Source organism: Streptomyces sp. NPDC088553 (assembly GCF_044752965.1).
Classification (GTDB): domain Bacteria; phylum Actinomycetota; class Actinomycetes; order Streptomycetales; family Streptomycetaceae; genus Streptomyces.
The window spans coordinates 337351-692284 of record NZ_JBIVMG010000006.1; the positions used below are offsets into that span (position 1 = coordinate 337351).

Sequence of the window (354934 nt, forward strand, 5' to 3'; positions counted from 1 at the left end):
GGCCTCGGCGGCGGTCGGCATGAAGAAGGCGTTGTTCCGCATGAACCCGCCGAGCATGGCGGCCTCGTCCGAGCCGGTCAGCGCGGTCGCGAGACCCGGCGGGACCTTGCTGAGCAGGCTGCCGGGAGCCGCGCCCGCGAGCCGCATGTTGAACTGCTTGGACAGGAAGGTGCCGGGCGCGGTCGGATGGACGAACGGCGGCCGGATCGCCTTGGACAGCTTGTACGAGTACAGGCCGGCAGCGGTCAGGGCGCCCGCGAACGCGCCCGCCGTGACGGTGCCCTTGGTGAACCCCGCGACCAGGTCGGCCAGCTTCTCGTTGCCGGTGAGCTTGGCGATGCCGTCGCGCTGGAGCCGCTGGACGTAGTCGTCGAGCGTCTCGTCGTCCTTCATCTTCAGCCAGGCCAGGTTCATCCGGTCGTCCTTGGCCTTGTCGTCGGCCGCGGCGACCTTCCCGGCGTCACCGTTGAACCCGGTGCCGACGGTCGCGTCGTTCTTGTTGCCGTAGCCGTCCTTGACCACGGCCTCCAGGTCCTTCTTCAGGTCCTGGTCGGCGAGGTCGAAGGCCTTGACGCAGCTGTCGATGTGCTCGGTCCAGGCCGTTTCGGCCTCCCGCACGCTCTTGGCGCCGTCCGGGTCGTGGTGCAGGGCGCTGCGCTCGCTCGGCGAGAGCCGCTCGTAGTCGTACGCGACCCTGCCCTGCTCGGACACCTTCATCCCGGCCTTGACGGCGTCGGCGCGGGCGCTCTCCAGCTGCTTCTTCAGCTCGGTGAACTGCTCGTGGGCGTTGCGCAGCACCGTCGCGGTGGCCTTCGCCTGGGTCTGGGCCGCCTGGTACTCGTAGCGGGTGGCCGCGAAGTTGGTCTGCGCGGCGGTCGCGCTCTCGCCCAGCCAGGCCTGGGAGGTCGTCAGCGATTCGACGCTGTCGCGGTAGCGCTCCTCCACCTTGTGCAGGTCGCCCGCCATCTCGGTCCACTTGTCGGCGGTGGAGGCGAGCTTGCCCAGGTCGGTCGTCATGATCTCGGAGTACGTCAGCATGTACGTCCGCCCCCTCAGTACTGCTCGATGCGCGAGGTCGGCCTGACCCCGGCGATACGGGCCCGGGTGTCGAGCTCCTGCTGGCCGAACGTGACCGCGGTGCTGCGCAGGGCGGTCTTCTCGGAGGCGAGCCGGGCGAGGAGGTTCTTCACCTGGTTGTCCCAGGTGGTCTCGACCGTCTTCAGGCCGGCCGCGGTCGCCCAGCCCTCGAAGCCGCCGACGGCGGCGGTCGTGGCGGCGTCGGCCACCTTGGCGGCCTTCGCGGTGTCCGGTTCCAGCTCGTTCTCGATGGTGTTTGCCGCGGCCTTCTTCTTTGCTGGTGCGGTAGCGAGACTGGGCGGCCCACCGGACGTGCCTCCGCCACCGCCGCCGCCGTCGAGTTGGTTCAACCGCGTTCCGACGGGGGTTTGTTCGGTCACGCCGGACCGTATTCCGGCCCAGTCCTCGTCAAAACCCATGCCGCTGCGCCCCCATGAAAAAGAATGATCATCACTTTGCAGGTGCACCGTATGCTTCCGTGGCGAAGCCCGGGATGCAAGGCTGGATCGTTCCTGCCTGGTCAGAGCGTGATGCCCTGAAGGGACGCGCCCGGTTCGATGTCCGGTTTCGTGTCCCCCTGCCCGTCCGGCTCCCCGTCCGGCTTCCCGTCCGACTCCGTTCCCGACTTCCCGCCCGGCTTCGTTCTCGGGGCCGGCGCGTACTCCGCCCAGGCCGCCGCCAGTCTCCGTACCGCCTCCGAGAGCACGTCCGGCGGCAGCAGGAAATGCAGCCGCAGGTGCCGGACACTGCCGCCGAGCGCGTCGGTGGTCGCACCCGGCAGGACGGCCACCCCGTGCCGGAGGGCGACCTGGGCGAAGGAGACACCGTCGCCGTGCGGGAGCCGCACCCAGAGGGTCTGGCCGCCGGTCGCCGGGGCGCAGGACCAGGACGGCAGCAGCCGGGCGAGCTCGGCCCGCAGATGGGCGTGACCCGCGCGGAGGGTGTGCAGCCGGGCGGCCCGTACGGGCGCGAAGTCGGCGAGGAGACGCGCCGCGACCAGCTGGGACGGCACGTCGCAGCCCAGGTCGTGCAGGGCCTTCAGCCGGGCGAGCCGGGCGATCAGGGAGGCCGGGCCGCGCACCCAGCCGATCCGCAGCCCGCCCCACACGACCTTGCTGAGCGAACCGACGGCGATCACCTCGCCGTACGCGGACAGGGGTCGCGGTTCCCGCGCCGTGCCGAACGCCAGGTCGCCCAGCACCTCGTCGTCCACGAGCGGCACCCCCAGCGCGTTCGCCGCCTCCACGAGCCGGCGCCCGGCGAGCGGCGGGAGCACCGTGCCCGTGGGGTTCTGGAAGCGGGCCACCACGTAGGCCAGGGCAGGACGGTGGCGTTCCATCACCCGTACCGCCTCCGCCACGTCGAGCCCGTCCGGCCCGACCGCCACCGGCAGCGGTACGGCCGCGGCCTCCCGGAACAGGTCGAGCGCCCCCGGATACGTCGGGGCCTCCACCAGCACCCCGTCCCCCGGCGCCAGCAGCAGCCGGGCGAGCAGCGAAAGCCCCTGCTGCGCACCGGTGGTGACCAGGATCTGCCCGGGCCCGGTCGGCACGCCCCGCTCGGCGTACCGCGCGGCCACCGCCTCCCGCAGTACGCCGAGACCGGCCGGGTGGTAGCCGAGGTCCCCGCCCGGCAGGACGAGCGAGCGGTACGCCTCCGCCAGCTCGGGCGGCGGCTCCACGGGGGCGGCGCAGCTCAGCAGGAGGACGTCGTCGGGCGCCTCCAAAAGGTGCAGGAACAGCGGGTTGGACGTCTCCGTCAGGCGGGACGCCTCCCCCGCCCGGGGCGCCTCCGGAGCGAGCGCGGCCCGCGCGACCCGGGTCCCGCTGCCCTGCCGCCGTACGAGCCGCCCCTCCTGGCGCAGGGTGTCGTACGCCGCGACCACCGTCGTACGGCCCACGGCCAGGGCCTTCGCGAGCCGCCGGTCGGGCGGCAGCAGGGTGCCCGGGGGCAGCGCGCCCTCGTCGACGAGGCGGCGCAGCCGGGCCGCGAGCAGCAGGTAGAGGGGCCCGCGGCCGGCGGACCAGCGACCGAGCCGCGAGACGAGGTCGTCGGGATCAGGGGAGTGACCGATTGGCTTCATGGCCGAACCAATCTGCCGGGATTGGACCTGGGAAGGCAAACGCCGTGTCCACAGACTGAGTTCATGAGCACCGACTCCCCGTCCGCCGTGTCCGCCGCACCCGCCGTCTCCGCCCCTTCCCCCACGGCCTCGTCCACGACCTCGCCGTCCCCCCGCCCCGAGACCCTCGCCGTCCACCCGCCGCACGTGGAGATCACCGGCAGCCGGCCCCTCGGCGTCCCGCTCCACCAGGGCCATGTCTTCGCCTTCGACTCGGCCGACGCCCTCGCCACCGCCTTCACCTCCACGGAGGCCTTCCTCTACAGCCGCCACGGCAACCCCACCGTCCGCACCCTGGAGGACGCCGTCGCCCGCCTCGAAGGCGGCACCGCAGGCGTCTCCTTCGCCTCGGGCATGGGCGCGGTGAACGCCGTCCTGCTCGGCCTGCTCGGCAGCGGCGGCCACGTCATCGCCCAGACCTGCCTGTACGGCGGCACGTACGGGGTCCTCACCGACCTCGCCACCCGCTGGGGCGTCGACGTCACGTACGTCTCCGGCACCGACCCGGAGGAGGTCCGGGCGGCGCTGCGCCCCGAGACCCGGCTGCTCTACCTGGAGACCATCGCCAACCCGACCACCCGGGTCTCCGACGTGCCCGCGCTCGCCGCCGTCGCCGCCGGGGCCGGGGTCCCGGTCGCCGTCGACAACACCTTCGCCTCGCCGCTCCTCTTCCGGCCGCTCGACCACGGCGCCGACATCGTCATCCACTCCGCGACCAAGTACCTGTCCGGGCACGCCGACGTCCTCGGCGGAATGGCCGTCTTCAAGGACGCCGAACTGTACGGGCGGGTCCGCCGTTACGCGGTCGAGCAGGGCGCGTCCACCGACCCGTTCGCCGCCTGGCTCACGCTGCGCGGCATGCAGACCCTGTCCCTGCGCATGGAGCGCCAGTGCGCGAGCGCCGCCGACCTGGCGGCCCGGCTCGCCGCGCACCCGGCGGTGGCGGCCGTACGCCACCCCGCCCTCGCCGACCACCCGGACCGGGCGATCGCCGCGCGCCTGCTGCCCGACGGGGGAGGCGGCGTGATCTCGGTGGACCTGGCGGGCGGCCGGGAGGCGGGCCGCACCTTCGTCGAGGCGGTCCGGCTCGCCTCCCTCAGCGTCTCCCTCGGGGATGTGAAGACCCTGGTGATGCACCCGGCCTCCACCTCCCACCACCAGCTCGACGCGACGGCCCTGGAAGCGGCGGGGATCGGCCCCGGCACGGTCAGGATCTCGATCGGCATCGAGCACGTCGAGGACCTGTGGGCGGACCTGGAGCAGGCGCTGGAGCAGGCGCTGAGGACGGCCGGCTAGGCGGCCGCCGGGTCAGTCCTCCCGTTCCCGCTCGGCCATCCGGATCACGCACACCGCGACCGCGACGAGCAGCGCGGCGTCCGCGTCCTCGCGGACCACGTTCACCGCGTACGTCTCGCGGACGTGGAACCACTGCCGGGAGATGTGGGCCAGGAGTTCACCCTCGTACTCGACGGTGAACTCCCGGTCCAGGATCCGGCCGCTGACGTCGAGTTCCGTGCCCTCGACCAGCGTCACCCGGTAGTGGTTGCGCAGCAGCGAGAGCCGTTTGCGGCGGACGGTCGCGAGCGGCCGCTCGTCGCGCTCGATCGTCATGGCCTCCCGAAGGCTGAACATCTTCTGCCGCAGGGTGATCAGGACCTGCCCGCCGGGGTCCTTCAGCTCCAGGGTGTCGCGCAGGCGCAGGGCCTTGCCGTCGACGAGGAAGGCGTGGCGGCCCTGCTCGTCCTCGATCCAGTAGTCGTCGCCGATCGCGAAGATCTTGTCCCGTACGAGATATTTCACGCCGCCATGCCTGCCCGCGCGAGCGGTGTCTCTCACCCGGATCCCACCCGCACGAGCGGTGACTCTCGCCCGGATCCCACCCGCACGGCACCCCTGACGTACGGGCGTGATCCGGCATTCACACCCGGATGGCAAGCTTGAAGCATGAACGATGCCGCTTCGGCGCCCACTCCCGCGCCCGCGTCCCGCCGTGCCCGTGTCCGCGCCCCCGAGCTGATCGGCAAGGGTGGCTGGCTGAACACGGGTGGGGACGATCTGTCCCTCGCCGACCTGCGAGGAAAGATCGTTCTTCTCGACTTCTGGACGTTCTGCTGTGTGAACTGCCTGCATGTGCTCGACGAGCTGCGTGATCTGGAGGAGAAGCACCGCGACACGCTCGTGATCGTCGGTGTGCACTCGCCGAAGTTCGTGCACGAGGCCGAGCACCAGGCCGTCGTCGACGCCGTCGAGCGGTACGAGGTGCATCACCCCGTGCTCGACGACCCGGAGCTCGCGACCTGGAAGCAGTACGCCGTGCGCGCGTGGCCGACGCTCGTCGTGATCGACCCCGAGGGGTACGTCGTCGCCCAGCACGCCGGTGAGGGGCACGCCAACGCGATCCGGACGCTCGTCGAGGAGCTGGAGGCCGAGCACGAGGCCAAGGGGACGCTGCGGCGCGGCGACGGGCCGTACGTGGCGCCCGAGCCCGTCGCCACCGATCTGCGCTTCCCCGGCAAGGCGATCCTGCTGCCCTCCGGGAACTTCCTGGTCTCCGACACCACCCGGCACCAGCTCGTCGAGCTGGCCGCCGACGGCGAGACCGTCGTACGCCGGATCGGCGAGGGCGTCTTCCGGGAGCCGCAGGGCCTCGCGCAGCTGCCCGACGGCACCGTCGTCGTCGCGGACACCGTGAACCACGCCCTGCGCGTCCTCGACCCGGCGACCGGCGCGATCGAGCGGATCGCCGGCACCGGGAAGCAGTGGTGGCAGGGCTCCCCCACGTCCGGGCCCGCCCTGGACGTCGACCTGTCCTCGCCGTGGGACGTCGCCTGGTGGCAGGGCAAGGTGTGGATCGCCATGGCCGGCGTCCACCAGCTGTGGACGTACGACCCGGCCACGAAGACCGTCGAGGTCGCCGCCGGCACCACCAACGAGGGGCTCGTCGACGGGCCCGTCGCCGAGGCCTGGTTCGCACAGCCCTCCGGGCTCGCCGCCACCGAGGACCGGCTGTGGGTCGCCGACTCGGAGACCAGCGCCCTGCGCTGGGTCGACACGGAGGGCGTGGTCCACACCGCCGTCGGCACCGGCCTCTTCGACTTCGGCCACCGCGACGGCGCCGCCGGCCAGGCCCTGCTCCAGCACCCGCTGGGCGTGACCGCCCTGCCGGACGGCTCGGTCGCGGTCTCCGACACGTACAACCACGCCCTGCGCCGCTACGACCCGGCGTCCGGCGAGGTGACGACGCTCGCCACGGACCTGCGCGAGCCCAGCGACGCGGTCCTCGTCGACGGCGACATCGTGGTCGTCGAGTCCGCCCGGCACCGGCTGACCCGGCTGCGCCTCCCCGAGGAGGCCGTACAGGTCGAGGCCGTCGCCCACCGCACCCGGCGCGAGGCCACCGAGGTCGCCCCGGGCCGCCTCCGGCTCGACGTGGTCTTCCAGGCGCCCAACGGCCAGAAGCTGGACGAGCGGTACGGCCCCTCGACCCGCCTCCTGGTCTCCTCGACCCCGCCGGAACTGCTCCTCGCGGGCGAGGGCACGGGCACGGACCTCTTCCGCGAGCTCGACCTCAACCCCGAGCTCACCGAGGGCGTCCTGCACGTCTCGGCCATGGCCGCGTCCTGCGACGACGACCCGGCGAACGAGTACCCGGCCTGCCACGTCCACCAGCAGGACTGGGGCGTCCCGGTGAAGATCACGGAGGCGGGTGTGTCCCGGCTGCCGCTGATCCTCGCCGGCATGGACGCGTAGTCAGCGGACGAGACCCTGGTTCCTGGACTGCCGCCCCGCGGCGGCGTCCAGGCACCCCTCCACCCAGGCGGCCGGGTCGTGCACGGCCCGGTCGCCGCCCATGCCCTGCCGCTCCATGAGCGCACACTCCCCGGCGAGCAGCGCCTTCGTCCGCGAGCCGTCCACGTCGTACCCGCGGATCCGGGAACCCATGACGAAACCGCCCTCGTAGGCGATGTCCGTCCCCCACGGCGGCCGGTCGTTGTACGTGCCGATCAACGCCCCCGCCACCGCCGTGGCGACCACGACGGCCCCGCCGACACCCGCGAAGAACCTGCCCCGGGAAGGGCCCTCATGACGATGCATGAGGAGAGCCTGCCGAGAGGCCCCTTTCGCGAATGTTTCGCGACCGGGGCCGCCGGGCGTCAGCCCTCCAGGAAGGCGACCAGGGCGTTGGCCAGGAGGTAGGGGTCCTTGGCGCCGCAGAGTTCGCGGGCGCTGTGCATGGAGAGGATCGCCACGCCGATGTCGACCGTCTTGATGCCGTGGCGGGCGGCCGTGATCGGGCCGATCGTCGTGCCGCACGGCATGTCGTTGTTGGAGACGAACGACTGCCACGGCACGCCCGCCTTCTCGCAGGCGGCGGCGAAGACCGCGCGGCCGCTGCCGTCGGTGGCGTACCGCTGGTTGACGTTCACCTTCAGGATCGGGCCGCCGTTGACGCGCGGGTGGTGCGTCGGGTCGTGGCGCTCCGCGTAGTTCGGGTGGACGGCGTGGCCGGTGTCGGAGGAGAGGCAGACCGTGCCGGCGAAGGCCCGGGCGCGGTCCTCGTAGGAGCCGCCGCGCGCGTACACGGAGCGCTCCAGGACGTTTCCGAGGAGCGGGCCCTGGGCGCCGGTGTCGGCCTCGGAGCCGTTCTCCTCGTGGTCGAAGGCGGCGAGGACCGGGATGTACGGGAGGTCGTCGCGGCCCGCGAGGGAGGCGAGCGCGGCGACGGCGGCGTGCACGGACAGCAGGTTGTCCATGCGCGGCCCGGCGAGCAGCTCGCGGTCGCGGCCCAGGTAGGCGGGCGCGTCGACGGCGTGCACCATCAGGTCCCAGCCGCTCACGTCCTCGGCGTCGACGCCGGCCTCGGCGGCGACGAAGGAGATCAGGTCGCCCTCGTGGACCTCGCCGATGCCCCAGATCGGCTGCATGTGGCGCTGGCGCTCCAGCTTGAGGCCGTCGTTGGCGCCCCGGTCGAGGTGGATCGCGAGCTGCGGGACGCGCAGCAGCGGCCGGTCCACGTTGACCAGGTGGTGGCTGCCGTCGCGGAGGGTGAGCCGCCCGGCGAGGCCGAGGTCGCGGTCGAGCCAGGTGTTGAGGAGGGTGCCGCCGTAGATCTCGACCGCGACCTGCCGCCAGCCGTGCGCGCCCATGTCGGGCTGCGGCTTGACGCGCAGGTTGGGGGAGTCGGTGTGGGCGCCGACGATCCGGTACGGGGTGTGGGCGGAGGCGCCCTCCGGCACGAACCAGGCGATGATCGCGCCGCCGCGGATCACGTACTTCCCGCCGCTCGTCGCGTCCCAGGCCGCTGTTTCCTCGACCCGGCGGAACCCGGCCTTCTCCAGGCGCTCGGCGGCGCTCGCGACCGCGTGGTACGGCGAGGGCGAGGCCGTCAGGAAGGCCATGAGGTCGTCGGTGTGTCCGCGGTCGAAGGGGCCCGCGGCGGGACGGGAGGCTGCGCTGCTCATGGGTTCCACCTTACGCAGGGCCCGGTATACGAATACGGGGCCCCGCAAAACGCTCGCCCCGCGCCCCCGCGCGAGGAGATCCTTCGGTCATGGAATTCCTCTGCTACCACCGGGACCGGACCGGCTCCCTGCCGTTGCGCCTCGCGTTGAACGAGGCCCACCTGGCCTACATGGACCGGTACGCCAAGGAGATGATCGCCCGGGGGCCGACCTTCGGCGACGACGGCGAGACGCTGACCGGCAGCGTGCACATCCTCGACCTGCCCGACGCGGGCGCGGCCCGCGCGTTCGCCTTCGACGAGCCCAACCACCAGGCCGGCGCCTACCGGGACGTGATGCTGCGCCGCTGGCGCAACGTCCTCGGGCGCACCATGTGGGACTTCCCCGGCGGCCGGACCGGCGGTGACCGCTTCCTGGTGATCGGCCTCGGCGTGGCCACGGCGACGGCGGAGGCCGTCGACCTGGAGGCGCCGTCCGACTGGGAGGACCGGGAGGACCTGATCGCCTACGGGCCGCTGCTCTCCGACGACGGCGCCACCTGGCTGGGCACGGCGGCGCTGGTCAGGGCGCAGGACCCGGGGGCGGCCCGCGGCGTCCTGTCGACCCCGGACGCGTACGCCGCCGTCGAGGTGCACGACTGGCAGTTCGGCGGCCGCCCCTCGTAGGAGGCTCCCGCACGAAGAAGCCCGCCCCGTGCCGGCAGCCCGGCCGCGCGCAAGGGAACGGCCCGCCCCCCTCCCCGGGGACGGGCCGTGCCTGTGTGAACGGGGGCGCGTCCTAGAGCGCGGCCTCGTCCAGGTCCATCAGCGAGCCGTCGACGGCCTCGGCGAGGGCGCGCTCGGCGCTCACGCCCGGCAGGATGTTGGCGGCGAAGAACTTCGCGGCCGCGATCTTGCCCTGGTAGAACGCGACGTCCTTGCCGGTCGCGCCCGCGGCCAGCTTCTCGGCGGCGACGGCCGCACCGCGCAGCAGCAGGTAGCCGACGACGACGTCGCCGGAGGCCAGCAGCAGGCGGGTGGTGTTGAGGCCGACCTTGTAGATGTTCTTGACGTCCTCGCCGGTGGCGGTGAGGTCGGTGATCATCGTGCCGACGATGCTCTCCAGGTCGACGGCGGCCTTGGCCAGCGCGTCGCGGGCGCCGGCCAGGTCCTCGCCGCCGGTGCCGACCGCGAGGAACTTCTTGATCTCCTCGGACAGCGCGTTCAGGGAAGCGCCCTGGTCGCGGACGATCTTGCGGAAGAAGAAGTCCTGGCCCTGGATGGCCGTGGTGCCCTCGTAGAGGGTGTCGATCTTGGCGTCCCGGATGTACTGCTCGATCGGGTACTCCTGCAGGAAGCCGGAGCCGCCGAAGGTCTGGAGCGACTGCGCGAGCTGCTCGTAGCCCTTCTCGGAGCCGTAGCCCTTGACGATCGGGAGCAGCAGGTCGTTCAGGCCGTGCAGCGCCTTGGCGTCCTCGCCGGCCGCTTCCTTGATCGCGATCTCGTCCTGCACGGAGGCCGTGTAGAGGACGAGGGAGCGCATGCCCTCGGCGTACGCCTTCTGCGTCATGAGCGAGCGGCGGACGTCGGGGTGGTGCGTGATGGTGACCTTGGGCGCGGCCTTGTCCATGAAGTTCGCCAGGTCGGTGCCCTGGACGCGCTCCTTGGCGTACTCCAGGGCGTTGAGGTAGCCCGTGGAGAGGGTGGAGATCGCCTTCGTGCCGACCATCATGCGGGCGAACTCGATGATGAGGAACATCTGGCGGATGCCGTCGTGCTTGTCGCCGATCAGCCAGCCCTTGGCGGGGTGCTGGTCGCCGAAGGTCATCTCGCACGTGTTGGACGCCTTGAGGCCCATCTTGTGCTCGACGTTGGTGGCGTAGACGCCGTTGCGCTCGCCCAGCTCGCCGGTCTCCCAGTCGAACTCGAACTTCGGGACGAGGAAGAGGGAGAGGCCCTTGGTGCCGGGGCCGGCACCCTCGGGGCGGGCGAGGACGTAGTGGAGGATGTTCTCCTCCATGTCGTGCTCACCGGACGTGATGAAGCGCTTCACGCCCTCGATGTGCCAGGAGCCGTCCTCCTGCTGGGTGGCCTTGGTGCGGCCGGCGCCGACGTCCGAGCCCGCGTCGGGCTCGGTGAGCACCATGGTGGAGCCCCAGCGCTTCTCGACGGCGATCTGCGCGACCTTCTTCTGCGCCTCGTTGCCCTCGTTGTAGAGGATGCCGGCGAACGCCGGGCCGGAGGAGTACATCCAGATGGCCGGGTTCGAGCCGAGCAGCAGCTCCGCGTACGCCCAGATCAGGGAGCGCGGGGAGACGGTGCCGCCGATCTCCTCGGGGATGCCCAGACGCCAGTACTCGGACTCCATGAAGGCGTTGTACGACTTCTTGAAGGTGGCCGGCACGGGGGCGGTGTTGGTCTCCGGGTCGAAGACCGGCGGGTTGCGGTCGGCGTCGGCGAAGGACTCCGCGAGCTCGTTCTCGGCGAGGCGGCGGATCTCGTCGAGGATGCTCTTGGCGGTCTCGACGTCCATCTCCTCGAACGGCCCGGAGCCGTACACCTTGTCGCGGCCGAGGACCTCGAAGAGGTTGAACTCGATGTCGCGGAGATTCGACTTGTAGTGCCCCATGGCGACGGCTCCGTAAAGGCTCGGGGAGGCGGATGTCCTGGTACGCGGGCGTGGCCGTGCTCGTACTACCGGTGAGTAGCCCACGCTTCTCTACGATGATGCTACCCACCGGTAATAAGAGCAACCCCTATCCGGCCATCTGTGACACGAGCCGCAGAAAAAGGGCCCGGGGCATGTGCCCCGGGCCTCCCTCACGCCATGAGCGCCCTCAGTACAGACCCTTCAGGTCCGTCCCCTCGGGCGCGCGGAAGCAGCCCGAGACGACGGAGACGCCGATCAGGTTCTTCTTCTTCGGGTCCGTGCTGCCGACCCACAGTTCGGCGTTGACGGCGAAGTGCTCCTTCTCGGATTCCGCGACGAGCTCCAGGCTCTTGGCCTTGCTGTTGTTCGGGCCGTACGAGACGACCTTCCAGCCCCTGGCGGGGAGCGCCTGCCGGAGCCGCTCGAAGCCCTGCTTCAGCTCCTCCTCGGAGACGCCGTACACCGACCAGGGGTGACGGATCTTGAAGAGGTGCTCGCGGTCCTCCGGGCACGTGGAGGCGCCCGGGCCGACCGGCGTGGACGTGGCGCGGGGCAGGCCGATCATGTCGAAGATCTCGCTGGAGACCTCCTTCGTCCGCTTCCTGGCATCCGCGACATCGAGGGTCGTGGGGGTGTAGCCGAGGTCGTCGGCGCCGCCGGCGTCGTTCATGGAGCATCCCGTCGCGAGGGTGGTGAGGCAGAGGACGAGGGCGCCGAACGCCGCCCCGCGGACTCTGGTGGGGTGGTTGCGGATGGTCATCAGTCGTCCTCGTTCACCTTGTCGTACTCACCGACCACGACCTTCGCCTGGTTCGAGAGACTCTCCGAGTCCTTCTCCCAGTACGAGGTGTGACCGCTGGTGTCCACGTCCATCCGGTGCGCGCCGAACAGCTCGTCCGAGGGCACGGTCTGCACGTATCCCGCGTTGAACGGGACGCCGTTCCAGGTCTCGACGCCCCACGTGTAGCCGCCGAGCCCGGCGACCTTGCCGCCCGCCGGCACCACGTCGCTCGTCGCCGCCTCGGACCACACGTGGTCCGCGCCGACGTCGAGGTCCTCGGCCCTGCCGGTGAGCATGCCGGGGCTGCCGACCGCCACGATGTCGTCCGCGGCCAGATCGCCCTTGTTGGAGGCGTCGCCGACGACCGTCGAACCGTAGCTGTGTCCGATGATCGTCGTGTGGCTGTTGTCCGGGCCGCCCTGCGCGGTCTCCAGGCCGTCCATGAACCGGAGCAGCTTGGGCGAGCCGTCGTACGCGTAGTCCTTCTGCGTGGCGTCGGTGACGACGGACTGCGGAGCCTCGTAGCCGAACCAGGTGATGGTCGAGACGCTCTCGCCCGGCGCCCACTTCTGGGTCTCCCGCCACATGTCGGTCATCCGGCTGATGTCCTCGTCGAAGTCATTCAGGTTCGTCGTCGTGCCCGGTACGTAGACAGCGGTGTGGTCGGCGGTGTCGGGGTTGCCGTTGGCGATGATCGCCCGCCCGATGCCCTCCTTGTCGTAGCCGAGGAGGTACGCCTCCGGCAGGCCCCCCTCGCCGGTGGCGTCGAAGCGGGCCTGGATCGAGTCGCTGCCCTTGAGCTGCTCCTTCAGCCGCTCCTGCTCCTTCTGCCACTGCTTGTACTCGGGGCTGAGGACCGCGGCCGGGTAGCTGCCGTTCGGGTTCGGGACGTACTGGTTCGGCGCGGGCTTGTTCAGGTCCGTCTGGATCTGCGCCCGGTTCTCGGCGAAGACCATCCGGTTGGCGTCGTCGCGGACCGTGGACGGGAGGCCGTCGAGGGCGCCGACGGAGGCCGGATAGAGCGTGGCGTACTCGTCGCGCTGCTCCTGGCTGAGGCCGTTCCACCAGTCGGCGTTCTCCTTGGCGGACTTGCCGTGCGGGATCCTGTCGTCGTCGGCGTACTTCCCGGCGGCCTGCTGGAGGGCCTTGGTGTCGGCGGCTGCGTCGACGAGGTCCTCGGCGCTGACCTCCAGGCCGGGGTCGGCCTTGAGCCTGCGCAGGGCGGCGGCGTACCGGCCGTCGATCTCGTCGGCCTCGCGGACGGCGTCGCCGATGCGCTGGGCGATGTCCTCGGCCTTGCCCTTGTTGGCGTCGGCGCTGCCGACCCCCTCGCCCTCGCCGGGCGCGAGCGGGACGGGGGCGCCGTGCTCGGCGGTGTGGCTGCCGGGCGAGAGAACGAAGGAATCGGTCGGGTACTCGACCGAGCCGTCGGGCTTCACGGTGAACCTGAGGTTCTCCGCGTCCTCCAGGGCCTGCTTCAGCTTCCGCTGCGGGGCCGCCATTTCGGTGGCGAGGCCGTTGAGCGCCGTACGGATCAGTCCGCACTCGGTGTGCAGGTACTGGTAGTTGCGCGAGAGCTGCTGGACGTCGCCGCCCGCCCTCGTGGCGGCCTCGCCCTTCTGCGAGTGGTGGATCTTGGCGAACATGCCGTTGTCGACACGGTCCTTGTCCGAGTTGGCGCGGGAGCTGACCTTGCCCCAGCCGTCGGCGGCGTCCGTGTACTCGTCGAGCTTCACATCGCGCAGTTGCTGCCAGGTGGGCACGGGTCAGCCTTCCTTCCGCGCGGGAGCCGGCGCCTCGGCGGCGATCTTGCGCTGTGTCGCGGTCTCGCGCTCGCCGAAGTCCCGGCCGGCGCTCTTCAGCGCGCCTTCGAGGCGGCCGCACTCGTCGCGCACGGCGGTGAGGCGGGCCTTCCAGGTGCCGAGGATCTCGGTGAGGGCGCCCGAGGAGGCGAAGCCGGCGGTGCCGCCGCCGACGCCCTCGTTCGCGGTGTCGAGGTCGGTGAGCGAGGTGGTGGTGGAGGTGCGCAGCTCACCGGCGGTGTTCCCGGCCTCGTGCCACGGGCCCACGTCGGCCTTCAGGTTCGCGTTGCCGCCGCCACCGCCGGAGTCGGGGGCGGGCACGCCCGCGAGGGTCATCGTGGCGAGCTGTCCGGGCGGTGCGAGCGCTCCGGGAGGTGCGGCTCCGCCGGCTCCGCCGGTTTCGCCGAACAACTCTTCCCAAGTGGCGTTCAGCGCCATGTTCCACCCCCGTGGTGCCAGAAATTGCTTCCGCGAACCTAGCAAGAGGCGGCGTTGCGCACGAAAACGCGTACGAGTGGCGGGCGGGACGGGTGTGACCTGCGCACAGTGCTGCGACCGTCCCCGGGTCGATAGGCTGGCCCCATGTACGGCTACGAGCAGAATCCGGGTGCCCAGCAGCAGTACGCCCCGCCGCAGCAGGGCGGGATGCAGGCCGGTATGCAGGGTGGGATGCAGGGAGGCATGCAGGGCGGGTACGGGCAGCAGCCCCCGCTCTACCCGGAGCCCTCGCCGCCCTCCCTCGCCGACGCGGTCCGCGCCTTCACGACCGGCACGCTCGCGCCCGAGGACTTCCAGCAGATCTTCGCGACCTCCAAGGTCTACTGCCCGCGCGGCGACAACCCCGGGTTCCTGGCCCTGCACAACACCCAGCAGCCGGTCATCCCGATGTTCACCTCGCTCAAGGAGCTGCGGCGGTACGCGGGCAAGGAGTCGAAGTACTTCGTGATCACCGGCGCCGAGGTGATCGACCTGCTGCCGACCGGCTACGGCTTCGTCCTCGACATGGAGGGCGACCACCGGATGGTCTTCGACGCGAAGGCCGTGGAGCAGATGGTCGACTTCGCGATGCGCCGGATGTACGGCTGACGCAGGCTTGACCCAAGACGTGGGAGCGCCCGGGAGGAATTCCTCCCGGGCGCTCCGCGTTACGGGTGGCAAGAAGTTCACTGTTCAACTAAAGTGGACGTACAAGGTCGGAGAAGGCCGCTCTAGGAGGTCCGTCATGCCCGCAGTGACTGTCGAGAACCCGCTCACCCTGCCGCGCGTGGCCGCCCAGGCCGACGCCACTCCGCGCCCGGTACTCGCCGTGACCACGGCTCCCTCGGGCTTCGAGGGCGAGGGCTTCCCGGTCCGCCGCGCCTTCGCGGGGATCAACTACCAGTACCTCGACCCGTTCATCATGATGGACCAGATGGGCGAGGTGGAGTACGCGCCCGGAGAGCCCAAGGGCACGCCCTGGCACCCCCACCGGGGCTTCGAGACCGTCACCTACATCATCGACGGGACCTTCGACCACCAGGACTCCCAGGGCGGCGGCGGCACCATCACCAACGGCGACACCCAGTGGATGACGGCCGGCTCCGGCCTCCTCCACATCGAGGCGCCGCCGGAGTCCCTCGTCGTCAGCGGCGGCCTCTTCCACGGCCTCCAGCTGTGGGTGAACCTGCCCGCGAGCGACAAGATGATGGCCCCCCGCTACCAGGACATCCGCGGCGGCCAGGTCCAGCTGCTCACCTCCCCCGACGGCGGCGCGCTGCTCCGCGTCATCGCGGGCGAGCTCGACGGCCACGACGGGCCGGGCATCACCCACACCCCGATCACGATGATCCACGCGACCCTGCGACCGGGCGCCGAGATCACCCTGCCGTGGCGCGAGGACTTCAACGGCCTCGCGTACGTCATGGCGGGCCGCGGCAGCGTGGGCGCGGAGCGGCGCCCGGTCCACACGGGCCAGACCGCCGTCTTCGGTAAGGGCGGCTCGCTGACCGTCCGCGCCGACGAGAAGCAGGACGGGAACACCCCGGACCTGGAGGTCGTGCTCCTCGGCGGACAGCCGATCCGTGAGCCGATGGCCCACTACGGCCCGTTCGTCATGAACACCCAGGCCGAACTCCGCCAGGCCTTCGAGGACTTCCAGGCGGGCCGGCTCGGGACGATCCCGGCGGTGCACGGAATGGGCGAGTAGGCCCGGCGGGCCGAGCAACGGGGGGACCGGTACGGGGTCGGGCGGCGCGCCCGGCCCCGTACGCGCGCGTGGAGGTGTCCGTACGGGGCGGGGGCCGACCGTGTCCGTACACGCACGCGGGGACGCGCGGGGCGAACTTGCGCTCGTACGCGCGTGGGGGCGTCCGTACGGCGCGAGCTCGCATCCGTACGCGCGCGTACGGACACCCATGGCGCGGGCCGCCGCTGACGCTCCGTCACCCGTACGGTCGGTCCGCGCGCGACGACACGCCGGAGCGCGTGGTCCGGTGGTCGGGTGCAGACGTCGTCGCCGCTCCTTCCCGAACCCGTCCGCCGGGGCGCCGCCTGGTGCGTCGTCCTGCTCCTCGCCGCCGGGGTCGCCGGAGTCGGCATCTGGCTGTGCGTCGTCTTCGAGACGGTCGTCACCCCCGTCCTGCTCGCGATCCTCGGCACCGCGCTCCTCGGGCCGCTCTACCGGCGCCTGCTCCGGATGAAGGTCAGGAGGTCGTCCGCCGCCGCCCTCACCGTCGTCGCCGTCCTCGCCGTCGTCGGCGGAGCCACGTACATCGTCGTCGCCGCGCTCATCGAGACCGGCGACCAGATCATCGCCTCGCTCCGGCAGGCCGCCACCGACATCGCCGAGCACCTCGGCCCGGCCGGGACCTCCCTCGACGACCTCGCCGAGAACGCCGAGGGCCTCCTGAAGGAGTTCGGCGGCACGGCCGCGTCGGGCGTGGTCACCGGCCTCAGCGTGGTCGGCGGGATGCTCGCCACCGCCGCCCTCTCCCTGGTCCTGATCTTCTTCTTCCTGCGGGACTCGGACCGTGCCGTCGGCGCCCTGCGCGCCCTCGCCCCCCGCACCACCGGCGACCTCGTCGAGGCCATGGCGCGCCGCGCCTTCGAGGCCGTCGAGGGCTTCATGCGCGGAACGACCTTCGTCGCCCTCGTCGACGCGGTCCTCATCGGCCTCGGCCTCGTCGTCCTCGACGTACCCGGTGCGGTGGGGCTCGCCGCCCTCGTCTTCGTCACCGCCTACATCCCGTACCTCGGCGCCTTCCTCTCCGGCGCGATCGCCGTCCTCGTCGCGCTCGCGGACCGGGGCTTCGCCATCGCGCTGTGGGTGCTCGGCATCGTCCTGGCCGTCCAGATGATCGAGGGCTACCTGCTCCAGCCGATGGTGCAGAGCCGGACCGTGCGGATGCACCCGGCCGCGGTGATGCTGGCGATCACCGCCGGGGCGTCCGTCGCGGGCATCCTGGGCATGCTGCTCGCCGTACCGCTGACGGCCGCGGCGACGGGGATCCTCGGCGAGCTGCGGACGCGGTACGGGGCTCCCCGCGACACCCCCGACGACCCGCCGGGCACCACGGGCGGCACAGGCACCACGGGCGCCGCCTAGGCCGGCACCGGCCCGTCCGGCTGGAACGAGGCCAGGAGCTGTTCGAGGGCCGCCTGGTCGGGTCCCACGAACGGGTCGGAGTCCGGGACCATCGCGATCGTCTCGATCATCCGGTCCAGCATCCGCACGGCCGGCGGCAGATGCGTGCACAGCACGATCTCCGGGCCCATCTCCCGGAGCGGCTCGATCGTCGCCCGGTACTTCTCCGGGTCCACGAGGTGCGCCCAGGGGCTGTCGAGCGTCGCCCACATCAGCTGCGCCTGCCGCAGGTCCTCCGGCTTGAGGTCGCTCGCGTGCCCGCTCTCCGCGACCTCCGCGCTCGGCATGGGCCCGCCGAAGCAGTCGGAGCTGAAGCAGAACCGGGTGCGGTCGTCGTAGAAGCCGACGGTGGCGGGGTTGTCGAAGAGCGGCGGCCGGAAGGCGTGCAGGGCGCGGTCGCCGACGTCCAGGGACTGGCCGGGATTGAGGAAGTACACCCGGTCCATGGGCAGCGGGCGTTCGGTGGACATCTCGCCGGCCCCGAGGAACGTCGTGATCACCCGCGCGTCCGGGGCGGCGTCGAGGAGGTCGAAGATCCCGCCGGTGTGGTCCCGGTCGGGGTGGGTCAGCCAGATCCAGCGCACGTCGGCCGGATCGACGACCTCGCCGAGCGCCGCGACGAAGTCACGGTCGGGGAGGGAGACGCCGGTGTCGACGACGACGGGCTCGGTGGCGGTGACGACATAGGCGTTGATCGGCAGGTGCCCGATGCCCGGGACTTCGAGGCTGTCGGCCAGCACGGTGGTGTCGCTGCCGACCTTGTGGGTGTCCATGGCATGCTCCGTGGTCCCCCCGGTGAAGGTACCCCGGCCGCGCGGATCACCCGGACGGCCGTACGCCACCAGTCTGCGCCGCACACGACAGCCCCGCACACGGGGCCCGCGAGGCCGTCCCGCGGGCTACCCGCAGCAGCCCTGCCCCGCGTCCGGTTCGTTCAGCTCGAACCAGATCGCCTTGCCCTCGCCGCGCGGGTCGACGCCCCACGCGTCCGCGAGCATCTCCATCAGGACCAGGCCGCGCCCGCTCGACGCCATCTCGCCCGGGTGGCGCTTGTGCGGCAGTTCGTCGCTCCCGTCCGAGACCTCGACGCGCAGCCGCCGGGCCTTCTCCCCGCAGGCCACCTCGGCGACGAGGAGCGCGTCGCCGTCCGTGTGGACGAGGACGTTGGTGACCATCTCGGAGACCATGAGCACCGCCGAGTCGAGCTGGTCCTCGTCCCGCCAGTCGTGCAGCAGCTGCCGCACCTGCTCGCGCGCCGCGGCGATCCGTTCCGGCTCGGCCTGCGCGATCGTCATCAGGGTGCGGCGCGGCGCCTCCGGGATCGCGCCGGCGGGCCGGCGGGAGAGCAGCAGGACCGCGATGTCGTCCTCGCGGCGGTCGGCGAGCGGCCCGGTCGTGTAGTGGGAGCCGGGGCCGTGGACGGCCTCCACGAGGGTGTCGGCGAGCGCCTCCAGGTCCTCGCCGTCGTGGGACTCCAGGAGCGCGCGGACCCGCTCCCAGCCGGTGTCGAGGTCGTGCCCGCCGGTCTCCAGGAGGCCGTCGGTGCAGATCATCAGGGTCTCGCCCGGTTCCAGGGTGAGCCGGGTGGTGGGGTAGTCGGTGTCGGGGTCGATGCCGAGGGGCAGGCCGCCCGCGGTGGGCCTCAGGAGAACCGTTCCGTCGTTCATCCGTACCGCCGGGTCCGGATGCCCCGCGCGCGCGATGTCGACGGTCCCGCTCTCCAGGTCGACCTCCAGATAGAGGCAGGTGGCGAAGCGCGGACCGGCCTCGCCCTCCCCGTCGTCGCCGTCGGTGATCCCGTACAGGAAGCGTGAGGCGCGGGACAGCACGGCGTCCGGCCGGTGGCCCTCGGAGGCGTACGCGCGCAGGGCGATCCGCAGCTGCCCCATGAGGCCGGCCGCCCGCACGTCATGGCCCTGGACGTCGCCGATCACCAGGGCGATGCGCCCGGCACCGCGCCCGCCGGTGCGGGAGGTGCCGCCGGGCAGCCGGATCATGTCGTACCAGTCGCCGCCGACCTGGAGCCCGCCGCCGGTCGGCACGTACCGCGCGGCCACCTGGATGCCCGGGATGCCCGGCCCGAGGACCGGCATCATCGTCCGCTGCAGTCCGAGCGACAGCTCGCGCTCGGACTCGGCCACGCCCGCGCGTGCGAGGGCCTGCGCGAGCATCCGGGCGACCGTCGTCAGCACCGACCGCTCGTCGGGGGTGAAGGCCACCGGATGCTTGAAGGCCGCCATCCAGGCCCCCATCGTGCGGCCGGCGACGACCAGCGGCACGAAGGCCCAGGAACGCCGGCCGAAGCGCTGGGCGAGCGGCCAGGTCACGGGGAAGCGGCGCAGGTACTCGTCGGGGCTCGGCAGGTAGATCGCCCGGCCCGTCCGCGCGACCTCCGCCGCCGGGTAGTCCGTGTCGAGCGACATCGACGAGAACGGCCCCTCGTCGCCCTCACCGTGCCCGTGATGGCCGATGACCGTCAGCCGGTCGCCCGCCACCCCGAAGACCGCGAGCCCGTCCGGCGAGAACCCGGGCATCGAGAGGGAGGCGGCCACCCGCAGCACCTCGGCCGTCGACCGGGCCTCCGCGAGCGCCCGCCCGGCGTCGAGGAGGAACGCCTCGCGGGACCGGCGCCAGTCACCCGTGATCGGCGTGTGCGCGGCGGTCCCCGGCACCTGCTCGGCGACCTCCTGGAGGGTACCGACCAGCTGGTAGTCGTTCCCCTCGATGAGCGGCTTCGACCTGCTCCGTACGGTACGGAGCACCCGGCCGTGCTCGTCCATGATCCGCAGCCGTGCCTCGGCGAGCGTCCCCTCGGCGACGGCGAGGTTCACGACCCCGTCGATCTCGTTCCAGTCGACGGGATGAAAGCGCGAGCGGACGGCCGCCTCGGTGAGCCGAACGGGTTCGGCGGGCAGCCCGAGCAGCCGGGCGGCCTCGGCGTCGAGCGAGACGATCCCGGACGCGTTGTCCCAGCGCCACATGCCGGTCGCGATCGCGGCCAGGACGTCCTCGGTGCGCATTGCCCCACTTTATGAATATCGGACACCAGATCGCCACTGAGCGTATTCGAAAACCGATCTTGGCCCGGCCGGTACTCTGGGTGGGTCTGCCCGCGTGTCCTGTGACATCTGTGACATGGGCCACTGGGCGGCGCCCCACGACCACAGATCCCGAAGACTGGATGAACGACGATGCATCGGTACAGGTCCCACACCTGCGGCGAGCTCCGCGCCTCTGACGTCGGCACCGACGTCCGGCTGAGCGGCTGGCTGCACAATCGGCGCGACCTGGGCGGCATCCTCTTCATCGATCTGCGCGACCACTACGGCATCACGCAGCTCGTCGCCCGGCCCGGCACCGCCGCCGCCGAGGTCCTCGACAAGCTGACGAAGGAGACCGTCGTCCGCATCGACGGCAAGGTCGTCTCGCGTGGCGCGGACAACGTCAACCCGGAGCTCGCCACCGGCGAGATCGAGATCGAGGCCGCCACGGTCGAGGTCCTGGGTGCCGCGAAGCAGATCCCCTTCACCATCAACGCCGACGACGGCGTCAACGAGGAGCGGCGCCTGGAGTACCGCTTCCTCGACCTGCGCCGCGAGCGCATGCACCGCAACATCATGCTGCGCTCCGCCGTCATCGCCTCCATCCGCTCCAAGATGGTGGCCCTCGGCTTCAACGAGATGGCGACCCCGATCCTCGCCGCGACCTCCCCCGAGGGCGCCCGCGACTTCGTCGTCCCGTCCCGTCTGAACCCGGGCAAGTTCTACGCGCTGCCGCAGGCGCCGCAGCAGTTCAAGCAGCTGCTCATGATCTCCGGCTTCGACCGCTACTTCCAGATCGCGCCCTGCTTCCGCGACGAGGACGCCCGCGCGGACCGTTCGCCGGGCGAGTTCTACCAGCTCGACGTCGAGATGAGCTTCGTCGAGCAGGAGGACGTCTTCCAGCCGATCGAGAAGCTCATGACGGAGATCTTCGAGGAGTTCGGCGGCGGCCGCCACGTCACCTCCCCGTTCCCGCGGATCCCGTTCCGCGAGTCGATGCTGAAGTACGGCAACGACAAGCCCGACCTGCGCACCTCCCTCGAACTCGTCGACATCTCCGACGTCTTCGAGGCGTCGGAGTTCAAGGCCTTCGCCGGCAAGCACGTCCGCGCGCTCGCCGTCCCGAACACGGGCGACCAGCCGCGCAAGTTCTTCGACGCGCTGGGCGACTTCGCGGTCTCCCTCGGCGCGAAGGGCCTGGCCTGGGTCCGCGTCGGCGAGGGCAACGCCCTCACCGGCCCGATCGCCAAGTTCCTCACCGAGGAGAACGTCAAGGTCCTCACCGAGCGCCTCGGCCTGGAGCCCGGCCACGCGATCTTCTTCGGCGCGGGCGAGTTCGACGAGGTATCCAAGATCATGGGCCCGGTCCGGGTCGAGGCCGCCAAGCGCGCCGGCCAGTTCGAGGAGAACGTCTTCCGCTTCGCGTGGATCGTCGACTTCCCGATGTACGAGAAGGACGAGGAGACCGGCAAGATCGACTTCTCGCACAACCCCTTCTCGATGCCGCAGGGCGGCCTTGAGGCCCTGGAGACCCAGGACCCGCTGGACGTCCTCGGCTGGCAGTACGACATCGTCTGCAACGGCATCGAGCTCTCCTCGGGCGCGATCCGGAACCACGAGCCCGAGATCATGTTCAAGGCCTTCGAGATCGCGGGCTACTCGCGCGAGACGGTCGAGCACGAGTTCGCGGGCATGCTCCGCGCCTTCGAGTACGGCGCCCCGCCGCACGGCGGCATCGCCCCGGGCGTCGACCGCATCGTGATGCTCCTCGCGGACGAGCCCAACATCCGCGAGATCATCGCCTTCCCGCTCAACGGCAACGGCCAGGACCTCCTGATGGGCGCCCCGACGGAACTGGACGAGGCCCGCCTGCGCGAGCTGAACCTCCAGCTCCGCAAGCCGGTCGAGAAGAAGACGGTCGACGTCACGGACGCGGTCCACCCGGACGCGGCGCGGTAGGAGACAGCAGACTGGAAGGGCCCGGAATCCTCACGGATTCCGGGCCCTTCGGCTATGCCGCACCGATGCGGCGGAACTCATGGGTGGCGAGGGGGAACCGGGACGAGAGAAGGGCCGAGCGCAGCTCTCCGGCCAGAACCGACACGAGGAACTGCGTACAGGACACGGCGAAATGCTCCCACCGGCCGCCCCTGGCCTCGTTCACCATGACGGTCCACTCGTCCGCGTCGAAGCCGGGGCGGACGAGCCAGTAGAGGCACTCTCCGTTGTCCGTGGTCGCCCACGGGACGACCCGGGCCCCGCCGACCGCCAGTTCCGCCGGCTTCTTCTCGAACTCCCACAGGCCTTCCAGGTCTTCGGCCTGCTGCACCGCCCATGTGACGAGGTCATAGCTCTCGTTGGGGCAGCCGGGCTCCAGGACGTACAGGTATTCGTCCCAGTTGCCTCCCCCGTAGACGCGAATGAGCTCCTTGTAGTCGGCGGGAAGCCGGACCCCGAGCAGGTACTCCACCTCGTCCCAGTTCTTGCGCCGTGGCTCGCCCGGCGCCGGGGAGATCTCAAGTAGACGTGTGAGGGCATTGGCCATGGTCAGGATCCTGTCTCCGAGATCGTGGACGGACCTGGAGGGAGGGGCCCGGGAGCCTCGGACCCCAGGCCTCTCGGTCGAAGCGCCTAGTCCTCCCGAATGTCCCAAACTTAGTCGCCGAGTTCGCCGGAAAGCCCCTCGACATCAAGGACTCGCAGACCTGCGACCCACTCCGGTTCGGGGAGGGGCATCGGGTACCGGGCGGTTGTCAGCCCGCCCGGAACGGCGCCCACAGATCGAGGCTCCACACGTCGCCATTGCCGACGCGGTAGCCGCGCTCCTCGTCCTCCCCGTCCACGACGAGGACGGAGACATTCGACGACGCGGCCCGGTACTGGAGGATTCCGCCCTGATCGGTGATCTTCAGCTCCGGGACGCCGTGCGTACGGGAGAGTTCGTCGTGCAATTCCTTCCAGGAGGTGTACCGGGAGAACTCGACACCCGTGCTCCGTGCCCAGGTCTGAGCCAGCTCGTCGTCCGACGCGAGGCGGTGCAACTGGATCGAAGCGGTGGCCATGACCCACTCCGGCTCTGGATTGAAGGCGAACTCGACGAGCCCGTAGTCCCGCCGGAGCCATTCCCTCTCCTCGCCGACGACATCGACGAAGGGATGGTGGATGGTCCGGTCGACCTCTTCGAGTGTCGAGCCGATGCGGAGGCCATGCAGCTCTCCGGTAGTGAGGAAGGAGGCGAGGAATTCAACGCCGGTCACGGCCAGTTCTCCAGTTTGTCGATCAGTGCTTGCATCTCGGCGGAGCGGTTCTGCTTGTTGCCCCAGTTGTGGTCGTCCATTTCGGCCTTGGCAGCTTTGCTCTTCGCCAAGAGGTCGGCACGGAGAGCCGGGTCGTTGTTCACCGCGTCCAGAGCCGCCCGCACACTCTTCTCCGAGGCCAGGCCCGTACTCAGCCGAATGGGGTCGGCAGCCAGGTTGCCCTTGTCGTCCACGTAGATGCGCACCTCGTGCTCCGCACCCTTCTTCTGCGGAATGTGCACGTGGGCGCCCTTGGTCGCCCAGTCGGAGGCCATCGGGGAGACTCGTATCTTGCAGGCCTTGAGGCCGAGTGGGTCGGACGCTGTATGCGGGTTGTCCACGTACGCGACCGGGTTCGGCGCGGGGTCGAGCCCGAGAGGGTCGGTGCTCAGGTAGCGGGCCGTCTCGGGATCGTACTGGCGATGGAAGTTGTAATGCAGACCGCTCTCCGGGTCGTAGTACTGGCCCGGGAACCGAAGGGGGGTATAGGTCGTGCTCGCGGCAGCCCAGGCAGTCGCGCCCCACACGGTGGCACGGGTTCGCCAGGCCAGCTCTCCCGCTTCGTCGACGAGTTCGGTCGGGGCGCCGACGAGGTCGGTGACGATCGCGTAGAAGCGCTCGTCCACATCTTCGCGGGAAGCTTCGTCGGCGGCCAGCCGTCGCTCTGTCTGGGTGAGCGGACGCAGACCGTCGTAGTCCCAGGTGACGGCGACGGGACTAGGGAACGACTCCCCGCTGCTGGTCTGCTCGCACAGCGTTGTCCCGTCCCAGGTGAACGTGACCTCCTCCGCCACGGTGCGGCCGTCTTCGGCAAGGCGTTGCTTGGCGATGCGGCGGCCGAGCGGGTCGTACAGGTAGCGCCATACTGTGTCGTCCGGCGTGACGACCGAGGTGACCCGGTCTTCCGCGTCCCACGTGTAGCGCCAGGTGTCGGGCTTGCGTGACAGACGGGCCCTCTGCCGGAGTACGGTGCGGCCCTGCGCGTCGTGCTCGTACCGGACCTTCCCTGCCCGGTCGATGCGCGTGCCCGTGTAGGCCCGCGCTCCGGTGGCTTCCTGCCCGGGGTGAGCGGCCGGCCAGGAGGCGGTGGCCTGGTTCCCTGCCGCGTCGTAGGCGTACGTCTCGGACCAACCCACGGCGTGGACGGCGGTGATACGGCCCATCGCGTCGAGGTCGAAGCGGCGGCTGCCGGAGAGGCGGTCCTGGATTCCGACGACGTGGCCGTCCGCGCGGTAGGTGTAGGAGCGGCGCTGGATGTCGTTGCCACGACCCGTCACCCGCTGGTCGATGAGCTGGCCGACCGTGTCGAAGGTGTTGGCCAGGCTCACGTGATCCCCGATGTGACGCTCAAGCTCCCTGCCTTCCGCGTCGCGGTGGAAACCGATCGTACGGCCGGAGACGGTCAGCTCCAGGAGGCTGCCGGCCGCGTCGTACCCCCACGTGCTGACGGCCCCGGTCGGGGTGGTCCTGCCGGTGCGACGGCCGAGACGGTCGAGATCGAAGGACAGCTTCCGCCCGTTCACCGTCTCCGACCGCAGGCGCCCGTACCGGTCGCGGACGCGCACCAGCGTGGCATCGGGTCCGGTGGCCACCGCGAGCTCGTCGAAGACGTCGTAGTCATACGTGGTGACGCTGCCGTCGCTGTCCTTGTGGACCACGTGGCCCATGCTGTCCCGCTCGTACGTGATCACCTGCCCGAGAGCGTTGGTGCGGGCGGTCAGACGTCCGGCGGCGTCGAAGGCGTAGCGGAGAGTGCGTCCGTCGAAGTCGGTCTCCGACACCAGCCGACCCCCGGGGTCGTACTCGTAGTCCCAGGTCAGTCCCAGAGGGCTGACGACCCGTGTCAACCGGAGCTGGGAGTCGTGCTGGAACTCGTGCCGTTCGCCGTCAGGGCCGGTCCGCGCCGTCAGGAGGTCGAAGTCCGTGTACTCGAAGTGTGTGGTCCCGCCTATGGCATCGGTGTGCGAAAGCACGTTGCCCTCGCCGTCGTACGTCCATGTCTGGCGACTGCCGTCGGCCTCCACCATCAGGGCCGCCTGGCTTTCCACGGTCCACTCCACCCGGGTCACGGCTCCGAGTGAATCGGTGATCGCCACAGGACGGCCGAAGGCGTCCCGCTCGTATCGAGTGACGGCGCCGAGCGGATCGGTGATCGCCACCGGCAGTCCGGCCCGGTCACATTCCACGTGCACGGTGTTCCCGAGCGGATCGATCACCGAGGCGAGGTGTCCGGCCTCGTCATGGACGAAGCGAGTCGTCACGCCGGAGACGTCCGTGTGCGAGGTGCGGTTGCCATGCTCGTCGTAGGTCTGCCGCACGACGGTTCCGTCCGCGTACCGGATGCGAACGGGTAGTCCGAGCCTGTCGTGTTCGACGTGGACGCTGCGACCGTCCGGGCGGATCACCTCGGTCAGCCGGCCCGCCTCGTCGTAGACGGACCGGGCGGTGTGGCCGAGCGGGTCTGTTCGGGAGAGCAGGCGGTTGTGACGGTCGTACGCGAAGCGGGTGACTGCCCCCAGGGGATCGATCTCCGCGACGACCCTGGAGTGTTCATCGACGACGAACCTCTTCGTGTGTCCCCGGCCGTCGGTGATGGAGGTCGTCCTCAGGCCGGTCTCGAGATCCGTGTCGTCCCAGGCGAAACGCGCTTCGATGTGTCCGTTGGTTCCGGACTGGTAGGTGCAGCGGTCCCGGTCGTCGTAGACGTAGTCGAAGCGGCTTCCATTGGTGTCGGTCCACGAGGTGATGCGGCCGTGTTCGTCGCAGCCGAAGCGCGTCGGGCGCCCGGAAGAGTTGGTGACCTCGGTCAGATGCCCGTCGACGTAGCCGTAGCGAAGGATCTCCTGGTCGGACCCGTCCGCCGCCGCTCCTACGAGGTGGAGGGCGGTCATGCGGCCTTCGCTGGTGGTGAGCCTCAGGTGGTAGCCGCCGTGGTGGACGATCGCCGTCGGGGCGCCCGCCTCGTCGTGCTCGAAGGCGATCCAGCGGCGGTTGCGGTCGTCGATCTGGGCCAGGAGCGCGAGTTCGTCGGTGTGGTCGACGAAGTGCCGGACCGTTCCGGTGTCGGGGTCGGTGATCGTGTAGCCGTCCTCGACCCGGTCCAGCGGCCACTGCCTGCCGTGGGTCGGCATGACCGGGACACCGGGGGCCGGGTGCGGATAGGCGAGCAGGCTGCCTTCGTCACAGCTGAAGACCACGCCCTCCGAGTCGATCTCAAGGCGCTGGTCCACCGTCGATGACCACGTGGGGCCGAACCAACGTCCCGAGCGGCGCGAGGAGTCGAAGGTGCGCTGAAAGACGAGCGGAAGCGAGCCGGGGAGGGCGATGTCCAACTGCGGCAACAGAACACGGCCGGATGCCATGTCCACCGGGTCGCCGTCGCATACGTTCTTGCGGCACTGATTGCTGTTGTTGTCCGGGTTCTTCTCGTGGTCTCCGCGTCCGCCGGGCGGCTTCTTTCCGCCGGGCAGGTGCTTGGTGCCGTTCAGCCCGGCGCGCAGTCCGCTGCGGAGGGCTCCCGCGCCCTTCGTGCCCAGCAGTTCCGGCACCAGCCGCCCGAAGAACTCCGACGGGTCGCCCTTCGCCGCGTCCCAGGCGTTCTTCAGCGCCCGGTCCGGGTTCGCCGCCGTGGACACCAGGCCGGCGAGCGTCATGTTGACGCCCTTGTAGTACTCCGCCGGGTGGGTCAGGTTGTACGGGTCCACCGGGTTGACCGAGCGGACGAAGTTGAGCAGGCCTGCCGTGCCCTTGACGATGCCACCGCCGAAGTGGGCCAGTTCGATGCCCTGCCCCAGGCCGTAGTCCATCAGCTCCAGCTTGGCCCGCTCGCGGCCCGTCGGTTCCTTCGGCGCGTGCGCGAGGGCGGCGCCGACGGCAGCCTTCGCGGTGTCCCCGGCCTCGTCGCGGGCCTTCCGCGCGTCGCTCAGGATCTCCTTGGCCCGCTGCCGCTTGGCCTTGCCGGGGTCGGAGAAGGGCCCGGGGTCCGGCAGCGGACTGTCCCCGGTGCGCGCCGCGTTGTAGGCGTCGACCTTCTTGTTGTACGTGGCGACCGCCGCCTTGGAGTCCCCGTCGCCCTCCTTATACAGGGCGATCGCCTCGCGCGCTTTGCCCTGTGCGCTCACGACCGCCTTGGAGTACGTCTCCAGGGCCTTGGCCGCGTTCTCCATCGCGTCCGCCGCGTGCAGCCAGTCCGTCGGCAGCGTCGAGAACTTCTCCCGGAACGCGTCGGCCGCCTCGCCCTTCCAGTGACCCGAGTCCAGCTTCCGCATGCCGCTGCCGACCAGGTCGAATGCCTTCTGGAAGTCCCGGAGGTTCTTCACCGCCTCGGCGATCTTCTCCGGCTTCCCGTGGATCAGCTCGTTCGCTTCCTCGGTCTGCCCGAGCTGCTGCTCCCCGACCTGCGCGCCGAGCGAGGACGCGGTCTCGTCGCCCCAGTCCTCGACCGAGTCCGCGATATCGTGCGCACCGATCTTGTCCAGGCCCTGGCCGGCCTTGTCGGTCACATAGTCGACGCCCTCACCGACGAGCTCCTTGCCCTTGTCGATGCCGTCACCGATCTTGTCGATGCCCTTGTCGACCAGACCTCCCCAGTCCACCATCAGCGGTTCTCCCCCCAGCGCGGCTGTTCGGCCTGCTCGACGGTCGCCTGGTCGGGGTCGAGGTCCTCCTTGAGCCGCCCGTCCAGGCGGTCACGCACCGCGGGGTCGATCATTCCGCTGCGCTCCATCGAGTCCAGCTGTGCGTCCATGACGTCGTAACCGGTGTTCTTCCAGGTCTGCTTGACCTCGTCGTGAGCGTCGCTGAAGGACTCCCCGCTCCAGTCCGCGCCGTCCCACATGTGCTGGTCGCGGATGCTGTCCCAGCTCTTCTGCTTGACCTCGTCCTCGGACAGGTGCGGGTTCCCGTTGAGGGAGTTCACACCGATCTTGATCGAGTCCTTGATGTACTGCTCCTGCTCCGCGAACGAGCCGGCCGACAGGCCGACCGCCTGCGCGAAGCCGTTCCCCCGCAGGGTGAGCGCGCGTACGCCCCACTCCCACCGGCTGCAGAAGGTGTCGAACTCCGACGTCAGGCCGCCGTGCCCCAACTCCAGTCCGGACAGGGCCAGATCGGAGAAGCCGCGGCCCGTCGACGCCTCCCCGATCATGCCGAGCTCCTTCAGCTCGGCGTGCGCCAGGTCGATGCCCTTCGCTATCTCCGTCAGCGCCGCCGCCGGCGCCGCCAGGTCAGGCGTGTTCCCACTCATCGCGTCCCCGTTCCCCCGAGATCCACCGTGTCCTCCAGGTCCACCGCCGCCTCGTCCGGGACGATGCCCGCCACCGGCGGGAAGACCATTCCGTCTTCACTGCCCGCGTCCAGCGCGACCCCGCCGGGGCCGGGCAGCATCGGCACCATCACGTCGAGGAGCCGCGCGCCCAGGATCGTGCGGTACGTCCAATCCCGCCCGGCGTCTCCCCGGGCCGCCGCGAACCTGCCCAGCGCCTCCTCGTCCGAGAACGCGCAGATCCACCGCACCCCGTTGAAGTCCGCGGTCCACAGACTGTCCTGGTCGTCGAACGGCACCAGCACGGCCGTACGCCGGAATTCGCCGAGCAACCGCGCAAACCGGCGCCGTGCCTCGACGACCCCGTCGGCCGGCTCCGGATGCGGCACGGCCCGTGCGGCCCGGTCCTCCGAAGTCGTCTCCAGGTCCGGCCGCGCCACTTCGACGTGCGCTTCCGCCAACTCCGACAGTCTTGAAACCTGGTGGGACTTCGGTCCCCCGCCCCCGTTGTCATTCACCCACGCATGCTGCCATGCGCTCGTTCACATGAGCAACGAGCTTGCGTTCGATTCGGTCTCGTCCGAACCGGATGCGTAGTCGCCGGTCTACTCGTCCGCGAAGATCTCCTCGGCCGAGTCCGCCGTGACGGCGCGCATCAGCCAGGCGCGCAGCGTCTCGGGGTCGTAGCAGCCGGTGACGCGGTCGCGGACGCCGTCGGTCACGGCGATACCGCGCTGCTCCAGGACCAGCAGTATGGCGTCGGCACTGGCCTGGGCCCGTCCCTCGGCGCGGCCCTCGGCTCGGCCCTCGTCTCGGATCTCCTCCGAGAGGCACGACTTGTAGAAGGAGAGGTCCACAGCCACCAGCGTCCTCCAGAGGTCCTGGGCCGGGCGCTTGCTCAGCCCCTGTGCGGTGAATTCGATGATCGGGTCGGCGACGTTCTCGGGACGGAGTGGGGTCGGCGGTGGTCAGCTACGGCAGTCGCCGCATTTGCCCGGTTCGGGGGAGCGGTACGCGCGGTCGCAGGTGTCGCAGTTCTGGAGCGGGTGTCTCGCCGACGGTCTCTCCGCGCGGAACGGTGGCAGGGGCGGGAGTTGGGCCGCCAGGCGGTGGGCCAGCAGGGCCGCAGGCCGGTGCAGGGGCTCCGGTGGCAGGGCGGTGGTCAGCGCGCGGTGCACGTCCTCGGGGGTGAGGTCGCGTTCGAGCCAGGCGGCGAGGCCCGGGACGAGGTGCTCGGCGTCCGTCGCGGAGATCAGCAGCCGCGGATCGGTGCGGCGGAGACCGGAGAGGACGCCGATCGCCGTCCGGACGAGATCCGGCGTCGGGTACACGGGCTCCGGTACGGCCGGGAGGGCGGCCCGTCGGCGGGGTTCGCGCTGCTCGCGCCGTCGTGGCGGAGGTTCCGCCACGGGCCTCGGAGGGGGGCCGTCCCCCTTGGTGGGACGGGGCGACGGGGCGCTCGTGCGGCGGGGGCCGCCGCCCGTGCGGCCCGGCCGGTTGCAGGAGACCGTGCGGGTCACGACCCGCCCGGTCGCCGTGCGTTCCTTGGTGCGGCGCAGGTAGCCGTGGGCCTCCAGCTCGCGCAGGGCGGCGGCGATCCGTGTGGTGCCTTCCGGGAAGCGCCGGGCCAACGACCGGATGTCCACGGGCGATCCGGCCGGCAGCGACTGGATGTGCGTCGCCAGTCCGATCGCCGTCAGCGAGAGGTCCGCGTGCTGCGCGAGGTGGTTGCCGACGACCGTGAAGTGAGTGGAGTGATGGGTGTTCTCGTGCACCACTCCGCAGGAAGTACCCCGGGAAGGGTGGTTCTTCATGCCGCTGCGGGACGTGGCAAGGGCCTGCGCGCTAGGGTTTTCGTTAGCCATCGGGAAGCGATCTCTTCCTTGGTGGTCAGGCCCTCGCATTGGGATTGCCGTCCCGGCGAGGGCCGACGCATGTCTGCGTCCGGATCTGTTGGGCAGAGCGTAGATCAGGCAACCCACCCCAAAGCCAGCTGAGTTGGCATATTCACCCTCGCGAGTGAGACCGGTCCGAACGGGGAGGAGGGGTGGGGTTTGGTTCGGTTTCTTTCCCCCGGTGGTCGTTTCTTTGGGAGGCCGTCCACCCGACCGGCGACCGAGATCACGGGATCCGGTGGCCAGGCCCTTTGTGCAGGTCAGACACGGTCAAAGGCGTGGCAGGTCGAGTTCCGCCCAGACGGTCTTCCGGGGTACCGGACCGAGCTCGACGCCCCACCGGTCGGCCAGCGCCTCGACCAGGAGCAGTCCTCGTCCCGAGTCGCTCTCGGGGTGGTGAGGTCGGGCGCGTGGGAGATCCTCGCCCCGCGTGTCCGTCACCTCGATCCGTAGCGTGTCCGGTCGCGACAGCAGGGCCAGCCGGAAGCTCCGGCCGGCGACCCGTCCGTGCGTCGCGGCGTTCGCGGCGAGTTCGGCGACGACCTGGGTCGCCGACTCCGTCGGCCCGTACGGGACGTCGAGGTCCCGCATCCACGCGACGGCGAGCAGCCGGGCGAGCCGGGCCCCTCGGGGCGTGGGGGACAGGAGCACGCTGAAGTGGCGTGCGGGCGCGTGGACTTGCGTCACGTTCTGCTGATTCACGTCACCGAGCGTGGCTGCTCCTGACTACCGTGAACAGTGACGACGTCGATGCGTAGAGCCGTTGTCCGGAGCTTGTCCACTGCTGTCCGGGCTGTCCGGACCCTCTTCACGGGTAGGGGCGTCGCGCCACGAAGGGGCGAGGGAAGGGTGCGGTATGTCGGTGGATGGTGCGGCACAGCGGCTCAAGACCGAGGCGGACGAACCGGGGTGGGAGGTCGACCCGGACGACGACTGGGGCGTGGCCGTGGTCGCCACCGTGGGGCGGCAGTTGAGGCTCCGGAGGGAGGCGGTGGGGATGCGGGCCGCCGAGCTGGGGACGGCCACCGGCTACGGCGAGGACCTCATCTACAAGATCGAGAGCGGCAAGCGGATCCCGCGCCCCGAGTTCCTGGACAAGGCGGACGAGGTGCTGGGGGCGGGTGGTCTGCTCTCGGCCATGAAGGAGGACGTGGCGAAGGTCCGGTACCCGAAGAAGGTGCGGGCGTTGGCGAAGATGGAGGGCAAGGCGGTCGAGATTCAGCTCTATGACCCGCTCAACATCCACGGCCTCTTGCAGACGCCGGAGTACGCGCGTGGGCTGCTGATGATGAGGCGGCCGGCGTACACGCAGGACGAGGTCGAGCGGATGGCAGCCGGTCGGATGGCGCGGCAGAGCATCTTCCAGCGGGACCCGGCCCCGGAGATCAGCTTCGTTCTGGAGGAGTGGACGCTTCGCCGCCCGCTGGGCGGGCGGAGTCTGCGGCGTCCTCAACTGGAGCGCCTGCTGGAGGTGGGGCAGTTGCGGAACGTCGAGCTTCAGGTGATGCCGCTGGACCGCGAGGAGCACGCCGGACTCGCTGGTGGTATCGAGGTGTTGAAATTCGAGGACGGATCGGCTGTGGGACGCTCGGCAGCCGTGGCCAATGGGCGGCCCGTGACCGAGCCGAAACAGCTCCATATCCTGGAGTTGCGGTATGGCATCATCCGGGCTCAGGCCCTCACTCCACGTGAGTCGACCGCCTTCATTGAGCAACTGCTGGGAGAGACATGATCCGCAACACCTCTGCTGGGGACGCCTCCGAACTGGCTTGGTTCAAGAGCAGCTACAGCAGCAGCAGCGAGGGTGACTCCTGCATCGAGGTCGCCACCACCCCCGCCACCGTCCACGTCCGCGACTCCAAGTGCCACGACGGCCCGCAGCTCGCGTTCCTGCCCGGTGCCTGGGCGGGCTTCGTCTCGTACGCGACGGCCGGCTGATCCCGCCACGCCCGCTCCGTCACCCACCGGTGCGAAGAGTTCTTCGCGCGGGCCGTCACACTTCCCGGCCGGGCTCCGTCAGTGCTGTGTCCGGCTCGGTCGAGGCGGATACGGAGAGGCTGAAGGAGCCGTCGCGATGTTCACCGAGATGTCCACCACCGCTGTCGTCGTCACCGCCGTCGCCGCCTTCATGGCCGGGTTCTCCGGGGCCTCGATCTTCTTCCGGGCGAAGTTCGTCGTCGAGCCCCTCGCCCAGTACGGCGTTCCCCAGGCCTGGTGGAACTGGCTCGGCGCCGCCAAGGCCGCCGGGGCGGTGGGGCTGGTCGTGGGGTTCTTCGTGCCCGTCGTCGGGACCCTCGCCGCGATCGGGCTGGTCCTGTACTTCGCCGGGGCCGTGATCACCGTGCTCCGCGCCCGCTCCTACGGCCACGTGCCCTTCCCGCTGATCTACATGGCGCCCGCCGTCGCCGTCCTCGTGATCGTCTGAGCCACCCGCGACGACGAAGGCCGCCGCCCCCGGAGAGGGGGCGGCGGCCTTTCGCCGTACGACGTGCCGTGCGGACGTCAGTCCTTCTTCGGCTCCTCCAGGCGCGGGAACAGCACCGCGCCCTTCGTCACCGTCGCGCCCGCGGGGAGCTGGCCCCACGTGGCGGAGGACTGGACCGGCTGGGCGGCCAGGGCGCCCAGGGACGCCTCGGCGCCCAGGGACTCCCAGAGCGCCTGCGAGGTCTCCGGCATGATCGGGTTCAGCAGGACGGCGACGGCGCGGAGCGACTCGGCGGCCGTGTAGAGGATCGTCGCCAGGCGGGCCCGGCCCTCCTCCGACTCGTCCTTCGCGACCTTCCACGGCTCCTGCTCCGTGATGTAGCCGTTGACCTGCTTCACGAAGTCGAAGATCGCCAGGATGCCGGCCTGGAAGTCCAGCTCCTCGCCGATCTTCGCGTCGGCCGTCGCGACGGCCTTGGCCAGGCCCTCGTGGATCGCCTTCTCCGCGTCGCCGTCGGCGGTCGAGGCCGGCAGCGCGCCGTCGAAGTACTTGCCGACCATGGCCGCGACGCGGGACGCCAGGTTGCCGTAGTCGTTCGCCAGCTCGGACGTGTAGCGGGCGGAGAAGTCCTCCCACGAGAACGAGCCGTCCTGGCCGAACGCGATCGCCCGCAGGAAGTACCAGCGGTACGCGTCCACGCCGAAGTGCGAGGTCAGGTCCTGCGGCTTGATGCCGGTCAGGTTCGACTTCGACATCTTCTCGCCGCCGACCATCAGCCAGCCGTTGGCCGCGACCCGGCCCGGGACCGGCAGACCCTGCGCCATCAGCATCGCCGGCCAGATCACCGCGTGGAAGCGCAGGATGTCCTTGCCGATGAGGTGGACGTTCGCGGGGAAGGTCTCGTCGAACTTCGCCGGGTTCTCGTTGTAGCCGACGGCCGTCGCGTAGTTGAGCAGCGCGTCGATCCACACGTAGATGACGTGCTTCTCGTCCCACGGCACCGGGACGCCCCAGTCGAACGTCGAGCGCGAGATGGAGAGGTCCTCCAGGCCCTGCTTGACGAAGTTCACGACCTCGTTGCGGGCCGACTCCGGCTGGATGAAGCCCGGGTTCGCCTCGTAGAACTCCAGGAGCTTCGGGCCGTACTCGCTCAGCTTGAAGAAGTAGTTCTCCTCCTTGAGGATCTCCACCGGCTTCTTGTGGACGGCGCACAGCTTCGTGCCGTCCTCGGCCTCGATGAGGTCGCCGGGGAGCTTGTACTCCTCACAGCCCACGCAGTACGGGCCCTCGTAGCCGCCCTTGTAGATCTCGTCCTTGTCGTACAGGTCCTGCACGAACTCCTGGACGCGGTCCGTGTGACGCTTCTGCGTGGTGCGGATGAAGTCGTCGTTCGCGATGTTCAGGTGCTCCCAGAGGGGCTTCCAGGCCTCCTCGACGAGCTTGTCGCACCAGGCCTGGGGCGTGACGTTGTTCGCCTCGGCCGTGCGCATGATCTTCTGACCGTGCTCGTCCGTGCCGGTGAGGTACCACACCTTCTCGCCGCGCTGACGGTGCCAGCGCGTGAGCACGTCGCCTGCGACGGTCGTATAGGCGTGGCCCAGGTGAGGAGCGTCGTTGACGTAGTAAATGGGGGTCGTGACGTAGAACGCCTTCGCCCCCTGCTTCTCGGATCCAGTGGCCGCCATGGTCGAAATCCTAACGGTCGTACGAAGATCCACTCACATCGATAAACCCGGGGGCGGGCGACGGGCCGGGCACGAGGAGGATGGAGGTCATGCGTGTACTGGTAGCCGAGGACGAACGCCCCCTCGCCGAGCTCGTCGCCACCGGACTGCGGCGCGCCGGCTTCGCCGTCGACACCGTCCACAGCGGCGACGCCGCCCTCGACCACCTCGGGCTCCACCCGTACGACGTCCTCGTCCTCGACCGCGACCTGCCGCGCGTCCATGGCGACGACGTCGCCCGCCGCCTCGTCGCCGAGGGCTCCCCGACCCGCATCCTCATGCTGACCGCCGCGACCGCCACCGAGGACCGCGTCACCGGCCTCGACCTGGGCGCCGACGACTACCTCGGCAAGCCCTTCGAGTTCCCCGAGCTGGTCTCCCGGGTCCGCGCCCTGCGGCGCCGCTCCGCCCGCGCGCCCCTGCCTCCGCTCCTGGAGCGGTACGGGCTCCGCATGGACACCGTGCGGCGGACCGCCACCCGCGACGGGCGGGACCTTGACCTCTCCCCCAAGGAGTTCTCCGTCCTCCAGATCCTCCTGGAGGGCGACGGGGCCGCCGTCTCCGCCGAGGAGCTCCTCGACCGCGCCTGGGACGCCCACGCCGACCCCTTCACCGGTGCCGTACGCGTCTGCATGAGCAAGCTGCGCGCGAAGCTCGGCGAGCCGGCGCTGATCAGGACGGTGCAGGGCGTGGGGTACCAGCTGTGAGGCCGGGCGGCGACGCGGGCTACCTGGGGTCCGGCTCCACCATCCGGACGCGGATCGCGCTCGTGTACGGGGGTGTCTTCCTGGTCCTCGGCACGGTGCTGCTGCTCGTCGTGAACCTGCTCGTCCTCGCCGGGACGGACGACGAGACCGACGCGATCGTGGCACGCGCCAACGGGGCCGTGACCGGGACCGGGGCGGCGGCGAACGGGGTCGCCGTCGTCGAGGCGTACGAGCTGGGGGACGACATCAGCCGCGCCGCCGGCGAGCAGATGCTCATGTGGTCGAGCCTCGCCCTGCTCGTCATGGCCTGCTGCGCCGTCGTCGTGGGGTGGTGGATCGCCGGCCGCGTGCTCCGGCCCGTGCACGAGATGACCGCCCGCGCCGCCCGCCTCTCCGAACGCAACCTGCACGACCGGATCGCCGTCACCGGACCCGATGACGAGCTCAAGGAACTCGGCGACACCATCGACGCGCTGCTCGGCCGCCTGGAGACCGCCTTCGACAGCCAGCGCCGGTTCATCGCCAACGCCTCCCACGAGCTCCGCACCCCGCTCGCCACCCAGCGCGTCGCGATCCAGGTCGGTCTCGACGACGACTGCGACGTACGGCAGGTGCTCCTCGACGCCAACCGTCGCAGCGAACGCCTCATCGACGGTCTGCTGCTGCTCGCCCGCAGCGAGCGGGGGCTCGCCGAACGCGAGGACGTGCGGCTCGGGGAGCTCGCGGAGGAGGAGTGGGCGGACGCGTCCGTGGTGGCCGGCGGCGGTGTCGTACGGGGCAGCCGGGTGCTGCTCGGGCAGCTCGTACGGAATCTCGTCGCGAACGCGGTCGCCTACAACGTGCCGGACGGCACGGTCGACGTACGGGCCGAGGGAGGGGTGCTCACGGTGACCAACACGGGACCGGTCGTCCCGCCCGACGAGGTGGCCGGGCTCTTCGAACCCTTCCGGCGCGGCGAGGGGCGGGACCGGATGGGGCCGGGCGCGGGGCTCGGCCTGTCCATCGTGCGGTCGATCGCGGAGGCGCACGGAGGGCGGGTGCGGGCGGTGGCCCGGGGCGCGGGGGAGGGCGGCGGCCTGGTGGTGACGGTGACCCTGCCGGTCACCGCCACCTCCGCCGTTTCCCCCGCCGCGTCTCCCGCCGGCCCCTTCGCTCCCTGAGCCGCCCCTACCGCCGACGGGCGTGCAGCACGTGGGCCTCCAGCGGCAGCGGGCTGTGGCCGACGAGGGCGAGTCCGGCGTCGGCGAGCAGCCGGGCGTACGCGGCGGCCGTGCGCTCCCGCCCTCCCGTGTTGCACATCATGTGGAGGTCCCACGCCGTCGCCAGCGAAGGCGAGGGGTCCACGGGCAGGAGGCGCTCCACGATCAGGAGGTCGGCCTCCGGCGGCATCGCGGCCGCGCAGTGGCGCAGGATCGCCCGGCACCGCTCGTCGTCCCAGTCGTGCAGGACCCGGGAGAGCACGTACACGTCCCCGTCCGCCGGTACGTCCGCGAAGTCGCCGGTCAGGAAGGCGCACCGCTCCGCCACGGTGCCGAGCCGGGCGCGGGCCGCCTCGACCACGTGGGCGCGTTCGAGGAGGACCCCGCGCAGAGTGGGGTGCGCGGTGAGGAGACGCCCGAGGAGTTCTCCGGTGCCTCCGGCGATGTCCACGACGGTACGGCCGCCGGGGGCGGCGGCCGCCGCCGTGACGACAGGGTGCCGCGGCAGCGGGTCGAACATCGGGGCGCTCGCCGTCATGGACCGGTCGAACCGGGCGGCGAGCTCGGGGTCGTGGGCGAAGTGGTCGAAGTGGTTCTCGCCGTACCGGTCCTCGAACCCCGGCTCTCCCGTCCGCACGGTGTGCGTGAGCCGGGCGAAGGACTCGTAGAACGGCCCCCCGTACATCAGGGCCAGCGACCGCACCGACCCCTCCGCGTCCTCGCGCAGCAGCAGCCCCGCCTCCGTCAGCCGGAACGTGCCGCGCGCGCCGGGCTCCTCGGCCACGACACCCACCATGGCGAGGTACCGGAGCAGCGTCGCCAGGTTCTCCGGCCGGGCCCCCACCACCGGTGCCAGCTCCTCGGCCCCGCGCGCGGTGGACGGGCTCATCGCCTCCGGCAGCCGCAGCTCCGCGCACGCCGCAAGGGCCTGCGTCGTCCAGGCGCCGGTCAGCAGGCGAAGGAGCGTTTCCGCCGGATGCGCGGTTCGCCGCTCGTCGAGGTGCTCGGCCAGGACGTCCCGGTGGTCACCGCGCGCGTACAGCTCCACTCGCCGGTAGGGCGTCTTCGTCTCGTCGGGCGCGGCGAAGTAGAAGACGGTCCCGTCCTCGTGCGGGTTGTAACCGCCGCCGTCCGGCGCCGCGCCGTGCCGCAGGAAGCCGGCGCGCAGCCCGCGCAGCACCAGGGGGTCGGGCCGCTCGACGTCGAAGGCCAGATGCGCCTCCCGGTCCGCGGCCCGCTCCTCGGCGGCGATCGTCGCCGCCGATCCCGCCGATCCTGTCGGGGCCGTCAGCGCGAACACCTCCACCGCACGCCCCTCGCCGCCCGGCCCGTACACCGCCGGGCGGAGGATCCGGACGTCCAGCTCCCCCGCGTACCCCAGCCCGTGCCGTGCCGCCAGCCGCTCCCGCACCACCACGCTCGGCCGCGCCTCGCCGTCCGGGGACAGTCCGGCGGCGGCCAGCTCCGCCCGGAGGGCTCGTTCGCCGGGCGGGAAGACAAGCAGCGCGGCGTGCGCGAACCGGCAGCGTTCGGTCATCGCCCGCAGCTCGGGGCCGTCGAGTCCGGGCAGGACGCGCGCCAACAGGTCGGGCGTCTCCTGCTCCCGTACGAAATCGGCGGCGGCGCGCAGACGCTCGACGTCGGTGGAGGCCGGGGTGGTGGTGGTCGTCATCGCGGGGGTTCCTTCGGGGAGGGGAAGGGACGGCGGAATGCGGGCAGGGGAGGGCGGAGCCACGGCCCCTGGGGCGGGACCGGGCTCTCCACGGCCGTACGGAAGGAAGGAGGGAGGCAGGCAGGGAGAGAGGAGAGAGGGAGGGCGGACGGTCAGACGCCGACGTAGTTCTCGGCGAACCATTCCTGTTGGGTACGGGAGTTCCGCAGCGCGTCCATCCGGGCACGCCGCAGCCCCTCCTGGAAGGGGGAGGTGCCGCCGTCGGGGCCGGGCACGCGGTGGAGGAGCTGGATCATCCAGTGCGAGAACTCCTGGGCGCGCCAGATGTGGGCGAGGCACCGCGCCGAGTACGCGTCGAGTCCCCCGGAGTCCCCGTGCAGGAGGTCGTCGGCGAGGGCGCGGGCGAGGAGGTCGGCCTCAAGGACGGCGAGGTTGGCCCCCTTCGCGGCCGAGGGGCTGAGCAGGCTCGCGGCGTCACCGACGAGGAACAGCGGTCCGTGGCGCAGCGGTTCGAGGACGTCGGACTCGAAGTCGACCACCGTCCGCTGCAGGATGCTCCCCCGCCTCAGCGGCCCGAACTCGTCGGCCCGCATCCGCAGGCCGAGCTCGTCCCACACCCGCTCGTCGGGCCAGTCGTCCGGCACGGTGCCGCGCGGGCACTGGAGGTAGTACCGGGTGACCTCGGGGGAGCGCGCCATGTGGCCGGCGAATCCCCGGGCGTGCGTGGCGTATCCGACGGCGTCGAGGCTCGGGGGCGCCTCCGCGAGGAGTCCGAGCCAAGAGACCCCGTGGTCGCGGTGGTGGTGCCGTACCGCGCCGGGCGGCAGCGCGCGGCGCCCCGCTCCGTACCGTCCGTCGCAGGCGGCGACGTACCGCGCCCGCCAGTGCGCGGTACGGCCGTCCGGCTCCCGCACGGCCACCGAGGGGCGCGGCCCGTCGAGGCCGGTCACGTCGACGGCCTCGGTGTCGAAGCGGATCCGTCCGCCGGCCCCGAGGAAGAGCCGGACGAGATCGGTGACCAGGTCGTGCTGCGGATAGACGGTGTGCGGCTCGCCCTTGCCCAGCCGGCCGTAGTCGAGGCGGAACCGTCCGTCCTCGGTGCGGAACTCGCAGACGGCGTGCTCCTGCCCGCGCTTCCGCAGCCCCTCGTCGAGGCCGTGCCGGGCCAGGACCCGCGCGGTGTGCGGGGCGAGGAAACCGGCCCGCGCCCGCTGCTGCACGTGCTCGCGGCTCGCCCGCTCCAGGACGACGCAGTCGACGCCGTCGCGGAGGAGGAGGTTTCCGAGCACCAGCCCGGCGGGGCCCGCGCCGAGGATGACCACATCGGCGGAGCGGGTCATGTCCGGCGCGGATAAAGGACGTTGACTCTCTGTCACGAGAGTGGATCTTAGGGGTGGCGAAACTCAGCGGATGCTGAATATCACCCGAATGCCGCACGGGAAGAGAAAAAGGATTCTGCCGGGGGCTCACGCGCGCGGACTCACGCGCGCGGACTCACGCCCGCGGGCCGGGTCCGGGAAGATCCCGGACCCGGCCCGCGCCGTGGAACTCCTTCTCGGACCCTCAGAACTCCAGGCCCGCGAGCAGGCCGGCGTAGAAGGCCGCGTGCGCGGTCTCGGCCGGGGACGTGCCCGCGAAGTACGTGCCGGTACGGGGAGTGCCGTCGAGCTTGCGGACGAAGTCGAAGGCCTTGTTGTCCTCCTCGCCCCAGGCCACGAACCGCCAGTGCAGCGGACGCTCCGCCGCCTCGGCCAGGGCCGCGGTGGCGGCGGTCTTCGACTCGGGCGCGCCGTCCGTCTGGAAGACGACCAGGGCGGTACGGGTCGGGTCGGCCTTCTCGTGGTGGGCGAGGACCTCTTCCACGGCGCGGTGGTAGTTGGTCCGGCCCAGGCGGCCGAGGGTGGAGTTGACCTCGTCGATACGGGTCGGCGTGAGGCCGGCCGGGGTCAGCTCGACCGTCCCGTCGATGTCCGTCGAGAAGAACACGGTCGTGACGGTGGCGTCCTCGTCGAGGTGCGCCGCGAGCGCGGTCACCTGCTCGGCGAGCCGCTGCACGGACCCGTCCTTGAAGTACCCGCGCATCGAGCCGGAGCGGTCGACCACGAGGTACACGGCGGCCCGGGCCCCGGCGAGCCCCTGCGCCTCCAGCTGCGCGGCGGCGGCGGCGTGGGCGTCGGCCAGGTGCGCGGGAAGGCCGCCGCCGGAGGCCGGGACGGCGACGGTCGCGTCCGGCGCGGTGACGGTGGCTGCGGGCTCCACCTCGGCCGCGGCGGTGACGAACTCCGGCTCGGGCGCGAGCGCCTCGCCGGCCTGCGGCTCGGCGGCAACGGCCTCGGCCTCGTCGGCCTGCGGCTCGGTCGGCTCGGCCTGGGGCTCCTCGGCGGCTTCCGCGGCCGGGGTCGTGTCGTCGGCGACGACAGCGGCCTCCGGCTCCTCGGCGGCATCAGCGGTGGCATCAGCGGCGGCGGTCGCCTCGGGCTCGGCGGGCTCGTCCGCCTGCGGCTCGGCCGCAAGCGCCTCGGGCTCGGTGCCCTGCTTCTCCGGGGCGGGTTCGGCCTCCGCCGCGGGAACGTCGGTCGCCTCGGCGACGACGGGCTCGGCCTCGGGCTCGGCGGCGGTCCCGTCGGCCTGCGGCTTCGCCGTGACGGCCTCGGGCTCCGCCTGCGGCTCCCCGGCGGACTCTGCCGCCAGGGTCGTGTCGTCGGCGACGACGGCGGCCTCAGGCTCCTCGGCAAGGTCGGCGTCAGCGGCGTCGGTCGCCTGGGCCTCGGGCTCGGCGGCGGGCTCGGCGGCGGGCTCGTCGGCCTGCGGCCCGGCCGTGACGGCCTCGGGCTCCGCCTGCGGCTCCCCGGCGGACTCTGCCGCCGGGGTCGTGTCGTCGGCGACGACGCCGGTCGCCTCGGCGGCGAGGGCCGGCTCCGGCTCCTCCGCCGTGTCGGCGGCCGCGCTCGGCTCGGCCTCGGGCTCGGGCTCGGCCGTGTCGGCAGTCGCGTCGGGCTCGGCGGCGACGGTCGTGCTCGCCTCCGGCTCCACCCCGTCGGCCTCGGCCTGCGGCTCGGTCGGCTCCTCGGCCACCGGCGCCTCCACCGACTCCACGGCCTGGGGCTCGGCCGCCTCCGTGGACGCGGTCTCCGCCTCGGGCTCGGCGTCGGCCGCCGCCTCCGGCTCCGCCGGGGCTTCGGCATCCGTCGACTCGACGTCCGCCTCGACCGGCGCGGCGGCAGGCGCCTCAGCCTCGGCCGTCACCTCCACCTCGGCGGCAGGCGTCTCCGCAGCGGCGGGCGCCGCCGGCTTCTCCGGCGCGGGCGACGGCGTCTTCGCCCGGGCCCGCGGGATCTGCGGGTTGTCGAACGACGCCGCCACCAGGTCGTCCGCCGCCTGGCGGGCCACCGCCTCCGAGGTGTCCGACGACCCGGACCCGGACGACGCCGTCGACCTGGCCGGGACCGTCGCCGCGGCCGAAGTGGTGACCGTCGCCTCAGCCGTGACCGTCTCCGAGGGCGAAGCCGTCGCCGTCTCCGTCGACGTGGTCTCACGCGTCTGGGGCGGGACGACGGAGGTCGCCGGGGATTCCTCGCGGTCTCGGCCGAACACCTTGCGCAGCATGCTCCGAATACCCATGGGCGAACCCTTTCGCATGAGTGGGGTGCGTGTGAATGTCCGTACTGGGTGTTTCGGGACGTTCATCCCTGGCCAGGGCGGACACGTAAGGTTAGCGGCCACTCCTCCCCTCCTCGGCGACCCGGTCGCCCCCGGTTGCCGTGCATTCATTCGTCGTTCACCCCGTCGCCGTCCCTGTGCAGATGTGCGCACATAGCGTCGCCGCCGAAGGTTTACCCGACACCATGTCGGCGCAGCGTGCGCCGGAGGAGGACGAAGTGCGCAAACTGCTGCCGCTGCTGAGCACGAACCCCCACGGAGGCGGACGTTCCGCTCTCACCTGCCGTTACCGCTGTGGTGACGCCTGCTTCCACGAGGTTCCCAACACCAGCGACAACGAGTACGCCGGCGACGTCATAGCCGGTGTCCTCTCACGCCGTTCGGCCCTCCGTGCCGCCGCCGTCGTGACGGTCGCCTCCGCCGCCGGCGGCGCCATCGCGTTCGGCAACGCGCCCGAGGCCGTCGCCGGCCCGGAGACCTTCGGCCCCGGTCACGGTCACGGCCACGGCTCCGGCAAGGTCGACGGCGCCCGCGGTCTCCGCTTCACCCCCGTCGCGCCCAACACCGCCGACAAGGTGACCGTGCCGTCCGGCTACGCGCAGAACGTGGTCATCCGCTGGGGCGAGCCCATCCTCCGCGGCGCCCCGGCCTTCGACTCCGAGAAGCAGACGGCGAAGGCCCAGGCCGGCCAGTTCGGCTACAACAACGACTTCCTCTCCCTGCTGCCGCTGCGCGGGGAGCACGACCGCCAGGTCCTCGTCGCGAACCACGAGTACACCGACGAAGTCCTGATGTTCCGCAACTACGACGCCGCGAACCCGACCCGCGAGCAGGTCGAGATCGCCTGGGCCGCGCACGGCCTCTCGGTCGTCGTCGTCCAGGAGGAGCACCGCACGGGCAAGCTCACCCCGGTCTCCCGCCACCACCTCAACCGCCGCCTCCACACGACGAGCGAGTTCGAGGTCACCGGCCCCGCCGCCGGCAGCGCCCTGCTGAGGACCTCCGCCGACCCCGAGGGCCGTACCGTCCTCGGCACGCTCAACAACTGCGCCGGCGGCACCACCCCGTGGGGCACCACCCTCCACGGCGAGGAGAACTTCAACCAGTACTTCGCCAACGGCTCCAGCGCCACCGACAAGCGCTACGGCGTCGGCACCGGTGCCACCGAGCGCAAGTGGGAGCGGTTCGACAAGCGCTTCGACCTCAAGCAGGAGCCCAACGAGGTCCACCGCTTCGGCTGGGTCGTCGAGCTCGACCCGTACGACCCCGACTCCACCCCCCGCAAGCGCACCGCGCTCGGCCGCTTCAAGCACGAGGCCGCGCAGCCCCGCCTGACCGCCGACGGCCGTCCGGTCGTCTACATGGGCGACGACGAGCGGTTCGACTACTTCTACAAGTTCGTCTCCAGCAAGCGGATGAAGAAGGGGAACTCGCGGGCCGCCCGCGAGCACAACCTCACCCTGCTCGACGAGGGCACGCTGTACGTCGCCAAGCTGACCGGTGACTCCCCGGCCGCCGAGATCGACGGCACCGGCAAGCACCCCACCGACGGCGAGTTCGACGGCTCCGGCGTGTGGATCCCGCTCGCCACCGGTGACGTCTCGCACGTCCCCGGCATGACCGCCGAGGAGGTGTACGTCTTCACCCGTCTCGCCGGTGACAAGGTCGGGGCCACGAAGATGGACCGCCCCGAGGACGTCGAGCCGAGCCCCCGCACCGGTCGCGTCTACGTCGCGCTCACCAACAACACCGACCGCGGCAAGGCCGGCAAGGCCGGCGCCGACGAGGCCAACCCGCGCAACCTCAACAAGCACGGGCAGATCCTGGAGCTCGCCGAGAACTGGGACGACCCGTCCTCCGACGGTTTCGCCTGGCGTCTCTTCCTGGTCGCCGGTGACCCGAACGACCCGGCCACCTACTTCGCGGGCTACCCCAAGGAGAAGGTCTCCCAGATCTCCTGCCCGGACAACGTGGCCTTCGACCCGCACGGCAACCTGTGGATCTCCACGGACGGCGCCCAGCTCGGCTCGCACGACGGCCTGTTCGGCGTCGCGACGCAGGGCGAGCGCCGCGGTGAGCTCAAGCAGTTCCTGACCGTGCCCAAGGGCGCCGAGACCTGCGGCCCGATCATCCAGGACCGCCGTGTCCTGGTGGCCGTGCAGCACCCGGGCGAGATCGACGGCGCCTCCGTCGAGAACCCGAAGTCGGAGTGGCCCGACGGACCCGGCAAGATCGTCCGCCCGTCGGTCGTCGCCGTGTGGCGCACGGACGGCCGCGACATCGGCGTCTAGGGCCTGTCCGGCGGATCACGGCCGGGGGGTGGGGTGCTCGCTCACTCCACCCCCAGGCCCTCCCTGAACCGGACGAACTGCTCCTCGGGGTCCCCGGTGTACGCCCATGGCACCCACGCCGCCCGTGCGCCGAGCATCCCGAGGAGCTCCCGGGCGATCTCCACCTGACCCGCGTAACAGGCCGCGTGCACCAGGAAGTTGAGGTCACCCACCTCCTCCGGCGCCACCGGCGCCCCCGGATCGCGGCCGCCGATCCAGCGCGCGTGGGTGCGCCGCAGCTCCGTCACCGCGAGCTCGTGCTTCCAGTGCTGGTCGAAGCCGCGCACCGGGCCCCGGCCGAGCGCCCCGTCCGCGATGTACCGGTACTCCTCCACCCGTGCCACCTGCACGAGCACGGGCAGCGGGGAGCCGGGCGGTGCCACCCCCGCCGCGTCCCGCGCGAAGTCGTACATGCTGCCGTGCGTCCCGTGCCACCGCGCCGACCAGTAGCGCAGCACCTGGATGTGCCCCTCCGTGTTGTACGGGTCCCGGCGCCGCAACTCGTCGAACCAGTGCCGCAGTTCGCGGCGCGGCACCCCGCCCTCGTACAGCCTGGCCACCGACAGCAGCGACACCCACGGCATCGGGTCGGCGGGCGCCGCCTCTGCCGCGCCCCGGCAGGCGTCGACGGCGGCGTCGATCCGGCCCCGCTCGACGGCCGCGCCCCGGCCGGCCGCGATCGCCGCGTCGAAGACCCGCACCACCTCGGTCGCGGCCCGCAGCACGGCCGCGTCGGGGTTGCCCGGCTCGGCGGCCCGCCAGGTCTCCACGGTGGAGCTGCCCGCGGCCGCGTGCGAGAGGAGCCGCAGCCGGTGGGTGCGGCGCGCCCAGTGGTCACCGGTGGCGGCGAGCAGGTCCCGTACGCCCTGCCAGCGGCCGATGACGATGTCGTGGCGCGCCTCGGTCAGGGCGCGGTCCCCGAAGTCCGGGTCGAAGTCGGGCGCGAAGCGCTCCTGACGTGCCGAGCGCGCGGAGCGGCGGCGTACGGCCATCGGGGGCCTCCTTCGGGTTCGGCTGCCGTCAGAAGTGGTGACTCGCTTGTGTTCCCGTGCTCTCGGTTCTGTGCCCTTGGTGATGGCCGGGATCAGAAATCCGTTGCGTAGCTCTTGTCCCTGGTTCCGCTCCGCGCGCGCGTGGCCGGGCCCGAGCCCTCCGCGGCCGCCATCGCGCGGGCCGCGTCCAGACGGGCCGGGCGGTAGTAGTCGCTACCCTTGCGCCAGTACACGACCAGCGGGACGACGCCGAGGAGCAGGCCGCCGAGGCCGATCGTGAGGGCGGTGGTGGAGAGCTCGCCGAGCGATTCGACGAAGGTCCAGAGCATGAACGTGGAGCCGAGCAGCGGCCAGACGCCGCCGAGCAGCAGGTTCCGTACGGAGCGGAGGAGGACCGACTTGTAGGCGACGACGGCGGCGATGCCCGCGAGGCCGTAGTAGAACGCGATCTGGAGCCCGATCGCGGAGACCGCGTCGCGGAGGATCTGCTGCACCGAGCCGGCGGCCGCGGCGGCCGCGAACAGCAGCAGGGCGGCGCCGCCGACGGCGGCGATCGCGACCCACGGGGTGTTCCAGCGGCGGTGCACGGTGCCGAGCGCGGTCGGCAGGGTCCGGTCGCGACCCATCGCGAAGAGCGAGCGGGTGACCTGGAGAAGCGTGGTCTCCAGGGTGGCGACGGTCGACAGCAGGACGGCGACGACGAGGAGTTTGCCGCCGACCCCGGGCCACACCTCCTGGCCGACGACCGCGAGGACGTTGGGTCCCGCGGTGCGGATCTCCTCCGCGCTCAGCAGCACGTTGACGACGACGGTGACGGCGACGAAGAGGAGGAAGACGAAGCCGACGCCGACGAGCGCGGCGAGTCCCGCGGTACGGCGGCTGTTCCGGGTCTCCTCGCTGAGGTTGCTGGTGACGTCCCAGCCCCAGTAGTAGAACGCGGCGATCAGCGCGCCGGCAGCGAAGCCCTGCGTACCGTCGAACTGGCCGAGGCCGAACCAGGACCAGTCGAAGGCGGTGGCCCGCCCGCGGTGCGCCACGGCCGCCAGGATGAAGCCGACCAGGATCAGCATCTCGACCCCGGACATGATCAGTTGGGCGCGCACGGTCAGCCGGGCGCCGCCGAGGACCACGAGCAGCATCATCAGGAACCAGCCTGCGCCGACGGCAGCGGCGAGCGGGGTGCTGTCGGCGAGATCCTGGTCGATCAGGGCGAGCGTGAGGGAACCGGCGGGCAGCGAGCCGGCCACCATGAAAACGGTGGCGGCGAAGACGAGGGCCCAGCCGGACAGGAAGCCGAGGAAGGGGTGGAGGGTGCGGCCCACCCAGGAGTAGCCGGCACCGGCGTTGACGTCGATCCGCCCGAGGCGGGCGTACGCGAGGACGATGCCGAACATCGGTATCGCGCAGTACAGCAGGGCGGCGGGCCCCGCGTAGCCGACGGCTCCGAAGAGCACGGCGGTGGTCGCGGCCAGCGAGTAGGCGGGGGCGCTGCCGGCGACGGCCATCACGATCGTGTCGAAGGTACCGAGGACATTGGGCTGGAGCCCTCTGTTCGTGGTGGTGCGCATGGCGGTGTCCTCGGGGCGCGGGGGGTGAGGCAGGACGAAGTGGCCCGTCCGCCGCGCCGGTTGCCGACGGCGGCGGAGGCGGATCACGGTGAGATCGAGCGCATCGTAGTCGCCCGATCGGCTCCGGGTAACGGCGGTGGGGAGGGTTCCGTTCCGTGACCGCCGGTAAGTCCTCCCGTACGCCCCCGGGGGAAGGTTTACCGCAGGTCGGGACCGGCGATGGCGCGGGCCGCGCTGACCTCCTGGCGGAGCGGTGCGAGGACTCCGTTCTCGTCGCCGGGAAGCGCGCTGCGGACCTCGACCAGGGTGTCCGATTCCCGGATCCCCTGGGCGAGTTCCCGCAGCTCCCGCTCGACGGCGGCGACCTCGTCGGGGTCGGGGTCGGGGGCGCCGTGATCGACCCTGATCCGGGCGGCTGTCGTGGCGTCCACGATCCGCTCGACGGCCACGACGAGCGGCCACCAGGCGGCGGCGCGGGTCCCCGTCGGCGGCGGCTCGGTGAGGGCGCGCTGGAACTCGGAGCGGACGGTGGAGAGATCGCGGTAGAGCTTCCGCCGGGCCCGCAGCCGCCCGCCCTGGTCCTCCTCCCCACCGAACGCGCAGGTCACATAGGCGGCGGTGTCGCCGACGGCGTCCGCGAGCCGGTCGCCGATCCGGGAGTGCCAGGACTCGGGCCAGAGGAGATAGCCGGCGATCAGCGCGATGCCGCAGCCGATCAAGGAGTCGTACAGGCGGGGCATGACGAGGTCGAAGCCCTGCTGGTTGAGGGTGTCGGAGAGCAGCAGGATCACCGGGGTGATGGCCGCCGTCTGGAAGGCGTACCCCTTCGCGGAGAAGGCCGGGATGAGGGCGGCGAGCACGCACATCACGGGGACGTCCCACCAGCCGCGCGGCACCTCGGCGAGCACGAGGGCGGCGAGGAGGAGCCCGGCGGCGGTGCCGAAGGCGCGGAGCACGGCGCGGGAGAAGACCGAGCCGAAGTCGGGCTTCATGACGAAGGTGACGGTGAGCGCCACCCAGTACGAGCGGGGGACGGGGATCAGCGACACGAGGGCCTGTGCGAGCCCGATGCACAGGGCGAGCCGGAGCCCGTACCGCCAGGACGCCTCGGAGAACAGGACGGCGCGGGTGGTCCGGCGGACGCGGACGCGGAGCGCGGCGGGGCGGCCGAGGCGGTCGTCGACGTTGTAGGCGTCGGGCTCGGCCTTGTGGACGACGGTGGCGGCGTACCGCAGGGCGTGGTCGACGGCCTTCTCGGCGGGCCGCTCCGGGGTCGGCAGATCCAGTACGGGTGCCCCCGTGCGGCTCTCCTCGACGGCGTCGGCGAGTTCGCGCACGGCCGCCGGGATCGTGGCGGACAGCGGGCCGTGGAGCTGGGCGCGGAGATGGGCGGCGGGGGCGGCCTCGACGAGCGGGACGGCGACGTTCAGCTGCGCGAGCAGCCGGACGAGGGAGGGCGCGCGGCCGTGCTGGCGGGCGCGCCGGGCCAGCACGAGGTCGTAGGACTGGTTGAGGGAGGCGGTGACGGCCTGCCGCTTCTCGTCGTACGCGGGGGTGCCGGTGGCCTCGTACAGCGCGGCGACGGAACGGTAGGTCGCGGCGACGGCGGACCGCTCGGGCGCGGCGCGGCGGAAGGGCCAGCCGAGCAGGGTGAGGAGCAGCACGAACAGCCCGCCGAGGCCGAGCAGCAGGGGTGCCTTCCACCAGGGGTCGGGCATGGGGAGCCCGGCTCCGACGACGGCGTTGAGGAGCAGGAGCAGCCCGGAGACGGAGGCGACGGCGCCGATCGAGGAGATCATCCCGGAGACCAGCGCGACGAGCGTGAGCACGGCGACGGCGAGCCAGCCGTGCCCGAAGACGAGGGTCCCGAGGGTGACTCCGACGGCGCCGAAGAACTGCGGCACGGCGATGTTGAGGATCCGCATCCGATAGGCGTCGGCGGTGTCGCCGATGACCCCGGAGAGCGCGCCCATGGACACGAGCGCACCGTAGGCCGGCTGCCCGACGGCCAGCCCGACGGCGAGCGGCGCGGACAACGCGACGGCGGCGCGGGCGACGGCGGCCCAGGGGATGGGGGTGGGCGCGGGCTTGAACCCGGCGGTGAGCCAGGCGGGCGGGGTGAGGCGGGTCCCTACGGGTCGTGCCATGCGCCCAACGTACTGTCCGCGCCCCCCACACCCCGCGGCTGCGCCCGCTGTCCGCCGCGTGGGCTGCGCCCGCGACCCCCGCCCACCGCCGTGTGGGCAGTCGTCCCCCCAGACTCCGTCCGGGGGACCTCACGCCCCAGCGGAACAGTTGCCCACAACGCGGGGGTGTGCCCGCGGCGTGGGCGGCGGGGTGGCGGAGGGGGCCCGCAGGGTGGGGTCAGTTGCGGTAGGACTCGACCTCGGTGGCCGGGCGGAGGGTCGCCGTGTCCGGGTCCTCGCCGAATTCCGCCTTGGCCCTCCGCTGCCGCAGCAGGTCCCAGCACTGGTCCAGCCGCACCTCCAGTTCCGACAGCCGGGCCCGTTCCTCCGGAAGGAGGCCGCCCGTGCGCTGCCGTAGGGCGCGTTCCTCCTCGACGAGGGCGCCGATGTCGTCCAGGATCTCCTCGTTCTCCATGTCCTCAAGGGTGGACGATCAGCGCGGCCCGCGCAGGTCGAGATCCGCGAGGACCGCCCGGTGGTCGGAGCCCGGGATGTCCAGGAAGCGGACCTCGCGGACGCTGAAGTCCCTGACCAGGACGTGGTCGATCTGGACGAACGGCGGCAGCGGGCCCTCCGCCGGCCAGGTCGGCGCGCGGCTCCGGTCAGCCCGCCGCGCCGCGTCCTGGAGCCCGCCCGCCGCGAGGATCGCGCGGAACGCCGCGTGGTCCTGCGAGGCGTTGAAGTCGCCCGCGACCAGCATCGGCCCGGTGCGCTGCGTCGCGACGGCGTCCTTCACCCGGCCCAGTTCCCGCTTCCACAGGGACACCTGCCGCGGTACCGGCGGCAGCGGGTGCGCCAGCTGGAGCCGTACCGGCACGCCCGCGATGTCGGCCGTGGCACCGGGCATGCCCATGGCCGCCGGGATCATCCGCCAGTCGGTCAGCGGGTACGAGCTCAGCACGATCGAGCCGGTCGACCCCTCTCCCTCGACGGAGGCGTAGTGGGGGAGCGCGGCGGCGAAGGTCTTCGTGAGGGTGGACCGGCAGGCGCGGTCGCATTCCGACACGAACACGAGCTGGGGGCGTTCCCGCCGCACCAGCTCGACCAACGCCCCCGTCCCCTGCCCGAATTCGACGTTCGCCGCGATGACCTTCACCCGCGCCAGCGGCAGCCCGTACGAGATGACGGTCTGCGGCATGTACGGCACGGTGCTCCAGGCGGTCGCGCCCAGGACCAGGACCGTCACGAAGGTCAGCACGCGGCGCCGGGTCACGGCGGCGAGCAGGAGGGCGAGGGCGGCGGGGACCGTCAGCCAGGGGAGGAACGCGAGGAGTTGGGGGACCGGGGTCACCGCGTCCGTGTCCAGGGCGCGGCAGGCCGTGACCAGGGCCGGTACCACCATGAGCAGCCCCGCGGCCCAGGCCATGACACGGTGCCTGGGCCGCAGGGGCGGCGGCCCGGGGGTCACCCCGGAGGCCGAACCGGGTGTCGGCCCGGAAGGCGATTCGGGCGTCGGCTCGGGGCTCGGCTCCGGGGTCGCGTCGGCGGCGCTGCTGTTCACGGGTTCCGCCGTCTCCCCGTGCTCCGCGGTCTGGACTCGGTCCACCCCGTCAGTGTCGCAGGGCCTGCGCGATCTCCGCCTTCGGTTCGCCCGAGAGCGTCCGATTGCTGCGTGCCGTACCGGTCTTGGACTTCCCGGGTGCCACCGCGTCGATGTCCAGGACGACGGAGTCGAGGAAGTTCCCGTTCCCGTCCCGGAAGATGACCATGATCGTGTAGTCGGCGTTCGCGTCCTTCGGGTTGGTCGCCGTGATCTCGGCGACCGTCCGGTCCCCGTCGGTGCTCGTCGGCCCGGCCTTCACGTCGCCGGTGGCGTTCACCCCGTCCTTGACCTCGTTCATCTTCTCCTCGGCGGCCGAGGCGACGGCCGCCGTGGCGGAGGAGACGATGTCTCCCGCCGTGTCCTTGACGGTGTCGCACCCGGTGACCGTGAGGGCGAGCGCGGTGGTGGCGGCCAGGGAGAGGGCCGCTGCCGTGCGTCTCATCGTCCGCCCGCCCCTCAGGACTTCGTTTCCCGGCCGTACGCCTCGTCCGTCGCGAGCGCCCAGATCACGAAGACCGAGATGGCCATCGAGAACAGCGCCCACCCTGGCTGGTACGGCAGGAACAGGAACTGGAACAGGATGTTCAGGGACGCGAGCGCGATACCGGCGACCCGGCCCCACTCCGCTCCCTTCAGGATCCCGAAGCCGGCGATCGCGACCACGATGCCGAGGATCAGATGGATCCAGCCCCAGGTGGTGAGGTTGAACTTGAAGACGTAGTCGCCGACGCGGGTGTAGACGTCGTCCTCGGCGATGCCTGCGATGCCCTGGAGGACGTCCATGAAGCCGGTGACGAGCATGAGGACGCCCGCGAAGAGCGTGCCGCCGCTCGCCCAGGCGGCGGAGGAGGACGTGGGCCTGCGGGGTGGTGCCGTGTTCTGGCTCATGGACCCATCGTCGGAGCGTTCGTACCGTTCCGAATGTTCAGCTGGGCCGTACGAGTGAGCGGAGGTAGTCCTCCAGTACGGCGTTGAACGCGTCGGGGCGCTCCAGGTTCGGCAGGTGCGCGGCCTCCTCGATCACGGCGAGCGTGGAGTGGGGGAGGAGCGCGTGCATGTCCTCCGCGTCCGCGACCGGGGTGTACGAGTCGTCCCGGCCGACCACGACGAGCGCGGGGAACGGGACCGTCGTCAGCGTCTCCCGGTAGTCCGGGCGCTCGGCCCTGCCCCGCAGCGCGGCCGCCGCCCCGGCCGGGTCGGTCGCGCACATCATGCGGTGCACGTGCGGGGCGGCGTGGGTGTTGTAGGGGGCCACCATCCGGTCGAGGACCTCGTCGGCGTACCCGCGCATCGCCTCCGCGCCGCCCGCGGTCAGCCGGTCGGCCATGGCGTTCCTCGCGGCCTTGCCCTCGTCGGTCTCGGCGGCGGGGAAGGTGTCGGCGAGGACGAGGCCCCGGACGCGCTCCGGGTGGCGGCGGTAGAGCTCCATGGCGATCTGGCCGCCCATGGAGAGGCCGGCGAGGACGCAGTCGTGGATCCCCAGGTCGTCCAGGAGGTCGGTGAGGTCCTCGGCGAAGACACCGAGGTCGGTGGAGTCGGGGTGCGCGCCGAGCGGGGTGGCGCCGTAGCCGCGCAGGTCCGGGGCGATCACGCGGTGCGTCCGCGAGAAGTGGTCGAGCTGGGGCTGCCACATCGTGTGGTCGAAGGGGTGGCCGTGGACGAGGAGGAGGGCCGGGCCCTCGCCCTTGTCCGCGTAGTGGATCTCGGCGTTGACGGTACGGGTGACGTCCATGTCCGCAGGCTAGGCAGCCGCAACTGCTCGGTGCAATAAGATCTTTGCTCTCGGTGCAATCGTGTTCCTGGAGGGGGCGGGCGGCTGTGGAGGAGTACCGGAGGATCGCCGACCGGGTCGAGGCCGCCGTACGGGACGGGCGGCTGCGCCCCGGTGACCGGCTGCCGCCGCAGCGCGTCTTCGCCCGCCGGCACGCCATCGCGAACTCGACGGCCATCCGCGTGTACGGCGAGCTCGCCCGGCGCGGCCTCGTCGTCGGGGAGGTCGGGCGCGGCACCTTCGTCCGGGCCGCGCCCCCGCTCCCGGGGCCCGCGCTCGCCGAGGCGACCGGCGCCGCGCCCGTCGACCTCCAGCTCAACTACCCGGTCGCAGAGGGGCAGTCGGAGCTGATGGCCCGGGCCCTCGCGGCGCTCGCCCGGTCCGACGTGCTGGCCGAGGCCGTCTCCCGGCCGGCCGCCGCCACCGGCACCCCGGAGGCGCGTGACGCGGCGGCGGCCGTGCTCGCCCGGCCCGGCTGGGCGCCCGGCACCGAGAGCGTGCTCTTCGCCGGGAACGGCCGGCAGGCCATCGCCGCCGCCCTCTCCGCCCTCGTCCCGCCCGGCGGCCGGCTGGGCGTCGAGTCCCTCACGTATCCCCTGGTCAAAGCGGTGGCCGAGACCCTCGGCATCCGGCTCGTACCGCTCGCCCTCGACGAGGAGGGGGTACGGCCCGAGGCGCTCGCGGAGGCCCACCGGGCGGCGCCGCTGGCCGCCGTCTACCTCCAGCCCACCCTGCACAACCCGCTCTCCTCGACGGCGGGGGCGGGCCGCCGGGCCGAACTGGCCGAGCTGCTGCGGAATCTGGACCTGACGGCGGTCGAGGACACCACCTGGGCCTTCCTCGTGCCGGACGCCCCCGCGCCGCTCGCGGCGCACGCCCCCGAGCGGGTCCTCCTCGTCGACAGCCTCTCCAAGCGCCTCGCCCCCGGTCTGACCGTCGGATATCTCGTCGTCCCCGGACGGTTCCGGGCGGCGGTGGCGGAGGCCCTGCGCTCCGGCGCCTGGACGGCGGGCGGGCTGGCCCTCGCGGCCGCCACCCGGTGGACCGCGGACGGGACCGTCGCCGAGGTGGTCGCGGCCAAGCGGGCGGACGCGGAGGTCCGGCACGCCCTGGTCCGGCGACGGCTCGCCGGGCAGGTCGTCCGGACCTCCCCGTACGCGTACTACTGCTGGTGGGAGCTGCCCGCGCCCTGGCGGGCGGAGACCTTCACGGCGGCGGCGGCCGCACGCGCGGGCGTGGCGGTCACCCCGGGCGGGGCCTTCGCCGTGGGCGGCCGGGACGGTACGGGGACGGCGCCGGACGCGGTCCGGATCGGGCTCGCGTCCCCGCCGCGCGCGGTCCTCGACGAGGCGCTGGGGAGGCTGGCGGCGCTGGCGGCGGAGGTCTGAACAGGCGTCCGAGTACGCTCGCGGTCATCGCCGCCGCGCTCGGCACCGTCCTCCTCGCCGGCTTCCCGCTCGGCGACTCGGCGATCGCCGGCGCCGGGCTGCTGCCGCCGACCAGCGGGTCATCACCAACCCCGGCACCCTCCACGACCCGACCCCCTTCGGCTACAGCCACGCCGTCTCGGCGCCCGGCGAGCTCGTCTTCATCGGCGGCCAGTACGCCTCCGACGCGTCCGGCTCGCCCGTCCCCGGCGACTTCGCCGCCCAGGTCGAGCTGTCGCTCACCAACCTGCGGCTCGCCCTCGAAGGCGTCGGCCTCGGCCTCGGCCTGGAGCACGTCGTCCGCCTCGGCTCGTACATCGTCGACCACGACATGGCCAAGCGGGAGGCCCTCGGCAAGGGCCTGCACGCCCACTTCGGCGAGCGGCTGCCGGCCCAGACCCTGAGCGGCGTCGCGGCGCTCGCCCTGCCGGGCATGCTCTTCGAGATCGACGCGGTCGCCGTACGCCCGGCCGGCTGACCTCACCGTCCGACCCCACCGCCCGGCCCGCCGCCTGATCCACTTGCGGGGCGCCGGGCGCGGGTGTGCCCTTGAGGGTGCGGGAAGCAGCAGGGGGGCGAGAGACGAAGGAGCTCCTGCCATGGCCGCACACGCAGCGGTGCCCGTCGGGCGCCAGTTCAGCACCCACGGCTGGGGAGTGCCGGTCACCCTCGGTGTCCTGTACGGCCTCTGGGCGCCCACCATCGCGCGCGACGGCGGCCCCCTCACCTGGGGGCAGCTGTGGCTCGGCCTCATCTCGGCCATCGTCCTCGCCGCGGGGATCCACCTGCTCCGGCGCCACGGCCACGTCCTGCCCCGCGAGGTGCGGGCCGCCGCCTGGGGTGCCTTCTCCGGCATCGCCGTCGGCTTCCTCTTCAGCCTGTCCGATGCCAGCATCCTGTCGTCGAGCGGGCTCGGACTGGCCTTCGGCGCGGTCACCGCCACCGCCGCCTACTACCTCTTCTACACCCACGAGGACGCCGCCGGGCGGCCCGCGCCGTACTGACGACCCCCACCCCGTCGCTCCTCGCCGCGGCGGCGCCGGCGGTAGGCGACCGCCACGGCGGCGAGCAGCACCGGCCAGGCCAGGAGCGGCGCGTAGCAGACGACCAGCACGGCGTCCTGCGCCGGTGTGGAGGGGGTACCGGGCCCCAGGCCCGCGTACGCGGCGTACACGCCCCAGGCGGCGATCGCGCACAGCCCCGCCACCCCGGCCAGGGCCGCGCCGGTCGCGGCGGCCGGGTTCACCCGGCGCCCGCCGAGGAACGGCATCCAGCGAGGGAAGACCTCGCCCCAGGGACGGACGAGCCCCAGGGTGAGGAAGGCGAGCAGCTCGGACACGACGCTGAGGGAGACGACGTACAGGGACTCCCCCACGCCCATGGCGTTCCACCCGGCGTCCTCCATGACCGGAAGGCCGGCGACGAGCGCGAGCCGCCACAGACCCGACGGGAGGACGGCGAGCGGAACGGCGTGAGCGGCGAGGGCGGCCCAACGGGGCACGTCGGGAAGGGCTTTGATTCTCATCATGGGACCAGCGTCCCGCCGGCCCCCGCCCCCGGCCGTCGCCCCGGAGACCGTTCCGCCTCCACCGGGCGGGGGAGCCGGGGTCCTCCGGGAGACGGGGGGCGGACGGGAGGCGAGGACGCCGCCGCGCGGAAGACCCGCCTCCGCCGCTCTGGCGATCCGGCGGTGGTCGACGGAGACTGGGAGGAGCGCTCTCTTTCGCGCGCGTCTGCTCCGCGCCCTCTTCCCCCGGAGGATCCACGGCATGACCGACCTCGCCATCGAGACCGAGGGCCTGGTCAAGGTCTTCGGCAGCAACCGCGCCGTCGACGGCATCGACCTCCGCGTGCCCACCGGGACCGTGTACGGGGTCCTCGGGCCGAACGGCGCCGGCAAGACCACCGCCGTCAAGATGCTCGCCACCCTGCTCCGCCCCGACGCCGGCCGGGCCCGCGTCTTCGGCAAGGACGTCGTCAAGGACGCCGACACCGTGCGGGGCCGGGTGAGCCTCACCGGGCAGTACGCCTCCGTCGACGAGGACCTGACCGGCACCGAGAACCTCGTCCTGCTCGGCCGGCTGCTCGGCCACACCCGGCCCGCCGCCCGCGAGCGCTCCGCGCAGCTGCTCGCCGCGTTCGGGCTCGCGGAGGCCGCCGACAAGCAGGTCAAGAACTACTCGGGCGGCATGCGGCGCCGTATCGACATCGCCGCGTCCATCCTCAACACCCCCGACCTGCTGTTCCTCGACGAGCCGACCACCGGCCTCGACCCGCGCAGCCGCAACCAGGTCTGGGACATCGTCCGCGCGGTGGTCGCCCAGGGCACCACCGTCCTGCTGACCACCCAGTACCTGGACGAGGCCGACCAGCTGGCCTCCCGGATCGCCGTCATCGACCACGGCAAGGTGATCGCGGAGGGCACGAAGGGCGAGCTGAAGGCCTCCGTCGGCTCCGGTTCCGTGCACGTGCGCCTCCGGGACCCCGAGCAGCGGCCCGAGGCCCGGCAGGTCCTCGTGGACGCCCTGAACGCCACCGTCCAGCTGGACGCCGACCCGGTCGCGCTCACCGCCACCGTCAACGGCCACGGGACGGACCTCGGCGCCGCCGAGCAGGCGGCGCGCGCACTGGCGGAGCTGGCGCGGGCCGGGATCACCGTCGACAACTTCGCGCTGGGCCAGCCCAGCCTCGACGAGGTCTTCCTGGCACTGACGGACAGGAAAGGAACGACGGCATGACCGTCACCACCGGCAAGGACACCCCGACGACGGACACGCTCGACTTCGTCGCCCCGAAGGCGGACGAACTCGCGGCGCTGCTCGTGGGCCACACCCGTCCGCCGCGCCCCAGCGCGCTCTCCGCCTCGATGACCTTCGGCTGGCGGGCGATGCTGAAGATCAAGCACGTGCCGGAGCAGCTGTTCGACGTGACGGCGTTCCCGATCATGATGGTGCTGATGTACACGTACCTCTTCGGAGGGGCGCTGGCCGGCTCCGTCTCGTCGTACATCCAGTTCCTGCTGCCCGGCATCCTCGTGATGAGCGTCGTGATGATCACGATGTACACGGGGGTCTCGGTCAACACCGACATCGAGAAGGGCGTCTTCGACCGCTTCCGCACCCTGCCGATCTGGCGGCCCGCGCCGATGGTCGGCTATCTCCTCGGCGACGTCGTCCGCTATCTGATCGCCTCGGCCGTGATGCTGACCGTCGGCATGCTCATCGGCTACCGGCCGGACGGCGGGATCGTGGGCGTGCTGCTCGGGGTCGCGCTGCTGGTGGTCTTCTCGTTCGCGTTCTCGTGGATCTGGACCATGTTCGGTCTGCTGCTGCGCAGCGAGAAGTCCGTCATGGGCGTCTCGATGATGGTGATCTTCCCGCTGACGTTCCTGTCGAACGTCTTCGTCGACCCGAAGACGATGCCGGGCTGGCTCCAGGCCTTCGTCAACAACAGCCCGGTGACCCATCTGGCGACGGCGGTACGCGAACTGATGGCGGGCAACTGGCCGGCCGCGGACATCGCCTGGTCGCTCGGGTGGTCGGCGGCGCTCGTGCTCGTCTTCGGGGCGATCACCATGCGGCTCTACAACCGCAAGTAGTCACTGCCCTCGTGGGGTGGTCTGCTGGACGGCCCAGCGGTTGCCGTCGGGGTCGGCGAAGTAGACGAAGGAACCCCAGGGCTGGTCGTCGATCCCGCTGACCTCGACCCCGCGCGCGGTGAGTTCGCGGTGGGCCTCCTCGATGTCCGTGACGACGACCTGCATGTTGTCCAGGGAGCCCGGGGCCATCTCCGTGATGCCCTTGCCGAAGGCGATCGAGCAGGCCGAGCCGGGCGGCGTCATCTGGACGAAGCGGATGTCGTCGCTGACCGGGATGTCATGGTCGGCGTGGAAGCCCACGCGCTCGTAGAAGGCCTTGGCCCTGTCGATGTCGGTGACGGGCACGCCGATCAGTTCGAGTCTGATGTCCATGAGGGCATCATGCGCCGGGAGGCGGACCGACGCACGACGTGCGCCGCCTCGCGGTTGACCTTCCCCCGCGGGGAAGGCCCAGCATCGGACGTGCCGGGCGGAAGGCCCGGCACAGGGAGGAGAAGCGATCCGTGCGCGACGAAGAGCCCATGCCCGCACCCGTGTCCGGGCCGATGCTGACCATCGGGGACTTCGCCCGTGCCTCCCGGCTCTCCGCCAAGGCGCTGCGCCGCTACGACGAGCTCGGCCTGCTGCCGCCCGCCCGCGTCGACCCGTTCACCGGCTACCGCTACTACGCCGGGGAACAGCTCGAACGGGCCCGGCTCATCGCCTGGCTGCGGCGGATCGGCATGCCGCTCGCCGAGGTGGGACAGGTCTGCGCGCTGTACGGGGCGGACGCGGCGGGCGCGGCCCGCGCGATCCGCGGCTACTGGGCGCGGGTCGAGTCGGAGACCGCGGCACGGCGAGACCTGGCGACCTCCCTGGTGGACCGGCTGAAGGGACCCACCGAGATGACCGACGACATGACTGACGAGATGACCGACGAGAGGAGCGACGAGACGGTTGGCGGGGTGACCCACGGCGTGAGCACCGCGAGCGGCGGGGCGGTCACCGGCATGACCGGCCGGCCCGCCTTCGTCCTGCGGACCGCCGTACGGCTCGACCGCGGCCTCGTCCGCACCGCCCAGCAGGACGCGGCCCACGCGGGCCCGCACCTGCTGGCCGTCGCCGACGGGTACGGCCCCGAGGGCGGGCGGGCCGCGTCGGCCGCGGTCGGAGCGCTGGAGGCCGTACCGCCACCGGCCCCCTCGGCGCGCGCCGGGGACGTGCTCAACGCCCTGGAGGACGCGGTACGCGCGGCCGACGGGGCGGTCTCCGGCCTCGCCGAGTCGGGCACGACCCTGACCGCGGCCGTGTGGACGGGCGGCCGCCTGGCCCTCGCGCACGTGGGCGACTCGCGGGCGTACCTGCTGCGGGACGGCGCGCTCGTCCGCCTCACCCGCGACCACACCGTCGTCCAGGCCCTCGTCGACGCGGGCGAACTGGACCCGGCCGAGGCGGCGGACCGCCCCGACCGGGCGCTGCTCCTGAAGGCCCTGGACGGCGGGGACGTGCCGCCCGAGCCGGAGCTCGGAGTGCACGAGACGCGGCCCGGCGACCGCTATCTGCTGTGCACGGACGGGCTTTCGGCGGTCGCGCCGGCCGATGACATCCGCCGCGCGCTCGCCGCGGGCGTCGGTCCGGACGAGGCGGCAGGGGCCCTGGTCGCGCTGGTGCGGGGCCTGGGCGCCCCGGACAACGTGGCGTGCGTGGTGGCGGACGTGGTGCCCGCCTGAGGAGGGCGGGTCAGTCCCGCGTGCCCCGTACGACCACCACCGGGCACGGGGCGTGCTGGGTCACCCTGCTGGAGACGGAGCCAAGGACCGCTGCCTTGAAGCCGCTGTAGCCGCGGTCGCCGACGACCAGCAGGGACGCGCCCTCGGCCTGGTCGATCAGGGCCTGGGCCGGGTTGCCGCTGACGACGGTACGGGTCACGCCGGCGGCGACGGCCGGGTCGAGCGCCTTGGCCAGGGACTCGTCCAGGGACTGCTCGGCGAGCTCCTGTGGGTTGAAGTCCGGGGGTACCCCGGGCGCTGCCGCCCAGGACGCCGGGTACTCCCATCCGATGACCGCCTGGAGGGAGTCCCCGGTGAGGGCGGCCTGGGCGGCCGCCCACCGCAGCGCTTTCAGGGACGGTTCCGAGCCGTCCACGCCCACCACGATCCTGCCGGCCATCGCCGACCTCCGTTCGTTGTCGGGAACCCTCTCCCACAACGTAACAAAAGGATCAATCAAGGCGCAGATCGGCCAGTTGCTTCTCGAACGGGACGACCTCGTCGTCGTCGAGCCGTCGGGACGGCCGGGCCGCGACCGTGTCGGCGAACTCGTTCCCCGCCCGGGTGATCCGGGTGGGCAGCCCGTCCCCCCATCCCGTCGGGGAGGCCTCGTCGCCGCCCGTGCCCCAGTCCTCCGACGCCGCGTAGACGGCGGTCGGGACGACGAGGGCCCGCAGATAGGCGAAGAGCGGCCGCAGGGCGTGGTCCAGGACGAGCGAGTGCCGGGCGGTGCCGCCGGTCGCTCCGATGAGGACCGGGGTGCCGGTCAGCGCGGCCGGGTCGATCAGGTCGAAGAACGACTTGAACAGACCGCTGTACGAGGCGGTGAAGACCGGGGTCACCGCGATGACCCCGTCGGCGCCGGTCACCGCGTCGATCGCGTCCTGGAGCCGCCCGGAGGGGAAGCCGGTCACGAAGTTGTTCGCGATGTCCACGGCCAGGTCGCGCAGTTCGACGACCTGGACGTCGACGGCGTACTCCTGCTCGGCGAGCCGGTACCGCGCGGCCTGCAGGAGCCGGTCGGTGAGGAGCCGGGTGGAGGAGGGGGAGCTGAGGCCGGCGGAGACGGCGACCAGCTTCAGGGTCCGCATGGCTTACGACTCCTTCTCGGTACGGGTCTTGAGGACGGCGGGGTGGAGCGGCGCCGTGTCCGGGACGCCGGCCGGGCGCAGGTTGGCGAACTCCTTGCGGAGCACCGGCACGACCTCCTCGCCGAGGATGTCGAGCTGCTCCAGGACGGTCTTGAGCGGCAGGCCCGCGTGGTCGACGAGGAACAGCTGGCGCTGGTAGTCGCCCACGTAGTCGCGGAAGGACAGGGTGCGCTCGATGACCTCCTGCGGCGAGCCGACGGTCAGCGGGGTCTCCCGGGAGAACTCCTCCAGGGAGGGGCCGTGGCCGTAGACCGGCGCGTTGTCGAAGTACGGGCGGAACTCCCGTACCGCGTCCTGCGAGTTCTTGCGCATGAAGACCTGGCCGCCGAGGCCGACGATCGCCTGCTCGGGGGTGCCGTGGCCGTAGTGCGCGTACCGCTGGCGGTAGAGGCGGACCATCTTCTCGGTGTGCTGCTTGGGCCAGAAGATGTGGTTCGCGAAGAACCCGTCGCCGTAGTAGGCCGCCTGTTCGGCGATCTCGGGGGAGCGGATGGAGCCGTGCCAGACGAACGGCGGGACGTCGTCGAGCGGGCGCGGGGTGGAGGTGAAGCCCTGCAGGGCGCTGCGGAACTTGCCTTCCCAGTCGACCACGTCCTCCCTCCACAGCTTGTGGAGGAGCGCGTAGTGCTCGATGGCGAGCGGGATGCCCTGCCGGATGTCCTGGCCGAACCACGGGTAGACGGGGCCGGTGTTGCCGCGGCCCATCATCAGGTCCACGCGGCCGTCGGCGAGGTGCTGGAGGGTCGCGTAGTCCTCGGCGATCTTCACCGGGTCGTTGGTGGTGATCAGCGTGGTGGAGGTGGAGAGGATCAGGTTCTCCGTGCGGGCGGCTATGTGCCCGAGGAGGGTGGTGGGGGAGGACGGCACGAACGGCGGGTTGTGGTGCTCACCGGTGGCGAAGACGTCGAGCCCGACCTCCTCGGCCTTGAGCGCGATGGCGACGGTGTTCTTGATCCGCTCGTGCTCGGTGGGGGTGCGGCCGGTGGTGGGGTCGGTCGTCACGTCGCCGACGGTGAAGATCCCGAACTGCATCGTGCTCACCTCTCGCGTTCCTGGTGCCTCGCGGCTAGTGGTTGAAGCTTAAACTATCCGGCTCAACGGTGCCACCCCTCCGTCTATTCCGGCCCGTACCCTGGAGCGCATGACCGACCTGGAGCGCTGGAAAGAGCGCGGAGTGATGCTCCGTGTCTTCATCTACGTCTTCGCGACGCACGCGTTCGCCGGCTTCGTCTGGATCCTGTTCTACGTGGGGCAGAACGCCCAGAAGTAGGCGTCGCCCGAGGGGCCGGGCGGGTGACCGGGCGACGTCCCCGGCGAAGGCCCGAGTGAGCCCCGGGCGGGTCGGCGAGCGAGCCCCCGGCGGGTCCCCGAGTGGGGCCCGCCACGTACCGCCGGAAAGCGGCCCTCACGTAAAGTCGCGCAGGTGAACGGTGCGATAGCGGTCGTCGGAATCGGCGCGGACGGCTGGGACGGGCTCCCCGAGAGCTCCCGCCGTGTCCTGCGGACCGCCGAGGTCGTGATCGGCGCCCCCCGTCAGCTCGGCCTCCTCCCCGGCGGCGACTGCCCCGGCGAGCGCGTCACCTGGCCCTCCCCGCTCCGCCCCGCCGTCCCCGGACTGCTCGCCGCCCACGCGGGCCGCGCGATCGCCGTCCTCGCCAGCGGCGACCCCTCCTTCCACGGCATCGGCCGCACCCTCGCCGAGACCGTCGGCGCCGACCGCCTCCGGATCCACCCGCACCCGTCCTCCGTCTCGTACGCCGCCGCCCGCCTCGGCTGGCCGCTGGAGGCCGTCGAGACCGTCTCGCTCGTCGCCCGGCCCCTCGCCGCGCTGTCCGCCGCGCTCCACCCCGGGCGCCGGCTCCTCGTCCTCGGCGAGGGACCCGGGACCCCCGCCCTCGTCGCGGCCCTGCTCCGGGAGACCGGCTGGGGAGACACCCGGATCCGGGTCCTGGAGCAGCTCGGCGGGGACCGCGAGCGGGTCCTCGACGGGACCGCCGCCGACTGGCCGTACGAGCGGACCGACGCGCTCCACGTCCTCGCCCTCGACTGCGTACGGGACCCCGACACGCTCCGGCTCGGCGCGGTGCCGGGGCTGCCGGACGAGGCGTACGAACACGACGGCCAGCTCACCAAGCGATACGTGCGCGCCGCCACGCTCGCCGCCCTCGCGCCCGCGCCCGGCGAACTCCTCTGGGACATCGGCGGCGGCTCCGGCTCCATCGGCATCGAATGGATGCGGGCCCACCGCTCCTGCCGGGCGATCGCGGTCGAGAAGTCGGAGGAACGCGCGGCGCGGATCACGCGGAACGCCGACCGCCTCGGCGTGCCCGCCCTGCGGGTGGTGACCGCCGCGGCCCCGCGGGGTCTCGCGGACCTCCCGGCCCCCGACGCGATCTTCATCGGCGGCGGCCTCACCGCCCCCGGCCTCCTCGACGCCTGCTGGGACGCGCTGCCCGCCGGCGGCCGGCTCGTCGCGAACACCGTGACGCTGGAGTCCGAGGCGCTGCTCGCCGACCGCTACCGCCGCCACGGCGGCGAACTGGTCCGGCTCGCCGTGGCCGCCGCCGTCCCCGTCGGCGGCTTCACCGGCTGGCGCCAGGCGATGCCGGTCACGCAGTGGTCCGTAACGAAAGGTTCTGAAGAGCGATGACCGTCTACTTCATCGGCGCGGGTCCCGGCGCGGCCGACCTGATCACCGTGCGCGGCGCGCGGACGCTCGCGACGTGCGGGGTCTGCCTGTACGCGGGCTCCCTCGTCCCGACCGAACTGCTCGCCGAGTGCCCGCCGGACGCGCGGCTCGTCGACACGGCGCGGATGGACCTGGACCAGATCGTCGCGGAGATCGCCGCGGCCCACGACGCCGGCCAGGACGTGGCCCGGCTGCACTCGGGCGACCCGTCGGTGTTCAGCGCGATGGCCGAGCAGATGCGACGCCTGGACGCGGCGGGCATCCCGTACGAGGTCGTCCCCGGCGTCCCGGCCTTCGCCGCCGCCGCGGCCGCGCTGAAGCGGGAGCTCACGGTCCCGACGGTCGGCCAGACGGTCATCCTCACCCGTATCGCCCAGCAGGCCACGCCGATGCCCGAGGGCGAGGACCTGGCGACGCTGGGCCGCAGCGGCGCGCTGCTCGTCCTGCACCTGGCCGCGCGGTACGTGGACCGGGTCGTCGCCGAACTCGTCCCCCACTACGGGCTCGACTGCCCGGCGGCGGTCGTGGCGATGGCCAGCCGCCCCGACGAGATCGTGCTGCGGGGCACCCTTGAGGACATCGCGGCCCAGCTGAAGGAGGCCGGCATCACGAAGACGGCCGTCATCCTGGTCGGCCGCACGCTGGGCGCCTCGGAGTTCCGCGACAGCCACCTGTACGACCCGGCGCGGGACCGCCACACCTGCTGACGCGCGCCTGCTGACACCCGCCGACACGTGCTGACGCGCGCCTGCTGACACCCGCCGACGCGTGCTGACGCCGGCGGCGCACGGACGCGCCGGGGCCCCGGGGAGTCCGATCCCCGGGGCCCCGGCGCGTGGACGGCGTCAGGCGTTGGGCCGCTTGCCGTGGTTCGCGTTCTTCTTCTTGCGGGCGCGCCGCTTGTTGCCTCGCTTGGCCATGGGACTCCCTCTCGCTCGGGGGGTGTGCCCTCGCCAGCCTAGGTTCGGGACCCAGGGGCCGCATGTCGGCCCTCGGCGGCGGTGCGGTCTCATGGATGCGTGACTGTCTACGACGTGGCCCGGGCGCTGCCGGGCATCGAGGAACTGCGCGACCACAGCCGGGGGCTCGCGATGGTGGAGGCCGTGCTGAGCCCGGAGTGGGAGAGCCGGTACTACTCCTACGACGCGCACTGGTCGGAGACCGAGCAGCTGGCGTCGATGAAGGACGGCCAGGGCGGCGAGTACACGATCGTCCTGTCCGCGGCGGGGGCCTTCGCACGGGGCTTCGACCACGAGTCGCCGATGAGCCCGTTCGGGGCCGTGGCGGACGGGGAGACCTGGCCCGGGGTGCTCGACGGAGTCCCCGAGGTGTTCAGGGAGTACCTGACGGAGCCCGCGTTCACGGACGAGGACGGGGTCCACGTGACCACCGCCTGCCTGTGGCGCCAGACCGCCGACACGGCCTGGCACACGGGCCCGGTCGAGTTCACGGACCTGGACGACCACGAGGACCCGGACGGCTCCGGCGGCCTCTTCCACCACCTGACGGACCGCTCGGCGGAGGCGTACGCGGAGTGGGCCTCGGACTACTACGAGCGCCCGGTCGACCTCGACGCGGTCCGGCACGTCCTCGCCCTGCGCCCGCTGACGGCGGAGGTCGTCGCCGCCCTCAACCCCGAGGTGACGCTCGCGGACCTCGCCGAGGACGTACGGGAGATCGGCTACCCGACGGCCTGACGCCGCTCACCGGCCCGGCCCCGCCACCGACGGCCGGCTACGTGCCGCCCGGTCACGCCACCGTCGACGGCCGGCTAGGCGCCGCCCGGTCCCGCCGTCGACGACCGGCCCACCACCGTCCCCGCCCGGTCGATGCAGATCACGTCCACCGCCACCGGCGCGCCCCGCAGCACCGCCAGGGCCTCGTCGCGGGCCCGGGCGGCCACCAGGTCGCCCAGGGGGACGTGCGCGGCCTCGCAGAGGCGGAGGGCCGCAAGGCCCGTGTTCGCCCCGGCGATCTCCGCCGCGAGGGACTCCGACGCGCCGCCCGTGCGGGCCAGCTCCGCCAGGAAGCCCTTGTCGACCTGGGAGCGGGCCGAGTGGAGGTCCAGATGGCCGGCGGCCAGCTTGGAGAGCTTCGCGAAGCCGCCGCAGATCGTCAGGCGGTCGACGGGATGGCGGCGGATGTACTTGAGGACCGCGCCCGCGAAGTCGCCCATGTCGAGGAGCGCGATCTCCGGCAGGTCGTAGAGGGCCGCGACGGTCCGCTCCGACGTCGAGCCCGTGCAGCCCGCCACGTGCGTCAGACCGCCCGCGCGGGCCACGTCCACGCCCCGGCGGATCGAGTCGATCCACGCCGAGCACGAGTACGGGACCACGACCCCCGTCGTGCCGAGGATCGAGAGCCCGCCCAGGATGCCGATCCGGGGGTTCCAGGTGGAGCGGGCGATCTCGGCGCCGTCGTCGACGGAGACGGTGATCTCGACGTCGCCGCTCCCGCCGTGCCGGGCCGCGACCTCCGCCACGTGCGCCCGCATCAGCTTCCGGGGCACCGGGTTGATCGCCGGCTCGCCGACCTCCAGGGGCAGGCCGGGCAGGGTGACCGTGCCGACGCCCTCACCGGCCCGGAAGACGACGCCCGAGCCGGCCGGCAGGAGCCGTACCGTCGAGCGGATCACGGCGCCGTGCGTGACGTCCGGGTCGTCGCCCGCGTCCTTGGTCACGGCGGCCATGGCCGTACCGGCGCCGGCGTCGAGGGACTCCGCCGTGAGGGCGAAGGCCGGCGTCTGGCCCTTCGGCAGCGTGATGGTCACCGGATCCGGGAAATCGCCGGTCAGGAGCGCCGTGTACGCGGCCGTCGTCGCCGCCGTCGCGCAGGCACCCGTCGTCCACCCCGGGCGGAGACCCGTGTGCTTGAGTTGGGCCTCACGCCCGCCGCCTGAAGTCACGAAGAGGCTCCTGTGCACATACTCATTCTCGGGGGGACCACCGAGGCCCGCGCCCTCGCGGGACTGCTGCACGCCGGGGCCCGGGTCACCAGCTCCCTCGCGGGGCGGGTGGCGAGCCCCCGGCTGCCCGAGGGCGAGGTGCGGATCGGCGGGTTCGGCGGCGTCGACGGGCTCGTGGAGTGGATCGGCGGGCACGCCGTGGACGCGGTCATCGACGCCACGCATCCCTTCGCCGGGCGGATCAGCTTCAACGCGGCCCGGGCGGCCGCCACCGCCCATGTTCCCCTGCTCGCGCTGCGTCGCCCCGGCTGGGTCCCGGGGGAGGGCGACGACTGGCGCTCCGTGGCGTCCCTGGAGGCGGCGGCCGGGGCCCTCGACGGCCTCGGCGGCCGTGTCTTCCTGACGACCGGCCGGATGGGCCTCGCGGCCTTCGCGGACCGCCCGGAGTGGTTCCTGGTCCGCTCGGTGGACGCCCCGGAGGGCCCGATGCCGGACCGCACCGAGATCCTCCTCGACCGGGGGCCGTTCACCCTGGACGGCGAGCGGGAGATCCTCGCCCGCCACCGGATCGACGTTCTGGTGACGAAGGACAGCGGCGGCGCGGCGACCGCCCCGAAACTGACCGCGGCCCGCGAGGCGGGCGTCCCGGTCGTCGTGGTCCGCCGCCCCCCGGTCCCGGAGGGCGTACCGGTGGCGGCGACGCCCGAGGAGGCCGCCGCGTGGGTGCGGGGGCTCGCGTAGCGGGTCGTCGTCCCCTCCGCGCGACAGGTGAAGGGGGCAGGCGTTCAATGGAAGCGTGGTTACCGTCCGATGGCTGGTCACCGCGGGGATCGTGTCCGTTCTGGGCCTGGGTTCCCTCGCCGGGACCGGTCCCACCCCGACCCCCACCCCCAGCCCCGAGCCTCCTCCGGCCCAGCCGCCGCCCCTGCTCGACCGGGCGGACGTGGACCGGGCCGTCGACCGGCTGGACACGAGCGTCGCGGACCTGATGCGGAAGACCGGGGTCCCCGGGGTCTCCGTCGCCGTCGTCCACAAGGACGAGGTCGTCCACATCAAGGGGTACGGCGTGCGCGAGGTCGGCAGGGCCGGCGCGGTCGACGCCGACACCGTCTTCCAGCTGGCCTCCGTGTCGAAGCCGATCGCCTCCACCGTCGTCTCCGGGGCGGTCGGCGTGGACGGCTGGCAGAAGCCGGTCAACCCCGAACTCCCCGGGTTCCGGCTGAAGGACCCGTGGGTGACCGGCCATGTGACCGTCGCCGACCTGTTCTCGCACCGCAGCGGCCTCCCCGACCACGCGGGCGACCTGCTGGAGGACCTCGGCTACGACCAGGAGTACATCCTGTCCCACCTGCGGTACGAGCCCCTCGCGCCGTTCCGCGCGAGCTACGCGTACACCAACTTCGGCCTGACGGCGGCCGCCGAGTCCGTCGCCGCGCAGCAGGGCGTGCCCTGGGCGAAGCTCGCCGAGGACACCCTCTACAAGCCCGCCGGCATGAACGACACCAGCTCCAGCTTCCAGGACTTCGTCTCGAACCCCGACCGGGCCCACGGCCACGTCAAGCAGGCCGACGGGACCTGGAAGGCGCAGTTCGTCCGGGACCCGGACGCCCAGTCCCCCGCGGGCGGCGTCAGCTCCTCGGCCCGTGACATGGCGACCTGGCTGCGGCTCCAGCTCGCCAACGGCTCGCTCGACGGGAAGCGGATCGTCGCCGAGGACGCCCTCGACCTCACGCACCACCCCGAGTCCGTCGCCAACCCGGCGCACGCGCCCGCCGCGCGGACCGGCTTCTACGGCCTCGGCTGGAACGTGTCGTACGACGACGAGGGCCGGCTCCGTCTCTCCCACACCGGCGCGTTCGCGCTCGGCGCGCACACCAACGTCACGATGCTGCCGGGCGAGCAGCTCGGCATCGTCGTCCTCACCAACGGCGCGCCGGTCGGTGTCGCCGACGCCGTCGCCCTCGACTTCTTCGACACCGCCCAGGACGGGAAGCCGAGCCGGGACTGGCTGCCGATCGTCAACGCCCTGTACGAGCAGGAGGCGGACGCCGGCCGCTCGGCCACGGACTTCGCGAAGCCGCCGGCCGACGCGACGCCCGCGAAGGCGAACAGCGCCTACACCGGCACGTACCGCAGCGACTACTACGGCCGCCTGACGGTGGCCGAGGAGAACGGCGGTCTGGTCCTGCGACTGGGGCCGGAGCCCCAGTCGTACAAGCTCACGCACTACGACGGCGACACGTTCAGCTTCCCGACGCGCGGGGAGAACGCCGTCGGCCCCACCGGCGTCACGTTCTCCGCGGACGGGAAGACCGTGCGCGTCGAGTACCTGGACGAGACGGGTCTCGGCACCTTCGCCCGTCAGTAGGCCCGTCAGCCGTGGCGGCGCCGACCGTGGCGGTGCGTCACCCCTGGCGGTGCGTCACCCGTACCGGCGCGGTGTCCAGGTGATCGTCCGGCCGTCGGCCCGTTCGACCGCCCGCGTCTGCGAGGAGCCGATGAGGAGCAGGGTGCGCATGTCGACCTCGGAGGGCTCCAGGGTCTTCAGGGTCACCACCCGGACCGACTGCTCGGGGCCGCCGACGTCACGGGCGACGACCACCGGGGTCTCGGGCGCCCGGAGTTCGAGCAGGAGGTCGCGGGCGGCGGCCACCTGGTGCGTACGGGACCTCGACCCCGGGTTGTAGAGCGCGAGGACCAGATCGGCGGCCGCCGCGGCGCGCAGCCGGGCCTCGATGACGTCCCAGGGCTTGAGCCGGTCGGAGAGCGAGATCGTCGCGTAGTCGTGGCCGAGCGGGGCGCCCGCGGCGGCGGCGGCCGCGTTGGCGGCGGTCACCCCCGGCAGGACCCGTACGGGCACGTCCGCGTACTCCGCTTCGCAGGCGACCTCCAGGACGGCCGTGGCCATCGCGAAGACACCCGGGTCGCCGCCGGAGACGACCGCGACCTTGTGGCCGCGGCGGGCCAGGTCGAGGGCGAACTCGGCGCGCTCGGACTCCACCTTGTTGTCCGAGCCGTGCCGGATCTGCCCGGGGCGCAGCACCGGCACCCGGTCCAGGTAGGTGGTGTAGCCGACGAGGACGTCGGCGTTGACGAGCGCGCCGCGCGACTCGGGGGTGAGCCAGGGCGCGCCGGCCGGGCCGGTGCCGACGACGACGACCTCGCCCCGCTCGCGTACGGCGGGTTCGCGGTCGATGCGGGAGGGGAGCACGGCGACGGAGAAGTAGGGGACCGACTCGGGGTCGACGTCCACCAGGTCGCCGGTCCGCTCGCCCGCCATGAACGCCCGCTCCACGTACCGGGCGTCGTCGAGCCGGCCGGCCCGCTCCAGGGCCCGCTTCACGGTGGGGAAGGTGCGGCCGAGCTTCATCACGACCGCCGAGTCGGTGCCCGCGAGGCGGGCCGTCAGCTCGTCCTCCGGCAGGGTGCCGGGGATGATCGTGAGGACCTCCTCCGCCTCGCACAGCGGCTCGCCGAGCCGGGCGGCGGCGGCGGACACCGAGGTGACACCGGGGATGACGGTCGTGTCGTAGCGGCCCGCGAGCCGCTTGTGCATGTGCTGGTACGAGCCGTAGAACAGCGGGTCGCCCTCGGCGAGGACGGCGACGGTGCGGCCGGCGTCGAGGTGCGCGGCGAGGCGGGCCGCGGCCTCCTCGTAGAAGTCGTTCAGGGCGCCCCGGTAGCCGCCCGGGTGGTCCGTGGTCTCCACCGTGAGCGGGTACATCAGCCGCTCCTCGATGTGGTCCGCACGGAGGTGTTCGGCGGCGATCGAGCGCGCGATGGACCGGCCGTGGCGGGCCGAGTGGTACGCGATCACATCGGCGGCGGCGATGGCCTTCACGGCGGCCACCGTCATCAGGTTCGGGTCGCCGGGGCCGAGCCCGACGCCGTACAGCTTGCCGGTCACTTCTGAATCTCCGCTTCGTGGGCGATCGCGTTGATCGCGGCGGCCGTCATGGCGCTGCCGCCGCGCCGGCCCCGTACGACGAGGTAGTCGAGGCCCAGGTCCTGCGCCGCCAGGGCGTCCTTGGACTCGGCGGCGCCGATGAAGCCGACCGGTATGCCCAGGACGGCTGCGGGCCTTCCGGCCCCTTCCGCGACCATCTGCAGGAGGTGGAAGAGGGCGGTCGGCGCGTTGCCGATGGCGACGACGGAGCCTTCGAGGCGGTCCCGCCACAGTTCGAGGGCGGCGGCGGAGCGGGTGGTGCCGAGCTCGGCGGCGAGGGCCGGCACGGACGGGTCCGAGAGGGTGCAGATCACCTCGTTGTCGGCGGGCAGCCGGCGCCGGGTGACGCCGCTCGCGACCATCTGCGCGTCGCAGAGGATCGGCGCTCCGGCCCGGAGGGCGGCGCGGGCGTTCGTGACGACCCGCGGCGACCAGGCGATGTCGCGTACGAGGTCGGTCATGCCGCAGGCGTGGATCATCCGGACCGCCACCTGGGCGACATCGGCGGGCAGGCCCGCCAGATCCGCCTCGGCGCGGATCGTGGCAAAGGACCGGCGGTAGATCTCCGCCCCGTCCTTCTCGTAGTCGAACATCCTGTTGCTCTCGCTCATCTCGTCGTGCGGGCCGCGGTCACGGCTTCGGGCAGGGCGGTACGGGGGGTGGGGACGCCGTCCACCAGGTAGTCGCCGGCGGCGGTGGCGACGACGTCGGTCCAGGAGCCGTGCGGGTGTCCGCAGCGGCGCTCGCACCCGGAGAAGTGCACGGGGAGGACGGGGCGGACGGGGGCCTCGATGTGCCCGAGGCCTCCGGGGTGTCCGGGGACGGCGTCGGCGCGGACGTCGGCGAGGGACTTCGCGCAGCCGGGCCGCCCGGTGCAGGCGGTGACACCGGCCCAGGGGGAGCCGGGGCGGGTGATGAGGCCGGCCGCGTCGAGGGCGGGCAGCCGGTCGGCGCCGGCCCCGGCCACGACGACCCCGCGCCAGGGGGTCAGGCGGACCTCATCGGCGGGGAGCAGCGCCCGGAGCTGGGCGGCGGTGAGGCGGCCGAGCGGGGCGAGTACGGAGAGGGCGGCGGGCCCGAGGACGCCGGGGGAGGGCGGAGGGCCCTGGGGGAGTTCCGGCGCGGGTACGGGTCGCGCCGTCACCCCCGACTCCGCCGGGTCCACCGCGTACCCCTCCGGGAGTTCCCGGACCCGCCAGGCCCCGGTTCCGGCCTCCCGTGCCGCGGCCAGGAACCCGCCCGCCACCGCCAGGGCCGCGCCGGGCGCGTCGGAGCCAGCGAGCCGGACGGCTCGCCCGCCGACGTGCAGCTCCGCCTCTCCGCCCCGCACTGCGACCAAGGTCACATCCCCGCCGAGCCTGGCGACATCGCCGCGCCCGTCATCGAGGACGAAGAGGAAGCGGCCGGAAAGGGCCGCCGCCCAGGGCGCGGAGCGGAGGTGGGCGTCCAGCTCGCGGGCCCACAACTGCACGTCGGCGGCGCCGAGTCCGTCGAGGCCCGAGGCCGGGGAGGCGACGATGTTGCGGACGCGTTCGTGGGTGGGGGAGGGCAGCAGGCCCGCCTCGCCGAGGAGCGCCGCCAGCTCGGCCCCGCAGTCGTCGGCGAGGCCGCGCAGCTCGGCGTTGCCGCGCGAGGTGATGCTGAGCCGTCCGTCGCCCAGGGTCTCCGCCGCGTCCGCCAGAGTCTCGACCTGACGTGGCGTCAAGCGACCTCCGGGCAGACGGAGTCGGGCGAGGCGGCCGTCGTCGGCGGAGTGCAGGCGCAGCGCCCCGGGGCACGCGTCGCCACGGTCCCGTATGCGAGGTTCGCCCGGGTCGGGCGTCGGGGGCGGGGTGGGCGGCATGGCGGCGAGCATACCGACGGGCCCCCGGTCGGCCACCGGGCGCGATCCGGCCGCCAGTGCGGCCCGCCCTCCGACCGCGGCCCGCCCTCCGACCGCGGGCCGGCCTCCGACCGCGGGCCGGCCGACGCGGTGGCCGGCCGAGGCCGGAGGCCGGTCCGGCCGCGGTCGGGAACGGGGGTTCCGTCCGCCGGGCGATCCGCAGCGTGATCCCGCAGTGTGATCCGGCCGACTCCCTCACCCGACCCGGGCCGTCGACCGCACGATCTACTATGCAGACGGCATGGGGTCCCAGGACCCCGGGGAGGAAGCCCGGTGAGAATCCGGCGCGGTCCCGCCACTGTGAGCCGGCCCGGCTGCGCGTCCGCGCGATCCCGGGCCCGGTGAGTCAGGAACTCCCTTCCCCAAGCTCTCGGCTTCGCTCGAGCAAGGGGAGGCCCCAACCCATACGACCACCCGGGGCGCGGACAACCCCGAGGAAGGCCTGCGCTCGCCATGCTTCTGCTGCTGTCGCACTCCGACACCGACCTGCTCAGCGCCCGCGCGGCCGGCGGCCCGGTGGAGTACCGCTTCGCCAACCCCGCCCGTCTCCCCCTCGCCGACCTCACCGGCCTCCTGGCCGACGCCGAGCTCGTCGTCGTACGGCTCCTCGGCGGCCTCCGTTCCTGGGAGGAGGGCCTCGACGCGGTGCGCGCGGCCGGAAAGCCGATGGTCGTCCTCAGCGGCGAACAGGCCCCCGACGCGCAGCTGATGGAGGCGTCCACCGTCCCCGTCGGCGTCGCCACCGAGGCGCACGCCTACCTGGCGCACGGCGGCCCCGCGAACCTGGAGCAGCTGGCCCGCTTCCTCTCCGACACCGTCCTGCTCACCGGGCACGGCTTCGAGTCCCCGGCGGCCGCCCCCACCTGGGGCCCGCTGAAGCGCGCCGCACGCACGACGGCCGGCCCGACCGTCGCCGTGCTCTACTACCGCGCCCACCACATGAGCGGGAACACCGCCTTCGTCGACGCGCTCTGCGCCGCGATCGAGGACGCCGGCGCCCAGGCCCTCCCGCTGTACGTGGCCTCCCTGCGCGCCCCCGAGCCGGAGCTGCTCGACCGGCTCCGTACCGCCGACGCGATCGTCACCACCGTCCTCGCGGCGGGCGGCACCAAGCCCGCCGAGGCGCAGGCCGGCGGCGACGAGGAGGCCTGGGACGCGGGCGCGCTGGCCGCGCTTGACGTGCCGATCCTGCAGGCGCTGTGCCTGACCGGTTCGCGCGCCGCCTGGGAGGAGAACGACGAGGGTCTCTCCCCGCTGGACGCCGCGAGCCAGGTCGCCGTCCCCGAGTTCGACGGCCGGCTCATCACCGTGCCGTTCTCCTTCAAGGAGATCGACGAGGACGGGCTGCCCGCGTACGTCGCCGACGCCGAGCGCGCGGCCCGCGTCGCCGGGATCGCCGTCCGGCACGCCCGGCTCCGGCACATCCCGAACGCCGAGAAGAAGCTGGCGCTGGTCCTCTCCGCGTACCCGACGAAGCACTCCCGCATCGGCAACGCCGTCGGCCTCGACACCCCCGCCTCCGCCGTCTCGCTGCTGCGCCGCCTCCGCGCGGAGGGGTACGACTTCGGGCCCGTCGAGGACCTTCCCGGCCTGGTCTCCGGCGACGGCGACGAGCTGATCTACGCCCTCATCGAGGCCGGCGGCCACGACCAGGACTGGCTGACGGAGGAGCAGCTCGCCAAGAACCCGGTCCGCATCCCGGCCGCCGACTACAAGCGCTGGTACGCGACGCTCCCCGAGGAGCTGCGGACCCATGTCGAGGAGCACTGGGGCCCCGCGCCCGGCGAGATGTTCCTGGACCGTTCGCGCAACCCCGAGGGCGACATCGTCCTCGCGGCCCTCCGCCGCGGGAACCTGCTGATCCTCATTCAGCCTCCGCGCGGCTTCGGCGAGAACCCGATCGCGATCTACCACGACCCCGATCTCCCGCCGTCCCACCACTACCTGGCCGCCTACCGCTGGATCGCGGCCCGCGCCGAGGACGGCGGCTTCGGCGCCGACGCCATGGTGCACCTGGGCAAGCACGGCAACCTGGAGTGGCTGCCCGGCAAGAACGCCGGCCTGTCCGCCGCCTGCGGCCCCGACGCGGCCCTCGGCGACATCCCGCTGATCTACCCGTTCCTGGTCAACGACCCGGGCGAGGGCACCCAGGCCAAGCGCCGTGTGCACGCCACGCTCGTCGACCACCTGGTGCCGCCGATGGCCCGCGCCGACTCGTACGGCGACATCGCGCGCCTGGAGCAGCTGCTCGACGAGTACGCGCAGATCTCCTCCATGGACCCGGCGAAGCTGCCCGCGATCCGCGCCCAGATCTGGACGCTGATCCAGGCCGCCAAGCTCGACCACGACCTGGGGCTCGAACAGCGCCCCGAGGACGACGGCTTCGACGACTTCCTGCTGCACGTCGACGGCTGGCTGTGCGAGGTCAAGGACGCCCAGATCCGCGACGGTCTGCACGTCCTCGGCGGAGCCCCGGAGGGCGAGGCCCGGGTCAACCTGGTCCTCTCGATCCTGCGCGCCCGCCAGATCTGGGGCGGCACGCAGGCCCTGCCCGGTCTGCGCGAGGCCCTCGGTCTCGACGAGTCGGCCGCGACCCGCACCACCGCCGACGAGGCGGAGGCGAAGGCCCGCGAGCTCGTCGAGGCGATGGAGGCGGCGGACTGGTCCGTGGACGCGGTCCCCTCGGTCGCCGCCGCGTACGGCTCCGAGGTGCACGCCGTGCTCCGCTTCGCCTGCGAGCAGGTCGTGCCGCGGCTGGCCGCCACCACCGACGAGCTCAGCCACGCCGTGCACGCCCTGAACGGCGGCTTCGTCCCGGCCGGCCCCTCCGGTTCGCCGCTGCGCGGCCTGGTCAACGTCCTGCCGACCGGCCGGAACTTCTACTCGGTCGACCCGAAGGCCGTGCCGTCCCGGCTCGCCTGGGAGACCGGTCAGGCGCTCGCCGACTCGCTCCTGGAGCGCTACCGCACCGACAACGGCGAGTGGCCGACGTCCGTGGGCCTCTCCCTGTGGGGCACCAGCGCGATGCGCACCGCCGGCGACGACGTCGCCGAGGCGCTCGCCCTGCTGGGCGTCCGCCCGCTGTGGGACGAGGCCTCGCGCCGGGTGAACGGCCTGGAGCCGATCCCGCTCGCCGAGCTCGGCCGGCCGCGCGTCGATGTCACCCTGCGCATCTCGGGCTTCTTCCGTGACGCGTTCCCGCACGTCATCGGTCTCCTCGACGACGCCGTCCGCCTGGTCGCCGGTCTGGAGGGCGAGTCCGCGGAGGACAACTACGTCCGGGCGCACGCGCAGGCCGACCTCGCCGAGCACGGCGACGAGCGGCGCGCCACGACCCGGATCTTCGGCTCCCGGCCGGGCACCTACGGCGCGGGCATCCTCCAGCTGATCGACTCCCGCGACTGGCGCACCGACGCGGACCTCGCCGAGGTGTACACGGTGTGGGGCGGGTACGCGTACGGGCGCGGGCTCGAAGGCCGCCCGGCGCGCGCCGAGATGGAGACGGCGTACAAGCGGATCGCGGTGGCCGCGAAGAACACCGACACCCGCGAGCACGACATCGCCGACTCCGACGACTACTTCCAGTACCACGGCGGCATGGTGGCGACCGTCCGCGCGCTCAAGGGCACGGCCCCCGAGGCGTACATCGGCGACTCCACCCGCCCCGAGACCGTCCGCACCCGGACGCTCGTCGAGGAGACCTCCCGGGTCTTCCGCGCCCGTGTGGTCAACCCGCGCTGGATCGAGGCGATGCGCCGCCACGGCTACAAGGGCGCGTTCGAGCTGGCGGCGACCGTCGACTACCTCTTCGGGTACGACGCCACGACCGGCGTCGTCGCCGACTGGATGTACGACAAGCTCACCCAGGAGTACGTCCTCGACCCGGAGAACCAGGCCTTCCTGAAGGAGGCCAACCCGTGGGCCCTGCACGGCATCGCGGAGCGGCTCCTGGAGGCCGAGTCGCGCGGCATGTGGGAGAAGCCGGACCCGGAGACCCTGGCCGCGCTGCGCCAGGTGTTCCTGGAGACCGAGGGCGACCTCGAAGGCTCCGCCGACGAGGACTAGGTCCTCACGAGGACCAGGTCCTCATCAGGGCGGGGGCCGGTGCCAGTTCAAGGCGGCGGCCCCGGAAGCCCTCCCTGAGGCGCCGGTCGTGGGTGACCACGACCAGCGTGCCCGGGTAGTGCGCGAGCGCGGCCTCGATCTCCTCCACGAGCGCCGGGGCCAGATGGTTGGTCGGCTCGTCGAGGAGGAGCAGATCGGCCGGTTCGGTGACGAGACGCGCCAGTTCGAGTTTCCGGCGCTGTCCTGTCGACAGGTACCGGACCGGGGTCGTCAGGTCCCCGGCGGAGAAGAGACCGAGGGCGAGCAGTTCGTCCGTACGGTCCGCTCCGAAGGCCTCGCCCACCGTACGGGGGTCGGCGGGCGAGGCCGTCTCCTGACGGAGCACCCCCACCCGGGCCGGCACCTTCACCGTGCCCGTATCCGGGGCGAGTTCACCCGCGAGCACCTTCAGGAGGGTGCTCTTCCCGGCGCCGTTCGGCCCGGTGACCAGGAGTCGCCCGCCCGCGTCGAGGTGCAGGGCGTCGAGCCGGAGCCGGCCGTCCACGCGGACGTCGGCGAGGTCGACGGGGGCGCCTTCCCCGTCGAGCTCCGCGCGGAACCGCAGCGGTTCCGGGGGCGCCGGCACCGGGTCGGTGGTCAGCCGGGCGAGCCGCTCGCGGGCGGCCCGAATGCGGCTCATCGCCCCGTGCGCCCGTGACCGGGCCCGGAACGCACCCGCCCCGCTGAACGAGGCCGGTGCCTTGCGCGGGATGGCCGAGAAACGGTCGATGTTCGTGTCGGCGAGCGCTCTGTACCGGGCGAGCTCGGCCTTCCACTCCTCGTACTCCCGCTGTCTGCTGGCCCGTTCGGCGGCGCGTCCGGCGAGATAGCCGCTGTAGCCGTTGCCGTAGCGGCGGACGGTGTGGCGGTCCTCGTCGACCTCCAGGACGGCGGTGGTGACCCGGTCGAGGAAGACCCGGTCGTGGGAGACGGCGACGACCGTGCCCCGGTGGGCGCGCAGCCGCTCCTCCAGCCAGGCCACGGCCTGGTCGTCGAGGTCGTTGGTCGGCTCGTCGAGCAGCAGCAGTTCGGGTTCGGCGGCGAGGACGGCGGCGAGCGCGAGCCGCGACCGCTGTCCGCCCGAGAGGGTGCCCAGGAGGCGGGCCCGGTCGAGCGGGCCGGGTTCGCCGAGCCGCCGGAGCGTGGTCTCGACCCGCCGGTCGGCCCCGGCGCCGCCCCGCGCCTCGTAGGCGGCGAGCAGCTCCGCGTACCCGGCGAGGTCACCGGTCCCGGCGAGCTCCGCCTCGGCCGCCCGGATCGCCCGCTCCAGCTCCCGTACGTCCGCGAGCACGTGGTCGACGGCGTCACCGACGGTCGCGGTCGGGGGCAGGTCCAGGGTCTGGGCGAGGTGGCCGAGGCCGCCGGGGGACTCGACGGTCACCGTGCCGTCGTCGGCGGTCTCCAGACCGGCGAGGAGCCGGAGGAGGGTGGACTTCCCGGAGCCGTTGTCGCCGACGACGCCGAGGCGTTCACCGGGGCGGACGGTCAGGGAGACCCGGTCCAGCACGACCCGGTGCCGGCCGTGCCGGTCGTCGTAGCGCTTGCTGACGTCGGTGAGTTGGACACGGAACAAGGGCGATCTCCTGTACGTCGACGACGGATCGGAGCGAGATAGAGACGATACGTCTCGTCTCACCTCGTCGACGGTACGCCAGTCGCGACCCCTGCGCAAGACGTTCCGTCTCGTTGGGCTGGAGGTGTCGGGTCGGGAGCGCCGGGCGGGGTGCCGGGTAGGGGCGACAGGCGGGGAGTGCCGGAGGGGCGCCGGGTCGGGAGCGCCGGGCCGTGAGCGTCGGACCGTGAGCGTCGGACCGTGAGTCAGGCCGAGGCCGTGCGCAGCACCAGCGCGGCTATCGCGAGCAGGGTGATGACCACGACCGGCGCCACCTCGTAGTCCTTCGCCCGCAGGTGGGTGATCAAGGCGCCGATGAAGTAGAGCGCGACGCCGATCGCGGCCGCCCCGCCGAGCGCCGGCACCGCGAGCCCCGCGAGCAGGCCGAGCGCGCCCGCCGCCTTCAGGGTCGCGAGGCGGGGTAGCCAGGACTCCGGCACGTCGAGCTTGGTCATGCTGCCGACGATCTGCGGGTTGCGGGTGAAGGTCAGGAAGGCCGAGGCCGAGAGCGCGAGGGCGAGCAGCGCGGCGACGACGACATAACCGATGAACATGGACGTACTCCAATGATCCGAGTGCTGCAATCGTTGAACTCTATCAACGGTTTCCCTCGCTCCACAATAGGGCCGCTGCTACGGTGGACGACATGGCAGCTCTCCCGACCGACCGCCTCGGTTTCCTCCTCTCCTTCCGCGGGGAACTCACCGGCGCGCGCATCCGCGCCGCCCTGGGCGTCGCCGGACTGCACCCGAGGAACGCGATGACGCTGATGCGGCTCGCCCCCGGGTCCATGAGCCAGCGCGAGCTGGCCGCCGCCATGGAGGTCGACCCCAGCCAACTGGTCGCGATCCTCAATGAACTGGAGTCGGAGGGGCTCGCCGAGCGCCGCCGCGACCCGGCCGACCGGCGCCGCCACATCGTGGAGATCACCGAGGCGGGCGCGGCCGCCCTGGACCGGGTCGACGCGGCCGTGAGCGCGGCCGAGCGCGAGCTCTTCGGCGACCTCACCGAAGCCGAACAGGTCCTGCTGCGCGGCCTGTTGGACCGGGTCGTCGTGGACCCGGCCGATCACGACTGCGACGCCGGGTAAGGAATCCACTCGGGGTGCGCGCGACCGATGAGTTTCGGTGGGGTCGGGGGTCTACCCCCATGAACAGCCGCACGGCCCACCACCGAGGAGATGACCATGGTCGAGACCGACACCCGCGTCCTGGACACCGCCGGCGCGATCCTGCGCTATGACGTGCGCCCCGGCGCCGGGGCCGGCGAGCGCCCCCTGCTGATGATCGGCTCCCCGATGGACGCCACCGGCTTCACCACGCTCGCCTCCCATTTCGCCGACCGGACCGTCGTCACGTACGACCCCCGCGGGGTGTCCCGCAGCGAGCGCACCGACGGCGCGGCGGAGACGCTCCCCGAGGAGCACGCCGACGACCTGGCCCGGCTGATCGAGGCGCTCGGCGCCGGACCCGTGGACGTCTTCGCGAGCAGCGGCGGCGCGGTCAACGCCCTCGCGCTGGTCGCGCGGCGCGGCGACCTGGTGCACACCCTGGTCGCGCACGAGCCCCCGACCGCCCAGGTCGTCCCGGACCGCGAGGCGGCCCTGGAGGTCTGCGCGGACGTCCACGCCACCTATCTGCGGGACGGCTGGGGTCCCGCGATGGCCAAGTTCCTGGCGCTGACCGCCCGCGAGGGCGAGATCCCGGCGAACTGGGCCGAGGAGCCCGCCCCCTCCCCGGCCGCGTTCGGCCTGCCGACCGAGGACGACGGCTCGCGCGGCGACCCGCTGCTCGGCCAGAACATGCGCGGCTGCACCTCCTACGTCCCCGACTTCACCGCCCTGCGCGCCGCGCCGACCCGGATCGTCGTCGCGGCCGGCAAGGAGTCCGAAGGCACCTTGGCCGCCCGCGCGGCGGTCGCCGTCGCCGAGGGCGTCGGCACCCCGCTCGCCGTCTTCCCGAGCCACCACGGCGGCTTCCTGGGCGGTGAGTTCGGCCAGCAGGGCGCTCCGGCGGAGTTCGCGGAGGCCCTGCGCGCGGTCCTCGACGGGACCGGCGTCTGACCTTCCGCGTCAGCCCTTCGTCGCGGCGGCGGCCTTCACGGCCGCCGCCGCGTCGACGTTTCCGAGCCCCGGCCGCACGGCCCACTCGACGAGCCGTGGGCGGGGTCCGCGTCCGGCGAGCCGTGGGCGGAGTCCGCATCCGGAAGAAGAGACGAGTTGTTCTAGCGAAGTGCGAACAACTTGTTCTATCCTGATGCGAACAAAGGAGGGTTCCTCATGAACACACCGTCGACTCCGGTGGCACCACGCCGCCTTCGCGCGCTCGCCGCGTTCCCGTTCGTCCTCACCCTCGTCGGCTACCTCACGCTCCTCGCCGTCTGGGACGACCGGATCCCCGACACCCTCGCCACCCACTTCTCCGGGGGCGACGGCGGCCGGGCCGACGGCTTCACCGGCCGCACCGCGTTCGCCGTCATCAGCGTCGCCCTGCTCATCGGACTCGGCACCGGCTGGACGGCCCTCGTCCGCCGCACCGCGCTCTGGGGCGCGTGGGCGACGGCCGGTCTCGCCGGAACGCTGCTCGTCCTCCTCGTACGGGACAACCTGGACGCCGTCGACCCGGCCCGGGTCGACTCCCCGCTCACCAACCTGGCGCTCGGCGCGGCGGTCGCCGCCCTGTGCGCCTTCGCCGGCTGGGCGCTGACCCGCCTCGTACCGGCCGGGGACGGACCGGACACCCCCGAGGGCGAGCCCGACGCACCCCGGCTCACGCTCGGCGCGAACGAGGTCGCCGGCTGGACCCGCGCCACCGCCTCCCGGCCGCTGACCGTCCTCGCGGCGCTCACCCTCGTCGCCGTCCCGGTCGGCCTGGTCCTCGCGCCCTGGCCCGGCGCCCTGCTCGCGCTGCTCGGCCTGGTCGTCGGCGTGCCGGGGCTGGCCCTCGCCCGGGTCCGCGTCACCGTCGACCGGCGCGGCGTCACCGTCCGGCCCTCGCTCCTCCCCCGGCCACGCGTGCGCGTGCCGCTCGACGAGGTCGCGGGCGCGAGCGTCCGGGACCTCGACACCGCCGCCGTGCTCGCCGACTACGGCGGCTGGGGCTACCGGGTCCGCGCCGGCCGTACGGGCGTGGTGCTGCACTCCGGCGAGGCCCTCGTCGTACGGCGGGACAGCGGCCGCGAGTTCGCGGTCACCGTTCCCGACGCGCACACCGCCGCCGCCCTCCTCAACACGCTCGCCGAACGGCATGGGAAGGTCTGACCGTGCTCTTCCGTGTCGACCCGGCCTCCGCCGTGCCCCTCGGCGACCAGATCGCCGCCTGTGTCCGGGGCGCCCTCGCCGACGGCTCCGCCGCGCCCGGCGAGCGCCTCCCGGCCGCCCGGGAACTCGCCGACTCCCTCGGCGTCAACGTCCACACCGTCCTCCGCGGCTATCAGCGGCTCCGCGAGGAGGGCCTGATCGAGCTCCGCCGGGGCCGCGGCGCCCTCATCGTCCCCGGCGCCACCGCCCCGGACCGCGCCCGGCTGGTCTCCCGGCTCCGCGAGGCGGCGGCGGACGCCCGCGAACTGGGCCTGACGGACGAGGAGTTCGTGGAACTGGCACGGACGAGCCTGACCTAGGTCACCGGCACCTGCACGGACGAGCCGGGACCGGGCCCCAGCCGGGCCTCCAGCCGGGCGCTCAGCCGTGCCCCGGCCGGCCCCCAGCCGGGCCGACCCGCCGGTCGGCTCAGCCCAACTCCCGTACCGGCGCACCCGCCAGGAACGCCTCGATGTCCTCCACCGCCTGCCCGAAGTACCGGCCGTAGTTCCCCTCCGTCACATAGCCGAGGTGCGGCAGCGCGAGCACGTTCGGCAGGGACCGCAGCGGATCGTCCGCGGGCAGCGGCTCCGTCTCGAAGACATCGAGCCCGGCCCCCGCGATCCACCCCTCGCGCAGCGCCCGCAGCAGCGCACCGCCGTCGACGAGCCCCGCCCGGGAGGTGTTGACGAGGTACGCGTGCGGGCGCATCGCCCGTAGCTCGGGCTCCCCGACCAGGCCGCGGGTCCGGTCCGAGAGCACCATGTGGAGCGAGACGAAGTCGCTGTCCGCGAACAGCTCCCGCTTGTCCTTCGCGCGCCGTACGCCGTGCTCGGCGGCCCGCTCCTCCGTCAGGTTCGGACTCCACGCGCGCACGTCCATCCCGAAGGCGAGGCCGATCCGCGCCACCCGGGCGCCGATCTTGCCGAGACCGACGAGCCCGAGGGTCCGGCCCGCCAGGTCGGCGCCGACGGTGGACTGCCAGGGCCCGCCCTCGCGCAGCGCCCGCGCCTCGGCCGGCACGTGCCGGGCCAGGCCGAGGAGGAGCGCCCAGGTGAGTTCGGTGGGCGGCTCGGAACTGCTGTCCGTGCCGCAGACGGTGACCCCGCGCGCGCGTGCCGCGGCGACGTCGACGGAGGCGTTGCGCATCCCGGACGTGATGAGGAGCCGGAGCCGGGGGAGCCGGGCCAGGAGCTCGGCGTCGACGGGGGTCCGCTCCCGCATGACGACGAGGATCTCGCAGTCCTCGACGGCGGCGACGAGCGCGTCCCGGTCGGTGAGGTGCTCGCGCAGGACGCGTACCTCGACGCGGTCGGCGAGCGGGCTCCAGTCGGCGGAGGTCAGGGCGGCGCCCTGGTAGTCGTCGAGTACGGCGCAGCGCGGCTTCATGACGGCATGATCGCGCACGGCCGGTTCGGGCAGCCGGTGGGGGCTGCCCCCACCGGCTGCGGCCGTGGCGGCCCGGAGTCCGATCGGGCCGGGCCCCCGCGCCTCACCGACGGACGGTGTCGTCGGTCTTGAGGTCGTTCAGGGCGTCCTCGAAGTCGTCGACCTCGTCGGGGCAGTAGACCTGGAGGACGATCCGCTCGACCTCGACGGCCTTGGTGTCGGTGATGACGGGACGCATCCCGGGGCCGGTGGCGCCGTTCCCCTGCTGGATCTTCCACAACGCCGTCTTCAGGGCGTTGCCCGGATCGTCGCAGACCGGGCCGCCGTCGGTGCCCAGCACCTGTTCGACGGTGTCGGTGTCGGGGGACGGGTATCCCGCCCTCACCAGCTCCTCCTGGAGCCGGTTGGCCTTGGACGCGGACTCGTTGCTCGTCGCCACGGTCTCGTACCGGAGGAGGCCGGTGATGACGAGGCCGACGAGGATCACGATCGCGCCCCAGTAGATCCACTTGTGCTCGGAGGCGAACCGGGTGGGGCTCATGCCTGCTCTCCCTCGCTCGCGGCGGTGGCGCGGGCCGTCTTCCAGCTCGGCTTGCGGAACTTCAGGAAGGCCCATGGGATGAGCAGGCCCAGGATGACGAGGCCGCCGCCGACGATGGCGATGTACGACCAGACGCTGCCGCTGCCGAACTGCGAGCTAGGGATGAAGCCGATGCACAGGGCGGCGAGCGAGGCGAGCAGCCCGACGACGCACAGCACGCCGAGCGCGGGTGCGCGATAGCCGCGGGGGTGGTCGGGCTGGGTCTTCCGCAGCCGCATCGCCGCGGCGAACATCAGCAGGTAGACGATCAGGTACACCTGCGTGGTGATGACCGAGAAGATCCAGTAGACGCTGGAGACGTTCGGGATCAGCGCGTACCCGAGGGCGATGAGCGTGGTGACGACGCCCTGGGTGACCAGGATGTTCTGCTGGATGCCGTTCTTGTTCAGCTTCTGCAGGAACGGCGGCAGGTAGCCCTCCTGGCGGGAGATCTCCAGCAGGCCCTTGGAGGGGCCGGCGAGCCAGGTGAGCATGCCGGCGAGGGAGGCGGACACCAGGGCTACGGCTGCGATCGGGGTGAGCCAGCCGATGTGGAAGTACGCGAAGAAGGCGTCGAAGGCCTGCATCACGCCCGCCGTGAGGCTGAGCTGGTCGGCGGGGACGACCCAGCTGATGGCGAGCGCCGGCAGGATGAAGATCAGCAGCACCAGGCCCATCGCCAGGAACATCGACTTGGGGTACTCCCTCGGCGGGTCCTTGAGCGAGGAGACGTGCACGGCGTTCATCTCCATGCCGGAGTACGACAGGAAGTTGTTGACGATCAGGACGAGGCTGGCGAGGCCCGTCCACTGCGGGAAGATGTTCGCGGCGGTCATCGGGGCGGCCGAGGGGTTGCCCTGGCCGAGGAAGACCATGCCGAGGACCACCAGCAGGGTGCCGGGGATCAGGGTCCCGATGATCAGACCCCAGCTGGCGAGGCCGGCCAGTGCCTTCGTGCCGCGCGAGGAGATCCACACGCCCGTCCAGTAGAGGACCACGATGACGATCGCGGTGTACGGGCCGTTGGAGGCGAGCGCCGGGTCGATGATGAAGGCGATGGTGGACGCGACGAACCCGAGCAGGCTCGGGTAGTAGAAGATCGTCATCGCGAACTGGCACCACACGGCCAGGAATCCGAGCGGCTTCGACAGCCCCTCCGACACCCAGCGGTACACGCCGCCGTTCCAGCCGGAGGCGAGCTCCGCGGAGACCAGGGCGGTCGGCAACAGGAACACGATCGCCGGGACGAGGTAGAGGAACACACAGGCCAGGCCGTAGACGGCCATGGTGGGCGCGGCCCGCAGACTCGCCACCGACGCGGTGGTCATCAGGGCGAGCGTCACCCAGGTGAGGGTGGCGGGCGCCGGCCGCGTCGCCGCCCGCGGTTTCGGTACGTCGGCCGGCGTGTCGATGCTGCTCATGGGGCCCTCCCTCAGGTCGCGCGATGAGCCCAAGCTCGATCGTGCGGGGGCCTCCCACAAGCGGAGGGCGTCCGTACGGGGGACCCCCGGACGGCGGCCGGCCGGTGTGGTCTCAGGTGGTGGGCGTACGGGTGAAGGAGCGGCGGTACGACCGGGGCGGGACGCCGCGGCGGCGGACGAACTGGGCGCGGAGCACCGCCGCGCTCCCGAAGCCGACCGCGTGGGCGATCTCCTCGACCGGCAGGTCCGTGGTCTCCAGGAGCTCCTCGGCCCTGCTCAGCCGCAGCGAGAGCAGCCACGCGTGCGGGGTGGTGCCCGTGGAGGCGGCGAACCGGCGCGCGAAGGAGCGGCGGCTCATCAGCGCCCGGCGGGCCAGCTCCGCGACGGGAAGCGGCTCGTGGAGGTGCTCCCTGGCCCAGGCGAGGACGTCGGTGAGCCGGTCGTCCCGGCTGTCCTCGGGTACGGGCGTGGCGAGGTACTGGGCCTGGCCGCCGTCCCGGTGGGAGGGGAGCACCAGGTCCCGTGCGATGGCGTTGGCCGTGGTGGCCCCGTACTCCCGGCGCAGCAGGTGCAGGCAGAGGTCGAAGCCGGCGGCGGCGCCCGCGCCGGTGACGACGGTGCCCTGGTCGACGTAGAGGGCGTCGGGTTCGACGGTGACGTCCGGGTGGCGTTCGGCCAGGAGTCCGGCGAACCGCCAGTGCGTGGTGGCCCGCCGCCCGTCGAGCAGCCCGGCCGCGGCGAGCGCGAACGCGCCGACGCAGTGGGCCGCGACGAGCGCTCCGCGCGCGTGGGCGGCGGTCAGCGCGTCGAGCACGGCGGGCCCCGGGGGCGTACGGAAATCGGCCCAGGGCAGGGCGATCACCAGGTCGGCGGCGGCCAGCCGGTCCAGACCGTGCTCGACCACGAGGGGCAGGCCGACATCGGTGCGGACGTTTCCCGGCCGGTCGGTGCAGAGCGCGAAGTCGAAGAGCGGAAGACCTCCGCCGCGCGCGTCGAACACCTCCGAGACGATGCCCGCGCCGAGCATGCCGACCCCGTGCGGGGCGTAGGCGGCGACGGTGACGAAGGGCGGCATGGGGCCGAGTCTGGCACGGGGGCCGGGAGAGACACCGACGACGGTGGCGCCGATGAGCGGCACGGGACGTGGGCGCGGCCCCGGCGCGATGCCGAGCCCGGTGGCCGGAACGACGATGGCACGATTCCCGCGATCGGTGGCAGTACGGCCACTCGTGAAGATCCGCGCCGCGCAGAAGACTTGGGGACATGACGAACCACGACGCACCGAGCGCCCGCACCGCCACCTACACCATCCTGACCACCGGATACACGCTCTCCACGGGCCCCGGGGTCGCCGCCACCGTCTCGTACGTGCGGGACGGCGACCGGCACGTGATCGTCGACCCCGGCATGGTGGCGAGCCGCGACCGGATCCTCGGCCCGCTCGCCGAACTCGGCCTGGGACCGGACGACATCACCGACGTGGTGCTCAGCCACCACCACCCCGACAACACCATGAACGTCGGCCTCTTCGGCCGGGCCCGCGTCCACGACCACAAGGCGATCTACGAGAACGACCAGTGGACCGACCGCGACGCGGAGGGCCACGAGCTGGCCCCTGCGCTGCGGCTGATCCGTACCCCCGGCCACAGCCCCGAGGACATCACCCTGCTCGCCGGCACCGACGCCGGCGTCGTCGCCTTCGTGGGTGACCTGTGGTGGCGGCCGAACGGCCCGGTGGAGGACCCGGTGGCCCCCGACCACACGGTCCTCAAGGACTCCCGCCTGCGCGTCCTGGCCACGGCCGACGTGATCGTCCCGGGCCACGGCCCGGCGTTCCCGGCGGACGACACGGCGCCGCTGTAGCGGGCGGCTGGGCGGTGGTCCTCCCGGGGTACGGCCGGGGGGGTCGCGGGGCCGCCTAGAATGGACTTCCATGTCGAAGCCTGACGAGCTGCTCGTTGACATTGCCGCCACGGTGGAGTCCGGGCAGAGCAATCAGATGTCCATGACGGTGGTCGCGGGGGGCGTGGTCCTCACCGGTCGACTGGCCCCGGAAGCCCTGTGGCGACAGAGGGTGTCGGAGGTCCTGACGGACTCCGCCCGCCTGGGCGAGTTCTCCGGTGTGTTCAGCCCCTCCGAACGCGCCGACGGGCCACCCACCCACCTGCACTTCCACCTCGCCCGGATCCTCCAGGGCACGGTGGGCATCCCGGAGACCGGCGGCATGTACCGCGTCGCCCTGGAGGACGTCAGCGCCTGGACGGTGGGCGACTTCAGCTACTTCGATCACTGACCGACCTGAAGGACGCTGACCGACCAGAAGGCCACTGACCGATCAAGGCCGCCGACCGATCAAGGCCGCCGACCGATCAGAAGGTCGTCTCGGAGGGCGAAGCCTGCTCCTCGGCGGTGACCGTGAGGCAGGTGAAGCCGAGCTTCGTCATGGCCCGCACGACCTCGCCGACGCTGAAGTCGCGGCGGTCCTGGCGGGTGACGACCTCGCCGACCTGCTTCACGGGGTACTGGCGCCGCCCGATGACGACGACATCACCGATGGCCGGCTCGGGCTTGACGCCCTTCATGGCTTCGAGCACGCCGGCTTTGGTCAGCTCGAACGGGAAGCGGGCGATGACACAGCGCATGGTGACTCCTGCGGAGAAGTGGTCCAGTAGGGGGCCGGCCAGGAAATTCCCGCAGCCGATGAGGGGTACTGAAGAGTAAGGTTGCAAAGAGCTGAGGCCCGCACCCCAAAGGTGCGGGCCTCAGCTCGTCAGCTTGTGCTACGCGTCAGCGCCGGGTGTCAGGCGGGGACGATGTTCTCGGCGGTCGGGCCCTTCTGGCCCTGCGCGATGTCGAAGCTCACCTTCTGGCCTTCCTGCAGCTCACGGAAGCCAGAGGACGCGATGTTCGAGTAGTGGGCGAAGACGTCGGGGCCGCCACCGTCCTGCTCGATGAAGCCGAAGCCCTTTTCCGAGTTGAACCACTTCACGGTGCCAGTCGCCATACCAAATTCTCCTTCGGGGCAGTGCTCGGAGCGCACACTGTGTGTGCTCCGTGTCGCTGCGATGATCGCCCCGTCCGGAAAAAAGCCCGGAAATGAAAAAGGGTGCCCAGCGCCGGAAAGACCGGAAGGGCACTCGTACGTTCGGGACCCACAACTGCAACTGATATCGACAGTAGCACGACGGGGCGGAGCGTGCGGGGTGAAGATTTCGCCCTGTCGCATCCCGTGTGTTTACATGACAAATTTTCACCGCGCGTAGCTTCGAATTCTCACGGGGCGATCGCGGAAATTCTCCTGTGGGGAACCCCGAAACGGGCGGCCGGCGCGCTCGGCCCGAGCCGCGCGCCGGCCACGTACCGCCCGTGCGCGACGGTCAGCCGGCGGCCTGCGCGATGAGCGCGGCGATCCGGGTCTCGTCGGCCTCGGTGAGCTCGGTCAGGGCGTAGCTGGTCGCCCACATGGTGCCCTCGTCGAGCTGGGCGAGGTCGCTGAAGCCGAGCGTGGCGTAGCGGCTCTTGAACTTCTGCGCGCTCTGGAAGAAACAGACGACCTTGCCGTCCTTGGCGTACGCGGGCATCCCGTACCAGGTCTTCGGGGCCAGGCCCGGAGCGTGCTCCTTGACGATCGCGTGGATCCGCTCGGCGAGCACCCGGTCGGTGTCCGTCATCTCGGCGATCTTCGCCAGGGCATCGGCCTCCCCGTCGGCCTTGGCCGAGCGCGAGCCACGCCGAGTGGTGCTCTTGAGCTCCGTGGCGCGCTCCTTCATCGCGTCGCGCTCTTCCTCGGTGAAGCCGTCGTACTTCGCGCTGCTCTTGCCCTCGGCGGTGGTGCCGGTGCCGGTGCTGGTGCTCTTGGTGGACGACCGCGTGTTCGACATGACGGGGTTCCTCTCACAAGGCTGGCTGGGGATGGCTACTGCGTACGGGAAGGGGAGGGGAGGGGGGTGCGGTCTACTGATCCACCGGGGTACGGGTCAGGACGCGGCGGCCACGGAAGCGGGCTCCCACGTGAACCCGTCCGGGTCGGTGAAGGCGCCGGTGCCCTCGCCGCCGAGCGCGATCCGGTGGGATCCCTCGCCGTCGACCGGGACGCCGACGTCCTTCGCGAGGGCGCGGCGCCCGTACAGGGCGAGCTTGACCGGGCTGCCCTCGGCGGCGGCGAACTCCACGTACTTGCGGCCGAAGCTCTTCCCGACGGTCAGGCCGTGCTCGACGTAGAACGCCCTGCTGGCGGCGACGTCCGCTGCTCCGAGCAGGAGGACGAAGGACTCGACGCGGCCGGTGGCCGGGCCGGTGTCCTTCTTGTTCGAGGTCGCGACCTTCCAGATGGTCCCGTCCGGGGCCTGGAAGACGCCGCCGTAGCCCCAGAACGACTTCGAGGCGGGCTTGAGCGAGGTGGCGCCGGCGGCGAGGGCCGCGTCGACGAAGTGCCGGACGTCGGCCGGCCGGTCCACCGTGAGGGAGAACGAGAAGCCCCGGAAGCCGGTGCTCGGCGCGTCGGAGGCCCGCAGGCGCACATGGGCGCCGAGACCGGAGGCGGAGTAGAAGCGGTCGGCGGCCGGAAGGTCGGCCACCTCAAGGGTGAGGGAGGCGATGGCGTTCATGAGAATCACGCTAGTTGCGGGGCGGCCACCGGTGCTTCTCGATTCCTGACCGGTCGGGTGACCTGCTTCGCCACGCACGAGGGCAGCCCGGCCTCGCCGTCGGCGACCTGGCGTCGGTAGACGCTGGGCGAGACGCCGACGAGTTCGGTGAAGCGGGTGCTGAAGGTGCCGAGGGAGGAGCAGCCGACCGTGAAGCAGACGTCGGTGACGCTGAGGTCGCCGCGCTGGAGCAGCGCCATCGCGCGCTCGATGCGCCGCGTCATGAGGTACGAGTACGGGGCCTCGCCGTACGCCTGCTTGAACTGGCGGCTGAGGTGCCCGGCCGACATGTTCACCCCGCGGGCGAGCGCCTCGACGTCCAGCGGCTGGGCGTACTCCCGGTCGATCCGGTCGCGAACGCGGCGCAGCCGCGCCAGATCACTCAGGCGCTGCGCCTCGGTCAGTGCGCTCATCCACGCAGGATGACACATGAGGGGAATCCTTTCAGCGGAGTTGCTGGACGCGGACGAGGTTGCCCGCGGGATCGCGGAAGGCGCAGTCGCGCACGCCGTACGGCTGGTCGGTCGGCTCCTGGACGACCTCGACGTCCCCGGCCTGCACCTTCTCGAAGGTGGCGTCGAGGTCGGGGGTGGCGAGCAGGATCCAGCCGTAGGTGCCCTTGGCCATCATCTCGGCGATGGTGCGCCGCTCGGCCTCGGTGATTCCGGGGTCGGCGCCGGGCGGCGCGAGGAGGATCGACGTACCGGGCTGTCCGACGGGTCCGACGGTGATCCAGCGGGTCCTGCCCTGGCCGACGTCGCTGCGCACCTCGAAGCCGAGGGCGTCGCGGTAGAAGGCGAGGGAGGCGTCGGGATCCTCGTGCGGGAGGACGGTGGTGTGAATGGTGATGTCCATGCCCACAAGCTAGTTGGGCACGTACGCCCCCGCTTCTCGATTCCTGACGAATGTGGCGGTAAGCCCGTCGCGAGCCGGTGGGGGTGCGACCGCTTCGTCGTCTCCTTCGGCGCGGCGAAGCTCCGGGCGGTGGAGCGCGGCCCGCCCGCCGGCCCGTCCTTCCGCCCGCCCGGCCGCCCGGCCGCCCGTCCGTCCTTCCGGCCGCCCGTGGGGACGCTCAGTCGGCGTCCAGGACGGCGGCGGCCATCGTGGAGGCGGCCCTGGCTCGGCAAGAGACCCCCTAAACAGCGGCCTCCGCCGTCGGACGCGTCCGCTGGAGGACGACCCGCCCCAGATCGAGCAGGCTCAGGCCGAACATCAGGACCCCCAGAGGGAGATGGACGGCCATCACATGGTTGACGCCCATCACCACCTGCAGCGTCCCGAGGAGCAGGAAGCCGGTCGCGTAGAGGGCGGGCCGGCCCGGGCCGCCGCCCGGCCGCCACGCCAGGATCGCGGCGAGCAGGTACAGCATCGACATCGCGTACATGCCCTTGGACCCGAGGTCGTGCAGGGTCGATCCGACCTCCGAGGTCAGTGCCATTCCGGCGGTGACGGCCTGGAAGAAGATGCCCGCCGTCTGCAGGGCGATCGAGGCGCGCACGAACCCCGCGAACCGGCCGTCGCCCCGCCCCGCCACCACCGCTGCCGATGCCGCCGCCGTGTCCGCTGCCGTCATCGACGCCGTCGTCCCCGCTGTCGTCCGCGTGACCATGGTGATCCCGTCCTTCCGCTGCCGGTCGCTCTCTCGACAGTCCGACGACGCGGCCCCCGAGAATGTGAGGCGCGGTACCGGGGTTACGGAGTGATGCGCGTCTCACCGATCATGGCGAGCGCGGATCGAACGGAGGGGGACACCACCACCATGAGCGGCAGTCGTACGGAACCAGAACGCGGGCTCGCGCCCGCATCCGCCCACCCCGAGGGCGAATACCGGCAGTTGATCAATGTCGCCTACCGCCTGCTCGGCTCCCTCGCGGAGGCGGAGGACGCCGTTCAGGAGGCCTTCGCCCGCTGGTACGCGATGCCCGGCCCCCAGCAGCAGGCCATCGAGGCGCCCGGCGCCTGGCTGACGACGGTGGTCGGCCGCATCTGCCTGGACGTCCTCGGCTCGGCGCGGGCGCGGCGCGAGCGCTATGTGGGCGAATGGATCCCGGAGCCCCTGCCCGACACGACGGCGTGGCTGAACGGTCGGCCGGGCGACGGCGGGACCGACCCCGCCGACCGGATCGCCCTCGACGAGTCCGTCGACATGGCCTTCCTCGTCGTCCTCGAATCCATGACCCCGGCCGAGCGGGTCGCGTTCATCCTGCACGACGTCTTCCGGTACCCGTTCACCGAACTGGCCACGATCGTCGGCCGCACACCCGCGGCCTGCCGGCAGCTCGCCTCGTCGGCCCGCCGGCGCGTCCGGGCGGCCCGGGAACCGGAGCCGCCGACCGGAGTGCAGGCGCGTGTCATCAAGGACTTCAAGCAGGCGTGGGAGGCCCAGGACATCGCGGCCCTGGTCGGCCTGCTCAACCCCGACGCCACGGTGGTCGTCGACGGCGGCGGCCTGGTCGGCGCGGCACTCCGCCCGATCACCGGTGCCGGAGAGATCGCCCGCTACATCGTCGCGATCGGCGACATGGCACCCGGCATGACGCTCCAGGTCCGCTCGGTCAACGGCCGCCCCGGCCTGGTCGCCCGCCGCGGCGGCACGACCGTGACGGTGGCGGCGTTCGGCCTCGCGGACGACCGGATCACGCACATCTGGGCGGTCCGCAACCCCGAGAAGCTCCAGCCCTGGACGGAATGAGACCGCTGGGCGCGGCCCCGGATCCCGTCGAGGTCGTCACCGGCCCCGCCCGAACCCCGTCCCGGCGGACGAGCGAGCGGGCCGGGGGCTCGGGCGGAGGAGGCGGGGAGTCCGTACGGCCTCCTCACCGGGTGGCGAGGCGCGGCGCGGCCGGCTCGGTGGTCGCCGTGAGGCGGCGGCGCCGGCTCGGCAGCAGCATCGTCGGGTGGGAGACGCTCCAGGCCGCGCCCGTGCAGATGAGTTCCTTGATACGGGCGCCGGCCCAGCCCGTGATGACGGTGGACGTGACCTCGTCGTCGTGGGTCACCTTCTGGAAGATGGCGTCGCGGCGCCCCAGGCTGATGCACTGCGCGGCGTAGCCGATCGAGTTCTCGGGAACCTTGCGGCCGGTCAGGCGCGCGGCGAGGGAGTCGGCGGCCTGCCACGCCATCGGGCTCGCCGTGGCGCAGGACATCCGCAGCGGCTTGCCGCCCGGCCCTTCGGCGAGCGCGGCGTCGCCGACGGCGTACACGTCGGGGTGGGAGACCGAGCGCATGGTGGCGTCCACGACGATCCGTCCGGTGCCGGACACCTCCAGGGTCGTGGCGGCGGCGATCGGGTGCACGGCGAAGCCCGCGGTCCACACGGTCAGCCGGGCCGGGATCTCCCGGCCCTCACCGGTGACGACGCCGTCCGCTTCGACACGGACGATGTCGGCGCCCTCGTGGACCGTGATGCCGAGCCGGTCGAAGACGGTGCGCAGATGACGCCGGGCCTTGTCGCTGAGCCAGTCGCCGACACCGCCGCGGGCGGCGAGGGCGACCTTCAGGTCCGGGCGGGCCTCGGCGATCTCGGTGGCCGCCTCGATGCCGGTGAGGCCGCCGCCGACGATCAGCACGGTGCCGCCCGGCTCCAGCTCGCCGAGGCGCGCCCGCAGTCGCAGCGCGTCCTGCTTCCCGGCGACGCCGTGCGCGTGCTCGGCGACACCGGGGACGTCGAGGGCGCCGGCGGTGCTCCCCAGGGCGTACACGAGGGTGTCGTAGCCGAGGGTCTCGGCGCCCTGCTCACCGGTGAGTTCGACGGTCCTGCTGTCCACGTCGACGGCGGTGACCCACGCCGACCGGAGCTCCACACCGGTTCCCGCGTACACGTCGCGCAGCGGGCGGCTCGGCAGGTCCTGTCCGCCGGCGAGCTGGTGCAGACGGACCCGCTCCACGAACTCGGTCTCGCCGTTGACGAGGGTGATCTCGACGTCGTCGCGGTGCAGTCGCTTGGCGAGGCGGCCGGCGGCGGTCGCTCCGGCGTACCCGGCTCCGAGGACAACGATGCGGTGCTTCATGGCTGGCTCCCTATCCGGTTGGACTCACCTCCTGAACCGGACAGCCGCGCGATCCCTGACAGGAATCGCGTGTGACGTGGGTCACCACATGTCCCTGAGCGGGCGATGGGGACCGGCGGCCGCCCACTGGCGGGTGAGGCGCTCCAACTTGTCGGGATTGACCTGGAGGTGGACCGCGACGACACCGTCCGGCGTCGTGTCGAGGCAGATGACCCCGGCGATCCGCTCGCCGACCGAGACCAGCACGGCGGGACCGCCGTTGACGACGGCGACGTGGAGTTCGGGGTCGCCGCCGGCGATGGTCCGCTTGGCGGGGCTCGGCCGGAACAGCCCCCGCAGGTAGCGCGCGATGCCGAGCGCGCCGATGACCGGGGTCCTGCGGGCCGGAACCTTGGCGCCACCGTCGGCCACGCCGACCGCGTCGTCGGTGAGCAGCCGGATCAGCGGCTCGGTGTCGCCGCTGAGGGCCGCGGCGAGGAACTCCTCGACGACCTTCCGTGCGGCGACCGCGTCGATCTCGGTACGGGCCCGGCCGGTGGCGAGGTGCTGCTTCGCGCGCCGGTGGATCTGCTGGCAGTTCGCCTCGGTGAGGTCGAGGATCTCCGCGACCTCGCGGTGCGCGTACCCGAAGGCCTCGCGCAGCACGTACACCGCGCGCTCGTTGGGCGACAGCCGCTCCATGAGAGTGAGCATCGCGAGGGAGACCGACTCGCGCTGCTCGGCGGTGTCGGCCGGCCCCAGCATCGGGTCCCCGGCGAGCACCGGCTCCGGCAGCCACTGCCCGACATAGGTCTCCCGCCGGACCCGCGCGGAGGTGAGCTGGTTGAGGCAGAGGTTGGTGAGCACCTTGGTCAGCCACGCCTCGGGCGTCTCGATCCGTTCCCGGTCCGCCGCGTGCCAGCGCAGATACGTCTCCTGCACGACGTCCTCGGCATCACCGGCGGACCCGAGCATCCGGTAGGCGATGGCCTGCAGACGTCCCCTGGAACCCTCGAACAGATCGGCCTCGTACGTGCGGAGCGACATCCGCCCATGATCGGTCCCGCACACGGGCCGCGTCCACCCGTCGCGCGGGGCGCCGCGGCCGGCCGTACGCGGTGGAGACCGTACGCCGGGACCCGTGCCCTCTCGGCGTGCTCCCGGCCCGCCCCGGGCGGGCGCCACGACTCCCGCTTCGTACGCCGCGATCACCAGCTGGGCGCGCGCGGGCAGTCGACGCACCACCGTGTGATCCGGTGCACATCGGTGGGCCGATGACTCCGCTCCGTGCCATCGGTCATAGGGACGACATCATCGAAGCGAGGAAGGCCCGCCATGACCGACACCCTCACCCCGCCCCGCCACGTCCTCTCCGCCACGCCCGCGTCGCGATCGGCGGCCCGGTGGGCCGTCGCCGGTGGTGTGGTGGCGGGCCCGCTGTTCCTGGTGGCCGGTCTCGCCCAGGGCCTCGCCCGCGACGGCTTCGACTTCACCCGGAACGCGATCAGCCAGCTCGCCCTCGGCGAGTGGGGCTGGGTCCAGACGGTGAGCTTCCTGCTCACCGGCGCGCTGCTGACCGTCGGCGCGGCCGGACTGCGGCGGGCGCTGCGTGGTGGCCCCGGCGGGACGTGGGGGCCGGCCCTGGTCGGTGTCTTCGGCGTTTCCTTCTGGACCGCGGCGGCCTTCCCGGCCGATGCCGGTGCGGGCTTTCCCGTCGGGGCGCCCGAGGCGACCGTGATGAGCGGGCACGGCGCCGTCCACATGTTCGGCGGAACGATCGGCTATCTCGCCCTGTGTGCCGCGTTCGTCGTGCTGGCCCGTCCGCTCGCCGCCCGGGGCCCGCGAGGGTGGGCCGTCGCGTCCCGCGTCGTGCCCGTGGCCGTTCTCGCCGGTTTCCTGCTCTCGGCCGCCTCGGTCCTGGCGTTCACCGCCGGCGCCGGCCTCGGCCTGCTGTGGCTGAGCGTGGTCACGGCTCGGCTGATCGGCGCTCCGGCCGGCCGCTGACCGGCCCTCGTCCCGGCGGGCGTCGTCGCCGGGACGAGGGCCTGCCGCACGGCGTCCTCGGCGCCCGGGAGCCGTACCGGGGTCGGCTCTCCCCGGTACGGCTCCAGTTCCTGCACCCTCGCGACCCGGGGCTTCGTTGGCCGATATGAATCGTCCGCGTTCGTCACAGTGCCGTCGGCGATTCATCAGATGGTGCGTACTCGTGTTCATCGGACGCGTACGTCGGACGGGTGTGGCTACGGTCGTTCGCGTCGTCCCACGGGGGCGGCATCGGTCGAGTGCCGCACGCGCCAGGACCGTCCCGGCCTTCCGCGCCGGTGCGGAGCGAGCCCGAGCGGCTCCCAGGGAGTGGACATGGGTTCTGTCGGTCGTAGGACCGTCGCGGTGATGGCAGCCGCTCTGGCGTCGCTGGGGGCGGGAAGCGGTGTCGCCGCGACCGCCGCCCCCTCGTCGCCCGCGCCGTGCAGCGGCGCGGAATGCCCCAGCCTCAAGCCGGTCAGGCTCACGACCAGCCAGGCCACCTTGAACGTCACCCAGATGCAACTGGAGAACATCCACGCGATGGCCTCCGACGCCATCACCGGGGAGCCCATCCGGGGAGCGAAGATCGTGTTCGCCACCGTCGGCGGCCGGACGCTGGGGGCCGCCTTCACCGACTACGACGGGGTGGCCTCGATCACCGCCCCGGAGAACCTGGGGCCCGGAACCCTTCAGGAGCTGCTCGGCGGCTACGAGGCCGCGCTCGTCGGCGACGGCGTGCACGCTCCTGTCGGGGCCCACGGGGCGATCACCGTCGGTACCGACCAGGGGCCCGGGGTGCCGGGCGCTCCCTGCTCGCTCTGCAGCGACCGCGGGCTCAAGCAGGACGTGGTCCCGGTCGACTGGAGCCGGTGACGATGCGGATCCTCAGCAGGCGGGCCCGGGCGGCCGACGCCGCTGCTCCGGACCCTGCCGCGGCGGGTCCGCGGGACGGCACCGCCGTGGCTCCGGTCGGCGCGGTCAACGGCTTCGCCGTCCTGGACACCGTGGCCGCGCTGCCGGTCAGCACCTGGCGCTACCTCTGGGAGCCCGAGGACGTCCGTCATCTCGGGCCGATGGCCCAGGACTGGCACGCCGCGTTCGGCTTCAACCGGGACGACACCAGGATCCCCGTCGTCGACGGCCTCGGCGTGGCCCTGGTCTGCGTCCAGGCGCTCCAACGCCACGTGGAGGAGCTCAGGGCCGAAGTCACCAGGCTGCGCGAGGCCGTGGCCACGACTCCGTCCGAGGCGGGGCGATGACGGCGCACGGACTGTCGCCGGTGTCCACGGACGCGATCTGGCGGCTTCCGGTGACGGTCTGCCGCATCACCGGGTTCCTGGGCGAGCGGACAGCCGGCCTCCTCCTTGAGCGTGCCGTCGCCGCCACGGGCGACCGGCTCGGGCCCTCCCTGGTCCGGGACCGGGAGCTGGCCCCCGACCTGCGCAGGTCCCGGTCGTGCCCCGACTTCCGGGCGCCTGAGCTCCTGGCGGCCATCGACGACGTCCGGGAGGCGGTCGAGCACACGCTGGGGGTCGACTGCCGCTACACCGAGCCAAGTTACGGCCTCAACGTGCACAACGACGGGGACTTCTACGGGCCGCACCAGGACACCAGCGCCGCGTACGCCCCCCGCCGTCTGCTCACGTTCGTGTACTACCTGCACCGCACGCCCCGGCCGTTCGGCGGTGGCGAGCTGCGCGTCTTCGACGCCGCCCTGCCGCTGCACACCGAGACGACCGGGGAGTGGGAGGAACGGACCTGGCGGGACTGGCAGCCCGAGCACGACAGCATCGTGTTCTTCCTGCCCACCGCCTGGCACGAGGTGCGCCCCGTCGTGTGCCCCGGAGGTCGGCACGAGGACAGCCGTTTCGCCGTCAACGGCTGGCTGTGCGCACCCGACCCGGCGCACGACAGGCGCGACGAGTGCCGGTGAGCAGCGGTCGGCGCGCAGGGAAAGCACCTGTGTGACGGTTGCTCCGTACCGTGGGCGCCGTGACAGCAAGATCGACTTCCGCTGACCGGGCCGCGTCCGTGGCCTTGGCCGAGGCATCGATGCGTCAGGCCCGTAACTCCGCCGCCTTCCGGATCGCCACCGGGCGATCCCGGGGCCATGAGGTCGTCCGGCGCCGCGGATTCGTCGCCGTCGACGGCGACGAGCGTGCCGGCACGCGGGTCGTGATCCAGGAACCCGGCCTCGACCCGGGCGAACTGGCCGAGCTGAGCGAGCTGGTCCGCCGGGCCGTGGGCCCGGTGAACGCCCCGACGACGCAGCCCCAGGTCGATGACCTGGGGCTGCGTCGAAGAGCGGAGGACGGGGAACGAACCCGCGATTCAAGCTTGGACTCCGCCCGTGGCGGACGAGCAGCTTCTGAGAGGCGATGTGCGGCCGGTGAGGCCGGTGACAGCGCCCGGCCGATGCTCGCGGGTGGGATCGCGGGCGCCCGGAGTCGGGTGGGATCGCACGCACCCGGAGTACCGTGAGACCACGGCGGTTTCTCGTCCGCCATGAGGTGTCGGCCGCCCCGTCCCGCCGGTCACCCCGGCGGATGCGGCCCGCGCGGCGATGGCCCGTGCGGTCCACGCCGACGACATCACCCGAACCGCCGAGATCCCTCTCGACGCGCTTCCCGAACCAGTGACCGACCGCGAGGAGCCGACATGATCCAGATGGCGGACATCCGTGAGTGGCGCACCCACGACGTCGTGGACTCGCGCGGCCGCAGGATCGGAGAGCTGGAGGCGATCTACGTCGACACCAGCACCGACGAGCCGGCCATGGCCACGGTCCGTGTCGGCCTGCCCACACGACACCATCTGGTGTTCGTTCCCCTTGACGGTGCGACGGCGGGGCCGGGCTATGTGAGGGTCGCGTACGACAAGGCGCTGGTGAAGCAGGGCCCTTCGATCGGCACCGACGACGTACTTCCCGCCGAGGACGAGGAAGCGGTCTTCCGGCACTACGAACTTCCCTACGAGCCCGGGGCGAACGGTGAACGCCAGCTGGCCCGCCGCTGAGCCTCCGACCGACCGAGGGGACCAGTCCTCATGACGCTCTTCCTGGCCCTGATCATCATCGCGATCGTGCTGGGCATCATCGGTGCGGTCGCCGACGGGCTGCTCTTCCTGCTGATCATCGGCATCGTGCTGCTCGTGGCGGACCTCATCTACATCACCATGCGCATGCGCCGCGCCGCCCGCCGCCCGGTCCGATGACCCGCCCCACGGGCGAGCTGCGCTGGACGGTGAGAGCCCCGGGCGGCTGACCCGGGCGCCGTTCAAGGGCCGATGACGGGAACCCGTGGAGAAGCGGGGCCCGCCGATACCGACGGGCACACTCGACTCAGTCCGAGGCCGGCGGAGGGGATGACGACCCGGCAGCGCGGCGGTACTCGGCGTTGATGCGTTGGGCTTCTTCGAGCTGGTCTTCGAGGATGATGATGCGACAGGCGGCCTCGATGGGCGTGCCCTGGTCGACGAGTTCCCGGGCGCGTGCGGCGATGCGCAGCTGGTAGCGGGAGTACCGGCGGTGGCCGCCGCTGGAGCGGAGCGGGGTGATGAGGCGCGCCTCGCCGAGGGCGCGTAGGAATCCCTGGGTGGTGCCGATCATCTCGGCGGCCCGGCCCATCGTGTAGGCGGGGTAGTCGTCGTCGTCGAGACGGTCGAAGGAGTCGCCTGCTGTCACTTGCACCTCTCTGGTGAACGCGTTGAGGGGCCCTGGTGCCGTACGGCACCAGGGCCCCGAAGGAACTACTACACCATCCGCCGGTCCTGATACTGCACCGGCCTTCTGTTTCCGCCGACCCGACCGAGACGCTGTCGGGCACGCGGGGATCGCGGTTGCTTGACCGGAGACCACCTCACTATCGATGTCCTGCGGTACCCGGGCTCAAGAATTCCGCCCGGGCGATCCTGATGGCGCTGGCTCCTCCGTTCTTCCCTCGGCGATCAACTGCTTACCCAACGGGGGACTGCGTACTGCACTCGCGGGCACCTCGACTGCCATGACAGCGGTCCCGCTGATGGCGGCCCCTGACTACTGCGGGCCACCCGGTCCGGTCGCCAGTCCCGTCGCCGTCCTGCAACAACCCTGGCTTCGGAACTCCACCACCGCACCGTCCTGCCAACTGCACTTGTGGATACCGCGGCCCGGCAGTTCGTCTCTGCCAGGCTGTCTTGTCTCTCTGCGTTACGAGAGAAACCATAACCACGTCACTGCCCAATGTCTACTCTGGCCGCGATAGATTTTCGTGCTTCCTGGAGAGAGCTAGACCTTCGTGGTCGGTCCAGGATCTGCGGAGCACCTGCACTGCAGGTCAGGGGCTCGGGCCGGCCGCAGCAGAGCGCGTGTGAGTGCCCTCCCGATGGTCACCGACCACTCATACGGCGCCGCGTGGGACAACCTGTCGGTATGCGGGAGGGCCCCGGCACGCGGGAGGTCCCGACATGCGGAAGGGCCCGACCAGCACGGGTGCTGGTCGGGCCCTCTTCGCTGTTCCGGTGGCGGCTCGCGCCGGTCCCGTCGGTCAGACGGTCATCGGCGTGCCGAGCAGCGCGGATGCCTGCTGGACCGAGGTGATGGCGTGTGCCGGTGCGGCGTTCCGGGGAAGGTCGCGGCAGGTGAAGCCGAGCCGGGTCATGGCCCGCAGGACTTCGCCGGCGCTGAAGTCGCGGCGGTCCTGGCGGGTGATGACCTGGCCGACCTGCTTGACGGGGTAGGTGCGGCGGCCGATGATCACGGATTCGCCGATGATCTCCTCGGGCTTGATGCCCTTCATGGATTCCAGGACGCCGCTCTTGGTCAGATCGAACGGGAACCGGGCGATGACGCAGCGCATGATGCCTCACAGGGAGAAGGGGAGAAGGGTCCGGCCGCGGTAGGTGGTTCAGGCGGGGGCGAGGACGCCCGGAGCGCTGCCCTGTCCGGCCACGAGGGGCAGGGCGTCGGGCCGGCGGTGGCTCATCGGGGTGCGGGGTGCGGTGAACGGCCCGCGGTCGCCGGGGACGTCGCGCAGCCGGACGCGGTCCGTGTACGCGTCACTGTCACGGACGGCGGCGAGCTGGGCCCGGGTGATCAGCCGGGTGCACAGCCCGTCGTCGTCACAGATGAGCAGATGCCCCGCGCGGGCACTGATCATGACGGACAGGGCCACTTCGACGGTCATGTCGTCGCCGACCTGTGGTGCGGCCATGTCCATGGCGTCGGCCACCGTCCTGTGCGCGGGGGTGGCGTTCGCTGAGCGGGGCTGCGTCTGGACCAGCGTCAAAGGTGCCTCCTGCAGAGGTGGGTCGGTTTCCTGCTCACGCGGCGTTCAGGCCGCCGCGTCGACGGCGGGCTGCCGCGTGCTCACGCGGCGGGCCGCCGCGGCGGGACTGCGCCGACCGCGGGACACCGGTCCGCGCTTACGCTGCTCGGCCGCCGGCGCGGTGATGGTGACCGGGACGCCGGAAGGGGTCCGGGCGCCGGTGATCCGGTGGAGGGCTTCCTCGCCGGAGCGGACCTGGGTGATCTGGGGGACGATGCCGGCGTCGGCCATGAGGCGGGTCAGGCCGCGGCGCTGGTTGGAGGTGACCAGGGTGACGACGCTGCCGGACTCGCCCGCGCGGGCGGTGCGGCCGCCGCGGTGGAGGTAGTCCTTGTGGTCGGTCGGCGGGTCCACGTTGACGACGAGGTCGAGATTGTCGACGTGGATGCCACGGGCAGCGACGTTCGTGGCGACCAGGACGGTGACGTGTCCGGTCTTGAACCGGGCCAGGGTACGGGTGCGCTGCGGCTGGGACTTGCCGCCGTGGAGTGCCGCGGCGCGCACTCCGCTGTCGAGGAGGTCCTGGGTGAGCCGGTCCACGGCGTGCTTGGTGTCCAGGAACATGATCACCCGGCCCTCGCGCGCCGCGATCTCCGTCGTCACCCGGTGCTTGTCGGCGCCGTGCACGTGCAGGAGGTGGTGCTCCATCGTGGTGACCGCGCCCTGCGAGGGGTCGACGGAGTGGACGACGGGGTCGTTGAGGTAGCGGCGGACCAGGAGGTCGACGTTGCGGTCCAGGGTGGCGGAGAACAGCATCCGCTGGCCCTCGGGGCGCACCTGGTCCAGGAGGGCGGTGACCTGGGGCATGAATCCCATGTCGGCCATCTGGTCGGCCTCGTCCAGGACGGAGATCGCGACCTGGTTCAGCCCGCAGTCACCCCGGTCGATGAGGTCCTTGAGGCGGCCGGGCGTGGCGACGACGACTTCGGCGCCCCCGCGCAGGGCGCCGGCCTGGCGTCCGATGGGCATGCCGCCGACCACGGTCGCCAGGCGCAGCCTGACGGCGCGTGCGTAGGGCGTGAGGGCGTCGGTCACCTGCTGGGCCAGCTCGCGTGTCGGGACGAGGATGAGGGCGAGCGGCCGGCGGGGCTCGGCGCGTTGCCCGGCGGTGCGGGCCAGGAGGGCCAGGCCGAAGGCGAGGGTCTTGCCGGAGCCGGTGCGGCCGCGGCCCAGCACGTCACGACCCACGAGGGAGTTCGGCAGGGTCGCGCCCTGGATCGGGAACGGCACGGACACGCCCTGCGCGGTGAGCGCGGCCAGGAGCTCCCTGGGCATGTCGAGCTCGCCGAACGTCTCGACGGCGGGGAGCGAGGGGGTGATCGTCTTAGGGAGGGCGAACTCTCCCTGTACGGCGGCGGGCCGGCGGCTGTGGCCGCCCGAACGGCTCGGACCTCCCGTACGACTGGGGGCGGACGAACCGAAGCGACTGCCTCGGCCCGAACCGGCGGGGGAGCCGTACGCGTGGCTGCCGCCGTTGCGGCGGGCACGGGAGGAACGGCTGTTCGTGCGTGTGGGGTTCATGCAGAACCTTCCTTGATACGGCGCGTATCGAGGAATTCCGGGAGCGGATGAACAGCGCTGGGAATCACAGGCACGGGCCGAATGAAATGCGAAAGAGAGCAGATCTGCCTGCTCGGAAAGAGAAAGGCCGGCGCGCAACCGCGTGGAGAAAAGGGGTGGTGAGCGCGGGCCGGGTGCAGGCGGAAACCTGCGAAATGGATGCAGCTGGGGCCCGCACCCCGAGGGATGCGGGCCCCAGCTACAAGTCGTGCGTCAGCGTCAGGCGGTTACGATGTTCTCGGCCGTCGGGCCCTTCTGGCCCTGCGCGATGTCGAAGCTCACCTTCTGGCCTTCCTGCAGCTCGCGGAAGCCCTGGGCGGCGATGTTCGAGAAGTGGGCGAACACGTCGGCGCCGCCACCGTCCTGCTCGATGAAGCCGAAGCCCTTTTCCGCGTTGAACCACTTCACAGTGCCAGTAGCCATGTCATGTCTCCTTTGGGGCAGTACGCCGGCGTCCGTACCGTACGGATGCCGTGTCGCCGCGATGATGCCCTGCCCGGAAAATGACCGGAAATAAAGCGCTTCCGTGCGGCGTAGCCGACCGAAGGCGCTTGAAGATTTTCGGGTACCAAAACTGCAACTGACTTCGACAGTAGCACGCCGTCGCAGTATTTGTGCGGCGAGTATTTCCCCCTGCGTGGTGCCGACAAAAACCCTCCCTGCCGGGGCCGCTAAATTCTCCGGCCGCGGACACAGGTATTCATTCACGTCGGGTGCAGCGTCTCTCTCCGCCCGCCGGGAGCGGAGCGGGCCGGCGCGTGGGCATCCTCTCGAAGCACCTGGTCAGGGCTGCGCTCGTGCGGCTCAGTAGTCGGAGAAGTTCCAGAACGCGCCGACCTCGGTGTCAGGGACGACGATCAGGCCCCGGTCCTCCGAATAGACGCTGAGCGGGTTGTACCCCCCGTCGGGGGTCGTGAAGTCGAGCGTCCCGGACGCGGCGCGGCGTCGGTCCACGTGGGTGCGGAAGGTGGCCGCGTCTGGGCGGCGGCCGGCAGATGTACAGGACGCTGTCCTGGCCGGTCGTGTGATGGCCGCGGCGACCCGCTTCAGCCCCGTGGCCCAGCGCCCCCAGGACATGTGGCCGGGAGGCGCGGCGGCCCGCGTGCCCCACGGCCGAACAGCCGGAGGCGCCCTGTAACTGCCGGTACCGGACCATGAAGAAGGCCCAGGTCAGAGACCTGGGCCTTCTCTCAAGAGCGGATGACGGGAATCGAACCCGCGCTATAAGCTTGGGAATCACCCGGCACTTCCGAGGTAAAGGGCACCTGACCTGCAAAAACGTGCTGTCCGGCGATGGATGGGAGGGGCCCGGACCGCCCTTTCGTGACCGCTGTTTACCGTCCTGACTGGCACGTAGTGGCACGCCTTGTTCAGCGCGCTGTGCTCGGGAAGCGCTCACCTCACGATGAGACACCGCGGCGCTTCGTCGTCGACACCTTCAGTGCGACGGCGAAGAGGGCCGCCGCCACCAGCCATGCGCTCACGCTTCGGGCCGGGTAGAGGGCGAGAGCCCACCACGTGTGCGATGCGTGGCCACTGGCATCGTAGGCGCGGCCGAGCATGAGGTTGAGGATGAGGAACAGCAGTCCGGCTGCTGCTGCGGTCGCCTCGTTGGCGAGTCGCCACGTGATGAGGGCGATGGCGAGGAGGAGGGTGATGTTGCGGGCGACGTCCAGTCCCACCACCAGTCCTGCTCCGTGTGCGAGCACCGTGGTGAGGATCACGGCGCCCTGGTCGAACCGGTGGACGGGGACCACCGCCGTGCTCTCCGCTGAGGGGAGCCGCCGTTCCAGGGAGTACATGACCGCGATGACGATCACAACGGGAGTGAAGTAGGCGACGTGAGCGCTGGCCATGCCGCCGGTCAGACTCGGAACGGGAACCTCGCTGGTTCCCACTGTCCCGCTCACCAGAACGAGAAGGAAGATCGCCAAGGGCACGGTCCACCAGCGGCGCACGATGATCGCATAGCGGTTCATGAGATGCCCCTGGGGCAGTGCCCTCCGCTCACCGCAGTCTTGTCGAACCAGTCGAGCTGTTCCTTGGCAGGAAGACGGCGGACCTTCTGGAGTGCGGCCCAGTCGGTATCGAGCATCGCCTGGCGCATGGCCTGTTCGTCCACGCCGATCACCAGCGCGGCCCAGGCGGATGCGACGGCGCTGGGTCGGCGACAGTCGGACCCGCCTGCGAGCGCGGCTGTGCCGACTACTGCCGACTGGGCCAGACTCACCGCGTACTGGCCGGCGTCGGGCTGGGAGTGGACCGGTGGGATCGACCAGTACAGCGGCCAGATACCCGGCTTGAGCGGGACCGCATCGGAGGCGACGCGAAGTTCTAGGGGCGGGGTGACTCCTGCGGCCTTGAGCCGCGAAAGGGGGACCAGCGCATCCCGGCGCAGCTGCTCGGCGTACTGCTTGTATTCCGGCGGCACGCACACACTTGGGGCGGCTCCCACGCAGGTCATGGCGACGCTTCGGGGGCTCGTCGGGCGTTGGTAGCCCCAGTCGGCGACCAGGATGCGGCCGGTGACGAACGTGATCGCCAGCACGAAGACACAGGCGGCTGTGCCCCAGGCGCGCCGGCGCATATGGACGAAGAGCCAGAGGGCAAGGGCCACCCCGGCGACGACGGCCCACGGCACGGTGTACACGGCAGACGTGCGTACGTCTGTGACGCTCGACGTTCCGTCGATGAAGCCTCCGAGGTGGCGGACCCACGGGTTGGCCAAGGTGTGCGGTATCGAGAGCCAGGCCCAGCAGCCAAGCCCGGCAATGGGCGCCGCGATACTCCTGGGCAGCACCATTCCCAGGCACCAACCGATGATCAGCCAGCCGAGGGGAACCACGATCAGATGCGCTACGGCGAGCCACCCGGCATCACTCGGCCACACACCCACGGCCCTACGGGCCATCACGAGCGCCTCAACAATGAGGAGCAGGTGCAGGAGCAATGCGGGAGTGGCGGCCCGGAAAAGCTGTTGAGCAAGGGGTCGTGCGCTGACGGTTCGCACATCGCCCAGTAGACGGTGGCGGCCCGCTTCCCATGCGGCGGCCCCGGCCACTGCCGGGGCAATGATTGCCATGCCGTAGGCCGCGAGCTCTCCGGACTCCACCCCGTATTCCGACGGCGCGGTATAGGTGACGTCGTCGATGTACAAACCGGCGTAGAACATGGCAGGCAGAGCCAGCCACAGCGCGGCCGAGGAACGGAGGTTCGCCCAGGTGATCACTCGTTCGCCTCCAGCAGCGAGGCGTACGCGCTCTCCAGGCGCCGGCCCGGCGCGCAGTCGGGTTGGGCATGCGCGGCGAATTCCTCGACCGTTCCTCTGAACCTTGACCGGCCCGACTCCAGGACGACGACCTCGTCAAAGGCTTCGTCGAGGTCGCCGATGTCATGGGTGGAGACGATCACGTTGACGGTGCCGCGCAGTGAGATCAGCAGATCGAGGAACCGACGCCGCTGGTGAGGGTCAAGCCCGACAGTTGGTTCGTCGAGAAGCAGCAAATCAGCTTCATGGACAAGCGCTTGAGCAATGGCGATCCGCTGCTGCTGGCCACCGGACAGAGCCTTGACCTTGTTGTTCATCTTGTCTGTGAGGCCGACTCTCTCGATTGCCTCGGGCGCTGCGCGCCAGGCGGCACCCTCCCCCATGCCCTTGAGCCAGCCGACGTACGCCACATGCTCCCTGCACGTCAATCCCGGGAGGAATCCGGGGCGCTGCGGCAACCAGGACACCTTGCGTCGGTAATTCTGCACGTGCCGGCGGTTTGTCGGGTCGAGCCGCCCGTACCGGACAAGTCCCGACTGAGGTTGCAGGGCGCTGGCGCCGAGGGAAAGGAGGGTGCTCTTTCCTGCACCGTTGGGCCCGAGGAGAACGGTGTGTCCGGGGACGAACTCCAGGTCGAGCCGGTCTAGAACGGGGCGGGATGTGCGGGGATAGCGGAAGGTACAAGACTGGTACTGCAAGGGCATGGGTGGTACCTCGGCGCAGTGAGGAGGCACCTTCGGCCCCACGCGCGCAAGGCGTGGGGCCGAAGGAACAGGAATGTCAGTAGGTGACGGTAAGCGACTTAACCGTCAGCCAGAGGTTTACTCCCGCCTCGTTCACGGCGAAGTAGTAGTCCCCGGAGCCGTGATCTGACCAGTTGCCGGTAGAGGTGGAGGTGCTGCTGGCGAAGCACTGGGTGAACGACGCCGTCGCGTAGGCCGGGTCGGGCCCGAAGGTGTCCTTGCGGAGGCGGACGTCGGTGCCCGTGCCATTGCTGTCGCAGCCGGTGAACTTGATCGTGGTCGTGCCACCGGTGTCGTACCAACGGCGAGACTCGTAGCCGGGCAGAACCCCCGTCAGAGAGCTGGATCAGCTTGCCGCCTGGGCCGGCGGGGTGAGGATGCCAAGCACAGCGGCGACACCAAGACCAACGGTACCTCTTCGACGGCCGGACTTACGCAGGCCGGTGAGACGTGTAGATCTCACGGGTTTCCCCCCTGGGAAGTTGACAAAGGCGACCGTGATCGTAGGAAGGGCAGTGGCGGTTGATCGACGATCAGTGGGGTTTCGGTCGAGAGTTCGTCACATCAACATGCTGGGTGGCTGAGATTCCCCACAATCTCCCCTTGACGCGCGGTCATGGGGACACGGGCTCTGACGAAGTCGGTGCCGCCGTCACGATTCCCCAGGAATCGAAAGCGGCGTCACTGCGACGACTGGTCCGACAGCGCAGTCGCCAGATCCAGCGCGGTGGGGCGCTGACCCGGGCGCGCAGAGACGGCATCTCGGAGGATCGCGAGCAGGTCTGGCCACTGAGGAGCATCGGCGATGGGCAACTGCCGACGGGCGACGAGACGGCGGATTTCAGGCCCGGCTAGACGGCCGGGGGTGATGCCGGCCGCCGTGCAGTCGCGATGCCAAGGCCGGTGGCGGCATTCCAGACGGTGGCAGCGAGGGCGTAGACCTCGGTGGCGGGGGTGACCCTGACCGGGCGGTGGCCGGCTTCGATCTCGGCGGCCAGTTCGGGGGCCAAGATGTGGGGAAGACCGCCATGGAAGGTCCCTGAGGGGGTGAAGGTGGGGGAGACGTCCCAGGTGGACGGACCGTCGTGCCACGGGGTGATCAGCCAGGAGGTGGTCCTGGTGCTGCCGGAGGCGATGAGCTGGGCTGCGGCCTGGCATGTGTTCGGCGACCGGGGTCTCTCGGGGCGAGACGGTGCGCCACGTGCCCTCCGAACAGGGTCTTCGTTCGAGATGGGGCACACGGAGGGCACGGCAGGCCCTGATAGGTCTAGACAACGACGAAGCCCCAGGTCGCTGACCTGGGGCTTCGTTCAAGAGCGGATGACGGGAATCGAACCCGCGCTATAAGCTTGGGAAGCTCATGTTCTACCATTAAACTACATCCGCACAGCGGCCCGATGAACGGTGCCGCATCGTTGCACACTGTACCCCATGCGCCACTTGCGGCGAAGCTTGCGCCTTTTCGGGTGCGGAGTGCCGCCTGGAGGGTGTCCCGTTGATCCCCTAATGTGGCTTCCCGTCCACCACATGTGTAGGGGAAGGGACTTGATGGGTTCGATGGAGCGCACCGTCGTCCGTTGTGCCGAAGGGCATGTGTTCAGTACCGCTTCGTTCCCGCTGCAGCAGCTCGGGGCCGGGCGGATCGGGCCAGGGCGGCTCATCCGGTGTCCGCGCTGTGCGCGGCTGCGGCATGCGGTGCCGGTGGAGTCCGGACGGCGCTGACCAGCGCCCGGGGCGCGGATGCCTGCCGATTGGGGCAGGTCCGCGCCCTCTGCGTATCGTGGGGGCGTGCTTCTCTCAGACAAGGACATCCGGGCCGAGATCGATGCCGGACGGGTGCGCATCGACCCGTACGACGAATCCATGGTGCAGCCCTCGAGCATCGACGTGAGGCTTGACCGCTTCTTCCGGGTGTTCGAGAACCACCGCTACCCCCACATCGACCCCGCCGTCGAGCAGCTCGACCTGACCCGCGAGGTCGAGCCCGAGGGTGACGAGGCGTTCATCCTCCACCCCGGCGAGTTCGTGCTCGCCTCGACCTACGAGGTCATCACCCTCCCGGACGACATCGCGTCGCGCCTTGAGGGGAAGAGCTCCCTCGGGCGGCTCGGGCTCGTGACGCATTCGACCGCCGGGTTCATCGACCCCGGTTTCTCGGGGCACGTGACCCTGGAGCTGTCGAACCTCGCCACCCTGCCGATCAAGCTCTGGCCCGGCATGAAGATCGGGCAGCTGTGCATGTTCCGGCTGAGCTCGCCCGCCGAGTTCCCGTACGGGAGCGAGCGATACGGCTCCCGGTACCAGGGCCAGCGGGGGCCGACGGCCTCCCGCTCGTTCATGAACTTCCATCGGACCCAGGTGTGAGGCGGTCGCAGGCATGAGTGAAGTACGCGAGAACCTGACGTACGAGGGTTTCGGGCGCGCCGTCCGTGAGCTGGCGCAGACGATCGCCGACGACGGCTACGAGCCCGACATCGTGCTCTCGATCGCCCGCGGCGGCGTCTTCGTCGCCGGCGGTCTGGCCTACGCCCTGGACTGCAAGAACATCCACCTCGTGAACGTGGAGTTCTACACCGGTGTGGGCACCACCCTGGAGATGCCGGTCATGCTGGCGCCCGTGCCCGACGCGATCGACTTCAGCGACAAGAAGGTGCTCATCACCGACGACGTCGCCGACACCGGCAAGACCCTCAAGCTCGTCCACGACTTCTGCGTCGACCACGTCGCCGAGGTCCGCTCCGCCGTCATCTACGAGAAGTCCCACTCCCTCGTGAAGTGCGAGTACGTGTGGAAGAAGACCGACGAGTGGATCAACTTCCCCTGGTCGGTCGAGCCGCCCGTCGTCAAGCGCGAGGGTCAGGTGCTCGACGCCTGAGCCCGCGTGACGGAATGACGAGAGGCCCCCACCGCACCGGTGGGGGCCTCTTCGCGTGCGTTCCGTATCGTCAGAGCGTGCCGAGCTTGATCAGGCCCAGCAGTGCCACCAGCTGGATCGCCGACGCGCCCAGCGCCTTCGGCCACGGCAGGTCGTGCGAGCGGCTCACCATCATCGTGAAGAGCGCCCCGGCCGCCAGCCAGGTCAGCCAGCCGATCACCTGGACCAGGCCGTTCTCGCCGCCCAGGAAGAGCGCGAAGACGAGCCGCGGCGCGTCCGTGATCGACATGATCAGCATCGACAGGCCCACCGTCGGCTGCCACGCCCCGTCGCCGCCCAGCTGGCGCGCGAGCGTGTGCGTCACCGAGCCCAGGATCAGTCCGCCGACGACGAAGCCGAGGGCGGTCATCAGGACGTACGGGATCGCCGTCGAGAGGGTCGCGTTGATCGCCTCGTCGCGCGCCTTGTCGAAGCCGAAGATCGCGAGCAGCCCGTACAGGAAGGTGACGATCAGCGCCGGGCCCCACACCGCGTGGTCCCGCATCCGCAGGAAGGTGTCCGCCGGGCGCAGCACGATGCCGCTCAGGAGCGCCTTCCAGGGGAGCCGGGGGCCCGTCGGGACGGGCGCGGCGCCGGCGTGGTGGGTCGCGGCGTCGCCGTAGGGGTCGTCGACGCTGAACATCTGGGTGTGGCCCGGGTTGTTGGCCGTCGCCGCGTGCGGGTGCTGCGGCTGGCCGTACGGCTCGCCGAAGTACTCCGGCTCCCCGTAGGGCTGCCCCTGGTGCCCCTGCTGCCCGCGCTGGTGCCCTTGAGGCCCCTGGTGTCCCTGGTGCCCCTGCGGTGGCTGCTGTTGCCACTGCTGCTGCGGGTACGGCGGCGGGGCCGCGTTGTACCCGTACGGCGCCTGCTGCGGTTGATTGTGCGGGGGGCGGTTGTCCCGGCCGCGTCCGTTCCTGAATCCAGCCACGTCGTCGAACGTACCCGCTTCCGCTGTGCGGGCGCTCCCCGGACCTGTCCTTGCCACTGAGCTGTGACATCCCCTAGGGGGTTGAGCGGACCCGCTGTGGGCCGTGACACGGTCGGTGGGCAGGCTTGCGACCGTCGTTACAAATCCGACGTATCACCTCAATGTCGTACTCGTAGCTTCGGAGACGTCAGCGACCCGAGCAAGGAGTTCTTCCGATGCGTGTCACCCGTCGTTCCGCCCGTACCGCCGCCGTCGCCACCGGGGCCGTCGCCGCCCTCCTGCTGCCGGCCGCCGGAGCCTTCGCCGCCGACGGGCCGGACCGGGGCCCCGACCCGGCGCCGGCGCCGACGTCGAGCGACCAGTCGGTCCTCTGGCGGAACGTCGACCTCGCCGACGGTTCGCTCGCCAAGGTCTACCAGGACGGACCGGGCCGCTTCTCCGCCGAGATCTACGCCGGCGGGTCCCTGATCGACACCCTCACCAGCACCGACGGGCAGCCCGCGTACGGGCAGAACAACGGCCTCCACGTCGTCCTCCAGCCGGACGGCACCGTGCGCTCCTGGGTCGAGACCGCCCCCGAGCCGGACCCGACCCCCACCCCGAAGCCCAAGCCGACCCCCGAGCCCGCCCCGCAGCCGAAGAAGAACACCGCGCGGCACGCCGACGCCGAGGTCGCCCTCCCCGACGCCAAGGTCACCCTCCCCGACGGGAACGTCGCCCGGCTCTTCAAGAGCAAGAACCGGCCCCGTATCGAGCTCACCCAGAAGAACGGCCGCTCCCTCGGCTCCCTCGACATCAAGCACCCGACCGCCGCCCACCACGGCTGGACGTACAAGCTCGTCGACGCCGGCAAGCACCAGTACAAGCTCGCCGCCATCGACACCCCCCGGCAGGGCGCCGGCAGCTGGGTCTACGACTTCCAGGGCAGGCTCGTCGAGAAGTACGTCGCCCAGAAGGCCTGACGCGACCGATCCCCCGGCATGACGAAGAGGGCCGCCCCGCGATCTCGCGGGGCGGCCCTCTCTCACGTACCGGGTCCTACTTCGCCGGTTCCGGCTCCGGCTCCTCGGCCGGCTCCGGCTCCGGGTCCACCGGGGTCTTCACCGATTCGAGGAGCAGCTGGGCCACGTCCACGACCGTGACGGACTCCTTGGCCTTGCCCTCGTTCTTCTTGCCGTTGACCGAGTCGGTCAGCATGACGAGGCAGAACGGGCAGGCGGTGGAGACGATGTCCGGGTCGAGGGACAGGGCCTCCTCGACGCGCTCGTTGTTGATGCGCTTGCCGATCCGCTCCTCCATCCACATCCGGGCACCACCGGCGCCGCAGCAGAAGCCGCGCTCCTTGTGGCGGTGCATCTCCTGCTGGCGCAGGCCGGGGACGGCGGACATGATCTCGCGCGGCGGCGTGTACACCTTGTTGTGACGGCCCAGGTAGCACGGGTCGTGGTAGGTGATGAGGCCGTCGACCGGGGTCACCGGGACCAGCTTGCCCTCGTCGATGAGGTGCTGGAGCAGCTGGGTGTGGTGGATGACCTCGTACTCGCCGCCGAGCTGCGGGTACTCGTTGGCGATGGTGTTGAAGCAGTGCGGGCAGGTCGAGACGATCCGCTTCGCCGACTTCGGCTTCTTCGTCGACTCGTCCTCGTCGTCCTCGCCGAACGCCATGTTCAGCATGGCGACGTTCTCCTGGGCGAGCTGCTGGAACAGCGGCTCGTTGCCCAGGCGGCGGGGGGAGTCACCGGTGCACTTCTCGTCGCCGCCCATGATCGCGAACTTGACGCCCGCCATGTGCAGCAGCTCGGCGAAGGCCTTGGTGGTCTTCTTGGCCCGGTCCTCCAGGGCGCCGGCGCAGCCGACCCAGTAGAGGTAGTCGAACTCGGAGAGGTCCTCGACGTCCTTGCCCACGATCGGGACCTCGAAGTCGACCTCCTTGGTCCACTCGACGCGCTGCTTCTTCGCCAGGCCCCAGGGGTTGCCCTTCTTCTCCAGGTTCTTGAGCATCGTGCCGGCCTCCGAGGGGAAGGCGGACTCGATCATCACCTGGTAGCGGCGCATGTCGACGATGTGGTCGATGTGCTCGATGTCGACCGGGCACTGCTCGACGCAGGCGCCGCAGGTGGTGCAGGACCACAGGACGTCGGGGTCGATGACGCCGTTCTCCTCGGCGGTGCCGATGAGGGGGCGCTCGGCCTCGGCGATCGCGGCGGCGGGGACGTCCTTGAGCTGCTCCTCGGTGGCCTTCTCGTTGCCCTCCATGTCCTTGCCGCCGCCGGCGAGCAGGTACGGCGCCTTGGCGTGCGCGTGGTCGCGCAGCGACATGATGAGGAGCTTGGGGGAGAGGGGCTTGCCGGTGTTCCAGGCGGGGCACTGCGACTGGCAGCGGCCGCACTCGGTGCAGGTGGAGAAGTCGAGGATGCCCTTCCAGGAGAACTGCTCGACCTGGGAGACACCGAAGACGGCGTCCTCGGCCGGGTCCTCCCAGTCGATCTCCTTGCCGGCCGTGGTCATCGGCTGGAGGGCGCCCAGGGCGGTGGAGCCGTCGGCGTTCCGCTTGAACCAGATGTTCGGGAAGCCGAGGAAGCGGTGCCAGGCGACACCCATGTTCGTGTTGAGCGAGACCGTGATCATCCAGGTGAAGGACGTGACGATCTTGAGCGCCGCGACGAAGTAGGTGAGGTGCTGGATCGTGCTCAGGTCCAGGTTGTCGAGCAGCGCGATCAGCGGGTACGAGGCGAAGAAGCCCGGCTCCCAGCTGGTGACGTGGTGCTGGACGCCTTCGAGGGCCCGCAGCGTCATGATGCAGAGGCCGACGATCAGGATGACGGCCTCGACGAAGTACGCCTGGCCGGTCTTGGAGCCCGCGAAGCGGGACTTGCGGCCCGCCTTGGTGGGCTTGCTGAGCTGCCGGATCACGATGAGGGTCACGATGCCCAGGACCGTCATCAGGCCGAGGAACTCGGTGAAGATCTCGTACGGCAGCCAGTCGCCGATGATCGGGATCAGCCAGTCGGCCTGGAAGAGCTGGCCGAAGGCGTTGACGATCGTCAGGAGCAGCGAGAAGAAGCCCACCGCCACGAACCAGTGCGCGAAGCCGACGATGCCCCAGCGGTTCATCCGGGTGTGGCCGAGGAATTCCTTGACCAGGGTCACGGTGCGCTGGGTGGGGTCGCCGGTGCGGGTGCCGGCGGGCACGGGCTGCCCGAGGCGCACGAACCGGTAGATCTGCACGGTGGCACGACCGAACAGCGCGACGGCCACCACCGTGATGGCGATCGACACGATGATCGCGGCGAGTTGCATGAGGGGCTCCTCGGGCGGGCCTACTAAGCGGTAACTTATGGAGTCCGTGCTGAGATTACCCGTTCGGGGCCCCGTGCTGTAGCGGCGCTCGCGGTGATCTGTGTCGCTCAGGCAAACCTTGCCGCGCGACGTCTGCGGACTGCTGGAAGCGTACGCGCCAGGATCGTCAGATCCATCCCCAGCCAGTGGTGGTCCACATAGTGCAGGTCGAGCAGCTCGCGCTCCTCCCACGGCAGGTCCGAGCGCCCGCTGATCTGCCACGGGCCGGTCAGCCCCGGGCGTACGGAGAGCCGGCGGCGTCCCTCGCCCGCGCACTCGCGGTGGCCCGGGGTCAGGGGACACGGTCCGACCAGCGACATCCGGCCGCCGACGACGTGCACGAGGAGCGGCAGCGCGGCCAGCGGGCTCTTCGTGCGGAAGGTCAGCATCGTGAAGGGTTCTCCCCCCAGGCCCGCCACCGTGCGGCGGCGCAGTACCGCGCCGCTGCCGCCGAGGGCGATGGAGAGGGCGGTGCCCGCGATCAGGGGCGAGAGCGCGAGGAGCAGAAGGAGTCCGGCCGCCATGTCGACCGCGCGCTTCGCCGTCATGCGCTCACACCCTTCGGCGGGAATCCTGGGATATGTCCGGACCCTCTCATGCGAACCTGGTCAAACAGGGGAACGGCACGCGCTGTGAGTGCCGGGGGTAGTGAAGAGTTGAGCCACCTACGCTCAGGTCTGTTGACGCGGTCCGCGTCGTCATGCATCCTTGAGTCAGATCCACTCAAGTACGTCAGCTGGAGGAATCGAAATGGCACGTGCGGTCGGCATCGACCTGGGCACGACTAACTCCGTCGTCAGCGTTCTGGAAGGCGGCGAGCCCACCGTCATCACCAACGCCGAGGGCGCCAGGACCACGCCGTCCGTCGTCGCCTTCGCGAAGAACGGCGAGGTGCTCGTCGGCGAGGTGGCCAAGCGTCAGGCCGTCACCAACGTCGACAGGACCATCCGGTCGGTCAAGCGCCACATGGGCACCGACTGGAAGATCGAGATCGACGGCAAGAACTTCAACCCGCAGCAGATGAGCGCCTTCATCCTGCAGAAGCTGAAGCGCGACGCCGAGGCCTACCTGGGCGAGAAGGTCGTCGACGCGGTCATCACCGTTCCGGCGTACTTCAACGACTCCGAGCGCCAGGCCACCAAGGAGGCCGGTGAGATCGCGGGCCTCAACGTCCTGCGCATCGTCAACGAGCCGACCGCGGCCGCCCTCGCGTACGGCCTCGACAAGGACGACCAGACGATCCTCGTCTTCGACCTCGGTGGTGGCACCTTCGACGTGTCCCTCCTGGAGATCGGCGACGGCGTCGTCGAGGTGAAGGCCACCAACGGTGACAACCACCTCGGTGGTGACGACTGGGACCAGCGCGTCGTCGACTACCTGGTGACGCAGTTCCAGAACGGCCACGGTGTGGACCTGGCCAAGGACAAGATGGCTCTCCAGCGTCTCCGCGAGGCCGCGGAGAAGGCGAAGATCGAGCTCTCGTCCTCGACCGAGACCTCCATCAACCTGCCGTACATCACGGCCTCCGCCGAGGGCCCGCTGCACCTGGACGAGAAGCTCACCCGAGCCCAGTTCCAGCAGCTGACCTCGGACCTGCTCGACCGCTGCAAGGTGCCGTTCCACAACGTCATCAAGGACGCGGGCATCAACCTCTCCGAGATCGACCACGTCGTCCTCGTCGGTGGTTCGACCCGTATGCCGGCCGTCGCCGAGCTCGTCAAGGAGCTGACCGGCGGTCAGGACGCCAACAAGGGCGTCAACCCGGACGAGGTCGTCGCCATCGGCGCCGCGCTCCAGGCCGGTGTCCTCAAGGGTGAGGTCAAGGACGTCCTGCTCCTCGACGTGACCCCGCTGTCCCTCGGCATCGAGACCAAGGGCGGCATCATGACCAAGCTCATCGAGCGCAACACCACGATCCCGACCAAGCGGTCCGAGATCTTCACGACGGCCGAGGACAACCAGCCGTCCGTGCAGATCCAGGTCTACCAGGGCGAGCGCGAGATCGCGGCGTACAACAAGAAGCTCGGCATGTTCGAGCTGACCGGTCTGCCGCCGGCCCCGCGTGGTGTCCCGCAGATCGAGGTCGCCTTCGACATCGACGCCAACGGCATCATGCACGTGACCGCGAAGGACCTCGGCACGGGCAAGGAGCAGAAGATGACCGTCACCGGCGGCTCCTCGCTGCCGAAGGACGAGGTCGACCGGATGCGCCAGGAGGCCGAGCAGTACGCGGACGAGGACCACCGTCGCCGCGAGGCCGCCGAGTCCCGCAACCAGGGCGAGCAGCTCGTCTACCAGACGGAGAAGTTCCTCAAGGACAACGAGGACAAGGTCCCCGGTGACGTCAAGGCCGAGGTCGAGGCCGCGCTCGTCGAGCTGAAGGACAAGCTCAAGGGCGAGGACACCGCCGAGATCCGCACCGCCACCGAGAAGGTCGCGGCCGTCTCCCAGAAGCTCGGCCAGGCGCTCTACGCCGACGCCCAGGGCGCGCAGGCCGCGGGCGGCGACGCCGGCGCCGGCCAGCAGGCCCAGGCCGACGACGACGTCGTCGACGCCGAGATCGTGGACGAGGACAAGCCGAAGGGCGGCGCTGCCTGATGTCGGAGGAGACCCCGGGCTTCGAGGAGAAGCCCGAAGTCCCCGCCGACGGCACGCCCGAGGAGCCCGAGACCGCCGCTGCCGCCGCGTCCGCCGACAAGGCGGAGGGGGCGGCCCCGGCCGGGGACGCTACTGACGTAGCTCTGCTGGCGCAGCTGGACCAGGCCCGCAAGGCGCTCGAGGAGCGCACCGCGGACCTCCAGCGGCTCCAGGCCGAGTACCAGAACTACCGCCGCCGCGTGGAGCGGGACCGGGTCACGGTCAAGGAGATCGCCGTCGCGAGCCTCCTGAGCGACCTGCTCCCGGTGCTCGACGACGTCGGCCGGGCCCGGGACCACGGCGAGCTCGTGGGCGGGTTCAAGTCGGTGGCCGAATCGCTGGAGACCGTCGTCGCCAAGATGGGTCTGCAGCAGTTCGGCAAGGAGGGCGAGCCCTTCGACCCGACGATCCACGAGGCCCTGATGCACTCGTACGCGCCGGACGTCACCGAGACGACGTGCGTGGCGATCCTGCAGCCGGGGTACCGCATCGGCGAGCGGACCATCCGGCCCGCCCGCGTGGCCGTCGCCGAGCCCCAGCCGGGCGCGGCGCCGGCCAAGGACGACGCGAAGTCGTCCACGGACGAGGAGAGCGGTGCCCCCGAGGAGGGGTAGCGCGACCGGCCGCACAGCGGTGACACGACCCGGAGCAGTCCGGAAGGAGGGACGTCGATGAGCACGAAGGACTTCGTCGAGAAGGACTACTACAAGGTTCTCGGCGTCCCCAAGGACGCCACCGAGGCCGAGATCAAGAAGGCGTACCGGAAGCTCGCCCGCGAGAACCACCCGGACGCCAACAAGAACGACGCCAAGGCCGAGGAGCGCTTCAAGGAGATCTCCGAGGCGAACGACATCCTCGGCGACCCCAAGAAGCGCAAGGAGTACGACGAGGCCCGCGCCCTCTTCGGGAACGGCGGCTTCCGGTCACCCGGAGGCCCCGGCGGCGGCTCGTTCAACTTCGACCTGGGTGACCTCTTCGGAGGCACCCAGGGCGGCGGCGCGGGCGGCGGCTTCGGCGGCGGTGGCGGCATCGGGGACGTCTTCGGCGGTCTGTTCAACCGCGGCGCCGGTGCGGGCACCCGTACCCAGCCGCGGCGCGGTCAGGACATCGAGTCCGAGGTGACGCTCAGCTTCACCGAGGCCATCGAGGGCGCGACCGTACCGCTGCGGATGTCCAGCCAGCAGCCGTGCACGGCGTGTTCGGGCACCGGCGACAAGAACGGCACCCCCCGGGTGTGCCCGACCTGCGTCGGCACCGGACAGGTCTCGCGCGGCAGCGGCGGCGGCTTCTCGCTCACCGACCCCTGCGTGGACTGCAAGGGCCGCGGCCTCATCGCCGAGAACCCGTGCGAGGTCTGCAAGGGCAGCGGCCGGGCCAAGTCCTCCCGCACCATGCAGGTCCGCATCCCGGCGGGTGTCTCCGACAACCAGAAGATCCGGCTGCGCGGCAAGGGAGCGCCGGGGGAGCGCGGCGGGCAGAACGGCGATCTGTACGTCGTGGTGCACGTCGACGCCCACCCGGTCTTCGGCCGCAAGGACGACAACCTCACCGTCACCGTGCCGGTCTCCTTCACGGAGGCGGCGCTCGGCGGCGAGATCAAGGTGCCGACCCTCGGCGGCCCCGCGGTCACCCTCAAGCTGCCCGCGGGCACTCCGAACGGCCGGACCATGCGCGCCCGGGGCAAGGGCGCGGTCCGCAAGGACGGCACGCGCGGCGACCTGCTCGTGACGGTCGAGGTCGCGGTGCCGAAGGAGCTGGACGACAAGGCACGTGACGCCCTGGAGACCTATCGCGAGGCGACCGCCTCCGAGGACCCGCGGGCGGAGCTTTTCCAGGCCGCGAAGGGAGCGTGACCCGGTGGACGGGCGCCGACGCAATCCGTATGAACTGACCGACGAGTCGCCGGTGTACGTCATCTCGGTGGCGGCCCAGCTCTCCGGTCTGCACCCGCAGACACTCCGTCAGTACGACCGTCTCGGTCTGGTCTCCCCGGACCGTACGGCGGGCCGTGGCCGGCGCTACTCGGCCCGTGACATCGAGCTGCTCCGTCAGGTGCAGCAGCTGTCGCAGGACGAGGGCATCAACCTGGCCGGGATCAAGCGCATCATCGAGCTGGAGAACCAGGTCGCGGCGCTGCAGGGCCGGATCGCGGAGCTGTCGGCGGCCGTCGACGGCGCGGCGGCGGCGATGCGGCAGCGCGAGGCCCAGGTGCACGCCTCGTACCGGCGTGATCTGGTGCCGTACCAGGACGTGCAGCAGGCGAGCGCGCTGGTGGTCTGGCGCCCGAAGCGCACCGGAGAGTAGTTCCTGTACGGCGAGGCCCCCTCCACGACGTGTGGAGGGGGCCTCGCCGTACCCGGGTCACGGGATGAGCTCCGCCACGATGTCGCCGAGCGTCTCCCACCAGGGCGCGGCGCCCGTGCCGAACGCGGCGGCGAGGGCGGTGCCGACGGAGTGGTCGAGCGGGGTGAGGGCGGCCGCCGGGTCCCAGTCGGCGTCGACCCTGCCGTCCCCGGCGGACTCCAGGGTGCCGAGCGCCTTCCCGTTCCGGGTGAGCCGGCTGTCCCGGTGCGAGCAGGGGACGAGCCGGTAGCGGACGCCGTCGACGCGGACGTCCACCCGGTAGGAGCGGCGGAGCAGCCGGGCGCGGGCCGGCCTGATGACGGCGGGTTCCCCGCCCACCGTCAGCGCGAGCAGGGCGGCCTTGCGGGTGCCGATCGGCGTGTGGGTGTCGGGGCGGGTCCCGGGGGCCCGTACGAGCTCCGCGGTGGGCAGGTCGTGCCCGGAGACGCGGAGGGTCCCGGCGGGCCCGTCGAGGTCGATCTGTACGTACACGGTGGTGAGTTGTCCCGTTCGACGCTGGTCAGGTGTCCGGTGGTCAGTTGTCTCCCTCGAGGATGCCCGACTGCGCGATCAGGTAGCCGAGCTGGGCCCGGCTGCCGCTGCCGAGGGCGGCGGCGAGTTTGGCGATGTGGGCGCGGCAGGTGCGCACGTTCATGCCGAGGCGGCGGGCGATGGCCTCGTCGACGTGCCCCTCGACGAGGAGTTTGGCGATGGAGCGCTGGACACCGCCTATGCCGTCGACGGAGGGGCTGTACGGGATCTCGTCCTCCCACGGCACGCCGTGCAGCCAGAACTGGTCGAAGACGCCGACGAGGTACTGGACGAGGCCCTCGTGGCGGAGTTCGAGGGCGACCTGGCGGTCGCTGCGCGCGGGCACGAAGGCGACCTTGCGGTCGACGATGATCAGCCGGTCGACGATCTCCTCGAGGGTGCGCAGTTCGAGTCCGTACGGCGCGACGCGTTCGACGTAGGCCAGCGTGGCGGGATGGTGCCGGGCCGTGTGCTGGTAGAGCGTGCGCATCCGGACACCGCGGTCGAGCAGCGGTTCCATGCGGCGCAGGGCGGCTTCGAGGGTCTCGGGGCGGCGGCCGCTGCCGGGCTGGATGGTGAGGAGTTCCGCGGTGCACTCGTTGATGGCGCGGTCGAGGGCGGCGTTGATGACGCTGAGGCCTTCGAGGACCGTGATCGCCTGGGCGCCGGAGGGATCCTGGGTGTGGATCGCCATGAACGGCTCGAAAGCGTCCGCGAGGGCGATAGCGTGCTGCCGTCGGACCTGTATCTCCTGCTCGATGGGGTGCACGAGCTGGTTGAGGGCGATCGACGGCGGAACGGGACGCAGGCACTGGCTGTCGTCCGGGTCCGGGTGCAGGAGGGACAGTTCCCTCAGGCAGGGGGCGGCTTCGGCGTCCGCTCGGGCTATGCGGCCGGTGCGGAGCGCACTCGCATAGAGCTCCTTGCCCACGTCGCATAGTTCACCGTGACTGTGCTTATGACCGGACTCGTCGCATTCTCGCCTCATTTGCACCCCCCTCAGGGTCATGAATTACAGGAACATGATGCCCGGGTTGGCTGGTGGAAAGGGTCGGGAGTGAGCCATCGTCTTACTCGCGGGGGGGAGGTAGTGATCAAAAGAGGTGGAGATCGGCCATGACCAGGATGGTTCGTGCACTTAGCGCCATAGCCGTTGCGGCGGCTGCTCTCGGCGCACTCGCCGTCGGCGAGCCCTCGTGGGAGAGCACCCCGGCGCATTCCGTGGCAGGGCCGGACGAGCCCTCGTGGGAGAGCAACCCGGCACACGACGTGGTGGCGGGACCCGGCGAACCCTCGTGGGAGAGCTCTCCCCGGGACGTCGTACGGGCCGCTCCCTACGAGCCGTCCTGGGAGATCGCTTCCAGGGGCGCGGGGGCGTGACCGTGCCGCCGGACGACCCCAGGTTCCGCCGGGAGATGGCTTCGGCCTACCGGTCCGGGTGGCACTTCGTCGACCTCGCCACGGCAATCCCCCACCGTGGCGACGCGCTGAAGATCACCCTCTTCGGAGAGCCGATCGTGGTGGCACGGGAGCAGGACGAGGACGTCCGCGCCTACCGCTGCCTCCGCCGTCCCCGCGGCGCCCCACAGCCCATCCGCTGTGCCATCCGGTACGGCATGATCTTCGTCAATCTCGACCAGCGGGACCACCAGCTGATCGAGCCCGAGACCATCACCGCCACCCCCCGCAGTGCCTGAGCGATTCCCCCGTCGTTGTAGATCGCTCCGGCACTTCCCCCACACAGCGGCGCCATCGCGGACCTGAAACGCGATGGCGCCGCTGTGCTGCCCGGACGTTGTCGCACGGGTCCCGGGCATCGCCGTACGGGCCCGGGTCTCTCAGGCGCGTCCCATCGCCCGCGTCAGGGCGATCTCGATGACCACCCGGTCCGGGTTCTCCGCCGGCGTGCGCCCGTAGCGCTCCGCGTAGCGCCCCACCGCGTCCGCGACGACCTCCGCCTCCGTACGGATGTGCGCGACGCCCTCCAGGGTCGCCCAGCGGCCCTTGTCGACCTGACAGACCGCGACCCGCGCGCCGTCCGCCCCCGCCGCCAGGACGTTGGCGACCTTCCGGCTGTGCTTGTTGGTGATGACCCGGGCGTATCCGCCCTCGGGGTCGTAGGTGACGCCCACCGCCACGACGTGCGGGGTGCCGTCCGGGCGCGGGGTGGTCAGGGTGCACATGTGGTACTCGCGCCAGAAGCTGAGGTACGAGTCGGAGGGGTTCCTCGGGTCGGTCGCCATGCACGGAAACTACCCGGGGCGGAGCCCCCTTCGACACCTTGAGCGCAATCGACTCAACTTTGTGTACCCTGGATGAGTCATAAAGGGAGAGGACCCGAAACAACCCAGGAGGAGCACCGCACGTGGACGCCGAACTGACCAACCGGAGCCGGGACGCGATCAACGCGGCCAGCAGCCGCGCCGTGTCCGAGGGGCACGCCGACCTGACCCCCGCGCACCTTCTGCTCGCGCTGCTCACCGGTCAGGACAACGAGAACATCACCGACCTGCTCGCCGCCGTCGAAGCCGACCAGGCGGTCGTGCGCGCCGGCGCGGAGCGGCTGCTCGCCGCCCTGCCGAGCGTCACCGGGTCCACGGTCGCGCCCCCGCAGCCCAGCCGCGACTTCCTCGCGGTCATCGCCGACGCCGACCGGCAGGCCAAGGAGCTCGGCGACGACTACCTGTCCACCGAGCACCTCCTCATCGCGATCGCGGCCAAGGGCGGCCCGGCCGGTGAGATCCTCGACGCGCAGGGCGCGAGCGCTTCGAAGCTGCTCGACGCGTTCGAGAAGAGCAGGGGAGGACGCCGGGTGACCACACCCGACCCGGAGGGGCAGTACAAGGCGCTGGAGAAGTTCGGCACGGACTTCACCGCCGCCGCGCGCGAGGGCAAGCTGGACCCGGTCATCGGCCGCGACCACGAGATCCGACGCGTGGTGCAGGTGCTGTCCCGCCGCACCAAGAACAACCCGGTCCTCATCGGTGAGCCCGGCGTCGGCAAGACCGCCGTCGTCGAGGGCCTCGCCCAGCGGATCGTGAAGGGCGACGTACCCGAGTCGCTGAAGAACAAGCGGCTGGTCTCGCTCGACCTCGGCGCGATGGTCGCCGGCGCCAAGTACCGCGGCGAGTTCGAGGAGCGGCTGAAGACCGTGCTCTCCGAGATCAAGGCGAGCGACGGCCAGATCATCACCTTCATCGACGAGCTGCACACGGTCGTCGGCGCGGGCGCCGGCGGCGACTCCTCCATGGACGCGGGCAACATGCTCAAGCCCATGCTGGCCCGCGGCGAGCTCCGCATGGTCGGCGCGACCACCCTCGACGAGTACCGCGAGCGGATCGAGAAGGACCCCGCCCTGGAGCGCCGCTTCCAGCAGGTTCTGGTCGCCGAGCCGACGGTCGAGGACACCATCGCGATCCTCCGCGGACTCAAGGGCCGGTACGAGGCCCACCACAAGGTGCAGATCAACGACTCCGCGCTGGTGGCCGCCGCGACCCTCTCCGACCGGTACATCACCTCCCGGTTCCTCCCCGACAAGGCCATCGACCTCGTCGACGAGGCCGCCTCGCGGCTCCGGATGGAGATCGACTCCTCGCCCGTCGAGATCGACGAGCTGCAGCGCTCCGTGGACCGGCTCCGCATGGAGGAGCTGGCCCTCAAGAACGAGACGGACCCGGCGAGCAAGCAGCGCCTGGAGAAGCTGCGGCGCGACCTCGCCGACCGCGAGGAGGAGCTGCGTGGCCTGACCGCCCGCTGGGAGAAGGAGAAGCAGTCCCTCAATCGGGTCGGCGAGCTCAAGGAGCGCCTCGACGAGACCCGCGGCCGCGCCGAGCGCGCCCAGCGCGACGGCGACTTCGACACCGCCTCCAAGCTGCTCTACGGGGAGATCCCGGCCCTGGAGCGGGAGCTGGAGGAGGCGAGCGAGGCCGAGGCCCAGCAGGAGTCCTCCAAGGACACCATGGTCAAGGAGGAGGTCGGCCCCGACGACATCGCGGACGTCGTCGGCGCCTGGACCGGCATCCCCGCCGGCCGCCTCCTGGAGGGCGAGACGCAGAAGCTGCTGCGGATGGAGGACGAGCTCGGCAAGCGGCTGATCGGCCAGTCCGAGGCCGTCCGGGCCGTCTCCGACGCCGTGCGCCGCACCCGGGCGGGCATCGCCGACCCCGACCGCCCCACCGGTTCCTTCCTCTTCCTCGGCCCCACGGGTGTCGGCAAGACGGAGCTGGCGAAGGCGCTCGCGGACTTCCTCTTCGACGACGAGCGGGCCATGATCCGCATCGACATGTCGGAGTACGGCGAGAAGCACAGCGTCGCCCGGCTGGTCGGCGCGCCTCCCGGCTACGTCGGGTACGAGGAGGGCGGCCAGCTCACGGAGGCGGTCCGCCGCCGCCCGTACAGCGTGGTCCTGCTCGACGAGGTGGAGAAGGCGCACCCGGAGGTCTTCGACGTCCTGCTCCAGGTCCTGGACGACGGACGGCTGACCGACGGGCAGGGGCGGACGGTGGACTTCCGCAACACCATCCTGATCCTCACGTCGAACCTGGGCAGCCAGTACCTGGTCGACCCCCTGACCTCGGCGGACGTGAAGAAGCAGCAGGTCCTGGATGTCGTCAGGGCCAGTTTCAAGCCGGAGTTCCTCAACCGGCTCGACGACCTGGTGGTCTTCTCCGCCCTCGACCGGGCCGAGCTGGGCCGAATCGCGCGGCTGCAGATCGACCGGCTCGCCAAGCGGCTCGCCGAGCGCCGGCTCACCCTGGACGTCACCCCGGAGGCCCTGGAGTGGCTCGCCGAGGAGGGCAACGACCCGGCGTACGGCGCCCGGCCGCTGCGCCGCCTCATCCAGACGGCGATCGGCGACCGGCTCGCCAAGGAGATCCTCGCGGGCGAGGTCCAGGACGGCGACACGGTCCGCGTGGACCGCTTCGAGGACGGCCTGATCGTGGGGCCGGGAACCGGCAAGACCCTGTGACGCTCGACGCCGGGGAGCTGAGGGACCTCGACCGGGCCCGCATGATCAGGCTCGGCCTCATCCGACGGGCCCGGGGTTGCCACAACGGGCCCGGGATGGGGGAGGATGGCGACATCCGTACGAAGGGAAATACACGGTGAGCATCGACCCGTCCTCGATTCCGAATTTCGGGGGCCAGCCCCAGCCTCAGGCCGCAGGACCGGCGGGCCCCGTCGTCCCCGACCAGGACCTCGTCAAGCAGCTCCTCGAGCAGATGGAGCTGAAGTACGTCGTCGACGACGAGGGTGACCTCGCGGCGCCGTGGGAGGAATTCCGCACGTACTTCATGTTCCGCGGCGAGGACGAGCAGCAGGTCTTCTCGGTGCGGACGTTCTACGACCGCCCGCACTCGGCCGACGACCGCGCCAAGATCCTCGACGCGATCGACGACTGGAACCGCCGCACCCTGTGGCCGAAGGTCTACACGCACCTGCACGAGGAGGAGGACGGCTCCGCCACCCTCCGCCTCATCGGTGAGGCCCAGATGCTGATCGGCACCGGCGTCGCCCTGGAGCACTTCGTGTCCTCCACGGTCAGCTGGGTCCGCGCCTCCATCGAGTTCGACAAGTGGGTCGTCGAGCAGTTCGGCCTGGAGTCCCCCGAGGACAAGGCCGCGGGCGACGACGAGGCCTGAGCCTCCCCCGCTGCACGACGAGAGCCCGGCCCCTCGGAAGGGGCCGGGCTCTCGTCGCGCACGAGGGTTCAGGCGAGGCGCTTGAGCCGGGAGACGGCCTCCTCCAGGACCTCGGTCTTCTTGCAGAAGGCGAAGCGGACGAAGGGGGCGCCGGCCTCGCGGTGGTCGTAGAAGACGGCGTTCGGGATGGCGACGACCCCGGCGCGCTCGGGCAGCGAGCGGCAGAAGGCGAAGCCGTCCTCGGCGCCGTGGGGGCGGATGTCGGTGGTGACGAAGTAGGTGCCGGCCGGCTTGTAGACCGCGAAGCCCGCCTGTGCGAGGCCCTCGCTCAGCAGGTCCCGCTTGGCGGAGAGCTCCGCGCGGAGGGTGTCGAAGTACGAGGCCGGGAGGCGCAGGGCCTCGGCGATCGCGTACTGGAACGGCCCGGAGGACACGTAGGTGAGGAACTGCTTGGCCGAGCGGACCGCGGCGGTCAGCTCGGGGCTCGCGGTGACCCAGCCGACCTTCCACCCGGTGAACGAGAACGTCTTGCCGGCCGAGCCGATGGTCACCGTGCGCTCCCGCATCCCCGGCAGGCTCGCGATCGGCAGGTGCTCGGCGTCGTCGAAGACCAGGTGCTCGTACACCTCGTCGGTGACGACGAGCAGGTCCCGCTCGACGGCGAGCTCGGCGACGGCCGTCAGTTCGGCCCGGGTGAGCACGGTGCCCGTGGGGTTGTGCGGGGTGTTGAGGAGGATCAGCCGGGTCCGGTCGGTGACGGCGGCCCGCAGTTCGTCCAGGTCGAGGACGTAGGACCCGTCGTGGGGGCGGAGGGTGACGGGGACCCGGGTCCCGCCGGCCATCGCGACACAGGCGGCGTACGAGTCGTAGTACGGCTCCAGGGCGATGACCTCGTCGCCCGGCTCGACGAGGGCGAGCAGGGCCGCCGCGATCGCCTCGGTGGCGCCCGCGGTGACGAGCACCTCCGTGTCCGGGTCGAGGTCGATGCCGTACCGGTCCCGCTGGTGGTCGGCGATCGCCGACCGCAGCTCGGGGACGCCGGGGCCGGGCGGGTACTGGTTGCCGCGGCCGTCCCGCAGCGCGCGGACGGCCGCCTCCCGGATCTCCTCGGGGCCGTCGGCGTCGGGGAAGCCCTGACCGAGGTTGATCGCCCCGGTCCTGGCGGCGAGCGCGGACATCTCGGCGAAGATCGTCGTCCCGAACTCGGCGAGGCGGCGGTTGAGCGGCGGTCGTGTCATGACGGCCATCCTGCGGCGAAGCTCTGGAGTTCCTCAAGTGCGCTTTGACGGGGAGCGCCCGAGGGAATCTCCCTCGCACTAGAGAACGGGGGTAGTACTGATGGAAATCTTCTTCATCTTTCTGATCTTCGCGGGCATCGTGCTCGTCGTGGGGATCGTCGGCAAGTTCCGCGGCACCGGCCGCAGCACGCCGCGGCCGCGGCCGCGGCGGGGGTCGAGGTCGAGCGGCGGCAGCATCACCTGGGCGGACGGTGGCGGCGGGGGCGGCTGTGGGGGCGGCTCCAGCTCCTGCGGCGGGTCCTCCAGCTCCTGCGGCGGCGGGGGCGGCTGCGGCGGCGGAAGCTGACCGGGAGTCGGCTCCGCAGCCGTGTGGCACGTGACGTGGGCAAGCCGCGGGGACTTGTCGATCAATTCTGATTGAACAAGTGAACTGTGGGGTCCCCGAAGGGGTTGGAAAACACAGCAAGTTGGGTAAAAACGCTGCGAGTCGTCCGGCGTCCGTGGTTCTCTCGCTCCTGACAGAGACAGCCCTCGGACCGTGTGTGGACCCGAGCCGGCGATTCCCCACTCCCGTTGAACCCTTCTCCGGGGCGCCCCCGGCCCACCCGTCAAACCGTGTTTGCGGAGCCGACCCATGCTCACCAGCCTGAAAACCTCCTACACCGATACCCGCGCGGCCGATCTGGCCTGGGCCCTCGGGCGCGAGCCGCTGCCCGCCCTCGCCGTGCTCGATCTCGAACTCTCCGGCGCCAAGCTGCAGTTGAGACTGCTCGGCGCCTCGCACCAGGTGCTCCTGGACGAGGAGGGCCGCAGCTGTTCGGAGACCGTCGCCTGCATGCCGGGCAGCAGCACCCCGCTGCCGCTCGGCGTCTCCAAGCGTGTCGGCGAATGGGAATACGAATTCGCCGCCCGCGTCGAGACGCTCTCGCACGGCTCCTTCGCGGGCCGGGCGCAGGAGCTGCTGGCGCTCGTCGCCGACCACCCGAACGGACTCGCGGGGACCTTTCCCGGCTCCCCGCACGCCTTCACGGCGATGCTGGCGCAGCGCCACGAGGGCCAGGTGCGCTGGCGCACCTGGCACGCCTACCCGCAGGAAGGGCAGTTGGTGGTGACCAGGACACGTATCGGCGTACGTATGCCTGCAACGCTCTGATACGCCCTCCCGGCGCTCCAGATCCACTCGTGTGGGTGACAGGGGGCACCCTGGTCGTGACGTAGCGTTACGGGCATGATCGAGCCGACCGTGACCATGCCACCCAAGAGGGTGCGGCGGGCGCCCGTGCGGCGGCCCGAGCCGCCGCGCGAGACGGTGCGGTTCCCGGTCCTCGCGGTGGTCTTCGTCTGCGCCGCCTGCGGCCTGGTCTACGAACTCGAACTGGTCGCGCTCGCCTCCTACTTGATCGGCGACTCGGTCACCCAGGCCTCCGTCGTGCTCTCCGTCATGGTCTTCGCGATGGGGGTGGGCTCGCTCCTCGCCAAGGCGCTGCGCTGCCGTGCCGCCGTCGGCTTCGGCCTGGTCGAGGCGGGGCTCGCGCTCATCGGCGGCACCTCGGCGATGGTGCTGTACGCGGCCTTCGCCTGGTTCGGCGAGTCGCGGTACGTCCTCGTGGCGTTCTCGCTCTCCATCGGGGTGCTGATCGGCGCGGAGATCCCGCTCCTGATGTCGCTCATACAGCGGGGCGACCGGCCGGGCAGGTCCGGGCGGAAGGCCTCGCTCGGGAAGCAGGACGACGCCGCGGGGACGGTCGCCGACCTCTTCGCCGCCGACTACGTGGGCGCCCTGGTCGGCGGCCTCGCCTTCCCCTTCCTGCTGCTGCCCTGGCTCGGCCAGCTCACCGGAGCCCTGGTCACCGGCGCGGTCAACGCCGTGGCGGGCGGTGGCCTCGTCCTCTGGGTGTTCCGCCGCGACCTGACCGTCCGCTCCCGGTCCCTGCTCGTCGCGGTGAACGTGTCGGTCCTCGCCGTCCTCGCCACGGCGACCGTGCTCGTCGACGACTTCGAACAGGCCGCGCGCCGGGCGGTGTACGGGGAGCGGGTGCGGGTCGCCGTCCACACCGAGCTCCAGGAGATCGTCGTGACCGGGGGCCGCGAAGGCCCGCCCGACCTGTTCCTCGACGGCCGCCTCCGGGTCGCGGGCCAGGACGAGTACCGCTACCACGAGGCCCTCGTCCACCCCGCGATGAACGGCCCGCACACCCGGGTGCTGATCGTCGGCGGCGGGGACGGCATGGCCGCCCGCGAGGCCCTGCGCTACCCCGGGGTCCGCTCCGTCACCGTCGTCGAACTCGATCCGGGCGTCGTCCGCCTCGCCCGGACGGACCCGGCCCTCGCCACGCTCAACGGGCAGGCGTTCCGGGACCCGCGCGTCCGGGTGGTCCACGCGGACGCCTTCCACTGGCTGCGGGGCGCCACCGATCATCTGCAGGAACGGTACGACGTGGTGATCTCCGATCTGCCCGATCCCGGGATCACCCCCAGCGCCAAGCTGTACGCGCAGGAGTTCTACGGGCTCGTGGCCCGGGTCCTCACCCCCTCCGGACGGTTCGCCGTGCACGCCGGGTCCGTCACCGACCGGCCCCGCACCTACTGGACCGTGGACGCCACCCTGCGCGCGGCGGGCTTCGCGACCCGCCCCTACAGCGCGAGCGGCCGCACCCCCGGCTTCGCCGCAGGACCCGACCGCGCCGACCGCACCGACGGTACGGGGCGGGGGCCCGGCGACTGGGGCTTCCTCCTGGCCGTACAGGGCAGCCGCCCGCCCGCCCTCGGCCTCGCCCCCGACGCGCCCCGGCTGCGCTCGCTCGGCGAGGACACCCTGGAGGCCGCCGCGCGCCGCGCCGAGCGCGGCCGGGGCGCCGAACCGCCCCCGTCGACGCTGGTGCACCCGCGGTACGGAGGCTGAAGGACCCGGGTTCCGTGCCGAACGGGCGACGCCGCGCCCCCGTCTGAGTAGGCTCGGCTTCCATGGAGCATGAGGTGTTCGTCCCGGTCCCGGCCGAGGTTCTGCGTGCGACGCTCACGGACCCGGCCCGGGTGGTGCGCTGCGTCCCCGGTCTCCAGCGCGACGCCGACGCGGAGGCGGGCCCCCTGAGGGGCCGGCTCAAGGTGCGGGTCGGCGGCAACACCATCACCTACCGGGGCGCCCTGAAGGTCGTCGAGCGGGACGGTGCCATCACCTACGAGGGCCACGGGACCGAGGCCCGGGGCAAGGGCACGGCGGAGCTGTCGCTCACCGTCGTCCTCACTCCGGTGGCCGAGGGAACCAGCCTGAGCTTCACCGGCGGCCTGACGGCGGCCGGCCGGCTCGCCGAGGCGACGGACGAGGCCCGGTCCACGGCGGGCGCGCGGATGCTCGACAAGTTCGTGGAGGGGCTGGCGGCGCTGGCGGCGGAGCCGGACGTGGAGGCGGAGGCGGAGGCCGCTCCCGAAGAAGCGGCCGCCGCCGATGACCGCGTCGAGCCCGGTGTCGAGGAGCTCGTCGAGCCCGACTCCGACGACGACGGCGTCGACGACGGTGTCGAGGAGCCGCGCCGGAGTTCCGTCTTCGACGCGCCGGTGCCACCGCCCTCCCTCGACCCCCTCCTGGACGAGGACTTCGGCGACACCCCCATCGAGTTCCCCGCCCCGCAGCCCGCCGCCGAGGCCGCCCACGCCCGCCGGACCATGATCGGCCGGAGCGCCGAGGAGGTCGACCACGCGCCGCCGCGCGGCCGGTACGCCCCGGTGCCCGCGCCCGAGGCGTCGAGCGCCGGTGCCACGCTGCGCTGGATCGCCCCGGCAGCGGCCCTCGCGCTCGCCTCCGCCGTGGTCGTCGGCCGCGCGCTGCGCCGACGCCGCTGACACGATTAGGGTCGGGGCGTGAGCATGCAGACGCACCTGACGGCGGGCGACGCCGAGTTGACCATCAGCCCCGAGAACGGCTGCCGGATCGAGAGCCTGCGCATCGGCGGCACCGAGGTGCTGCGCCAGGGCGAGCGGTTCGGATCCTTCCCGATGGTGCCCTGGTGCGGACGGACCGAGAACGGCCGCTTCCGCAACGGGGCCATCAGCCACCAGCTGCCGGTCAACGCACCCCCGCACGCCATCCACGGCACCGTCCGCGACCTCGCCTGGAAGACCGCCAGGGTCTCCGCGACCGAGGCCGTGTTCACCTGCGAGCTCGGTGACCCGTGGCCGTACAGGGGCAGGGTCACCCAGGTCTTCGAGCTGGCCGAGGACGCCCTCACCCTCCGCTTCGGCGTCGAGACCTATGACGACTCCTTCCCGGCCCAGGCCGGCTGGCACCCCTGGTTCCTGCGGAACCTCGGCCGGGGCGGCCAGGACGTGCGGCTCGACTTCACCGCGGCCTGGCAGGAGGAGCGCGGGGACGACCACCTCCCGACCGGTCGCCGGATCGACCCCACCCCCGGCCCCTGGGACGACTGCTTCGGCATGCCCGGGGGCGTCGACGTCACCCTCACCTGGCCGGAGGAACTGGAGCTGAAGGTCACCAGCCGCGCCGAGTGGGTCGTGATCTACGACGAGCCCGAGGAGGCCGTCTGCGTCGAGCCGCAGTCCGGCCCGCCGAACGGCCTCAACACCCACCCCCGTCTGGTCACCCCGATCGACCCCCTGGAGGTCGAGAGCACCTGGCGCTGGCGCCTCCTCTGAGTCGTGGCGCCACGGTGCCCCTTAAGCTGCTGACCATGACTGACGTACGCGCTGAGCTGCTCCAGCAGATCAAGGACAAGGCCGTGGTGCACGGCAAGGTGACCCTCTCCTCGGGTCTGGAAGCCGACTACTACATCGACCTGCGCCGGATCACGCTGGACGGCGAGGCCGCGCCGCTGGTGGGTCAGGTCATGCTCGACCTGACGGCCGACCTGGACTTCGACTGCGTCGGCGGTCTGACCCTGGGCGCCGACCCGGTCGCGACCTCGATGCTGCACGCCTCCGCCGCGCGCGGGCAGCGCCTGGACGCCTTCGTCGTCCGGAAGGCGCAGAAGGCGCACGGCATGCAGCGCCGTATCGAGGGCACGGACGTCAAGGGCCGTCGCTGCCTCGTCGTCGAGGACACCTCGACCACCGGCGGCTCGCCGCTGACCGCCGTGGAGGCCGTCCGCGAGGCCGGCGGCGAGGTCGTCGCCGTGGCCACGATCGTCGACCGGGGCGCCGCCGAGGCCATCGCCGGGGCGGGTCTGGCGTACCTCACGGGCTACCAGCTGGCCGATCTCGACCTGGCGTAACCGCCGCGAAGTCGTGACTTAGGTCCCGGACATCGGTGATTGCTGTCCTGACCTGCGTTTTTGTCGAGGGGCGGGGTGTTTCACGTGAAACACCCCGCCCCTTGGCGTGCCGGGCCCGTGGGAGCCCGGAGAAGAGTCTGGAAGGATGGGCGTCGACGATGACGTCGCCCCCAGGTCAGGGACAGCAACGCACACACCCCGCACATCACAAGGAGCGGACGAATGCCCATCGCAACCCCCGAGGTCTACAACGAGATGCTCGACCGGGCGAAGGCAGGCAAGTTCGCCTACCCGGCCATCAACGTGACTTCGTCCCAGACCCTGCACGCCGCCCTGCGCGGTTTCGCGGAGGCCGAGAGCGACGGCATCATCCAGATCTCGACCGGCGGAGCCGAGTTCCTGGGCGGCCAGTACAACAAGGACATGGTCACGGGCGCCGTTGCCCTGGCCGAGTTCGCGCACATCGTCGCCGCGAAGTACGACATCACGGTCGCGCTGCACACCGACCACTGCCCGAAGGACAAGCTGGACGGCTACGTCCGTCCGCTGCTCGACGTCTCCGCCGAGCGCGTCGCCCGCGGCGAGAACCCGCTGTTCCAGTCGCACATGTGGGACGGCTCCGCCGAGACCCTCGCCGACAACCTGGCCATCGGCCAGGAGCTGCTCGCGAAGGCCGCCGCTGCCAAGATCATCCTTGAGGTCGAGATCACCCCGACCGGTGGCGAGGAGGACGGCGTCAGCCACGAGATCAACGACGAGCTGTACACCACCGTCGACGACGCGCTCCGCACCGCCGAGGCCCTCGGCCTGGGCGAGAAGGGCCGCTACCTGCTCGCCGCCTCCTTCGGCAACGTGCACGGCGTCTACAAGCCGGGCAACGTCGTCCTCCGCCCGGAGCTCCTCAAGGACCTCCAGGCCGGTGTCGCCGAGAAGTACGGCAAGGCCTCCCCGTTCGACTTCGTCTTCCACGGCGGCTCGGGCTCCACGGCCGAGGAGATCGCCACCGCCCTGGAGAACGGCGTCGTGAAGATGAACCTCGACACCGACACCCAGTACGCCTTCACGCGTCCGGTGGCGAACCACATGTTCAAGAACTACGACGGTGTCCTGAAGGTCGACGGCGAGGTCGGCATCAAGTCGACCTACGACCCGCGCACCTGGGGCAAGCTGGCCGAGGCCGGCATGGCCGTCCGGGTGACCGAGGCGTGCGCGGCCCTGCGCTCGACCGGCACCAAGCTGAAGTAAGCGCTGAAGCGAGCGTTGTACGAGCGGCCCGGTACCCCCGCCCTGGCGTGGGGGTGCCGGGCCCTCGGCATGTCGGGAGAAGAGCGATGTCCGGAGGAGAGACCGCGGTGACGACGACGTACGACTTCGACCGGGAGATCGACCGGCGCGGGACCTGGTCGGTCCAGTGGGACGGGATCGCGGACCGCTTCGGCGTCCCCGAACTGCTCCCCTTCACCATCTCCGACATGGACTTCGCCTCCCCGCCGGAGGTCCTCGCGGCCCTCCGCGACCGCGTCGACCACGGGGTCTTCGGGTACACCGACTGGCGGCTCGGCGAGTTCCGCGAGGCGATACGCCACTGGTACGCCACCCGGTACGACACCGAGATCGACCCGGACTCCCTGGTGTACGCGCCCTCCGTGCTCAACCAGCTCTCCCAGCTCCTGCGGATGTGGACCGAACCCGGGGACGGAGTCGTCGTCCACACCCCGACGTACGACGGCTTCCGCAAGGCCGTCACAGGGCTCGGGCGCGAGCTGCGCGGCGTCCCGGTCGGCGACACCGAGGCCCTCGAACGGGAGCTGGCCCGGCCGGACAGCAAGGTCCTGCTGCTCTGCTCCCCGCACAATCCGACCGGCCGGGTGTGGACGGAGGGCGAGCTCCGGGAGTTCGCCGCGCTCGCCGGGCGGCACGGCACGGCCGTCGTCAGCGACGAGATCCACGCCGACCTGACCACCGAGGGTCACCGCCACATCCCGTGGACCCGGATCGCCGAGCGGGGCCGGGGCCACCGCTGGGCGCTGATCACCTCGGCCACCAAGGCCTTCAATTTCCCCGCGCTCTCCGGCTCCTACGGGATCATCGGCGACCCCGACGAGCGGGCGGCCTTCGTCCGGCGCATGGAGACCGGCGAGGGGCTCGCCTCGCCCGCCGTGCTCTCGCTGACCGCCCACATCGCCGCGTACCGGCACGGCGCGGCCTGGCTGGACGAGCTGCGCGCCTATGTGGCGGACACGATGACCATGGTCCGTGAGGACCTCGCGCTCGGCCTTCCGGATCTCCGCTGGGCACCCCCGCAGGCGGGGTACCTCGCCTGGATCGACCTGCGGCCCCTCGGCATCGAGGAGACCCGGCTGCAGGAGGAGCTGATCACCGTCGAGAAGGTCGCGATCATGCCGGGCGGGGTGTACGGCACGCCCGGTTTCGTCCGGCTGAACGTGGGCTGCCGGCGGGAGAAGGCCCAGCAGGGGGTGGCCGCGCTGGTCCGGGCGGCCACGCGGCTGCGTACGGCCTGACCCGGGCGCCCTCGGGCGCCGGATGCCCGCACCGGGGTGCACGGGGCCGCCCCGGCGAGGACCATGGCTGGCATGGGCGAGCGCGACGTGCGGATGGCCTCCGGGGCCGGGCGATGGATCGTGTTCACGACCGTCCTCGGCTCCGGCATGGCGCTGCTCGACTCCACCGTCGTCAATGTGGCGCTGCCGCACATCGGCGAGGACCTGGGCGCCGACCTGGCCGTGCTCCAGTGGACGGTCAACGCCTACATGCTCACCCTGGCCGGGCTGATCCTGCTCGGCGGCTCGCTCGGCGACCGGTTCGGGCGGCGCCGGGTCTTCGTGATCGGCGTGGTGTGGTTCGCGCTCGCCTCGCTCCTGTGCGGTCTCGCCCCGAACGCCGGCGTGCTCATCGCCGCCCGCGCCCTCCAGGGCGTGGGCGGGGCGCTGCTCACCCCCGGGTCCCTGGCGCTGATCCAGGCGAGTTTCCACGAGGACGACCGGGCCAGGGCGGTCGGGCTGTGGTCCGGCTTCGGCGGGGTGGGGGCGGCGATGGGGCCGTTCGTGGGCGGCTGGCTGGTGGACGGGCCGGGCTGGCGGTGGGTGTTCCTGCTGAACGTGCCGCTCGCCGCCCTCTGCGTCCCCGTCGCGCTGAGACACGTCCCCGAGTCACGGGACGAGACCGCGCACGGCCGCTTCGACGTGCTCGGCGCGGTCCTGGGCGCGGCGGCGCTCGCGCTCGTGACGTACGCGCTGATCGGCGAGGCCTGGTGGGCCGGGGCGGCCGGGGTCGCCGTCGGTGCCTGGTTCGTGGTGGTGGAACGGCGGCGCGGCGAACGCGCGATGGTGCCGCCGTCGATCTTCGCGTCCCGGATGTTCACCGCGGTCAACCTGGTCACGCTGTGTGTGTACGCCGCGTTCGGCGGCTTCTTCTTCCTGGCCGCCCTCCAGCTCCAGGTGGTGGCCGGCTACTCGGCGCTCGGCGCCGGTACGGCCCTGCTGCCCACGACCGTCCTGATGCTGCTGTTCTCGGCGAAGTCCGGCGAGCTGGGGGAGCGGATCGGGCCCCGGATCCCGCTCACGGTGGGGCCGCTGCTGTGCGCCGGGGGCATGCTCCTGATGCTGCGGGTCGGTGAGGACGCCTCGTACGTACGGGACGTGCTGCCGGCCCTGCTGGTGCTCGGGCTCGGGATGACGGCCCTGGTCGCGCCGCTGACCGCGACCGTGCTCGCCTCGGTGGACGTGTCCCGGGCGGGCCTGGCCAGCGGCATCAACAACGCGGCGGCGCGGGCGGCGGGGCTGCTCGCGGTGGCGGCGCTGCCGATGCTCGCCGGCATGGGCCCGGAGGCGTACCTCTCGGCGGAGGAGTTCGGGTCGACGTTCCGGCGGGCGATGCCGATGTGCGCGGGGATCCTGGTGGTGGGCGCGGGCATCGCCTGGACGACGATGCGGACCCCGGTGCGGGCGGACTGCCACCCGGAGTGCAGGGTGCACTGCGGGGTGACGTCCCCGCCCCTCGACCCGGGACAGCGGGACGCCGCGGCCTGAGGGGCCCGGTGCCTGCCCGCCGCGGGGTCTCCGGCGGGTGGGACTGAGGCAGACTGGCCCCATGGCCATGCATGAGAACCTCCTGGGGGGACCGGCCCCCACCCATCTGCCCGACGACCCGGGTCCGCGCGAGCTGCTCGCGAACGGTACGGCGCCGGCGGAAGTCGCCGCGAAGTACCCGACCTCCTCGCTCGCCTGGGCCCAGCTCGCGGACGACGCGTACGAGCGCGGCTCGGTCGTCGAGTCGTACGCCTACGCCCGTACCGGCTACCACCGCGGCCTCGACGCGCTGCGCCGCAACGGCTGGAAGGGCTACGGCCCGGTGCCGTGGGAGCACGAGCCGAACCGCGGCTTCCTGCGCGCCCTGCACTCGCTCGCCCGCGCGGCCGGCGAGATCGGCGAGAAGGACGAGTTCGAGCGCTGCACGACCTTCCTGCGGGACTCCTCGGAGACCGCGGCGGAGACGCTCGGCTGACGTTCCCCGTACCTGCCGGACGCCCTTTCTCCCGTGTGGGGAAAGGGCGTTCGACATACCCGGGTACGATCCCGGGGACCGCAGGACCCGAGGGGGGAGTCTGTCGTGGGCAAGCGTGGTGCGACCGCAGGACGGCGGCGAACAGGCAGGAGGCGCAGGTCCGGGCGACGGCTCGTCCTGCCGACGCTGGCCCTGACGACGGTGGCGCTCGGCGCGGGCGTCGCCCTCGCCCACTTCGAGGGCCCGCCCGCCGAGGTCACGGCGGCCCCGGCCATCACCCCCGCGCCGACGGCGACCACCGGGAGCCCGGCCCCCAGGAAGACCCCTCCCGCTCCCCGGCCCACGACGGCGAAACCGAAACCGCCGCCGAAACCGAGGCCGACCCCGTCCCCGAAACCGAAGCCGACAGCGAAGCCGACGCCGAAACCGACGTCGGTCCCGGTGAAGCCGCCCACCGTGCCGAAGTCCGGCGCCGGGACCTTCACCATCGCGCAGGCCTCCGGCGCGCCGGTCGGCGACAGCGGGGAACTGCGCCGCTACCAGGTCCAGGTCGAGGAGGGCATCGCGCTGTCGGCGCGCGACACGGCCGCCGAGATCCAGCGGATCCTGGCGCATCCGCGCGGCTGGGCCGCGCACGGCCGGGGCCGCTTCCAGCTGGTCGCGGAGGGCGCCGACTTCGTCATCCGGATCGCCACCCCGGACACGGCCGACGCGCTCTGCCTGCAGCAGGGCCTGGACACCCGCGGCGAGCTGAACTGCGAGACCACCGACGGGGTCGTGGTGAACCTCAGGCGGTGGATGCTGGGCTCGCCGACCTTCGCGGGGGAGGCCGCCGAGTACCGACACCTGATCATCAACCACGAGGTCGGGCACGAGATCGGCATCCGGCAGCACATGGGCTGCCCGGGTCCGGGCAAGCCCGCGCCCGCGATGATGCAGCAGATCAAGGGCCTCGACGGATGTCGGTCGAACGCATTTCCGTATGACGAAGACGGGAGCTACATCACCGGGCCGATCGTGTCATGATGCGCTTGGGACGGCGCGCGACGAAGCCCGCCTCCCGAGGGGACCGGGGCTCCCGTGACGCACGGACGACCGTGCGCACGGTGGAGCAGACCGCTACCCGGTAGTTCGTATCGAGGAGACAGAAATGTCACTCTCCCCGGGTAATCCCGATTCCGGAGCCGGTTCGGTCACCAACGACCCGAACCTCGACTTCGCCGGCACGACGCCGTACGAGGACTACGTCCAGGCGGACGTCCTGACCCACCTCCAGCACCTCCGCTCGGACGACCCCGGCGAGATGGTCTTCCTGGTCACCACCCAGGTCATGGAGCTGTGGTTCACGGTGATCGTCCACGAGTGGGAGACCGCGAGCCGCGCCCTGCGCGAGGACCGCGTCCCCGTCGCGATGGACGCGCTCAAGCGCTCCGTGCGCGAGCTGGAGGCCCTCAACCACTCCTGGCGGCCGCTCGCCCAGCTCACCCCCGCCCAGTTCAACGCCTACCGCGCCGCGCTCGGCGAGGGCTCCGGCTTCCAGTCCGCGATGTACCGGCGGATGGAGTTCCTGCTCGGCGAGAAGTCCGCGTCCATGCTCGTCCCGCACCGGGGCGCGCCCCGCGTCCACGCCGAGCTGGAGAAGGCGCTCCACGAGCCGAGCCTGTACGACGAGGTCCTCGGGCTGCTCGCCCGCCGCGGCCTGCCCGTACCGGCCGCCGTCCTCGGCCGCGACCTCGCGCAGCGGTACGAGCCCTCCGCCGAGGTCGAGGCGGTCTGGGCCGGGATCTACGCGGACGCCGACCAGAACGGCGAGCTCGTGCGGCTCGGCGAGGCGCTCAGCGACGTCGCCGAACTGGTCTGGCGATGGCGCAACGACCACCTGGTGGCGACCCGCCGCGCGATGGGCTCGAAGACCGGCACCGGCGGATCGGCGGGCGTGGCCTGGCTGGAGAAGCGGGCGCAGAAGAACGTCTTCCCGGAGCTCTGGACGGCGCGCAGCCATGTCTGACACTGATGCCATGGCAGACCTCCAGAAGCAGGCCCACGCACTCGACGCCGCGGACGGACTCGGCAAGCACCGCGAGAGGTTCGCGCTCGACGAGGGGACCGTCTACCTCGACGGCAACTCACTCGGCGCGCTGCCCGCCCACGTCCCCGCCCGGATGGCGGACGTCATCACCCGCGAGTGGGGCGAGCTCCGCATCCGTTCCTGGGACGAGTCCGGCTGGTGGACCGCGCCCGAGCGGATCGGCGACCGGATCGCCCCGATCGTCGGCGCCGCCCCGGGACAGGTCGTGGTCGGCGACTCGACCAGCGTGAACGTCTTCAAGGCGGTCGTCGCGGCGGCCCGGCTCAGCGCCGACGACCGCGACGAGATCCTCGTCGACGCGACCACCTTTCCCACGGACGGGTACATCGCGGAGTCCGCGGCGCGGATGACGGGTCACCGGATCGTGCCCGTCGACCCGGCCGGCATGGCCGCGGCGGCCGGCCCGCGGACGGCCGCCGCGCTCGTCAACCACGTCGACTACCGCAGCGGCCGCCGCCACGACCTGCCCGGCATCACGGCCGCGCTGCACGCGGCGGGCGCGCTCGCCGTCTGGGACCTGTGCCACAGCGCGGGCGCCCTGCCGGTCGGCCTGGACGCGCACGGGGTCGACCTGGCCGTCGGCTGCACGTACAAGTACCTGAACGGCGGGCCCGGTTCACCGGCCTACCTGTACGTCGCCGAGCGCCACCAGGCCGCCTTCGACTCGCCGCTGCCCGGCTGGAACTCGCACAGCGACCCGTTCGCGATGACCCCCGGGTACGAGGCGGCCGCGGGCGCCGTACGGGGCCGGGTCGGGACGCCCGACATCCTCTCGATGCTGGCCCTCGAAGCGGCGCTGGACGTCTGGGACGGCGTCGCGATCGAGGACGTACGGGCCAAGTCCCTGGCGCTCACGGACTTCTTCCTGGAGTGCGTGCGCGCGTACGTGCCGGAGGGCCGCGTCACCTCCGTGACGCCGGAGGCGCACGACGAGCGCGGCAGCCAGACCGCGCTCGCCTGCGAGAACGCGCCCGCCGTCATGGCCGAGCTGATCAAGCGCGGTGTCGTCGGTGATCTGCGCCGCCCCGACATCCTGCGGTTCGGCTTCACCCCGCTGTACGTCGGCTTCGCGGACGCGGAGCGGGCGGCGCGGGTGCTCGCGGAGGTCCTGGCGGACCTGCCGGCCTGAGGTCTCGGCCGGGTTCCGCGCGGCCGCGCGCGGTCTCGAACGGTCCGATGATCGTCTGATCTGCGGGGGCTCCACGCCTGGTACCGTCCCCGCAGGTCAGGCCAATTCGGCCCCGTATCCGAGAGGTTGGAACAGCATGCCGGACCCCGCCGCGCGCGATGCCGCCGAAGAGGCGTCGGCCTTCTCGCACCCGGCCGTCCCCCCGGACGTCACCGCCGCGTACGGCGACCACCCGGACCAGGTGATCGACTTCTACGCCCCGCGCGACGGACGGACCCGGGCGCCGCTCGTCGTCGCCCTGCACGGCGGGGCGTGGCGGGCGCCGTACGACCGGCAGCACCTGACCCCGTTCGTGGACTTCCTGGCCCGGCGCGGCTTCGCCGTGGCGAACGTCGAGTACCGGCGCGGCAGCGACATCCCCCGGCAGGGTGGTGCCACCCCGGTCGCCGGGCGCTGGCCCGAGACCTTCGACGACGTGGCGGCCGCGCTCGACGCCCTGCCCGAACTCGCCGCCGTCCACCTGCCGCAGGCCGACACGGGCCGGATCGTGCTCACCGGCCACTCGGCGGGCGGTCAGCTCGCCCTCTGGGCCGCCGCCCGCCACGTCCTGCCCGTCGGCTCCCCGTGGCGGCTGCCCGCCCCGCCCGAGCTGCGCGGGGTCGTCGCCCTCGCTCCCATCGCCCACTTCGGGAGGTCGGTCGAACTGGGGGTGTGCGGGGGCGCGGTCACCGAACTGCTCGGCGGGCCCTCCTCGTACGAGGAGCGGGCGGCGCACACCGATCCCTCGGTGCTGCTGCCGACGGGGATCGCGACCACCGTCGTGCAGGGCCGCGAGGACTCCGACGTCCCGTACGCCGTGGCCGAGGCGTACGCGGAGGCGGCGGCGAAGGCCGGCGAGGAGATCGGCCTGACGCTCCTGCAGGGCATCGGCCACTTCCCGCCGATCGACCCGGCGGCGGACGCGTGCGCGGTGGTGGCGGAGGAGATCGCCCAGCTGGCCTGGTGAGCGCGGAATCCTGGAATTCGCGTGCCCCCGGGCCACCAGGTGAGCGCGGAATTCCGGAATCCGCGTACAACTATTCGACCGGGTCGCGGGTCTGATCATGCGCGGCACTCCCGTGTCCGAGTCTTCTTCGTGGGGGTTTCACCTTGCAGCTCCGCACCACCGGCACCCGTCTCGCCACGGCTGTCACCGTCGTCCTCGCCGTCACCGCGCTCGGCGCCGGCACGCTGGCCACCGCTCCCGGCGCCTTCGCGGCCACCCCGGCCGCCGTCGCGGCCCCGGCCGATCAGGCCGACACCGCCCTTCCGGTCTACCCGGAGGGCACCAGCTTCGGAGGCGTGGGCGCCTCCGGCTTCCTCACGTACTCCTTCGCGGAGGACAGCAGCCGGAAGCTGCTGTGGACGCCGTACGACGGCGGCGCCCGGACCTCGCTCGGCACGCCCAAGGGCTGGGCCACCGGAGCCGGTGACGTGGTCGTCCTCGGCGACGCCGGCTGGTCCGCCGACATGCGGGCGATCACCCTGCGGAACATGGCCACCCCCTCCGCCCCGGGCGTCGACATCGACCTCGGTGCGCTCCAGGGCAACTACGTTGCCGTGCTGAGCCCGACGAGCGTGCTCGCGCAGGTGACGAACGCGGTCGGCCAGGCGGAACTGCACGTCGTGACCAAGGACGGCGCCACGACGACCAGCCGCAAGATCTCGGGCCTGCCCGCGAACGCCACCGACTACTCCGGCTCGGAGGTCAGGGACGGCTCCGTGCTCGTCGCGTACGAGACGGGGCCGGCGGACGAGCGGACCGGCGGCCGGGCCCTGGTCGACGTGGCGGCCGGGACGGTGACCGCGACGTACGCCGCCCCCGAGTCCGGGTTCGGCTTCGGCGGCCTGAACGTCTCCGCCTCCCACGTGACCTGGTTCGGCTACGAGGCCGGAACCGGCGACTACATCACGTCCGTCGACCGCACGACGGGCACGGAGAAGAAGACCGTCCTCGGTCCCCACACCGCCGAGTGGTACCACACCCTCGTGGGCGACTGGCTGGTCTACGGCAACCCCACGACGCCCGTCCGGGCCGTCTCCCTGACCGACGGCGAGACCCTCCAGCTCCTGGACTCCGGCACCGGAGCGTCGGCCGCGGCCGACGGCACCGCGATCGTGCGGGGCGCGCGCGCCGCCGACGGCAAGGGCCTGTTCCGGATCGAGATCGCGGGGGACGGCACCCCGAAGGTCACCAAGGCGGCCGACGAGGCCCCGCTGGCCGACCTGAAGATCGAGCAGGTCCACGTCCCCGACCGGGTGAACCTCGACCTGACCGGCGGCCAGGTCACGCTGGGGTGGACCCTGTCGCAGCGCGACGCCTACATCGACGTCACGCTGACGCACATGGCCACGGAGCAGACGTACCGCACGCGGGTGTACGCCCCCGCCGAGGGCAACCGCTTCTCCTTCACCTGGGACGCCCTCATCGACGCGGCCGACGCGCCGAACGGCGCGTACGCCGTCGAGGCCGAGGCGAAGCTGCTCGACGGCACCGGCGACCCCGTCTACCAGGGCTGGCGGATGACCGTCGTCCGGGCGACCAACCCGCACGACTACACCGGCAACGGCTCCACCGACGTCCTCGCCCGGGACGCCGCCGGCGCGCTGTGGCGCGACGACCTGCGGGACCGGCCGGTGAACGGCACGGTCGTGACCGCCGGCCGCACCAAGATCGGCACGGGCTGGGGCGCGTACAAGCAGATCGAGGCCGTCGGCGACCTCGCGGGCACCGAGGTCGGCGACCTGGTCGCCCTCGACGGCGCCGGAGTGCTCTGGCACTACCTCGGCAAGTCCGACGGCACCTTCGAGACCCGCGTCAAGGTCGGCACCGGCTGGGGCGCCTACAACAAGCTGACCGGCGGCTCGGACCTCGACGGCGACGGCCGCTCCGACCTCCTCGCCACGGACACCACCGGCGTGCTCTGGTTCTACAAGGGCACGGGCGACGCCGCCAAGCCCTTCGCGACCCGTGCCCGCGTCGGCGGCGGCTGGGGCGCCTACAACCACCTCACCGCCGTCGGCAACATCGCCGGCACGGGCGCGGGCGACCTCGTCGCCCGCGACGCCTCCGGCGTCCTCTGGCTCTACCAGGGCAACGGCAGCGGCAACTTCGCCGCCCGTGTGCAGATCGGCGGCGGCTGGGGCTCCTTCAGCCAGCTCGTCGGCGCCGGCGACGTCGACAGCGACGGCCGCCCCGACCTGATCGCGTACGGGACGGGCGGCACGTACGTCTACCGCTCCACGGGCTCCGCCACCGCCCCCTTCAGCCGTACGACGACGAACCTGTACGCGGGCGAGGGCACCAAGTTCAACCACGTCGCGTGAGGAGCGGCCGGCTGGACCCGGCCCCCCTCCTCTGAGCCGGGGGACGGACGGGAACAGGGGCCCTAGTCCTCAAGGGGGACCCGGAAGGATCCGCATCGAGCGGGACGACCGGGTTCCCCGCCGCCCGTACCGTGGTGCGGGTGACCCAGACACAGACCCCCGAGACGAGCCGCGCCCCCGAGTTCCACCTGGTCCAGGTCGTCCTCGGCGGGCTGCGGCAGGACCTCTTCCACGACGCGGTGGCCTACCGGCCGCTCCAGCCGGTCGAGGTGAACCCCAAGGTGGCCCGCTTCCTGCCGAAGTGGATACGACCGCACCTCGGACTGTTCCCGCACACGGTCGTCGCGTTCCTCGCCCTGATCTCCTTCGCCCTGGGGTACGAGGAGTTCGACACCACCTTCGCCCCGCTGACGCTGATGGTCGTCTGCACCGCGCCCGCGATCGTGCTGCTCACCCTGGTGCGGCCGGTCCTCGCCTTCTGGGCCTCGCTCGCCTCCGCGCCCGTCATCGGCTACCTCACCGGCTACGATTCCGGCGGCTGGCCCTGGTCGCACATCGCCTTCTTCACCCACCTCGTGGTCCTCGGCGTGGTCGCCGCCCGCTCCCGGCCCCGCACCTCGGTGTGGATGTGGCTCGTGACGGCCGGGTTCTCCCTCTTCACGGAGATGTTCCTCGGGGTGGGGCGCAGCTCCGACACCGTCCCGCTGCTCTTCGTCGCCGCCCTGGTCCTGCTCGCCGTCACCGTCCTCCAGGTCCGCCGCCAGGCCGACCGCGAGGTCACCGCCCAGCAGACCGTCACCGCCCAGGAGCGCTCCAGGCGGACCCTCCTGGAGGAGCGCACCACCATCGCCCGTGAGCTCCACGACGTCGTCGCCCATCACATGTCGGTCGTCGCCATCCAGGCCGAGGCCGCCCCGTACCGGGTCGAGAACCCGCCGCCGGAGCTGGAGCAGGCCTTCCTCACCATCCGCGAGAACGCCGTCGCCGCGCTCACCGAACTGCGCCGCATCCTCGGCGTCGTCCGCGCCGAGGACTACGAGGCCCCCGACGCCCCGCAGCCGACCCTCGCCGACCTCGACGCGCTCGTCCGCAACGTCCAGGAGGCCGGCCTCGTCGTCGAGAAGACCGTGACCGGCGCCGTGCGCGAGCTGCCGCAGGGCGTGGAGCTCTCCGCGTACCGCATCGTCCAGGAGGCCCTGTCGAACGTGCTGCGGCACGCGCCGGGCGCCGCCGCGAAGGTCGAGGTCAGCTATGTGCTCGGCGGCCTGGGCCTGCGCATCGCCAACGGCCCGGCGCGCGGTCTCGTGAAGCCCTCCCCGGGCGCCGGCCACGGCATCACCGGCATGCGGGAGCGTGTGACGATGCTCGGCGGGGAGATGACGGCCGAGGCGACCGAGGACGGTGGCTACGAGGTGACGGCCTTCGTCCCCGTGAGCCGTGAGGAGAGTGACCAGTGATCCGCGTGCTGATCGTCGACGACCAGATGATGGTCCGCGAGGGCTTCTCGGTGCTGCTCGGCGCGATGCCGGACATCGAGGTCGTCGGCGAGGCCGTCAACGGCCGGGAGGCCGTCGACCAGGTCGCCGCCCTCCACCCCGACGTGGTCCTCATGGACATCCGGATGCCCGAGCTGAACGGCATCGACGCCACCCGGGAGATCGTCGCCGCCGACGCGGACGCGAAGGTGCTCGTCCTGACCACCTTCGACCTCGACGAGTACGTCTACCAGGCGCTGCGCGCCGGCGCCTCCGGCTTCCTGCTCAAGGACGCCTCCGCCCGGCAGCTCGCCGACGGGGTGCGGGTCGTCGCGGCCGGTGAGGCGCTGCTCGCGCCGACGGTCACCCGGCGGCTGATCACCGAGTTCGCGAAGGCGCCGGGGAGCTCTCCGCGCCCGCCGGCGATGGCGCAGGTCGGGGAGCTGACGGAGCGCGAGACGGAGGTCCTGGTGCTCATCGCGCAGGGCCTGTCGAACTCCGAGATCGCCGAGCACCTCGTCGTCGCCGAGTCGACGATCAAGACGCATGTGAGCCGCATCCTGGTGAAGCTGGGGCTGCGGGACCGCACGCAGGCGGCGGTGTTCGCGTACGAGGCGGGCCTGGTGCGCGTCGGCGGGTAGAGCGGGCTCCGGCGCGCGGGTAGCGTCCGGTCATGGACGCTGCCGAGGCTGTTTACGACCCCTTCTCCCCGGAGTTCGCCGCCGATCCGTACCCCGCCTACGCCGCACTGCGGGCGGCGGGCCGCGCCCACTGGCACGGCCCGACCCGCCAGTGGCTGATCCCGCACCACGAGGACGTGTCGGCGCTCCTCCGGGACCGGCGGCTCGGCCGGACGTACACCCACCGCTTCACCCACGAGGAGTTCGGACGGGAGGCTCCGCCGGCCGCGTACGAGCCCTTCCACACGCTCAACGACCACGGGCTGCTCGATCTGGAGGCGGCCGACCACGCCCGGATCCGGCGCCTGGTGTCGAAGGCGTTCACGCCGAGGACCGTCGAGAACCTGGCGCCGACGGTACGGCGGCTCGCCGCCGGCCTGGTGGGGGATCTGGTGGCGGCGGGCGGCGGCGACCTCCAGGCGGCGGTCGCGGAGCCGCTGCCCGTCGCGGTGATCGCCCAGATGCTGGGCGTTCCCGAGGACGACGAGGAGCGGGGGCGGCTGCGGCCCTGGTCGGCGGCGATCTGCGGGATGTTCGAGCTGAACCCGTCGGAGGAGACGGCCCGGCGGGCGGTCGAGGCCTCGGTCGAGTTCTCGGACTATCTGCGGGAGCTGATCGCGCGGCGGCGGAAGAGCCCGGGGGACGATCTGATCTCGGCGCTCATCGGTGTGGAGGAGCTGACCGAGCAGGAGATGATCTCGACCTGCGTCCTGCTCCTGAACGCGGGCCACGAGGCCACCGTGAACACGACGGTCAACGGCTGGTGGACCCTGCTGAAGCACGACGTTCGTCCGGATCCCGAAAAGTTGTCCACAGCTGTGGAAGAACTTCTCCGCTACGACACCCCGCTCCAGATGTTCGAGCGCTGGGTCCTCGACGACATCGAGATCGGCGGCCAGGTCATCCCGCGCGGCTCCGAGGTCGCGCTGCTCTTCGGCTCCGCCAACCGCGACCCCGCCCGCTTCGGCCCGACCGCCGACACCCTCGACCTCACCCGGGCCGACAACCCGCACATCACCTTCGGGGCGGGCATCCACTACTGCCTCGGCGCACCGCTCGCCCGCCTCGAACTGCAGTCGGTCTTCGGCGAGTTGCTCCGCCAGGCGCCGGACATGCGGCTCGTGGCGGAGCCCGTGTGGAAGCCGGGGTACGTGATCCGGGGCTTCGAGGAGCTGCTCGTGGAGGTGTGAGCACTGCACCTGGCGGTGAGCACTGCTCCGGCAAGCGGTGAGCGCTGCTCTGACGAAGCGGTGAGCACTGCTCTGACAAAGCAGCGGTGCTCGCTTCGCGCCTCAGCTGATGACGTCCCGCCGCCGCAACCCCGCCAGTCCCGCCGTCACCAGGGCCGCCGCCAGAGCCGTCAGGGCCAGGACCGGAGTCCAGTTCATCTCCGGGCCCGGGAGCTTCGGCAGGTGGCCGAAGGGGGAGAGGTTCAGCGCCGCCCGCGGCAGGTCGAGCGCCGGGCCGATCCAGCCGAGGGCCAGGCACAGGCCGGCCGCGCCCCACGCGGCGGTCGCGGCCTTCGGGGCCGCGCCCCAGAGGAGGACCGCGAGCCCGGCCAGCGTCCACACCGCCGGGAGTTGGGCGAGCGAGGCGCCCAGCACCGGGCCGGCGTCGTGGCCGTACGAGAGGGCGAGGCCGATGCCGCTGAGGGCCAGGATCAGGGCCGAGCCGCCGAAGGCGATCAGCAGGTGGCCGGCCGCCCAGCGGATCCGGCCGAGGGCGTTCGCGAGGAGCGGTTCGGCGCGGCCCGAGGTCTCCTCGCCGTGCGGCCGCAGCACCGAGCCGACCGCGAACAGGGCCGCGACCATCCCGAAGAGGGACACCATGGTGGCGAGGAAGGCGTCGGTGAGGGCGCTCTGGCCGCCCATCCGCTCGAAGATCCGCCGGGCCTGTTCGTTGTCGCCGACGATGTCGGCCGCGCCCTCGACCATCCCGCCGAAGACGAGACCGCCGAGCAGGAACCCCAGCGACCAGCCGAGGAGCGTGCCGCGCTGGAGCCGCCAGGCGAGCGCGCCCGCCGTCGCGAGCCCGCCCTCGGCGGGGCCCGGCCGGGTCGCGAGGAAGCTCGCGCCGACATCGCGACGGCCGGTCAGCGCGTACGCCGCCGCCGTCTGGACCAGCACCGCCGCGGCGATCAGGAGGAGCACCCACCAGCGTTCGCCGGCGAAGGCGCGGACGTTCTCCGCCCAGCCGATCGGCGACAGCCAGGTCAGGACGGACGAACCTCCCCCTGAGGCTCCGTCCTGGAAGGTGCCCCCGGCCGTGCCGGAGTCGCCGGCCGCCCGCAGGACGAACGCGAGGCCGACGGCGGCTCCCGTCAGGCCCTTGGCGAGCCGTGCGCTCTCCGTGAGCTGGGCGGCGAGCGCGGCCGTGGTCGCGAAGACCATGCCGGTGCCGCCGATCGCCAGGCCGAGGGCGAGCGCCCCGGCCGCGCCCTGCCCGGCGAGTCCCGCGGTGACGATGAGGGCGACGGCGGTGTTGACGACGAGCGCGGCGAGGAGGGCGGCGGTGAGCGGGGCCCGGCGGCCGACCGCGCCGGCGGAGAGCATCTCCTGACGGCCCGTCTCCTCCTCCTCGCGGGTGTGCCGGACGACCACGATCAGGCTCGCGACGGCGGCGAGGACGGCGGCGAAGGTGCCGAACCGCCAGGCGACGAGCCCGCCGAGGGAGTCGTCGAAGACCGGCCCGTAGAGCGCGCGCATCGAGCTGTTGGCGGTCATGGAGGCGGCGGCCTCGGCGCGTTCGGCGGCCGTGGCGTAGAGGCTTTCGAGCGAGCCGGCGCCGCTGGCGACCAGGCCGCCGGTGACGAGCGCCCAGAGCGGGATCGTCAGCCGGTCGCGGCGCAGGGCGAGCCGGGTGAGGGCGCCGGTGCCGGCGAGGGTGCCGGTTCCGGTGCGGGTGCGGGTGCCGGCGAGGGTGACCGTGCTCATGACGCCGTCACCCCGTTCGCGAGGTGCTCGTGCCCGTGCCCGTCCTCGTCCTCGTAGTGCCGGAGGAACAGCTCCTCCAGGGTGGGCGGGGTGCTGGTCAGGCTCCGTACGCCCGAGGCGGTCAGGGAGCGCAGGACGGCGTCGAGCTTGTCGGTGTCGACCTGGAGCCTCACCCGCAGGCCCTGGACGTCCAGGCCGTGGACGCCGGGGAGGTGGGCGAGGCCGTCGGGCGCGGCGGCGAGTTCGGCGGTGACGCTGGTACGGGTCAGGTGCCGCAGCTCGGTCAGTGAACCGGACTCCACGGTCCGGCCCTTGCGGACGATGCTGACCCGGTCGCAGAGGGTCTCGACCTCGCTGAGGATGTGACTGGAGAGGAGCACGGTCCGGCCGCGGTCGCGGGCCTCCCGGACGCAGCTCTGGAAGACCTCCTCCATCAGCGGGTCGAGGCCGCTGGTCGGCTCGTCGAGGACGTACAGGTCGACGTCGGAGGCGAAGGCCGCGACGAGGGCGACCTTCTGCCGGTTGCCCTTGGAGTAGGTGCGGCCCTTCTTGGTGGGGTCGAGCTCGAAGCGCTCGATCAGCTCGGCGCGCTTCGCCTTGTCCAGGCCGCCCCGGAGCCTCCCGTACAGGTCGATGACCTCTCCGCCGGAGAGGTTGCGCCAGAGGGTCACGTCGCCGGGGACGTACGCGATCCGGCGGTGCAGTGCGACGGCGTCCTGCCAGGGGTCCCTGCCGAGCAGCGCGACGCCGCCGGAGTCGGCGCGGAGGAGGCCGAGGAGGACCCGGATGGTGGTGGACTTGCCGGCGCCGTTGGGGCCGAGGAAGCCGTGGACCTCGCCGGTCTCGACGGCGAGGTCGAGGCCGTCGAGCGCGTGGGTCCGCCCGAAGGACTTGTGCAGTCCGGCGATGCTGATTGCCTTCGTCATGTTTCAGAACGTACGCTTATTTCACAAAGTTGTGAAGTTAAGGAAGCGTATAAAATCGGGGCGGCGGAGCGAGCGAGGGAGACGATGACCGGCATGACGACCACCGAGGTGAGCGGCGAGGGCAACGAGGAGGGCGTGTCCCGCTTCGTGGAGCGCTTCGCCGCCGAACTGACGGAAGCCGGCATGCAGCGCATGGCCGCCCGCGTCTTCGCGGCGCTCCTCGCCTCGGAGGGCGCCTCGATGACCTCGGCCGAGCTGGCCGAGCAGCTGCGGATCAGCCCGGCGGCGGTCTCCGGCGCGATCCGCTACCTCAGCCAGGTCGGCATGGTCAGCCGCGAGCGCGACCCCGGCACCCGGCGTGAGCGGTACGTCCTCCACAACGAGCTCTGGTACGAGACCTTCACCCGGCGCGACCAGATCCTCGTCCGCTGGGAGAAGATCCTCCGCGAGGGCTCCGAACTGCTCGGCCCGACGACGGCGGCGGGCGCGCGGACGGCCGAGACGGCCGAGTTCTTCGCGTTCCTCCAGCGGGAGATGCTGGGGATCATGGACCGCTGGGCGGCCTACAAGGAGGCTCGGGGAGCCGAGTCCCCCTCCTGACGGGCCGGAGCGTCCACGTCCGGAGCGTCCACGTCCGGAGTGTCCGCGGGCGGGGCATCCATGGGCGGGGCGTCCGCGGGCGGGGCGTCCGCGGGCGGGGCGTCCATGGGCGGGGCGAGCCGGGCGAGGAGCGCGGCGCCCTCCGCCCCGCCGGCCGGCTGGTACGGCCCCGCCGGCCACAGCGCGCGCCCCTCGAACCGCGGGACGACGAACGGCAGGCCACCGGCGGAGAAGTCGTGCCAGCCGCGCAGCTCGACGGTCCCGGTGGGCTCCGCCGGCAACCCGAGCCACGGGTGCTTGCCGGTGCCCGGCGCCAGCAGCGGGAGAAGGCCCTCGGGCAGGTCGTGCGGGCCGCCGTGGGAGGGGAAGACGACCAGGACGGGAACCCCGTCCTGCGGGTCGTGGAGCAGGACGTACCGCCGCGGGACCGGTACGGGGGAGTGCGCGGCCCTGGCCATCAGCCGGACCGCGGGAATCCCGGCGGTCAGCAGGCGGTGGCAGGAGTGGGCGAGTGCCGCGAGCCCCACGATCGCCACGAGGAACAGCTTCATCAGGCCGCTGCCCTCCGGCCGGACGACCGCGGCGACCGCCGCCGCCGCGCAGACGGCCAGCGACACCAGCACCCGGCTGAACCCGGCGGCCCGCCGCAGGCTCCGCACGCGCCACCACGCCACCTCGCGGACGTCCGCCTCCGGACGCCGGTTCCTCCGGATCCGGGGCGGGGTCTGGGTCCGCGCCACGGCCTGCCGCCCGGCGTGAGCCGCGAGCCGCGCGTACGTCGGGGCGCCGGACATGTCGGGCTCGGGCCGCTCGGGCAGGGGCACGCGAGGGGTCTGAACGGTGGTCGGGACCGGATCCGGGACCTTCGGCACCGTGGCCCGCACCTGCGGCTGGACCGGGGTCGCCCGCTTGAGGAGCCCCGTCCCCGCGGCCTGCTCCACGATCCGCCGTCGCGCCCGCCGGTGCTTCACCGGCCTGGTCCAGATCAGCGCTCCGCCGCCGGGCGGCGCGAGCACCCCGCCCCTGGACGGGTCCCCGCACCACCACATCACTCCGTCGGGGCCCGGCCGCAGCGGCTCGTACCGCTGCCGCATCGCGACCACCTCGAGCGGCCACAGCGCGTCCCCCGCCGGGGAGCGCAGCACGACGGCCTCGGTGCTCCGCATGCTCCGCACGGCCACCGCGGCATGCGCCGACCAGGGCCCGGAGCCGAGCACGCGCCTCATCCGACGGGCCAGGGCCCAGGACCCGGCACCGGCGCCGGCCACGAGGACGCCCAGGGCGACGAGCGCGCCGATCAGGTCGTCCGCCCAGGGCTCCCCGGGCGCCACGAGGGCGACCCCCGCGGCGGGGACGAACAGGACGCACCCGCCCGTCATCACCCCGCTCGCTCTTCGCCCGTACCGGTCCAGAGCCCTCGCCGTCTCCGGCAGTTCCAACGCCCGTGTCATTCCGCATCCCCCGTCGCGCGTGCCGTGCACCCCACGCGTGACGTTAGACGGCCGCCGCACCCCGGCACCAGTCCGTTCGGCACCGGCCCGGCTCCGCTAATCGATCAGCCGACGGGCAGGTCGGTCCGTGGGCGGAGGGAGCCGCGGGACAGGCGTCAGACCCTCGGCAGCGTCAGACCCCACGCGTCCCCCAGGACCGTCCACGTCCGGCGGCGGACCGGCCCCGAGACGCGGCCGTCCGCGCGGTACCGGAAGTCCGGGCCCGAGACGGTGAGGACGCGGGCGGTCGTGTGCCGGGGCGGGGCGGCCGAGGGATGGACGACCACCTCGGCCGTACCGCCGGCCGAGCGGACCGTGAGGCTCTCCAGCGGGGTGTCGACATCGTTGAGCAGCACCCCGTCCGCCTCCACCCGCAGCCGGTGGGCGCGGACCGCGAGGGCCGTAGGGGCCGGGCGGACCAGGGTGCGGACGAGGGAGCGGCAGGTGCCCCAGACGGTCGGGGACACCGCGGCGAGGGCGGGTGAGGCAGGGACCAGGAGGTCGCCGAGGACGACGCCGTCGCTGTCGTCGACCAGCAGGTCGAGGCGGCGTACGGCCCCGTCGAGGACGGCCCGGGCGGCCGCCGGGGTGGAGCGCGGCACGCCGAGGGTGTGGGCGAGTTCCAGGGCGTCGGGGGCGCCGATCGGGACGAGGGAGAGGGCGCCCGCGGCGAGCTCCCGCTCCCGGTGGAGGAGGGCCACCGTCCGCAGCAGCGCGCGGTCGTCGCCGAGCACCACGGGGCGGCGGGAGCCACGCCTGGCCAGGGCGCGGATGAATTCCTCCGGGCTGTCCGGCAGGCAGATCTTCGCCTCCGCGCCCGCGGACAGCACATCTTTCGCGATCCGTACGGACTCGCCGTCACTTCGGCGGGCGACCGGGTCGACGATGACCAGCAGCTGGTCGTGATCCGACACCTCGGTCCTTCCTCGGGTAGCATCTTTGTGCAAGAGCCCCTTGCGCTATTGCGCCAGGGGCTTCGTCTATTCCGGGGCACACCGGTGAGGCGGCCTCGGCCCCTGACCTTGGACATGCCCCACCCGGAAGGGGTGTACGCCTGTGCCCGCACTTGTGCTGCTCGGTGCTCAGTGGGGTGACGAGGGCAAGGGAAAGGCCACCGATCTCCTCGGTGGATCCGTTGACTATGTAGTGCGCTACCAGGGCGGCAACAACGCCGGCCACACGGTCGTCGTCGGCGACCAGAAGTACGCGCTGCATCTTCTCCCTTCCGGAATCCTCTCGCCGGGGTGTACCCCGGTGATCGGAAACGGTGTCGTCGTCGACCCGGCGGTCCTGCTCTCCGAGCTGAGTGGACTGAACGAGCGCGGCGTCGACACGTCGAAGCTCCTGATCAGCGGCAACGCCCACCTGATCACCCCGTACAACGTCACCCTCGACAAGGTGACGGAACGGTTCCTCGGCAAGCGCAAGATCGGCACCACGGGCCGTGGCATCGGTCCGACCTACGCCGACAAGATCAACCGCGTCGGCATCCGGGTCCAGGACCTGTACGACGAGTCGATCCTCACCCAGAAGGTCGAGGCGGCGCTGGAGGGCAAGAACCAGCTGCTCGCCAAGCTCTACAACCGTCGGGCCATCGACGCGGAGCAGATCGTCGAGGAGATGCTCCAGTACGCGGAGCAGATCAAGCCGTTCGTCGCGGACACCACGCTGATCCTGAACAACGCGCTCGACGAGGACAAGGTCGTCCTCTTCGAGGGCGGCCAGGGCACGCTGCTCGACGTCGACCACGGCACGTACCCCTTCGTCACCTCCTCGAACCCGACCGCGGGCGGCGCCTGCACCGGCGCCGGCGTGGGCCCGACGAAGATCAGCCGGGTCATCGGCATCCTCAAGGCGTACACGACCCGTGTCGGCGCCGGCCCGTTCCCGACGGAGCTCTTCGACGCGGACGGCGAGGCGCTGCGCCGCATCGGCGGCGAGCGCGGTGTCACCACCGGCCGTGACCGCCGCTGCGGCTGGTTCGACGCGGTCATCGCGCGCTACGCGACCCGGGTCAACGGCCTGACGGACTTCTTCCTCACCAAGCTCGACGTGCTGACGGGCTGGGAGCAGATCCCGGTCTGCGTCGCGTACGAGATCGACGGCAAGCGCGTCGAGGAGCTGCCGTACTCGCAGACCGACTTCCACCACGCGAAGCCGATCTACGAGATGCTGCCGGGCTGGTCCGAGGACATCACCAAGGCGAAGACCTTCGCGGACCTGCCGAAGAACGCGCAGGCGTACGTGAAGGCGCTGGAGGAGATGTCGGGCGCGCCGATCTCGGCGATCGGCGTGGGCCCCGGCCGCACGGAAACGATCGAGATCAACTCGTTCCTGTAGCGAGACGAGTGGTGCCCACCCGTCCCTCCCCCAAGGACTTCGTCCAGGGGGGACCCCAGGGCGGGACGGTGGGCACGACGGACGGCGCCCCCTGCCGGGCTCGGGCTTCCGAGCCCGGACCCGCAGGGGGCGCCGTCGTGGGCCGTGCCCACCCGTTCCGCCCCGCGGAACGCCTGCCACAACGCCCGTCAGCCGTCCAGCTTCGTGTCGCGGCCGACCTTCTCCCACGTCGTCACATCCGCCCGCACCTGGTCCAAGTGCCCCAGGATCGTGTCGATCGAGTCGTCCCCCAGGGCCAGCCGCAGCGGCGTCTCGTCCGCGTTCAGCGCGGCCAGCACCGCCGCCGCCGCCTTCGCCGGGTCGCCCTCCTGCAGGCCGCCGCCCGTCCGCACGAACGCGCGGGTCGCGCCCACCGTGTCCGTGTAGTCCGCGATGCCGTCGCCGCTCAGGCTGTGGTTGCCGAAGAGGCTCGTGCGGAAGGCGCCCGGTTCCACGATCAGGACGTCGATGCCCAGCGGCCGCACCTCCGCCGCGAGCGCCTCCGACATGCCCTCCAGGGCGAACTTCGTCGCGCTGTACGCGCCGAAGCCGGCCATCGACATCTGCCCGCCGACGCTGCTGAGCTGCACGATCGCGCCCGAGCGGCGGGCCCGCATGTGGGGCAGGACCGCGCGGGTCAGCGCCGCGGGGCCGAAGACGTGGACGTCGAACAGGGAGCGCAGCTCGGCGTCGGAGGTCTCCTCGACCGAACCGACGTGCGTGCGGCCCGCGTTGTTGACGAGGACGTCGATGCGGCCGTGGCGCTCGGCGACCTCCGCGACGACCGTGTCGACCGCCGCCGTGTCGGTGACGTCGAGCGCGACCGGGTCGACCTGGTCGGGGTGGGCCGCGACCAGATCGTCCAGGGTCTCGGTGCGGCGGGCCGCGGCGACCACGATGTCGCCGGCCGCGATCGCCGCCTCGGCGAAGGCGCGTCCGAAACCGCTGTTGGCGCCCGTGATCAGCCAGACCTTGCTCATGGGGATCTCTCTTCCGGTTCTCGTCCCTGCTTCTCTGACTCAACCAGCCTGTGTCACAAGGCCGTTGCCGGTCCAAGAGCTGTTGTGATAACCCATGGTTATGACCATGGATGTGCACGGACGTGACCTGAGGTACTTCGTCACCGTCGCCGAGGAGCTGCACTTCACCCGCGCCGCCGAGCGGCTGTACGTCTCCCAGCCCGCGCTCAGCAAGCAGATCAGGGCCCTGGAGCGGCAGCTCGGCGCGCCCCTCTTCGACCGCGACCGGCACGGCGTCCGCCTCACCCCCGTCGGAACGGCCCTGCTGCCGCACGCCCGTGCCGTGCTCGCCGCCTGGGCGGAGGCGGGCGGGGCCGTGCGGCGGGCCCGCGCCGCCGAGCGGTCCACGCTGGTCGTCGGCATGTCCACCAGCCCCGGGCGCGGCGGACTGCTGCCCGCGATCCGCTCCCGCTTCACCGAGGCCCATCCGGAGGCCGTGCTCAAGCTGCGCCAGGTGGGATGGGAGGACCCGACGGCCGGACTCGCCGACGGCGCCAGCGACGTGGCGTTCGTCTGGCTTCCGCTGCCCGCGGCGGAACGCTTCCGCTGGGTCGTCGTGGCCGCCGAGCCCCGGCTCGTCGCCCTCCCTGAGACCCATCCGCTGGCCGCCCGCGATCGCCTCGACTTCGCGGACCTCCTGGACGAACCGTTCCTCGCCCTGCCGGCCACCGGCCCCGAACTGCGCGACCACTGGCTGGCGCTGGACGCCCGGGGCGGCCGCCCGCCGGTCGTCGGCGCGGAGATCGCCAGCGCCGACGAGACGTACGAGGCCCTGGTCGGCGGCCTCGGCATCTGCCTGGTCGCGGCAGGCAACGCCCCGCTCCTCGCCCGCGACGGCGTCGTCACCCGCCCCGTCGACGGCGTCGGCCCCAGCCACTTCGTCCTCGCCCACCGCGCGGACGACACCCGCCCCCTGGTCCGGGCGTACGCCGAGGCGGCGGCGGGGCGGTCGGGCAGGCCGGGGCGGGCGAGCCGGACGGCGCCGTCGGACCAGGCAGGGCGGCCGGGCTCCTAGGAGCGGTAGTACTCGTTCGGTTCGCCGTCGAGCATCGGGTAGACGAGGAGCCGGTCCTTGCCGTTCAGCTTGTCGACGAGGAGGTAGCGGGAGAGGCCCTCCTGGCACTCGCGGTCCCAGGCGTTGGTGTCCCGGGTGGCGGGGCCGATGATCAGCAGGTTGCCGACGCCCGCGAGGACGGCCGTGGTGCCGCAGGACCAGTCCTCGTCCATGAGCACGCCGTCGACGGTGCGCGGATAGCCGTCGAGGACGCTGACCACGGGGGCGCCGACCGGGCCCTGGGTGATCGTCACCTGCGAGGTGTAGCGGTCGTCGTTCTCGCCGTAGATCTCCGGGGCGGGGATGCGCGTCCAGCGGCCGAGGAAGCGGGCGGGGACGACCTCGGTGCCGGTGGGGGCCTTGCGGAAGGTGGCCTTGGCCGTGCCCGAGGTCCACTCCAGGACGTCGGGGGAGCGCAGGGTGAGGGTCTGGTGCGCGGCGGGGACGCAGCGCTGGGCGGGCACGCTGGTCGTCACGTCGGACTCGCCGAAGACGACCTTGTCCTCGTCGGCGGAGACGAGCCGGGAGCGGCCCATGCACAGGCGGTTCTCGGCGACCTGGACGTAGACGGCGTTCTTGGAACCCGCCGCTCCCTGGCTGATCTCGAACCGGGCGGTCTCCCGCGGGTGGTCCTGGGAGCCCTGGACGACGCCCTCCCAGGCGCCGAGGAACGCGGCGGGGACGATGCCGGCGGGGCGGGCCGCGACGTTGCCCGTGGCGCTCGGGGCCCGGTTCTTCTGGTCGTCCATGCCGGTGTCCGGGTCGGGCCAGAAGGTGTACGTGAGGGTGGCCGCGGCCGTCACCGCGAGGGCCGCGAGCCCGGCGACCAGGCCCGTCCGGCGCGGGCGCCCGGCCTGCGGCTGGGGCGCCGTGGCGGCGGTGGACGGGAGGGGAGTGGGCGGGGTCGGGTCACCATCGGCACGGACGACGCCACGAGCGCCGGCGCCGGTACCGCCACCGTGACCGGCCGCCCCGCTCCCCGTTCCCGTCGCGCTCTCCGTCTCCGCCTCCAGGAGCCGCGCCGCGTGCCGGCCGAGCCGGGCCAGGACGTCCGCCGGCAGCCAGGGGTCGGGGATCGGCAGCGTCTCCGCGATCTCGGCGGCCGAGGGCCGCGCGGCCGGGTCCTTGGCGAGGCAGGCCCGGATCACCCCCGACAGCTCGGGCGCCAGATCCGTCAGGTCGGGCTCGTCGTGGGCGATCCGGAACATGGTCGCGTGCACGCCGCTGTCCGCCGTCCCGAAGGGGGAACGGCCGGTCGCCGCGTACGCCAGGACCGAGCCGAGGCAGAAGATGTCCGACGCGGGGGTGAGCCGGTCGCCCCGCACCTGCTCGGGCGACATGAAGCCGGGGGAGCCGACGACCGCGCCGGTGGTGGTCAGATCGCCGCCGTCGGCGACGGTGTCGACGGCCCGCGCGATGCCGAAGTCGATGATCCGCGGCCCGTCGACGGTCAGCAGGACGTTGGACGGCTTGAGGTCGCGGTGCACGAGCCCGGCCGCGTGGATGTGCACGAGGGCGCGGGCGAGGCCGGAGGCCAGCGCCTTCACCGTCGCGGGCGGCAGCGGGCCGAACTCGTCGCCGACCACGTTCCGCAGCGACGGCCCCGGTACGTAGCCGATCGCCACCCACGGCGCGTCGGCCGAGGTGTCCGAGCCGAGGACGGGCGCGGTGCCCGTGCCGCCGACCCGCTCCAGGGAGGCGACCTCGCGGGCGAACCGGCGCCGGAACTCCTCCTGGGCGGCCAGCTCCGCGTGCACGATCTTCACGGCGACCGTCCGCCCGCCGGCCGAACGCGCGAGGAACACCCGGCCCATGCCCCCGACCCCGAGGCGGCCGAGCAGACGGAACGGGCCGATGCTGACCGGGTCTTCCGCGTTCAATGGCTCCACGTCGTCAGAGCATGCCAGACCGGGGGTCGGCAGTCCCTACCGATCGCGTGCCGGACCAGGGGGCGTCCGCCCCCGTTCCCCGCCCGTCGGACCGCAGGGCGGCGGCGCCGGACGCGCGGTCAGTCCTCGCCACAGATCCTCAGTCCCTTCGGGGTCGAGCAGGGCAGGTGCCCGTGCGCGCGGATGATGTCCTGGCCGCTGCCCCAGCGCAGATAGGTGAGGAAACTGGCGGCCAGCGAGTCCGCCTCCGGCTCGCGCCAGGTGTAGGCGTACTCGATCTCCCGGTACGGGTAGCTCGACTCGCCCAGCTCGTCCAGGACCGGTCTGCGGCCGTCGACGGCCACCCGGTGCAGGCCCTTCAGGCCGGTGCCCCCACGCACCTCGGTGTAGCCGATCGCGCCGGGCAGCTTGGCCACCGTGGACAGGACCTGCTCCGTGGAGTCGAGTTCGCAGCGGATGACCTTCGACTCGGGGTCGTTGCTGGTCCGGCAGTCCAGGGAGGAGTTGGCGGGCTCGTTGCGCCCGAGGACCCGGCGCTGGAACACCTCCCTGGTACCGGAGTTGGCGTCCCGGCTGACCAGCAGGACCGGCAGGTCCATGCCGGGCACCAGCTCGCCCCAGTTCCTGATCTCGCCCCGGTAGATGCGGCGGATCTGGTCCAGGGTCAGGTCGTCCACGGGCACGTCGTCGTTGAGGACGAGGGTGTAGAGGGAGACGGCGACCATGCTCTCCCGCAGCTCGGGGAAGCCGCCCGGCTTGCGCCCGTCGGACAGGGCGACGACCGCGGGGGAGCCCTTGGCCGTCTTCGCGCCCTCGTCGGCCAGCCGCCGTATCCCGGACGTCGACCCGTGCGCCTCCACGCTCACGGTCGCGCCCTCGCAGTCCTTCTCGTACTTCTTCGCGAGGTCCCGTACGACGGGGGCGAAGGCCGTCGACCCGGTGACGGTGAGACTGCCCTTGGCGCAGCCGATCGGCGGCGGGGTCCGCTCCCGGACGATGATCACGGCGAGGGCGATCATGCAGAGCGTGAGGGTGATGGTGACGGTCCGCGCGACCCGGCTGAAGAGGGGCGCCTTGTCGTCGGGGGTCGTGCTGTGGTTGACGTGGACGACGCCGTCGTCGAGGGTGCCCTCGACGGCGACGGGGGCGCCCGTCGGCCCGCCGGTGAGCAGGACGAGCAGCTTGTAGTGGGCGCCCCGGTTGAGCGGCACCTTGGGCAGCCGGATGGAGCCGACCCCCATGGTCGGCTGCCAGGCGGAGTCGAAGTGGGTCAGCAGCCCGGGGTGGTCGGGGGCGGTCACGACGATCGCCTTCATCTGGCGGCCGGGGCCGGTGCCGTCCGGGCCGGCGAACCGCACGGTGAGCCCGGTGCTGCCCCCGTCGGTGTAGTCGTCGCTGCCGATGGCCAGGCCGCCGTCGTTCTCGATCCGGAGCAGGACGATGGTGGCGTCGGTCAGATCCTGGGTCGTGTCGAAGTACCCGCGCCGCACGGTCGCGCCGGGGCCGGTCACGGCGGTGCTGGCCGCGGCCCCGGCGCCGATGGACGTGTCGAGCTGGACGCGGTAGCCGATCCGGCGGCGGCGCGGAACCCACCACTGGACCCAGATGGCGGCGATCGAGACGAGGACACCGACCAGCGCGGTGACCACGGCGATGATGTTCTCAGCGGTAAGCCAGTCCACCCGCGCGACGGTACGGACGCCTGTGCGGTTACGGCGGGTACGTCGCTTCCCGCCGCCTGGAGTTCGTCCTTCCGTCAACCGGGCCATCAGAGGTTGCCCGAGGCTGTGGAGCGTGGGTGTAATGGCGACGAGGGGGCCTTCAGTCTGAGGAGTACCCCATGCGTGTCGTCGAAGTGACCGCCTACGGCGGACCCGAGGTCCTCAGAATGGCCCGCCGGCCCGAGCCGGTGGCCGGGGACGCACCCGGCAGGGTGCGCGTACGGCTCAAGGCCGCCGGTGTGAACCAGGCCGACGTGCGGATCCGGGCCGGTCTCTACGCCGACGCGGTCGGCGAGCTCAAGCCCCCCTTCGTCCTGGGAACGGACTTCGCGGGAAAGCTGCTCGATCCCGTGCCCGGGATGCCCGAGGGGACTCGTGTGGCCGGTTTCGTCAACTGGTACGAGCAGCTGACCGGCGAGGGCACGTACGCCGAGGTCATCTGGGTCGAGCCGGAGTGGCTGGCCGTGATCCCGGAGGACGTGACGTTCACCGTGGCCGCGTCCGTCCCGCTGGCCTCGGCCACGGCCCAGCAGGGCCTCGACCGGCTCGCGCTCCCGGCGGGTTCGACGCTGCTCGTGTCCGGTGCGAGTGCCGTGGTGGGCCGCTTCGCGGTCCAGTACGCCCACGCGGCCGGACTGCGGGTCGTGGCCATCGCCCACGAGGGCGACGAGAGCGAACTGAAGATCCTCGGCGCGGACGAGGCCGTCCCGCGCGGTACGCACGAGGAGGTGGCCGCCCGGGTGAGGGAGGTCGCCCCGGAGGGGGTGGACGGGATCTTCGACGGTGCGCTCTTCGGCGGGAACGTCCTCCCGCTCCTGAAGGACGGCGGTGCGTTCGCCGCGATCGCTCCCGACCGGGTACCGGTCGCCGAGCGGAACATCCGCGTCGAGGTCGTCCGGGCCCGCCCGGACGCCGCCCGGCTGACGGAGGCGCTGCAGAAGGTGGCGGACCGCGAGCTGATCACCCGGGTGGCCGACGTCATGCCCCTGGAGGAGGTCGCCGAGGCCCACCGCCGCGCGGAGGCGGGCCACCGGCCGGGCCGGATCGTGCTCATGATCTGAGGGGAGCGCCGACACGGAGGGAAGCCCCCGTCCGCTCGCCAACTCCCCCCACCCCGGTCATCGTTCGGGCGTTGTCAGCCCCCTGTGAGAGGCTTCTGGACTTCCGGCGGCGCACGACCATGCGCCGCCGTCGAGTCCGTTGACGAGCCGAGTGGATCCCAGGGGGGAACCTTCATGATCATCCGACGTCGGCGCGCACTGCGCGGCGCACTCGCCGCCACCGCCGCCACGATCGCCCTGACCGCCACCGCGGGCACCGCCTTCGCCTCCGGCGACCCGGCCGGCGCCGACCGGGCGCGCTCCGCGGCCGCGGCCGTGGCCGAGCGGCAGGCCGGGGACGCCCGGCGCGCCGGTGCGCTCGCCGTCGAGGCCGCCCCGGTGGAGACGCCCACCTTCTCGATGATGGGCGTCCACAAGGAGACGACCGAGGGGTACCTCTACTTCCCGAACGGGGAGGGCGGCTTCGACCCCCGCTACCACCTGGAGATCTCCTACGACTTCCTCGCCGACGTGATCCACGTCGACAACGACAAGGACGGGCGGGGGGACGGCACCTGGTTCCTCAACAAGGAGGGGGCCCTCGACTACCACTGGTTCACGGAGGATCACCAGCAGCGCTCCAAGCGGGTCGGCACGGGCTGGAACGCCTACCGCACGGTCCTCTCGCCCGGCAGCGTCGGCGGAGCCCCGGAGGCCGACCTCCTCGGCGTCGACAAGACCGGTGTCCTGTGGTCGTACCTCGCCTACCCGGACGGCTCGCTCGCCGCGCGCACCCGCGTGGGCGGCGGCTGGGAGCAGTACGACCAGGTCGAGGGCCAGGGCGATCTGAGCGGTGACGGCAAGCCCGACATCGTCGCCCGCGACAAGACCGGTGTCCTGTGGCTCTACAAGGGCACCGGCGACTACAAGGCCCCCTTCGAGGGCCGTACGAAGATCGGCGGCGGCTGGAACACCTACGACCGCCTGTTGTCGGTCGGCGATCTCGACGCCGACGGCCGGACGGACCTGATCGCGCGCAAGCCGAACGGTGACCTGCTCCGGTACTCGGGCTCGGGCAGCGTCCCGGCCGTGTTCCAGGCGCCGGTCAAGATCGGCTCCGGCTTCCAGATCTACAACCTGCTCTAGATTCAGGTGACTTGAGCGACAGGTGAATGGCCCCGACCCCCGCTTTCCCGGGGGCCGGGGCCCTTGTCACAACTTCTGGTCTAGACCTTGACAGGTCCAGACCAATCGCGCTTTTCTGTGGCTTCCCCACACCCGGCCCCACCCGGAAGGAAGTACGCATGCTGCGTAAGTTGGTCACCATGATGGCCGCGTTCTGTACGGCCGTCGGACTCGCCGTCCTCCTCGTTCCCGCCGCCTCCGCAGGAGCGGCCGCCGCCTGCGCGGCCGCGTGGAACTCCTCCAGCGTCTACACCGGCGGGATGACCGCCTCGCACAACGGCCACAACTGGCAGGCCAAGTGGTGGACCCAGAACGAGACCCCCGGCACGACCGGCGAGTGGGGCGTCTGGGCCGACCAGGGCACCTGCGGCGGCGGACCCACCACCCCGCCCACCACCCCGCCGCCGAGCGGCGGATTCGTGGTCTCCGAGGCCCAGTTCAACCAGATGTTCCCGAGCCGGAACCCCTTCTACACGTACGCGGGCCTCACCGCCGCCCTCAAGTCGTACCCCGGCTTCGCGAACACCGGCAGCGACACGGTGAAGAAGCAGGAGGCCGCGGCCTTCCTCGCGAACGTCTCCCACGAGACGGGTGGCCTCGTCCACATCGTCGAGCAGAACACGGCCAACTACCCGCACTACTGCGACGCGGGCCGGCCCTACGGCTGCCCCGCCGGCCAGGCCGCCTACTACGGCCGCGGGCCCATCCAGCTCTCCTGGAACTTCAACTACAAGGCCGCCGGTGACGCCCTCGGCATCGACCTGCTGAACAACCCGTGGCGCGTCGAGCAGGACCCGGCCGTCGCCATGATGACCGGCCTCTGGTACTGGAACACCCAGAACGGCCCGGGCACGATGACCGCCCACAACGCCATGGTCAACGGGGCCGGCTTCGGCCAGACCATCTGGGCGATCAACGGCAGCCTGGAGTGCAACGGCGGCAACCCGGCCCAGGTCCAGAGCCGGGTCACCAAGTACCAGCAGTTCACCCAGATCCTGGGCGTCCCCGCGGGGTCGAACCTGTCCTGCTAGTCGGCTACTGCCACGCGACGAACACGCTCCAGGCGACGGGCTCCACGGCGAACGTGGGCCCGTCGCTCTGCTTGGAGTCACGGAGGTGGACGGCGTGGGGGGCGGCGGCGACCTCGACGCACTCGCCGCCGCTGTCGCTGCTGTAGCTGGACTTGAACCAGTGCAGGCTCTCGCTCATGTTCCCTCTCCTGCCAACCGCTCGATGAGGCCCAGTGATTCGCGAGGGTCCAGGGCCTGTGCTCGGATCTTCGCATAACGCTGGGCGTATGTACTTACCTTCGCCGGGTCGCTGACCAGCACGCTTTCGTCTTGGATTTCGAGGTAGACGAGACGGTTGTGGTCGTCGGTCTCGATGAGGGACATGGGACCTCGGGCGCCTGCGTTCTCGCCCCTCAGGCCGACGTCCAGGGCGAGTACCTGGAGGGTGACGTTCTTGCGTCGCGCGCACTCTGCCAGGAGGCGGTACTGCTCACGCATGACCTCCGCGCTGCCGAACATCCGGGCCAGTGCGGACTCATCCAGGATCAGTTCGATCAAGCCCATGGGCTCCCTGTCGAAGATCGCCTTGCGGGCCATCCGTGCCATCACGAGTTCCTCGACGCGCTCCTCGGGGGGAGGGGGGTATCCGCCTGCGATCTGGGCCCGCGAGTACGCCTCCGTCTGGAACAGGCCGTGCACGTTGTGCATCGAGAACAAGCACAGGCTCAGGGCCGACTGCTCGATCGGCGCGTAGTTCCTGAACTGCGCCGGCAGTTTCTCCAGCCGTACCAGCTCCCGCATGCCCTCGAAGATCCCGGTCCCGTCGCCCAAGACCCGCTCCAACTGGACCAGCATGTCGTCGCTCACCGGTTGTGAGAGCGTCTCCATCGCGCTGATGGCCGCGCCGGTATATCCCATCTGCGCCCCCAGCTGCTCCTGGGTGAGCCCCTTTCGCAGCCTCATTTTCTTGGCCAGGGCCGCAACCACCTTCGCCGCCGGCCCCGCCGCTTCCTTGTTCTCCGCTCGCGCCATTCCCGCTCCCCATTCGGACTCAACCGATCTCAACCGGTCTCAACTGCTCCCCGCCGAATTCGACTGCCTGCAAGGTGCGTTGGTGCAGGTCAAGGGGTTACCGACGCGCCCGTCACAGTCGTGGAAAACGCTAGCGGCGGCACGGGAACATGTCTCCGTGAATGAAGAGAATCGGGAAGTAAACGTGGACTGGATTCCGGTTTCCGGATTCCAACTCCGTAAGGCCGGGGTGCAATTCGACGCCGTTCGGGTGGACGGTGACGAGGGGCGGCGGCTCGCCGACCGGATGGAGGTGCTCACCGGGGGCGACCCGGGGCCGGTCGTGATCGAGGCGAACGGGCGGCGCGGGGTCTACTTCCTGGTGCCGCCGGGGTCGACGGCGCGGAGACGGTGGCCGCGCGGGGTGACCCGGTTCAACGCAGGACCCGCCCATGTGAGTTACGTACCGGTGCCGGCGTTGACGGGCAGGACCTGGCCGCTGTCCTGGCGCTTCCCGCCGTCGACGCCGGACCGCTTCGTTCATCCGCTGCTGCTGAGGAGCACCGTGACCGAGCTGTTCAGCGGTGTGTCCTGACCGTCCGGTCCCGGCGGGCCGCCTAGGGGTGGCCGGCCTCGACGGCCTCAAGGGCCGCCGACAGTCGCTCCAGGACCCGTACCGTCTCGTCGAAGGCCTCCTGGCCGCCCAGTTCCCGGGCGAGCGCGGCCGCCAGTTCCGCGTGGCCCGGTTCGATGCGGGCGATGGCCGCCCGGCCCGCCTCGGTCGGGGTGAGGAGCTTGGCGCGGCGGTGGGCCGGGTTCGGCTCGTAGGCCGCGAGTCCCTCCCGTACGAGCAGGTCCGCGATCCGCTGGACGCTCTGCCGGGTGATGCCCATGACCCGGGCGATCCCGGCGACCGGGAGGGGTTCGGGGAGGACGGCTCCCAGGACCTGCCACCAGGCGGCGGTCAGGCCGGCCGGCTCGGCCAGCTTCTCCGAGACGGCGAGGAGCTGGCCGTTGAGGCGGAAGACGCCCAGGGCCGTACGGGAGAGGGCGTCCTGCTGCTCTCGGCTCATGAGTTCAGCTCGACGAACGCCGCCGGGTCCGAGTCGTGGAAGAGGCGGTACCAGGCGTCGCGCTTGCCCTCGTACGCGCCGAGCACCGCGAAGACCTCCCGGGCGAACGCGACCGGTTCCGTCGGGCCCGCCGTGATCAGGTCGCCGGTCCCGGCCTCGCCCTCGGAGGTCACCGCGTCCGTGTCGACGTAGTGCTCACCGCCCTTGTAGCCGGTGGCGGCCAGGTAGAAGGAGACCGCGCTGGTGTGCGGGCGGTCGTCGAGCAGGCCTTCCTTGGCGAGTCCCGCGGTGGCGCCGCAGATCGCGGCGACCGGCACCCCGGCGTCGAGGAACGCGCGGGCCGCGGCCGGGAAGGCGGCGAGCTCGTCGCCCTCGTCGTACTTCTCGGCGCCCGGAAGGATCAGCAGCTCGCTGTCCTCGGGCCGGAGGTCGGCGAGCGCGAGGTCGGGGACGATCCGCAGGCCGGCGAGGGTCGTGACGGGCTCCCCGGAGACCGGGCCGACGGTCCGGACCGTGTAGCCGGCGCGGGCCAGCCAGGCGGTGGCGTGGCCCGTCTCCCAGTCGGCGAGCGTGTCGTAGACGGCGAGGTGGACGGTTTTCGTTCCGGTGCTCGTTCCCATGGCTGACCCCTTGGTCGGTGTGGTCGATCCCTCGGTTCCGCTGATGACAACAGGCTGTCATGTCGACAGAATGCTGTCAATTGATGGGTGGGTATCCACGGGGATTCCGCGGGGATTCCACGGCACGGAACAAGGTGTCGCGTCCGCCCCGGTCTCGGTGGACAAGATGGCCATGGCTCGCCCTACCTGCGGTTCCTTACCCTCGACCCCATGACCCCTCATGTCATCGAACCCGATCCCCAGGCCGGGGCCGCCGTCAAGGCCGCCGACCGCGCGCACGTGTTCCACTCCTGGTCCGCCCAGGGCCTGATCGACCCGCTCGCCGTCGCCGGCGCCGAGGGTTCGTACTTCTGGGACTACGACGGAAACCGCTACCTGGACTTCACCAGCGGCCTCGTCTACACCAACATCGGCTACCAGCACCCCCGTGTGGTCGCCGCCATCCAGGAGCAGGCCGCGAAGCTCACCACCTTCGCGCCCGCCTTCGCCATCGACGTCCGCTCCGAGGCCGCACGCCTCATCGCCGAGCGCACCCCGGGCGACCTGGACAAGATCTTCTTCACCAACGGCGGCGCCGAGGCCGTCGAGAACGCCGTCCGCATGGCCCGGCTGCACACCGGCCGTACGAAGGTGCTCTCCGCCTACCGCTCGTACCACGGCGCCACCTCCACCGCGATCAACCTGACCGGTGACCCGCGCCGCTGGGCCTCCGACAACGGCTCCGCCGGCGTCGTGCGCTTCTGGGCGCCGTTCCTCTACCGCTCGCCCTTCTACGCCACCACCGAGGCGGAGGAGAGCGCGCGGGCCCTCCAGCACCTGGAGGACACGATCGCCTTCGAGGGGCCGGCGACGATCGCCGCGATCATCCTGGAGACCGTGCCCGGCACCGCCGGCATCATGACCCCGCCGCCCGGCTACCTCGCCGGCGTCCGCGAGATCTGCGACAAGTACGGCATCGTCTTCGTCCTCGACGAGGTCATGGCGGGCTTCGGCCGCACCGGCAAGTGGTTCGCCGCCGAGCACTTCGACGTCGTGCCCGACCTGATGACCTTCGCCAAGGGCGTGAACTCCGGTTACGTGCCGCTCGGCGGCGTCGCCATCAGCGAGAAGATCGCCGCCACCTTCGACAAGCGGCCCTACCCGGGCGGACTGACCTACTCCGGTCACCCGCTGGCCTGCGCCGCCGCGGTCGCCACCATCCAGGTGATGGAGGACGAGAAGGTCGTCGAGAACGCCGCCCACATCGGCGAGAACGTCCTCGGCCCCGGCCTGCGCGAGCTCGCCGAGCGCCACCCGTCCGTCGGCGAGGTCCGCGGCCTCGGCGTCTTCTGGGCGCTCGACCTGGTCAAGAACCGCGAGACGCGCGAGCCGCTCGTCCCGTACAACGCGGCAGGCGAGGCCAACGCGCCGATGGCCGCCTTCGGCGCCGCGGCGAAGAAGAACGGCCTGTGGCCCTTCGTCAACATGAACCGCACCCACGCCGTCCCCGCCTGCAACGTCACCGAGGCGGAGGTCAAGGAGGGCCTCGCGGCCCTGGACGCGGCCCTCACGGTCGCCGACGAGCACACCGCGTAACCGCGGAACGGGGCGGCCCCTTCCGTCTGGACTAGGGTGTCCGGAGCCGGACGGAGGGGGCCGACCCATGCCCGCGAGCGGAGGTGTCACCCGCAACACCTTGCGACAGCAGATCGCGGACGCGCTGCGTGACGAGGTGCTCGCGGGCCGTCTCCAACCCGGCGAGGAATTCACCGTCAAACAGATCGCCGACCAGTACGGCGTCTCCGCGACCCCGGTGCGCGAAGCCCTCGTCGACCTCTGCGCGCAGGGCCTCCTCGACTCCGACCAGCACCGCGGCTTCCGGGTCCACCAGTACTCGGTCGACGACTACCGGGGCATGGTCGAGGCCCGGATGCTCGTCGTCGACGGCATCTTCCGCCGCGACGCCGCCATGGTGCCGCCCCGCTCCGCGGTCACCGAACCCGACCTCGGGGTCGGCGTCGCCCTCGTCTCGATCCGGCGCAGGGGCGAGGCCGCGGCCCGCGCCGCCCGCGCCGGAGACCTCGACATCCTCATCGGGTACGACATCCGGTACTGGCGCGAACTCGCCCGGCTCGTCGCCGCCAACGACTACATCGCCGACTTCCTCCACCGGCTCCGCGTCCAGGCCTGGGTGTTCTCCGTCCCCTACCTGCGCTCCGAGCGGGACGTCCTCGGCTGGCTGTGGAGCGGGCACGTCGACCTGGTCGACGCGATCACCCGCGGCGACGCGGAATCGGCCGTCGCGGTCGTACGGGAGTACAACGCGCACTCGATGGAATGGGCGGGGTATCTGGAGGCTCGGGCCCGCTGAGGCCGGGGCCGGCCGGCGGGTACCAGTGGCGGGGCGCGCGGGGCCGGGGCCGGAGTTCGGGTTGAGGCCGGGCCTCCGGGGGCAGTTCCTCAGCGGGTGGACGGTGTCCGTGGGGCGCCGACTAACCTGGCCGTCCCTGCAAAAGCCTGGCGTACGCCCTGCGAGCGTCCCCCGCAACTGACGGAGAGCGAGCCTCCCTTGGCCTGTGACCTGTGGCTGGTCCCCCTCGTCGACGTGCTGTGCCACAGCCCCGACAACCCCTTCGCCGAAGAGATCGCCGCGTACGACGCCGTGCTCAGCGCGTCCGGTCTGCCGACCGTGCCCGTCTACGCGTACATGCCGGGGCTCTCCGGCGACGTCGCCCCGATCGCCGGCTTCGACTACGAGGCCCTGCACTTCCTGCGCCGCGCCTACCTCCTCCAGATGTGCGGACTGCCGGTCGAACCGGTCGGCGAGCTCGGCGGGGACTACGAACAGCTCCTGGAGATGTTCGAGGCGACCGCCCAGCAGTCGCACCTGGTCTGGCACTACGACCACGCGGGCGCGTACGTGCCGGTCGACTTCCCGGTCCCGCTCGCCAGCGACGAGCTCCTGGAGGGCGGCGGCCCGCTCGGCTCCTCGTACGGCCTGCTGCGCGAGCTGGAATTCGTCGCACCCTCGATCGGCATCGACCCGTCGAACCCGCCGGCGCCCCCCGTACCGCCGGAGCGGCCGACCACCCTGGAGGAACCGGCCGTACCGATCCAGCTGGACGGAGGCCCCTTCGCCCGGGAGCGTCATGTGTGGCTGGGGCTGCACGCGGCGGCGACCCGGAGCCTGGCCCAGGGATCGATGATCATTCTGAGTTGAGGTCCGTGCGCCCGGCCCGAGCGGGCCGGATCCGCGCCTCCGCGGCCCCGAGGGCCCCGGAGGCCTGCGTCAGCGGGCCTCCGGGGGCCGCTGACGCGGCATGTTCGGCCGGGTGCCCGGCGGCAGCGGGAAACGGCCCGAGGGGTGATGGCTCTCGGCCCGCGCGGGCATCACGCCCACCGACTGGAGCGCGAGCGGCGCCGGGCCCGAGCGGAACTCGACCATCCAGTCCGCGGTCTCCGCCCGTACGAGCTCGGTCACGTCCTCCGAGAAGCGGCGCAGCACGCCCAGACAGCGCTCGGCGGCCTCGCTGGCGGTGCCCTCCGTGGGGCCCAGGACCTCCCGGACGCTCTCCGAGGCCCAGTCGAACTGCAGGGCCTGCAGTCGCCGCTGCACGGCCTGGGCCGTCGCCACGTCCCTTATCCAGCCGGACGTCAGACCGAAGTACCGGTCGCAGGCCAGGCAGGCGGCGCCGAGCAGCAGCGAGAGATAGCCCCAGCCGGCGACGCCCTCCGCGACGCCCGTCAGGTCGAGCAGCGGGAGCGCGGCGCCCGCGATCACCCCGGCGGCCGTGCCGATCCGCAGGATCCGGGCGCTGCGGCGCTTCCAGACGCGGTCGGAGAGGTACCACTCGGCGGTCCGCAGGGCATTGGACTCCACCCAGCGGTACAGCTCGTCGAGCCGCTCGGCGGGCTCGCCCCAGTCGCCCAGGGGGAACGGCGTACCGGTCAGATCGCGGTGGACGTCTCCCCCGGGGGGCCCCGGTGGCTGCATCTCCGGCTGCTGGCTCACCGGGGGACTCCTCTGTTCAGCTCAGCGCTCGTGTCCTTCTGTGACGTGCGGTGCACGTGGTGCCTGCCCTTCCTACCGCCGAATGGTGGGCGGTGGGCCCGGAATCCCAGGATTTCCGCCCGCAAGGGGGTCTTGATCAGGTAGAGGAGCCCGCAGTTTCTCACCCGAAAGAGTGGTGGAGCAGGGGGGCCGGGGACCACGTAGGCTCGGCGTACCGACATACGGACGTACCGAACCTCAGGAGTGACCGTGATTCCCGGTGGTGGTCAGCCCAACATGCAGCAGCTTCTCCAGCAGGCCCAGAAGATGCAGCAGGACCTCGCCCGTGCCCAGCAGGAGCTGGCCGCGACCGAGGTCGACGGACAGGCGGGCGGCGGCCTGGTCAAGGCGACCGTGACCGGCTCCGGCGAGCTGCGCGGCCTGGTCATCGACCCCAAGGCGGTCGACCCGGAGGACACCGAGACGCTCGCCGACCTGATCGTGGCCGCCGTCCAGGCCGCCAACGACAACGCGCAGCAGCTCCAGCAGGCCAAGCTCGGCCCGCTGGCCCAGGGCATGGGCGGCGTGCCCGGCCTCGGCTTCTGAGCCGCACACCTTCTACGGCGCAGTTCCAGCCACTACCGTAAGAATCAAGCACCCCCTTGAAAGGGCGTTCCGTGTACGAAGGCGTGGTTCAGGACCTCATCGACGAACTGGGCAGGCTGCCCGGCGTCGGTCCCAAGAGCGCGCAGCGGATCGCCTTCCACATCCTCCAGGCCGAGCCGACCGACGTACGGCGTCTCGCGCACGCGCTCCTGGAGGTCAAGGAGAAGGTCAGGTTCTGCGCGGTCTGCGGCAACGTGGCACAGCAGGAGCAGTGCAACATCTGCCGGGACCCGCGCCGCGACCTGACCGTCATCTGTGTGGTCGAGGAGCCGAAGGACGTCGTCGCGATCGAGCGGACCCGCGAGTTCCGGGGGCGGTACCACGTCCTCGGCGGCGCGATCAGCCCGATCGAGGGCGTCGGCCCGGACGACCTCCGCATCCGCGAGCTGCTCGCGCGGCTCGCCGACGGCACCGTCACCGAGCTGATCCTCGCGACCGACCCGAACCTGGAGGGCGAGGCCACCGCGACGTACCTGGCGCGGATGATCAAGCCCATGGGACTCAAGGTGACCCGGCTCGCGAGCGGGCTCCCGGTCGGCGGCGACCTCGAATACGCCGACGAGGTGACCCTCGGCCGTGCCTTCGAGGGACGGAGGCTGCTAGATGTATGACGACCGGGCCGGCGCGCTCTCAGGGAGGCTCCTCGATGTCTGACCCCACGCTGCACGCGATCACGCAGAACCCCGACGACTTCGCGGTCCAGATCGCCGACTCCATCGAGAGCTTCATCGTCGCGACCACCGAGGTCGCCAAGGGCGACGAGCCGGACAGCGCGGTCCCCTTCCTGCTCCTGGAGATCTCGCAGCTCCTCCTCGCGGGCGGGCGGCTCGGCGCGCACGAGGACATCGTCCCGGACGAGCGGTACGAGACGGACACGGGCCCGGAGCCCGACATGGACGACCTGCGCGAGCGCTTCGCCGTGCTCCTCGAACCGGTCGACGTGTTCTCCGAGGTCTTCGACCCGTACGAGCCGCGCAAGGCCCCGGTCCCGGCCCGTATCTCCGACAACCTCGCCGACATCGTCGCCGACCTCCGCCACGGCCTGGCCCACTACCGCGCCGGGCGCACCAGCGAGGCCCTGTGGTGGTGGCAGTTCTCGTACTTCTCCAACTGGGGCCCCACCGCCTCGGCCACCCTCCGCGCCCTCCAGTCCCTCGTCGCCCACGTCCGCCTCGACCAGCCGCTCGCGGCCCTCGACGGCCTCGACACGGACGAGGACCTCACCGAGGACGACCTCGCCGAGGAGGCGGGCCGTGTGATGGCGGAGGAGATCGGCGGACCGCTGGGCATGCGCGAGCGTCTGTGAACCCCCGCGCGCACCTCGCTTGATCACTCTGTGAGCGCCCCGTCTCACCATTCGATATCACGCTGGCGTTTCCGGGTCCCTCGTTAGACTGAGCCGATCGCAGCGCCGGCTGCGGCACACACTGAGCGAGGAGCGCACGTGGGCCTTGTCGTGCAGAAGTACGGAGGCTCCTCCGTTGCCGATGCCGAAGGCATCAAGCGCGTCGCCAAGCGAATCGTGGACGCCAAGAAGAACGGCCACCAGGTGGTCGTCGTGGTTTCCGCGATGGGCGACACGACGGACGAGCTGATCGATCTCGCCGAGCAGGTATCCCCGATCCCTGCCGGGCGTGAGTTCGACATGCTGCTGACCGCCGGAGAGCGGATCTCCATGGCCCTGCTGGCCATGGCGATCAAAAACCTGGGCCACGAGGCCCAGTCGTTCACGGGCAGCCAGGCAGGTGTCATCACCGACTCCGTCCACAACAAAGCGCGCATCATCGATGTCACGCCGGGCCGTATCCGCACCGCCCTCGACGAGGGCAACATCGCCATCGTCGCCGGCTTCCAGGGCGTGTCCCAGGACAAGAAGGACATCACCACGCTCGGCCGTGGCGGTTCCGACACCACCGCCGTGGCGCTGGCCGCCGCGCTGGACGCCGAGGTCTGTGAGATCTACACCGACGTCGACGGCGTGTTCACGGCCGACCCGCGCGTGGTGAAGAAGGCGAAGAAGATCGACTGGATCTCCTTCGAGGACATGCTGGAGCTCGCCGCCTCCGGCTCCAAGGTGCTGCTGCACCGGTGCGTCGAGTACGCACGCCGATACAACATCCCGATCCACGTCCGCTCGTCCTTCTCGGGGCTGCAGGGCACCTGGGTCAGCAACGAACCGCAAGGGGATCAGAAGGTGGAGCAGGCCATCATCTCGGGTGTCGCCCACGACACCTCCGAGGCGAAGATCACCGTCGTCGGCGTGCCGGACAAGCCGGGCGAGGCCGCGGCCATCTTCCGGGCCGTCGCGGACGCCGAGATCAACATCGACATGATCGTGCAGAACGTGTCCGCCGCCTCCACCGGCCTCACGGACATCTCCTTCACCCTCCCCAAGGCCGAGGGCCGCAAGGCCATCGACGCCCTGGAGAAGGCGAAGACCGCGATCGGCTTCGACTCGCTGCGCTACGACGACCAGATCGGCAAGATCTCCCTGGTCGGCGCCGGGATGAAGACCAACCCGGGCGTCACCGCGGACTTCTTCCGCGCGCTCTCCGACGCGGGCGTGAACATCGAGCTCATCTCGACCTCCGAGATCCGCATCTCGGTCGTCACCCGCGCCGACGACGTCAACGAGGCCGTGCGCGCCGTCCACACGGCCTTCGGCCTGGACAGCGACTCGGACGAGGCCGTCGTCTACGGAGGCACCGGCCGATGACGCCGAAGCCGACGCTCGCGGTCGTCGGTGCGACCGGAGCCGTCGGCTCGGTGATGCTCCAGATGCTCACGCACCACGCGGACGTCTGGGGCGAGATACGCCTCCTCGCCTCCCCGCGCTCGGCCGGCCGGAAGGCCGCCGTGCGCGGGGAGGAGTGCGAGATCCTCGCGCTCGACGAGGAGGCCCTGGAAGGCGTCGACCTGGCGCTCTTCCTGGTGCCCGAGCCGGTGGCCGCCCGCTGGGCGCCCATCGCCGCCGCCAAGGGCACCGTCGTCGTGGACACCTCCGCCGCGTTCCGCGCGGACCCCGACGTCCCCCTCGTGGTCCCCGAGACCAATGCCCACGCGGCGCGCGTACGCCCCCGGGGCATCGTCGCGAGCCCCGGCTGCACCACCCTCGCGCTGGTCGTCGCCGTGGGCGCCCTGCACGCCGAGTTCGGACTCTCCGAACTGGTCGTCACCGCCCAGCAGGCCGCCAGCGGCGCCGGCGGCGGTCAGGCCGGTGTCGAGGCGCTCCGCGCCCAGCTCGGCCTGGTGGCCGGCCATGGCGACCTGGGCACCCATCCCGGAGACGTACGGCGGGCCGTCGGCGAGAACACCGGGCCCTTCCCCGGGCCCCTCGCGCTGAACGTCCTGCCCTGGTCGGGCACGGCGGGCGCCGACGGGGCCTCCTCGGAGGAGGAGCGCGTACGGGACGAGACCCGGCGGATCCTCGCGCTCCCCGCGCTGCGGGTCGCCGCCACCTGTGTGCGCGTGCCCGTCGTCACCGGACACTCCGTCTCCGTGCACGCCCGCTTCGAGCGCCCCGTGCCGCTCGACCGCGCGCACGAGATCCTCGCGACCACGCCCGGGGTCGTGCTGTACGACGACCCCGCCGCGGGTGACTTCCCCACCCCCGCCGACGTCGTCGGCACCGACCCCGCCTGGGTCGGACGGGTGCGGCGCTCCATGGACGACGAGCGGGCGCTCGACTTCTTCGTCTGCGCCGACAACCTCCGCAAGGGCGCCGCCCTCAACGCCCTCCAGATCGCGGAATCGGTTGTCACGTATTTGTAGGGTCTGTGAACGACCTGTGAGCAAATAGGCGTCAGATACCTCTTGAACTGCGGTGATGCCGTGGTCGACGATGCTCTTCCCCCTTACTGCAACCAGTAGTTGGGTGGGAGGCGTCTCTGCGTGCACTCACCAGTGTGGCGTGGAGCACGCTGTGAAGCGGGGCATCGGGGGAGAACGGTTACACATGAGGACAAACGACTCACCGTCGAAAAGGGTGGCGTACGCGTACAACCCTGCCGGGGGGAAGTGTGTCCAACATGCGTGGCAGACGTACTCGACATCGCGACCGTCGCTCCGCTGCGCGGCGCGGGCACCGCTGTGCTCCCCGCGCGGAGCGCCGCCGTCGTACCCGCACGCGGTACGGCGGTCGTACCCGCACGTGGTACGGCGGCCCTTCCCGTCCGCGGTCCCGCGGTCGTTCCCTACCGCCGGCCGCGCGCGCTCGGCGGCATGCCGGTGATCGCCCCCGTGCCCACAGGATCGCGAGCGAGCTCCGTCGACGGCATCCCGTCGCCCCGGACCAGTGCCGAGGGCGCCCCGGCGGCCGGAACGACCGTCGACCACCTGACCGAGACCTACCGGGCCCACTACCGGTCGCTCCTCGGCCTCGCCGCCCTGCTCCTCGACGACACCGCCTCCTGTGAGGACGTCGTCCAGGAGGCCTTCATCCGCGTCCACTCCGCCCGCAAGCGGGTGCGCGAGCCGGAGAAGACCCTCGCCTATCTGCGCCAGACCGTCGTGAACCTCTCCCGGTCCGCACTGCGCCGCCGCATCCTCGGACTCAAGCTGCTGTCCAAGCCGATGCCGGACATGGCCAGCGCGGAGGAGGGCGCGTACGACCAGCTGGAGCGCGAGGACCTGATCAAGGCGATGCGGGGACTCCAGCGGCGGCAGCGCGAGGTGCTGGCCCTGCGGTACTTCTCGGACATGACCGAGGTTCAGGTGGCCGAGGCGCTCGGGATATCCCTGGGCTCGGTGAAGGCGTACGGTTCGCGGGGCATCGCGTCGCTGCGCGTCGCGATGGGAGCGACGTCGTGAGCGAGGCACCCGGCAAGGACGTCGACAACGGCGACGACAGCGTCGAGAACGACGTCCCTGATGAACGTGACGACCTGAGTGGACAGCGCATGGTGAACATCGAGCCCGGCCCCGGCGAGGGCGACGGGGACGACGAACTCGCGCTGCGGCGGCTGTTCCAGAGCGCCGTGTCCGGCCTGGAACCCTCCCTCGGCTCGCTCGACCACCTGCGCCGTGCCGTACCCGCGCGCCGCGCCCGCAAGCGGCAGGCCGTCGTCGGCGCCGCCGCCGCCGCGGTCCTCATCGGCACCGCCGTACCCGCCTTCGTGCACGTCGCCTCCTCCGGCGGCGTCTCCGCCGCCGGCAACCCGGTGAACGCCGGCCACGGCGAGGAGGCCCAGGGCGGCACCGGCGCCGAGACCGGCGTCGAGGGCGGCCAGAGCGCCGCGCCCCCCGCGAGCACCGTGTCGCCCAGCCAGGGCGCCGGCGACGGCACCGCGGGCAAGCCCCAGCGGCCCGGCCCCGGCGTGTCCTCCACCAGCCGGCGGGAATCCGAGGCCCGCCCCGGAGCCTTTCCGGCGTGCACGGCCGGGCAGCTCGGCGTCAGCTCGGCGGGAGCCGGCGGACCCGACGGCGAGGGCAAGGTGCACGGCACCTTCCGCATCGCCAACATCTCCGACCGGGTGTGCACCGTGGAAGGCAGCGGAGTCGTCGGCTTCGAGGCCCGCGGCGCCGCCGACCCGGCGCGGATCTCGGTGATCCGGCACACCTCGGGAGACGGGGGCAGCGGACTGCCCGACCCCTCCCAGGAGTTCTCCGCGCTGGCCCTGAGGCCGAACGCCTCCTACGAGGTGAGGTTCGTCTGGGTGCCGAGCGAGACCTGCACGACCACACCCACCACCCCGACCCCGACGGTGCCGCCGCCGACCGAGCCGCCGACCACACCGCCGCCGACGGACACCCCGACCAACGGCACCGGCACCCCCGACCCCAGCGAGGGCACGGGCTCCGGCGGGAGCGGCACCGACCCGGGCACCGGCCCGGAAGCCGGCACCGCGCCCCAGCTGCTCCACGAGGACGGCGGCCCGGCGGACGGCAGCGTCCTGGTCAGCCACGTCGCCGAACCGGGCGGACCCTCGGCGTCGACGACCATCCCCAACGCCTGCGCGGGCACGATCTACCGGACCGGGGTCCTGGCCGGCTCCTGACCTACAGCCCCAGCGCCTCGTCGCGGGTCGCCTCCGCCTCGCGGCGGACCAGGCGGAACCACATGAAGAGGACGAAACCGGCGAAGACGAACCACTCCGCGGTGTAGCCCAGGTTCTGGAAGGCCTTCGCGTCCAGGCTCGTGCCCGCCGCGGCCGCCGCCGGGACCGGGGTGAGCCCGGCGGGGGAGTCGGCGAGCGTGATCCAGGCGTCGTACACGTCGTCCGTGACCACGTTCACCAGGGAAGCCGCGCTGATCATCCCCAGCTGGCCCTCGGGCAGCCCGCCGGCCTTGCCGACGCCCTTGGTGCCGCCGTTCTCCGAGGCCTGGAGCGCACCCACGACCGTGACCTCGCCGGACGGCGGGGCGGGGACCTTCGCGCCCGTGGGGAGCCAGCCGCGGACCACCGGGAGCGACCTGCCTCCGTCCGTCCGCAGCAGCGTCAGCACGTAGCTGCCGGTCCGGCCGTCCAGATCACGGTCCGGGACGAGGAACTGCTCCCCGAACCGGCCGCGCGCCTCGGCCGACCGGCCCGAGGTCTCCTTGTCCACCGGGAGCAGGGAGTCCAGCGGCTCCGCCTTCAGCGTGCTCGCCGCGGGGCGCTGCTCGGCCGCCTCGTGGGAGTCGACGCGATCCTCGAACTTGCCCAGCTGCCAGGTCCCCATGAACACACAGAACGGGATCGCCAGCAGGACGAAGACGTTGATCCCCCACCAGCGGGGCGTTCTCAGGAACCGGTACACGCCCCCCACGGTACGCAAGCCGCCTCGGCCCCCGTCGGCCGGGTCCCCGGCCGCCTCAGCCCTCCACCGGACCACCCCCCAGGTGCTTCGCGGCGAACGCCAGGTCCAGGCCGACCTGCTTGATCCGCTCCTCCACCACCAGCGAGCCGTGTCCCGCGTCGTAGCGGTACACCTCGTGGACCGCGCCCCGGGCCTCGAGCCGGTCGACGTAGTTGTCGATCTGGCGGATCGGGCAGCGCGGGTCGTTGACGCCGGCCGAGATGTGCACCGGGGCCTTCACCGCGTCCACGTACGTCAGCGGCGACGAGGCCGCGTACCGCTCGGGCACCTCCTCGGGGGAGCCGCCGAGCAGTGTCCGGTCCAGCGCCTTGAGGGCCTCCATCTCGTCCTCGTACGCCGCGACGTAGTCCGCGACGGGAACCGCGGCGAGCCCGACCGCCCAGGCCTCCGGCTGCGTGCCGAGGCCGAGGAGCGTCAGATAGCCGCCCCAGGAGCCGCCGGACAGCACGAGCCGGGACGGGTCGGCGAGGCCGCTCGCCACCGCCCAGGCACGGACCGCGTCGATGTCCTCCAGCTCGATCAGACCGACCCGGTGCTTGAGCGCGTCCGTCCACTCCCGCCCGTACCCCGTGGAGCCCCGGTAGTTGACCCGCACCACCGCGTACCCGTGGTCCACCCAGGCCGCCGGGCCCGACGCGAAGGCGTCGCTGTCGTGCCACGTGGGGCCGCCGTGCACCTCGAAGACCGTCGGGAACGGGCCCTCGCCCGCCGGGCGCTGCACGAGCGCGTGGACCCTGCCGCCCGGGCCCTCCACCCACACGTCCTCCACCGGCACCGACGGCGGGGCCTTCGGGCCGGGCGGGTCGAGGACGACACGGCCGTCCGTGGACCGCACCACCGGCGGCTCGGCGGCCGAGGACCACAGGTACTCGACGCTGCCGTCCGGTCGCGCGGTCGCGTCCGACACCGAACCGGCCGGGGTCTCCACCCGGACCAGCGCGCCGGTCGCGATCTCGTACCGCCACAGCTCGCTGCGGGCCTCGAAGCTGTGCACGATCAGCAGGCCCGAGCCGTCCGGATACCACTCGGCCGACACGTCGCCCGGCAGGTCGAGCCGGAGATCGGTCTCCGTGCCCGCCGCCACGTCCCAGATCATCGGCTCCCAGCGGCCCCGCCGCTGGTGCCCGACGAGCAGCCGGCTGTCACCGTCCACGGGCGCGAAGCCGAGGACCGAGAGCCCCAGCTCCTCCGTGCCGCCCTTGGTGTCGTCGAGCTCGGCGAGCACGCTCGCGTCCGAGGAGCGCAGCACCCGCAGCGCCGAGTGCATCGCGTCCCCGTGCTCGGTGTGCTCGACGGCGATCAGGGAGCCGTCGTACGACAGGTCGCCGACGCCGGCCGACTCCCGGTGCCGGTAGATCTCGACCGGGGCGCCGGCCCCGGGGCGGACGAGATGGACCGTCGAGCCGTCCTCGTCCGTGGAGCGGCCCACCAGGAGCGTGCCGTCCCGGCCGATGGCGAGCCCCGCGGGGTAGGAGGGGTCGAGGCCGGGCACGGCCGGCTCGTCCGCGCCGCCGGCGAACGGCTGGCGCATCCACACCCCGAACTCGTCCCCGTCGGTGTCCGCGAACCACCAGATCCAGGCGCCGTCCGGCGACAGGGTGCCGTCCGTCGTGCCGTTCGGCCGGTCCGTGACCTGGCGCTGCTCCCCTCTCGCCCGGTCCCAGGCGTACAGCTCGTACGTCCCCGTCGCGTTCGACACGAAGAGCGAGCGGTCCGGGGCCTCCTCCGCCCACTCGGGCAGGGAGACGCGCGGCGCGCGGAAGCGCCGCTGCCACGCGGGGGCCTGGTCGGTGAGCTCGCCGTCGGGCTCGGGGTTCTTGCTCTCAGTCATGGCACCCATGATGCTCCGCGCGGCGGACAATCGGGTCGCGTCACCCTCAACCTGTGGATAACCTCGCCGACATGTACTCGCCGACGCCCGAAGACTGGCACGAGGTCAACCGCGCACGCTGGGACGAGCGCGTCCCGATCCACGCCGCGAGCGACTTCTACGACCTCGACGCGTTCCGCGCGGGCAAGGACGCCCTGCGGGACTTCGAGCTCGCGGAGGTCGGCGACGTCACCGGACGTTCCCTGCTGCACCTGCAGTGCCACATCGGCCTCGACACCCTCTCCTGGTCCCGCCACGGCGCCTCGCACGTCGTCGGCCTGGACTTCTCCGAGCCGGCCGTCGAGACCGCCCGCTCGCTCGCCGCGGACCTGGGCCTCACGCAGGACCGGGCGGCCTTCGTCGCGGCCGATGTGTACGACGCCGCGGAGGCCGTCCCGGACAGCGCGTACGACATCGTCTACACGGGCTGCGGCGCGCTGAACTGGCTGCCCGACATCGAGCGCTGGGCGGAGACCGCCGCCTCGCTCGTCGCCCCCGGCGGCTTCCTGTACGTGGCCGAGTTCCATCCGCTCACCGACTCGCTCGACGACGAGACCGGCAGCCGGGTCGTGAACGACTACTTCGTCCGCGAACCCTGGGTGGACACCAGCCCGGGCACGTACGCCGAGCTCGACGCCGCCACCGTCCACAACCGCAGCGTGGAATGGGTGCACCCGGTCGGCGAGGTCGTCACCGCGCTCGCCAGGGCCGGCCTGCGGATCGAGTTCCTGCACGAGCACGACGCCTCGCTGTTCCCGCGCTACGGCGCGCTCCAGCGGCACGAGGACGGCTACTACCGCTTCCCGGCGGACCGGCCCCGCATCCCGATGATGTACTCGATCAAGGCGAGCCGCTGACGTACGCGGTCAAGGCGACCCGCTGACGTACGCGCTCACGGCGAGTCGCCCGGCCGCCTGAGCGGGTGGGCGACGGCTCACGGAAGCCGGATGACCGCGCGCCCGCCCGTGAGGTCCACCGTCGAGCGGTGCGGCGGGGCGCCGTCCTCCTCGTCGTCGCGCAGCACCAGGGCGCTCTGCCGCTCCTTGAGCTCGTTCTGCTTGCCCTGCGAGAAGGTGGCGTGGAGCTGCTCGAAGCCGGTCGACGAGATCTGCCCGCGGCGCTTCCCGCGGCCGGTCATGCGCAGGATCTGGTCGGCGAAGGCGATCGCGGTCAGCAGGATGACCAGACCGGGCAGCGTCACGAACACGGCGAACTCCATGCCGGCCATCAGACCACGCTCTGCCGGGCGTGTCAGGGGGTGTCGGGGCGGATGTGGTGCGTCCGCCGCCCGTCGGGGCCGAGGACCTGTGCCCCGATCTTGTGGGTGCGCAGCGCGAGCGCGGTGCCCGCGATCCGCAGCGCCGGGGCGGCCCGTACGAACGCGGACGTGACCTCGTGCAGTTCGTCGACGGTGCGGAGCCACATCGCGACGGCCAGGTTGTGCGGGCCGGTGACGGAGGTGACCAGCCGGGTCTGGGGCAGCCGGGCGAGCGCCGCCACCGTCGCCGGCACCTCCAGGGGCGGTACGTCGGTGGTGACCATCGCCCACATCGGACGCCCGGAGAACCTCGGGGCGGGCAGACAGTGGTGGTGGAGGGCGCCGCCCGCCGACAGGACGTCCAGCCTCCGCCGTACCGTCGACTCGCTCGTACCGCACTGCCGGGCCAGTTCGGCGGCGCTGCGGCGGGCGTCCCCCGCCAGTTCCGCGATCAGCCGGTGGTCGAGCTCCGTGAGGTTCGGCACGGGACGCGCGTGCGTGCGGTGCCGCCTGTCCCCGCCGGTGAGTTCCGTGAGGAGCTGGACCTGGCCGGGGGTGAGCTGCTCGATCCGGGACCGGTACGGGCGGTTGTGCATCCGGGTGACGACCTGGGTGCGGCACCGGAGCACCCCGGGCAGCCGTCGCACGCGTCCGGCGAGATAGCCGTCGAGGGCGTACAGGTCGGGGCTGATCACGAGCAGGACGAGGTCGGCGTCGCCGGTCACCTGGTGGACGCCGAGGGTGTGCCGGTCGCCCGCGACCTCGGTCGCGGTGGCCTCGGAGGTGCCCGCGGCGCACTCCAGCTCGACCCAGGCGTAGAGCATCTCGTCCGAGCCGTGGCGGGCGAGGAGCAGCGAACTCCAGGCGTACCCGCCGGCCGTGAGGTGCTCCCAGCGCCGGGCGAGGGTGTCAGGACTCGCCTCCAGCACGGCCGAGAGCTGGGTCCAGCTGGCGCGCGGGGCCATCTGCAGTGCGTGGATCAGCGAAAGATCCGCCTCTCCCAGGACGGATTCCCCGGTCGTCATTTCCCTCCCTGGTCGATCCCCGGCAAACCGAGGGTGTGGGTTCCGGGGCGCCCCAGGATGGTGAACCGAGGCATATGCATTCAAGCCGCAACGGCGGTCGTTCGCCATGGACTCAGGCACAAGTCACACACGGGGAGAGGACGGGGGCGATGCGCATGGGGATCGAGGATCCACCCGAGCCGGCGGAGCGGACGCTCTGGGGCGGTCCGGTGAGCGAGGAACACCCTTCGTGGGGCGGTCCGGTGAGCGAGGAACACCCTTCGTGGGGCGGTCCGGTGAGCGAGGAACGTCCCTCGTGGGGCGGGCCGGTGTCCGACGAGCGGCTGCTGTGGGGCGAGCCGGTGAGCGCCGACCAGCTCGCCGCCGCCGAGCGCGGATATGCCCGCTGCGGGCCCGCGGAACGGCTCCTGTGGGAGCGGCTGTCCGTCTTCGAGGGCACCTTCGGCCGGGACGCCGTCCACGAGGTGTGCGCCTCGTGGACGCTGCCCCCGCGGACGATCCTCGCCGTCCTCGACCGGCTCGTGCCGCTCGCCCTCCTGCCGGTCGACGACCTGTTCGCCGGTGAGGACGACGTCCCCCGCTACTGGATGCCGCACCCGATGCGGGCCGTGGGCGCCCGCCGGCTCACCGAACGCGGCGACCGTCCGGACCTCGTCCTGCGGCACCGGCGGTGGTGCGTGAAGCTCGCCCGGCGGGCCGCCGACTGGTGGCAGGGCGGCCGGCAGCTCGACGCCCGCGACCTCGCCCTGCGCGAACTCCCCGATCTGGCCGCCGCCATGGACCCGACGACCGCGCCACGCGCGCGCGAGGACGAGGCGGGCACCGCCGTCGAGATCGCCGTCTCCCTGTGGTTCCTGTGGGTGGTCTGCGGTCGGGTCGCCGAGGGCCGGACCCGGCTGCGGCACGCCCTCTCCCTGCTCGGCGGGGAGCCGTCGGCCCGCGCCCTGTGGCTCGCCGCGTTCCTGGAGCTGGAGTCGGGCCGTCCGGAGGAGGCCGATCCGCTTCTCGTCCGGGCCTGGGCGGCGGCCGTACGGGACGGGGACGACGGAGCCCTGGGGCTCCTCGCCCATCTGCGGGGCTCGACCGCGCTCTACCAGGGGCGCACGCGCGCGGCGGCGGACGAGTTCCGGGAGGCCCTCGCGCTGATGGGGGAGTACCCGGAGTTCGGCCCGACCCGGCACGCGTGCTGGGCGGGCATCGCGCTCGCCCTGTGCCGTACGGACCCGGAGGCCGCGCAGGAGGCCCTCGACCAGGCCGACCTGGACCGCGAGAGCCGGTGGTCGTGGGTGGGCCGTGACCTGTACGCCGAGGCCTGGTCGTACATCGCCCGTGCCGAGCTCGCGGCGTGGGACGGCGATCTGGAGCGGGCCGCCGAGCACGCCCGGTGGGCGCTCCGGGAGCATCTGCGCATGGGATCGGCGGCGGGCGCGGCCGGTGCGGCGGAACTCCTCGCCCAGATCCGGGTGTCGGCGGGCAGGCGGGACGCGGCGGCCCATCTGCTGGGCGCGGTGGACCTGTTACGGAGCTCCGTCTTCGACACCTCGTACCGGCCCGCGGAGTTCTGCGTGGTGACCCGGGACCGGAGCGAGCGGGCGCTCCGGTTGCTGCTCGGCGGCCGGGAACTCCGGTACGCCTACGAGGAGGGCGCGCGGCGCGGCCTGTTCACGCTGGCGGGGGAGGCCTGAGGTCTGCCTACGATGCCGTCATGTCGTACGCCTTCGCCGTCGCCGCGGTCTTCCTGCTGTTCTTCGCGCTCGGTGTACGACGGGACCGGCGCCGCTTCGGCAACGCCGTGCTCCTCGGCCTCGCCGTCACCTTCTTCGGGATCGGGCTGCTCGCCGGGATCGAGGACGCTCCGCCCGGCGTCGCCGAGACGGTGATGATCTGCGGGCTGCTGGTGCTAGGCCTCGGCCCGATCGTCCTCGCGGGGCTGCTCACCGCGAACGGCGTGAAGATGGTCCGCAAGGAGGGCAGGAGCCCGTCCAACCTGCTCTCGCTCCTCGCCGGCCTCGGCATGTTCGGCGTGATGGTCCTGGCCGTGACGGCCGCCGCCACCGACTCGTGGGCCCTGCGGACACTCGTCGTCACCCTTCTCCTCGTCCTCGGCTACGTCTCCTTCCTCTTCGTCTGCTTCGTCGGCTACGCGTTCCTGTACGGCCGGATGAGGATCCGCCGCGACGCCGACTACGTCGTCGTGCTCGGCTCCGGCCTGATCGGCGGCCGCCGGGTGCCGCCGCTCCTCGCGAGCCGCCTGGACCGGGGCCGCGAGGTGCACGAGAGGCTGTCCGCGTACGAGCGGCGCGCCGGCGACGCCCCCGTCCTCATCGCCTCGGGCGGCCAGGGCCCCGACGAGGAGGTGCCCGAGTCCCACGCGATGGCCGACTACCTCGTCGAGCGGGGCTTCCCGCCGGGCGCGCTGGTGCGCGAGGACCGCTCGCGGACCACCGAGGAGAACATGATCTTCAGCAGGGAGCTGATGGAGCGGGACCGGCCGGGCTCCTCGTGCGTGATCGTCACCAACAACTTCCACGCCTTCCGGGCCGCCATCCTGGCCCGCCGGGCGGGGGTGAACGGCCAGGTGGTGGGCTCGCCGACCGCCGCCTACTTCTGGCCGTCGGCGATCATGCGCGAGTTCGCCGCGGTCTTCCTCCAGTACAAGGTGGTCAACCTGGGGATCCTGGTGACCCTGATCCTGCTCGGTGCACTCGTCTGGGCGAGCCGCTGAGGCCGGCGCTCGGTCATCGGGGTGCTCCGTTCCGCGGGGGCGCTGATCGGCGTACCGGACCATCTGACCACCGGGCGGGTGGGCCCGCACTCCGGCGGTGATCCGTACCGGGCACCGCGGAGGCGGCGGGATCCGGGGTCCGTACCTACTCTGGAGGTACGGAGGTCACCCATGAGCCGACGGCACCACTTCCACATCGACCACCTCGGGCACTCGGTCTCCGCGACCGTCCAGACCGGGCACAGAGCCGTCGTCGAGGTCCTCGTCGACGGCAAGGAGACGGGCCATGCCACGCCCGACGACGACCGGTCGGTCACGGTCCCGGTCGAGCTGCCGACCGAACCGCCGACGACGGTGACCGTACGGGCCATCACGGGGCCGGGCGCACCGCGCTGCGTGCTGTACGCGACGGCGGACGGCGAGCCGCAGGCGATGGCGCCGAGGCCGTACTGAGAGGCCCCGGTGTCACCGGGGCCGTACGGGAGCGGCGGGTCAGGAGAGCCAGGCCATCCCGATGATCAGGAACACCACGAAGGCGATGGCGCCGGCGACGGCGGCCGTCTTGCGGGGACGGCGCCGGGAGAGCTCCGCGAGCGCGCCCGTGGTGCTGCTCCCGGGCCGCTCACGCCGCCGGGAGGCGGGCGCCCCGGCGGACGGGGGTCTGTGCGCCTGCGCGGGCGCGGGTCTGTGGGCCTGCCCGGGCATCGGCGCCGGTACGGGCATGGGCGCGGCGCCGGGCAGCGGGGAGGCCCCGGGCAGGGGCGCGGAGCGGGTGGCGGCGCCCGCCGGGAGGCCGGTGGTGTGGTGCGGGACGTGCCGTGCGGGCCGCGCCGGGGCGGGCGCGGCATAGGCGCGCCAGGCGCCGGAGGAGAACCAGTCCGCGATGGCCTGCGCCGGCGGCCGCTGCTCCGGCTGCTTGGCCAGCAGGCTCAGCAGATACGTCTCGAACTCGGGCGGCAGCGCCACCCCGAGCCGGCCGGGCGGCACCGGGGCGGTGTCGATGTGCTGGTACAGCAGGGCCGTGGCGGTGTCCGCGCGGAACGGCGGGCGGCCGGTCAGGAGTTGGTAGAGCACACAGCCGAGCGAGTACACGTCGGAGGCGGGCGAGGCAGGCTGCCCGAGGGCCCGCTCGGGGGCGAGGTAGAGCCCCGTGCCGACGATCTGGCCCGTCGTGGTGAGCGCCGCCGAGGGGTCGTCGACGAAGCGGGCGATGCCGAAGTCGGCGAGCTTCACCGTCCCGTCGGCGTCGACCAGGAGGTTCCCCGGCTTGATGTCCCGGTGGACGACACCCTGCCGGTGCGCGGCGGCGAGCCCGGCGGCGGCGTGCGCGGCGACCACGGCGACCCGCTCGGCGGGCAGCAGGAGCGGATCGGACGGACTGCCGGCGAGGCTGTCGCCCTCCACCAACTCCGTGACGAGGAACAGCTTTCCGTCCCAGGTGCCGAAGTCGAAGACGCCCACCACGTGAGGGTGGCTCAGCCGGGCGGCGGTCTGCGCCTCAAGACGGAACCGGTCGGCGGCGGAGGGGTCGGTCCCGTGCGCCAGCATCAGCTTCACGGCGACGTCCCGGCCGAGCACCTCGTCGGTGGCCTGCCACACCTCACCCATACCGCCCCGGCCGATACACACATGAAGCCGATATCGGTCCGCGACCAGCACCTGGAGACCACCCCTTCGACGATCGATCAACTTGACGGAAGGGAACCAGCGTAGAGCCGCCGGGAGAAGCCGTTCGCCGCGCGTCCCCCGGTGCGTCCCCCGGCCCCCGTGAAGAAGCCCACGTCCGGCACCCCCACTCCGGTGATACGGGCGGGGCGATGGACGACGACCGAGGCTCGGGTGAACGGAAGGTGGCGTCGGACGGTTAGCATCGCGGGCCGGAGTGAGTCCGGAAATGAGTGCCGGCGGACGTCGGTGATCGTGGAACGGAGAGAGTCGTGGCGCGACCTCGTGTGGGTGTGGCGGTACTGACGATGGGCACGCGCCCCGACGAGCTGCGGGCGCTGCTCGACGCCGTCGCGGCGCAGGACGAGGCCGCCACCCGGATCGTCGTCGTCGGCAACGGCACCGGGACCCTGCCGGAGCTTCCCGAGGGCGTGACCGGGGTCGAACTGCCCGAGAACCGGGGCGTGTCCGGGGGCCGGAACGTCGCGATCGAGACACTGCGCGCGTTCGGCGACGTCGACGTGCTGGTGGACCTCGACGACGACGGCCTGCTCGTCGACACGGACGTCTTCCGCCGCCTGGCCGACCTGTACGAGGGGGACGACGCCTTGGGCGTCGTGTCGTTCCGCATCGCCGACGAGACGGGCGAGACGCAGCGCCGCCACGTCCCGCGCCTCGGGGCGAAGGACCCGATGCGCGGCGGGGAGGTCACGACCTTCCTGGGCGGCGGCCACGGCCTGTCGATGGCGATGCTCGACGAGATCGGCGGCTGGCCCGAGGACTTCTTCTTCACCCACGAGGAGACCGACATGGCCTGGCGCGCCCTCGACGCGGGCTGGAAGGTCGTCTACGAGCCGAAACTCCTCCTCCAGCACCCGAGGACCAGCCCGGCCCGGCACGCCGTCTACTACCGGATGACGGCCCGCAACCGCGTCTGGCTCGCCAAGCGCAACCTGCCGGCCCTGCTCGTCCCTGTCTACCTGGGCGTCTGGACCCTCCTCACGCTGGCCCGCACCCGCTCCCTGCCGGGCCTCGCGTCCTGGTTCGCCGGCTTCGCGGAGGGCGTCCGTCACTCCTGCGGCCCCCGCCACCCCATGCGCTGGTCCACGGTCCGCCACATGACCCGCCTGGGCCGCCCGCCGGTCATCTGACGCCCAGGCCGAGCGCCTGGTCAGGTCCTCCCCGACGGCGGCGGTTTCCACGGCTAGCCTCCGCATCATGCTGCGTATCGTCGACACCCGCACCGGCCGGCTCGCGGAGATCCCCTCCGTACGCCGCCATCTGCTGAGCATCTGCGTCCACCTGTCGGCCGGCGACGCCGGAACCGGCCTGCCGGACCTGCGGTCGCTCCTGGTCGGTGACGTACTGGCGCGCACGGCGGAGCTGCACGGCCTGCAGTCCCGCACGTTCCTCACCGCGCCGGACCTGCGGGCTGAGCGGACCGAGGCGCTCGGCCGCGCCATGTCCGCCCTCGGCATCCACCCGCCCGCCACCGTCGGAGTCCACCAGCCGAACGGAGCGCTGTGCGCCGCCGCCGACGCGCACATCCACGCCACCGGGACCCCCGCCCAGGACGTGGCCGGCGGGGTCCTCGTCGGCGTGGGCCAGGTCGGCCCGGCGCCCGGGCAGAACGGCGTCCCGGACGATGTCCGCCTCCGGGCCCCGGGGCTGCCGGACGCCGTCGTCCCGGAGGGGACCGATCCGCTGGCCGTGAGGCTGCTGATGCTCGGCCACGCCTACCGCACACCGGTAACGGTCACCGACGCCACGCTCGACGAGGCCCGGTGGACCCTGGGGGACTGGCGGCGCCTGGTGGCCGACTGGGCGCGCGAACCGTCCAGGCCGGTTCCCGCCGACGTGCTGCGGCACGCCCACGCGGTGCTTGCCGACGACCTCGGCGTCCCCGCGGTCCTGGACATGCTGGCCGCCCTGGTGACCCGCCCCGACGTACCGGCCGGCGCCAAGTTCGAGACCTTCGCCTTGCTCGACCGCGTCCTCGGACTGGACCTCGCCCGCGAGGTGGGCCACCAGCACCGGCCGGCGCCATGACACGAGAACCTCATGCCCGCAGACAGAAACAGGTGAGGCACCTAGCGATGTCGCTAGGTGCCTCACCTGCTGATACGGCTGTCGGGGTGGCGGGATTTGAACCCACGACCTCTTCGTCCCGAACGAAGCGCGCTGCCAAGCTGCGCTACACCCCGATGTCGCTGCTCTGTTGTTCACGTCGCGGCGACATCGATTACTTTAGCCCACGCGCGCGCTGAGGCGAAATCCGGTTTTCGGGCGGTCGCGGCGCAGGTCGGATGCGGTCGAGGCCGACGATCGCGAGGCCCAGGGCGTAGAAGCCCGCGCCGAGCACGAGCGCGTTCGTGAGCACGCCCGCGTAGCCGTGGGCGGTGACGTCGAGGAACGGGTACGTGTAGCGGGTCGGCGTGTCGGCGGAGAGCAGCGCCCCGCGGACCAGCGCGAAGGCGAGGTACAGGCCCGGGACCGCCAGCCACTGGGCGGCGTGGCGCCACCGGAGGGCGCCCGGGGCGGTGAGGAGCAGGAAGTCCAGGACCGTGCCGATCGGGGTCACGGTGTGGAGGAGCTGGTTCGCGACGGCCTTCGCGCCGGTCAGCCGGGCGATCTCGGCGGCCTGGTTGAACTCGCTCGCCGGGTTGTCGAGGACCAGGTGGAAGACCAGGCCGACCACCGTGATGCAGAGCACCGCCCCGCCGGTCCACAGCGCGGGCAGCGGCGTACGGCCGGTCCAGGCGCGGACGGCGCCCCGGCCGAGGACGACGGCGACCAGGATGTTGGACCAGATGGTGAAGAAGCTCAGGACGACGAGGACGTTCCCGTAGAGGCACTCGATGAGCAGCCCCGTCACCGCGGCGAGCGCGATCAGGCCGCGGAGGACCGCGGCGTACGGCCTGCGGGTGGTGGGGAGCACGGCGGATGCCGGGACGGCGGGCGTGCGCTTCGGCGTGACCATGCCCCCCACCGTAGGGGTCAGGCGCGGGCCGTCAGCGTCAGGAGAGTGACCTCGGGCGGGCAGGCGAAACGGACCGGGGTGTAGCGGCTGGTGCCGCAGCCCGCCGAGACGTGGAGGTAGGACGTGCGGTCGCCGACCGTGTGGGTGGAGAGGCCCTTCACCCGGTCGGTGTCCAGGTCGCAGTTGGTGACGAGCGCCCCGTAGAAGGGGATGCACAGCTGTCCGCCGTGGGTGTGCCCGGCGAGGAGCAGCTCGTACCCGTCGCCCGTGAAGGCGTCGAGCGCGCGCAGGTACGGGGCGTGGACCACGCCCACCGAGAAGTCGGCCGACGCGTCGGGGCCGCCGGCCACCCGCTCGTACCGGTCGCGCTTGATGTGCGGGTCGTCGACGCCGGTGAACGCGAGGTCCGCCTGCGGGAGCTTGAGCCGGCCGCGGGTGTTGGTGAGGTCCACCCATCCGGCCGCGTCGAAGCCGTCCTTGATGTCCTCCCACGGGTTGTGGACGGCGCCGACGACCGGCTTGTTGCCGTTGAGGCCGTGCCGGCCCTGCGCCCTCTCCAGGAGGTAGCGGGCGGGGTTGCGGAGCCGGGGCCCGTAGTAGTCGTTGGAGCCGAAGACGTACACGCCCGGGAACTCCATCAGCGGGCCGAGCGCGTCGAGGACCTCCGGCACCGCCTCCGGGTCGGAGAGGTTGTCGCCGGTGTTGACGACGAAGTCCGGGCGGAGCCCGGCGAGGGACTGGAGCCAGGCGCGCTTCTTGCGCTGGCCGCTCACCATGTGGATGTCGGAGACCTGAAGGACCCGCAGATCGGCCATGCCGGGCGGGAGCACCGGGACCGTCACACGGCGGAGCCGGAACGAGCGGGCCTCGAAGCCCGCCGCGTAGACGATTCCCGCGGCCGCCGTCGCCGTCAGGCCTGCCGTGATCTTCAGGGGGATGCCGTACCGTGCGCGCATCCCCCCATCGTCGCAGACCCTCCAGGCGTAAATGCGCGGGCGGGTGGGGCGGCACACCTGCCACACTTGACCCCATGACCACGCTGAAGGCGAAGCTCCAGGCCGACCTCAACGCCGCGATCCGGGAGCGCGACGAACTGCGCTCCTCGACCCTGCGGCTGACCATCACCGCGATCACCAAGGAGGAGGTCGCGGGCAAGACCAAGCGCGAACTCTCCGACGACGAGGTGCAGAAGGTGATCGCCAAGGAGGCGAAGAAGCGCCGCGAGGCGGCGGAGGCCTTCGCCCAGGGCGGTCGCCTGGAGTCGGCCGAGCGGGAGAAGGCGGAGGGGATCCTCCTCGACGCGTACCTGCCGAAGCAGCTCAGCGACGAGGAGCTCGACGGGATCGTCGCCGCGGCCGTCGCGGAGGCGAAGGCGGCGGGCGCCGAGGGCCCGCGTGCCATGGGCGCCGTCATGAAGATCGTGAACCCGAAGGTGGCCGGCCAGGCCGACGGCGGCCGCGTCGCCGCCTCGGTGAAGAAGCTCCTCGCGGGCTGACCCCGGCAGCCGCGACAGGCGGTACGAGGAAGGGCGCCCCACCGAGGTGGGGCGCCCTTCCTGTTGCCCGGGTGACGTCAGGGGCGTCGCCCGCGGGACGTCAGCGGTTTCCGCGACCGCCGCCGCCGTGTCCGCCGCCCAGGAGGTCCGGCGGGATCGTGATCGGCGGGAACGGGTTGGTCGGGGGCTTGGTGTCGCCCGGCTTGCCGTTGCCGGGCTTGCCCGGCTTGTTCGGGCCCTCGTCGCCCTCCGGGTCCTTGGGCTTCTCGGCCCGCGGTACGGAGATGGGGGCGAACTTCGGCGTGTCGCCGGCGTCCAGGGCGCCCGTCATCGCGATCTTCCAGATGGGGCCGGGAAGGCAGCCACCGCAGACCTTCTCGTAGTACTCGCCACCGATGTTGAGGTCGAACATCTCGCGCCGCTCGCCGATGTCGTCGCCGACCCAGACGGCGGTGGAGAGGTTCGGGGTGTAGCCGACGAACCAGGCGTCCTTGCGGCCCTCGGTGGTACCCGTCTTGCCCGCGTTGTCACGGTCGCTGAGGCCGGCCTTCGTACCCGTACCGTCCTCGACGACGCCCTTCAGCATCTGGTTGATGGTGTCGGCGGTGCGCTCGCTCATGGCGCGGGTGCACTTGGTGTCCGGGACGTTGAGCTTGTCGCCGTTGGCGGCCTTGATGGACTCGATGACGATCGGGGTGCAGTGCATGCCGCGGTTGGCGAAGGTCGCGTAGACCGATGCCATGTCGAGCGGCGTGCTCTCCAGGCTGCCGAGGGTGGCGGACGGGCTCTGCCTGATGGGCTTGCCCAGCTCGCGCTCGTAGCCGACCTTCTTCGCCATCGTCAGCGTCTCGCAGAGTCCGGCCATCTGCTCCAGCTTGGCGAAGTAGGTGTTGATGGACTTGCCGAGGGCGCTCGTCATGTCGTACACCCCCTTCTCGGACTCGAGCTCGTTCTGGACGGACCAGTCGAGGTTGCCGGCCGGCCTGCCGTCGCAGCGCGTGAAGTCGCTCTCCGGAATGCTGATCTTCCACGGGGTGTCGAAGGTCTGCGCCGGGCTCAGTCCCTTCTCCAGGGCCGCAGCCGCCGTGATCGGCTTGAAGGTCGAGCCGACCGGGAAGCCGAACGTGGTGCCGCCCATCTTGCTGCCGACGGCGAGGTTCAGCGTCGTCTGGTGCTGCTTCTGGTCCAGGCCGTACGGACGGGACTGGCCCATCGAGAGGATCTTGCCGGTGCCGGGCTGCACCTGGACGACGGCGGTGGCGACCGGGTCGTCCTTGTTGACCTTGGCCACGGCGGCCTCGTTCGCGGCCGCCTGCGCCTTCGGGTCGAGCGTGGTCCTGACGGTGAGACCGCCCAGGTTCCACAGCTTCGTCCGCTCCTCGGCGGTCTTGCCGAAGACCGGGTCGCTGAGGATCGTCTTGCGGACGTAGTCGCAGAAGAAGCCGGCGCCGTCGACGGCGGTGATGCAGCCGTTCCTCGGGGTCTTGACCTTCAGCTTGAGCGGAGCGGCCTTCGCCTTGTCCGCCTCGGCCTGGCTGATGTCCTTCACGTCGGCCATCCGCTGGAGGACCACGTTGCGGCGCTTGGTGGCTTCCTGGATGTCGTTGATCGGGTCGTAGCGGCTGGGCGACTGGACGAGACCGGCCATCATCGCCGCCTCGCCGAGGCTCAGGTCGGCGGCGCGCTTGGAGAAGTACCGCTGGGAGGCGGCCTCGATGCCGTACGCCTGCTGCCCGAAGAACGTGATGTTGAGGTAGTTCTCCAGGATCTTCTTCTTGCCCAGCTCCTCCTCGACCTGGATCGCGAACTTCAGCTCGCGGACCTTGCGGCCGATGGTCTGCTGGGTGGCCTGCGCGACCTTCTCGGGGTCGTCACCGGCCTCCTCGACGAAGACGTTCTTCACGTACTGCTGGGTGAGCGTGGACGCGCCCTGAGCGACCCCGCCCGACTGCGCGTTGCGGTTGATCGCGCGCAGCACGCCCTTGAGGTCGATCGCCCCGTGCTCGTAGAAGCGGCCGTCCTCGATCGCGACGATCGCCTTCTGCATGTACGGGGAGATCTTGTCGATCGGGACGACCGTCCGGTCCCGCGAGTACACCGTGGCGATCAGACCGCCCTCGGAGTCGAGGATCCTGGTGCGCTGACTCAGCGGTGGGGTCTTCAGGTTGGAGGGGATCTCGTCGAACCCCTCGACCGTTCCCTTCGCGGCCAGGCCCAGTGCGCCGGCCGCGGGCAGGGCGATGCCCGCCAGCACGGCTCCCGCGAGCACACTGACACCGAGGAACTTGGCGGCCTGCTGGGTCCCGGTCAGACCACCGCCGGAGCGCTTCTTTGCCATGGGGGGCAGCCTAATCCGTAGTGCTGTGCGATCCGCAGGAGCGGGGCCTCTCGGAGCGTTCGAGTACCAGACCGTGACATCCGGCGGCGTGCGCCGTCGACGTTCGCATTCGCCGGACACACGTATATGCCTTGGCCTAAGCTGCTCCCAACTGTCACAGCAGTGTGGTCTGGCATCAAGACCCGGGTGTGACGTCGGCATGAATTCCCATGACCCCGAAACATGGGGACCTCGTGTCCGATTCTGGCTCATGCGTCACACGGTGTCCGAAGTGGCACCGTCGAAGACGGGCGTATCCAGGCGATATGTCCGCTATCACACGCATGTCCTTCGATCACTCCCCTGGGTGATCTGACGCGCACACATAGTCCGTTCGGGCCATCCAAGATTGGGCCCGAAGGGGGTGTTGCGCTGTGCCCACCTTCCGTAACGTCCCAACTGGCAGCGGTGAATATGCCGCTGCCGCCGTGGGGGAGCCTCGATTCGGGAGAGGACGGCGCCGGTATGGGCTGGGTAGCTGACTGGAGTGCGCAGGCGGCCTGCCGCACTACCGATCCGGATGAACTTTTCGTACAGGGAGCGGCACAGAACAGGGCAAAGGCGGTGTGCACCGGATGCCCGGTGCGGACCGAGTGCCTCGCCGACGCCCTCGACAACCGCGTGGAGTTCGGCGTGTGGGGCGGCATGACGGAGCGCGAGCGCCGCGCCCTGCTGCGCCGCAGGCCGACCGTCACCTCGTGGCGCAGGCTCCTGGAGACCGCGCGCACGGAGTACGAGCGGGGAGCGGGCCTGCTGCCCGTGGCGATCGAGGACGACGCGACGTACGAGGCGTACGCCGCGGTCGGCTAGGCCCCGGTGGGCCGGGCCTTGAGGGGCCGGGCCTCGGCAGGGGTCCGTGCGACGAGGGGTCGGCCTTCGGCAGGGGTCCGTGCGACGAGGGTCAACGACCGGCCGTGAGCCGGTCGCCGATGGCCCGCAGCCCGGCGAGGTCGTGCACATCGCCGGGCAGGGCCGCCACTTCGGTCACCGCCACCTCGGGGTGAAGCGCGGTGAAGCGGTCACGCGTGCGCTGCTCACGCGCGAGCACCCGCATGCGCTCGGCATGCAGGCGCAGAAGACCCGCGGTGAGATGGCGTACGTCGGTGTCGTCTCCGTGCTCTGTGTGCTCTGCGTCGTCTCCAGCTGATTCCTGTGCCGGGTCGGCTGTGGGGGCAGCCTGGGGTACGGGAGGTGCGGCGGTGGCGGCGGTGGCGAGGTCTGACGGCTCGGGCTCGGTGGCCGGGGAGCCACCTCGCTCAGTCTTCCCGGCCCCCTGATCCACAATGCGCCCCTCGTCAAGATTTTCCGCCGCGGCCCGTGCCCGCTCGGCCGAAAGCCGGGCGGCGGCGCTGCCGTGCACGCGGTTGAGGACGAGACCCGCCAGCGGCATCCCCTCGGCGGCCAGCCGCTCCACGAAGTACGCGGCCTCCCGCAGCGCGTCCCGCTCCGGCGTGGCCACCACGAGGAAGGCCGTGCCCGGGGCCTGCAGCAGCTTGTACGTGGCGTCGGCACGGGTCCGGAAGCCGCCGAACATCGTGTCCATCGCCGCGACGAACGTCTGCACGTCCTTGAGGAACTGACCCCCCAGCAGCTTGCCCAGGGTCCCCGTCATCATCGACATGCCGACGTTCAGGAACTTCATCCCGGCCCGGCCGCCCACCTTCGCCGGCGCCATGAGCAGCTTGATGAACTTCCCGTCGAGGAACGACCCGAGCCGCTTCGGCGCGTCCAGGAAGTCCAGCGCGGAGCGGGACGGCGGGGTGTCCACGACGATCAGGTCCCACTCGTCGCGCGCCCTGAGCTGGCCCAGCTTCTCCATCGCCATGTACTCCTGCGTACCGGCGAACCCGGCCGAAAGAGACTGGTAGAAGGGGTTCTCCAGGATCGCCCGCGCCCGGTCGGGCTCCGCGTGCGCCTCGACGATCTCGTCGAAGGTCCGCTTCATGTCCAGCATCATCGCGTGCAGTTCGCCGCCGTCGGAGCCCTTGATGCCGTCGACCTTGCGCGGGGTGTTGTCGAGGGAGTCGATGCCCATCGACTGGGCGAGCCGGCGGGCCGGGTCGATGGTGAGGACGACGACCCGGCGGCCGCGCTCCGCCGCCCGCACGCCGAGTGCCGCCGCCGTCGTCGTCTTGCCGACCCCGCCCGCGCCGCAGCAGACGATGATGCGGGTGCCGAGGTCGTCGATCAGCGGGTCCAGCTCCAGGACCGGAACGGCGTCGAGCCCAGGTGTCTCGGGGGACTTCTCCGTCACGCGCCCACCCCTTGCTTCCGCAGTTCCTTCGCCAGCCGGTAGAGCCCCGCGATGTCCGCCCCGTCCCCCAGGAACGGGAGCTCGTACGCGGGCACGCCGATGTCGTCCAGGACCGCGCGCTGCGCGCGCTCCAGCTCCACCCGCCGGGCGTGCTCGGAGGCCTGGTCGAGCAGCGGCTCCACGAGCGTCGTACCGCCCGCGACGCCCACGGAGGCCAGCGTCCTGGCGATCGCCTCCCGGTGGTCGCCGGAGGCGGCCCGTACCGCCGCCTCGTCGAGGACGTGCGGCCGGACCATGTTCACCACGACCCGGCCCACCGGCAGTTCGGCCGCGCGGAGCTCCGCGATGCCGTCCGCGGTCTCCTGGACCGGCATCTCCTCCAGGAGGGTCACCAGGTGCACGGCGGTCTCGGGGGACTTGAGGACCCGCATGACGGCCTGCGCCTGGTTGTGTATCGGGCCGATCCTCGCCAGGCCGGCCACCTCGTCGTTGACGTTGAGGAAGCGGGTGATGCGGCCGGTGGGCGGCGCGTCCATGACCACGTGGTCGTAGGTGTGGCCGCCGTGCTTCTCGCGCCGCCGGACCGCCTCGCACGCCTTGCCGGTCAGCAGGACGTCCCGTACGCCCGGCGCTATCGTCGTCGCGAAATCGATCGCGCCGAGCTTCTTCAGGGCCCGCCCCGCGGTGCCCAGTTTGTAGAACATCTGGAGGTAGTCGAGGAGCGCGCGCTCGGCGTCGATCGCCAGCGCGTACACCTCCCCGCCGCCCGGGGCGACGGCGATCTTGCGTTCCTCGTACGGGAGGGCCTCCGTCTCGAAGAGCTGTGCGATGCCCTGTCTGCCTTCGACCTCGACGAGAAGGGTGCGCTTGCCCTCCGTCGCGAGGGCGAGCGCGAGGGCGGCGGCGACCGTCGTCTTACCGGTACCGCCCTTGCCGCTGACGACCTGGAGCCTGCTCACGCTGTCGAGCCTAACCACTGGCGGCCGCGCCCAATCAGGAGGCCGCCCCGGAGAAGCCCCCTAGGGGCCGTGTCAGGGCGGCTTCAGGGCGGCCTCGGAGAGCCGCCCCGCGTCAGCGGATACAGTCGGGCCCATGACCAAGTGGGAGTACGTCACGGTGCCGCTTCTGGTGCACGCGACCAAGCAGATTCTGGACACCTGGGGCGAGGACGGCTGGGAGCTCGTCCAGGTCGTGCCCGGGCCGAACAACCCCGAGCAGCTCGTGGCCTACCTGAAGCGGGCCAAGTCGTGAGCGGGGCCGTCGAGGCGAAGCTCGCCGAACTCGGCCTGACCCTGCCGGCCGTGGTGCCGCCGCTGGCCGCCTACCAGCCGGCCGTGCAGTCGGGCGTGTACGTCTACACCTCGGGCCAGCTCCCGATGGTGGGCGGCGAACTCCAGCTGACCGGCAAGGTCGGCGCCGAGGTCACCGCCGAGGAGGCCAAGAAGCTCGCCGCCACGTGCGCGCTGAACGCCCTCGCGGCCGTGAAGTCGGTCGCCGGTGACCTCGACCGGATCAAGCGGGTCGTGAAGGTCGTCGGCTTCGTCGCCTCGGCCTCCGACTTCACCGGGCAGCCGGGCGTCATCAACGGCGCCAGCGAGCTGCTGGGCGCGGTCCTCGGCGACAAGGGCGTGCACGCGCGCAGCGCCGTCGGCGTGGCCGTGCTGCCGCTCGACGCCCCGGTCGAGGTCGAGGTCCAGGTCGAGCTGGTCGGGGCCTGACCGACGGCCACAGCCGACACAGAGCCGGTTCTCCCGCTGACGGGCCCGCGAGGGTCCACCCGGCGAGAACCGGCTCTCGTGCATTCAAGTACTTGCGCATAGCATCCGGCCATGTCGAATGGTCAGTGGTACCCGCCCGAGTGGCCCGACCGCATCCGCGCCCTCGCCGCCGGTGAGCTCACCCCGGTGACCCCGCGCCGCGCCGCCACCGTCCTGCTGCTGCGGGACGGCGCCGCCGGACCCGACGTCCACATGCTGCGCCGCCGCGCCTCGATGGCCTTCGCGGGCGGCGCGTACGCCTACCCCGGCGGTGGGGTCGACCCGCGCGACGAGCACCCGGTGCGCTGGGCGGGGCCCTCCCTGGAGACCTGGGCGGCCCGGCTCGGCCTCGACGACCCCGCGCAGGCCCAGGCCGTGGTCTGCGCCGCCGTACGCGAGACGTACGAGGAGGCGGGCGTCCTGCTCGCCGGGGAGACCGAGGACACCGTCGTCGGCGACACGACCGGCGCGGACTGGGAGCGGGACCGGGAGGCGCTCGTCGCCCGGGAGCTGTCCTTCGCCGACTTCCTGGACCGGCGCGGGCTCGTCGTCCGCTCCGACCTGCTCGGCGCCTGGGCCCGCTGGATCACGCCGGAGTTCGAGCAGCGCCGGTACGACACCTGGTTCTTCGTGGCCGCCCTGCCGGCCGGGCAGCGCACCCGGAACGCCTCCACGGAGGCCGACCGGACCGTCTGGATCCGGCCGGCGGAGGCCGCGGCCGGCTATGACCGGGGCGAGCTGACGATGATGCCGCCGACGATCTCGACCCTGCGCGCCCTGGAGCCGTACGGCACGGCCGCCGAGGCCCTCGCGGGGGCGCGGGAGCAGGACATGACCCCCGTGCTCGCGCAGGCGCGTCTGGACGGCGACGGGCTGGTCCTGAGCTGGCCGGGCCACGAGGAGTTCACCAAGATCATCCCGATGGAGGGTCCCCGATGAGCGACGCCGCCGCCCTGCCCGGCCAGCCGCGCGGACTCGTGGCCTCCGGTCCCGCGACCGACCGTGCCGTGAACGTCCTCGCGCCGAACCCGTCCGCGATGACCCTCGACGGCACCAACACCTGGCTGCTCTCCGAGCCCGGCTCCGACCTCGCCGTCGTCGTCGACCCGGGGCCGCTCGACGAGAGCCATCTGCGCCATGTGATCGACACCGCCGAGAAGCTGGGCAAGCGGGTCGCGCTCACGCTGCTGACCCACGGCCACCCGGACCACGCCGAGGGCGCCGGGCTCTTCGCCGAGCTGACCGGGACGGCCGTGCGGGCCCTCGACCCGGCGCTGCGGCTCGGTGACGAGGGGCTCGCCGCGGGGGACGTGGTGAGCGTCGGCGGCCTGGAGCTGCGGGTCGTCCCGACACCCGGCCACACCTCCGACTCGCTCTCCTTCCACCTGCCGGCCGACCGGGCCGTCCTGACGGGCGACACGATCCTGGGGCGCGGGACGACGATGGTGGCCCATCCGGACGGGCGCCTCGGCGACTACCTGGACTCGCTGCGGCGGCTGCGCTCGCTCACCGTGGACGACGGGGTGCACACGGTCCTGCCGGGGCACGGACCGGTCCTGGAGGACGCGCAGGGGGCCGTGGAGTTCTATCTGGCGCACCGGGCGAGCCGGCTGGCCCAGGTGGAGACGGCGGTCGAGAGCGGCCACCGGACGGCCCCGGAGGTCGTCGCCCATGTGTACGCGGACGTGGACCGCTCGCTGTGGCCGGCGGCCGAGCTGTCCGTACGGGCGCAGCTGGAGTACCTGAGGGAGCGCGGTCTGGTCTGAGGGGGCGCGGTCTGGTCTGAGCGGTGGGGCGGAGTTGGTCACGATCCGGAACCGAGCGGGCCCCCGGCGCGTCGGTCGTCTTGACCTGTGCTTTACGCTCCGCTTACTTCTGGTCGTAGCTTTCGGGGGGAACGCCCGTGTTCGTCATCGCCATCCTGCTGGTCATAGCCGCAGTGGTGCTCTTTTTCGTCGGTCGCGCCAACGACTCCAAGGGGCTGAAGTTCGGCGCCCTCGGTGCGGTCCTGGCCGGCGTGTTCTCGTTGATCGTGAGCATGACGTACGTGATCAGCGCGTACGAGGTCGGTGTGCCGGTCGCCTTCGGCAAGGTCGGCTCGCCCATGACCTCCGGCATGCACGTGAAGTCGCCCTTCACCGACGTCACGACCTTCTCGACCCGCCCGGTCGACCTCAACCTCTCCGACAAGGACGTGGTCGAGGTCCGCTCCTCGCAGGGCGGCGTCATGTACGTCGAGGTGACGGTGAAGTGGGCCGTCGTCCCGAGCAAGGCCGTGGAGCTCTACAAGCTCGCGGGCAGCGAGGACTCGATCCAGCAGCGCCTCGTCTACCCCGACAGCCGGGAGATCGTCCGTAACGTCTTCGCCCGCTACACCAGCGAGCAGGGCTACGCCTCCGACCGCGAGAAGATCAACGCCGAGATCGGCACCCTGATCAAGGAGCGCCTGGTCCCGCGCGGCATCGACGTGACCACGGTCAACCTGCGCAACGTGAAGCCCTCGGACGCCCTCCAGGGCCAGATCGACCGCAAGATCCAGCAGCAGCAGGCCACCGAGCGCGCCACCGAGGCCGCCCGCACGGCCAAGGCCGAGGCCGACCGGCGCCGGATCGAGGCGGAGGGCATCGCCCGCGCCAACAAGATCCTGAACGACTCGCTGACGGACCGGGTCCTGATGAACCAGTGCATCGACGCGTTCAAGGAGGCCGCGGCGAAGAATCCGATCTACACCGTGCCCTGCGCGAACGGCTCCTCGGCGCCGGTGATCGTGGACGGCTCGAAGCGCTGACGACGAGCCCTGAGGCGTACGTGAAGCCCTGAGGCGTACGAGAAAGGGCCGCCCCGGTCTGACGGCCGGGGCGGCCCTTTCTCGTACGAGGATGCCTACCGCTCGCGTACGAGCACGCCTACCGCGAGCGCTTCGCGAGGCGCTCCACGTCCAGCAGGATCACGGCGCGGGCCTCCAGACGCAGCCAGCCGCGCTGGGCGAAGTCGGCGAGCGCCTTGTTGACCGTCTCGCGGGAGGCGCCGACCAGCTGGGCCAGCTCCTCCTGGGTGAGGTCGTGGACGACGTGGATGCCCTCCTCCGACTGCACGCCGAAGCGGCGCGACAGGTCGAGGAGCGCGCGGGCCACACGGCCCGGGACGTCGGAGAAGACCAGGTCGGACATCTGGTCGTTGGTCTTGCGCAGTCGGCGGGCGACCGCGCGCAGCAGCGCGGTGGCCACCTCGGGGCGGGCGTTCAGCCAGGGCTGGAGGTCGCCGTGGCCCAGGCCGAGCAGCTTGACCTCGGTCAGCGCGGTGGCGGTGGCGGTGCGCGGGCCCGGGTCGAAGAGCGACAGCTCACCGATCAGCTCGCCGGGACCGAGGACGGCCAGCATGTTCTCCCGGCCGTCGGGGGAGGTGCGGTGCAGCTTCACCTTGCCCTCGGTGACCACGTACAGGCGGTCGCCGGGGTCGCCCTCGTGGAAGAGCGCGTCGCCACGGGCGAGCGTCGCCTCACTCATCGAGGCGCGCAGCTCGGCAGCCTGCTCGTCATCGAGCGCCGCGAAGAGCGGGGCGCGCCGCAGAACGTCGTCCACGAGTTCTCTCCATACTGTCGACCTGCTCAGGGACCTGCGTCCCATGATGCCGGACGTACAAAACCGTGCGATCAATCACAACAAGTTTGACGTACCGAGTCGCTCGTCCGTACGTCAGGGGCCCGATTGGGCGCTGATCGGCCACGCCCGGGGCGGATGTCGGTGGTGGCCCCTAGGCTGGTCGGGTGTCCAACTCGCCGGTGAGAGCGCAGGCCAAGGGGGCTGAAAGAGTGTCGGCCGAAGGTAATTCCGCTGTGGGCGAACACGGCGTGTCGAAACGGGCGAAAGCCGCAAATCGGAAGCCCGCGGAGTCCGCGAAGCCCGCGAAGGCGGCCGGGTCCGCGAAGCCGGCGAAGGCGGCCGGGTCCGCGCCCGCCAAGCCGGCGAGGCCCGCCAAGCCCGAGTCGCGGCTCGCGATGGTCCGCCGGGCCCGCAGGATCAACCGCGAGCTCGCCGAGGTCTTCCCGTACGCCCATCCGGAGCTCGACTTCCGCAACCCCTTCGAGCTGCTCGTCGCCACGGTCCTCTCGGCGCAGACCACCGACCTGCGGGTCAACCAGACCACCCCGGCCCTCTTCGCGAAGTACCCCACGCCCGAGGACCTCGCCGCCGCCGTGCCCGAGGAGGTCGAGGAGCTCATCCGCCCCACCGGCTTCTTCCGTGCCAAGACCAAGTCGATCATGGGTCTCGCCGCCGCCCTCCGGGACGACTTCGGCGGCGAGGTCCCCGGCCGCCTCGAAGACCTCGTCAAGCTCCCCGGCGTCGGCCGCAAGACCGCCTTCGTCGTCCTCGGCAACGCCTTCGGGGTCCCCGGCATCACCGTCGACACCCACTTCATGCGGCTCGTCCGGCGCTGGCGGTGGACCGAGTCCGACGACCCCGTGAAGATCGAGGCCGAGGTCGCCACGATCTTCCCGAAGAGCGAGTGGACGATGCTCTCGCACCGGGTGATCTTCCACGGCCGCCGCATCTGCCACGCCCGCAAGCCGGCCTGCGGCGCCTGCCCGATCACCCACCTCTGCCCGTCGTACGGGGAGGGCGAGACCGACCCGGAGAAGGCGAGGAAGCTGCTCAAGTACGAGATGGGCGGCTTCCCCGGCCAGCGGCTCGACCCGCCGCCCGGCTACCCGGGCCGCCCGGCGCCCCCGCTGGGCGCGAGCGACGGCTGAGTGCGTCCCGGCCCGTCCGGAAAGCTCACGAGGGAACGAACCCGTACATCGATCGCGTTGTGAAACTCGGGGGTGCCTATGACGCGCACTGACGAAGAGATCCACGGGCCCGGCACCGGCGGGCTGCTCAGCAAGGACGGGCTGCCCGACTGGCTCGAACCCGTCGACCGGGCCGCCCGCACGGTCGAGCCCGAGCAGCTGAGCCGCTTCCTGCCGCCCGCGAGCGGCGCCGGGCGGCAGTCCGCCGTCCTCGTCCTCTTCGGCGAGGGCGACCGCGGCCCCGAGCTGCTGCTCATGGAGCGGGCCGGCAGCCTCCGCTCGCACGCGGGACAGCCGTCCTTCCCCGGCGGCGCCCTCGACCCCGAGGACGGCGCCCCGGCGGACGGCGGGCTGCTGCGCGCCGCCCTGCGCGAGGCCCAGGAGGAGACCGGGCTCGACCCGGCGGGCGTCCAGCTCTTCGCCGTCCTTCCCCAGCTCTACATCCCGGTCAGCGGCTTCGTCGTCACCCCGGTCCTCGGCTGGTGGCGCGCCCCCAGCCCCGTCGGGGTCGTCGACCCCGGCGAGACCGCCCGGGTCTTCACCGTGCCCGTGGCCGATCTCACGGATCCCGCGAACCGCGCGACCGCGGTCCATCCGAGCGGCCACCAGGGCCCCGCGTTCCTGGTCGCATCCGCTCTGGTCTGGGGTTTTACGGCCGGCGTGATCGACAGACTGCTGCATTTCTCCGGCTGGGAGCGCCCCTGGGACCGGTCCAAGCAGGTCCCGCTCGACTGGCGCTCATGACAGGCTGAACCCCGGCGGAACGGCTGATCCCCGGCGACCGGAAACGAATCTGCGAGGCAATTGACGGTGAACGTGCTGGACATCTTGTTGCTGCTCGCCGCCGTCTGGTTCGCGATCATCGGTTACCGCCAGGGATTCGTGGTCGGCATCCTGTCGGTGATCGGCTTCCTCGGCGGCGGCCTCGTCGCCGTCCTGCTGCTGCCGGTTCTCTGGGACCAGCTCACCGACAACAGCGAGGTCTCGACCACGGCGACGGTCGTCTTCGTGATGGTGGTCATCGTCTGCGCCTCCGTCGGCCAGGCCTTCACCACCCACCTGGGCAACAAGCTGCGCCGCCACATCACCTGGTCGCCCGCCCGCGCCCTCGACGCCACCGGCGGCGCCCTGGTCAACGTCGTCGCGATGCTGCTCGTGGCCTGGCTGATCGGCTCGGGCCTCGCCCGCACCACCATGCCCACCCTGGGCAAGGAGGTGCGGAACTCCAAGGTCCTGCTCGGCGTCGAGCAGGTGATGCCCGATCAGGCCTCCCGCTGGTTCGACGACTTCAGCTCCACCCTGGCCCGCAGCGGCTTCCCGCCGGTCTTCAGCCCCTTCGCCAACGAGCCGATCACCCCGGTGATGCCTCCCGACCCGGCGCTCGCCCAGAGCCCGGTGGCCGCCCGCGCCCAGCGCTCCATCGTGAAGGTCGTCGGCACCGCGCAGAGTTGCGGCAAGGTCCTCGAAGGCACCGGATTCGTCTTCGCCGACCGCCGCATCATGACCAACGCCCACGTCGTCGGCGGCGTCGACGAGCCGACCGTCCAGATAGGCGGCGAGGGCAGGCTCTATGACGCCAAGGTCGTCCTCTACGACTGGCGGCGCGACATCGCCGTCCTGGACGTGCCGGACCTCAAGGCCACCCCGCTGGCCTTCACCGACGAGGACGCCCGCAGCGGCGACAGCGCGATCGTCGCCGGGTTCCCGGAGAACGGCTCGTACGACGTGCGCTCGGCGCGCGTGCGCGGCCGTATCAACGCGGACGGACCCGACATCTACCGCCGGGGCGAGGTGCGCAGGGACGTGTACTCGCTGTACACGACGGTCCGCCAGGGCAACTCCGGCGGCCCGCTCCTCACCGTCGACGGCGAGGTGTCCGGCGTGATCTTCGCCCGCTCCCTCGACGACGCGAACACCGGCTACGCCCTGACCGTCGACGAGATCCGCGAGGACATCGAACTCGGCAGGACCGCGAACCAGCAGGTCGACACCCAGGCCTGCGCGCTGTAGTCCCGCGACCTCCGCGACCGCGGGCGCCCGTCCGCTGTGGCGACGGGCGCCCGCGGCGCTGTCAGGGGTGCTGTCGGATGCTGTTACGGGGTGTCGCGGGGATGCCTGAGCCGGGCCGAGACCCAGCGGGCCCGGCGGCGGAGGATGCGTGAGATCCCCACCCCCTGCGCGGCGTGCGTACCGCCCGGGTCCGGCGGTCCGACCCCCTCGCGGGAGCCCTGCCCGGCGGCCGAGCGGCGGTTGCGTGCTGTCGTGTCACCGTAGTCGTGCGTCCAGCCCATACTTCGACGTCTGCCCGTGCCCCAAGGTCGGTAACCGCCCGGGGGCCCGCCAATTGGAGTATGCGCGAGGCACATGGCCGTTCGAAGGAAGTCTGTACGCCCCGGGGCGGCCAGAGGCACCGTCAGCGGCCGGCCGGGGTCCTTCCGGAGCCGGCCCGGGGGGCCGTCAGCGGTCGGGCTCGGGGTCCTTCAGCCAGTTGACGAGCTCCGTCGAGAAGGCCACCGGGTCCTCCTCATGAGGGAAGTGCCCGAGCCCGTCGAAGAGCCGCCAGCGGTACGGCGCCTCCACGTACTCGCCCGACCCCGCGGCGCTGCGGGTCCGCATCACCGGGTCCAGGGAGCCGTGCAGATGCAGGGTCGGCACCCGCACCGGCCGCTTCATGCGCCGGTTGAACTGGATGCCGTCCGGTCGGGCCAGGGACCGCACCATCCAGCGGTACGGCTCGATCGAGCAGTGCGCCGTCGACGGGACCAGCATCGCCCGCCGGTACACCTCGATCGCCTGCTCCTCGGAGGGACGGACCGGCTGCGGCCCCGACCAGTCCCGGATCAGCTCGCCCACCAGCGCCGCGTCGTCCGCGACGAGCTGACGCTCCGGCAGCCACGGCCGCTGGAAACCCCAGATGTGCGAACCGGCCCGCGACTGGGCGAAGTCGGAGAGCATCGCCGAACGCCAGCGGCGCGGGTGCGGCATCGAGGAGACCACGAGCCGGCGCACCAGCTTGGGCCGCATGACGGCCGCCGTCCAGGCGAGATAGCCGCCCAGGTCGTGCCCGACGAGCGCCGCGTCCGGCTCGCCCAGCGAGCGGATCACCCCGGTGACGTCGAGCGCCAGGTTGGCGGGGTCGTAACCCCGGGGGGTGCGGTCGCTGCCGCCGACCCCGCGCAGGTCCATCGCGACGGCCCGGAAGCCGGCCTCGGCGAGCAGGGGCAGCTGATGGCGCCAGGTCCACCAGAACTGCGGGAAGCCGTGCAGGAGCAGCACCAGCGGGCCGTCGCCCATCTCGGCGATGTGGAAGCGGGCACCGTTGGCGGCCACGTCGCGATGGGTCCACGGCCCGTCGAGCCGGACGGGCCCGCCGTTGCTGCTCTCGGGGAGGGTCATACGGACGAGCGTGCCACAGTGGGGGCCGAGTCCAGCGCCTTGTCCAGTGCCTTGGCGGGCTCGGGACGCGGGTGCGGCTTGACGGTGGAGATCACCGCGGCCGTCTTCTTGGCCGAGGCGATGGACTTCTCCGGCGGCTTGACCTTCTTGAACTTGGCGTACGCGATCACGCCGAGCAGCACCGCGAGCAGCACGTTCGCCGCGAAGGAGAGCAGGAAGCACCAGACGAGGTTCCAGCCCCCGTTCCCGTTGTGCCCGCCGGTCCAGGTGTTGATGGCGTACGCGAGCGCGAAGCTCAGCATCGGCAGGGAGAACAGCAGCACGACCGCGGCCGTGATCCCGGCCGCGCTCCCGATCACACCGCGCTTGACGTCCTGCCTGATCTCGGCCTTGGCCAGGGCGAGCTCGTCGTGCACCAGCGCGGACATCTCGGCGGTCGCCGAGGCGACCAGCTGGCCGAGGCTGCGCTCGGTGCCGTCGTACGGGTCGCTCATCGCTGCTCCCTCTTCTCTTCTGCGGTCCGAGTTCTCTTCTACGCGGTCCGACTCAGATCATGCCGGACGGTCGGCCTCGTCGCGCGGTGCCCCCGCCAGTTGGGCGCGCTGACGGTGTTCCGCGGCCTTCTTCTCGTAGATCTCGGCCATCCGCAGGTGGTACGCCGGGTCGTGCTCCTCGTAGATGTCGGGGATGCCGTCCTGGTCGTCGTCGCGCTCCTCGTCGGAGACCAGGGCCTGGTACCTGCGGACCCGCAGCTTCAGCAGGACGGCGGCGAGGACGGCCGCGATGAGCGACCCGATGAGGACCGCGGCCTTCACCTCGTCGGTGAGGGCCTCGTCCCCGGCGAAGGCGAGCTCGCCGATGAGCAGCGACACGGTGAAGCCGATGCCGGCGAGGGTGGCGACGGCGAAGACGTCCGGCCATCTCAGGTCGGGGTTGAGCTCCGCACGGGTGAAGCGGGCGGCCAGCCAGGTGCCGCCGAAGATGCCGACCGCCTTGCCGACGACGAGACCGAGGACGACGCCGAGGGTGACGGGCTGGGTGAACACGTCGTGGATCGCGCCGCCGGAGATGCTCACGCCGGCCGAGAAGAGCGCGAACAGCGGGACGGCGAGGCCGGCCGAGAGCGGTCGGACGAGGTGCTCGATGTGCTCGCCCGGGGAGCGCTTCTCGCCCTCCCGGGTGGTGCAGCGGAGCATCAGGCCCATGGCGACACCGGCGATGGTGGCGTGGACGCCGCTGTTGTACATCAGGCCCCAGATGACCAGGGCCAGCGGGACGTACACGTACCAGCCGCGGACCTCCTTGCGGAGCAGCAGCCAGAAGAGGAGCAGTCCGGCGAAGGCGCCGCCGAGCGCGGCGAAGTTCAGGTCGCTGGTGAAGAAGATCGCGATGATCAGGATCGCGAAGAGGTCGTCGACGACGGCGAGGGTGAGCAGGAAGGCGCGCAGCGCGGAGGGAAGCGAGGTGCCGATCACGGCGAGGACGGCGAGCGCGAAGGCGATGTCCGTGGCGGTGGGGACGGCCCAGCCGTCCATCGAGCCGTTGCCGAGGGTGTTGACCAGGGCGTAGACGAGGGCGGGCGCGGCCATGCCGCAGAGGGCGGCGATGACGGGGAGCGCGGCCGCCTTGGGGTCGCGCAGTTCGCCCGCGACGAGTTCGCGCTTGAGCTCGATGCCGGCGACGAAGAAGAAGATCGCGAGGAGGCCGTCGGCCGCCCAGTGCTGGATCGAGAGGTCGAGGCCGAGGGCGGCGGGGCCCATGTGGAAGTCGCTGACGGCCTCGTAGCTGCCGCTGAGGGCGTTGGCCCAGATGAGGGCGGCGACGGCGGCGACGAGGAGCAGGACACCACCGACGGTCTCGGTGCGCAGGGCGTCGGTGAGGTACTGACGCTCGGGCAGGGGGAGACGGCCGAGGAACTTGCGGTCGGTGGGTGCGGGCGCGGCCACGGGGGAGAACCTCCGGTCGGGTGGGCAGGACTGAGCACATGCCGACCAGACTTCCCGGCGCACCTAGGTTTCCTTGTCGCGTCGTTGACGCGATCCTTACTTTACCTAACGAGCGGGGGTTGGGTCCGGTGAGATTCACTTTAGGGATGTTTGCGGCTTTCGTCCCTTCGGGGAAGGGCAAGCGAAACGCCCGCCCCCACGGGATCGGGGCGGGCGTTCCGCTGCGTACGGGCGGGCGTCCCGTTCGTACGGGCGAGGTGCTCGCGTCGCGTACGGGCGAGGTGCTTCGCGTCGCGTACGGGCCGGGCTCAGTCCTCGCTGGAGGCGGACGGCAGCTGGGTCTGGATGAGCGACATGACCGAGGAGTCGGTCAGCGTCGTGACATCGCCCAGCTCGCGGTTCTCCGCCACGTCGCGCAGCAGACGGCGCATGATCTTGCCCGAGCGGGTCTTCGGCAGTTCCGCCACCGGCAGGACACGCTTCGGCTTGGCGATCGGACCGAGGGTCGCGCCGACGTGGTTGCGGAGCTCGGCGACCAGGTTGTCGTCCTGGCTGGCCGTACCGCGCAGGATGACGAAGGCGACGATCGCCTGACCGGTGGTCTCGTCGGCGGCGCCGACGACGGCCGCCTCGGCGACGGCCGGGTGCGAGACGAGGGCCGACTCGACCTCGGTGGTCGAGATGTTGTGACCGGAGACGAGCATGACGTCGTCGACCCGGCCGAGCAGCCAGATGTCGCCGTCCTCGTCCTTCTTGGCCCCGTCACCGGCGAAGTACTTGCCCTCGAAGCGGGACCAGTAGGTGTCGATGTAGCGCTGGTCGTCGCCCCAGATGGTGCGGAGCATCGACGGCCACGGCTCGGTGAGGACCAGGTAGCCACCGCCGCCGTTGGGCACCTCGTTGGCCTCGTCGTCGACGACGGTCGCGGCGATGCCCGGCAGCGGGCGCTGGGCGGAGCCCGGCTTGGTCTCGGTGACGCCCGGCAGCGGCGAGATCATCATCGCGCCGGTCTCGGTCTGCCACCAGGTGTCCACGATCGGGGTGCTGCCCGCGCCGATGTGCTCGCGGTACCAGACCCAGGCCTCGGGGTTGATCGGCTCGCCGACCGAACCGAGCACCCGCAGGCTCGACAGGTCGAACTTGGCGGGGATGTCGTCGCCCCACTTCATGAACGTGCGGATCGCGGTCGGCGCCGTGTAGAGGATGGTGACGCCGTACTTCTGCACGATCTCCCAGAACCGCCCCTGGTGCGGGGTGTCCGGGGTGCCCTCGTACATGACCTGCGTCGCCCCGTTGGCCAGCGGGCCGTAGACGATGTACGAGTGCCCGGTGACCCAGCCGATGTCGGCGGTGCACCAGTAGACGTCGCTCTCCGGCTTGAGGTCGAAGACGGCGTGGTGGGTGTACGCGGCCTGGGTGAGGTAGCCGCCGGAGGTGTGCAGGATGCCCTTCGGCTTCCCCGTGGTGCCCGAGGTGTAGAGGATGAAGAGCGGGTGCTCCGCCTCGAAGGCCTCGGGGGTGTGCTCGGCGGACTGGCGGGCGACGATGTCGTCCCACCACACGTCGCGGCCCTCGGTGAACGCGGTCTCCTGGCCCGTACGGCGGACCACGAGGACGTGCTCGACCTGCGGGCACTTGGCGACGGCCTCGTCGATGGCCGGCTTGAGGGCGCTCGGCTTGCCGCGGCGGTAGCCGCCGTCGGCGGTGACGACCAGCTTGGCGTCGGCGTCCTGGATGCGGGAGGCCACGGCGTCGGCCGAGAAGCCGCCGAAGACCACCGAGTGGGCGGCGCCGACGCGGGCGCAGGCCAGCATCGTGATGGCCGCCTCGGGGATCATCGGCAGGTAGACGGCGACGCGGTCGCCCTTGCGGACACCCAGCTCGGTCAGGGCGTTGGCCGCCTTGGAGACCTCGTCCTTGAGCTCGGCGTAGGTGATCGAGCGGCTGTCGCCCGGCTCTCCCTCGAAGTGGATGGCGACCCGGTCGCCGTGGCCGGCCTCGACGTGCCGGTCGACGCAGTTGTACGCCACGTTCAGCTCGCCGTCCGCGAACCACTTGGCGAACGGCGGGTTCGACCAGTCGAGGGTCTCGGTCGGCTCGGTGGCCCAGGTCAGGCGCTTGGCCTGCTCGGCCCAGAAGCCCAGCCTGTCCGCCTTGGCCTGCTCGTACGCCTCCGCCGTCACGTTGGCGTGCGCGGCCAGCTCGGCGGGCGGCGAAAATCGACGCTCTTCCCGAAGCAGATTGGCCAGGCTTTCGTTGCTCACGACATCTCCCTTTCCCAGGGCGTCCTCTGTGCGTATGTGTCCCGCGTCATAGCTCATCAGTCGGAGGCCCGGGTGACAAGAGCCTCCAGGCAATTGGTTTAGACCTGTGAGCCGTCTGGTGTGCGGGGGCCCCTTCTCCCGAGCGGTCGGAGAAGGGGCCACACAGTCTCACGGACCGGGGGAGCGGAAGGTTCAGGACGCGCTGCACGTCCTGATCAGGAGCTCTGCCCCGTCCTGACCGGGACGCGCTGCTCCGCCCCGATCGGGACGTGCTGCTCCGCCCGTGGTCAGGACGCTCTCGCCGCTTCCAGGGGCTCCGTCGGCATGACCTGGGTGAAGACGTCGTCGTACGAGTGCACCTCGTCCGTCCCGGAGAGGAGGTACGCCTGTGCCTCGCCCACATGGAAGTACACGCCGTGCAGCGAGAGCGTGCCCTCGGCGAGCCGCCGCGCCACCGACTCGTACGCCCGCAGGTGCTCCAACTGCTGGACCACATTGGTCAGACAGAGCTGCTCGACCGCGTCCGCCGGAAGCCGCCCGGAGATCCGGGCCCAGGCGTGTCTCCGGCTCGCCATCCGCTCCAGGCTGGGCCGGCCGTGACGCAGCCAGCGGCGGAGCGGGGTCGGCGGGTCGTCCGGGCCGGCGTTGAGCAGGGCCTGCATCGCGCCGCAGCCGGAATGGCCGCAGACGGTGATCGACTCGACCCGCAGCACCTCCACCGCGTACTCGATCGCCGCCGCCACCGAGTCGTCGCCGCTCTCCTCGCCGGGCAGGGGGACGAGGTTCCCGACGTTCCGCACGGTGAAGAGGTCGCCGGGGCCGCTCGACGTGATCATGCTGGTGACGAGGCGGGAGTCGGCGCAGGTCAGGAAGAGCTGCGAGGGGGTCTGGCCCTCCCGGGCGAGCCGTGCGAGCTCGTCCCGCACCAGCGGGGCCGTGTTCCGCTGGAACTTGCCGATGCCGCTGGCCAGCTTCAGACCCGTCGTACGAGGGGTCTCCACGTCCTCGTCGGGCCGCTCGTCCGGCTGCTCGCCGCACTGGTGGTTGTGCCACGGCGTCCAGGGCCGGCAGCAGGTGTGCGCGGCGGCGGCCGAGGGGGTGGGGTCGGCGATCCTCGTGCCGGACGGGCCGGTCGTCTCGACCGTCCCGCCGTGGGCGAGGTGCCCCGCGGTCCAGTCGCTGAGCGTCTCGTAGGCGGCGTGGTCCATGAAGGAGCCGTCGAGCTCGACCACCACGTCCGAACCGTGCGGCAGTTGGTGCAGGGCCCGGCTCAGCCGGGGCACGGCGAGGAAGGTCAGCTGGCCCCGGACGTGCAGCAGCTGGCGCCCGTCCCGCTCCTCACGGGTGATCCGGGTCCGGGCGAGCCGGTGCAGGGCGACCGCGATGGCCACGCCGATGCCGAGGGCGACCCCCTCCAGGATGCCGATGAGGACGACGCCGGACAGCGTCACCGCGTAGACGACGACCTCGCGGTGCCGGGTGACGGTACGGATGTGGGTGATGCTCACCATCTGGATGCCGACCACCATGACCAGGGCGGCGAGCGCGGGCAGCGGGATCAGGTCGAGCACGGGCACGAGCAGCAGGGCCGCGAGCACGATCCACAGACCGTGCAGCATCGTGGAGGCGCGGCTCACCGCGCCCGCCGAGACGTTGGCGACGCTGCGGACCGCGACGCCGGCGACCGGCAGGCCGCCGAGCGCCCCGGAGACCACGTTGGCGGCGCCCTGACCGGCGAGTTCGCGGTCGAGGGCGGAGCGCGGGATGCCCCGGCCGCCGTCCGGGCGGGCGGCGACCAGCTTGTCGACCGCGACGGCGGACAGCAGCGACTGCACGCTGGTGACCAGAGTGATCGTCAGCACCCCGGCCGCGATGCCGAGCACCGGGCCCTCGGGCAGCCCGGGCAGGGCGTGGCTGCTCCACGAGGGCAGGTCGACGCGAGGGACGGCGAGTCCGGCGAACGCCGCCACCGCCGTCGCCCCGATCACCGCGACGAGCGCGGCCGGGACCTTGCGTACGAGCTTCCCGGCCCGGCCGGGCAGCCGGGGCCAGCACAGCAGCACGGCCACGGTGAGGGCGCTGATGCCGAGCGCCGCCGGGTGGATGTGCGCCAACTGGGCGGGCAGGCCGAGGACGTTGTCGACGGCGGAGCTCTGTGGGGTGCTGCCGAGCACGATGTGGAGCTGGGCCAGGGCGATGGTGACGCCGATGCCGGCGAGCATGCCGTGCACGATCGCGGGTGAGACGGCGAGCGCCGAGCGGGCCACCCGGAGGGCGGAGAGCCCGAGTTGGACGAGCCCGGCGAGCACGGTGATGGCGCAGGTGGTGCGCCAGCCGTACAGCTGGATGAGCTCGGCGGTCACCACGGTGAGGCCGGCGGCGGGGCCGCTGACCTGGAGCGGGGAGCCGCCGAACCGGCCGGCGACCAGACCGCCGACGGCGGCGGCGACCAGGCCGGACTGGAGCGGGGCTCCGGTGGCGAGCGCGATGCCGAGCGAGAGCGGCAGCGCGATCAGGAAGACGGCGACGGACGCCGACAGATCGGCGCCGGCGATACGGAAGCGGCGCGGCGGCCCCGGCGGGCTGTGGGGCCGCTGGACGCGGGGTCGGTTGGTCGTGCGGGCAGGGGTGCAGAGGGTCATTCCCGTCTCCTCCGGGGCGGCGCGGTCGCGGTTCGTGCGGGACGAACGAGGGGGCTCGCGGCCGTGGGTCACGGCGTGCAGCGGCGGGATGCATTGCGGTGGCAAGGCGGGATCCGCGACAGGGCGAGGATCAACGCTCGGTAAATGGATCGTAATGCAGAGTAAAGACTGCGGCATTAATTTCGGGGCAAACAGGGCAATGATTCACCGGTTCCGGTGAAGGATGAACGGATTGCCGCTTGTCGTTTCATCTGTCCGGCTGTCGCGGTGCGACGTTGACGCCGCTCGTACGGAACCGAGGAGAGGTGCGCGGATGACAGCCGCCGGGAGAAGGACCACTGCCCAGAGGAAGGCGCTCGCCGCCGGTGCCCTCGCCATCGCCCTGATCGGTGGCCTCGCCGGCTGCTCGGGCTCCGACGGCACCGTCACGAAGAGCGCGCCGGGCGGTACGGGCGCCAGGAAGCCGGCCGCCGCCCCGCCGAACACCGTCCGCCTGATCGGCGACGGCTCCACCGCCTTCACCGGCGCCCAGCCCCACCAGCCCGTCTGGCAGCGCCTCAAGCCGGGCGAGACCCCGCCGCAGTTCGTCGTCTTCTCGTGGGACGGCGCCGGAGAGGACAGCCAGAAGCTCTTCTCCCACTTCCGTAAGGTCGGCAGGAAGTACGACGCCACCATGACGTACTTCCTCAGCGGCGTGTACCTGCTGCCCGAGGAGAAGCGGGAGCTCTACGACCCGCCGCAGCACAGCGCCGGGCGCTCCGACATCGGCTTCAACGACACCGAGGGCATCCGTGCCACCGTCCGCGAACTGCGCGGCGCGTGGCAGGAGGGCAACGAGATCGGCACCCACTTCAACGGCCACTTCTGCGGGGCCGAGGGCGGCGTCGGCACCTGGTCCGTCGAGGAGTGGAAGAGCGAGATCCGGCAGGCCAAGTCCTTCGTCAAGAACTGGAAGACCAACTCGGGGCTGCGCGCCGAGCAGCCCTTGCCCTTCGACTACGACAAGGAGCTCGTCGGCGCCCGCACCCCCTGCCTCGAAGGCCGGACGAACTTCGTCCAGGCGGCGGCGCAGCTGGGCTTCCGCTACGACACGAGCGGCGTCAACGACCACATCTGGCCCAAGAAGGACCTGGGCCTGTGGGACCTGTCGCTCCAGCTCGTGCCGGTCCCCGGCCGCGCCTTCCAGACGCTGTCCATGGACTACAACTTCATGGTCAACCAGTCCCCGGGCACGACCCAGGGCGCCCCGTCCCAGCGCGAGTACTGGGGCGACCAGATGCGGGACGGTCTGGTGCAGGCCTTCGAGCGCTCCTACCGGGGCAACCGCGCGCCGCTGATCATCGGCAATCACTTCGAGTCCTGGAACGGTGGCGTGTACATGCGAGCCATCGAGGAGACCATCGCCACGGTCTGCGTCCAGAAGGACGTGAAGTGCGTGTCCTTCCGGCAGCTCGCCGACTGGCTCGACGCCCAGGACCCCGACGTCATCGCCAAGATGCGCACCCTGAAGGTCGGCGAGGCCCCGGCGGCCGGCTGGAAGGCCTTCCTCGCCCCCCAGCCGGCGACGGCCCCGTCCGCCCCCGCGGCAGGCGCCCCGGCCCCGGCCGCCGGTCGCCCCGGCGACGGGCGTCGAGCAGGCTGAACGACGCCCAGGCCCTCGGCCGACGCGGTCAGCCGAGGGCCTGGGCGGTCATCGGCTCGCCGATCACCCGAGCCGAGCGGTCATCGGCTCGCCGAGTACGAAGTCGGGGTCGACCTGGGCAGCCAGGTCGGCCCCGGTTTTGGCGTTGCCCCAGCTCTCCGCGTTGCGCAGGTGGAAGTGGACCATCTGGCGCGTGTAGCGGTCCCAGTCGCGGTCGGCGTACGAGTCGTCCGCCGCGTCCTGGAGGGCCTGGAGCGACATGCGGTTCTCCGCCTCCAGGAGCTCGAAGCGGGGCGGGCGGCCCTTCTCCATCGCGCGGACCCAGTCCGAGTGGCCCACCGTCACGAGCAGGTCGTCGCCTACCTCCGCGCGCAGGAAGTCCAGGTCGTCCTGGCCCTGCACCTTGTTGCCGACGACCTTCAGCGCGACGCCGAAGTCCCGCGCGTACTCCTTGTACTGGCGGTAGACCGAGACGCCCTTGCGGGTCGGCTCGGCGACCAGGAACGTCATGTCGAAGCGGGTGAAGAGGCCGGAGGCGAAGGAGTCCGAGCCGGCGGTCATGTCGACCACCACGTACTCGTCGGCGCCGTCGACCAGGTGGTTCAGGCAGAGCTCCACCGCGCCGACCTTCGAGTGGTAGCAGGACACCCCGAGGTCCGACTCCGTGAAGGGGCCGGTCGCCATCAGGCGGATCTCGCCGTCGTCGAGCGGCACCGTCCGTGCGCAGGCCTCGTAGACCGGGTTCTCCTCGCGGACCCGCAGCAGCCGCGAACCCTCCCCGGGAGGCGTCGTCTTGATCATCGTGTCGGCGGAGACGATCCGCGGGTTGCTGCCCCGCAGGTACTCCTTGATCAGCGGCAGATGCGCGCCCATCGCGGGCAGCGCGGCGGCGTCCTCGTCGGGCAGGCCGAGCGCGGCGCCCAGGTGCTGGTTGATGTCGGCGTCCACGGCTACGACCGGGGCTTCGTTGGCGGCGAGGTGGCGGATGAAGAGCGAGGACAGCGTGGTCTTGCCGCTGCCGCCCTTCCCCACGAAAGCGATCTTCATGTTCACCTAGCGTAGTGGCATGAACGCGGCGCGTGGTCGGGATGCGTGAAGAAGACCACTCCATCGTGGGGCGGGCCGCCGGGGCGCGTAGCCTCCCTACTTATGAGTACGCACGCCTCTGACCCCTTGGCCGCCCTCGGCTCCCTGCCGGGCGTCGCCGACGCGGTGGACTCCGTACGCAAGGCCGTCGACCGGGTCTACGGCCACCGTGTGATGCGCCGCCGCAGCAACGAGATCTCCTCCGAGGCGGCCCTGCGCGGGGCGCGCGGCTCGGCCGCCCTGTCCGGCGCCGACTGGGCCCTGGAAGAGGTCCGCCGCCGCACCGACTTCAGCGCCGACGCCGAGGCCCGCACGGTCGGCGCCGCGCTGCGGCTCGGCGCCGAGGCCGGGCAGCTGCTCTCCATCTGGCGCCAGTCGCCGCTGCGGGTGCTCGCCCGGCTCCACCTGGTCGCCGCGGGCGACCCGGGCGCATCGGTGGGCCGGCCCCGGCTGGACGGCGAGACGGTCGACGAACCCCTGGTCACGGCCCCGCTGCCGACGCCCGCCGAGGTCGGCGGACGACTCGACGGCCTGGCGGAGCTGATCGTCGCGGGCGGCGAGGCCCCTGCGCTCGTGACGGCCGCCGTGGTCCATGGCGAACTGCTCGCGCTGCGCCCCTTCACCTCGTACAACGGTCTGGTCGCCCGGGCCGCCGAGCGGATCGCGCTGGTCGGCAGCGGCCTCGACCCCAAGGCGATCTGCCCGGCGGAGGTCGGGCACGCGGAGCAGGGACGGGCCGCGTACCTCGCCGCGTTCGAGGGATACCTGTCGGGGACCCCGGAGGGCGTGGGCGGCTGGATCGCGCACTGCGGGCGCTCGGTCGAGCTCGGTGTCCGCGAGTCGACGGCCGTGTGCGAGGCCCTCCAGCGCGGCGCGGCCTGAACCAGCGCGGCGCGGCCCTGGCGATGGCGCGGACGGTGGCGCGGGCCGATTCCCGGACCGGGCGGCGGCGCCCGTCCGAATCCCGGGCCTGGCAAACGAATCCGGGCCCCTCGCGGGGCCCGGAACGGGTTGCGGCGGCACCAGTTCTGGTACCGCCGCTGGCACGTCTACCCAGTTACCATGCGTCCTCGAATATGTGCCCATCAGGCCGGGAACTTTGCCCGTGGCCTGGTGCGGCTGGCCCGTAATCGACGGGTCGACGTCGCGTGGGTGCTCGGTTTCTGTGCTAGGTCCGTGGGGCCTTGATGCTCAACAGGTGATCCTCTCGGATGTCCTCGGTCTCGCGGGCCTGATTCCTTTCTACTCCTGTCGGGGTAGAAGCGAAAGTGCTGGCTCCACTTCTCTGCTCATTGCTCAAATTCGGGCAAAGTCATCCGCGAGCCGATGGGCGAGCGCGGCCTGCCGACGCCGGGCGGCGTACCAGACGAGTCCGGCCCCCACGGCCGCCGCACCCACCGCCGCCGCGGCGACGAGCGTGGGGCGGGGCGGCATGCGGAATTCGGGCAGCCGCTGCTTGAGCCGCACCGGCTTCTCGAAGGCGAGAACCGGCCATTCCCGCGCCACGGCCTCCCGGCGCAGCGCCCGGTCCGGATTGACCGCGTACGGGTGGCCGACGGCCTCCAGCATGGGGATGTCGGTCGCCGAGTCGCTGTACGCGTAACAGCGCGAGAGGTCGTAGCCCTCGGACTTCGCGAGCTCCCGGACGGCCTCGGCCTTCGTCGGCCCGTAGGCGTAGTACTCCACCTCACCGGTGAAGCAGCCGTCCTCGCCGACCACCATCCGGGTGGCGACGACCCGGTCGGCGCCGAGCATCTCGCCGATCGGCTCGACGACCTCGGCGCCGGAGGTCGAGACGATCACGACGTCGCGGCCGGCGGCGTGGTGCTCCTCGATGAGGGAGGCGGCCTCGTCGTAGATGATCGGGTCGATCAGGTCGTGAAGGGTCTCGGCGACGAGCTCCTTCACCTGGGCCACGTTCCAGCCTTTGCAGAGCGCGGAAAGATATTCACGCATCCGCTCCATCTGGTCGTGATCGGCCCCACCTGCCAGGAAGACGAACTGGATGTAGGCCGTCCGCAGGGCGGCGCGGCGGCTGATCAGTCCGCCCCGGTAGAAGGACTTGCTGAAGGTCAGCGTCGAGGACTTCGCAATGACCGTCTTGTCCAGGTCAAAGAAGGCGGCTGTGCGCGGCAAGGAGTGGTTTTCCACAAGCCTGAGCATAGGTGCCCGCCATTCGGCGTACGCTGGGGCGCGTGGGTTTGCCTGAGAAGGCTCTCGGGTACACCATGGAAGTCACGGATCGTTCGCGACCGTGCTAACCCGGTCCGGCTCCTCCCCCCCCGAGTCGGCCGGAGAGACGACCCCCGCTCTCCCCCCCGGCGGGGGTCGTCGCATGTCCGGAGCCGTTTTGGCGCCGTGGGACATCGTCCGCCTCCTTCCTTCCGGCCGTCGGCCGCGCATCGTCCGGCGCTCTGCCGGGCCCTCGATTCATCACTCACAGTAACCGGCAGGCTGCGTTCCGGACAGCCCCCGGAGGGGTGACGAAGATATTCACAGGGCTTCGGATATCCCCAGTTTTTCGGCAAGATCCCCAGGATTTTCGGTGGGGCCCCAGGGTGATTCCTGTCGCGAAGTTCGCGAACGGCAGGAATCACGAGAGGGGTGTGTGTCATGGAGGCATCCAGGACTTCCGGGGGCAGGGGTGCGAGGTGGGCCTCGGGGCCGAGTGGGGTGGATCGGGCCCCGGCACCGAGTGGTCCGGACGGGCCCGGCCTCCAAGAGCAGCGCCGTACGGGGCCGTTGATCGTCACCGAGGACCTCGGGCTGCTCGACGACCTCCTGCGGCTGTGCGCCGCGGCCGGGGTCGAACCCGAGGTGCACCACCGGGTGCCGGAGCGGCCGGCGAGCTGGACCGACCCACCGCTCGTCCTGGTCGGCGACGACGCCGCGGCGCGATGCCGGGGAGCGGCGCGCCGCCCGGGGACCGTCCTCGTCGGGCGCGACCGCGACGATTCGGGGGTGTGGCGGCTCGCCGTCGAGATCGGGGCCGAGTGCGTCCTGCGGCTTCCGGACGCCGAGGGCCTCCTCGTCGACCGCATCGCCGACGCGGCCGAGGGCGTGGGCCGGCAGGCGATGACCGTCGGGGTCGTCGGCGGCCGAGGCGGCGCCGGCGCCTCCACCCTGGCCTGTGGTCTCGCGCTGGCCGCCGCGCGAGCCGGACGGCGCACCCTGCTCGTCGACGGCGACCCCATGGGCGGGGGACTCGACGTGTTGCTCGGCGGCGAGCGCCAGGAGGGCAGACGATGGCCCGACTTCGCGGCCTCGAAGGGCCGGCTCGCCGGCGGCGCCCTGGAGGAGTCCCTGCCGTCCGTGCGGGGCGTCCGGGTGCTCAGCTGGGGCAGGGAACCCGCGACGTCGGTACCGGCCGAGGCCGTGCGGTCCGTGCTCGCGGCGGCCCGCCGCCGGGGCGGGGTCGTCGTGGTCGACCTGCCGCGCGCCGCGGACTCGGCGGCCGTCGAGGCCCTGGCCCAGCTCGACCTCGGACTGCTTGTCGTGCCGGGCGAGTTGAGGGCCGTCGCGGCCGCGCACCGGGTGGTGTCGAGCCTCTCCACGGGCGTGCGCGACCTGCGGGCGGTGGTCCGTGGGCCGTACGCGGCCGGGCTCGACGAGCGGTGGGTCGCCGACGCGCTGCGGCTGCCGCTCGCCGGTGAACTCCCCTACGACCCGGGGATCGTGACCGACCAGGACGCGGGCGTGCCGCCGGGCGCCGAGCCCCGCGGCCCCCTCGGCCGGTTCTGCGACGCCTTCTGGGGGCGCGCCCTCGCCCCTGGTGGTGCGGCGTGACCGGGGGCGCGGGCGGCGGCGCGGGGCTGCTCGACGCGGTGCGGCAGCGGCTCGCGGCAAGCGGGTCCGAGCCCACGCCGGCGCGGGTCGCGGCGGCGCTGAGGGCACAGGGGCGGCTGCTCGGCGACGCGGAAGTGCTGGGTGTAGCCGAGGAGTTGAGATGCGAGCTGATCGGCACCGGGCCGCTCGAACCGTTGCTCGCCGATCCGGCCGTCACCGACGTCCTGGTCTCGGCACCCGACCGGGTGTGGGTGGACCGGGGCGCCGGCCTGGAGCGGGCGCCGGTGTCCTTCACCGACGCCGCCGCTGTGCGCAGGCTCGCGCAACGGCTCGCGGCGGTGGCCGGACGCAGGCTCGACGACGCCAGGCCCTGGGTGGACGCGCGACTGCCCGACGGCACCCGGATGCACGCGGTGCTGCCACCGGTGGCGGTCGGCTCGACCTGTCTGTCGCTCCGGGTGGTCCGTCCGTGCGCCTTCACCCTGGAGGAGCTGGCGGCGGCGGGCACGGTGCCGCCGGGCGGCGCCCCCATCCTGCGCGCACTCATCGACGCCCGGGTGTCGTACCTGGTCAGCGGAGGCACGGGGACGGGGAAGACCACACTGCTCGCCTCCCTGCTCGGCCTGGTGGGGGAGCGGGAGCGGATCGTCCTCGCCGAGGACTCGGCGGAGCTGCGGCCCGACCATCCGCATGTGGTGCGTCTGGAGGCACGGCCCGCGAACCAGGAGGGTGCCGGCCTCGTGACCCTGCGGGACCTGGTCCGGCAGGCGCTGCGGATGCGGCCGGACCGGCTGGTGGTCGGCGAGGTCCGGGGCGGCGAGGCGGTCGATCTGCTCGCCGCTCTCAACACCGGCCATGAAGGCGGCTCGGGCACGGTCCACGCCAACACCGCGGCGGACGTGCCGGCGCGTCTCGAAGCCCTGGGGACGGCGGCCGGGCTCGACCGGGCCGCCCTGCACAGCCAGTTGGGGGCCGGTCTGTCGGTCGTGCTCCATCTGGCGCGGGACCGGGACGGGCGGCGCCGGATCGCCGAGGCGCACGTCCTGGAGCGGGACCGGGACGGCCTGGTGCGGACGGTTCCCGCGTTGCGGTGGGGCGAGGACGGATTCGTGCGGGAGCGGGGCTGGGAGCGGCTGAGGTCGCTGATCGGAGGGGGATCGTGAGCACGGCGGGGTTGTCCGTACGGGAAGTGGCCCAGGTGGCGGCGGTGGGCTGCGTGGTCGCGGCGTTGTGGGAGGTGGCCGAGCGGAGGCGCGTCACGGGCCGGGCGCGGATGGTGCTCGCCGGAGAGGCCGCCGGGTTTCCGGGGACTCTCGGTGGCCCTGCGGTGTGGTCGGCGGTGGCCGCGCGCTGGTGGGCCGTGCTGCGGGGGCGCCGGGCCTGGCTGTGTCTGCCGGTGGCGGGACTCGTCGCGGTGCTCGGTGAGTCGCCGCTGCCGCTGGTGGCGGGGGCGGTCGCGGTGCCGGTCGTCGGGCGGCGGCTGCGGGAGGCCGGGCGCCGGCGGGAACGCGAGGCGCGGGCCGAGCGCGTGGTGGCCCTGTGCGGGGCCGTCGTGGGGGAGTTGAGGGCCGGTTGGCAGCCCGCGCAGGCCCTGTCCTTCGCGGCCCGCGAGACGGGCGCGCTCGGCGACGAGGAGGCGGCGGTGCTCGCGGCGGCCCGGTTCGGCGGGGACGTGCCGGAGGCCCTGCGGAGAGCGGCCGGGCAGGACGGCGCCGACGGGCTCGCGGGCATGGCGGCGTGCTGGCAGGTGGCCGTGGACGGCGGCGCGGGCCTGGCCGCCGGTCTCGACCGGCTCGAAGCGGCCCTGCGGGACCACCGCGAGCAGCGTGAGCGGTTGCGGGCCGAACTCGCCGGGGCCTGGGCGACGGTGGCCGTCCTCGCGGTGCTGCCGCTCGCCGGTGTCGCGCTCGGCGCGGCTCTGGGCGCGGACCCGCTGCGGGTGCTGCTGCACACACCGGCGGGCCTGGGCTGCCTCGTCGTGGGCGGGGCTCTGGAAGCGGCCGGGCTGTGGTGGGCCGCGCGGATCGTCCGGGGAGGGGAGCGGGCGTGAGGGGGGCCGTGCAGGTGGCCGCGGTGGCGGCCGCGGCGATCGTCTGGTGCGAGCAGGGGGTGCGGGAGCTGGTGTGCGGGCGGAGGGCGCGCGGGACGCGGCGGAGGCTGCGAGACCTGCTGCCGACCCTGACCCCGACCCCGTCCCATGGCCGGACCTCGACCCATGGCCCGACCTGGACCTCGGGCCCGACTGCGGCCCCGCGGCCGCGGCGGGTTCGGGCCGGGCTGCCTCGGTGGGTGGGGCAGTGGGGGGCGCCTCTCGGGGCGGCCGGGCTCGGCTGGGTGCTGTTCGGGGTGTTCGGCGGTCTGGTGGCCGCCGTCCTGGTGGCCGCGGCCGTCCGGCGTGGAGCGGCGAGCAGGTCCGCCGCGCCGACGGACGCGGAGGACGAGGCGGTACGGCATCTCCCGCTGGCCGCGGATCTGTTGGCGGCCTGCGCATCGGCCGGAGCCGGGCCGGGGGAGGCGGCGGAGGCCGTCGGGCGGTCCCTCGGCGGCCCCCTGGGCGAGCGACTGACCCGTACGGCGGCCGAACTGCGGCTCGGGGGCGAACCGGCGGAGGTGTGGCGGAGGTTCGGCGCGATACCGGGTGCCTCGGGCCTCGCGCGCTGCATGGAACGGGCCGGCTCCTCGGGGGCGCCCGCGGCGGAGGCCGTCGCCCGGCACGCGGCCGCGCTGCGGTCGGCCCGCGCCCGGACGGCGGCGGCCGGGGCGCGCCGGGCGCAGGTGCTGATCAGCGGGCCCGTGGGGCTCTGCTTCCTGCCGGCCTTCTTGGCGGTGGGAGTGGCCCCGGTGGTGATCGGCCTGGCGACGGGACTTCTGGACGGATGAACGGCATGACACGACGAGAACGACGGACCGAGGAGGACGGCATGGGAGTCAAGGTGGCGTGGGGCGACTGGTGGCGGGCACGGCGGGAGGCGGCGCGCCGGGACGAGGGGATGACCACGTCCGAGTACGCGGTGGGGACGATCGCGGCGGCGGGGTTCGCCGCGGTCCTGTACAAGATCGTGACCAGTGAGACGGTCTCGGGAGCGTTGGAGTCGATGATCGGGAAGGCTCTCGATGCGCCGTTCTGACCGGGGTTTCGTGACTGTGGAGGCGGCGCTGGTGCTTCCTGTCCTCGCCCTCTTCACGGTCACCCTGCTCTGGGCGCTGGCGGCGGCCGCCGCTCAGATCCGCTGTGTGGACGCGGCGCGGGCCGGGGCACGGGTCGCGGCCCGCGCCGAGCCCGTGGCCTCCGCCGAGTCCGCCGCGCGGGCCGCCGCGCCCGAGGGCGCCCGGGTCGCGGTGACGCGGGCGGGGGAGCTGTGGCGGGTGACGGTGGAGGCAGCGGCTCCGGGCCCGCGGGGCATGGGGCTGACCCTGCGGGCGGAGGCCGCGGCGCTCGCGGAGGACCCGACGATCGGCGGCCCGGCACCGGGCGCCCCGGAGAGCGGAGGTCCGTCGTGACGGCCGGCGCGCCCGGCCGGGACCGGGGTGCGGCGACCGTGTGGGTGGCGTTCGCGGCCTGTGCGCTGTGCGTCGTGTTCGGGGCGGTGCTCGCGTTCGGGCAGGCGGTGGCGGCCAGGCACCGGGCCGGCGGGGCGGCCGACCTGGCGGCGCTCGCCGCCGCCGACCGGGCGCTGTGGGGCGAGGCCGAGGCCTGTGCCGCCGCCTCCCGGGTGGCCGCCGCGCAGGGCGCCGAGCTGGTGGGCTGCGCGGTGCGGGGCGAGCTCGCGGAGGTGACCGCCAGGGTCGTGCGCGGCCCCTACCGGCCGGAGATCAGGTCCCGGGCGGGACCTCCGGTGCCTCCATCGGCGGCGTCTGAGGTCCCTCGGACGGCTCAGGTGCCGCAGGCGTCTTCGGGGCTTCCGGGGGCTCCGGGGCCGCGCGGAGGATTTCCGTGAGGAGGCGGACCGCGCCGCGCTTGTGGAGGGGGTCGTTGCCGTTGCCGCACTTCGGGGACTGGATGCAGGACGGGCAGCCCGCCTCGCACTCGCAGGAGGCGATGGCCTCCCGGGTGGCCGTCAGCCAGGCACGGGCCGTGTGGAAGGCGCGCTCGGCGAAGCCCGCGCCGCCCGGGTGGCCGTCGTACACGAAGACGGTGGGCAGCAGGGTGTCCGGGTGGAGCGGCACGGAGACTCCGCCGATGTCCCAGCGGTCGCAGGTGGCGAAGAGCGGCAGCATGCCGATGGAGGCGTGCTCGGCGGCGTGCAGGGCGCCCCCGAGGATCTCCGGGGTGATCCGGGCGGCGTCGAGCTGGTCCTCGGTGACCGTCCACCACACGGCCCGGGTGCGCAGGGTGCGGGGCGGCAGGTCGAGCTTGGTCTCGCCGAGCACCTCGCCCGTGATCAGGCGGCGGCGCAGGAAGGAGACCACCTGGTTGGTGACCTCGACGGAGCCGTAGCAGAGGCGGCCGGCTCCCCAGGGGATCTCGGTCTCGGTGTCCAGGACGGCGATGGAGGTGGTGTCGCGGGCGGTGGTGGAGTACGGCGGGACGGCCTCCTCCACGAGCGCCACGGAGTCCTTCAGGTCGAGCTCCCGCACCAGGTAGGTGCGGCCCTGGTGGAGGTGGACGGCGCCCTCGTGGACGGCCGCGTGGGAGGCGGCCTCGTCGACGGTGCCGAGCAGCCTGCCGGTGCCGGCCTCCACGATCCGGACGGGGCTGCCGCCGCCGCCCCGGATGTCCGTGAGGTCGGCGGCCCGCTCGCGGCGGGTCCAGTACCAGCCGGTGGAGCGGCGGCGCAGCAGGCCGGCGCCCTCCAGCTGGGGCAGCAGACCGGGGGCGGCCGGGCCGAAGAGGGCCAGGTCCGCCTCGGTCAGCGGGAGCTCCGCGGCGGCGGCGCACAGATGGGGGGCGAGGACGTACGGGTTGTCCGGGTCGAGGACGGTCGACTCGACCGGCTGGTCGAAGATCGCCTCCGGGTGGTGGACCAGGAAGGTGTCCAGCGGGTCGTCGCGGGCGATCAGGATCGCCAGGGCGCCCTCGCCCGAACGGCCCGCGCGGCCCGCCTGCTGCCACAGGGAGGCCCGGGTGCCCGGGTAGCCGGCGATCAGGACCGCGTCCAGGCCCGAGACGTCCACGCCCAGCTCCAGGGCGGTCGTGGCGGCCAGGCCGAGGAGTTCGCCGGAGTGCAGGGCCCGCTCCAGGGCCCGGCGCTCCTCGGGGAGGTAGCCGCCGCGGTAGGCGGCGACGCGGCGGGCGAGGGCGCGGTCGGTCTCGGCGAGGCGTTCCTGGGCGATCACCGAGATCAGCTCGGCGCCGCGCCGGGAGCGTACGAAGGCGACCGAGCGGATGCCCTGGCGGGTCAGGTCGGTGAGCAGGTCCGCGGTCTCGGCGGTGGCGGTGCGGCGTACGGGCGCTCCGCGCTCGCCGTGCAGCTCGGTCAGCGGCGGCTCCCACAGGGCGAAGACCAGCTCGCCGCGCGGGGAGGCGTCGTCGGAGACCTCGGTGACCGGCAGGCCGGTGAGGCGGCCGGCGGCGAGCGCGGGTTCGGCGGAGGTGGCGGAGGCGAGGAGGAAGACCGGCTCGGAGCCGTACCGGGCGCAGATCCGGCGCAGTCGCCGCAGCACTTGGGCGACGTGGGAGCCGAAGACGCCCCGGTAGGTGTGGCACTCGTCGATCACGACGTAGCGCAGGGAGCGCAGGAAGGAGGCCCACCTGGGGTGGGAGGGGAGTATGCCCCGGTGCAGCATGTCGGGGTTGGTCAGGACGTGGTTCGCGTACTGGCGGACCCACTCGCGTTCCTCGACGGGCGTGTCGCCGTCGTAGACGGCGGGGCGGATCCGGTTGCCGAGCGGGGCGGCCAGTTCCCGGACGGCGCGCCTCTGGTCGGCGGCGAGGGCCTTGGTGGGCGAGAGGTACAGGGCGGTGGTCCCGCGACCGTTCGGGGCCTCCGAGCCGTCCAGGAGGGTGCTCAGGACCGGGGCGAGGTAGGCGAGCGACTTGCCCGAGGCGGTTCCGGTGGCGATCACCACGTTCTCGCCGTCCAGGGCGTGCTCGGCGGCCTCCGCCTGGTGTGCCCAGGGGTGCTCGATCCCGGCCGCCTCGATCGCCGCGATCACCTCCGGACGGATGCGGTGCGGCCAGACGGCATGACGACCCTCCCGGGCGGGCATGTGCTCCGTATGAGTGATGCGCGCGGCCCGGCTCTCGCCCGAGGAGAGCCGGTCGAGGACCATGCCGGGGGAGGGGCGGCTGCCCGTGTCTCCGGCCGGTCGTCGGGGGCGCTGATTCTTGGCCATCGGCACCGAGTGTGTCACTGCCATGACGGACAATGCTTCCAAGGCGTCGTGCATGGCTGCTGGTAAGTGATTGAATGCCATCGCGGCTGGCGATCAGTTCCCTGACTCCGCCCGGGAGACCCAGTGGGGACGATCGTTCGATAGCAAGGTGCTGGAGGATCCGTGGACCTGTCCCTGTCGACTCGCAATGTGTCCGGCGCTGGTGGTGACCGTACGGTCGTCGAGGTCGGTGGCGAGATTGATGTGTATACCGCGCCCAAGCTGCGCGAGCAGTTGGTCGAGTTGGTGAACGACGGCAGCTACCACCTGGTTGTCGACATGGAGGGCGTGGACTTCCTCGACTCCACCGGCCTCGGTGTGCTCGTCGGCGGCCTGAAGCGCGTTCGCGCCCATGAGGGCTCGCTGCGTCTGGTCTGCAACCAGGAGCGCATTCTGAAGATTTTCCGGATCACGGGTCTCACCAAGGTGTTCCCGATCCACACCTCGGTCGACGAGGCCGTCAACGCCGTCGACTGAGCCCAGGGGGTTCGTATGGCCACCGTTGAACTCCGCTTCAGCGCTCAGCCCGAGCACGTCCGTACGGCCCGCCTGGTGGCGGCTGCGGTGGCGCGCCGGGCAGGGGTGGACGAGGCGGTCCTCGACGAGGTGCGGCTCGCCGTCGGCGAGGCGTGTTCGCGTGCCGTCGGGCTGCACCGCAGCAACGACGTGACGACGCCCATCAGGGTCGTGCTGACCGAGGAGGAGAAGACGTTCTCCATCGAGGTCGGCGACGAGGTCCCGGGTGCGGGGGTCGCGGCGGCCGATGCCGCCGGTGTCCCCGGCGCGCGGGCCGCGGCCCCGGCCGAGGAATTCGACGACGCCGACGGTGAGGACGAGATGGGGCTCGCGGTGATCCGCGGGCTCGTCGACGATGTCGAGGTGAGCGCCGGCGAGGACGGCGGCACCATCCGGATGAGCTGGCCGGTGAACTCGGCGGACGTCCTGTCCTGACCCGTACGGAGCCCCCGTACGGAGCCACGAAGCGCAACGAGAAGAGGCCCTGCCCCGCAGGGCCTCTTCTCGTCGCGCCCAAACCGGCCCCCGGCCCAAGAACCGGCCCCCGCCCGAGCCGAACCCCCGAACCGGCCCACCGGCGGTCCAGGCCCGGCCCGGCCCGCCTCCCGGTTCGGACCCGCTGCTCCGGTCCGCCCCGAAAACCGCCCCCTGATTGGTGCATCCGCGCGGGGGGTTTCCGGCATCCCCGTACGTGTCGGTTTGTCTCCCTATGATCCGTCCCCATGTACCCCACATCTCTCGCCGCGGCGGTGCTCACGAGCGGGAACCGGACGATCGTGTTCGTCGTCGGCGCCGTCGCCCTCGCCGCGCTGGTGGTCGCGCGGCTCCTCGTCCGCCAGGTGCTCAGGGCCGGTGAGGGCACCGAGAGGATGAGGGAGATCGCCGCCGCCGTGCAGGAGGGGGCCAACGCCTACCTCGCGCGGCAGCTGCGTACCGTCGCCGTCTTCGCGGTCGTCGTGTTCGGCCTGCTGATGCTGCTGCCCGCGGACAACTGGTCGCAGCGCGCCGGACGGTCCCTGTTCTTCCTGGTCGGGGCGCTCTTCTCGGCGGCCACCGGATACATCGGCATGCGGCTCGCGGTACGGGCCAACGTGCGGGTCGCCGCGGCCGCCCGGGAGGCCACACCGGCCGAGGGCGAACCCGAGAAGAACCTGACGGAGGTGGCCCACCGGGCCACCCGGATCGCGTTCCGCACCGGCGGGGTCGTCGGCATGTGCACGGTGGGCCTCGGGCTGCTCGGCGCCGTGTGCGTCGTGCTCGTCTACGCCGCCGACGCGCCCAAGGTCCTGGAGGGATTCGGCCTCGGCGCCGCGCTCATCGCCATGTTCATGCGCGTGGGCGGCGGCATCTTCACCAAGGCCGCCGACGTCGGCGCCGACCTGGTCGGCAAGGTCGAGCAGGGCATCCCGGAGGACGACCCGCGCAACGCGGCCACCATCGCCGACAACGTGGGCGACAACGTCGGCGACTGCGCGGGCATGGCGGCCGACCTCTTCGAGTCGTACGCCGTCACCCTGGTCGCCGCGCTCATCCTCGGCATGGCGGCCTTCGGCGATCACGGCCTGGCGTTTCCGCTGATCGTGCCGGCGATCGGCGTGATCACCGCGGTGATCGGCATCTTCGCCGTCTCCCCGCGGCCCGCCGACCGCGGCGGGATGAGCGCGATCAACCGCGGATTCTTCGTCTCCGCCGTGATCTCGCTCGCCGGAGTCGCCGTCGCCGCCTTCCTGTACCTGCCCTCCTCCTACGCCGAGCTCAAGGGCGTCACCGAGCCGGGCATCCGCGAGCACGCCGGGGATCCCCGCGTGCTCGCCCTGGTCGCCGTCGCCCTCGGCATCGTCCTGGCCGCGCTCATCCAGCAGCTCACCGGCTACTTCACGGAGACGAGCCGCCGGCCGGTCAGGGACGTCGGCAAGTCCTCGCTCACCGGCCCCGCGACCGTCGTCCTCGCGGGCGTGGCCCTGGGCATGGAGTCCGCCGTCTACACGGCGCTCCTGATCGGCCTCACGGTGTACGGGGCGTTCCTGCTCGGCGGCTCCTCGATCATGCTCGCGCTGTTCGCGGTCGCCCTCGCGGGTACGGGCCTGCTGACCACCGTCGGCGTGATCGTCGCCATGGACACCTTCGGCCCGGTCGCCGACAACGCCCAGGGCATCGCGGAGATGTCCGGGGACGTGCGGGGGGCGGGGGCCCAGGTTCTCACCGAGCTGGACGCCGTCGGCAACACGACGAAGGCCATCACCAAGGGCATCGCCATCGCCACCGCCGTCCTCGCGGCCGCGGCGCTGTTCGGCTCGTACCGGGACGCCATCGCCACCTCGGTCGTCGAGGTCGGCGCGAGGGCGGCGAACGAGCTGACCCTCTCGATGGACATCTCCCAGCCCAACAACCTCTTCGGCCTGATCCTCGGCGCGGCGGTGGTGTTCCTCTTCTCGGGGCTCGCGATCAACGCCGTGTCGCGGTCGGCGGGATCGGTGGTCTACGAGGTGCGGCGGCAGTTCCGCGAGCACCCCGGGATCATGAACTTCACCGAGAAGCCCGAGTACGGACGGGTCGTCGACATCTGCACCAAGGACGCGCTGCGCGAACTCGCCACGCCCGGGCTGCTCGCGGTGATGGCCCCGATCGCGGTCGGTTTCGCGCTGGGCGTCGGCGCGCTCGGCGCGTACCTCGCCGGCGCGATCGGCACGGGCGCCCTGATGGCCGTCTTCCTCGCCAACTCGGGTGGCGCCTGGGACAACGCGAAGAAGCTGGTCGAGGACGGGAACCACGGCGGCAAGGGCAGCGAGGCGCATGAGGCGACCGTCATCGGGGACACGGTCGGCGACCCGTTCAAGGACACGGCGGGACCTGCGATCAACCCGCTCCTGAAGGTGATGAACCTGGTCGCGCTGCTCATCGCCCCGGCGGTCGTGCGGTTCAGCTACGGGGGCGACGCCAGCGCCGGGCTCCGGGCGGCCGTCGCGGGGGTCGCGCTGATCGTCGTCATCGCCGCCGTACGGGTCTCCAAGAAGCGTTCCGTGACGGTGTCCTGACGTGCCGTCCGTACGGGCCGCGCACCGGCTCCGTGCGTGGTGTCCGTCTCATTCTCGGGCACGTCGGGGTCGCGTGAGAGGTCTCTCCCTTGGGTCAAAAGACTGCAATACGGGCTGAATCGGTCGTACGAAAGGTGGAAGTAGCCCGTTCGGCGTGTATGTTCCGGGGCCGAGAGCCTTGGAAGGGACCGATCCGGTGAACAAGAAGCTTGCGGCCGCACTGTCCGGCGGCGCGGTACTCGTGCTCGCGCTGTCGGGTTGCAGCGACGACGAGGGCAACAAGGTGGACGACTGGGCGAAGACGTTCTGCGACCAGGCCAAGCCCCAGATCCAGAAGCGGGCCGACGCCCACCAGATCATCATTTCGACGGCCGCGGACAGCAAGCCAGCCGAGATCCAGGCCGCCGACTCGAAGGCGTTCCAGGACATCGCCGACGCCGACCGGGCGCTGGCCAAGGCCGTCGAGAGCGCCGGCGCCCCGCCCGTCGAGAACGGCGAGAAGGTCCAGCAGGACGCGATCAAGGAGCTCAACGCGACCGCGGTGGCCTACGAGGGCCTCAAGAAGCAGGTCGACGCGCTGGACCCGACGAACCAGCAGAAGTTCGCGGACGGCCTCCAGGGTGTCGCCGACGGTCTGACCAAGATCGAGAAGATGGACCAGAACGCCCTGTCCAAGCTGGAGGAGGGCGAGCTGGGCCAGGCGATGGCCAAGCAGCCCGGCTGCCAGAAGCCCACGGCCTCGACCCCGCCGAAGGCCTCCGGCTCGGCGTCCCCGCAGCCCGGCTCCACCGCCTCCGCCTCCGGCTCCTCCGACAAGGCCGCGACGAAGCCGGCCAGGCCGAGCGCGTCGGCGAAGGCCGAGGAGTAGTCCGGCCCGGGACCTCCTGCTCGGGACACCCCGCCCGGGCCTCCATCGCGGGATCTCCCGCCTGGGGCCTCCCGCCCGGGACTCCCCGCCAAGGGCACCTGCCCCGACCCGGTGGCAGCGGCGATCCGCCGCGTGCCGCCGGGTCGACGGCCGTCCCGGCCGGGTCCGTCGACGACCGCCGCCGGGTCGGCCGCCCGGTTGTCGGTGGCGGCGGTCACAATGGAGCGGTGAGTACGACCAGCCTGCCTCCCCGCCTCCCGGTGCCCGCGCACGCCGCCCGTCTGCGCGAGACGCTGCTCGCCGCCGACTTCACCGCCGACGGACTCCTCGACCTGCTCGGCGCCCCGGCCTACGCCGCGCTCGCGCGCAGCGAGACCGTGCCCGCGCTGCGCGCCACCCGCGGTGACTCCCCGCTGGAGACCCTCGTCCGGCTCTTCCTGCTCCAGCAGGGCGTCGGGCACGAGCGGGCCGCCGCCGCGCTCCCGCTCGACGAGGCCCTCGCCGACGGCTGGGTCGTCCGCGAGGACGACACCGTCTCCGCCACGGTCGACATCCGGCCGTACGGCGGGCCGGACGGCGAGGACTGGTTCATCGTCTCCGACCTGGGCTGCGCCGTCGGCGGAGCCGGCGGGATCGGAAAGAAGGACGAGGGGGTCGTCCTCGGCGTCGGCGGTGCCTCCACCACCCTCGCCGGGATCACGGTCCGTACGCCCGTCTCCTCCGCGCTCGACCTCGGCACCGGCTCCGGCATCCAGGCGCTGCACGCCGCCCAGCACGCCACCCTGGTCACGGCCACCGACCTCAACCCGCGCGCCCTGGACTTCACGCGGCTCACCCTCGCGCTCTCCGGGGCCCGGGAGGCCGAGCTGCTGACCGGCTCGCTCTTCGAGCCGGTCGACGGGGACACGTACGACCTGATCGTCTCCAACCCGCCGTTCGTGATCTCCCCCGGCGCCCGGCTCACCTACCGGGACGGCGGGATGGGCGGCGACGACCTGTGCCGCACGCTCGTGCAGCAGGCGGGCGACCGGCTCAACGACGGCGGGTACGCCCAGTTCCTCGCCAACTGGCAGCACGTCGAGGGCGAGGAGTGGCAGGACCGGCTGCGGTCCTGGGTGCCCGCGGGCTGCGACGCCTGGATCGTGCAGCGCGAGGTCCAGGACATCACCCAGTACGCCGAGCTGTGGCTGCGCGACAGCGGCGACCACCGCGGCGACCCGGACGCGTACGGCGAGGCGTACGGGCGCTGGCTCGACGAGTTCGAGGCCCGCAAGACGCGCGCGGTGGGCTTCGGCTGGATCACGATCCGGCGGAACGACGCCGTGGCGTCCGGCGCCGTCGAGCCGTCGATCGTCGTCGAGGAGTGGCCGCACCCCGTCGAGCAGCCCCTCGGCCCCACCGTCCTCGCCCACTTCGAGCGCCAGGACTACCTCCGCTCCCACGACGACGCGGCCCTCCTCGCCGACCGGTTCACGCTCGCCCCCGAGGTCGTGCAGGAGCAGGTCGGACTCCCCGGCGCCGAGGACCCGGAGCACGTCGTGCTCCGGCAGAACCGGGGCATGCGCCGCGCCACCCGGGTCGACCACGTCGGCGCCGGGTTCGCCGGGGTCTGCGACGGCACGCTCAGCGCGGGCCGCATCCTCGACGCGATCGGGCAGCTGATGGGCGAGGACCCGGTGATACTGCGGGACCGCACCCCGCAGGCGATCCGGCTGCTCGTGGAGGAGGGCTTCCTGCTGCCCGTCGGTGACGGGAACGGAGACGGCGCGCCGACCGGGGACGGGGACGGCGCTTGATACGGATCGAGCTGGACGAGGCCTCGCTCGGGGCGACCCGGATCGCGATCAGCCCGCTGCGGGACGCGTTCTGCGCGATGCACCTCGCGCTGCCGGGCCGCCACCCCTCCTGGCCGTACCAGGAGTGGGTCGGGCAGGCGCGCGAGGTGTGGCGCGAGGACGACCGGCTCCGGCCGTTGTGGGACCTGTTCGCCGACGGGCGGTACACGGTCTCCGACTTCCTGCTGCCCCGGCCGTTCGGCACGGTCCACGTCCACGAGGAGCTCGCCGCGCTGCGGTCCACCGACCCGGAGTTCGTCCGCGACCAGGTGGCCGTCTGCTACCCCGGCATGGCCGACGCACCCTTCGTACAGCCCTATCTGAAGGACCCGGAGGTCGCCTGCGCGGCGCTCGCCGACGCGTACGCGGCCTACTGGGAGGGCGCGATCGAGCCGTACTGGCCGACGATGCGTCGGCTGGTCGAGGACGAAGTGCTCGTCCGGGCCAGGACGTTCGCGACCGAGGGCGTCGACGCGCTGTTCGCCGGCCTGGAGACCCGGGGGCGGTGGCAGCCGCCCGTACTCGAACTGACCAAGCACATCGACGCGGAGTACGCGCCCGGCGAGCGGCGGCTCGTCCTCGTGCCGCTGGTCTTCGCCGAGGGCTGCCGGCTGTACTCGACGGACGACCCCGAGGTGTTCGCCCTCAGCTTCCAGGCCCGGGGCGCCGGCGCCCTGCGCGAGCCGCCCGAGCCCGTCGCCGAGGACCGGCTCGGGCTGATGCTCGGCCGCGGCCGGGCCGCGGTCCTGCGCGAGCTGGGCGGGCCGCTGACCACGGCGGGCCTCGCCGACCGCCTCGGCCTCGCGCCCAGCACGGTCTCCGAGCACCTGTCGGTGCTCGCGGAGGCGGGTGTCGTGACCCGTCACCGGGTCGGACGCTCGGTGTACTACCAGCTGACGGACACCGGCCGTTCCCTGCTCGCGCTGCTCACCGGGGAGGGCGTCCTCACGGCCGCGGCGTGACGCCAGGCCGGCCCGGTGGCAGGCCGGCCCGGTGCCAGGCCCGGCCCCACGCCGAGCCGCGGCCCCACGCCGAGCCGCGGCCTGACGATTCGGGGCCTTCCGAATCGATGGCCGGGTCCCTCACCGGGCTCCTACCGTCCGGCGCATGCTCGCAATCGAGGCGGACGCGCTGCGCCGCACCTTCACCGGCAGGACCGGGTGGCCGAAGGCCCGGCGGACCGAGACCGAGGCCGTCCGCGGCGTCACGTTCGACGTGGCGCCCGGGGAGTTGTTCGGGCTCCTCGGGCCCAACGGCGCCGGCAAGACCACCACCATCAAGATGCTCAACACCCTGCTCCTGCCGACCTCCGGCACGGCCCGGGTGTTCGGCCACGACGTCGCCCGCGACCCCGTCGCCGTACGCCGCAGGATCGGGTACGTCTTCGGCGGTGACCGTGGCCTGTACGACCGGCTCTCCGCGCTCGACAACCTCCGCTACTTCGCCGAGCTGTACGCCGTCCCCGCCCGCGAGCAGAAGCGCCGCATCACCGAACTCCTCGACCTGGTGGGCCTCCTGGGCCGGGAGAAGGAGCGCGTCGAGGGCTACTCGCGCGGCATGCGGCAGCGCCTCCACATCGCCCGCGGCCTGCTCCACCGCCCCGACGTCCTCTTCCTCGACGAGCCGTCCGTCGGCGTCGACCCCGTCGCCGCCCGCGACCTGCGCCGCACGGTCGCCGACCTGGCCGCCGCCGGGACGACCGTCCTCCTCACCACCCACTACATGGCCGAGGCGGACGAGCTCTGCGACCGGATCGCCGTCATCGCGGGCGGCCGGATCCGCGCCCTCGGCACCCCCGGCAGCCTCAAGTCCCTCGTACAGGACCGGGATGTGCTGGAGATCGAGGCGTACGGCGTCGACGACGAGCGGCTCGACCGGCTGCGGCGGGTGCCGGGCGTGCGGGGCGTGTCCGCGGAGGTCCGGGGCGCGCTGCAGACCGTGACCGTGCAGACCGGACGGGGGGCCGCCGACCTGCACGGACCGGTCCTCGCCGCGCTCGACGGCGTACGGATCGGCCGGTTCGCCAGCCGCGAACCGTCCCTGGAGGACGCCTACATCGCGATCGTGGAGGACACGGCGGGCGCCGCGCGGGAGGTGACGCCGGCATGAGCGGGCGTACCGTCGACCCGCGGCGCGTCCCGCGGCTGCTCCTCGTCGGAGTCCGTACGCACGTCTCGTACATGTCGCGCTCCCCGATCGAGATCACCTTCGCCGTCCTCGTCCCCCTCGTCTACGCGACGCTCGCCGTCTACCTGTTCCGCGCCGCGGGGGACCCCGACCGGCTGCTCACCGCCTCCGTCGGGGCCGGACTCATGGGCATCTGGGGCTCGGTGCTCTTCGGTTCGGGCGGCGCGGTGCAGAACCAGCGCTGGCTCGGCACCCTGGAGACCCTGGTCGTCGCGCCGACGCCGCTCGCGCTCGTCCTGCTCCCGATCACCCTCGCGACCGCCGTCATCGGCACGTACGCGATGGGCGCGACCGTCCTGTGGGGCGTCCTGCTCTTCGACGTGCCCCTGGACTTCGCGCACCCGCTGCTCTTCCTCGTCGCCGTCCCGGTGTGCGTCCTCGCGCTCGGCATGACCGGGCTGCTGCTCGCCGCCACGTTCGTCCTGCTGCGCAACGCCAACGCGCTCGCCAACCCGCTCGACACCCCCGTCTGGCTGCTCTCCGGGCTGCTCGTGCCCCTCACCGTGCTGCCCGCATGGACCCACCCGGTCTCCTGGTCCCTGCCCACGACCTGGGGCGCGCGGGCCGTGCACGCGGCGACCTCCGGCGGTGACGTGCTCGCCCCCATGCTGACCGCCGTCGCGCTCGGCGCCGGGTACGCCCTGGCCGCCGTCCTCGTCCTCGGGCGGGTGGAGCGCCGGGCGCGCGCCGCCGCGACCCTCGCCCTCACGTGAAAGGCCACCGTCGGATGCTCCGCTTCCGGTGCCGACTCCTCGGCTTCCGCTTCCTCGCCGCCGCGCGGCTCGTCGTCGTCGGCGGGGCGATCTCCTACCGGGCCCTGTTCAACTGGGCGACGCCGCCGATGTTCATCGGAACCCTGCTGGTCGGGCCGCTTCTCCAGGTCTTCTTCTTCGTCGCTCTGGGGCGTGAACTGGGGGTCGCCGACGACCGTTTCCACCTCGTGGGGAACGCCGTCCTCGCGGCTTCCGCCTCCTGCGTGTACGGCGGCACGATGGCCGTCGCCAACGAGCGCCGGTACGGCACGCTCGGCGCGGTCCTGCTCTCGCCCCGGCACCGGGTCCCGCTGTGGACCGGGCGCGCCCTGCCGTACGTGCTCAACGGGCTGTTCGTCAGCGCCTTCGTGCTCACCGCAGCCTCGCTCGTCCTCGGGCTGCCCGTGCCCGCCGGGGCGCTGCCCGGGCTCGGGCTCGTCCTGCTCGTCGCGGCCGGCGCCTGCTCGGCGTTCGGGCTCACGCTCGGCGCGCTCGGGCTCCGCTTCCGTGACGTGTTCCTGGTGTCGAACGTGGCCAGTTCCGTACTGCTCCTGCTGACCGGCGCGGCCGTGCCCCGGGAGACGCTGCCGGCGTGGATGCGGGGCGCCGGTGAGCTGCTGCCGCTCACACACGCGGCGGACGCGGCGCGCGGGCTGACCGTCGGCGGCGGTCTCGACGGCTCGCTGCTCGGGGCCGAGCTCGCCGTGGGCGCCGGCTGGGGGCTGCTCGCCGTCGTCCTGCTCGGCGTCTTCGAGCGGGGCAGCCGCCGCCGGGCCACCCTCGACACGATGTGACAGAAGAGATGGGCGAGAAGGCCGAGAAGCCCGAGAAGTGCGAGGAGTGACGAATGGGTCACTACCGGCCATCTTCGTGAAACCGTTCGGGCCGCTCCTCGTCGTTCACCCGGAATTCGCACCCATGACGCCGGGAGGTGTCAGCCTCGGCCGTGGGAGACCAACACCGCACGTGAACGGAACGGGGTACGGGCATGGAGAGCGGGCCGGCGATCTTCGCGGGGGCGGCGTTCACGCTGTTCGGAGGCGCGCTGCTGCTGTGGACCACCGTGCGGACACTGCACCGCGAGCCCGTCGCCCACGGGGTCGCCCCACGTGCCGCCGTCGCGCTGACGAGCCTCTTCGGCGCCGCCTCCCTGGCCCTCGGCATCTGGTGCTTCGGCCGCCTCTGACCCCCTCGCCCATCCTCTCCTGATCCTGTCGCGCCCCGCCCGACCGGGAGTCCGGGCGGCAGGAATGCCAGGACTCGGGTTACCGTTCGAGTGGCCGTTGCGGGCTTTCGCCGTTTGACACGGGGGCGGGTTGTACCGTCACACTCCGCAGCGACGGGAGCGTCACCGTCCGTGCCGCTGCCGTGCGTGCCAGCGCCGTACGTGCCAGAGAGTGTCGATCCGGAGAGAAGAGCGAAGTTGTCCCCGACCAGCGAAGCCGCACACGGCGGCCGCCGACTCGTCATCGTCGAGTCGCCTGCCAAGGCGAAGACGATCAAGGGCTACCTCGGCCCCGGCTACGTCGTCGAGGCGAGCGTCGGGCACATCCGAGACCTCCCCAGCGGCGCCGCCGAGGTGCCCGAGAAGTACACCGGCGAGGTGCGCCGCCTCGGCGTCGACGTCGAGCATGACTTCCAGCCCATCTATGTCGTCAACGCCGACAAGAAGGCGCAGGTCAGGAAGCTCAAGGAGCTCCTCGCCGAATCCGACGAGCTCTTCCTCGCCACCGATGAGGACCGCGAGGGCGAGGCCATCGCGTGGCACCTCCAGGAAGTCCTGAAGCCCAAGGTCCCGGTCCACCGGATGGTCTTCCACGAGATCACCAAGGACGCGATCCGCGAGGCCGTCGCCAACCCGCGCGAGCTGAACCAGCGCATGGTCGACGCCCAGGAGACCCGCCGTATCCTCGACCGCCTGTACGGCTACGAGGTCTCGCCGGTCCTGTGGAAGAAGGTCATGCCGAAGCTGTCGGCGGGCCGCGTGCAGTCGGTGGCCACCCGTCTCGTCGTCGAGCGGGAGCGCGAGCGCATCGCCTTCCGTTCCGCCGAGTACTGGGACCTCACCGGCACCTTCGCCACCGGCCGCACCGGTGACGCCTCCGACCCGTCGCAGCTGGTCGCGCGCCTCGCGGCGGTCGACGGCAAGCGGGTCGCGCAGGGCCGTGACTTCGGCGCCGACGGCCGGCTGAAGAGCGAGAGCGTCCTCCACCTGGACGAGGCGAACGCCCGCGCCCTGGCCGCCGCGCTCGCCGACACCGCGTTCGCGGTGCGCTCGGTCGAGTCGAAGCCGTACCGCCGCTCCCCGTACGCCCCCTTCCGCACCACCACCCTCCAGCAGGAGGCGAGCCGCAAGCTGGGCTTCGGTGCGAAGGCGACCATGCAGGTGGCGCAGAAGCTGTACGAGAACGGCTTCATCACCTACATGCGTACGGACTCCACGATCCTCTCCGACACCGCCGTCTCGGCGGCTCGGGCGCAGGTCACGCAGCTCTACGGCGCCGACTACCTGCCGGAGAAGCCGCGCGTCTACGCGGGCAAGGTCAAGAACGCGCAGGAGGCGCACGAGGCGATTCGCCCTTCGGGTGATCGTTTCCGCACCCCCGCGGAGACCGGTCTGACCGGCGACCAGTTCCGGCTGTACGAGCTCATCTGGAAGCGGACCGTCGCCTCGCAGATGAAGGACGCCACCGGAAACTCGGTCACCGTGAAGATCGGCGGCCGGGCCGCCGACGGCCGTGACGCCGAGTTCAGCGCCTCCGGCAAGACGATCACCTTCCACGGCTTCATGAAGGCGTACGTCGAAGGCGCCGACGACCCGAACGCGGAGCTCGACGACCGCGAGCGGCGCCTGCCGCAGGTCGCCGAGGGCGACGCGCTGACCGCCGACGAGATCACCGTGGACGGCCACGCGACCAAGCCTCCGGCCCGCTACACCGAGGCCTCGCTGGTCAAGGAGCTGGAAGAGCGCGAGATCGGCCGCCCGTCGACGTACGCGTCGATCATCGGCACGATCCTCGACCGCGGCTACGTGTTCAAGAAGGGCACGGCCCTCGTGCCGTCCTTCCTGAGCTTCGCCGTCGTCAACCTCCTGGAGAAGCACTTCGGGCGGCTCGTCGACTACGACTTCACCGCCCGGATGGAGGACGACCTCGACCGCATCGCCCGCGGTGAGGCCCAGTCCGTGCCGTGGCTGAAGCGTTTCTACTTCGGCGCCGAGGGCGGCTCGGCCGCCTCCGGCGGTGCCGCGGACGCCGGCAACGGCGACGGGGACCACCTCGGCGGCCTCAAGGAACTCGTCACCGACCTCGGTGCGATCGACGCCCGCGAGATCTCCTCGTTCCCCGTCGGCAACGACATCGTGCTCCGCGTCGGCCGCTACGGCCCCTACGTCGAGCGCGGCGAGAAGGAGGCCGAGGGCCACCAGCGCGCCGACGTCCCCGAGGAGCTCGCACCCGACGAGCTGACCGTCGAGCTCGCCGAGGAGCTGCTCGCCAAGCCGAGCGGCGACTTCGAGCTGGGCGCCGACCCGGTCAGCGGCAACCAGATCGTCGCGAAGGACGGCCGCTACGGCCCGTACGTCACGGAGATCCTGCCCGAGGGCACCCCGAAGACCGGCAAGAACGCGGTGAAGCCGCGCACGGCCTCCCTCTTCAAGTCGATGTCCCTCGACACCGTCACCCTGGAGGACGCGCTCCGGCTGATGTCCCTGCCCAGGGTCGTCGGCGCGGACGCCGAGGGCGTCGAGATCACCGCGCAGAACGGCCGTTACGGCCCGTACCTGAAGAAGGGCACGGACTCGCGGTCGCTCACCGAGGAGGAGCAGCTCTTCACGATCACCCTCGACGAGGCGCTCGCGATCTACGCGCAACCGAAGCAGCGGGGCCGGGCCGCGGCCAAGCCGCCGCTGAAGGAGCTGGGCACCGACCCGGTCAGCGAGAAGCCCGTGGTCGTCAAGGACGGCCGCTTCGGCCCGTACGTGACGGACGGCGAGACCAACGCCACCCTGCGGACCGGCGACAGCGTGGAGGAGATCACGCCGGAGCGCGGTTACGAGCTGCTCGCGGAGAAGCGGGCCAAGGGACCGGCGAAGAAGGCCGCCAAGAAGGCCCCGGCCAAGAAGGCGACCACCGCGAAGAAGACCGCCACGAAGACCGCGGCGAAGAAGACGACGACGGCCGCGAAGAAGACGGCCGCCAAGAAGACGACGACGGCCAAGAAGACGACCGCCGCGAAGAAGACGGCGGCCGCGAAGCCCGAGTAGCCGACCCTGGAACGAACGGTTCCGACGGGGGTGGGGGCAGCTGCCCCCACCCCCGTCCTCCGTTCCTGCCCCCGTCTTCTGTTCGTCCTGTCACAGGCTCGTCCGGATGTTCGGGCGGAGGCCACGGGGAGCAAGGCCGTCCGGATAGGGTGGACGGATGACGCGAGCAGAGCAGCCAGACCGCCTCGGCGATTCCGACGCCGCACTCGTCGCGGATTCCAGGGAGCGTGCCGTACGCGCCCTCTTGCGCCATCAGCCGCTGCGCAGGCTGTGGAGCGCCCAGGTGGTCGGCGGCACCGGCGACGCGCTCGCCCTGCTCGTGCTCGTCCTCCTCGGCCTCCAGGCCGCCGTCACCGAGGGCGCGCTCGGCGGGGGTGAACGGGGCGCCGCGTTCGCCGTGGCCGCCGTCGTCGGCGCCCGGCTGCTCGCCTCGGTCCTCTTCGGGGCCGTCCTCCTCGGCCCGCTGACCGCGCTCACCGGCCCCGGCGGCGCGCTCGACCGGCGCTGGACCATGATCGGCGCCGACGGCGTCCGGATCGCGCTGCTCGTCATCGCACCGCTGTGGATCGACTGGACCCCCGACAGCGCCCTCTGGTACCTGCTCGGCACCGTCTTCGTCACCGGCGCGGCCGAGCGGCTCTGGACGATCAGCCGCGAGGGCGCCGCTCCCGCGCTGCTGCCGGCCCCGCCGATCGAGGGAGCGGCCGTACGACCGCTGCCGGACCACCTCGGCGCGCTGCGCCGGCTCTCCCAGCGCACCGGCTTCCTCGCCGTCCCCGCCGCGGCCGCCGTCCTGCTCGTCGCCACCCTGATCGGCAACCTGCTCGGCGCCGGGATCGACTGGTTCTCGCTGCACCAGGCCGCCCTCGGCTCGTACGTCGCCGCCGGTCTGTTCGCCGCCTCCGTCACCGTCCTGTACGCCATGGCGCTGCCCGCCGGGGACACCCCCCGGCCCCGCTCGCCCTTGGAGGGGCTGCGCCGGCCGACCGGGAAGGGCGCCGACGGCAGCGTCGAGAAGGGCTGCACCGGAGCCCTCTCGCTGCTCGTCCTGACCTGCGCCACCGTCGCCGGGGCCATCGCCGCGGCCGCGTCCGTCGCCGTACTCCACGCCTACGACCTGGGCGGCGGGCCCGTCACGTACGCGCTGCTCGTCCTCGCGCTCAGCGGCGGCGCCGCCGTCGGCATCCGCACCGCCCGCTCGGTCCTTCCCGTCCTGTCCCGGCGCCGGCTGCTCGCGCTCGTGACCGCCGTCACCGGGGTCGCGCTGATCGCGGTGGGCCTGGTGCCGGACACGGCGACCGTGCTGCTCCTCTCCGTCCTCGCCGGATACGCCGCCGGAGTCGCCGCGAACACCGGGCACACCCTCGTCGACCAGGAGACCGAGGAGCCCCGCAGGGCCCGCACCACCGAGCACCTCCAGGCCACCGCCCGCGTCGGCATGGCCATCGGCGCGCTCGCCGCGCCGCTGCTCGCCGCCGCGATCGGACCGCACCGGCTCGCCTCCGACTCGGGGACCTTCCTCTTCGAGCACGGCGGTGCCGCCTTCACGCTCGCCCTGATCGGCGCCCTGCTGCTGCCGGTCGCCGCGCTCGTCCTCGCGAAGACCGACGACCGGGCGGGCGTCCCGCTCCGCCGCGACCTGCGCGACGCGCTGCGCGGCTCCGACCCGGTGCAGGCGCCCTCCCCGACCGGCTTCTTCATCGCCCTGGAGGGCGGCGACGGCGCCGGCAAGTCCACCCAGGTCCAGGCGCTCGCCGAGTGGATCAGGGCCAAGGGCCACGAGGTGGTCGTCACCCGTGAGCCCGGCGCCACCCCCATCGGCAAGCGCCTCCGCTCGATCCTCCTCGACGTGTCGTCGGCGGGGCTCTCGAACCGCGCCGAGGCCCTGCTGTACGCGGCCGACCGCGCCGAGCACGTCGACTCCCTGGTCCGGCCGGCCCTGGAGCGGGGCGCGATCGTCCTCTCCGACCGGTACATCGACTCGTCCGTCGCCTACCAGGGCGCGGGCCGCGACCTCTCCCCGACCGAGATCGCCCGCATCTCGCGCTGGGCGACCGACGGACTCGTCCCGCACCTGACCGTGGTCCTCGACGTCTCCCCGGAGACCGCGCGGGAACGGTTCACCGAGGCGCCCGACCGCCTGGAGTCCGAGCCGCCGGAGTTCCACGCGCGCGTACGGGCCGGATTCCTCGCCCTCGCGGCCGCCGACCCCAGCCGCTACCTCGTCGTCGACGCCGGGCAGGAGCCCGAGGCCGTCACCACCGTCGTACGCCACCGGCTCGACCGGATGCTGCCGCTCTCCGAGGCCGAGGTGAAGGCCGTCGAGGAGGCCCGCCGGAAGGCCGAGGAGGAGGCGCGCCGCCGCGCCGAGGAGGAAGCCGCCCGCAAGGCCGAGGAGGAGCGACTGGAGCGCGAGCGCCAGGAGCAGCTCGCCAGGCTCCGTGCCGAGGAGGAGGAGCGCAAGCGGCGCGAGGAGGAAGAGGCGCGCCGCCTGGAGGCCGAGCGTCAGGCGGAGGAGGCCCGGCGCAAGGCCGAGGAGGCCCGCGTCGCCGCCGAGGAGGAGCGCAGGCGCCTCGCGGCCGAGGAGAAGGCCCGCAAGGAGGAAGAGGAGCGGCTCCGCAAGGAGGCCGAGGAGGAGGCCCGGCTGCGGGCCGAGGCGGAGGAACGCCGCCTGGAGAAGCAGCGCAAGGCGGAGGAGGCCCTGCTCCGCGCCGAGGAGGCCCGCCGGATGGCTGAGGCCGCCGCTGCCGCGAAGGCGGCGGAGGAGGCCGCGGCGAAGGCGGCCGCCGAGAAGATCGCGGCCGAGGCGGCGGCGAAGGCCGCGGCGGAGCGTGCCGCGGCCGAGCGCGCCGAGGCGGAAGCCGCCGCCTCGCTCCGTGCCGAGGCGGCCAAGGCCGCCGCCGAACGGGCCGCCGCCGAGAAGAAGGCGGCGGCGGAGGCGAGGGCCGCCGCCGACGCGAAGGCCGCGCGGGAGAAGGCCGAGGCCGAGGCGGAGGCCGCCGCCGAGCGGGCCGCGCGCGCCGCCGAGGCCGCGGCCGTCGAGCTCTCGGCCAACGAGGTCACCCAGGCGACCCCGATCGTGAAGCCGGACCCGCGGACCGCGAAGCCGGGCACGACGCGGGCCGGGACGTCGGACGGGTCGCGGGCCGGGGCGTCGAAGCGGACCGGGGCGCGGGAAGCGACGCCGGCCGGCGAGCCGGACGCGCCGACCGTCTCGCCCGAAGAGGTCACCGTCGCCACGCCGATCGTGAGGATCGCGAAGCCGGAGGCGGAGACGAGCGTCCTGCCCCGGATCGGTGAGGAGCGCGCCGCCGACGAGACCGCCGTCCTGCCTTCCGTGCGGGACGCCGAGTCGACCGCCGTGCTTCCGTCCGTCCGGGACACCCCGGGGTCCGACCCGGTCGACCGGGTGCCGCAGGGCATCTTCCGGGACGCCGGGCCCGCCCGGCAGCAGCCGCAGGGGTCGGACGACCGGACCCGCGAGCTGCCCCAGCTCGACGAGAACGGCCGGCCCCGCCGCCGCTCCGACTGGGCTGAGGAGACCCCGCTCGACGATCTGCCGACGCTCGCGGACGAGCTGTTCGGCCCGCACGACGACGAGGACGAGGGCCCGCGGCGCCGCCGCTGACCCGCGCCCCCTCCGGCGGGGGTGGAGCTAGCTCCACCCGCGACCGGGAAGCCAGCCCCATACCGCTCTGACCTGCATTTTTCTAGCGTTGTCGGTATGACGACGACTGCAGTGACGGAGAGCGGTGCCGCCCGCGCCCTGGATGCCGCCCTCGCCCTCGACGGGGTGGGCCGAACGTACGGGCGCGGGGCTCCCGCGCTCGACGGGGTGAGCCTGACCGTGCCGCGCGGCCGGTTCGTGGCCGTGATGGGCCCCTCGGGTTCCGGCAAGTCCACCCTGCTGCGGTGCGCCGCGGGACTCGAACGGCCGACGACCGGAACGGTACGGATCGGGGGCACCGACCTCGCCACGCTGAAGGCGGCCGGACTCACCCGGCTCCGCCGCGACCGCATCGGCTTCGTCTTCCAGTCGCTGAACCTCGTCTCCGCCCTCGACGTGCGCGAGAACGTCACCCTGCCGCTGCTCCTCGCCGGCGCCCGGGAGGGCCGGGAGCTCGACGCCCGCGCCCTCGCGGGTCTCGCGGCCGTCGGCCTCGCGGACCGGGCCGGGGACAGGCCGGAGAACCTGTCCGGCGGCCAGCGCCAACGGGTCGCCATCGCCCGCGCCCTGGTCAACGAACCCGATGTCGTCTTCGCCGACGAGCCGACCGCCGCCCTCGACCCGGTCACGGCGGCCGGCGTCCTCGCCCTGCTGCGGCGCGCGGTCGACGAGCGGGGGACCACCGTCGTCCTCGTCACCCACGACCCGGTGGCGGCCGCCTGGACGGACGAGGCCGTGTTCCTCGACCGGGGCAGGCTCGCCGGCCGCCTCGACCGTCCGGACGAGTCGCGCGTACGGGAGATGCTGGGCGCACACCTCCCGGGCGCCGGCCACGCGTTCGGCCGGATGGCGGTGGCCGGGTGAAGCCGCTCGGGAACTCCGCGGTGCGGCTGCTCGCCGCCCGGTCCCTGCGGGCGCACCGGAAGGCATGGGCGGCCGTGTTCGCCGCCGTCGCCGTCACGACCGTGCTGCTCGGCACCCTGGCCCTCGCCGCCGGCTCGGCGGGCCTCGGCCACGCGCGCGTGGAGCGGTACGCCGCTGCGGCCGTCGTCGTCGCCGGCGACCAGGAGGTCCGCTGGACGACGAAGCCCTGGGGGAGCGAGACGCAGACAGAGTCGGCGGGACTGACCGAGCGGGTACGGATCCCGCGCGCGACCGTCGACGTGCTGCGAGCGGTCCCGGGCGTCCGGGCCGCGGTGCCGGACCACACCTTCGTCGTACGGGAGCCGGGCACGGGCGCTCAGACGGACCCGAAGGCCTACACCGGACGGTCCTGGGAGGCCGCTGGGCTGGCCCCGTACCGGCTGGTCGACGGGCGCGAGCCGGTCGGCGCCGGAGAGGCCGTCATGGGCTCCGGCGCCGGGACGCGGGTCGGCGACACCGTCGCCGGGCGGAAGGTCGTCGGCCTCGCAGACGGGCCCGCCGCCCTGTACGTCCCGGCGGCCGAGGCGCGGAAGCTCGCGGGTCACCCGGGCTCCGTCGACGCCGTCGGCGTGCTCGCCGAACCCGGCGTACCCGTGGACACCCTCCACGCGCGCGTGCGGGCGGCCCTGGACGAGGCCGGACTCAAGGACACCGCTTCGGGGCAGCCGCTCCGGGCGCTCACCGGCGACGGCCGGGGCGGTCCCGAGCACCTCGCCGCGGCGCCCGCGCGGGTCGAGCTCCTCCAGCTCCTCGCGGCGATCTCCGGGACCGTCGTGCTCGTCGCCGTGCTCGTGCTCGCCTCGCTCGTCGCGCAGGCGCTCCAGCAGCGCTCCGCCGAGCGGGAGTTGCTGCTGTCGGTCGGTGCGACGGCCCGTCAGGTCCGGGCGGCGGCCGGCCGGGAGGTGACCCGGGTGGCGGGGCTCGCGGCGCTGTGCGGCACGGTCGCGGCCGTACCCGTGTTCCTCGGGCTGTGGTCGGCGCTGCGGGCCCGTGCCGGAGTCGTTCCCGAGGGTCTTGAACTCCCCTCCCCGCCCTGGCTGTTCGCCGCCCCCCTCGTGGTCGCGGCCGTGGTCGTGGGGATCACCCGGCTCGTCGTCCTCTTTGCCGCCCGGCAGCCCCGGCGGCCGGGGAAGGGCGGCGCGCGGAAGGTCGTCGGGATCGTGCTCCTCCTGCTGGGCGTGGCGTCGGCCGTCACCGCCACGGCCCAGGGCGGCGAGGCCGCCGGCGCCGCCGCCGGGGCGGCCACGGTGACCCTGGTCGCCGGGTGCGCGGTGCTCGGCCCCTGGATCGCCGGGGTCGCGATGAAGGTCCTCGACCTGCCGTTCCGCCGGCTCGGCGGCGCGCCCGGACGGCTCACCGCCGCCGGTGCGAGCGCCCACTCGCGGCGCCTCGGGGCGGCGCTCGTACCGGTCGTCCTCGTCACCGCCTTCGCGCTCGTGCAGCTCTCGGCGGGCACGACGATGGGGCGGGCCGCCGACGAGCAGGCGCGGGCCGCGACGACCGCGGACCTCGCACTCACCGGCACGACGGCGGAGCGGGTACGACGGATGCCGGGGGTCGACGCGGCCACGGACGTCCTGCGTTCGACGGTCGTCCTGGCCCGTACGGAGGCCGGTGCGCCGCGCCTCGACCGGCTTCCGGTGCTCGGCGTGGACGCGGCGGGCCTGGCGGGCACGCTCGACCCCGGGGTCGTCGCGGGTGACCTGGTCGGACTCGCCCGGACGGGCACGGTCGCGGTCGGCGCGGACATGGCCGACTCGCTGGACGTACGGCCCGGTTCGACGGTGGACCTGCGGCTCGGGGACGGCACCCCGAAGCGGCTTCGGGTGGTGGCGGTCTACGAACGCTCGCTCGCACTCGGCGAGTTCCTGCTCCCGAAGGCCGAACTTGCCCCGCACATGAGCGATCCGTACCCCGCGCGCGTCCTGGCGTCCACGGCGAACGCGGCCGCGGGTTCCGCCGTGCCGCCCGAGCAGGTGAGTCCGCCGGGCGCCGCACTCCACGGCATCGTCTCGGCCGTGATCGTCTCCGCGATCGGCGGCCTCACCCTCCTCTCCGTCCTCAGCACCCTCACCCTCATCGGTGCGGGACGGCGCGGCGAACTCCACCTCCTCGGCCAGGTGGGCGCGTCGGCCGGCCAGCTGCGCCGGATGCTCGGCCTGGAGGCGGGGTTCCTGACCGCAGCGGGCCTGCTCGTCGGCGTCGTGGTGGCCGCGCTGCCGCTGACCGCCTTCGCGTGGGCGCTGACGGGCGGGCTGCCGTATCTGCCGCCGGAGCAGGCGGCGCTGATCGCCGGCACAGTGGTGGTCACGGTGGTGGCGGGCGTGTTCCTGCCCTCGCGGCGGCAGCGGGCCTGACCCGCGTGGCTCAGGCGTCCAGGTAGGCGAGGACGGCGAGGACCCGGCGGTGGCCGCCGCTGTCGCTCGGCGGCAGGCCGAGCTTCAGGAAGACATTGCCGATGTGCTTGTGCACGGCCCGCTCGGTGACCACCATCGAGCGGGCGATCGTGCTGTTGTCGTGGCCCTGCGCCATGAGTTCGAGGACCTCGCGCTCCCGGGGCGTGAGGGAGTCCAGCGGGTCGTCGCGGCGGCGGGAGAGCAGCTCCGTGACGACCTCCGGGTCCAGGGCCGTACCACCGGCGGCGACCCGCTCCAGGGCGTCGAGGAACTCGTCCACCCGGCCCACCCGGTCCTTCAGGAGGTAGCCGACGCCCCGCGCGCCGCCGCCCAGGAGTTCGGCGGCGTACGTCTCCTCCACGTACTGGGAGAGCACGAGCACCGGGAGGTCCGGCAGCTGCTCGCGGGCCGCGAGCGCCGCCCGCAGCCCCTCGTCGCGGAAGCCGGGCGGCATCCGTACGTCGAGGACGGCCACGTCCGGGCGGTGCTCCAGGAGCAGCGGCAGGACCTCGGGGCCGGTGGCCGCGACGCCGGCGACCTCATGTCCCGACGAGGTCAGCAGCAGCACGAGCCCCTCCCGCAGGAGGACGTTGTCCTCGGCGATCACCACACGCACGGAAGCTCCACTTCGATCACGGTCGGGCCCCCCACGGGGCTGGTCAGTCGTACGGTGCCGTCGAGCGCGGCGACCCGGCGGCGCATGCCGACGAGCCCGGAGCCGCCGCTCTCGCCGGCCTCCGCCCCACCCCGGCCCTCGTCCGCCACGCGCGCGCGAAGAGCGGTCGGTTCGCGGATGAGGGCGACGGAGGCGCGGGTTGCGCCGCTGTGCTTGGCGGCGTTGGTGAGGGCCTCGGCGACCACGAAGTAGGCGGCGGCCTCGACGGCGGCGGGGGCACGGGGGGCGCTCGCGCGGGCGGCGTCGCCGTGTTCCGGCCGGTCGGCGGGGGCACCGGCGGCGTCGAGCCGGCCCGGCCGGTCGGCGGGGGCACCGGCGGCGTCGAGCCGGCCCGGCCGGTCGGCGGGGGCGTGGTCGGCCAGGCCCGTCACGGACACCTCCACCTCCAGACCGCTGCTCGCGGCGAGTGCCCGTACCGCCCCGGTCAGGCCCCGGTCGGTGAGGATCGGCGGGTGGATGCCGCGCACCACGTGCCGCAGCTCGGCCAGCGCCTCCTCGGCCTGCGTCTGCGCGTCGTCGAGGAGCTTCCGCGCGGCCACGGGATCGGAGTCGTACACCCGCTTGGCCAGGCCGATCCGCATGGAGAGCGCCACGAGACGGGCCTGCGTGCCGTCGTGCAGATCGCGCTCGATCCGGCGCAGCTCGGCGCCGTGCGCGGCGATCGCGCCCGCCCGGGTGGCCGTGAGTTCCTCGACCCGGGCGGCGAGCACGGCGGCCCGCGCGGCCGCGGGGCTCGGCGTGAGCAGCGCGCGCGACCACTCGGCCCCCAGGTCGGCGAGCCGTCCGATCAGCGGCAGGACCACCGGCCGTCGCCCCGCGAGCCCGGTCACCACGCCGTCGACCAGCAGCGCGGGCGGCCACAACACCAGCGAGGCGCACCAGACCCCCATGCCGTACAGCAGCTGCGCGGCCGCCCAGATCAGATCCCGCCCCGTGCCCGGATCGGTGACGGCGGTCCGCACGCGCGCGGGGAGGGGCCCTTCGAGCGGCAGATACGCCTCCGGGACGGGCGTTCCGGTCCAGGCGGCGGTCCGGCGCCGCTCCCAGCTCGCCAGGCGGCGCAGCAGCAGCACGCTCTCGGGGAGGACGCCCGCGCCGATGACGGTGGCGGTGAGGAAGGCCGTGAAGAGGGCCAGGCCGACCATCAGGTAACAGAGGATCGCGATCGCGGCGCCGCTCAGGAGATGGAGGGACGCCCGGCCGGATTCCCTGATCGCGTCGCGCATACCCACCAGGTTATGCGGGCGGACCCGAGGGCTGCGGTGGAGCAGGCACCACCATCGGTCCGGGGGTGGGCACCGCTGTGCGGGAGCGCCGGGCGGGCCAAGATCGAACCATGCCTCGTCGGCCGGTCCGACGAGGACCGGACCACCCTCCCCGACTCCCCACCCACGGAGATCACCATGCGCTTCCTGCTCTGGCTGCTGCTCACCGCGAGCGTCCTCGGCAACGCCTACGTCAACACCTTCGCCGGCTGGACCGGAGCCACTCAGATCGCCGCCAGCGTGTGCACCGGCGTGGTACTCCTCGGTTCCGCCGCCGGTCTCTGGCTCACCCGCCCCCGCACCGAGGCCTGAACCGGGCCTACGGCTCCGTCCGCCCGACGGGGGTTGTCAGAGGACTGCCCCACAATGGAGGGCGTACCTGAGGAGGGGCAGACATGGCCGTATGGGACGACCTGGTCGGACAGGCGAAGGTCGAGGAGCAGCTCGCCGCGGCCGCGCGGGACGCCGACGCGCTCGTGACAGCCCATGCCGCCGGAGAGCCCGACCCCGAGGCCTCGCAGATGACCCACGCCTGGCTCTTCACCGGCCCGCCCGGGTCCGGGGTGGAGACCGCCGCGCGGGCGTTCGCCGCCGCGCTGCAGTGCGTGAGCCCCGACCGGGCGCTCGGCGGGGCGCCGGGCTGCGGGTTCTGCACCGGCTGCCACACGGCGCTGGTCGGCACCCACGCCGACATCACCACGGTCACCGCCGTCGGTGCCGTGGTCAGGGTCGAGGACATGCGTGACACCGTCCGCAAGTCGTACACCGCGCCCGCGAACGGCCGCTGGCAGGTCATCCTGGTCGCGGACGCCGAGCGGTTGAACGAGAAGTCGGCCAACGCGGTCCTGAAGGCCGTGGAGGAGCCCGCTCCCCGCACCGTCTGGCTCCTCTGCGCCCCCTCGATCGAGGACGTGCTGCCCACGATCCGTTCCCGGTGCCGCCACCTGAACCTGCGGACGCCCCCGGTGGACGCCGTCGCCGACGTGCTCGTACGGCGTGACGGCATCGATCCGGAGACGGCGCACGCCGCTGCCCGGGCCACCCAGGGGCACATCGACCGGGCCCGGCGACTCGCCACCGATGAGCGGGCCCGGGCGCGGAGGGCCGCCGTCCTCAAGGTGCCCCTGCGGGTCCACGACGTCGGTGGCTGCCTGAAGGCCGCGCAGGAGCTGATCGACACGGCGACGGAGGACGCGAACCAGGTGGCCGAGGAGGCCGACACCAGGGAGACGGAGGAGCTGAAGGCGGCTCTCGGTGTGGGCCCCGGCGGGCGGCTGCCGCGGGGCACGGCCGGCGTGATGAAGGACCTGGAGGCGGACCAGAAGCGGCGCAAGAAGCGGACGCAGATCGACAGCCTCGACCTGGCGCTCACCGACCTGACCGGCTTCTACCGCGATGTCCTGGCGCTCCAGCTGCGCTCGCGCAGCGCCCTCGCCAACACGGACGTGCGGGACGCGGTCGAGCGGATCGCCCACGACACCACGCCGGAGCGCACCCTCCGCCGTATCGAGGCGGTCCTGGCCTGCCGCGAGGCCCTCGACCGGCAGGTGGCCCCGCTGCTGGCGCTGGAGGCGATGACCTTGGCGCTGCGGGACTAGTGATGTCCGGGCGGCGCGGGACCGGACGACGTCGTCGGCAGGACGGGCTCCGGAGTCCGATTGGACACGGTGCGTACCGCTCCGGATACGCTCCGGGAATGGACTCCAGGCGCTTGCTCCGTACGTCCGCCACGGCCCTCGCGGCCGCCGGACTGATCCTCTCCGGCTGCTCGGGCGGAAGCGACGCGGCGGCGTCCCGCACCACGGCGGCCGCCCGGCAGGCCTCGCCCTCCTCCTCGCCCGAGGCGCTGAAGAAGTTCTACAAGCAGAAGCTGACGTGGCGCGACTGCGGTGTCACGGACTTCCAGTGCGCGACCCTGCGGGCCCCGCTGGACTACGCGAAGCCGGACGGGGAGCAGATCGACCTGGCGGTCTCCCGGGTCCGGGCGACCGGCCCCGGAAAGCGGCTCGGTTCGCTCCTGGTCAACCCGGGCGGCCCCGGTGGCTCCGCCGTCGGCTACCTCCAGGGGTACGCGGGCGTCGGCTACCCCGCACCTGTCCGCGCCCGCTACGACATGGTGGCCGTCGACCCGCGCGGCGTCGCGCGCAGCGAGCCGGTCGAGTGCCTGACGGGTCCCCAGATGGACACGTTCACACAGGTCGACCAGACCCCCGACGACACCGCGGAGGTCAACGCGCTGAGCGCCGCGTTCAAGGACTTCTCGGCGGGCTGCGCGAAGAAGTCGCGGGCGATCCTGCCGCATGTCTCCACGGTCGAGACGGCCCGTGACATGGACATCCTGCGGGCGGTGCTCGGTGACGAGAAGCTCAGCTATGTGGGGGCCTCGTACGGCACGTTCCTCGGTGCCACGTACGCCGAGCTGTTCCCGGACCGGGTCGGTCGCCTCGTCCTCGACGGGGCGATGGACCCGTCGCTGTCGGCGATCGACCTCAACCGCGACCAGACGGCCGGCTTCGAGACCTCGTTCCGGGCCTTCGCCGCGGACTGTGTGACCCAGCCGGACTGCCCGCTGGGTACGGTGTCGGTCGAGGCGGCCGGCGAGGCGCTGAAGAGGTTCTTCCGCGACGTGGACGCCGAGCCCGTGCCCACCGGCGAGAGCCGGGCGCTCGGCGAGTCCCTCGCCACCACCGGCGTGATCGCGGCGATGTACGACGAGGGCGCCTGGCCCCAGCTGCGGGAGGCCCTCACCCAGGCGATCGGCGGCGAGGGCTCGGGCCTCCTGGCGCTGGCCGACAGCTACTACGAGCGGGAGGCGGACGGCACGTACGCCAACCTGATGTTCGCCAACGCGGCCGTGAACTGCCTCGACCTGCCGGCCGCCTACGCGGGCCCCGCCGACGTCGCGAAGGCCGTCCCGTCCTTCGAGAAGGCCTCCCCGATCTTCGGCAGGGGCCTCGCCTGGGCGGCCCTCAACTGCACCTCCTGGCCGGCCTCGCCCACCGGCGGCCCCCACCGGATCACCGCCGCCGGCGCCGCCCCGATCCTGGTAGTCGGAACCACCCGCGACCCGGCCACCCCGTACAAGTGGGCCCAGTCCCTGGCCGGTCAGCTCTCCTCCGGCACCCTGCTCACCTACGAGGGCGACGGCCACACCGCGTACGGCCGGGGCAGCGACTGCGTCGACACGGCGATCAACACCTACCTCCTCGACGGCACCCCTCCCGCCGAAGGAAAGCGCTGCTCATAGGCCCTCTCCTGGGGTGGTCGGAGCACCCCGGGAAACTGTGTAGACTTGGCGTCGCTGCTGCACCCACCATGGGTTCGGACGGCGTGCCGCCTTAGCTCAGTTGGCCAGAGCAACGCACTCGTAATGCGTAGGTCTCGGGTTCGAATCCCGAAGGCGGCTCGGATCAGCCCCAGGACTCACTCGCCGTGACCTGGGGCTTTTTCATGCCCGGATGCGTGTGCGTGGTCGTGGAAACCCCACCCGCGTCGAGGACTTCCGTTCCGACAGGTGGGCGGGGGTGGCGGGGCGGGGGCCGGAGGTCGTACAACTCCGGGGGATCTTTTACGGCGGTCGAGGACCTGGGGGAAGCGTGAGCGGCGGTACGGACGCGGGCGGCGGGGACGAGGTGCTGGTCGTCACCGAGCGGACCCGGTTGCGGCGGTTGCGGGAGAAGGGCAGTCATCGGCGGGCCGATCTGGACGCCGTGCTCCGGGCCGGGTTCCTCTGTCATCTCGGCGTCCCCGTCGACGGCACGACGATGGTGGTGCCCACCGCGTACGGCGTCGAGGGCGACCAGCTGTACCTGCACGGGTCCGTCGCCAGCCGCAGCCTCGTCCAGGCGCCCGACACCACCGTCTGCGTCACCGTCACCCACGTCGACGGGCTGGTGCTGGCCCGTTCCGTCTTCGAGCACGGGGTGAACTACCGCTGCGCGATGATCTACGGCGTCCCGCGCCTCGTGACCGACCCGGACGAGAAGCTGCGCGGCCTGCGGGCGCTCACCGAGCAGAGCTCCCCCGGGCAGTGGGAGTACGCACGGCAGCCCAGCCGCAAGGAGCTGGCCGCGACCGCCGTGCTCGCGCTCGACCTGACGGAGGCCTCCGTGAAGACCCGCGGCGGGCCGCCGGACGACGGTGATTCCGAGGACGCGGCGCTCGGACTGTGGGCCGGGGTGCTGCCCGTGGTCACCACCTTCGGTGAGCCGGTCACCGATCCCGTGCTGCCCGCCGACGTCGTACCGCCCGCCCATGTGGCATCCCGTGCGGGGCGCGTCCTCGGGGAGTGAGCCGGGGGAGCGCGCGGAGAGGGCTCAGAGCTGGAGCCTCAGGCGGCCCAGGTGGTCCGCGTCCGACAAGGCGTCGATCGCCGTGATCCGGTCCTCGAGGACGGTGAAGGCGAACACGAGCCGCGGGTCGCCCTCCGCCGGCCAGGCCAGCCCCGCCGCCCCGTCCACCAGGGCCTTTCTCGCCGTGCTCAGCTGCGGGGCGATCGCCTCGGCGACCGGCCCGGGGCCGTGCACGTTCGCCGCCCCGGCCCGTTCGGCCGCGGCGTCCGCCCGCAGCACCACGGCGGGGTCGAGGAGCTCGCGCAGGGCGGCGGCGTCGCCGCTCCGCGAGGCCGTCAGGAAGGCCGCGACGACCTCCCGCTGACGCGGCAGGTCCGGCTCCGGCATCTCCTCGGCCTCCCGCAGCCGGTAGCGGGCCCGGCCGGCGAGCTGGCGGGTGGCGGCCGGGGTGCGTTCCACGATCGGGGCGATCCGCTCGTACGGGACGGAGAACTCGTCGTGCAGGACGAACGCGAGCCGTTCCGGTGGTGTCAGTCCGTCGAGGGCCGTCGGCGGGGGCGGTTCCCCGGGCTTGCTCCGGTGGTCCGGCACGCCCGAGGCCCACGGGTCCCACGGGTCCCAGGGGTGTTCGCGATGCGTCTCGCGGGACCGGAGCCGGTCCAGGCAGGCGCGGGCCACGGCCTCGGTGGGGTCGTACGGGGCCGGGACGGGGCCCGGCGCGATCGGCGGCCGGGCCGGCCAGGTCCTCCGTACGTCCTCGACCGCCTCGTCCGCCTCCTCGAAGGTGCCGAGGAGGCGGTGCGCGACGGCCCGCAGGTGCGGTCGGTGCTCCTCGAAGGGAGCTGCGGGGAGGGCTCCCGGGAGGGCTCCCGGGAGCGTTGCGGGGACAGCGTTCTCATCCACGGGGCGTGGCCTCCGTCGGGCGAGGAGGGCAGGAGGGGATCAGTCGCCGTGACCCGTGCCTCCGCTGCCGAAGCCTCCGCTGGAGATCCCGCCCCACTTCCGCTTCTCCTCGGTCGGCGGGTCGGGTGACGCCTCCGAGCCGTCCTTGAGCTGGTACGGCATGAGCCGGTGCTCGCCGTCCGTCTGCGGCATCTCGGTCGGCCTGCGGTACCCGGACGCCTCGCCCGGCAGGCTGCCGTCGTCCGGCCGGTGCGGCTGCTCCTCCGGCGTGGGCGGAGCGGATTCACGGTTGCGGACCCGGATGCCCAGCCAGAACGCCGCGATCAGTACGGCGACCAGGACGAGGCCGCCGATCACCTGTCCGAGGCCTGACTGCCAGACTCCCGCGGCCAGGGTCTGGGCTGCGCTGAGAGTGTTCATACTCCAGGATTACCCCTTTTCTGCCGTTTTGGACGCACCTGGCGAAGACGCCCGCGGATTCCTTCGAAGTCGCTGAAACATTTGCCCCTCCCCGTCGCGTCAATGAGGTGTACGGCGACCACACCACGTGACCGCGAGGGAAAGGAGGGGCATGAGACAGTCCCGCGCGGACGAGTTCCTGGAGTTCGCCGCCGCCCGCACGAGCCCGCTGTTCCGCTCGGCGTGCCTGCTGACCAGTGGGGACACCCACCTCGCCGAGGACCTCACGCAGGAGACCCTCGGCAGGATGTACGCCCTCTGGGGCCGCATGGCCCGGATCGGGAACCCCGCCGCGTACGCCCAGACCGTGCTCGTCCGCACGTTCCTCAGCCACCAGCGGCGCCGGTCGGCCACCGAACGCCCGCTCGGCGAGCTACCCGACCGCGCCCCCGACCACGGCGAGGACCCGGCCCTGCGGATCGCGCTGCTCGACGCGCTGGCCGGGCTCGCCCCCAAGGACCGGGCGGTCGTGGTGCTGCGGTACTGGGAGGACCGCAGCATCGAGGAGACGGCCGACGCCCTGCACGTCAGCTCCGCCGCGGTACGCACCCGCTCCGTACGCGCCCTCGCGAAGCTCCGCGAACGACTCGGCGGCAGCATCGCCGAGTTCGCCGCGCGCTGACCGCCGCCGGCCGCGCCCGCCCCCGCGGGACTTCCTCCTCCGCACTTCCTCCTCACCCCAGGCTTCCTCATCCACTGACCGGAGACGGTGAATTCGACATGCCTCAGAACGAAGGCCCCCAGCACGAAGGGTTCGAGGACGAGCTCGGCGCGATGCTGCGCCGCACCGGCGACGGCTTCGCCGCTGATGACCGGCGCGAGCTGGTCGAGGGCGGTCTGCGGCGCGGCAAGCGGCGTCTGGTCCGCCGTCGCCTCGCGATGACCGGCGGCGTCCTCGCGCTCGCCGCCATCGGCATCGGCGGTGCGTACGGCGGCTCGCTGCTGTCGCCCGCCGCGGGCCCGTCGCCCACCTCCGTGGCGGCGCCGCCGACGCCGCGCGCCACCACCGACCCCGTCCCCGGGAAGCAGCTGCCGGGTGAGGCGACGATCCCGGTCAAGGACATCGCCTCCGCCCTCAAGAACAACACCCCGGCGGGGACCTGGCAGTTCGACAACCTCGACGGCACGGGCCAGTCCGTCGCCGGCGTCTTCGACGACGGCAACGGCAAGGCCGCCGTCACCGTCGGCCTCTTCCGTACCGGCACCGGCGAGGCGGGCGAGGACCAGGTGGCCTGCCCGGACAAGGTCGCCGTCCCCTACGACGACTGCACCGAGGAGAGGCTGACGGGCGGCTCCCGGCTCATGATCCTCCAGGGGTACGAGTACCCCGACAAGCGCGAGGAGACCAAGGCCTGGCGTGCGGTCCTGCTCACCCGGGACGGCTTCCTGATCGACGTGAGCGAGTACAACGCCGCCGCCGAGAAGGGCGCTCCCGTCAGCCGTGAGAACCCGCCCTTCACACCCGCCCAGCTCAAGGCGCTCGTCACGGCCCCCGACTGGGGCCCGCTGGCCGCGCAGCTGCCCGAGCACCTGGACGCGGCCGGCGGCGAGGGCGGCCAGGGCAGCGGCGCCGGCCAGGGCGGCGGCGCGGACGAGCCCCCGCGGCACGTGGAGCCGGACGGCGCCGCCGTCCAGTCCACCTTGCGCTCCCTCCTGCCCAAGGGCCTGAAGGTCGCCGACAAGGGCGGCGAGGGCGAGTACGCCTACGTGGTCGTCGACGACGGCAAGGGCAAGAGCCTCGTCCAGATCAACGTCCAGCCGAACATGTCGAACGTGGCCGGCGACCTCTTCGGCAGCGGGGACGTCACCACGCTCCCCGACGGCCGCAGGGTCAAGCTCACCCAGGAGCCGGGTGAGAAGGGAGGCGAGGGCGTCGTCTGGTGGACCGTCGACACCATCACCCCGGAGGGCTTCCGGGTCGTCGTGTCCGCCTTCAACGCCGGCACCCAGCACGAGGCGGCCACCCGCGCCGAGCCCACGCTGACGATGGAGCAGCTGAAGTCGATCGCGCTGAGCCCGAAGTGGCAGAAGCTGCCCACGAAGTAGCGGTCGGACAGGAGGGCCCCGCACGCGTCCGCGTGCGGGGCCCTTCGGCCTTCCCCCGCGGCTACTTCGCGTCCGCGTACCGCTCCACCGTGGCCACCGTGAACGGGAACCGCACCGGCGTGTCCCCGAACGCGATCCGGCCCGCCTCGTCCCCCGCCGCCCGGATCGCCGCCGTGACCGCCTCGGCCTCCTCCGCGGGGCAGTGCACGATCACCTCGTCGTGCTGGAAGAACACCAGCTCCGCCCGCATCCCGGAGAGCGACCGCCGCAGTGCGGCCAGCATCAGCAGCGCCCAGTCGGCCGCGCTGCCCTGCACCACGAAGTTACGGGTGAACCGGCCCCGCGCCCGCGCGTTCCCGGAGGCGTAGCCGGGGGTGAACTCCGCCTCCTCCGCCGCCGGTTCGCCGCCCTCCTGCGGCAGGCCCGCCTCCTCGTCCTCGCCCGAGCCGACCGCCCGCGGGCTGGTCCGGCCCAGCCAGGTCCGTACGAGCCGGCCCTCCTCGCCCGCCTTCGCCGCGTCGTCGACATAGGCCACCGCGCGCGGGAAGCGGCGCCGCAGCGCCGCCAGGTTCTTCAGGCCGTCGCCACTGGTCTGCCCGTAGATCGCGCCCAGGAGCGCGATCTTGGCGTGGTCGCGGTCGCCGGAGAAGGCCCGGTCCGACAGCCGTGTGTAGAGGTCGTCGGGGTGCCCCGCGACCTCCATCAGGCCCGGGTCACGGGAGATCGCGGCCAGCACGCGCGGCTCCATCTGGTCCGCGTCGGCCACGACGAGGCGCCAGCCCTCGTCCGCGACCACCGCGCGCCGGATCACCTTCGGGATCTGCAGGGCCCCGCCGCCGTTGGTCGTCCAGCGCCCGCTGACCGTGCCCCCGGGCAGGTACTCCGGCCGGAAACGGCCGTCCCGCACCCAGTCCTGGAGCCACGACCAGCCGTGCGCCGTCCAGATCCGGTACAGCTTCTTGTACGCGATCAGCGGCTGCACCGCCGGGTGGTCGAGCTCCTCGAGCTCCCAGCGGCGGGTCGATCTCAGCCGCACCCCGGCCTGCGCGAAGGCCTTCACCACATCGGCGGGCAGATCGGGCCGGACCCGGCGACCGAAGGCCGCCGACACCTCGTCCGCGAGCTCCGCGAGCCGGCGCGGCTCGCCCCCGCCCGCGTACCGCTCGCCGAGCAGCTCGTGCAGCAGGTCCCGGTGCACGTCCGCCCGCCACGGCAGGCCCGCCCGGTGCATCTCGGCGGCCACCAGCATCCCCGCCGACTCGGCGGCCGTGAGCAGCCGCATCCTGCCCGGGTGCTCCGCCCGGTCGTGACGGCGCAGCTGCTCCGCGTAGACCGCGAGGAACCCGTCGAAGGGGACGGAGACGACGGGGCGCGGCTCGAAGAGCGAGTCCTGCGAACCGGGCTCGGCGCCGCGCTGCGGGGGGTCGGGGGGCACCGGGGCGTTCCGCAGGCGCGCCCAGGCCGCCGCCGCGGAACGGGGCTCGCCGAGCCGCCCCTCGTGGCCGAGGAGCAGCTGCTCGGCGTCCTCCACGTCGTAGCACCGCTCGACCCGTACGCCGCCGGCCAGCAGGCGGGGGTACACCTCGGCCGTCGACCGCCACACCCAGCGGGCGACCTCGGGTCTGGCCCGTACGGCCGCGACCAGGTCGGGCTCGCGCCGCACGTCTCCGGCGGGCAGGCCGTCGGGGCCGAGGGGGACGAGCAGCGCGCCGTCTCCCTCGGCTTCGGCTGCGAGGGCCCAGCGCTCGGTCATGGGTGCGAGTCTGACACCCGGCACTGACACCCCCCGGCCTCCGCCGCGCCGCGCTCCCCGCCCTTGCGGAACAGTTGCCCACAACCTGGGGAGGGGGAAGTCGCCCACGACCGGGGGAGTGGGAAGGGGGGAGGGGGCACGCGCCCGCGTGAAGGTGGCGGGTGGCCGGCGCGGCGCCCCACCGCTCGGACCCCGCGCGCCGCAGGCGTTACGCCGCCGCGTGGAAGAGGGCCGCTGCCTCGCCACGGGAGTCGACGCCCAGTTTGTTCAGGATGTTGGCGACGTGGAACTTCACCGTCGACTCGCTGATGTGCAGCGCCTCCGCGATCCTCCGGTTGCGGTGACCGAGGGCCAGGTGCCGCAGGACCTCGACCTCCCGCTCGCCGAGGCCGGTCAGCGGGTGCGCCGCCTCGACCGGCGCGGCCGGTGCCGCCAGCGGGATCACCGCCGTGATCGTCGTGCCCCAGCCCGGCACCGCGTCCATGTCGAGCCGCCCGCCGAGCACGTCGAGCCGGTCCTTGATCGTGCCCGCGCCCAGGTCGCAGGGGGCGAGCGCGCCCGCCCCGTCGTCGCGTACCGAGGCCCGCAGCTCGTGTTCGGTCAGCTGCCAGCCGACGTGGATCCGGTGCACCGAGTCCTGTTCGAGCACGATCAGGAGCAGGGACCGGACGATCGCCCGCGCGCTGTGCGCCACGTCCGCGGCGAGCGAGCGGTCCGAGTCGGGCGCGCCGAGATCGAGCCGGACCTGGCTGTGCCGGAGCATCGGCCGGAGTTCGGCGGCGAGCCGCTCGAAGGCGTCCTGGACCGGTTCCTCCGCGAGCGCCCGGTCGCGCCGCTGCGCCGCGCGCATCTCGATCAGCACCGACGCGGCCAGGTCGGTCGCGGTCGCCCGGGCGGTCGTGTCGTCCAGGGCCCGGCTGCGCAGCACCCCGAGGACCCCGGAGAGGGCCGCGGAGTGCGTGGCGGTCAGCTCCGCGATCACCCGCGCCCGGGTGTCGGCCGCCGCCCGCGACCGTGCAAGGGCCCCCGGCAGGGCCTCCGTCGCGAACCGGTCGAAGTGGCTTGCCACCAGGTCCCACAGGGCCTGCGCCACGGCGAGTTCGGCCTCGCCCGCCGGGACGGCGCCGTCCTCCCGTACGAGCACGAGGACCGCCCCGCGCGCGGTCGCGTCGCTGGTGACGGCGACGACCTCGCGCTCACGGCCACCGATCGTCGCCACGCCCTGCCAGGGCCTCCCGGGCACGCCGGCCGCGAGCAGCGGGGCCAGTTCGGAGGCGGTGAGCAGCTCCGTACCGCCGAGGGCCTTGAAGGGCGAGTGGGCGCAGTGGGTGGAGAGTTCGGCCGCGTCCACGTGCGGGACGAGCGGGGCGAGGGCGGCCGAGACCTTGGGGAGGATCTCCCCGAGGGGCTGCCGGATGATCTCGTACGCGGTGGTCAGCGTCTGCGCGTCCATGCGAGCGAGCGTACGCGGGGAGGGCTGGGGAGCGGCCGGTCTTTCGGCCAGGTGGGACTGGCCGTCGGGAGGGCGGGGAGGGGGTGGCCGTGGCCGCAGGCTGGGACCGTCGAAGTGAACGGGCGGCTGTGGAGGCTGAGATGGAAGCGATCGTGTACGTCGAGTTCGGTGGTTCCGAGGTGCTGCGGCACGCGACGGGTGTCGCCGTACCGGAGCCCGGTCCCGGCGAGGTGCGCGTCAGGGTGGCGGCCGTCGGGGTCAACCCGGTGGACTGGAAGCGCCGTTACGGCTGGGTCGAGGAGTTCTACCCGACGACCTTCCCCGCCGTCCCCGGCCTGGAGTTCGCGGGCACCGTCGACAAGCTCGGCGAGGGCGTCACCGGTCTGGCGGTCGGCGACGAGGTCCTCGGCTGGACGAAGACCGGCGCGTACGCCGAGTACGCGATCGCCGGCATCGTCGCGCCGAAGCCGGCCGGGCTGTCCTGGGAGGCCGCCGCGAGCCTCCCGGTGGCCGGCGAGACGGCGCAGCGGGTCCTCGACCTGCTCGGCGTACGGGCCGGCGAGACGCTGTTCCTGCACGGTGCGGCGGGGGTCGTCGGCTCGGTGGGCGTCCAGCTCGCCGTCGCCGCCGGGGTCACCGTGATCGGCAGCGCGTCCGAGTCCAACCACGCCTACCTGCGTGAACTCGGCGCGATCCCGGTGGCGTACGGCGAGGGCCTGGCCGACCGGGTGCGGGCCGCCGCCCCGGACGGCGTCGACGCGGTCTTCGACGCCGCCGGGCACGGGGTGCTGCCGGTCGCGATCGAGCTCATCGGCGGGGGCGAGCCCGGCGGGGAGGAGGCGGTGAAGGAGCGGATCGTGACGATCGCGGACGTGGACGCGGAGAAGCACGGGATCGTCTTCTCCGGGGTCATGGGCGACGCCGACGCCGTACGGGCCGGACTCACCGCCCAGGCGCGCGGGGCGGCGGCCGGGACCCTCGCGGTCCGGCTCGCGGACACGCTTCCCCTGAAGGAGGCGGCACGGGCCCAGGAGCTGAGCGAATCGGGGCACACGCGCGGCAAGTTGATCCTGACCCCCTGACCCCGTGACCCCGTGACCCCGTGACCCCGTGACCCCGTGACCCCGTGACCCCGTGACCCCCTGACCCCGTGGCTCCTCGTAACTCCCGTGACTTCGTGACCCCGTGGCTCCTCGTAACTCCCGTGACTCCGGGTGCGCGGTGGGGGAGGGTGGGGCGATCCCTCCGCCGTGAGCGGCGGTCACGACCTGGAAGGCGACGTCGATGTACGCGATACCCCTGGGAGACGACGGCGCGGAGCTGCGCCCGCTCGAACCGTGGCAGGCGGAGGAGTTCCTGGCGCACATGGACCGGGGACGCGAGTTCATCGGCGCGCGCAACGGGCTTCCCGACGTCGTCACCGACCTGGAGTCCAGCCGGGCGTTCCTCCGCCTCTACGCGGAGAAGGTGGCCGCCGACTCGGGCCGCATCCACGGCATCTGGTCCGACGGCACCCTCGTCGGCGCGGTGATCCTCCGGCAGCTGGACACGAAGAGCGGCAGGGCCGAGGCGGGCTGCTGGCTGGAGCCGGCGGGTGTCGGCAAGGGCCTGGTGACCCGGGCGGCCCGGACGCTCATCGACTGGGCGATCGAGGTACGCGGGATCCACCGGGTGGAGTGGGTGGTGTCCTCCGACAACGAGCCGAGCATCGCGGTGGCCCGCCGCCTCGGCATGAGCAGGGACGCCGTCCTGAGGGGCAGTTACCCGTACCGGGGACGACGCCACGACGAGGAGGTCTGGTCGGTCCTCGCGCCGGAGTGGAGGGCGGCGAAGTCCGCGTCCGCGGGGGCGGGGGAGAGCGGGGCCTGAGTCGGACGGCCGGGGCCGGGGCGGCACGGGGGTGCGTCCCGGTTCCCGTCCTGTTCAGGGCCCTTCCTCCTGATCCGGATCCTCCGGATCAGGGAGCGGCGCGCCAAGGGGCCCCTCCGGGGCCGGAGCCGGAGCAAGGGCCTGGGCCGGATGGGGGACGAAGACGCTCAGTCGGTACGTCGTCGGGTGATCCGAGCGTCCGCAGAGCATGTCCAGCCGGACCGCGTCCCAGTCGAGACCGGGCTCCTCGGCCCGTAGCCGCCGGAGCTCCGCCTGCCACTCCGACTCGTCCCTCGTCGAGTGGCGGAGCTCCCAGCGCCCGGCGTCCGGGCCGAAACGGTCCGCCTCGCGCGCGAAGTCCGCGAGCTCCCGCTGCCGCTGTCTCTTCCGCTTCCGCTGTCCCGGCACAGGGCCGATGATCGCCGTCCCCCGGAGCGCCCCGCAAGGCGTTTCGCACGGGCGGACGGGCACGGACGGGGACGGGCGGGCTGAACGGCTGGACGGGTCGGCTGGACGGGGCGGTGACCCGGCTCCGACCCCGGTCACCGCCCCGTCCGTTTCACCATCGCCGCTCAGCGCGTCAGGCGCCACGCGGGGAGGGCCGACGCGGCGATCGCGACCGCCGCGCACACGCCCGCCGCCGCGCCGACCGTGGCCCACGGGAGGGCCAGGGCCACCGGGGCCGAGAGGGCGGCGAGGCCCGCTCCCAGGGTGCCCAGGACCAGCGCGGTCACCGCGAGGCCGAGCAGGGTGCCGATCGCCACGGCGAGGGCCGCCTCGCCCGTCACCACGCGCAGGATCTGGGCCCGGGTGGCCCCGGCGAGCCGGAGGGAGGCCAGTTCTCCGCCGCGTACGGAGGTCGCCATGAGCAGGGTGTTGGCGAGGCCGATCACCGTGTACACGAGGGCGATGCCGAGGACCAGGACCATGCCGAGCCGGGCCTGCGGGCCGCCGTTCGACGGGCGCTCGGCGTCGGCCCACGCGTCGGCCGTCCTGACGGTGCCGCCGCTCGCCGCCAGGGCCCGCACCGTGGCCGTACCGCCGCCGCGTGCGTCGATCCGGTCGAGGGCGGAGCCGGGGGCGTTCGCCCGGGTGACGTACGGGCCGTTGTCGCCGGTCCCGAGGGCGAGGACGGCCGCGATCCGGAGTCGTACCGGACCGGTCCCGTCCGCCCGCCAGACCTCGACGGTCTCGCCGACCCGGCGCCGCTCGAACTCCTCGTTGACCACGATCGACCGGTCGTCGAGGTCCCGCGGATCGCCGGCGACCACGGGCAGCCGGGCGAGCTCGGCGAAGGCCGCCGGATCGGTGACCGCCCGCGCCCCGTACTTCACGACGGCCGCGTCCCCGTCCCGTACGAAGACCGAGGTCGGCCCCGTCGCGGAGACGACCGCCCCGGCGGGCGCCGCCACCGGCCTCAGGGCCGGGCCTGCCACGACGTACTCCGCGGCCGTCTGCTCGCGTCCTTCGGCGCCCTTCGCGCGCGTGACGCTCGTCGCCGAGCCGAAGAGCGTCCCGGCGAGCGCCACGGTCACGAGGACGGGGGCGGCGACGGCGGCCGTACGGCGGACCGAGGCGGCGCTGTTCTCCCGTACCAGCGTCCCCACGGCCCCCCGCAGCCTCAGCAGCCGGGCCACCGGCCGGACCAGGAGCGGGGAGAGCAGGGCGATGCCGGTGATCAGGAGCATCGGGAGGGTCGTGTACGTCTTCCGCTTGAGCAGCGCGGACGGGTCCGTCGCGCATGTCCAGGCGAGGAGCCCCAGGCCGGCCAGGAGCAGTGCCGTACCGAGCAGGGCCCGGCCGAGGGGCAGGGTGTCGGCGTCGACGTCCGCCTCGCGGAGCGCGGCCGTCGGGCCGATCTTCCCGGCCCGCCGGGACGCGGCGGCCGCCCCGGCCAGGGCGACCGTCACGCCCGTCCAGAACGCGGCGTGGAAGGGCCACACCGGGTCGTCGACCGTGAACCACGCGGGCGCGAGGCCGCCGTCGACGAGGGTCCGGGCGAGCAGCGGCGCCCCGGCCGCACCGAGCGCGCACCCGGCGGCGGAGGCGAGGACGCCGAGCGCCGCGGCCTCGGCGAGCAGGAGCCGGCGGATCTGTCCGGGGGTGGCTCCGGCGGTCCTGAGCAGCCCGAACTCGCGGCGGCGCAGGGCGACGGCGAAGGCGAAGGTGGAGGCGACGACGAAGACGGAGACGAAGGCGGTGACGCCGCCGGAGGTGCCGAGGAGGGCGTTGACGCCGACGAGGGCGTCGGCGTCCCGGTCGTGGCCGGGGTCGGCGCGCCGCCGTTCGTCGCCGGTGAGGACCTGGGCACGATCGCCGACGAGGGCGCGGACCTCGTCGGCGGGGGCGTCGACGCCGACGGCGTCGGGGCCGCCGGAACGGGTGACGGTCCAGCGGGCCCGCAGCTCACGGAGCAGTTTGTTGTCCACAGGCTGTGGACGGTCGAGCCGCCGCGCCACGGACACGGTTCCGGGTCCGCGCCGTACGTCCAGTGTCAGCCGGTCCTGACCCTGCACCACGACGGGCGAGGAGGCGAACCGCTGAGGAGAGCGCTCGGGCGCGTGAAAGGTCGCGGACAGCCCGAGGCCCATGGTGGCGAGCAGCCCCACGCCGAGCGCGAGGGCGACGAAGCCGCCGAGGAAGGAGGCCCAGCGGGCACGGAGGCCGGAGAGGACGACGGTCAGCACGTAGCGCTCCCGGGGCGGGTGGTGCTCCCGCTGGGGGAGGCGGTCCCGGGGCGGGTGGTGCTCCCGGTGGGGGAGGCGTTCCCGGGGTGGGTGGTGCTCCCGCTGGGGGAGGTGGTCCCGGGGTGGGTGGTGCTCCCGGTGGGGGAGGCGGTGGTGCGGGCCGGGCCCGGTTCCGCGACCGGCGTGACCGTCGGCGGTGACACCGACTCCGGGGCGGTCGTCCGCGGCGCCACGGTCTCCAGCGCGGTCATCCGCGCCGCGACCGCCTCCACCGTCGGGGCCGGAAGCTCACCCGCCACCCGCCCGTCGACCAGGAAGACCACCCGGTCCGCGCGGGCCGCCGCCACCGGGTCGTGGGTGACCATGACGATCGTCTGGCCCTCCCGGTCGACCAGCTCCCGCAGCATGTCGAGCACCTCGCGGCTCGTCGTCGAGTCGAGCGCGCCGGTCGGCTCGTCGCCGAAGAGAACGGCCGGACGTGTGATCAACGCCCGTGCGATCGCCACCCGTTGCTGCTGTCCGCCCGACAACTCGCCCGGCCTGTGCCGCTCCCGCCCCGCGAGCCCGACGCGGGCCAGCGCCTCCCGGACCTGGGTACGGGACGGGCGGCGGCCGGCGAGCCGGAGGGGCAGGGCGACGTTCTGCGCGGCCGTGAGGGCGGGCAGCAGGTTGAAGGACTGGAAGACGAAACCGATCCGGTCCCGCCGCAGCAGGGTCAGCCGCCGCTCGCTCAGCCCTTCGAGGGCGACCCCGCCGACCTCCACCTGCCCGGAGGTGGGCCGGTCGAGCCCGGCCGCGCACTGGAGCAGCGTGGACTTGCCGGAGCCCGACGGGCCCATGACGGCGGTGAAGGTCCCGGCGCGGAAGTCGAGGTCGACGCCGTCGAGGGCGCGGACGTCCCGGTGGTGCCGGGTGAGCCGGCGGAGCCGTACGGCGGCGGTGGAGGGCGGGGCGGAGGCCGGCGTGGAGGTGGCCGCGGGGGTGTTCGAGAGCGTCGGGGTCATGGCTCAAGCGAACCGTTCGCGCGGCCGTCGATCACGACCACTGGCGGGCGTCCAGGGGGTATGCCTGGCCCTACCTCGGAGCAGGGTCAGCCCTCCCGTACCGCCTTCACGAACACGTCGAGCGCGTCGAGCGGTTCGCGGCCGCCCAGCAGCGTGCGCAGGTCGCTCTTCACCCCCGTACCGTCCATGAAGCCGTGGGCGATCGCCGAGTACGTGCTCGCCAGCATCGGCACCTGGAACGGCACCGCCCCGGACGCGGCGATCGCGGCGCGGGCGTCGGCGAGCGTGCCGGGGGCGTACGTGGCGCCCAGGGCCTCCGCGAGGTCGGCGCCGCCGAGGGCGCGCTCGCCGACGAGCTCGTACACCCGGTTGCGGTGGGCGGCCGGGTCCGTCGCCACCGAGACGGCGATGTCGGCGAGGTCCGCGCGGGCGACGGTGGCGAGACGGCCCTCGCCCAGCGGGCCGGTGATCCGGTTGTCGGCGTCGGGCGCGGCGATCCAGGTCAGGAACTCGGCGTAGAGGCCGTTGCGGAGGATCGTCCAGTCGAGGGTGGCGGAGCTCCGCAGCCGCCGCTCGGTCCAGCGGTGGGCGAGCGCGTACGTGAGGTGGTCGCCGTCGCCGGAGAGGCTGGTGTAGACGACGTGGCGCACGCCCGCCGCCTCCGCGGCCGCTATCGCGGCCTCGTGACGGGCCACGACCGTGTCGTCCTCCCCGTAACCGGCGGAGACGAGCAGCAGCGTCTCCACCCCGGCGAAGGCCTCCGGCAGGGTCCCGGGCGCGTCGAAGTCGAGGCGACGGGTGCCGGGCAGCCCCGCGCGCGTGCCGAGGACGACGTCCTCGCGACCGGCGAGCCGTGCGGCGACGAGCGAGCCGAGAGCTCCCGAGACACCGGTGACGAGCAGCATGTTTTCCCCCTCGGGCCCTCGGGCCGTGGTGACGATGGGATGGCTGAGACCATCGTGGGGGGACGGAGAAGATCGCGGAAGGAGGCACATTCATGTCCGAGGGGCACACGGAGGTAACCACCGAACCCCTGGTGAGCTGCGCGGAGGACTGCGGGGTACGGGACGTCCAGGACCGGCTCGGCGACAAGTGGACCGTCCACGTGGTCGTCGAACTCGCGGCGGGACCGCGACGGTTCAGGGAACTCCAGCGGCTCGTCAACGGGATCTCGCAGCGCATGCTGACCCTGACGCTGCGCCGCCTCGAACGCGACGGACTCGTCTCGCGGACGGTGTATCCGACGACGCCGCCGCAGGTCGAGTACGCGCTGACGGAGACCGGGCACAGCATGACCCACCTGATCAAGCAGCTCATCGACTGGTCGCTGGACCACCGCTCGGTGATCGCCCGGTCGCGCGAGGCATGGGACACGAGGACGGCGTGAGCACGAGCAACACGGGCAACACCGGGAACACGGGCAGCACCGGCAACGGCGGCAGCACGAGCGGCACCGGCAGCACGAGCGGCACGGTCGACCGGGCCTTCGAGGCGCTGTACGCGAGGGACGACGGGTCCCTCGACACGGCGGCGTCGCTGCTGGCCGCCGACCGGGACGCCGACACGGAACTGAACCGGCGCGGCGAGGAGTTCGTGCGGACCCTGTGGGGGCGGGGCTGGCAGCCCGCGGACCTCGTACGCATCGCCCGCCGTGACCTCGCCGACGCGCACCTCCGGATCCTGACCGGCCTGATCCTGACCGAGACGGCCCGCTACGAGACGCTGCCGCACCGCTGGCGTGCCCAGCTCGACGAGCTGGACGCGTCGCCCGCCCGGCCGACGGACCGCTTCTCGTACGCGACCACGGTCCTGGAGCTGTACCGGCTCCTGGTGCGGCTGCCGAGGCTCGACGCGGTCGGGCCGGTGCCGGGGGAGGCGCTGCCGCCGGCGACGGCCGGGGAGCCGCGGATGCTGACCCGGATCCGGGCGCTGCTCGCGAAGGCGGAGGCGACGGGGTACCCGGAGGAGGCGGAGGCGCTCACGGCCAAGGCGCAGGAGCTGATGGCGCGGCACAGCCTGGACGAGGCGACGCTCGCGGCCGGGGCGCCGTCGCCGGAGACGCCGGGGGCGATCCGGATCGGGGTGGAGCCGCCGTACGAGCAGGCGAAGGCGATCCTGCTCGACGCGGTGGCGACGGCGAACCACTGCCGGGCGGTGTGGAACGAGACGTACGGCTTCTCGACGGTGGTCGGTTTCGAGGCGGACCTCGACCCGGTGGAGCTGCTCTACACGTCGCTGCTCGTGCAGGGGACGGCGGCGATGACGCGGGCGGAGGCGGAGCAGCGGGCGGGGGGCCGCAAGCGCACGAAGTCGTTCCGGCAGTCGTTCCTGCTGGCGTACGCGAACCGGCTCGGCGCGCGTCTCGCGGCGACCTCCCGCCGCGTGGCGTCCGAGGCCCCGACCCTCCTCCCGGCCCTCGCCTCCCGGGACCTGGCGGTCACCACCCGCACGGACGAACTCTTCCCGGAAACCCGGGCCACGCGGGTGCGTGCGGCCTGGGACGAGGAGGGCTGGACGCACGGCGCCTCGGCGGCGGACCGTGCCGGCCTCGGACCGGGGCGCCGGGGGGTCGAGGGCCGGGGCTGAGCGGGCGGGGCGCTGAGGCGGGAATGAGGGCGGTGCTGAGGCGGACGCCGGGGCGGGTGCAGAGGAAGGCGCTGAGGCGGGTGCCGACGCGGGCGATCGGAGGGGGCCTTCCCGGCAAAGGCCCGCCCCTCCGGTCGCCCGCGTCAGCGACCCCTCCCGACCTGCCTGACCTGCCCGCTCCTGCCCGTTGTGCGCCCGGTGCCAGGCGTGGGCGGTGGGGGAGTGGTCGAAGGACAGCCAGTGGTGGACCGAGGGGGACGAGGACCGCCCCGGAAGCCCCCGCTCAGCCCCACCGCCGCGCAGCCGTCCCGCAGGATGCGCTCGTTCACCGCGCGCCACCGCGGGCTGCCGGGCCGGTCGGCGAAGCCCGGATGGAGCACGCCCCTCCGCAGCTGCCGGCGCACCAACGACATCCCCGCCCGGCAGAACGGCAGGTGCTGGGGCGCCTCGCCGAACGGGCCTTGGTGGCACCGCTCCATCAGGGCCATCCGCCCGGCGGGGTCGTCCCGGACGGAGGCGGCCTGCCGCACGGCCCAGTCGGCGGCCGTGACATCGGACGTCACGCACACAGAATCCCACGCGCGGGATCCCGTGCGCAGGCGGAATGGGCCGTTATGTCCCGGTCCCGGATACGCTCGGGACATGAGCTGGCTCCGGGCGTTGAAGGAGACCGCCCGCTCCGGGCTCACCGTCGAGCGGCAGCGGCTCGCCCCCGTCGTCGCCGCCCGCGCCGCCTTCGGACTCGCCCTCGTCATCGGCTTCTCGCTCGCCGTCTTCGGCCCCGCCGTCGCCGCCTCCTCCGCCTTCGGCGCCTTCCAGGCGGCCATCGCGACCTTCCAGCGTTCGTGGCGCCCCCGCCCCACCCTCGCCCTCGCCTCCGGCGCCAGCCTCGCCGTGTCGACCTTCCTCGGCTATCTCGTCGGCTCCGAGGAGATCCTCTTCCTCGCCCTGCTGGTCCTCTGGACCTTCGTCTCGGGCCTCGCCTGGGCCGCGGGGCCCACCGCCGGCATGATCGCCTCCTCCAACGTGGCGATCATGCTGGTGACCGTCACCCTCCCCACCTCCGTCGCGACCGCCGCCGGCCACGCCGTCATGATCTTCGCGGGCGGTGTGGTCCAGGCCGCCCTGGTCGTCCTCCTCCCGGTCCGCCACTGGGGCGCCCAGCGCGACGCCCTCGCGGACGCGCTCGCCGCGGAGGCGGACTACGCCCGCCGACTGCGCCACGACCCGGTCGCTCCGTTCGACCCCGTGCCTCTCATGACCGCCCGCAGCGCGGCCGCCGTGACACCCGGCCAGGCCCGTCGCCGCCCGGCGGAGCTCCACGGAGCCCGCGGCCTCGCCGAGCGCATCCGCCCGGTCCTCGCCTCCCTCGCCGACCCGGCCGTCGGCGTCCCGGAGGAAGGCCCGGCACGCGCGCGCGTACAGGAGCTGCTCGGGGCGGCGGGCACCGTCCTGGACGCCGCCGCGCACGCGATCCGGCACGGCGAACCGGTCGCCCTCCCCGCATCCGCCGTCGCCACCCTCCACACCCCGGACACCCTCTCGATCCTGCACGGCCCGCCCCGCCGCGCCGCCATCCGCCTCACGGCGCTGCTCGGCGACGTCGTCGACACGGCCGATCCGAGGACGGAGACCTCGGGCCACGGCGCCACACCCCGGGAGCGCCCCACCCTCGTCCGGCTGACCCCGATCGTCGTGGCGAAGGCGCGCGCCGAGCTGCGCCGGGACTCGCCGATCCTGCGCCACGCGATCCGCGTCTCGGCGGTCACTGCCGCCGGCTACCTGCTGGGCACGGTGCTCCCCCTCGGGCACGGCTACTGGGCGCCGATGGCCTCGGTCATGGTCATGCGCCCGGACTTCTCGCAGACGTACGCGCGCTCGGTGGCGCGGTTCGGCGGCACCCTCGTCGGGGTGGCCCTGGCGACGGGGGTCGTGCAGTCGGCCCACCCGGGCGCGTACCTGTCGGCCGGGCTCGCGGTCGTGTGCGCCTTCGCGATGTACCTGTTCATCCGGACGGGGTATGCCGCCAGTCAGGTCTTCGTCGCCGCGTACGTCGTCTTCCTGCTCGGCATGGAGGGCGTCGGCGTGGGCCAGACCGTACGGGACCGGGTGACGCTGACCCTGCTCGGCGGGGTCCTCGCCATGCTGGCTTACGCCGTCTACCCGGCCTGGGAGACGCCCAGGCTGCGCGGCCGGCTCGCGGACTGGCTGGCGTCCGTCGGCCGGTACGCGGCGGTCGTCATCGCGCGGTACGCCGACCCGGTCGGTCCCGGCAGCCCCGATGTCCGCGAGGCGCTCCTGAACACCCGCGCGGCCCGCGTCGCCTGGCAGGAGGCCGTGGAGAGGGCGACGCACGAGCCCGTACGGCACCGGGGCCTCTCGCACGCCGCGACCGAACAGGCAGACCACGCGCTCGCCGAGTTCGGGCGGGTGGCGATGCTCATGGAGGCGCACCTTCCGGAGCCCGGCGCCCCGCCCGTACCGGCCGCCGCGACCCTCGCGGAGTCCCTGCGCCGGGCGACGGAGCGGGGCGCCAAGGACATACGGGAACGCAAGGAGCCCCGCTGGGACGAGCTGCGCGAGACGGTCGACGCCTGGTCCGACGACGCACCGGACCACTTCCTGCTGCACAAGGGCGCGGTGCTCCTCCTGGAGGCCCTGGACGAGGTCACGACGGCCCTGACGGACTCCACGCGGGCGCGTGCGCGGTAGCGCCGCCCCCTCCTGCGCGGCGGGGACGCCGGCCCGTACGAATTTCGCGGTCATGTCATCCGGCACGTGGGCGGGCGGAGTTGGTAGGGGGAGAGGGGCGCGGACGTACGCGGTCCTCCACCGACATCCGACCCCAGGAGCACCCGCATGAAGAAGTACTGGCTGGCGGCGGCCGGCGTCGTGGCCGCCGTGGCGATCGCGGCACCGTCGGCCGTCGGAGCGCCCACCGCGACCTCCACCACTTCCGCGACCTCCACCACCTCCTTCGCGAACGGGACCGCTGCCCCGACCGAGCCCGCCAAGGTCACCCCGGCCAAGGCCGCCGTGCCCGCCCCGAACCCGGTCCGCACCGTCCGCCCCGGCGAGCGCGTGGACGCCGGCGGGGGCTTCACCGTGTGGCTGACCCGCGACGGCAAGCACTGGACGGGCCCGGACGGTTACGAGAACTTCCGCAGCGTCGTCGACGGCAACATCGACCGCTCCGAGCCCGGCGTGAGCCACCAGAGCGAGGGCGACGCGACGGGCGTCTTCCACTCGGGCCTCTACTACGGGACCCGCAACGCGGGCCGCGTCGAACTGAGCGACACCGAGGGCCACAGGACCGTCGCCACCCTCATCGCCCTGCCCGGCCGCCCCGACTGGGGTGTCTGGTACGCCCACACGGCGCCGGCGGACGGGAACGGCGGCAGCAGCCTCGGCGTCACTCTCTACGACCGCGCGGGCAAGCTCCTGGCCGAGCTTCCGGGCTTCCACTTCCCGGCCGGCCTCGGCTGACCGTGGCGCACACGTGGCGGGGCCCGGCACGGGGCGGGCCCCGCCACCTCTCCACGGCTCTCTTGATCCACCGACCGATCGCGAGGTCCGACACCGTGCCGCACGAGTCCGTCACCGAGGTCACCGAAGTCGCCCGGGCCTCCGAGGTCGCCCAGGCCACCGCGGTCACCGAGGTCGCCCAGGCCACCGAGGCCAAGGCGGCCGCCGGGGCCGCTGGGACGAGCGAGGCCGCCAGGACCGCCGGGGCCGGCAGGACCGCCGGGGCCGCCAGGACGACCGCGACCTCCGAGGCCGACGACGGCTTCTCCGCGTTCGCCGTCGTCGCCTGGCCGCGGCTGGTGCGCACCGCCCAGCTCCTGACCGGGGACTTCCACGAGGCCGAGGACCTGGTGCAGACGACGCTCGCCAAGGTGTACGCGCGGTGGCGGCGGGTTCCGCGCGAGGAGATCGACCTCTACGTGCGCCGGGCGCTGATCAACAACAACCTCAGCCGGGTCCGCCGGAAGCGGGTCGTCCATCTCCTGACGCCGGTCCTGCCGGAGTCGCTGCGCCACACCTCCGCGAGCCACGCGGAGGCGGTCGAGCAACGCACCGCGCTCCTGGCCGCGTTAGCGGACCTGACCGCGCGTCAACGCGCGGTCATGGTGCTCCGCTACTGGGAGGATCTGACCGAGCTGGAGATCGCGAGCGTGCTCAACTGCTCGATCGGCACGGTCAAGACCCACGCCCGGCGCGGTCTGGCCGCGCTGCGCGCCCACCCGGGGCTCGTCACCGTCCCCGCCCCGCCTCTCCCCGCCCCCACCGGAGCCCGACGATGACCCCCGCACGGCCGACGACACCCCCCGACCCCCAGCCCGAATCCCACCTCCACGCGGTGTTCGCGCGGGCCGCATCCGACGTCACCCCGGGCCCGCTCCCGCTGGAGGCCGTCCGGCGAGCGGGCCGGGCGCGCCGCCGGCGCCGTACGACCGCGCTGTCGGCCCTCTCGGTGCTCGCGGTCGCGACGGCCGTGGTGGCGGTCGTCGTCGTCCTGACTCCGGTACGCCCGTCCCCGGTGGCCCGGGGGCCGGCCCCCGTCGCCGTCCCGCCGACGGTCGTCCCGACCTCGGCGGGGTCCGTCCGCACGAGCGACGAACCGCCGACGCCGGACCCGACCCCGATCAGGACCGTGGCCTCCGGCGAGCGGGTGGACGCGGGGAAGGGCTGGAAGGTCTGGCTGACCGCGGAGGGCAAGCACTGGGCCGGGCCGGACGGCATCGAGAACACCCGCAGCGTCACCGACGGCAACATCGACGTGGGTGAGCCGGGTGTGAGCCACCAGAGCGAGGGTGACCCGAAGGGGGCCTTCCACTCGGGGCTCTACTACGGGACCCGTGCGGCGGGCCGCGTCGAGCTGAAGAACGCCGAGGGCCGCAGGGCCGTCGCCACCCTGCTCGAACTGCCGGGCATGCCGGGCTGGGGGGTCTGGTACGTGCACACCGGGCCGGGGATGGGCGAGGTCGGCACGGCGCTGTACGACCGGGCCGGCACACTCCTCTCCGAGCTGCCGCTGATCCCCAGGAGCGACCCCTCCTGAGCCGGGAAGGTGTCCTCCTTGGCCGCCGATCGAAGATCGGGACCCGTAGGGTGAGGGGGTCGGCGGCGCCCCGTACTCGCTGGTAGCACGCTCTGTCGCGTAGCCGCTACGCCACCCCCCGTGCACGTGCATCTGCTCATGCATCGGCATATGAACACAGCTATGATCCGAGGAAGTTGACACCTGCACCAAGCAACTCGGGGAGCTACCAGTGCATCATGCGCATCGTGCGTACAACGGCATGGCGGCCACGGAGCTGCGAGGCGTCGTGTGGCAGAAGAGCAGGCACAGCAACTCCCAGGGGTCCTGCGTGGAGTTCGCCAAACTGCCGGGGGGAAACGTTGCCGTACGCAACTCGCGTCACCCCGAAGGCCCCGCCCTCGTCTACACGCCCGCGGAGATAGAGGCGCTTCTCCTCGGCGTCAAGGACGGCGAGTTCGACCACCTGGTGTGAGCGCGACGCGGGTGTGCGGACCATGGTCGACGCGCGCGCGTGGATCACGTACCCGCGACGGATATGTGGATCACGTACCCGCGACGGACATACGAGGGAAGGGCCCCGGCGGCATCCGCCGGGGCCCTTCCCTCGTCATCCGTACGTACGGCGTGCGGCGCGGCTACTCCGGACCGATCCGGAACAGCGCCCACACCACCTTCCCCCGCAGCGTGCCGGCGAGCGGATGCCACCCCCAGCCGTCGCTGAACGAGTCCACCAGGAACAGTCCGCGTCCCGACTCGGCGGCGAAGTCCTCCTCGCCGCCGCGCGCCTCCGGGCTCTCCCGGCTGGGGTCGCGCACAGCGCACACCAGGCGTGAGGACCAGCGCATCAAATGCAGGCGAACCGGTGGATTCTGGCCTTCTTCCTGGGGCGCGTCGGCGGGCAGCGCGTGGCGCAGCGCGTTGGTGACGAGCTCGGAGACGACCAGGGCCACGTCGTCGAAGCGCTCGGTCAGCTCCCAGCGGTCGAGCGTCGCGCTGGTGAACTTCCGGGCTCCGCGCACGGCTTCGTACCGCGCGGGCAGCGCGCACGAGGCGGAGGTGGAGACGGCGCCGGGATCGATCGGCGGAAGGCCCTGCCGTAACGGCTCGAGCACGGTCGATCCATTCGTCCCCATGCGAGGCACTCCCGGGAATCGCGACTGTGGTGCGACAACACGACAACACGAACGAGTACGCGGCTGCGCGGGGTCCATGCTTCCGAATGCGACCACTGGATGCAAGGGCAGATGCACGTGCACGCGCCGGACCTGTCCGTCCCCGTGCCTAATCTGTGCATAAGTCGTCCGCCGCTGGAGGCGAACTTTCCGCGACTGCCCGGAACTCGCCGTCTTTCCGTAATCGAATGTGTACGCGCTGAAGCGTTTGGTGGCAGAATCCGGGGCTCGACGGGGGCTCGACACCGTAAGGGGAGGCTGGGAGCCGTGACCGCAGGCGAATCGGGCGGAGCGAGCGGGAGTGTGGTGCGGCGCATCCTGCTGGGCTCCCAGCTGAGGCGGTTGCGCGAGTCGCGCGGGATCACCCGCGAGGCGGCCGGCTACTCGATCCGCGCGTCCGAATCCAAGATCAGCCGCATGGAGTTGGGACGGGTGAGCTTCAAGGCCAGGGACGTCGAGGATCTGCTCACGCTGTACGGGGTCGGGGACGAGGCCGAGCGCGGCTCGCTCCTCGGGCTCGCCCGTGAGGCCAACGTCGCGGGGTGGTGGCACAGCTTCGGCGACGTCCTGCCGGGCTGGTTCCAGACGTACATCGGCCTGGAGGGCGCCGCCTCCCTCATCCGCGTCTACGAAGTGCAGTTCGTCCACGGCCTGTTGCAGACCGAGGCGTACGCCCAGGCCGTCGTCACCCGGGGCATGCCCGGCGCCCCCGCCGCCGAGATCGACCGTCGCGTCGCACTCCGCCTCGAACGGCAGAAGGTCCTCGTCTCCGAGCGCGCCCCGCAGTTCCACGCCGTCCTCGACGAGGCCGCGCTGCGCCGCCCCTACGGTGACCGGTCCGTCATGCGGGGCCAGTTGAGGCATCTGATCGAGATCTCCGAACACCCGGGCGTGACGCTCCAGATCATGCCCTTCAGCTTCGGCGGGCACGCCGGCGAGAGCGGCGCCTTCACGATGCTGAGCTTCCCCGAGTCCGACCTCTCCGACATCGTCTATCTGGAGCAGCTCACCAGCGCCCTCTACCTCGACAAGCGCGAGGAGGTCGCCCAGTACCAGCGTGTGATGGAGCGACTGCAGAAGGAAGGACCGGATCCGGCCGAAAGCCGTGATCTTCTCCGGGGACTCCTCCAACTCACCTGACACATCAGTACGATGACGTGACATCAGTTTCGACGTCTCCGCGCTTCGGCGTTTCGACGTCACTTCTGTCATCCGTGCGGAAGTAGAGCGGGGAGAAGGGGTCTCGATCCATGTCGCACTTCACCGACCTGGCCCACCAGTACATCGACGGAGAGTGGAAGCCCGGCAGCGGCTCGTGGGACATCATCGACTTCAACCCGTACACGGGGGAGAAGCTGGCGTCGATCACGGTCGCCACCGCCGGTGAGGTCGACCGCGCGTACCGCGCCGCGGAGCGCGCCCAGGCCGAGTGGGCCGAGACCAACCCGTACACCCGCCGGCTCGTCTTCGAGCGCGCGCTGCGGATCGTCGAGGACCGCGAGGAGGAGATCGCCGAGACGATCGTCGCCGAGCTCGGCGGCACCCGTCTCAAGGCCGCCTTCGAGCTGCACCTCGCCAAGGAGTTCCTGCGCGAGGCGGTGCAGCTGGCGCTGCGCCCCGAGGGACGCATCCTGCCGTCCCCGGTCGACGGCAAGGAGAACCGCGTCTACCGCGTCCCGGTCGGCGTCGTCGGTGTCATCTCCCCCTTCAACTTCCCCTTCCTCCTGTCGATCAAGTCGGTCGCGCCCGCGCTGGCCCTCGGCAACGCCGTCGTCCTCAAGCCGCACCAGAACACCCCGATCTGCGGCGGCACCCTCGTCGCCAAGGTCCTGGAGGAGGCCGGTCTGCCGGCCGGTCTGCTGAACGTCGTCGTCACCGACATCGCCGAGATCGGCGACGCGCTCCTGACCCACCCCGTCCCGAAGGTCATCTCCTTCACCGGCTCCGACAAGGTCGGCCGCCACGTCGCCACGGTCTGCGCGCAGAACTTCAAGCACGCCGTCCTCGAACTCGGCGGCAACAGCGCCCTGATCGTCCTCGACGACGCGGACGTGGACTACGCGGTCGACGCGGCCGTCTTCAGTCGCTTCGTGCACCAGGGCCAGGTCTGCATGGCCGCCAACCGGATCCTGGTGGACCGGACGGTGGAGGAGGAGTTCACCGAGAAGTTCGTGGCGAAGGTGCGGACCCTGCGCGTCGGCGACCCCGCCGACCCCGCCACCCACATCGGTCCGCTGATCAACTCCCAGCAGGCGGAGGCCGTCTCCTCGCTCGTCGACCAGACGGTCGAGGCCGGCGCCACGGCGCTCCTGCACGGCACGGTCGACGGCAACCTCGTCTCCCCGTCCGTCCTCACCGGCTTCGCCCCGGACGCCCCGATCCTGGGCCAGGAGATCTTCGGCCCGGTCGCCCTGATCGTCCCGTTCGACGGCGAGGAGGAGGCCGTACGGATCGCCAACGACACCCCGTACGGGCTCAGCGGCGCCGTCCACACGGGGAACGTCGAGCGCGGTGTACGGGTCGCCAAGCGCATCCACACCGGCATGATCCACATCAACGACGGCACCGTGCACGACGAGCCGATCGTTCCCTTCGGCGGCGAGAAGCACTCGGGCGTCGGGCGGCTCAACGGCGAGGCGATGGTGGAGAGCTTCACCACCCAGAAGTGGATCTCGATCCAGCACGGCCGGAGCCGTTTCCCCTTCTGATCCCTCTTGGGGGACGTCGCTGCCTGAGGTTCCTGCGGAAGGTTCCTGCTTGCGGACACTCCCTGTCCGCAAGCCTCCGTAGCGTGGTCGGTGTCGAAGAGGTTCAGCTACGGAAGGCGGACATCATGGTGGCTCTGGTTCCCACGGAGGCCCACGGCGACGAGCGCGGCGCGCTCCTCAACTTCGTCGAGGCCCAGCGCGCCGCGATCCGCCGCTCGCTCCTCGGTCTCACCGAGGAGCAGGCGGCGAGTCGCCCCAGCGCGAGCGAGCTCAGCCTCTCCGGGCTGCTCAAGCACGTCGCCGAGGTCGAGCTGAACTGGCTCCGGCTGGCCCAGCAGCGGCCGAACGAGCGGCAGCGCAGCCAGGAGACCTGGGGCGAGGGCTTCCGGCTCGTGGACGGGGAGACGATCCCGGAGATCGTGGAGTTCTGGGCGGGCGTGGCGAAGGAGACCGAGGAGTACATCCGCTCGGTGCCGAGCCTGGACGACACCTTCCCGCTGCCCAAGGCGCCGTGGTTCCCCGAGGACGGGCGGGTCTCGGTCCGCTGGATGCTGCTCCACCTGGTGCAGGAGGCCGGCCGGCACGCCGGGCACGCGGACGTCATCCGCGAGTCCTTGGACGGCAAGGGCTCCTTCGAACTGATCGCGGCGGAGCAGGGGCGGTGACCCCGCGCGCGTACCCTGGTCAAAATTGACTAGGAGGTACGTGGGATGTCCGCGATCCGTCTTCTCGTCCTGGGCGCGGTGAAGCAGCACGGCCGCGCCCATGGCTACCAGGTCCGCAACGACCTGGAGTTCTGGGGCGCGCACGAGTGGTCCCACGCCAAGCCCGGCTCGATCTATCACGCGCTGAAGCAGATGGCGAAGCAGGGACTGCTGCACGCGCACGAGGTGGCGCCGAGCGCGGTGGGCGGGCCGCCGCGCGTCGAGTACGAGCTGACGGAGCGCGGGCTGGAGGAGTACTTCGCGCTGCTGCGCGAGGCGCTGACCACGTACGACCAGAAGATGGACGTCTTGTCGGCGGGCATCGGCTTCATCGTGGACCTGCCCCGGGGCGAGGCCGCGGAGCTGCTGCGGCAGCGGGTGCGGGCGCTCGACGAGTGGCGGAGCACGGTCACGGAGTACTACACGCCGGAGGGCGGCCCCGGTCAGCTCGGGCACATCGGCGAGATCATGCATCTGTGGGTCCACTCGGCGGACGCCGGCAAGGAGTGGACGCTCGGCCTGATCGAGCGGATCGAGGGTGGGGCGTATGTGTTCGCGGGCGAGGGTGAGCCTTTCGTGGGCGTGCTCGCGGAGGGCGAGGAGAACCCCTTCGCGACCTGACCGGGCGTGCGACTCGGGTGTGCGACCTGAACGAGCACGGCTCAGGAAACCAGCTAATCAAGTTTGACTAAGTCCTGGGCAGGGCATAGCTTGCTTCGTCGGTGGGCACTGGTCAAATTTGACTACGACGATTTCTGGAGGAATCGACATGGCAGCGACTGGGGACGCGATCCTCGTGGAGGGCGCACGCAAGCGGTACGGCGAGAAGGACGCCCTGGCCGGCCTCGACCTCACGGTCCGGCGCGGCACCGTCCACGGCCTGCTCGGGCCCAACGGCGCGGGCAAGACGACGACCGTACGGATCCTGGCCACCCTGCTCCGCCACGACGAGGGCCTGGTGCGGGTGGCGGGGCACGACGTACGGACCGAGGCCCGGGAGGTACGGCGGCGGATCGGGCTGCTCGGGCAGCACGCGGCCCTCGACGAGGAGCTGGGCGGCCGGCAGAACCTGGAGATGTTCGGCCGGCTCCACCACCTGGGCGCGCGGCGCGCGGGCACGCGGGCCGACGAGCTCCTGGAGCGCTTCGGCCTCACCGACACCGGCCGCAAGCCGGTCAAGCAGTTCAGCGGCGGCATGCGGCGGCGGCTCGACCTGGCGGCCTCGCTGATCACGGAGCCCGAGGTGCTCTTCCTGGACGAGCCGACGACGGGACTCGACCCACGCGGGCGCGGTGAGGTCTGGGAGTCGGTGCGCTCGCTCGTCGGCGGAGGCACCACGGTGCTGCTGACCACGCAGTACCTGGAGGAGGCCGACCAGCTCGCCGACCGGATCTCGGTCGTGGACCAGGGGCGGGTCGTGGCCGACGGCACGGCCGACGAGCTCAAGGCGCGGGTCGGCGTGGACCGCATCGACGTGGTCGTACGGGACGGGGCGCGGCTCGACGAGGCGGCCGGGCTGCTGCCCGTGCCGCGGGCCGAGGTGAGCGTGGACGCCGACCGGCGGCTGCTCAGCGTGCCGGTGGTGGACCGGATGGCCTCGCTCGCCGAGACCGTGCGGGTGCTGGCGGCGGCCGGGATCGAGGCGGAGGACATCGCCCTGCGGCGGCCGACGCTGGACGAGGTCTTCCTGCATCTGACGGGCGCGTCGGATGCGGCGGGTGCTTCGGATAAGGCGGGCGCTTCGGATGTGTCGGGCGGGCGTCAGGAGAGGGAGGTGGCGGCATGAGCGCCGCGTACGTGATGGGCGACTGCTGGACGATGACCCGCCGGGAGCTGGCGCACTGGGCGCGGCAGCCGGTGCAGGTCCTGGTCGGGCTCGTGTTCCCGGTGATGATGCTGCTGATGTTCGGCTATCTGGTCGGCGGCGGGCGGAGCGTCGACGGCGACTACGTCGACTTCCTGGTGCCCGGGATGCTCACGCTGACCATGGTGTTCGGGCTCGAAGGCACCATGACGGCGGTGACGCAGGACCTCAACAAGGGTGTGATCGACCGGTTCCGGGCGATGCCGATGGCCGACGGGGCGGTGCTCGTGGGGCGGGCGGCCGCCGACATGCTCCAGTCGACGGTGGGGCTGCTCGTGATGGTCGGCGTCGGGTACGCGATCGGCTGGCGGGCCGACGGTGGCCCGGGGAGCACCCTGGGGGCGCTGGGACTGCTGCTCCTGCTGCGGTTCGCGATGCTGTGGATCGGGATCTTCCTCGCGCTGGTCGCGGGGCGGCCCGAGCTGGTGCAGGCGGTGCAGATCCTGGTCTGGCCCATCGGCTTCCTCTCCAACGCCTTCGCCTCGCCGGACTCGATGCCGGGCTGGCTCGGCACGTTCGTGGAGTGGAACCCGATGTCGGCGACCGCGACGGCGGTCCGTGACCTCTTCGGCAATCCGGGCGGTGAGCCGGGGCACGTCTGGGCGGCGGTGGTGTGGCCGCTGGTGCTGCTCGCGGTCTTCTTCCCGCTGGCGGTACGGAAGTTCGGGCGGCTCGGGAAGTAGTGGGGAACCGGCTGCGTGGAAGTGGGAACCCGAGGGCGGTGAGCGGTGTATGGAAAGCAGCGGTTCACCGCGGACCGCCCGAGGGAGGACAGGGGGACGTGCGATGCGCAGGCCCGTGGGAGGAGTGGCCGGCGCCGTCGTGGCGCTGGTGCTGGTGGTGTTGAGCGGGTGTACGGGGCCGAAGTCGGCTCCGGAGGCAGGCGGTTCGGGGAGCCCGGGGGTGCCGGGGAGCTCGGGTGCTTCGGGAGGCGCGGGGGCCCCGGGGTCGGTCGGTGAGGGGCCGGTGGCCCGGCCGGATCCGGGGCTGTTCGGGGCGCCGCCCCGGATTCCGTCGGCGCCGGCGCTGCCCGGCTGGGCGCACAGTCTGGGCTTCGCGCGGGACGGCAGCGGGTTCGCGCTGCTCGCCTCGTGCGTGAGCGACCCGGCGGTCCCGGAGAACGGCTTCTGCAGGCAGCACGTGGCCGTGCTGGACGCCGGGGCGGAGGAATGGGTGCTGCGGCGGTCCCCGCTGCCCCGCGTGTCGGGGACGGACGGCATATCGGCGAACCTGGTGCCCCTCGGCCCCGGCCGGGCGCTCGTCGAGGAGGGCGGCGCCGAGCCGGGCGCGCGGACCTGGTTCACCGAGGACGGCGGGCGCGACTGGCGGGCGGGCGACCGGCGTACGGTCGGGACGACCCCGGAGATACCCGCGGGGGCGGTGCTCGGCACCGACTGCGCCGCGCCCTCCGCGGCCCTGCCGGACGACTGCGAGCGGCAGCGTCTCGTGGTGATCTCGCCGCGGGACGGGCGGCGTCGGGCGCTGGCCAGGGTGCCCCTCCTGGGGGCGCATCCCCGTCCCCAGGAGCAGCCGGAGCCCGACGGGTCCTGGTGGGTCTCGGGCACGGACCCGCTGTCGGGGCGGGCGGCGGTCGCCGTCTCCCGGGACGGGGGCCGTGGCTGGACGGTCAGCCGGCTGCCGAGCCCCGTCGCGAGCCCCGGGTGGCACACGACGGTGGCGGTGGGCAGGGACGCGGTGTACGCGGCGGAGATGGGGGAGTTGGTGGGCGGTGAGCCCGTCAAGAACCCGATGCGGGCGCTGCACCGTTCGGTGGACGGCGGGATGACTTGGCAGCGGATGTGGACGACGGGGCCGACGGAACAGCCCCGCACGCTCCTGGGGCTGCCGGTCCCGGGACCCGGCGGGCGGGTCGAGATCGGAGGGGAGCTGTCGGGGTACGGGAGCGTGGACGGCGGCCGTACCTTCACCCGGCTCGACGACGGCACGCACCACACCCGTCGCACCCCGCTCGGGCTGCTGCGCGAGGGGTCCCGCTGTCGGTACGCGCTGACCGCGGACGGGGTGCGTTGGTCGGAGTTCCAGCTGGCCTGCGAGGACCCCGCGGGCGGTTGAGGGCAGGAGTCAGTGGTGGAAGGAGGTCGCGCTGCTTCGATCGTCGGTGAACGGGTGCGGCTGGCGCCGGAGTTCGGGCAGGAGCCGGTTCAGGTCCTCGATGAAGAGCTCGGCCAGGTCGGCGGAGAAGCCGTTGCGGCAGACCACGCGCAGCACGGACAGGTCCTCGCGGTTGGCGGGGAAGGTGTAGGCGGGGACCAGCCAGCCCTGTTCGCGGAGGCGCCGGGAGACGTCGAAGACGTCGAAGGAGGTGACGTCGGGAGTGGTGGTGAAGGCGAAGACGGGCAGTTGGTTGCCGCGGGTGAGGAGCCGGAAGTCGCCCATGGCCTCGATCCGTTCGGCGAGGCCGCGGGCGATGTCGCGGGATGTCTGCTGCACCGCGCGGTAGCCCTCCCGGCCGAGCCTGAGGAAGGTGTAGTACTGCGCGACGACCTGGGCGCCCGGCCGGGAGAAGTTGAGGGCGAAGGTGGGCATGTCGCCGCCCAGGTAGTTGACGCGGAAGACGAGATCCTCGGGGAGTTCCTCGGGGGAGCGCCACAGGGCCCAGCCGACGCCCGGGTAGACCAGGCCGTACTTGTGACCGGAGGTGTTGATGGAGGAGACCCGGGGGAGCCGGAAGTCCCAGACCAGGTCCTCGTCGAGGAACGGGGCGATCATGGCGCCGGAGGCGCCGTCGACGTGGACGGGGATATCGAGACCGGTGCGCTCCTGGAGGGCGTCCAGGGCGGCGCAGATCTCGGCGACGGGCTCGTAGGAGCCGTCGAAGGTCGAGCCGAGGACGGCGACGACGCCGATGGTGTTCTCGTCGCAGAGCGCGGCGGCGGTCTCGGCGTCGAGGTGGAAGCGGTCGCCCTCCATGGGGACGAGGCGGGGTTCGACCTCCCAGAAGTTGCAGAACTTGTCCCAGCAGACCTGGACGTTGACGCCCATGACCAGGTTGGGGCGGGCGCTGCCCGGGTAGCGGTCGGCGTTCCGCTTCGCCCAGCGGCGCTTGAGGGCCATGCCGGCGAGCATGCAGGCCTCGCTGGAGCCGGTGGTGGAGCAGCCGACGGCGGTGGCCGGGTCCGGGGCGTGCCACAGGTCGGCGAGCATGGCGACGCAGCGGCGCTCCAGCTCGGCGGTGCGCGGGTACTCGTCCTTGTCGATCATGTTCTTGTCGCGGCACTCAGCCATCAGGACGCCCGCCTGGGGCTCCATCCAGGTGGTGACGAAGGTGGCGAGGTTGAGCCGGGAGTTGCCGTCGAGCATCAGCTCGTCGTGGACGAGCTGGTAGGCGCTCGACGGGGGCAGCGGGCCCTCGGGCAGCTGGTGTTGGGGTGGGGCCTCGGTCATACCGCCGACCGGGTTGGCCTCGCCGAAGAAGGGATTGAGGGCGAGCCGGCGTTCGGGCTGGGCGGGGGAGGTGGGGGAACCCTTGTGCAGCGCCATGGGGGACTCCTTCTGTCCGGTGGGAGGTTCTCTCCGAGGGGGAACCGGGTCAGTGCAGGGCGCGGCCCTGATGGTCGAGTTCGAGCTGGGGGCGGCCGGTGACGATCAGCCAGGCGGGGAGGGAGGCCAGGCAGAGCAGGGCGAACATCGCGGGCGAGGCGGCGAGGACGCCGCCGACGAAGAGGCTGATCCAGCCCTGCCGGGTGGTGGCGAGCAGGACGCCGAGGACGGCGGAGGAGACGGCGACCGCCGGGTGCACCTCGGGGACGAGGGCCTGGGCGAGCAGCCCGAAGGCGGCGCCGATGAAGACGGCGGGGAAGATCCGGCCGCCCCGGAAGCCGCAGGAGGCGGCGATGAGGAGGGCGAGGAGTTTGATCACGGCCATCCTGGCCAGCTCGCCGGAGGACCAGCTGCCGACCGAGGAGGTGAGCTCCTTGACCTGCTCCAGGCCCTTGAAGAGGGTCAGAGACCCGCCGATGGCGCCCAGGAGGCCGAGGACGAGTCCGCCGAGGGGCAGCATCAGCATGGGGTGCCGCAGGCGCCGGAAGGCGGCGTGGACGTAGGGGAAGAGATAGCACGCGGCGAGGCCGAAGGCGGCCGCGGCGGTGGCGATCACCAGGGCGGCGAGCAGGTCGCCCCAGCCGGGGTCGGTGAGGGGCGGGAGCCCCATGGCGAAGCTGGGTTCGGCGAGCAGCTGGGTGGTCATGGCGCCGGCGCCGGCGGCGACGAGCGGGGCGAAGAGCCGGTCCCAGAGCGAGCCGCGGCCCGGTACGCCGACGAGGGCCTCGGAGATGACGAGGGCGGCGGCCACCGGGGTGCCGAAGAGGGCGCCGATGGTGGCGGCCGAGGCCAGGGAGACCCAGAAGGCACCGGGGACGGTGGGGGCGGCCTTGCGGCCCAGCCAGTAGGCGAGGGCGATGTTGGACGCGATGATCGGGTTCTCGGGGCCGAGGCTGACCCCGCCGGCGAGCGCGAGCGTGCTCGCGAGCAGGAGGCCCGGGATGACCCCGGGGGCGAGCGGCGTGCCGCCGAGGCCCTCGGAGGCCGGGTCGGGCCCGGCGTGTCCGGGGAACTTCCAGATGACGAGGCCCACAGCGATGCCGGCCGCCGTGAGCATGCTGATGATCCAGAGGGAGGAGTAGTCGCCGATGCCGAGGGCGCCCGGCAGGTCGTGCCAGAGAACGTCCTCGAGTTCCTCCGAGAGGGCCTCGATCCCGAGGAACAGCAGGCTGGCCGCCACTCCGACCACGAGCGCGGGCAGCACTTGGGGGAGCAGGACCTGGACCGGGGTCGCGGTGCCGGCGGGGGGAGGAGGCGGAGCATGATCGGGGGCCACCGCCCCACCATAAGTGAGCAAATGCCGCACAACATCCCGAAATCCGGGTCGAACGGACTTGCACCTCACGTCGCGTCAGGCCCGAGGCTGACACGCGTACCGACAGAGAAGGGGGCGGACGGCCGATGGGCTACTCCGTAGGACAGGTATCCGGCCTCGCCGGGGTCACGGTGCGCACCCTGCACCACTACGACGCGATCGGGCTGCTCTCCCCGAGCGGCCGCAGCACGGCGGGACACCGCCGCTACGACGACGCGGACCTCGACCGGCTGCAGCAGATCATGTTCTACCGGGAGCTCGGCTTTCCCCTCGAAGAGGTCGCCGTCCTCCTCGACGACCCGCACGCCGACCCGCGGGAGCACCTGCGGCGGCAGCACGCGCTGCTGACCGAGCGGATCGGTGAGCTCCGGAGGATGGCGGCGGCCGTCGAGCACGCCATGGAGGCGAAGCGGATGGGCATCAATCTCACCCCCGAGGAGAAGTTCGAGGTCTTCGGGGACAAGGACCCCGAGCGGTACGCGGAGGAGACCGCGCGCCGCTGGGGCGGCACGTACTCGCACGACCTGGCCCAGGCACGGGCCGCCGCGTACACCAAGGAGGACTGGCAGCGGATGAAGGACGAGGTGGACGCCTGGGGCGCGGCCTACGCCGACCTCATGGAGCGGGGCCTGGCCCCCGGCTCCGAGGAGGCGATGGACCTCGCCGAGGCCCACCGCCGCCACATCACCACCTGGTTCTTCGAGTGCCACCCGAAGACCCACGAGGGGCTCGCGGGGATGTACCTCGCCGACGAGAACTTCCACGCCTTCTACGACGCGCTCCACGCCGGCCTGCCCGAGCACCTCCACGCCGCCGTCCGGGCGAACGCGCGACGCCTGGGCGCCTGACGCGGGAGCCGGCTCCGGGGGGGGGCATCGGGCCGGACCCCCGGGGCCGTCCGACGGCTTCGCCCGGGGGTCCGGCCCCACGGCGCCGCCGCAGGGTCAGGCGATCGGTGCGATCACCACCGCCGTGCCGTACGCGCACACCTCCGTGCCCACGTCCGCCGCGTCCGTCACGTCGAAGCGGAACATCAGCACCGCGTTGGCGCCGCGCGCCCGAGCCTGTTCCACCAGGCGTTCCATGGCCTGGTTCCGGGTCTGCACGAGGGTCTTCGTCAGCCCCTTCAGCTCCCCGCCGACCATCGACTTGAGGCCCGCGCCGATCTGGCTGCCCAGATGGCGGGAGCGGACGGTGAGCCCGAAGACCTCACCGATCACCTGCCGGACCTCGAAGCCCGGCACGTCGTTCGTCGTCACGACCAGTACGTCGGGGTGCGACCCCTGGCCGCCTCCGTACTCCTCGATGCCCATCGGCATACACCTCCTGGCCCACAGCCTCGGGGGAACGGGCCCTCTCCGCATCCTGTGGGCACAGGGTGGAACCGGTCGCGTCCGGTTCACGTTGATAGCTTGGGGCCAGCCGTCCCCCATGCCCCCACCGACCGCAGGAGCCCGGAACCCGTGAACACGCTTGCCCTCGGACCGAGCTGGTTGGACCCGGACTATCTGATCCAGACCTTTGGTCCGATCGGTGTCCTGGCCATTGTCTTCGCCGAGTCCGGCCTCCTCATCGGGTTCTTCCTGCCCGGCGACTCACTGCTCTTCACCACCGGCCTGCTGATCACGACCGGCAAGCTGGACATGCCGCTGTGGCTGATGTGCACGCTGATCGTGGCCGCGGCGGTCCTCGGCGACCAGGTCGGATACCTCTTCGGACGCAAGGTCGGCCCGTCGCTCTTCAAGCGCCCCGACTCGAAGCTCTTCAAGCAGGAGAACGTCGAGAAGGCGCACGAGTTCTTCGAGAAGCACGGCCCGAAGTCGCTGATCCTGGCCCGCTTCGTCCCCATCGTGCGGACGTTCACGCCGATCATCGCCGGCGTCAGCCGCATGAACTACCGCCTGTTCATCACGTACAACATCATCGGCGGTGTGCTCTGGGGCGCGGGCGTGACCCTGCTCGGCGCCTCCCTCGGCAAGGTCGAGTTCGTGCACCAGCACATCGAGATGATCCTCGTCGGGATCGTCCTGATCTCCGTCGTGCCGATCGTGATCGAGGTGCTGAGGTCCCGCTCCCAGTCGAAGAAGGCACAGGTCAGGGGCGGCGACCACGGCGATCACGACGCCCCGGGTGACCACGACGCCCCCGGCACCCCCAACCCGCCCCGCGGCCGGCACGCGAAGCGCTGACCACGGACCCGCTCGAAGCACCGGAAGGGCCCCGCACACCGTGCGGGGCCCTTCCCGTGTCCCGGCCGACGGCCCAGGCCTCGGCCGACGGCCCAGGCCTCGGCCGACGACCCGTGTCCCGGGCCCCGAAAGCCCCGGATGCCCCGCTAGAAGCCCCTGGTCCGCTTGGCCGCGCGGCGGGCCGCCGCGGCACCGGGGGCCTGCATGAAGAGGCGGGCCAGCTCGCCTCCCAGGTTCACCCCGATCGCGATCGCCAGGGCCAGGGCCGCCGCCTTCGCCAGCGAGGCGAAGCCCTGGTCCAGGTTGTTCTGGGCGATCGCCAGCACCCCGAAGTACGTCGCCGAACCGGGCAGGAGCGGGCCGATCGCCGCCGTCACGTATGGCAGCGACGACGTGTGCTCGTAGCGGGCGATCAGCTGGCCGAAGAGGCCCACCAGACCCGCCGCCACCGCCGTCGCCATGACCGCCGACCCCTCCGCCGTCACCGCTATCGAGGCGTAGATCACCCACGCCACCCCGCCGTTCAGCGTCGCGAAGAGCACGGTCGACCGCGACTGCTGCAACAGGATCGCGAAGGTCGCGCACAGCACCATCGACGCCAGGATCTGCGTCACCGGCCGTTCCACCGCCCGCAGCGCCCCCTCCGGGTTCAGCTGAGCGTCGAACTGCACGGCGATGTACAGCACCGACAGCACGCCCACCACGATCGCGACGAAGAAGTACGCGACCTCCAGGAGCCGGGCCGAGGCCGTGATGTAGAAGCCGGTCAGACCGTCCTGCACCGCCGCCACGAGCGCCCGCCCCGGGATCAGCGCGAACAGGCCACCGGTGATCACCGCCGACGGCCGCAGATCCGCGTGCAGCATCGTCAGGAGCACGCCCATCGCCGCCGGCGGCATCGCCGCCACCAGGAACTGGTAGAACTCCGGCATCCCGCGCCCGGCGAACAGCCACGCCAGCCGGTCGCCGAGCACCGCGCCGAGTGCCGCCACGAAGAACACCGTCGGACCGCCGCCCAGCAGCACCGAGGCCGCCCCGGCGAGCACACCCGCCGCCGCCGTCAGGACCCAGCCGGGATACGGGTGCCGGTTGCGCCGTATCTCCGCGAGCCGCCCGTACGCCTCCTCGGGCGTCACCTCGTGCGCCCGCGCGTTGATGTCCGCGAGCAGCGTGTACACCGCCGCGAGCCGGGTGTAGTCCGTGCCCCGTCGCCGTACCGTCCGGTTCGCCGTGATCGGATCGTCCACGAGCGACGGCTGGTACGTGACGGACAACAGGGTGAACGTCACCGTCGGCTCGACCCGGTCCAGACCGTACGAGCGGCAGATCGCGAACATCGCCGCCTCGACGTCCTCCGCGCCCTCCCCGCCCGCGAGCAGCAGCTCGCCGATACGCAGGGTCAGGTCGAGCACACGCGGCACCGAGGGGCCGCTCTCGTCCTCCTTGCGCGGCGCCTCGGGCACCGGCCGCTCACCCACCGGGAGCCGCAGCATGGTCCGCATCCGGTCCTGCCACGGCGCGTTCTGCGAGAGCCGCACCAGAGGCACCCCGTACGCGGGGGTGAAGGCCGGCGGCGAGTTCTTCGCCGAGTACGTGGCGGGCGGCGCGAACGCCGAACCCTCCGTCTCGGCCGGCGGCTCCGTCGTCAGCCCCGGGGGAAGGGCGAACTCGGAGGTCGGGTGCTCCTCCTCCGGCGGCGCGGGCTGCTCCACCCCGACCGGCGGCACGAAGGCGCTCCGCGCCTCGTCCGACAACGGCTTCCGATCCTCAGGAGAGACCTCAGGAAAGCCTCCCGGGAGGTCCTCGGGAGAGACCTCCCCGGAGACCTCGGGAGAGACCTCGGGAGAGACCTCCCCGGAGTCCTCGGCAGAGTCCTCGGGAGCCACCTCCGCAGAGACCTCCCCAGAGTCCTCAGCATCGTCCTTCGAGCCGCCCGGCTCCGCCACCACTCTGTCCGCCTCACTCCCCGGGAACCGTGGATTCCAGTATGAGCGTGCGATGGATGTGCGAAAGGCGGTGCACCCAACGGGTGCACCGCCTTCACACGCTCAGAACGGAACCGGCTCAGTGGCCGCCCTGCTCCTTGGCGCGCGCGTACGACTTCTCGATCTCTTCCTCGGCCTCGGCGCGACCGACCCAGTCGGCGCCCTCGACCGACTTGCCCGGCTCCAGGTCCTTGTAGACCTCGAAGAAGTGCTGGATCTCCAGGCGGTCGAACTCCGCCACGTGGTGGATGTCCCGCAGGTGCTCCATGCGCGGGTCCGTGGCCGGGACGCACAGCAGCTTGTCGTCGCCGCCCGCCTCGTCCGTCATGCGGAACATGCCGATCGCGCGGCACTTGATCAGGCAGCCCGGGAAGGTGGGCTCGTCGAGGATGACGAGCGCGTCCAGCGGGTCGCCGTCCTCACCGAGGGTGTTCTCGACGTAGCCGTAGTCGGTCGGGTACGCCGTCGACGTGAACAGACGACGGTCCAGACGGATGCGACCCGTCTCGTGGTCGACCTCGTACTTGTTACGCGATCCCTTGGGGATCTCGATGAGAACGTCGAACTCCACGGGTGGCTCCTCCTGAATCAACACAACTGAATGCTCGCGACGACGCGCGGTGATTAAGTGTCCCTCACGCACGTGTGTGATCGCGAAAGGGGCTGGTCAGCAATGCCCGAGCCGAGGATGTGGCAGCTCACGGCGGGCTCCGCCGCCCTCGGACTGGCCCTGGCCGCCGTAGCGGTGACCGCGGCCGGTCCGTGGGACTCGGGTCAGCGTACGGCGGAGCGGGCCCGCGCCGCCGCCCCGGCGGCGGGTGGCGCGCGTCACGCCCCGCCCCCCGCGCCCGCCCCGCCGAAGCGCCCCGCACCCGCCCCGAGCGCCCCCGGCGTCCTCACCGCCCTGCACGCCCCGGCCCCCGCCGCCCGCCCCGCGGACCTCGCCGCCCGCCTCGTACCGCTCCTCGCCGACCCCGGGCTCGGCCGGCTGCGCACGGCCTCCGTCGTCGACACCGCCACCGGCAAGCAGCTGTACGGCGAGGGCGCCGGCACCCCCATGACCCCCGCGTCCACCGTCAAGATCGCCACCACCGCGGCCGCGCTCTCCGCCCTCGGCCCCGACCACCGCATCGCCACGACCGTCACCGCCGCCCCCGACGGCCGCACCATCACCCTCACCGGCGGCGGCGACCCCACGCTCGACCCGGCCCGCCTCAAGGCCCTCGCCACCGACACCGCCCGCGCCCTCACCGCACGCGGCCACGCCTCCGTACGCCTCACCTACGACACGAACCTCTACCAGGGCCCCTCGACCCACCCCATCGGCCCCAACGAGAACCTCGCCCCCGTCGTCGCCCTCATGACTGACGAAGGACGCCTCGACGACAGCGGGAGCGGCCCCGCACCCCGCACCGGCGACCCCGCGGGCGACACCGCCACCGCCTTCGCCGGCCACCTCGCCGCAGCAGGCATCGAGATCACCGGCGACCCGGCCCCCGGCCGCACCCCGAAGGCCGCCCCCCTCGCCCGTACGTACTCCGCACCCCTCGCCGACCTCGTCGAACGCACCCTCACCCACAGCGACAACGACCTCGCCGAAGCCCTCGCCCGGCAGACCGCCCTCGCCCGCAAGAAGCCCGCGAGCTTCGACGGCGCCGCCAAGGCCGTCCGCGAGGAACTCGCCCGCCTCGGCCTCCCCGTCACCGGCGCCCGCTTCGCCGACGGCAGCGGACTCGACCGCCGCGACCGCGTCTCCGCCGCCCTCCTCACCGGACTCCTCACCCGGGCGGCCGACCCCGCCCGCCCCGCCCTGCGCCCCCTCCTCACCGGACTGCCCGTCGGCGGCTTCACCGGCACCCTCGCCGGCCGCTTCGACACCGCGCCCGCCACCGAGGGCGCCGGACTCGTCCGCGCCAAGACCGGCACCCTGACCGGCGTCAACACCCTCGCCGGAACCGTCGTCACCGCCGACGGGCGCCTCCTCGCCTTCGCGTTCCTCGCCGGCGGCACCCTCTCCCCGTACGAGGCACAGCCCGCCCTCGACCGCCTCTCCGCCGCCCTCGCCACACGGGGCTGACCACCACCCGCCCCGGCAAGGACACCGCCCCGACCCGCACGGAAGCCGTCCCGAACCCACCCCGAACAGCCTTCGAGACCGTACGGTTGACGCATGACGAGCATCGGTGGCGCAGGCACATCCGGGATGGTCGACTGGAACCTCGCGGTCGCGACCGCGACCCGCCTCGTGCGGCCCGGACCCGAAGTCAGCCGCGACGAGGCCCGCGAGGTCGTCGCCGAACTCCGCAAGCACGCCAAAGCCTCGGAGGAACACGTCCGGGCCTACACCCGGATGATCCCCGAGGGCATGGAGCTCCACGACACGCCCGTCCTCGTCGTCGACCGGGCCGGCTGGATCAAGGCCAACGTCGCCGGCTTCCGCGAACTCCTCACCCCGCTCCTCGGCAAGATGCAGGACCGCCGCTCCACCACCCCCGGCAACGCCGTCCTCGGCGCCGTCGGCGGCAAGGTCACCGGCGTCGAACTCGGCATGCTCCTGTCGTTCCTCGCCTCCCGCATCCTCGGCCAGTACGAGACCTTCGCCCCCGCCACCCGCGACCTCCCCGCCGGCGCCGACGGCGGCGGACGCCTCCTCCTCGTCGCGCCCAACATCGTCCACGTCGAACGCGAACTCGAAGTCTCCCCGCACGACTTCCGGCTCTGGGTCTGCCTCCACGAGGAGACCCACCGCACCCAGTTCACCGCCGTCCCCTGGCTCCGCGACCACCTCCAGGGCGAAATCCAGTCGTTCCTCGCCGCCACCGACGTCGACCCCGGCACCGTCGTCGAACGCCTCCGCGAAGCCGCCCAGACCCTCGCCGGCGGTCGCCCCGAAGGCGAGCAGGGCGAACCCGCCCCCTCCCTCGTCGAACTCGTCCAGACCCCCGAACAGCGCGAGATCCTCGGCCGCCTCACCGCCGTCATGTCCCTCCTCGAAGGCCACGCCGACTACGTCATGGACGGCGTCGGACCCCAGGTCGTGCCCTCCGTCGCGGAGATCCGCGAGAAGTTCCAGCAGCGCCGCGCCCGCGGCGCCTCCCGCCTCGACCTCGCCCTCCGCAAGCTCCTCGGCCTCGACGCCAAGCTCCGCCAGTACCGCGACGGCGAGCGCTTCGTCCGCGCCGTCGTCGACCAGGTCGGCATGGACGGCTTCAACCGCGTCTGGACCTCGCCCAACACACTCCCCACCAAGGCCGAGATCGCCGCCCCCACCGACTGGATCGCGAGGGTGCACCGTAAGGCAGACTCGTGAGACAGGTGCGGCACACGGCACAGGAACACGTCGGAACGACCCACCAATCACCCATCCGAGGGACCCTGGGCATGGGGTGAGGCGTGCAATGCTCGGGTAACGGCCGGGTTTCTGTCACCATCGACGCACTCTGAGTGACCGAACCCCCCTTTCCGACCGTTAAGACTCCGACCGAGGCACCCCACCCCATTCACGAAGGGCACCGGACATGGGTCCCCATCCTGCGGTCGCGGCGATACGCCTGGCGGTCCGCCGCGTACTCCACGACGTCCTCACCGAGCACCAGACCGACCCCGCCCCCGCGCGCGACGCACACACCCCCCTCGTGCTCGTCGCCTGCTCCGGAGGCGCCGACTCCATGGCGCTCGCCTCCGCCCTCGCCTTCGAGGCCCGCAAGCTTCCCGTACGCGCCGGCGGCATCACCGTCGACCACGGACTCCAGGACGGCTCCGACACCCGCGCGGGCGAGGTCGTCGGACGCATGACCGCCCTCGGCCTCACCCCCTCCGAGGCCGTCACCGTCACCGTCGGCCGCGAAGGAGGCCCCGAGGCCGCCGCACGCGACGCGCGGTACGCGGCCCTCGACGCCGCCGCCGAACGCCACGGAGCCACCGCGATCCTCCTCGGCCACACCCGCGACGACCAAGCGGAAACCGTCCTGCTCGGACTCGCCCGCGGCTCCGGCATCCGCTCGCTCTCCGGCATGGCCGCGATCTCCGGCGCCTCCGGCCGCTACCGGCGCCCCTTCCTCCAGCTCGACCGCCAGACCGTCCGCAAGGCCTGCGTCGCACAGGAACTCGCCGTCTGGGACGACCCCCACAACAGCGACCCCGCCTACACCCGCTCCAGGCTCCGCCACGAAGGCCTCCCCGCCCTCGAGAAAGCCCTCGGCAAGGGCGTCGTCGAAGCCCTCGCCCGAACGGCCCAGCTCTCCCGCGACGACGCCGACGCCCTCGACACCTGGGCCGCCGACGCCGAGACCCGCGTACGCGACGAGGCGGGCGCCCTGGAGTGCGCCAAGCTCCACGGCCTGCCCCCCGCCGTACGCCGCCGCGTCCTGCGCCGCGCCGTCATCGCCGAGGGCGCACCCGCCGGCTCCCTCTTCGCCCGCCACATCGAAGAAGTCGACCGGCTCATCACCGGCTGGCGCGGCCAAGGGGCCATCAACCTGCCCGGCCGCGTCGAAGCCCGCCGCCAGGGTGGCAGACTGGTCATCCGGCAAGGCTGACGCACGCTGCAACGAAAGTGACCCGGGTGAACGAGAAGGACATGGGCACCGACCTCCAGTCGGTGCTCATCACCAAGGAAGAGATCGACGCCAAGCTGGCAGAGCTGGCCGCGAAGATCGACGCGGAATACGCGGGCAAGGACCTGCTCATCGTCGGCGTCCTCAAGGGCGCCGTGATGGTGATGGCGGATCTGGCTCGCGCCCTTTCCACCCCCGTCACCATGGACTGGATGGCCGTCTCCTCCTACGGCGCCGGCACCCAGTCCTCGGGCGTCGTCAGAATCCTCAAGGACCTCGACACCGACATCAAGGGCAAGCACGTCCTGATCGTCGAGGACATCATCGACTCCGGCCTGACCCTGTCCTGGCTGCTGTCGAACCTCGGCTCGCGCGAGCCCGCCTCCCTCGAGGTCTGCACGCTGCTGCGCAAGCCCGAGGCCGCCAAGGTCGCGATCGACGTCAAGTGGATCGGATTCGACATCCCCAACGAGTTCGTCGTGGGCTACGGCCTCGACTACGCCGAGAAGTACCGGAACCTTCCGTTCGTCGGCACGCTCGCCCCACACGTCTACGGCGGCTGAACACCAGCGCCGTACGGGGAACCCGCACCGCCTTCCCCCCGTTGAACCACGGGAAGGCGGTCGCGGGCGACGATGCTGAGGTACCGTCCGAAGAACAGCTTTTTCACACAGCAGCTCTCACAGCAGCATTTTCCTACGGGCAGGAGGGACGGGGCGTTCTCGCTCCGTATGGATGGACGTGAAGCGATACTTCCGTGGGCCGGTCATGTGGATCGTGCTGGCCGTCCTCGCCGTGGTCGTGCTGATGCAGGTCGTCGGCTCGTCCGAGGGCTACAAGACGGTGGACACCGGCAAGGTCGTCCAGGCGATCGACAAGAACCAGGTCAAGCAGGCAAAGGTCACCACCGGTGACGAGCAGATCATCAAGATCGAACTCGTCGACGGTCAGAAGATCGACAACAGCAGCAAGGTCCAGGCCAGCTACATCGGCTCCCAGGGCGTCGACGTCGCCGACAAGCTGCAGGAGAAGTTCGAGGCCGGGCAGATCGAGAAGGGCTACACCGTCTCCCCGACGAAGCAGTCGCCCTTCGTCTCGATCCTGCTCTCCCTCCTCCCCTTCGTCCTCATCGTGGTCGTCTTCCTCTTCCTGATGAACCAGATGCAGGGCGGCGGCTCCCGCGTCATGCAGTTCGGCAAGTCCAAGGCCAAGCTCATCACCAAGGACACGCCGAAGACCACCTTCGCCGACGTCGCGGGCTCGGACGAGGCCGTCGAGGAACTCCACGAGATCAAGGAGTTCCTCCAGGAGCCGGCCAAGTTCCAGGCCGTCGGCGCCAAGATCCCCAAGGGCGTCCTGCTCTACGGCCCCCCCGGAACCGGCAAGACGCTCCTCGCGCGCGCCGTCGCCGGCGAGGCCGGGGTCCCGTTCTACTCGATCTCCGGCTCCGACTTCGTCGAGATGTTCGTCGGCGTCGGCGCCTCCCGGGTCCGCGACCTCTTCGAGCAGGCCAAGGCCAACGCACCCGCCATCGTCTTCGTCGACGAGATCGACGCCGTCGGACGCCACCGCGGCGCCGGCCTCGGCGGCGGCCACGACGAGCGCGAGCAGACCCTCAACCAGCTGCTCGTCGAGATGGACGGCTTCGACGTGAAGGGCGGCGTCATCCTGATCGCCGCCACCAACCGGCCCGACATCCTCGACCCCGCCCTCCTGCGCCCCGGACGCTTCGACCGGCAGATCGCCGTCGACCGCCCGGACATGCAGGGCCGCCTGGAGATCCTCAAGGTCCACCAGAAGGGCAAGCCGGTCGCACCGGACGTCGACCTCAGCGCCGTCGCCCGACGCACCCCCGGCTTCACCGGCGCGGACCTCTCCAACGTCCTCAACGAGGCGGCGCTCCTCACCGCCCGCAGCGACCAGAAGCTGATCGACAACGCGGCACTGGACGAGGCGATCGACCGAGTGGTCGCGGGCCCGCAGAAGCGGACCCGGATCATGTCGGACAAGGAGAAGAAGATCACCGCGTACCACGAGGGCGGCCACGCCCTCGTCGCGGCGGCCTCGCCGAACTCCGACCCCGTCCACAAGATCACCATCCTGTCCCGCGGCCGCGCCCTGGGCTACACGATGGTCCTGCCGGACGAGGACAAGTACTCGACCACCCGCAACGAGATGCTCGACCAGCTGGCGTACATGCTGGGCGGCCGTGCGGCGGAGGAACTGGTCTTCCACGACCCGACCACCGGCGCCGCCAACGACATCGAGAAGGCCACGGCAACGGCCCGCGCGATGGTCACCCAGTACGGCATGACCGAGCGTCTCGGCGCGATCAAGTTCGGTGGCGACAACACCGAGCCCTTCCTCGGCCGTGAGATGGCGCACCAGCGCGACTACTCGGAAGAGGTCGCGGCGCTGGTCGACGAAGAGGTCAAGAAGCTCATCGAGACCGCTCACAACGAGGCCTGGGAGATCCTCGTCGAGAACCGCGACGTCCTCGACAACCTGGTCCTCGCCCTCCTGGAGAAGGAGACGTTGGGCAAGGAGGAGATCGCCGAGATCTTCACCCCCATCGTCAAGCGCCCGGCCCGCCCGGCCTGGACCGGCTCCTCCCGCCGTACCCCGTCCACGCGTCCGCCGGTGCTCTCCCCCAAGGAGCTCGCCCTGACGAACAGCGCGAACGGTTCGGCGACCCCCGCGGTCGACACCACGAAGGGCATCGAGATCGCCCCGGTGGACACCCCGGAGGACTGACCGTCCCGCACCCCGGAATGGCTGCCGCGCCCCCACAGGTTTTAGCCTGTGGGGGCGCGGCATTTCGCGCACATCAGTCAGACGGAACGAGGCACAGAGATGACCGACCCGGTGACGCTGGACGGCGAGGGCACGATCGGCGATTTCGACGAGAAGCGCGCCGAGGCGGCCGTACGCGAGCTCCTCATCGCGGTCGGCGAGGACCCGGACCGCGAGGGCCTGCGGGAGACGCCGGCGCGGGTGGCGCGGGCGTACAAGGAGATCTTCGCGGGTCTGTGGCAGACGCCCGAGGAGGTCCTGACGACCACGTTCGACCTCGGCCACGACGAGATGGTGCTGGTCAAGGATATTGAGGTGTACTCGACATGTGAGCACCACCTCGTACCGTTCCGCGGGGTGGCGCACGTCGGGTACATCCCGTCGACGACGGGGAAGATAACGGGCCTGTCGAAGCTGGCCCGGCTCGTCGACGTCTACGCCCGCCGCCCCCAGGTGCAGGAACGGCTCACCACGCAGGTGGCGGACTCGCTGATGGACATCCTGGAGCCTCGCGGCGTCATCGTGGTCTTCGAATGCGAGCACATGTGCATGTCGATGCGCGGCATCCGCAAGCCGGGCGCCAAGACGATCACCTCGGCCGTGCGCGGCCAGCTGCGTGATCCCGCGACCCGCGCCGAGGCGATGAGCCTCATCATGGCGCGCTGAGGCGCCACGACGGGCGGGTGCATCAGACCCGGGCCTTGCCCGGGCCCTCGTCGTCGTCTTCCGGGAGTCTGCAGACGCGCTCCAGGAAGAGGGCGGCCGCGATGACGGCGATGCCCGCCGCCACCGCGAAGGCCGCGTAGAGGGCCTGGTCGCGGCGGGCCGGGACGTCGAGGGAGCCGAGGAGGAAGACGCCCGTGCCGCCGTACATGCCGGCGACGAGGGCGGCCACCAGGGCGCTCGCCTGGCCGAAGACCACCGCGCGGGCCGCCATCAGGGGTTCGACGCCCTTGGCGCCGGGGCGGCGTTCGCGCTGGGCTTTGAGGCGGGCGCGGAGGGAGAGGGCGGTCGCGGTGAGGACGGCCGCGATCACGGCGAGGACGATGGGCGCGGCGATCGGCACGCTGGGCAGGGTGCCGACCGCGTCCCAGAGCCGCGCGGCGCCCCAGGAGAGGATGCCGGCCGCGAGGAACAGTCCGGCGAGCACCTTCAGCCGCAGTTGTTTCACCGGGTGTCCTTCTCCTGGTCGTCGGTCGTGGTCCGTTGTGGGGTCTGCCACGAAGCGTAACGACTACTCGGGCAGACGGAGTTCCAGGTCGGCGCGGCGGGCGATGCCGTCGTCGCCGAGGCCGGAGAGGAGGCCGGCGACGGTGCCGTGGCCGGGGAGCTGGGCCTCGGGGTCCACGTCGTGCCAGGGGGCGAGGACGAAGGCGCGCTGGTGGGCGCGGGGGTGCGGGAGGGTGAGGACGGGGTCGTCGGAGATCACGTCCGCGTAGGCGACGATGTCGACGTCGATGGTGCGGGCCCCCCAGCGTTCCTCGCGGACGCGGTGGAAGGCCTCCTCGACGGCGTGGGCCCGCTCCAGGAGGGAGGAGGGGGGCAGTGTCGTCTTCACCAGTGCGACGGCGTTGAAGTACGAGGGCTGGCTCTCGGGGTCGACGCCCCAGGGCTCCGTCTCGTACACGGGGGAGACGGCCTTGACCCGGAGGCCGGGGGTGTCGGCGAGGGCGTCGACGGCCCCCTGGAGGGTCTCCAGGCGGTTGCCGAGGTTCGCGCCGAGGGCTACGACGGCCCAGCGGGGGTTGGACAGCGTCGTGTCGGCGGCGTCGACGGTGGCGACGACGGAGGCCGGTACGGGCTGGACGGTGGGGTCGCTGTGGGTCGGCTTCATCGTCGGCTCCGGGTGATCGTGATGGTCACGTCGTCGAACGGCACGGTGATGGGCGCGTCCGGTTTGTGGACGACGACCTCCACCTCTTGTACCCCGGTGTGGCTGAGGCATTGCTGGGCGATGCGCTCGGCGAGTGTTTCGATGAGGTCGACGGGCTCGCCCTGGACGACGTCGACGACCTCTTCGGCGACGATCCCGTAGTGCACGGTCTTCGCCAGGTCGTCGTCGGCGGCCGCCGGGCGGGTGTCCAGGCCGAGGACCAGGTCCACGATGAAGGTCTGGCCCTCCTCGCGCTCCTTGGGGAAGACGCCGTGGTGGCCCCGGGCCTTGAGGCCGCGCAGCGCGACACGATCCACGCGAATCACTCCTGCTGTCGTAGTTCGGTGGCCACGCAGCCGGGTGCGGACGGCCGGGTGTCCAGCATCGAATCTACCTGCGGGGACCGACAGAGCTTGCCTGTGGGGGCCGTGGGCGGGTCCGGGAGGCGGGTGGCGGCGTGGTCACGGGGTGTCGCCGCCGGGCTCCTCGTCCGCTGTTTCCTCGGTGTCCGTGAGGACCGGGGAGGCGTGGTGGGACCAGACGCGCCAGCCGTCGGGTGTGTGGCGGAACACATTGGTGGCGACGACGAGCTGTCCGACGAGGGGGCCCAGTTCGGCGCCGTCCTCGGCGGGGCCGCCGCTGAGGATGTTCTCGGTGCAGGTGACGACGGCGGTGTGGCCGGCGAGGGAGATCTTGAGGTCGGTGAGGAAGAACTGGATGTACTCGGTGTTCGCCATGATCAGCGCGTACGAGCGGAGCACCTCGCCGCGGCCGGTGAGGACGGGCCAGCCGGGGTGGACGCAGGTGATGGGGGTGGCTCCGTCGTCGAGCCAGAGGGCTGAGACGCCTTCGAAGTCGCCGGTCTCCATCGCCTCGTAGAAGGCGGTGTTGGCGGCTTCGACGGCCGCCTCGTCGGCGCTGCGGCTCACGCGGCTCCCTCGACGGCGCGGGCGACCCGTACGGCGTCGGCGGTGGCCCGGACCTCGTGGACGCGGACGGCCCACGCGCCCGCGTGGGCGGCGAGGGCGGAGACGGCTGCGGTGGCGGCGTCGCGTTCGCGCGCGGGCGGCGGTGCGGCGCCTTCGCGGGTGAGGACGTGGCCGAGGAAGCGTTTGCGGGAGGCGGCGACGAGGAGGGGGCGGCCGAGGGCGCGGAGTTCGGGGAGGTGGGCGACGAGGGCGAGGTCGTGGGGGGCGAGCTTGGCGAAGCCGAGGCCCGGGTCGACGACGATGCGTTCGGGGTCGATGCCGCCGTCGATGACGGCCTCCAGGCGGGTGCGGAGTTCGCCGACGACCTCGGTGACGACGTCGTCGTAGACGGCGAGGCTGTTCATGTCCTGGCTGAATCCGCGCCAGTGCATGACGACGAAGGGGACCTCGGCGGCGGCGACGGCGGGGACCATCTCGGGGTCGGCGAGGCCGCCGCTGACGTCGTTGACGAGGAGGGCGCCGGCTTCGACGGCGCGGGCGGCGACGCGGGCGCGCATGGTGTCGACGGAGACGGTGACGCCTTCGGCGGCGAGGCCGCGGACGACGGGGACGACGCGGCGGAGTTCTTCCTCCTCGTCGACGCGGCTCGCGCCGGGCCGGGTGGACTCGCCGCCGACGTCGACGAGGTCGGCGCCTTCGGCGACGAGGTCGAGGCCGTGTTTGACGGCGGCCGTGGTGTCGAACCAGCGGCCGCCGTCGGAGAAGGAGTCGGGGGTCACGTTGACCACGCCCATGACCGCGCAGCGGTCCCACTCCGGCAGGCCCCGGGCCGTACCCCGGTCGATCGTCGTCCTCATGTGTCCAGCGTAGGGCCCAGGGGCGGGATCAGGCCGCTCGGACCTCGCGCTCGGAGGGGGCGGGGACGATGTGGGCGCAGGGGCGTGGGGCCGGGGTGGGGCGCCTGCGGGTGAAGGGGCGGGGCAGGGCGAGGTTCACGAAGCCTTCGGCCTGCATGGCGGCGAAGCCGATGCGGGGGAGGTCGCGGCTCTTGCGGTAGACGACGAAGCGGGGTTCCCAGCGGGGCCGGAACTTGGCGTTGAACTTGTACAGCGATTCGATCTGGAACCAGCGGGAGAGGAAGACGAGGAGTCCGCGCCAGACGCGCAGGACGGGTCCGGCGCCGATCTTCTCGCCGCGGGCGAGGGCCGAGCGGAACATGGCGAAGTTGAGGGACACGCGCGCGATGCCGAGGCCGGGGGAGGCCTGGAGGGCGGCGACGATGAGGAGCTCGTTCATGCCGGGGTCGGCGGAGCGGTCGCGGCGCATGAGTTCGAGGGACATGCCGTCCGGGCCCCAGGGGACGAAGTGGATGATCGCCTTGAGGTCGCCGTAGGGGGAGTCGGGGGTGTCGCCGCCGTCGGTCTTGTGGGCGGTCGCTATCACGGCGTCGCCGTCGCCGGGGGCGCCGATGCGGCCGAGGGCCATGGAGAAGCCGCGTTCGGTGTCGGTGCCGCGCCAGTCGGCGGCGGCGCGGCGGACCTGTTCGAGTTCGGCGTCGTCGAGGTCACGGACGCGGCGGACCCGGGTGGTGTAGCCGTTGCGTTCGATGCGCTTGACCATTTGGCGGACGTTGCGCATGGCTCGTCCGGAGAGGGAGAAATCCGCGACGTCGACGACCGCCTCGTCGCCGAGTTCGAGGGCGTCGAGGCCGGTCTCGCGGGTCCATACCTGGCCGCCGGTCTCGGAGCAGCCCATGACGGCGGGGGTCCAGGAGTGGGCCTTGGCCTCGTCCATGAAGCGTTCGATGGCGCCGGGCCAGGCTTCGACGTCGCCGATGGGGTCGCCGCTGGCGAGCATGACGCCGGAGACGACGCGGTAGCAGACGGCGGCTTTTCCGCTGGGGGAGAAGACGACGCCCTTGTCGCGGCGGAGGGCGAAGTGGCCGAGGGAGTCGCGGCCGCCGTGCTGGTCGAGGAGGGCGCGGAGCTTGTCCTCGTCGTCGTCGGTGAGGCGGGCGGCGGGGTGCTCGGGGCGGAAGGCGAGGTAGATGGTGGTGAGGGCGGTGAGCATGCCGAGGGCGCCGAGGGAGTAGCCGACGGTCCAGTCGACGCCGTTGCTGTAGCCGACGGGACCTTCGATGCCGAAGAGTCCGTACAGGACGTGTTCGAGGCGGTCGGTGAGGCTGGGGCTGCCGATGACGCGGCGCGGGTGGGCGCTGACGATGACGAGGCCGAGGGCGATGGATCCGGCGCCCATGACGACGAAGTTGGCGAGTGCGCGCCAGCGGCTGCGCGGGTCGGGCAGGGCGGCGAACTCGCCGCGGTGGCGCAGGAGGAGGGCGAGGAGTACGAGGGAGAGGAGGGCGCCGAGGACGGAGTGGCGCCAGACGAACTGGGCGGCGGCGCCGAGGGGGAGCAGGACGACGGCGGCGCGCCAGGCGCGGCGTTTGTGCCGCTTGAGGCCGTGGGCGAGGAGCAGGAGGAGGACGCCGGCGCTGAGGGAGAGGGCGGCGGAGAGGGGGCCGAGGGTGCCGGGGAGGACTTCGGCCACGGCGTGCATCCGGCTGGCGCGGAAGCGGGGGAAGACGCCGGCGGCGATGTCGATGAGGCCGATCAGGGTGCAGGCGGTGCCGACGAGCGCGGGGACCTTCTCGGGGCGGGGGCCGCGGAGAATCCGGCGTACTCGAACCGGAACCAATCCTGATTTGTCCCCATCTACTGTGACAGACATGGCTTCCCGTGCTTCCCGTGGTCCTGCGAAGGGTCCTTGACTCCGGTCGGGCCCTGCGGCGCGTTCGGCGGGCCGTACCGGTTGGTGCGCCTTCTAGGACGGAGCCGTGCGGAATCGGGTTCATCGGTGCACAGGAAATTCTCAGAAAGAAGGCTCGGTCGTCCCATGGGTCTCACCAGCAACAAAGTCCTCGTGGTGGCGATCGTTCTTGCCGTGGCGCTGTTCGCCGTCACGGTCTGGCTCTGGCCGCGGCTCGCGCGGCGCGGCTGGCGGGCGGTGGTGGGGCGGATCGGGCTGTTGCTGGTGACGCAGCTGGCGCTGTTCGCCGCGGTGGGCCTGGCGGCGAATCGTTCATTCCTCTTCTACGGGTCGTGGGCCGACCTGTTCGGGCAGGAGCAGGACATGGGTGTGGTCGTCGACCACGCGGCCGGTTCGAAGGACCTCAGGGTGGTGGGGACGCAGGCGCTCGACGTGCCGGGCGGCGGCCGTCCGGCGACCGCCGGCCAGATACAGAAGGTCGTCGTGGCGGGGGAGCGGTCCGGGATCGTCTCGCCGGCCTACGTGTACCTGCCGCCGGAGTACTTCCAGGCGAGGTACGCGAAGCGCACCTTCCCGGCCTCGGTGGTGCTGACGGGGTATCCGGGTACGGCGGAGAACCTGATCAAAGGGCTGAGGTATCCGAAGACGGCCTACCAGCAGGCGAAGGAGGGCCGGATGCAGCCGATGATCCTGGTGATGCTCCGCCCGACGGTGGCGCCGCCGCGGGACACCGAGTGCGTGGACGTGCCGGGCGGCCCGCAGACGGAGACCTTCTTCGCGGAGGACGTGCCGAAGGCGGTCTCGGAGGCGTACCGGGTGGGCACGAAGCCCCGCAACTGGGGCTTCATGGGGAACTCCACCGGCGGGTACTGCGCGCTGAAGATCGCCCTGCACCACCCCGACCGGTTCGCCGCCGGGGCGGGATTCTCCGCGTACTACCGGGCGGCGGAGGACGTGACGACCGGTGACCTCTTCCACGGGGACGACGGGCTGCGCAAGCGGGGCGACCTGCTGTGGAGCCTGGACCACCGGCCGCAGGGCCACTCGTCGTTCCTGGTGACGACGTCGAAGCAGGGCGAGGGCAACCGGCGGGGCACGCTCGACTTCATCAAGAAGGTGAAGAGCCCGGCGAAGGTCTCGTCGATCACGCTGGAGAGCGGGGGCCACAACTTCAACACGTGGAACCGCGAGATCCCGCCGGGTCTGGTCTGGATGAGCGGCAAGCTCAGCGCGACCTGAGCCCCGCTCAGGAAGCCGGGGACGGGGCCGCGGCCGATGCCCGGCGCAGGGCGCGGTGGACGCCCTCCGGGGTGAGGACGCCGAGCGGCCGGCCGTCGTCGCCGGTGACCGTGAGCCGGCCCGTGTCGTGCTGGAGGAGCACGGCGAGGGCGTCCTTGAGCGAGGTCCCGAGCGGGACGGGGTCGGGGGCGCCGTCCCGGCCCCCGGGCGTGTGCGTCGCCGCGGGACCTCCCGCCGGTACGGGTTCGAGGTCGGCCTCCGTGACGGGCGTGACCGCGAGCCGCTTCAGGCCGCGGTCGCTGCCGACGAAGTCCGCGACGTACGGGGTGGCGGGGGCGCCGAGGACGGTCGCGGGCGCGTCGAACTGCTCGATGCGGCCCTGTCCGTAGACCGCCATGCGGTCGCCCATGCGGACGGCCTCCTCGATGTCGTGGGTGACGAGGAGGACGGTCTTGCGGACGGTGGCCTGCAGGGCGAGGAACTCGTTCTGCAGGCGCTCGCGGACCACCGGGTCGACGGCGCCGAACGGCTCGTCCATGAGGAGGACCGGCGGGTCCGCGGCGAGGGCGCGGGCCACGCCGACGCGCTGGCGCTGACCGCCGGAGAGCTGCGCGGGGTAGCGGGAGCCGTAGACGGCCGGGTCGAGGCCGACGAGGTCGAGGAGTTCGGCGGCACGCGCGCGTGCCGCCGCCTTCTTCCAGCCGAGCAGGGCGGGGACGGTCGCGGTGTTGTCGAGGACCGTGCGGTGGGGGAAGAGCCCGACCTGCTGGATGACGTAGCCGATCTTGCGGCGCAGCGCGACGGGGTCGACGCCGGCGATGTCCTCGCCGTCGACGAGGACGCGGCCGGAGGTCGGCTCGACGAGCCGGTTCACCATCATCATCGTGGTCGTCTTGCCGCAGCCGGACGGCCCGACCAGGGTGACGAGTTCGCCCTCCGCCACCTCGAACGAGAGGTCGTCGACGGCGGTGGTGCCGTCCGGGTACCGCTTGGTCACGTGCTCGAACCGGATCATGGTTCCCCATTCTGGCCCCTGGATGCCGGGGGTGTGTGAAGGGCGTGTTGCCGCATTGTGGCGGGTCTCGGGGATTGTCGGTGGCGGGGGTTAGGGTCGTCAGACATGCGTTCGGAAGATCGACGACCCGGGGGGAGGGACGGATGAGCGCGCCGAACTGTCTGGTCACGAACGACTGGATCTGCGGTGAGTATCTGCGCACCCGCTCCCAGGAGTTGACCGACGCCACGCTCCAGCATGTGGGAATCACGGTCGTGTCCGTGCTGATCGCGCTCGCCGTCGCGGTGCCGCTCGCGCTGCTCGTCCGGGCCAGGCCCCGCTTCGCCGGCCCCGTCCTCGGACTGACCACCCTGCTCTACACGGTGCCGTCGCTCGCCATGTTCTCCCTGCTGCTGCCCCTGTTCGGGCTCTCGTCGGCGCTCGTGGTCACCGGCCTCGTGCTGTACGCGCTGACGATCCTCGTGCGGAACACGCTGGCGGGACTCGCTGCCGTGCCCGCCGAGACCCGGGAGGCCGCCCGGGGCATGGGCTACGGCTCGCTGCGCCTCCTGTGGCAGGTCGAACTGCCGCTGGCGCTCCCGGTGCTGATGGCGGGGATACGGATGGCGACGGTCTCCACGATCGCGCTGACGACGGTCGGTTCGGTCGTCGGCCGCGGCGGCCTCGGCAATCTCATCGAGGACGCGCTGCCCACCTTCTTCAAGGCGCAGATGCTCGCCGCCTCGGTGCTGTGCGTGCTGCTCGCCGTCGCAGCCGACCTGTTGCTCCTGGGACTCCAGCGGCTGCTCACGCCGTGGACCCGGATACGGACCGCGCCGGGAGGTGGGTGAGATGGGCGTAGTGACGGATGCCTGGGGCTGGCTCACCACCGGCGCGCACTGGACGGGCGAGGAGGGCATCGGACAGCGGCTCGCCGAGCACGTGTACGTGAGCGGGGCGGCGCTGCTGATCGCCGCGGCGCTCGCGCTGCCGCTGGGCCTCTGGCTCGGCCACCTCGGCAAGGGCGGGGCACTCGCGGTGAACGTGTCGAACGTGGGGCGGGCGATCCCCGTCTTCGCGGTCCTCGCCCTGTTCATGGTGTCCCCCCTGCGGAACGCCGGATATGTGCCGACCGTCGTGGCCCTCGTGCTGTTCGCGATACCCCCGCTCCTCACCAACGCGTACGTGGGAGTGCGGGAGGTGGACCCGGCCGCGGTACGGGCCGCGCGGGGCATGGGGATGACCGGCGGGCAGCTGTTCCGGCAGGTCGAACTGCCGCTGGCCCGGCCGGTGGTGATGACCGGGGTGCGCTCGGCGGCGGTGCAGGTGGTGGCCACGGCGACCGTCGCGGCCATGGTCGGCCAGGGCGGCCTGGGCCGGATCATCACGGCCGGCTTCGCCACCTACGACACGGCGCAGGTCGTCGCGGGCGCGGTCCTCGTGGCCCTGCTCGCCCTCCTGGTGGAGGGCGTCCTGGTGGGCGCGGACCGGCTGCTCTTTCCACGCTTCGAGCAACGGCTCGATCAAAGATTCGATCAACTGAGCAAACGCTGACTGGGGATGGGTGATCTCGTGAACAGGGTCTCGCGTATCGCGGGCGCGGTGCTGGGTACGGCGGCGCTGGCCGTCGCGCTGGCCGCGTGCGGCGGTGACAGCCTGGAGGAGGGCAAGAGGAAGGGCTCGGGAAGCTCCGGGGGCGCCGGGAACTCCGGCGGCGCGGAGAAGGGCTCGCTGGTCGTCGGCGCGGCGGCCTTCACCGAGGCCAAGGTGCTCGCCGAGCTGTACGCCCAGGCGCTGCGGGACGCCGGATACTCCGTATCCATCACCACCGTGAAGAATCGCGAGCTGTACGAGCCCTCGCTGGAGAAGGGCGAGATCGACGTCGTCCCCGAATACGCGGCGACCATCGCGGAATTCCTCAACGCGAAGGTGAACGGGCCGAAGGCGCCCGAGGACAAGCCGGTCGCCTCCGGTGACGCGACGGCCACGGTCGAGGCGCTGCGGAAGCTCGCCGAACCGCGCGGCCTGAAGGTGCTCGCGGTCGGTGAGGCGGTCGATCAGAACGCGTTCGCGGTGACGAAGGAATTCGCCGAGAAGAACAAGCTGAAGACGCTTTCCGATCTCGGCGGTTCGAAGCTGAAGGTGAAGATCGCCGCCGGTGACGAATGCGCGGTGCGGCCGTTCTGCGCGCCCGGCCTGAAGAAGACGTACGGGATCGACGTGACGGGGATCGACCCCAAGGGCGTCGGCACCCCGCAGGCCAAGCAGGCGGTGAAGGACGGGGTGGACCAGCTGGTCCTGACGACCACCACGGACGCCACCGTCGACAGTTACGGTCTGGTCTTCCTGGAGGACGACAAGAAGCTGCAGAACGCCGACAACGTGCTGCCCGTGGTGAACGCCAAGGACGCCGGTTCCCCCGAGATAGCCGCCGCCCTGGACAAGATCACCAAGGTGCTGACCACAGCGGATCTCGCCGAACTCAACCGCAAGGTCGACGCCGAGCGGGCGAAGCCGGAGGACGTCGCCAAGGAGTATCTGCAGACGAAGGGGCTGCTCAACAAGTAGGCGTCGGGTGAGGGGCGTCGGCCCGAAACGGAACCGGAACGGTGGATATCCACTTCTGGTGACGAGAAGTGGCCAAGAGATTGCCGGGCCGACACCCCACACGGCGCCTACGCACGGTAAATTTCAGGCCATGCCACGTGGACGCCACCGCCATTCCCCGCCTCTGCACAAGCTGCTGCCGCCCTCCGCGGTCGCCGGCGCCGCGGTCGTGTGTGCCGCGGCCGCCTGGCTGCCCGGTGACCTGATCGTCGTACGGCTGCTCGCGGCCGCCGCGGCCGCCGCCGCCGTCACCGGCGCCGTCCTCATGCGCAGCTGGGACCGGAGCGCCGGACTGCGGGTCGCCGAGCTCGACCGCGCCCGCACCGCCGACCAGTGGAAGGCCGAGGAGCGGGTCGCCGAGCTGGAGTCCGACCTCGAAGAGGCCCGCGCGCTCCGCTCCCGGCTCGACGCGAAGCTCCGCGCCAAGCGGGTGGAGCTGGCCGGGCTCCGCGGCGAGCACGCCGATCTGCTCCGCCGGTACGCCACGGCCGAGACCGAGCGGGCCAGCGCGCTGGAAGGCGCCCGTGTCCTGGCCCTGGAGTCGGCGGCCGGTGCGGCCTCAGGCACGGCCGGCGACGTCAAGGCGCTGCCCGCCGGGGGCTCCACGCCCACGCCCGAGGCCTACCGTCGCGCCGCCCAGGCGCTGCGCGACCTCCCGCGCAACGCGGCGGCCCAGCAGGCCCGCCGCACCACTGAGGCCGCCCGCGCGCGCGACCTCGCCGAGCGGGCCCGTGAGACGGAGGAGCCGCAGGGGAAGCACGCGGCGGCCGCCGGCACCGAGCACAGCCGGTCGGCCGCCTCCGCCCTCGCGCTGCCGCCCGCGCCCGCGAGGGTCCCGGCGGTGCCGACGGCGTCCGCGATCGTCCCCTACGCGGCCCGCCGGCCCGTCCCGCGGCCCGAGGGCGGCTTCGACTTCTTCGGGACGCAGAAGGCGGCGGCCGCGATCGAGGCGGTGCAGCACACGGACCTCGCCGACGTCGTGGGCGAGGAGGTCCTCGAAGAGGCCCTGGCGACGCAGGCGGCGCTCGGCGTCCCGCTCCTCACCCCGATCAGCCCCACGGGGACGCCGGGGAACCCGCTGGCGCCGGCGCAGCCGAAGGCGCCGGTGCAGGCGGTGGGCCAGGTCATCGACCTGACGGCGCACGACGAGACCGAGCAGCTCGATGTGGCCGAACTGCGCGGAGCGGTGAACTCGTGACGTACCGCCTCACCGACTTCCCGGCCGGTGAGGCCGCCGGGCACCGCGACGAACTGCTCGCCCTGAGCGCCCAGGCCTTCTGCGGCGCCCCCTGGCACGAGCCGCCGCTCGGCGCCGTGCGCACCGTGGACCGGCTGCTCGACTCGGCCGCGCGGAGGGACGACTTCACCGCGGTGGTCGCGCGCGACGCCGACGGCGCCCTGCTCGGCTTCGCGGCGGGCTGGACCGACACCGTCCTGACCGGCGGGGAACCCGCCTTCGAACTCGCCGAACTCGTCGTCGCCCCCGGCAATCAGGGACGCGGCATCGGCCGCGGCCTCCACGACGCCCTGCTCACGGCCGGGGTGCCCGGGCCCGCCCTCCTCATGACCCTCGACGTACCGGAACTGACGGATCGGTACGCACGCTGGGGCTGGACGGTGGTCGACCGGCGCCGCCCCGGCAAGGAGGAGCGGGACTACGTCGTGATGCGCCGGGAGCACTGACCCCGGCAGGGGTACGGCCAGGTTCCCGCTACTTGTCGATGTCGCCGACGACGAAGAACAGCGAGCCCAGGATCGCCACCATGTCCGCGACCAGCGTCCCCGGCAGCAGCTCCACCAGCGCCTGGATGTTGTTGAACGACGCCGAGCGCAGCTTCAGCCGGTACGGGGTCTTCTCGCCCTTGGACACCAGGTAGTAGCCGTTCACACCGAGCGGATTCTCGGTCCACGCGTACGTGTGGCCCTCCGGCGCCTTGAGCACCTTCGGCAGCCGCTGGTTGATCGGCCCCGGCGGCAGCTCCGCCATCCGGTCCAGGCACGCGTCCGCGAGGTCCAGGGAGTTGTGCGTCTGCTCCAGCAGGCACTCGAACCGGGCCAGGCAGTCGCCCTCCTCGCGCACCGCGACCCGCAGGGTGTCCTGGAGCTCCCCGTAGGCGAGGTACGGCTCGTCGCGGCGCAGGTCGAAGTCGACGCCCGAGGCGCGGGCGATGGGCCCCGACACCCCGTACGCGTGGACCGCCGCGGGGGACAGCACGCCGACGCCCCGCGTACGGCCCCGGAAGATCTCGTTGCCGAGGACGAGCCGGTCGTACACGTCCATCCGCGAGCGGACGTCCGCGACGGCCTGGCGGGCGCGGCCCAGCCAGCCGGCGGGCAGGTCCTCCTTGAGGCCCCCGACCCGGTTGAACATGTAGTGCATCCGGCCGCCGGAGACCTCCTCCATCACGGCCTGGAGCTCCTCCCGCTCCCGGAAGGCGTGGAAGACGGGGGTGATACCGCCCAGTTCGAGCGGGTACGAGCCGAGGAACATCAAATGGTTGAGGACCCGGTTCAGCTCGGCGAGGAGCGTACGGGTCCACACCGCGCGCTCCGGGACCTCCATGCCCAGCATCCGCTCGACGGCCATGACCACGCCGAGCTCGTTCGAGAAGGCGGAGAGCCAGTCGTGACGGTTGGCCAGCATGATGATCTGCCGGTAGTCCCGCGCCTCGAAGAGCTTCTCGGCGCCGCGGTGCATATAGCCGATCACCGGCTCGGCCTCCCGCACGACCTCGCCGTCGAGCACGAGCCGGAGCCGGAGCACGCCGTGGGTCGAGGGATGCTGCGGCCCGATGTTCAGCACCATGTCGGTGCTCTCCGCCGCGCCGCCGATGCCGACCGTCGTCTCCGTCATGCGGTCAGTATCCCCCCTGCCCCGGGGGCGTCGTAGCCCCGCCCGGGACCCGGCGGGTGAGCCAGAGGAAGTCGCCGAGACCACCGCGCGCGGTGAGCTCGGCGGCCTCCCCGGCGGAGGAGAGGGCACGGACGTACGCGACGGGATCGGTCGAGGCGAGCGAGAGCGGCGGCCGCCCGCCGGACACCCCGAGCCGTCCCAGTGCCTCCCGCTGCGTGACCAGCTCGACCGCACGCGGCCCGTCCTCGGCACCCCCACCGTCGCCGCCGATGCCACCGCCATCGCCCATGGCGCCGCCGACCGCCGCCGCGCACGCGTCCAGCGCCACATGCGCCGTCAGGTCGCAGCTGCCGTCCGGGACCGGCGGGACCTCGCGGCCCGCCCGGAAGCCGGTCAGCGAGCCGAAGGGCGGCCGGGCGCCCCGTACGTGCGCGTAGTCCACGGCCACCGCGCGGCCCGCCGCCAGCGAGGCCACCGCCGACGCCCAGGCCTCGTCGCGCGGCCGGCCGATCTCGGCCCGCGCGCCCGGCTCCCGCAGCGGCCACCAGCGGGCCAGCCACTCCGCGTCCGCGCCGGAGACGGGACCGCCGAGCCGTTCCGTGCCGTCCGGGCTGACCTCCACGTACCGCGCCGTGCCCTCCGCGTCCGCCTCGGCGACGTCCACCGGCACGTTGTCGAGCCACTCGTTCGCGAAGACCAGCCCCCGCACGCCCCGGGGCAGCCGGTCGGTCCACTCGATCCGGGGATCGAGCCCGGCGGGCGGGTCCGCGCGCTCGACGGCGTACGCCCGGACCGTCAGGCCGCCGCTCGCGGAGCCGTCGCCGCCACCGATCGCGGCGAGTACACCCGTGAGCAGTTCCCCCCGCCCCGCGCCCACGTCGACGAGGTCGACCTCGGACGTTCCCAGCTCCTCCGCGACCTCGGCGAGCAGCCGGGCCACCGCCGCCGCGAAGAGCGGGGAGGCGTGCACCGAGGTGCGGAAGTGTCCCGCCGGCCCCTCGGGTCGCAGATAGAAGCCCCCGGGGCCGTACAGCGCCCGTTCCGTGGCCCGCCGCCACCCCTGCCACTGACACGTCTCATCCGTCACGCGCCCCAGTCTCCACCTCGGGGAGTACGGGGCCCGCGCCAAGGATCGACCCCACGGTTGATCCCTGCACCTATCTCCCTTCCCTACTCTGGGTGACGTGCAGCGCCTTTACGACTTCATCCGCAGACACCCGACGGGCGTCGACACCTTCTGGGCGGTCGTCCTCCTGGGGTTCTCCATGCTGTGGGTGGTGTCGGCCGGCACCGGCACGGTGGAGGGCCACCCCGTCGGGTACGCCCTCGTCGCGGTGCTCTTCTCCCTGGTCGTGGCCCTGAGGCGCCGCGCCCCGGAGAGGATGCTGCTCCTCGCGGTCGGCCTCGGGCTGGCACAGCTCGCCTTCGGCCTGACGCCGTTCATGGCCGACTTCGCCATGCTCGTGATCATCTACACCGTCGCCGCGCACGACGGACCCCGCTGGGCCTCCCGGCTCGCGCTGGCCGGCGGACTCTCCGCCGCGACGCTCTCGCAGCTGAGATGGCCGACGGACGGCCCGCAGTCGGGCGCGGCCCACGTCTTCTTCACGATCATCATGACCGTGCCGTTCGCACTCGCCTGGGTCCTCGGCGACTCGCTCCGCACCCGCCGCGCCTACTTCGCGCAGCTGGAGGAGCGGGCCTCCCGCCTGGAGCAGGAGCGCGAGGCCCAGGCCAAGGTCGCGGTCGCCGCCGAGCGGGCCCGGATCGCCCGCGAGCTGCACGACGTCGTCGCGCACAACGTGTCGGTGATGGTGGTGCAGGCCGACGGCGCCGCGTACGTCATGGACTCCTCCCCGGAGACCGCCAAGCAGGCCCTGGACACCATCTCCACCACCGGCCGGCAGGCGCTCGCCGAGATGCGCAGACTGCTCGGCATCCTGCGGACCGGTGAGCACCAGGAGGCCGGGGAGTACGTGCCGCAGCCCGATGTGAAGCAGATCGAGGACCTGGTCGAGCAGGTGCGGGGGGCCGGTCTGACCGTGGACTTCGCGATCGAGGGGAGCCCTCGCCCGCTGCCCAGCGGCGTCGAACTCACCGCGTACCGGATCGTGCAGGAGGCCCTCACCAACTCGCGCAAGCACGGCGGTCCTGACGTCGGGGCCAGCGTCCGGCTGGTGTACTTCGACGACGGCCTCGGACTGCTCGTCGAGGACGACGGCCGGGGAGCGCCGCAGGAGATGTACGAGGACGGGGGTGCCGACGGCCGGGGCCACGGTCTGATCGGCATGCGGGAGCGGGTCGGCATGGTCGGCGGCACGCTGGACGCGGGCCCGCGCCCCGGTGGAGGCTTCCGGATCAGCGCCCTGCTCCCCCTCAAGCCCGCTCACTGACGACCCCGAAGGAATCTGATGTCCATCCGCGTGATGCTTGTCGACGACCAGGTGCTGCTGCGCACCGGTTTCCGCATGGTCCTGGCCGCCCAGCCGGACATGGAGGTCGTGGCGGAGGCGGGCGACGGGGTCGAGGCGCTGGAGGTGCTGCGTGCGACGGCGGTCGACGTCGTGCTGATGGACGTGCGCATGCCCAAGCTCGACGGGGTGGAGACGACCCGGCGGATCTGTTCCGAGCCGGACGCGCCGAAGGTGCTGATCCTGACCACGTTCGACCTCGACGAGTACGCGTTCTCGGGGCTGAAGGCGGGGGCGAGCGGTTTCATGCTGAAGGACGTGCCGCCGGCGGAGCTGCTCGGCGCGATCCGCTCGGTGCACAGCGGTGACGCGGTGGTGGCGCCCTCGACGACCCGGCGGCTCCTCGACCGCTTCTCGCCCATGCTGCCGTCGTCGGGCAAGGACCCGGAGCACAAGGAGCTGGGGCGGCTCACGGACCGGGAGCGCGAGGTGATGATGCTGGTGGCGCAGGGCCTGTCGAACGGCGAGATCGCGGCCCGGCTCGTCCTCTCCGAGGCGACGGTGAAGACCCATGTGGGCCGCATCCTGACCAAGCTGGGCCTGCGCGACCGGGTCCAGGTCGTCGTCCTCGCGTACGAGACGGGCCTGGTCCGGGCGGGCGGCGGCGCGGCGGGCTGAGCGCGGAGGCCTCAAGGGGAAGGGCGTGTCGATGCTGCTGTGGATCAACGGTCCCTTCGGCGGGGGCAAGACGCAGACCGCGTACGAGCTCCGGCGCCGGCTGCCGGGCAGTGTGGTGTGCGACCCGGAGCACATCGGCTTCGGTCTGCACCGGACGCTGCCGCCCGCGCTCCGAGGCGACTTCCAGGACCTGAGGGCCTGGCGGCAGGGTGTGCACGAGGTGCTCGACCTGGCGCTGCGGGAGTACGGGCAGGGGCCCGTGATCGTGCCGATGACCCTCACCGACCCGGCGTACTTCGCCGAGATCGTCGGCCGGCTGCGCGCGGACCACGGTGCGGGCCGGGTCTGCCACGTCGCGCTGCTCGCCGAGCGGGAGACGGTCCTGGGGCGGCTGGTGGAGCGGGGCCTCGGACGGGGACTGAAGCGGGAGAGCTTCGCCGTGGCCAAGCTGGACGAGTGCCTGGAGCGCCTGGCGGCGCCGGAGTTCGCCCACCACCTCCGTACGGACCGACTGACGGTCCCGGAGGTGGCCGACCGGGTCGCGGAGCTGGCCGGACTGCGGCCGGAGCCGAACACGGACGGGCCGTTGCGGCACCGGCTGCGGCGGATCCGGGTGGGCCTCTCCCACCTCCGCTTCGACTGAGGCCCGGCAGAGCCGCTGAGGCCCGAGCCGGTCCCTAGCGGAGCACGCTCTCCAGGAAGTCGCTGCCGAGGCGGGCGACGACGGGGAAGTCGAGCTGGTGCAGCACGTACCGGCCGCGGCGCTGCGTGGTGAGCAGGCCCGCCTTCTTCAGGACGGAGAGGTGACGGGAGACCTCGGGCGCGGTGATGCCGTACGCGTCGGCCAGCTCGCTGGTGGAGTACGAGCCGCGCGCGAGGTTGCGGCACAGCCGCATCCGCATCGGGTGGGCGATGGCCTCCAGGCGCAGTTTGACCGTCTCGACGGGCTCGGCGCCGCCGACGTCACGGGTGGCGGCCGGGTACTGGATCACCGGCTGCCAGCCGGGGGCGCTCGTGGCGAAGAGGTGCGGCCAGCCGAACGCCGTCGGCACCAGCGTCACGGCGGAGCCCTGCGCCTCCGTCCGCCCGTGCACCAGCTTGTCGACGACGATCCGGGTGCCGTGCGGCCCGTCCTCCAGGGCGAGCGCGGGCGAGGCGGCCGTCAGGGCCTCGGCCAGGCCCTTGCGGCGCAGCAGCTCGGTCTTGTGGCGGGCGTCGGCGGCGAGCTGGACGCGGACGCGGCGCCAGGTGTCGGCGAAGAACGCGTCGTCGCAGTCCTCCAGGAGCCGGCGGATCCACGCGCGCGTGGCGGCCGGATCGGCCAGCATCCGCTCCACGAACGCCGCCTGGCGCGGCCCGCGCGCGGAGGCCAGGTCGAGGGCGCGGCGGCGGGACTGCTCGTCGACCAGCGGGGACGGGATGCCCTCGGAGTAGCGGCTGCTGCAGGAGATCTCCAGGGCCGCGCCGACGTACTTCTCGTCGTCCAGGCGGTCGAGGTCGTCCAGCTCCTCGGCGAGGGTCTCGCGCGGCCGCGCGGGCAGCAGGAAATCGGAGCGGGTGGAGCGCCACATGAAGTCGGCCTCGTGCAGCCGGTCCGCGAGCTCGGGCTTCAGGGCGGCGGAGGTGGCGGTCGTCCAGGCGTGCAGCCGGGCGTGATGGGCGGGCTCGGCGAGGGCGTGCAGGGCGTTGCCGAGCTCCGCCAGCGGCGAGGGGCAGAAGGCGATCCGCTCGTGCGGCAGTCCGGTGATGTCGATGGTCACGCTCACCTCCCTATGGTGCGGGGTCGGGCGGCGGCGCTGTCGCGTCGTTTGACGAGGGCCGTCAATCGACGCCCCGGGCGGCTCCGGGCGCCGTTTGACGACCCTCGTCAAACGGCGGGCCGAGGTCCGGGGACGCGGCGCACGGTGAAAACATGAACGCGCTGCATCAGTACCTCTTCGACACGTACCGCGCCGCCCAGCTCGGTGAGCCGATGCCGCCGGCGCCCGGCACCCACGACGTCGCCGTCCTGCGGTCGGTCCGCGACCGGCGCCGCTTCGAGCGGGTCCTCGCGGGCCGCCCGGCGCGGGGCGGTCTGTGGGCCGCCCTGCACCGCCGGCTGCGCCCCCACGCCTTCTGACCGCCGGGGGCGCACGCGAGCGGGCGCGCTACCCCAGCCGCGACAGGAACTCCCGTACCGCCGCCTTCACGTCCTCCGCCGTCCACTCCAGGCCCGGTCCCGCCACCGTCAGTTCCGTCACGGCGACCCCGGGCGGGCCGCCCGCGCCCGGGGCGAACCAGCGGCGGAAGAGGAGCGTGCCGGTGGCCTCGGTCTGCGCGAGGGACGCCGCCGTCAGCTGCTCGGCGTCGTACGGCAGCCAGACCTGGAACTGGTGGGTGTGCGGGGTCTCGGGGTGGATCCGGAACCACCCGGTGCCCGCCTCCGTGAGCGCCTCCCGGACCGCGTCGGCCACCACGCGCGCGTGGGCCACGTACGAGGGCAGCCGGGGCAGCTCCTCGTCCAGGCCCCGGAGCGCGGAGAGGGCCGCCGGGTACTGCTGGAAGACCTGGCCCCCGTACCGGTGCCGCCACACCCTCGCCTCGGCCATGACGTCCTCGGGTCCGGCGAGCACGGCCCCGGAATGCCCGCCGAGCGACTTGTAGAACGAGAGGTAGACGCTGTCGGCGAGCCCCGCGATCTCCGCGAGCGTTCGGCCGAAATGCGTCGGGCACTCCCAGAGCCGCGCCCCGTCGAAATGGACCACGGCGTCGCGCTCGCGGGCCGCCTCCACGACCGCGGTGAGCTCCTCCCAGGACGGCAGCACGAAGCCGGCGTCCCGCAGGGGCAGCTCCAGCATCAGCGTGCCGAACGGCTCCGGATGGTCCCGTACCTCCTCGGCCGTCGGCAGTCGGGGCGCGTCGGTCGGGTGGACCGTACGGAGCCCGGAGACGGCCCCGAACGCGCCGCTCTCGTGGACCTCGGGGTGGGCGAGCGGGTGGAGGGCGACGACGGGGCTGCCGGTCCGCCCGGCCCAGCAGCGCAGGGCCACCTGCTGCGCCATCGTGCCGGTGGGGAAGAAGACGGCGGCGGGGAGGCCGAGCTCCTCGGCGACGCGCCGTTCCAGCTCCTCGACGAGCCCGTCCCCGTAGATGTCGAGCGGGCCCTCGCCGTGGCCGGAGGACTCGGTCCAGTCGGCGAGTTCACGCAGCCGCGCGCCCACCGTGCCGTCCACCTGGGTGCGCCACAGCGTGCGGTCGGCGCCGCCCCAGACCTTCGCCCGGTAGAGCCGGGCCGCTTCCTCGTCCACGGGGTCCACAGGATTCATGCACCGATCATCACACCACCGCCCACACCCTGTGGACAGCCACGGAGCACCGCGAAACGCTGGCGTAGCATGACCAGAAATCGTCCGGTACCCGCCGAGGACTGGAACGGAAGGCCGTCCCCACCGTGAACGCATCAGCAGCGCCAGAGCCCCGAGCCGAGGACCGACCCGCCCGGCTCGCCGTCGGAGTCGTCGGCGCCGGCCGCGTGGGCCCCGCCCTCGCCGCCGCCCTCCGGCTCGCCGGACACCGCCCCGTCGCCGTCTCGGCGGTCTCCGACGCCTCCCGGCGCCGCGCCGCGGAGTTCCTGCCCGACGTCCCCGTCGTGGAACCCGCGCGCGTCCTCGCCCTCGCCGACCTGGTCCTGCTGACCGTGCCGGACGACGCGCTGCCCGGTCTGGTCGAGGGCCTCGCCGACACCGGAGCCGTACGGCCGGGACAGCTCATCGTGCACACCTCCGGGCGGTACGGGGCCCGGGTCCTGGACCCCGTCCGGCGCGCGGGCGCCCTGCCGCTCGCCCTGCACCCCGCGATGACCTTCACCGGAACCCCCGTCGACGTCCAGCGCCTGGCCGGCTGCTCCTTCGGGGTCACCGCGCCGGAGGAGCTGCGGCTGGCGGCCGAGGCCCTGGTGATCGAGATGGGCGGCGAGCCCGAGTGGATCGCCGAGGACGCCCGCCCGCTCTACCACGCGGCCCTGGCGCTCGGCGCGAACCACCTGGTCACCCTGGTGGCCCAGTCGATGGAGCTGCTGCACAAGGCCGGGGTCGCCGCCCCGGACCGGATGCTGGGCCCGCTCCTCGGCGCCGCCCTGGACAACGCGCTGCGGTCCGGAGACGCGGCCCTCACCGGCCCCGTCGCGCGCGGTGACGCCGGCACGGTCGCCGCCCACGTCGCCGAGCTGCGGAAGCACGCGCCCGGCACGGTCGCCGGGTACCTGGCGATGGCCCGCACGACCGCCGACCGCGCGCTCGCGCACGGCCTGCTCAAGCCCGAGCTGGCCGAGGACCTGCTGGGCGTGCTCGCCGACCCCTCGGCGGGCGCGGCCGGCACCACCGGACCCGCCGGAGCGGCCGACGGGCCGCAAGGAGACGACCGATGAGCCTGTTCGCCCGAGACCGCGCCGCGAGCGGCCGGCCCGTCCGCCACCAGCCGGCCGAACTCCTGCGCACGGTCGAGGACCTCCACGACGCCGCGGCGCGCTTCGGGCTCCCCGGTGGGAACGCCGTGGTCATGACCATGGGCGCCCTCCACGAAGGCCACGCCTCCCTGGTCAGGGCCGCGCGCGAGCGCGTCGGCGACAAGGGCTTCGTCGTCGTCACCGTCTTCGTCAACCCGCTCCAGTTCGGCGCCGGCGAGGACCTCGACCGCTACCCCCGCACCCTCGAAGCCGACCTGGAGGTGGCCTTCGACGCGGGCGCGAGCGCCGTCTTCGCGCCCTCCGTCGACGAGGTCTACCCGGGCGGAGAGCCCCAGGTCCGGATCACCGCGGGCCCCATGGGCGGGCTCCTCGAAGGCGCCTCCCGGCCCGGCCACTTCGACGGGATGCTGACCGTCGTCGCCAAGCTGCTCCACCTCACCGCCCCCGACCTGGCCTTCTTCGGCCAGAAGGACGCCCAGCAGCTGGCCCTGATCCGCCGGATGGTCCGCGATCTGAACGTGCCGGTCGAGATCGTCGGCGTGCCGACGGTCCGCGAGACGGACGGCCTCGCCCTCTCCAGCCGCAACCGCTACCTGTCGGCCGACGAGCGCCGTACGGCCCTCGCGCTGTCCGGCGCGCTGTTCGCCGCCCGTGACCGGCTCGCCGCCCAGGAGGCGCTGCGCGCGCGTGCCGCGGCCCTGCCCGGCACCCAGGACCGCGCCGACGCCCTCTCCCGGCTCGGCGAGGCACGGGCCGCCGCCGACGCCCACGCGGTCGCGCAGGCCGCCGAGGGCTGCGGCGCCGAGGCCGTACGGGCCGCGGCCCGTACGGTGCTCGACGACGCGTCGAGGGCCGAGCCGCCGCTGGTCCTCGACTACCTGGCCCTCGTCGACCCGGCCGACTTCACCGAGGTCGCCGACGACCACGACGGGGAGGCGATCCTCGCCGTCGCCGCGCGGGTGGGCGCCACGCGGCTGATCGACAACATCCCCCTCCTCCTCGGAGCCACCATGCCCACCACGTTCGGAGCCCCCCAGTGACCGGAATACGGCTGCACGCCCCCGCGCCCGGCTGGGCCATCGACGCCGACGTCGTCGTGGTCGGCTCCGGCGTCGCCGGCCTCACCGCCGCCCTGCGCTGCACCGCCGCCGGGCTCCGTGCGGTCGTCGTCACCAAGGCCCGGCTCGACGACGGCTCCACGCGCTGGGCCCAGGGCGGCATCGCCGCCGCCCTCGGCGAGGGCGACACCCCCGAGCAGCACCTCGCCGACACCCTGGTCGCCGGCGCCGGGCTCTGCGACGAGCGGGCCGTCCACGTCCTCGTCACCGAGGGCCCCGACGCCGTCCGCCGGCTGATCGCGACCGGCGCCGACTTCGACAAGACCGCCGACGGCGAGATCGCGCTGACCCGGGAGGGCGGCCACCACCGCCGCCGCATCGCGCACGCGGGCGGGGACGCGACCGGCGCCGAGATCTCCCGCGCGCTGGTCGAGGCGATACGGGACCGGGGCGTGCGCACCATCGAGCACGCCCTCGTCCTGGACCTCCTCACCGACGCCGAGGGCCGCACGGCGGGCGTGACCCTGCACGTGATGGGCGAGGGCCAGCACGACGGCGTCGGCGCCGTCCACGCGCCCGCGGTGGTCCTCGCGACCGGCGGCATGGGCCAGGTCTTCTCCGCCACCACCAACCCGGCGGTCTCCACCGGCGACGGCGTGGCGCTCGCGCTGCGCGCCGGGGCCGAGGTCTCCGACCTGGAGTTCGTCCAGTTCCACCCCACGGTGCTCTTCCTCGGCGCCGGCTCCGAGGGCCAGCAGCCGCTGGTCTCCGAGGCGGTACGGGGCGAGGGCGCCCACCTGGTCGACGCCGACGGGGTCCGCTTCATGACCGGGCAGCACGAGCTGGCCGAGCTGGCGCCCCGCGACATCGTCGCCAAGGCGATCACACGCCGCATGCAGGAGCACGGCACCGAGAACATGTACCTCGACGCCCGCCACTTCGGCGCCGAGATGTGGGAGGAGCGCTTCCCCACGATCCTCGCGGCCTGCCGTTCGCACGGCATCGACCCCGTCACCGAGCCCATCCCGGTCGCTCCGGCCGCCCACTACGCCTCCGGCGGCGTCCGCACCGACCTGCGGGGCCGGACGACCGTCCCGGGCCTGTACGCGTGCGGTGAGGTGGCCTGTACGGGCGTCCACGGCGCCAACCGGCTCGCCTCGAACTCGCTCCTGGAGGGCCTGGTCTTCGCCGAGCGGATCGCCGACGACGTCATCGCCGCCGCCCCGCGCGTGCCGGGCGCCCCGGTGCCGCACGCGACCCCGGTGACCCTGCCGCTGCCCGTGGCCGGCGCCCGGACCCGTATCCAGCGGATCATGACGGCCGGCGCCGGCGTGCTGCGCTCCGAGGCCAGCCTGCGGGAGGCCGCCGAGGCGCTCGACGCGCTGCACAGCGACGCCCTCGCGGGCGGCACCGACGACACCAAGGCGGGCGAGCCGGGCGTGGACTCCTGGGAGACCACCAACCTGCTGTGCGTCTCCCGGGTCCTGGTCGCCGCCGCCCGCCGCCGCGAGGAGACCCGTGGCTGCCACTGGCGCGAGGACCACCCGGACCGCGACGACACGGACTGGCGCCGGCACCTCGTCGTACGCCTCACCCCGGAGCGGACCCTGGACGTCCGGACGACCGGCACGCATGACTTTCCCCCCACCTCCGAAGCCCCAAGGGAGCCGTAAGTGACCACGCCCGAGGAAGCCCGTCCGAAGCCCGTGGACGTCCCTCTCATCCAGATCAACTCGGTCTCCTCCGACGAGGAGGCCGGTGGCTGCGGCGACGGCTGTGGCTGCGGCGGCGGCGAGGAGTTCGAGTGCGGGCTCGACCCCGCGCTCGCCGAGCTCCTCGCGGACGCCGGCCTCGACCCCGTCCAGGTCGAGGACATCGCCCACCTCGCGATCGCCGAGGACCTCGACGGCGGCGTCGACGTGACGACCGTGGCGACGGTCCCCGAGGACGCCGTCGCCACCGCCGACTTCACCGCCCGCGAGGCCGGTGTCGTGGCCGGTCTGCGCGTGGCCGAGGCCGTGCTGTCGATCGTCTGCGACGACGAGTTCGAGGTCGAGCGGCACGTCGAGGACGGCGAGCGCGTCGAGGCCGGGCAGGTGCTGCTCAGCGTCACCGCCCGCACCCGCGACCTGCTCACCGGCGAGCGCAGCGCGCTCAACATCCTGTGCCGCCTCTCCGGCATCGCCACCGCCACGCGCGCGTGGGCGGACGTCCTGGAGGGCACGAAGGCCAAGGTCCGCGACACCCGCAAGACGACGCCGGGGCTGCGCGCCCTGGAGAAGTACGCGGTCCGCTGCGGCGGCGGCGTCAACCACCGCATGTCGCTCTCCGACGCGGCCCTGGTGAAGGACAACCACGTGGTGGCGGCCGGCGGCGTGGCCGAGGCGTTCAAGGCCGTGCGCGAGCTGTTCCCCGAGCTGCCCATCGAGGTCGAGGTCGACACGATGCACCAGGTCCGCGAGGTCCTGGACGCGGGCGCCGACCTGATCCTGCTCGACAACTTCACCCCGGCGGAGACCGAGGAGGCCGTCGCCCTCGTGGCGGGCCGGGCCGTCCTGGAGTCCTCGGGCCGGCTGACCCTGGAGAACGCTGCCGCGTACGCCGCGACCGGCGTGGACTACCTGGCGGTCGGCGGCCTCACCCACTCCTCACCGATCCTCGACATCGGCCTCGACCTGCGCGAGGTGCGGGCCTGATGCTGCTCACCATCGACGTCGGCAACACGCACACGGTCCTCGGTCTCTTCGACGGTGACGAGATCGTCGAGCACTGGCGGATCTCCACCGATCCGAGCCGCACCGCCGACGAGATGGCGGTCCTGCTCCAGGGCCTCATGGGCATGCACCCGCTGCTCGGCGTCGAGCTGAGCGACGGCATCGAGGGGATCGCCATCTGCGCGACGGTCCCCTCGGTGCTGCACGAGCTGCGTGAGGTCACGCGGCGGTACTACGGGGACGTTCCGGCCGTCCTGGTGGAGCCCGGCGTCAAGACGGGCGTCCCGGTCCTCACGGACAACCCCAAGGAGGTCGGCGCGGACCGCGTGATCAACGCGGTCGCCGCCGTCGAGCTCTACGGCGGCCCCGCGATCGTCGTCGACTTCGGTACCGCGACGACGTACGACGCGATCACCGCGCGCGGGGAGTACGCGGGCGGGGCGATCGCGCCGGGCATCGAGATCTCGGTCGAGGCGCTCGGGGTCAAGGGGGCCATGCTCCGCAAGATCGAGCTGGCCCGGCCGCGCAGCGTCATCGGCAAGAACACGGTCGAGGCGATGCAGTCCGGCATCGTCTACGGCTACGCGGGCCAGGTCGACGGCGTCGTCGCCCGCATGAAGCGGGAGCTGGTCGGCCCGGGCGGCGACCCGTCGGACGTGACGGTGATCGCGACCGGCGGCCTGGCGCCGATGGTCCTCGCCGACTCCAAGGAGATCGACGAGCACGAGCCCTGGCTGACGCTGATCGGCCTGCGGCTGGTGTACGAGCGGAACGTCTCCCGCATGTGAGCGCGGGGGGCGCCCCCACCCGGCCTCCGGCCCCGGCCCGGCTCCTGGCCTCCGCCCCCGGCCCGGCTCCTGGCCTCCGGCCCCGGCCCGGCTCCTGGCCTCCGGCCCCGGCCCGGCTCCTGGCCTCCGGCCCCGGCCCGGCTCCGGGCCTCGCCGGCCCCCGGCCCGGCTCCCGGCCTCGTCCGACCTGCCCCGCGCCCCGGCCGTAGCCCTGGGCCTCGCGCGCCGAGCCCCGGCCGTGCCTGGCCCCGCCAGTCTCGGTCTCGGCTCCCGTACCACGGCCTCCGGGCCTCGCCGGCCCCCGGCCCGGCTCCCGGCCTCGTCCGACCTGCCCCGCGCCCCGGCCGTAGCCCGGGGCCTCGCGCGCCGAGCCCCGGCCCCGCCGGCCCCGCCGGCCTCGGTCTCCGGCCCGCAGGCCCCCGCACCCCGGCCGCCCTCGGTCCCGCACCCCGGCCTCCCCGCTCCGGTTCCGGCCTCCCGGCCCCCCGGCCTCCCCGCTCCGGTCCCGCGCCCCGGCCGTGCCTGAGGACCCGCGCCCCCTCCCGGCCGGGACCCGCGCCGCGGCCGTCATCGGCGCGCCGGAATGATCGCTAAGAGAAAATTGTCCGATTAGCGCGTATCGTCGGCCCATGCCCACGCCATACGGATCCCGCGGCGGCATGGCGTTCAGCGCGGACGAGCTGCGTGTGCTCCGCCGTGCCCTCGCCGTCGCCCTCCACCCCGCCCCCCTCCAGGACGAGGACGTCCAGGACGCACTGCTCCTGGCCGAATCCGTGGACGAGGCCGTGCGCGAGGCCGGCCGACTGCGCGCCTTCCTCCTCGACGACCTGGCCCGCTACCGCGAGGCACTGCCCGGGTCGCTCAGCGGCTATCTGGAGCTCCTCCAGGACGCCCTCGCCGCCGGGTACGACCCCGCGGCCGACGACCTCGCCGCTCTGCGCGCGCTGCGCCGCAACCCCTCGGTCGGCGCGCTGCTCGCCCGCTGCCAGATCCTCGCCGAGCGCTCGGTACGCGCGCGCCTGGCCCGGGTCTCCCAGGCCACCGCCACCCCCGTGGCCGCCACCTCGGCCCCCCGGGCCCGGCTGCTCGCCCTCCCCGGCGGGCGTGCGGCGGCCGACGAGCCCAAGCCGACGCCGCCGGCCCCGGCCGAGCGTCCGGTGCCCAAGCCGTCCGAGGTCTTCCCGCCACGCCGGAGGCCCGTACCCCCGCCCCCGCCGGAGGAGCGGGTCGCCGGATAGCTAGTCTGGTCGCCATGGACTACGTATCCGCGCTCGTGCCCCCTGTCGTGATGGCCGTGTTCTTCTTCGGCATCGTCGCCATCATCATCAAGAGCCAGGGCGGCCCGAACAAGGCCAAGGAGGACGCGATCGTGGACGCCGCGATCGCCCGCGCCGAGGCCGTGCGCCAGCCCTCGGACAACGGCGCCAGGGACTGAGGTCCGACACGGACCACGGTCCACGGACCACTGCGGTACCCGGGACGTACGACCCTTCGAGGTCGTGCGTCCTTTTTGTTGTGTTTCCTTCCGCCAATGACTGGTTATTGACTCTTTGCGCACTAAAGTGACGTTGTGCCCCGTCCTTTGGGAGAACTCGAAGACGCCGTCATGACGCGCGTCTGGCAATGGAACCGTCCGGTGACCGTCCGGGAAGTTCTCGAGGACCTTCAGCAGGAACGGTCCATCGCCTACACCACCGTCATGACCGTCATGGACAATCTCCATCAGAAGGGCTGGGTCCGCAGAGAAGTCGAAGGCCGTGCCTATCGATATACGGCGGTCTCCACCCGTGCCGCATACGCGGCCGCGCTGATGAACGAGGGCTGGGCCCAGAGCGACAACCCGGCCGCCGCGCTCGTCGCCTTCTTCGGGATGATGTCGCAGGACCAGCGCGAGGCCCTGAACGACGCCATCCGTATCGTCCAGCGCGACAACCCGCTTCCCGCCCCTGCCTCCGCCCCCGCCGCGCCCGAGGAGAGAACCGAGGGAGCAGGGGGAACAGAAGGAGCCGGGGGAACCGAAGGAGTCGGGGGAACCGAAGGAGTCGGGGGAACCGAAGGAACCGGGGCCCAGGAGCGATAACCGCGCCCCGGGGGCGATAGCGTCCCCTTCATGTCGCCGTCCGCTTCCCCGGCCGCCTCCGCGGCCTCCGCCAAAGCCGTCACCGTACGCAGGGCACGTACCGGAGATGTCGCCGCGGTCCGCCGTCTCGTCGATCCCTTCGTCCAGCGCGGGATCCTGCTCGACAAGGCGACCGTCACCCTTTACGAGTCCATCCAGGAGTTCTGGGTGGCGGAACGCGACGAGGACGCCACCGTCGTCGGCTGCGGTGCTCTCCACGTGATGTGGGAAGACCTCGCGGAAGTCCGTACTCTCGCCGTCGATCCCGACTTCAAGGGCGCCGGCGTAGGACATCAGGTGCTGGACAAGTTGTTGCACACGGCCCGATGGCTCGGGGTGCGGCGGGTATTCTGCCTGACCTTCGAAGTCGACTTCTTCGCGAAGCACGGCTTCGTCGAGATCGGCGAGACACCGGTCGACGGAGATGTCTACAGCGAGCTCCTCCGTTCCTATGACGAGGGAGTCGCCGAGTTCCTCGGTCTCGAACGAGTGAAGCCGAACACCTTGGGCAACAGCCGGATGCTTCTGCACCTGTGACACGGAACGCCCGCGGAACCCCGTGGAACGCCGGACGGAACCCCACGGGGAAGCCCGGCGGAACCCCGGCGGAACCCTATGTCCGAATCGCGCACGTTTCCCGCGTTGCCGGGGTTCTGAACCTCTGCCAGGGGTTTGTGTTTTTCCGGGAAAAGCGGTTTCCTTTCCGCGTACTGCATTTTCGATGAAAGGAAATCCGGTGGCACAGAAGGTTCAGGTCCTTCTTGTCGACGACCTCGACGGCGTCGAGGCGGACGAGACCGTGACGTTCGCGCTGGACGGCAAGACCTACGAGATCGACCTCACCACCGCCAACGCGGAAAAGCTCCGCGGCCTGCTCGAGCCGTACACCACGAGTGGCCGTCGTACCGGTGGCCGCACCACCGGTGGACGCGGCAAGGGCCGCGCCGTGGCGACGGGCAGCCAGGACACCGCGAAGATCCGCGCGTGGGCCAAGGAGAACGGCATGAACGTGAACGACCGCGGTCGCGTTCCCGCCGACATCAAGGCTGCCTACGAGGACGCGAACCGCTGAGGCGACAGCTGCTGAGCCACCGGCCCCCGGGCCCGGGCACTCAGCAGCCGCACCCGGTGGCACTCCGCGGCGGCGGCGGCCACGAGACGCACCAGGCACGGGGCGGACCCCTCGCCCCACGGCGCGGACCGCAGCGCCGGCAGCGAGGACTCGACCTCGCGGCCCGGTGCCGGGGCCCGCAGCCACACGGCGGCGCCCGGCGCGCCGGATCCGCCCCGCCCCGGGGGAAGGGGCGCGGTCATCCGGCCGTCGGTGCCCAGCGCGGCGAGATCCAGCGAGATCCCGCCCCACTCCAGCCAGTCGAGCAGTCCCGGCAGCTCCTCCGCGCTCCCGGCGGCCACGAGCAGTCGCATCCGGCGCCCCAGCAGGGCCACCGGACCCGTCGCCGGACCCATCCTGCGCAGTACACCGCGGCCGGCCGTCGCGGGCAGCTCCAGGACGTCGAAGCGCACTCCCGTGACCAGCTGCACCGGCGGGCCGGCCACCGTCGCCCAGCCGAGCTCGTGCTCGTACCACCGTGCGAGACCGCCGTCGATCGGCGTACGGGGAAGCGGGACGGTGAAGGGCATGCCCGGGGAACTCCCGGAGGGGCACGTTGGTTACGCCCGAGAGGGCGCGACGGACGCCCGGCTCCCCGTTCCCGGTGACGCACGGTCCCCCTCCGGACGCGCAAGGTGTCCGGGATGGGGCGTACGAGTGCATTCGGCAGCGCAAGGGTGTTCGCTGGTAGCGGAGGGAACCGGGGTGCGCCGCATGGAGTGTCCGTCCTTACGGGTAAGACATTCCTAGTGGAGAGGGGCGACTCGCGGGCTTCGGCGTCTCACGTTCGCCATCGGCGTACTGATGGCACGGGTAACTACTTGGCCTGCGGGAACATCGTCTCGCACCATCGGGTTGGAGCATTTGTCGGCTGTTCGGCAGCAGGTCTCCCCGCGGAAGAGGGGGTGATCCGGACGGATGTCGGCAGTTGGAATGAGCGGTCCCCGCTTGCGGGACTAAGCTGCGGAAGGACAGGGAGGGGATCGACCCCTAACTGACTGACCGCTCTGAGGAGCGATTAACGATGTTCGAGAGGTTCACCGACCGCGCGCGGCGGGTTGTCGTCCTGGCTCAGGAAGAAGCCCGGATGCTCAACCACAACTACATCGGCACCGAGCACATCCTTCTGGGCCTTATCCACGAGGGTGAGGGTGTCGCCGCTAAGGCCCTGGAGAGCCTCGGGATTTCGCTCGAGGCGGTCCGCCAGCAGGTGGAGGAGATCATCGGGCAGGGGCAGCAGGCCCCGTCCGGGCACATCCCCTTCACCCCTCGCGCCAAGAAGGTCCTGGAGCTCTCGCTCCGTGAGGCCCTCCAGCTCGGCCACAACTACATCGGCACCGAGCACATCCTGCTCGGCCTGATCCGCGAGGGCGAGGGCGTCGCCGCCCAGGTCCTCGTGAAGCTGGGCGCCGACCTCAACCGGGTGCGGCAGCAGGTCATCCAGCTGCTCTCCGGCTACCAGGGCAAGGAAGCCGCCACGGCCGGCGGTCCTGCCGAGGGCACCCCCTCGACGTCCCTGGTCCTCGACCAGTTCGGGCGCAACCTCACCCAGGCGGCCCGCGAATCCAAGCTCGACCCGGTCATCGGGCGCGAGAAGGAGATCGAGCGGGTCATGCAGGTGCTGTCCCGCCGTACCAAGAACAACCCGGTCCTCATCGGCGAGCCCGGCGTCGGCAAGACCGCCGTCGTCGAGGGCCTGGCGCAGGCCATCGTCAAGGGCGAGGTGCCCGAGACCCTCAAGGACAAGCACCTCTACACCCTCGACCTCGGCGCGCTGGTCGCCGGCTCCCGCTACCGCGGTGACTTCGAGGAGCGCCTGAAGAAGGTCCTCAAGGAGATCCGCACCCGCGGCGACATCATCCTGTTCATCGACGAGCTCCACACCCTCGTGGGTGCGGGTGCCGCCGAGGGCGCGATCGACGCCGCCAGCATCCTCAAGCCGATGCTGGCCCGCGGTGAGCTCCAGACCATCGGTGCGACCACGCTGGACGAGTACCGGAAGTACCTGGAGAAGGACGCGGCCCTCGAGCGCCGCTTCCAGCCCATCCAGGTCGCCGAGCCGTCGCTGCCGCACACCATCGAGATCCTCAAGGGTCTGCGCGACCGGTACGAGGCCCACCACCGGGTCTCCATCACCGACGAGGCCCTCGTCCAGGCCGCGACCCTGGCCGACCGGTACATCTCGGACCGCTTCCTCCCGGACAAGGCGATCGACCTGATCGACGAGGCCGGCTCCCGGATGCGCATCCGCCGGATGACCGCGCCGCCGGACCTCCGCGAGTTCGACGAGAAGATCGCCGGCGTCCGCCGCGACAAGGAGTCCGCGATCGACTCGCAGGACTTCGAGAAGGCCGCCTCGCTCCGTGACAAGGAGAAGCAGCTCCTCGCCGCGAAGGCCAAGCGCGAGAAGGAGTGGAAGGCCGGCGACATGGACGTCGTGGCCGAGGTCGACGGCGATCTGATCGCCGAGGTCCTCGCGACCGCCACGGGCATCCCGGTCTTCAAGCTGACCGAGGAGGAGTCCAGCCGCCTGCTCCGCATGGAGGACGAGCTCCACAAGCGCGTCATCGGGCAGAAGGACGCCGTCATCGGCCTCTCGCGGGCCATCCGCCGTACGCGTGCCGGTCTGAAGGACCCGAAGCGCCCCGGTGGCTCGTTCATCTTCGCCGGTCCGTCCGGTGTCGGTAAGACCGAGCTTTCGAAGGCGCTCGCCGAATTCCTCTTCGGCGACGAGGACGCGATGATCTCCCTCGACATGTCGGAGTTCAGCGAGAAGCACACGGTTTCCCGTCTCTTCGGTTCGCCGCCCGGATACGTCGGCTACGAAGAGGGCGGCCAGCTCACCGAGAAGGTGCGCCGCAAGCCGTTCTCCGTCGTCCTCTTCGACGAGGTCGAGAAGGCCCACCCCGATATCTTCAATTCCCTTCTCCAGATCCTGGAGGACGGTCGCCTGACCGACTCCCAGGGCCGGGTCGTGGACTTCAAGAACACGGTCATCATCATGACCACCAACCTCGGGACCAGGGACATCTCGAAGGGCTTCAACCTGGGCTTCGCCGCCCAGGGCGACACGAAGTCCAACTACGAGCGGATGAAGGCCAAGGTCAGCGACGAGCTGAAGCAGCACTTCCGCCCGGAGTTCCTCAACCGTGTGGACGACATCATCGTCTTCCCGCAGCTGACGCAGGAGGACATCCTCCAGATCGTCGACCTGATGATCGGCCGCGTCGACGAGCGCCTCAAGGACCGGGACATGGGCATCGAGCTCTCCCAGTCCGCGAAGGAGCTGCTCGCCAAGAAGGGCTACGACCCCGTGATGGGCGCCCGGCCGCTGCGCCGGACGATCCAGCGCGAGATCGAGGACTCGCTCTCGGAGAAGATCCTCTTCGGCGAGCTGCGCCCCGGTCACATCGTGGTCGTGGACACGGAGGGCGAGGGCGACGAGCGCACCTTCACCTTCCGCGGCGAGGAGAAGACGGCTCTGCCGGACGCCCCGCCGATCGAGGCGACGGGCGGCACGGGCCCGAACCTGTCCAAGGACGCGTAAGGCTCAGCGCCTGAGCACAAGGGGCGGCCCCGGAACCAGATGGTTCCGGGGCCGCCCCTTTCGTCTGCGGGTCAGGTGCGGATCCTGACGGCGGGGGCGAGGTGCTCGGCGCCGGTGATCCGGGAGCCGGGGCCATGACCCCATCGAGCTGAGGCAGGGACGCCAGCGGCGGGCGGGGCGGCGCTCGCCGTGCCGGGTGAGGGCACGGAGGGGGAGGACGAAGGGGATGCGGTGCTGGAGGCACGCCACGTCGTCGGCGTTGCCGCCCCCGGCGGGGGCGTCCCCGCGTGCGGCGGAGACGGCGAGCCACTGGACGAGGGTGGTCTTGCCGGAGCCGGCCGCGCCGCGCAGGAGCACCTTGTCGTGCCGGGCGAGGATCTGGTCCGCCCGACCGCCGGGGAGGTCGCCCCGGTCGAGGGCGACGAAGGTGTCGGCGTACGCGGCGGGGTCCACGTCGTCGTGGAGAGGGTCTCGCCGGCTCCCGGTGGCTGTTTCCAGCATCGCCACCGCGGCCGAGGCGTTCGCCTCGCCCGTCGCCTCCAGCGACAGGTACGCCACGTCCAGCGGCCACTTCTCCGGTGCGTCCCGCAGGTCCACCCCGTAAATCGTGAGGCGGCCGTGCTTCTTCGCCAGGTGGGCCAGGTAGCGCCGCTCGAACTCCGCGTCCCGGCCGTCCGCCCGGGGCACCCGGCGGATCACCTCGTCCAGCTTCGCGATGAGCTCGCTCTGCCCGCGGGTCTGTTCCACCAGGCTGCGGGCCACGATCGTGGAGCGCTGGGTGAAGAAGTCGAGGATGTGGAGGCAGGCCCACTCCGTCATCGACTCCAGGGAGCGGACCGAGTCCGTCGACAGGCCGTCCGGGGCCGGGGCCGCCGCGCGCAGGTGGCGGGCGAGGGCGGTGTGGCCGAGGCGAACGGCCTGGACGTCGTCCATGTCGGGGTCGCCGAGGGCGAGGAGGGTGGTGGCGAGGGTGTCGGTGACCGCCTCGGCCTCGTCGGCGGGGAAGGGCCGCTCGCCGGCCCCGTCCACGGACCGGCCCACCAGCGGTCCCGCCAGCTTTCGGACGTCCTTCTCCGTCAGCGTGCGCTTCTCGCCGCGGGAGGAGACGAGGGAGGAGAGCCGGACCTTCTCCGACCGACCGGTGAGGCCTGCCCCTGGACCGTCGCTGACCAGCAGTTTTCTCAGGATCGGGCCGATCGCGGCCGAGGCGGGGCGCGTGCCGATGAGTGGGGGTTCCATGTGTGTCCCCCCGTGTGTCCCCGAAGCGGTCGGCGTAGTGCGGGACGGTCTTCCGGAAGGCTCGGTCGCGTGACCCAGGTCCCATTGGCGGCCGGTGGCTGGTGACAAGGCGCACAGGGGTTTTGAGGGGTACTAACCGGAATAGTGGCGACCTTTGGTGCCGATTCGGGACGTTCAGGACTGAACCGCCGGGACTTTGGTCCCCGAGGGTCCCGAACCGGACGCCAGAAGGCGTTTTGCACGGTTCCGACCTCCACGACATGCGGATAAACCGGTTCTCTTGTGTCGGTATGTCCGATTTCGAAGGTGGCTCCGAGGGTCGTCAAGAGTGGAACTTCCCCGGAGATCGCTACGACCCGATGTCGTAGATGGGGTGTTTTGGGATGTCTGGGGGTCCGGGTTACCAAGGATGAGCAAGCCCGACGCAGAGCACCGTTCGCGTCGGGTCCCGTACTTCCCGGAGGTTTCCCCCGTATGTCGAAGCGCATGAACCCCGCCGCCCGTGTCACCGTCGTCGCTCTTGCCGCCGCCGGCCTGGGAGCGACGATGGTGACCGGAGCTGGGTCCGCCTTCGCCGCCGAGGGCAAGGCCGTCACCGCCCCGGTCGCGGTCACCGCGGCCGCCGCCGTCGCCGCTCAGGCCGACGCCCAGGCGCACGTCGCCGCCCAGGTGAAGGCCGCCGCCGCGAAGGCCACGGCCGTCAAGCAGGCCGCCGCGGTGAAGAAGGCCGTCACCGTGAAGCCGGTCGCCGCCAAGAAGGCCGCGTCCTGGGTCAAGCCGGTCACCGCGTACACGCTGTCCGCCAGCTACAACCAGGGCGGCGCCATGTGGGCCCACAAGCACTCCGGCCAGGACTTCGCCGTTCCGGTCGGCACCCCGGTCAAGGCCGCGGGCTCCGGCACCGTCGTGAAGGCCGGCCCGAACGGCGGTGGCGACGGCCCCGCGTACGGCAACGCGATCGTCGTCAAGCACGCCAACGGCACGTACTCGCAGTACGCCCACCTGTCGAAGATCAAGGTGCACATCGGCCAGAAGGTCCTCGTCGGTCAGCAGATCGCCCTCTCGGGCAACACCGGCAACTCTTCCGGCCCCCACCTGCACTTCGAGATCCGTACGACCCCGAACTACGGCTCCGCCGTGAACCCGGCCGCCTTCCTGCGGTCCCACGGCGTCTCCATCTGAGCCGTACGAACAGACCTCATGAGGCCCGGTGGGCCTGATTGAGCAGATCGAGGGCGACCTCGAGGGTGGCCCTGTGCTTCTCCTCGGGGTCGCCCTCGAGGTTCTGCATGAAGAACGTGCCCGCGTGCAGCGTGAAGATCGCGCTGACGCAGCGCACCTGGTCCACCATCGCGAAGTCCGGCTCCTGGATCAGCCCGGTCAGCGCGAGCATCCGCTCCTTGAAGGTGAGGCCGACGCTCAGCTCGCGGACCGTCGCCTGGTTCTCCTGCATGAAGCGGAAGAGCGGGGCCGCCGCGCGCAGGGCCACCTGGTAGCGGCGCAGCACCTCCTGCCGGGTCTCCAGGGTCCGGGGCTGCTCCTGGGCCCAGGCGATCAGGTCGTCCATGGGCCGGGTCAGGTCCTCGAAGATCCCGACGAGGATGTCTTCCTTGGTCTTGAAGTGGTAGTAGAGCGCCGCTTTCGTGACGTCGAGGCGTTCCGCGATCTCGCGCAGGGAGGTCTTCTCGTAGCCCTGCTCGGCGAAGAGATCGAGGGCCACGTCCTGGATGCGCTGGCGAGTGTTGCCTCGGGCCATGACTGCCCTCCACTTTCCAAAGAACTTACTTGACGACCGGCAAGTTACGGGTCTACCGTCCCCAGTGTAGTAACTAGCCGGGCGGCAAGTAAGGGATGAGGATGACGACGCAAGCCACAGCGACACCGGCACAGGGGGAGACGGAACCGCAGCCGCGCAGCGTCCGCGTCGTCCTGCTCGCCCTGATGATCGCGATGCTCCTCGCGATGCTGGACAACATGATCATCGGCACCGCGATGCCGACCATCGTCGGCGAGCTCGGCGGCCTGGAGCACCTCTCCTGGGTCGTCACCGCCTACACCCTGGCCACCGCCGCCTCGACCCCCCTGTGGGGCAAGGTCGGCGACATGTTCGGCCGCAAGGGCGTCTTCCTCACCTCGATCGTGATCTTCCTGATCGGTTCGGCGCTCAGCGGCATGGCCCAGGACATGGGCCAGCTCATCGGCTTCCGTACGATCCAGGGCCTCGGCGCCGGCGGCCTGATGGTCGGCGTGATGGCGATCATCGGCGACCTCATCCCGCCCCGCGAGCGCGGCAAGTACCAGGGCATGATGGCCGGCGTGATGGCCCTCGCCATGATCGGCGGACCGCTGGTCGGCGGCACCATCACCGACCACTGGGGCTGGCGCTGGTCCTTCTACATCAACCTGCCGCTCGGCGCCGTCGCCCTCGCCATGGTCACCACCGTCCTGCACCTGCCGAAGAAGAAGCGCGCCTCGGGCACCCGGATCGACTTCCTCGGCGCCGCGCTGCTGACCGTCGGCATCACCGCGATCGTCCTCGTCACCACCTGGGGCGGTACGGAGTACGCCTGGGGCTCGGCCACCATCGTCGGCCTCGCGGTCGGCGGAGCGCTCTCGCTCGCGGCCTTCCTCTGGGTGGAGACCCGCGCGAGCGACCCGATCATGCCGCTGCACATCTTCCGCAGCCGCAACTTCACGCTGATGTCCCTGATCGGCTTCATCACCGGCTTCGTGATGTTCGGCGCGGTCCTCTACCTGCCGATCTTCCAGCAGTCCGTCCAGGGCGCGTCGGCGACCAACTCCGGCCTGCTGCTCCTGCCGATGCTGCTGTCGATGATGGTCATCTCGCTGGTCGTCGGCCGCGTCACCACCAGCACCGGCAAGTACAAGATCTTCCCGATCGTGGGCGGCGCGCTCATGACCGTCGGTCTCTTCCTGCTCTCCACGATGGACACCGACACCTCGCGGCTGATCTCCGGCGTCTACATGGCGGTCCTCGGCGCCGGCATGGGCTTCCTGATGCAGATCACCATGCTGGTCGCCCAGAACAGCGTCGAGATGAAGGACATGGGCGTCGCCTCGTCGTCCACCACCCTCTTCCGGACGCTCGGCTCCTCCTTCGGTGTCGCGATCATGGGCGCGCTCTTCACGAGCCGCGTCCAGGACGAGATGGCGGCGCGCGGCGGATCCGGCCTCACCGAGCGGACGGCCCAGCTGGACGCGGCCAGCCTGGCCAAGCTGCCGGCGGCGCTCCGCGAGGCCTACCAGCACGCGGTCTCGACGGGCACGCACGGCGCCTTCCTGGTCGCCGCAGCGGTCTCCGTCCTCGGCCTGGCCCTGGCCTTCTTCGTCAAGGAGGTGGCGCTCCGCGGCGCCGGTCCGGCGACGGCCCCGGAGGCGGCCGAGGGCGACGGCGAGGTGAAGGTCGCCGAGACGGTCTGATCACCTCCTGAGAGGTGCGTGCGTACGGTGGTGGGGCCGGTCCTGTGTCAGGGCCGGCCCCACCGCCGTATCCCCACGGCCGTAGCGGTCGCGTGCTCAGTCCGCCGGCCGCAGGATCGGGAAGCTGCCCGTGTTCGTCGGCGCGTGGTCCGGGAGCCACAGCACCGCGATCGCCCCGCCCACCCCGTTCGGCGCCGCCTCGGAGGCCACGTTCCGGAAGGTCAGCCGGGCGCCCAGGACCCGCGCCTGGCCGGACGCGATCGTCAGGCCCAGGCCGTGGCCCTGGCCCGCGCGGTCGCTCGTCCCCGTACGGAACCGGCTCGGGCCCTCCTTGAGCAGCGCCTCGGGGAAACCGGGACCGTGGTCGCGGACCCGCACGACGCGGCCCTCGACGGTGACCTCCACCGGCGGCTTGCCGTGCTTGGCGGCGTTCGCGAGGAGGTTGCCGAGGACGCGCTCCAGGCGCCGCGGGTCGGTGTTCACCCAGGAGTCGTGGACGACCCGGACGACCACCTCGGGATCGAGCGCCCGCACCCGCCGCTCCACGAACTCCCCGAGCGCGATCTCCTGGAGCTCCGCCCGCTCCGACGCGCTGTCGAGCCGGGCCACCTCCAGCACGTCCTCGACCAGCGTCCGCATCGCCTGCGCCCGGTCCCGTACGAGCTCCGTCGGACGCCCCGGCGGCAGCAGCTCGGCCGCCGTGAGGAGTCCGGTCACCGGGGTGCGCAGCTCGTGCGCGATGTCCGCGGTGACCCGCCGCTCGGCCTCGATCCGCTCGTTGAGGGCGTCGGTGAGGGCGTCGACCGCCCACGCCAGGTCGTCGGTCTCGTCCCGTACGACCCCGCCGACGGCCTCCCTGACCCGGACGTCCGTGTTCCCCTGGGCGACCCGGCCGGCCGCGACGGCGGCCTTCCGCAGCCGCCGCGAGAGCTGGCCGCCGATGAGCACGCCGAGGGCGCAGCCGCCGAAGACCACCGAGACCGAGCCGATGACGAGGGCACGGTCCAGATCGTTCATGATCGTCGCGCTGCGGTCGGCGAAGGGGATGTGCAGCGAGAGCACGTCGCCGTTGGCGAGCGGCACCGCCGCCCACACGTCGGGCGGCCCGCCGTGCCGGTGCTCCTGCACGTACGTACCGCGCCGCTTGTCCCGCATCAGCTGGTCGAGCTGCCCGGGCAGCGACGGATCGTTGATCTTGGTGCCGAAGCGCGGCTCCTTCGGCTTCGACGTCTCGTACAGCCGCTGTGCGAAGAGCAGTCGCTCCATCTGCACCTCGCGCGCGTTGTCGAGCATCGAGATCCGGGCGGCGTTGTGCACGACCACGCTCAGGGTGACCGCGATCAGCGCGCCGACCGCCGCGATGGCCACGGCGATCTTCCAGCGGACGCCGGTACGGAGGGGGAACGGCTTCACCGGTACGTGCCCGTCTCGGGGGGTGTCGTGTGGATCATGCCGCCCTAGCTCTTGAGCTTGTATCCGAAGCCGCGGACCGTCTCGATCCGGTCCTGGCCGATCTTGGCGCGCAGCCGCTGGACGTGGACGTCCACGACCCGGGTGTCGCCGCCCCAGCCGTAGTCCCAGACCCGCTCGAGGAGCTTGTCCCGGGACAGCACGGTGCCCGGCGCCGAGGAGAACTCCAGGAGCAGCCGCATCTCGGTCGGCGTCAGCGCGACCGGGGTCCCGCCCTTGCGGACCTCCATGCCGTCGGTGTCGACCTCCAGATCGCCGAAGGCGAGGAGCCCGCCGCCGTCCGGCCCCTCCTCCCCGCGCTCACCGGCGCCGGGACCGCCCGCGTGCCCGAAGCGGCGGAGGACGGCGCGGATCCGGGCCATGAGCACGGAGCCGTCGAAGGGCTTGGTGACGTAGTCGTCGGCCCCGGCCTCCAGACCGAGGACGACGTCGATCGAGTCGGCGCGCGCCGACAGCATGATCACCGGCACCGTCGACTCGTCGCGGATCCGGCGGCAGAGGCTGACCCCGTCCATGCCGGGCAGCATCACGTCGAGCAGGGCGATGTCCGGCCGCTGCGCCCGGAAGGCGTCCAGGCCGGAGAGTCCGTCGGGCATGGCCGTGACCCGGAAGCCGTCCCGTTCGAGGGCGAGCTGGGTGGCCTCACGGATGACATCGTCGTCCTCGACGAACAGGACATGGGTCTCGGCCATCGTGCGTGTCCTTCTGATCTCTCTGTGCGGGTGGGGGGTGTACGGCTCAGCCGGTGGCGGGCGAGCTCGGCGCGGGCTCGACGACCTCGCCGTCGCCGACGGCCCGGCTGTAGTCGTTGTGCACCCAGTCGTGCTGGGTGAACCTGTTCCCCGACCAGCGGTACGTGATCACGTCCTCGCCCGAGGGGTACGCGACCGGGTCGCCCTTCGCGTACACCTGCTTGGTGACGACGAGCTCGCCCCGGTCGATCGTGGCGTAGACGGCGGCGTCCTCCGCCATGAACACGTTCTCGTACTTGTCGCTCTGCCTCCGGTAGACGTACGTGCCGATGCCGACGGCATCACCGCAGGTCATCACGTTGACGACGACGTCGGGCGCGGGCGCGTTCGTGAGGTTCCCGTACGAGGCGTCCACCGGGTACGCGTCCGCGACACAGGGCTTCAGATCGGTCTTGAACCGTTCCTCGATCTTCGGGTCGGACTTCAGCAGCTCGATCGGATCCACCCGCTCGGCGGACCGGAGGTCGCCGTCGGCCGAGGGCGAGGGGGTGGGCGCCGCCGCGGCCACGTCCCGGGTGGCGGCCGCGCCCTCGTCCCGGGAGCCGGTGCCGCCGGTGGAGCAGGCGGCCATGGACAGCCCGACGGCGACGAGCCCGGCCGTCGCCGTGATGCTCGCCGCCTTGGCGGTACGGCGCCGGCGGCGCCGCCCGGTTCCGTACCGGTCGTCGCCGCCGGGGCCGCCACCGCTGTCGATGCCGCGTTCGCCGTCGTGTCTTCTGCCGTCGGCTTCGCCGTCTAGGCCGCGCACCGCTCCCGCCCCCGTTCGTCGCCTCGTACGGTCGTCCGCTCTCCGGTCCGCCCCAGGGCGCGGGCGTCGAGATCACGGCTCTCCAGCTCCTGGCGGAGCCGGGCGAGCGCCCGGTGGAGCGTCGACTTCACCGTACCGGTCGACATGCCGAGCGCCGCCGCCGTCTCCTCGGTGCTCATCTGTTCCCAGTGGCGCAGGACGACGACGCTGCGCTGCTTCGGCGCGAGGACCTTCAGGATGTCCATGAGGAGGGCCCGGTCGGCGTGCTGCTCGGTCGGGTCGTCGACGCAGGCGTCGGGCAGCTGCTCGGTGGGCACCTCTTCGAGCTTGCGGGAGCGCCACCACTCGGTCCGGGTGTTGATCATGACCCGGCGGAGGTAGGCGTCGGCCAGGGACTTGTCGGCGATGCCGTCCCAGCGGCCGTACGTACGGGCGAGGGCCGTCTGCAGGAGGTCCTGGGCGTCGACGGGGTCGGCCACGAGACGACGTGCACTGCGCAGCAGCGCGTCCTGCCGCGTGCGTACGTACTCCTCGAAATCGAGCACCTCGCCATGCCTCATCCGAACCGCCTCCGAACCCCGTGACCTGCTTCGTTCCTCGTGTCGTCGATGACGCTACGGAGCGGTTGTCACGGGGCTGTGCGGGGCAGCCGTCGGTGGACGCACGGCTACCCATCGGTTGTGTAACAGCGGGATGAGGGGCGGATGGCGCCCTGTTCAGGCCACGGGCAGCCGGTAGTACCCGTCGTCCAGCGGTTCGACCAGGCCGTCGGCGACCAGGCCGTCCAGCGCCCTGGCCCGCTGCACCGGCTCGTCCCAGACCGTGTCCAGGACCGCCTGCGCCACCGGTTCGGTCGACTCCCGCAGCACCGCCAGGAGCCGGCCCCGCACCTGCCGGTCGGTCCCGGCGTACGTCTGGCCGCGCCGCGGCGGGCCGTCGTGCGCGGGCTTCCCCGAGAGCCGCCAGGCGCACTGGCCGGAGATCGGGCAGCGCCCGCAGTCCTCGTTCTTCGCCGTGCAGACGAGCGCGCCCAGTTCCATGGAGGCGGCGGCCCAGCGGGAGGCCGTCGCCTCGTCCGCCGGCAGCAGCGCGCGGGCGAGCCGGCGCTCCGCGGCCGTCGTCGCGTTCGGCGGGTACTGGACACCCGTCGCCGCCCGCGCGAAGACCCGGCGCACATTGGTGTCCAGGACGGCGTGCCGCTGCCCGAACGCGAAGGAGGCCACCGCGGCCGCCGTGTACTCGCCGATGCCGGGCAGCGCGAGCAGCTGCCCGTGATCGCTCGGTACGTCGCCGCCGTGCCGTTCCTTTATGGCCACGGCCGCCGCGTGCAGCCGCAGGGCTCGTCGCGGGTAACCGAGCCGGCCCCAGGCGCGGACGGCCTCACCAGGGGCGTCGGCGGCCAGATCGGCCGGGCGCGGCCAGCGCGCGAGCCACTGCTCGTACACCGGGAGCACCCGGACGACGGGCGTCTGCTGGAGCATGAACTCGCTGACCATGACACCCCAGGCCCCGGCCTCGGGGTGGCGCCAGGGCAGGTCGCGGGCGTGCTGGTCGAACCAGGCGAGGACGGGCCCGTGCAGCTCGGCGGGGGGCGTGGGGAGGGCGGGGGCCTCGAAGGCCGCGGAGGCCGCGGAGGCCGCGAGGGCCTCGGCGTCGTCCGAGGGCCCGGCGGCTTCGGCGGCGGCGGGGGCGGCAGGCGTGAGGGGAGCGTCGATGGAAGTCATGGCACCTCCGATCCTGGCACGTCCCCGACGCGATCAGTACGCGCCGTGGCGGGCGCGCGGGGGGTCCTCGGCGCGCGCGGGGGCGTGAGCCCGGGGCCCGCGCCCCGCGCACCACACCACGGCCGAGCTCCGGCTCGACCGGGCCGTCTCCACCAGAGCGCCCACCGGCCGGACCGCCGCCCGCATGACGACGAGGGCGACCAGACCGCCGACGAGCAGACCGACGGTCACGTCGTGTGGGTAGTGCACGCCGACGAAGACCCGGGAGAACGCCATGAGCAGCGCCATCGGCACGGTCAGCCAGACGATCCCGCGCCAGGAGAGGGCGAGCGCGATCGCGGCCGCGCCGGCGATGGCCGAGTGGTTGCTCGGGAAGGACCAGTCGCCGTACGGCGGGCAGGTGATGAGCGCGTCGGGCGCCCCGACGACGGCACGGCACGGACGGTCCTCGTCGACCAGCGACTTCAGCGACTCGCTCACCACGTACCCGAAGGCCGTGGCGAGCGGGGCGAGCAGCGCGAGCGCCATCGCCCGGCTCGAACCTTCGCGGGAGCGCCACCAGCCGGCCAGGAACAGCGCGCCGAACAACAGCAGTCCGGCCTCGGTCCAGACCTCGGCGAGCCACTGGAACCAGTGGGGGGTCGCGTGGGCGAAGTCGGCGACATCGAGATAGAGCCGGTCGGAGAGGTCGAGGAGGGTGTTCATGGTGAAAGACGCTAACCGGAATCCGGAGTCCGCCGCCCCGGGCCAACGGCCAGAACGACCCCCGACGGAAGTGGGGGTGCTCGCGATTCGCTCCGGTTCCCGCCGGTTTCGGGAGGGGCACGCGAGCTCCTGAGCACCGTTCCGGGGAAAAGTTCCCGGAACCGACGGATGTGATCATCGGCAAAACTTGATGTCTCGGGCGGCGGGTGGGGCGGGAGTTGGCCCGGATCTCTCGTAAGGTTCGGGTCGTGGGATCTTTGCGCAATCCGGTCGGGCCGCTTCCCTCCACCATCTACTGGCGACGGAGGGCGGTGGCGGCGTGCCTGGTGGCGCTTCTCGCGCTCCTCGCCGTCTGGGCCGTCACCTCCGGCGACGGGGGTGGGAAGAAGACGAACGACGGGGCCAACGGCGCCTCTCCCACCCCTCCCTCCATCACTCCGGGCCCCTCGGGCACCGGCGATGCGATCAGCCAACAGCCGGGCGGACGTGACGAGTCGGGCGACTCCGGCGGCAACGGCGACACCACCGGCGGCGCCGGCGGCCCGGGCGGCTCCGGTACGGATCCGGGATCGGGCGCCGACGCCGGTACGGACGCGGGTACGGCCGCCGGCGCCGACGGCGGCAAGAACGGCGACACCGACGGCGCGGGCGGCGACGGAGGCGCGGGCACCGGTGCGGGACAGCAGGTCCCGGCCGACTCCCCGTTGCCGAACTGCCCTGCCGGAGCACTACAGTTGACGCTCCGCAGCGCCAAGGTCAGCTACGAGGCGGGGGAGAAGCCCCGCTTCCACCTCGTCGCCAAGAACACCTCGAAGGTCGCCTGCAAGGCCGACTTCGGGCCCCGCGCCGCGGTTCTGACGATCAGTGACAAGCAGGACGACGAGGTCTGGTCCTCCGCCGACTGCCCGCGCCCCGGGAACCCGGTCCTGCTGCGCGTCCCCGCGGGCGCCACCGTCACCCACACCGTGGAGTGGGACCGCGGGCGCAGCGCCCCGCGGTGCGCCACCGCCCCGGCGGGCCAGGCGGCCCCCGGCACCTACCTCGTGGAGGCGACGATGTCGGGCGCGAAGGTGCTCCCGGCCTCGTTCACGCTGGCCAAGGACTGATCGGCCAAGGACTGATCGGCCAAGGACTGATCGGCCAAGGACCGATCGGCCGGGGGAGGGGCCTTGAGACCTTGAGCGGCACGTCCTAGACGTACCGCTCCAGGATCGAGGACTCCGCCAGCCGGGACAGGCCCTCGCGCACGCTGCGGGCGCGGGCCTCGCCGACGCCGTCCACGGTCTGGAGGTCGTCCACACTGGCCGCGAGCAGCTTCTGCAGCCCGCCGAAGTGCTCCACGAGCCGCTCGATGATCGCGCCCGGCAGCCGCGGCACCTTGGCGAGGAGCCGATAGCCGCGCGGCGAGACGGCCGAGTCGAGGGTCTCGGGCGAGCCGCTGTAGCCCAGCGCCCGCGCCACGACCGGCAGTTCGAGCAGCTCGGTGTGGGTCAGCGCGTCCAGCTCGGTGAGCGCCTCCGCGACCGTCCGCGAGCGCTTGGCCGTCGGCTCCGGCACGTAGTCCCGGATGACCAGCTCGCGCTCCGGCTCCACGCCCGCGATCAACTCGTCCAGCTGGAGAGAGAGGAGCCGCCCGTCCGTGCCGAGCTCGACCACGTACTCGGCGATCTCGGTGGCGATCCGGCGGACCATCTCCAGCCGCTGCGCGACGGCGGTGACGTCCCGGACCGTGACCAGGTCCTCGATCTCCAGCGCGGAGAGCGTGCCGGCCACCTCGTCGAGCCGGAGCTTGTACCGCTCCAGGGTCGCGAGCGCCTGGTTGGCGCGGGACAGGATCGCGGCCGACTCCTCCAGGACCCGGCGCTCACCGTCCACGTACAGCGCGATCAGCCGCATCGACTGGGAGACGGAGACGACCGGGAAGTTGCACTGCTTGGAGACCCGGTCCGCCGTGCGGTGCCGGGTGCCGGTCTCCTCGGTGGGGATGGAGGCGTCCGGCACCAGCTGCACGCCCGCGCGGTGGATCTTGGTGATGTCCTTGTCGAGGACGAGCGCGCCGTCGAGCTTGCACAGCTCCCGCAGGCGCGTGGCGGCGAACTCGACGTCCAGCACGAAACCGCCGGTGCACATCGAGTCGACCGTCTTGTCGAGGCCGAGCACGATGAGACCGCCCGTGTTGCCGCGGAGGATCCGCTCCAGGCCGTCACGCAGCGCGGTGCCCGGCGCGACGGCGCTCAGGGCGGCGCGCATCAGCGCTTCGTTGCCGGAGCCCGCGCCGGACTTTCCAGGAGCTGCTGCCCCGTCCTTGGCTGCCACTGCTCTCCTCCGGCTCGTACGGATGGGCGAGACCAGGGCAAAGTCTAGCGACACCACCCCGCCGCCCTCCGCCCCCGACCGATCACGGTGGTCCGAAAGGGGTCCCCGCCCCGACACGGACCTAACCCTCCGCGTCTTTGCGAAGCGTACGGAGCGAACCGTCGGCACGGGGTGAACATTCGGCGTCGACCGCTCCGGTTCCCCCCGGCCGGGGCCTCCGAGGGGGCGGCGAGCGGCCTTCCCTCCGGCGCGGGGCCTCCGACGAGGCGGCGAGCCGCCCGTACGGACCGCCGCCGCGTCTCCTACTTCTCCGCGCCCTCCGGCGCCTTCGCGCGTCGGCTGCGCGGCAGCACCCGCAGCGCGTCGCCCATGTCGGCGACCTCCGTCACCTTCATGCCGGCCGGCACCTTGCCCGGGTCCGAGGGGACCAGCGCGTGCGTGAAGCCCAGCCGGTGCGCCTCGGCGAGCCGGCGCTGGACGCCGGTCACCCGCCGGACCTCGCCGGCGAGGCCGACCTCGCCGATCGCCACCAGGTTCTTCGGCAGCGGGGTGTCGCTGGCCGCGGAGGCGAGCGCGAGGGCGATCGCCAGGTCGGCGGCGGGCTCCGTGAGCTTCACGCCGCCCACGGTCGCGCTGTAGATGTCCCGCTTGCCCAGCGCGCTGATCCGGCCGCGCTGCTCCAGGACCGCCAGCATCATCGAGACCCGGGAGGTCTCCAGACCGGAGACGGTCCGGCGCGGGGACGGGATCTGGCTGTCCACGGTCAGCGACTGGACCTCGGCGACGAGCGGGCGGCGGCCCTCCAGGGTGACCGTCAGGCAGGTGCCCGGCACGGCCACGTCACGCCGGGTCAGGAAGAGCCCGGAGGGGTCGGCCAGACCCGTGATGCCCTCGTCGTGGAGTTCGAAGCAGCCGACCTCGTCGGTCGCCCCGTACCGGTTCTTCACGCCCCGGACCAGCCGCAGGCGCGCGTGCCGGTCGCCCTCGAAGCTCAGCACGACGTCGACCAGGTGCTCCAGGAGCCGGGGACCGGCGATCGCCCCGTCCTTGGTGACATGGCCGACGAGCAGCGTGGACATGCCGCGCTCCTTGGAGGCCCGGATGAGCGCGCCGGCGACCTCGCGGACCTGGGCCATGCCGCCGGGCGCGCCGTCGATCTCGGGGGAGGCGACGGTCTGCACCGAGTCCATGATCAGCAGCGAGGGCTTCACGGCGTCGAGGTGCCCGAGGACGGCCGACAGGTCGGTCTCGGCGGCCAGGTACAGATGGTCGCTGAGGGCGTTGATCCGGTCGGCGCGCAGCCGGACCTGGCTCGCGGACTCCTCGCCGGTGACGTAGAGCGTGCGGTGCTCGTCGCTGGCCGCCTTGGCCGCCACGTCGAGCAGGAGCGTGGACTTGCCGACGCCCGGTTCGCCCGCGAGCAGCACGACGGCGCCGGGCACCAGACCCCCGCCGAGGACCCGGTCCAGCTCGTCGACGCCGGTCGAGCGGGCGGTCGCCTGCCGGCCGTCGATCTGCCCGATGGGAAGCGCGGCGGTGGAGACCCGGCCGGCCGCGGTCGTCCGGACGGCGGGCGCGCCGTACTCCTCGACCGTCCCCCAGGCCTGGCACTCGGGGCAGCGGCCGAGCCACTTGGCCGTCTGCCAGCCGCACTCGGTGCAGCGGTAGGAGGGCCGTTCCTTGGTCGATTTCGTACGGGCAGCCATGTCGCCACCGTAGCGGCCCCCACCGACAGCGGACGCCGAGTCTCCACAGGCCCCCGGAATATTGGATTCCTGTCCTCTTTCGAGCGATACCTTCACCCGTAAGAATGAGAAGAACGCGACCGGTACGAAAAGCGCCCCCTGCGCTGCCTACGGTCGACCGGTGACGAGCAGCAGGCTGGATTCCCCCGCACGCACCACCGGCGCACACCGGGCGCACCGAACCACGGACCAGGGACCGCGCACGCTCGGCCGGAGGCCCCCCGCCCGCTACGAGGCCGCCCTCGACGGTCTCTTCACGTACTGCCTCTCCGTGCTCTGCGACCACGACACGGCCACCGCCGTCCTCGGCGACGTCCTCGCCGTCGCCGAGCGCCACCACGGCCGCTGCCCCTCGGACGAGGACGGCCGTACGGCCTGGCTGTACGCCCTCGCCCGCTGGGCGTGTCTGCGCAGCCTCGGCGAGCAGCGCCGCCGACGCCAGGGCGCCCACACGGGACGCCCCGCCGTCACCGCCCCCGAGCCGCCCCGGGTCCCCGAGGAGACCGCCGAGCGGCGCCGCGCCGAACTCGCCCGGCTCGCCTGGCCCGAGGCCGCCGGCACCACACCCGAGCAGCGCGAGGCCCTGGAGCTGGCCGTACGGCACGGGCTCAGCCACCGTCAGGTCGCCGCCGTGCTCTCCCTCGACCCGCCGGCCGCCCGTGAGCTCCTCGCCACCGCCGGCTGCGAGGTCGAGCGCACCCGCGCCGCCCTCGCCGTCGTCGAGACCGGCAGCTGCCCCACCGTGGCCCGGCTCACCGGCGACCACCAGGTGCTGCTCTCGGCCGCCCTGCGCGCGGAACTCGTGCGGCACGTCGACGACTGCCCCCGCTGCCGCAAAGCCGCCGAGCGCGTGGGCGCCGCCGGGCCCTGGCCCGGCGCCGGATCGCTGCCGCAGGCCCGGCTGCCGCTCGTCGAGGCGCCCCGGGCCGCCGCGTACATGGCGATGCTGCACGTCCCCCGCGCGCGTGCCGGCGCCCCGCGCTTCTCGCCGACCGGCTTCCCCATGGACCCGAAGGACCATGTGGCCCGCCGCGACCGGCTGCGGGCCCGCGCGGTGACCACCACCGTCGTCGCGGCCGTGGTCGCCGCGCCCGTCCTCGCCCTGTGGACCTCCTACCGGGGCGCCCCGGTCGCCGACACGAGCGCGCGCGACGGATCCCGGATCAGCGCCCGCGAGGCGGACGAGCCGGACGGCCCCGACGGACGCCCGTACGACCACTACGAGAACGCGGGCAACGCCCGCACCACCCCCGAGCCCCGCTTCACCCGGGGCAGCCGCGCCCCCGACGTCTCCGTCGAGGTCCTCAGCCCCGGGGGCCCCACCGGCCCCGCGGGTCCCGGCGCCCCGGGGGAGCCCGGCGCCGGCTGGATCACGGTCTCCGCGCGCGGCCACGGCGATCTGACGCTGCTCACGCTCACCGCCTCCGGCGGGTCCCCCGTCGACTGGTCGCTGTGGACGGACGCGCCCTGGCTGTACGTGAGCCGGGCCTCCGGCACCCTCCGCCCGGGCGAGACGCTCACCGTCACCGTCCGCGTCGACCACGGCCGTGAGCCGCGGGGCGCCTGGAGCGCCCGGATCGGGGTGAACCCCTCCGGTGCGGTGGTCAGGATCGACGGACGCGGACAGACCCCGCCGCCGCCGGTGGTCGTCGACCCGGTGACGCCCCCGCCGACGACGACCGAGCCCACCACGCCGCCGACGAGCCCGCCCACGACGGAGCCGACCACGCCGCCGCCGACGACGGAGGAACCGCCGCCGACGACGGAGCCGACCGACCCGCCGACGAGCCCGCCGACCACGGAGCCGACCACGCCGCCGCCGACGACGGAGGAACCGCCGCCGACGACGACGGACCCGGGCCCGACGGAACCGACCACCCAGCCCCCGACGACGGAGGAACCCCCGCCGTCGTCCTGAACGCCGGTCCGGCGCCTGCGCTTCGGGTCGGCCGGGTGCGGCGTCCGCGTCAGCGCTTCGGGTCGGCCGGCGCCTGGGCGGGCGCTTCGGCCGGCCCGGTCCGGCGCCTGTGCTCTAGTGCTTCGGGTCGGCCGGGTGCGGCGCCACCAGCGGCAGCTGCGAGGAGAGCCGCGCCTCGCACAGCCCGACCAGGACCTCGTACGCCTCCGCGCCCATCATCTCGGTGAGCTCGGGCCGGTACGTGACGTAGACCGGCTCCCCGGCGCCGTGCGCCGACGTCGCCGACGTGCACCACCAGTGCAGGTCGTGACCGCCCGGACCCCAGCCCCGCCGGTCGTACTCACCGATCGACACCTGGAGGACCTTCGTGTCGTCGGGCCGCTCGATCCAGTCGTACGTGCGCCGCACCGGCAGCTGCCAGCAGACGTCCGGCTTGGTCTCCAGCGGCTCCTTGCCCTCCTTCAGGGCCAGGATGTGCAGCGAGCACCCCGCCCCGCCCGCGAACCCCGGACGGTTCTGGAAGATGCAGGAGCCCTCCCAGCGGCGGGTCTGCCGGTCGCCGTCCTCGTCGACCTGGGTCCAGCCCGAGTCCGTACCGACGTCGTGGAACTGCCACAGCTCCGGCGTGAGGCGTGCCACGTGCGTCGCGACCCGCTTCTCGTCGTCCTCGTCGGAGAAGTGCGCGCCCAGCGTGCAGCAGCCGTCGTCGGCCCGGCCCGTCTGGATCCCCTGGCAGCCGCTGCCGAAGACGCACGACCAGCGCGAGGTCAGCCAGGTCAGATCGCAGCGGAAGATCTGCTCCTCGTCGGCCGGGTCGGGAAACTCGACCCACGCGCGCGCGAAGTCCAGGCCCTTCTCGTCCGGCTCCACGCTCTTCCCCCGCTTCTTGGCGCTCTTGACCGCACTGTCTTTGCCCGGTTTCGCCTTTTTCGTCTTTGGCACAGGACCAAGCGTATGCGGGTCGGCGCAGTAGCGTTCCGCCCATGAGACTCGGAGTCCTCGACGTCGGTTCGAACACAGTGCACTTCCTGGTGGTGGACGCCCACCCCGGCGCCCGGCCGCTGCCCGCCCATTCGCACAAGGCGGAGCTCCGGCTCGCCGAACTTCTCGACGAACGGGGCGCGATCGCGCCCTTCGGCGTCGAGAGGCTCATCGCGACCGTCCGGGACGCGCTGCTCGCCGCCGAGGACAAGGGCTGCGAGGAGGTGCTCCCGTTCGCGACCTCCGCGATCCGCGAGGCGACCAACGCGGACGCCGTCCTCGCGCGCGTGAAGGACGAGACGGGCGTCGACCTCCAGGTCCTCACCGGCGAGGAGGAGGCCCGGCTCACCTTCCTCGCGGCCCGCCGCTGGTTCGGCTGGTCCGCGGGCAAGCTCCTCCTCCTCGACATCGGGGGCGGCTCCCTCGAAGTCGCGTACGGCATCGACGAGGACCCCGACACGGCGGTCTCCCTGCCGCTCGGCGCGGGCCGGCTGACCGCCGGCTGGCTGCCGGGCGACCCGGCCGACTCCGCCGACGTGAAGGCGCTCCGCCGCCATGTGCGCGCGCAGATCGCCCGTACGGTCGGCGAGTTCAGCCGGGCCGGCCGGCCTGACCACGTCGTGGCCACCTCCAAGACCTTCAAGCAGCTGGCGAGGATCGCCGGCGCCCCCGGCTCGGGGGAGGGCCTCCACGTCCAGCGGATCCTGACCCGCGCGTCTCTGGAGGAGTGGGTTCCGCGCCTCGCCGGCATGACCGTCACCGAGCGCGCCGCGCTGCCGGGCGTCTCGGAGGGCCGCGCCGGACAGCTCCTCGCGGGCGCGATGGTGGCGGAGGGCGCGATGGACCTCCTCGGCGTGGAGGAGCTGGAGATCTGTCCCTGGGCCCTGCGCGAGGGCGTCATCCTGCGCCGCCTGGACCACCTGCCGGAGGCGTAGGACGATCGGCGAGGCCCGGCCGGGCGTGACCGGAACCACCCCCCGGCCCCCCGACGGGCCCCGTACCCTGTCTCCGTGGCAGAACCAGTGGTGCGCATCCCGGATGCGAAGGTCGCCCTGTCGACGGCCTCGGTCTATCCGGAGTCGACGGCGACGGCCTTCGAGATCGCCGCGCGCCTCGGCTACGACGGTGTCGAGGTCATGGTGTGGACCGATCCGGTCAGCCAGGACGTCGAGGCACTGCGCCGGCTCTCCGACTACCACCAGGTCCCGATCCTGGCCGTGCACGCCCCCTGCCTCCTCATCACCCAGCGCGTCTGGTCCACCGACCCGTGGGTCAAGCTCCAGCGCGCCCAGGCCGCGGCCGAGCGCCTCGGCGCGTCGACGGTCGTCGTGCACCCGCCGTTCCGCTGGCAGCGCCAGTACGCCAAGGACTTCGTCACCGGCATCTGGCGGATGGCCGACGAGACCGATGTGCGGTTCGCCGTCGAGAACATGTACCCGTGGCGGTACAAGGACCGCGAGATGCTCGCGTACGCCCCCGAGTGGGACGTCACCAAGGACGACTACCGGCACTTCACGGTCGACCTCTCGCACACCGCGACCGCCCGCACCGACGCCCTCTCGATGATCGACCGCATGGGCGACCGGCTCGGCCACGTCCACCTCGCCGACGGCAAGGGCTCCGCCAAGGACGAGCACCTGGTCCCGGGGCGCGGCACACAGCCCTGCGCCGAGCTCCTGGAGCGCCTCGCCCGCACCGGCTTCGACGGCCATGTCGTCATCGAGGTCAACACCCGCCGCGCGATGTCAGCCGCCGAACGCGAGGCCGACCTCGCCGAGGCCCTGGCCTTCACCCGGCTGCACCTCGCCTCCGCGGCCACCCGCCCGTCCCGGGTGCCGCGCCCGTGACCGAACCAGCCCCCCGCAGGCGCGGCCGCCCGTCCCGTACCGAGGAGGAGAGCGGACCGGGCGCGCGGGAGCGGATCCTGGAGGCGGCCCGCGCCCAGTTCGCGGAGCGCGGCTACGACAAGACCTCGGTACGCGGCATCGCCAAGGCGGCCGGCGTCGACGCGGCCCTCGTCCACCACTACTTCGGTACGAAGGACGAGGTCTTCGCGGCGGCGATCGAGGTCTCCTTCGAACCCGCGGCGGTCGTCCCGGCGATCGTCGGCGGCCCGCGCGAGGCCATCGGGGAGCGGCTCGCCCGGTTCTTCATCGGTGTCTGGGAGAACCCGGTCAGCCGCGCCCCGCTCCTCGCGATCGTCCGCTCCGCGCTCACCCACGAGGCGGCGGCCAAGGTGCTCAGGGCCTTCGTGCTGCGCCGGCTCCTGGAGCGGATCGCGGACGAGCTCGACGTACCGGACCCCAAGTTCCGTGCGGAGCTGGCCGCCTCCCACATGATCGGGATCGCGATCCTGCGGTACGTGATCCGGGTCGAGCCGATGGCCTCGGTGGACCCGGAGGAGATCGTGGCCATGGTGGCCCCGACCCTCCAGCGCTACCTGACCGAGGCCTGAGCCCCACCGGGCGGCCGCTGACCGAAAGCTGAACAGCCTGTCCGCCATGCGGACGCGCTGTCCAGATCTTGGTCCGTCGGCGTACGCTCGAAAGCAAGCACCCCCATCACGAGGAGCGAGCGACGATGCCCGAGCTGAGGTCCCGCACAGTCACCCACGGCCGCAACATGGCGGGCGCACGCGCCCTTATGCGCGCCTCCGGTGTACCCGGCGCGGACATCGGCCGGAAGCCGATCATCGCGGTCGCCAACTCCTTCACGGAGTTCGTCCCGGGTCACACCCATCTGCAGCCCGTCGGCCGGATCGTCTCCGAGGCCATCACGGCCGCCGGCGCCATCCCGCGCGAGTTCAACACGATCGCCGTCGACGACGGCATCGCCATGGGCCACGGCGGCATGCTCTACTCGCTGCCCTCCCGCGACCTGATCGCGGACAGCGTGGAGTACATGGTCGAGGCGCACTGCGCCGACGCCCTGATCTGCATCTCCAACTGCGACAAGATCACCCCCGGCATGCTGATGGCCGCCCTGCGCCTCAACATCCCGACGGTCTTCGTCTCCGGCGGCCCGATGGAGTCCGGCCGGGCGACCCTCGTCGACGGCACGGTCCGCACGCTCGACCTGGTCGACGCGATCTCCGACGCGGTGAACCCGAAGATCTCGGACGAGGACATCGCCCGCATCGAGGAGAACGCCTGCCCGACCTGCGGCTCCTGTTCCGGCATGTTCACCGCCAACTCGATGAACTGCCTGACCGAGGCCATCGGCCTCTCCCTCCCGGGCAACGGCTCGCTGCTCGCCACCCACACCGGCCGCAAGGCGCTGTACGAGAACGCCGCCCGCACGGTCGTCGAGATCACCCGGCGCTACTACGACGAGGACGACGCCTCCGTCCTGCCGCGCTCGATCGCGACCCGCGCGGCCTTCGAGAACGCCATGGCCCTCGACATCGCCATGGGCGGCTCGACCAACACGATCCTGCACCTGCTCGCCGCCGCCCAGGAGGCCGAGCTCGACTACGGCCTGCCGGACATGGACGAGGTCTCGCGCCGGGTGCCCTGCCTGGCCAAGGTCGCCCCGAACGTCGCCAAGGACCGCACGTACTACATGGAGGACGTGCACCGGGCGGGCGGCATCCCGGCCATCCTCGGCGAGCTCTACCGCGCCGGCCTCCTCAACGAGGACGTCCACTCCGTCCACTCCCGCTCCATCAAGGAGTGGCTGGACGCCTGGGACGTGCGCGGCGGCTCCCCGACCGACGAGTCCGTCGAGATGTGGCACGCGGCCCCCGGCTGCGTCCGCTCGGCGACCGCCTTCTCGCAGTCCGAGCGCTGGGAGGCGCTCGACGTGGACGCGGCCGGCGGCTGCATCCGCGACGCGGCCCACGCGTACTCCAAGGACGGCGGCCTCGCCGTCCTGCACGGCAACCTCGCCGCCGACGGCTGCGTCGTGAAGACGGCCGGCGTCGACGAGTCGATCTGGACCTTCGAGGGCCCGGCCGTGGTCTGCGAGTCGCAGGACGAGGCCGTCGAGAAGATCCTCAACAAGCAGGTCACGGACGGCGACGTGGTCGTCATCCGCTACGAGGGCCCGCGCGGCGGCCCCGGCATGCAGGAGATGCTCTACCCGACCTCCTTCCTCAAGGGCCGGGGCCTGGGCAAGACCTGCGCGCTGGTCACCGACGGACGCTTCTCGGGCGGCACGTCCGGCCTGTCCATCGGCCACGCGTCGCCGGAGGCGGCCTCGGGCGGCACCATCGCCCTCGTCGAGGACGGCGACCGGATCCGTATCGACATCCCGAACCGCTCCATCGAGCTCCTCGTCGACGAGGCCACCCTGGCCGCCCGCCGTGAGGCGCTGAACGGCGTGTACGAGCCGAAGAACCGGCAGCGCAAGGTGTCGGCGGCCCTGCGCGCGTACGCGGCGATGGCGACGAGCGCCGACAAGGGCGCGGTCAGGGACGTGTCGAAGCTGGGCTGAGCCCGGCGCGGCAGGACCTGGGACGGCGGGGAGCGGGCGGAGACGCCCGCTCCCCGCCGTCCCTTTCCTCAGCCGCGGTTCACCAGGAGGCGGGGTCGCGCGCGTCCACCGCGAACACCGATCCGTCCGGGGCCGTGCCGAACACCCGGTCACCGGCGACCACGGGCGCCGGCACCAGGGGCGCGTACTCGAGCCGGCCGTTGAGCAGCCGCGGCCGGGTCTGGCCGATCAGCGCCCCGCGTACGGTGTCGACGGCGAGCAGCCGCCCGTCCTGGACGGAGAAGTAGAGCCGGTCCCCGGGACCCAGGACCGGCGTGGACACGTTCCCCGCGCCCGTCTCCAGCTCCCACAGCACCCGTCCCTTGGGCGCCGCCGTGTCGAAGGCGGTCAGGTGCCCGTCGGCTTCGAGGATGTGGACGACCGCGCCGCGCACGGCGACGCCCCGGACGTCGAGCCGGTGGGGCAGGGCCAGCTCGCGCACGGAGCCGCTGCCGGGGTCGAGCACGATCAGCCGCTCGATCAGCGAGGCCTGGTAGCGGGCGCCGAGGAGCAGCGCGCCGTCGCCGGTGCGGCCCAGCGGGTCGAGGTCGCCCCGCATGTTCCGCTGCCAGACCTGCTCGCCGGTCGTGGGGTGGATCTCGGCCACGCGCGTGTGCGACCCGTCGGCCGAGGTCTCGGAGACGGTGAGGAGACCGGACGGGGCGTCGTACGGTCCCGGGTGCGGGGCCTCGAAGCCGGCCAGGCCGTGCCGCCAGCGTTCCTTCCCGTCGCGGCTGCCGACGGCCCGTACCCCGCCTCGCCCGTCGGTCAGGACGACGACGGGGCCGGCCGGCACGTACAGCTCGGGGGGCGTCGCGGATCCGGCGGTCCAGCCGGGGGCGCCGTCGGAGGCCGTGTGGGCCCGCAGCGGGTCCGCCGGGGCGGCCGCGCCGACCAGGTCGTCCGCGAGGAGGAAGGGCGCGACCGGGGACTCCGCCTCGACGGGCCCGGTGCGCGACCAGACGACCTTCCCCGTGACGGGGTCGAGCCGGGCGAGGCCGACACCGCGGGCCGCGCAGTACAGCGCGCCGCCGCCGTGGACGCACGCGGGCGCGGCGGTGGGGCCGTGCATCTGGAGGGTGGTGTGCCAGCCGGTGAAGGCGGTGGCCACCTCGTCGGGACGGGCGGGCGGCTCGGATCCGCGGTCGGCCGCGGGACTCATGGCCGCGTACAGACCGACCCCGGTGAGCGCGAGCGCGGCGGCGACGGCGAGCGTGAGGCGCGGCCTGAGGCGCACCCGGCCCAGGCGCGGTCCGCGGCGGGGCGGGGCCGGCGCGGTGGCCCGTACGGGGGTGTCCGCGTCCCACGACGGCGCGGGGCCCGGCTCGCCGTGATCACGCTCCTCGCCGTGCGGCAGCGCGGGTCGGCGCCGCTGCGCCGGTATGAAGGCCTCCGCCGCGTACGAGGGAGGCAGCAGCGCCGACATGATCTGGGCCGGAGTCGGGCGCTCGGCGGGCTCCTTGGCGAGGCAGCGCGCGACGAGCGGCGCCAACTCCGCCGGCACACCCGTCAGATCGGGCTCGTCGTGGACGACCTGGTACGCCACGATGTACGGGCTGTCGGAGTCGAACGGGCCGTGCCCGGTGGCCGCGTGGACCAGGACCGAGCCGAGCGCGAAGACGTCCGCGGCGGGCCCGACCTCGCGCGGCCGCTGGAACTGCTCGGGCGCCATGAACGGCGGCGAGCCGATGAGCTTGCCCGTCTCGGTGTGCAGATCGCTGTCGACGGGCCGCGAGATGCCGAAGTCGATGACCTTGGGGCCGGTGTCGGTGAGCAGGACGTTGCTCGGCTTGAGGTCGCGGTGGACGACACCGGCGCGATGGATGTCGCGCAGGGCCTCGGCGAGCCCGGCGGTGAGCCGGCGCAGTTCGGCCGGGGCCAGCGGGCCGTTCCGCTTCACCTGGTCGGCGAGGGTGGGCCCGGGGACGTAGAGGGTGGCCATCCAGGGGCGTACGGCATCGGGGTCGGCGTCGACGACCGGCGCGGTGAAGGCCCCGCTGACCCGGCGTGCGGCCGCGACCTCCTGGCGGAAACGCGCCCTGAACTCGGGGTCCTCCGCATACCGTGCGTGCACGACCTTGACCGCGAGCCGCAGCCCGGAGGCGGAGGCCGCGAGATGCACGACGCCCATGCCGCCGGCGCCCAGACATGCCTGGAGGCGGTAGTCGCCCGCGTACTCGGGCTGCTCCGCATTCCGGTCGGCACCGGTATTGCGCAACGGCGGCATCGCCCACCCCCGTGTGATTACCCGTCACTCGCGTCCACCCGCGCGAACCCGACGGAGCCTAGTCCATGGCCCCCACGAAGTCGGTGGGGCTTGCTAGCCTGCGCGTCGCGGAGAGTGAAACTCGGCGGAGCGCTTTTGCGCCAAGGGGGAGGACACCATGAGCACGGACGAGAACAAGACGACGATGGCGACCACGGCGACCCGCTACACGGTCGCGCCCGGCTACCGGGTCAATGTGCGCTCGGGCCCGAGCACCCAGTACCCGATCGTCCGGGCGCTGCCGCTCGGCACCACGGTGGCGATCTCCTGCCAGAAGTACGGCGAGTGGATCAACGGCCCGTACGGCACCACGAAGATCTGGGACAACATCGCGCCCGGCGAGTACATCTCCGACGCGTACGTCCACACGGGCAGCGACGGCTTCGTCGCACCGCGCTGCGCCTGAGCCCTCCTCCGTCGCGCCGGGGATAATCGACCTCGTGAGCGACGACGAGCAGACCCCCAGCACCACCGGCGGCGGCCCGGCCGGCGACCCGACCGGCGGGACTCCTGCCGGGCCGCAGCCCGAAGAGATCCGTTTCTTCGGCACGACCTGGGTCGACCACAGCGGCGCCTACACGCTGCGCCGCGTCGGCCTGGCCGCCGGCTCGCTGGCCGCCGCCGTCGCGGCCTGCTTCGTGCTGCGCTTCGCGTACCAGGGCCTGGAGATCGCGGACGTCGGTGGCATCGTCAACATGCTGGTCGTCATCATGTTCGCGGTCTGCAGCGCCATCGCCTTCCGCAAGACCTGGGAGGGCTTCGGCCGCCGGCCCACCGACCCGGCCCGCGAGGAGTCCCTGCGCAGCCTGAAAGCGATCGGCTTCATCGGCTCGCTCCTCGCCTACTGCGCCCGCTGCTTCGTCGAGGCCCCGGGCGAGAAGCTCCGCCGCGCCGAGTACGACACGGCCCGCGCCCAGTACGAGAAGCGCCGCGGCACCCGTACGGGCAACCCGGCCGCCCGCAAGAAGCCCAAGCGCAGGTAGCCCGAGCACAAGCTGCGCGAGCGCAAGCTCCCGAGAGCCGGCGGCCGGTCGGCGACAGCCCCCGCGAGATCCCTTCTCGCGGGGGCTTCGTCGTTCCCTCCCGTGCCCCCTCACGACCGAACGCCGGAGCCGCCGGGTGCTTGACGGCCGATACCGCCGGGAGCACTATTCATCACATGATGAATTACCCGGCGGGTGAGGCCGCCACCCAGGCCACAGCCAGGTCCGACACCGACGGCACCACGCCCGGCTCACCCCCGGCCCAGCCGGCCGACGCCCCCGCCGCAGCGATCGCCGCACACGGACTCACCACCGTCCGAGGCGACCGCACCGTCCTGCGCGGCCTCGACTTCACCGTCCACGCCGGCCGCATCACCGGCCTCCTCGGCCCCTCGGGCTGCGGAAAGACCACCCTGATGCGCGCGATCGTCGGCACCCAGGCCAAGGTCGACGGCACCCTCCAGGTCCTCGGCCGCCCCGCCGGCGACCCCACCCTCCGCTCCCGCATCGGCTACGTCACCCAGGCCCCCTCCGTCTACGACGACCTCACCGTCCGCCAGAACCTCGACTACTTCGCCGCCGTCCTGTTCCCCGGCCGCGGCCACCGCCAGGAACGCCGCGCCACCGTCGACCGGGCCATCGACGACGTCGACCTCGCCTCGCACGCCGACTCCCTCGCCGGCCGCCTCTCCGGAGGCCAGCGCAGCCGCGTCTCCCTCGCCGTCGCCCTCCTCGGCACCCCGGAACTCCTGGTCCTCGACGAACCCACCGTCGGCCTCGACCCCGTCCTCCGCCGCGACCTCTGGAACCTCTTCCACCAGATCGCCACCGACCGCGGCACGACCCTCCTCGTCTCCTCCCACGTGATGGACGAGGCCGAACGCTGCCACCGCCTCCTCCTCATGCGCGAGGGCGAGATCCTCGCCGACGACACCCCCGAGGCCCTCCGCCGCCGCAACGACACCGCCACCGTCGAAGAGGCCTTCCTCCGCCTCGTCGACGCCGCCGCCGCCCGAGCCACCCACGAGGAGCCCCGGCCATGAGCCCCGCCCGCACCCTCGCCACCGCCGCCCGCGTCCTGCGTCAGCTGCGCCACGACCCGCGCTCGATCGCCCTGATGCTCCTCGTGCCCTGCGTGATGCTCTTCCTGCTGCGGTTCGTCTTCGACGGAAGCCCGGGCACCTTCGACACCATCGGCGCCTCACTGCTCGGCATCTTCCCGCTCATCACGATGTTCCTGGTGACCTCCATCGCGACCCTCCGCGAACGCACCTCCGGCACCCTCGAACGCCTCCTCGCCATGCCCCTCGGCAAGGCCGACCTCATCGCCGGCTACGCCCTCGCCTTCGGACTCCTCGCCGTCGTCCAGTCCGCCCTCGCCACCGGGCTCGCCGTCCGGTTCCTCGGCCTCGACGTCATCGGCTCCCCCTGGCTCCTCCTCCTGGTCGCCCTCCTCGACGCCCTCCTCGGCACCGCCCTCGGCCTCTTCGTCTCCGCCTTCGCCGCCTCCGAGTTCCAGGCCGTCCAGTTCATGCCGGCCGTGATCTTCCCCCAGCTGCTCCTCTGCGGACTCTTCACCCCACGCGACCGCATGGCCCCCGTCCTCGAAGCGATCTCCGACGTCCTGCCCATGTCGTACGCCGTCGACGGCATGAACCAGGTCCTCCGACACCCCGACGTCACCGGCGACTTCGTCCGCGACGCCCTCGTCGTCGCGGGCTGCGCCCTCCTCGTCCTCGGCCTCGGCGCGGCCACCCTCCGCCGCCACACCGCGTGACCGCCCCTCGGACACCCGCACACCACCCGGCCCGCCGGTGCGAGGATGACGACACGTACCCCCCTCCGGCGAGGTGAACAGAGCCATGACCCAGACCGTCGCAGTCCTCGGCACAGGCAAGATCGGTGAAGCGCTCCTCAGCGGCATGATCCGCGCCGGCTGGCGCCCCGCGAACCTCCTGGTCACCGCCCGCCGCTCCGAGCGCGCCGAGGAGCTCCACGCCCGCTACGGCGTCGAGACCGTCACCAACGCCGAGGCCGCCAAGCGCGCCGACACCCTCATCCTGGCCGTCAAGCCCCAGGACATGGGCCGGCTCCTCGACGAGCTCGCCCCCCACGTCGCCGCCGACCGCCTGATCATCAGCGCCGCCGCCGGCATCCCCACCTCCTTCATCGAGGACCGCCTCACCACCGGCACCCCCGTCGTCCGCGTCATGCCCAACACCCCCGTCCTGGTCGACGAAGGCATGTCCGTCATCTCGGCCGGCAGCCACGCCACCCCCGCGCACCTCGCCCACACCGAGGAGATCTTCGGCGGCGTCGGCAAGACCCTCCGCGTCCCCGAGTCCCAGCAGGACGCCGCCACCGCCCTCTCCGGCTCCGGCCCGGCGTACTTCTACTTCCTCGTCGAGGCCATGACCGACGCCGGGATCCTCCTCGGCCTGCCCCGCGCCCAGGCCCACGACCTGATCGTCCAGGCCGCCATCGGCGCCGCCGTGATGCTCCGCGACAGCGGCGAACACCCGGTCAAGCTCCGCGAGGCCGTCACCTCCCCGGCCGGCACCACCATCAGCGCCATCCGGGAGCTGGAGAACCACGGCGTCCGCGCCGCCCTCATCGCCGCCCTCGAAGCCGCCCGCGACCGCAGCCGCGAACTCGCCTCCGGCAACAGCTGACCCCCGAGGTCACCGGACCCCGACGGACGCCCCCTTCACGACCTCCTCCGTCGTCACGACCTTCGCGAACCGTCCCCCGTGCAGGGACACGGCCGTCGCCTGTGACAGCTCGTCCGCGCTCCGCGACCAGCCGAACGGCCCCTCCAGATCGAACGTGTGCATCGCGTCCAGCGGGAACACCACCTCGTACCCGAGGTTCCCGCCCATCCGCGCCGTGGTCTCGTTGCACATGTTCGTCTGGATCCCGACGATCACGATCTGCACCACGTCCAGCCCGGTCAGCCACCCGTCCAGCGACGGCTGCCCGTAGAAGGCGGAGTTCACGGTCTTCGTCACCAGCACCTCAGGACCACCGCCCTTGCCGCGCCGCTCCTCGACGAAGTCCTTGAAGTCGTTCCCCTCGTACCCCACCCGCAGCGGCGAACGCGACCCCTCCACCGAGTCGTGCCGCACGAACGCGACCGGCCGTCCCGTCTCCTGCCACACATCGATCAGAGCCGCGATGTTCCCCTCCGCGGCCGGATTGTTCCGCTTCCCCCAGAACTCCTCCTCGAAGCCCTTCTGCACGTCGATGACTACCAGCGCTGCGTTCTCGGCGATCTCCATGCCCACGATCCTGCCGCCTACCGATCCCTTCTCCCAGAGGGGTGAATGACAGCGATCGATGGTTTACTGCCATCCATGCCGCCCGTGTCGCAGACCCCCACGCCACGCCCCCAGCGCATCGCCCTCCTCGCCTTCCCGGGCATCCGCGCCTTCGACGTCTCCGTCATCACCGAGGTCTGGGGCAGCGACCGCACCCTCCGCGGCGTCCCGCCCTTCGAACTCCGCAGGGCGGCCACCGACCCGGAGACCCCCCTCCCCCTGCGCGGCGGCCTCTCGCTCACCCCCGATCGCCCGCTCAGCTGGCTCGACGACCTCACCCCCACCGACCTGGTCCTCGTCCCCGGCATCGAGGACCCCGACGCAGACGTCCCGACCCCGGTCCTCGACGCCCTCCGCCGCGCCCACACCGCGGGCACCCCGGTCGCCTCGCTCTGCGCCGGCGCGTTCGTCCTCGCCCGCGCCGGACTCCTCGACGGCCGCCGCGCCGTCACCCACTGGCACCTCGCCGCGACGCTCGCCGACCGCCACCCCGCGATCCAGGTCGAACCCGACGCCCTCTTCGTCGAGGACTCCGGCGTCTGGACCTCCGCCGGCACCGCCGCCGGAATCGACCTCTGCCTCCACCTCGTCCGCACCGCCCACGGAGCCGAAGCCGCCGCCGCCATCGCCCGCGCGATGGTCACCGCCCCCTTCCGCACCGGCACCCAGGCCCAGTTCATCGAGCACCCCACCCCCCGCGCCGACCGCGACGCCGACGCCCTGGCCGACATCCGCGCCCACGCCCTCGCCCACCTCGACGAGCCCCACACCGTCGCGACCCTGGCCGCCCGCGCCGGCATGTCGCCCCGCTCCTTCGCCCGCCACTTCCAGGCCACCACCGGAACCACCCCCCTGCACTGGCTCATCACCCAGCGCGTCGCCGCCGCCCAGAAACTCCTCGAACTCACCGACCACCCCCTCCCCGAGGTGGCCCGCCGCGCGGGCTTCGGCAGCGAGGTCACGATGCGCCAGCACTTCGCCTCGCACCTCGCCACCAGCCCACGCGACTACCGCAACGCGTTCCGTCACCCCGCGGGCAACAGCCCGATCGCCCGATAGGCCCGGTCCACCAACGGCCGCGCCGTCTCCCGGGCCCGCTGGGCCCCGTCCCGTAGCACCTGATCCACATGGCCGGGGTCCGCCGCGAGCTCGGCATGCCGCTCCCGCAGGGGCCTCAGCAGCTCGACGACCGCGTCCGCCGTGTCCTTCTTCAACGATCCGTACGTTTCATATGCACCGGCCAGCGCCTCGGGGTTCCCACCCGTCGCGGCGGCCAGCAGATCGAGGAGATTCGCGACGCCCGGCCTGCCCTCCCGGTCGTACTCCACATCCCGCCCGCTGTCGGTCACGGCCCGCATGATCTTCCGCCGCACGGTCTCCGCGTCGTCGAGCAGATAGACGATCCCGGCCCCGTTCGCGTGCGACTTCCCCATCTTCGACGTGGGGTCCTGAAGGTCCATGACCCGCGCCGCCACCTCGGGCCTCGTCGCCCGAGGCACCGTGAACGTGTGCCCGTACCGCTGGTTGAACCGCACCGCCAGATCCCGCGTGAGCTCCACATGCTGCGTCTGGTCCTCACCCACCGGCACCTCGTCGGTCCCATAGGCCAGGATGTCCGCCGCCATCAGCACCGGATACGTCAGCAGAGACAGCCGCACGCTCTGGCCCGCGGCCCGCGCCTGGACGCTCTTCTCCTTGTACTGGATCATCCGCCGCAGCTCGCCGTCGGTGGCGGTGCACTCGAGCAGGTACGACAGCCGCGCGTGCTCGTCCACATGACTCTGTACGAACAAGGTGCACCGCTTCGGATCGAGCCCCGCCGCCAGCAACAGCGTGGCCGCCTGCCGACTGAGCCGCCGCACCCGCGCCGGATCGTGCTCCACGGTCAGCGCGTGCAGATCGACGACGCTGAACAGCGCCTCCGCCCGGTGCTGGTCGACCTCGGCCCACCGCCGTACGGCCCCGAGGTAGTTGCCCAGCGTCAGATGCCCGGTCGGCTTGACCCCGCTGAAGATCCTCGTCATCGCGTTCGTTCTCCCTCTTCTCCTGAGCGCCGACCCGGCGGCCGGCTCCCGGAGGGGGATACACGAACGGCCGCCGAGTCGGCGGCCGCTTGCTGCATGCGCGAGTGGTGGGCCGCCGTCAGGCGGCCCACCACTGGGTGGTGTGCGCACGCGTAGTCATACGCCGAGAGTACGCCCAAGGACCGGGGTTGACACGGGATTGACGGATCCGTAAGGTTCTCCGAGTTGTCCGACGTGAGCACCGACCCCGGTCGGCCCCGGACAGCCATCCCGCAAGATCCACAGAAGCTGATGGTGCTTTGCCGCGCCGTTCTGCTTTCCGTGCGTTTTTGCGAAATGAGGAATCCGCGTTCGAAAGCTGAGCGCAGCCGCCCGATTAGCGTCGGAGGCAGGGAATCCGCTAAAGTCTCACTCGTCGGAACGGCCCAACAGCCGGAAAGACAAACCCCGCTGACTGGGAATCAGACGCCGAAAGGATCTGATAGAGTCGGAAACGCAAGACCGAAGAGAAGCCCGGAGGAAAGCCCGAGAGGGTGAGTACAAAGGAAGCGTCCGTTCCTTGAGAACTCAACAGCGTGCCAAAAATCAACGCCAGATTAGTTG

General features: G+C 72.4%; 332 protein-coding genes, 3 tRNA genes, 4 pseudogenes and 1 riboswitch (1 of these 340 cut by a window edge). Of the genes and pseudogenes, 189 read left to right on the forward strand and 150 right to left on the reverse strand.

Annotation, left to right across the window (positions count from 1 at the left end; genetic code table 11):
- The 3 genes from ACIP8Z_RS22145 to ACIP8Z_RS22155 all read right to left on the reverse strand — a co-directional run.
- A protein-coding gene (locus ACIP8Z_RS22145) for a hypothetical protein (protein ID WP_402085863.1) crosses the window boundary here: on the reverse strand, nt 1-1038 show its 5' portion. It extends 420 nt beyond the left edge of the window; the window shows 1038 of its 1458 coding nt (coding positions 1-1038); its start codon is at nt 1036-1038; its stop codon lies beyond the left edge, outside the window.
- 14 nt (nt 1039-1052) lie between these two features.
- Nucleotides 1053-1457, reverse strand: a complete 405-nt coding sequence (locus ACIP8Z_RS22150) for a hypothetical protein (RefSeq protein WP_402085864.1) — start codon at nt 1455-1457, stop codon at nt 1053-1055.
- A 140-nt stretch (nt 1458-1597) separates the two neighbouring features.
- Nucleotides 1598-3160 carry a PLP-dependent aminotransferase family protein gene (locus ACIP8Z_RS22155; RefSeq protein ID WP_402085867.1) on the reverse strand — a complete coding sequence of 521 codons (1563 nt, stop codon included), beginning with the start codon at nt 3158-3160 and terminating at the stop codon, nt 1598-1600.
- A gap of 63 nt (nt 3161-3223) precedes the next feature.
- On the opposite strand from ACIP8Z_RS22155, the gene ACIP8Z_RS22160 reads away from it, so the two are divergent.
- Nucleotides 3224-4495, forward strand: a complete 1272-nt coding sequence (locus ACIP8Z_RS22160) for a trans-sulfuration enzyme family protein (RefSeq protein ID WP_402085869.1) — start codon at nt 3224-3226, stop codon at nt 4493-4495.
- A 12-nt stretch (nt 4496-4507) separates the two neighbouring features.
- Here the strand turns inward: ACIP8Z_RS22160 and ACIP8Z_RS22165 are convergent, their stop codons facing one another.
- Nucleotides 4508-4999, reverse strand: a complete 492-nt coding sequence (locus ACIP8Z_RS22165) for an LURP-one-related/scramblase family protein (RefSeq protein WP_402085870.1) — start codon at nt 4997-4999, stop codon at nt 4508-4510.
- A 144-nt stretch (nt 5000-5143) separates the two neighbouring features.
- Between ACIP8Z_RS22165 and ACIP8Z_RS22170 the strand changes: the two genes are divergently transcribed.
- Nucleotides 5144-6949 carry an NHL domain-containing thioredoxin family protein gene (locus ACIP8Z_RS22170; protein ID WP_402085873.1) on the forward strand — a complete coding sequence of 602 codons (1806 nt, stop codon included), beginning with the start codon at nt 5144-5146 and terminating at the stop codon, nt 6947-6949.
- Here the strand turns inward: ACIP8Z_RS22170 and ACIP8Z_RS22175 are convergent, their stop codons facing one another.
- Both ACIP8Z_RS22175 and ACIP8Z_RS22180 read right to left on the reverse strand, forming a co-directional pair.
- Nucleotides 6950-7294: a hypothetical protein gene (locus tag ACIP8Z_RS22175; protein WP_402085875.1), complete on the reverse strand. Its 345-nt coding sequence runs from the start codon at nt 7292-7294 to the stop codon at nt 6950-6952.
- A 59-nt stretch (nt 7295-7353) separates the two neighbouring features.
- Nucleotides 7354-8661 (reverse strand): M18 family aminopeptidase, encoded by a 1308-nt coding sequence (locus tag ACIP8Z_RS22180; protein WP_402085877.1) that lies wholly within the window; start codon nt 8659-8661, stop codon nt 7354-7356.
- 89 nt (nt 8662-8750) lie between these two features.
- Here ACIP8Z_RS22180 and ACIP8Z_RS22185 point away from each other — a divergent pair, with 89 nt between their 5' ends.
- On the forward strand, nt 8751-9326 hold the full coding sequence (locus tag ACIP8Z_RS22185; RefSeq protein ID WP_402085880.1) for a YciI family protein: 576 nt from the start codon (nt 8751-8753) through the stop codon (nt 9324-9326).
- A gap of 112 nt (nt 9327-9438) precedes the next feature.
- Here ACIP8Z_RS22185 and ACIP8Z_RS22190 read toward each other — a convergent pair whose 3' ends face one another.
- The 4 genes from ACIP8Z_RS22190 to ACIP8Z_RS22205 form a co-directional block, all read right to left on the reverse strand.
- A complete protein-coding gene (locus ACIP8Z_RS22190; protein ID WP_402085882.1) occupies nt 9439-11268 on the reverse strand; it encodes an acyl-CoA dehydrogenase in 1830 nt (609 codons plus the stop codon).
- A gap of 208 nt (nt 11269-11476) precedes the next feature.
- The gene (locus ACIP8Z_RS22195) at nt 11477-12049 is read right to left on the reverse strand and encodes a hypothetical protein (RefSeq protein ID WP_402085885.1); all 573 of its coding nucleotides are present in this window, start codon (nt 12047-12049) and stop codon (nt 11477-11479) included.
- Nucleotides 12049-13833 (reverse strand): alpha/beta hydrolase, encoded by a 1785-nt coding sequence (locus tag ACIP8Z_RS22200; RefSeq protein WP_402085887.1) that lies wholly within the window; start codon nt 13831-13833, stop codon nt 12049-12051. Before ACIP8Z_RS22200 ends, ACIP8Z_RS22195 begins: the two co-directional genes overlap by 1 nt.
- 3 nt (nt 13834-13836) lie before the next feature.
- Nucleotides 13837-14310, reverse strand: coding sequence for a hypothetical protein (locus tag ACIP8Z_RS22205; protein WP_402085889.1), 474 nt, complete (start codon nt 14308-14310; stop codon nt 13837-13839).
- A 144-nt stretch (nt 14311-14454) separates the two neighbouring features.
- On the opposite strand from ACIP8Z_RS22205, the gene ACIP8Z_RS22210 reads away from it, so the two are divergent.
- From ACIP8Z_RS22210 to ACIP8Z_RS22220, 3 genes are all read left to right on the forward strand, one after another.
- Nucleotides 14455-14958: an SseB family protein gene (locus ACIP8Z_RS22210; protein ID WP_030321391.1), complete on the forward strand. Its 504-nt coding sequence runs from the start codon at nt 14455-14457 to the stop codon at nt 14956-14958.
- 136 nt (nt 14959-15094) lie between these two features.
- Complete coding sequence (locus tag ACIP8Z_RS22215) at nt 15095-16057, forward strand: pirin family protein (RefSeq protein WP_209495693.1); 963 nt, start codon at nt 15095-15097, stop codon at nt 16055-16057.
- Nucleotides 16058-16351: 294 nt separating this feature from the next.
- Nucleotides 16352-17455, forward strand: coding sequence for an AI-2E family transporter (locus ACIP8Z_RS22220; protein WP_402085891.1), 1104 nt, complete (start codon nt 16352-16354; stop codon nt 17453-17455).
- Here ACIP8Z_RS22220 and ACIP8Z_RS22225 read toward each other — a convergent pair.
- On the reverse strand, nt 17452-18267 hold the full coding sequence (locus ACIP8Z_RS22225) for an MBL fold metallo-hydrolase (protein WP_402085893.1): 816 nt from the start codon (nt 18265-18267) through the stop codon (nt 17452-17454). The two genes, ACIP8Z_RS22220 and ACIP8Z_RS22225, sit on opposite strands and share 4 nt — an antisense overlap.
- A gap of 126 nt (nt 18268-18393) precedes the next feature.
- Nucleotides 18394-20514 carry a SpoIIE family protein phosphatase gene (locus ACIP8Z_RS22230; protein WP_402085895.1) on the reverse strand — a complete coding sequence of 707 codons (2121 nt, stop codon included), beginning with the start codon at nt 20512-20514 and terminating at the stop codon, nt 18394-18396.
- A 171-nt stretch (nt 20515-20685) separates the two neighbouring features.
- On the opposite strand from ACIP8Z_RS22230, the gene aspS reads away from it, so the two are divergent.
- On the forward strand, nt 20686-22494 hold the full coding sequence (aspS, locus tag ACIP8Z_RS22235) for an aspartate--tRNA ligase (RefSeq protein WP_402085898.1): 1809 nt from the start codon (nt 20686-20688) through the stop codon (nt 22492-22494).
- A gap of 52 nt (nt 22495-22546) precedes the next feature.
- Here the strand turns inward: aspS and ACIP8Z_RS22240 are convergent, their stop codons facing one another.
- The 8 genes and pseudogenes from ACIP8Z_RS22240 to ACIP8Z_RS22275 all read right to left on the reverse strand — a co-directional run bounded on the left by ACIP8Z_RS22240 (nt 22547) and on the right by ACIP8Z_RS22275 (nt 31691).
- Entirely contained in the window at nt 22547-23080 is a 534-nt protein-coding gene (locus tag ACIP8Z_RS22240; protein WP_402085901.1) for an SMI1/KNR4 family protein, read from the reverse strand.
- A 208-nt stretch (nt 23081-23288) separates the two neighbouring features.
- Nucleotides 23289-23792, reverse strand: a complete 504-nt coding sequence (locus tag ACIP8Z_RS22245) for a hypothetical protein (RefSeq protein WP_402085904.1) — start codon at nt 23790-23792, stop codon at nt 23289-23291.
- Nucleotides 23789-28429, reverse strand: a complete 4641-nt coding sequence (locus tag ACIP8Z_RS22250) for a putative T7SS-secreted protein (protein ID WP_402085906.1) — start codon at nt 28427-28429, stop codon at nt 23789-23791. The genes ACIP8Z_RS22245 and ACIP8Z_RS22250 overlap by 4 nt, the downstream gene beginning before the upstream one ends.
- Nucleotides 28429-29076, reverse strand: coding sequence for a hypothetical protein (locus ACIP8Z_RS22255; protein WP_402085909.1), 648 nt, complete (start codon nt 29074-29076; stop codon nt 28429-28431). The genes ACIP8Z_RS22250 and ACIP8Z_RS22255 overlap by 1 nt, the downstream gene beginning before the upstream one ends.
- Nucleotides 29073-29612 carry an SseB family protein gene (locus ACIP8Z_RS22260; protein ID WP_402085912.1) on the reverse strand — a complete coding sequence of 180 codons (540 nt, stop codon included), beginning with the start codon at nt 29610-29612 and terminating at the stop codon, nt 29073-29075. Before ACIP8Z_RS22260 ends, ACIP8Z_RS22255 begins: the two co-directional genes overlap by 4 nt.
- Before the next feature lie 87 nt (nt 29613-29699).
- Nucleotides 29700-30041, reverse strand: a pseudogene (locus tag ACIP8Z_RS22265) (hypothetical protein); the annotation flags it as partial.
- Between the two features lie 21 nt (nt 30042-30062).
- Nucleotides 30063-30959, reverse strand: a complete 897-nt coding sequence (locus ACIP8Z_RS22270; protein WP_402085914.1) for a helix-turn-helix domain-containing protein — start codon at nt 30957-30959, stop codon at nt 30063-30065.
- Nucleotides 30960-31259: 300 nt separating this feature from the next.
- Complete coding sequence (locus tag ACIP8Z_RS22275) at nt 31260-31691, reverse strand: ATP-binding protein (protein ID WP_402085917.1); 432 nt, start codon at nt 31689-31691, stop codon at nt 31260-31262.
- Between the two features lie 154 nt (nt 31692-31845).
- Between ACIP8Z_RS22275 and ACIP8Z_RS22280 the strand changes: the two genes are divergently transcribed.
- The 3 genes from ACIP8Z_RS22280 to ACIP8Z_RS22290 all read left to right on the forward strand — a co-directional run bounded on the left by ACIP8Z_RS22280 (nt 31846) and on the right by ACIP8Z_RS22290 (nt 33414).
- Nucleotides 31846-32721, forward strand: a complete 876-nt coding sequence (locus tag ACIP8Z_RS22280; protein WP_402085920.1) for a helix-turn-helix domain-containing protein — start codon at nt 31846-31848, stop codon at nt 32719-32721.
- Nucleotides 32718-32927: a DUF397 domain-containing protein gene (locus ACIP8Z_RS22285; protein ID WP_402085922.1), complete on the forward strand. Its 210-nt coding sequence runs from the start codon at nt 32718-32720 to the stop codon at nt 32925-32927. Before ACIP8Z_RS22280 ends, ACIP8Z_RS22285 begins: the two co-directional genes overlap by 4 nt.
- A gap of 136 nt (nt 32928-33063) precedes the next feature.
- Nucleotides 33064-33414, forward strand: coding sequence for a DoxX family protein (locus ACIP8Z_RS22290; protein WP_402085925.1), 351 nt, complete (start codon nt 33064-33066; stop codon nt 33412-33414).
- 77 nt (nt 33415-33491) lie between these two features.
- Here ACIP8Z_RS22290 and metG read toward each other — a convergent pair whose 3' ends face one another.
- Nucleotides 33492-35099: a methionine--tRNA ligase gene (metG, locus tag ACIP8Z_RS22295; RefSeq protein WP_402085927.1), complete on the reverse strand. Its 1608-nt coding sequence runs from the start codon at nt 35097-35099 to the stop codon at nt 33492-33494.
- 89 nt (nt 35100-35188) lie between these two features.
- On the opposite strand from metG, the gene ACIP8Z_RS22300 reads away from it, so the two are divergent.
- Nucleotides 35189-35845, forward strand: coding sequence for a response regulator transcription factor (locus ACIP8Z_RS22300; RefSeq protein WP_319315609.1), 657 nt, complete (start codon nt 35189-35191; stop codon nt 35843-35845).
- Nucleotides 35842-37005 (forward strand): sensor histidine kinase, encoded by a 1164-nt coding sequence (locus ACIP8Z_RS22305; protein ID WP_402085930.1) that lies wholly within the window; start codon nt 35842-35844, stop codon nt 37003-37005. Before ACIP8Z_RS22300 ends, ACIP8Z_RS22305 begins: the two co-directional genes overlap by 4 nt.
- A gap of 7 nt (nt 37006-37012) precedes the next feature.
- Here ACIP8Z_RS22305 and ACIP8Z_RS22310 read toward each other — a convergent pair whose 3' ends face one another.
- The 3 genes from ACIP8Z_RS22310 to ACIP8Z_RS22320 all read right to left on the reverse strand — a co-directional run bounded on the left by ACIP8Z_RS22310 (nt 37013) and on the right by ACIP8Z_RS22320 (nt 42337).
- A complete protein-coding gene (locus ACIP8Z_RS22310) occupies nt 37013-38716 on the reverse strand; it encodes a methyltransferase (RefSeq protein WP_402085931.1) in 1704 nt (567 codons plus the stop codon).
- 152 nt (nt 38717-38868) lie between these two features.
- Nucleotides 38869-40056 (reverse strand): 4-hydroxybenzoate 3-monooxygenase, encoded by a 1188-nt coding sequence (locus tag ACIP8Z_RS22315; RefSeq protein ID WP_402085934.1) that lies wholly within the window; start codon nt 40054-40056, stop codon nt 38869-38871.
- A gap of 223 nt (nt 40057-40279) precedes the next feature.
- Nucleotides 40280-42337, reverse strand: a complete 2058-nt coding sequence (locus ACIP8Z_RS22320; protein WP_402085936.1) for a VWA domain-containing protein — start codon at nt 42335-42337, stop codon at nt 40280-40282.
- 257 nt (nt 42338-42594) lie between these two features.
- On the opposite strand from ACIP8Z_RS22320, the gene ACIP8Z_RS22325 reads away from it, so the two are divergent.
- Nucleotides 42595-44667, forward strand: a complete 2073-nt coding sequence (locus ACIP8Z_RS22325; RefSeq protein ID WP_402086526.1) for a PhoX family protein — start codon at nt 42595-42597, stop codon at nt 44665-44667.
- Nucleotides 44668-44708: 41 nt separating this feature from the next.
- Here the strand turns inward: ACIP8Z_RS22325 and ACIP8Z_RS22330 are convergent, their stop codons facing one another.
- The 8 genes from ACIP8Z_RS22330 to ACIP8Z_RS22365 form a co-directional block, all read right to left on the reverse strand.
- Nucleotides 44709-45698, reverse strand: a complete 990-nt coding sequence (locus tag ACIP8Z_RS22330) for a hypothetical protein (RefSeq protein ID WP_030323755.1) — start codon at nt 45696-45698, stop codon at nt 44709-44711.
- A gap of 92 nt (nt 45699-45790) precedes the next feature.
- Complete coding sequence (locus ACIP8Z_RS22335; RefSeq protein ID WP_402085938.1) at nt 45791-47266, reverse strand: APC family permease; 1476 nt, start codon at nt 47264-47266, stop codon at nt 45791-45793.
- A gap of 197 nt (nt 47267-47463) precedes the next feature.
- Complete coding sequence (locus tag ACIP8Z_RS22340) at nt 47464-49413, reverse strand: FUSC family protein (RefSeq protein ID WP_402085940.1); 1950 nt, start codon at nt 49411-49413, stop codon at nt 47464-47466.
- A 217-nt stretch (nt 49414-49630) separates the two neighbouring features.
- Nucleotides 49631-49867, reverse strand: a complete 237-nt coding sequence (locus tag ACIP8Z_RS22345; RefSeq protein ID WP_319315630.1) for a DUF2630 family protein — start codon at nt 49865-49867, stop codon at nt 49631-49633.
- 18 nt (nt 49868-49885) lie between these two features.
- Nucleotides 49886-50998 (reverse strand): endonuclease/exonuclease/phosphatase family protein, encoded by a 1113-nt coding sequence (locus ACIP8Z_RS22350; protein ID WP_402085943.1) that lies wholly within the window; start codon nt 50996-50998, stop codon nt 49886-49888.
- A 4-nt stretch (nt 50999-51002) separates the two neighbouring features.
- Nucleotides 51003-51437: a hypothetical protein gene (locus ACIP8Z_RS22355; protein ID WP_402085946.1), complete on the reverse strand. Its 435-nt coding sequence runs from the start codon at nt 51435-51437 to the stop codon at nt 51003-51005.
- 14 nt (nt 51438-51451) lie between these two features.
- Nucleotides 51452-51883 (reverse strand): hypothetical protein, encoded by a 432-nt coding sequence (locus ACIP8Z_RS22360; RefSeq protein ID WP_402085947.1) that lies wholly within the window; start codon nt 51881-51883, stop codon nt 51452-51454.
- A 37-nt stretch (nt 51884-51920) separates the two neighbouring features.
- Nucleotides 51921-52727 (reverse strand): alpha/beta fold hydrolase, encoded by an 807-nt coding sequence (locus ACIP8Z_RS22365; RefSeq protein WP_402085949.1) that lies wholly within the window; start codon nt 52725-52727, stop codon nt 51921-51923.
- 86 nt (nt 52728-52813) lie between these two features.
- On the opposite strand from ACIP8Z_RS22365, the gene ACIP8Z_RS22370 reads away from it, so the two are divergent.
- From ACIP8Z_RS22370 to ACIP8Z_RS22380, 3 genes are all read left to right on the forward strand, one after another.
- Nucleotides 52814-54154, forward strand: coding sequence for a PLP-dependent aminotransferase family protein (locus tag ACIP8Z_RS22370; RefSeq protein ID WP_402085952.1), 1341 nt, complete (start codon nt 52814-52816; stop codon nt 54152-54154).
- A gap of 121 nt (nt 54155-54275) precedes the next feature.
- The gene (locus ACIP8Z_RS22375) at nt 54276-54671 is read left to right on the forward strand and encodes a RidA family protein (protein WP_402086528.1); all 396 of its coding nucleotides are present in this window, start codon (nt 54276-54278) and stop codon (nt 54669-54671) included.
- A 121-nt stretch (nt 54672-54792) separates the two neighbouring features.
- On the forward strand, nt 54793-55197 hold the full coding sequence (locus tag ACIP8Z_RS22380) for a hypothetical protein (RefSeq protein WP_402085955.1): 405 nt from the start codon (nt 54793-54795) through the stop codon (nt 55195-55197).
- On the opposite strand, the gene ACIP8Z_RS22385 is transcribed toward ACIP8Z_RS22380, so the two are convergent.
- Nucleotides 55155-55721 carry a hypothetical protein gene (locus ACIP8Z_RS22385; RefSeq protein ID WP_402085958.1) on the reverse strand — a complete coding sequence of 189 codons (567 nt, stop codon included), beginning with the start codon at nt 55719-55721 and terminating at the stop codon, nt 55155-55157. The genes ACIP8Z_RS22380 and ACIP8Z_RS22385 overlap by 43 nt on opposite strands.
- Nucleotides 55722-55962: 241 nt before the next feature.
- On the opposite strand from ACIP8Z_RS22385, the gene ACIP8Z_RS22390 reads away from it, so the two are divergent.
- Both ACIP8Z_RS22390 and ACIP8Z_RS22395 read left to right on the forward strand, forming a co-directional pair.
- Entirely contained in the window at nt 55963-56931 is a 969-nt protein-coding gene (locus ACIP8Z_RS22390; RefSeq protein ID WP_402085960.1) for an ATP-binding cassette domain-containing protein, read from the forward strand.
- Nucleotides 56928-57791 (forward strand): ABC transporter permease, encoded by an 864-nt coding sequence (locus tag ACIP8Z_RS22395; RefSeq protein WP_402085962.1) that lies wholly within the window; start codon nt 56928-56930, stop codon nt 57789-57791. The genes ACIP8Z_RS22390 and ACIP8Z_RS22395 overlap by 4 nt, the downstream gene beginning before the upstream one ends.
- On the opposite strand, the gene ACIP8Z_RS22400 is transcribed toward ACIP8Z_RS22395, so the two are convergent.
- Entirely contained in the window at nt 57792-58163 is a 372-nt protein-coding gene (locus ACIP8Z_RS22400) for a VOC family protein (protein ID WP_319315663.1), read from the reverse strand.
- 173 nt (nt 58164-58336) lie between these two features.
- On the opposite strand from ACIP8Z_RS22400, the gene ACIP8Z_RS22405 reads away from it, so the two are divergent.
- Nucleotides 58337-59500 carry a MerR family transcriptional regulator gene (locus ACIP8Z_RS22405; RefSeq protein WP_402086531.1) on the forward strand — a complete coding sequence of 388 codons (1164 nt, stop codon included), beginning with the start codon at nt 58337-58339 and terminating at the stop codon, nt 59498-59500.
- Between the two features lie 10 nt (nt 59501-59510).
- On the opposite strand, the gene ACIP8Z_RS22410 is transcribed toward ACIP8Z_RS22405, so the two are convergent.
- The 3 genes from ACIP8Z_RS22410 to ACIP8Z_RS22420 are packed head-to-tail and all read right to left on the reverse strand — an operon-like array spanning nt 59511 to nt 61722.
- On the reverse strand, nt 59511-59939 hold the full coding sequence (locus ACIP8Z_RS22410; RefSeq protein ID WP_402085965.1) for a universal stress protein: 429 nt from the start codon (nt 59937-59939) through the stop codon (nt 59511-59513).
- 52 nt (nt 59940-59991) lie between these two features.
- A complete protein-coding gene (locus ACIP8Z_RS22415; protein WP_402085967.1) occupies nt 59992-60630 on the reverse strand; it encodes an FMN reductase in 639 nt (212 codons plus the stop codon).
- 3 nt (nt 60631-60633) lie between these two features.
- On the reverse strand, nt 60634-61722 hold the full coding sequence (locus ACIP8Z_RS22420; protein WP_402086533.1) for an LLM class flavin-dependent oxidoreductase: 1089 nt from the start codon (nt 61720-61722) through the stop codon (nt 60634-60636).
- Between the two features lie 109 nt (nt 61723-61831).
- Here ACIP8Z_RS22420 and ACIP8Z_RS22425 point away from each other — a divergent pair, with 109 nt between their 5' ends.
- From ACIP8Z_RS22425 to cobM, 3 genes are all read left to right on the forward strand, one after another.
- The gene (locus tag ACIP8Z_RS22425) at nt 61832-61960 is read left to right on the forward strand and encodes a DUF6126 family protein (RefSeq protein ID WP_318208139.1); all 129 of its coding nucleotides are present in this window, start codon (nt 61832-61834) and stop codon (nt 61958-61960) included.
- 153 nt (nt 61961-62113) lie between these two features.
- A complete protein-coding gene (gene cbiE / locus ACIP8Z_RS22430) occupies nt 62114-63340 on the forward strand; it encodes a precorrin-6y C5,15-methyltransferase (decarboxylating) subunit CbiE (protein ID WP_402085970.1) in 1227 nt (408 codons plus the stop codon).
- Nucleotides 63337-64086, forward strand: coding sequence for a precorrin-4 C(11)-methyltransferase (gene cobM, locus ACIP8Z_RS22435; protein WP_402085973.1), 750 nt, complete (start codon nt 63337-63339; stop codon nt 64084-64086). Before cbiE ends, cobM begins: the two co-directional genes overlap by 4 nt.
- Nucleotides 64087-64224: 138 nt before the next feature.
- On the opposite strand, the gene ACIP8Z_RS22440 is transcribed toward cobM, so the two are convergent.
- A complete protein-coding gene (locus ACIP8Z_RS22440; protein ID WP_015034725.1) occupies nt 64225-64299 on the reverse strand; it encodes a 50S ribosomal protein bL37 in 75 nt (24 codons plus the stop codon).
- A gap of 99 nt (nt 64300-64398) precedes the next feature.
- Here ACIP8Z_RS22440 and ACIP8Z_RS22445 point away from each other — a divergent pair, with 99 nt between their 5' ends.
- Nucleotides 64399-65076: a hypothetical protein gene (locus ACIP8Z_RS22445; RefSeq protein ID WP_402085976.1), complete on the forward strand. Its 678-nt coding sequence runs from the start codon at nt 64399-64401 to the stop codon at nt 65074-65076.
- A 74-nt stretch (nt 65077-65150) separates the two neighbouring features.
- On the opposite strand, the gene ACIP8Z_RS22450 is transcribed toward ACIP8Z_RS22445, so the two are convergent.
- On the reverse strand, nt 65151-66284 hold the full coding sequence (locus ACIP8Z_RS22450) for a cobalt-precorrin-5B (C(1))-methyltransferase (RefSeq protein WP_402085978.1): 1134 nt from the start codon (nt 66282-66284) through the stop codon (nt 65151-65153).
- Nucleotides 66285-66296: 12 nt separating this feature from the next.
- Between ACIP8Z_RS22450 and ACIP8Z_RS22455 the strand changes: the two genes are divergently transcribed.
- Nucleotides 66297-67025 (forward strand): cobalt-precorrin-6A reductase, encoded by a 729-nt coding sequence (locus tag ACIP8Z_RS22455; protein WP_402085981.1) that lies wholly within the window; start codon nt 66297-66299, stop codon nt 67023-67025.
- Nucleotides 67026-67080: 55 nt separating this feature from the next.
- The gene (locus tag ACIP8Z_RS22460) at nt 67081-68652 is read left to right on the forward strand and encodes a serine hydrolase (protein WP_402085983.1); all 1572 of its coding nucleotides are present in this window, start codon (nt 67081-67083) and stop codon (nt 68650-68652) included.
- A 54-nt stretch (nt 68653-68706) separates the two neighbouring features.
- On the opposite strand, the gene cobJ is transcribed toward ACIP8Z_RS22460, so the two are convergent.
- From cobJ to ACIP8Z_RS22475, 3 genes are read right to left on the reverse strand one after another with little or no spacing between them, the layout of a single operon-like run.
- Nucleotides 68707-70140 carry a precorrin-3B C(17)-methyltransferase gene (gene cobJ, locus ACIP8Z_RS22465; protein ID WP_402086536.1) on the reverse strand — a complete coding sequence of 478 codons (1434 nt, stop codon included), beginning with the start codon at nt 70138-70140 and terminating at the stop codon, nt 68707-68709.
- 47 nt (nt 70141-70187) lie between these two features.
- The gene (locus ACIP8Z_RS22470) at nt 70188-70823 is read right to left on the reverse strand and encodes a precorrin-8X methylmutase (protein WP_402086539.1); all 636 of its coding nucleotides are present in this window, start codon (nt 70821-70823) and stop codon (nt 70188-70190) included.
- Nucleotides 70824-70837: 14 nt separating this feature from the next.
- Complete coding sequence (locus ACIP8Z_RS22475) at nt 70838-72085, reverse strand: cobalamin biosynthesis protein CobG (RefSeq protein ID WP_402085986.1); 1248 nt, start codon at nt 72083-72085, stop codon at nt 70838-70840.
- A 253-nt stretch (nt 72086-72338) separates the two neighbouring features.
- Nucleotides 72339-72487, forward strand: a riboswitch (cobalamin riboswitch).
- A gap of 78 nt (nt 72488-72565) precedes the next feature.
- On the opposite strand from ACIP8Z_RS22475, the gene cobN reads away from it, so the two are divergent.
- The gene (gene cobN / locus ACIP8Z_RS22480; protein ID WP_402085988.1) at nt 72566-76177 is read left to right on the forward strand and encodes a cobaltochelatase subunit CobN; all 3612 of its coding nucleotides are present in this window, start codon (nt 72566-72568) and stop codon (nt 76175-76177) included.
- A gap of 4 nt (nt 76178-76181) precedes the next feature.
- Here cobN and abc-f read toward each other — a convergent pair whose 3' ends face one another.
- Nucleotides 76182-77789, reverse strand: coding sequence for a ribosomal protection-like ABC-F family protein (gene abc-f / locus ACIP8Z_RS22485; RefSeq protein ID WP_402085990.1), 1608 nt, complete (start codon nt 77787-77789; stop codon nt 76182-76184).
- Nucleotides 77790-78034: 245 nt separating this feature from the next.
- Nucleotides 78035-78382 (reverse strand): DoxX family protein, encoded by a 348-nt coding sequence (locus tag ACIP8Z_RS22490; RefSeq protein WP_402085993.1) that lies wholly within the window; start codon nt 78380-78382, stop codon nt 78035-78037.
- 92 nt (nt 78383-78474) lie between these two features.
- On the opposite strand from ACIP8Z_RS22490, the gene ACIP8Z_RS22495 reads away from it, so the two are divergent.
- The 4 genes from ACIP8Z_RS22495 (at nt 78475) to ACIP8Z_RS22510 (ending at nt 81446) form a co-directional block, all read left to right on the forward strand.
- Entirely contained in the window at nt 78475-78918 is a 444-nt protein-coding gene (locus tag ACIP8Z_RS22495; protein ID WP_402085994.1) for a MarR family winged helix-turn-helix transcriptional regulator, read from the forward strand.
- Nucleotides 78919-79008: 90 nt separating this feature from the next.
- Entirely contained in the window at nt 79009-79890 is an 882-nt protein-coding gene (locus ACIP8Z_RS22500; protein ID WP_402085997.1) for an alpha/beta fold hydrolase, read from the forward strand.
- 216 nt (nt 79891-80106) lie between these two features.
- Nucleotides 80107-81087, forward strand: a complete 981-nt coding sequence (locus tag ACIP8Z_RS22505; protein ID WP_402086000.1) for a hypothetical protein — start codon at nt 80107-80109, stop codon at nt 81085-81087.
- A 2-nt stretch (nt 81088-81089) separates the two neighbouring features.
- On the forward strand, nt 81090-81446 hold the full coding sequence (locus ACIP8Z_RS22510; protein ID WP_402086002.1) for a GntR family transcriptional regulator: 357 nt from the start codon (nt 81090-81092) through the stop codon (nt 81444-81446).
- Between the two features lie 109 nt (nt 81447-81555).
- On the opposite strand, the gene ACIP8Z_RS22515 is transcribed toward ACIP8Z_RS22510, so the two are convergent.
- From ACIP8Z_RS22515 to ACIP8Z_RS22530, 4 genes are all read right to left on the reverse strand, one after another.
- Entirely contained in the window at nt 81556-82515 is a 960-nt protein-coding gene (locus ACIP8Z_RS22515; protein WP_402086003.1) for a D-2-hydroxyacid dehydrogenase family protein, read from the reverse strand.
- 103 nt (nt 82516-82618) lie between these two features.
- On the reverse strand, nt 82619-83056 hold the full coding sequence (locus ACIP8Z_RS22520) for a hypothetical protein (protein ID WP_319315720.1): 438 nt from the start codon (nt 83054-83056) through the stop codon (nt 82619-82621).
- Entirely contained in the window at nt 83053-84516 is a 1464-nt protein-coding gene (locus ACIP8Z_RS22525; RefSeq protein WP_402086006.1) for an APC family permease, read from the reverse strand. Before ACIP8Z_RS22525 ends, ACIP8Z_RS22520 begins: the two co-directional genes overlap by 4 nt.
- 112 nt (nt 84517-84628) lie before the next feature.
- The gene (locus ACIP8Z_RS22530) at nt 84629-85591 is read right to left on the reverse strand and encodes a GlxA family transcriptional regulator (protein WP_402086009.1); all 963 of its coding nucleotides are present in this window, start codon (nt 85589-85591) and stop codon (nt 84629-84631) included.
- A gap of 188 nt (nt 85592-85779) precedes the next feature.
- Here ACIP8Z_RS22530 and ACIP8Z_RS22535 point away from each other — a divergent pair, with 188 nt between their 5' ends.
- Together ACIP8Z_RS22535 and ACIP8Z_RS22540 are read left to right on the forward strand one after the other, a co-directional pair.
- Nucleotides 85780-86379 carry an MBL fold metallo-hydrolase gene (locus tag ACIP8Z_RS22535; protein ID WP_402086011.1) on the forward strand — a complete coding sequence of 200 codons (600 nt, stop codon included), beginning with the start codon at nt 85780-85782 and terminating at the stop codon, nt 86377-86379.
- Nucleotides 86380-86449: 70 nt separating this feature from the next.
- The gene (locus ACIP8Z_RS22540; protein WP_073908329.1) at nt 86450-86809 is read left to right on the forward strand and encodes a hypothetical protein; all 360 of its coding nucleotides are present in this window, start codon (nt 86450-86452) and stop codon (nt 86807-86809) included.
- A gap of 76 nt (nt 86810-86885) precedes the next feature.
- Here the strand turns inward: ACIP8Z_RS22540 and ACIP8Z_RS22545 are convergent, their stop codons facing one another.
- The 7 genes from ACIP8Z_RS22545 to ACIP8Z_RS22575 all read right to left on the reverse strand — a co-directional run bounded on the left by ACIP8Z_RS22545 (nt 86886) and on the right by ACIP8Z_RS22575 (nt 90771).
- Nucleotides 86886-87158 (reverse strand): SCO5918 family protein, encoded by a 273-nt coding sequence (locus tag ACIP8Z_RS22545; protein WP_402086014.1) that lies wholly within the window; start codon nt 87156-87158, stop codon nt 86886-86888.
- Between the two features lie 158 nt (nt 87159-87316).
- On the reverse strand, nt 87317-87520 hold the full coding sequence (locus ACIP8Z_RS22550; RefSeq protein ID WP_055598357.1) for a cold-shock protein: 204 nt from the start codon (nt 87518-87520) through the stop codon (nt 87317-87319).
- A gap of 373 nt (nt 87521-87893) precedes the next feature.
- Nucleotides 87894-88397 (reverse strand): iron chaperone, encoded by a 504-nt coding sequence (locus tag ACIP8Z_RS22555; protein WP_402086017.1) that lies wholly within the window; start codon nt 88395-88397, stop codon nt 87894-87896.
- A 96-nt stretch (nt 88398-88493) separates the two neighbouring features.
- The gene (locus tag ACIP8Z_RS22560) at nt 88494-89123 is read right to left on the reverse strand and encodes a glyoxalase (protein WP_402086020.1); all 630 of its coding nucleotides are present in this window, start codon (nt 89121-89123) and stop codon (nt 88494-88496) included.
- A 5-nt stretch (nt 89124-89128) separates the two neighbouring features.
- The gene (locus tag ACIP8Z_RS22565; protein WP_402086022.1) at nt 89129-89575 is read right to left on the reverse strand and encodes a helix-turn-helix transcriptional regulator; all 447 of its coding nucleotides are present in this window, start codon (nt 89573-89575) and stop codon (nt 89129-89131) included.
- A 31-nt stretch (nt 89576-89606) separates the two neighbouring features.
- Nucleotides 89607-90017, reverse strand: coding sequence for a VOC family protein (locus ACIP8Z_RS22570; protein ID WP_209495636.1), 411 nt, complete (start codon nt 90015-90017; stop codon nt 89607-89609).
- Between the two features lie 280 nt (nt 90018-90297).
- Entirely contained in the window at nt 90298-90771 is a 474-nt protein-coding gene (locus ACIP8Z_RS22575; RefSeq protein ID WP_402086025.1) for a hypothetical protein, read from the reverse strand.
- Between the two features lie 150 nt (nt 90772-90921).
- Here ACIP8Z_RS22575 and sigJ point away from each other — a divergent pair, with 150 nt between their 5' ends.
- On the forward strand, nt 90922-91854 hold the full coding sequence (sigJ, locus tag ACIP8Z_RS22580; protein ID WP_402086027.1) for an RNA polymerase sigma factor SigJ: 933 nt from the start codon (nt 90922-90924) through the stop codon (nt 91852-91854).
- A gap of 124 nt (nt 91855-91978) precedes the next feature.
- On the opposite strand, the gene ACIP8Z_RS22585 is transcribed toward sigJ, so the two are convergent.
- Both ACIP8Z_RS22585 and ACIP8Z_RS22590 read right to left on the reverse strand, forming a co-directional pair.
- Nucleotides 91979-93172 carry an NAD(P)/FAD-dependent oxidoreductase gene (locus ACIP8Z_RS22585; protein ID WP_402086030.1) on the reverse strand — a complete coding sequence of 398 codons (1194 nt, stop codon included), beginning with the start codon at nt 93170-93172 and terminating at the stop codon, nt 91979-91981.
- 81 nt (nt 93173-93253) lie between these two features.
- Nucleotides 93254-94198: an RNA polymerase sigma-70 factor gene (locus tag ACIP8Z_RS22590; protein WP_402086032.1), complete on the reverse strand. Its 945-nt coding sequence runs from the start codon at nt 94196-94198 to the stop codon at nt 93254-93256.
- Between the two features lie 288 nt (nt 94199-94486).
- On the opposite strand from ACIP8Z_RS22590, the gene ACIP8Z_RS22595 reads away from it, so the two are divergent.
- The 6 genes from ACIP8Z_RS22595 (at nt 94487) to ACIP8Z_RS22620 (ending at nt 98389) form a co-directional block, all read left to right on the forward strand.
- Nucleotides 94487-95155 carry a DUF998 domain-containing protein gene (locus ACIP8Z_RS22595; RefSeq protein WP_402086035.1) on the forward strand — a complete coding sequence of 223 codons (669 nt, stop codon included), beginning with the start codon at nt 94487-94489 and terminating at the stop codon, nt 95153-95155.
- Between the two features lie 387 nt (nt 95156-95542).
- Complete coding sequence (locus ACIP8Z_RS22600; RefSeq protein ID WP_229918424.1) at nt 95543-96049, forward strand: hypothetical protein; 507 nt, start codon at nt 95543-95545, stop codon at nt 96047-96049.
- Nucleotides 96050-96051: 2 nt separating this feature from the next.
- Nucleotides 96052-96435 (forward strand): tail fiber domain-containing protein, encoded by a 384-nt coding sequence (locus ACIP8Z_RS22605; RefSeq protein ID WP_402086541.1) that lies wholly within the window; start codon nt 96052-96054, stop codon nt 96433-96435.
- Nucleotides 96432-97109, forward strand: coding sequence for a 2OG-Fe(II) oxygenase (locus ACIP8Z_RS22610; RefSeq protein ID WP_402086038.1), 678 nt, complete (start codon nt 96432-96434; stop codon nt 97107-97109). Before ACIP8Z_RS22605 ends, ACIP8Z_RS22610 begins: the two co-directional genes overlap by 4 nt.
- Nucleotides 97110-97834: 725 nt before the next feature.
- Entirely contained in the window at nt 97835-98191 is a 357-nt protein-coding gene (locus ACIP8Z_RS22615) for a PRC-barrel domain-containing protein (protein ID WP_402086040.1), read from the forward strand.
- Between the two features lie 30 nt (nt 98192-98221).
- A complete protein-coding gene (locus tag ACIP8Z_RS22620) occupies nt 98222-98389 on the forward strand; it encodes a hypothetical protein (RefSeq protein ID WP_402086042.1) in 168 nt (55 codons plus the stop codon).
- Between the two features lie 127 nt (nt 98390-98516).
- On the opposite strand, the gene ACIP8Z_RS22625 is transcribed toward ACIP8Z_RS22620, so the two are convergent.
- The 10 genes from ACIP8Z_RS22625 to ACIP8Z_RS22670 all read right to left on the reverse strand — a co-directional run bounded on the left by ACIP8Z_RS22625 (nt 98517) and on the right by ACIP8Z_RS22670 (nt 107436).
- On the reverse strand, nt 98517-98858 hold the full coding sequence (locus tag ACIP8Z_RS22625) for a MerR family transcriptional regulator (protein WP_402086044.1): 342 nt from the start codon (nt 98856-98858) through the stop codon (nt 98517-98519).
- Nucleotides 98859-99699: 841 nt separating this feature from the next.
- Nucleotides 99700-100011: an SCO5918 family protein gene (locus ACIP8Z_RS22630; protein WP_402086047.1), complete on the reverse strand. Its 312-nt coding sequence runs from the start codon at nt 100009-100011 to the stop codon at nt 99700-99702.
- 48 nt (nt 100012-100059) lie between these two features.
- Nucleotides 100060-100440, reverse strand: a complete 381-nt coding sequence (locus ACIP8Z_RS22635; protein ID WP_402086049.1) for a hypothetical protein — start codon at nt 100438-100440, stop codon at nt 100060-100062.
- A gap of 45 nt (nt 100441-100485) precedes the next feature.
- Nucleotides 100486-102000, reverse strand: coding sequence for a DEAD/DEAH box helicase (locus ACIP8Z_RS22640; protein WP_402086052.1), 1515 nt, complete (start codon nt 101998-102000; stop codon nt 100486-100488).
- A 258-nt stretch (nt 102001-102258) separates the two neighbouring features.
- Nucleotides 102259-102462, reverse strand: coding sequence for a cold-shock protein (locus tag ACIP8Z_RS22645; RefSeq protein WP_030036716.1), 204 nt, complete (start codon nt 102460-102462; stop codon nt 102259-102261).
- 381 nt (nt 102463-102843) lie between these two features.
- Entirely contained in the window at nt 102844-102993 is a 150-nt protein-coding gene (locus ACIP8Z_RS22650) for a hypothetical protein (protein WP_402086054.1), read from the reverse strand.
- Between the two features lie 446 nt (nt 102994-103439).
- Nucleotides 103440-104018: a hypothetical protein gene (locus tag ACIP8Z_RS22655; RefSeq protein WP_402086056.1), complete on the reverse strand. Its 579-nt coding sequence runs from the start codon at nt 104016-104018 to the stop codon at nt 103440-103442.
- The gene (locus ACIP8Z_RS22660; protein WP_402086058.1) at nt 104015-105268 is read right to left on the reverse strand and encodes a hypothetical protein; all 1254 of its coding nucleotides are present in this window, start codon (nt 105266-105268) and stop codon (nt 104015-104017) included. Before ACIP8Z_RS22660 ends, ACIP8Z_RS22655 begins: the two co-directional genes overlap by 4 nt.
- Nucleotides 105265-106011: an ABC transporter ATP-binding protein gene (locus ACIP8Z_RS22665; RefSeq protein WP_402086060.1), complete on the reverse strand. Its 747-nt coding sequence runs from the start codon at nt 106009-106011 to the stop codon at nt 105265-105267. Before ACIP8Z_RS22665 ends, ACIP8Z_RS22660 begins: the two co-directional genes overlap by 4 nt.
- 1354 nt (nt 106012-107365) lie before the next feature.
- Nucleotides 107366-107436: transfer RNA gene (locus ACIP8Z_RS22670), tRNA-Gly, on the reverse strand.
- A gap of 402 nt (nt 107437-107838) precedes the next feature.
- Between ACIP8Z_RS22670 and dcd the strand changes: the two genes are divergently transcribed.
- Nucleotides 107839-108414 carry a dCTP deaminase gene (gene dcd / locus ACIP8Z_RS22675; protein ID WP_017240230.1) on the forward strand — a complete coding sequence of 192 codons (576 nt, stop codon included), beginning with the start codon at nt 107839-107841 and terminating at the stop codon, nt 108412-108414.
- Nucleotides 108415-108427: 13 nt separating this feature from the next.
- The gene (locus ACIP8Z_RS22680) at nt 108428-108925 is read left to right on the forward strand and encodes a phosphoribosyltransferase (protein WP_030323619.1); all 498 of its coding nucleotides are present in this window, start codon (nt 108428-108430) and stop codon (nt 108923-108925) included.
- Nucleotides 108926-108995: 70 nt separating this feature from the next.
- Here ACIP8Z_RS22680 and ACIP8Z_RS22685 read toward each other — a convergent pair whose 3' ends face one another.
- Nucleotides 108996-109892, reverse strand: a complete 897-nt coding sequence (locus ACIP8Z_RS22685) for a Yip1 family protein (protein ID WP_402086062.1) — start codon at nt 109890-109892, stop codon at nt 108996-108998.
- A 215-nt stretch (nt 109893-110107) separates the two neighbouring features.
- Between ACIP8Z_RS22685 and ACIP8Z_RS22690 the strand changes: the two genes are divergently transcribed.
- Nucleotides 110108-110854: a hypothetical protein gene (locus ACIP8Z_RS22690; protein WP_402086065.1), complete on the forward strand. Its 747-nt coding sequence runs from the start codon at nt 110108-110110 to the stop codon at nt 110852-110854.
- 76 nt (nt 110855-110930) lie between these two features.
- Here the strand turns inward: ACIP8Z_RS22690 and ACIP8Z_RS22695 are convergent, their stop codons facing one another.
- A complete protein-coding gene (locus tag ACIP8Z_RS22695; protein WP_402086068.1) occupies nt 110931-113192 on the reverse strand; it encodes a (Fe-S)-binding protein in 2262 nt (753 codons plus the stop codon).
- A 107-nt stretch (nt 113193-113299) separates the two neighbouring features.
- Nucleotides 113300-113779 (reverse strand): sugar transferase, encoded by a 480-nt coding sequence (locus ACIP8Z_RS22700; protein ID WP_402086070.1) that lies wholly within the window; start codon nt 113777-113779, stop codon nt 113300-113302.
- Nucleotides 113780-113981: 202 nt separating this feature from the next.
- Between ACIP8Z_RS22700 and dnaK the strand changes: the two genes are divergently transcribed.
- From dnaK to ACIP8Z_RS22720, 4 genes are read left to right on the forward strand one after another with little or no spacing between them, the layout of a single operon-like run.
- On the forward strand, nt 113982-115829 hold the full coding sequence (gene dnaK, locus ACIP8Z_RS22705; RefSeq protein ID WP_055602963.1) for a molecular chaperone DnaK: 1848 nt from the start codon (nt 113982-113984) through the stop codon (nt 115827-115829).
- Nucleotides 115829-116482, forward strand: a complete 654-nt coding sequence (gene grpE / locus ACIP8Z_RS22710) for a nucleotide exchange factor GrpE (protein ID WP_389032680.1) — start codon at nt 115829-115831, stop codon at nt 116480-116482. The genes dnaK and grpE overlap by 1 nt, the downstream gene beginning before the upstream one ends.
- A 57-nt stretch (nt 116483-116539) precedes the next feature.
- Nucleotides 116540-117721 carry a molecular chaperone DnaJ gene (gene dnaJ, locus ACIP8Z_RS22715; protein WP_402086073.1) on the forward strand — a complete coding sequence of 394 codons (1182 nt, stop codon included), beginning with the start codon at nt 116540-116542 and terminating at the stop codon, nt 117719-117721.
- Nucleotides 117722-117725: 4 nt separating this feature from the next.
- Nucleotides 117726-118172: a heat shock protein transcriptional repressor HspR gene (locus ACIP8Z_RS22720; RefSeq protein ID WP_055602966.1), complete on the forward strand. Its 447-nt coding sequence runs from the start codon at nt 117726-117728 to the stop codon at nt 118170-118172.
- A 57-nt stretch (nt 118173-118229) separates the two neighbouring features.
- Here the strand turns inward: ACIP8Z_RS22720 and ACIP8Z_RS22725 are convergent, their stop codons facing one another.
- Together ACIP8Z_RS22725 and ACIP8Z_RS22730 are read right to left on the reverse strand one after the other, a co-directional pair.
- Nucleotides 118230-118703, reverse strand: coding sequence for a hypothetical protein (locus ACIP8Z_RS22725; RefSeq protein ID WP_402086076.1), 474 nt, complete (start codon nt 118701-118703; stop codon nt 118230-118232).
- Nucleotides 118704-118746: 43 nt separating this feature from the next.
- Nucleotides 118747-119751, reverse strand: coding sequence for a helix-turn-helix transcriptional regulator (locus ACIP8Z_RS22730; RefSeq protein WP_402086078.1), 1005 nt, complete (start codon nt 119749-119751; stop codon nt 118747-118749).
- A 367-nt stretch (nt 119752-120118) separates the two neighbouring features.
- Here ACIP8Z_RS22730 and ACIP8Z_RS22735 point away from each other — a divergent pair, with 367 nt between their 5' ends.
- Nucleotides 120119-120439 (forward strand): hypothetical protein, encoded by a 321-nt coding sequence (locus ACIP8Z_RS22735; protein WP_030323603.1) that lies wholly within the window; start codon nt 120119-120121, stop codon nt 120437-120439.
- A 141-nt stretch (nt 120440-120580) separates the two neighbouring features.
- Here ACIP8Z_RS22735 and ACIP8Z_RS22740 read toward each other — a convergent pair whose 3' ends face one another.
- Nucleotides 120581-120985, reverse strand: a complete 405-nt coding sequence (locus tag ACIP8Z_RS22740; RefSeq protein ID WP_030323601.1) for a pyridoxamine 5'-phosphate oxidase family protein — start codon at nt 120983-120985, stop codon at nt 120581-120583.
- A gap of 122 nt (nt 120986-121107) precedes the next feature.
- Here ACIP8Z_RS22740 and clpB point away from each other — a divergent pair, with 122 nt between their 5' ends.
- Together clpB and ACIP8Z_RS22750 are read left to right on the forward strand one after the other, a co-directional pair.
- Nucleotides 121108-123711, forward strand: coding sequence for an ATP-dependent chaperone ClpB (gene clpB / locus ACIP8Z_RS22745; RefSeq protein WP_402086081.1), 2604 nt, complete (start codon nt 121108-121110; stop codon nt 123709-123711).
- A 136-nt stretch (nt 123712-123847) separates the two neighbouring features.
- Complete coding sequence (locus ACIP8Z_RS22750; protein WP_389032659.1) at nt 123848-124384, forward strand: YbjN domain-containing protein; 537 nt, start codon at nt 123848-123850, stop codon at nt 124382-124384.
- 68 nt (nt 124385-124452) lie between these two features.
- On the opposite strand, the gene ACIP8Z_RS22755 is transcribed toward ACIP8Z_RS22750, so the two are convergent.
- Nucleotides 124453-125622: a pyridoxal phosphate-dependent aminotransferase gene (locus tag ACIP8Z_RS22755; protein WP_402086084.1), complete on the reverse strand. Its 1170-nt coding sequence runs from the start codon at nt 125620-125622 to the stop codon at nt 124453-124455.
- Nucleotides 125623-125722: 100 nt separating this feature from the next.
- Between ACIP8Z_RS22755 and ACIP8Z_RS22760 the strand changes: the two genes are divergently transcribed.
- The 18 genes from ACIP8Z_RS22760 to ACIP8Z_RS22845 all read left to right on the forward strand — a co-directional run bounded on the left by ACIP8Z_RS22760 (nt 125723) and on the right by ACIP8Z_RS22845 (nt 145300).
- Complete coding sequence (locus tag ACIP8Z_RS22760; protein ID WP_402086086.1) at nt 125723-125968, forward strand: hypothetical protein; 246 nt, start codon at nt 125723-125725, stop codon at nt 125966-125968.
- A gap of 288 nt (nt 125969-126256) precedes the next feature.
- Complete coding sequence (locus ACIP8Z_RS22765) at nt 126257-126775, forward strand: DUF2617 family protein (RefSeq protein WP_319315856.1); 519 nt, start codon at nt 126257-126259, stop codon at nt 126773-126775.
- A gap of 75 nt (nt 126776-126850) precedes the next feature.
- Complete coding sequence (locus ACIP8Z_RS22770) at nt 126851-128524, forward strand: polyamine aminopropyltransferase (protein ID WP_402086089.1); 1674 nt, start codon at nt 126851-126853, stop codon at nt 128522-128524.
- A 62-nt stretch (nt 128525-128586) separates the two neighbouring features.
- A complete protein-coding gene (locus tag ACIP8Z_RS22775; RefSeq protein WP_402086091.1) occupies nt 128587-129462 on the forward strand; it encodes an SRPBCC family protein in 876 nt (291 codons plus the stop codon).
- Nucleotides 129463-129486: 24 nt separating this feature from the next.
- Nucleotides 129487-130272, forward strand: coding sequence for an aldose 1-epimerase (locus ACIP8Z_RS22780; RefSeq protein WP_402086544.1), 786 nt, complete (start codon nt 129487-129489; stop codon nt 130270-130272).
- A 35-nt stretch (nt 130273-130307) separates the two neighbouring features.
- Nucleotides 130308-130847 carry an orotate phosphoribosyltransferase gene (gene pyrE, locus ACIP8Z_RS22785; protein ID WP_073908223.1) on the forward strand — a complete coding sequence of 180 codons (540 nt, stop codon included), beginning with the start codon at nt 130308-130310 and terminating at the stop codon, nt 130845-130847.
- Nucleotides 130848-131069: 222 nt separating this feature from the next.
- The gene (fbaA, locus tag ACIP8Z_RS22790) at nt 131070-132092 is read left to right on the forward strand and encodes a class II fructose-bisphosphate aldolase (protein WP_187621791.1); all 1023 of its coding nucleotides are present in this window, start codon (nt 131070-131072) and stop codon (nt 132090-132092) included.
- A gap of 107 nt (nt 132093-132199) precedes the next feature.
- A complete protein-coding gene (locus tag ACIP8Z_RS22795) occupies nt 132200-133369 on the forward strand; it encodes a MalY/PatB family protein (RefSeq protein WP_402086546.1) in 1170 nt (389 codons plus the stop codon).
- A gap of 72 nt (nt 133370-133441) precedes the next feature.
- Nucleotides 133442-134896 (forward strand): MFS transporter, encoded by a 1455-nt coding sequence (locus ACIP8Z_RS22800; protein ID WP_402086094.1) that lies wholly within the window; start codon nt 133442-133444, stop codon nt 134894-134896.
- 61 nt (nt 134897-134957) lie between these two features.
- The gene (locus ACIP8Z_RS22805; RefSeq protein WP_402086096.1) at nt 134958-135371 is read left to right on the forward strand and encodes a DUF3151 domain-containing protein; all 414 of its coding nucleotides are present in this window, start codon (nt 134958-134960) and stop codon (nt 135369-135371) included.
- 105 nt (nt 135372-135476) lie between these two features.
- The gene (locus tag ACIP8Z_RS22810; protein ID WP_402086099.1) at nt 135477-136397 is read left to right on the forward strand and encodes a DUF3152 domain-containing protein; all 921 of its coding nucleotides are present in this window, start codon (nt 135477-135479) and stop codon (nt 136395-136397) included.
- 124 nt (nt 136398-136521) lie between these two features.
- Nucleotides 136522-137379: a tryptophan 2,3-dioxygenase gene (locus ACIP8Z_RS22815; protein WP_402086102.1), complete on the forward strand. Its 858-nt coding sequence runs from the start codon at nt 136522-136524 to the stop codon at nt 137377-137379.
- A 10-nt stretch (nt 137380-137389) separates the two neighbouring features.
- Complete coding sequence (kynU, locus tag ACIP8Z_RS22820) at nt 137390-138589, forward strand: kynureninase (RefSeq protein WP_402086105.1); 1200 nt, start codon at nt 137390-137392, stop codon at nt 138587-138589.
- Nucleotides 138590-138725: 136 nt separating this feature from the next.
- Nucleotides 138726-139595, forward strand: a complete 870-nt coding sequence (locus ACIP8Z_RS22825) for an alpha/beta hydrolase (RefSeq protein WP_402086108.1) — start codon at nt 138726-138728, stop codon at nt 139593-139595.
- A gap of 143 nt (nt 139596-139738) precedes the next feature.
- Nucleotides 139739-141955 (forward strand): FG-GAP repeat domain-containing protein, encoded by a 2217-nt coding sequence (locus tag ACIP8Z_RS22830; protein WP_402086110.1) that lies wholly within the window; start codon nt 139739-139741, stop codon nt 141953-141955.
- Between the two features lie 131 nt (nt 141956-142086).
- Nucleotides 142087-143412 carry a sensor histidine kinase gene (locus tag ACIP8Z_RS22835; protein WP_402086112.1) on the forward strand — a complete coding sequence of 442 codons (1326 nt, stop codon included), beginning with the start codon at nt 142087-142089 and terminating at the stop codon, nt 143410-143412.
- Nucleotides 143409-144071: a response regulator gene (locus tag ACIP8Z_RS22840; RefSeq protein ID WP_402086114.1), complete on the forward strand. Its 663-nt coding sequence runs from the start codon at nt 143409-143411 to the stop codon at nt 144069-144071. The genes ACIP8Z_RS22835 and ACIP8Z_RS22840 overlap by 4 nt, the downstream gene beginning before the upstream one ends.
- A 32-nt stretch (nt 144072-144103) precedes the next feature.
- The gene (locus ACIP8Z_RS22845; RefSeq protein ID WP_402086117.1) at nt 144104-145300 is read left to right on the forward strand and encodes a cytochrome P450; all 1197 of its coding nucleotides are present in this window, start codon (nt 144104-144106) and stop codon (nt 145298-145300) included.
- Nucleotides 145301-145402: 102 nt separating this feature from the next.
- On the opposite strand, the gene ACIP8Z_RS22850 is transcribed toward ACIP8Z_RS22845, so the two are convergent.
- Together ACIP8Z_RS22850 and ACIP8Z_RS22855 are read right to left on the reverse strand one after the other, a co-directional pair.
- Nucleotides 145403-147043 (reverse strand): ABC transporter permease, encoded by a 1641-nt coding sequence (locus ACIP8Z_RS22850; protein ID WP_402086119.1) that lies wholly within the window; start codon nt 147041-147043, stop codon nt 145403-145405.
- Nucleotides 147040-147969, reverse strand: coding sequence for an ATP-binding cassette domain-containing protein (locus ACIP8Z_RS22855; RefSeq protein WP_402086121.1), 930 nt, complete (start codon nt 147967-147969; stop codon nt 147040-147042). Before ACIP8Z_RS22855 ends, ACIP8Z_RS22850 begins: the two co-directional genes overlap by 4 nt.
- Nucleotides 147970-148053: 84 nt before the next feature.
- Between ACIP8Z_RS22855 and ACIP8Z_RS22860 the strand changes: the two genes are divergently transcribed.
- Nucleotides 148054-148569, forward strand: coding sequence for a GbsR/MarR family transcriptional regulator (locus tag ACIP8Z_RS22860; protein ID WP_402086123.1), 516 nt, complete (start codon nt 148054-148056; stop codon nt 148567-148569).
- Here the strand turns inward: ACIP8Z_RS22860 and ACIP8Z_RS22865 are convergent.
- Both ACIP8Z_RS22865 and ACIP8Z_RS22870 read right to left on the reverse strand, forming a co-directional pair.
- A complete protein-coding gene (locus ACIP8Z_RS22865; protein WP_402086126.1) occupies nt 148533-150020 on the reverse strand; it encodes a hypothetical protein in 1488 nt (495 codons plus the stop codon). The genes ACIP8Z_RS22860 and ACIP8Z_RS22865 overlap by 37 nt on opposite strands.
- Before the next feature lie 155 nt (nt 150021-150175).
- Nucleotides 150176-150973, reverse strand: a complete 798-nt coding sequence (locus ACIP8Z_RS22870) for a diacylglycerol kinase (RefSeq protein WP_402086129.1) — start codon at nt 150971-150973, stop codon at nt 150176-150178.
- A 142-nt stretch (nt 150974-151115) separates the two neighbouring features.
- Here ACIP8Z_RS22870 and ACIP8Z_RS22875 point away from each other — a divergent pair, with 142 nt between their 5' ends.
- The gene (locus ACIP8Z_RS22875) at nt 151116-152399 is read left to right on the forward strand and encodes an adenylosuccinate synthase (RefSeq protein ID WP_055600217.1); all 1284 of its coding nucleotides are present in this window, start codon (nt 151116-151118) and stop codon (nt 152397-152399) included.
- Nucleotides 152400-152587: 188 nt separating this feature from the next.
- Here the strand turns inward: ACIP8Z_RS22875 and ACIP8Z_RS22880 are convergent, their stop codons facing one another.
- Nucleotides 152588-153418 carry an oxidoreductase gene (locus tag ACIP8Z_RS22880; protein ID WP_402086132.1) on the reverse strand — a complete coding sequence of 277 codons (831 nt, stop codon included), beginning with the start codon at nt 153416-153418 and terminating at the stop codon, nt 152588-152590.
- A 100-nt stretch (nt 153419-153518) separates the two neighbouring features.
- Between ACIP8Z_RS22880 and ACIP8Z_RS22885 the strand changes: the two genes are divergently transcribed.
- On the forward strand, nt 153519-154472 hold the full coding sequence (locus ACIP8Z_RS22885; protein ID WP_402086135.1) for a LysR family transcriptional regulator: 954 nt from the start codon (nt 153519-153521) through the stop codon (nt 154470-154472).
- Here the strand turns inward: ACIP8Z_RS22885 and ACIP8Z_RS22890 are convergent.
- Nucleotides 154469-156400: a serine/threonine-protein kinase gene (locus ACIP8Z_RS22890; protein WP_402086137.1), complete on the reverse strand. Its 1932-nt coding sequence runs from the start codon at nt 156398-156400 to the stop codon at nt 154469-154471. The two genes, ACIP8Z_RS22885 and ACIP8Z_RS22890, sit on opposite strands and share 4 nt — an antisense overlap.
- 119 nt (nt 156401-156519) lie before the next feature.
- Nucleotides 156520-158082 carry a substrate-binding domain-containing protein gene (locus tag ACIP8Z_RS22895; protein WP_402086140.1) on the reverse strand — a complete coding sequence of 521 codons (1563 nt, stop codon included), beginning with the start codon at nt 158080-158082 and terminating at the stop codon, nt 156520-156522.
- Nucleotides 158083-158240: 158 nt separating this feature from the next.
- Between ACIP8Z_RS22895 and ACIP8Z_RS22900 the strand changes: the two genes are divergently transcribed.
- The 3 genes from ACIP8Z_RS22900 (at nt 158241) to ACIP8Z_RS22910 (ending at nt 161377) form a co-directional block, all read left to right on the forward strand.
- A complete protein-coding gene (locus ACIP8Z_RS22900) occupies nt 158241-159182 on the forward strand; it encodes an NADP-dependent oxidoreductase (protein WP_402086142.1) in 942 nt (313 codons plus the stop codon).
- A gap of 174 nt (nt 159183-159356) precedes the next feature.
- Complete coding sequence (locus ACIP8Z_RS22905; protein WP_402086145.1) at nt 159357-160307, forward strand: FG-GAP repeat domain-containing protein; 951 nt, start codon at nt 159357-159359, stop codon at nt 160305-160307.
- 158 nt (nt 160308-160465) lie between these two features.
- Nucleotides 160466-161377, forward strand: coding sequence for a glycoside hydrolase family 19 protein (locus ACIP8Z_RS22910; protein ID WP_402086148.1), 912 nt, complete (start codon nt 160466-160468; stop codon nt 161375-161377).
- Between the two features lie 4 nt (nt 161378-161381).
- On the opposite strand, the gene ACIP8Z_RS22915 is transcribed toward ACIP8Z_RS22910, so the two are convergent.
- Together ACIP8Z_RS22915 and ACIP8Z_RS22920 are read right to left on the reverse strand one after the other, a co-directional pair.
- Nucleotides 161382-161555, reverse strand: a complete 174-nt coding sequence (locus ACIP8Z_RS22915; protein ID WP_402086151.1) for a DUF397 domain-containing protein — start codon at nt 161553-161555, stop codon at nt 161382-161384.
- Nucleotides 161552-162388, reverse strand: coding sequence for a helix-turn-helix transcriptional regulator (locus ACIP8Z_RS22920; protein ID WP_402086154.1), 837 nt, complete (start codon nt 162386-162388; stop codon nt 161552-161554). The genes ACIP8Z_RS22915 and ACIP8Z_RS22920 overlap by 4 nt, the downstream gene beginning before the upstream one ends.
- A gap of 157 nt (nt 162389-162545) precedes the next feature.
- On the opposite strand from ACIP8Z_RS22920, the gene ACIP8Z_RS22925 reads away from it, so the two are divergent.
- On the forward strand, nt 162546-162962 hold the full coding sequence (locus tag ACIP8Z_RS22925) for a hypothetical protein (RefSeq protein WP_402086157.1): 417 nt from the start codon (nt 162546-162548) through the stop codon (nt 162960-162962).
- Nucleotides 162963-162984: 22 nt separating this feature from the next.
- Here ACIP8Z_RS22925 and ACIP8Z_RS22930 read toward each other — a convergent pair whose 3' ends face one another.
- A complete protein-coding gene (locus ACIP8Z_RS22930; RefSeq protein ID WP_402086160.1) occupies nt 162985-163440 on the reverse strand; it encodes a MarR family winged helix-turn-helix transcriptional regulator in 456 nt (151 codons plus the stop codon).
- Nucleotides 163437-164060, reverse strand: a complete 624-nt coding sequence (locus tag ACIP8Z_RS22935; RefSeq protein WP_402086163.1) for a DJ-1/PfpI family protein — start codon at nt 164058-164060, stop codon at nt 163437-163439. Before ACIP8Z_RS22935 ends, ACIP8Z_RS22930 begins: the two co-directional genes overlap by 4 nt.
- A 210-nt stretch (nt 164061-164270) precedes the next feature.
- Here ACIP8Z_RS22935 and ACIP8Z_RS22940 point away from each other — a divergent pair, with 210 nt between their 5' ends.
- From ACIP8Z_RS22940 to ACIP8Z_RS22950, 3 genes are all read left to right on the forward strand, one after another.
- The gene (locus tag ACIP8Z_RS22940) at nt 164271-165635 is read left to right on the forward strand and encodes an aspartate aminotransferase family protein (RefSeq protein WP_402086165.1); all 1365 of its coding nucleotides are present in this window, start codon (nt 164271-164273) and stop codon (nt 165633-165635) included.
- Nucleotides 165636-165702: 67 nt separating this feature from the next.
- Nucleotides 165703-166410, forward strand: a complete 708-nt coding sequence (locus ACIP8Z_RS22945; protein WP_402086168.1) for a GntR family transcriptional regulator — start codon at nt 165703-165705, stop codon at nt 166408-166410.
- A 198-nt stretch (nt 166411-166608) separates the two neighbouring features.
- On the forward strand, nt 166609-167259 hold the full coding sequence (locus ACIP8Z_RS22950; protein ID WP_328943924.1) for a hypothetical protein: 651 nt from the start codon (nt 166609-166611) through the stop codon (nt 167257-167259).
- A 69-nt stretch (nt 167260-167328) separates the two neighbouring features.
- Here the strand turns inward: ACIP8Z_RS22950 and ACIP8Z_RS22955 are convergent, their stop codons facing one another.
- Nucleotides 167329-168033 carry an SLATT domain-containing protein gene (locus ACIP8Z_RS22955; protein WP_383859771.1) on the reverse strand — a complete coding sequence of 235 codons (705 nt, stop codon included), beginning with the start codon at nt 168031-168033 and terminating at the stop codon, nt 167329-167331.
- Between the two features lie 267 nt (nt 168034-168300).
- Here ACIP8Z_RS22955 and ACIP8Z_RS22960 point away from each other — a divergent pair, with 267 nt between their 5' ends.
- The 7 genes from ACIP8Z_RS22960 to ACIP8Z_RS22990 all read left to right on the forward strand — a co-directional run bounded on the left by ACIP8Z_RS22960 (nt 168301) and on the right by ACIP8Z_RS22990 (nt 174692).
- Entirely contained in the window at nt 168301-168636 is a 336-nt protein-coding gene (locus ACIP8Z_RS22960) for a YbaB/EbfC family nucleoid-associated protein (protein ID WP_402086549.1), read from the forward strand.
- Between the two features lie 71 nt (nt 168637-168707).
- Nucleotides 168708-169307 carry a recombination mediator RecR gene (recR, locus tag ACIP8Z_RS22965; RefSeq protein WP_041662562.1) on the forward strand — a complete coding sequence of 200 codons (600 nt, stop codon included), beginning with the start codon at nt 168708-168710 and terminating at the stop codon, nt 169305-169307.
- A gap of 35 nt (nt 169308-169342) precedes the next feature.
- Entirely contained in the window at nt 169343-170002 is a 660-nt protein-coding gene (locus tag ACIP8Z_RS22970) for a DUF5063 domain-containing protein (RefSeq protein ID WP_402086171.1), read from the forward strand.
- Between the two features lie 138 nt (nt 170003-170140).
- Nucleotides 170141-171412: an aspartate kinase gene (locus ACIP8Z_RS22975; RefSeq protein WP_319315954.1), complete on the forward strand. Its 1272-nt coding sequence runs from the start codon at nt 170141-170143 to the stop codon at nt 171410-171412.
- Nucleotides 171409-172467 (forward strand): aspartate-semialdehyde dehydrogenase, encoded by a 1059-nt coding sequence (locus ACIP8Z_RS22980; protein WP_402086173.1) that lies wholly within the window; start codon nt 171409-171411, stop codon nt 172465-172467. Before ACIP8Z_RS22975 ends, ACIP8Z_RS22980 begins: the two co-directional genes overlap by 4 nt.
- Before the next feature lie 261 nt (nt 172468-172728).
- Nucleotides 172729-173505: a SigE family RNA polymerase sigma factor gene (locus ACIP8Z_RS22985; protein ID WP_402086176.1), complete on the forward strand. Its 777-nt coding sequence runs from the start codon at nt 172729-172731 to the stop codon at nt 173503-173505.
- Nucleotides 173502-174692 carry a hypothetical protein gene (locus ACIP8Z_RS22990; protein WP_402086179.1) on the forward strand — a complete coding sequence of 397 codons (1191 nt, stop codon included), beginning with the start codon at nt 173502-173504 and terminating at the stop codon, nt 174690-174692. Before ACIP8Z_RS22985 ends, ACIP8Z_RS22990 begins: the two co-directional genes overlap by 4 nt.
- Nucleotide 174693: 1 nt before the next feature.
- On the opposite strand, the gene ACIP8Z_RS22995 is transcribed toward ACIP8Z_RS22990, so the two are convergent.
- Nucleotides 174694-175434 carry an SURF1 family protein gene (locus tag ACIP8Z_RS22995; RefSeq protein WP_402086181.1) on the reverse strand — a complete coding sequence of 247 codons (741 nt, stop codon included), beginning with the start codon at nt 175432-175434 and terminating at the stop codon, nt 174694-174696.
- Nucleotides 175435-175489: 55 nt separating this feature from the next.
- Nucleotides 175490-177334: a prolyl oligopeptidase family serine peptidase gene (locus tag ACIP8Z_RS23000; protein WP_402086184.1), complete on the reverse strand. Its 1845-nt coding sequence runs from the start codon at nt 177332-177334 to the stop codon at nt 175490-175492.
- A gap of 62 nt (nt 177335-177396) precedes the next feature.
- Between ACIP8Z_RS23000 and ACIP8Z_RS23005 the strand changes: the two genes are divergently transcribed.
- Entirely contained in the window at nt 177397-178221 is an 825-nt protein-coding gene (locus ACIP8Z_RS23005; RefSeq protein ID WP_402086551.1) for a class I SAM-dependent methyltransferase, read from the forward strand.
- Nucleotides 178222-178298: 77 nt separating this feature from the next.
- Here ACIP8Z_RS23005 and ACIP8Z_RS23010 read toward each other — a convergent pair whose 3' ends face one another.
- A complete protein-coding gene (locus ACIP8Z_RS23010) occupies nt 178299-178583 on the reverse strand; it encodes a DUF6191 domain-containing protein (protein WP_402086186.1) in 285 nt (94 codons plus the stop codon).
- A 32-nt stretch (nt 178584-178615) separates the two neighbouring features.
- Nucleotides 178616-179647, reverse strand: coding sequence for an Lrp/AsnC family transcriptional regulator (locus tag ACIP8Z_RS23015; RefSeq protein WP_402086189.1), 1032 nt, complete (start codon nt 179645-179647; stop codon nt 178616-178618).
- 275 nt (nt 179648-179922) lie between these two features.
- Here ACIP8Z_RS23015 and ACIP8Z_RS23020 point away from each other — a divergent pair, with 275 nt between their 5' ends.
- The 3 genes from ACIP8Z_RS23020 to ACIP8Z_RS23030 all read left to right on the forward strand — a co-directional run bounded on the left by ACIP8Z_RS23020 (nt 179923) and on the right by ACIP8Z_RS23030 (nt 182825).
- Nucleotides 179923-181332 carry a tetratricopeptide repeat protein gene (locus tag ACIP8Z_RS23020; protein WP_402086192.1) on the forward strand — a complete coding sequence of 470 codons (1410 nt, stop codon included), beginning with the start codon at nt 179923-179925 and terminating at the stop codon, nt 181330-181332.
- A gap of 20 nt (nt 181333-181352) precedes the next feature.
- Nucleotides 181353-182372: a YdcF family protein gene (locus ACIP8Z_RS23025; protein WP_402086194.1), complete on the forward strand. Its 1020-nt coding sequence runs from the start codon at nt 181353-181355 to the stop codon at nt 182370-182372.
- Nucleotides 182373-182543: 171 nt separating this feature from the next.
- The gene (locus ACIP8Z_RS23030; protein WP_402086197.1) at nt 182544-182825 is read left to right on the forward strand and encodes a hypothetical protein; all 282 of its coding nucleotides are present in this window, start codon (nt 182544-182546) and stop codon (nt 182823-182825) included.
- Nucleotides 182826-182864: 39 nt separating this feature from the next.
- Here the strand turns inward: ACIP8Z_RS23030 and ACIP8Z_RS23035 are convergent, their stop codons facing one another.
- Nucleotides 182865-183980: a serine/threonine-protein kinase gene (locus ACIP8Z_RS23035; RefSeq protein ID WP_402086200.1), complete on the reverse strand. Its 1116-nt coding sequence runs from the start codon at nt 183978-183980 to the stop codon at nt 182865-182867.
- A gap of 329 nt (nt 183981-184309) precedes the next feature.
- Between ACIP8Z_RS23035 and ACIP8Z_RS23040 the strand changes: the two genes are divergently transcribed.
- Nucleotides 184310-185188, forward strand: a complete 879-nt coding sequence (locus tag ACIP8Z_RS23040) for a glycosyltransferase family 2 protein (protein WP_402086202.1) — start codon at nt 184310-184312, stop codon at nt 185186-185188.
- Between the two features lie 67 nt (nt 185189-185255).
- Entirely contained in the window at nt 185256-186086 is an 831-nt protein-coding gene (locus ACIP8Z_RS23045) for a hypothetical protein (protein ID WP_402086205.1), read from the forward strand.
- A gap of 81 nt (nt 186087-186167) precedes the next feature.
- Here ACIP8Z_RS23045 and ACIP8Z_RS23050 read toward each other — a convergent pair.
- The 3 genes from ACIP8Z_RS23050 to ACIP8Z_RS23060 form a co-directional block, all read right to left on the reverse strand.
- Nucleotides 186168-186241, reverse strand: a tRNA-Pro gene (locus ACIP8Z_RS23050).
- Nucleotides 186242-186279: 38 nt separating this feature from the next.
- On the reverse strand, nt 186280-187017 hold the full coding sequence (locus tag ACIP8Z_RS23055; protein ID WP_402086207.1) for a Pr6Pr family membrane protein: 738 nt from the start codon (nt 187015-187017) through the stop codon (nt 186280-186282).
- A 17-nt stretch (nt 187018-187034) separates the two neighbouring features.
- Nucleotides 187035-187973 (reverse strand): metallophosphoesterase, encoded by a 939-nt coding sequence (locus ACIP8Z_RS23060; protein ID WP_319316004.1) that lies wholly within the window; start codon nt 187971-187973, stop codon nt 187035-187037.
- Between the two features lie 74 nt (nt 187974-188047).
- On the opposite strand from ACIP8Z_RS23060, the gene ACIP8Z_RS23065 reads away from it, so the two are divergent.
- The gene (locus tag ACIP8Z_RS23065; RefSeq protein WP_402086210.1) at nt 188048-188512 is read left to right on the forward strand and encodes a GatB/YqeY domain-containing protein; all 465 of its coding nucleotides are present in this window, start codon (nt 188048-188050) and stop codon (nt 188510-188512) included.
- 100 nt (nt 188513-188612) lie between these two features.
- Here ACIP8Z_RS23065 and ACIP8Z_RS23070 read toward each other — a convergent pair whose 3' ends face one another.
- On the reverse strand, nt 188613-190850 hold the full coding sequence (locus ACIP8Z_RS23070; RefSeq protein ID WP_402086212.1) for a transglycosylase domain-containing protein: 2238 nt from the start codon (nt 190848-190850) through the stop codon (nt 188613-188615).
- Nucleotides 190851-191354: 504 nt separating this feature from the next.
- Between ACIP8Z_RS23070 and ACIP8Z_RS23075 the strand changes: the two genes are divergently transcribed.
- The gene (locus ACIP8Z_RS23075) at nt 191355-191699 is read left to right on the forward strand and encodes a WhiB family transcriptional regulator (RefSeq protein WP_015034550.1); all 345 of its coding nucleotides are present in this window, start codon (nt 191355-191357) and stop codon (nt 191697-191699) included.
- A 91-nt stretch (nt 191700-191790) separates the two neighbouring features.
- Here the strand turns inward: ACIP8Z_RS23075 and ACIP8Z_RS23080 are convergent, their stop codons facing one another.
- The gene (locus tag ACIP8Z_RS23080; RefSeq protein WP_402086214.1) at nt 191791-193143 is read right to left on the reverse strand and encodes an ArsA family ATPase; all 1353 of its coding nucleotides are present in this window, start codon (nt 193141-193143) and stop codon (nt 191791-191793) included.
- Nucleotides 193140-194102, reverse strand: a complete 963-nt coding sequence (locus ACIP8Z_RS23085) for an ArsA-related P-loop ATPase (RefSeq protein ID WP_319316024.1) — start codon at nt 194100-194102, stop codon at nt 193140-193142. Before ACIP8Z_RS23085 ends, ACIP8Z_RS23080 begins: the two co-directional genes overlap by 4 nt.
- Nucleotides 194103-194235: 133 nt before the next feature.
- Here ACIP8Z_RS23085 and ACIP8Z_RS23090 point away from each other — a divergent pair, with 133 nt between their 5' ends.
- The 5 genes from ACIP8Z_RS23090 to ACIP8Z_RS23110 all read left to right on the forward strand — a co-directional run bounded on the left by ACIP8Z_RS23090 (nt 194236) and on the right by ACIP8Z_RS23110 (nt 197688).
- Entirely contained in the window at nt 194236-194394 is a 159-nt protein-coding gene (locus ACIP8Z_RS23090) for a DUF4177 domain-containing protein (RefSeq protein ID WP_015034547.1), read from the forward strand.
- Nucleotides 194391-194861: a RidA family protein gene (locus ACIP8Z_RS23095; protein WP_319316032.1), complete on the forward strand. Its 471-nt coding sequence runs from the start codon at nt 194391-194393 to the stop codon at nt 194859-194861. Before ACIP8Z_RS23090 ends, ACIP8Z_RS23095 begins: the two co-directional genes overlap by 4 nt.
- 111 nt (nt 194862-194972) lie before the next feature.
- Nucleotides 194973-195839: an NUDIX hydrolase gene (locus ACIP8Z_RS23100; RefSeq protein WP_402086216.1), complete on the forward strand. Its 867-nt coding sequence runs from the start codon at nt 194973-194975 to the stop codon at nt 195837-195839.
- A complete protein-coding gene (locus ACIP8Z_RS23105) occupies nt 195836-196666 on the forward strand; it encodes an MBL fold metallo-hydrolase (protein WP_402086218.1) in 831 nt (276 codons plus the stop codon). Before ACIP8Z_RS23100 ends, ACIP8Z_RS23105 begins: the two co-directional genes overlap by 4 nt.
- 137 nt (nt 196667-196803) lie before the next feature.
- Entirely contained in the window at nt 196804-197688 is an 885-nt protein-coding gene (locus ACIP8Z_RS23110; protein ID WP_319316042.1) for a prohibitin family protein, read from the forward strand.
- 118 nt (nt 197689-197806) lie between these two features.
- On the opposite strand, the gene ACIP8Z_RS23115 is transcribed toward ACIP8Z_RS23110, so the two are convergent.
- Nucleotides 197807-198481 (reverse strand): Crp/Fnr family transcriptional regulator, encoded by a 675-nt coding sequence (locus ACIP8Z_RS23115; protein WP_015034542.1) that lies wholly within the window; start codon nt 198479-198481, stop codon nt 197807-197809.
- Between the two features lie 254 nt (nt 198482-198735).
- On the opposite strand from ACIP8Z_RS23115, the gene nth reads away from it, so the two are divergent.
- The 3 genes from nth to ACIP8Z_RS23130 all read left to right on the forward strand — a co-directional run bounded on the left by nth (nt 198736) and on the right by ACIP8Z_RS23130 (nt 201699).
- Nucleotides 198736-199650, forward strand: coding sequence for an endonuclease III (gene nth / locus ACIP8Z_RS23120; RefSeq protein WP_402086220.1), 915 nt, complete (start codon nt 198736-198738; stop codon nt 199648-199650).
- Nucleotides 199651-199728: 78 nt separating this feature from the next.
- Nucleotides 199729-200433 carry an NUDIX hydrolase gene (locus ACIP8Z_RS23125; protein ID WP_402086222.1) on the forward strand — a complete coding sequence of 235 codons (705 nt, stop codon included), beginning with the start codon at nt 199729-199731 and terminating at the stop codon, nt 200431-200433.
- A gap of 66 nt (nt 200434-200499) precedes the next feature.
- Nucleotides 200500-201699 carry a MarP family serine protease gene (locus tag ACIP8Z_RS23130; protein WP_402086224.1) on the forward strand — a complete coding sequence of 400 codons (1200 nt, stop codon included), beginning with the start codon at nt 200500-200502 and terminating at the stop codon, nt 201697-201699.
- An 83-nt stretch (nt 201700-201782) separates the two neighbouring features.
- Here the strand turns inward: ACIP8Z_RS23130 and ACIP8Z_RS23135 are convergent, their stop codons facing one another.
- The 6 genes from ACIP8Z_RS23135 to ACIP8Z_RS23160 form a co-directional block, all read right to left on the reverse strand.
- A complete protein-coding gene (locus tag ACIP8Z_RS23135; RefSeq protein WP_319316060.1) occupies nt 201783-201980 on the reverse strand; it encodes a hypothetical protein in 198 nt (65 codons plus the stop codon).
- Nucleotides 201981-202146: 166 nt separating this feature from the next.
- A complete protein-coding gene (locus ACIP8Z_RS23140) occupies nt 202147-203085 on the reverse strand; it encodes an alpha/beta fold hydrolase (protein WP_402086227.1) in 939 nt (312 codons plus the stop codon).
- A complete protein-coding gene (locus tag ACIP8Z_RS23145; protein ID WP_402086230.1) occupies nt 203082-203579 on the reverse strand; it encodes a phage holin family protein in 498 nt (165 codons plus the stop codon). The genes ACIP8Z_RS23140 and ACIP8Z_RS23145 overlap by 4 nt, the downstream gene beginning before the upstream one ends.
- 57 nt (nt 203580-203636) lie before the next feature.
- A complete protein-coding gene (nhaA, locus tag ACIP8Z_RS23150; RefSeq protein ID WP_402086233.1) occupies nt 203637-205031 on the reverse strand; it encodes a Na+/H+ antiporter NhaA in 1395 nt (464 codons plus the stop codon).
- Between the two features lie 308 nt (nt 205032-205339).
- Nucleotides 205340-207295 (reverse strand): acetate--CoA ligase, encoded by a 1956-nt coding sequence (acs, locus tag ACIP8Z_RS23155; protein ID WP_402086236.1) that lies wholly within the window; start codon nt 207293-207295, stop codon nt 205340-205342.
- Nucleotides 207296-207582: 287 nt separating this feature from the next.
- Nucleotides 207583-209937 (reverse strand): SulP family inorganic anion transporter, encoded by a 2355-nt coding sequence (locus ACIP8Z_RS23160; RefSeq protein WP_402086238.1) that lies wholly within the window; start codon nt 209935-209937, stop codon nt 207583-207585.
- Between the two features lie 313 nt (nt 209938-210250).
- Between ACIP8Z_RS23160 and ACIP8Z_RS23165 the strand changes: the two genes are divergently transcribed.
- On the forward strand, nt 210251-211579 hold the full coding sequence (locus tag ACIP8Z_RS23165; protein ID WP_402086240.1) for a hypothetical protein: 1329 nt from the start codon (nt 210251-210253) through the stop codon (nt 211577-211579).
- A 63-nt stretch (nt 211580-211642) separates the two neighbouring features.
- Here the strand turns inward: ACIP8Z_RS23165 and ACIP8Z_RS23170 are convergent, their stop codons facing one another.
- On the reverse strand, nt 211643-212626 hold the full coding sequence (locus tag ACIP8Z_RS23170) for an ATP-binding protein (RefSeq protein WP_402086243.1): 984 nt from the start codon (nt 212624-212626) through the stop codon (nt 211643-211645).
- A gap of 102 nt (nt 212627-212728) precedes the next feature.
- On the opposite strand from ACIP8Z_RS23170, the gene ACIP8Z_RS23175 reads away from it, so the two are divergent.
- The gene (locus tag ACIP8Z_RS23175; RefSeq protein ID WP_319316078.1) at nt 212729-213547 is read left to right on the forward strand and encodes an oxidoreductase; all 819 of its coding nucleotides are present in this window, start codon (nt 212729-212731) and stop codon (nt 213545-213547) included.
- Between the two features lie 414 nt (nt 213548-213961).
- On the opposite strand, the gene ACIP8Z_RS23180 is transcribed toward ACIP8Z_RS23175, so the two are convergent.
- Nucleotides 213962-214828 (reverse strand): HAD family phosphatase, encoded by an 867-nt coding sequence (locus ACIP8Z_RS23180; RefSeq protein ID WP_187621734.1) that lies wholly within the window; start codon nt 214826-214828, stop codon nt 213962-213964.
- A gap of 450 nt (nt 214829-215278) precedes the next feature.
- Here ACIP8Z_RS23180 and ssd point away from each other — a divergent pair, with 450 nt between their 5' ends.
- The 7 genes and pseudogenes from ssd to ACIP8Z_RS23215 all read left to right on the forward strand — a co-directional run.
- On the forward strand, nt 215279-216451 hold the full coding sequence (ssd, locus tag ACIP8Z_RS23185) for a septum site-determining protein Ssd (RefSeq protein ID WP_402086247.1): 1173 nt from the start codon (nt 215279-215281) through the stop codon (nt 216449-216451).
- Entirely contained in the window at nt 216448-217614 is a 1167-nt protein-coding gene (locus ACIP8Z_RS23190) for a TadA family conjugal transfer-associated ATPase (RefSeq protein WP_402086250.1), read from the forward strand. Before ssd ends, ACIP8Z_RS23190 begins: the two co-directional genes overlap by 4 nt.
- Nucleotides 217611-218501: a type II secretion system F family protein gene (locus ACIP8Z_RS23195; RefSeq protein ID WP_402086252.1), complete on the forward strand. Its 891-nt coding sequence runs from the start codon at nt 217611-217613 to the stop codon at nt 218499-218501. Before ACIP8Z_RS23190 ends, ACIP8Z_RS23195 begins: the two co-directional genes overlap by 4 nt.
- Nucleotides 218498-219331, forward strand: a complete 834-nt coding sequence (locus tag ACIP8Z_RS23200) for a type II secretion system F family protein (RefSeq protein ID WP_402086254.1) — start codon at nt 218498-218500, stop codon at nt 219329-219331. The genes ACIP8Z_RS23195 and ACIP8Z_RS23200 overlap by 4 nt, the downstream gene beginning before the upstream one ends.
- A gap of 5 nt (nt 219332-219336) precedes the next feature.
- The gene (locus tag ACIP8Z_RS23205) at nt 219337-219579 is read left to right on the forward strand and encodes a DUF4244 domain-containing protein (protein ID WP_402086256.1); all 243 of its coding nucleotides are present in this window, start codon (nt 219337-219339) and stop codon (nt 219577-219579) included.
- A gap of 10 nt (nt 219580-219589) precedes the next feature.
- Nucleotides 219590-219952 carry a TadE family type IV pilus minor pilin gene (locus tag ACIP8Z_RS23210; RefSeq protein ID WP_402086259.1) on the forward strand — a complete coding sequence of 121 codons (363 nt, stop codon included), beginning with the start codon at nt 219590-219592 and terminating at the stop codon, nt 219950-219952.
- Nucleotides 219953-220026: 74 nt separating this feature from the next.
- Nucleotides 220027-220224 (forward strand): annotated as a pseudogene (locus ACIP8Z_RS23215) (Rv3654c family TadE-like protein); the annotation flags it as partial.
- A 40-nt stretch (nt 220225-220264) separates the two neighbouring features.
- Here ACIP8Z_RS23215 and ACIP8Z_RS23220 read toward each other — a convergent pair.
- Nucleotides 220265-222808, reverse strand: coding sequence for a DEAD/DEAH box helicase (locus tag ACIP8Z_RS23220; protein ID WP_402086262.1), 2544 nt, complete (start codon nt 222806-222808; stop codon nt 220265-220267).
- 81 nt (nt 222809-222889) lie between these two features.
- On the opposite strand from ACIP8Z_RS23220, the gene ACIP8Z_RS23225 reads away from it, so the two are divergent.
- The 14 genes from ACIP8Z_RS23225 (at nt 222890) to ACIP8Z_RS23290 (ending at nt 243171) form a co-directional block, all read left to right on the forward strand.
- Nucleotides 222890-223243 (forward strand): STAS domain-containing protein, encoded by a 354-nt coding sequence (locus ACIP8Z_RS23225; RefSeq protein WP_015034520.1) that lies wholly within the window; start codon nt 222890-222892, stop codon nt 223241-223243.
- Between the two features lie 15 nt (nt 223244-223258).
- Nucleotides 223259-223717, forward strand: coding sequence for an ATP-binding protein (locus tag ACIP8Z_RS23230; protein WP_383859530.1), 459 nt, complete (start codon nt 223259-223261; stop codon nt 223715-223717).
- 287 nt (nt 223718-224004) lie between these two features.
- Nucleotides 224005-226317, forward strand: coding sequence for a sodium-translocating pyrophosphatase (locus tag ACIP8Z_RS23235; protein WP_402086265.1), 2313 nt, complete (start codon nt 224005-224007; stop codon nt 226315-226317).
- A 196-nt stretch (nt 226318-226513) separates the two neighbouring features.
- The gene (locus ACIP8Z_RS23240) at nt 226514-227185 is read left to right on the forward strand and encodes a small secreted protein (protein ID WP_402086268.1); all 672 of its coding nucleotides are present in this window, start codon (nt 226514-226516) and stop codon (nt 227183-227185) included.
- A 227-nt stretch (nt 227186-227412) separates the two neighbouring features.
- Nucleotides 227413-228981, forward strand: a complete 1569-nt coding sequence (locus ACIP8Z_RS23245; RefSeq protein ID WP_402086270.1) for a methyltransferase — start codon at nt 227413-227415, stop codon at nt 228979-228981.
- Nucleotides 228978-229982, forward strand: coding sequence for an ArsR/SmtB family transcription factor (locus ACIP8Z_RS23250; RefSeq protein ID WP_402086272.1), 1005 nt, complete (start codon nt 228978-228980; stop codon nt 229980-229982). Before ACIP8Z_RS23245 ends, ACIP8Z_RS23250 begins: the two co-directional genes overlap by 4 nt.
- 145 nt (nt 229983-230127) lie before the next feature.
- Nucleotides 230128-231129 carry an ATP-binding cassette domain-containing protein gene (locus ACIP8Z_RS23255; RefSeq protein WP_402086274.1) on the forward strand — a complete coding sequence of 334 codons (1002 nt, stop codon included), beginning with the start codon at nt 230128-230130 and terminating at the stop codon, nt 231127-231129.
- Complete coding sequence (locus ACIP8Z_RS23260; RefSeq protein WP_402086277.1) at nt 231126-231920, forward strand: ABC transporter permease; 795 nt, start codon at nt 231126-231128, stop codon at nt 231918-231920. Before ACIP8Z_RS23255 ends, ACIP8Z_RS23260 begins: the two co-directional genes overlap by 4 nt.
- 14 nt (nt 231921-231934) lie before the next feature.
- A complete protein-coding gene (locus ACIP8Z_RS23265) occupies nt 231935-232753 on the forward strand; it encodes an ABC transporter permease (protein WP_402086280.1) in 819 nt (272 codons plus the stop codon).
- A 194-nt stretch (nt 232754-232947) separates the two neighbouring features.
- Nucleotides 232948-233145 carry a hypothetical protein gene (locus ACIP8Z_RS23270; protein ID WP_402086283.1) on the forward strand — a complete coding sequence of 66 codons (198 nt, stop codon included), beginning with the start codon at nt 232948-232950 and terminating at the stop codon, nt 233143-233145.
- Between the two features lie 237 nt (nt 233146-233382).
- Nucleotides 233383-236223 (forward strand): type I DNA topoisomerase, encoded by a 2841-nt coding sequence (gene topA, locus ACIP8Z_RS23275; RefSeq protein ID WP_402086285.1) that lies wholly within the window; start codon nt 233383-233385, stop codon nt 236221-236223.
- A gap of 157 nt (nt 236224-236380) precedes the next feature.
- Nucleotides 236381-239851 (forward strand): dTMP kinase, encoded by a 3471-nt coding sequence (tmk, locus tag ACIP8Z_RS23280; protein WP_402086288.1) that lies wholly within the window; start codon nt 236381-236383, stop codon nt 239849-239851.
- A 96-nt stretch (nt 239852-239947) separates the two neighbouring features.
- A complete protein-coding gene (locus tag ACIP8Z_RS23285; RefSeq protein ID WP_402086290.1) occupies nt 239948-240754 on the forward strand; it encodes an ABC transporter ATP-binding protein in 807 nt (268 codons plus the stop codon).
- Nucleotides 240751-243171, forward strand: a complete 2421-nt coding sequence (locus ACIP8Z_RS23290) for an FtsX-like permease family protein (RefSeq protein ID WP_402086293.1) — start codon at nt 240751-240753, stop codon at nt 243169-243171. The genes ACIP8Z_RS23285 and ACIP8Z_RS23290 overlap by 4 nt, the downstream gene beginning before the upstream one ends.
- A gap of 10 nt (nt 243172-243181) precedes the next feature.
- Here ACIP8Z_RS23290 and ACIP8Z_RS23295 read toward each other — a convergent pair whose 3' ends face one another.
- Nucleotides 243182-243826, reverse strand: a complete 645-nt coding sequence (locus tag ACIP8Z_RS23295; protein ID WP_319316141.1) for a response regulator transcription factor — start codon at nt 243824-243826, stop codon at nt 243182-243184.
- Nucleotides 243814-245112 carry a sensor histidine kinase gene (locus ACIP8Z_RS23300; RefSeq protein WP_402086295.1) on the reverse strand — a complete coding sequence of 433 codons (1299 nt, stop codon included), beginning with the start codon at nt 245110-245112 and terminating at the stop codon, nt 243814-243816. The genes ACIP8Z_RS23295 and ACIP8Z_RS23300 overlap by 13 nt, the downstream gene beginning before the upstream one ends.
- Nucleotides 245113-245124: 12 nt before the next feature.
- Between ACIP8Z_RS23300 and ACIP8Z_RS23305 the strand changes: the two genes are divergently transcribed.
- From ACIP8Z_RS23305 to ACIP8Z_RS23325, 5 genes are all read left to right on the forward strand, one after another.
- Nucleotides 245125-245463, forward strand: coding sequence for a hypothetical protein (locus ACIP8Z_RS23305; RefSeq protein WP_402086298.1), 339 nt, complete (start codon nt 245125-245127; stop codon nt 245461-245463).
- Between the two features lie 83 nt (nt 245464-245546).
- A complete protein-coding gene (locus tag ACIP8Z_RS23310) occupies nt 245547-246749 on the forward strand; it encodes a DNA polymerase III subunit delta' (protein ID WP_319316149.1) in 1203 nt (400 codons plus the stop codon).
- A gap of 98 nt (nt 246750-246847) precedes the next feature.
- Entirely contained in the window at nt 246848-248398 is a 1551-nt protein-coding gene (locus ACIP8Z_RS23315) for an alpha/beta hydrolase (protein WP_402086301.1), read from the forward strand.
- Between the two features lie 85 nt (nt 248399-248483).
- Nucleotides 248484-248557: transfer RNA gene (locus ACIP8Z_RS23320), tRNA-Thr, on the forward strand.
- A 190-nt stretch (nt 248558-248747) separates the two neighbouring features.
- Nucleotides 248748-249443 carry a pyridoxamine 5'-phosphate oxidase family protein gene (locus ACIP8Z_RS23325; protein ID WP_402086303.1) on the forward strand — a complete coding sequence of 232 codons (696 nt, stop codon included), beginning with the start codon at nt 248748-248750 and terminating at the stop codon, nt 249441-249443.
- Nucleotides 249444-249467: 24 nt separating this feature from the next.
- On the opposite strand, the gene ACIP8Z_RS23330 is transcribed toward ACIP8Z_RS23325, so the two are convergent.
- Together ACIP8Z_RS23330 and ACIP8Z_RS23335 are read right to left on the reverse strand one after the other, a co-directional pair.
- Nucleotides 249468-250346, reverse strand: a complete 879-nt coding sequence (locus ACIP8Z_RS23330; protein ID WP_402086306.1) for an RNA polymerase subunit sigma-70 — start codon at nt 250344-250346, stop codon at nt 249468-249470.
- Between the two features lie 39 nt (nt 250347-250385).
- On the reverse strand, nt 250386-250766 hold the full coding sequence (locus tag ACIP8Z_RS23335) for a DUF6479 family protein (RefSeq protein WP_319316161.1): 381 nt from the start codon (nt 250764-250766) through the stop codon (nt 250386-250388).
- Between the two features lie 151 nt (nt 250767-250917).
- Between ACIP8Z_RS23335 and ACIP8Z_RS23340 the strand changes: the two genes are divergently transcribed.
- Nucleotides 250918-251427 (forward strand): SigE family RNA polymerase sigma factor, encoded by a 510-nt coding sequence (locus ACIP8Z_RS23340; RefSeq protein WP_402086309.1) that lies wholly within the window; start codon nt 250918-250920, stop codon nt 251425-251427.
- A 98-nt stretch (nt 251428-251525) separates the two neighbouring features.
- Nucleotides 251526-252851: a hypothetical protein gene (locus ACIP8Z_RS23345; RefSeq protein WP_402086311.1), complete on the forward strand. Its 1326-nt coding sequence runs from the start codon at nt 251526-251528 to the stop codon at nt 252849-252851.
- 61 nt (nt 252852-252912) lie between these two features.
- Here ACIP8Z_RS23345 and ACIP8Z_RS23350 read toward each other — a convergent pair whose 3' ends face one another.
- Together ACIP8Z_RS23350 and ACIP8Z_RS23355 are read right to left on the reverse strand one after the other, a co-directional pair.
- Nucleotides 252913-254604: a bifunctional 3'-5' exonuclease/DNA polymerase gene (locus ACIP8Z_RS23350; protein WP_402086313.1), complete on the reverse strand. Its 1692-nt coding sequence runs from the start codon at nt 254602-254604 to the stop codon at nt 252913-252915.
- A 208-nt stretch (nt 254605-254812) separates the two neighbouring features.
- Nucleotides 254813-256057 carry a LuxR C-terminal-related transcriptional regulator gene (locus ACIP8Z_RS23355; RefSeq protein WP_402086316.1) on the reverse strand — a complete coding sequence of 415 codons (1245 nt, stop codon included), beginning with the start codon at nt 256055-256057 and terminating at the stop codon, nt 254813-254815.
- Between the two features lie 140 nt (nt 256058-256197).
- Here ACIP8Z_RS23355 and ACIP8Z_RS23360 point away from each other — a divergent pair, with 140 nt between their 5' ends.
- Nucleotides 256198-257139 (forward strand): NADP-dependent oxidoreductase, encoded by a 942-nt coding sequence (locus tag ACIP8Z_RS23360; protein WP_402086319.1) that lies wholly within the window; start codon nt 256198-256200, stop codon nt 257137-257139.
- 202 nt (nt 257140-257341) lie between these two features.
- Nucleotides 257342-257926, forward strand: a complete 585-nt coding sequence (locus ACIP8Z_RS23365; RefSeq protein ID WP_402086322.1) for a GNAT family N-acetyltransferase — start codon at nt 257342-257344, stop codon at nt 257924-257926.
- Nucleotides 257927-257980: 54 nt separating this feature from the next.
- Here ACIP8Z_RS23365 and ACIP8Z_RS23370 read toward each other — a convergent pair whose 3' ends face one another.
- The 4 genes and pseudogenes from ACIP8Z_RS23370 to ACIP8Z_RS23385 all read right to left on the reverse strand — a co-directional run bounded on the left by ACIP8Z_RS23370 (nt 257981) and on the right by ACIP8Z_RS23385 (nt 262522).
- Entirely contained in the window at nt 257981-258334 is a 354-nt protein-coding gene (locus ACIP8Z_RS23370) for a hypothetical protein (protein WP_402086324.1), read from the reverse strand.
- Between the two features lie 164 nt (nt 258335-258498).
- Nucleotides 258499-260613, reverse strand: coding sequence for an FtsX-like permease family protein (locus ACIP8Z_RS23375; RefSeq protein WP_402086326.1), 2115 nt, complete (start codon nt 260611-260613; stop codon nt 258499-258501).
- 230 nt (nt 260614-260843) lie between these two features.
- A pseudogene (locus ACIP8Z_RS23380) lies at nt 260844-261617 on the reverse strand (ABC transporter ATP-binding protein); the annotation flags it as partial.
- Between the two features lie 86 nt (nt 261618-261703).
- Nucleotides 261704-262522 (reverse strand): NAD(P)H-binding protein, encoded by an 819-nt coding sequence (locus ACIP8Z_RS23385; protein WP_402086329.1) that lies wholly within the window; start codon nt 262520-262522, stop codon nt 261704-261706.
- Between the two features lie 92 nt (nt 262523-262614).
- On the opposite strand from ACIP8Z_RS23385, the gene ACIP8Z_RS23390 reads away from it, so the two are divergent.
- The 7 genes from ACIP8Z_RS23390 (at nt 262615) to ACIP8Z_RS23420 (ending at nt 269719) form a co-directional block, all read left to right on the forward strand.
- Nucleotides 262615-263004, forward strand: coding sequence for a winged helix-turn-helix transcriptional regulator (locus ACIP8Z_RS23390; RefSeq protein WP_402086332.1), 390 nt, complete (start codon nt 262615-262617; stop codon nt 263002-263004).
- A gap of 107 nt (nt 263005-263111) precedes the next feature.
- Nucleotides 263112-264203, forward strand: a complete 1092-nt coding sequence (locus ACIP8Z_RS23395; RefSeq protein WP_402086554.1) for a DUF2786 domain-containing protein — start codon at nt 263112-263114, stop codon at nt 264201-264203.
- A gap of 642 nt (nt 264204-264845) precedes the next feature.
- Nucleotides 264846-266915, forward strand: a complete 2070-nt coding sequence (locus ACIP8Z_RS23400) for an FUSC family protein (protein ID WP_402086335.1) — start codon at nt 264846-264848, stop codon at nt 266913-266915.
- Between the two features lie 147 nt (nt 266916-267062).
- Nucleotides 267063-267689 carry a hypothetical protein gene (locus ACIP8Z_RS23405; protein WP_402086337.1) on the forward strand — a complete coding sequence of 209 codons (627 nt, stop codon included), beginning with the start codon at nt 267063-267065 and terminating at the stop codon, nt 267687-267689.
- A gap of 335 nt (nt 267690-268024) precedes the next feature.
- Nucleotides 268025-268507, forward strand: a complete 483-nt coding sequence (locus tag ACIP8Z_RS23410) for a SigE family RNA polymerase sigma factor (protein ID WP_402086557.1) — start codon at nt 268025-268027, stop codon at nt 268505-268507.
- Nucleotides 268504-269265 carry a hypothetical protein gene (locus ACIP8Z_RS23415; RefSeq protein WP_402086340.1) on the forward strand — a complete coding sequence of 254 codons (762 nt, stop codon included), beginning with the start codon at nt 268504-268506 and terminating at the stop codon, nt 269263-269265. Before ACIP8Z_RS23410 ends, ACIP8Z_RS23415 begins: the two co-directional genes overlap by 4 nt.
- 241 nt (nt 269266-269506) lie before the next feature.
- A complete protein-coding gene (locus tag ACIP8Z_RS23420) occupies nt 269507-269719 on the forward strand; it encodes a DUF397 domain-containing protein (RefSeq protein WP_173861569.1) in 213 nt (70 codons plus the stop codon).
- Between the two features lie 163 nt (nt 269720-269882).
- Here ACIP8Z_RS23420 and ACIP8Z_RS23425 read toward each other — a convergent pair whose 3' ends face one another.
- On the reverse strand, nt 269883-270380 hold the full coding sequence (locus ACIP8Z_RS23425; protein ID WP_402086343.1) for an ATP-binding protein: 498 nt from the start codon (nt 270378-270380) through the stop codon (nt 269883-269885).
- 306 nt (nt 270381-270686) lie between these two features.
- Here ACIP8Z_RS23425 and ACIP8Z_RS23430 point away from each other — a divergent pair, with 306 nt between their 5' ends.
- The 7 genes from ACIP8Z_RS23430 to ACIP8Z_RS23460 all read left to right on the forward strand — a co-directional run bounded on the left by ACIP8Z_RS23430 (nt 270687) and on the right by ACIP8Z_RS23460 (nt 277768).
- Nucleotides 270687-271559 carry a helix-turn-helix transcriptional regulator gene (locus ACIP8Z_RS23430; protein WP_187621695.1) on the forward strand — a complete coding sequence of 291 codons (873 nt, stop codon included), beginning with the start codon at nt 270687-270689 and terminating at the stop codon, nt 271557-271559.
- Between the two features lie 110 nt (nt 271560-271669).
- Complete coding sequence (locus tag ACIP8Z_RS23435; RefSeq protein WP_402086346.1) at nt 271670-273127, forward strand: aldehyde dehydrogenase family protein; 1458 nt, start codon at nt 271670-271672, stop codon at nt 273125-273127.
- A gap of 125 nt (nt 273128-273252) precedes the next feature.
- Nucleotides 273253-273792 (forward strand): DinB family protein, encoded by a 540-nt coding sequence (locus ACIP8Z_RS23440; RefSeq protein ID WP_402086348.1) that lies wholly within the window; start codon nt 273253-273255, stop codon nt 273790-273792.
- A gap of 45 nt (nt 273793-273837) precedes the next feature.
- On the forward strand, nt 273838-274452 hold the full coding sequence (locus ACIP8Z_RS23445) for a PadR family transcriptional regulator (RefSeq protein ID WP_402086350.1): 615 nt from the start codon (nt 273838-273840) through the stop codon (nt 274450-274452).
- Between the two features lie 148 nt (nt 274453-274600).
- Complete coding sequence (locus ACIP8Z_RS23450) at nt 274601-275617, forward strand: ATP-binding cassette domain-containing protein (protein WP_402086353.1); 1017 nt, start codon at nt 274601-274603, stop codon at nt 275615-275617.
- Complete coding sequence (locus ACIP8Z_RS23455; protein WP_402086355.1) at nt 275614-276378, forward strand: ABC transporter permease; 765 nt, start codon at nt 275614-275616, stop codon at nt 276376-276378. Before ACIP8Z_RS23450 ends, ACIP8Z_RS23455 begins: the two co-directional genes overlap by 4 nt.
- 283 nt (nt 276379-276661) lie before the next feature.
- The gene (locus tag ACIP8Z_RS23460) at nt 276662-277768 is read left to right on the forward strand and encodes a WD40/YVTN/BNR-like repeat-containing protein (protein ID WP_402086358.1); all 1107 of its coding nucleotides are present in this window, start codon (nt 276662-276664) and stop codon (nt 277766-277768) included.
- Between the two features lie 9 nt (nt 277769-277777).
- Here ACIP8Z_RS23460 and ACIP8Z_RS23465 read toward each other — a convergent pair whose 3' ends face one another.
- Together ACIP8Z_RS23465 and ACIP8Z_RS23470 are read right to left on the reverse strand one after the other, a co-directional pair.
- On the reverse strand, nt 277778-279196 hold the full coding sequence (locus ACIP8Z_RS23465; RefSeq protein ID WP_402086360.1) for a glutamate decarboxylase: 1419 nt from the start codon (nt 279194-279196) through the stop codon (nt 277778-277780).
- A gap of 49 nt (nt 279197-279245) precedes the next feature.
- Nucleotides 279246-280532 (reverse strand): ion channel protein, encoded by a 1287-nt coding sequence (locus ACIP8Z_RS23470; RefSeq protein WP_402086361.1) that lies wholly within the window; start codon nt 280530-280532, stop codon nt 279246-279248.
- 125 nt (nt 280533-280657) lie between these two features.
- Between ACIP8Z_RS23470 and ACIP8Z_RS23475 the strand changes: the two genes are divergently transcribed.
- Nucleotides 280658-281419: a MerR family transcriptional regulator gene (locus tag ACIP8Z_RS23475; protein ID WP_402086363.1), complete on the forward strand. Its 762-nt coding sequence runs from the start codon at nt 280658-280660 to the stop codon at nt 281417-281419.
- Between the two features lie 96 nt (nt 281420-281515).
- On the opposite strand, the gene ACIP8Z_RS23480 is transcribed toward ACIP8Z_RS23475, so the two are convergent.
- Nucleotides 281516-281884, reverse strand: a complete 369-nt coding sequence (locus ACIP8Z_RS23480) for a YbjQ family protein (RefSeq protein WP_319316234.1) — start codon at nt 281882-281884, stop codon at nt 281516-281518.
- Between the two features lie 150 nt (nt 281885-282034).
- Here ACIP8Z_RS23480 and ACIP8Z_RS23485 point away from each other — a divergent pair, with 150 nt between their 5' ends.
- The gene (locus ACIP8Z_RS23485; protein WP_402086365.1) at nt 282035-282760 is read left to right on the forward strand and encodes a DedA family protein; all 726 of its coding nucleotides are present in this window, start codon (nt 282035-282037) and stop codon (nt 282758-282760) included.
- A gap of 146 nt (nt 282761-282906) precedes the next feature.
- On the opposite strand, the gene ACIP8Z_RS23490 is transcribed toward ACIP8Z_RS23485, so the two are convergent.
- Nucleotides 282907-284514 (reverse strand): threonine/serine exporter ThrE family protein, encoded by a 1608-nt coding sequence (locus ACIP8Z_RS23490; RefSeq protein WP_402086367.1) that lies wholly within the window; start codon nt 284512-284514, stop codon nt 282907-282909.
- Nucleotides 284515-284824: 310 nt separating this feature from the next.
- Nucleotides 284825-285316, reverse strand: coding sequence for an inorganic diphosphatase (locus ACIP8Z_RS23495; RefSeq protein ID WP_024758444.1), 492 nt, complete (start codon nt 285314-285316; stop codon nt 284825-284827).
- A gap of 102 nt (nt 285317-285418) precedes the next feature.
- On the opposite strand from ACIP8Z_RS23495, the gene dacB reads away from it, so the two are divergent.
- From dacB to folE, 6 genes are all read left to right on the forward strand, one after another.
- Nucleotides 285419-286822 carry a D-alanyl-D-alanine carboxypeptidase/D-alanyl-D-alanine-endopeptidase gene (gene dacB / locus ACIP8Z_RS23500; RefSeq protein ID WP_402086369.1) on the forward strand — a complete coding sequence of 468 codons (1404 nt, stop codon included), beginning with the start codon at nt 285419-285421 and terminating at the stop codon, nt 286820-286822.
- A gap of 93 nt (nt 286823-286915) precedes the next feature.
- The gene (locus ACIP8Z_RS23505; RefSeq protein ID WP_402086372.1) at nt 286916-288055 is read left to right on the forward strand and encodes a zinc-dependent metalloprotease; all 1140 of its coding nucleotides are present in this window, start codon (nt 286916-286918) and stop codon (nt 288053-288055) included.
- Nucleotides 288056-288263: 208 nt separating this feature from the next.
- A complete protein-coding gene (gene tilS / locus ACIP8Z_RS23510) occupies nt 288264-289283 on the forward strand; it encodes a tRNA lysidine(34) synthetase TilS (protein ID WP_319316253.1) in 1020 nt (339 codons plus the stop codon).
- 41 nt (nt 289284-289324) lie between these two features.
- Nucleotides 289325-289864 carry a hypoxanthine phosphoribosyltransferase gene (gene hpt, locus ACIP8Z_RS23515; protein WP_030219931.1) on the forward strand — a complete coding sequence of 180 codons (540 nt, stop codon included), beginning with the start codon at nt 289325-289327 and terminating at the stop codon, nt 289862-289864.
- 172 nt (nt 289865-290036) lie between these two features.
- Entirely contained in the window at nt 290037-292055 is a 2019-nt protein-coding gene (gene ftsH / locus ACIP8Z_RS23520; RefSeq protein WP_402086375.1) for an ATP-dependent zinc metalloprotease FtsH, read from the forward strand.
- A 99-nt stretch (nt 292056-292154) separates the two neighbouring features.
- Nucleotides 292155-292760 carry a GTP cyclohydrolase I FolE gene (gene folE, locus ACIP8Z_RS23525; RefSeq protein WP_402086378.1) on the forward strand — a complete coding sequence of 202 codons (606 nt, stop codon included), beginning with the start codon at nt 292155-292157 and terminating at the stop codon, nt 292758-292760.
- A gap of 22 nt (nt 292761-292782) precedes the next feature.
- On the opposite strand, the gene ACIP8Z_RS23530 is transcribed toward folE, so the two are convergent.
- From ACIP8Z_RS23530 to ACIP8Z_RS23555, 6 genes are all read right to left on the reverse strand, one after another.
- On the reverse strand, nt 292783-293265 hold the full coding sequence (locus ACIP8Z_RS23530) for a DUF3180 domain-containing protein (RefSeq protein WP_402086381.1): 483 nt from the start codon (nt 293263-293265) through the stop codon (nt 292783-292785).
- 63 nt (nt 293266-293328) lie between these two features.
- Entirely contained in the window at nt 293329-293928 is a 600-nt protein-coding gene (folK, locus tag ACIP8Z_RS23535; RefSeq protein ID WP_402086384.1) for a 2-amino-4-hydroxy-6-hydroxymethyldihydropteridine diphosphokinase, read from the reverse strand.
- Nucleotides 293925-294284: a dihydroneopterin aldolase gene (gene folB / locus ACIP8Z_RS23540; RefSeq protein WP_073907907.1), complete on the reverse strand. Its 360-nt coding sequence runs from the start codon at nt 294282-294284 to the stop codon at nt 293925-293927. Before folB ends, folK begins: the two co-directional genes overlap by 4 nt.
- A gap of 144 nt (nt 294285-294428) precedes the next feature.
- Nucleotides 294429-294896, reverse strand: coding sequence for a nuclear transport factor 2 family protein (locus ACIP8Z_RS23545; RefSeq protein WP_402086387.1), 468 nt, complete (start codon nt 294894-294896; stop codon nt 294429-294431).
- Nucleotides 294893-295753, reverse strand: a complete 861-nt coding sequence (folP, locus tag ACIP8Z_RS23550; protein ID WP_402086390.1) for a dihydropteroate synthase — start codon at nt 295751-295753, stop codon at nt 294893-294895. Before folP ends, ACIP8Z_RS23545 begins: the two co-directional genes overlap by 4 nt.
- Before the next feature lie 28 nt (nt 295754-295781).
- A complete protein-coding gene (locus ACIP8Z_RS23555; protein ID WP_402086393.1) occupies nt 295782-297626 on the reverse strand; it encodes a phosphatidylglycerol lysyltransferase domain-containing protein in 1845 nt (614 codons plus the stop codon).
- Between the two features lie 165 nt (nt 297627-297791).
- Here ACIP8Z_RS23555 and ACIP8Z_RS23560 point away from each other — a divergent pair, with 165 nt between their 5' ends.
- Entirely contained in the window at nt 297792-298904 is a 1113-nt protein-coding gene (locus ACIP8Z_RS23560) for an alpha/beta hydrolase (RefSeq protein ID WP_402086396.1), read from the forward strand.
- Nucleotides 298905-298911: 7 nt separating this feature from the next.
- On the opposite strand, the gene ACIP8Z_RS23565 is transcribed toward ACIP8Z_RS23560, so the two are convergent.
- On the reverse strand, nt 298912-299919 hold the full coding sequence (locus ACIP8Z_RS23565) for an ABC transporter ATP-binding protein (protein WP_402086398.1): 1008 nt from the start codon (nt 299917-299919) through the stop codon (nt 298912-298914).
- A 143-nt stretch (nt 299920-300062) separates the two neighbouring features.
- Between ACIP8Z_RS23565 and ACIP8Z_RS23570 the strand changes: the two genes are divergently transcribed.
- The 5 genes from ACIP8Z_RS23570 to ACIP8Z_RS23590 all read left to right on the forward strand — a co-directional run bounded on the left by ACIP8Z_RS23570 (nt 300063) and on the right by ACIP8Z_RS23590 (nt 304188).
- Nucleotides 300063-300749: an ABC transporter permease gene (locus tag ACIP8Z_RS23570; protein WP_073907889.1), complete on the forward strand. Its 687-nt coding sequence runs from the start codon at nt 300063-300065 to the stop codon at nt 300747-300749.
- Nucleotide 300750: 1 nt separating this feature from the next.
- Nucleotides 300751-301452, forward strand: coding sequence for an ABC transporter permease (locus ACIP8Z_RS23575; RefSeq protein WP_402086401.1), 702 nt, complete (start codon nt 300751-300753; stop codon nt 301450-301452).
- A gap of 6 nt (nt 301453-301458) precedes the next feature.
- Entirely contained in the window at nt 301459-302466 is a 1008-nt protein-coding gene (locus ACIP8Z_RS23580; protein ID WP_402086404.1) for an ABC transporter substrate-binding protein, read from the forward strand.
- A 130-nt stretch (nt 302467-302596) separates the two neighbouring features.
- Complete coding sequence (locus tag ACIP8Z_RS23585; RefSeq protein WP_402086406.1) at nt 302597-303703, forward strand: hypothetical protein; 1107 nt, start codon at nt 302597-302599, stop codon at nt 303701-303703.
- The gene (locus ACIP8Z_RS23590; protein WP_402086408.1) at nt 303700-304188 is read left to right on the forward strand and encodes a GNAT family N-acetyltransferase; all 489 of its coding nucleotides are present in this window, start codon (nt 303700-303702) and stop codon (nt 304186-304188) included. The genes ACIP8Z_RS23585 and ACIP8Z_RS23590 overlap by 4 nt, the downstream gene beginning before the upstream one ends.
- A gap of 28 nt (nt 304189-304216) precedes the next feature.
- Here ACIP8Z_RS23590 and ACIP8Z_RS23595 read toward each other — a convergent pair whose 3' ends face one another.
- Both ACIP8Z_RS23595 and ACIP8Z_RS23600 read right to left on the reverse strand, forming a co-directional pair.
- Nucleotides 304217-305359 carry an NADH-quinone oxidoreductase subunit D gene (locus ACIP8Z_RS23595; protein ID WP_030324169.1) on the reverse strand — a complete coding sequence of 381 codons (1143 nt, stop codon included), beginning with the start codon at nt 305357-305359 and terminating at the stop codon, nt 304217-304219.
- A gap of 4 nt (nt 305360-305363) precedes the next feature.
- Nucleotides 305364-306446: an SAM-dependent methyltransferase gene (locus ACIP8Z_RS23600; protein ID WP_402086412.1), complete on the reverse strand. Its 1083-nt coding sequence runs from the start codon at nt 306444-306446 to the stop codon at nt 305364-305366.
- A gap of 97 nt (nt 306447-306543) precedes the next feature.
- On the opposite strand from ACIP8Z_RS23600, the gene ACIP8Z_RS23605 reads away from it, so the two are divergent.
- From ACIP8Z_RS23605 to ACIP8Z_RS23615, 3 genes are read left to right on the forward strand one after another with little or no spacing between them, the layout of a single operon-like run.
- Nucleotides 306544-307752, forward strand: a complete 1209-nt coding sequence (locus ACIP8Z_RS23605; protein ID WP_402086415.1) for a sensor histidine kinase — start codon at nt 306544-306546, stop codon at nt 307750-307752.
- Nucleotides 307753-307770: 18 nt separating this feature from the next.
- Nucleotides 307771-308448: a response regulator gene (locus ACIP8Z_RS23610; protein ID WP_402086417.1), complete on the forward strand. Its 678-nt coding sequence runs from the start codon at nt 307771-307773 to the stop codon at nt 308446-308448.
- Between the two features lie 31 nt (nt 308449-308479).
- On the forward strand, nt 308480-309091 hold the full coding sequence (locus ACIP8Z_RS23615; RefSeq protein ID WP_402086560.1) for an AAA family ATPase: 612 nt from the start codon (nt 308480-308482) through the stop codon (nt 309089-309091).
- A 34-nt stretch (nt 309092-309125) separates the two neighbouring features.
- Here ACIP8Z_RS23615 and ACIP8Z_RS23620 read toward each other — a convergent pair whose 3' ends face one another.
- Nucleotides 309126-310214 carry a DUF5937 family protein gene (locus tag ACIP8Z_RS23620; protein WP_402086419.1) on the reverse strand — a complete coding sequence of 363 codons (1089 nt, stop codon included), beginning with the start codon at nt 310212-310214 and terminating at the stop codon, nt 309126-309128.
- Nucleotides 310215-310360: 146 nt separating this feature from the next.
- Between ACIP8Z_RS23620 and ACIP8Z_RS23625 the strand changes: the two genes are divergently transcribed.
- Entirely contained in the window at nt 310361-310567 is a 207-nt protein-coding gene (locus ACIP8Z_RS23625) for a hypothetical protein (RefSeq protein WP_402086422.1), read from the forward strand.
- A 28-nt stretch (nt 310568-310595) separates the two neighbouring features.
- Here ACIP8Z_RS23625 and ACIP8Z_RS23630 read toward each other — a convergent pair whose 3' ends face one another.
- A complete protein-coding gene (locus ACIP8Z_RS23630) occupies nt 310596-311753 on the reverse strand; it encodes a threonine aldolase family protein (protein ID WP_402086424.1) in 1158 nt (385 codons plus the stop codon).
- 125 nt (nt 311754-311878) lie between these two features.
- Between ACIP8Z_RS23630 and ACIP8Z_RS23635 the strand changes: the two genes are divergently transcribed.
- The 10 genes from ACIP8Z_RS23635 to ACIP8Z_RS23680 all read left to right on the forward strand — a co-directional run bounded on the left by ACIP8Z_RS23635 (nt 311879) and on the right by ACIP8Z_RS23680 (nt 320643).
- Nucleotides 311879-312853: a Rossmann-like and DUF2520 domain-containing protein gene (locus ACIP8Z_RS23635; protein ID WP_402086427.1), complete on the forward strand. Its 975-nt coding sequence runs from the start codon at nt 311879-311881 to the stop codon at nt 312851-312853.
- On the forward strand, nt 312850-313932 hold the full coding sequence (gene panC, locus ACIP8Z_RS23640; protein WP_402086429.1) for a pantoate--beta-alanine ligase: 1083 nt from the start codon (nt 312850-312852) through the stop codon (nt 313930-313932). Before ACIP8Z_RS23635 ends, panC begins: the two co-directional genes overlap by 4 nt.
- Entirely contained in the window at nt 313929-315623 is a 1695-nt protein-coding gene (locus tag ACIP8Z_RS23645) for an L-aspartate oxidase (protein WP_402086432.1), read from the forward strand. Before panC ends, ACIP8Z_RS23645 begins: the two co-directional genes overlap by 4 nt.
- Nucleotides 315624-316646: a carboxylating nicotinate-nucleotide diphosphorylase gene (gene nadC, locus ACIP8Z_RS23650; RefSeq protein WP_383859318.1), complete on the forward strand. Its 1023-nt coding sequence runs from the start codon at nt 315624-315626 to the stop codon at nt 316644-316646.
- The gene (locus ACIP8Z_RS23655; protein ID WP_187621655.1) at nt 316646-317452 is read left to right on the forward strand and encodes a type III pantothenate kinase; all 807 of its coding nucleotides are present in this window, start codon (nt 316646-316648) and stop codon (nt 317450-317452) included. Before nadC ends, ACIP8Z_RS23655 begins: the two co-directional genes overlap by 1 nt.
- Before the next feature lie 659 nt (nt 317453-318111).
- Nucleotides 318112-318690 carry a hypothetical protein gene (locus ACIP8Z_RS23660; protein ID WP_402086563.1) on the forward strand — a complete coding sequence of 193 codons (579 nt, stop codon included), beginning with the start codon at nt 318112-318114 and terminating at the stop codon, nt 318688-318690.
- 14 nt (nt 318691-318704) lie between these two features.
- The gene (locus tag ACIP8Z_RS23665; protein WP_402086434.1) at nt 318705-318887 is read left to right on the forward strand and encodes a hypothetical protein; all 183 of its coding nucleotides are present in this window, start codon (nt 318705-318707) and stop codon (nt 318885-318887) included.
- A gap of 135 nt (nt 318888-319022) precedes the next feature.
- Complete coding sequence (locus tag ACIP8Z_RS23670) at nt 319023-319532, forward strand: BlaI/MecI/CopY family transcriptional regulator (RefSeq protein ID WP_402086437.1); 510 nt, start codon at nt 319023-319025, stop codon at nt 319530-319532.
- A 30-nt stretch (nt 319533-319562) separates the two neighbouring features.
- A complete protein-coding gene (locus tag ACIP8Z_RS23675; RefSeq protein ID WP_355962746.1) occupies nt 319563-320108 on the forward strand; it encodes an amino-acid N-acetyltransferase in 546 nt (181 codons plus the stop codon).
- A gap of 199 nt (nt 320109-320307) precedes the next feature.
- Nucleotides 320308-320643: an Lsr2 family protein gene (locus ACIP8Z_RS23680; RefSeq protein ID WP_030324199.1), complete on the forward strand. Its 336-nt coding sequence runs from the start codon at nt 320308-320310 to the stop codon at nt 320641-320643.
- Here the strand turns inward: ACIP8Z_RS23680 and ACIP8Z_RS23685 are convergent.
- On the reverse strand, nt 320622-321212 hold the full coding sequence (locus ACIP8Z_RS23685; RefSeq protein ID WP_319316344.1) for an SCO3374 family protein: 591 nt from the start codon (nt 321210-321212) through the stop codon (nt 320622-320624). The two genes, ACIP8Z_RS23680 and ACIP8Z_RS23685, sit on opposite strands and share 22 nt — an antisense overlap.
- A 494-nt stretch (nt 321213-321706) precedes the next feature.
- Here ACIP8Z_RS23685 and ACIP8Z_RS23690 point away from each other — a divergent pair, with 494 nt between their 5' ends.
- The gene (locus ACIP8Z_RS23690) at nt 321707-324229 is read left to right on the forward strand and encodes an ATP-dependent Clp protease ATP-binding subunit (RefSeq protein WP_030324202.1); all 2523 of its coding nucleotides are present in this window, start codon (nt 321707-321709) and stop codon (nt 324227-324229) included.
- Between the two features lie 183 nt (nt 324230-324412).
- Here the strand turns inward: ACIP8Z_RS23690 and ACIP8Z_RS23695 are convergent.
- Nucleotides 324413-325468 (reverse strand): annotated as a pseudogene (locus ACIP8Z_RS23695) (NACHT domain-containing protein); the annotation flags it as partial.
- Between the two features lie 474 nt (nt 325469-325942).
- Between ACIP8Z_RS23695 and ACIP8Z_RS23700 the strand changes: the two are divergent.
- Nucleotides 325943-326650 carry a M23 family metallopeptidase gene (locus tag ACIP8Z_RS23700; protein ID WP_319316351.1) on the forward strand — a complete coding sequence of 236 codons (708 nt, stop codon included), beginning with the start codon at nt 325943-325945 and terminating at the stop codon, nt 326648-326650.
- Nucleotides 326651-326666: 16 nt separating this feature from the next.
- Here the strand turns inward: ACIP8Z_RS23700 and ACIP8Z_RS23705 are convergent, their stop codons facing one another.
- Nucleotides 326667-327224, reverse strand: coding sequence for a TetR/AcrR family transcriptional regulator (locus ACIP8Z_RS23705; protein ID WP_383593077.1), 558 nt, complete (start codon nt 327222-327224; stop codon nt 326667-326669).
- Nucleotides 327225-327325: 101 nt separating this feature from the next.
- On the opposite strand from ACIP8Z_RS23705, the gene ACIP8Z_RS23710 reads away from it, so the two are divergent.
- Nucleotides 327326-328909 (forward strand): MDR family MFS transporter, encoded by a 1584-nt coding sequence (locus ACIP8Z_RS23710; protein WP_402086440.1) that lies wholly within the window; start codon nt 327326-327328, stop codon nt 328907-328909.
- 96 nt (nt 328910-329005) lie between these two features.
- Here the strand turns inward: ACIP8Z_RS23710 and cseC are convergent, their stop codons facing one another.
- The 6 genes from cseC to ACIP8Z_RS23740 all read right to left on the reverse strand — a co-directional run bounded on the left by cseC (nt 329006) and on the right by ACIP8Z_RS23740 (nt 334308).
- Nucleotides 329006-330478 carry a two-component system sensor histidine kinase CseC gene (gene cseC, locus ACIP8Z_RS23715; protein WP_402086566.1) on the reverse strand — a complete coding sequence of 491 codons (1473 nt, stop codon included), beginning with the start codon at nt 330476-330478 and terminating at the stop codon, nt 329006-329008.
- On the reverse strand, nt 330367-331071 hold the full coding sequence (cseB, locus tag ACIP8Z_RS23720; protein ID WP_055599253.1) for a two-component system response regulator CseB: 705 nt from the start codon (nt 331069-331071) through the stop codon (nt 330367-330369). The genes cseC and cseB overlap by 112 nt, the downstream gene beginning before the upstream one ends.
- Nucleotides 331072-331117: 46 nt before the next feature.
- Nucleotides 331118-331879 (reverse strand): hypothetical protein, encoded by a 762-nt coding sequence (locus tag ACIP8Z_RS23725; protein ID WP_402086443.1) that lies wholly within the window; start codon nt 331877-331879, stop codon nt 331118-331120.
- Nucleotides 331867-332439 carry a SigE family RNA polymerase sigma factor gene (locus tag ACIP8Z_RS23730; RefSeq protein WP_055599255.1) on the reverse strand — a complete coding sequence of 191 codons (573 nt, stop codon included), beginning with the start codon at nt 332437-332439 and terminating at the stop codon, nt 331867-331869. The genes ACIP8Z_RS23725 and ACIP8Z_RS23730 overlap by 13 nt, the downstream gene beginning before the upstream one ends.
- A 156-nt stretch (nt 332440-332595) precedes the next feature.
- The gene (locus ACIP8Z_RS23735; RefSeq protein WP_402086446.1) at nt 332596-333603 is read right to left on the reverse strand and encodes an A/G-specific adenine glycosylase; all 1008 of its coding nucleotides are present in this window, start codon (nt 333601-333603) and stop codon (nt 332596-332598) included.
- Between the two features lie 33 nt (nt 333604-333636).
- Nucleotides 333637-334308, reverse strand: a complete 672-nt coding sequence (locus tag ACIP8Z_RS23740) for a phosphatase PAP2 family protein (protein WP_402086448.1) — start codon at nt 334306-334308, stop codon at nt 333637-333639.
- Nucleotides 334309-334556: 248 nt separating this feature from the next.
- Here ACIP8Z_RS23740 and ACIP8Z_RS23745 point away from each other — a divergent pair, with 248 nt between their 5' ends.
- The gene (locus tag ACIP8Z_RS23745) at nt 334557-335414 is read left to right on the forward strand and encodes a hypothetical protein (RefSeq protein ID WP_402086451.1); all 858 of its coding nucleotides are present in this window, start codon (nt 334557-334559) and stop codon (nt 335412-335414) included.
- A gap of 85 nt (nt 335415-335499) precedes the next feature.
- Here the strand turns inward: ACIP8Z_RS23745 and disA are convergent, their stop codons facing one another.
- Nucleotides 335500-336624: a DNA integrity scanning diadenylate cyclase DisA gene (gene disA / locus ACIP8Z_RS23750; RefSeq protein ID WP_030324225.1), complete on the reverse strand. Its 1125-nt coding sequence runs from the start codon at nt 336622-336624 to the stop codon at nt 335500-335502.
- A 302-nt stretch (nt 336625-336926) separates the two neighbouring features.
- Nucleotides 336927-338330 (reverse strand): DNA repair protein RadA, encoded by a 1404-nt coding sequence (radA, locus tag ACIP8Z_RS23755; protein ID WP_319316381.1) that lies wholly within the window; start codon nt 338328-338330, stop codon nt 336927-336929.
- Between the two features lie 160 nt (nt 338331-338490).
- Between radA and ACIP8Z_RS23760 the strand changes: the two genes are divergently transcribed.
- Nucleotides 338491-340287 (forward strand): hypothetical protein, encoded by a 1797-nt coding sequence (locus ACIP8Z_RS23760; protein ID WP_402086454.1) that lies wholly within the window; start codon nt 338491-338493, stop codon nt 340285-340287.
- A 114-nt stretch (nt 340288-340401) separates the two neighbouring features.
- Here ACIP8Z_RS23760 and ACIP8Z_RS23765 read toward each other — a convergent pair whose 3' ends face one another.
- Complete coding sequence (locus ACIP8Z_RS23765) at nt 340402-341229, reverse strand: hypothetical protein (RefSeq protein WP_402086457.1); 828 nt, start codon at nt 341227-341229, stop codon at nt 340402-340404.
- 41 nt (nt 341230-341270) lie between these two features.
- On the opposite strand from ACIP8Z_RS23765, the gene ACIP8Z_RS23770 reads away from it, so the two are divergent.
- From ACIP8Z_RS23770 to ilvD, 4 genes are all read left to right on the forward strand, one after another.
- Complete coding sequence (locus ACIP8Z_RS23770) at nt 341271-342203, forward strand: Ppx/GppA family phosphatase (protein ID WP_402086460.1); 933 nt, start codon at nt 341271-341273, stop codon at nt 342201-342203.
- A gap of 75 nt (nt 342204-342278) precedes the next feature.
- Nucleotides 342279-343115 (forward strand): sugar phosphate isomerase/epimerase, encoded by an 837-nt coding sequence (locus ACIP8Z_RS23775; RefSeq protein ID WP_266966736.1) that lies wholly within the window; start codon nt 342279-342281, stop codon nt 343113-343115.
- Nucleotides 343112-343723 carry a TetR family transcriptional regulator gene (locus tag ACIP8Z_RS23780; RefSeq protein WP_402086463.1) on the forward strand — a complete coding sequence of 204 codons (612 nt, stop codon included), beginning with the start codon at nt 343112-343114 and terminating at the stop codon, nt 343721-343723. The genes ACIP8Z_RS23775 and ACIP8Z_RS23780 overlap by 4 nt, the downstream gene beginning before the upstream one ends.
- 125 nt (nt 343724-343848) lie before the next feature.
- Complete coding sequence (gene ilvD, locus ACIP8Z_RS23785) at nt 343849-345702, forward strand: dihydroxy-acid dehydratase (protein ID WP_402086466.1); 1854 nt, start codon at nt 343849-343851, stop codon at nt 345700-345702.
- A gap of 79 nt (nt 345703-345781) precedes the next feature.
- Here ilvD and ACIP8Z_RS23790 read toward each other — a convergent pair whose 3' ends face one another.
- Nucleotides 345782-347968: a PQQ-binding-like beta-propeller repeat protein gene (locus ACIP8Z_RS23790; protein ID WP_402086467.1), complete on the reverse strand. Its 2187-nt coding sequence runs from the start codon at nt 347966-347968 to the stop codon at nt 345782-345784.
- 157 nt (nt 347969-348125) lie between these two features.
- Between ACIP8Z_RS23790 and ACIP8Z_RS23795 the strand changes: the two genes are divergently transcribed.
- The 5 genes from ACIP8Z_RS23795 to proC all read left to right on the forward strand — a co-directional run bounded on the left by ACIP8Z_RS23795 (nt 348126) and on the right by proC (nt 351662).
- Nucleotides 348126-348413, forward strand: a complete 288-nt coding sequence (locus tag ACIP8Z_RS23795; RefSeq protein WP_402086470.1) for an SH3 domain-containing protein — start codon at nt 348126-348128, stop codon at nt 348411-348413.
- A 34-nt stretch (nt 348414-348447) separates the two neighbouring features.
- Nucleotides 348448-348990, forward strand: coding sequence for a hypothetical protein (locus ACIP8Z_RS23800; RefSeq protein ID WP_402086473.1), 543 nt, complete (start codon nt 348448-348450; stop codon nt 348988-348990).
- Between the two features lie 176 nt (nt 348991-349166).
- Complete coding sequence (locus ACIP8Z_RS23805) at nt 349167-350033, forward strand: ABC transporter ATP-binding protein (RefSeq protein WP_402086476.1); 867 nt, start codon at nt 349167-349169, stop codon at nt 350031-350033.
- Nucleotides 350030-350767, forward strand: a complete 738-nt coding sequence (locus ACIP8Z_RS23810) for an ABC transporter permease (RefSeq protein WP_402086479.1) — start codon at nt 350030-350032, stop codon at nt 350765-350767. Before ACIP8Z_RS23805 ends, ACIP8Z_RS23810 begins: the two co-directional genes overlap by 4 nt.
- Before the next feature lie 85 nt (nt 350768-350852).
- The gene (proC, locus tag ACIP8Z_RS23815) at nt 350853-351662 is read left to right on the forward strand and encodes a pyrroline-5-carboxylate reductase (RefSeq protein ID WP_187621621.1); all 810 of its coding nucleotides are present in this window, start codon (nt 350853-350855) and stop codon (nt 351660-351662) included.
- Between the two features lie 9 nt (nt 351663-351671).
- Here the strand turns inward: proC and ACIP8Z_RS23820 are convergent, their stop codons facing one another.
- A complete protein-coding gene (locus ACIP8Z_RS23820) occupies nt 351672-352268 on the reverse strand; it encodes a cysteine hydrolase family protein (RefSeq protein WP_402086481.1) in 597 nt (198 codons plus the stop codon).
- A gap of 75 nt (nt 352269-352343) precedes the next feature.
- Here ACIP8Z_RS23820 and ACIP8Z_RS23825 point away from each other — a divergent pair, with 75 nt between their 5' ends.
- On the forward strand, nt 352344-353366 hold the full coding sequence (locus ACIP8Z_RS23825) for a GlxA family transcriptional regulator (RefSeq protein ID WP_402086483.1): 1023 nt from the start codon (nt 352344-352346) through the stop codon (nt 353364-353366).
- Here the strand turns inward: ACIP8Z_RS23825 and trpS are convergent.
- Entirely contained in the window at nt 353333-354331 is a 999-nt protein-coding gene (gene trpS, locus ACIP8Z_RS23830; RefSeq protein WP_402086486.1) for a tryptophan--tRNA ligase, read from the reverse strand. The two genes, ACIP8Z_RS23825 and trpS, sit on opposite strands and share 34 nt — an antisense overlap.
- 400 nt (nt 354332-354731) lie before the next feature.
- On the reverse strand, nt 354732-354934 hold a 203-nt coding region (locus tag ACIP8Z_RS23835; RefSeq protein ID WP_402086489.1), incomplete at its 5' end, for a hypothetical protein.

Coding starts and splice junctions, on each gene's coding strand:
- ACIP8Z_RS22155 (WP_402085867.1), bottom strand. CDS start 3,160: ATGAAGCCAATCGGTCACTCCCCTGATCCCGACGACCTCGTCTCGCGG.
- ACIP8Z_RS22160 (WP_402085869.1), top strand. CDS start 3,224: ATGAGCACCGACTCCCCGTCCGCCGTGTCCGCCGCACCCGCCGTCTCC.
- ACIP8Z_RS22170 (WP_402085873.1), top strand. CDS start 5,144: ATGAACGATGCCGCTTCGGCGCCCACTCCCGCGCCCGCGTCCCGCCGT.
- ACIP8Z_RS22175 (WP_402085875.1), bottom strand. CDS start 7,294: ATGCATCGTCATGAGGGCCCTTCCCGGGGCAGGTTCTTCGCGGGTGTC.
- ACIP8Z_RS22180 (WP_402085877.1), bottom strand. CDS start 8,661: ATGAGCAGCGCAGCCTCCCGTCCCGCCGCGGGCCCCTTCGACCGCGGA.
- ACIP8Z_RS22185 (WP_402085880.1), top strand. CDS start 8,751: ATGGAATTCCTCTGCTACCACCGGGACCGGACCGGCTCCCTGCCGTTG.
- ACIP8Z_RS22190 (WP_402085882.1), bottom strand. CDS start 11,268: ATGGGGCACTACAAGTCGAATCTCCGCGACATCGAGTTCAACCTCTTC.
- ACIP8Z_RS22195 (WP_402085885.1), bottom strand. CDS start 12,049: ATGACCATCCGCAACCACCCCACCAGAGTCCGCGGGGCGGCGTTCGGC.
- ACIP8Z_RS22205 (WP_402085889.1), bottom strand. CDS start 14,310: ATGGCGCTGAACGCCACTTGGGAAGAGTTGTTCGGCGAAACCGGCGGA.
- ACIP8Z_RS22210 (WP_030321391.1), top strand. CDS start 14,455: ATGTACGGCTACGAGCAGAATCCGGGTGCCCAGCAGCAGTACGCCCCG.
- ACIP8Z_RS22215 (WP_209495693.1), top strand. CDS start 15,095: ATGCCCGCAGTGACTGTCGAGAACCCGCTCACCCTGCCGCGCGTGGCC.
- ACIP8Z_RS22225 (WP_402085893.1), bottom strand. CDS start 18,267: ATGGACACCCACAAGGTCGGCAGCGACACCACCGTGCTGGCCGACAGC.
- ACIP8Z_RS22230 (WP_402085895.1), bottom strand. CDS start 20,514: ATGCGCACCGAGGACGTCCTGGCCGCGATCGCGACCGGCATGTGGCGC.
- aspS (WP_402085898.1), top strand. CDS start 20,686: ATGCATCGGTACAGGTCCCACACCTGCGGCGAGCTCCGCGCCTCTGAC.
- ACIP8Z_RS22240 (WP_402085901.1), bottom strand. CDS start 23,080: ATGGCCAATGCCCTCACACGTCTACTTGAGATCTCCCCGGCGCCGGGC.
- ACIP8Z_RS22250 (WP_402085906.1), bottom strand. CDS start 28,429: ATGGTGGACTGGGGAGGTCTGGTCGACAAGGGCATCGACAAGATCGGT.
- ACIP8Z_RS22255 (WP_402085909.1), bottom strand. CDS start 29,076: ATGAGTGGGAACACGCCTGACCTGGCGGCGCCGGCGGCGGCGCTGACG.
- ACIP8Z_RS22270 (WP_402085914.1), bottom strand. CDS start 30,959: ATGGCTAACGAAAACCCTAGCGCGCAGGCCCTTGCCACGTCCCGCAGC.
- ACIP8Z_RS22280 (WP_402085920.1), top strand. CDS start 31,846: ATGTCGGTGGATGGTGCGGCACAGCGGCTCAAGACCGAGGCGGACGAA.
- ACIP8Z_RS22285 (WP_402085922.1), top strand. CDS start 32,718: ATGATCCGCAACACCTCTGCTGGGGACGCCTCCGAACTGGCTTGGTTC.
- ACIP8Z_RS22290 (WP_402085925.1), top strand. CDS start 33,064: ATGTTCACCGAGATGTCCACCACCGCTGTCGTCGTCACCGCCGTCGCC.
- metG (WP_402085927.1), bottom strand. CDS start 35,099: ATGGCGGCCACTGGATCCGAGAAGCAGGGGGCGAAGGCGTTCTACGTC.
- ACIP8Z_RS22300 (WP_319315609.1), top strand. CDS start 35,189: ATGCGTGTACTGGTAGCCGAGGACGAACGCCCCCTCGCCGAGCTCGTC.
- ACIP8Z_RS22310 (WP_402085931.1), bottom strand. CDS start 38,716: ATGACGACCACCACCACCCCGGCCTCCACCGACGTCGAGCGTCTGCGC.
- ACIP8Z_RS22315 (WP_402085934.1), bottom strand. CDS start 40,056: ATGACCCGCTCCGCCGATGTGGTCATCCTCGGCGCGGGCCCCGCCGGG.
- ACIP8Z_RS22320 (WP_402085936.1), bottom strand. CDS start 42,337: ATGGGTATTCGGAGCATGCTGCGCAAGGTGTTCGGCCGAGACCGCGAG.
- ACIP8Z_RS22330 (WP_030323755.1), bottom strand. CDS start 45,698: ATGGCCGTACGCCGCCGCTCCGCGCGCTCGGCACGTCAGGAGCGCTTC.
- ACIP8Z_RS22335 (WP_402085938.1), bottom strand. CDS start 47,266: ATGCGCACCACCACGAACAGAGGGCTCCAGCCCAATGTCCTCGGTACC.
- ACIP8Z_RS22340 (WP_402085940.1), bottom strand. CDS start 49,413: ATGGCACGACCCGTAGGGACCCGCCTCACCCCGCCCGCCTGGCTCACC.
- ACIP8Z_RS22345 (WP_319315630.1), bottom strand. CDS start 49,867: ATGGAGAACGAGGAGATCCTGGACGACATCGGCGCCCTCGTCGAGGAG.
- ACIP8Z_RS22355 (WP_402085946.1), bottom strand. CDS start 51,437: ATGAGACGCACGGCAGCGGCCCTCTCCCTGGCCGCCACCACCGCGCTC.
- ACIP8Z_RS22360 (WP_402085947.1), bottom strand. CDS start 51,883: ATGAGCCAGAACACGGCACCACCCCGCAGGCCCACGTCCTCCTCCGCC.
- ACIP8Z_RS22365 (WP_402085949.1), bottom strand. CDS start 52,727: ATGGACGTCACCCGTACCGTCAACGCCGAGATCCACTACGCGGACAAG.
- ACIP8Z_RS22380 (WP_402085955.1), top strand. CDS start 54,793: ATGGCCGCACACGCAGCGGTGCCCGTCGGGCGCCAGTTCAGCACCCAC.
- ACIP8Z_RS22385 (WP_402085958.1), bottom strand. CDS start 55,721: ATGATGAGAATCAAAGCCCTTCCCGACGTGCCCCGTTGGGCCGCCCTC.
- ACIP8Z_RS22390 (WP_402085960.1), top strand. CDS start 55,963: ATGACCGACCTCGCCATCGAGACCGAGGGCCTGGTCAAGGTCTTCGGC.
- ACIP8Z_RS22395 (WP_402085962.1), top strand. CDS start 56,928: ATGACCGTCACCACCGGCAAGGACACCCCGACGACGGACACGCTCGAC.
- ACIP8Z_RS22400 (WP_319315663.1), bottom strand. CDS start 58,163: ATGGACATCAGACTCGAACTGATCGGCGTGCCCGTCACCGACATCGAC.
- ACIP8Z_RS22405 (WP_402086531.1), top strand. CDS start 58,337: ATGCTGACCATCGGGGACTTCGCCCGTGCCTCCCGGCTCTCCGCCAAG.
- ACIP8Z_RS22410 (WP_402085965.1), bottom strand. CDS start 59,939: ATGGCCGGCAGGATCGTGGTGGGCGTGGACGGCTCGGAACCGTCCCTG.
- ACIP8Z_RS22415 (WP_402085967.1), bottom strand. CDS start 60,630: ATGCGGACCCTGAAGCTGGTCGCCGTCTCCGCCGGCCTCAGCTCCCCC.
- ACIP8Z_RS22420 (WP_402086533.1), bottom strand. CDS start 61,722: ATGCAGTTCGGGATCTTCACCGTCGGCGACGTGACGACCGACCCCACC.
- ACIP8Z_RS22425 (WP_318208139.1), top strand. CDS start 61,832: ATGACCGACCTGGAGCGCTGGAAAGAGCGCGGAGTGATGCTCCGTGTC.
- cobM (WP_402085973.1), top strand. CDS start 63,337: ATGACCGTCTACTTCATCGGCGCGGGTCCCGGCGCGGCCGACCTGATC.
- cobJ (WP_402086536.1), bottom strand. CDS start 70,140: ATGACGGTGGCCGCCGTGAAGGCCATCGCCGCCGCCGATGTGATCGCG.
- ACIP8Z_RS22470 (WP_402086539.1), bottom strand. CDS start 70,823: ATGTTCGACTACGAGAAGGACGGGGCGGAGATCTACCGCCGGTCCTTT.
- ACIP8Z_RS22475 (WP_402085986.1), bottom strand. CDS start 72,085: ATGCTCGCCGCCATGCCGCCCACCCCGCCCCCGACGCCCGACCCGGGC.
- cobN (WP_402085988.1), top strand. CDS start 72,566: ATGCTTCTGCTGCTGTCGCACTCCGACACCGACCTGCTCAGCGCCCGC.
- ACIP8Z_RS22490 (WP_402085993.1), bottom strand. CDS start 78,382: ATGTTCATCGGTTATGTCGTCGTCGCCGCGCTGCTCGCCCTCGCGCTC.
- ACIP8Z_RS22495 (WP_402085994.1), top strand. CDS start 78,475: ATGGCAGCTCTCCCGACCGACCGCCTCGGTTTCCTCCTCTCCTTCCGC.
- ACIP8Z_RS22500 (WP_402085997.1), top strand. CDS start 79,009: ATGACCATGGTCGAGACCGACACCCGCGTCCTGGACACCGCCGGCGCG.
- ACIP8Z_RS22505 (WP_402086000.1), top strand. CDS start 80,107: ATGAACACACCGTCGACTCCGGTGGCACCACGCCGCCTTCGCGCGCTC.
- ACIP8Z_RS22515 (WP_402086003.1), bottom strand. CDS start 82,515: ATGAAGCCGCGCTGCGCCGTACTCGACGACTACCAGGGCGCCGCCCTG.
- ACIP8Z_RS22520 (WP_319315720.1), bottom strand. CDS start 83,056: ATGAGCCCCACCCGGTTCGCCTCCGAGCACAAGTGGATCTACTGGGGC.
- ACIP8Z_RS22525 (WP_402086006.1), bottom strand. CDS start 84,516: ATGAGCAGCATCGACACGCCGGCCGACGTACCGAAACCGCGGGCGGCG.
- ACIP8Z_RS22530 (WP_402086009.1), bottom strand. CDS start 85,591: ATGCCGCCCTTCGTCACCGTCGCCGCCTACGCCCCGCACGGGGTCGGC.
- ACIP8Z_RS22535 (WP_402086011.1), top strand. CDS start 85,780: ATGACGAACCACGACGCACCGAGCGCCCGCACCGCCACCTACACCATC.
- ACIP8Z_RS22540 (WP_073908329.1), top strand. CDS start 86,450: ATGTCGAAGCCTGACGAGCTGCTCGTTGACATTGCCGCCACGGTGGAG.
- ACIP8Z_RS22545 (WP_402086014.1), bottom strand. CDS start 87,158: ATGCGCTGTGTCATCGCCCGCTTCCCGTTCGAGCTGACCAAAGCCGGC.
- ACIP8Z_RS22550 (WP_055598357.1), bottom strand. CDS start 87,520: ATGGCGACTGGCACCGTGAAGTGGTTCAACTCGGAAAAGGGCTTCGGC.
- ACIP8Z_RS22555 (WP_402086017.1), bottom strand. CDS start 88,397: ATGTCGAACACGCGGTCGTCCACCAAGAGCACCAGCACCGGCACCGGC.
- ACIP8Z_RS22560 (WP_402086020.1), bottom strand. CDS start 89,123: ATGAACGCCATCGCCTCCCTCACCCTTGAGGTGGCCGACCTTCCGGCC.
- ACIP8Z_RS22565 (WP_402086022.1), bottom strand. CDS start 89,575: ATGAGCGCACTGACCGAGGCGCAGCGCCTGAGTGATCTGGCGCGGCTG.
- ACIP8Z_RS22570 (WP_209495636.1), bottom strand. CDS start 90,017: ATGGACATCACCATTCACACCACCGTCCTCCCGCACGAGGATCCCGAC.
- ACIP8Z_RS22575 (WP_402086025.1), bottom strand. CDS start 90,771: ATGGTCACGCGGACGACAGCGGGGACGACGGCGTCGATGACGGCAGCG.
- sigJ (WP_402086027.1), top strand. CDS start 90,922: ATGAGCGGCAGTCGTACGGAACCAGAACGCGGGCTCGCGCCCGCATCC.
- ACIP8Z_RS22585 (WP_402086030.1), bottom strand. CDS start 93,172: ATGAAGCACCGCATCGTTGTCCTCGGAGCCGGGTACGCCGGAGCGACC.
- ACIP8Z_RS22590 (WP_402086032.1), bottom strand. CDS start 94,198: ATGTCGCTCCGCACGTACGAGGCCGATCTGTTCGAGGGTTCCAGGGGA.
- ACIP8Z_RS22595 (WP_402086035.1), top strand. CDS start 94,487: ATGACCGACACCCTCACCCCGCCCCGCCACGTCCTCTCCGCCACGCCC.
- ACIP8Z_RS22600 (WP_229918424.1), top strand. CDS start 95,543: ATGGCAGCCGCTCTGGCGTCGCTGGGGGCGGGAAGCGGTGTCGCCGCG.
- ACIP8Z_RS22605 (WP_402086541.1), top strand. CDS start 96,052: ATGCGGATCCTCAGCAGGCGGGCCCGGGCGGCCGACGCCGCTGCTCCG.
- ACIP8Z_RS22610 (WP_402086038.1), top strand. CDS start 96,432: ATGACGGCGCACGGACTGTCGCCGGTGTCCACGGACGCGATCTGGCGG.
- ACIP8Z_RS22615 (WP_402086040.1), top strand. CDS start 97,835: ATGATCCAGATGGCGGACATCCGTGAGTGGCGCACCCACGACGTCGTG.
- ACIP8Z_RS22620 (WP_402086042.1), top strand. CDS start 98,222: ATGACGCTCTTCCTGGCCCTGATCATCATCGCGATCGTGCTGGGCATC.
- ACIP8Z_RS22630 (WP_402086047.1), bottom strand. CDS start 100,011: ATGCGCTGCGTCATCGCCCGGTTCCCGTTCGATCTGACCAAGAGCGGC.
- ACIP8Z_RS22640 (WP_402086052.1), bottom strand. CDS start 102,000: ATGAACCCCACACGCACGAACAGCCGTTCCTCCCGTGCCCGCCGCAAC.
- ACIP8Z_RS22645 (WP_030036716.1), bottom strand. CDS start 102,462: ATGGCTACTGGCACTGTGAAGTGGTTCAACGCGGAAAAGGGCTTCGGC.
- ACIP8Z_RS22655 (WP_402086056.1), bottom strand. CDS start 104,018: ATGAACCGCTATGCGATCATCGTGCGCCGCTGGTGGACCGTGCCCTTG.
- ACIP8Z_RS22665 (WP_402086060.1), bottom strand. CDS start 106,011: ATGCCCTTGCAGTACCAGTCTTGTACCTTCCGCTATCCCCGCACATCC.
- ACIP8Z_RS22680 (WP_030323619.1), top strand. CDS start 108,428: ATGAGTGAAGTACGCGAGAACCTGACGTACGAGGGTTTCGGGCGCGCC.
- ACIP8Z_RS22690 (WP_402086065.1), top strand. CDS start 110,108: ATGCGTGTCACCCGTCGTTCCGCCCGTACCGCCGCCGTCGCCACCGGG.
- ACIP8Z_RS22695 (WP_402086068.1), bottom strand. CDS start 113,192: ATGCAACTCGCCGCGATCATCGTGTCGATCGCCATCACGGTGGTGGCC.
- ACIP8Z_RS22700 (WP_402086070.1), bottom strand. CDS start 113,779: ATGACGGCGAAGCGCGCGGTCGACATGGCGGCCGGACTCCTTCTGCTC.
- dnaK (WP_055602963.1), top strand. CDS start 113,982: ATGGCACGTGCGGTCGGCATCGACCTGGGCACGACTAACTCCGTCGTC.
- grpE (WP_389032680.1), top strand. CDS start 115,829: ATGTCGGAGGAGACCCCGGGCTTCGAGGAGAAGCCCGAAGTCCCCGCC.
- dnaJ (WP_402086073.1), top strand. CDS start 116,540: ATGAGCACGAAGGACTTCGTCGAGAAGGACTACTACAAGGTTCTCGGC.
- ACIP8Z_RS22730 (WP_402086078.1), bottom strand. CDS start 119,751: ATGACCCTGAGGGGGGTGCAAATGAGGCGAGAATGCGACGAGTCCGGT.
- ACIP8Z_RS22740 (WP_030323601.1), bottom strand. CDS start 120,985: ATGGCGACCGACCCGAGGAACCCCTCCGACTCGTACCTCAGCTTCTGG.
- ACIP8Z_RS22755 (WP_402086084.1), bottom strand. CDS start 125,622: ATGACACGACCGCCGCTCAACCGCCGCCTCGCCGAGTTCGGGACGACG.
- ACIP8Z_RS22760 (WP_402086086.1), top strand. CDS start 125,723: ATGGAAATCTTCTTCATCTTTCTGATCTTCGCGGGCATCGTGCTCGTC.
- ACIP8Z_RS22765 (WP_319315856.1), top strand. CDS start 126,257: ATGCTCACCAGCCTGAAAACCTCCTACACCGATACCCGCGCGGCCGAT.
- ACIP8Z_RS22770 (WP_402086089.1), top strand. CDS start 126,851: ATGATCGAGCCGACCGTGACCATGCCACCCAAGAGGGTGCGGCGGGCG.
- ACIP8Z_RS22775 (WP_402086091.1), top strand. CDS start 128,587: ATGGAGCATGAGGTGTTCGTCCCGGTCCCGGCCGAGGTTCTGCGTGCG.
- ACIP8Z_RS22780 (WP_402086544.1), top strand. CDS start 129,487: ATGCAGACGCACCTGACGGCGGGCGACGCCGAGTTGACCATCAGCCCC.
- pyrE (WP_073908223.1), top strand. CDS start 130,308: ATGACTGACGTACGCGCTGAGCTGCTCCAGCAGATCAAGGACAAGGCC.
- fbaA (WP_187621791.1), top strand. CDS start 131,070: ATGCCCATCGCAACCCCCGAGGTCTACAACGAGATGCTCGACCGGGCG.
- ACIP8Z_RS22800 (WP_402086094.1), top strand. CDS start 133,442: ATGGGCGAGCGCGACGTGCGGATGGCCTCCGGGGCCGGGCGATGGATC.
- ACIP8Z_RS22805 (WP_402086096.1), top strand. CDS start 134,958: ATGGCCATGCATGAGAACCTCCTGGGGGGACCGGCCCCCACCCATCTG.
- ACIP8Z_RS22815 (WP_402086102.1), top strand. CDS start 136,522: ATGTCACTCTCCCCGGGTAATCCCGATTCCGGAGCCGGTTCGGTCACC.
- kynU (WP_402086105.1), top strand. CDS start 137,390: ATGGCAGACCTCCAGAAGCAGGCCCACGCACTCGACGCCGCGGACGGA.
- ACIP8Z_RS22825 (WP_402086108.1), top strand. CDS start 138,726: ATGCCGGACCCCGCCGCGCGCGATGCCGCCGAAGAGGCGTCGGCCTTC.
- ACIP8Z_RS22845 (WP_402086117.1), top strand. CDS start 144,104: ATGGACGCTGCCGAGGCTGTTTACGACCCCTTCTCCCCGGAGTTCGCC.
- ACIP8Z_RS22850 (WP_402086119.1), bottom strand. CDS start 147,043: ATGAGCACGGTCACCCTCGCCGGCACCCGCACCCGCACCGGAACCGGC.
- ACIP8Z_RS22855 (WP_402086121.1), bottom strand. CDS start 147,969: ATGACGAAGGCAATCAGCATCGCCGGACTGCACAAGTCCTTCGGGCGG.
- ACIP8Z_RS22860 (WP_402086123.1), top strand. CDS start 148,054: ATGACCGGCATGACGACCACCGAGGTGAGCGGCGAGGGCAACGAGGAG.
- ACIP8Z_RS22865 (WP_402086126.1), bottom strand. CDS start 150,020: ATGACACGGGCGTTGGAACTGCCGGAGACGGCGAGGGCTCTGGACCGG.
- ACIP8Z_RS22880 (WP_402086132.1), bottom strand. CDS start 153,418: ATGAGCAAGGTCTGGCTGATCACGGGCGCCAACAGCGGTTTCGGACGC.
- ACIP8Z_RS22885 (WP_402086135.1), top strand. CDS start 153,519: ATGACCATGGATGTGCACGGACGTGACCTGAGGTACTTCGTCACCGTC.
- ACIP8Z_RS22900 (WP_402086142.1), top strand. CDS start 158,241: ATGCGTGTCGTCGAAGTGACCGCCTACGGCGGACCCGAGGTCCTCAGA.
- ACIP8Z_RS22905 (WP_402086145.1), top strand. CDS start 159,357: ATGATCATCCGACGTCGGCGCGCACTGCGCGGCGCACTCGCCGCCACC.
- ACIP8Z_RS22910 (WP_402086148.1), top strand. CDS start 160,466: ATGCTGCGTAAGTTGGTCACCATGATGGCCGCGTTCTGTACGGCCGTC.
- ACIP8Z_RS22915 (WP_402086151.1), bottom strand. CDS start 161,555: ATGAGCGAGAGCCTGCACTGGTTCAAGTCCAGCTACAGCAGCGACAGC.
- ACIP8Z_RS22920 (WP_402086154.1), bottom strand. CDS start 162,388: ATGGCGCGAGCGGAGAACAAGGAAGCGGCGGGGCCGGCGGCGAAGGTG.
- ACIP8Z_RS22930 (WP_402086160.1), bottom strand. CDS start 163,440: ATGAGCCGAGAGCAGCAGGACGCCCTCTCCCGTACGGCCCTGGGCGTC.
- ACIP8Z_RS22935 (WP_402086163.1), bottom strand. CDS start 164,060: ATGGGAACGAGCACCGGAACGAAAACCGTCCACCTCGCCGTCTACGAC.
- ACIP8Z_RS22940 (WP_402086165.1), top strand. CDS start 164,271: ATGACCCCTCATGTCATCGAACCCGATCCCCAGGCCGGGGCCGCCGTC.
- ACIP8Z_RS22945 (WP_402086168.1), top strand. CDS start 165,703: ATGCCCGCGAGCGGAGGTGTCACCCGCAACACCTTGCGACAGCAGATC.
- ACIP8Z_RS22955 (WP_383859771.1), bottom strand. CDS start 168,033: ATGCAGCCACCGGGGCCCCCCGGGGGAGACGTCCACCGCGATCTGACC.
- ACIP8Z_RS22970 (WP_402086171.1), top strand. CDS start 169,343: ATGTCTGACCCCACGCTGCACGCGATCACGCAGAACCCCGACGACTTC.
- ACIP8Z_RS22980 (WP_402086173.1), top strand. CDS start 171,409: ATGACGCCGAAGCCGACGCTCGCGGTCGTCGGTGCGACCGGAGCCGTC.
- ACIP8Z_RS23000 (WP_402086184.1), bottom strand. CDS start 177,334: ATGGGTGCCATGACTGAGAGCAAGAACCCCGAGCCCGACGGCGAGCTC.
- ACIP8Z_RS23005 (WP_402086551.1), top strand. CDS start 177,397: ATGTACTCGCCGACGCCCGAAGACTGGCACGAGGTCAACCGCGCACGC.
- ACIP8Z_RS23010 (WP_402086186.1), bottom strand. CDS start 178,583: ATGGAGTTCGCCGTGTTCGTGACGCTGCCCGGTCTGGTCATCCTGCTG.
- ACIP8Z_RS23015 (WP_402086189.1), bottom strand. CDS start 179,647: ATGACGACCGGGGAATCCGTCCTGGGAGAGGCGGATCTTTCGCTGATC.
- ACIP8Z_RS23025 (WP_402086194.1), top strand. CDS start 181,353: ATGTCGTACGCCTTCGCCGTCGCCGCGGTCTTCCTGCTGTTCTTCGCG.
- ACIP8Z_RS23030 (WP_402086197.1), top strand. CDS start 182,544: ATGAGCCGACGGCACCACTTCCACATCGACCACCTCGGGCACTCGGTC.
- ACIP8Z_RS23035 (WP_402086200.1), bottom strand. CDS start 183,980: ATGGGTGAGGTGTGGCAGGCCACCGACGAGGTGCTCGGCCGGGACGTC.
- ACIP8Z_RS23045 (WP_402086205.1), top strand. CDS start 185,256: ATGCTGCGTATCGTCGACACCCGCACCGGCCGGCTCGCGGAGATCCCC.
- ACIP8Z_RS23055 (WP_402086207.1), bottom strand. CDS start 187,017: ATGGTCACGCCGAAGCGCACGCCCGCCGTCCCGGCATCCGCCGTGCTC.
- ACIP8Z_RS23060 (WP_319316004.1), bottom strand. CDS start 187,973: ATGCGCGCACGGTACGGCATCCCCCTGAAGATCACGGCAGGCCTGACG.
- ACIP8Z_RS23065 (WP_402086210.1), top strand. CDS start 188,048: ATGACCACGCTGAAGGCGAAGCTCCAGGCCGACCTCAACGCCGCGATC.
- ACIP8Z_RS23070 (WP_402086212.1), bottom strand. CDS start 190,850: ATGGCAAAGAAGCGCTCCGGCGGTGGTCTGACCGGGACCCAGCAGGCC.
- ACIP8Z_RS23075 (WP_015034550.1), top strand. CDS start 191,355: ATGGGCTGGGTAGCTGACTGGAGTGCGCAGGCGGCCTGCCGCACTACC.
- ACIP8Z_RS23090 (WP_015034547.1), top strand. CDS start 194,236: ATGACCAAGTGGGAGTACGTCACGGTGCCGCTTCTGGTGCACGCGACC.
- ACIP8Z_RS23100 (WP_402086216.1), top strand. CDS start 194,973: ATGTCGAATGGTCAGTGGTACCCGCCCGAGTGGCCCGACCGCATCCGC.
- ACIP8Z_RS23105 (WP_402086218.1), top strand. CDS start 195,836: ATGAGCGACGCCGCCGCCCTGCCCGGCCAGCCGCGCGGACTCGTGGCC.
- ACIP8Z_RS23125 (WP_402086222.1), top strand. CDS start 199,729: ATGACGCGCACTGACGAAGAGATCCACGGGCCCGGCACCGGCGGGCTG.
- ACIP8Z_RS23135 (WP_319316060.1), bottom strand. CDS start 201,980: ATGGGCTGGACGCACGACTACGGTGACACGACAGCACGCAACCGCCGC.
- ACIP8Z_RS23140 (WP_402086227.1), bottom strand. CDS start 203,085: ATGACCCTCCCCGAGAGCAGCAACGGCGGGCCCGTCCGGCTCGACGGG.
- ACIP8Z_RS23145 (WP_402086230.1), bottom strand. CDS start 203,579: ATGAGCGACCCGTACGACGGCACCGAGCGCAGCCTCGGCCAGCTGGTC.
- ACIP8Z_RS23160 (WP_402086238.1), bottom strand. CDS start 209,937: ATGACCCTCTGCACCCCTGCCCGCACGACCAACCGACCCCGCGTCCAG.
- ACIP8Z_RS23165 (WP_402086240.1), top strand. CDS start 210,251: ATGACAGCCGCCGGGAGAAGGACCACTGCCCAGAGGAAGGCGCTCGCC.
- ACIP8Z_RS23170 (WP_402086243.1), bottom strand. CDS start 212,626: ATGAAGATCGCTTTCGTGGGGAAGGGCGGCAGCGGCAAGACCACGCTG.
- ACIP8Z_RS23175 (WP_319316078.1), top strand. CDS start 212,729: ATGAGTACGCACGCCTCTGACCCCTTGGCCGCCCTCGGCTCCCTGCCG.
- ACIP8Z_RS23180 (WP_187621734.1), bottom strand. CDS start 214,828: ATGCTCAGGCTTGTGGAAAACCACTCCTTGCCGCGCACAGCCGCCTTC.
- ssd (WP_402086247.1), top strand. CDS start 215,279: ATGGAGGCATCCAGGACTTCCGGGGGCAGGGGTGCGAGGTGGGCCTCG.
- ACIP8Z_RS23205 (WP_402086256.1), top strand. CDS start 219,337: ATGACACGACGAGAACGACGGACCGAGGAGGACGGCATGGGAGTCAAG.
- ACIP8Z_RS23220 (WP_402086262.1), bottom strand. CDS start 222,808: ATGGCATTCAATCACTTACCAGCAGCCATGCACGACGCCTTGGAAGCA.
- ACIP8Z_RS23230 (WP_383859530.1), top strand. CDS start 223,259: ATGGCCACCGTTGAACTCCGCTTCAGCGCTCAGCCCGAGCACGTCCGT.
- ACIP8Z_RS23235 (WP_402086265.1), top strand. CDS start 224,005: ATGTACCCCACATCTCTCGCCGCGGCGGTGCTCACGAGCGGGAACCGG.
- ACIP8Z_RS23255 (WP_402086274.1), top strand. CDS start 230,128: ATGCTCGCAATCGAGGCGGACGCGCTGCGCCGCACCTTCACCGGCAGG.
- ACIP8Z_RS23260 (WP_402086277.1), top strand. CDS start 231,126: ATGAGCGGGCGTACCGTCGACCCGCGGCGCGTCCCGCGGCTGCTCCTC.
- ACIP8Z_RS23265 (WP_402086280.1), top strand. CDS start 231,935: ATGCTCCGCTTCCGGTGCCGACTCCTCGGCTTCCGCTTCCTCGCCGCC.
- ACIP8Z_RS23270 (WP_402086283.1), top strand. CDS start 232,948: ATGGAGAGCGGGCCGGCGATCTTCGCGGGGGCGGCGTTCACGCTGTTC.
- tmk (WP_402086288.1), top strand. CDS start 236,381: ATGACGCGAGCAGAGCAGCCAGACCGCCTCGGCGATTCCGACGCCGCA.
- ACIP8Z_RS23285 (WP_402086290.1), top strand. CDS start 239,948: ATGACGACGACTGCAGTGACGGAGAGCGGTGCCGCCCGCGCCCTGGAT.
- ACIP8Z_RS23300 (WP_402086295.1), bottom strand. CDS start 245,112: ATGCGCGACGCGATCAGGGAATCCGGCCGGGCGTCCCTCCATCTCCTG.
- ACIP8Z_RS23305 (WP_402086298.1), top strand. CDS start 245,125: ATGCGGGCGGACCCGAGGGCTGCGGTGGAGCAGGCACCACCATCGGTC.
- ACIP8Z_RS23310 (WP_319316149.1), top strand. CDS start 245,547: ATGGCCGTATGGGACGACCTGGTCGGACAGGCGAAGGTCGAGGAGCAG.
- ACIP8Z_RS23315 (WP_402086301.1), top strand. CDS start 246,848: ATGGACTCCAGGCGCTTGCTCCGTACGTCCGCCACGGCCCTCGCGGCC.
- ACIP8Z_RS23335 (WP_319316161.1), bottom strand. CDS start 250,766: ATGAACACTCTCAGCGCAGCCCAGACCCTGGCCGCGGGAGTCTGGCAG.
- ACIP8Z_RS23340 (WP_402086309.1), top strand. CDS start 250,918: ATGAGACAGTCCCGCGCGGACGAGTTCCTGGAGTTCGCCGCCGCCCGC.
- ACIP8Z_RS23345 (WP_402086311.1), top strand. CDS start 251,526: ATGCCTCAGAACGAAGGCCCCCAGCACGAAGGGTTCGAGGACGAGCTC.
- ACIP8Z_RS23350 (WP_402086313.1), bottom strand. CDS start 254,604: ATGACCGAGCGCTGGGCCCTCGCAGCCGAAGCCGAGGGAGACGGCGCG.
- ACIP8Z_RS23355 (WP_402086316.1), bottom strand. CDS start 256,057: ATGGACGCGCAGACGCTGACCACCGCGTACGAGATCATCCGGCAGCCC.
- ACIP8Z_RS23360 (WP_402086319.1), top strand. CDS start 256,198: ATGGAAGCGATCGTGTACGTCGAGTTCGGTGGTTCCGAGGTGCTGCGG.
- ACIP8Z_RS23365 (WP_402086322.1), top strand. CDS start 257,342: ATGTACGCGATACCCCTGGGAGACGACGGCGCGGAGCTGCGCCCGCTC.
- ACIP8Z_RS23385 (WP_402086329.1), bottom strand. CDS start 262,522: ATGCTGCTCGTCACCGGTGTCTCGGGAGCTCTCGGCTCGCTCGTCGCC.
- ACIP8Z_RS23390 (WP_402086332.1), top strand. CDS start 262,615: ATGTCCGAGGGGCACACGGAGGTAACCACCGAACCCCTGGTGAGCTGC.
- ACIP8Z_RS23400 (WP_402086335.1), top strand. CDS start 264,846: ATGAGCTGGCTCCGGGCGTTGAAGGAGACCGCCCGCTCCGGGCTCACC.
- ACIP8Z_RS23405 (WP_402086337.1), top strand. CDS start 267,063: ATGAAGAAGTACTGGCTGGCGGCGGCCGGCGTCGTGGCCGCCGTGGCG.
- ACIP8Z_RS23415 (WP_402086340.1), top strand. CDS start 268,504: ATGACCCCCGCACGGCCGACGACACCCCCCGACCCCCAGCCCGAATCC.
- ACIP8Z_RS23420 (WP_173861569.1), top strand. CDS start 269,507: ATGGCGGCCACGGAGCTGCGAGGCGTCGTGTGGCAGAAGAGCAGGCAC.
- ACIP8Z_RS23425 (WP_402086343.1), bottom strand. CDS start 270,380: ATGGGGACGAATGGATCGACCGTGCTCGAGCCGTTACGGCAGGGCCTT.
- ACIP8Z_RS23435 (WP_402086346.1), top strand. CDS start 271,670: ATGTCGCACTTCACCGACCTGGCCCACCAGTACATCGACGGAGAGTGG.
- ACIP8Z_RS23440 (WP_402086348.1), top strand. CDS start 273,253: ATGGTGGCTCTGGTTCCCACGGAGGCCCACGGCGACGAGCGCGGCGCG.
- ACIP8Z_RS23445 (WP_402086350.1), top strand. CDS start 273,838: ATGTCCGCGATCCGTCTTCTCGTCCTGGGCGCGGTGAAGCAGCACGGC.
- ACIP8Z_RS23450 (WP_402086353.1), top strand. CDS start 274,601: ATGGCAGCGACTGGGGACGCGATCCTCGTGGAGGGCGCACGCAAGCGG.
- ACIP8Z_RS23455 (WP_402086355.1), top strand. CDS start 275,614: ATGAGCGCCGCGTACGTGATGGGCGACTGCTGGACGATGACCCGCCGG.
- ACIP8Z_RS23465 (WP_402086360.1), bottom strand. CDS start 279,196: ATGGCGCTGCACAAGGGTTCCCCCACCTCCCCCGCCCAGCCCGAACGC.
- ACIP8Z_RS23475 (WP_402086363.1), top strand. CDS start 280,658: ATGGGCTACTCCGTAGGACAGGTATCCGGCCTCGCCGGGGTCACGGTG.
- ACIP8Z_RS23480 (WP_319316234.1), bottom strand. CDS start 281,884: ATGGGCATCGAGGAGTACGGAGGCGGCCAGGGGTCGCACCCCGACGTA.
- dacB (WP_402086369.1), top strand. CDS start 285,419: ATGCCCGAGCCGAGGATGTGGCAGCTCACGGCGGGCTCCGCCGCCCTC.
- ACIP8Z_RS23505 (WP_402086372.1), top strand. CDS start 286,916: ATGACGAGCATCGGTGGCGCAGGCACATCCGGGATGGTCGACTGGAAC.
- tilS (WP_319316253.1), top strand. CDS start 288,264: ATGGGTCCCCATCCTGCGGTCGCGGCGATACGCCTGGCGGTCCGCCGC.
- hpt (WP_030219931.1), top strand. CDS start 289,325: ATGGGCACCGACCTCCAGTCGGTGCTCATCACCAAGGAAGAGATCGAC.
- ftsH (WP_402086375.1), top strand. CDS start 290,037: ATGGACGTGAAGCGATACTTCCGTGGGCCGGTCATGTGGATCGTGCTG.
- folE (WP_402086378.1), top strand. CDS start 292,155: ATGACCGACCCGGTGACGCTGGACGGCGAGGGCACGATCGGCGATTTC.
- folK (WP_402086384.1), bottom strand. CDS start 293,928: ATGAAGCCGACCCACAGCGACCCCACCGTCCAGCCCGTACCGGCCTCC.
- folP (WP_402086390.1), bottom strand. CDS start 295,753: ATGAGGACGACGATCGACCGGGGTACGGCCCGGGGCCTGCCGGAGTGG.
- ACIP8Z_RS23555 (WP_402086393.1), bottom strand. CDS start 297,626: ATGTCTGTCACAGTAGATGGGGACAAATCAGGATTGGTTCCGGTTCGA.
- ACIP8Z_RS23560 (WP_402086396.1), top strand. CDS start 297,792: ATGGGTCTCACCAGCAACAAAGTCCTCGTGGTGGCGATCGTTCTTGCC.
- ACIP8Z_RS23565 (WP_402086398.1), bottom strand. CDS start 299,919: ATGATCCGGTTCGAGCACGTGACCAAGCGGTACCCGGACGGCACCACC.
- ACIP8Z_RS23570 (WP_073907889.1), top strand. CDS start 300,063: ATGAGCGCGCCGAACTGTCTGGTCACGAACGACTGGATCTGCGGTGAG.
- ACIP8Z_RS23575 (WP_402086401.1), top strand. CDS start 300,751: ATGGGCGTAGTGACGGATGCCTGGGGCTGGCTCACCACCGGCGCGCAC.
- ACIP8Z_RS23580 (WP_402086404.1), top strand. CDS start 301,459: ATGGGTGATCTCGTGAACAGGGTCTCGCGTATCGCGGGCGCGGTGCTG.
- ACIP8Z_RS23585 (WP_402086406.1), top strand. CDS start 302,597: ATGCCACGTGGACGCCACCGCCATTCCCCGCCTCTGCACAAGCTGCTG.
- ACIP8Z_RS23595 (WP_030324169.1), bottom strand. CDS start 305,359: ATGACGGAGACGACGGTCGGCATCGGCGGCGCGGCGGAGAGCACCGAC.
- ACIP8Z_RS23610 (WP_402086417.1), top strand. CDS start 307,771: ATGTCCATCCGCGTGATGCTTGTCGACGACCAGGTGCTGCTGCGCACC.
- ACIP8Z_RS23615 (WP_402086560.1), top strand. CDS start 308,480: ATGCTGCTGTGGATCAACGGTCCCTTCGGCGGGGGCAAGACGCAGACC.
- ACIP8Z_RS23625 (WP_402086422.1), top strand. CDS start 310,361: ATGAACGCGCTGCATCAGTACCTCTTCGACACGTACCGCGCCGCCCAG.
- ACIP8Z_RS23630 (WP_402086424.1), bottom strand. CDS start 311,753: ATGAATCCTGTGGACCCCGTGGACGAGGAAGCGGCCCGGCTCTACCGG.
- panC (WP_402086429.1), top strand. CDS start 312,850: ATGAGCCTGTTCGCCCGAGACCGCGCCGCGAGCGGCCGGCCCGTCCGC.
- ACIP8Z_RS23655 (WP_187621655.1), top strand. CDS start 316,646: ATGCTGCTCACCATCGACGTCGGCAACACGCACACGGTCCTCGGTCTC.
- ACIP8Z_RS23660 (WP_402086563.1), top strand. CDS start 318,112: ATGGCGTTCAGCGCGGACGAGCTGCGTGTGCTCCGCCGTGCCCTCGCC.
- ACIP8Z_RS23665 (WP_402086434.1), top strand. CDS start 318,705: ATGGACTACGTATCCGCGCTCGTGCCCCCTGTCGTGATGGCCGTGTTC.
- ACIP8Z_RS23675 (WP_355962746.1), top strand. CDS start 319,563: ATGTCGCCGTCCGCTTCCCCGGCCGCCTCCGCGGCCTCCGCCAAAGCC.
- ACIP8Z_RS23685 (WP_319316344.1), bottom strand. CDS start 321,212: ATGCCCTTCACCGTCCCGCTTCCCCGTACGCCGATCGACGGCGGTCTC.
- ACIP8Z_RS23690 (WP_030324202.1), top strand. CDS start 321,707: ATGTTCGAGAGGTTCACCGACCGCGCGCGGCGGGTTGTCGTCCTGGCT.
- ACIP8Z_RS23700 (WP_319316351.1), top strand. CDS start 325,943: ATGTCGAAGCGCATGAACCCCGCCGCCCGTGTCACCGTCGTCGCTCTT.
- ACIP8Z_RS23705 (WP_383593077.1), bottom strand. CDS start 327,224: ATGGCCCGAGGCAACACTCGCCAGCGCATCCAGGACGTGGCCCTCGAT.
- ACIP8Z_RS23710 (WP_402086440.1), top strand. CDS start 327,326: ATGACGACGCAAGCCACAGCGACACCGGCACAGGGGGAGACGGAACCG.
- cseB (WP_055599253.1), bottom strand. CDS start 331,071: ATGGCCGAGACCCATGTCCTGTTCGTCGAGGACGACGATGTCATCCGT.
- ACIP8Z_RS23730 (WP_055599255.1), bottom strand. CDS start 332,439: ATGAGGCATGGCGAGGTGCTCGATTTCGAGGAGTACGTACGCACGCGG.
- ACIP8Z_RS23735 (WP_402086446.1), bottom strand. CDS start 333,603: ATGACTTCCATCGACGCTCCCCTCACGCCTGCCGCCCCCGCCGCCGCC.
- ACIP8Z_RS23740 (WP_402086448.1), bottom strand. CDS start 334,308: ATGAACACCCTCCTCGACCTCTCCGACCGGCTCTATCTCGATGTCGCC.
- radA (WP_319316381.1), bottom strand. CDS start 338,330: ATGGCTGCCCGTACGAAATCGACCAAGGAACGGCCCTCCTACCGCTGC.
- ACIP8Z_RS23770 (WP_402086460.1), top strand. CDS start 341,271: ATGAGACTCGGAGTCCTCGACGTCGGTTCGAACACAGTGCACTTCCTG.
- ilvD (WP_402086466.1), top strand. CDS start 343,849: ATGCCCGAGCTGAGGTCCCGCACAGTCACCCACGGCCGCAACATGGCG.
- ACIP8Z_RS23790 (WP_402086467.1), bottom strand. CDS start 347,968: ATGCCGCCGTTGCGCAATACCGGTGCCGACCGGAATGCGGAGCAGCCC.
- ACIP8Z_RS23795 (WP_402086470.1), top strand. CDS start 348,126: ATGAGCACGGACGAGAACAAGACGACGATGGCGACCACGGCGACCCGC.
- ACIP8Z_RS23805 (WP_402086476.1), top strand. CDS start 349,167: ATGATGAATTACCCGGCGGGTGAGGCCGCCACCCAGGCCACAGCCAGG.
- ACIP8Z_RS23810 (WP_402086479.1), top strand. CDS start 350,030: ATGAGCCCCGCCCGCACCCTCGCCACCGCCGCCCGCGTCCTGCGTCAG.
- proC (WP_187621621.1), top strand. CDS start 350,853: ATGACCCAGACCGTCGCAGTCCTCGGCACAGGCAAGATCGGTGAAGCG.
- ACIP8Z_RS23820 (WP_402086481.1), bottom strand. CDS start 352,268: ATGGAGATCGCCGAGAACGCAGCGCTGGTAGTCATCGACGTGCAGAAG.
- ACIP8Z_RS23825 (WP_402086483.1), top strand. CDS start 352,344: ATGCCGCCCGTGTCGCAGACCCCCACGCCACGCCCCCAGCGCATCGCC.
- trpS (WP_402086486.1), bottom strand. CDS start 354,331: ATGACGAGGATCTTCAGCGGGGTCAAGCCGACCGGGCATCTGACGCTG.